Below are 461373 nucleotides of genomic sequence, written 5' to 3'. Positions count from 1 at the left end.
CGCTTCCTGTGCTTGACGAGCCAGTTCATCCACACGGGCGCCTTCCAACGCCACGGTGGTGTTGTGCAAAGCGGCCATTCTTTGCAGCAGGACATCTCGCTGTGCCTGGTTTTCAGCGATGATCCCGGCCTGTGCGTCGGCAGCTGACTGGGCTTGTGTGTGTGAGGCTTTTGCGTCGGCAATGGCATCGTCGGCCGCGTTCCGTGATGCCACGGCTTGGGCGTCAAGTGCTGCCGAAGTTGCCGCAGATGCCTTGGCGGTGTCAAAGGTGTGGGCCCGATTGGTGCTCAACGCCATCAGCGTTGACGCTTGATACATGGCATTGTCAGCATCGGAGCTGGCCAGGAAGCTTTGCACGCTAAGGTCAAGCCCGCCATTTTTGTACAGGCTACCTGCCAGTTGCCCCAGCTGGGCTTGGGCCAACTTGCTGGCGCTGGTGGCTGCCTCGGATTTTGCCTTGGCCGTCTGCGCTTCAGCTTCTCGCTGCTCCATAATCACCAAAGCGTTTGTGTAAGAGCTGTTGGCGCCCATGGCGGCGAGGGTTGAAGCTTGAAGTTTGTCATTCGCTGAGCTGATAATCGCATCTAGCTGCGCCGAAGCAACAGCAGTGGCACTTTCGGATTGCTTGGCTTCGGTGATGTCATCTGCGCTGGGAACGGCGGGACTGAACGGGCGCAGCGCCAACTGTTGCCACGCCGTCGTACTGAGAGCGCCGGGCCCAAAGGCGGAAGAAGGGGCATCTGCAGCAGCGGGGGCGGCAAGTGCGGGGGATAGCAGTGCCGTTGAGGTGAGAACAGCACACGCCAGTGCCGTTGTACCGCGAACCAAATAACGCATAGTCATCCAATTGCCTTACTGCAGATCGGTAGATAAGTGGCGCATTGCTGCGGGCCGTGGGGCAGGGAAGCGCTTGCGAACAAACTTGCCCAGCTCATCAGACCTTACGGCTCCGAAGAGGCCTTGGCAACATGAGCACCATGGGCAACATGAATCACATTGGTGTCATTTATCCCCAGCCGAGCTCATGTAGACGCGCGTCGCTGATCCCAAAGTGGTGAGCGATCTCATGGACCACGCTCACGGTGACTTCATGAATGACTTCCTCACGGTTCTGGCAGATTCCCATGATCGGGTGGCGGAAGATCGTGATGCGGTCAGGCAGGGATCCCGAGTCCCACCACGCATCACGTTCAGTCAGAGGCGTTCCTTCATATAACCCAAGCAACACCGCTGTGGGATCCTCGCCCGGTTCGGGGACGTAGTCATCGCAGATAAGAATCGCCACGTTGTTCATCTTCCCGCGCAGCTCTTCTGGGATCCTTTCAATAGCCGCTTCCACGGCGGCGTCAAACTCCTGTTCATCCATGGTGAACGGGGCGAAAGAGGGGATGCTGGCAAGTGGATTTTCAGGCATACCCCCAGCTTAATGAGTGGTTGCGGCAACGCCAGATCCTTGGCACATTTCAGCTATTTTGAACTGTGCAACCGGGTGGGGTGGATGGCCGTTTTGTGTTCTGGGTAAATAGGCTCTATAGTTTTTGGAGTCCACTTCAAACCGAAGCGCTGGAAACAACGCGGCGGTCTGAAGGATGACTAGGCCCCCATCGTCTAGCGGCCTAGGACACCGCCCTTTCACGGCGGCGGCACGGGTTCGAATCCCGTTGGGGGTACTTTTACGAGTAAGTGGTTAGCCGGTGAAAAAATTGCTGGTACGCTATAGATCGTGAAAATTACGCGAAAGCGTTGTTTGAAGCAAGTTGTTTGAAACAAAATACAGTAATTAAGTATGGCCCTGTAGCGCAGTTGGTTAGCGCGCCGCCCTGTCACGGCGGAGGTCGCGGGTTCGAGTCCCGTCAGGGTCGCTTTGGTTTTCTTGACTAGTGCAAGAGGATCTGGTGACGAGGATTTTCAGATCACCAAGGCTCTGTAGCTCAGTTGGTAGAGCGTTCGACTGAAAATCGAAAGGTCACCGGATCGACGCCGGTCGGAGCCACCAGTAAGACCCCGAGAAATCGGGGTCTTTCTCGTTTAACCTGCCAGGATCCCAGGGCTAGTCGGGGGTTAGGGGTTAGCGGCCAAAATCAGCCCCCACAACGCCGCGCGGGCCCTTAGACGCCACAGCGCAGCCTGCTACAAACAGAGCAGACTACACACCTACTATGACGGACCGCCCGCAATGGCGGTGTACGGAGAATCCGTGTGAACCACAAGCAAAGTTTCTATGTAAGCTGCGTTCGCATCGGTCAGCTGTGGCATTCTGATCGTCCCGATGTCACCCGCTCAGTGCTTGGCAGCGGCTAAGCCCAACCGCTCGGACACTCTGGATGCGGTGCCGTTTTCGGGTGAACAGCGTGAGCATAAATGTTGGAAGAGCTGGACCGGAACGCGTCCGGGCAATTGGGGCCCAGCAGCATACGTTAGCTCAAGGATGTTCGCTTTCCCTCGCTCGGTGCCGTAACGTCGATAGGAACCCCACGATGCCGTGGGGTTCACGGGTAAGGGGAGAGCTCATGAATAAGTTGACCAAAGGTGCCATTGCGGCAGGTGCCGCAGGAGTCTTGCTGCTCGGTGGTCTCGGAACGCTGGCTTTCTGGAGCGACTCATCGGTCATCAACGGTGGGGCGGTGACCACCGGAACCCTGGCTCTGGGTGAGCCGGAATGCGGCCCAGACTGGGTATATGCGGTTGGTAATGCCGGAGCAGGTGAAACTGCGGCGCTGATTGTTCCAGGTGACACGATTTCCAAAGTATGCACGTTCACGATCACTGCAACCGGTGACAACCTAGAGGCGGGCCTTGTAGTCCCTCCGGAGGTAACCTTCACAACCACCCCGGATGCCCCCTCACTCGAGGCAACCGCCACAGCAAGTTACACCACGGGTGGCTTGCCGACTGGCGCCACAATAACTTCTGCTAATAACGGGGAAACTGTCACGGCCACGATCCAGGTTGCGTTTCCGTTCGGGGATGCGGCCAGTGTCAATCTCAACGACACGCAAGGCATCTTAGCTACCTTGAACGACATCACGGTTTCACTGACTCAGACTGAGTCCTGAGTCTTCGTATCGTGGGCTGAGCGATGGTCGTCCGGTCCTTTTTTCGCTGGTTCGGGCAGGTTCTTGCGTGGCTGCTGATCCTTTCGGTGGCAGCGAGCGTGGTGGTGGCGGTGATAATCCCGAGGATCGCTGGCGCAACACCGTACACGATCCTCACCGGGTCGATGCAACCGGAGCTGCCTCCCGGCACCCTGGTGGTGGTGAGACCGGTTGATGCTGACAAAATCAGCATCGGCTCGGTCATCACCTACCAACTCGAATCAGGCAAGGCGACCAATGTTACCCACCGTGTGGTGTCTCAAGGCTTCAACAGTAAGGGCGGCCTGCGGTTTCAGACTCAGGGAGATGCCAACAAAGTTCCTGACGAGAATTGGGTCAAACCAATACAGATCAAAGGACAGAAGTGGTACGCGGTGCCGCACCTAGGGTACGTCAACAACATGCTCGCCCGAGAGGAGAGACAGATGGCGGTCTATGTCGTGGCTGCACTCCTCCTTGGGTATGCGGCGTTCGAACTCATCGGAGCCATCCGAGATCGCGGAGGTCACCGCAGAACCACGGCCGACTCTTGAAGCGCCGCCTCTGGAGTGTTTTGGGTCTTACCGCCATCCTCTTCTGTTTGGCGGCGTCTGCCGCGCAAGCATCCGATGAGTTTCATGTCAGCTGGGACGGTGACGTCTGGTCGGAGCAGTTGAGCGAGCCCTTGTTCGAACCCACAGTACGCTGGGTTCCCGGCGACTTTGAGGTAGAAGTCTTTTATGTCCGCAACCAGGCTGAGGGTGGAGCGACCCTCACGATCGCAGTTACCGCCGTCGATCGAGATCACCTCATGGTCTATGAGGACATCAGACTCTCGGCGCGCCTTGCTTCAGGTGATTGGGTGGACTTGGAGCACACGGAGGAAAACTTCCGGTTGAACAACGATGAGTTGCCTGCTGGAGAGGTAAGTAAAGTCGAGGTGCGCGCGTATTTTGATTCGAACTCACCGAACCGCTCTCAGAACAAAGAATTGGCACTGAATTTTCGCGTGATACTTTCCGATGCACAAGTCGCAATCGAAAATCCTGAGGCGCCAAGGGCTGACGACGAAGAATCCACGGGGCCCCTTCCCCAGACGGGAACGTCAGGCCTCCACTGGTTAATCCTGGCTGCCGGAACTGCCATCGGGGTCGGCATGGCAGTACTGGGGATACGCAAGCGAGAGGAGAGCAAGCATGGGCCATCACACTGAACCACGCCCTGGGCATACGCCGAGGGGGTGGAACTCACGCAAGGTTCGCGCCGTGCTCTGTCTCGGCATCTTCGCCGCCCCCGCAGCCGTGGGCACTATGGCCTACTGGACCGATGAAGCCACCATAGAGTCCGGAACGTTCACCGCAGGCACCTTGGACCTGACCGTGGGTGGCACAGTGGCAGACAGCAACTACCTCCCAGGCCCTGGTGGTACATACGAATACTCCACTTTGACAATTGCGGATCTGCTCCCTGGCGAGAGCATCGCCCGCCCGTTCGTTGTGCGCAATTTCGGCACCACCAGGTTCATCTACAACGGGTCTGTCTACACCACTAACAACGCCCTCGCTGCATCCGGCACTGAGGGCGGACTGCAGGTCGCAATCTATGCCGGTGGCACACCGACCAACGCCGCTACACAAACAACCGGGTACCGAAGTGGCAGCTGCGCCGGAGGAAACTTACTCAAAAATCAGGAAGTCAGCACCTCCACCAGTACCGTAAAAGTCTCCCCAGCGGACATCTCACTTGCCCCGGGCGCAACGCAGGTTCACTGCGTCGTGGTCTTATTGGATTTGACGGCACCGAACGCGCTCCAAGGTGCACGGACCCAACTAATAGTGAAGCTGGACGCCAAACAAGTCGGTGCTCCGTGAAAACACCAGCACCGGACATTCGTAGAACGGGCCTCCGAGCGGTCGAGGTACTACTCTGGTGCGGTGCCGGTCTTGGTACCCTGAGTATTATGGCCGCTCTCGCGGCAGTGTTCTTTGGCATCGTGCCGTTGGTGTTCACCTCAGGATCGATGACGCCTGAGGTACCAACAGGTTCCCTCGGCCTAGCTCGTACCGTGACAGCCAGCGAACTCCGAGTCGGCGACGTTGTCAGCGTCACCGCAGCCAATGAAACTCGCATCACACATCGGGTCTTTGCAGTCGAACAACACGCGGACGTCACTGCACTGACTCTTAAGGGTGACGCCAACCCGGGACCTGACCAACAGACCTACGCCGTCACGGAAGCCGACCGCGTTTTCTTCACGGCACCGTACCTCGGCCGGATCATCATGATCCTCACCAGTCCATGGGGAATGTTCTTCGGCGGCCTCACCGCTGCGGCACTTCTCCTATGGGCATTCCGCCGCCGGCCGTCGGCTCCTGCCGACTCGCACCTCAGCTCAGGGGACGAGACTGCGAGAAAATTACCGGAAGAGCTCCCTGCGAAGTCCATCTGGCACCGCGCACCCCATAAAAGGATTCGGATGAGCGCGACCCTGCTAGCCGTGGGCATTCCGGCCCTCCTACTCACAACCGTTGCCTCGGGAACTGCCGCATTTTTCACTGATACCGCCAAAGTGACAACCACGGGCTTCGTTGCGCACCGAGTGCTGCAGCCTGGCCCTGTTACTTGCACAGCCAACGCTAGTAACATCACAGTCGGTACTACTCCACTGGCTGATACTCGCTATACGTACTGGGCCCGTGCATACACCTCAACTGGTGCCGCGATCTCGGGCTACAAACAGCTGACCGGTACTCCAGCCACAGCCGGATTCAACACGTCCAATTTTACTCCTCCACTTGCCGGAGGCATAACCTACACCATGCGTATTCACTCTAGGGTCGGGGACCCTGGGCCTACAGGGTCATCGGGTTGGGAATCCAAGATATTCCAGCCGGTAAGTTTTAGCACAGCAAATGGGGCCCTCAAATGCGGAGAAGCCATCGTACCTCCGAACATCGTGTTCATTCAGCCAACCAACGGCTACACGGGAAACAAAGCAGATCTACAGGGCCGACTCGACCTGGACTGTGCTGGAATTGTGGGAGGTATCTGCGGAACGGCAATCGACCCGAACGGAACGGTGACATCTGTGGAGTACATTCTTCAGCGGACCGGCTTTGGCACGTATTGCTACGTCCCAGGAGGCAACCCCAATGGATACCCCGTGGGAGGATCGTGCGTCTACCGCAGTGCGGTACTCAACGGGGATAAATGGACCATCCCCGGCAACCTCTACGGCGGACTCATTGGCTGGAACTACACTCTCACCATCAAGGCGAAAGACAACAGTGGAGCGATCACGGAGAAAGCCATTAAATTCAGGGTGGAACCGTGATGCTGGCCATTCTGAGCAGTTAGTTGGCGGTCAGGAACCCCTGACGCCGCAAATATATCTCCGGCAGCAATGGACGCCCTCAATCAGCCGGAGCACTGGGAGCCGAGGCCAATCGTGAGGCGAGTCGAGCGCATGGTTACTACACTCGACTCGCTTTATAAAGCTTAATCAGTGTCTCGTAACCTAAGTCGCTCGGAGGACATGGTCGATGTCACGGGGTCTTTGCAACACTTACTCAGCTGACAGCTAGCGGCTCTGGCCCATCTGTAATGCGATCACCCAGGTTCCGTGCGAAATATCCTCGATGCGAAGCTATGAAACACCAACCAACCCAGCCGGTGCTCCACAATGCATCACGTCGATGATGCATACATTGCCGGGACGGACAGCGCCACCGGGACGGTAAAGTCGCCGTACCTGCGCCCCGACCCTTCATTGAGCTGAGGGCAGAGGCCATCCCAGGCCATGCATCGGATTTTGTCTCGCCAATGCTGCGAATCTTCATCAAGTCTGCGGAGTCCTGCCTTGGATACCCGTGGGAAACGGGCTCGCGCGAGTACACGGTTGAGCCGTGAAGGTTTCCGGTTCGGCGGCCGGTGCTACTTTGGGAATCCGCTCCACCTCAGCGCTAGCCTTGGGCTTGATCCCACTTCCGACGGGCCTAAAGTGGGCGCTGAGACAAAGCGCCGAGCCAATGCAGGCAGAGGCGAACAGAATGGACGCGGAAGTACACACTACGGTATTGCGTCCAACATCTCGCGTCAGAAGTGACAACAAAACGGAGACCTCGATCCACTCTTTTAGACTTCGACGGAGTCTGGACCTGATTCCGGTTATTAGTTCGAGTTGCAAGTGCAGGCTGGCGGGCCGCAACGGCCCGCCGAAAATAGCTACGGGTGACAGGCGGTTCCGATGAGGGAAGATCTAAGATGCTGGCGCTCCGCAGAACGGCCTGATAGAGCCATATTCCTACTTGTTTTACTTGCTACATTGTGAGTTGTAAGGTTTGTTGGGCCATTTTGCAGCTCAGGAATTAGCGCAAAAGTTTACGTGGAGTCTCCCGGCGTTGCCCCTTAAGTAAGCGGTGCATAGGCTTACCGTAAGAGGAACAGAAAAGGACCCGTTAATGGACGCGCACAACCAGGCTTCATATTCTTCAAGCACAGCCAACCCGGAGGGCACCCAGGGCCGCACCACTATTGCCGAGGCAGCGGTGGCTAAGGTGGTGGGCGTGGCCGTTCGCGGTGTGGCAGGTGTCCATGCGGTGGGTTCCGGTGCGTCCCGCTCCCTTGGCGCGATTCGCGAGGTTGTGGGGGCAACGGATCTAACCCAAGGTGTTCGTGTGGAGGTGGGTGAATCTGAAGTTGCTGTGGATATTGTTTTGCTGGCAGAGTACGGCTATCCACTGCAGGCCCTCGCCGACACGGTTCGTCGAGCCGTTTATGCCGCAGTGCAGGAGCTGGTGGGGCGCAGCGTCATTGAGGTGAATATTGAGATCACTGACGTGTTCATTCCGGCCTCTGAGTCCGAGAAGTCTGTTCAGCGTCCGCGCTTAGCAGGACGTTTGGGCGCGCTGGACGTACAGCCGCCCCCGCCAAATTCAGCGGCGATCCTGCCATCGGCGTCAACCAAGAACCACAACAATCCAATGGAAACCGGGGAACAGCTGTGAATTTCAGCGTAGTCTGCGCCGCATTCGGCGCGTTTTTAGCATTTATGGCGTTTGCTTTTGGTTTTTGGGGCTTCCTGATTTCAGTTATCTTTATTGTTGTTGGAGCATTCGTGGGCCGCGCGGCCAGCGGTCAGCTTGATTGGCGCGGTGCCTTGGATGCGCTCACCGGACGGCGCTCGTCCTCGTGACTGAAAACCTCACCAAACCTACTGAATTTGCCGGGCACAACCGGATAAGCACCCAGGCGCTAACCTCGCTGGCCAAAGTTGCCGCAGCCGAAGTGCTTGCTGTAGCACCAGCCCAGGTGAGGGTGGAGTTCTCCGACGACGCCGGTTCGCTGGCTCTGTCTATCTCCTCGGCCATGGGTGCCCCCTCCTTGAATGATGTGCGGGGCAATCGGGACCGGATAACTCAAAGCGGCGGCAGTATTTTAGTTCGGGCAAAGGCTGCCAAGGCCAGCATCATGGCTGAGGTTGAGCGTTTGAGTGGATCACACGTTAGCCGTGTCAATGTGCGAATTTCAGGTTTGGTCACTCGCAGTGACGGGCGAGTCCTGTGAGTGAAGCCAGGCAGGAGAAGTCTGGATTCAGCGGCGAGAAAATAAACGACTACACGCGGCGAGTGCTGGGGCGTGAGACTCACTCGGCACGCTCTGGCGTGGCTGTTGTGGCGGCAATTTTGGTTACAGTAGTGACGCTGTACTTCATGCTTGAAATGATCCTGGCAGGGCTGGGTCAACCTGCCTGGATAGCGCACCCGATCGACGCCGCCCGACGCGCAGCCGAGCTGCCGGGGGCCACCCCGCGGGTCCTGCTAGGTGCTGCGGGGGTGCTTATTATCCTGAGCGGGTTGATTTTTTTGGCGCATGGGCTGCTCCCGGGGCGTCGGGCACGGCATGTGATTCTCAACAGCAAAGTAGCGATTGTGGTGGATGACGAGGTCATAGCCTCCGCCCTTGCTAGGTGCGCTCGCGTGGCGGCAGGTGTGACTCGTGAGCAGGTCATGGTGGTGGTTTCGGCTCGCCTGGTGCAGGTTAGCATCCGGCCCACATCCGGGATTCACCTCTCTGAGAATGCTATTGCGGCTGCCGTTGAGGCACAGGTCGCGGACATGGGGCTAAGCCCTTCCCCGGCCGTGAGCGTGAAGCTGGCCGTGAGCGGGGTGGTCGGGGTATGAACGGAACTCCTCGAGCCTTAAACCGCTTCCTATTGACTGTGCTCGGGTTGTTCCTTGCGCTGGTAGGTGCGGGGGCGATCCTGCTTGCCGCAGTACCGTCAGCGGCCCGGTGGTGGCGGGGCTGGGCGGGTGGTCAGGTGGACGCGGTGGCGAGGTATGCGGAGCGAACGCGGCTGCTGGGAACGTCGGAGAGCTGGATTTGGTTTGCCGGGGCAGCCATCTTCTTGTTGGTGGTAATTGTGATGGTTTCTTGGATCGCGAACCAGGGCAAGGGCAGGGCCGGCACTCTGTATGACAATGGCGGCAACGGGGACGACGACGGTGCCGCCGGTTCGGTCAGGCTTAGCTGTGCGGTGGCCGAGCAGGCGCTCAAAAGCGCACTTTTGGAACGTACCGACGTGTTTGGTGTTTCTGTGACGAGTTATGACTTCCGCAAACGAACGGCACTGAGGGTTCGTGTACTCCCCCGTCAAGGCGTTGCGCCACAAGAAATTGCAGCAGAAATTACCGAACTGGTGAGCATCCTGGAGGAACTACTGGGCCTTGAAGTCCCGGTGCTGCTCAGCATCGGCTCCGGGGCAAGGTCACGCTTCACTAAAGCCGAACGAGTCCGCTAGTCTCGATTTATCATCAACCTTGGGCGTAGAGCGCCTCGGGTCCGCAGCGGCACACGATGGAGGGCATCATGACTGAGAGCAATACTGAAAAGACGGGTGGCGAAGCCATGGATAAGGCCAAGGATTTCGCCGCGGACGCAGTTGGAAACGCCAAGGAATTTGCTGGGGATGCCGGTGAAAACATCAAAGAATTCACCGAAGATGCTGTTGAGAACGTAAAGGAATTTGCAGGAGACGCTGCGGAGAACGTAAAGGAATTTGCTGGGGATGCAGCTGAGCATGCCAAGGGCCTTGGGGCCAAGATTTCCGGCCTGTTCAAGCACAATAAGTAGTCTGCTGGACAAAAGTCCAGCAAGGGCGGCGGCTATCCCAGGGGTAGAAGCCGCCCTTATTTCTGTCTAAAGCGCCGCCTAGGGGCGTTCAGCGCGGCCATGGGCGCACCGTGGCGAATCTGGCGCGGGCTCCCGGGCCCATATTCTTGTATGGAAACGAAATGGTAAAGAAAAGGTGTAAGCGCTTGCACTATATGCCCGCTTGTAACTAGTGTGAGGTTCACCACTGGCGCGATCCGTCCAAAAGGATGCAGCGTATGGAGATTTTCACTTTAGGAGAATGAGCATGGGAACCAAGATTTCAAAGTTGTATATGCCACTGGCGGCTGCTGCGGTGTTCGCCATGACACTTTCCGCTTGTGGCGGGGGCACCGGAGGGGGGACCAGCGGCGGCAACGGCGCCGCCTCAGAGAACCTTGATGGCCGAGGTCCCATCACCTACGTGCAGGGAAAGGACAACTCCGACGTGGTGCGCCCGCTCATTGAAAAGTGGAACGCTGCGCACAAAGACGAGCAAGTTAAATTCAAGGAACAGTCTGATAACGCCGATCAGCAGCATGATGACTTGGTAAAAAACTTTCAAGCAAAAAACGCTGATTACGACGTGGCCAGCGTTGACGTGATTTGGACGGCAGAGTTTGCGGCCAAAGGCTGGCTGCAACCCTTGTCAGACGCCATGAAGGTAAGTACTGATGGCATGCTTGAGGCCACAGTGAAAACAGGAACCTACAAGGACGTGCTCTACACGCTCCCGCAGACCTCCGACGGTGGCATGCTTTATTACCGGAAAGACTTGGTACCCACCCCACCCAAAACTTGGGAAGAAATGATGGGCATGTGCTCCATCGCCAAGGAAAAAGGCATCGATTGCTACGCCGGTCAGTTCGCCCAGTACGAGGGCCTAACAGTCAACGTCGCTGAAGCCATCAACAGCGAAGGCGGGAAGATTGTGGATAAAGATGGCAAATCCACAGTAAATTCCCCAGAGGCAAAAGCTGGGCTGCAAAACTTGGTTAAGGCTTACAAGGATGGGGATATCCCCAAGCAGGCTCTGACCTACCAGGAAGAGCAGGGTCGCCAGTCATTTGAAGCTGGCAAGCTAATGTTCCTGCGCAACTGGCCCTATGTTTATAATCTTGCCAAAACAGACGGCTCCTCCACAATCAAGGACACCTTTGGTGTTGCGCCGCTGCCGGGCAAGGATGGCCCAGGCGCTTCCACCCTTGGTGGACACAATCTGGGAGTCAGTGTGTACTCCAAGAACAAAGCCACTGCTAAAGACTTCCTAGAATTCATGACGTCGGAAGAAACCCAAAAGTTCTACGCCACGCAGGGATCCATGGCACCGGTGCTCGGTTCCTTGTACGACGATGCGGAACTCATTGCCAAGCTGCCGTACTTGCCAGTTTTGAAGACCTCGATTGAAAATGCTGTGCCCCGTCCGGTAACTCCGTTCTACCCGGCTGTTACTCAGGCAATCCAACAGAACAGTTTCGCGGCTCTGCAAGGTAGCAAAACCGTGGAGCAGGCGTTGATGGATATGGAAGCAGCCATCAACACCACCACATCCAAGTAGCCGGTGGCGGTACTCGCACCAGTGTGAGAGCGAAAACAAGGGTGCCGAACCGCTAGTAACGGGTGGTGCTGCTGAGGCTGAGAATAGCCAAAACGCGCACCACCCGTTGTTGACGTTGCACATCAATCGAGGATTATGAAAGGGGCCGGCATGTCCACAAATGTAGACCCGCAAGCCAAACCTGGTAAGGCGCCAACGGGGCCGAGCGCCAAAAGTGAAGTAGGCGCGGATCGCAAGGAAAAGACCCAAGGGCGGACAGCGACGCTGCTGATTGTCCCAACACTAGTTGTTTTGGCAATCGTCATCTTGTATCCAGTGATCAACGCCATCATTATGTCGCTGCAACAAGATGAGGGTCTGGACCCGGTTACGGGCACATTTGTGGCTGGCGGCTTTGCCGGCCTGACAAATTACATTCACTGGTTGTTCCAGCAGTGCACCGGCCCCAGCGGCGACGCACTAAGTTGCCCCCCTGGCACTTTGGGTGCGCAGTTTTGGTCAGCGACCGGAGTAACGTTCTTTTTCACCGTGGTAACGGTGTTTTTTGAAACCATTCTTGGTTTTTGGATGGCATTGATTATGGCCCGCACTTTCCGGGGCCGCAGTGTGCTGCGTGCGGCAGTTCTTGTCCCGTGGGCTATCCCGACAGCTGTCACAGCAAAGCTGTGGTTCTTTATCTTTGCCTTTGATGGGATTGCCAACACGCTCTTCAACACCTCGATCCTATGGACAGGAAGTGAAGGCCCCGCACGGACTGCGATCATTATCGCCGACGTGTGGAAGACAACACCATTCATGGCACTGCTGATTTTGGCTGGTTTGCAAATGATCCCGTCGGACATCTACGAGGCTGCAAAAGTGGATGGTGCTTCCACCTGGCAAAGATTCCGGTTGATCACACTGCCCTTGGTGAAACCAGCTCTCATGGTCGCCATCTTGTTCCGCGTCCTGGATGCGCTGCGTATGTACGATCTACCGGCGATCATGACAGGAGGGGCAAATGGCACCACAACGCTCTCCATTTTGGTTGTCAATCAAATCCGGATTGGTTTTAATTCGGCGGCCGCCCTGTCAACAATTACGTTCTTGATTATTTTTATTGTGGCGTTCATTTTTGTTCGGTTCCTCGGTGCAAACGCAGTTGAATCAGCCAGTGGCGGAGCTAAGGAGAAGCTGAAATGAGCACGGTTATGCAAACTCAAAGCGAACATACCGCCGCGGCCAAGACTGTTGCCCGGAGACGCGCACGATGGGCTAGCTCACGAACATACATCAGTGCCGTAGTTATAGTGATCTGGTGCCTGCTACCGTTTTATTGGATGGTAGTCACCGCTTTTCGCGAAGTTGGGTACACCTTCGATCCAACACCGTTCTTTACCCATGTCACGTGGGACAACTTTGCCACGGCCTTTTCTGCCGAGATGGGCAACCACTTGGATAGGGCGCTGCTAAACTCCCTCTTCATCTCAAGTGTCACCACTGCGGTTGCTTTGCTTTTTGGGGTGTTTGCGGCTTATGCCTTGGCCAGGCTGAAATTTCGCGGGAAGTTTCTTGTATTGGGAGTTGTGCTCGGGGCTTCTATGTTCCCGGGCGTGGCAATCGTGACACCTTTGTTCCAGCTGTTTACAAATATCAACTGGATGGGCACATATCAAGCGTTGATCATCCCGAACATTTCTTTTGTCCTCCCACTAACCGTCTATACACTGACATCTTTCTTCCGTGAGATGCCGTGGGAGTTGGAAGAAGCCGCCCGCATTGATGGCTGTTCAGCCGGGCAGGCCTTCCGCAAGGTCATTATGCCGCTGGCGGCTCCGGCAGTATTTACCACTGCTATCCTGGCGTTCATCGCAGCCTGGAACGAGTACCTGATTGCCAGTATTCTCTCCAGCGACGCCACCCAGACCGTGACAGTAGCTATCGCCAGTTTTGCTGGTTCCCAGCCTCACCAGGAACCTTATACGGCCGTGATGGCCGCAGGAACTGTTGTGACCATTCCGCTGGTGATTTTGGTGTTGATCTTCCAGCGCAAGATCGTCGCGGGGCTCACAGCAGGGGCGGTGAAATAAAGAATGCGAAAACAAACGGAAAAAACCAATAGTTTGCACATTCCCACAACCAAGCAAAAAAGTGCTGAAGACTTTGACATCATCATCGGTTTCCTGGGTTTTTGGGCAGTAGTACTCTTCGCAGTGACGGTATGGCTGGAACTCACCGGAGAACCAGCATTGATTTGGGCGATAGGGTTATTGCTTGTTTGCTTGGGTCTTTGGGGCATGATCCGGCTTCGTAAGAAACTGCCCCAGAGGCGGAGTAGACGCCCTCAGTAGCTCCAGATGTCAGACTCTGTTCTCATAGCCTGCACTGCCGTTCCCGGTTTGGGCGAGCCGCCAAGGTGATTGCCAAGCCAGTGCCACCTTGGCAATGACTGAGGAAATAGAGAGGAAGACACAGGCATGAGAGTCAGTATCGACGACGTTGCCGAGCGTGCGGAGGTTTCAACCGCAACAGTCTCACGCGCCCTCCGTGGTCTGCCTAAAGTCCATCCGACCACACGGGCACGAGTGTTGGCCGTGGCCAAAGAGATGGGTTATGTAGCATCTCCGTCAGCCACCAGATTGGCCACAGGTCAGATGAAAACGGTGGGAGTCCTGGTCCCGTTCATTGACCGCTGGTACTTTGCACGTGCGCTGGAAGGGATTGATCAAGAACTGCGCGAGCACGGCTTCAACTTGATGCTGTTTAGTTTGGGCGGCTACATGCATGGCCAGCAGCGCAGGTTTACTGAACAAATGGTGCGCAAGCAGATCGATGCGTTGGTAGTCCTTTGCTTGGGGTTATCCGCCACGGAGCTTGGGGAGCTGCAACGAACCCACGTTCCGACAGTGTCTGTTGGTGGTCCAGTGGAGGGCTGTCAAGGGATACATATTGATGATGCGGCGGCGGCCGCTGCCGCTACCCAACACCTCATCGATTTAGGTCATCGCAAGATCGGGCACCTGCGTGGCGGTATCAATGATGAAAAGAACTTCGTAGTTCCTACTCTACGGTCGGCGGCCTTCGAAGCCACCATGCTCAGGGCGGGACTTGAGCTGCGCCCGGAATGGAATGTCGTTGGCGACTACACGGTTGGTGAGGGTGTGGCAGCGGCCGCCCGACTCTTTGATTTGCCCGGGGAAGCGCCAACTGCTATCTTCTGTGGCTCCGACGAGATGGCCTTGGGTTTGATGTTTGAGGCGCAACGGCGGGGTATCAGAATTCCGGAGGATCTGTCCGTGGTGGGCATTGATGACCACGATTTTGCTGGGCCGGCGGGCCTGTCAACCATCGGACAAAAACCAGCTGACCATGGGAGGCTGGCTGCAAAGATGTTACTGGCGGAAGTAAGTGGAAAAATTGACTCCATACGCGCAGAATTCATGCCGTTTAGCCTCATCAAGCGCGGATCGACGGCTCCATGGCAGGAGCCCTGATAGCGGCAGGGGCTCAAAACACGCAGCGCTAGTTGGCCCGTGCAAGCTGCCGTATGGGCATCCAGCGGTTCGCGAGCCTGCGGTATGCTGCGGCTGCACCAGTGAAATCGCCGTCGGCCAGGCAGGCCAAGCCCATGTGTACGTCGGCCGGTGAATCGTCAGGGTGCACACGGTTAGCCACCGGACCATAGTCCAACTCCACGGCGCCGCTGGAAAAACCGCTCAGCCAGCTGCCCAAGTTCTCAAGCTCGGTGTACAGGTCAAGATCCGGAGCCATTTGGGCGAGCATCTCCAGAGTGCGCTCAACGCGGCCCACGGCGGTAGCCAACGGAACCTGGATGCGCACCGTGAGGATCCGCCCGTTCAGTTCCACAACTTCCATGCGGTCATTGGCATATACCAGGATGAACCAACTGAACGGGATACCCCAGGTCGATGAGCGTGTCTGCAAGGGCATCTGCAACGGCGACGAACTTGACGCCCGGGCAAGCTCAAGCGCCCATTGTTCCTCGGAGAGAACCAAGGCAGCCAGCTGGGCCATATTTCCGGAGAATAATTCGCTTGAGCCCAAAACCGATCGGGCCAGGAGCTGGTTGGGCGCGTAAAGAAGCGGTGTGCCTTCGCCCATAGTTAGGACACGGACCCGATCTTCTGAAATTCGCGGAAGCGGGTTGGGGTGCGCCCGGCTTACTCTAGCCAGCGAATCCGTCAGCTCATTAGTGTCGGTGCTGATGGCATGTGCCTCGGAGTGCATCAGCCCCTCCAATGACGCAAACTCCGCTGCACCATAGGCTTCGCGTGGCAAGTAGACGCGCAGGTTGGAGATGAAGGGGAGTTGTGTGCCGCCCAGGTACAGCCCACCCGTCATGGGCTAGCCCAATTCCACAATGACAGGTGCGTGGTCGGAAGCGCCCTTGCCCTTGCGTTCCTCGCGGTCAATTTCAGCGGCGGTGACGCGCGCGGCAAATGCTGGTGAGCCCAGAACGAAGTCAATGCGCATACCTTCGCGTTTTGGGAAGCGAAGTTGTGTGTAGTCCCAGTAGGTGTAAACGCCCGGCCCAGGGTTTAGCGGCCGGACAACGTCGGTAAAGCCCGCCGTTTCGAAGGCAGTGAACGCAGCTCGTTCGGGTTCACTAACGTGGGTGAGGCCTTGGTTACGGAAGAAATCGATGTCCCAGACGTCGTCGTCCTGGGGTGCAATGTTCCAGTCACCTGTGAGCGCGATCTGGGCATTGGGGTCCTGAGCAAGCCAGCCCGCAGCCTGATTTTTTAGCTCGTCAAGCCACCCCAGCTTGTAAGGCATGTGTTCATCATCGAGTGCACGGCCGTTGGGCACATAGAGGCTCCAAATCCGAACTCCGTTGCAGGTAGCGCCAATGGCCCGTGCCTCCTGCACGGGATCCTTGCCACCCTTCCCAAAAGTGGGTTGATTGGAAAAGGTGCGTTCAACGTCCTCCAGGCCAACACGGGAAGCAATAGCTACCCCGTTCCATTGGCTAAAACCAAAATGCGCTACTTCATAGCCATTGCTTTCAAATAGTTCCCATGGGAAGTTCTCGTCTTTGCATTTAGTCTCCTGAATGGTGAGCACGTCGGCATTGGTTCGGCGCAACCAATCCTCCACACGGTCGGCACGGGCACGCAGGGAGTTCACATTCCAAGTAGCAATCTTCACGTCTTCAAGCTATCAAGTTAACGTGGACAAAGCGTGCGGCAATCGCCTACGGCATGCGGGAACTGTGGGCAGGGACACGCTAAACGCAGTCGTGAACAGTGCCAACTGTTGCTGTTAGTTACGAAAGCGTAACTCTTGCACAGCCGCATCAGCGCGCCAAAAATTCTATATTGTAGCCCCTCGCAGTCACCATTAATCGCGTATTTCTGCTCTTAGCGAAATCGCCTTTGTTATCGTTTAAGGTGAACCAGTAGACCGACAAGCCTGCAGGCAACTGCCGCTGCTTTGCGCCAGATGAGGCATCATCTTCGCAAGGTATTGGGGCAGCCTGACATGAGTCGCTGAACTGGCGGTAGGGATAGCCTCCCGATTTCAGTCCTTATTTACAGGGCGAGACCGTCTTTCCTCACAGCCCCGATCGGGGTGAGTGGGGAATCGAAGAGTTTGACGAACGTCAGCGCCTGCAGCACGAGATCACTAATCGCAGTGTTCAGCTGCCCATCATAAAGGTGGGTTTCGAACCGCTGTGTAGACGGGTACTACGTGTACGAATCCAAACAGAATGACGCGCAGCAACAAAGCGTCCCTTCGACACTTGAAGGCAGTGCAGCTGCGAAAAACACTGCAGGGGAAGCGTCCGGAAATGACGTTGCACTGAGCGTCAAGAATGTTTACAAGGTCTTCGGCAAGCGACCAGCCGAAGTCATCAAGCGCCTTAAAGCTGGCAAGAAGCGCGATGAACTGACAGGGCTAGGCACAGCCGCAGTGATCGATGCATCATTCGAGGTTAAAAAGGGCGAGATCTTTGTTGTCATGGGCCTCTCGGGCTCAGGCAAGTCAACGCTGATCCGTACGCTGAATGGACTGTGGGCGCCCACTGAGGGTTCCGTGGACATCGGTGGGATAGATATTTCCAAGATTAGCGATAAAGAATTACGCCGTGTACGTCAGCAAAAGATCTCCATGGTCTTCCAGCACTTCGCGCTGATGCCGCACCGAACTGTGGTTGATAATGCCGCATATGCCTTGGAAGTACAGGGCGTAGCCAAATCAGAACGGTTCGCTCGTGCCGAGAAGATCCTGTCTTTGGTAGGGCTTGAGGGGTGGGGTGCGAAGTACCCGGGCGAGCTTTCCGGTGGCATGCAGCAGCGCGTTGGCCTCGCCCGTGCACTCTGCGCCGAGACCGATATTTTGTTGATGGATGAGGCCTTCTCGGCGCTGGACCCGCTTATTCGCCGCGAGATGCAGGAACAGCTGGTGCTGCTCCAGTCCGAGCTGGATAAAACAATTGTTTTCATCACCCACGACCTCAACGAGGCCATGTTCTTAGGTGATCGGATCGCTGTCATGCGTGACGGTGAGATTGTCCAGATCGGCACGCCCGATGAAATTCTGACAAGCCCGGCCAACGATTACGTGGCCCAGTTTGTGCAGGATGTGGACCGTACTCGCGTGCTAACGGCAGGGGGTGTGATGGAAGCGCCACTGGCAGTGGTAAACCTTTCCGGAGGACCCCGCAACGCGCTGCGAACCATGCGAGACCGCCAAGTCTCTGCAGCGTTCGTTGTGGACCGTCGCGGCATGTTCCATGGCGTGGTGCGCGACCGCGACGTAATGGCATTGGTGGAAAAGCGCGGAACTGACCTCGTGTCCGCCGTGCGCAACGGCATCGATCCGGTTAGCCCCGACACAGCCTTGAACGATCTTTTTGGCCGTGCAGTTGAGAGCCCCATCCCGTTGCCCGTAGTGGACGACGCCGGACGGCTAGTAGGTGCCTTGCCGAGAGTTACGCTCCTGGCAGCGTTGGGCAACGTGCCATCCACCACCAGCGAATTTCCCGTTGTGGACGGCGGCCTTGCACCCATCCCGGAACAAATTGTCACAGCTGCACTGGCCCAGACCGAAGGAGACGCGTAGTGGAACCGAAGTTTAGGATCCCCCTGGGCGACTGGGTTGAAGTAGGCCTTGACTGGCTAATAGTCACCCTTGACAGCTTTTTCTCCGTGGTGCGCAGCATTTTGGTTGGCGCCTACGACGGGCTCGAGTGGGTACTCTCAGCACCGCCCTACTGGGCAGTCATTCTGATTTTCGCTGCAATCGCGTGGTGGGCCAGCGGCTGGAAGCTTGGTGTTGGGACAGTAATTGGCTTTGCCGTCATTGTTGGGGTCAATCAGTGGCAGAACGCCATGGACTCCTTAGCGCTGGTGGTGATCGCCACTGTGGTTGCCATTGTTATCAGCATCCCTCTCGGTATCTGGGCTGCCCGCTCTAACAGGGCTTCCTCCATCATTCGACCGATTCTGGACTTCATGCAGACCATGCCGGCCATGGTCTACCTGATTCCGGCTCTGGTGATGTTCCGGGTGGGCGTTGTGCCAGGTATTGTGGCAACAATCATTTTCTCGATGGCCCCCGGGGTTCGGTTTACCGAACTGGGCATTCGAGGAGTGGACAAGGAAGTAGTTGAAGCAGGGCACGCCTTTGGTTCCAGCCCAAGCAAAATACTGCGCCAAATCCAGTTGCCTCTAGCCCGGCCCACCATCATGGCGGGTGTCAACCAGGTCATCATGCTTTCACTTTCCATGGTGGTCATTGCCGGCATGGTCGGTGCCGGTGGTCTTGGTGGAGACGTAGTAGCCAGCTTGAGCAGGATCGATGCCGGGCTTGGCTTTGAAGCCGGAATTGCGGTTGTCATCTTGGCTATATTCCTTGACCGTGTGACGTCAAGCTTTGGCACCAGTTCAGAGATTGGCCGCGGCAAGACCGCCTGAGGTCACAAGAAAAACTAGTTTTACAAACCAATCGCGGCGGCAGGAAATAAGTGCCGCCAATGAAAGGAATGAACCATGAACAAGAAATTTATGGGATTTGCTGCCATTGCAGCAACCTTGGCGCTAGGCCTGAGCGCCTGTGGCTCCGGAAACGAAGCGGCAACTCTGGAAAACGGTGACAAGAAGGACGTCACCATCGCCGTCTTCAACGGCTGGGATGAGGGCATTGCCGCCTCAGAACTGTGGAAGGCAATTCTTGATGAGAAGGGTTATGACGTCAAGTTGCAAAACGCCGACGTTGCCCCGGTCTTCTCGGGCCTGTCCACCGGTGACTACGATCTGACCCTGGACACTTGGCTGCCGGTTACCCACGCAGACCTCCTGAAGGAATACGGTGACAAGATCGCCGAGCTGGGTCAGTGGAACTCAGAGGCATCACTGACAATCGCAGTGAATGAGGACGCACCCATTGATTCACTGGATGAGCTGGCCGCAAACGCCGACAAATTCGGCAACAAAATTGTTGGCATTGAGCCGGCAGCTGGTTTGACCAAGGCCACCACCGAGAAAGTCATCCCCGGTTATGGCCTGGAGAAGATGGAATACATCACCTCCTCCACACCGGCCATGCTCTCCGAGCTGAAGACGGCCACCACCAAGGGCGAGAACATTGTTGTCACCCTGTGGCGCCCGCACTGGGCCTATGACGCGTTCCCGATCAAGGACCTGAAGGACCCCAAGGGAACCTTGGGTGACGCTGAGGGTATCTACGGCTACTCACGTCTTGACTTCGACACGGATTACCCAAAACTTAACGGTTGGTTGAAGGACTTCAAGATGGATTCCGAGAAGCTGTACTCTTTGGAAAACGCCATGTTCAACGGCGAAAAGAAGGATGATTACACCGAGGCAGTGAAGACCTGGATGGGCGAGAACCAGGATTACGTGGACTCACTGACTGCGTAATAGCCCTCCACCCCAACCCTCCTGCAGTTTAGGTCGGGTTTTACAGAACGCTCCTTCACACAAGTGAAGGAGCGTTCTGTTTTTTCCTACGTAAAGTGAGCGAGCGTCGGTTGGTGGGGTTAGTTTGCTGGGAAGTCAGACTCCAAATATTCCCGCCCCGGACCGGACTCCACAGCTGTCTCCGGCCGCAGCGCCTGTGAAGCGCCACTGCCGTGGCGGACTTCTTCATTGGCGCGCAATTCCACGCGGCGGATCTTTCCAGAAATGGTTTTCGGCAGCTCCGCAAACTCCAACCTGCGGATCCGTTTGTACACGGGGAGGTGCTCGCGGCAGTAGGCGAAGATCTCCCTGGCTGTCTCCTCGCCTGGCTGGTAGGCAGCCGTGAGCACCACGTAGGCTTTGGGCACGCTCAACCGTAGTTCATCCGGTGAGGGAACAACGGCGGCTTCGGCTACGGCCGGGTGTTCCAGCAGCACACTTTCCAGCTCGAACGGGGAGAGCCGGTAATCGGAGGACTTGAACACATCATCACTGCGGCCAACATAGGTCAGAATCCCGTTTTCGTCCCGGCTGGCTACATCGCCCGTGTGGTAATAACCGCCCCTGAACGCTTCTGCCGTTTTCTCCTGGTCCCCAAAATAGCCTTTGGTGAGTCCCACCGGGGCGGGGCTCAGGCGCAAGCACAGCTCGCCGTCGTCCGCTTCATCGCCAGTAAACAGGTCCACCAAAACCACGTCGTAGCCGGGCAGCGGACGCCCCATGGAACCGATCTTCACCGGCTGTCCCGGGGTGTTAGCGACCTGTACCGTGGTCTCTGTCTGGCCAAAACCGTCGCGGATGAGCTGTCCCCAGGCACGTTCAACTTGGCCGATGACCTCGGCATTTAGCGGCTCACCAGCGGAAACAACTTTGGTGGGCGGGTGCTTCAGGAGTGTGAGGTCTGCTTGGATGAGCATCCGCCAAACTGTGGGAGGAGCGCAGAAACTAGTGACGTGTTCCTTATCCATTTGATCCATGAGCGCCGCGGCGTCGAAACGCGAATAGTTGTAAACAAATACACAAGCCTCTGCGATCCAGGGTGTGAAAACGTTTGACCAGGCGTGCTTGGCCCAGCCCGGTGAAGCTACGTTCAGGTGAACATCGCCGGGTTCCAGGCCGATCCAGAACATGGTGGACAGATGGCCCACAGGGTAGGAAGTGTGGGTGTGTTCAACGAGCTTGGCCTTGGAGGTGGTCCCGGAAGTGAAGTACAGCAGCATGGTTTCATCCGCCAGAGTGGGGGCGTCAGGGGTAAATTCCTCCGGTGCCGTTGCTGATCCCGCATAGTCCAGGACGGGCCTGTTAGCGGCTGTGGCACTGTCAGCACCAGAGGCGTTAGTGCCGATGCAGAAAAGGGTGTAATCACCAGGGACATCCGCAAATTTGGCGGCGTCCTCGGCACGGGCCCCCACCCATCGAGCCTTGCCGCGATCAACGCGGTCACGCAAGTCCATTGGTCCCATCATGGTGGTGGTGGGGATCATGACTACGCCGAGTTTGATGCAGGCGAGCATTAGTTCCCAGAGCTGGACTTGGTTGCCCAGCATGATGATCATGTGGTCTCCACGGCGAATTCCCTGGTGCCGGAGCCAGTTAGCTACCTGATTGGAACGGGTGGATAGCTCCTTGAAGCTGCGACGAGTGGAGGATCCATCCTGTTCCACAATGACCAGCGCCGGGTTATTGCCGGTGGCCGGGTCCTCAGCGATTTTATCGATCCAGTCGAGTGCGAAATTGAATTCGGTGAATCGTGGCCAAACAAATTCGCGTTGTGCACGATCATTGTCCAGACGCATTTCCAATAGTTTATTTCGGGCCGCACGGAACTCTTCAGTGACGTTCATGGTGTCTACCTTTCGGCGTCGTTGCCGGTGTTTGATTTACCTTGAATATACGCCCGGTTTATATGGCGAGAGCGCTACTTCCACCAAGTGTCTAGTAGGGAAACCGGGGTGGCACGTTTGTGCCGGCTCTGTATAAAACGGCGTTCGATGGATTCGGCGGCAGGCTCGGGGATGGTCTTGCCTTCGAGATAGTCGTCAATGTCGTTGTAGGTAATACCGAGCTCGTCCTCGTCAGTGCGGCCGGGAACACCATCGAGCAGGTCGGCGGTGGGTGCTTTGTTCCACAGCCGTTCTGAGGCGCCTAGTTCTTTTAGAAGTTCTCGGTTTTGACGCTTGTTCAGTGTGTAGAGGGGCAGGATGTCCGCGCCGCCGTCACCAAATTTAGTAAAGAAGCCCGTCACGGACTCCGCAGCATGGTCGGTGCCTATAACCAATAGGTTGGCCTGCCCCGCCAGTGCGTACTGAGCGATCATGCGCGAGCGTGCTTTGATGTTGCCCTTGTTGAAGTCAGTGACATTCTCGGTGGCAGTTTTGGCGAACTCGGTTTCAAAGCCGTCCACGGCCGCTGCAATATTGAACGTCCATTCGGTTTTGGCACTGATGAACTCCATGGCGAGCCGGGCATCGTCCTCATCGTGCTGTGCGCCGTAAGGCAGGCGAACGGCGATGAAGTTCACCTCAATGCCCTCGGTGGCGAGTTCCTCTACGGCCAACTGTGCCAAACGTCCGGCCAGGGTGGAATCCAGGCCGCCGCTGATGCCCAGCACATAGCCTCGAGTCCCAGTTTTTTTGAGGTACTCCTTGAGGAACTCCACCCGCCGTGTTATTTCCGCCCGCGGGTCGATCTGGGGCTGGACGCCGAGTTCACCAATGATCTGAGCCTGTAATTCGCGCATGTGATCAGCCTATCGTGTGCGTGTTTCTGCGGTGGGTAGACCTTCTATGGGTGGGTGACATTCCAGATGTCCCCCATTTCATCCATTGACTGCTCCACGATTTTTGTCATAGCCGTTCGGGCGTTCTCGCTATCTCCTCGCTGGATGGCAGTAGCGACGTCAACGTGAAGCTGCATGGCTTCTTGGTTCGGGATGTGCGGCATCAATCCGTGTTCAATGCGTCCTGTGAGGACTTCAGTGATCAGAGAGTCCAGCTGACCAAACATAGCGTTTCCCGAGCTTGCCAAGAGTTTCGCGTGGAAGAGCACGTCAAGTCGGAGGAATTCTTTGAGGTCCCCATCATGGCCAGAGGCCCACATCTGCGCGGAGAGCGCCACGAGCTCGCTTGCCTGCGTGGAACTGGCACGGTGAGCGGCTAATTTGGCGGCGTGTGGTTCTACAGCAGACCTGAGTTCGCTGAGGCTGCGGAGCTGCTCGATCCGGCCGTCAGAAGCCAGCCGCCATCGAATAACGTGGGGGTCATAGAGATTCCATGAGGCTTCGGCCTGGACCACCGTGCCAAGTCGCCGCCGTGAAGCCAGCAGACCCAACGACGATAGAACCCGAATGACTTCGCGAATCACTGACCGTGAAACGCCGTAGTGCAGCTCGAGCTCTTCAATGCGAAGAACGGCATGAGGAGCGAGCTCACCTGTCACAACAGCCAGGCCGATCTTGTTAACCAAAGAAGAATGCAAATACCCTCTTGGCGATGCGCCGGGCAAGGTTTTGGGGGCTGTCACCAAGCTGGAGCTCGAGATGTCTGCAGTGACGGGGGACAGTGAGCCAGTTGCCCGGGGTGCTTTCATTGTGCATCGTACCGATCTGGTTACACCTATTGATTAAGTATGCCTTATGTGACTAGCATCTCACATAAGGCATATATGTTGCTGTGCCGACGAACGTGTCCGGAGCCCCGAATCCGGCCTAATCGAAAAGGAAGTCGTAATGAAGCGACGCTCTGTACTCCAACTTTTAGCTGTTGCCGTTGTAGTTCCGTTTGGTGTCACTGCCTGCGGAGGCGCAGATGATGCCAAGGCCTCCGGCACAGTTCGTGTCACGCTAGCGAACCATGTTTGGACCGATGGAATTAAAGCAGCAATTCCCGAATTCGAAAAAGAGTCAGGCTTAAAGGTTGAACTCACGCAGCTAGGAGAGGACCAGCTCTCGGACCAGTACAACGTGAAACTTAACGCCGGCAGCGACGAAGTCGATGTGATGATGTACCGCCCGCTCCAAGAGGGCAAGTCCTTTGCCAGGAATAAGTATTTGGCCGATCTTACCGAGCATGTCAGCTCCGATAGCGGCTGGGATTGGAAAGACTTCCAGAAGGGACCGGTTACCGCTAGCACCTTTGAAAACAAGGTTGTGGGTGTGCCAATCATTACCGAACGAGAGGTTCTCTACTATCGCAAGGACCTTCTCGAAGCTGCGGGCTTGTCGGTGCCCAAGACTATGGATGAGCTGGAAGCTGCAGCAAAGAAAATCTCTGAAGACAATAGTGATGTTGCTGGGTTCGTTGCTCGCACCAATAAATCAGCGGCCGTTACACAGTTCTCCAGCTTCTTGTACAGCTTCGGCGGAGACTTCATGGACGATTCTGGTCAGTCCACAATCGCAACCCCAGAGGCCAAGGCCGCTTACGCCTACTACGGTGGGTTGCTGCACAACTACGGTCCAGCCAACGTCAGCACGGATATGAGCTGGCCCGAGGCTATGGCCATCTTCACCCAAGGCAACGCTGCGTTCTATACAGAGGCAGATTCGCTTTACAAGAACGCCATGGATAAGGAAAAGTCCAAAATCGCTGACAAAGTTGGTTTCGCTGCTTTCCCGGCCGGTCCGGCAGGATCGAAACCATACAATATTCCTTCCTGGGGACTAGGCATCAACTCGGCGTCAAACAATCAGGACAACGCTTGGAAGTTCATCCAATGGGCCACTTCTAAGGAACGTACCCTAGAAGCTCAAAAGGCAGGCGTACCCGGACCTCGGGCCTCAGTTTGGGCAGACCCCGCAGGTATCTCTACATATCCGAAGGACCTTGCCGAAGCCATCGCTTTCAGCGCCGAAAACGGTGTGGGCCATGACCGTCCCCTCGTAATAGCTGTGGGCAAGGCTCGCGAAATTGTGGGTGAACCGATTGTTACGGCCATCACCGGCGGTGATTCCGCGGCTGCGGCAACGACATCAAATGAAGCCTTCCAGAAGTTCTTGGACACCGACAAATAAAGTCTGACGTGCGTGGTTGGCGGCCAACACCAGCCAACCACGCCCACCATGAAACCCGCTTATTCAGCACAACTCCTTAGGTGAACCATGACCGTTTCTTCCAAGTCCGAGGCACGGCCAAGGACCGTGGCGCAGTCCAGCGCCTTTTCCAACTGGGCGAACAAACACCGTAAATGGTTGTTTGCATCGCCCGCCATGATCTTCGTGGGACTGTTGATTGTCTTCCCACTCGTTTGGACCCTATACCTGAGCCTGACTGATTCGCGTGGCTCAGTGCGTGCTCCGTCGGATTTTATTGGGTTCGGGAACTATCTCACGGTCTTATCCGATTTTGATAGGTTCTGGCCTGCTGTTGGGAGAACCGCCTACTTCACCGTTACAGCACTCGTGGTGGAGATGGTGGTGGGCATGATGATCGCGCTGCTGCTCTGGCGGCCTTTTCGCGGCGAGAAGTGGGTTCGCGTAGCTATCCTCCTGCCTCTGGTGGCGACACCTGTGGCCGTGGGCATGATGTGGAAGCTAATCTTTGACCCGAATATGGGCTTCGCCAACCAAATGTTGGGCTGGTTTGGCATCCCGGCCCAACCCTGGCTTTCGGGCCAGGCTACGGCACTACCAACCACCATTTTCATGGATATTTGGCAGTGGACGCCCATGGTGGTGCTCATTCTGTTGGCCGGTCTGACGTCGCTACCCGAAGAAACGGATGAAGCCGCCCGTGTAGATGGCGCAAATGCTTGGCAACGTTTCTTTTTCGTGACCCTGCCGCTGTTGAAAACAACCGTCATTGTCGCCGTACTGTTGCGCAGTATTGACGCACTGAAAACCTTCGACATTCTCTACGCCACTAAAGGCAAAGGCGGCGGCTCCTTCCATGAGGTCGAAACACTGAACGTCTATGCCTATGGACTGAGCTTTGACTACAACGAATATGGGCTTTCATCGGCAGTGCTCATTATCTTCTTTTTGATCATCATCGGGTTCATGTGGATCCTGACCCGGCGCAGGAAAGGAAACAACTAAATGGCGCATTCAGTGATCCCCCAAGGCAAATCCGTGGTGACGCCTGCACGCTTAAGCAATGCCAAACGCAAAAAACCGCGAGGTGTACGCGCATACACGGCATTCCGAGTGGCAGCGCTGATCGTGATCGTGTTAGCACTGCTGGCGCCGCTCGGCTGGCTTGTTGCTTCGTCGCTCAAGACAAATGTGGACATTTATGACCCGACAAAGACGATCTTCTTCACTCCAACTTTGGAAAATTACGTCAACGTCTTGACCCGCAACAATTACTTCGTTTACATTTTCAACAGTTTTTGGGTTGCTCTTGTCTCTACTGTGTTGTCACTGGTCTTGGGTGTTCCAGCGGCCTATGCCATGAGTAGGTTCACCATGCATCGTTCAGCGTTGGTAGTTCTGATGGCCCGTGTCATCCCTGGAATCTCGTTGCTGGTGCCCTGGTACTACGTTTTCTCCAACCTGCGCATGGTTGGTGGCTTCTCCGTGCTGATCATGAGCCACATGTTTGTGGCACTGCCTTTGGTTGTTTACATCATGATCAGTTACTTCGACTCCATGCCTTTGGAACTGGAAGAATCAGCCCAGGTGGACGGGCTGACCCCCATTGGTGCATTTCAGCGGATCACGCTACCGCTGTCCGTTGGTGGCATGGCGACGGCCGGAATCCTGTCTTTCATCTTTTCTTGGAACAACTTCATGTTCGCATTAGTGCTCTCGGGCGCTAAAACTAAGACTCTTCCAGTGGCCATTTTCGATTTTGTTTCATACGCCAGCATTGACTGGGGCGGACTTATGGCTGCGGCCACCGTTGTCACGGTCCCGATCATGGTCATTGCTCTCTTCACGCAAAAATACATCGTCTCCGGCATGACTGCCGGAGCCATCAAGTGATAGGCGCCTTCGTGAACCGCATAGTAAAAATTGAAACATTCATGGTCCCACCGCGGTGGCTGTTTGTCCGCGTTGAGACCGCAGATGGCATTGTCGGCTGGGGGGAGGCTACCTGCGAGGGACGCAGCGAAACTGTGCGCACCGCTGTGGATCAACTTTCAGAAATATTGCTCGGTTCCGATGCGCTTCGGATCGAGGACCACTGGCAAGTAATGACGAAAGGTTCGTTTTATCGTGGGGGGCCCATCTTGGCCAGCGCTGTCTCTGGGCTGGATCAGGCGCTGTGGGATATTGCAGGTAAATATTTCAATACTCCTGTCCACCAGCTGTTGGGAGGGCATGTCCGAGACAGGATTCGTGCCTATGGGTGGGTAGGCGGAGATGAGCCCGGTGAAGTTGCAGAGTCTATTCAGGCGCAGATTGATGTTGGATTGACCGCTGTGAAGATGAACGCAAGCGGACGCATGAGTCCGCTCGGTTCTGTTGCTGACCTCGACGGAGTGGTCCGCCGAGTAGCTGCGGCACGGGAAGTCTTGGGTGAGCATCGTGACGTAGCCGTGGACTTCCACGGCCGATTCACCTTGGCCAACGCCCGTCGGGTGGCGCCGCTATTGGAGCCGTACAGACCGTTCTTCCTCGAGGAACCCGTAGTGCCGGAGAATACGCACCTTCTGCGTGAATTCACCTCTTCCACCAACATCCCAGTCTCCACAGGCGAGCGTCTGTACAGCCGGCAGGAGTTCTTACCGGCGTTGCAAGCCGGAATCGCTGTTGCACAACCGGACCTTTCCCACGCGGGTGGCATAACGGAAGTACGGAAAATTGCGGCACTGGCTGAGGTATATGACGTCCAATTGGCCCCGCACTGTCCGCTGGGCCCCATTGCTCTGGCGGCATGTCTCCAAGTTGGCTTCGCAACACCGAATTATCTGATTCAAGAACAAAGCATAGGTATTCATTACAACAAAGGGGCGGAAGTGCTGGACTACGTGGTGGACAAGTCCCCGCTGAAGTTTGTAGACGGTCATTTTGAGCGTCTACTGGGCCCGGGGCTGGGCATTGAAGTTGATGAGAAAGCTGTCAGGGAGGCAGACAAGCGTGGTCATGCATGGCGTGGACCCGTGTGGCGGCACGCTGATGGCTCATTTGCGGAGTGGTGAGGAACATGGGACAAACACCTGAAGAGTTTTTAAATGGAGTGCGGGACGCCAAACTTGTGGCGATTGTCAGGGGCACCGACAGTGACGCGGCGGTTCAGACGGCTCTCTCACTGATGGCAGAGGGCTTTCGCTACGTGGAAGTGGCGCTGACCACGCCCAACGCGGCGGATGTCATAGCGGCCATCCGCGAAACAGCTCCAGATGAGGCTCAAGTTGGGGCCGGGACCGTGCTCAGTATTCGCGACGTTGCTGACGTGGTGGCCGCGGGGGCGCAATTTATTGTCACTCCTGCGCTCGCAGAGTCTATTGGTGCGGCTGTGCGTTGTGGCTTACCCGTACTTGCGGGTGCATTTACTCCCACAGAGGTGCTCGAAGGAATGAACCGGGGAGCTACTCTCGTTAAACTCTTCCCAGCTTCTGTTGGCGGGCCACGCTACTTGAAAGCGCTCCGCGACCCCTTCCCAGACGTGCCACTAATTGCTGTCGGAGGGGTTGGGGCCAACGACGCCAAGGATTATTGGGATGCCGGAGCTGTTGCGGTGGGGCCTGGCAGCCCACTCGTGGGCGACGCTGCATCGGGCACTGGCAATCTGGATAAACTGCGCGAACGGGCGCGAGACTATCTGCGCCAAGCCGCCGACTACTCACCAGCCGAGGGATGATTCGGGCATGTTGCCGGTAGAGCTATTGACCTTTGGCGAAACAATGGTTTCGTTGCGTTCCCGTGGTCCGTTGGCCCAGGGCGGAACTTTAACCATGCATGCGGCCGGATCGGAATCAAACGTGGCTATCGCTTTGGCGCGGCTTGGACACTGTGTCAGGTGGACAGGATGTGTGGGGATGGATCCGCAGGGGGACTTCATTGAACGCCAGCTCCGCAGCGAATCTGTGGAGCTAAGCTTGCGTCGGGATGGGGACAGAAGCACAGGGGTGATGTTCCTCGAGCAACGAACAGCGGACATTGGCAGGGCGTTCTATTACCGCAGCGACTCGGCTGGTTCAATGATTGGGTGGGCGGATCTTGAGCCTGCGCTGGAGGCCGGAACAAAGGTTCTGCATTTGAGCGGGATAACCCCAGCGCTGTCTTCCTCAGCGTTTCAGGCTGTTCAACTTGCTGCCCAACGTGCTTACGAGAGCGGCGTTGTTGTCTCCCTAGACGTGAATTTTCGCAACAAACTCTGGACTCGGGAACACGCTAGGAAAGTTCTTACTTCACTAATCCAACATATACATATAGTGATCGCCTCAGATGACGAATTGGATCTACTCTCAGAAATGTCCTCTGAATTGCATCCCAGCGATTCGTTGGTACCTCGCATTGCCAACGAACTACTAGAGGGCGGTGTTCAAGAAGTGGTCGTAAAATTAGGTGCCGACGGCGCTGACGTGTATTCAGCCGCCGGGTTCCATCATCAAAATGCCTTGAAAGTTCAGGCATCTGACACTGTGGGCGCTGGTGACGCATTCGCTGCAGGGTACTTATCGGCGCTGCTCGACGGTGAGCCGGTGGAGAACAGGCTCCGACGAGGGACCATCATGGGGGCATTCGCTGTGAGCACCGAAGGTGACTGGGAAGGTTTGCCGCGCCGTAGCGAACTTGAATTGTTCAACAACCAGCTTCTAGGCGGAACTGAGCGCTGAGCCCAGTCGCGCCCAATACTAACCAACAGTTTTGGAAGGAAATCCTTGTGAAAATTGTTTCTGCGGAAATTTTTGTTACGAGTCCTAGTCGGAATTTTGTCACGTTGAAGCTGACTACTGATGAAGGTGTCGTGGGGATTGGTGATGCGACTTTGAATGGACGTGAGTTGGCTGTTGCTGCGTATTTGAGGGAGCATGTGGCGCAGCTGCTTGTGGGGCGGGATCCGCATCGTATTGAGGATACGTGGCAGTTTATTTACCGGAGTTCGTATTGGCGTCGTGGTCCTGTAACGATGGCGGCTATTGCGGCTGTTGATATGGCTTTGTGGGACATCAAGGGCAAGATTGCAGGGTTGCCGGTGTATCAGTTATTGGGTGGGGCCTCCCGGAACGGGTTACGTGCCTACGGGCATGCTTCTGGTGCTGATCTGCCGCAGCTTTTTGATTCGGTGCGTGAGCATTTGGAGTTGGGGTATAAGTCCATCCGCATTCAAAGTGCGGTCCCGGGCATCAAGGCCGTTTATGGTGTTGCTGGGCAGGCTCAGGCGTCGGGGGAGCGTTACGATTACGAGCCTGCTGGGCGAGGCGCGTATCCGCAGGAAGAGGACTGGGATACTCGGGCTTATTTGCGGCATATACCCACAGTTTTTGAAGCGGTTCGGAATGAATTTGGCCCGGAGATCCCGTTGCTGCATGACGGTCATCATCGGATGACCCCGATTCAGGCTGCGAAGTTGGGGAAGTCTTTGGAGCCATACGATTTGTATTGGCTTGAGGATTGCACTCCGGCGGAGAACCAGGAGGCGTTGCGTCTGGTTCGTTCACACACGACGACACCGTTGGCGATTGGGGAAGTATTTAACACAATTTACGACTTTCAGGCCATTATCAAGGAGCAGCTCATCGATTATGTTCGGGCGGCTTCAACACATTTTGGTGGTATTTCGCCGTTGAAGAAGGTGATGGATTACGCCGCACAATATCAGATTAGGTCTGGTTTTCATGGTCCTACGGATATCTCTCCGGTGGGGTTTGCTGCGCAGTTGCATGTAGGTTTGGCTATCCATAATTATGGTATTCAGGAATATATGCAGCACTCTGATGCCACTAACGAAGTTTTTGAGCAGTCCATGACGTTCAAGGATGGATATCTGCACCCTGGAGATGCCCCTGGTATAGGTGTGGGATTTAACGAGGAAGCTGCTGCGGCTTTCCCCTATCAACAGGCTTACCTGCCCTACAACCGCCTCGTTGACGGCACGGTTCACGACTGGTGAACTCTCAGTAGCGCCCGGACCGGCCAACTCAAGGCTTGTCGTGGCGTTCAAGATCGGTGGGGCTGCGATCTAGAATGGATGTCATGACTTCCACTCTTGCCGCCGACCGTGCCCGCCTACTAGAACTTGTTAAGGAGCTGGCCGTTGTTCGTGGCAAGGTGATTCTCTCCTCAGGAAAAGAAGCCGAGTACTACATCGATCTGCGCCGCATCACCCTCCACCACGAGGCTTCCCGCCTGGCTGGCCGGGTCATGTTGGCCATGTTGGACGACGCCGGAATTGAGTTTGAGACTGCCGGCGGCTTGACCATGGGTGCAGACCCAGTCGGCACCGCGCTAATGCACGCCGGCGGTGATGCTGGCCGCAACATTGACGCTTTCGTGGTCCGAAAAACCCAGAAATCCTACGGTATGGGCCGTCAGGTTGAAGGCCCGGAGGTTAGCGGGCGCAAGGTGGTGGTGCTGGAGGATACCTCTACTACCGGTGGTTCGGCGTTGACAGCTGTTGAGGGCGTGCGCAAAGCAGGCGGTAATATTCAGGCGGTTGCCGTCATAGTTGACCGCGATACTGGCGCCAAGGAGCGCATCGAAGCCGAAGCTAACATCCCGTACCTGTTCATCTTTGGCAAGGACGAGCTCGGCCTGGACTAAGGACCCAACCTCCCTGAGGTTTCGGAGCAGATTCAAGCCCGGCCGTCATGAAATTTGTAACCCTTTGAAAGGGCTGTCTTGTCGAAATTGTATTTCCGTCACGGTGCCATGAATTCAGGCAAGTCCACGGGCTTGTTGCAGGCCGCGTTTAACTACGAGGAGCGTGGCCAGCGGGTCCTCCTGGCTAAACCAGGTGTGGACACCAAAGGTGAGAACTCGATTGTTTCGCGTTTGGGTGTCAGCCGTGAAGTTGATTTCGTCATTCCCCCTGGCGCTGATGCGCGGGAGTTATTTGCTGAGAGGGTCATTGGGGACGATCCTGATGCCCTCCTCAAACACGTGGAGCTGGCGCCGGTTGCTTGCCTGCTGATCGATGAAGCCCAATTCCTGGACCCCGCCCAGGTTGATGATTTGTTTCGGATCGCAGTGCTGGACAGAGTGCCCGTGCTGGCCTATGGACTCCGCACGGACTTCCGCACCCGCGCATTTCCGGGAGCGGCCAGGCTCTTGGAAATTGCGCACTCACTGGAAGAGCTGAAAACCATTTGTCGTTGCGGGCGCAAGGCTATGTTCAACACCCGTCGTGTTGGCGGGGAGATAGTGTTCGACGGCGAACAGGTCGCCATTGAAGGTTCTGAGGTTTGGTACGAATCACTTTGCGGCACCTGTTATTTGCAGGAGTCTGGCGGGCAGCTGGGGTCCTGACCATCCGCCCCGGCAGTTATCAGCCGGCTGCTATGTCGAAGCCGTCAGGATTCTCTGGAAGAGGACGCAGTCCTGCCACCGGCCAGCAATTTTCAAGTACGCAGGGGCCACGCCGTACTGGCTAAAACCATTCTTCTCCAGGACCTTTCGCGAGGCAACGTTATGGGGCAAGGTCTCCGCCTGTAGCCTGTGCAGACCGAGTTGGGTCCTTGCGAATTCTACGGCTTCGGCTACAGCCGCTGTGGCCAGGCCTAAGCCGTTTTCATTCTCGCTCACCCAGCAGCCCAGAACAGCCGATTCAAAGGCGCCGCGGACAATGCCGTTGATAGTCAGCCGCCCTGCAACAGCCCCCGCAGAGTTGAGAATGACCATAGGGACCATGGTTCCGGCGCTGTAGGCATCCAGCGCTATGCGGGTGATGTCGGTTTGTTTCTCAACAGTGAAGAAATCATCACCGCGCAGTGGATCCCACGGGCACAAGAATTCCCGATTTCTGCCCAGAAGCTCTGTGAGCTGTGCCGTGTCAGTTGGTTCCAGCAACCTGGTGATAGCGCCCGTGATGCACTTCCTTATCTCATTGTGCTGGTGACCAGCTTAACGCCAAAGTGGTGCCGGATCCGGCTGGTTATCAGCTGGAGCCGGCACCACTTTTTCACTTAGTGTCCGGCTGGGCTCAAACCAACTGAACGTCGGCGTAGAAAAAAGCCGCCAGTCAGCAATGCCATAGCTATTAATATCCATAACGTTACCGAAGCGCCGGTAACAGCGAGCGGATTGGAACCGCTGCTGATACCGGGTGCAGCGCCGTTGTCCTTGTCGCCAGGAACAATAACGCCGGCACCTTCTGAAGGATCTTTTGTGTTTGGTGCTGTTGGGCGTGGGGTTTCGCTTGTTGTGGGTGCTGTTGTGGGTGCTGTTGTGGGACTCGGCGTTGGTGTTGGTAAAGTCGCTGCCGGATCGAGCTGAAGCGCATTGCTGACGGTGAAGAAAACATCAGTCTGATCGGTGAATCCAATGACGCGGACTGAGCCGGGACCGTAACCTGCAATGCGCACCTGCGATCCGGTGTGGCCCTGTGACTTACCTTCCTCAGCGGTGCCGTAGCTCATCGTCATGGTCTCCCCGTCAAGGGTGGTCAGACTGCGAGTCAGGCCGGGAGTGTTTTTTCCTGCCGCAATGATCTGGCTGGTGTGTGCGTGATCGGCGGTGACAATGACCATGGTGTTGCCATCGGCCACGGCAAAGTCCATTGCAGTTTTGACGGATTCATCTAAATCAAGGGTTTCGCCAATCTGACCGCAGGGGTTCGCGGCATGGTTCTGCTTGTCAATACTGCCACTTTCAACCTGCAAGAAAAAGCCCTTTTTGCCGTCTTTCAACAGCTCGATGGACTTGGCTGTCATGTCCTTGAGCGTGGGGAGGTTGGCTGTGCGAGCAGGGTTGTCGGTGCAGGAGACAGGAGCCTCGGCACCTCCGGTGTGAGTGGCCAAGGGGCCCTCCCACCGGACGGGCATGTTGCCTGGGGTGAACAGACCCAGTACGGGTGCATCAGTAGATGCGGAATTAATGCCGTTCATTCCGGCTAAATCGGTTACTACGTTAAAGCCGCGCTCGCCGGCCTGCTCAAGCAAGCTCTTGCCGGCATATGTACCGCCCTTGGCTTCTTCGTCGAACGATTCGGAGCCGCCACCCATGCTGACGTCGGGGCGTGTCTGGAGCAGTTGCTCCGAGATGGACCCTTTGCCGCCGTTTTCCAAGGCGTTTTCGGGGCATTTTTTGCTGGTGGCTTCAGGGCCGAAGCAACTGCGGCTGGTGACGTTTGCTACCTGAACTGCTGGGGTTGCATCTTGAATTGCTGTGGTGGTGATGTTCCCGGTCTTCAAACCGTTATCCTTGGCGATCTGCAACAGTGTCTTTTGTGCAGCGCCATTGACATCGACTGAAATGGCACCGTTATAGGACTTTGTGCCAGTAGCCCACGCGGTGCCTGTGGCGGCTGAGTCTGGTACGTAGTTGGGTGCGCCCGTTTCCTTGTTCAGGGAATAGGTGGTGTACTGCCCGGTCAACGGCAAGGCGTCGATGCCGGGAAAAGTACCAGCAGCTCCGTGGATGTAGTTACGGGCAGCAGTGATTTCAGAGTCGCCCATGCCGTCGCCGATGATCAGGATGACATTCTTGGCGGAGCCTTCAGCCAGTGACTTCTGCAGATTTTCGACGTGGTTCTCTTGTACGCGGGTGGCTCCTCCGTGACTTGTGATGTCACCGTCCGGAGCTGCACTGGCAGGGGCAGTAGAACTCAAGGCCAGGATGGCCAATGTTGCGCAAGCAAGCACTATCTGCGCGGTTCCGCGACGTGTAACGGACTTACGTTTCTGGTGAAGCACTGTGTTTTGTCCCTTCAAAAAGATGCACTTTTTCATGCCGTCTGTCTTTAGATTTGCGCAATAAATTCTCCGTGATCAAAAAAGACAAACGTTTTCGAAGGCATGGACTATGGGCAGAGCGGAGATGAACAAATAGTGTTCCACTGGGGTGTAGACGTTTCTGCGCACGCAGCCGATGGGCTATTGTCCCCATCGCCGGGCTACTTTGCCGCCGCTACGATCAGTGGAGGAAGTTGCCAGTCCGTTCGGCTTATATTTATTAAGGAATTTCCTACATGTCAGTTCAGCCACCGGGGCCGCTGTTCCCCGCACCGAAAAAGAAATCTGTGCTTCCTTGGGTGCTTGCTGGCAGCATCGTTCCAATACCCCCAAGGGTGGGTGCGAACGGGCGAGAACGTCACCGTCATCAAGGAAGATGGCAGCAAACCCGCAGAACGGTTCAATGCCATCAACCGAGACAAGGACGCTACGGCTCTGTTGGTGTATGAGGCAGGTGCAAAACCCCGACAAGTGCTCACACAGCGCCAAATCCACGACGCCATAGATACGGGCATCCAAAAACAGGTGGATGCCACCCAAGAGGACCTGGTTTATTTTCGGTCCACCTCAGGTTTTGGTTGTGTTGCAGACTTCAATTACACGCACAAGCCCACCCTCGTGGAACGTGATGGCATGTACGGATACAGCTATGGCTACACCTGCGAGACCTACAAGGGCGCCGTCACTGGTGAGTACTTTGTCGCTTTTGACGATGCGGGTATCTCGCACAGGATGACAGTTGAGGCACTGCAAACGGAATGGGAACGCAACAAGGAGGCACTGAGCGCCATCATCGACTCGCTCAAACCGGCACTCTAAAGAACCTCAGTAAGCTGGCTGCTTACAGGTGGTCTAGAAGATCGGCTACGGAGTTCATTGTCTGGTCCGGACGGAACGGGTAGGCGTCAATATCCTCGGGTGCTGTGATGCCGGTGAACACCAGAACCGTGTGGAGCCCGGCTTCCATGCCCGCGATGATATCGGTATCCATGCGGTCTCCGATCATTGCAGTGGTCTCTGAGTGTGCCTGGATCCGGTTCATGGCAGAACGGAACATCATCGGATTTGGCTTGCCCACAACGTAGGGCTCCCGACCAGTGGCCTTGGTGATCAACGCGGCGATTGCGCCCGTGGCCGGTAGTGGGCCTTCCGGGGAAGGTCCGGTTGCGTCCGGGTTGGTGGCAATGAACCGTGCGCCGTCAACTATGAGTCGGATGGCCTTGGTAATGGCCTCAAAGGAGTAAGTCCGGGTCTCACCCAACACCACGTAATCAGGTTTCTGATCCGTCAGGATGAAACCGGCCTCGTGCAACGCTGTGGTTAGCCCTGCTTCACCAATAACAAAAGCGCGTCCGTGCGGCATCTGGGACTTTAAGAACTGCGCTGTGGCTAGGGCAGAGGTCCATAGATTCTCCTCCGGAACCTCCAACCCGGAAGCTTTTAGCCTGGCAGCAAGATCGCGCGGGGTGTAAATGGAATTATTGGTTAGCACTAAAAAGCGTCGTGAAGTATCAACCCAGCGCTGGATGAGATCGGCAGCTCCGGGGACGGCCTTGTTTTCATGGACCAAAACGCCGTCCATGTCAGTGAGCCAGCATTCGATGTCGGCGGGCTGGCGATTGGATTGCGTAGTCATGGTTCTCCTTGAGTTGCTGCTTGAGGGTTCCAGTCTTGCAGAGAAATGTGCTGTTGCCGCGATATGTGGGCCGTGTGCGTAAAGTTGAGTGGTGAGTAAAACCGGTGAAAATTCTGCCCCTGACGCCTCTGATCCCTCCGCGGAGCCCGTGTATTTAGAACTGCACCATGAAGTGGGTGTTGGTCCCTGGGAAGGCGAGCTGCCACAGGGTGAGCATTGGGATCGGGAATTACTAGCTGATGGTGATCGCCGCAACGTACTGGATCAGTACCGGTATTGGAGTATGGATGCCATTGTTGCGGAACTGGACACCCGGCGTCATGACTTCCACGTCGCCATCGAGAATTGGCAACATGATATGAACATTGGCACTGTGGTGCGCACTGCCAACGCTTTCCTGGCTAAAGAAGTGCACATCATCGGACGACGGCGGTGGAACAAGCGCGGCGCCATGGTCACCGACCGCTACCAGCACGTCCGTCACCACCCCACCGTGGATGACTTCGTTACGTGGGCTCGGGGTGAGGGGTTGGCGATCATAGGGATCGACATCTTTCCCGACTCGGAAAAACTTGAAACGTACGAGTTGCCGCGCAACTGTGTGTTTGTGTTTGGCCAGGAAGGCCCGGGTCTCAGCGACGAGGTGCATGCGGCGGCGGAAACCACCCTGTCAATTGAACAATTCGGGTCCACCCGTTCAATCAACGCGGCATCAGCAGCCGGTATAGCCATGCATGCGTGGATCCGCCGGCACGTGTTCAACCAAACAGTTGGCTAAGCCAGCCCGCCGCCTTGGGTGAGCCGGTCCGGCGTCGTACATAAACAAGCCCACAGACGCAACCGCCGCTTCATGTTCTGCCAGACTGGTGGCGCACTGGCTAGGATGGGGGGAGTCATGCGGGAGCTGACCTGTTGTCAGCCTCTTTGAACCGTTCAGCCCAGAGGAGCTCTTAATGCCCATTGCAACACCGGATAAGTATGCCGAAATGATCGACCGCGCCAAGGCTGGCGGCTTCGCCTACCCAGCGGTCAACGTGACATCCTCGCAGACTCTCAACGCAACTCTGCAGGGCTTTGCCGACGCCGGAACTGACGGCATCATCCAGGTTTCCACCGGTGGTGGCGCCTACTGGTCCGGTGCCGGGGTCAAAGACATGGTGGCCGGCTCGCTGGGCTTTGCAGCGTTCGCCCGCGAAGTTGCCAAGAATTACCCCATCAACGTGGCACTGCACACCGACCATTGCCCCAAGGATAAACTGGACGGCTTTGTGCTGCCACTGTTGGCAGCCTCTGAGGCTGAAGTCAAGGCTGGCCGTGACCCCATCTTCAACTCACACATGTGGGATGGCTCAGCGGAGACGCTTGAAGAAAACCTCCGCATTGGCCGCGAACTGCTGGCCCGTACGCACGCCGCCAAGATGATCCTGGAAGTTGAAATCGGAGCTGTGGGTGGCGAAGAAGACGGCGTTGAAAATGCTATCAACGACAAGCTCTACTCCACCATCGAAGACGGACTGGCCACCATTGACGCGCTGGGTTCCGGCGAGCACGGCCGCTACATTACAGCACTGACCTTCGGCAACGTGCACGGCGTGTACAAGGCTGGCAACGTCAAACTGCGCCCCGAAATTCTCAAGGAAATCCAGGCCGCTGTGGGTGCCAAAATCGGCAAGGAAAACCCGTTCGACCTGGTGTTCCACGGCGGTTCAGGTTCCTCTGAGCAGGAAATCTCCGATGCTGTCTCCTACGGCGTTATCAAAATGAACATCGACACCGACACCCAGTACGCCTACACGCGTCCCGTAGTTGATCACATGTTCACCAACTACAACGGCGTCTTGAAGATTGATGGTGACGTTGGCAATAAAAAGACTTACGATCCCCGCGTCTGGGGTGCAGCGGCCGAAAAGGGCTTGGCAGCACGCGTTGTTGAGGCTGCTACACAGCTCGGCTCCGCAGGAAAGACGAACAAATAAATGAGCGATGATTTCCGCCGGAACCTACTTGGCCCGGAGCCCACACTGCTCCCGGTCGAGGTTGATGTCCAGACTCGTTTGGATGCGGGGGATGAGGCGGTTGATTTAGCTGCTGCGAACCCCACGTCCTCGCTTTTGTGGGCCATCTTGGCTGATGAGGCGTATGCCGAAGGCCGCACCATTGAGTCCTACGCCTATGCGCGCACCGGCTACCACCGCGGCCTGGATTCACTGCGCCGCAACGGTTGGCGTGGAACCGGCCCGGTCCCGTATGAGCATGAAGGCAACCGTGGATTTCTGCGGGCGCTCTATGCGTTGGGCCGTGCAGCTGGTGCAATCGGAGAAGCGGATGAAGCTGCCCGGATTGCAACGCTCCTCAACGACTCCGATTCGGCCGCCCGGGTCGCGATCGAGGCTGCGCTGTAGCGTCCGTTCCATAAAAGCCGCCGTTTGCGGATTAGGCCACCCTGCGACGGGTGGCCTAATCCGCAAACGGCGGCTTTTTCGGTGTGCGGGAAGAAATTAGTTCCGGATCATGCTCAATTTCCACAGTTCCGGACCGTCTTCTACATAATTGACGGTGAATTTCCCTGCTGAACGCTGCTCCAGCTGGGCCAGTAGCGGGAGCGGGTTGTGGTTGGCTACGAGCAGGATGCCCCGACCGGTGGTGAGGCCTTCCAACGCGCCGAAGATGGTGGCATGGCGGATAGCGTGGGGGATGACGCGGGTATCCAGTTCCGACAGGCCCGGCTCGTCGTGACCTCCGCAGGCGCAGCCGCCCGACGCCGGAACTTGGCTTTCGGTGGCAGCCGCGGCTGTGCGGGCGGGAAGGATCGCGGAGAGTGTGAGCGCACCGTTTTGTGCAAGCGCCGGCAGGATAAGCTCGCTGGCCATTTCCACGAAGATGCCCATAGCTTCTTGGAGACGGCCGCTTGCGTGAACCATCGTCACGCCGGATTCCTGAACCTCAAGTTCCTTCGTTGCGGCCACCAGCCTGGTGCTGTGGGTGGCGGCCAGTGAGGCCATTATTTTGAAGGAATCGTCGGTGTGCTTAGCATTTTGAAAGGCGTCTGCGAAGGCAGCAGCCAGCGGAAGCAGCTCCTTTTCGGCGAAGTCCACCAGTGCTCCCTGGTCCGCTTCTACCAGTTCACCACCGGCGGGATTCGTTGCGGACCTAACAAGGTTACTGCCCAGGGTGTGCACCGTTCCAGCGGCTTCAGCCAGGCGGGTACGGGCATCTTCTAGGGACGCAGCTTCTGTAGAAGAGGAAGCGAGAACAAGGTTATTCACGGTCAAAACCTTTCATGACGACACGAATTTATTGCGAATGGCGATTCTCCGACTATATTACTACAATTAATTCCGTGGAAAATAATAGTCTTGTACCGGCGTCATACGGGCCCAAACCTGGTGGGCCGGATGCTGTCGCACCCATGTCAAAGGCGCGTGCTGGCGTGCTTGGGCGACTGCGCAAAATTGAGGGCACGCTCAGCGTGGAACAACTTTCTTTGAAAACGGGGCAACATGCCAACACCGTTAGAGAACATCTCGAAGCCCTTGTAGATGGCGGCTATGCCACCAAAACTGCCGCACCCAGAGAGGGTAGAGGCAGGCCGGCATGGCTGTATAGTCCTGCCGCCGCTGACCCTGTGGGGTATGCGGGACTTGCTGCGGCCCTGGCGCAGCACTTGGCACTGACCAGTGAGGACCCTGCCGCGGAAGGCGAAGCCGCCGGACGTGCTTGGGCGCGGGCCATGCCAGCTTTTGGACCGGGGCCCGTATCCGGAGTTGCTAGTGCAAAAGCCACCAGTAGCAAGGTGGTGGCGGCACTTGAACAAGCAGGGTTTGGTGTGCAGAAAAACCGTAATGGCCGGGAACTTACTCTAACCCGCTGTCCCATCATTGAGGCTGCGCGCGAGAACCCGGAAGTGGTGTGTGCCGTTCACTTGGGGCTTGTCAAAGAGCTAGTGGTGGGCAGTGGGCTGTCAGAGGATCAAATCATGCTTGAGCCTTTTGCCGGACCCGGGATCTGTTCCCTGCAGATGCCTGAAGATGCTGTGGACACTAATGCAACCACCGAAGCGTCCCTGGAATTCTCATGAGCACCACCAAGCCTGCTGGCATGGAACCAGTTCAAGCCGAGCCGGGCACCACGCCCAGCGCACGCAACAAAGCCAGCGCTGCCCGTCCAAACATGCTGCGCCGGCCAGTCTTCCGCATGCTATTTCTACTTCCAGCTGGCGCGGCACTGCTCATTGGTCTCAACGCTGGCTTGCAGTTATTGGGAGCGGACGCGCCACTGAAAATAGATCGCTTCCCGCAAGTTCACGGCATGCTGCTGGTCCTGAGCTTTGTGGGAACAGTCATTGCGCTGGAGCGGTCGGTGGCCCTGAATAAAGCGTGGGGCTATGCCGCCCCGGCTCTGCTTGGTATTGCGGGGCTGTTGCTGATTTCACCGATTGAGTTGTGGATCGGGAAGGTGGTTCTCCTAGCCGGAACCATGGTCATGACGCTTGTCTACATTCCGCTTTGGCGCCGCCAGTATGACAACGTTGTGCTCATCCAAATCCTTGGCGCCGTGGCCGCCGTAGCCGCTGCGGCGCTGTGGCTGCGAGTGCCCGGCATCATGCACCTGCTGCCGTTCTTAATCACGTATGTGGTGCTGACCATTGCCGGGGAACGGTTGGAACTGGCCCGAATCGGCATCGCCAGCCCCCGTGCCGAGCCGCTCCTGCTCGCTGGCGCTTTTGCTCTTCTTGCCGCCACCACCGCAACTCTGCTGTGGCCGGCTGCCGGGTACCCGCTTTACGGCGTATTGCTGCTTGCCCTCGTAGGCTGGCTGACGGGATACGACGCCGCCCGTAAAACCATCCGTTCCCAAGGCCTGCCGCGCTACATTGCCGCGTGTCTGCTGGCAGGCTACCTCTGGTTAGCGGTTGCCGGGGTGGTACTTGCCCTGCATGACGGGCCACTGACCGGAGCCGCCTATGACGTTGCCGTGCATTCAGTGTTCCTTGGTTTCACCATCTCCATGATTATGGCGCACGCACCTGTCATCCTGCCTGCTGTGCTGCGCAAACCGCTGCCTTACACCTCGGGATTCTGGCTTCCTGCGGGACTTTTGCATATTTCCTTGGCGCTGCGTCTGGGATTGGGCGACGGCGCTGGGCTCAACGGCGCGTGGGTCACCGGTGGCGTCCTGAACGTCATATCAATCCTGCTGTTCGCCGTCATGGCGATTTGGCAGGCCACCCATGCGCAGAAGGCAGCAGCGTGAACATCGGCTCCGCACCAACCCCAGACCCCGCCGCCAACAAGAGCGCCAACAAGTCAGCTGCCGGTAGGACCCCCATGAATCGGGCATCCTGGCATCTGCGTGCCAACGCCCCGGCTGTCTTCTGGCTGTTAGCCCTAGTGGTGGTGGTGTTATTTCACCGCAATATTGCCGTTTCTGGCTGGCTTATGGTGCATCTGTTGCTGCTGGGGGCGATCACAAACTCCATCCTTGTGTGGAGCTGGCACTTCGCCCAGGCGCTGTTGCGTGGACCGAACCCGGGCAACCGGGGCATGGCGGCGCGCCTGATCGGGTTGAACGTTGCTGTGGCACTTGTGGTGGTGTCGATGGTCCTGAACGTGTGGATTTTCACGCTCGTGGGCAGCATTGGAGTGGGGCTGGCCGTTGCCGCCCACGCGGTGGTTCTGGGGTTGCGTGCCAGAAAGGCGCTGCCCTCCAGGTTTGGGCCTACTGTCTGGTACTACGTAGCCGCGTGCCTGCTGCTGCCGGTGGGTGCCGGGGTGGGTGCTGCGCTCGCATCCGGCATCAGCGGTGAAGCGCATGTGCGTCTATTGCTGGTTCACCTGGTTGTGAACGTGTTGGGCTTTGTGGGGCTAACCGTTCTGGGCACCCTCATGACGCTGCTGCCCACCATGCTGCGCACAAGAGTGGCCGACGGCGCCGAAGCAGTTGCCCGTCATGGCGCGGTTCCGCTGTTGGCCGGCGTGCTGCTCACGGCTGCCGGGGCAGCGGCAGGGGTAGTGTTCCTGTGTTCATTGGGCCTTGCCGTCTACTTAGGTGGGGTTGTGTATATTTGCGTACCTCTTGCGAAAGCGGTGCGAGTGAAACGGCCCGTAAACTTTGCCCCCTTGTCCGCCATCTCCGCCCTGCTTTGGCTGCTGGTTTCACTGGTATGGCTGCTTTTTCTCTCGTTGACATCCGGAGGCTGGGAGGCGTTGCACCGGGGGATCGAGTCCGTGGTCCCGGTTCTCGCCGCCGGATTCGTGGCCCAAGTGTTGGCAGCGGCGCTGACGTACCTGGTACCCGTCGTTTTAGGTGGCGGCCCTGCCAGGCTCAAGCACCGCACGGCAATTTTGGACAAGGCCGGCTGGTTCCGCGTGGTGCTTGCCAATGCCGCGCTGGTGGTGTCGCTGCTTCCGGTGCCCAGCTTGGTGCGCGTAGGGACCACGTTTCTGGTGTTTGGCGCCCTGGTCTGGTTCCTGCCGCTGCTGGGCATGGCGTTATTTAGCAAGGCCCCCGCTGTAGCGAAAGCACAGCCGGAGAAAGCGGCCGCGGGGTTTGACCCAACCCCACGCAAAAGGATAGGCCAAGGCGCAACCGCACTGGCCGTCGTCGTGCTTGTCATGGTGGCAGGAATTGTGGCTGATCCGCAGGCCATGCCAGGATTTGCCTCCGCAGTCCAGGAGCCTGCCGTAACGGCCACGGGCCAAACCACCACGGTGGAGATGACGATGAAGAACATGCGCTTCCATCCGGACAAGGTTGAGGTGCCGGTGGGGAACAAACTGGTCATTAATCTTGTCAACGAAGACAACATGGTGCACGATCTCATTACGGCCGCCGGCACCGAGTCCGGGCGGCTGTACCCGGGGGATAAAACCACAATCGACGCGGGTGTAATTGGGGCCGATGTAGCCGGCTGGTGCAGTGTGGCCGGGCACAAGCAGCAGGGCATGGTGTTTAGCATCGTGGCCACGGGTGGAAGCGGTGCGCCGCCTATTACCCCTGGCGAGAACGCGCCAGGCGGGGGTATGCCTGGTATGCCTGGTATGGATCATGGCGGGGAATCCGGCGACCCAGCTGCCTTTGATTTCATGAAGGAACCTGCCGCGGGCTTCACCGCGCACGACGCCGTGTTGGCGCCACTGCCGTCCGGAACGGTGCATGAGCTGGCCATCAAGGTCACCGAGGAGGAGCGTGAAGTAGCCTCCGGAGTCATGCAAAAGCTGTGGTTATTCAACGGCACCGCCCCGGGCCCAACACTGCGCGGAAAGGTGGGCGATACTTTCAAAATAACGCTCACAAACGACGGTTCCATGGGCCACTCGATCGACTTCCATGCCGGCGCATTGGCCCCCGATCAACCCATGCGCACCATCAACCCGGGGGAGTCACTAACGTACAATTTCACGGCGACCCGCGCCGGAATCTGGCTGTACCACTGCAGTACCATGCCGATGAGCCTGCACATCGCCAATGGCATGTTTGGTGCCGTGATCATCGAGCCACCAAACCTTGCCACAGTGGATAAGGAATACGTGCTCATCCAGTCGGAGATCTACGCCGGAGCCCAAGCGGGGGTGGCGGACTTGGCAAAGATACAGGCTGAAAAACCTGATGCTGTTGTGTTCAACGGCTACGCAAACCAGTACAAGTTCAGGCCATTGCCGGCCAAGGTGGGCGAGCGGGTGCGGATCTGGGTGCTCGACGCCGGGCCCAACCGTGCAACGTCCTTCCACGTGGTGGGAGGCCAGTTTGATACGGTCTGGAGCGAGGGCCGGTATTTGATTGACGGCTCCGACCCGACCGCCGGCGCGCAGGTTCTGCCGCTGGCCCCGGCTCAGGGCGGCTTTGTTGAACTAGCCTTCCCCGAGGCCGGAAACTACCCATTTGTTTCGCACAGTATGATCGACGCCGAGCGCGGAGCCATTGGGGTGTTCAAGGTCCAAAAGTGACGCCTGGATTCTGACGTGCCGTGAGGACACCGCCAGAAGACTCACTCCACACAAGTGCCGAGCGCCTCACAATGGGTGCCTGGTCCAGGCTGTTGACCCACTGGGCTTCGTTCAGGTCTAAGTGAAGGTCGGCGATGATCGTGGGCAAGGAAACGCCAAGAATAGTGCCGTCAATAACGATCATGGACAGCCCAGCCGCCAAGACGCCCAGGCCAGCCCATTTATTGTGTGCGGTTCCCACCGGCGAACCGCTTGTATCGCTGCCGCTGTGTGCTCGGCCCGTGTGCTTTTACAGGCACCTATTGACGGTCATGAACAGGCGAGACTAGCTTGGAAGCAGCCGGTATTATCCGCTCTTCGGAATTTCTACACTGTTTTGTGTTTTGGCGCACGTCCGCCCACCCGTCTTTTCACTCCCCCGTTTAGTGCCCACCAAGGAGATCCAACAATGCCGTTGTACGAGTTCCGTTGTCCCGAAGGCAAGGCGTTTGAAGCGTCATTTTCCATGAGTGAAGCACCCGAGGTGCTGCCGTGTCCCGACTGCGGGGGAGCGTCCCGGCGCCGCATCAGCGCACCGAAACTCTCCATTGCGGGTTCGGCGGAGTTCAAGCTCATCGATGCTAGTAAACGCAGTGCTCACGAGCCGGAAGTGGTCTCCAGCCGCCTGCCATCAACGAACAAACCAGGTGGTACCCGGTATACAAACAACCCGCTGCACCAAAAGCTCCCACGGCCCTAAGCCGCGAAGAGAAGAAGTGATTCCACGAAGAGTTCGTTAGGAGAAATCTAATGCCTGAAGTGTTATTCCCTCTCGATTCAACCAAGAAATTCGAAGATCAACAGAAGCTCGGACACAATAGGTGGCACCCGGAAATTCCTCCCGTGGCAGTGGTTAAGCCCGGAGACGTTTTCCGGGTGGACTGCCGGGAATGGTTTGACGGGGCTATTGTCAATGACGACTCAGCCCAGGATATTCTCAATGCACCATTGTTGACGGTGCATAAACTCTCCGGTCCTTTCGGTATTGAAGGAGCTAAACCCGGGGATTTGCTGGTTGTTGACATTCTCGATGTGGGGCCGATTCCGCAGGAAGATTCGGGGCCGTTGGCCGGACAGGGCTGGGGCTACACAGGCATCTTCTCCAAAAATAATGGAGGTAGTTTCCTTGTTGATCAATTCCCCGATGCCTACAAAGCAATTTGGGACTTTACCGGACAAGTCGCCACCTCCCGGCACGTCCCGGAGGTCCGCTTCGAAGGGTTGATTCACCCTGGCCTGATGGGGACAGCACCCTCTGCCCAGCTGCTGGCTAAATGGAACAAGCGCGAAGGAGATTTGATTGCTACCGACCCGCACCGTATGCCACCGCTGGCGCTACCTCCGGAAGCGGAGCATGCAGTTCTTGGCGGGCTGCCCCGCGATCAATGGGCTCGTGTAGGCGGTGAGGGGGCAAGGACTGCCCCGCCGCGTGAAAATGGCGGAAACCAGGACATCAAGAACCTCTCCAAGGGGTCCAGGATCTTCTACCCAGTATTCGTGGACGGTGCCAATTTCTCGGTTGGAGACCTGCACTTCTCCCAGGGAGATGGCGAGATCACCTTCTGTGGTGCTATTGAAATGGGTGGCTTTGTCGACCTTCGGGTGGACATCATCAAGGGTGGCATGGACACATACGGTGTCAGCGAAAACGCTATCTTCATGCCCGGCCGGGTAGAGCCGGCGTTCAGCGAGTGGCTGGCGTTCTCCGGCACCTCCGTCACCCTTGACGGGGAACAGAGATACCTCGATTCGCACCTGTCGTACCAACGGGCATGCCTGCACGCCATCGATTATCTGGCCAAATTCGGCTACGCACCCGAGCAGTCATACCTACTGTTGGGCGCCGCACCCATCGAGGGCCGGCTTTCCGGGGTGGTGGATATTCCAAACTCGTGCTCCACGGTGTACCTACCCACCGCGATGTTTGATTTCGACGTGCGGCCATCCGCTGCAGGGCCCTATCAGATCAATCCGGGCATGGGCGCACCACGGGCGGCCAATGCCGGGTAGTAGTGGTGTGCGCATAACAAGATGAGCGGCTGCTACTTGTGAATGGTGGGCCAGGTACCCTACCTGGCCCACCAACCCCTCCATTGCGATTCAGGCCTGTGGTGTTCCCCTGACGCAGTGTGGAAAACAGTGTGGAACATCAGTGTGGATGACGCGCGCCGCGGCGGTATCCTGGGCTCAATGTGCACCTCCGTGGTGGTTCCGGTAAACTTCTGAGGTAAGACCCCCTTGTTCGCTTGGTCAGGTAAGGCGCGCGCTACGCGCCCGCCGTTCCGCCAAGCGGTTTCCAAGGGGTATTTTCGTGACCGGACGGTGCACGGCAACAGCCGATTTCGCAGCGCCCGGCTCAACTTATGAGCAAGGGGGAGGGTCCCATGCCAGCAATCGTAATCGTAGGCGCCCAGTGGGGTGACGAAGGTAAAGGCAAGGCCACAGATCTTCTGGGTGGTTTGGTCGACTATGTTGTCAAGCCCAATGGCGGCAACAATGCAGGGCACACAGTAGTTGTAGGCGGTGAGAAGTATGAGCTCAAGCTCCTTCCGGCCGGTATTCTAAGCCCCAATGCAACACCCATCATCGGCAACGGTTGCGTGGTGAACCTTGAAGCCCTATTTGAAGAAATTGAGGGACTGGAAGCGCGCGGGGCGGACACCTCCAAGCTGCGCATTTCAGCCAACGCGCACCTCGTGGCCCCGTACCACCAGGTGTTGGATAAGGTCACGGAACGCTTCCTTGGCAGCCGCGCCATAGGCACAACGGGTCGCGGCATCGGGCCGGCCTACATGGACAAGGTGGCTCGTCTGGGGATCCGCGTTCAAGACCTCTTTGACGAATCGATTTTGCGGCAAAAAGTGGAAGGCTCACTTAAGCAAAAGAATGAACTTCTTGTGAAGGTCTACAACCGCCGCGACGTTGAAGTGGAGGAAGTGGTTGAGTACTTCCTGAGTTTCGCGCAGCGTGTACGTCCTATGGTTATCGACGCAACTTATGTGTTGAATGAGGCGTTGGACCGTGGCGAAGTTGTGCTCATGGAGGGTGGCCAGGCAACCTTCTTGGATGTTGATCATGGCACCTACCCGTTCGTGACCTCATCCAACCCCACAGCGGGAGGGGCAAGCGTTGGCTCAGGCATTGGCCCCACCCGCATCACGCGCGCTGTAGGTATTATCAAGGCCTACACAACGCGGGTTGGCGCCGGCCCGTTCCCCACCGAACTGTTCGATGACATGGGCATCTACCTGCAGAAGACTGGCGGAGAGTTTGGCGTCAATACCGGGCGCCCCCGCCGCTGCGGCTGGTATGACGCCCTCCTTGCCCGCCACGCGTCTCGTGTGAACGGCTTCACCGATTACTTCGTCACCAAGCTGGACGTGCTCACAGGAATCGAACAGATTCCTGTCTGCGTTGCCTATGACGTTGATGGTGTGCGACATAACGAAATGCCCATGACGCAGACTGAGTTTCACCACGCCAAGCCCATTTACGAGTACTTCCCCGGTTGGACCGAGGACATCAGCACGGCTCGGACCATGGAAGACTTGCCGGAAAACGCGCGCAGCTACATCCTGGCGCTTGAAGGCATGTCTGGTACCCGGATCTCTGCCATTGGCGTAGGGCCGGATCGGGATCAGACGATTGTCCGGCACGACCTGATCAACGATAAGTAGCCGGTGCCTAAAGAGGGTTGCCCCTAGCTGTACCGAACGCCGGGAAAGGACGACGTGCGGAACTAAAGTTCCGCACGTCGTCCTTTCCTTTTTTGCTGTGGTGAAGGATGCAGGGCCGCGGCAGCGGAATCTCGGGCTAGGCTGGTTGGATCAGAAATCCACCGAAAGGACGCATGGCCATGAAAGTCAGTGTTGGACAGTTCAACCCAGGTCCCGATGTCACGGCAAACCTGGATACCATGCGCCGTCTTTCGACAACGGCGGCACAAGAAGGCAGCAAACTCATCCTGTTCCCGGAGGAGGCAATGTTCTCCGTTGGCCGGGTAGTAGGTGATTTTGTGGCTGCAGTTGATGCGAATTGGAGCACATTTGTGCAGGGCCTGTCCATGGTTGCTGCCGAGGTGGGGATCGCCATCATTGCCGGTGGGTATGAATCAAGCGGCGAAAACCGTCCGTACAACACTGTTGTTGCTGTTGGGGATGACGGTGAGATCCTGGGCACCTACCGGAAACTGCACCTGTACGATGCCTTTTCTTACCAGGAATCCACCCGAATCAAGCCTAGCGACAGGGGCATGACGACGGTTGACGTTGGCGGTTTCAAGGTGGGCATCATGACCTGCTACGACATCCGATTCCCGGAACTCGCGCGCGCGCTGGCCGTCTCAGGAGCGGACCTGATCTGTGTCTCGGCTGCCTGGTTCAAGGGCGAACACAAAATCGAGCATTGGGAGACTCTCCTTAAAGCTCGTGCCATCGAAAATACGTGCTGGGTGGCGGCTGCCGGAACATCCAGCAAGCACTGCATCGGGCACTCGGTGATTCTTGACCCTATGGGGATCCCGGCCGACTTCCTCAATGACGAAGATGAAGGCGTAGCGACTACCGATGTTACCCACAGGCGTATTGAAGAAGTTCGAGAGTTCCTGCCCGTATTACTCAACCGCCGATTTGAAAGTAATTCAGTGGTGGTCCCTGCCAGCTGAAACTCGCCGTTGACGCCAGCGACCAGCTGTCATTAGTGTCAAGAGTACGAGCAGGAGGCAATCATGAATGACGAGAAGATTTGGGCAGTGCTGGAAGTGATGTATCCAGGGGCACTTGAAGATGTGCCGTTGGATGGGCAATGGCTCAAGCCACCTTTTGCCGATGATGCATCCGGGCGTGCAATCGTTTGCAACGACGAGGATTTCCAGTTCGTGGTTGTCGATCGCAGCAGCACCGCCCTGATGTATGTCTGTGAAGATGAAGAGACTCTCATCGCCTCTTCTTTGGAAACCTTTCCGGCCATTGTGGCGGCGTGGGCTTCCATTGACAGGGACACTGTTGGGCCGGAAGATGATGAGGACTTCTCCGAGGTAAAAAAATCCTTCCACACCCAATTGCTGGCCCTTGATCCTGGTGCAGCGGCACCCAATGAGTTCTGGGCGGCTTACACGGAAGAGCTCACCAGCACCGATTACGTGGACATTGATGACCTGCCTGAAGAGGACGAAGAGCAAGAAACCGACTCCGGGGACAACGACCGGCCCGGCACGGGTGAATCATTCGTTGACGCCTAAATAAAGAAGCGAAATATTGTTCCTAACCGCGACCGTCACGAACGGACTGAGGCGACCACTGCGGTTACGCTTCAGATATGGCACACATCAATGACCCGGAGCTGATCCGTACACTTATGACCACCCCGGGGCGCTGGGCCGTGGTGGGACTTTCCAATAATCCTCAGCGTGCTGCTTTCGAGGTGGCCCGCTTTCTGCAGCGGGACCTTGGCCAGGAGATTATTCCCGTGAGCTTAAAGGGTGATGACGTCCATGGTGCACAGGGCTATAAAACACTCGCCGCAGTGCCAGGGAGCATTGATGTGGTTGATTGCTTTGTGAATTCTTCCCGAGTGGGGGAGGTTGTGGATCAGGCTATAGCCGTGGGTGCCAAAGCGGTTTGGCTTCAGCTGGGTGTGGCTGATGAGGCTGCCGCCGCGCGGGCAACCGCAGCCGGACTAGGCGTGGTTATGGACACCTGTCCCAAAATTGAAGCCGGACCCCTGGGGCTTTAACCTCAAAGTCCACTCCCGTCATGCATCTTTGCAGGCAGTACCCCCACGCGCCCATACCCAGCCCGAAAAGAAGACATGCCACGTCATCTTCACCAATCCCGCCGCCTCAACCGCGTGATCGGTTCCCTGAGTATTGCCTTCGTCCTGTTTCTGGCCGCAGTGGGCGTTTGGTACGTGCTGCCGCCCATCGAAAACGGGATGGTCCCTGTACTGACCAAAATTCCGACAGCACAGAAGGTGGTGTTTCTGACCCTTGATGATGGAGCTGTGAGGCGGGACTCGGATCTGTTGCTGCTTGAAGAGGAACGCATCAAAGCGTCGCTGTTTTTGGCACAGACTTTCATTGCCTCGGACCCGACTTTTTACCAGAAGTATATGGCGGGCGGACACCTGGTTGAGAACCACAGCATGAGCCACAATTTGGGATTCATCAACTTGAGCTACGAACAGCAGAAGGCTGAAATCTGTGGCATGGCCGACTTTGCGGAAAAACAGTACGGCCGGCGTCCGGTTTTCTTCCGGCCACCCGGGGGACCCTACACTCAGGCAACACGACAAGCAGCAGCTGCGTGCGGCATGAAAGCGATCGTGGACTGGGAAAGCAAGGCAAATGCGGGGGGAATGGATTATCAAGTGGGAGCGGCGCTGCGACCGGGTGAGATTGTGCTGATGCATTTCCGCCCAGAGTTCCCTGCTGACCTGGCTGCTTTTGTGAAAGCACAGAAGGCGGCAGGTCTGAAGGTTGTGCTGCTGGAGGACTATTTGGGTGTGAAGTAACTTTCCGCCCCGTAGCCCGGAAGTGGACGAGCGGTGACCCTCGCCAAGCTGTAGCGTTAGATCCATGACGGCAATTATTTACTACACTGCGGCAACGTTGAACGGCTTTTTGGCTGATTCAAACCATTCACTGGAGTGGCTTTTTGCTGTGGATGAAACGGATGGGCCGGACCTTGCCGCGTTCATGGACACGGTGGGTGTTTTCGTTGAGGGAGCATCAACTTACGAATGGGTCTTAGCGGCTGAGAACCTGATTGCAGAACCGCAAAAGTGGCAGCAATATTACGGCAGGAAACCCACCTACGTCTTCACTAGCCGCACGTTGCCCGTGCCCGAGGGAGCCGACGTTCGCTTCGTTAACGGTCCTGTGGCTCACGTGCTGGCGGAGATCAAGGACGCTGCGCGGGAGAAGAACGTTTGGGTTGTAGGAGGAGGAGACGTGGCCGGTCAGTTCCTTGACTGCGATGCTCTAGATGAAATCACTCTCACAGTGGCTCCGGCGGCACTGGTTGCGGGGATGCCGTTGCTACCCAGGACACTCGGTGCCGAGCGGCTCAAGCTCCGTAGCGTCAGCCAACAAGGCGAATTCGCCGTCCTGAACTATGAGGTCCGTCCTGGCGTAAATGGGGCCCAGCCATGAGTATCAGTGTGGATATCTTGCGTGCTGCAGCTCTGGCTCTGACGGGTGCATATGAAGACTTCCCGTTTGGGCCGGAAATTAGTGTTTTTAAGGTCAAGGCGCCAAGCGGGGATCGCCCAGGAAAAGTGTTTGCGTTAGGTGATCTAGAGGGTGAGCCGTTGCGCATCAGCTACAAATGCGATCCTGAGCTGGCCCCAGTGCTGCGTGCGGCGAATCCCGGAATTACCGGTGCTTACCATATGAACAAAAGGCATTGGAACTCCGTGGATACCTCGTTGGTGGAGACCCAAATGGTCCTGGACATGCTGGAGGATTCTTACGATCTGGTGGTGGATGGCTTGTCCAAGAAGCAACAAGTTTCGTTGAAATGGAGTGCGCGTGTCGGAAAAAACTATTCCTAGTTTGAACTACCCATACCTTGGATTGACCCGTTTGGCGGCACAAAAAAGTGCTGGCGAAATGGAATGGCCGCAGGGCTTTGACCACGTCGATAAGACTATGGCGGTTGGAGCGGGATCCGAGGCTTACACAGCGCTGGCCGAGGGCATCATGACCTGGGAGATTCAACGGCGTTCCGGTCTGCAAGTCTCGGCACCGCCGCGGGCGGTAGTTGGCGCCCGCGTTGTCAGTGGTTTTGGGGTGGGCAGACTCCGGCTTCCGGCACCCTGCGAAGTGGTTTGGGCGCTGGAATCCAAGACGCTCTCTGGGCCCGACGGCAGTGAGGTTCAGATGACAGGTTTTGGGTATGGCACTTTGCCTGGGCATCCGGCGTTGGGCGAGGAGGCGTTCATCGCGATGAAAGCCTCTGATGGTCGCGTGTTCTTTAGATTGTTGGCTTTCAGTAAGCCTGCAGGGTTTATCTACGCCTTGGGCGCCCCTGTTACAAAACTCGCCCAAGCCGGTGTTAGCCGGTCGTATCAAAAGGCCGCACGCACACTAGCAGGAGGTTTCTAGCCACAACTGGGCCCACAACTTCGAGGGGCACCATTTCCTGGTCGCTAGCGACCAGGAAATGGTGCGAAGTTGGGGAACTAGCCGAAGTATTTGGGCAGGGTGCCCTCGTGTGCTTCGCGGAGTTCGTCCAGTGGAGCACTGAACAGGCCCTGTATGTCCAGGGTTTCACCAGCGGCGTCAACAACACCAATACGTGCAACCGGGAAGTTCCGGGCAGTGCACATGTCGTTGAAACGCACTTCTTCGCTGCGTGGAACCGCCACAATGGCGCGTCCCTGTGATTCGGAGAAGAGCAGGGTGAATGCGTCGACGCCGTCACGGGCGCCTACTTCATCTAGGGCCACGCGGGCACCGGTGTTAAAGCGCAGCGCCGACTCAACCAAGGCTGCGGCAAGGCCGCCTTCGGAGAGGTCGTGGGCTGAATCGATCATGCCGTCACGGGAGGCGTTGATTAGAATCGCACCCAGTTCGCGTTCGCGCTCAAGATTCACAGCCGGCGGGAGCCCGCCCAAGTGCCCGCGCAAGTTGGCCCATTCGGAACCATCCAGGTCATTTGCGGTGTTACCCAGCAGATAAATTGCCTGGCCATCCTCAGTCCAGCCCGACGGCGTGCGGCGGGCAACGTCGTCGAACTTGCCCAACACGGCTACCACGGGGGTGGGGTGGATGGGTATGGAGCCAGTCTGGTTGTAGAGCGAAACGTTGCCGCCGGTGACCGGGATGCCAAGCACCATGCAGGCGTCGGAGAGGCCCCGGATGGCTTCGGCCAGCTGCCACATAACATCGGAGTCCTCTGGGGAGCCGAAGTTCAAGCAGTCGCTGACAGCCATGGGGATGGCGCCGGAGGTGGCAACGTTGCGGTAAGCCTCAGCCAGGGCAAGCTGGGCACCGTGGTACGGGTCAAGGAAGGTGTACCGGCCGTTGGCGTCGGTGGCCAGGGCAACACCCAGACCGGTCTGCTCATCAACACGGATCACACCGGCGTCGTCCGGAAATGCCATGGAGGTGTTGCCGCCCACGTAGCGATCGTACTGGTTGGTGATCCAGTCTTTCGAGCACAGGTTGGGGGAGGAAATGAGTTCTAAGATGGCAGCTTTGAGTTCCCCCGGTGTGGCGGGGCGGCCAGCGTCCTGAACTGACCCGGTAAAGGTGTCAGCCTGCAGAGCATCCTGCCATTCCGGACGGGCATAGGGGCGGTCGTACACAGGACCGTCGTGGGCCACCGTGCGGGGATCGACGTCGACAATGACCGCGCCGTCCCACTTGATGATTAACCGGCCCGTGTCGGTGACTTCGCCAAGCCAGGAGTACTCCACGGCCCACTTATCCATGGCCGCTTCAAATGCGGCAACGTTCTCCGGTGAGACAACAGCCATCATGCGTTCCTGAGACTCTGACATGAGGATTTCACCAGGTGTCAGGGAAGGATCGCGCAGCAATACGCTAGTCAGCTCAACTTCCATGCCGCCGTCGCCGTTGGAGGCCAGTTCACTGGTGGCGCAGGAAATACCAGCGGCGCCCAAGTCCTGGATACCTTCAACCAAGGATCCCTTAAACAGTTCCAGGCAGCATTCAATGAGGACCTTCTCGGCGAAGGGGTCACCGACCTGAACGGCCGGGCGCTTGGAGGGCTTGGTGTCATCGAAGGACTCTGAAGACAGGATCGAGGCCCCGCCAATGCCGTCGCCACCTGTGCGTGCGCCAAAGAGCACCACTTTATTGCCCTTACCGGAGGCATTAGCCAGGCGAATATCCTCGTGGCGCATGACGCCAACGGCCAGCGCATTAACTAGAGGATTGCCCTGGTAAATAGAATCAAAGACCATTTCGCCGCCAATATTCGGCAGGCCTAGCGAGTTGCCGTACCCTCCGATTCCAGCCACTGCACCGTGCATAACCCGGGCTGTGTCCGGGTGGTCAATGGCGCCAAAACGCAGCGGATCCATGACAGCCACCGGGCGTGCACCCATGGAAATGATGTCGCGGACAATGCCGCCAATGCCAGTAGCTGCGCCTTGGTAGGGCTCAATCATTGATGGTGAGTTGTGGGATTCAATTTTGAACGTCACCGCCCAGCCGTTGCCCAAGTTGGTGACGCCGGCGTTTTCGCCAATCCCCACCAGCATGTCCTTCTTCATCTCCGGCGTCACCTTTTCGCCGAACTGCCGGAGATGATTCTTGGAAGACTTGTAGGAGCAGTGCTCGCTCCACATGACCGAGTACATGGCTAGTTCCGCGGCGGTGGGGCGTCGCCCCAGAACTTTCACGACGTCGTCGAACTCGTTTTGCTTCAGACCAAGCTCGGCCCAGGGAAGCTCAACCTCGGGGGTGCTGGCCGCATTTTCAACTGTGTCGATGTTGAATTTTTTTGCGGACTCTGTTGAAATCTCGCTCATTTACTTATCTCCCAGAAGTGTATTCAGCACTGAGGTGAAGAAACCTAAGCCGTCGGTGCCGGTGTGGCCGGGGCCGTACCCTTGTTCAACGGCGTGTTCCGGGTGCGGCATCAGGCCCACCACGTTCCCTGCCGCATTGGTGATCCCGGCAATGTCGCGCCGGGAACCGTTGGGATTGCCGCCCAGGTAACGAAAGGCCACCCGGCCCTCAGCTTCGAGGGCGTCAAGAGTTTTCTCATCCGCAATGTACTGACCGTCCTGGTTCTTCAGGACAATCGTGATCTCTTGGCCTGCGGAGTAAGCGTTTGTCCACGCAGTGGTGTTGTTCTCAACGCGCAGTACCTGGTCGCGGCACAGGAACTTCAGATGGTCGTTCTTAATCATGGAGCCGGGCAGCAAATGTGCCTCGGTTAGGATCTGGAAACCATTGCAAATACCCAAAACTGGCAACTTGGCCTCGGAATTGGCGGCATCAATGATCTTGGACATCAACGGAGCGAAGCGGGAGATTGCACCGGCGCGCAGGTAGTCACCGTAGGAGAAACCGCCAGGAATGATGACAGCATCAACGTTCGCCAAGACGGTGTCGCCATGCCAAAGATCGACGGCGGTTGCACCGGAAAGACGCACAGCTCGTGTCGCGTCGCGGTCATCAAGGGTGCCGGGGAAAGTGACAACACCGATGCGGGCTCCCGCCAGCCGGGAGTCGAGGGGAGCCTCTGTGGCTGCGCCAATCAGGGGAGTTTCGCTCATAGTTAGTCCGCCACAACTTCAACGTTGACTACGTCTTCGATGACTGGGTTGGACAGCATGGTCTCAGCGGCTTCCTTGGCCTGGGCCAGGATCTCGTCGGTGACCTCGCCATCAACGAAAAGTTCAAAACGCTTACCTTGACGGACAGCGGAGAATGCGGTGAAGCCCAATCGGGGAAGTGCGCCAACAATGGCTTTTCCCTGCGGGTCCAGAATTTCGGGCTTGAGCATAACGTCGACAACGATCCGGGGCATCGAAGGATCTCCTGGTGATTAAGAGGGGTGGCCGCGGAGGTGCCGTCTTACGCCGTCATATCAGTTCGGTGACAGTGACCTGAACCAGTGAAAGTAGCGCTCCGCGAGCTTGCCGTTCCATTCTACGCAAGTGTTTGCGAACTGTGGAATTGCGGTAGTTTCGGCAGCTTTTTGACCCCCGAATTCAGAGATTTCGCTTAGTTTCTTTGCAGGGCTGCCAAGGCGGCACGGAGCCGTTCACGCAGCACCGCAGCCTCGGCACTAAAAGCCCGTTGATGAGCCACGTAATCAGCCTTACCCGCAACAGTCTCAATCTGGATGGGCGGGTAGCCCCATTCGGCAAGGTCGTAGGGAGAGGCGCGCATGTCCATGGCCCGGATGCGCCAGGACAATTCAAAACAGTCCATGACCAGCTCACTAGGCAGGGCGGGCGTGAGCTTATAGGCCCACTTATACAAGTCCATGTTTGCATGCAGGCAGCCTGGTTGCTCCAGCTCGCGCTGATTTTCCCGCGTGGGGGTGAGCTCGTTGCGTCCCGAAGCCGCGGGGGTGTAGAAACGGTACGCATCAAAGTGGGTGCAGCGGATCTTGTTGGTTTCAATGACCTCATCAGTGCCATCAGAGCCTAGCCGCAGCTGCAAATATTCGTGCCGCACGGCGGTGGCTTCCTGCTTGTAAACCATGGCCCATTCATGCAGACCAAAGCAGCCGAACTGTGCTGGCCGGCCCCCGGTTCGGCTTAGGATGATCTCGGCAAAATCCACGGCGTCCTTGCGCTTATGCAGGAACTTTTCAAGATCAAGAACGACGGCGGGAGTATCGCTGGGCGCCCCGGCAAGCTTCCGTTCACCCTCATTTGCAGCACGGTAGAACTTCCACGCAAGACGCTCAGCCGCTGCTGGACCGGTGAGAACCACACCAGTGCCCGGGTGCCAACGCGAAAGTTGACCGGGTTTTTGGGTGTAGTAAGTGAAGAGGAAATCCTCCACGGGGTGCTTTTGATTCGTGGAGCGGCGGGCCAAATATGGTGCGGCATAGCGGTTCACCCTGTTTTGGTGGGCTGCGGCCAAGGTCAGCCACGTGGGCTCGGCCAACAGTTGCGGGGCGGAGGTCATGCTTCTAATTATCCTTTATAGCTGGGGCGTTTGGGGCCGCGGTAGTCACCAGGGGCGGGCTCCCGGCGTCGTCGATGTGAGTGGCCGCTTCGATCAGCGCCACCATGCTCTGGTGTAAGGCGAGGGCACTCTCACGGTCCAGACCAAGGCGCTCCATCATGGTGCCGGGCACCGAGAGCGCCTGCTGGCGCAGCGCGGCACCTTTCGGGGTGAGGTCAACGGCTAAGGCCCGTTCGTCAGCGCGATCGCGCGTGCGTGTGAGAAGGCCAATGATCTCCAGCCGCTTCAGCAGTGGGGAGAGGGTAGCCGGTTCCAACAGCAGGGCGTGGCTAATGTCCTTTACGCGGCGCGGGGTTTTCTCCCAAAGTGTGAGCATCACTAAATATTGCGGGTGGGTCAGCTGCATTTCAGAGAGTACCGGCTTGTAGGCGGCGATGACACTTCGGGAGGCGACGCTGAGCCCAAAGCACAATTGGCGCTCAAGTAACAGGTCATTCTCTAGGGTGCTCATGGGGATACTCCATCATTTAGTTAGTGCACTAACTAACAGGCTACTATGAACGTTACAGCCTTTTTCAACCGGGTCGCGGAACTTATTTGTCCCCGCACAGCAAGGAAAGTTCAGATGCCAAAGTCTCGCCTTGTGCACAAATTCATGCGTTTTACAGGGCACTTGCGCTACGTTCTAGGTCCGGCAAATAGTAGCCCCCTCGACCATGAGATGACGCCCCAGAACAAGGTTTTGCTCGCCAGTCAACAGGCAGCAGCCGCACAATTTGTGGTCCTGAAGCGGGTCGATGGCAGCAGTTACCTTGTCGCCAGAGACCCGCAGGATCAGTCCCTGCGCTAGCCGGTCCGGCAGAAGTCCTCCCCTTATTCTGTCGGTGCTTTTAAACGGTTTTAAGCGTAGAATTGGGGGACTCTGAGCTTAGAAACTTGCTCCACGAAGAGGGTGTTGATGATGAGAAATTCGGAGACGTTCGTCAATAAATTCATGCATGCCACCGACCAGTTCCAAAAGGTCTTCGGTCCCGCGGACCAAGGCGATATGGATTCGCCGGTAGTCCATCGCCACGACCAGTTTGAAGACAGCAGTGACGAGCAACTAACGCACTACGATGAGCATACGAATTCACAAGGTGAGCACTACGCGGAGCGCAAAGGCGAGGCGGTAGCAGGCGCTGAAGAACGCTAAGGAAATTAATGGGCAGCTTGGATTAGTAGACGGTCTTGCGGAGGTTGGCCCGCCAAGTGTCGAAGGGAGCCACCGCGTTTCCTGTTTCGGGAGCAGCGTTCGGCGCCTTGGCAAGTTGCGCTGCCTTGGTCAGTTATTGAGAGGGGACTGCTAGCTTGTTCATTGCGTGGATCCTTGTGCTCGGCGGGTGGGATTACTTTACTGCAATGATCCCTTGAATCCAGGCATAATGAGGGAGTTCATCTCCAGATACTGCAGTGCAGCTATTTACAGTGCAAGACTGTGAAGTATAGATTATTGGGATTTGGCTCACATAATCTGCGACGTCGAAGAAGCCGGAGCACGCAAATGGACACACCCGAACCCTCAGCGGCAACAGAAGTAACATTCATCATCAATGGTTCCGAACGCCCATTCGGTCAGCGCGGCGTACACACCACGGCACTGGAGTGGCTGCGTGAGAACCGTCTGACAGGTGCCAAAGAAGGGTGCGCCGAAGGTGAGTGTGGCGCTTGCGCGATTCTTGTCGCCCAGACCGACCGTTCAGAGGGAACTCATTGGAGCGCTATTAACTCCTGTCTGGTGCCCATGGCGGCCCTGGATGGGCAAGAACTGGTGACCAGCGAAGGGCTAGGAACACCGGAGCAACTCCATCCTGTTCAGGAAGCACTGGCGTTAGCTGGTGGCTCCCAATGCGGATACTGCACTCCCGGTTTTGTGTGTGCTATGGCGTCGGAGTTCTACCGAAAAGACCGTGAGCCGCTGCCTGAACTGGCGCAGAAATGCACCCATGGTGAAGTAGGCGCCAATGGATTCGATCTTCATTCACTGAGCGGTAACCTTTGCCGCTGTACTGGATACCGCCCCATCCGCGACGCAGCCTATTCCTTAGGTGAGCCGGGCGATGAGGCATTGGCGCGGCGAAGAGATGCGCCTGCTCCTGAGTACCGAGAAACCAATCTAAGGCGCTCTGATGGACAGTTTGTTCGTGCCACTACCCTAGCTAGAGCCGTGGAGCTACTGGCGGCAAACCCCGGCGCGCTCCTCGTGGCGGGGAGCACCGATTGGGGTGTTGAGGTAAACCTCCGTGCCCGCCGTGCACCCATGGTCATTGCCATCGATCGAATCCCCGAACTGGACTCAATCGTGGTGGGCGAGCACCTAATCGAGATCGGCGCTGCTGTTGCGCTCAGCGAGATCGAACGGGTACTCAATGGAAAAGTTCCTTTGTTGGCGCAACTCATTGTGCAATTCGCGTCCCCGTTGATTCGTCACCGGGCCACCATCGGTGGCAATCTCGGAACAGCTTCTCCCATCGGTGATTGCGCTCCTGCCTTGCTTGCCTTGGACGCGGAGGTGGTGCTTTCCTCGAGTAACGCAGAAAGGACCCTTCCCTTGGCCGAGTACTTCACTGGCTACCGCACAACTGTCAAGGAACCCGGGGAGCTCATTAAATCCGTGCGTATTCCGCTGCCACTTTCACCCCTGACGGGGTTCCAAAAGATCGCCAAACGCCGTTTTGATGACATCTCCAGCGTTGCCGTGGCCTTTAGCCTGGACATTGAAGAGAACATGGTCGGTAAGGCGCGGATCGGTCTCGGCGGTGTCGCCGCCACACCGTTGCGTGCCTACGCAACAGAGGAGCTCCTGGTTGGGCAACCCTGGAATCGTGAAACCGTGGCCCGTGCTGCGGCGGTTTTGGGAGCAGAAGGCACCCCGATGAGCGATCACCGGGCCAGTGCCTCCTACCGCTCAATCATGCTCTCAAATGCTCTTATCAAGCTACATACGCAGAACACCTTGATTGTGGAGGCGTTGCCGTGAGCCATCTTTCAGCCCGTCCGCCCACTCCCGTTGTGGGTGAAGCAGTGCCCCACGAGAGCGCCCGTCTACACGTGAGCGGGCAGGCGCTTTACACCGACGACTTAGCCCAACGTACTCACGATGCACTCACCGCGTGGCCTGTGCAATCACCCCATGCCCATGCGCGGATCCGTTCGATTAACACCACAGCGGCGCTGGCGGTTCCCGGCGTCGTCCGTGTCCTGAGTGCAGCGGATGTGCCAGGTATCAACGATTGCGGCATCAAAAATGACGAGCCGCTCTTCCCCTCGGAAGCCATGTACCACGGTCACGCCATAGCGTGGGTGCTAGGGGAGGACCTAGATGCTGCCCGTGCAGGTGCCGCCGCCGTCGTGGTTGACTACCAGCCACTGCCTTCCCTGATAAGTGTTGCGGAGGCCATCGAAGCGAAGTCGTTTCAGGGGATGTCCAGGACGGTGAGCCGCGGGGATGTGGACACGGCCTTTGCGCAGGCCGCCCACATTTTTTCTGGTGTCACCGAGTTTGCCGGCCAGGAACACTTCTATTTGGAGACCCAGGCATCCTTGGCCACAGTGGATGAGGGTGACCAGATTTTTGTTCAAAGCAGTACCCAGCATCCCTCGGAAACCCAGGAAATCCTTGCCCACGTGCTGGGCCGGTCCAATCATGAGATCACGGTTCAGAGCCTTCGCATGGGTGGCGGGTTTGGTGGGAAGGAAATGCAATCGCACGGATTTGCTGCCATTGCCGCTCTTGGCACCTTACTCACCGGCCGGCCGGTTCGTGTCCGTCTGAACCGTACCCTGGACATGACGATGACCGGCAAACGGCACGGCTTCCATACCTCCTGGGAGGCCGGCTTCTCGGAGGACGGGAAGTTGCTGGCGCTGAAGGCGATGCTCACCGCGGACGGCGGCTGGTGCCTGGACATGTCCGAGGCCGTGTTGGCGCGGGCGCTTTGCCACGTGGACAACAACTATTTCATTCCCAACGTCCACGTCGATGGCCGGGTGGCCAAGACCAATAAAACCTCCCAAACAGCTTTCCGCGGTTTTGGCGGTCCCCAGGGCATGCTGATGATTGAGGATATTCTGGGCCGAAGCGCGCCCCTTTTGGGCATGGCTCCGGAGGATTTACGGCGCAAGAACTTCTACCGCGACGGCGAAACCACACCCTACGGGATGCCGGTGCGCCATGCCGAACGCGTCACCACGCTTTGGGAACAAGTGCTTCAGCGAAGCAATTTCACGCAACGGCGGCGGGAAGTTGATGCGTTCAACGCCGCGAACCCCCACACCAAACGCGGTTTGGCTATCACGCCGGTGAAGTTTGGAATCTCCTTCAACCTGGTTGCATTCAACCAGGCTGGCGCGCTGGTGCACGTCTACAAAGACGGCTCCGTGCTGATCAGCCACGGCGGAACCGAAATGGGTCAGGGCCTCCACACTAAAATGCTGCAAGTGGCAGCAACCTCCTTGGGAATACCGCTAACTAGCGTGCGGCTGGCACCGACCCGCACTGACAAAGTACCCAACACCTCTGCCACCGCTGCCAGTTCGGGAACTGACCTCAACGGCGGCGCGGTCAAAAATGCCTGCGAGCAAATCATCGAGCGGATCTCCGGCATCGCCGCGGGCATGCTCGGGGCCTCGGGCGCCGATGTGCGCTTCAGCAATGGACTTGTCACCGCTTTGGGGGTCCACGACCGCAGTTTTACGTTTGCAGAAGTGGTCATGAAGTCCTATCTGCAGAGGGTGCAATTGTGGGCTGCGGGTTACTACCGTACCGAAGGCCTGCATTGGAACCCGGAACTGATGCAGGGCGAACCCTTCAAATACTTTGCCGGTGGAGCATCTGCCACCGAGGTGGAGGTGGACGGGTTTACCGGGGCGTACAAAACCCGGAGGGTGGATATTGTCCATGATGCGGGGGATTCATTGTCCCCAATAATCGATGTGGGTCAGGTTGAAGGAGGCTACGTTCAAGGCGTGGGGTGGCTGACGTTGGAGGATTTGCGCTGGGATGAAAGCGACGGACCCACTCGTGGCAAGTTGCTGACTCAGTCGGCTAGTACGTACAAGCTTCCAAGCTTCTCGGAGATGCCTGCAGAGTTCAACGTGCAGCTGATGGAACACGCAGCGGAGGAAGGGGCCATCTACGGTTCGAAGGCGGTGGGGGAGCCGCCCTTTATGCTCGCTTTTAGCGCCCGGGAAGCTCTTCGTGATGCTGTCGCAGCGTTCGGCCCGAAGAACCGCTGTGTGGAATTGGCATCCCCGGCCACCCCGGAAGCCGTCTTTTGGGCTGTTCACGACTCCTGCAAAGCAGCAGCGGAATCCGCCCAAGCGGAATCCTGCCAAGTGGAATCCGCCCAAGCGACAACGCCTGCGTCAGCAAGCGTGGGAGCCCCGAGGTAGGCGTGGATTGGCTCGCAGCACTAGTCCACCTCCGCGAACACAATGAGATCGGGGTGCTCGCCACACTCGCGCACGTGCGCGGCCATGCGCCTCGCAACGCCGGGGCCAAGATGGTTCTCTCGGCCACGAGGAGTTGGGGAACCATTGGGGGAGGTAACTTCGAGGCTAGCGTGATCGACAGGGCTCTGGAACTCATGGCTGCGGGATCCCATGGCTCAGAGTTCATGACCTTTGCCCTCAACGACAAGGTGGCCAGCGTACATGGAGTCCAGTGCTGCGGTGGAGAGGTAAACGTATTGCTAGAAGTGCTTAACCCGCGCAGGACAGTGGCAATATTCGGGATGGGCCATGTTGGTTATGAAATCGCCCATATTCTAGCCAGGCAGCCAGTGAATTTAGTTCTTGTGGATTCACGCGAAGCCGAACTATCGCCCGTTCGTCTAGAACCGCTTATGAGTGGAGAAGCACATATTAGTGTGCGCCACGAGCCGGCCCCCGAAGTGGTGATCAGGGACCTTCCGGCAGGAGCCACACTTCTAGTGCTCACACATGATCACAGTGAGGACCTCATGCTGTGCGAGGCTGCGTTACGCACCGAACCCTTTTATATAGGACTCATTGGGTCCCGCAGCAAATGGTTGCACTTTCGTCAAAAACTGCGGGAGGAAGGTTACGAAGAATCCGAGATTAAGCGGATCACTTCCCCCATCGGCGACGCCACCATAACCGGTAAGGACCCAGTCAGCATTGCCATCGGCGTTGCATCGGATCTATTAGTCCGCTGGGAAAAAGCCAACGCCGATACCTGAATGAATGCTAAAAGGTCTTAGTTTTATGAAGCCTTAGCGGCCCGTACCGCCATAGATCGTTGCCTCATCTTCACTGTCCAAACCAAAGACGTGGTGCACTGCGCGTACCGCGACGTCGAGCAGATCAGCGCGCGTCACCACGGAGATGCGAATCTCGGACGTGGAGATCAAATCGATGTTCACACCGGCGTCGGACAGAGCCTTGAAGAAGTTATAAGAGACGCCAGGATTCGATCGCATGCCTGCACCGATGAGGGAGAGCTTGCCGATCTTGTCATCGTAAAGAAGGTCTTCAAAACCAACTTCTTCCTGCTGGGCACGCAGGGCGTTGAGCGCATCTTCGCCTTCAACCATGGGCAGTGTGAAAGAAATATCTGTTTTACCGGAACCGCGGGTTGAAATGTTCTGCACGATCATATCGATGTTTGTGTGGGCGCCTGCAATGATGCCGAAGATCATTGCCGCCTTGCCCGGAATATCCGGTACGCCAACAACGGTGACTTTGCCTTCGGACCGGTCGTGGGCAACGCCGGAGATGATTGGCTGCTCCAAGGCAACTCCCTCTGAAATCTTGATTTTGTCGTTTGGACTGGGCAGAACCCACGTTCCCTCATTGTCGCTGAAGGATGAGCGCACATGGATGGGCAGTCCAAAACGCCGGGCGTATTCCACACAGCGAAGGTGCAGGATCTTGGCACCAGAGGCAGCCATTTCCAACATTTCTTCACTGGAGATCTTGTTGATTTTTTGAGCGGTGGGAACCACGCGGGGATCAGCGGTGTAAATCCCGTCAACATCTGTGTAAATTTCGCACACATCAGCGTTCAGCGCGGCAGCCAGGGCGACTGCCGTGGTGTCAGAGCCGCCGCGGCCCATGGTGGTGATCTCATGGGTGGTGCGGCTCATACCCTGGAAACCGGCCACAATGGCCACTTTGCCCTTATCCAATGCCGTGCGTACGCGGTGCGGATCAACGTCAATGATGCGGGCTTTGCCGTGGATGCCGTCGGTGATCATGCCAGCCTGGCTGCCAGTGAATGACTGTGCAACCCCGCCTTGTGCGCTGATACCCATGGCCAACAATGCCATCGAAATACGTTCGCCGGCTGTCATCAACATGTCCAGCTCGCGAGCCGGAGGGTGTTCGGAAACCTGTGCTGCAAGATCCAACAGTTCATCGGTTGTATCGCCCATGGCAGAAACAACCACCACAACTTCATGTCCTGCGGCTTGAGTGCTGACAACTCTACGTGCCACGCGAAGGATGCCCTCGGCGTCGGACACGGAAGATCCGCCGTACTTTTGAACAATCAGGCTCATGGGTGCTCACTCATTGACTTACCTAACGCAACACTAGGAGAGAAAAAATTTGCTGCCAATCACGCCGGAGCCGCGCCAACGCGCTGGATAGGTGCGGCATCATCAGCGCGGGAGGCAGTCTAAAGCAGTTTAGCGCGGAGCCGGGGCAACGCAGAATTTGTGTGTCCACATGTTGATACTTTACCTCCGGCTCTATCTCCAAACAGCTTTGTTGCCAGAACGCAGAAGATCAGTCGGTGGGATGAGGTATTGCCTACACACCCCGCCGTAGGCTGATTCATATCCGCAACTGCGGCCCATAGGGGGAGGGAATCCATGACAGAGCAGCATCAATCCAGCCAAGATCCACCGGTGAACCATGTTCACAGGACTGTTCCACCAGGGATGTTCAATGGGCTTTGTGCCACCGGAGTCTCGCGCAGCTTTGGTGAGGTTCACGCCGTCGTAGACATGGATCTTAAAGCCCCGGCAGGCCAGGTAACAGCCCTCATTGGACCAAACGGTGCCGGCAAGACAACACTGCTGCTAATGCTGGCAACACTGCTGGCCCCGGACACTGGCAGTATTAGTGTCGCGGGCATCGACCCGGTCAAAGATCCCAGTGCTGCCAGGGCAAAAATTGGTTGGATGCCGGATACTTTGGGTGTGTGGGAAGCCCTGACAGCTCGGGAGATTCTGGGCACCATGGCCAAGTTCTACCAGTTGCCCAAGGCCCAGATCCCGGTGCGTGTGGCGGAACTGCTTGAGCTGGTAAATCTTTCCTCGTTGGCGGACCAAAAAGCCCGGGTACTCTCGCGCGGACAACAGCAACGTTTGAGCCTGGCTCGCGCGTTGATTCATGATCCCCAAGTTTTATTGCTGGATGAACCGGCCTCGGGTTTGGACCCGGGGTCGCGCATAGCGCTACGAAATATTCTGCGTCAGCTTGCCGCTCAAGGGAAAGTTGTTGTGGTTTCATCCCACGTACTTGCCGAACTTGATGAAATTGCTGACGGGGCCGTATTCGTCAACCAGGGCCGAACAGTGATGACGCAGTCCGTTGAACAAGCGTTCGTGCAGGGCCGGAACTACTCTATTGCTGCTCTTGATCCGGATAAGTTGGCAGCCGAGCTCACCTCATTGGGCGTAAGTTTTTCGGCGGGAACAGGGCGCCGAGTTTCGGTCACAGTGAATGCAGAATCGGAACGGCACGCGGCCCAGCTACTGAGAGATTTGGTGGTGGCAGGTGTGGATGTATGTTCCTTCGCCCCTGCAACAGGGGCCCTGGAAGAGACATACATGAGCATGAAGGTGGATCAGCCATGAGCGTGAAACAATATTCTTCAGGTGTCTCTGCCGTGGTGGGCATGGAATTGCGGCAGCGACTGCGTTCCCGCGGCTGGTACATCATGCTGGTTATTTGGTTTGGGCTCATCTGGTTGGTGACAGCACTGACCTGGATCAGCTGGAAGGCGCAGTCAGATTACAACTTTGATCCCGGGTTTGGCAGGGGGAGCCCGGGACCGTTGATCTTTGAAGCCGTTTTGGCGTTTGTTTTACTCTTTGGATTATTGGTGGCACCGGCATTTTCGGCCAATGCCATCAGTGGCGATCGATCCGCTGGCACCTTGGCCATCATGCAGGTGACGTTGTTAAAGCCAGGTCAACTGATATGGGGTAAGTTTCTCGCCTCGTGGATTGCCGCACTGGCATTTTTGCTGGTGAGCGTACCGTTCTTGATCTTCGGCATTGCACAAGGTGGTGTGAGCGTTGGTTATATTTTGGTGGGCCTACTCATGCTCGCCTGTGAACTAGGGGTTGTATGTGCCCTGGGAGTGGGTATTTCGGCACTGGCCACCCGGCCACTTTTCTCAATTGTGGTGACTTATTTGGTGGTGGCTGCGCTGGCCTTCGGCACGCTCATCGCCTTCGGGCTTGGCATGATGCTCAGCAACGGAACCGTGCAGGTAAACCAGAGCTACTACAAAAATATGGAGATGTATCAGGGCTCGGAGGGATTCGAGGCGGAATCTGATCGGGAATATAAGGACGATGAGATGTACCCCGCACCTCCCAACCCCAAGGACATCACCGATGAAAATCAGGAGTATGCCTGTTTTGGTCCTTTGGTGGAACAGCAGGCACCTCGCTCGGAAAGGGTGGCCTGGATGTTAGGCATGAATCCGTTCGTGGTGGTAGCAGATGCCATTCCCTACCCGAATACAAACGACTCGATGCAACAGGGCAGCTCAAGTGGAATGTTCGAGATGATCAGTCAAGGTGCCCGCTACGTCCAGGCAGGCCCCGAGTCCACGTATCAGTGTGCCAATGGCAAGGTCGCGGCACCGTATCTCACCAAGCAGGCGCCGCTGTGGCCATTAGGACTGGGATTGCAACTGTTGGTGACGGCGGGAGTGTTGGCACTGGGGTGGCGTTCACTGCGCACACCGGCAGGGAAACTGCCCAAAGGGACCCGCGTGGCCTGATCCGTGCCCTGCGAGCCCCCGACGCTGCGCGAGTTGCCACTTATGGCGCCCAAACACACGTTTTGGGGGCCATAAGTGGCAACTCGGTGCGGAACAGAGCCGGTAGCGGGGCCTTAGACGGAAACCGAGGTGCGTGGCGCGCGCATTAGCACCGCTTCCTCTGGAATCTGACGGATGGCACCCTTGTCGGCGCTGGTAGCCATAGAGGCATAGGCCTTCAACGCAGCAGAGACCTGGCGAACACGTCCCACGGGCTGGTAGCCCGTGGTTGCCTCGAGTATTTCCCGGCGGGCGTTGAGTTCGCCGTCGTCGACCAGCAGTTCCATGGAGCGGTTCGGAATATCGATCCGGATGCGGTCACCGTCCTGCACCAAGGCGATGGTTCCTCCGGCCGCGGCCTCGGGGGAGACGTGGCCAATTGAGAGCCCGGAGGTGCCGCCGGAGAAACGGCCGTCGGTGATGAGTGCACAGACCTTGCCCAGGCCCAAGCCCTTCAAGAACGAGGTGGGATAGAGCATCTCCTGCATACCGGGGCCGCCGCGCGGGCCCTCATAACGGATGACTACCACGTCTCCTGCCTTGACAATCTTGCTGAGAATCTTTTCCACGGCTTCGTCCTGGGATTCGCACACCACAGCCGGTCCCTCAAACGTCCAGATGGACTCGTCAACACCGGCTGTCTTGACCACGGCGCCATCTATGGCGATATTTCCGCGTAGCACCCCCAGGCCGCCGTCCTTGGAGAAGGCGTGCTCCACATCGTGCAGGCACCCTTCCACAGGGTCGGTGTCCAGGGAGGTCCACTCGGCGGATTGTGAGAATGCGGTGGAGGAGCGTTGGCCTCCCGGTGCCGCGGTCCACAAGGCAAGGGCCGCGTCGGTGGCTTTCCCGCCGCGGATGTCCCAGTCATCAAGCCATCCCGTAAGGTCCTTTGAGTGGACCGAGTTGACGTTCGTGTGGAGCAGCCCGCCGCGGTTGAGCTCACCCAAAAGGGCGGGGATGCCGCCGGCCCGGTGGACGTCCTCCATGTAGAAGGTTTTGTCCCCTGCCACGTTCGGGGCTACTTTTGCCAAGCACGGGACCACCCGTGACTTCGCGTCGATGTCGTCAAGATCGTATTTCAGCCCGGCCTCCTGCGCTGCGGCCAGCAAGTGCAGGATCGTGTTGGTGGAGCCACCCATGGCGATGTCCAAAGCCATGGCGTTATCGAAGGCTTCGAAGCTGGCGATCGAACGCGGCAGGACGGACTCGTCGTCGTCCTCATAGTAGCGTTTGGCGATCGCCACGGCGGTGGCACCGGCACGCTCGTACAGTTCCTTGCGTGCGGTGTGGGTGGCCAGCAGTGAGCCGTTGCCGGGCAATGACAGCCCAATGGCTTCGGTGAGGCAGTTCATGGAGTTGGCCGTGAACATCCCTGAGCAGGAGCCGCAGGTGGGGCACGCGTTGGCCTCTATGAGGTCAATGTCTTCATCGGAAATGGAGGAGTCCACGGCGTCGGAAATGGCGTTGACCAGATCCAGGGTGCGGATGGAACCGTCGGTCATGGTGACCCGTCCAGCTTCCATGGGCCCGCCGCTGACAAAAACGGTGGGAATGTTCAGGCGCAGAGCAGCCATGAGCATGCCGGGGGTGATCTTGTCGCAGTTGGAGATGCACACCAGCACGTCGGCGCAGTGCGCATTGACCATGTATTCAACGGAGTCAGCAATGAGGTCGCGGGAGGGCAGCGAGTAGAGCATGCCGCCGTGGCCCATGGCGATGCCGTCATCCACGGCGATGGTGTTGAACTCGCGGGCAATGGCGCCGGCTTCGTGAATGGCGTCGGAAACGATCCGGCCAACAGGTGCGAGGTGGGTGTGACCGGGGACAAACTCGGTGAAGGAGTTCGCGACGGCCACGATCGGCTTGCCGATGTCCGCTTTGGCAACGCCGGAGGCCATCATGAGGGCGCGGGCGCCTGCCATGTTGCGGCCGTGGGTGACTGTTCTTGAACGTAATGGGGGCATAAGAATAGTTAAGCAGCTTTAGTGGCCGCTCCGGAAGACGGTGCTGCTACTAGTAGTGGCAGTGCTAGATTTGTTCAAATGAATGAAGAACGACGGCGTGAGCTGGGTCAGTTTCTCCGTGACCGCCGCGGGGCGTTAGTCCGTGCGGAGCATGGCTTGCCACCTATAGGACGAAGCCGCATGATGGGCTTGAGGCGCGAAGAGATTGCCGCTTTCTCTGCCGTTAGTGTGACTTGGTACACCTGGTTGGAGCAGGGGCGGGACATTAATGCTTCCCGCCAAGTCCTTGAATCTGTTGGCCGGGTACTCCGACTCAGCACGGCTGAGGCGGCCTATGTTCTGGCGCTGGGAGGCCACGTAGCCGAACCAGCCACTGGAACTGTCATAGAGTCTGTGCCCCCACATCTGCAGGCCCTGTTAGATGCTTGGGATTTTCCGGCCTTTGCGGTGGCCCCTGGGTGGGGGATCGCTGGATGGAATCACGCCTACGAATGCCTATATTCACGTATTTCGGAGGTTGCCCCTGAGCAGCGGAACCTGTTGTGGCTGATTTTCACTGATCCGGCTTTGCATCGAATGCTGCCGGACTGGGACGTTACCTCACAACATTTCGTCGCAGAATTCCGGGCAGAGGCCGGGCCCCGGCTGGGCTCGATGACACATACCGCTATCGTGGCGAAGTTGCAGGCGGCCAGCCCTGAATTTGCACAAATTTGGGCCCGCCATAGCGTGAAAGGATTCGCTTCGCGGCAACGCGTGTTTGTGCACCCGGTTGTTGGCGAACTGGTTTTTGACCAGCACCGGCTGGTGCCTTCCGACGTTCCAGATCTGCATTTTGTCTTGTACGTGCCCACCGCCGGTACACCCACAAAACAGCGGCTTGCGGAGTTGGCTGAATCTACGCCGAAACGCTAGCCGGTGCGGGTCCGCAACCTTTAGGTGAGAGCGTTGCGACGGCCTTCAAAGGCACGGCCAAGCGTGACCTCATCCGCGTACTCCAAGTCGCCGCCCACAGGTAGACCGGAAGCCAGCCGGGTCACTGCGATGCCGATGGTTTTGAGCATGCGCGAGAGGTAAGTGGCCGTGGCCTCGCCTTCGAGGTTGGGGTCGGTAGCGATAATGATTTCCTGAATCTGGCTGTCGTTCAGGCGCGTCAGTAGTTCGCGGATGCGTAGCTGGTCAGGACCAATACCCGCTATTGGATTAATTGAGCCCCCCAGCACGTGGTACCGGCCGCGGAAGGCCCTGGTCCGTTCCACTGCAAGCACGTCTTTAGATTCCTCCACCACACAAATAATGGTCGGATCCCGGCGCGAATCACGGCAGATATTGCACAGCTCGGACTCGGTGACATTGAAGCATACGGTGCAGAACTTTACGCGTTCCTTGACAGTCACGATCGACTTAACCAAGCGTTGCATATCCTCGGCGTCGGCCTCCAGAATATGGAAAGCAAGCCGCTGGGCAGATTTAGGCCCGATTCCAGGCAAACGCCCCAGCTCATCGATAAGCTCTTGAACTGCTCCCTCGTACACAATGCCTCTTGTCTATATGGTTCAAAATCTATGGGTTCACAATGTTAGTCGCAGGTTAGTCGCAGTGCCGTGTTTGGTCAGTTTGACGGGTTCAACTGCCGCTCTTCGATCAATACTCCGCCTAGAATACGCTCAACCGCGGCTTGGCCCACCACTCCGGATTCCTCCAGTGTCACGTCGTCAGGACTTGGAACGTCCTCAACATACGGCTTGGGGGCTGCCAGTGATGGCGCCTGTGCGCGAGCAGCCTGAGCTTCGGTGCTGTTGGAGAGACGATGGTACATGCTCTGTTTGGCGCCAGTCTGGGCGGCACTATTAGATGCCTCCTTCGGCGCCGGAGCCACCTGCTGCTGCGCCGTATCCGTTTCCACGGGGCTTATTTCCACGGGGCTTGCCGGGACGCTCACTGTGGCAACAGTTGGATACGTGGTGGAAGCACCCAGCGGTGAGCTGATTGTTTCCTGTGCCGTGTTGAAACCAGGCGCTTGCGGTGGTGTAGTTTCCGTTATGGAGCTTGAGGCTCCTGGGGATTCTTCAGCTACTTCTGCAGATGCCGCTTCGTCCTTAGCTGTGTCTAATCCTGCTTCTGAAGCTGCATTTGACCCTGTGCTTAACCCTGTGTTTCCGCCTTGACCGGCATCGCTACTGGAATCTTGGCCGGTTCCTTTGGTGGTTCCTTGTGCCCAGTCCGGGGCGTTGGAAATGGAACCCCACCCCGGATCGGCAACATTCTGCCGGCTTGTTTGGCCCAGCGAGGCGCTCCAATCCGGCTGGGCAGGTTGGTTCCCCTGCTGGTCTGAGCGCTGGGCAATTTGTTCAGCCAGCATGGCGCTGCGTCTGGGCGCCTCAGCTTCCATCGGAGCCGCACTCACTGGTGCAGCGGCAGGGGTATCCCAGCCCGTGGTCCACGCCGAAATGGGTGAAACCTTTGGTGGTGAATAGGCGGGGACGGGTGTCTTTTCGCTAGCCGGTTGTTCTTCTGTGCGCGACCCGGTGGATGTTTCCTGGGCTGGTTGCTGGTGGCTTCCGGCCTCAGGATGGGTTGCTGAGGGATCGTAGGGGTCAGCTGGAGCATAATCAGCCGGCGGGTAGGAATCCGGATGGGGTTCGTCCCAAAGATCGCTTGGCTCAGTGGGCCCGTCCCACGGCGCCTGGGCGAGGGTAGGCTTTTGAGTTCCAGGAGAAGGCTGGGTTTCAGCGGATTCGCCAGGCTGCGGCTGTTTTTGCGCGGGGTTGGCATCAGTTGGTTCAGCAATGGGTAAACCCCAAGAGTCTCGCCGCACTGGAGCCGGGGCGGCGGTGGGGCGTTCTTGCTGTGCAGCTACATTCTCCGGCGCTGTGGCATTGCCATGATCCCCTTCACGTTCCTGTGAAGGGTTACCGGGTTGAACTTTTGGGTTTGGCTCAGCGCTCGCTCTCGTAGCGGGGGCTTCGCCGTCGGCGGGCAATATCTGTACGCTCATGCCAAGCACCTGGTTGATGGCCTGTTGCAAGTTTTCCAAGTGTCCGTTGTTGCTGAACGTTTCGATGAGACCGGATGAGGGCAGGCCGACGCGGAGTTCCCGTCCGTCAAATACTTGTGGCACAACGTTTTGATTCACCATGGCCCAGGATGCCATACGGATGCTGCGCAGGGCTCCCAAAATTTCCGGCCAGGCCCGACGAATGACTTCAATGCCTGATGAGCCAGTGCTCACAGCACCGGCTGATTCATTGCTGGCTGAACCTTGGCCGGGTGCAGCGGGAGCCGTATTTACAGTGGGCGCGGTAGCGCCAGTGCTTGCTTTAGTAGCAGCAGTAGTAGGTGCGTCGGGCTCTTGTGCGCTACTTTGCGGCGTTGTAGTTTTTTGATTCTCAGCAGGTGTTGGCAGATCATCCCATGTGGGCGCCGTTTGGGCTGCTGCTGGTTCCTGCTGAGTGGGGGCTTGTGCAGGGGTTTGCGGTTGGTTCGCGGTAGTTGCCCAATCCTGCGTGGGAGCAGCGGCGGGTGCTCGGCGTGCCGCAACTTCGGCCCCGGCAGCCTCTTTTGCCCGTGCCAGCTGTGCACGTACGGCAGCCAACCCGCCACCTGAGGTGTCGCCAGCAGGATCGGCGGGGAACGGCGTCGAACTTTGAGGGGCAAAATGTTCGGGGGCAGGGGCCTGTGCGGGCTGGGCTGCTTGGGCAGCCCCAGCGCCCGGATTGCCTGCTGGAGCCGCAGTGGGGGTTCCGGCGTAGTTAAGGCGACGTTCCAACTGGTCAAGTCGGGTTGCCATGCCTCGAACGGAGGAGTCAGTTCCGGGCAGCAGAAGACGTGCGCCTAATAGTTCAAGGTGCAGGCGTGGCGATGTTGCGCCAGTCATTTCGTTGAAGGCCGCGTTGGTAACGTCCGCAGCCCGGGAAAGTTCAGCGGCACCTAATTGGGCTGCCTGTGTTTGCATGCGGGCAATGAGCTCATCGGGTGTGCCGCGCAAAATGGCGTGGGCACTTTCCGGCATGGCCTGAACAATGATGAGATCACGGAAACGTTCGAGGAGGTCTTCCACGAAACGACGGGGATCGTGACCGGTTTGCACAACCCTATCCACCGACTTGAACACGGTGGCGGAGTCGCTGGCGGCCAACGCCTCAACAACATCATCGAGCAGCGAGGAGTGGGTGTAGCCAAGCAGGTCGATTGCTAGATCGTAGTCAAGACCGGCCGCTCCGGCCCCAGCCATCAACTGGTCAAGAACTGAAAGGGAATCGCGCACTGAACCGCCACCGGCGCGGACAACAAGGGATAAGACGCCGGGGGCAACAGCAACCTGCTCTTGTTCGCACAGTTGTGCCAAATAGGCCATCAACGGCTCGGGTGGCACCAGCCGGAAAGGATAATGGTGCGTGCGGGAGCGGATGGTGCCAATCACCTTGTCAGGTTCGGTGGTGGCAAAGATGAACTTGATGTGCTCCGGCGGTTCTTCAACGATCTTTAGCAGGGCGTTGAAGCCGGCAGATGTGACCATATGGGCTTCGTCAATGATGAAGATTTTGTAGCGGTCACGGATGGGGGCAAAGGTGGCGCGTTCACGCAGATCGCGCGCATCGTCAACGCCACCGTGGCTGGCGGCATCAATTTCTATAACGTCCAGGGAGCCGGAGCCTCCGCGCGCAAGCTCCACGCAGCTATCGCATTCACCGCAAGGATTCGCCGTGGGGCCCTTGGCGCAGTTCAGGCAGCGGGCAAGAATGCGGGCCGATGTGGTTTTTCCGCAACCGCGTGGGCCTGAAAACAAGTACGCGTGGTTGACTCGGTTCTTCTCCAGGGCAGCCATTAGGGGACCCGTGACGTGTTCCTGACCGATGACTGTGGCAAACGAATCGGGACGGTACCGGCGATACAGGGCTGTTGGTGCACTCACAGTTGATACCCTATCTAATCTGCCTGACAAAATGCCGGTCGGAGCCGCAGACTGGGCAAATTTGGGGATAAGTTTTTGGGAAAAGTAAAGACCCCTCATGCACCCGCCAGAGCCCGCTTACCCTTGCTACCTTCCGGTCCTGGGGGAGTTCACAGGGTGACGCCACATGAGGGGCCGAAAAACAGCCTACCCGACTGTTGCGATGCGTGCGAATCCAGCTGCAACTAGGAAGGCATATCAATTCCTTGCCCGCGGTGGTAGCTTCACCTCATAGGGGCACCGATGCCATTGCCAACCCGGTCCCGCAACGTTTGGCCCCTGCGTTGCTTGGGCCACTGTAGGGAGTGGACCGCCATGTTGACTTATGGTTTCTTTGAATGGATTTTCTGGGTGCTGGCTTTTTGCACGGGAATTTTGGCGCTGGCACGTATTGAAGTGTTTTCAACCCACTCCTCTCAGCGTGTTCATCGCCATTCAGGTCAGCAGATACTCCTGTGGATCATGACCATAGCGTTTGCGCTCTCAGGTTTTGTCACAGCAGCGCTGGCTATGCGGGCTGGGTACTGATTTCGGCCAGGAATGGGTGACGTGAGTGCTGTCGAAACTCGTTGTTACGTCTAAACGTCGCATTAGTGACGGGCGAATATGACAATCTTGTAAAGTTGGATAGGTGTTGTAGAGGCGGCGGAGCACCGCTGACTGCGACGCTTGGGTGCCTTGCGTGCCCGATCCTGCTGCATGGTCTGCCTTTGGCATTGACCGCTAGGGGGGAATGAGGGCGGTGGGGCTTGAACGGGGCCGTATTGCCCTTATTTCTTGCTATCACCAAAAAGAGCCCGCTTCGATTCGTGACTTGGGTACTTTGTCAGGTACTCTTGAACCTGCTGTGTTTCGCACAGCAAGCTGGAGGATTCGCCTAGCGGCCTATGGCGCACGCCTGGAACGCGTGTTGGGTTAACGCCCTCGGGGGTTCAAATCCCCCATCCTCCGCCAGCGGAAGACCTGGAATCATAAAGATTCCGGGTCTTCTTTCGTTTAACCACACACCCCTGAGACGCTCGCTCACTCCACGTCCTGTTTTGCGAAACGCGGGTTAGCGGCCAAAATGTGTGTACAGCCCGGGCGTGTCAGTGGCTTCTTCCGCCCCATCCTTGTTGAATTCCATTGCCGTCTTCTGGGCTGAAGGCTGTGTCGTAGAGGGCAGGGCCGATGGGCTCGTGAACCATTTGTCGTTTCTTCTTTTTTGGTTGCCAGTGGTGGGCCTTCACTAGGTCCCAGGGATCTTTAGGGGCCTCGGTGTGGTGGTAGAGGTACCAGTCCACGGCTCGTTTGGCATGATCATCGCTAAGACCTCGATGGTCCCGAAGAAGGTGCTTCAAGCCAGCATTGATCCCACCCTCGAGCGGGCTCGTTGTCCTAGGGAGTTTCTGGTCTTCGGTGGCGTGGGTGAGCCAAGTAAACAGATGATCGTTCTGCAGGACTGTGGCTAGTGTTCCACGGGCTTGGCGCAGACGAAGATGCGTGAACCACCAGTTCTGGTTTGCCCGCACGTGTGAGGGCCTTTCACCGTTCTTCTTCGCGTAGGTGCGGTCCTTCAAGAACTTCTCCCAGCGTGCTTCCCAGGACGCGAACTCACCGACCCACACAGCGGCTTGATCCAGGGACTGGATCGGTGTTAAAGCCTTCGCTAGGGCCAGTAATTCCTTGCCAGCATCGAGTTTCGGACGCATCGTGAGGTGGGTACGGATGTTCTGTTGAATATGAAACAAACACCGCTGCACTCTTGTTTCTGGCCAGTGCTGACCCAACGCACTCTCGAGGCCTTTGTGCCCGTCGATGACGACCATGGCAGGGGCCGGGAGTTGCTTGAGTAACGCTGACCAGGAAGCATGTTTTTCCCGATCGCACCACTGCCAGCCAACAACGTGATCACCGGTGTAAGCAATGAGCACGCACCAGCCGTTGAAGTACGTTCCATCGAGCATGAGCACCGGGTGAATTTCCCCGGTCACAGGGGCTTGTGGGGCCACGTTCCAACACCAAGCACTCTGTCTCCGAAAGGTCCGTGATGAGCTGGCATGGGCGTCCTGACGGGTCTTGCCAGTGATCCATGACTGGAAAGCGGCGAACTCTGCTTTCTTGCTGATATCAACCCTGGATTGAGTACTGGAAGCACCACAGGATTTACACCGCCACCGGGTTTTACCTGCACTGGTCGAACCGTTCTTCACAAGCTTCTGAGCACATACACCACAACGGGGGTGGTTCTTGGGAACTGTCACCATACATGCTTTCAAAGCATGTACAAGGCCCTGCATCCCATATGATTACTGGTCAAAAGCCACTTTGCATACACACATTATGGCCGCTAACCCCGAAACGCTCGCTCATCCACGTGAGCGAGCGTCAGCTGAAACACAACGTGGACTGAGCGAGCGTCAGCTGAAACACAACGTGGAGTGAGCGAGCGTCAGAGAAAAGCGGACGTGGAGTGAGCGAGCGATGGTTAGTGGGGCAGGGCGTCCAACCAAAATTGCAGGAACGCAGCCCCGGCAAAGTCGTTGATCACCTCGTCACCAAGCCTCAGATCAGCGGCAGTCTTAATGGGGTAGGGCTTGGCAGGAACGCCCTCAGCCGGCCGTACATCCACATGTTTGACCTGGTGATCCTGATGGTGGAGCCAGTCGGCCATGGCGTAGTCCGTGCGGGAATCGCCCACCGTGCGCCAGGCCTGGGGAATAATGCCTTGAGCTGCCAGCAGTTCAACTGCGCGGCTGGCCCCCAGATCCTTACCCAAACGCACTGACTCTATATCTGTGGAAATAATCGACGGATCAACGCGGTAATCAATACGGCCCGTTGACGCCGGCGCCCGGTGCTCAAGGCGCACAGCACCCAAGTCGTGGGTCGCCAGCAAAGCCAGCGCATCGGCGTCGAACGCTTCTTGCTGGGTCAAGTAGCCGCTGCTGTCCACGTCAACGTGCTGCTCCACGGAGACCATGGCCCGTTTGGTCTCGTCAAAGAACATGTGGCTGGCATATTTGGCGGCCACAAGATCTCGAATCTCATCGCCAAATGCTGCGGGCATCACAAGGGAATCATCCACGTGAACTGGACCCGAACCCTCGGGGGTGAAACTAAACCACACAGCACCCTTTTCGCAGATGGCATGCACCACGGAGCCTGCCGGTAGCCCGGCAACAAGCATCGGCGCCATGAGTTGCTCGGCGATGAATGCATCAGATCGTCCGGTGTTGAAGACCACCGGGATGCCTCGACGGACCAGCTCAATCAGGTTAGTGATGATCTCAGGTGACACCCGGCGGTTCACTGGGCTGGCTAGCGGGCCGTCCACATCAAGGAGCAAGGCAAGCGGAGGTTGCAATAAAGTCATGGATCCATGATCCCAGCGCTGCGTGCGGAAGACCAGTTTCGGTAACCTTTTGGCAACACACTCCGCGGTTCGATGGCACGACAGTTCCTTTAGGGACGTGGAGTCCCTAGTCTGAAGAGGTGATCTTCAAAGCTGTTGGCGACAAACGCCCGTACCCAGACCATGGCTACATAACGCCCAAAGACTGGGCGGGTGTTGCGCCGCGCCAGGTCAGGTTGGCTGAACTTGTCACTACCAAAGCACAGTTGGACCTTGAAGCGCTTCTGGCCGAGGACTCCACATTTTTTGGCGACTTATTCCCGCACGTAGTGCAATGGCGCGACACGCTGTACCTGGAGGACGGACTGCACCGAGCTGTCCGTACCGCCCTGCACCAGCGCACCATCCTGCACGCCCGAGTTTTGGTGATTGATGACTAGGCGCCCGGAGGAACCGCCCAAGAGCTCTTCCTCCGCACCCGACTCTGTCGATGAGGTCCTCTTGACCCCACGTGAAAAGCGAAGAGTGGTTCGAGAAGCGCGCCGGCAAGCCCTTGACGCCGCCTATGAGCTACGCATGAAACGTAAAAGGGCCAAGGACGGGACGTCGTGGCGTGGGCATCATATTGTTGACTCGCAGGGACTTGCCGAAGCTTTCCCGGATCCCGAAACACCGGAAATCCCTTCCAGCACGGTGCGGCGTCGCATCACCCACGGCGTCACTTTGGTGCTGCTGATAGCGCTGGTGGTAGCCGCCGTCGTACTAGTGGGTATGGTGCAAAGGGGGGAACTCGTACTGAAATTGGGAGCTGATAAACCCACCCCGACGCCGGAAATTTGCCCCGCTGAAACACTTGACTACCCCGCCAATAAAACCGTCACAGTGAACGTTTATAACGGCGGGAGCATCGAAGGTAAAGCCGGCCAGGTGGCGAAGGAGCTGACGAAGCGCGGTTATCCCGTCAAGGCGATCGAGAATAAGTCCACGGACTATGCCTCGCCGACGGTTGTTATTTCAGGATCTAGCGGCCATGCCGCGGCCTTTAATATGCAGCGAAACTTCCCCAACTCCGAATATGTCCAAGATGACCGTGCGGACGGCACTGTCGATGTGATTGTGACAGGCCTGTTCAACGGACTTGTGGCCCCGCCCAAAGTGGATCAAACCCCGGGAGCTCTCTCTTGCCCGCGGCTCAGCCCACCGCCTAGCCCACCACCCAGCGAACCGGCGGTCACCGCGCCAATTGGCGGATAGCCAGGCTGCCCTAGCCGCTCTGGCCCCAGCTGAGCGCTAGAAAACGCCGCTAAGCAAGAACGGTTGGTCGGCCTTGCTCATCGAAAGTAGCGCCAACGCCCGCTTGGATAAACCTCACCGCCGCGGCAATGTTCTCTTCATCGGGGATCTCGGTGTTGCGCCGTGAAGCACTGGCTGTCAATGAACCGTGGATGAGCTGCACCAACCCTTCAACGTCAGCCTCCGGCAGGAAGCCTTGATCCATGCCCGTGCGCAGAATGTCTATTAGCAAGGTGTTAAGTTCGCCAACATGGACACCTAATTTGGCAAAGGACTCACTGGAGAGCACCGAGCGCATGGCTGGGCCCGGCGGCAGGTGCCGGCGGGTGAGATCCTCAAGCTGCGCGCGCACGTAGACGGACAAGCGGTCCACAGGATTCGCCAGACCATCCAACCTGGCCTTTAGATCGGTAACAAATTTGCCGGTTTCATCCAGTGCGTAAGCCACCAAAAGCTGTTCAAGGTCGGCAAAATAGTTATAGACGGCGGTTCTACCCACGCCCGCTGTCCTGGCCACATCAGTCATTGTCAGGCCCGGAAGGCCGTGCGTAAACAGGAGCTCGCCGAAAGCGTCGAGGATCTTACGCTGCGTTTGGGCGCGCTGTGCCGCGTTCGTGGGGGCGGCTATTCGAGGCATGCTGACAGTTTACCGGCAATTCGTCAGTAAAAGTGCACGGGTGGGTTTCCGGTGGGTTTCACCGCTGGATTGCGGCGCGCCGAATCCCCAGAACGCGCACGACGGCGTTGCTCACGTGCCGCTCGAACGGCAGTTCCGCCGTGGTTATCACCGAAGCTGCCAGTGCCTTGTCAATGCACTTTGTCACCAGCCGTTCCGGGATGTGCAAGGCGCGGCCAAAACGGAGCCAGTCATTGCGCTCCAATCCGGTGCGACTGCCCGCACTACCTCCCACGGGTAATGCCATACCAGGATCACGGGAGGGGTCCCCGTCGGTGAGGTCGGTTAGGATCCCCCCGGGAACGCCGGCGGCGAACCCCTGCTCAATCTCCGCCGCCAGTGTGCACTGTAAATCGTAGGCAGGAGCTATAAACCATTCACCATTGGGATGTTGAAGCACGGAAATGTTTTTGGCATGCAGATCACCATTGCCGGTCAACCAGGCAAAAAGAAACTGCAGAAAAATGTTTCGCGCCGCTAAGCCACGAGCCGCACACATGCTTACTGCAGTGGCAGCAACTGCTTCACTGGGTACCGAATATTTTCTGCTTGGCCCCAAACCCATCAGCTGGGCACAATCCTCAACCGCCAACGAGCCAACCGGTGACCTATCAAAACGGGAGATGAGCAACGCGGCTTGGCCAACGCCGTCGTAGACCAAACGGGCATCCGCCACTGGGATTGCAAGTGCCTTGGCCTTGTTCAGCAGCATGAACTCCGTTTCCACCTGGCGGGTGTGGCTTCCATCGTTGAACTTCAGGAGATAGGCGCGCGTGGGGTCCTTGTCGTGACGGTATGAGGCCGTGACCTTGCTTTGGGAACCTGCCAAAGCGGAGCGGTCCACCGGTCCGCTCTCCGCGCAAAAGTCAGCAAAACGAACGTTGTCCATCGATTTTTCCACCGTCAGCAGTGCCGGAATGCTCTCGGGTTTGGTGCCAGCCGGAACGATTTGGACATCACCCACGGGATTTTCACCCGCTGCAAGAAGCAAGGAGAATTCATCTGCGAGCGTGGTTTTTGCCGCCCACCGCAGTTTGGCCAGGCGCGCACCTTCTGGCAGCAGCCCGGCGAAGAATGCCGGCACGTTACCGGGGCCGAATGTCACTGGAACGTCAATGACCGGCAGGGTGGAGGCGATCGCTGCGCCGCCGTCGCTGAGGTAACCGGGCAGGTAGGAAAATACAACACCCAGGCTGGGGTAGCGGATCAATGTTGCCGCCGCTTGGCCCTTTTTATAAATTACTGCCTGAGAAACTGTTTTGGCATCTTCAGGATTCTTCATGAACCAGACACTTTCAAACTCAAGCTCATCCCCAGCGCCGATGCCACAGCAGTGAGGATGTCCAACCGCACGGTTGCCCGGCCATTTTCCAGGTCGCTAAGTACTCGCGTGGAGATGTCGGCCAGGTCAGCTGTTTCGTTTTGTGTCAGGTGCAACGATTTGCGCCTAGCCCGGAGGGTAGTGCCCAGATCGGTGGCATCCATGTGTGGTCCGGCTCTTTCCTGGTGGGTCTAGCGAGTCTGTGGTGCAGGCACTGTGCCCGTTGGCACCATCCTATGTGGCAAGCCACGATTTTCTGCACGATCTTACCGAAAATGTTTGTCTTGCATCGTGAGTACATACGCGAAGCCGGCTCGGGATTGGCTAGGGTGGGGCAGTGAACAACTTTCTGGTGAAGAGGCCATGGACAGGGCGCATCGGTGCGCTTTTGGGCATTCTACTCATGGCCCTGAGTCTGCGCCCGGCCGTATCCGTGGTTCCTCCGCTGCTGGGGGAACTGGGTGGCGAACTTGGTTTTGACGCCAGCAGCACGGGCCTGCTCGCCATGTTGCCACCGCTCATGTTCGCCATCTTTGGTCTAGGCACGCCTGGGTTGATTCGTCGGTTTGGGCTTGAAAAAGTTCTAGTTGCGTCCATACTGCTCGCCATGGGCGGGCAGTTGGTCCGTGCCCTCACAGGGGATGTTTGGTCTTTTTTGTCTCTCACGGCAGTGGTCATGGCCGGGTATGGGATTGGCAACGTGGTGCTGCCACCACTGGTTAAGAAGTACTTCCCGGACCGCGTGGGTATCTTGACCGCCGGGTACGTGACGCTTTTAGCTGTTGGCACTGCCATCAGCCCGCAACTTGCCGTACCCGTTGCTGCCGGAAGTAATTGGCGGGTCTCCGTGGGGATGTGGGCCTCGATGAGTTTTTTGGTGCTGCTGCCATGGGTTAGCCAATTCCTGCGGGACCGAAAGCAGAAGAATCGTATCGCTAGTGATGGACGGGACGACGCCGGAGCTCCCGCCCAACTGGGCGCGGCCAGCCCCGACAACGCCGCTGCTGACAACAAGGCAGAAATTCCCAAGCTCAGGCCCTGGCGTTCGCCGGTCGCGTGGGGCCTAGCTATCTTTCTGGCTGGAAATTCCGCTCAAACCTACGTCTATTTCACTTGGTTGCCGCCATATCTCTCCAGCCAAGGTCTGGACTCGTCGACCGCGGGCACCGCGCTGGCATATTTCGCTATTGTGGGTCTGCCCGTGAGCTTGTTGGTGCCGTTGTGGGTTCCTCGATTGAAAAACCCGATTGTGGCTGTCAGTGTCTTCGCGGTGTGTTGGTGCATCGGTCACGTTGGTCTCTACCTGGCCCCAATGGACGGCACGTGGTTGTGGGTTACCTTTGCCGGCTTGGGGCAGGGCACCTTTGCCACCGCTTTGCTGATGGTCAATTTGCGCTCGCGGACCACTCACGGCTCATCGGTGCTCTCCGGTTTTAGCCAAGGCATCGGCTATGCCGGGGCGGGTATTGCGCCGCTTTTCTTTGGCTCCATGCATGACACGACAGGTTCTTGGGCGGGATCATTCGCCATGCTTGGCATTTGTTTGGTCGTCATGATGGCCGGTGCAGTGATGATAAATGCCAAACATTACATCGAGGATTCAGAAGAGCAACCTAGCGTTCCTGATGCCACAGGACATGGAGTGAAGCTCGCGGACTAATGGGCAGCCGCTGCCCCTGGTGCCCGGCAGCATGCTAGAAGCTTGACGAGCTGCCAGAGCCAGAGAAGCTGCCACCGCTGGATCCATAGCCTGTACTGCTGCCGGAACTGGCGTCGCTGCGTGCGGTATCGACGCTTCTTTGGGCTGTGATGTAGCCGCTGTTGAAGGAATGCACTGAATAGAAACTGTTCCAGCCGTAGATGGAGCCAAAGATGGTGGCTTGAGACATGCTGATGTCATCTTGGCGGCTGCGCTCCATGGCAGAACGCATTTTTTTCTTCTCGGAACTGGTTTTTGCGTACTTACCGATCATCAGCTCCGAATGTTGTTGCAGTAGCGCCGTCAGCTCCGCGCGCATTACTTTGAGACGGTCCAACGCCGCTTCGGGGGAGATGAGTCTTGATTGGAAATCTCCACCAAGCTGTTCAAGATCATGAGATCTCTGGGCGTGTAGTGACGCCAGTGCCGCTGTTGTTGCCAGACCCTGCGCTTCAGGTTGGGCGATCAATGCAGGGAGTTGCTCCATATCATCCATCAAGGGCCGTACTTGCCGCTCCCAGGCGCTTTCCCAGCCGGAATACCTGTTCAGGAGAGTGTTGGTATCAGCAATCACATCGTCCAAGTTATCCAGTTCCTGCGCAAGTTCGGCATAGCGGGCCACGATCTTGACGTTGCGGCCCTTCGACATGTCCTTATCAGTGAAGGAATGGACACGTTGATTCAGTTCGCCGGCTTCGTGATAACGCGTGCTGAAAGTGCGGTATTTTTCCAGCACCAGTGAGCCGTATGTGGAGGACTCCGGAATAGTTTTAGCATTGAGCTCCGTGACATCCAGGGCCAGACTGACACTGGAAAAAGCGGCATCACCGCGTTTAAGATGCTCGCCAGCCTTCTTCCGGTTATTCCGGCGAATGATCAGCACAGTGCCAAAGCCCAGAGCCGCAAGACCACCTGTGACGCTAGCGGTGATGATGAATGCTGCCGATAGATACCAGGGCTGGTTGATCAGCGAAGCACCCTTCTTGACGCCAGCAATGGTGCCGTCGGTCCACTGGGCTTCAAGGAAAAGCTCTTTGGAAGCTTGCTGGATTGACTCCTGTTTACCCAGTGAAACTTTGCGGTCTTCACCCATATAGGTGCCTACCTGGCGACCAGCAGGATCAAAAGCAAAAATAAAGAGCCCGTCAGCCCATTTTTGTCCGTCAGCGGTGATCCATTCCGGGTGTTTCTCACGGGCGAACTGCAAAACTTTTTCGTTGAAGTTATCGCTTCGAGCGCCATTGCGGGTGTAAATCACCACCGTGGTGGGCTCGTGGAATTTAATCTGCTCCAGCGCTGTCATCAGCTGCGGCAGGTATAAAACTCCTGCGGTGTCTTCAACAACAATGTCAGTGGCAGTGACCTGCGTAGGCGCGGGTGCGCTGCCCGCCGTGGCAGCCGGAGCAATGCCCGCGGGTGCAATGCCCGCCGGTGCGCTGCCCGCGGTGGCGGCCGGGACAATGCCCAAGAGGGCCATAAGCATGAGGGCAAGAATCCCCAGAATCTTCTTCATAGGTTCAGCCCACACTGTGCCGGTCCAAAGCGCAAGTCCCTACCACGACAGCTCCACACCATGAGGGCGCAACCAAAACGTTGGCAGGGCGTTCACGCTGTGTTTAGAACTTCCCACCCGGCTGGTTCTTTACCCATGCCACGGTGGCAGCACCGAACAATGACAAAGAAAGTCACCGATGAACGCAACGAAGATGTTTTTGCCCATGCTCGGCCACACCAGGGGTAAGCGAAGCGCTGTTACGTGCAGCTTGAAGTGTGACAACGCCTGCTCCAAGGCCGTTTGCAACACTTCAACGAACAGTTATTTCCGCGATATCGCCTCCTTGGCCTTCACCCGACGGACGGCGCTGGGACTGGGGCTAGCCGGAGCCTTGAGTGCCGCCGTCGTACTTACCGGCTGCGGAACCGAGGCCGGCAGCGGGACTTCGGGTCCTACTGCCTCCGGCAAACTGGAGTTCACCCCCATCAAGGCCGTGGACGCCGCCGTGGATAGGTTCGACGTGCCGACTGGCTTCGGCTGGGCACCCATAGTGCGTTGGGGAGACCCGTTATTTACGGACACACCCGACTTCGATTTTGCCGCCCAGACGCCGGACGCGCAGGCGGGTCAGTTTGGCTACAACAATGACTACTTGGAGATTTTGCGCCAACCCGATGGCAAAAAGGGTTTGTTGGTGTGTAACCACGAGTACGTTAATCCTTCGATCATGTTCCCAGCGGCACCGGTGGATGAGGCCGAGACCGTTGCGCGTCGCAGTATTTTCCGCAACGCCGTGGGCATGAGCGTGGTGGAGTTGGAACGGGCCAAGAGGGGTACGCCGTGGAGCTATGTGCGCGGTGGGAAGTTGAACAGGCGTGTCACTGTGGATACAAAATTTGAGCTGACGGGCCCGGTTGCCGGATCGGATCTTGTCAAGACAGCGGCAGATCCGGAAGGTCGATTCGTGTTGGGCACACTGGGGAACTGCGCTGGCGGTACAACCCCGTGGGGCACAATTCTCTCCGGTGAAGAGAACTTCAACGGATTCTTCCGCACGAACGGCAGTTCGGCGCAGGACCGCCGCTACGGGTTGGAAGATGAAGAAACCAAGATGGGCTGGGAGCTCGATGACCCGCGCTTTGACGCACGCGGGGAGGACCACCGCAACGAGCCAAACCGCTTCGGTTACATTGTTGAAATTGATCCGGAAGACCCAAACTCCGTTCCTAAGAAACACAGCAGTTTGGGGCGTTTCAAGCACGAAGGTGCCAATGTAATCGTTGCCGATAATGGCAGGGTGGTTGCCTACTCGGGAGACGATGAGCGCTTTGACTACCTGTACAAATTTGTTTCCAAGAACAAATATAAAAAGGGCGACAAGGCACACAATATGACCCTGCTCGCCGAGGGGGACCTGTACGTGGCCCAGTTCGCTGGCAGTGCTGAGTCGGAGATTGACGGGACAGGCAAGCTACCGGCGGATGGCAATTTTGATGGCACCGGAAAGTGGCTTCCTCTGGTTGTTGGTGGAAAGAGTGCCATCAGCAGCATGGGTGTGCAGGAAGTATTGGTCTACACTCGGCTTGCCGCTGACATTGCCGGTGCCACCAAAATGGACCGTTGTGAAGATGTGGAGCCGAGCCTAAAGACAGGCAAGGTCTATGTGGCCTGCACCAATAACTCCAAGCGCGGCGTGGAAAAGGGTGCAAAGGCTGATGAGGCTAACCCGCGTATCGAAAACCGGGACGGGCACGTCATTGAAATCACCGAAAAGGGTGATGACGCCACGGCTACGGCCTTCAACTGGAATATCCTCCTGCTGTGTGGCGATCCGGCTAAGAACACCAGCGCCTACTTCGGCGGGTTCCCGGTGGATCAGGTCAGCCCCATTTCCTGCCCTGACAACCTGGCCTTTGATGCGGCAGGGAATCTCTGGATATCCACGGATGGTGCACCCTCGGTGATTGGTTACAACGACGGACTGTTCAAGGTGGGGCTGGAGGGCAGCAACCGCGGCAACGTCCAGCAGTTCGCTTCCATGCCGCGGGAAGCGGAAACCTGTGGGCCCATCATCCACGAGGAGGAATCGATGGTTTACGTTGCGGTCCAACACCCGGGTGAGGACGGCGATTACGGTGCACCGACCTCCATGTTCCCCGACTTTGTGGCCGCTGGAGCCTCGCCGGCCGCCGGTCAGGTCAGCGGACCCCGGCCCTCGGTGGTGCAGATTTTCTTGGAGGGCGCCAAGTAAGTACGACGGCGTCACTTGCCTTCTCAGCGTTGGCCCAAGCAGCCGCCGTGCGTAGGACCACGGCGGCTGCTTGGGGCGGCATTGCTTGGGGCGCGGCGGCTGCTTGGAGCGCGGCCAGCGCTCCTTGGGACTGTGCGCTTCTAGCCAGGGGTTGCTTCGCGTCGGGATTCCCAGTGCCGGAGCAACAACGCGATCAGCACCGCCACAATTATTCCCATCACAGTGAAAATGACACGCTCAATAGTCAACTCAAACCCGCGGTCCACATCCCCGAGGGAAGCGAAGATCAAAAGCATAGGCGTCAGAGCCAAGGCCTGCATGAGGTAAGCACCGCCCATGGAATACCAAACCAAGAAAAATAAGCACGCCACGGCCACAATGCCAGCTCCCCAAACAGGCAAGAAAACCACGGCAAGCAGCGCAATCACGGCTCCTAGAGCGGTTCCAATGAGACGCCCGTTGAGAGTCTCTCGGCGCTGGTTTGGCAACGGCCGCAAGGCCATCAGGACTGTGACAGCAATCCAGTAGCCGTGGGGAACGTTGTTAGCCAGGGTCCAAAACATGATCGCTGCGCACAACAAACCCACAGCGATGCCGTGCTCCCAAGCAACACGTTTCTCCACAGGAAGAGTTGGGGCCTGGAATTTCAGCAGCCTGGTGATGAAAGCGCCTACCAAACCACCAGCGAGAATCCACAGAATCGCTGACCACCAGCTGAGGTCGATGGGGCCAGGACCAAAAAGGATCACCATGACTGGGGTTAGGGAGAGTAGCCCAGCGGAGCGTTGGTTAGCGGCGGCAAATAAGATCGCGGAGACAAACATGAGTAGCGCAATGGCCCACGGCGTTGAACCTGCCAAGGATGCCAACCCGCCAAGCGCGGCACCCAGAGTTACCAGGACCACGGCTTGGCGCGGACGGCTTACGGGGGTGACAGCCATTCCCAGCCCCATGGCCAAGCCGAATCCCATACTGGCTGAGACCCCTGCCAGGATGCTTACCAGGGCGGAGGGAATCAGGATTGCAACTAAGAGCTTCAGCGTTGTGGGCAGGGTTCCCGGTTGTGGACGGCTAAAAATTACCATAACGGCGTTCCTGTAGGCGGTGTTTTGAGCTGGTCTGGTTGCTTTGCCTCACGCCTCCTGCCGGGCAGAATCGATTTCCTCGGCCCGTTCAGCGTTGGCTTCTTCCGTAAGGCGGGCGCCTTCCTCTGCATCACGGGTCAGGTTTTCACCCGTTTTGGGATCGAAGAGATGTAATCGGCGCGTGTCCAGCCACAGTTCCGCCGGGCGCCCGCCACGAATCTTACTGGCGGCATCAAGGGTCACCACCACTTGCGGACGTAGTTCGTCAGCGTCCATATCGCGTGCCAGGCTGTCAAGCATTTCCCTGACTTCTGGGGCCGGATCGAAATGAATGTAGCCATATTGTTCATTGCCCAACCACTCGGTGTGGGTTAGTTCGGCAGTGAAAGTTGAACCGTGATGTAGCTTGTGCTCCTCTACTAGTGAAGCGTCCTCGAAGAACTCGGGGCGCACCCCCACCAACAACACAGGCAAGTCCTTGCCTTTAGCTGCCTTCTCAGGAGAGATTTCAATTTCCCCGAGGGCAGTTTTTAGCATGTTCCCTTCGAGGCTGGCAGGCAGGAAGTTCATGGAAGGTGAGCCGATGAACCCGGCAACGAACAAGTTGATGGGCTGTTCATAGAGCTCGCGAGGAGAAGCTATCTGTTGCAGCTCACCCTTCTTCAGCACAGCAACCCTGTCACCGAGGGTCATGGCCTCGGTTTGATCGTGGGTGACATAAACCGAAGTTGTTGCCAACCGGCGCTGCATCTGAGAGATCTCAGAGCGCATTTGTCCACGTAACTTGGCATCCAAGTTGGACAGCGGCTCATCGAAGAGAAACGCATCCGCCTGCCGGACTATGGCCCTGCCCATGGCAACTCGCTGACGTTGACCACCGGAAAGGTTAGCTGGTTTACGCTGCAGGTGGTCGGTGAGCTCCAGCATTTTTGCTGCGTCGTTAACCAAGCGCTGAACGTCATCTTCGCTGTGCTTGTTTTTAGCCAAACGCAACGGGAACGCGATGTTCTCAAAAACTGTCAGGTGCGGGTACAGGGCATAGTTTTGAAAGACCATGGCCAGGTTGCGGTCTCGGGGAGCCTTGTCATTTGAGAGTTTCCCGTCAATGAGCAGTTCTCCGGAGGTGATGTCTTCCAGTCCCACGATCATGCGCAGGATGGTGGATTTTCCACAGCCGGAGGGACCCACCAAGATGACAAATTCGCCGTCGGCGATGTCGATGCTGACATCGTTCACTGCAGGAAAACCGTCCCCGTACTTTTTAACGATGTTGTTGAGGGTGATAGCTGCCATGCTCGCGATCCTATTCTGTGAGTAAGGGTATTCAGCCCTTGACGGCGCCCTGGGTCAAGCCTGAAACAATCTGGCGCTGGAAAAGCAGAACCAGCAGGACCACGGGAATGGTGACAATGATTGCTGCGGCGGAGATGGCACCGGTGGGCGCCTCAAATTGGGAGGCACCGGTGAAGAACGCCAGTGCTGCCGGCACTGTGCGCGCTGTTTCGGTGGAGGTGAGGGAAATGCCGTAAACAAAGTCATTCCAGGCGATGAAAAAAGCGATGATCGCCGTGGTGAAGACTCCGGGTGCGGCAAGCGGAACTATTGCTTTGCGGAAGGCCTGCCAGGTAGTGGCGCCGTCCACTTGGGCTGCCTGCTCCAGTTCCCAGGGGATCTGGCGGAAGAATGCGGCCAAGGTCCAGATGGAAATGGGAAGTGTAAGGGATAGATAAGGGATGATCAGCCCCAGCCAGGTGTCGTACAAGCCAATGTTGCGCCACAGGTTGAACAGCGGGGTGACGATGGAGATGACAGGGAAAATTGATACGGCAAGTGCGGTTGTCAGCACCACTTTTTTACCCGGAAAGTCCAGGCGGGCAATGGCGTAGGCGCATAGGGTGGCCAGCACCACGGCGATGAAGGTGGCAATGAGTGCGATGCCGATGGAGTTGCGCAACGCTGACAAGAATAGACCCTGGGCGTCGCCCACCAAGATCTGCTCGTAGTTCTCCAATGTCCCCGCGCCAGAGGACGGCAGGAACTTCCCTGAGGTGAGGTCGCTGGGTGCCTTGAAGGAGGTTGAAAGGATGGACGCTACCGGGAATAGCGCGTACAGCAGCACCAAGACGGTAATGACCGCCCAAATGACTTTTTGCTTTCCGCTTGTCATGATTTACCTCCCTGCGATCCGGCGAGATCCACTTTGAAGAGTTTGATGGCCACAAAACAAATGATCAGCACACACACGAACAGCAATACCGAGATAGCAGAACCGAGACCTATCTCCAGACGCGAAATAGAGGTGCGGTAGGCCAGCAGGGAGAGCACTTCGGTGCCGTGGGCGCCGTTGGTCATAATGAAGACGTTGTCAAAGATCCGGAAGGCATCCAGGGTTCGGAACAATACGGCCACCATGATGGCAGCCTTCATGTTAGGCACAATCACCTTGCGCATCCGTTCCCACCAGGTGGCGCCATCCACTTCTGCGGCTTCGGTAAGCTCACCGGGTACTTGGGCCAGCCCCGCCAGCAGGAGCAGGGAAATAAAGGGGGTGGTTTTCCAAATCTCCGATGCCATGATGACAAAGAGTGAGGGCCAGAACTCGGCGAACCAGTTCAAGTCCGTACTGATGCCAGGTATCCAACCAAACCAATGGTTGATGTAACCGGAGTTGATATCGAAGGCGTAGAACCAGGCGTAAGCGGAAACCACAGTGATGATGCCATAAGGGACCAAAATTGCTGTGCGCAGCAACCCTCGGAGGGACTTGATGGCCTTGTCCATCACCAACGCCAAAGCGAAGCCCAGAATCAGTTCAATAATGACTGTGACAATCGTGATGATGACTGTAACGCCTAAGTCTCGCCACCACACCGGATCTGACAGGACAGTGACGTAGTTGGCGAACCAGATGAACGCTTTGTCATCGGGTGCGGTCAACCGCAGGGAGAACAGCGAATCCCAGAACGCCTGAAGGATGGGGTAGAGGGTCACGGCCAGCATCACGATGAAGGCCGGACCGGCAAGATACCAGCCCAGTCTGCGTTCGGATTTGGCCCGGTCACTGAGATTGGCCCGGCGGCGCTGGCTTTTTACTGGGGCGCCAGCCCTGGACTCCTTGATTGAGGTGGTGCTCACAGCAGCCTGTCCCCTCTAAGTACGGCAAGGATGAAATCTTGCGATTCCTGCGGTGTGGTTTTGGGATCCACCGACGCCGGTGGTGTCCAACGCTGCTGCAGTCCGGTGGAGATCTCGTTGTAGAACGGGGTCTGCGGCCGGGGTGCGGCGAGCTTGAGTGATTCACGGATGGTGGTGGCCATCGGGAACTGCTTTTCTACCCGCGGATCATCGTAAGCGGTGGAATTTGAGGGAGGGTTTCCATTGGTCACAAAGTACGTGGCCTGATTCTTGGGTGAGGTGATGCACTCGATCGCCTTGTAAGCGAGTTCCTTGTTTTGAGAGTGGGAGCCAACTCCTAAGTTGATGCCACCCAGCGGAGGCGCGGTGTCCTTGTCCGTATCCACTCGTGGATATAAGGCCCAGCCAACGTCATCAAGGACGTCCTGTTTAACGCTTCCGGCTTTCACCGCCGCATTGGTGGCCGGCCAGACAAAGGGGTAATTGACCATGAACGAGCCCTTGTCCCCTTGAAAAAGGATCATGGAATCATTTTCCGTAGAGGTGGGAAGCCCGGGACCAGCCAGGTTCTTCTTACCTATAGCGCCGATGATGGTTGCAGCCTGCTCACCTGCCGGGGTGGTCAGGCCCAATTTGATCTCATCAGCTTTGGCTCCGGGGTTGAGCAGGATGTGCCCGCCCGCGGATTCGATTAAGGCGTTGATCCAAACGGTCATGGATTCAGCCTGAGCGCCTTGGACACCCAGATACTTTTTCTCCTCCCCTGCCGCCTTCATGAGCTGATCCCAGGTGACTGGCTTGGTCATATCCAGTCCGGCTGCTTTTGCAACGGACTTGCGGTACCAGAGAATTTGGGTGTTGGCCCAGAAAGGAACAGTGACAAGTTTTTTATCCCATGTGGCCCCTGCCAGGGCGCCATCGAGAACATTCTTGGAGGTCCGCTCAGCAACGTCCGCAGGGACTGGAGCCAGGAATCCGGGCTCAGCAAGTTCGGGAATGAACGGAGGGTCAATGCTCATGATGTCCAAGGAGGAATCGCCTGCTGCCAGACGACGGGCCAGCTGCTCGCGCTGTGCGGCTGCGTCCTTGGGGAGCAGAGAAGTTTCGATCTTGTAAGCGCCATTGGCGTCGGTGGTGCACACCGCAGCAAGGTCCGCTTGGCCGCCGTCGTCCGGGTTGATGTACCAGGTGAGGGTGGGGACGCCGTCGGAGGGGGCGCATCCGGGCAAGAGCATGGTGCCAACTGCCAGCGCCGTAATCCAGGCCAAAGATCGAAGCCTTCGCCGTTTCCCGCCTGCACGATTCATGGCGGCACTGGTCCTTGGCATATTTACGTTCCCTCCCAACGTAGCCACCAGCCGGGTCCCTTACGCAAAGGCCCGGCCAGCTGTGATCTCCACCATAGTCGCGAGGGGTGCCCTTGGCTATGGGCAATTTGGGTGGCTATTTTCAGTCTTCCCAATGAATGCTCGACGTCGGAACTTTCCTTGGGCGCGCGGGTCTTCTTGCGCTGGGCAAGGGTGAGTGGCAACAATGTGTCGTGTCTTGTTCGTTGGGCCAGTGCAAAATGACGAGTTGGGTATTGACTGGGCGACCGCCACGCGTCCGGGGTAAGCCGAACCGTGCATCGAGTGAGAATCCAGTTCAAATTATTTTCGCCACGTTCGGATCGCCAAAGTGCCGAAGAGGCCCATGGCCCCCAGTGGAAATAATGAGCTCCACGTAAGCCCGCTGGTACTGAGGGTATCTACCGCTAAGACAACACACGTTAGCGCGATGATGGCATACAACAAGGCCTCTCTGCGCTGCGATGCTCGCCGTGGCTTGTCGGAGACTTCAAGAATTTCTAAAGCGTAGACCTCAGGTGAACCGAATTCATCATAAGGATGAGAACATCCACTGTCATGCCAAAAATTCTGGGCTTCGGCAACTTGCTGCTGCGTTTCGATTCGCGAAAGCTGGTAGCGTCCGCGTAAAATTCCTGCGAGCTGATTGAACCATATTTCCGGTGCTTGATCGGAGAAAGTGGCCACGGGTGTCGGCGAATAAGATAGCGCTTCCGAGATGATCAGTGCCCCCAGCGAGACTAGAAACGGCAGAAGTGTTGGGAGCTGGAGTAAAGCTGTGTGGTCGGACACCGTGGCAGCGAGAACAGCGCAGGAAACCAGCCCCACAAGACCGGCCAGCCACCACGTCCAGCCCCAGCGCACGTGGCCGGCATAACGCTGCTGGAAGCCAAAGAGCGCACCTACCAAAGCCACTGTGCCACCCACAGTCAGGGATAACCCTGACGGTGTCAGAAGGAACGACCAACCGCTCACGATGAACAGCCCAATACTCAGGGATGCACCTGTCAGGCCGGTAGCCGTCAAGAGCACTTTCAATCCATCCCGAGCAGAAATTCCGTCGTTGCCAACTCCTGCGCGAATTTCAACGGGCACCCGCTCTCGACGAATTTGCTCGGCGAATGTCACAGGGGATCCGAAAAGTTCACCAGCTCTACAGCCAGATTCTTCGCTGGCTAGCTGAGCATCGTGGAGGGCTTCACTGGCCAACTCGGAAGAGATACTGGGCATTGAAGCCAAGGATTCCGCAAATTCCCGACCCCACTGTGCGTCTTCTGGGTTGGACCATTGTCTTTTTGAACTTAAGTTCATTGAGGTGCTCCAGTTCGAGAACTTTTCGGTTGGTCATCCGTATTTCTTTGGGGACCAGATTGCGGAATCAAAACATCCTTTATTCTCATCGCAAAAGGCTCCCAGTGGTGCTGGAAATCATTGAGTTGCTCGCCACCTGCTGCGGTTATTGTGTAGACCTTGCGTCCGGGCCCACCTTCGCCCTCCTGCCACTTCGACGTTAGGAGACCGTCGTGTTCAAGCCGAGCAAGAACGGGATACAAAGCGCCACCTTTGATCGGTCCAATCCCGCTCAATTGCAGCTGTTGCACCACGTAATACCCATGAGCACTTCCAGAAGACAAAATTGCTAACGCGCAAGTGGGTAGCACTCCGCGCAGCCACTCTTTCCATGCTCGAGGGGCAGGTGCTTCGGCGATCTTGATCGTGAGGTCCTACGCACCCTTCGAGGTTACCGCTCAACTCTGCACGGCGAATTGCTGCGAGCCACCCATACAGTGCAATCCAAGTACTTAATGTGTACCCGCCAAGGTTTCCTAGCTTGAATCCCTGTAGTGTCGTCTCCGCTGCGGCCGTTTAGGCGCTTTGGTTTGCTGTCTGCTTAGCGATCAACCCTTTAGGGAGTCCGTCTGTAGCTGAACGGTTGGGAAGGATGAGGGATAGACGATTCGTTGGGGCAGGAAGGGGTAGGAAGATCCCAGTCCTTTGAACAGCGCAAAAGGCGCTTCTTAGACTGGTGGAACAGTGTCTGAGCAACATCGTTTCCCGAGCCTAGAAGCACCCTTCGTCGCGTTAGCCGATTCTAGCGGCGCAGTTGCCGCAAAACCCTTAGTGAGTAAATTTGTGCTATTTCTTCTCTTCGAGTTTTAGTGCGATGCCAAGGGCAAAGAACGTTGGGGCCCAATGCCCAACGAAGATTCCCCAACGATCGGACTGTGCCTTGGAATGGTCTTTTTTCGCACGGCTGACCAACCAAGAGCTGAGGGATAGCACGATGGATGCAAAACCACCGGCGTAGGCATACTCACTCTTGATACCTGCATTGTGCAACATCTCGATCATGGGAACGCTCTCTTCGTGTAAAAAAATTACTTGGACAATCCGACTCTGCCACAAGAGACCCCAAAATTGAAGAGCCAAATATGAGGCACAGCAGGGCCAGCACAGAGAACTGGACCCGTAGCTTAGCCGTGATTTTGCATGATGATCTGGGTGTTGGCCCGGTAGCGGCTTGACTCGCTGTCGGTCTGGTTTCAGGGTTTTGGGCAAGCGGATGTGGCCTGCTGTCGCTGGTGTGTGTCGGGTTCCACGTCTTCCGATGGGGTCGTTCTGGGTGGTAGTAGGGGCCGGTTCCTGGGTTCTCAGGCTGGCAGGGGTAGTCGTTTTCGGCGTTGCTGAGAGAGTTCTTTGATGGCTTCCAGGAGTGTGGTGATCGTGCCAGTTTCGGGAGCCGTTTCAGGAATCAACAACCACGTTTTCCTTGCCCGGGTGATGAGTTTCCCCGCGGTAGCGAAGAGCCTGTAGCGCCACCGTTTCACGTCCCAGTCTTTGGCTGTGTGGCCCTTGGGCAACATGGCCAGCTGCAGCCACGAAACCAGATTCATCGCCAAGGTCGCAATGTTCGCCCAGGCCTGATTAGCATGAAAATTAAAGAACGGCAGCTTGCCCAGCCCCATGTTCTTCAATGTCTTGATTCGGTTCTCACACCGACCCCTGGAACGATGGCGAACATCGAGGGTGGGTCCGTGCCAGCGTGGTGAATTCGTCAAAAATGCTGTCACCTGCGTGCCCGTCCTGATCCAACAGTGTTGCCTGCGCACCGGGGTGCAGGGGTTCGGCACGCAGGTATAGGTTCGTACCTTCCGGGTAGTCCGTGAGTCCGAGGACATCGGTGGCGTTCACGACCCACGCGTCCGTGCGGGCCTTGGCCACCGGCACCGGGACCAAACACTGAACTGCACACCCAATGACTGCAGGTAATGCAGGAATTTCCTCGAGGCGCCGGCGCTATCGGTACGGACCAGGATTTTCTCTCCCCTCAGCTTGCCTTCCTGGTCGTAGAAGGCGTCCGGGAGTTACCCAATCGCGGAGGTGAAGATCTTGATGTGGTCTTCAGCGCTGTTGGCACCGGCATTGCCCGGGCGCAGCAACGTAGCCAGAACTTCACCACCGCCGTAGCGGGCACCGTAGTCGATGCTGGCAACGAAGGGCGCGAAACCATACCCGCCCTTATACGTACCGACCGCTTGTTCCTTGTCACTATGGGAGGTCACGAGGGTGGCATCGAGATCGATGATCAGAGGGTTCAAAGCCGTCGCGCTCAGGGCCGGGTTGCGGTCTCCGGCTGCTTCCCACACCCGTGACCGCAACTCACGAGCCATCGTGGCGAAGCCATAGGCGAAGACGTCCGGGGCTGCAGCGGCTTGATGGAAGAACCGTGACATCGTCGCGTTCGAAGCAACTTTCCCAAACACGCCGGCACTGCTGCGCAGTAGGTCTAGATCACTGACATGCTCCCCGCCACCGGCGAGCATCACCGCGACCGAAGCCATGATCCCTCCGGGACGGTGACGGGCACCGGTAGGAACGAACTGGCCCAAACGCTCCTCACGCAAACCCCGGAACCCCAGCGCGTCTACGAACGATGTCACCACACTCAAACCGGCATGGGACACAAGAGCTTGGCCGGTAGCGGCAACGGGAAGGACAGGGAAAACTGGGCTATTCTTAAACACCGAAAGGGTGCTCCCTTGCAACGAGAAAATGATGGCTTAGACACCTCTATTTTCCCAGCACAGAGCACCCTTTCACCTCTCTAACACGCCGCCACGGCCCCACCTTCATGAAAACTCCGGGCTAGGAATTCAAAGTTATAGGGGTCTTTGGCGATTTGTTGGGCCAACTCGGAGTCCGGAGAGATGAGTTGGCTTGCAAAGTTTGATGGTGCGGCCCCGGAGCGTTCGAGGGTTTTATTCATGATCATGTTCATGAGGACATTGCGGGACCAGCCATGTTCGACAGCTGCCGCGGCATACCAATCGCGTGCTTCGGGGGAGAGTTTCTTGTCCAAGAGTACGGTGATGTGACCCCATGGCAATTTTCCAACAGGCTGTTGGACAATTGGTTTCTGCCAGGCCGCTGCGAACCCGCGCATGTAAAACAGGTTGGATCGAGAGAGACCCTTCATGTCAGGGAATTCTGCGCGGAGGTCTGTCGCGAGCTGGCCGATGACGCCACTGCACCATCCCTGGTGGTCTTGGCGGATGAGGATCTCGTGACCGATGGACCAATACAAACTGATCAACTGCGAATTGACGGTCCGACGGGCTTGAATCTGTGCTGAGCGTGCCCGTTCTTTGAGGGAATCGAGGAAACTGCCGTAATCGTCGGGAATGGCAAGATCTCCGGTAATCTTCATGGATTCATCCTATCGTCCCGGTGGCTGGGAAGACTTTCTCGTCACCCCCGTCTACATCGAGCCTTACGCGCTCCGGGAGTCTGATTCGGAGTGCGGTGCGTTCACCCGGGTGGATTTCAGTACATTGTGGCAGCGATCTACTGTCCATCCAGGTGTACTCCAGCGAACAGTTCCAAGTATTTACGAGACTACGTCAATCAAGGCTCCCCTTGACTGCCATGGGACATAAGCGAAGGAAGACCCCACCAGTGGTTGTGCCTATAGCGCTGGTGATTGGCTATGTGTGTTACTCGACTCTGGGTACATTAGCGATACTGGTTGACTCGGTGGTACTTGGTTGACCAGCCTTTTGCAGTGCGTTTTGGAACAATTCGATGTCAATGCGTGCATGCTCTGCGCCGAGGTCTGAGGCTCGTCCTGCATTTTGATTGCATATAGCGGCAACCAGCTGTTCATGATCCGCTAATGCACGTAGCTCCATTTCACGCATACCTTCAATGGCGCCCCATAGGTGCGCGGGGGCTGTCAGGCTGATGGTGGATGCCAGTTGTAGGAGTACTTTCCCCAGTGTGTCATTGTGTGCTGCTTGTGCAATAGCCCGGTGGAGTTTTTCATCTGCCTTTTGGGAGGCATGCCCGCTGTCTGCCTGTCTGTAGGCCTCCAAGCAGGAATGTAATTTTCTGATGTCGTTCTCTGTCCTATTTTCTGCCGCAGCTCGTGCAATGGCGCCATGAAGGAACCTGACGGCTTCAAGTCCATCGATCAGTTCCTCCCAACGCGCGGTCAGCGTTCGGTTTACTGAGTCCTTGGAGGTGGCGGTCCATTGCTCCTTCACAAAGGATCCGCCTCCACGTCCACGGATCTTTTCGAGTAGACCGTGATCAACCAGGCGCGCTAATGCTGCTCGTACCGTGACGCGTCCAACCTGCAGGGACGTTGCTAGCTCACGTTCCGACGGTAATGAACTTCCTGGAAGGTATTCGCCAACGGCAATGGCCGTAATTAGCCGATCAGTGACCCCGTCGACCATACTCTGGCGGTTTTTCAGCGGTGACGCCAGACCAGAGATGGGCTCCGATGTCTCCGGGGAATCAAACAGCGGCTGTGCATTCATGGGCTTCTGGCCTTCGTGTCAATATAAAGGTCTTGTAATGGAACCATTTATGGTTCATGATATCTCCTATGGGTCAAATATGGCCTACATCACATAGGCGAAGGATGCTTCATGTCACAGGTTACAACCCGGACGATTCCATTCAGAAGCTACGAAACTTGGGTACGGATCACGACCCCCGATGTGCCTGTTGAAGGTGCTCTTCCGTTGATTGTCCTCCATGGGGGACCGGGGATGGCGCACGATTACGTTCGTTCCATTGCCGAGCTTGCCGAGACCGGAAGAACGGTAATACTTTACGACCAACTTGGCTGCGGTAATAGTACGCACCTGCCCGATGCACCCACTGACTTCTGGACACCACAACTGTTCGTGGACGAGTTCGTGAATTTGGTTCAGGAGTTGCAAATATCTTCATTCCATCTCCTTGGCCAGTCCTGGGGTGGGATGTTGGGCGCCGAAATTGCTGTTCGGCAACCTGATGGGCTTACAAGCCTGGCCATCTGTAATTCCCCGGCATCAATGGAGCTGTGGGCCCAGGCTGCCAGCGGCCTACGATCTGAACTACCGCTAGAGGTCCAACAGACACTGATACAGCACGAAGAGGCCGGGACTACCCAAAAACCTGAATACCTCGCAGCTGTAGAGGAATTCTATCGTCGCCACGTTTGCCGTCTTGACCCAGTGCCGCAAGATTTTAGGGACAGCGAAAAGCAGATGGAAGCCGACCCCACGGTTTATTACACCATGAACGGGCCCAATGAGTTCCACGTCATTGGCACGCTGCGTAGATGGAGCATCATCGACCAGCTCGCTGATATCCAAGTCCCAACCCTAGTGTTCGCAGGAGAGCACGACGAGGCGACCGCGGCAACATGGCAACCCTATGCCGACCGGATCAAGGATTCACGTGTCTACGTCTTCCCGGATACCAGCCATTGCGTCCACCTTGAAGATCCGGAAGGTTTCCGCGCTGTGATTGGTGACTTCCTGTCTGAACACGACAAAGCAACGTCTGCCTAAAAAGCTATTGCCCATCCCATCCACGATCTTTCGCAATGAAAGTGAGCATTGACTGATGTCGACATCCCAAGACTCGTCGGAGCTAAGTCCCCAGCAACAGCTTGAGGCTTACGGTTACAAACAAGAACTCAAACGTTCGCTCTCCACCACTGACCTACTGATCTACGGCCTGATATTCATGGTGCCGATCGCGCCTTGGGCCATCTTTGGTGTCGTTTACAACGCATCAGGGGGCATGGTGCCACTGGTGTACCTTATTGGCCTGATCGCCATGATTTTTACGGCGTTGGCCTACCAGCAGATGGCCAAAACAATACCCTTGGCGGGCTCCGTCTTCTCATATGTCGGCAGGGGGATTCATCCAAACGCCGGCTTCTTCGCAGGCTGGGCTATCCTTCTTGACTACCTTCTGGTGCCCACACTGTTGTACGTGTTCGCCGCGGAGTCAATGGTGGGACTTTTTCCTGACTCACCTCGATGGCTATGGGCGCTAATCTTTGTCGCCATCAACATGGGCATCAACCTCATGGGCGTCAGCTCCATGAAACTCATCAACCGTGCGTTCCTGGCGATGGAGCTAGTCTTTGTTGTCGCTTTCGTGATCATCGCGGTGAAGGCTTTGAACAACGAGACCATCCCGGGTGCAGTATTCAGTACGGCTCCAATCTGGGATGCCAGCATGGTGACCGGCCCTTTGATTGCCTCGGCTTTATCCATTGCCGTTCTGAGTTTCTTAGGTTTCGATGGCATTGCCACTCTTTCAGAAGAAGCAACCGGCGGGCGCAAAGCTACTGGTCGGGCCATGGTGATGGCATTGTTCATCGTGGCGATTCTTTTCATTATTCAGACGTGGCTTGCTAGCTCGTTGGCTGGGGGACTAGACGCATTTGATCCGGAAACCGAGGGCAATGCGTTCTTCACCATTGTCCAAGCAGCCGCCAGCACAGGCTGGATGAACGCCTTCTTTGTCGTCAACGTCCTAGCAGTGGGTATTGCTAATGCGATGGCAGCGCAAGCTGCGACATCACGCTTGCTGTACTCCATGAGTCGTGACGGGCAATTGCCCCGATTCCTCCACACGTTGAACCATCGTCAAGTACCAAGAAATGCCATCGTTCTGGTTTCAGTTCTATCGGCCGTCTTAGTAGTGTTTTTCGTTGGTCAACTTGACTTGATCTCCTCGCTGGTCAATTTTGGTGCTCTCTTCGGGTTCATGATGCTGCACGTTTCAGTAGTTGTGTACTTCATGGGAAAAAAGAAATCTAAGAACTTTCTCATGCACTTAGTTGTGCCGATCATTGGTTTCTTGATCATCGGATACGTCTTGTGGAATGCGAATGTTGAGGCAAAGGTTGGCGGTATCGTCTGGCTTGCTGTGGGTGCCTTGGTGTTTACCTACTACCGTGTCACTGGACGCAAAACAGACATATCAGATGAAAGCGACCCGGCAGTGGTGGAGATGCCCGCTATGGGCGAAAAGGGAGGGCTTTAGACGATGGATCAGTTTTTAGATAAATCCCACGGAAAGTTTGGGTTTTCGGCGACGGAAACACCGGCGCTGCACATCAAACCGGGAACAGGGGAACTGATCGGTTTTGAAACCAGCGACGAAGTGTACCGCCAGCTCCACGAGCATGGGGACATGGACAAACTCACAGTCGGCATCAATCCCGTAACAGGTCCAGTGTACGTAGAAGGGGCAATGCCTGGAGACGCGCTAGCGGTAACAATCCACGAGATCAATCTAATTGATTGCGGATGGTCAGTAAGCCTTCCTGGATCAGGGGCTCTGCAGGATCGCATGGGGGAGACCGTATTCGCGCGGCGAGTTCCTATTGATGCAGCAGGTGTTCATGTCACCGATCGGCACACTTTCACGCCCCGTCCAATGATCGGTTGTATCGGTACGGCACCCGCGGAAGGAGACAATTCTACGATCATGCCTACTTATGAACAGGGCGGAAACATGGACCTGACCGAATGCCGACCAGGCGCCACGGTCTACCTACCCGTTGCAGTGGAAGGCGCCTACCTCTCCATCGGTGACATTCACGCCATCATGGCAGAAGGCGAGTCTTCCTTCGTAGCCATTGAAGCGGAAGGCACAGCCGTGGTTTCGGTGGATCTTGTAAAATCCATGCCATTGCGTGCGCCACGAGTAGAACTAGAAGAAGAGTGGATCTTCGTTGGACTTGGCGCGCCCGTCCAGGAAAGCATCAAACGAGGGTATGAAGACATGTTCCAATTCTTGACCCACGAGCATAGTTGGGACGCAGGAGATGCCTACGCAGTAATGAGCGCAGTTGCCCACTCCCGACTTGGTGGCCCAACCGGTTCGTCGGACCCCGACCCACTACATCCAATGACACCCATCGGTGCCGTCACCACACACCACCTACCAAAAAGCGTTCTCAAGAATTAACTCACTGAGGGACAACCACGCCTAAACCCTAAAATCGCCCACAGCTTAGATGACAGACCGAGACGTGTTGCTGCTTATACATACATACGCAGGTCCGTGTTAACGAATACGGCCCTCTGTAACTTTGACCGGTTGGATAGGCGGTTTGTAGTGCAGGGGAACACCTTTGTGAAGTGTTTCCCCACCATTTTTGGTGTTGGAACCCGGGCACGAACCAGCCAAAGTGCGTTCGTGCTCGGGTCCAAAATTTTGTATTTATATCGCGGGCCAGTAGCAGGAGAGCCCTCATACTGGGTTTGACAGTTTTGCGCTGCTGCCGATCTGATTCGTAAGAAATTAACCAATTGTCTTGGATCTTTGACCTACCCCAAAATTGCAGTCAGCATGGACCTCAAAACTCAGAAGATAGACGGCACCTGACCTATTTTCAAATGCTTTAAACTACCCCGCTCACGAAGTTGGTGTCTTGGCGGCTAATAATTTGTGTTCGAACTACAACCGCCGAAAGGACGGAGTAAATCGAGCCTGAAGTCGGGCCATAGCCGGTGTTAACCGGGTTCCATGGTGAGGTAGCGGTAGACGGTCGCCCGGCTGGCGCCGATGATCTTGCCTATGTCGGCCGGTTTGAGGCCTTGGTCTTTTAGTTTGTGTGCTTGTTTAACAGCAGCATGGTCGGCGGTGACTTGCTTCCGCCCTGCCTTGCGGCCGTCGGAGGCAGCGACGGCCATGCCAGCTTTGGTGCGTTCGGAGAGCTGATCACGTTCGAGCTGGGCAAAGGCGGAAATGATGGTGATCATGGCCTGCGCCATTGCGCCGCCGAGCTCACTGTCAGGGTCGGTGGCGATGCCGTCGCGCAGGGAACGAAATTTGATACCGCGTGCTTTGAAGTCATCGAGCAGCTCGAGTAGGTGGCGAGTGTTCCTTCCCAGGCGGTCCAGCTTCCAGACCACGACTTCATCGCCTTTGCTGAGGCGGTCCAACATCTTGTCCAGCTCCGGGCGGCTGGCCTTGGTCCCACTGACGCCATGGTCACGATAGATTCGTTCACAGCCAGCGGCTTCCAGTTCCCGGATCTGCAGTTCAGTGTCCTGGTCGTTGGTGCTGACCTGGGCATATCCAAGACACGTCACTAGTCTCCTCCAATTCGTCCCATTAAAGGTCACTTTCCTTCGATGTTGAGAATAGCATGGTGAGACACATTGTTGAGAATCTAAACGGCGGACACTTTTGGCGTGTTTCCTGGAAATTTACTTTGGTCTACCGACGCGCGGGAGTGGTTAATGAGTGTCTGATCAAAGGTTCATTTGGTTGGATGAAGGGGCAGTGGTGTGCTTAATAATTAACGTTCTTCTCGAGCTCTACGATGTTGGCACATACGGTCCGTAAGCGGCCAGCTTCCCTGCTCACCACCCGGTTGTACCAGGGCCTCCTTTGAATGGTCCAACGATCTGCGGTGTGATCCAACCGCCGTAGAAGTCGCCCTCTTGGAAGTTGACTTGGACGCCGTCGACTTCGCAAGAGTCCATGTGACTGGGGTAAAGCGCCACCCGGGTACTCAGGGCTTCGAAGCCCTGGCTGGGATCCGGGTAAGTCCATCCGGCACGGGCAGCAATGACGCCCCCGGCGGTGACGTCGAAGTAATGCGCCACCCCTTTGAATTCGCAGAAGCTGGTGCCGTTGACCGGGATGAGGACACCGGCAGGAAATGCGTCCAGAGGCAAGTAATAGACAGGCGGGTGGCTGGTCTCTAGGACGCGTGCTGCCTTGGTGGTATCGGCAATAATTTGTCCACCAAGTCTGACAACAACCCGTTCCGATCGCTGCTCCAGTTTTGGGGGCCGGGGGTAGTCCCACACCGATTCTTGGCCGGGCAAGGGTTTGATGGGCTGGGGGCGACGGGGGAACCCTGAGTTACTGTGAGCAGGAGTCATTTGCTTACCCTGTCATAGATCCACAGTTCCGGTACAGCAACATCTTTGAGTCGTGGCTTGCCGGCTTGTTTAACATCTGGCTCTAGAGTCTCCGACCCGCAGGTGGCAGATTTAGTGCCGCGCTAAGCGCGGAGAAGGACTCTTCGAATGTGACAAAAACTGGAACGTACTTTGGGTGATTGCGATTCCCGGGTCCAGATGCTGCTCAGTGAGCCTGGCCGCCAGTCAAGGTAGCGGAAATAGACCACCAATTGGTCGTGTTAACAGTGCACTACTTTAACTCGTAGGGGGATTTTAGCGCCGCTGGTGTTTCGTCTCGTGGTGACTTGGCCAGATAGCGGGTAGTTTCTGGGGCGGGTTTGGTGATTGTGACGGCCGTGAGGCTGATGCGAGTTCCGCTACCCGTTCTAGTGAGCAGAAACCCTTCAGATTCCAGCGATCGGTAGGCCTTTGCGACTGTGCCCGGGGCCACTCCGAGGTCTTTAGCGAGTTGGCGTACTGACGGCTGGCGTTCATCCGCCGCGAGCAGGCCGCTGGCGACCAGTCCATGGATATGGTCATGAATCTGATCCCTGGGTGGCGCGGACCCGGACAGCTTGATCATCATGGCAGGACCGCGATCGGCGCGCGCTGACGGGTTGGAAAGGCGGACAACACGAGAATGACCCATAGTGTTACACCCAGTGCAGCGCACAGTATCGATGTGCCGCTGAACGTGGGTGCAAGGGCGGAGAGTGTGGTCCAAGATGTCATGGGACCCGCGGAAGTTGTGAACACTGCTCGCAGTGAAGAGGTCGCTACGAGCGAGTTGAAGATAAGCCCCAGGTGCAACAGCAGTGCACCCGTCCCTGCCATGACGAGGTTCCAGCTCCTCGCTATGCACCCGCGGATGTCCTGTCCCCGATCCGGTGCCAGAGCTGGCTTGGCGATGAACAGCAAAGCGAGGATAGCAACCGCGATCAGCAAGCCAGTGAGGATCATGGACGGAACAGAGTAGAACCATCCGCCCTTCATCGTCTTGTGTCATCTGACTGAGACATTAATGTGTCAGTGAAGTGCTCAGCTTAGGCACTGGATCCCAGCTTCGGCGCCTATTCTTAGCTGTCTTTAGGCTTCTTCCATGCGGCGTTCGGGGCGAGCTGGGAGACAGCGGAAATCTTGACCGTGTTGGCCGCGAGTACTCCCTGGACTGGTTTGTCCTCTTGGCTAAGAACCATCGAGCGCGTGCGGCGGACGATCTCAGAGGCCGTGGTGGAGGGCTTCCAGACAATGTCCGCCAAGACAGATAATCCGCCCGCCTTGACATGATGGGCTCCGAGGCTTTTCCTTACTTGCAGCGCAATCGCGGGTAATGAATTCAGGGTCCATCACCAGTGATGGATAAGTTATGAACTGCCTCAGCAGCAACCAAGTTCTAAACGATGTCCTGATAGTGGCCGGTATTGCCATCCTGGGTGCCAACCGACTCGCAGCCACCACCGTCGTTTGAAAGCACGGCATGAGCCTCCGAGGTGAGGCCGCCAATACCGAGAGAGGCTACTTTTTGGTGTCGTCGTTGGGGTGCTCTTCGCGAAGCTTAGCCTCACGAGCATCAAGATCAGCTTTGAGTTTGCGGAGCCTTTCGGCTTCACTTTTCTGAGCCCGGTTGACTTCCAAATTACGCAGAAATTCCGGGTTGTCATCCGGGGCAACCGAGCGTCCTGAACTGCCTTGGAAGGACGGTCCACGCTGGCTTCCAGTAGAACCATTAGACCTCTGGGCGGAGCCAGGAGCCGCCGCAGCATACTGTGGCCGCCCGAAGAGGAACCACAACGCAACACCAATAACGTTCAGCAGCACAATGACAACGATCCAGGCAGACTTCGGAATGCTTCGCACGTCGCTGGGTTCACTGCGAAGGCAGTCAATGAGTCCGTAGACAAACAGGACAACAGCTAAAGCCGTGGGAATAATATAGCGCATACCTCAGTCTAGCGTTGAGTGCCCAATTGAGCCTCTTGGACAGTTGCCGGGCAGACACTCAGTTTCAGCGGCTAAACTTGATTCGTGGCTTTCTTCAAATACTCCCTTATTCGCGGCGTGCTCTTCCTGGCGTTCTTCCTTATCGCCTACTTATGGATAGATTTATCTCCGCTCACTGCTGCCTTGATTGCGGCGCTCGCTGCATTTTTGGTCAGCTTCTTATTCCTCCGCAAGCAACGTGATGGTGCCACAGCGGTGGTTGCTGACAGATTTGCCCCGCAGGCCACCACCACTCAGTCGGCCGGCGCGCTGGCGGACGCAGATGCAGAGGACGCGCTGATCGATGAGAACCCGGATATCTGGATTGACGCCGACCGCAAGCCTGGCGAAGCCAATGCTGATGCTGCCAAGCCCGATGCTGCCAATGTTGACGTAAATAATGCTGATGCCACGAAAGGCGAGCTAGCCTAACGTCCGCCGCTACAGCTCTGTCAGCACCATAGCCGCAGCGAAGAGGACGCTGAACCCAAGGTTGATCAGACCCGTCTGCTGCAGAACCGGGATCAGCGACTTACGCTTCTTGCCCTTGAGCATGAGCCAGCAGGGCATCAGCATGAACGGAACAAGCAGCAGCACCAGCAGAATCCACGGTTTTACAGGTGCTACGAATATCATCAAGGCAAGCGAGAGCGCCATCATGACCACATAGCTCCGGCGCGCGTTCTTATCCCCCAACCGCACGGCGAGAGTTAGCTTGCCCACCTCGGTATCGGTGGGAATATCCCGGACATTGTTAGCCATCAAAAGTGCGACGGCGATCAGTCCCGTTGAGAAGGAACCTAACACTGCCGCCGTACTCACGGACCCGGCCTGGGTGAAAGTGGTACCTAAAGTTGCTACGGGTCCAAAGAATACAAACACAAAGACATCACCTAGCCCCATGTAGCCGTAGGGACTTTTGCCGCCTGTGTAACCCCATGCCGCAAATACGGCGCCAACGCCTACTAGCAGCAGCCACCACGCTTGGGATGCAAGCACCAGAAACAACCCGGCCAACATGGCCAGCCCAAACATGGTGAAGGCAGCCATTTTCACGTGCGACGGTTTAGCCGCGCCACTGCCAACCAAGCGCAGTGGGCCCACCCTAACCTCGTCCGTGCCGCGGATGCCATCAGAGTAATCGTTGGCGTAGTTCACACCAATCTGTAGCAGCAGAGCCACCAAAGCGGCCAGAACTGCCCGGTCCCAGTGCAAAGCACCCAGATCGTAGGCCGCGGCAGTACCGATTATCACGGGAGCCGCGGCCATGGGAAGGGTCCTCAAACGTGCCCCGGAAATCCATTGACCCAGAGTGGCCACAGTGTTGCTCCTTATTATGCAAACGAAAAAATAAACACGAACCCGCTAGGGGAGTTCACAACTGTAATTGTGCCCTCTCATACGGGCTAACTGCTTTGCGCAGCACCGGTGAGGGCCGCCAAAATTGCCGTCCTGTCAGGTTTGCCATTGGCTAGCAGCGGCAGTTCGGAGACGAAAAGCACAGTTTTAGGCACCAGATGGGCTTCCATGATCTCCGCGGCGCCAGCCAACAACTCTTCTTCTGTGCAGGAAGCAACCACCATTGCAGCCACTTGTTGTCCCCATTCTTGAGATGGAACGGGTGCCACAAAAGCCTCCCGCACACCCTGGACCCGGTGGAGGCCGTCCGTGACAGCCCCGGCGGAAACCTTCAAGCCGCCGGTGATGATGACATCGTCAACCCTGCCCAGCACGCGAAGCCGTCCCGCACTATCCAGCTCGCCCAAATCGCCGGTGGCATACCAACGCACCAGTTCGCCGTCGTGCTCTTCAGTGAAGAATGAGGCGGCCGTCAGCTGGGGATCGCCGAGGTAGCCGCTCGCGACAACCTCGCCGCCCAGCACCACTTTGCCGTCGCGGATGGCGAGCTGCACGCCGTCGAGCGGGACGCCGTCGTACACGCAACCGCCGCAACTTTCGCTCATGCCGTAGGTGGTGATGACGTTGAGTCCGGCACCGCGAGCGGCCTCCAGCAGCACGGGGTTGATGGGGCCACCACCCAGCAGGATGGCGTTGAAGCGGCGCAACACGGTGAGTGTTTCGGCACTTGGGTTGGTCAACAGGCGGGTGAGCTGGGTGGGGACTAGCGAGGTGAAACGGGTTTTGTCGGTAAGCTCCAGCGCGGCCTGCGTGAATGCCTCGGAGGTGAAGCCGCCGCTTAGATCCATGGCCCAGGGCCGGGTCCCGGCGAAGAGGCTGCGCACCAAAATTTGCAGCCCGGCCACGTAGTTTGTGGGCAGGGCCAGCAGCCATTGGCCTTCCCCGCGCAACGCCATGGCCGTGCCCACACTCGATGCCGCCAGCGCCTCAACGCTGAGCATTGTGCGCTTGGGTGTGCCTGTGCTGCCTGAGGTAAGGACGACGGCGGCAATGTCGGTTTCGCTGCCGGCCGGGAGTCCCAGCTCGGTTTGCGGAATCAGGGCGAAGCTGCCATCGGGGGCGATTTGCACTGCGGGACCTTCGCCGTGCAATGCGTCGGAGAGGGCTTTGAGCAAGGGTTCAATGGTCATGGGTGCCTGTGCTTAGAAGTAGTACGGGAAGGAGGACCAGTCGGGGTCGCGTTTTTCCAGGAACGCTTCCTTACCTTCTACAGCCTCGTCGGTCATATAGGCCAAACGAGTGGCTTCGCCAGCGAAAACCTGCTGGCCGGCGAGGCCGTCATCGGCTAAGTTGAACGCAAATTTCAGCATCCGCAGGGCCTGTGGGGATTGGCGAGCAATGTCCGCTGCGTATTCCAGTGCCACGTTTTCCAGATCCTTATGGGCAACCGCCTCGTTGACCGCCCCCATGCTGACCATCTCATCTGCTGAGTATTCGCGTGCCAGGAAGAAGATCTCGCGGGCCTTCTTTTGGCCAATCTGGCGGGCCAGCAATGCCGAGCCGTAACCGGCGTCGAACGAGCCCACTGTGGCGTCTGTCTGCTTGAACTTGCCGTGCTCGCGGGACGCGATGGTCAAGTCAGAGACAACGTGCAGGGAGTGTCCCCCGCCTGCTGCCCAACCATTGACAACCGCAATGACCACCTTGGGCATGGTGCGCATGAGGCGCTGAACCTCCAGGATATGCAGACGTCCGGCGCGGGCCGGGTCAATGGTTTCCTTCGTTTCCCCTTCGGCATACTTGTAGCCGTCGCGGCCGCGGATGCGCTGGTCCCCACCGGAACAGAAGGAATGGCCGCCGTCTTTGGGGGAGGGGCCGTTGCCGGTGAGCAACACACTGGCCACATCCGGGGTCATCCGGGCATGGTCCATGGCTTTGTACAGCTCATCCACTGTCCCGGGGCGGAATGCATTGCGCACCTCGGGACGGTTGAAGGCGATGCGCACAGTGGGCAGATCGCGCACGATCCTGCCGTCGCCGTCGCGTTCAACCTGCCTGTGGTAGGTCATGTCGGTGAAGTCGAAGCCCTCCACCACACGCCACCGGGTGGGGTCGAAGATCTCTGATACCTGTTCGGGAAGATTCGTAGCGCTCACCCTTGTGATTCTAGCTGGCCGGGCGCTAGGTGGGCGGCGGGCAATAAGACTCAGGTGCAGGAAATGTTACGGTGATGGGTTTTCGTGTTGCGGGCCGTCCTGATTTAGAGCCTCTTGCGGTGAGTGAGCCGCTTCTACGCATTCCTCTGAGACCGTCAACACCGCAATCCAGGGATAGAGGTGAATTTGTTTTGAGTGATTTTCTGCTTAAAGCGGCGGTCCTTTCAAGCTGTCTACCCATAAGCAGAAGACGGCTATTCATTTGGTTAGGCTCATGAAGATATCTAGTCCTTTTGGATAGGTAGAGCTTCAATGCAACTGCGTTTAGGCCGCAGTCGCTTCAACTGAAAGTAGATCCCATGAATCACCCCGCTTCTCTCACAACTCCCCGTCCCGGACGGCTAGTTCTCCTTGGTCTAAGCACCGTGGCGGCTGCGCTGACTGTGAGTGGGTTCTTCGCCATGGTACCCATGGCCCATGCGGATGGTTCTTTTGCCTGCCCCGATACGCCTCCTGGTATCAACAACGGAAGCGTCTTTCCCGGTTATGACAACAACACCAACGTTTTTGTGGGTGGCAACTTTTCTGTGGCAGAGACAGCTGCGGAAGCTGAAGGCAAAATGGTAGTCATGGGCAATGCTTCCTTTGAAAAAGCAGATATGAGTCGGTACAACGTTGGCGTAGTAGGAGTTGGCGCCTTGGTTCCGCCCACACCCAACTCCGACATGTTGCTGGTCGGTGGAGATCTAGGCAGCAACGGAACCACAATTGACGTTGGCTCGCTCATTGGTGGGGCTGTGCGCATCGGCGGCGAAAATAAGGTTCCAACGGGAAAGCTGGATGTCAATGGCGCCACCGTCACGGCATCGGATTCAACAGCGGTATCTGATTACACCGAGTTCCCGGCACTGCTGACCCAGCGATCTAACGCTTTCTCCGCCAGCGCGGACACAGGTGCGGCCGCCTTCGAATCGTGGGGTGCCATCACATTCACAGGCGATAACGCTTCGACGGTGCAGACGTTCACAGTCCAAGGGAACACCCTTGGCTCTGAGAGCAAAGCTGCTTCTCTGCAGTTTCTGGATATTCCCGACGGTGCTCAGATTGTTATTAACGTTATTGGCGGGCCGTCCGCCGGTCTGTTTCTCAATGCGGTGCTGGACGGTGCGGGTTCGCCCATCTCGACAACCGGGAGTTCGGTCTTCGCTGACTTAGCCTCACGGATCGTATGGAATTTCGAAGCAGCCAAGGATGTCAGAATCGGCGGCTCTGCCCAGGTTCCCGGGCTGATCCTAGTGCCCACCTCTGGTGGGACAACAGATATTTCCGCACCCGGCACCAATGGACGAATCCTGGTGGCCGGAGACCTGTTGCATCGAGGCTCGGGCTCAGAGCTACACCGATATGCACTGGCAGGCGACAAGACGTTTGGCTGTAAAGTCCCCGAGGGCTCCGCCCCTGTGACGTCAGCGGCGCCCACTACTGCGGCGTCCAGTACAACGTCGGCCGCGGCCACTAAGCCTGCTCCTGGTGCCACGACGACACCTGCTGTAACGACATCTGCTGCGACTGCAGCAACCACCACAGTCGCGGCGTTAGGAATCACTCAGTCAGCACCCGCAAAGCTCGAAGCTGAAGTTACAACGAGCGTAAGCGTCCAAGCAGACACCACGGAAGTTTTAGCGAATACGGGTGTTAGAGCGAGCAGTATTTTGATCTTCGGAGGTGCTGCGTTGTTGTTTCTGGTGCTGGGCGTACTTACTGTGACCACTGTCAGTCGCAGACACTAAATCCGGGCCGGGCGGCACTGCTTTTGCGCACGGTTTGCTGACAACCGCGCGCAGCAAGGTCTGTTGCGTACGGTTTGCGGACAACCGTGCGCAGAAACGGCGGTGGTGGGGGCATCCGCTAGTGTTTTCCACATGAGCGCACTTGTACCTGTAACCCTGCACGGAAAATATGTCACGCTTGAGCCGCTGGATGCGGCGCATCATGACGGGTTGGTTGCTGCCGCCTCGGATGGTGAATTGTGGAACCTCTGGTACACCACCGTGCCCCGCCCCGAAGCGATGGCCACGGAAATTCGGCAACGACTGGCAGCACAAGATGCAGGTACCGAGCTGTCATTCACAACCAGGCTTAATGATCCGCTCACTGGCGCGCCCGGGAAGATTATTGGACTGACAAGTTACTACGCCATTGACCTGAACGTCCCTCGGCTGGCCATTGGCTCAACCTGGAACGCCGCCAGTGTGCAGGGAACGGGAACAAATCCTGACAGCAAAAGGCTGCTGCTGGCTTACGCGTTTGAAACACTTGGCTGTGAAGTAGTGGAGTTCCATACGCATTGGATGAATGTGCAATCAAGCGAGGCCATTGCCCGGTTAGGGGCCAAACAAGACGGAATCCTGCGGGCGCACCGCCGCCTAGCCAACGGCACTCTGCGCGATACCGTGGTGTTTTCCATCCTTGCCACCGAATGGCCGCAGGTGCGCAGTGGTTTGGATTTCCGTCTGGAGAAGAACCGTTGAGCGCGCCCCACTGGGAAGGAGCCGTCAACGCGCGGCTGCTTGCAGGAGATATTTACCGCATGGGTCGCAGCGAATGGCTCACCGAGCACGGCTGGGAGCAACTATATAACGACGGCGTCCGCACAGTCATCGACCTAAGGAACCCAGCGGAGCGCAAACGCAGGCCAACCGACCCGGAGGTGAGCGCGCAAACGTTGGCAAGATTCGACGTCGTACACTCACCAACGGAAGACACGGAAGATCCGCGGTACCAAGAATTTTTCCTTCCCTACATGAACCATCCCCGGCTGTACACAGAGATAATGACAATGTTTCCGCGGCACGTGGCGGGTGTGTTTAAAGAGTTGGCGGCTGCACAGGGCAAGGTGGTGATTCACTGTTCGGCCGGGCGGGACAGAACCGGGTTGATCGCCACGTTGCTGTTATCGCTGCTGGACCAGGCTGAGCGGGTGCCGCGGGAAGATGAACTTGCCACGCGCGGGATCAATGCTTGGCATTTGGTGGCGCCCGTGAAGCACCCTTACGAGCGGCACTTGGCCGCAAATGAACTGGCACAAGTAGTCTCTGACCGCGCGGAAGCTGTGACGGAATTTGCCGCTGGAATAGACGTGTGGGCGTTCCTGCGCTCAAATGGGGTTAGTGCCGCGGAGATCGAAGCCGTCATTGGCCGAAGCTGATCCGAGTGGCAGTGAGTACTTTTCCTTGCTAGCTTTAGGCTTGTCAAAGGCGGGCTCTCCCCGATTTATGGGGTAGTCAACAACCAGGCGCAAACAATTGACCAGCGTATTTCAAGCTGGGGGTCGTTGTCCGTGGTCGGAAATGACCGGGGCGATTCACCCCTCAGTTTCCTCTGGAGCCTCAGAAAGGCACCCATGTACAACACCACCCTTGCAGCAGAAAACCTCGAAGTCGCAGTGAATATCGCCGCAGAAAATGTACGCAATTCTGGCGGACCTTTTGGGGCCTTGATCGTTACCGCGGACGGCACCCGGTTTGAAGGCCTCAACAGGGTCACAGCGGATAACGACCCCACTGCACACGCCGAAGTTACGGCCATTCGCAACGCCTGCCGCGCCCTAGGCACCTTCGATCTATCCGGAGCAGTCCTCTACACAAGCTGCGAGCCGTGCCCCATGTGCCTGGCCTCCGCGCTTTGGGCAAGAGTCTCACGGGTTGTCTTTGCCGCCGACAGGCACGATGCAGCGGATGCCGGGTTTGATGATGCAGCGTTTTACGAGTTTTTAGAGAAAGCGCCGGCCGACCGAGCTACGCTGATGCCCGTTGACCGCATCACCAGCCCCGGCTTTAACCACCTGGAGCCGTTCCAGCTCTGGTCATCCTTGGAGACAAGAATCGAGTACTAAAGCGCTCCACTACCCCTGGCTGGCAATTCACAAACGGACTCCCGTTGCTCCCAACTTTCCCGCACGAGTACCGTAAAGATCACCTGCAGGTTCATTTCCAAGAGACTAGAGGATCATTGCGCGGACCCACGAAATTCAAGAACTGGCTCTTCAACACTCCCGGTGTCACCGACACCGCAGGCCTTGACGGGCTTGTCAGACGCGCAGTGCTGCGGGCTGCAGGAGAAAATTGCAAAACTGTTGATGAAATGGTTGACGCGTTAGGGCGCGCCTCAGTGCCCGGCGCCTCCGGGCACGCTAGTTTCGGGCACGGCGCCGCTGACTGGTCCGATTCACAGCTGGAAGACTACTTGGTGTGTGCCAAGGTGGCTGCGGCAGAATCCCTTGGCATGACGGCCTTTGACACTCAACTTTTGGCAGCCGCCAATATGTTGCGGGGCACCGTGGTGGAGATGGACACCGGCGAAGGCAAAACTTTGGTGGGCGCGCTTGTGGCTGGCGCGCATGCCCTGCGCGGGAACCGTGTTCACGTACTGACGGTCAATGATTATCTGGCCAGCCGTGACGCGCACTGGATGGGCCCTTATTTTCTTGCCCTCGGCGTGCGCGCGGCCTCCGTTACCGCGGAGGACTCCACTGATCTGCGTAGGAAAGCGTATGAATCGCAGATTGTGTACGTTTCCGTTAACGAACTCGGCTTTGATGTTCTGCGGGATCGCACGGCCACCACGTTAGCGGAAATAGTGTTGGCCCCTTTCCATGCCTGCATTGTGGATGAGATCGATTCCGTGTTGGTGGATGAAGCTACAGTTCCGTTGGTCTTGGCGGGCCGGGCGCGCGGCGAATTGGAAAGTGTGGACGTCGATGACTTTGTCCGCGCGCTCAGACCAACCCTCGATTACACGGTGGAGGCGGACAAACGCAATGTGTCCCTCACGGACGCTGGCCTGCGTCAAGCTCAGGCGAGGTGGCCCGAGGTTGAACTTTACTCAGCGGACGGCACACCACTGTTTTCCTCCATCAATGTTGCCTTGCACGCACAGGTACTGCTGACACGCGATGTGGACTACATTGTGCGCGAGGGCAGAGCTGAGATCGTTTCCGATTCGCGCGGGCGGGTGGCACATTTGCAACGCTGGCCAGACGGATTACAGGCCGCCGTGGAAACCAAGGAGGGGCTGCACAAAACCGAGCAGGGTGAAGTGCTGGATCAGTTGCTGGTGCGGGATCTGATCAAGAGTTTCACCACCATCGCCGGTATGAGCGGTACGGCCGTGGCCGTTGCGGAGTACCTGCGAACACATTACACCGTGAACACCGGCCGAATCCCTGCGCACAAACCGTGCATCCGTGACGATCGCCCGGAACAGATCTTTCTTACGGGGACCCAGCGCGATGCCGCGGTGATTGACGCAGCCGCAGCGGCCCACGCCACCGGTCAGCCAGTGCTGATTGGCACCCACGATGTGGCAACTTCTGAACGTTTCGCTGAAAGTCTCAGAGCCCTAGGTCTCACTTGCCAAGTGCTCAACGCCCGCAATGACACGGCAGAGGCGCAAATCATTGCTCAAGCCGGGCGCAGGGATGCTTTGACGGTGTCCACGCAGATGGCCGGCCGCGGTACCGATATTATCCTCGGTGGCGCCGCCGCTAGTGCAACTGCGCATGACGAGGTGGCCGCATTGGGTGGGCTCCTGGTTCTGATTGTGGGCCGTTTTTACTCATCGCGCCTTGATGCGCAGCTGCGTGGCAGAGCTGGGCGGCAAGGAGACCCCGGTGTCAGCGTCATTTTTTCCAGCATGGAAGACCCCGCCGCAAATGGGCAGGAAGCCCACGGCCGGGAGCTAAGTGGTTCGGTGGCACAGCATGCGGACGACGACGGTTTGGTCACCCAAGTGGGTGTCTCAAAACTTCTTGACCGGGCCCAGCGGCTCTCGGAGCAGGAACGTTTCACCACGCAAGAGAACTCTTGGAAATACAACGAACTCATCGCCTATCAACGCCGGGTGGTCCTTGCCGAACGGGATAAGGTTCTCAACGATGATGTGGCTGCTGTTGAGCCGTTTGAACTGGTTGATGGTGCTGGCGGGGGTCAGTTTGCCAAACTTCGCGACGCGTTGGGGGACGCCAAACTCGTTGATATAAGCCGTCAGGTGCTCTTATTTCACCTTGACGCCCAGTGGAGCGATCACCTGGCTCTGTTATCGGAGCAGCGCGCTGCTATCCATCTGCGCGCCCTTGGCCGGCAAAACCCGCTGGATGAGTTCAGGCGTGAGACCATCTTTGCTTTTGATGGCTTCTTTGACCGCGCCCAACACGATGCTCGGGAGACTATGGCAGCCTTGGAAATTACCAACGATGGGGTTGATCTTGCCGCTGCCGGTATCCGCAGCGGCTCCACCACATGGACGTACGTTGTGGACGAGAACCCGTTTGGGAAGCAATCGGATCAGATTGTGAAGTGGCTTTTGAAAAAGCTGGGCAAATAGTTTCCCACACCATTTGATTTCCCGCATGACGCTGAGCGTTGGCCTAATTTTTTACTAGATTTTCCATTTGTTAATGCGGTAGGAGTTGGCAAGTAATTCAAGTTTTCCCGGGTTCGCGTCCCAGTAGCTTTTGTGGCCACTGATACCCATACGCTGCGGAGTGCCCCACGGTGTGACGGAGAAAAGATTAACGCCTTGGATCTCATCCCCCGCGGCAGTCTTGCAGCTGAAGTCTATGACCACGGCAAGACCACGCCGAAACTCGCGGGTTTCGGGTTTGCTTGACTGAAAATCTGAGACGCATTTATGCCCTACGAGAAGCTGCGGCAGGTCCGCGGCAGCAGTGCCAGCAAGTTTGTCCTGTGTAGCTTGGATAGCAGCCTTGACCTTGACTGGATCAGTGCCGTATTTGCCCTCGTCAGTTTCGGAGAAGAAGGCAAAGGCCATAGAGATTCCGTCCGCATCCTTTTCCTCGGTGCCTTGGGCCACCTGTTGCATTTCCTTGCCTGAGGACGGGTCTGTTGAGATGCCGAAGGTACCGTCATAAGTCCACGATTTCAGGCGTTGGAACGAGGACTCACCGGTGACGAATTTAGCGAATTCAGGATCACCATCCGCTGGTACCTGACTGGGCCCGGCCAATTTGTCCCAGCCCGGGGGCAACGCCGTTGCGCCATCGGGCATCCCGTCAGCAGCTGCTTTTTCTGTGCTGTTATCAGCCGTGGCGGACGGTTCCGACGCGGCATTCGTGGCGTCTGCACTGGGTGTGTGCTGCCCGGAGCTTGCTGAGGGAACGAGCTGCTCATCAGCTGCTTCCTTGGTCAGGGCAGGAATAATCCAAACAAATAGGGCAATCAGCGCCAGTCCCACTGCAACTGCCACCGAACCCAGCACGATTGCCAGGGTCTTGTGGTTATTCGGTTGCGGTGAAGGAGTGTAGCCGCCCTGGAGTGGAGCGTTGAGAGGAGGCGGGGGAGCCCCGTTGTTATTGCTCATGACAATCCTTTCCAGGTGGTTCTCCCGCCACGGAACGCGGGCACATATGCGAGAAATTAAAGGTTAGCTGAAACGTTTTTATTGCCCACTAGGTCATATGCCGTGTCGGATTTTTCGGTCCTAGCGGCTAATATTTCTCGCGGCAGCACTTATGAAGTACCCAAGGCGTGGCCTAGAGTGCCAGCATGCCCCAGAGAAGCCAAGTCGAGAACATGGCGGAGCCGGCTATAACTAAGGCGAAGCCGCTGAGCCAGATGAATGAGGGGACTCCTGTTGAACTGTAGAGAATATAGGCATCAGAGCTGGCCAACTGGGCGCGTCGGCGGGTATGGACGCTGGCAACCTTGAAGAAGTCACGCACCGAACCAACGCCCAAGGCAATGCCCAGCGCCAAGACCACGTAGCTGACCGTCTGCGCATCGGCGAACATGACGAGGCTTTGAGCAATAACAGCACTGATCAGAGCCACGATAATGCCGGTGAAATTACGCAAGAAGATCAACGCCACCAAAAGAACAAGGGCGCCGATTGATGCCGCGGCACCCGCCCAGCCCGCTGAAACACTCCAAACAAGTGCGGCGCCCACTACCGCAGGGGCCGGGTAGCCCCAAAAACCCGACCACGTAGCGCTAAATCCCCGGCGGCCACTACTAACCAGCTGCCCTGAATGGTCCAGCCCAATTTTGAGCCCATGAATAAAACGCCCCGTCATTAAGGCGGCAAAGGCGTGGCCGAGTTCATGCACGAACGTCACGTAGAGGCCAAACCAGCGCCAGGTCACACGAGGGATGCTCAGTGCAACAGCGGCCGCCACAATTCCAAGCAAAAGAAGCGTTGAAACATCCGGTGCGTCCACGCGGATAAAACCATTGAGCACCGCGCTCCACCAGTTAGCGGCAGCATCTGAGAATCCTCCAACAGCATTAGTCATAACGTGCACACTAAACGATGAAGCTCCAAGGCCGCTCATTTGCCAAACTACTTCGACTCCTGCGCATGGCCAGGTGCGCGTGCTGCGGCACGGCTACTTCTGCGGCACTTGAGCACATCACGGTGCGCGGGAGCCGAACTGGCGGGAGCCGAACTGGCAAGGGCCGGCGGGGCGGTGCAAGGTCCAAGAGCTAGGCTGGAACGCGTGAGCGAGCCAACAAATACCCTTCGTCGTTTTGAACTGACCCTGCGTAAACCGCCGCTGGGCTGGTTCCCTAAGCCCACTGTTGTGGTTGATGGCGTGGCCCAACCAACCCAGTGGGGCACCAGAAACTGGAAAATATCCGGAGCAAAGAGTGCCACCGTGCGCATCTACTTGTATAACCGGATGTGGAAATTTGGTGAAGTGAACTTCACTGTTGAGCCGAACACCCCGGCCCCCTTGGTGTACCGCGCTCCATGGCTTCCGTTCCTGAAAGGAAAGATAAATAAAGCCAGTTAGGTCTTAGCTGACGCTTTTAGCTGGCGGTGGCGCGGACACTATAGCGCCCCAGCGTTGCCAGCCGTAGATTGCCAAGCAAGCTTGGGCGAAGAATAAAAAAATCAGCACCGAGCCTTGTGCTGCGAGGACTGTGCCGGCCAGCGAGACGAACGCGGAAGAGGCCACCAAGAACCACGCCCAGCGAGAACGCCGGGCCAGGCCCAGCATCCCCGCCGGCAGCAACCCGTACAAGAAACCTGAGACCACCATGGTGATAACAGGAAGATTGGAAGGGGAGAAAGAAAGGTAGATCGAAACCACGGCGATCAAGGAGGTTGCCGTATAAACCACCGCCATCAGCAACGGAGCAACAAGGTTGGTGGGCTTATATTGGCGGAGGGTAATAGCACGGGTTAGCTCAGAATCACGGGGGAACTTTTGGAATGCAACCAGCCCGTAGATGCCCACCCCAATGGTCAATGCCAGTGGCACTGCAATGCTGCTGACGAATAAGAGCAGTGCTAACGGGGAACGGATGCTGGATCCGGGGATATTGGCAAGCTCAGCAAGCCCGGGCATCAAGAAAGCAACGGCTACAAGCCACCAGCCCAGTTGATTGCGGCGCCCCAAAAGGATGATGGCGGCACACATCAATAAAGCACTGACGATTCTAAAGGCAACAAACAGGGTGCTCATGCCGGTGTCGAGGCGGCCAAATAAGAGATCGCTCATTCCATCCATGCCTCCCACTGTAGGCGGAAGTGTGGCTGGTGCACCTTTCGGCGGGCAGCATAAGCCAGCACGGTGCAATAGCACGCAGTAATAACCAGAGTGATTCCGGCCGCTTTCAGCTCCGCGCATCACCCCGGCATGCTTGGATAAGAGAAGACGCGCGAAAGGCGGAAATTGACTATGGCCCGTGGAATTTATGTCAGTGCTACTACTCCTGGTTCAGGAAAAACGTTAGTGTCCCTAGGGCTGGCTGATGCTTTGCACAGGCGCGCCGACAGGATCGGGTTTTTCCGTCCCATCACCTCGGCCGCTGATCCCGAGCAGGACCCCACAGTTCTCATGCTGCAACGCATGTACCAGCTCACCCCGCAGGTATGCCGGGCAGGGATGAGCACCACGGAAGCTCGCGCGCTGCTGGCGGCCGGACGCCGGCAAGAAATCGATACCCGCGCGGTGGAGATCTTCAGTGAAATCGCCAAAAATTGCGATGTCATTATTGTGGAAGGCACCGATTTGACCGGCCAAGACGCCGCCGTCGAGTTTGACCTGAACGCCCGCCTTGCCAACAACCTGGGCCTGCCCGTGCTGGCTGTTGTTGGTGCACGGGGGTTGGCTGCCGAGGAGATCGCCGACGCGGTTGACGTTGCCCGCAAGGAATTGGCCGCAGAGAATTGTTCCTTGTTAGCCATGATGGTCAACCGCGCCGACCCTGACGGACTTGAGGCAATCAAGGCGGCCGTGCGGCCAGGCCAGAGTAGCCGTCCTGTGTATGTGATCCCGGAGATTGCCGAAATTTCCCGTCCCACAGTGGGTGAGGTGGCTACCGCCCTTGGCCTGCGTCAGATGGCTGGCAGTTCCGAGCTGGAGCGTGATGTCCATGCGATCAAGGTTGCTGCCATGACGGTGGGCAACTTTTTGCACCAGTTTCAAGCCAACGATCTAGTGATTGTCCCGGGTGACCGCGCGGATGTCATGGTGGCAACGTTGGCGTCCGCGTTCTCCCCCGAGTTTCCTGTCCCTAGCGGCATGGTGCTCACAGGAGGTCTTGCCCCGGACCCGCACGTATTACCTTTTCTGGCGCATGCCCCGTTCCCCGTTTTTGCCTCCGACGACGACACTTTCAGTACCGCGCGCGCTGTGAGCGAAGTGCGTAGCGAGCTGACAACGGGGCAGCGGCGCAAAGTGGCCGCCGCGATGGGTGCCTGGGCACGCACTGTTGATGAGGGTGAACTGCTTGACAGGCTAACGTTGCCGCGACCCGCCACCATGACACCGCTGCGGTTCCTGCACGAACTGATCGAGCGGGCCCGCAGCGAACGCAAACACATTGTGCTGCCGGAGGGTACTGATGCCAGGGTGCTGGCTGCGGCCGAAATTCTGCACCGCCGCGACGTGTGTGATTTGACCGTATTGGGCTCGGTTCAGGCTGTGCAGGAGCAGGCTGCTGCCCAGGGCATCGAGCTCAGCGGGGTCAATATTGTTGATCCGGCCACATCCCCTTTGCGGGAATCTTTCGCTATTGAGTACCAGCGGCTGCGAGCCCACAAAGGTGTTGATCTGGCTCGGGCTCGTGAAGTCATGACGGACGGCTCATATTTTGGCACCATGATGGTGCAACTGGGGCATGTTGATGGGATGGTCTCAGGAGCGGGGCACACCACGGCAAACACCATTCGCCCGGCTCTTGAGTTTGTAAAAACACGGCCGGGGGTTCGTCTTGTTTCCTCAGTTTTCTTGATGCTGTTGGCGGATAGGGTGCTTGTTTATGGGGATTGCGCCGTGAACCCGGACCCCAACGAAGAACAGCTTGCCGATATTGCCATTGCTTCGGCGCAAACAGCCGCCCAGTTTGGTGTGGAACCACGCATCGCCATGCTCTCCTATTCCACCGGCGGATCAGGTTCAGGCCAAGCCGTGGATGAGGTTCGCAAAGCCACCGAGTTGGCCCGTGCGGCCAGGCCGGACCTGGCCATTGAGGGCCCCATCCAATACGACGCGGCAGTGGATATGTCCATCGCAGCCTCAAAAATGCCTGCCTCCACGGTGGCCGGACAGGCAACCGTATTCATCTTCCCTGACCTGAACACCGGGAATAACACCTACAAAGCGGTGCAGCAATCCTCCGGCGCCGTAGCTGTGGGGCCTGTCCTTCAGGGACTGAACAAGCCAATCAATGATCTTTCCCGCGGCTGCACAGTGGAGGACATTGTCAATACTGTGGCCATCACCGCCATCCAGGCCCAAGGCGCCTCAGCCTCCCAGCCCAGCAAAGTTAAGGATTTCTAATGCGTGTGCTTGTCATTAACTCTGGTTCCTCTTCGCTGAAGTATCAGGTGCGGGATACCGACACCAATGAAGTTCCCGCCAAGGGCTTGATAGAGCGCATTGGCGAGGGCGCCGGGGGGCCGGCCAACCATGGCGAGGCCATGGACCAGGTCGCGGCCCAGCTGGCAGGGGAGCTTGCTCAGAGGCCGATTGACGCCGTCGGGCATCGAGTGGTCCACGGTGGCGAGCGTTTCAGCGAGCCCGTGTTGATCAACAATGAAATCACGCGCTCCATTGAGCGGCTAAACCCTTTGGCGCCGCTGCACAATCCGGCGAATGTGTTGGGGATCCGCGCCATCACCGCCAAATGGCCGCAGATGCCGCAGGTGGCAGTTTTCGACACGGCTTTTCACCGCACGCTGCCCGAGCACGCATGGCGTTATGCGGTGCCGGATGAGCTGTACAGGCAGTACGGGATCAGGCGTTACGGCTTCCACGGGACCTCGCACCAGTTCGTGACGGGGCGTGCCGCCAAGCTTTTGGGCGTGCCACTGGATGAATTCAACGCCGTGGTGGCGCATCTGGGGAATGGGGTTTCGCTGACAGCCATTCAGGGCGGCGCCAGCATTGACACCTCTATGGGCTTTACCCCGTTGGAGGGTCTGGTGATGGGTACCCGCAGCGGCGATATTGACCCCTCGATCTTGATCTTTTTGCAGCGCCAGGGGATGTCTGCGGACAGTATTGATACGCTACTGAACCGGGAATCCGGGCTCAAGGCCCTCTTCGGCGACAATGACATGCGCGCCATAGTTGAGGCCGCCGACGCCGGGGATGCGTCAGCACAAAAGACGCTCGCCATCACCTCCTACCGGTTGGCGAAGTACATTGGCGGCTATCACGTGGCTGTGGGCGGCGCTCATGCGTTGGTGTTTACGGCCGGAATTGGTGAGAACTCGGCCGGTTTCCGTGCCCGGGTCACGGATCGTCTAGGTGCTTTGGGTGTGATGCTCGACGGCGAAGCCAACCTTGCGCGTTCGGGCTCACCCCGGGTGATCAGCGCCCCCGGATCGCTGATCCCCGTCCTGGTGGTTCCTACGGACGAGGAGGCGGCGATCGCGGAGGCGACTGCCGCCGTCGTTCGTTCAGCAACTGACTAAATCCAGGATCGGGGCGGCTCTAGAGCAGCGTGCTTGCCCCGAGGGCGTCGGCCAAAAACGCGTAGTCCCAGGCGCGGGTTTTCCAGCCTTCGTACCGCCCGGATGCGCCGCCGTGACCGCCATCCATCTCAATTTTAAGCACAATGGGCTCGGTGCCGGTGGAAACCGAACGCAGTTCCTGCACCCACTTGGCCGGTTCCACATAGAGCACCCGGGTGTCGTTGAAGCTGGTCACGGCGGCGATTTTTGGATACGCCACGGCCCTCACGTTTTCGTAGGGCGTGTACTCCTTCATGTACTTGTAGACCTGCGCGTCAGTGATCGGATTGCCCCACTCCTCCCATTCCAGGGCGGAGAGCGGCAACTCCGGATCCAAGATGGTGGTGAGGGCATCCACAAAGGGAACCTGCGCCACAATGGCCGCGTACTTTTCTGGGGCGAGGTTCGCTACGGCACCCATCAACAGTCCACCCGCCGAACCGCCCATGGCGGCGATCCGGGCCGGATCAACCCACCCCGATTGCGCCAACCAATCCGTTGCCGCCACGAAGTCACCAAAGGTGTTCTTCTTGTTCAGTTTCTTGCCGTCCTCATACCAGCGCCGGCCCATCTCGCCGCCGCCACGCACGTGGGCCACCACAAACACCACGCCACGGTCCAGGAGCGAAAGCTGCGGCACACTGAATCCGGGGTCCATGCTGACTTCGTAGGAGCCGTAGCCGTAAATCACGCCGGCGTTGGATCCGTCGCGCACCAGATCTGCCCGGTGCAACACCGACAGCGGCACCAGCGTGCCATCGGCCGCCTTCGCCCATTCACGAGTGGCCACATAGTCTTGCGCCCGGTAACCGCCCAAAACCGGGGTTTCCTTGCGCAACAACAGCTCCCCGTCAGCCTGGTCTACGGGCAGCACGTAATCATAAACGCGCGGCGGGGTGAAATCCGAGGTGTAGACAAGCCGGATCACAGGGGAGTTAAACTCGGTTCCGCCCATGGCAGCTGTGTACAGCTCTTCATCAAAGACAGGCTCGACGGCGGGACTCTGGTTTGCGGTGCCCAAAGATTCCAGCGCGGTCACCTGAATCCGTTCAATGGTGTCCTTGCGTAAGGAAACAATCATGTGTGTTGCGGTCACGGTGGAGCCGTTAATGCGCACGGAATCGCTGTGCGGCACCACAGTTGCCCAGTTTTGTTCTGCCACAGGCTGGGTGAACTCCGCGGCGTCAACTAGTGAAATCATCGAGTTCACGGCGTCGCGGTTATGAGTTAGCAAGATCTTTTCGACTCCGGACAAAAGGAAAGGCTCGGCGTCGTACAGAATCCCGGAGCTGCGCGGGATCAGCACCTGGAGGCCCTTTTGTGGGGCGGCAAATTCCAACAGACGGGTCTCGCTGAACTCGGAACAGCCAATGCTAACCATAAGGTGGCGACGGTCGGCGGAGAGCTCAAAGCCCGTCCACATGGCCACATCATCTTCTTGGTACAGCACCTCATCACTCTCAACCGGGGTTCCCAGAACGTGAGTTTTAACCTGGTAGGGGCGCCATGAATCATCGGCCACCATGTAGTACAACGTGGTGGCGTCGGGGGAGAACGTCAGGCCGTAAAACACGTTCTCGATGGTGTCCGGCAGCAACTCGCCGGTACGCAGATCCTTGATCTTGACGGTGAAAAGTTCATCCCCTGCGTTATCCACGGCATAGGCATACAGGTTCCCGTCGCGGGTAACGGCCGCGCCACCCAGGGAGAAGAACTGCTGGCCCTGCGCTTCACGATTGCCATCGAGGATGATGACTTCACCGGGAACGTCTACGCCGTCTTCCACCAACGGAGGAGTCCAATCCGCCAACGTCCCATCACTACTGGCCGCCACGCGGCACTGAATCCCATATGCCTGACCTTCCACCATGCGGGCGTAGTACCACCAGTCATCCTTGCGGCTGGGCACAGACAGATCGGTTTCCTGCGTACGGTTCTTGATCTCGTTAAAAATATCCTGGCGAAGCTGTTCCTGACCCGCGGTGACAATGTCCGTATAGGCCTGCTCGGCGTTGAGATGGGCCACCACCTCAGGGCTTTCCTTCTCCCGCAGCCACTCATAGTTGTCAACGAACCTCTCACCGTGATGGATTCGTTCAACCGGGACCTGCTTGGCAACTGGCGCAAGGGCAGGCGACCCCGCCGCCCCTGGCGCCGGTGAGGCGTGGGAGGTTGGGGCGGACAATTGCGCGGCAGAGTCGGGATTCGTCATGGAATCCACTGTATAGAGGGAGCCCCGCTTCAAGCACGGGTCTATGCCAACAGCGGAGAACCCCTACCGGGCACAGCCATGGTTGACCGTATGAGCATCACATGGAATATTTATAGAACGAACGGTCGGTAAATTGTTTTCTCCGACAAACCAGGCCGGCATAGACGCGGCGAACGCGAACGCGAAGGATGCATTCATGGCCATACCGCAGGCATTTTTGGTGGGTGGGGTCCGCACGCCCGTGGGCAGATATGGTGGAGTGCTCGCCAGCGTCAGGGCTGATGACCTTGGTGCTGTTGTCATCTCCGAGTTGGTTGCGCGCACAGGTATTGATCCGGCAGCAGTGGATGAGGTCATCATGGGCAACGCCAACGGTGCCGGTGAGGAGAACCGCAATGTTGCCCGCATGGCCTGGTTGTTGGCCGGGTTCCCAGACACCGTCCCTGCCATCACGGTTAACCGGCTATGTGCCTCCGGCATGAGCGCCATTACACAGGCCTCCCACATGATCATGGCGGGAGCGGCTGATGTGGTGGTGGCTGGCGGAGTGGAATCCATGTCGCGTGCGCCGTGGGTTATGGCCAAGCCGGAGAAGGCTTTTGCCAAGCCCGGAGCCATGTTCGACACCTCGATTGGTTGGCGCTTCACTAATCCTGCCTTCTTCTCCGGCGAGCTCTCCCGAGATGGCAAAATGACGTTCTCCATGACCGAAACCGCCGAAGAAGTGGCGCGGCGCTTCAACACTTCCCGCCTGGACTGCGACGCCTTTGCCCTGCGATCACACGAACGGGCGCTGGCCGCCATCGCAGCCGGAAGATTCAAAGAAGAAATTGTTCCTGTCACAGTGCGGGGGCGCAAATCCCACACAGTGGTGGATACCGATGAGGGCCCCCGCCCCGGCACCACCTTGGAGATCCTAGCCGGTTTGCGTCCGGTAGTTGCCGGAGGCAGCGTTGTCACGGCCGGAAATTCCTCTACGCTCAACGACGGCTCCTGCGCCATCCTGGTGGCCTCCGAACGTGCCATCAAAAAGTACGGGCTAACTCCGCGCGCCCGCATCTTAGACGGCGCCGCCGCCGGGTTGGCCCCGGAAATCATGGGCATGGGCCCTGTAGTCGCCAGCCGAAAGGTCCTTGACCGGCAAGGAATCAGCGTGAACCAGCTGGCCGCCGTGGAACTTAACGAAGCGTTCGCCTCCCAGTCACTAGCCAGCATGCGCCAGCTGGGTCTGGATCCTGGCACAGTGAATAATGACGGCGGCGCCATCGCACTGGGCCATCCGCTGGGTTCCTCCGGATCACGAATTGTGTTGACACTGCTGGGCAGACTGGAGCGCGAGGGTGCCGCAGGGTCCCTCGGCTTAGCCACTATGTGCGTTGGCGTGGGTCAGGGTGCCGCCCTGTTGGTGGAGAGAATCTGATGCAGGAACCCCAGACGCACGTTCGCCGAACGCACCTAGTGCCGCCAAGCTGTGCCACGCTGTTGGTCACCGAAGACAAGGACCGCGTGGCGGTGCAGTTGAACCGGCCAGAGGTCCGCAATGCCATCAACGCGCAAATGGTTGCGGAATTGCATGGAATTTGCGCGTATTTGGAGTCCACCCCCAAGGTTCTGTTGCTCTCCGGTATCCCCAGTGATGGCGCCACCGGGAAGAAAGGAATCTTTGCTTCAGGTGCCGACATTGCCGAACTGCGCGAACGCCGGGCCCCTGATGCGTTGGCCGGCATTAACTCCGCGCTCTTTGTGCGAATCGCCGCGCTACCCATGCCCGTCATTGCAGCCCTTGACGGATATGCGCTGGGCGGAGGTGCCGAACTGGCCTACGCCGCAGATTTTCGGATCGGCACCAAGGCGCTACGCATGGGACAGCCGGAAACCTCCCTGGGCATCATGGCAGCAGCCGGGGCCACCTGGCGGCTGAAGGAGCTCGTGGGTGAACCGGTAGCCAAAATGATGCTGCTGGCAGGAAAAATCATCACGGGCGAAGAGGCGCTGCGGGTAGGACTAATCTCCGAACTAGTGGAACCAGCCAGGCTGTTAGAGGCAGCGCACGCGCTCGCAGATAAGATTTGCGCGCAGGACCCCCTAGCGATCCAGAGCACCAAACGGGTATTTCACGTGCCCCGAGAGGCCCACCCGGAGGCGGATAACGTGGCGCAGGCAGAACTGTTTGAATCCCCTGCCAAATTCGCGCTCATGCAGTCTTTCCTCAACCGGAAGAAGGACCCAAAATGACAGCCGCACAGAATATGGGCCAGGAGGGGGCAGAGGTGAAGCCAACGTTGCCGCAGGTTGTGGGAGTTCTCGGTGGTGGACGCATGGGGGCCGGGATTGCCCATGCATTCCTCATGGCTGGCTGCCGCGTTGTCATTGTGGAACGCGATCATGAATCAGTGGCCAGCGCCGCCGTGCGTGTGGAGCGCTCGGTGGGTAAATCACTTCAGGTAGTTCTAAAAAAGTCAGCAGATAAAGAGCGTGCCAGCGACTGTGAGGCAGACGCCGCACGCATCATGAAGCGGTTGCGGCTTACTACTGACTACACCCATCTTGGACCCTGCGGGCTTGTTGTGGAGGCTGTACCAGAAGTGTGGGCCATGAAGACGGCTGCGCTGGTCAATGCTGAAAAACAGCTGGCCCCGTCCGCGTTCCTGGCCTCCAACACCTCCTCGCTGTCAGTATCCCGGCTGGCTGGGGAGCTAAAGCGGCCGGAGAACTTCCTGGGCTTGCACTTCTTTAACCCCGTTCCTGCCTCAACGTTGGTTGAAGTGGTTATTGCCAACCAAAGCGCACCAGCCCTGGTAGACACGGCAAAAAGCTGGGTTGCGGCGCTGGGCAAGACCGCCGTTGTGGTGAATGACGCACCAGGCTTTGCATCTTCCAGACTGGGGGTCGTGCTGGCGCTGGAAGCCATGCGCATGGTGGAAGAAAACGTGGCAAGCGCTGCGGATATCGATGCCGCCATGGTGCTGGGTTACAAACACGCCACGGGTCCGCTGCGCACCACCGATCTGGTGGGACTTGATGTGCGCCTTGAGATCGCCGAATATCTCGCCGAAACGTTGGGGGAGCGATTTGCGCCGCCACAAATTTTGCGGGACAAGGTTGCCCGTGGTGAATTGGGCAGAAAATCAGGCACGGGATTTTTTAACTGGGACTGAGGTGCCCACACTGCATGTGCACCGCAGCTGATGAGAAAAACTGCTTTCAACGAAGAGGGCATTCAACAAGGATGGGACGGTTTGGCAATGGCCACTGCAACGAAGGCTGGTTTTGTTCCCAGTTACGTAAAGGACGCGTGGTGGAGACCTGCGCAGAACACGCAAGGCACCGACGCCCGCGACGCCAGCACCGGTGAAGTGTTGGCTCAAGTATCGTCTGAGGGCTTGGATTACGCCGCCACGCTGGAGTACGGGCGCACGGTGGGTCAGGCCGAACTGGGCAAACTGACAATCCATGAGCGGGCCCTGAAGCTGCGGGAACTGGCTGCCCACCTCAACGGCTGCCGCGAAGAGCTTTACGCCGTCTCCGCCCAAACGGGCGCCACAAAGATCGATTCCATGGTGGATATTGACGGTGGAATTGGCGTGCTCTTTACGTTCTCCTCCAAGGGCCGGCGTGAGCTGCCCAATTCAAACGTCATTGTGGAGGGCCCGGTGGAGGTGCTCGCCAAAGACGGTTCATTCATTGGCGAACACATCTTCACCCGGATCCCCGGGGTGGCTGTGCAAATCAACGCGTTTAACTTCCCCGTATGGGGCATGCTGGAAAAGTTTGCACCTGCGTTCATTGCGGGGGTGCCTACCATTGTCAAACCGGCCACGCCCAGTGGTTACCTTGCCGAGGCAGCCGTGCGCATGATGGTTGACTCCGGGATACTGCCTGCGGGCTCACTTCAACTGATTTCAGGCTCGGCCCGGACTCTCCTGGACGAGCTTGATTACCGGGATATGGTCTCCTTTACCGGCTCAGCCAGCACGGCGAACCAGCTCCGTGAGCACCCCGCCGTGGCACTGGGTGGAGTCCGTTTCACAGCGGAAACGGACTCGCTCAACGCCGCCATTCTGGGCCCTGATGCCGTGAGTGGAACGCCAGAATTTGATGCTTTTATCAAGTCGGTTGTCACGGAAATGACGGTTAAGGCTGGGCAAAAGTGCACGGCAATCCGACGCATCATTGTCCCCAACGAACTTCGCCAGAGTGTCATTGCGGCGATCAGTGCCCGCATCACGGAGCGTGTTGTGCTGGGTGACCCGCGTGTCCCCGGCGTCACCATGGGCGCACTGGCTTCTCTGGAACAGTTGGCTGATGTCCGCGCCGCGGTTGAAACCATGATCGCGGCCGGGGGCGAGCTTGTCCATGGCAGTCTTGAAACACCGGAGGTCCGCGCTGCCGATGGAACCGTGGCCGTCGCTGCCGATGGCGCATTCATGTCCCCGGTGCTGCTGAACTGGGCTGATGCGCAGGCCCCCGAGCTGCACGGGTTGGAGGCGTTTGGGCCGGTCTCCAGCGTGCTGGGTTATGCCACGCACGACGGCGATGCCTCCGAGGCGGTCAGCCTCGCCGCGTTGGGGGCTGGCTCCCTCGTAGCCACTATCTGCACCAATGATCCCGCGATCGCCCGCCAGCTGGTGACAGGGATAGCTGCCCACCACGGCCGAGTATTGCTCCTGAACCGGGAAGATGCCCGGTCCTCCACCGGGCACGGCTCACCCGTGCCGCACCTTGTTCATGGTGGACCTGGGCGCGCTGGTGGCGGAGAAGAATTGGGCGGTATCCGCTCGGTCAAGCACCACATGCAGCGCACTGCGCTGCAGGGCTCACCGAACATGCTCACGGCCGTGACAGGCATGTGGCATGCCGGGGCAGACCAGGTTTTGGCCGGCGATCCGGACTTTGGGGCTTCCCCGGATGCTGTTCACCCGTTCCGGAAATCACTGGCTCAATTGCGTATTGGTGATGGCTTCGCCTCAGGGCTGCGTGAGGTCACCCCGGAGGCCATCGCCGCTTTTGCCGAGACCACCGGCGACACTTTTTACGCCCATACGGATGCCGAAGCAGCCGCAATAAATCCGTTTTTCCCCGGCATTGTTGCCCACGGCTATTTACTACTCTCATGGGCTGCAGGGTTATTTGTGGAACCCGCCCCGGGGCCGGTATTGGCCAACTACGGCTTGGAAAGTTTGCGCTTCATCACCCCCGTGGCCGCCGGCGACTCTATCCGAGTGACACTGACGGCTAAGAAGATCACTCCGCGCGTCACAGACGAGTATGGCGAAGTGTGCTGGGATGCTCTGCTGCACAACCAGAACGGTGAGATCGTGGCTACCTACGATGTCCTGACATTGGTGGAAAAGGAAGACACCATTTACGCCTAGACGCTAATGGTCGCCTCACGGAAGGCGCTGCGTTAGCGGTGCAGGCCTTGAAAAGACATGGTGATGAGATCGTCGGCCAGCTTATCTGCGGAGAGCTGGCCGCCGGGTTTGTACCATTCCACAATTGAATTAATGGTGCCAAAGAGCAGCCGGGTGATGGTGCCGGGGGCAATGTCCGTGCGCAATGAACCATCTTTTTGTGCGGCAGCAACCAACTCGGTGATGGTTCGGTCAAAGGAACGACGCCGGGTAAGCGCCTCACGTTCCATCTCCGTATTCCCGCGCAATCGCAAGAGCAGGGTGACAAAAGGCAGCCTGGCCACCAGCACGGCAATGGTTTCCCTGAGCACAAATTCAAGGCGGGCATCGGCTGGTCCGGATGTTGCGCCGTCGCCCATCAACACCTCTTCCAAACCATCCAGGGCCTCATCCAAAGCCAGCCGCAGCAGATCCTCTTTGGAGGGGACGTGGTGGTAAATGGCGGACTTGGAAATGCCAAGGTGCTCGGCAAGAATACCCATGGATGTGGCCTCGTAGCCGTGTTTATTGAACACCTCCACGGCGATCCGCAGCACCGAGCGTTGATCGTAACCGGGGCGTCCGCGTCGGGAACCGGCGGTGTGAGCTGCATCTGTGGCGGAGGGCATGGTTCCTAGTTTCTCACGGGTCGGCACGGGTACGAGCTTGGGGCTTACACCGGGGCAGCCAGGTTAGGTGCGGTTGTCATAAACGCGCTTGAGCTTGCCGTTGGAGCGTTCAAGCGAGCCGGGCGCCACCACATCGATGATGACAGAGAGGCCAATGTGGGTTTTGATCTGGGATTTCAGTGTCAGTGCCGCAGTGTCACGATCCGCAGCGCTGGTGTTTTCACGGGGTTCGATGTGCACCCTCATCTCATCCATACGGCCGTGGCGGGTGAGTTCCAGCTGGAAATGTGGGCTCAGGGCGGGAATGCGCAAGGCAATTTCTTCCAACTGGGAAGGAAATAGGTTCACCCCGCGCAGGATGATCATGTCATCGCTGCGACCGGTAATGCGGGCCATCCGGCGCATGGCTGGGCGGGCTGTGCCGGGCAACAGACGGGAGAGGTCCTTGGTGCGGTACCGGATGATGGGCAGAGCTTCTTTGGTCAGGGAGGTGAACACCAGCTCGCCTTCTTCGCCGTCATTAAGTACAGCGCTTTCCCCGGGGGCCGGGTTGAACGGGTCAATGATCTCGGGGCGGAAGTGGTCCTCCCAGATGTGGTTGCCATCCTTGGTTTCCACCGATTCTCCTGCCACACCTGGGCCCATGACTTCGGAGAGGCCGTAGATATCGCAGGCCTGCAGGTCCATGCCCTGCTCCAATTCACGGCGCATTTCCTCCGTCCACGGCTCAGCCCCGCAGACGGCAAACTTCAAGGAGGTGGCACGGGGATCCAGGCCGCGGCGTGCCATGGCATCCATGATTGTCAGCAGGTAAGTGGGAGTGCACATGATGGCGTCGGGTTCGAAGTCAGTGATCAGCTGGATTTGTTTCTCCGTTTGGCCACCGGACATGGGGATGACGGTGGTGCCAAGGGCCTCGGCCCCGTAGTGGGCACCCAAGCCACCGGTAAACAGGCCGTAACCGTAGGCGTTGTGAACTTTCATGCCGGGGCGGATGCCGGAAAGGTGCATGCACCGTGCCACCAAGGACGCCCATAAGGCAATGTCGTTCTTGGTGTAGCCCACCACTGTGGGCCGTCCTGTGGTGCCGGAGCTTGCATGGACACGCACCACCTCGCTTTGCGGCACCGCGAACATGCCAAAGGGGTATTCCTGGCGGAGGTCTTCTTTGGTAGTAAAGGGAAATAGGGCAAGGTCAGAAAGTTCCCGCAGATCGCGTGGATGGACTCCAGCTTCATCAAATTTGCGTTTATACATCGACACACGCTCTTAGGCGTAGGCCAGTGTGTGCTGAAGCCGTGCAAGCTGCAGCGCCTGGAGCTCGTCGCGGCTGATTAACTCGCCCTGGTCATAAGCGCTGGGGGCTAGTGCGGAGGAATCAATCATTGTGGGAGGGACCTTTCCTGGCCTGTGCGCGGAGATGGGATGGTTCTGCTGCGGCCGCGAAACTCGGCAACCACCGCCGTGCCATCGTCGTTTTCAGCGAAAACCTGGACGTCATAAAGTCCACTGCGTCCGCTCTGCTGGCGCCTGTTGGCAACAGCTGTGAGGCGCTGGCCTGCGCGGGTGGGGCCCAGAAAATTTATGTCGGCACCGGAGGCAACCGTGACAGTGTTTGCGGCGCCGTTTGGCGACGTGCAATCCGATGGCGTGTAATCCGATGGATTGCACGCCAAGGCAAAGGCGGAGTCAGCTAAGGAGAAGATCATGCCTCCGTGTGTGATGCCAAAGCCATTCATCATTTCTGCCCGCAGTGTCATGGCAACGGTGGCGTGACCGTCGCCAAGGGCCAAAACCTCAAGCCCAAGCCATGCGGAGGCCATGTCATTTCGCAGCAGCGGGTGCTCCGTACTTGGATTAGTGGCCACCACGTATTGCTCCTGACTTTTCCTGCCGAATGTTCATTAGGTAATACCCTTGTGGCACGTTCTGTCAATGGGTCCTAAAAACGCGGGGACGGGATTGCAGTTGATGCAATGGCCCCTCAAGTCCGTTATAGAGCAGCCTCATTTGATTGACGAGGCCTGGCTCACACTATATCCTGAACGAACGGTCGGTAAATAAATCGGCAGGACTCGATTGGCATGATTTTTCAGGAGTAGTCGTGGCACACAACGAACAGCCCCAGGTCCCCCACGCTGGGGCCCCCCACGCTGAGACCCCGCTCGCTGGGGGTCTCAGTGGTCAGGCCCCCGTCGCCCAGGCCCCCGTCGCCCAGGGTGAAGAGGATGCGGCCGGGCAGGCGAATTTTGACGCGATCATCGCCAAGGATTCCCGCGTGGAGCCCAAAGACTGGATGCCAGAGTCCTACAGGCGCTCGCTGGTGCGGCAAATTTCCCAGCACGCCCACTCTGAAATTATTGGCATGCAGCCGGAGGGGAATTGGATCACTCGCGCGCCAAGTCTGAAGCGCAAAGCGATCCTCATGGCGAAAGTTCAAGATGAGGCTGGACACGGGCTTTATTTGTACTCCGCCGCGGAGACGTTGGGTACCAGCCGGGATGACATGATGGAGGCCCTGGTGGCCGGACGCGCCCGCTATTCCTCGATTTTTAACTACCCCGCTGTGACGTGGGCAGACATGGGTGCCATTGGCTGGATGGTTGACGGTGCTGCGATTTGCAACCAAGTGCCACTCTGCAGGGCATCCTACGGTCCCTACGCGCGGGCCATGGTCCGGGTGTGCAAAGAAGAATCATTCCACCAACGGCAGGGTTTTGAAATCCTCTTGGAGCTGGCCAATGGCACCGCGGAACAGCGTGCCATGGCCCAGAATGCCGTGAACCGTTGGTACGCGCCATCACTGATGATGTTTGGTCCTCCGGACGATGATTCGCCTAACTCCAAGCAGTCCATGGCATGGAACATTAAACGTTTCAGCAATGACGAACTCCGCTCGCGCTTTGTTGGCATGCTTGCCGAGCAGGTCACAGTGCTGGGCTTGACGTTGCCTGATGAGCACATCCGCTTCAACGAGGACACCCGGACATGGGAACACGGCGCCCTGGACTGGGTAGAGTTCAAAGAGGTTTTGGCCGGTCGCGGCCCCTGCAATGCTCAGCGTTTGGAGCGCCGGCGCAGTGCCCATGAAGAGGGTGCGTGGGTGCGCGAAGCCGCCGCAGCGTATGCGGATAAACAAAGTGCTAAAAAAGCACAGAAGGTAGCGGCTTGAGAATGGGCACGCCAACATCACCCACGGGCACGGGCACGGGCACGAGCACCAGCCCAGCTCCGGATTCGGGCGTGCGGCGTTGGCCCCTGTGGGAGGTCTTTGTCCGTTCCAGCCGCGGCCTAAGCCATGTCCATGCTGGGTCCTTGCACGCACCTGATGCTGACATGGCACTTCGCAACGCCCGCGATCTATACACCCGCCGCAACGAAGGACTCTCAATCTGGGTAGTCCCGGCAGACGCCATTGCAGCGTCGGACCCCGATTCCAAGGGTTCATTCTTTGAATCACCGCAGGGCAAGGACTACCGCCACGCCACTTATTACACTAAGAGCGAAGGAGTGAAACACCTGTGAACCAGCCTTTGGGTGATTCTTCCGCCACACGCATTCTCCCCAACAGCTCCCAACGCTCGCAACCTCACGACGGGTCCCAAGCTGCTGTGGGCCCATCCGGCCACGTATTGCGACCCGAAGACATTGCGCTCGCAGCCCGTCAGGCAGCGAGTACGGGGGAGGACCTGCCCGGTGCAGACGTGGCCGAATATGCTTTGCGGTTGGGCGATGATGCCCTCATCCTGGCTCAACGTTTGGGACACTGGATCTCCCGTGGCCCCGAGCTGGAAGAAGACGTGGCGCTTGGAAACATTGCTTTGGATGAGTTGGGCCATGCCCGCTCTTTTCTGAGCTATGCCGGCAGCGCATGGAACAAGAGCGAAGATGAACTGGCTTATTTCCGGCGCGAAGAAGAATTCCGTTCGGCGCATCTTTTTGAACAACCCAATGGCGATTTCGCCGCGACCATAGTCCGGCAGTTCATTGCCTCGAATTATCAGTTCCTGCTCTACCAGGCATTAATGGGATCCAGTGATCCTACTTTGGCTGCCATTGCCGCCAAGGCTGTGAAAGAAGTGGACTACCACGTGGACCACAGTAGCCAGTGGGTTTTGCGGTTGGCAGGGGGCACCGATGAATCCCGCCGTCGCATGGTTGCAGCCCTCAAGCTGATGTGGCCGTTTGCCGCTGAACTTTTCGAAGATGATTCGCTGAGTGACAGGCTGGGCTCCGCCGGTGTGACACCCTCCAGCCTCAGGGCTGGCTTTGACCTCGCCACCGGCGCCGTACTGGCAGAAGCTGAACTGGATATCTCCGGTATTGAAAGGGCAACCGGTGGCGGACGCAGCGGCCACCACAGCGAACATCTCGGTTTTATGCTGGCCGAGATGCAGGTGCTGGCGCGCGAATTTCCCGGCGCGAGTTGGTGAGGGCCATGGTTGCGGATGCGCTGACGGCTCAGCAGGTGGCGTGGGAGATTGCCGCTACTGTGTGCGACCCCGAAATTCCCGTGCTGAGCATCGCGGATCTAGGCATCCTGCGAAGCGTTGAAGTTACCGCGGGCACTGAAGTTACCGCGCGCGCTGAAGGTGCTGAGGCCGGTGGCGTGCGGGTTACGATTACTCCCACCTACTCAGGTTGTCCGGCCGTGGATGCCATCCGCGATGACCTCAGAGCAGCGTTTGCAGAGGCGGGCTACTCACCCGTGGAGGTGGTGGTGACGCTGTCACCGGCCTGGACCACCGATTGGATGAGCGCTGCTGGGCGGGTCAAACTACAGGACTACGGGATCGCACCTCCCAGCGGAAACTCCACGGCTGGTGGGCACAGCGGCCCCATCCGGTTGGCGTTACAGGTGAAATGTCCCCAGTGCAGCTCGCTGAACACCCGCGAACTGACCCGCTTCGGCTCCACATCCTGCAAAGCACTCTATGTATGCTCGGATTGTCTGGAACCCTTCGATTACTTCAAGGTGCTTTGATGAGTGTCCCCGTTGATGCCACGGCAAGGCGTAGAGCCGCTTTTCATGCACTGAGTGTTTCACGGATCCGCCCGCTCACCGACGACTCCGTGGAGGTCACCTTTGCGGTGCCAGCTGAGTTGGCCGGGTTCTATGACTACTTACCCGGTCAATATGTGGCATTGCGCGTGCAACGCCCCGGTGCCGACGGCGTTGGACGTGAAATACGCCGCAGCTATTCCATCTGCGCCCTCCCCACACATTTTGCGGACGGCAGCGCGGAAATACAGGTGGCCATCAAGCGTGACATTGGTGGAGAATTTTCCACCTGGGCCACCACCGAACTCAGTGTTGGCACCGTCCTGGAGGTCATGAGCCCCATGGGCGCCTTCATCTCCCGGCACGGCTTGGTCAGCAACGTCCTCACCGGATTAAATCAGCCGGAGTCCATGGCGGGGCAAGTTGGTACTTATGTTGCCATAGCGGCCGGTTCGGGCATCACACCCGTTATGGCGTTGGCAAAATCGTTGCTGGCCGGACATCAAGAAACCCGGCTTGATCTGATCTATGCCAATAAGGCCACCATGGATGTCATGTTCCTAGAGGAGTTGGCGGATCTAAAAGACAGATACCCGCAACGGTTCGCCATTCACCATGTGCTTTCTCGTGAGCAACGCATTTCCCCACTGCTTTCCGGACGTTTAGATGCGGCCAAGCTGGAAGCGTTGCTTGGAACGGCAATCCACAGCGAGGAAGTTGACGAATGGTTTTTGTGCGGACCTTTCGAATTGGTTCAACTGTGCAGAGACCTGCTGGAAGCTCGCGGCATACCAAGAGAAAAAGTCCGTTTTGAACTGTTTTCCACGGGCCGCCCCGACCGTCCGGAAGGACAAATTGGGCATGTGGTCCCTGTGGATGACTCCAAGGAAAGTTACAGGATAAGTTTCACCCTTGACGGGCTTAAAACTACAGTCCTTAGCCCAACCCACGCCCGCGAATCCGTGCTGAACGCGGCTCTACGAGTCAGAGCCGACGTGCCTTTTGCCTGCACCGGTGGCGTGTGTGGAACCTGCCGGGCCAAGGTTGTTAAAGGAGCCGTGGGGATGAGCGAAAACTACGCGCTTGAGCCCGATGAATTGGCCGCTGGCTATGTTTTGACCTGTCAATCACACCCCACCACAGCAGAGGTGGACGTGGATTATGACGTGTAAAAAAGCTGGCACAACCTACTAAGGAGTCTCTTTGATTGAGCTGAGCATTACCAACCATGTAGCGGAGATTGTGCTGAATGCTCCGTGGAAACTGAACTCTCTTGATGAGGCCGGGCTGGGTGAGCTCAGTGAAGCCTATGACCATGCGGCTGTGGGAGTCGCTGCGGGGTCAGTGCGAGCGCTGCTGCTGCGGGGGGAAGGGCGGGCATTTTGCGCAGGCCGCGACATTGCTGAGGTGGACGGCGCCAACGATGACGCCCGCCACTACCTGGAAACGTTGCTGACCCCACTCCTGCAAAAAATGAGTAATTTTCCTGCCCCCACCTTTGCCGCAGCGCAAGGAGCCTGCCTCGGGGTGGGACTGGGGCTGCTCGTCGCCACAGACGTTGTATACGTGGCCGAGAATGCCAAATTTGGCTCCCCCTTTGCCAACCTCGGCGCCACTCTCGACTCTGGCGGGCACTGGTTGTTTACCGAACGGCTGGGGGCAGCGCGTACCTTGGATTTGATCTACACTGCAGAGCTGATCAGCGGCGCTGAAGCTGTGGCGTCCGGGATGTTTAGCCGCGCCAAACCTGCCGAGGAACTTCTGGACTTCACCCGCGCCACCGCTGTGAAGGCTGCCACCGGACCCACCCAGGCGTTCAACGCCAGCAAGTCGCTTGTGGGGGCGATTCGGGACCGCCGGCTGGGACTATGGGACGCCGTCGTACTGGAAAACGCTGCGCAGATTGAGCTCTCAGAAACGGCAGACTATGCAGAAGGATTCGCCGCCTTCGCCGGGAAACGGAAGCCAGACTTTAAGGGACGTTAAGGCGCCAGCGAAGAAATAACTGCGGGACCCGCCGCCTCCTGCCGCTCTGTCTAGGGGGAGGCGGGTCTGGTTTATTTACGGCCGGTGAAGTGCTCCATGGATTTATAGACGCCAAACACGCGGCCAGCCACCACATCCCAGGCGGCGATTGGCAATACCCCGCGCAGAGCCATGCTCAATTTCACTGTCCACGGCATCATCAGCATTGGCGTGCCTTCTTTCATGGCCCGCCACACCCGCTCCGTTACCGCAACAGGCTCCATCAGCGGTGTCATCAGTGGTCCACGGGCACCCTCAAACATCCCCGTTTTAATGTAGGAAGGGCAAAACGTTGTCACCATGATGTGGTTGTGGCCCGCCTGTTTCAGTTCTAAGCGAAGGGAGTCACTCCACCCGATGACTGCCCATTTAGAGGAGGAATAAACACTCATGCGGGGGTTGGACAGCATCCCCGCGGCCGAGGCGACATTCACTATCCGAGACGTGCGGCCGCCCTCAATCATGGCTGGCAGGAACTCGCGGGTGATATGCATCAGGGCCAGAGTGTTAATGGCCATAGTGACAGCAATGTCCGCACGCTGATCGTGCTCCCAAAAATACTTTCCACGCACAATACCAGCGTTGTTAATCAGGATATCCGGGGTGCCGACCTCGTCCCGTACCTTTTGTGCCGCGGCCTCGATAGCCTCCAGCTTGCTGACATCCACCACGTAGCTGTGAATCTCTGAGCCCTTGCCTTGAAGCTTGGCGGCGGCCTTTTCCAGTAGTTCGGCATTGATGTCCCACAGGATCACATGTGCTGCGTGATCCTGTACGGCCAGGTGGGCATACATTTCGCCCATACCCATGGCAGCGCCGGTAATGAGGACGGTAGCTCCCGCAAGAGATTCTATGGTGCCGGTCATGATGGTTCCTTTAAGTGGGGTTCGTTGGGGATGAGCTTGCCGGGGTTCATGATGCCCTCGGGGTCCAGCGTGTTCTTAATGCTGGTCAGAACCGAGACGCCCAGGTGTCCGATTTCGGCAGACAAGTAGGGTGCGTGGTCCATGCCTACTCCATGATGATGGGTGATGGTGGCCCCTGCTGCCGTTATGGCGTTGGAGGCGGCCTCTTTCACGCGGGCATTTTGTGCCAGCCCGTCCTCCTCCAAACCCGCAAAGAAGGTGAAGTATAAAGATGCGCCGTCGGAGTACACATGGGAAATATGTGTTTGCACATAGGCGCCACCACCTCCAACTTCCAGGGCACCCAGGATGGCCTGGCGGATATCTCGGTATGTCTGCGCAATTTTGGTCCAGGTAGCTGCCGTTTCCAGTGTTTCCACGTAGACGCCACGGGTCAATAACTCATCGCGGAGGTACGGGCCGCTGAACCGGCCGTGCTCCCACGCCTTTCCGGGCAGCGGTCCCAACCAGATTCCACCTGCCTGCCGCAGAATTCGGGCACTGCGGCGGCGGCGGGCACGTACATGAGCGCGATCGCCCTCCCAGACAAAGAGCGCAAGTGCCTGATTCCGTTGACCCCGGATACGCAGATAACGGGATAGGGCGCCGGTCTTCACCCCACCTAATTTGAAGGTCGACGCCGTTTCATCAGTGTCGCTGAGGCGGCAGACGTGCGGCATGTCACCGCGGCGACCGTTCTGGCGCAGTTGCCGCATTGCTTGCGCGCCGGCAGTAAAGGACGGGAAGGACCATGCGCCGTAAACCTTGCTCTTGGGTGCTGGGGACACTTTTACAGTGGCCCTGGTGATGACCCCCAGTGTTCCCTCGCTGCCGATGATGACATCGAGCAGCTTCGGTCCGGCTGCGGTGCCAGGCGCCGATGAGCCAACATCGAAGTCTCCCATAGGGGTTTCCAGATGGGCCGACTTCACAAGCTCCTCTGAACGCCCGTAGCCGGTGGAGGCTTGTCCGGCGGACCGGGTGGCAACGTACCCGCCAAGCGTCGCCTCCTGATGGCTTTGGGGGAAATGTCCCAGGGTGAAGCCGTGCGGGGCTAAAGCTGCTTCTATGGCCGGGCCTCGAATGCCAGCCTCAAAACTGGCCGTACGGGACGTGGGGTCCACTTCCAGCAGTTGGTTCAGGCGGCTGAGATCGATGGTGATAACTCCGGTGAAACGCCCTCGCAAAGGTTCAACCCCGCCCACTACGGATGTTCCACCCCCGAAGGTAACCACAGCTATTTTTCGCTTTACGCAAAGGGCCAACACGGCGCCGACCTCCTCACTGCTGCCGGGGAAGACCACGGCGTCAGGGGCATCAAGGGCGTCCCCACTGCGACGTCGCAACAAATCGGGTGTGCTCTTGCCACCGGCATGGTGAATGCGGGTGTGAGCATCGGTTAAGACGTGCTCTTGCCCCGTGATGGAGCCAAGCTCTTGCAGGACATCCTGGTCCAATTTCACGGCTCCGAGGCGGACGTCGGCCAAGTCTACGGGCGGGTGGTTGGCGCCAACACTGGAGAGTTTCAATGTACGGCGCAGAAACTCAAGGGCTCCAGCGTTGAGCGGCCGGGCATGGGTTGGATCGCCCCAGCCATACCAAACGGAGGGAGAAATTTCTTCTGTGAGGTGGGTCACCATAAGATACAGTGTGACACATGAAGTCACAACGTACCACCACCCAAGGTGTTGAGCCGCAGGCTGTTGATCCTAGGACTACTGACGCTGGGGAGGGCGCTGGTGCCTCGTCAACTGATGAGAGGCTCCTTGCCGCCATCCGAGAATCCGTGGTGCTGCATGGGGTCAGGCGTACCACAGCCAATGATATTGCCGAGCGGGCAGGCATCTCCCGCATGACCTTCTATCGGCGCATGGGATCAGTGGAGAATGCTGTGCTGGCGGCCCTGACGCAGGAGTTTCGCACCTACGCAGGTAGTGTGCGGATACGTGCATACGCGGGTAACGGTCGCGAGCAGTTGGTGCAGTTCGCTGTTGAAAGCGTGCGAGTGTTCGCAACCTCGGAACTGCTGGATTCCATTGCCGAGCGGGATCCAGAATTCCTGATTCCCTATGTCACTGACAGATTTGGGACGGGCCAGCAACTCATTCTTGACCAGGTAAACGTACTGCTTGATGCCGGTTTCGCCGATGGCAGCATCGAGGCCGCACCGGGCACCGCGACCACGTTGCTGCTTGCGCTCCAAGGAGTTGCCTTGTCCTCTAAAGTGCTGCGGAAGACGGGCACTTTTGAGGATTCTTTGACGGAATTGGCGAAGATGTTGAGGCGATACCTCACGCCTACCGCACCTTTTGCACCCTCTGCGGCTTGCCACTCAGCCGAAGAAAAAGTGGCGTGATGACTGTAAATGCTAGCTGGATCAATGAGGCAAGCCGGCGCCGCTCGCTGGAGCACGTGGGTGCACACACAGTAGACGTTGTTGTTGTAGGCGGCGGAATAACGGGCGCAGGGGTGGCCTTGGACGCGGTGAGCCGCGGCCTAAGCGTGGTGCTGGTAGAGAGCTGCGATCTTGCCTCCGGGACTAGCGGATACAGCTCCAAACTCATCCACGGAGGGCTGCGGTACCTGGCCAAAATGGATTTCCAGGTAGCGTGGGAGTCTGCTGTGGAGCGGCGTTGGTTGATGGGGCGAATCGCCCCACATCTTGTCCATCCACTCGGTTTTGTCATCCCGGATGCCCGTAGTGCCGCGGGGTGGGAAGGTCTGACTGCCGGGGCTGGCGTGGTCATTTACGATGTGCTGCGCAGACTTTCGGGGCTGAGCTCGAAGGTACTGCCGCGTCCGCAGTTGCTGTCCAGGCAGGCGGTGGGGGCATTGGTGCCTGCCCTTGATGAGAAGGCGCTGCGCCGCGGCTACCTATATTGGGATGGTCAGGTGATCGACGATGCCCGGTTAGTTCTGGGCGTTGCCCGAACAGCCGCCGGGCTCGGGGCGCACATTCTCCGAGATGTGCGGGCCACAGCGGTGACGGCGCAGAGAGTTAACGCCATCGACACCAGAACCGGGGCGCCCGTGCATATCCGTGCCCGAACCGTTGTGAACGCTGCCGGAGTTTGGGCCGCTGATTTCGAGCCGAAACTGCGCGTAACACCAAGCAGGGGCACGCACTTGGTGGTGCGGGCACAACGGCTGGGCAACCCCCACGCCGCCCACACGGTTGCTGTGCCGAGACACTTTGGGCGCTACGTTTTTGTGTTGCCACAACCAGCCGGCGTTGTCTTCATAGGACTCACTGATGACGAAGATTATCAGGGGGATGGGCACCACCCTCAGGTCCCGGAACGCGATGTCGACTTCCTCTTAGACATTGTTAACACCACCTTGTCGGTGCCGCTAACGCGCGCTGATGTGGTTGGCTCCTTCGCAGGACTCCGGCCTCTTGTTCAGGGCGCGTCCGGTGCCGGTGGACGTGGTACCGCGGATGTTTCCCGGCGTCACCTGATCAGGGATGTCCCGGGTTCACCCATCACAGTGGTGGGAGGGAAAATGACAACGTACCGGCGCATGGCAGAAGACGCGGTCGACGCCGTGGTGTCACGGCTCGGGCTCAAGCTGCCCTGCCGCACAAAATCCCTCCCGCTGGTGGGTGCAGCATCCGCGAAAGAGTTGCAGGCTATTGACGCTCCGGCACGGCTGGTTGCTAAGTACGGGACCGAGGCCCCCGAGGTGCAAAAGCTGGGGAGGGTAAATCCGCTACTTGCGGAGCCGTTGTTTGCGGGGACGGACATCACCGGAGCTGAGCTGATGTTCGGCATTTTGGCAGAAGGGGCAGCCACAGTGGAGGATCTCCTGGAGCGGCGTACACGGTTAGCCTTTATACCCACCGATGAGGCAAGGGCTCGCGCTGCGGCAAAGCAGATACTGGCTTTGGCTCTATCGCTGTCCACCGTCGAGGAGAGCGCCACATGAACCCCGGCGCTGGCGGCCTGGACAGTGGAAGGGCACTGCTGCTTGTGAACCCGACGTCGGGCCGGGGGCGTGGCTTGCGGTTGATGGCCAGCACCGCCGAGGCTCTCCGGGTTGCCGGGTTCCGTGTTGAAGTTTCTGTTACTGACGGGCTAGAGGATGCCACGGCCCAGGCAGAAGCAGGAGCTGCGGGGTCCTTGGTGGCTATTCTGGGTGGGGATGGTTTTCTCGGCGCAGCTGCCGCAGGTGCACGGAAATCGGGGGCTATCATCCTGCCGCTGGCAGGGGGGCGCGGAAATGACACCGTACGCCGTCTGGGACTGGGGCTTGACCCAGTCAAGACGGTCAGAGACATCAAAAACCTGAGCGTGCGCGAACTTGATCTGGGGCTTGTTAATGATCGTCCGTATTTGGGTGTTGCCAATGTTGGCTTTGATGGCCTGGCCAATGAATATGGCAACAATGCGCGGCTGAACCTTGGGCCGTTCGTGTACCTTTACGGTGGAATCAAGGCGTTTCTGGATTGGAAGGATGTTACTTTCACTCTCTCAGTGGATGGCAAACAAAGCACCTTCCCAGGCTGGTTCGTTGCCGTGGGAAACGTTGGCCAGTACGGGGGAGGGCTGCGAATCTGCCCGCAGGCCATGGTTGACGACGGTCTGCTGGATGTTGTCTCGTTGGGCAAGGCAACGATTCTGGCGGTGGCGGCCACTTTTCTGCGTTCCTACCGGGGCAGCCATCTCCGACAAGAGAACGTAAGCTTCACCCGAGGGAAAGTGGTGTTGATCAGCGCCAGTAAACCGCTAAATATCTATGCCGACGGGGAAAAGCTGGCCGCACTGCCAGCTCTGCTGGAAGTGGTGCCTCGGGCAGTGAAAGTACTGGTTCCGGCCAGCTCGGACGTCTTACTCAACGGCTGATACGAATTCTCGGGGAAGGCGGCGGTGCGGGCTATGAGATCTCTGCTGATTTGGCCCGATGCCTACGTACCGCTGCACGGTTGGCGCATCTCACCGAACAGTATTGTTGGCGGCCGTTGCGAGTAGTATCAACCACTACCGCCCTACAACCATCGCCAAGTGACGTTCCGGCAGCGCAACGCCCAAGCCGGTGCATGCCGCGGGTGGTGAGATGTAAAGCGGTGCCAACGCTGATAACCGCGCGCAAAACATGTGAGAGATTCTGATTTTGATCGCGGTAGTGCAAATGCCAGTCTTCTCCGTTGTGCTCGGTAAGCCTTGGGTAGGCCGATGCTGTGGCCATGTGGGCATTGAGCAGGGCAGCGCGTTCATGAGGGTCGCGCGCATCAACAACAGTTAGCCAATCGTCGATGATCGCCCGAACCAGCCCGTAGTCATTCGCCGCTGCCGTAAAGTCGATTGTCATGCCGATATCCCGGGCGCGGGCCACAATGCCAGCCCTGTCGTCGGGAAACGCGTTGGCGAGCGAAGCGGCAAGAAGAACCGCATATTCTCCGTAAGGGTTGAGTTCCATAAGGCCATTACATCATAGTGTTTTACATGACGCTTTCTATTTCTTCAGAGACCAAAAAGACTAGCAAGTCCAATGAGCTCCATGAGCACACATGGCAACTAGAATCAGCCCACACAACTTCACAGGGCATCATTGTCTACATGAAATGCTCCAGCCCCTGCAATGTTCGACGGGTTGACCTCCACAATCCCGATAACGGGGATGAGGCGACAATCAGCAAAAATATCGGTGAGCTATGCTGACGCCGGGAGTTCGAAGCCTCAGCGTGACAAACGCGATGACTGATGTAAGCCATCCATGTGAAGTCCTCGCTGACTTATACGCACCCTCCGCTACCAGCCCCCGTGCGTTGCCCCATTGATGACGGGCCATTCTTATCAGGTGGTAGAGCAAGAGGTGCCCCTAGAAGGTGGAAACGCGACCGACGGTGTTGTTTGGATTGGCTCGACCAGCCGCAAGCAGTGGACTGCGAACACCCCGGCTCCGACCTGGTCTGTGGAGCTTGCCTGTGGAACTTGGTTGTTGGGTGGGCAGCGGTGGCCTTCGCTAATAGCTTCCAGCCGCTATGGCTCCGCCGTCCGCGACGTCTCCATCCGTCAGGTCTAGAGTAGAGCCAGTGAGCAAACCATCGAAACCAGGAGACTTCAGTCTGTGGTCCATTGCCCTTCCGGCATTTGGGCCATCACTGCTTTTTGGTATTGGCGAAGGGGCTATTCTGCCCATCATCCCGCTCAGTGCGCGCACCATGGGCTCGTCCCTGGCGGGGGCGGCTCTCATTGTGGCGTTGATTGGGATCGGTTCCCTGGTCAGTAATATTCCGGCCTCGATGATCACAGCTAAGTTTGGTGAACGGCTCAGCATGGTTGGCGCTGCCATCCTGAGCCTGTGCGCGCTCCTGCTCTGCGTTTTCGCCACCGAACTCTGGCCCTTTGCCGCAGGGATTCTCCTGATTGGCGCTGCCTCGGCAGTGTTCAACCTAGCGCGCCAAAGTTACCTCACCGAAGCTGTTCCGCCACTCTTGCGGGCCCGGGCCATGTCGACGCTTGGTGGGGTGGGCAGGATTGGTTTGTTCGCCGGACCGTTCATTGGTGCCTTGGTGATTCACCTGGTGGGGCTCAGTGGCGCCTACTGGGTGGCCGCTGTGGCCGTGGCTGGTGCAGGAGCCCTGGCTCTGTGGCTACCTGATCTTGTCAGCGACCAAGGTGAGCGCAGTGACGGGCCAGCCCCCACCCTGCGTTCCTTGGTTTCGGCGCATAAAGAAATCTTCCTCAGTGTTGGGCTTGGGATCCTCTTCGTCAGTGCAGTGCGCTCTTCCCGGCAGGTTGTAGTGCCGTTGTGGGCAGAGAACTTGGGTCTGAGCCCTGCTGCCACCTCCCTGATCTATGGCATGTCCGGTGCCATCGACATGCTTGTCTTTTATCCAGCCGGCAAGGTCATGGATAAAAAGGGGCGCATAGCGGTAGCCGTGCCGTCCATGGTGTTGATGGGCGTCTCGCTGCTGCTGATGCCGCTAACCACAGGAGCGCTCACTCTGCTGCTGGTAGCCATGCTGATCGGGTTTGGAAACGGCATTGGATCGGGCCTGGTCATGACCTTGGGAGCTGACTACGCACCACGGAACGGGCGGGCCCAGTTTCTGGGCGTATGGCGGTTCATCTCTGACATTGGTGGCTCAAGCGGACCAGCGATCCTTGCGGGCCTAACGGCTGTGGTGAGTTTATCTTTTGGCATTGCGGCCACCGGATTGTTGGGGCTGGTAGCGGCTGCCGTACTGGGGTATTCGGTACCCCGGCACAAACCCATCCAGCGCTAGTTCGGGAATCCAGACTGTTAGGCGAGCAGCCGAACTAACGCCGTGAACGGCGTCGAACAGCCAATGTCAGCAGCAATATGCCAGCAAAAGTGAGGCCGTAGCCAACAACAACTATTTGGCCAAGTCCAATAAGGAAATAGCTGGTGGTACTAACCGCATCGGGCCCGGAAACCGAACGTAAGATCAGGGCCGTTGCCACTCCCGCCAACAGGGCCAACAGCCCGGCCAAAACAGTCCACCACCGTGCCGATGCCCAGTGCATATCCGAGCCCAACCAGACATTCCACTTCGGGCCTGTACGCATAACAACCAGCGCCGCCAGGGCGGTCCAGAACGCCACAATGAAGAAAGCCGCCAAGACATCTGATGGTCGGTGCCATTGATTGATGAGCGTGGAAATTCCCACCACAAGGGCGTAACTGCCGCCCACAAAGCCTGCGGCAGGGCGCCAGCGTGGGGAAACCACCAGGAACACGGCGGCTGCGGCGCTGGCGGCCAGGGTAGTGTGCCCGGACGGCAACGAATTCAGGGCCAGAGTGTTCACGCCGAGATTGGGTCGGTCCGGTAGCCCAGCCTTGATCACCTGGGTGGAGAGATTAGCAGCGGCCATGGCGACAATAGCGAAACCAGCCGCTTTCCACCTGCGTCGGGCAAGGGTGACGAATAAGACCACAAGCGCGGCGATGACCAGGGACGTCACGGGAAGTGAGTCAAGGACTTGGGCAGTCTGTATACCAATGCGTTGGCGGGCCGCCTCGGCCTCAACCAGGGCTGACTCGTCAATGAACTGTCCGGAGGTGGTGGTGATGAAAAATCTGTAACTAAGAGCCATCCCAACCAAGCTAATGAACGCCGCCGAGAAGAATGGCCAGGCGGCAATGCGTGAGGCGGCACGGCTGTGCGGGCCTGAACGGTGAGGGGCGGCATGGTTCTTCATCCCGCCTAGCTTCCCACAGATTCATGGGAGCTTGCTGTGGTTGGGGCTACAGTGAAGAGATGCTTCCACTCCCACCGCTTGAGCAGGTTCTTGCCGACGCCCATGTAGTCTCCCTGCCCATGAAGGTGAAGTTTCGAGGTGTGCAGACCCGCGAAGTGATGGTCTTTAAAGGTCCCGCGGGATGGGCGGAATTTGGGCCTTTCCTTGAGTACGACGACGCAGAGTCCGCCCGGTGGCTAGCCGCAGCTTTGGAAGCTGGCTGGCTGGGGTACCCCGAGCCAGCGCGCAGCTGGATTCCGCTGAACGCTACCGTTCCAGCAGTTACTCCTGAGAGAATTCCGGCGGTACTTTCGGCATTTGATGGTCTGCACACTGTGAAGATCAAGGTGGCCGAGGCTGGAGAGTCGCTGGCGCAGGATGCTGCCAGAGTGGGGGCAGTACGGAATTTGCTGCCAGAGGCCCGGATCAGAGTGGATGCCAATGGCGGATGGTTGGTGCCGCAGGCAGTGGCAGCGTTGCGCATGCTTTCAGTGTTTGGGCTTGAATACGCCGAACAGCCCGTTGCCACGATTCCGGAAATGGCTGCTGTACGTGCGGCGCTTGGTGGCTCGGTTTTGATTGCAGCGGATGAAAGCGTGCGCAAAGTTACTGACCCCCTGGCTGTTGCCCGCGCCGGAGCCGCAGATCTACTCGTGATTAAAGCAGCCCCCCTGGGAGGCGTCCGACGGGCGTTGGCAATCGTTGCCGAAGCCGGTTTGCCCGCTGTGGTGAGCTCGGCGCTGGATTCTTCTGTGGGCATCCGAACCGGATTAGCACTTGCGGCCGCGTTGCCACAGTTACCCTACGCCTGCGGGCTGGGCACAGTATCTTTGATGGAAGCAGATGTGGCAGTGCCAAGCCTGGTAGCGGTTGACGGCGGAATTGAGCTGCGCGAGGTTGTTGCTGATCCGCAGCTGCTTACCCGGTTTGCCGCACCGGCGCAGCGGCGTGCCTGGTGGCATGAACGTTTGAGCCGCTGCCATGCCCTGCTGGGTCCTGAACTGTTCTAACGCCCGGGGCATCGCCTAGCGCGCGTATGGGCATCCGGCGCTCTGTGTGACTAGAGTAGTGGCGTGACTTTACTTAGCTCCATGGATGCTGCCCGCCACGTTGTAGACGCCTTGGTCCGTGCGGAAGTTGCTCACGTGGTGGTGGCGCCAGGATCCCGCAGTGCACCTCTTGCCTATGCCCTTGCTGAAGCGCAGGCAGATGACCGGCTCAAAACATATGTACGAATTGACGAACGAGTTGCCGGGTTTACGGCCCTAGGCCTGGCACTGGGGGCGAAGGCTCCCGTGGCGGTTGTGACAACGTCGGGAACGGCTGTAGGCAACCTACTGCCTGCGGTCATGGAGGCTAACCACAGCGGAACACCCATCGTTGTGCTCTGCGCGGACCGACCCGAAGAATTGCGGGGCACCGGAGCCAACCAAACAACACAGCAGCTGGACATCTTTGGCGATCACGTTCGTTTTGCCACGGATGTTCCAGCCGGTCTGGATCCCTCCAGCGCCATCTCAACAGCCCTAAGTGCTGCCCGCGGACGGTTAGAAGGTATTCCCTCCGGTCCCGTTCAGGTGAACCTCGCCTTTCGGGACCCGCTGACACCGGCACTGGACGGTTCGGAATGGGAACGGCTGCTGCCTGTGGTGAAGGCGGGAGATGGCCTTGGTCCTGAGCCCAGAAAGGCCATAAGCAGCCCGGTGGCAAGCAGTCCAGTGGTAAGCCTGCCCGTAACGAGCTTGCCGGTAACGAGCTTGCCGGCAACGAGCCACAGAACAGTGGTGGTGGCCGGGCACGGGGCAGGTGCGGAAGCGGAATACTTTGCCCGAATGTTGTCTCTACCGCTGCTCGCGGAACCGTCTTCCAATGCTCGGTTTGGACCCAACGCGGTTGGCCCATACCGGCTGCTCATTGAGGCCTTTGGCCCTGATAGCACTCATCCGATTGAGCGGGTGGTACTTTTTGGTCGGCCAACACTATCGCGGCAAATCAATGCGTTGCTGGCCCGCACCGACCTGGAACGGGCACTATTTATTCCCAAGCCTGTTCCCTGGTTCGAGGCTGGGCGGCGCACGGAACTGATGTTGACTCAATGGGATCAACTCGTTGGCTTCGCCGGGCAGGGCCCGGACGGCTGGCTCCAAGTGTGGCAGGAAGCGGCCGCTCTTGGCGAGAAGCAATTAGATGCGCTCTTCAATGATGCACCCCCCAATGCCAAGGAACTTACGGGCCCGGCGGTGGCGCGCGCAGTGTGGGCCAAGGCCCAGCAAGAGCCCAGTAGCAACCTCATGCTGGGTTCCTCAAACCCTGTCCGCGACGTTGACCTGGCGGGTAAACCCACCAGGGTAAACAACGTCACTGTGTTCGCCAACCGGGGTCTGGCAGGTATTGACGGCACCCTCGCCACAGCAACCGGGGTAGCCCTGGCTACGGGCCGGCCAACACGGGTGTTGATAGGGGATCTGACCTTTTTGCATGACGTAGGAGCTATGAATACAGGTCCCACCGAAGAAATTCCGCACCTGCAAGCCGTAGTCCTCAATGATGGTGGCGGAGGCATTTTCTCAGTCTTGGAGCACGGAACACTAGCGCAGGCACCCAACTACGCGGCCGCCGTCGAACGCTTCTTTGGCACCCCGCACACAGTAGAACTGGGTGTTTTGGCGCAAGCTTACGGATGGGCTCATACGTTGGTGCGCACTCCCGCGGAGCTGGGGCAGGCTCTGGCCGCACCTGTGCAGGGGCGCAGCCTCATTGAGGTATCGGCCAGCCGGGCAGGATTGCAAGAGTTCCACGCACGTATCGCCGCAGCCTTGGCTGATTCACAGTAACAAAATTCACAGAAACAAAATTCACAGTAGCAAAATTCACAGCAGCAAAGGGCCCAAAAAAAGCTGGCCCGCAGCAGTGCACTGCTGCGGGCCAGCTTTATCTGCGGTTAGAGGACGCGGCTAAGGAATTCCTTGGTGCGTTCGTGCTGCGGATTGGCGATGATATCCCGAGGGTTACCGGTTTCAACCACCACGCCAGCATCCATGAACGTGAGGGTGTCTCCAACCTCGCGGGCAAAACCAATCTCGTGAGTAACCACAATCATTGTCATGCCTGACTTGGCCAGATTCTTCATGACTTCAAGGACATCACCGACCAGCTCGGGGTCCAGTGCTGATGTGGGCTCATCAAAGAGCATCAGTTCCGGTTCCATAGCCAGTGCCCGGGCAATGGCAACACGTTGCTGCTGGCCGCCAGAGAGCTGGGAGGGGTAGAAGTTGGCACGGTCAGACAAACCCACCATTTCCAACAGTTCCTGTGCCTTCAACTTCGCAGTCGCCTTTGACTGACGTTTGACCTGAGTAGGGGCCTCGATCACGTTTTGCAGCGCAGTTTTGTGCGGGAACAAATTGAAGCGCTGAAAAACCATACCGATTTCCGTGCGCTGAGTTGCGATCTGTTTAGTGTTTAGATCGTGCAGCTTCCCATTGACCTCGCGGTAACCGATCAGCTCGTTATGGACGTAGATCCGCCCGGCGCTGATTGTTTCCAGCAGGTTGATGCACCGTAGAAGCGTAGATTTCCCTGAACCAGAGGGCCCAATGATCACTGAAACTTCTCCGGGCTTGACTGTCATGTCGATGCCCTGAAGCACATGATGATCGCCGAAGAATTTATGCACACCCTGAATTTCCACCAGCGGCTTTACGCCGGCAGGGCTCACCTTATCCGTTGAGGTGGTCTTGGTCATTGCTTGCCACCTTCCGTGGTTCCGCCAATAGTTTTCTCTGGAGTTGCGTGGGCTGAGGCTGCGGCGGCAGTTGCCTTCACCGGTGCTTTCATCACATTGTCAATCCCCTTGCCGAAATGCCGTTCAACGTAGAACTGGCCCACCATGAGAACCGATGTGATCAACAGGTACCAGAATGCGGCAACCATGAGCAATGGGATAGGCAGGAACGTTCGGCTCGCGAGCGCATTGGTAACAAATGTCAGGTCCAAAGTGAATGGGACTGCCAGCACCAGCGAGGTCGTCTTAAGCATGCCGATTGTTTCATTGCCCGTGGGGGGAATGATGACTCTCATGGCCTGAGGCAAGATGATCCGCCACATGACCTTGGACCGGCGCATACCCAATGCTTCGGCCGCCTCCATCTGCCCGTTGTCAACAGATTTAAGCCCCGCCCGGAAAATTTCAGCCAGGTAAGCGGACTCGTTCAAACCCAAACCAACGATCGCACCAACGGTGGCGGTGATAACCGTTGAGGTGTCCCAGGAGAACAACTCAGGCCCGAACGGTACCCCAAGAATGATCTTGGGATAAAGCACCCCCACTGAACCCCAAAACAACAGCTGGGTATATACGGGGGTGCCACGAAAGAACCAAACCCATACCCAGGCCACATACCTGAACAAAGGATTCTCAGATTGCCGCATGAAGGCCAGCAAAATGGCCAGCACAATGGCGATCGCCATGGAGCTGACAGTTAAAACGAGTGTCCAGCCCACGCCTTGGATAACAAGGACATCAAAGAGATACGTCCTAAAAGTTTCCCAATAGAACTTTTCGTTGGTGGTCATTGACTGGATGACCATAACGAGCACCAGCAAAATAAATGCTGCGCCTACCCAGCGCCACGGGTGCCGAACCGGAACTGCATCAATGCGTTCCAGGTCGGCTCCCGGGCCCGGTGTCGACCCACGGGAGAGTAGTCGGCTCAACTGCTAGCCCGCCGTCGGATTTAGGACTGCTTTCTTCAAAGCGCCATCCTGGTTGTTCCACGTGGTTAGGATCTTGGTGTAATTGCCATCATCAATCAACTTGTTCATGACCTTTTCAATCACTCCGGCAAAGACCAGATCGTCCTTGGCAACGGCAATGCCCTGCTCAGCTGAATCGTAAGCCTCGCCCAATGTTTCCAACTGGCCATTAGTTTTTGCCAGTGCGTTATTGATGATGGGAGTATCGGCGCTCATGGCGTCAATGGCGCCACCGACCAGGCGGGTGGTGACATCGGTCTGATTTTTCAGCGATACGATCTCAATGGCAGGCTTGCCATCGGCAACACATTTGGCGGAGCGATCCTTCACATCAGGATCTTCTTCAACAGTTCCTGTCTGAACACCCACCTTCTTCCCGCAGAGGTCATCCATGCTGATGCCCTTGGGGTTGCCCTTTTCAACGGCCCACAGCACTCCGGCGTTGAAGTAGCTGACAAAGTTCACCGCTTTTGAACGCTCAGGGTTAATGGTGAAAGAAGAGATACCCAGATCGTAGGCGCTACCAATTTTGGGAATGATGGAGGAAAAATCTGCGGTCTGTACCTCTGCCTTCATGCCAAGCGTTGCAGCGATGGCCTTGGCGATGTCCACGTCGTAGCCGATAGGGGTCTGGCCGTCCTTATCCAAGAACTCCGCGGGCTCATAGGAAGTATCCGCGCCAACGTTGAGGGTGGTTTTGCCCTTCATTGAGGCGGGCAGCATGGCGATCAAGGCCTCGTCCTTGGCTACCGTGGTGGGGTCAAAGGTGGCGACCTGCGAAGGGCCTCCGCTGCTTTCCGTGCCGCCGTCCTGAGATGCGGTGGTACAGCCTGTCAGCGCCAATGCTGCGACGGCCGCAACTGCGGCCAGGCGAACAGTCAGCTTTGTAGAGATTTGCATTTTTGTCCCTTTTTGTCTTGAAGTATTGCGTACATGGATCACTGCGTAGGTTGAATATAGTGTAACGCTGAGTGATTTGCATCACGGTGAACAATATTTCACCATTGAACAACTTATTGGCGCAGCTTGCAAGGCACGGTTGGTTGGCACGGTGCAAACTCCGCAGACACGGAATCGGCCTAAGGGTGGTTTGGCAGACCCAGGGCCTGCAGCATGGGCCTCAATTTTGCCCATGTCTCTGCCAGTTCGGCAGCCGGGTCGGACGCCTGAACAATGCCCGCGCCGGCGTAGAGCCGCACGTTGTGGGCATCCTCCAGTACTGCCCCGCGCAGGGCGATTCCCCACTCGCCATTACCGGCACCGTCAAGCCATCCCACGGGACCGGCATAGGGTCCACGGTCCATCTTTTCCAGCTCTAGGATGAGCTCTCCAGCATCCTCACGAGGCGTCCCGCATACCGCTGCTGTGGGGTGGAGGGCCGCTACTAGCGCCAACGAACTGGGCAGATGACCATTTGAGCTAGCGAGTTCGGCGGTGACATCTGAGGCCAGATGCCACACATTGGGGAGCTCCAGGATGAACGGTTCTGGTGGGAAAGAAAGGTCAGTTGCGAAAGGCGCCAACTGTCTGGTGAGGGATCGAACAGCGAAGTCATGTTCCTGGCGCTGCTTGGCAGAGCCGCCTAAGACAGCATCCGCAAAACCGGAGGAACCGGCGGGTTCATCCTCACGATCCAGGGTTCCAGCCAATACTCGGGCCTGGGCCATTGAGCCCTCCACCTTGATCAAAATTTCGGGTGTGGCGCCTACTAGACCGCGGACACCATAGGTCCAACATTCATCGTAAAGATCCACCAATCGTTGCAGAATTGAAACTCTCTGCAGGGGTTCAGGGAACGTTGCAACAACATCTCGGGCCAAAACGACCTTTTCAAGCCCACCGCCGGCAATCGCCTGCACACCGGCACTTACTGATTGCATCCATTGTTCCTCGGTGAGCGCTCCGGAACGCACGGTGCCCGCGGAGACTTCAGACGGCATGGAACACTCCTCGGAAGCGGCGCTTGAAAGGGGGCTGGAAATGCTCGGTGAGAGGGCCCCCGCAGCTGTTTCGCGGAAAAGATCCAAAGCCGACTCCGCGGTGGGAACCGTGCCATCAATGCTTAGCTGGGTGAGCCACGCGGCCCCATCGGCGAAACCAACCACGAGGGCCGGAACAATCAGCACCGAGTTAAAAGTGCTCTTTTTGGAGAAGGCAAAGGAGCCGAAAGCCATGGGACCGGTGCCCGGCATGCGCACAGAATCTTCAATCCGGGCCTCGCCTAGCAACTCCCGCCACCATGACTCTGCGTCAGCAAACCGTTCGGGGCCACGAGCGCTAAACGTAGTGATCTCGCCAAAGCCCAGCAGTCCTTGGCCGCGGCGAAGCCAGCACATGGGGTCGTCGGTGGAGGCGGCGCCTAAAAGGTGCGCGGGACCACTCACACCTAGCTCAGCCAGCGTGGCTGGATCCAGGGCCAGAGTCAGAGTGCGCAGCGAAGTAGTGCCCAAGGAAGCAGTCATGATGTCTCCAGATTACTCGCCTCGGTGCCGAACGCTGGAGAAGCTGCCGTGTGATGGCCCACAGCCAAAGGCCGCTGATGCACAAATCCAGCCAAAGTTTGAGAGACTATGAGGGTGAACCGTGCATCTTTGGAGAAGCGTCCGGAAGAAATGGCCGCCATGTTTGACGACGTGGCGCCTAAATACGACATCGTCAATGATATTTTGTCCATGGGACAGACCCGGCGGTGGCGTCGCATTGTGGTGGATGCTGTGGGCGCGCTACCCGGTCAGCGGGTGTTAGACCTAGCTGCTGGCACGGGAACTTCAAGTGAGCCTTTTGCTGACGCCGGGGTAGCCGTAGTGGCCTGCGACTTTTCGGTAGGCATGCTCAAAGTTGGTAAGCGTCGCCGCCCAGATATTGACTTTATTGCCGGGGATGCCACCAATCTGCCCTTCGCCGATGACTCTTTTGACGCCTCAACTATCTCGTTTGGGCTGCGCAACGTTGTGGATCCCAAGAAGGCGCTTCGGGAAATGCTGCGCGTGACAAAACCCGGAGGCAAAGTGGTTGTGGCAGAGTTCTCCCACCCCACACTTTCTCTGTTCCGCACTGTTTATACCGAGTATTTGATGCGAGCCCTGCCATCTATCGCCAAAAAGGCTGCCTCTAATCCGGACGCCTATGTTTACCTGGCCGAGTCCATCCGGACCTGGCCCAATCAAGACAAGCTCTCGGCTTGGCTCAGTGAGGCCGGTTGGGAATCGGTTGCCTACCGGAATCTCAGTGGCGGTATTGTGGCCGTGCATCGCGCCGTGAAGCCTCTGCAGAGCTCCGTGCCTGCATTCACCCCTGCCACCAACCCTGCCAACTAAAGGAACCCCCACCCATCGTGAAGGTACTTGTTGTAGGCGCCGGGCCCGCCGGATCCACCGCGGCCTACCACCTGGCTACCGCCGGGATCGAAGTCACAGTGCTGGAAAAGACACGCTTCCCGCGTGAAAAGGTTTGCGGTGATGGACTTACCCCCCGGGCCGTTCGTGAAATGCAGCTTATGGGCCTGCCGCACGACCCCGCCGAAGGCTGGCGCCGCAATAAGGGTCTGCGCTTGATTGCCGGGGGTCGCAGTATTGAAGTTCCGTGGCCCGAGCTCAGCAATTTCCCCAACTACGGCCTCATCCGCACCCGCCTTGGTTTTGATGAGTCACTCGCCGCCCATGCTCGTGCCGCAGGTGCCGTGATCCATGAGGGGCACTCGGTCATGACAGCTTTAAAAGACGACTCCGGAACTGTTGTGGGTGCCAGGGCGTCAGTTTTGGATGAGACTGGGCGGAAGACGGGCCAGACGCGGGACTTCTTTGCCGACGTGGTGCTGGCCGCGGACGGCAACTCCACCCGCACAGCTGTCTCCCTAGGGCATGAAAAACGTGATGACCGGCCCATGGGCGTGGCCTACCGCACTTACTTCACCTCTCCTCGTCACGACGATGACTGGATGGAGGGGTGGCTGGAGCTGAAATCACCAGAGGGAAAAACACTCCCCGGCTACGGTTGGGTCTTTGGGGTGGGCGACGGCACTTCCAACGTGGGCTTAGGTATTTTGAACTCCTCCAAAGAATTTGGAAAATTGGACTACCGTCAAGTGCTGCGCGACTGGACCGCTGGTATGCCCCCCGAATGGGGGTTCACTGCTGAAAACCAAGTGGGTCCCATCCGTGGAGCGGCGCTACCCATGGGTTTCAACAGGACACCGCATTACTCTGACGGTCTCATGCTGCTGGGAGATTCCGGCGGCATGGTTAGCCCGTTCAACGGTGAAGGTATCTCCTACGCCATGGAATCGGCCCGATTCGCGGCCGAATTCATTGTCCGGGCAGCTGGAACAAACTCGGCGCTGGCCGCTAATTATGCGCTCTCGGGCTACAGCGGCTTTGTTCGTGAGCAGTGGGGAAGCCACTTCACCTTGGGCCGGATGTTCGCATCCCTCATTGGCAAACCCGGCATCATGAAGTTGGCGTTGCGCACAGGAATGCCCTTGCCGGTGCTGATGCGCTTTGTGGTGCGCCTGATGGCCAACCTCACCGACAAGGACGAACATGGTTTTGAGGATAGAGTGATTCATTTACTGGAGAAAATGGTTCCCGCTACCGGAAACCAGGACATGTCCGCCACCGCCAAGCAACAATCCCTTCCAATAGTTAGTGTTAAGTAGTGACTACTTCCGCGAACCACAGCTGGGCCCCTGCCGGTCAAGGGCGCCCTGAATCGCACGATCCAAATCCCAGCACCATGGCTATCGCCACGGAGATGCAACTGCCGTCAGGTTTTTCAGCCGTAGCGGGCGATCCAGAACTGGGTCCCTCCATTTCCATGAGCCTGGCCAGAGTGGAAAAGAGGCTGCGGGAAGCGATTGCGCATTCTGACCCGCTTGCTGACGCCACCAGCCGCCACCTAGTTGAGGCCGGCGGCAAACGGATTCGTCCGTTGCTGGTGCTCCTGGCTGCCCATCTTGGCGACCCCAACCGCGCACAGGTGGTGCAGGCCGCCGTCGTGGTTGAACTGACGCACCTTGCCACTTTGTACCACGATGATGTCATGGATTCCGCGCCCTTTAGGCGCGGAGCCCCCACGGCTCACGAGATATGGGGCAATACAGTGGCAATCCTAACCGGGGATCTGCTGTTTGCCCGCGCTTCAATCCTGGTCTCCGAACTTGGTGGAAAAGCACTGGGCATCCAGGCCCGCACTTTTGAACGGCTCTGCCTGGGTCAACTCCATGAAACTGTGGGACCGAGTGAAGACGAAGATCCCATTGAGCACTATCTCTCCGTCATTGCCGATAAGACCGGCTCACTTGTGGCGGCCTCGGGTCAGCTTGGCGCTATCTTTGCGGGGGTTGATGAGGGCATCGAGGAGATTCTGCTTGAGTACGGTGAAAAGGTGGGTGTGGCTTTCCAGCTCGCCGACGACGTTATTGATGTCACAGGGCTAAAGCAGGTTTCAGGGAAGTCCCCCGGGACGGATCTGCGCGAAGGCGTACCAACGCTTCCCGTTCTGTTACTGCGTAAAGCTGCGGCCGCCGGTGACGTAGCTGCTGTGTCCGTGCTGGAGCTAGTGGACGGAGATCTGAGCCGTGATGAGGCTTTGGCCGCTGCCGTGACGGCTCTGCGCGAGCACCCTGTGACAGCGCAATCGTGGGCGGTGGCCCGTGAGTGGTCCGCGGCTGCTATTGCCGCACTTGCGCCACTACCAGAAAGCAGCGTCAAAACAGCACTAGCAACATTTGCCGAAGCCGTGGTGGATCGCGACGTTTAGTTGCGCTTAAATTCTTGGCTTGTTGGTTTCTGAACCAAAGCCAGGAAGGTTGAAGGGACTAGCCCCTGCAACACTATTGTTCCAGTTGGTGGGGGCATTCTGGCGCCGTGCCGCGGCTTCTGCGGCATTGGCTAGGCCCGCGTCTTCAACACTGAGCATCATGGAGCTGTGCTGGAGGTTGAAGAAACGGATAGCAATTCTGCGTCCATTCACATTCCATACACAAGCAGGCACCATGGGATCGTGCCAGGGGTTGGCCGGCTCACCGTAAAGGGCAGTGAACTGGCGGCGGAAATCCTCATAACCTTGGCGGGTTGAGGGGTTATCCGTGTCCATGGATGAGTAAAGGTGCATACTTATCCCCACGAAGCGGCCATTGTGAGAGGTCCACGAGGACATGATTTCACGCGGCAGCCCCAGTCCCAGTGAGTAGTGTTGAGTCTCCGTGGCCGTGGCGGCGTCTTCCCAGCTGGCGCCAGAAGTGAAACCAAGGTTAAGGAACAGAGTTTTTCGATCAAACTCTGAGCGTGGCCATCTACCGTCGACCATCTTTTCGACCAGGCCCACAATGTCAGCTGGGTCCGGAACTAAGGAGGATAAAGGCTGCTGTGCGTCCATAACGCAACGCTACCGCCACCGGATGAATATTCCCATAGCTGGAACCTTATAGTTACACAGGATCAGTCTTCGTCCCCGAATACCCAATCGAGCATGTCGAACACAAACTCGCTGAAGGTACCTTCTTCATTGATCCATTCGCCCGTGGCGTTGTTCCGTCGCCAGACGATCGGGTCGGGGACCTCGCCTTGATCGGCAAGCATGCCCCAGGTGTAAGCCTCATCCTCGTCTTCCAGGAACAGAAGATAACCGTCCTCTATTTCAAGTTCTTCAGGGTCCCAGAAGTAGTAGTAGGCCTCCATGAGCTCTTCGCAATTACCCAAAGCATGCAAAAATTCGCGCAGGGCTAGCGGCACTGTGATCTGTAATTCGCCAAACACGGCGTCGAGGTCTTCCCACGTGATGCCATCGGCATCCTGCCACGTGCCCTCCAGATACAAGGACACCAGAGCGCGGAACTTCTCTACGAACATGTCAGACATTCAAATCTCCGAAAATTGGCGTGCGGTGCAGTGATGCGCTTTCTACAATTCTAGCCGCGAGTGGGACGTCTCGCAGCCCAGCTCCGGGCAGCGAGCGGAGCATGCCAGCCGTAGCGCAGACTGAGCAGACGCAGCATGAACACCACCACGGCGGCCACGGTTCCTGTGGCCAGGTTCAGCCAGTCTAAATGCCACAACGCTGTGGTCAGGGCTGCCCCCGCAAATGCTGGGATGGCGTAAAGATCCTTTGGGTCAAAGATTTTAGGTACGTCGTTGGCTGTGATGTCGCGGAGGATCCCGCCACCCACCGCGGTGGTGACACCCAACAAAATGGAGGCCACAGGGTTCATTCCGCTTTCAAGCGCCTTCAGCGAACCGGTGACGCAAAACAAAGCCAGCCCGCCGGCGTCGAACATGTAAAGCAGCCTTCCGCTGCGCTGGACATTTTGCACAGTGAAATAAACCAAGGTGGCAGCAAGGACGGGTGGGACCAAATAAATCTGGTTCACAAAGGCGGCGGGCGGGCCCTGGTTCAGGACGATGTCCCTGACCACGCCACCGCCCAAACCCACCATGGAGCCCAGCAGAACCGAACCCACCAGATCAAATCCCTTGCGGGCCGCCAGCAGACTGCCAGAGACGGCAAAGAAAAAGACGCCCAAAAGATCGAGCACTAACGGAAGGTCAAAGGTCATGGGCATATTCATCAGTAGGTGCGGAAAGGTGGCAGCAGCGCCAAGCTTACGGCGTGTTCGCAAATCCGGCCAAAGGAGCGCTCATCAGCTGGGCGGTTTATGACTAGTGTGAAGACATGGATGCAGCACCGCCACTAATTCATGTGCAGGACTTCCACATGCAATTTGGCCAAAAGAAAGTCATTGAGGGCCTGTCCTTTGACGTTGCGCGGGGGGAGACTTTTGGTTTTCTTGGCAGCAACGGCAGTGGAAAGACGACGACGATAAGGGCTTTGCTAGGTATCTACCGGCCCACATCGGGAACCCTTGAGATCAACGGCAAAGTGTTCAGCGACGATTACGGGGCCCGGCTTGGCTACCTTCCGGAGGAGCGCGGGCTGTACAAAAAAGAGTCCGTGCTGGATGTGATGAGTTATTTTGGTCGGCTTAAGGGCCTCTCAAAACAGCAGGCACAAAACTTTTCCCGGCAGTACTTGGACAGGGTGGATCTTGGGGACAAAGCTGATGTGCGCGTGGACAAACTCTCCGGTGGCGAGCAGCAGAAAATCCAACTGGGTGTGACCATCATGAACGAACCTGAGTTGTTGATACTCGATGAACCCACCAAAGGCTTTGACCCGGTGAACCGGCGGCTGCTGATGGACATCATTGAGGAACGCAAGGAGGCCGGGGCCACTGTCATGATGGTCACTCACCAAATGGAAGAAGTTGAACGGTTGTGCGATCGTATAATTCTCCTAAAGGACGGCAAAGCTGAGGCCTACGGCACCATCGATGAGGTACAAAACGACTTTGGTGGACGAACCATCAAACTCAAATATTCCGGTTCAATCCCAGAGTCCCCGCACTATGAAATCACTCTTCACGAGAGAAATTATGCGGAATTGTCATTACCCGATGAGGTGGATGAGGCGCTGGTGTGCAAAGAACTGGTTCTTGCAGGGGTGGTTGTGCGTGGTTTTGTTGCCGCAAAGCGCAGTTTGGAAGACATCTTCATCCAGGTGTATGGGGAAGCCGCAGCCCAGGCTTCCCCCGGTACGCTCAAGGACTTGGTGAACTGAAATGGCCCGGCACAACTTGCGTACAGTGGTGGAATTTGAGTTCTTTAGAACCGTGAAAAAGCGCCGCTTCTGGATAGCAACCTTGGCCATCCCCGTGTTGTTGGGGATCGTTTTTGCCTTGGTTTTCGCTAGCAGTTCCTCCACGCAATCCCGCACCGAGGCGCAAAAGAACGAGACCCTTAATTTCAGCTACTCCGACGCTTCTGCTTTGATCGACCCGGCGTTGGCGACAGACATGGGTGGTTCCTTGGAAAAACAGCCAAGCACCGCCGTCGACCGTGTCAAAGAAGGGAAACTCAACGCCTACTTCAGCTTTCCGGCGAACTTGTCCCAGGACCCGCTGCTGGTCTTTGGTGCAGATCAAGGAATCTTCAAAAACGGTACGTATGAGGCTGTGGCCAAGCAACTTCTCATACTCTCAGCCCAAAAACATGTGGGTTCACCAGAGCTGACACAGGCACTCCAGGGGAAATTCAGTACCGAATCACAAACGTTTAAGGATGGCGAAATCTCCGGCGGGCTGGAGACAGTTGTGCCGCCAATGCTGTTTTTGGTGCTGTTTTACGTGGTGATCATCCTGCTCGCAAACCAGATGCTGGCCTCCACACTGGAGGAGAAGGAAAATCGTGTCACCGAAATGATCCTGACAACGCTCAACCCCACAACACTTGTGGTTGGCAAAATGATTTCGCTGTTCCTACTGGGCGCCCTTCAAGCGTTGGTGTTTACCGCGCCTGTGGTGCTTGGTTACGTGTTCTTCCGCGAACAGCTTGCTATGCCTGAATTTGATCTCTCGAATTTGCAACCGCAGTTCGTGCCCATGCTGGTTGGAGCGCTATTGTTCGTGGGCGGCTTCATTTTGTTCACAGGCGTGCTGGTGGGCATTGGCGCCGTCATGCCAACGGCCAAAGACGCCGGTACCATTTTTACGCCCGTGATGATCCTCATGTTCATCCCATTTTACATTGTGACAATGATTGTCAGCGATCCTGGCTCAGTCATTGTCCAAATCTTCACATTCTTCCCCTTTACGGCTCCTATCACGGCCATGTTGCGCAACGCCTTCGGCTCTCTGGATGGCGTTTCAACTGTCATAGTCATTGCAGAACTGTTTATTTTTGGTGCGCTGGCTTTGCGCATTGCTGTGCACCTTTTCCGCTACGGATCCATTGAATATTCCCGGAAACTCTCGTTGCGCACGGCGTTCGCGAAGAAACGCTGAAAGTCCTAGTCCTGCCTTGTAAACGTTTCTAAAAAGGCCATCCGCGGGTGCTCAACCTCCGGCAGTGCTGTCAGGTCACGTTTAGCGAATGCGCCAGCGAACCAAGCCGCAAACACGTGCCATTTTCGGTTAAATGTGGGTACTGCAAGCCCGTGGTAAAGCCTGTCGACGAGCCAGGCTGGCCTGTTTTTTAGTTCAATACCCAGCACGACGGCGGCGCCACGCCCCACCCCGTAACTCGCCAAGGTGCCCAAAGATTTATGCCTAAACTCGATCAACGGTTCTCCGTCAAGATCAGCAACAATATTTTGCGCCAACACTTTTGCCTGGCGCATGGCGTTTTGAGCGTTCGGAGCATAGAAGGCAGGCTGTTTGGCCGCATTGAGGTCAGGGACTTGCGCATTGTCACCGGCCGCCCAGATGCCTGGCACCGGGATGCCGTCTTTGTCGATGACCTGTAACTTGGAATTGGCGCTGACATGCCCCTTCGGTCCTCGTGGCACATCAGTGTTATCCAACACGGGGTTGGGTTTGACTCCGGCTGTCCAAACAATGGTGTTTGCCTCAAAGGTACTTCCATCACTGAGCACCACCTGTCCATCAGTACATGACTTCATGGTGGTCTTCAGCCGAACACCGACACCACGTTCACGTAATTGGGCCAGGGTGAACTTTGAGAGTGTGGGCCCTACTTCCGGAGCTACTCGGTCCAAGGCCTCGACTAGGACGAAGCGCAGCTCGCTACGGTCAAGCGTGGGGTGTTCGTCCACAGCAAGTTTGGCCAGATCACTGAGCTCGCAGAGGGCTTCCACACCGGTGTACCCGCCGCCAACGAACACGAACGTCAATGCCTTGGCTCGCTGGGCCGGGTCAGTTGCTGCGTCCGCCGCGGCAATATTGCCCAGTACCTTGTTGCGGACATGGACTGCCTCAGCCAATGTTTTGAAACCGATTCCCTGCTCCTTTAGCCCCGGCGTGGGGAAGGTTCTGCTGACGGCACCCATGGCTAACACCACGTGGTCAAAATCCATTGTGGAGGTGGCTCCTGTGATTGATTCCACGTGCGCGGTGCGTTCGCTGACATCCATTGAAATCAGCCTCCCGCGGAACAGGTTCATACCTTTCAAAGCGCGGGACAAATCTACTGCAACACTGCGGGCGTCAAGCTCACCACCTGCTACTTCCGGCAGGAGAGGCTGGTAGGTCATGTATGGATTAGGTTCCACCACAGTGATCCGCGCCGCGGAGCGGGGGAGGGATCGGCGCAGACCCCACGCAGTGTAGAGGCCCACATAGCCTCCGCCAAGAATCAAAATATGTGGGATCTTATGCGGTTGTTTTTCGTCTATGGCACCCATTACATGGCCCTCCTATACGTTGTGCCCCAACAGTAAGCGCCAAGCAGTAATCGTCAAGCAGGACGCGGAAACAAGGACACCGCTTGCAATGAGATTACAGCGGCAACAGCCGCCATGGCCAGTGTCATGTTTCTTGTGATCGTGGCAGGTGGGCTCCTTTTGGGCTCCAGATTCTGTCCGGTCAGTTGCTATTCTTCTTGGGGCCTTCCACCGGAGTAAAGCGCAATCGGTTCAGCTATCGGGATCAGCAATTCTCTAAAAATTCAGGCCGACTTCTGGCGCAAAGTAATCATGGCTTTGAGTATCTTGTGCCGTACATTGGCAGCAACGAGTCAACCGAGTCATCGAAAAAGGATGCTGACCATGCCGCTACAGACGCTCATGATTGCCTGTGCCCACGGCACCAACAATGCACAGGGCCAGGCACGCATCAATCAGGTGCGGGACGAGATTGCTGCTTTGCGTCCCGAACTTTGCGTCATGGAAGCCTACGTCGACGTCCAGAAACCTGCCCTTCCAGATGTGTTGTCAGGCCTAGCACCTGGGATCCGGGCCGTGGTGGTTCCATTGTTACTGACAGTGGGATTCCACATTCAAGTAGATATTGCCGAGGCTGTTGCTGCCCGCGCCAACACGGTTGCCGCTGCACCACTTGGACCGGATCCAAGATTGGCAAAGCTGCTCGATGAGCGTCTGGGGACACTGCCGGAAGATTGGGGCATAGTGCTGGCGGCGGCGGGGTCCTCACGCCCAGAGGCGGCTGAAAAAATTGAGGTGCTTGCCGCCGATTTAGCTGTGCGGCGCCCCCAACGGATTCTTCCCGGGTACGGGGCTGGGGCGGAGCCTTCTGTTCATGATGCCGTGGCACAGCTGCGATCTGAGGGGGTTGGCGGGGTTGCTGTAGCCTCCTACTTATTGGCGCCGGGACATTTTCATGATCAGCTTGCCAGCGCCGGCGCTGACCTCGTGGCGCCGCCGCTATTGCCCTCTAGCCTGGTGGCAGAACTTGCTCTGGAACATTTTGACGCGGCTGTGTCCCGGGCGGACTAGCCCCGAGCACCTCTTCCGCGCGTGGTTCGCTGCGAATACTGCGCCACAAACATTGCGGCGCAGTATTCGCAGCGAACAACGCGCAGAATCGATGTGCGTTTACTCCTCCACAGCACGGGCTCCTCAGCAGGTCATCCACATTCTCAACTTTGGGCTCCTGCGCTTAGAGCTGTGGGCGCATGCTGGGTTGATGAATCAAAAGAAGTCAGTTGAAACGGTATTGACATTACTGGGGAAGACCGCCCCGAGGAAAGCACTTTTGGACGGTGGTGTGACTGCGTGGGCGCTCCAGCAGGCCGTCGCCTCCGGCTCGGTAAGCCGCAGTGGGCGAGGGGTCTATTCCTTGCCAGGTGCGGACGCTTTCGATATGCACTTGGCTCAGAGTTTAGCCACCCTTGACTGTCTTAGCCGGGCTGAGCGCATGAAATTGTGGGTTCTGCACAGTCCGTCCCAACCACACGTGGCGACATCTCATGGGAGGGCAGTGGCGGGTTGTGTTGTGCACCGGGTTCGCGGCAGGGCTACATTTTGGGACTGCCTTCGTCATTGTCTTCAGTGCAGCTCCGATATGGAGGCGCTCTGCATTTTAGAGTCCGCGGTGGTGCTCAAGAAGTGCACCATGGCCCAGTATCGGCGGGTCTTCACCAAGAGAAAAGATGCACGTGCGCGCCGGATTGTGGACATGATTGATATGCAATCAATGTCCATTGCTGAAACGTGTGGACGTTACCAGCTCAGGAATGCTGGGTACACGGTCCAGGTTCAGGCCTACATCAAAAATGCTGGACATCTGGACCTGCTTGTGGATGGGGTGCTCGGCATCGAAGTGGACGGACAGAAGTACCACAACACGCCAGAAGGATGGGTTGAGGACCTTCGGCGGGACACCATGTACGTGCTCAATGGCGTCTGGCGGCTTCGAATTCCGGCAGCCATTGTGCTTTATCGCCCCGAGATTATGCTCCAGTGGGTGGAACAAGCCTTGGCAACCATCGCTTCAGCGCGTCGTTAACCTCGGATCTTGTGCAGCAAACATTGTGGCGCAACGTTGGCGAACAACGGCGCGCAGAAGCGGCGCATACTTGAGCACCAAAATGGTCGGTGTGACGAATTGTTGCCCGAGGTGAAGCCGCGTTGCATTCGTGATTGTTGCCGGGCATGAGGCAATCTACGCTCGTTCCATGACACAGACAGCTCTAGCCGGAGCGAGCGCCGCGGCCGATGCTCCCGCCACCCGCAGACGTCCCGCCACTAAGCCCCACGGCCAGTGGAAGGTGGACGGCAAGGCTCCCATGAACCCGGTTGAGGTATGGAAGCAGGACGATGACGGTTTGTCCGTGCGTCACCGCATCGAGACTATTTATTCCAAACAAGGTTTTGATTCCATCACTGATGACGACCTGCACGGACGCTTCCGCTGGTGGGGACTGTACACGCAGCGTAAACAGGGGATCGACGGCGGCAAGACAGCCTCACTTGAACCGCACGAGCTCGAGGACAAGTTCCTGATGCTGCGCGTCAGGATCGACGGCGGGCGCCTCACCACCGAACAACTACGCGTTATTGGTCAACTTTCCCGCGATTTTGCGCGGGGCACTGCAGATTTGACCAACCGGCAGAACATCCAGCTGCACTGGGTTGAAGTGGAAAATGTGCCTGAAATCTGGCGCCGTCTGGAAGCCGTTGGGCTTTCAACTACTGAAGCCTGCGGCGATGTTCCCCGCGTAATCCTGGGCTCGCCAGTGGCTGGGATAGCCAAGGAGGAACTCCTTGATCCGACGGATTTCATCCAGGAAATCAACCGACGCTTCATCGGCAACCCAGAATTCTCCAACCTGCCCCGCAAGTACAAAACCTCCATCACCGGCCACCCCAACCAAGACACTGTGCACGAGATCAACGATGTCTCTTTTGTGGGTGTTTTGCACCCTGAGCTGGGTCCCGGCTACGACCTCTGGGTAGGCGGCGGACTTTCAACAGCACCCCGGCTAGCCCAGCGGGCTGGCGTATTTGTGCCGCCGGAAGATGGGCCCGCAGTTTGGGAAGCCGTTACCAGCGTTTTCCGCGACTATGGCTACCGCCGGATGCGCAACAAGGCCCGCATGAAGTTCTTGATCGCAGACTGGGGCGTAGAAAAGTTCCGTCAAATCCTTGAAGAAGAATACTTGGGCCGCAAACTTCCGGACGGCATTGTTCCGCCGCAAGCCAAGGATTTCGGCGACCATGTGGGCGTCCATGAACAAAAGGATGGCAAGTTCTTCATCGGCTCCAGCCCCTTGGTGGGTCGGCTCTCCGGGGACACCCTGGTTGCCCTGGCGGACTTGTTGGAAGTGCAGGGTTCGTACAGGTTGCGCACTACCCCGCATCAAAAAATTCTGGCTTTGGACATAGACACAGCGAATGTGGAAACCGTCATTGCCGAACTGGACGCTCTCGGATTGTCAGCCAGGCCCTCAATTTTCCGCCGCAACACCATGGCCTGCACAGGCATTGAGTTTTGCAAGCTGGCGATCGTGAATACCAAGGACACCGCCATCCACGTCATTGAAGAGCTGGAAGAGCGCATGAAGGATTTGGTTGACGCGGGCGTGCTGGGAGCGCCCATCACCTTGAATATCAACGGGTGCCCCAACTCCTGTGCTCGGATTCAGACAGCAGATATTGGGCTCAAGGGCATTGTTGTTCCCACGGACGACGGCGGCACAACAGGTGGTTTTCAGGTTCACCTTGGTGGTGGGCTGGCCTCACGAGACCGGGAAGAGGCTGGGCTGGGGCGCACCGTTCGTGGGCTCAAGGTGGCTGTCGATGAGCTGTCCGATTACGTGGAGCGGATCATTCGCAGCTATGCGTCCCACCGTCTGGCTGATGAAACTTTTGCCGAGTTTGCCCACAGAGTAGATGAGGAGCTGCTGACGTGAGTTTTTCAAGCACAAGCGTGTCAGAAAAATCCGCTAAAGCCAGGGAGCTTCGCTCCGAGACTGAGCTACGGGCGCTCGCCACCGCCGGTGCCGCGGAACTAAGCGCGGATGCGTCGGCACAGGCCGTCATTGGCTGGGTGGTGGCGAATTTCGCCACGGGTGCGGCCGCCGTCGCCTGTTCCATGGCCGACGCCGTCCTGCCGGCCTTGGTGGCCGAGCAACTCCCCGGTGTTGATGTGCTGTTTCTGGACACCGGATACCACTTCCCGGAAACCTACGCGACGCGTAATGAGGTGGCGGAGAACTTGCGTGTGAACGTGGTTGATGTGCTGCCGCTAAACACCGTGGCAGAGCAGGACTCGCTACTGGGCAAAGACCTCTTCGCCCGTGATCCTGCCCAATGCTGTGCACTGCGTAAGGTGGAGCCGTTGTCCCGGTCCTTGCAAGGTTACGAGCTCTGGTTCACTGGCGTGCGACGCGACGAGGCACCCACCCGAACCAACACACCCTTGGTGGAATGGGATGAAAAGAACGGCCTGATCAAGGTGAATCCCGTTGCCACCTGGACGTATGAGGAATTGATTCGTTACTCCGAGGAGCACCTTTTGCCGGTGAACCCATTGTTGGGCCAGGGTTACCCATCCATCGGCTGCGCGCCCTGCACCAACAAAGTGGCCCCCGGCGCCGATCCAAGAAGTGGACGCTGGGCCGGAACCTCCAAAACAGAATGCGGACTACACGTATGAGTACTCAAATAATTGACAATGACCTGAGCGCATTAAACGAGTCTGCGCTGAATTCCCTTGATCTGCTGGAATCTGAAGCCATCCACATCATCCGCGAAGTTGTGGCCGAATTTGAGCGCCCGGCGCTGCTGTTCTCCGGCGGTAAAGACTCCGTGGTGATGCTGCACCTGGCTACAAAGGCTTTTTGGCCGGGCAAAGTGCCCTTCCCTGTGTTGCATGTGGATACCGGGCACAACTTTCCCGAGGTAATCGAGTTCCGTGACCGTACGGTGAAACGTCTGGGCTTACGCCTGGAAGTGGGCTCCGTACAGGAATTCATTGACAGCGGCGAACTGAGTGAGCGCGCTGACGGAACGCGTAACCCGCTGCAGACGGTTCCGTTGCTGGATGCCATAGCCAAGAACAAATTTGACGCCGTCTTTGGTGGGGGCCGACGTGACGAGGATAAGGCACGTGCCAAGGAGCGCATCCTGTCCTTGCGTGACGAGTTTGGCCAGTGGGACCCGCGCAATCAGAGGCCAGAACTATGGAACCTGTATAACGGCCGCTACACCGTGGGCCAGCATGTACGCGCGTTCCCGATCAGCAACTGGACCGAATTGGATATTTGGCGTTATATTGCGCGGGAAAATATAGAACTGCCAGGGCTGTACTACGCCCATGCGCGTGAAGTGTTTGAACGCGACGGCATGTGGCGTGCCGTGGGTGAAGTCTCCCAACCCCGCCCCGATGAGGAAGTAGTTCTCAAACAAGTGCGCTACCGCACGGTGGGGGACATGTCCTGCACTGGGGCTGTGGCATCCAAGGCAGCCACAGTTCACGACGTGGTGCGCGAAGTTGCCGCCTCAACCCTGACCGAACGTGGCGCCACCCGGGCCGATGACCGCATCTCCGAGGCAGCCATGGAAGACCGCAAGAAAGATGGCTACTTCTAATGAGCGCAACTATCAACGAAACACCACTGGCCCAAGCCACTCTGTTTCGCTTCGCCACGGCGGGCTCCGTCGATGACGGCAAGTCCACGTTGGTGGGCCGCCTGCTCCACGATTCCAAGGCCATCCTGGCAGACACCCTTGACGCCGTCACCCGCACCTCTGCGGCCCGCGGTTTCGGTGGGGAAAATGGCAGCACCCAGAAGATCGACTTGGCTCTGCTCACCGATGGCCTGCGTGCCGAGCGCGAACAGGGCATCACCATCGATGTGGCTTACCGCTACTTCGCCACGGACCGCCGTAGCTTCATCCTTGCCGATTGCCCCGGACACATCCAGTACACCAAGAACACGGTGACGGGCGCTTCGACGGCGGATGCCGTCGTCGTACTGATCGATGCGCGCAAAGGCGTGCTTGAGCAGACCCGGCGCCACCTTTCGGTGCTGCGCCTGCTGCGGGTGCCCAATGTGGTGGTGGCCGTGAACAAAATCGATCTGGTGGGTTTCAGTGAGAACATATTCCGGGACATTGAAAACAATGTTCAGGAAGTTGCGGCCAACATCGGGCTCACTGACGTTGTGGTGGTCCCTGTGTCCGCGCTGGAGGGTGACAATGTTGTCCAGCGCTCCGCTCACACCCCTTGGTACACCGGTCACAGCCTGCTTGATCTGTTGGAAACGCTGGCCACGACCGATGAACTGGAGCGTGGGCTTGAGCCGTTCCGGTTCCCGGTTCAGCTAGTGATCCGTCCCCAGGGGGCACTGGCGCCTGAGCTTGCTGACGCGGACGACGCCGGAGCCTCCTTTCGCGACTATCGCGCCTATGCCGGGCAGATAGCTTCCGGAGAGGTATCCGTGGGCGATGAAATTACGGTGCTGCCCTCGGGACGCATCGCTTCGGTGGTGGGCATCGACTTTGCCGGGCGTGCGCTGGATACGGCTGTGGCGCCGCAGTCAGTGTCGTTGCGTCTGAGCGAGGAGATCGACATTGCCCGTGGAGACGTCATCGCAGCAACCGGCACCTTTGGGGAAGTCAGCCAAGATGTTTATGCCGAACTGTGCTGGCTGTCCGCTAAACCGCTGCGCGAGGGGGCCAAAGTGCTGATCAAACATGGCAGCAAAACTGTGCAGGGGTTGGTTCGTGCGGTGACGGGCAAGCTGGATTTGGAGTCTTTTGCGTATGCAGGAGCTTCCGGTCTGGAACTAAACGACATTGGCACCGCCCAAATTCGTTTGGCTTCACCGCTGCCTGTGGAATCATACGCCCGCCACCGCCGGACCGGAGCGTTCCTAGTGATCGATCCGCAGGATGGGAACACCCTGGCGGCCGGACTAGTCAGAGACCACCCGGGTGATCGCGACCGTTACAGTATCTAGCGCCACGTGTGTGAAAAAAGCCGCCGGTTGCGGGTAAAGCCCCCCGTCAACGGGGGGGCTTTACCCGCAACCGGCGGCTTCCTTGGGCTCTGCGATCCGTTGACGTGGAAGTGTTGGTGGCTCTGGACAAAGTCTTCATGTTCTTCGGGAACGTGTTCAATGCAGATTTGGCACCGAATCCACTTACCTGCGCGCCGTGTGTCAGAGTACTTAGAACCGAGAGTAAAGTCTCGATGTGGAACATATTCAACAAGCCGCCCGACCATCGAGGGGACCCCTGTCCCGGGGAGCGGCCGGTACGCTTCTGCGTGGTTTCTCGCAGATCTTCTTTCAGGCTCAATTACTCCCGGGCCTGCTCATTCTTGCTGCCTTCGCCGTGGCCAGCTGGCAGATGGCGCTGCTGGCAATACTGGGCGCCGCAGCTTCCACCGTGAGCGGGGCATTGATGCGGGCACCGGCCGCAGTGGTGCGTGCTGGGGACCATGGTTTTTGTGGAGCGCTAGTGGGCGCGGCAGCTTTCGCAGCCATCGGTGGCGGTGTGCCTGGAGCCATTGCTGCGGTTCTGGGAGGCGCTGCGTGCGCGCCCGTCACATGGGTGGTTCAAAGAGTATTCCGCACAGCCCTACTCGAGCCCCTCAAACTGCCCTCCATTACCGCACCGTTCTGCATTGTTGCTGGCATCTTGTTCTTTGCCACGGCTGAGCGCCGCGTGGCTCCGGCCTACATTGCGTTGGATGGATCCCCCCTTGCACTTTTTCTGCGCTCCATTTTGGCCAATGTCTCCCAAGTGATGCTTATTGACTCCGTCATTGCTGGTGGGTTGATCCTGGCAGCCTTATTTTTCTCCCAGTGGAAAGTTGGGGTGGCAGCAATCTTAGGCAGCGTGCTGACAAGTGTGATGGCCGCGGTCATTGGCGCGGAGCCCCTGTTATTGGGACATGGCATGCTGGGATACTCCAGTGTGCTGGTGGCTATTGCGATGGCTGCGTTATTCGTGGCTGGTTCTTGGCAACCATGGGCATTGGCAGCGATTGGAGCGCTGCTTGCCGGTGCGCTTTCGATGCTCTTTCAGGGTGTGCCCGCCCTCTACACCTGGCCGTTTGTGGTGGTCACCTGGCTGCTGCTGATTGTGGTTCACCTTGTGCCGGTCCTGAAACGGGCGCCGGGGCACGTAAGCGCCGGTACAGATCTGGTTGGTCTTGGGAGCAGGAGCCTGCCAACGGCTTTGTGAGCCAACACTATGCCGATACGCAGAGGGGTTCGCTTTAGTATGGCTCCTTGGACGCTGGCAAGAGTTGGGCTGGACAACCCCTGTGAAGGTGGGAGAATTTGAAAACAAGGGCCGGGTGGCTGGCCCTGCCGGGAATGGCAAGGGGGACACCATCAACAGTTCGATCGCAACGGGCGCGGGGGCAGCCGTGGAAGACCAACGTTTCCAGGCAGCAGCCCTGAGACAAGCGGCCCAGGCAATCCGCAACACGATCGTGGGCCGGCTCCATGATGACGGTCTTAATCACCATGACGTGCAGTTCAGGGTCAAGAAGGCCGAATCCGTAGCCGAAAAATTGGCTCGCCGTGATGAGCACGGCAATCTGAAATATCCCGGCGGCCTGGAATGCTTGGATGACTTGATCGGGGTCCGGGTTATCTTGTTCGTGGAATCTGACATAGAGGCGGTGGCGATTGCGTTGAGCAGCCAGTTCACTTGTTTGGATGATGAAGATAAAACTGCCATGATGCGAAAAAACGGTGGCATTGGCTACGCCGGGCGCCACCTGACGCTGCAGATCCCGGCGGATGGTGCACCCAGCGGATGCCAGGAGTTCCCCAGTTACCGATTTGAGGTGCAGATCCGCACTGTCCTCCAGCATGCCTGGGCTGAATTTGAGCACGATATTCGTTTCAAGGGCTCAAGCGGGGACAACGCCGAGATTAGCCGCGCTTTCACCATGGCTTCCACTCTCATTGAACTTGCAGACCAGCAGTTCGTGAACATCAGCGACACCTTAAAGCGGCTGCAGGCCGAAGGCGCTATTGCCAGCGTTCCTGAAACGCAGTTGCTCGACGCCGGGTCCCTCCAAAATGTGCTGACCCGCGCCTTTCCTAAATACCGCAGTAGCAAGGAAAACCAGTACGACTGGATGGTCCGGATCCTTGCGGCCAACGGAATCGATACTGTCAGTGCCGCAGAAGAGTGGTTCCAGTCCATCGATCCGCAGCGCGTGGCCCAGCTCATGGCGTATAGGTTCTCCCCGGGGCAGGTACGCATTGCCGATGATCTCTTGCTGGAATCATTTGGGGAGTCTTATGTTGACGCCACCAAGGAGGTTGGCAGCGACACCAACCGTGAAACCAAACTGCGCTCGCGGTTGCGCAGGCTCCGTACAGACACGGATCACGGTTAGCCGAGACCGCACTTTCCGGTGTGAAGTGAGCCGGGTTCGCAACATCAACTCTTTGTGACGTTGCATGAACCTGCGTGACCTTGGGAGTCCCCTTCATTGAAGCGGGGCAGCCATATTCCCTACCGTTTAGGCATGAATACAAGGGGAAGCCAATCCGGCGGGCACCAGCCAGAAGCGTCATCGGCCCGTCCTGGACTGCCACTGCGGCGCATCGTGGCCGGAGAGCAGCCTCAACACAAGTGGCGCACCATGGAGATTTTTATCGTGGCAGCCCTTGTGGCCCTGATCGGAGCCGGGGCCGCCGTGGCAGGAGTGAACTCGAAAGAGGTAGCTGCCGAAACCGTGGCCACAAGAACCGCACCAGCGGCTCTGCTCAAGCTGGGTTATTTTGGCAACCTCACTCACGCACCGGCCCTGGTTGGCGTTGAAAAAGGATTTTTTGCCAAGGATTTAGGTGCAGCCGCACTGCAAACACAGGTCTTCACCAATGGTCCTTCAGCCGTCGAGGCGCTCAACGCCGGTGCCATTGATGCCGCCTACCTTGGCCCCAACCCTGCACTGAATTCATTTGTGCAAAGCGGTGGCGAGTCCATCCGCATCATTGCTGGGGTTGCTTCCGGGGGAGCGCAGTTCGTTGTCCGCCCGGATATCACCGATGTTTCCCAACTCCGTGGCAAGACCATCGCCACCCCGCAATTGGGTGGCACCCAGGATGTGGCACTGCGTAAGTGGCTGGGCGACCGCGGACTATCCACCAACACTTCTGGTGGGGGAGATGTCAGCATTAATCCCACAACTAACGCCCAGACGCTGCGGTTGTTCCAAGAGGGGAAGATCGACGGCGCCTGGGTGGCCGAACCCTGGGCCTCCCGACTGGTGGAACAAGCCGGCGCCAAAGTACTTGTTAACGAAGCTGATCTCTGGGAGAACGGAGAGTTCAGCACCACGGTGTTAGCTGTCAACAAGAGATTTTTGGCGCAGCATCCGCAAACGGTGGAGGCGTTGCTGGCAGGACATGTTGAGTCGGTCAGCTGGCTGCGTGGGCACCCAGAGCAAGCTGGCACGGTCATCAACGAGGCGCTGACCGTGGCCATTGGTCAACCGTTGGAGGAGAAGGTCATTGCTCGGTCGCTGTCCGAGCTGGTTTTTACCTATGATCCGCTGGCCGGCACTTTCCCCACCCTGCTAGAGCATGGAGTCAGTGCAGGGGTTTCCAAACCGGCGGACCTCAACGGGCTCTTTGAACTGACATTGCTTAATAACGTACTCAAGGCTGCCGGGGAACAACCCGTAACGGCAGCGGGATTAGGTGCGGAATGACTGAACTGCTGATTGCTGACCTCCCCGCCGGAACTAACAGAGCAAGCGGGGCCGACGGCGTGGGCCGGGCACCCGCCGTCGTCCTGGAAAACTTGGGTAAACGCTTCGGGACAGGGCCGTTGGTGCTGGAGGATGTGAGCGCTACGGTGCACCAAGGTGAATTTGTGGCACTGCTTGGGGCCTCAGGCTGCGGGAAGTCCTCGCTGCTGAACATCATTTCAGGTCTTGACACACCCTCCTCCGGTGCACTTGAAGTTCCGGAGGCGGGTGCAGCATTCATGTTTCAAGACCCGTCCCTGTTTCCATGGCTCAGCGCACGTGGCAACGTGGAACTTGCCCTGAAACTCCGCGGTGTACATAAAGCCGAGCGGAAGGCGCGTGCGGCCGAGTTACTTGAGTTGGTGAATCTGGGCCATTCGGTAAACAAACGTCCCCATGAACTTTCCGGCGGGATGCGCCAACGCGTGGCGCTGGCCAGGGCGCTGGCGCAGGACAAGCCATTGCTGTTGATGGATGAGCCATTTGGCGCACTTGACGCCATCACCCGGGACCTGCTGCACAACGAACTTGAACGGATCTGGAAAGAAACCGGCAGGACCATTATTTTTGTGACTCACAACGTGGCCGAAGCCGTGCGGTTGGGCCAGCGTGTGCTGCTACTTTCTTCCAGACCCGGACGAGTTGTGGCGCAGTGGGAAGTCACCGAAGAACATCAAACCAATGTCAGCGCGGCAGGGGAGCTCACCGGGGACATCACCGCTCGACTGCGCGAGGAGATCCGCCGACATGCCTGAAACAGTAACCTCCCCCCTGAATGAGTTCAGTAGTGCCCAGGAGCTGCGTTCCCTGGAAGCGGGATTGGATTCCCTGCAGTCTGAGGCTGTTGAACGCCGGGGGATCGATATGTCCAGGGTGTTGTTGCCCTTGGCCGCGCTCCTTGTCCTGGTGGTGGCTTGGCAGTTTTATGTTTCGTTGGGGCTGCGGCGCCGCGACCTGGTGCCGGGTCCACTGGATGTACTGGCATCATTGGGGACACTGTGGCAAGAAGGCGCCTCACAAGGCGCTATTTGGACGTCGTTGCAGCGCGGAATCATCGGCTTCACCATTAGCATTGTGGTGGCCACTCCCATTGGTCTGTTGCTGTCACAGGTCCGGATCCTGCGCCGCGCATTCGGACCGCTGATCTCCGGTCTGCAAGTCTTGCCGTCCGTGGCATGGGTACCGGCAGCCATCATTTGGTTCGGGCTCACCGACGCCACCGTTTATTTCGTCATGTTCATGGGGGCCATCCCCTCAATTATCAATGGTTTGATTTCCGGTGTGGATCAAATCCCGCCGCAATATCGACGCATGGGACAGATCCTGGGCGCATCGCGTTGGGAGATGGCCGTGAATGTGGTGCTTCCGGCCGCACTACCTGGCTACGTTGGCGGACTGAAACAGGGCTGGGCGTTCTCGTGGCGTTCCCTCATGGCCGCAGAGATTATCGCCATGGGCGGCAGCCTCGGCTTTGGTTTGGGTTCGCTGCTGGAGCAGGGCCGCCAGCTCTCCGACATGGGCATTGTCATGTCAGCGATTCTGATCATTCTTTTTGTGGGCATTGCCGTTGAATTACTGGTCTTTGCCCCGGTGGAAAAACGGCTGTTGCATGGCCGTGGTTTGCTGGCTGGAAGTACCCGATAACGGTTGCACGCACGCACTCACAGCGCAGCTTGAATATGTCCCCCTGTGACTTCCCATGAACGGGTATAACGCCCACTTTCTCACTCAATACCTCACTTATCTAAGGTCATTTCATGGCAATTGTGGATCTTTACCCAACCTCACTGCGGCTGCTTGGCCGTCCCGTTCTTGTAGTGGGCGGGGGCACCGTGGCAGCACGTCGTGCCAAGGCCCTGCTCGACGCCGGAGCTCACGTGACCTTGGTAGCCCCGGTTCTCAGCGCCCCGGCTCAGGCGTTGGCTGCCGCAGGATTGATTAGCTGGCATGCCCGGAACTACAAAAGCTCCGACATGGCCAACATTTGGTACGCGGTGGCAGCCAGCCAAAAAAAGGATGTGGATACCCAGGTTGCGCACGATGCCGAACTTAACAAGACCTGGTGCGTGAACCATTCCGACGCCACCGAGTCGAGCGCATGGACGCCGGCCGTGGCCACGGTGCAGGATATTAAAGTGGCAGTTAACGCCGGGGGAGATCCGCTGCGGGCAGTTTCCATCCGAAACGCCATCGCCGCGGCGCTGGAAAGCGGGGATCTGCCGTTACGCCGTTATCGGAACACCGCCAACGGAGCTACCCAAGCTCAGCACAAAAGGCTGGGTTCGGTGGCTCTTGTGGGTGGCGGTCCCGGTGCCGAAGACCTCATCACGGTACGTGGGCGCAGGCTCCTGGCCGAGGCCGATGTTGTCGTGGCCGACAGGCTTGGCCCGCGAGGACTGCTTGACACTCTTGGCGATGATGTCAGAATCATCGAGGTAGGAAAAACACCCGGGCACCACCCCGTCCCGCAGTCTGAAATAAATGCCATCCTTGTCCACGAAGCACAGGCGGGGAACCGGGTTGTCCGCCTTAAGGGTGGGGATCCGTACGTGCTGGGCCGTGGTGGCGAGGAAGCCATCGCCTGCCGGGAAAGCGGCGTTGATGTTGAAGTCGTGCCCGGAGTCACCAGCGCGGTGAGCGTTCCAGCCGCAGCCGGGATTCCTGTCACACACCGTGGCCTGGCCAAGGCCTTCACCATGATCAGTGGCCACGAAGAGCTTGAAAACGTCCCGCAGGGTAGCGAACACACAGTGGTGTTGCTGATGGGGGTGGGCACGCTCAACCGTTCCATACCGATCCTGGCAGCCGCCGGCCGTGGGCAGGACTGCCCAGTAGCTATCATTGAAAACGGTTATGCCAAGGACCAGCGCGTCACCATCGGCACTTTAGGCACTATTGTCCACCTCGCCCAAAGGGGCAAAGTCCGCAACCCGGCAGTGGTGGTGGTAGGTGATGTGGTTCGGGTCAGCCCGTTGGCACCGGCGCAGCTCGCCACGGCACACTACGGTACGCGGGAAACTATCAGAACCTTCTCTTAGACTTATCCATAGACCCCTTTGAAGCACACAGAAATGAGCACAGCCGTGTCAGTAAATACCTCAGTGACCAGCGCAGCGCCCGGAACCCCCGAGCGTCCGCTGCGCATTGCCGTTATTGGTTCAGGCCCGGCCGGGGTCTACGCGGCGGATATGTTGACTAAAAGCGCTGATGTGCGCGACGGATTGGTCCTCAGTATTGACCTTTTTGACCGCTATCCCGCCCCCTATGGCCTCATTCGTTACGGTGTTGCCCCGGACCATCCGCGGATCAAGGGCATCGTGAAAGCCCTCTACAAGGTCCTTGACCGCGGCGATATCCGCTTCTTTGGCAACGTGGATTACGGCACAGATCTTGCACTGGAAGACCTCCAAAAGCACTATGATGCCGTCATTTTTGCCACAGGTGCCATCAAGGACACCGATCTGAACATCCCCGGCATTGAACTAGAGGGTTCTTTTGGCGGCGCCGATTTTGTCTCTTGGTACGACGGGCATCCCGATGTTGCTCGCGAATGGCCACTGCATGCCAAAGAAATCGCCGTCATCGGCAACGGCAACGTGGCCCTTGATGTGGCACGCGTTTTGTCCAAACATGCGGACGACCTGCTGGTGACGGAAATTCCGGCGAACGTCTACGCCGGACTAAAAGAATCTCCTGTCACTGACGTGCACATTTTTGGTCGCCGCGGCCCGGCCCAGGTGAAGTTCACACCCATGGAGCTGCGCGAGCTCAGCCATTCTCGCGACGTTGACATTGTTCTCTACGAGGAGGATTTTGACTTCGACGAGGCCTCCGACATCGCTGTCAAGACCAACAATCAGGTCAAAACCATGGTCAACACGCTCACCAACTGGCTTGTTGAGCAGGAGGACGACGCCGCCGATCCCACCACGGGTGCGTCCCGCCGTCTGCACTTGCACTTTTTGCATAATCCTGTGGAGGTGACCGGTGAGGATGGCAAGGTCACAGGTATTAAGTTCGAGCGCACTGAGCTCGATGGCACAGGCAACGCCCGCGGCACAGGGAAGTTCATCGACTACCCGGTTCAGGCCGTTTACCGCTCCGTGGGCTATTTTGGTTCCGCCCTGCCGGACGTTGAGTTTGACCACCGTCGCGGGGTTGTCCAAAACGACGCCGGACGCGTGCTCAGTGCTGACGGCACCCATGTGCCGGGTATCTATGCCACGGGCTGGATAAAGCGTGGACCGGTTGGCCTGATTGGCAGCACCAAGGGCGACGCACTGGAAACCATTACGCACCTGCTCTCCGACCGCGAGTCCCTGCCTGTGGCGGCAGAGGCAGCCCCGGAGGCAGTGGTTGAACTGTTGGACTCCCGCGGTGTGGAGTTCACTACGTGGGAGGGGTGGCTGGAACTTGACGCCCATGAGTGCGCACTTGGCGTGGCGGCTTCGGAAGGCGGGCCGGTCCAGCGCGAACGGGTGAAAGTGGTTTCCCGCGAGGAGATGGTGGATGTTTCCCGTGGAGCATCGATCCTCGGATAAACCGACATGGTTGCCCCCGCACGTTGGATGATTTATGCGGGCGGGGATAACCTGCGCACTGCCAGAGCCAACCATAACTGCACACGGTCGGCGGTCAAAGCAGGATCGTAGCCGGTGAGCTCGGCGATCTGAGTGAGTCGGTAACGCACAGTGTTCCTGTGCAGTGCCAGAGTCTGGGCAACAGCCGCCACAGAACCATTGAGCCGTAAATATGTTTCCAAGGTCTCAACAAGTTCCGCCCCGTGGGTTGCATCGAAGGCAGTGAGAGGTCCCAGCGCTTCAGCAGCCATGTCCGCCATGGGGACGTCTTCGCTAGCGAGCAGCAAAGACGTCAGACTCAAACGCTCAGGAACATTGACTTCCAAACCGCGTGTGGCGGCCTCGCGTGCTTCGAAATAGCTCCACCGCAAACCGTTGGCTTGGGAATAGGCGCCGCCAATTCCTACCGCGGCAGAAACACCTATATGGTGCATTTGGTGGCTCAAGGCCCTGCCCAACACGGCAGGATCGCCAGCCGCGGTTGGAATGACAAATAAAAGTTCGTCTTTGCCCTCGGAGCTGACAATGGCAGCAACTGCGGTTTCCAGACCTGCCGGGAGCGAAATGGTTGAGAGGGTCTCGAACTTGTTTTCTTCGGCACTGACCAGCAGCACAAAGTTTTTAGCTGCGGGGGAAATCCCCAAATTTTCCAGCCGGGCGGCAGAGTCGGCAGCCTCCAGTGTGCCCCGAATAATGTCACCGAGGACCTGCCCGGCAATTTGCCGTGCACTTTGCCGCCGTTGGATTTGGTTGTTCAGTTCAATGCTGATGAGCCCACGGGCGTAGTCAACAATTCCATCGTCATGAAAAGGATTGCGCAGCCAGAGGGTGCTGGAATCACGCTTTCCTGTAGACAGCGCAACTGCATGCCAGGCGCAGTCCTCTGGAACAGCACCACTTGAAGTTGTGGCCACTTCGCCACCGTGCTGGGTGATGACAAGATCAGCAGCCACCATCAATGACAGTTTTTTCAGTAGTGCAGGCAGCCCTCCACCAGTCAGAAGTGCCCGCGCCAACACTTGGTGTTCGCGCAGCAAACGCTCCAACTTTGTGTAATGATCCGAGGAACGGGCATCTGCCACCAACTTGCCGATCGCAATGAATGGGGTGCTGTAAGGGACCTCCACCACCGGAACCGCCCAGCGATTTGCTTCGGCCAACAGGGCAGGAGGAACGGAACCGTGTTCAAAACCAACGCCAAAACCAATGCCGACGGCGCCGGCGCGTTTGATCTGTCTGACAAAAGAACGCTGGGCGTCCGCGGTGCTTTGCCGGGCGCCGGTGGTGAGAACTAGCTCGCCGCCACTGAGGAACGCCTGCGGATTTTCAAGTTCCGTGACAGCCACCCAATCGATGGCAGCACTAAGGGGTGTTCTGGTTGAGCCGAGATTTTGCAGATGCAAACCGGAGGTACCTATGAGGTCTGCCAAGGAGAGTGCCATGCAACAACTATACAAACGCACTACTCATTATGAGAACCGTGGTGCAGTTGACTATTCGCTTCCACCCCGTTCCGGGCTTAGGCTGTCGCATATGCGGTGCAACGTCCGCATCACCCCTATCGAGCTAAAGAGGTTGAACACTGTGGTCCGAACCTTGCAGAACTTCATTAACGGAGAATTCGTCCCCGTCACCGGGTCCGAGTCTTTGGATATTGTCAATCCAAGCAACGGCGAAATAGTGGCCAACGCGCCGATCTCCAGCCAAGACGATGTGGATGCGGCCATGGAGGCCGCGGCAACTGCCTTCAAAACCTGGAAACATGCAACTCCCGGGCAGCGTCAAACCGTGCTGCTCAAGCTTGCAGATGCTGTTGAGGCACGCAGCGAAGAACTTGTTGATGCGCAGCACCGCAACACAGGCCAGATCAAAGAGATGATCGCCCAGGAAGAGGTAGCAGCAGGTGCTGACCAGCTTCGTTTCTTTGCCGGTGCAGCACGTCTGCTTGAGGGCCGCTCGGCCGGAGAGTACATGGAGAATTTCACTTCATATGTGCGCCGCGAACCTGTTGGCGTCATTGCCCAGGTTACTCCTTGGAACTACCCATTTTTGATGTTGATCTGGAAGATTGGCCCGGCATTGGCGGCCGGTAACACCGTGGTGGTCAAGCCAAGCGACACCACCCCGGAAAGCACGCTTGCCTTTGCCGAGATTGCCAAAGATATTGTTCCCAAAGGCGTGCTGAACTTTATTTTGGGCAACGGCGCAACGGGCGCGGCCATGGTTGAACACAAGACTCCTGCCATGGTTTCAATCACCGGCTCAGTCCGGGCCGGCATTGCTGTTGCCACCGGAGCGGCCAAGGGCCTCAAACGCGCACATTTGGAACTGGGCGGCAAGGCCCCCGCCATCGTTTTTGCCGATGCCAACTTGGGGAAAACTGCTCAGGAGATTGCCGAGTACTCCTTCTTCAACGCCGGCCAGGACTGTACAGCCATCACTCGTGTGTTGGTTGAGGAGGGCGCACATGATGAGTTCGTCAGTGCGCTGGCCACGGCGGCCAAGGGTCTGGAAACCGGAAATAAAGACGAATCCAAGAATTACTTTGGTCCGCTAAACAACGTCAACCATTTCAACTCGGTGGTTAAGGTTGTGCAAAACATTCCTGCCCACGCAACAGTTGTTGCCGGCGGAAAACAGGTGGGCGAGAAGGGGTTCTTCTTCGAAGCAACAGTTGTTGACGGTGTGAAGCAGACTGATGACATTGTCCAGCAGGAGACCTTTGGCCCTGTTATCACCGTGCAAAGCTTCAAGACCGAGGAAGAGGCTGTGGAGTTGGCCAACGACGTCGAATATGCTTTGGCTTCCAGCGTCTGGACCTCAAACCACGGGGTTGCCATGCGCGTCTCCCGCGACCTGGACTTTGGTGCCGTGTGGATTAATACCCACATCATGCTCACGGCCGAGATGCCCCATGGTGGGTTCAAGCAGTCTGGCTACGGCAAGGACCTGTCCATGTACGGCGTTGAGGATTACACGCGAATCAAGCACGTCATGAGCAATCTAGACGTTTAATTCAGCACCTGGTTGGCGCGGGTTCACTCCCGGACCTGCGCCAACATCACTATGAGAATTTCACCACGTTGAAAGGAATGTCCATGTCAGATATTCAGTACCGCCTTGCCCAAAAGCGCCAGATTTTGGGGACATTCCCCGGCCCAAAGTCGACTGCCTTAGATGTCCGGCGCAAGGCTGTTGTGGCAGGCGGGGTCGCCTCCACAGTGCCGGTTTACGTGGCAGACGCTGACGGCGGCATCCTCACCGATGTTGACGGCAACTCTTTCATCGATTTGGGTTCAGGCATTGCGGTCACCTCGGTGGGTGCATCGGATGCCAACGTTGTGGAAGCAGTCCGTGAACAGGTGGGCCATTTCACGCATACCTGCTTCATGGTGACCCCGTACGAAAGCTACGTTGCGGTTGCGGAAGAGCTCAACGCGCTGACCCCGGGTACGCACCAGAAGCGTACAGTGCTGTTCAACTCTGGCGCAGAAGCAGTTGAGAACGCAGTGAAGGTGGCGCGTCTGGCCACCGGCCGTGACGCCATTGTGGCTTTCGATCATGCCTACCATGGCCGCACCAACCTGACCATGGCACTGACGGCCAAGGCCATGCCATACAAAACGAACTTCGGTCCCTTTGCACCTGAGATCTACCGTGTGCCGATGAGCTACCCGTACCGCGAAGAAGCTGAAATCAAGGGCGAGGAAGCAGCACGCCGCGCCATCACCATGATTGAGAAGCAGATTGGTTCAGACTCCGTCGCGGCCATCCTGATCGAACCCATCCAGGGTGAGGGCGGCTTCATTGTCCCGGCAGATGGCTTCTTGCCCACGCTTGCCGCTTGGGCTAAGGAAAACGGGGTCGTCTTCATTGCAGATGAGGTCCAGTCAGGCTTCTGCCGCACAGGTGAATGGTTCGCCACACAGCACGAAGGCGTAGTCCCTGACATCATCACCATGGCCAAGGGAATTGGCGGAGGCCTGCCACTTTCAGCTATCACTGGCCGTGCCGAGCTGATGGATGCCGTGCACCCGGGCGGGCTCGGTGGGACCTACGGCGGCAACCCGGTGGCCTGCGCCGGTGCTTTGGCCGCTATCCGCACCATGAAGGAGCACGACCTCAATGCCCGGGCGCAGAGAATTGAACGGATCGTCACCGACCGTTTCAACGCTTTGGTTCAGGAAATGGGCGCGGCGGGCATCATCGGAGAAATCCGTGGCCGTGGCGCCATGATGGCTATTGAACTTGTTAAGCCCGGGACCGCAAATACCACCAAGGAAGTCAACGCGGAAGCGGCCAAGGCCATCGCCGGCGCTTGCTTGAAGGCCGGTGTCATTATCTTGACCTGCGGCACCTACGGCAACGTCATCCGCCTGCTTCCCCCTCTGGTCATCAGCGAGGAGCTGCTCAACGACGGCCTGGACGTGCTCTGCGACGCAATCCGCGCAACCAACTAACGCCCCAGGGGCACCATCCTCAGTTTCTCTGACTAAAGCTGTGAATCCTGCAGTGAAGGGAACGACGGCGGCACTCTAGTCCGGCATCCAGCCAGACTAGAGTGCCGCTTTCTTTGCTGGGACCTGTGACTATGCCGGCAGCTTGCAGATGAGAATTTGTCTCCGGGTTAGGCTTGGAGAAGTTTCATTCACGCACCGAGGGGGTTGCATGGGGCAGATGAATTTCGATCCAAGATACCCGGCTGAGTTTCAGCCGGGTGGCGACTCGCTGCCGTGGGTGGCCACTGCTGAGTTAGGCTCACCCCAGTCTGACCCGCCCCAGCTTGAAGAGCGGGTATCGGTGGCCACCGATACCCGTGGCCAAAACGGGGCACAGGTTGCCGCCGACCCGGCCGATTGTGCGGCTAGCGAGGAAGCCCCGCCGGTCGAGCTTGTGAACGAGCCGGTGCCCTGGACTGCACGGACTTGGCTGGTAGGTCTTGGCGCGGGTGTTGTAACTATCCTGTTCGGCATATTTTGTTTACTGCCAAAGGCGCCGCACGTGGACGGCTCGTTCGACGCCAACTACATGAGCGTTGCGTTGTTCTTTCCCCTGCCGAATAAATGGCTGGCTTTGGGGCCTTTTATTCTCATTGCAGGGATGGGCATGCTTGTCACAATGCTCATTGCGGGAGCTCCCCGACACCCCAAGGCAGTTCGTTGGTTGAGAAGCGCTGCCGCAATGCTGGCAATTGGAGCTCTGAGCGCTGCAACAATCGCGCTCTACGCAACAACCTGGCATCCGGAAATTTTGTTTGCTATGTATGGCGATCCAGCACAGTCACCCGAGATATATCCTTGGCTGCAGCTGACCTACCTTTCGACAATGCCCTTGGCTCTGTTCGGGTTGTGCGCGGGTGCGGCTCTGGTGATCCTGCGGCCTACTGACAGCGGAAAGAATGCGTCCTCAGCAGTTCACGCTTTTGCTACGGGCATAGTTTTGCTTGTAGGCACTGCTGTGGCGTTTAACGCGCCAGAGATTTTCTTCTCCTCCATGGGCCCTAAAACCTTCACTTTCGAGGATGCCAACATGCAGCTGACCCCGTGGCCTGTCACCCTGATCCAGGTAGCCCCGTACCTGTTGCTGGTGGGGTTGGCCGCGATGCTACTCGCCTTGTTTCTGCAGTTCAGAAAAGTCGGTGAGCATCGGGTAGCTAGGGAGGCTGCAGTCGAGCCGGAGCCATTGAGCTCTGGCGCAGACCCTGGGAGCGGAATATGAGTTCAGATTTTGATCAGCGGTACCCGTCCATGTTTCAACCCGGCGGAGAGTCAAACACAAGCGAACCTGATCCGGCTGTGCCGACTGCTCCAACTGCTCCAACTGTGCCGACTGTGCCGACTGTGCCGACAGCCCCGGCTGCTCCACCGCAGCATGCGCGAGAGCACGTTCCCGTGTTGGTTCAGGATGAGCGGCAAACACAGTGGAGTGCTAAAACCTGGATCTGGGGATTGAGCGGGGTACTGATAACTTTTGCTGGCGCGGTTTTTTGTTTGCTTGCAGGATTCCTGATTCCTTCTGCACGAAGTGCGGATCCGACGAATTTTCACGGCATCATGGTGATTCCGTGGGGGAGCGCCATTCTCGGCGGGGCTCCTGCCTTGTTTACGGCGAGCGTGGGGATGCTGGCAGCCCTAATTTTCTTGGCTTCGCGGCACTATACGGACCAAAGTAGGTGGTTCCGGGGCGGGTTGGCCCTCATCGGGCTGGTGTCTCTTGGCTTTGGAACGCTTGGCCTATTTGGAGCGACTTTGATGCCTGAACTATTTTATAATCCGGTTAGATATCAAGAGAATGCCAATCAGATCCCTTGGCCGTACTTTTTTCAGTTGAGCAATGGACCCTTGCTGATTCTTGGCCTGATCATCATTGCCATTCTGATCATGGGGTGGCCAGCTGCTAGCAGGAAACCTGGTGCCTTCTCCGGCAAGGCTGGAGTCCTTACCGGTATAGCTTTTATCGGGTTGGGAGTTTGGACGTGGTTTGCACCGCAGCTCTTTCCGCTGGAGTTGGGCTCGGAGACTCGTTCTATTGACGGGTTTGATTACAACACCACCCCGTGGCCGCAAATCCTCACCGGTGTGGGCGACCATCTGAGCATGGTGGGCTTTGGTGCCTTGTTCTGGGGGTTGCTGCTTCTGCTGACCCACCGAACGCCTCTAGCCAGTCCGCCAGTTGCCAAAGAGGCTGAGGGAACAACTCAGGAAAATCCAGAAGTAACACGCAGGCGGTATCCCCAAGCGCAGCAACTGAGGTGGAGCGTGCCGAATATTCTGGCACGATCGGCCCGTAAAACCTTTTCCCACAGGCGTCTGCGCTGTACAGTCAGTGCTACGAACGCCTCAGAGCGCGCAGCGATGTGCTGCGCCATAGAGGCCTGTCGAAGGGTCTTTTCATGAAATATGTAGTGGGGTACCGGCCCGATGAGCGTGGCACTGACGCCATCGCCCTTGCCGGGGTCATCGCAACAACCCAGGGTGCTGAGTTGCATTTGGTCAACGTGGTCCATGGCAAAAAGACGGCAGATGCAGACCTGGAAAAACATGCGCTGTCCATGGTGCCGGACGGCGTCACGGCAACCTTTTCCACACGGGTTGCCGACTCTTTTGTGCATGGTCTCATTGATGCGGCGAAAGAAGACAAGGCGGTGCTGATAGTTGTCGGGGCGGCAAGCAATGGTCTTTTCAAGCGCTTCACGGTGGGTTCGGTGGCAAACGGGTTATTGCATGCCTCTCCGGTCCCGGTGGCCCTCGCCCCGCGAGGCTACAACCGCAGGGACCCGCTGACACGGCTAACAGTTATGACAGGCATGCGTGAGGGCTGGCAGGCGGTGCTCGAGGTCGGAACAACTGCGGCGCAGCGGCGGCACGTGCCGCTGCGGCTGGTTTCCGTAGTTGAAATTGATCAAACCAAACAGTCCGATTTTGATCTTGACAACGCCCTGAGCCCGGCCAAACAACACGTAAATACTGTCCTGAAAGCGGCCGCGGCTAAACTCCCGGCAAATACTGTCACAGTGACATTGGCCCATGGCCGCAACATTGAAGAAGCCGTAGATGGGATTGGTTGGAAGTCCGGGGAACTTGTTATTGTGGGCTCCAGCCGTCTGGCTGAGAACAGAAAAATCTTCCTTGGCTCTACCGCTAACAAGATTTTACGCTCGCTACCCGTGCCCATGGTTGTGGTGCCACGAGACTTCCAATCGCAGGGAATCTAAGGCGCGGATACAAACCTGCTTCCCCTGCCAGCTAGGCTGCGGCATACTTCCGCAGCCTAGCTGTCCGGCTATATGACAGAAGCATGTCTGTGATGAGGATGGCCAGGGCCGCCCAAACTATGCCGAAACCAATCCACCGGGCGTTGCTCATATGTTCACCCAACAAGGTGATGGCAATGACGAACTGTATCAACGGGGTCATGAACTGAAGCAGCCCTATCCCTGTCATTGACAACCGGCTGGCGGAAGCCCCGAAGAACACCAGCGGAACGGTAGTGGCAATTCCGGTTGAGGCAAGTAACCAAAAGTGGCCAGCGCCCAGACCCGTCAGAGTTGCCTGACCCATGAGTGTCACAACAATCATGGCGGCGATAGCCAGTGGACTCAGAACAGCTGTTTCAATGCTCAGGCTGGTTATTGCGTCAACTTTGCCTCCGACCCTGTTTTTGACAAATCCATAGCTCCCAAAGCTAAAAGCCAATACCAGCGCAATCCATGGCAGCTTGCCGTAGCTAAAGGTCAACACCACAACGGCGGCAAACCCAACACCCATGGCCACCCACTGCAAGGGCCGGAGTTTTTCCTTCAGAACCACAACGCCTATCAAGACTGAAACGAGCGGGTTGATGAAGTAGCCAAGAGAGGCTTCGATGGTGTGGCCCGTGGTGACGGCAAAAACGTACGTCAGCCAGTTGACAGCTATCAACAGTCCGGCAATCGTCAAAGTACCCATGGTGCGTCTGCTCTTGATGGCTACGCCAATCTTTGCCCATCCGCGGCTAACTGTGATGATCAGGGCACAAAAGACCACCGACCAGACAACGCGGTTGGCGACGATTTCAATGCTGTTGGCGGGGATGAGCAAGATGAAATAAACGGGCATCATGCCCCACAGACCGTAGGCAGAAAAGCCGTACAGCGTCCCAGTGGCACTTTTTGATCTGGCCGGTTTACCCGTCTTCAAACGCTTACGGGGATGGGGTGTTGTTTGGGGTTCGCTAAGGGTCACAACCCTCATAACAACACTGATGCAGAATATAATCCATATCCACTTGGCAATGATTGGACGGTTTGTTATCCCCAAGACTTTGCAAATACAACCTTTGCCTGCATCGCAAGCGGTGCAGGGTCTCGGTGAGTGTTTGATCACTTTCAATCTCTGACACTTACAGAGCTCGCGTATTCGCAATTAGACTACTTAAGTGGCGCTTAATTAGCGCTTCCATGTGTAACAGTTGATGCAGTCGTGTTTCTTGTTGCGATTCACAGTTCGGAAGGACTCCTTTCTTGGCTAACTTGAGCGCCACCCGCCCATTCCGCGTCGCCATCATTGGCTCTGGCCCGGCCGGCGTCTATGCGGCAGATATATTGACGAAGTCTCAGGAAGTTTCTGGCGGCGACGTTCAAGTCAGCATCGATATTTTTGAGTCCCAGCCGGCCCCCTACGGCCTGATCCGCTACGGTGTGGCCCCAGACCACCCTCGGATCAAGGGCATCATGAATGCCCTCCACAAGGTTTTGGACCGTGGCGATATTCGCTTCTTCGGCAATGTCAGCTACGGTCGCGACCTCACGCTTTCAGACCTTCGCTCCTTTTACGACGCCGTTATCTTTGCCACGGGTGCCACCAAAGACACGGTGCTTGAGGTCCCAGGCGTAGATCTTGACGGTTCTTATGGCGGTGCCGACTTTGTCTCTTGGTATGACGGACATCCCGATGTTGGACGTGACTGGCCCTTGACCGCAAAAGAAATCGCCGTCATAGGCAATGGCAATGTGGCACTTGATGTGGCTCGTGTGCTCTCCAAACATGCCGACGACATGCTTGTTACCGAAATCCCTGACAACGTGTACGCGGGGTTAAAAGCTTCCCCCGTCACTGATGTGCACATTTTTGGCCGTCGTGGTCCGGCCCAAGTTAAATTCACACCATTGGAGTTGCGCGAACTCTCCCATTCACGCGACGTGGACATTGTTCTTTACGACGAAGACTTTGACTTTGATGAAGCCTCAGATGCAGCCATTAAAACCAACAATCAAGTCAAGATCATGGTTAACACGCTGACCAATTGGCTAGCTGAAGAACACGATGAAACCCGGGTCCCGGCGTCACGTCGCCTGCACCTGCATTTTCTGCACACACCCGTAGAAATCGTTGGCACCAACGGTCACGTCTCAGGCATCCGGTTCGAACGCAACGAACTCGATGGCACTGGAAACGTCAGGGGTACCGGGGAGTTCATTGACTATCCCGTGCAAGCCGTTTACCGTGCTGTGGGCTATTTTGGTTCTGAGCTTCCGGACATCGATTTTGATACTCGCCGCGGAGTTATCCCGAACCGCGGTGGACGCGTGGTGGGCGCGGACGGCACTGAAGTACCCGGGCTTTACGCGACGGGCTGGATCAAGCGTGGTCCGGTTGGACTGATTGGCAGCACCAAAGGGGATGCGCTGGAAACCATTGGCTGCCTGTTGGAAGATAGACTCAACCTTCCGGTTGCGCAGCATCCAGGCGAAGCTGAAATCGTGGATTTACTGGAGTCACGTGGAATCGAATTCACCACCTGGGAGGGCTGGAACAAACTCGATGCGCATGAGAAGCACCTGGGCGCCAGCTACGTCCCGGCGGCCGGGGTTGAAGTCACACGCGAACGGGTTAAAGTTGTGGATCGCGAGCAGATGGTGAACATTTCCAAGAAGTAGACCAAAAGTATGAACCGCGAGTCTCATGTTGTATGAAGAAATACGTAGAATACACTCGGTTTGGTAAGGATTCGCTCTTGTTAGCGGGTTCCAAAGCACCTGAGGATTAAGCGGTTTTATGAATTTGTTCCGAACTAAATCTATCGAACTCTCCCTGGCTGATGCCGAGGAACCAGGCCACAAACTCAAGCGAACCTTGACAACGTGGGACCTGATGATCATGGGAATCGCTGTGGCTGTTGGAGCCGGCATTTTCTCAGTCGGGGCGCAGGCAGCAGCCCACCATTCGGGCCCAGCTGTCACTGTTTCCTTCGTTTTGGCGGCAGTCACTTGTGCTCTGGCGATCATGTGTTACGCAGAATTCGCTACCGCGATCCCCGTCGCCGGCAGTGCCTACGTTTTTACCTACGCCACAGTAGGTGAACTTCTGGCATGGATCATAGGCTGGAACTTGATCTTGGAACTGCTCATGGCCGCGTCCGTAATTGCCAAATACTGGGGTATTTATCTGAGCAATTTCTTCGAAGCGGTGAACCTGAATATCCCTTCCAACTTTGCCGTGGGACCACTCACGGTGTTTTGGGGGCCACTGGTTGTGGTGGCTGTCTTTACCTTCGTTTTGGTCATGGGCACTAAGCTGGCCGCGCGTATCAATAACGTCTTCACGTTGATCAAAATCGGCATAGTTCTCTTCGTGATTGTGGTTGGTTTCTTTTACGTCAAAGTAGAGAACTACCAACCCTTTATGCCACCGTCTGAGCCGGCTGCTGCGACAGACACATCGTGGCAGCTGCAACCGTTCCTTTCGCTTCTGACAGGGGCTGAACCGGCCATGTATGGCTTCGCCGGAATTATTTCCGGGGCAGCCTTAGTGTTCTTTGCCTTCATCGGGTTTGACGTTGTAGCAACGAGCGCTGAAGAGGTTAAAAACCCGGCAAAAACACTTCCGCGTGGTATCTTCGCCGGTCTGGCCGTTGTGACAGTCTTGTACATCCTTGTCACTCTCGCGGTGACAGGCATGGTCTCCTATAAAGATCTGGCCGCCGTAGCCGAACCGTCTTTGTCCACAGCGTTTTCTTTGGTAGGTGCTGAATGGGCAGTAGTCATCATTTCGTTGGGCTCACTGATTGGTCTCACAACTGTCATCATGGTGCTCCTTATGGGCCTGGCTCGCGTCATGATGGCTATGAGCCGCGACGGGCTGTTGCCACGTGGACTGAGTAAGACCTCGGATAAACATGCAACTCCTGCCCGTACACAGATCCTCAGCGGCGTCTTTGTGGCGATTCTGGCCGGGTTCACTCCTGTTGAACTGCTCAGTGAAATGATCAATATTGGAACTCTTAGCGCTTTTGTGATGGTCAGCATCGGTATATTGGTTCTTCGGCGCAAGCGCCCCGACCTTAAACCCGCTTTCCGTGTCCCTTTTGGACCTGTCATCCCCATTCTGTCCACCCTGCTGTGCATTTACCTGATGCTGAACCTAGCCACACTCACCTGGGTGTTTTTCGCGATCTGGCTGGGCGTGGGTCTGGTGTTTTACTTCAGCTACGGCCATTGGAATTCGCGTCTTGGCCGTGAGCAAGCCAAAGAAAAAATACAGACTGACTTGGACAAAGTGGACTAGTCAGGGCACCTGCATGAGTGGATTCAAAGAAAAACCTGATCGATCTCCCAAAGTGCTGGCGGACGTGGCACCGGAGTCACTGTTGCTACTAGGGGCCGGCAGTGCAATATTGTTGCAGCTGGCCAATCCTGCTGTGGGTTACGGGGTGGCACGACATTCAAATTTTGCGGCCGATCCGCTGAAGCGACTGCATGGCACGTTGAGCTACATTTACGCCCTCAGCAACGGCACTCCGGCGCAACGAAAGCACGTGCAACAACAGGTTCAGCGAGCCCACCTTCCCGTGAAGTCTGCGGCCGGTGCGGGGAACCCCGCTTATAACAGTGCTGATCCGGCCCTGCAATTATGGGTTGCCGCCACGCTTTACAAGTCAGCGGCGCAAACGTACGATTCCATATTTCCCGCACTGGATGCTCGTGATGGCGAATCTGTGTATCTTAGTTACTCGGTGCTGGGGACGGCGTTGGGAATGCCTGCGCAGCTGTGGCCTGGCTCAACCGCCGACTTTGCCGAGTACTGGGCACAGCAGCTTGGGCAACTCAGCGTTGATGAAACAGTCCGGGAAGTTGCAAGGGAACTACTCGCCGCCAAACATGCACCGTTGTGGATCAAGGTAATCATGCCGGTGGCTCGTTTTCTGACCATCGGATTTCTGCCTCCTGCCGTGCGCCAAATGTATGGCTTCAACTGGTCGCCACGGAAGGACAAATATTTGCGGCTCTCACTAAGGGCGGCAGCGCTTCTGGCGCGAATTACCCCGCGATGGATCCGGCACTCCCCGATGCGCTACTACCTCAAACGCATCTGAGCGGCCAGGAGAGAGTGCCTAGTCCCTATGCTCTGCGCCATCGCAGCACCTGGCCCGTGGTGCAAAGCGGTCACGGCGCCGCGAAACGAATGATCCAATCTATAAGTGGGCGCAATTGATCCCAGAGCATGCTTATGTGTTCCTTCGCCGCCACACTTTCTAACCATTCCGGAGTACCCAAGGCAACGGAAGCGCTGAGCGTTTTGTGTTTCAGTAGCTCCTGTCGAGGATGATCTTTGGGGAATCCGCGCGGCACGGTCGCCAGCGTTTGTCCCTCGATTTGCAGGCCGGCAGCAACGAGATCTGCGGTGAGCTTCGCCAGTAACTTTCCGCTCACCGAGGCTTCCACGGCACTACGGTACCGGGACAACTGTGCCGGTGCGAAGGAGTGGTAACCACCTCCCACCTCGAGCCCGCCAGCACCGAGCTGCAAATAAAATCCCACCCCTTCGTAGTGAGAAATGAACAGTCCCTGTGTTGTTTTATAGGGCTCCGCGTTGGCTGAAAACCGCATGTCCTTGTATGGGCGGAAGATTTTTCCTGAACCGAATCGTGGCTCAAGCTCACGGAGGAGTGCTGCTAAGGGGGCCACAACAACCTCGTCATAAGTGGCTTTATGACTGGCCCACCACTGGCGATTGTTATTCTGCTGAAGATCGCCATAGAAGTCCAACGCCGCCTCGGGAATGCCAGTGAAAGTATCCATAAATCAAGCCTAAAGTGGCGGGCTAACGGGCACTAGGGCGCTACGAACTTCTGTGGACACATGCCTGATTTCATTGGCTGTGGAGGAATCACGCGGCAACCTTAGGACGGCCTAACTGGACTGAGTCCAAAAAGCGGACGATAGTTGACACATGGTCACCAAAGCGCAGTCGGAAGAGATGTTGCGAGCAGTTTCACTGCGCGTGACACGCCCCCGACTTGCGGTTTTGGAAGCTGTTAGCTCCAACCCGCACGCCGACGCCGACACCATCATTGGTGAGGTTAGGAGCGTGTTGGGCAGCGTTTCCAAGCAGGCTGTCTACGACGTCTTGGCAGTCCTTGTCGAGTCAAACTTGGTGCACCGCATTGAACCAGCAGGATCGCCGGCGCGATTTGAAACGCGGGTGGGGGACAATCACCACCACGTCGTGTGCCGAACCTGTGGGGACATTGCCGACGTCGACTGCGCTGTCGGCCACGCACCTTGTTTGCACGCCTCTAACAACCACGGTTTCAGCATTGATGAAGCCGAGGTCATCTACTGGGGCACTTGCCCGGACTGCGCAAGCAAAAGACTTTTGAATGAACAAGATCTCACTACCGCAAGGAGCGAATAGTAAACATGACTATCGAAAACACCGCGCCGCTGACCACTGCCGCAGGCGCACCAGTTGCCAACAACCAGGACAGCCTCACCGCCGGACCCCGTGGTCCCCTGCTGTTGCAGGATGTCTGGTTCCTTGAAAAGCTGGCGCACTTCAGCCGCGAGGTCATCCCCGAGCGTCGCATGCACGCTAAGGGCTCAGGTGCCTTCGGAACCTTCACGGTCACCAATGACATCTCCAAGTACACCAAGGCGAACATCTTCTCCGAGGTCGGCAAGCAGACTGAAATGTTTGCTCGTTTCTCCACCGTTGCCGGTGAGCGCGGCGCAGCCGACGCCGAGCGCGACATCCGCGGCTTCTCGCTGAAGTTCTACACCGATGAGGGAAACTGGGACCTGGTGGGCAACAACACCCCCGTGTTCTTCTTCCGCGACCCACTGAAGTTCCCCGACCTGAACCGCGCCGTCAAGCGCGATCCACGCACCAACATGCGCAGCGCCGAGAACAACTGGGACTTCTGGACTAACCTGCCCGAATCCCTGCACCAGGTCACGATCGTCATGTCCGAGCGCGGCATCCCCGCCAGCTACCGCCACATGCACGGCTTCGGCTCACACACCTTCTCCCTGATCAACGCCGAAGGCGAGCGTTTCTGGGTCAAGTTCCACCACCGCACCCAGCAGGGCATCAAGAACCTGACCGACGCAGAGTCGGCTGCACTGGTTGGTTCGGACCGCGAGTCACACCAGCGCGACCTCTTCGACTCGATCGAGAACGGTGACTTCCCCAAGTGGAAGCTCATGGTTCAGATCATGCCTGAAGCGGACGCCGAGACGTACAAGTACCATCCGTTTGACCTCACCAAGGTCTGGAGCAAGGAAGACTACCCGCTGATCGAGGTTGGCGAGTGGGAGCTGAACCGCAACGCTGAGAACTACCATGCAGACGTTGAGCAGGCTGCTTTCGCACCGGCCAACGTGGTTCCGGGTATCAGCTTCTCGCCGGACCGCATGCTTCAGGGCCGCCTGTTCTCCTACGGTGACGCCCAGCGCTACCGCCTCGGTGTCAACCACCACCAGATCCCGGTGAACGCACCGAAGAACCCCACTGCCAACACGTACCACCGTGACGGTCAGGGCCGCGTTGATGGCAACCAGGGCCGCACCCCCGGCATTGAGCCGAACTCCTACGGCCGCTGGCCCGAGCAGCCTGCGTACGCCGATCCGGCCCAGGCTATTGGCGCGGTTGCCGACCGTTTCAACTTCCGCGAAGACGATGCCAACTACTTCGAGCAGCCCGGCATCCTGTTCCGCGAGAAGATGGACGACGCCCAGCGCCAGGTGCTCTTTGAGAACACCGCACGCGCCATCGACGGAGCCTCCGAGGCCACCGTTGAGCGTCACATCTACAACTGCACCCAGGCAGACCCGGCCTACGGCGCGGGAGTACGTGCGGCCATCGAAGCGCTGCAGGCAGAGAAAATCTCTGCCGTGGATGTAAACTCAGACGCCGTTTAGCAATTCCCTGAACTGCCCGGAACAGACCCTTGTGGTCGGTTCCGGGCAGTTTTTTGTGGGCGCCAGGGTTACCTAAGCAGTGCCGCAGGGACTATCCCAGCAGGTGTTCGCGGCCAAACATGGCGGCTGCGGCGCGCGCGGAGGGGGTTCCGGCGTCGAGGTCGGCACCTGCTGCCACGAGTAACGCAGACACGGCATCCTCGCCTTTGAACAAAGATCCTGCCAGGGGAGACTGGTCCCGGCTGTTGCGGATGTCCACATTGGCGCCGCGTTTGAGCAGCGCGGCTACAGTCTCCGAGGCTCCCTTGTAAGCGGCCAGCATCAGCAAGGTGTTGCCTTCGGGATCCTGGACGTCGATCGCCAGCCCGTGATCGAGAAATTCGGCCAGTTCAGTGGTTTTTCCGTCACGGGCCAGATCCATGGCAAGGGCAATGATCCGGGCAGTTTGGTCTTCGTTCAGTGAGGGGTTGTTGGTCATCTCTTTACAATATGCGAAGTGTGCCTGGTTTTCCCCTGTAAGGGTTCTGTGACCGGTGAATCCAGCCCGCCACCAGTGACAAAACCGGCTACCTGAGCTGAGCCGTCACCGTGACGACGGCCAAAGATGTGGAATGTGAGAGGTGCCTGTGAACTCCACTGATCGTTAACCCAGACGGTGACACCTGCGTATGCTGGACGGGCTTGGGAAACCAGGGACTCGAGTGTGTTTGCCAGCTCCAGCAGTGCCATCGGGTCCATGGGGTCCAGGGTGGCGAGGGCAGTCCGGGGCTGCGCGGTCCAATGCCCTCCCTGGAACGGTGTACCGGGGAGGGCGCGGACCGGCTCAATACAAAATGGACGATCCGCCCACCCGGCATGTTCCCCTGTAGGTCCAAGGTCCGTTGGAAGTTCTTGGCCCGAGGATTCGGCAGAAGGCGCTGAGGCACTATCCGAGTCAGGACCGGGGCCTTGGGAGGAACTAGTGTCTTCTTGCCAGCTGCGCAGCGCCTCATCCTGTGTGCGGGTTTCTCCTACTCTCAAGCGTTGGTGCGCTGGCAGGCGGAGTGCGGAAGCCGCCGTCGTGCCTTCAGGCAGAGAGAAGAACAGGTGCAGGGTTGGTGTGGAAGTTTCGGCGAGCGGTTCGCCCACGGCGTCACCAACGGGCTGCCAGTTCAGTGCAATATAGAGCTGTGCGGCTGTTGCGCCGGCAATCTCGCATAGGGCGCGGCGCAGATGAGCATAGCAGCGCAGGAGATCGGCTGCGGATTCCGTGCCGAACTCGATGGAAGGGTCATTGAGCCGAAGCACATAATGGCCCTGCGTCAAGGGAAAACCGGGGCGTCGGGCGCTCCAGAACGTAGAGGAGTGCAGGTGCGTGCGAATCGGTGCCAAGGCAATCCCTCCCAGTGGATAGGCGCACCATCGATGCCCTGCCAGCATAACTCAAGTGGTTAGCCAGCTTGGCCAGCTTGTACAGTTTAGAAACTACTAGTGAAAGTGACGTGGGCGTGCACAGGCATTTCAACGGATTAAAGACAGCAGCTCTCTTTGGCGTGCTGTGGGCGGTTCTGCTTGGTATTGGCGCCATCATTGCTGCAGGAACCCGCAGTACCGCGCCACTGTGGATTTTTGCGTTAATTGGCGTTGGCACCACCGCCTACGGCTACTGGAATAGTGAGAAAATCGCTATCCGTTCTATGCAGGCCTACCCAGTGAATGAGGCACAAGCTCCTGGGATCTACCGGATAGTTCGCGAACTATCGGCTAAAGCCAACCAGCCCATGCCGGCCATTTATCTTTCCCCAACGCAGGCACCCAATGCTTTTGCCACTGGACGAAATCCTAAAAATGCTGCAGTTTGTTGTACTGAAGGCATCCTCAACCTTCTTGACGAGCGCGAGCTGCGAGGGGTGCTGGGGCACGAATTGACGCATGTTTATAACCGCGATATCTTGACGTCCTCAGTCGCGGCGGCAGTTGCTGGTGTAATTACATCAGTGGCCCAGATGATGCTTTTCTTTGGCGGGAATCGCCGCAATGCCAACCCGATTGCCATGATCGCCATGGCATTGCTGGCGCCGCTGGCGGCATCCATGATTCAACTAGCGATCAGCCGCACCCGCGAGTACGACGCCGATGAAGATGGTGCCACTTTGACTGATGATCCGCTGGCGCTGGCCTCCGCCCTGCGCAAACTGGAGCTAGGCGTGCAGCGGGCACCGCTGCCCGAAGAACAAAAATTAGTTAATACCAGCCACCTCATGATCGCCAACCCTTTCAAGAATGGCGGGGCTAAGAAACTCTTTTCCACCCACCCTCCCATGGCTGAACGGATAGCGCGTCTGGAGAAGATGGCTGGGCGAGAACTGCATTAAATCCTGCTCCGCGGCTCACGCATCCGCACTACTTGGCCACTGCTTTAGATTGACTATGGCACCTCTGGTTGCCGGGGCTCGCACGCTGGTCAGCACAGTAGGACAGAATAGAGGCATGCGACTGATTTTGATTAGGCACGGCCAAACACCCAACAACGTCCGTAGTCTTTTAGACACCGCGGTCCCGGGGCCCGGATTAACGCTTTTGGGTGAGGCGCAGGCAGCGGCTGTCCCTGCGGCCGTGGCACATCAAAGCATTGACGCTTTGTATATATCCAATTTAACCCGCACAGCCCTGACAGCAGCCCCGCTTGCCGCGGAACGTCGCCTTGCTCCTTTAGTTAGGGACGGGTTGCGTGAAATCAGTGCTGGCAGCCTTGAACTCAAAGGCGATATAGCCTCCATCGAGGAATACCTGCGTGCCGTGAAATCCTGGCTCAGCGGCGACTTATCAGCACGGATGCCCGGGGCCGACAGCGGGTATGAAGTATTGGAGAGGTTTGACGCAGTGGTGGAGGAGGCCGCCACCCATGAAACCGTAGCGATGGTCAGTCATGGGGCCATGATTCGTTTTTGGGCTGGTTACCGCGGCATAAACATCGACTGGTCTGATAAGAAATTCCACGATCTCTCCAACACTGGAATTGTCACCCTCGATGGGGAGCCCACTGGTAGCAACACACCGGGTGGCTGGAAAATCCAGTCCTGGCAAGGTGCACCGGCCGGGGGGTTGAGCGGATTGGATGCTGACGGACCAACGGCCGAGCTCACTACCGACGCGCTCACCGAGGTAGGCAAACGATTCAGCACTCATGGAGTTGAAGAACATTAAGGACAAGAAGCATGGGGGAGCAGGGGCTTCCTCAGATGGCACGGGTTCCGCGACTGGCGCTATGACTAGTACCGCGGCGTCAGGGGCTTTCCACACACCAACACCGTTCACCACAGTCAATTTATGGCGGTTGAAAGGGATTAGTTGGGTGTGGCTGGGCACAGCTGCCGTGTGTATTGCGCTCCTGGCTGTTGGCGCACCGCTGAATATGAGCCTGTACGGCATGGCCCTGCCTTTTGCCTTGGGCATGTCGATCCTGCATTCAGCATCACTGGGTCTAACAGCTGCCCGTCCTGTAGCCGGAGTGCTTGTTTCGCTGATACCCATGAGCGTCCTGCCGCTGGTCTCTGATCCAGTAGGGGCAGCTCCCATGCCTTTTAGTGTGATCGCCATGATTACCCAAGTCCTGGTGATTTGTGTGGCCGGGCTCCGGACACACTGGATGGTTCCGGCCGCTGGGTGGCTGGCGAGCGTGGTGGTTGGTGTTGGGTCAAACTACCTGACAATGCCGGGTGTGCAGTCTGATGGAGCCCAGAACAATGTGGTCATTTTCGCGGCTGTCTCTGGCGGGCTCATGGTCGCGGCCGTTGTGGCCCAACAATGGCAACATCTACGGGCGGAACTCGCTGCGGAAAGAAATGTCAGTGCCGAGGAGCAGTCACGACGCAGGCTGGCCGAGGAACGCACACGCATTGCTCGCGAACTTCATGACGTGGTGGCGCACGGTATGTCAGTTGTTGTGGTGCAAGCAACCACGGCCAGCTACCGGCACGCCGGGCTCAACGATGAACTGAAACAGGAATTCGATGACATTGCGGCCAACTCCCGCCGGGCCATGACTGAGATGCGCAGCATGCTTGGTTCCCTTCGCAACTCTGAAGCCGGCCGGCAACTGGGCCCACAGCCCACACTGGCCGATCTTCCCCAGCTCTTTGCCTCGGCCAGGTCAGCAGGTGTGAACATCCCCGAACCAGACCTGTCAGAGCTGGAAAGCCATGACATTGGCGAGGTCATTGCGCTCACCGCCTACAGGATTGTCCAGGAAGCACTCAGCAATGTCATTAGGCATGCACCAGGGGCGACTGCGCGCGTGCTCTTCACCGTGAATGAAAGCAAGATGAGCGAGAGCAGCCTGTCCGTTTCAGTGGTCAACTCAAGCTCGGACATCGGGGCAGTGATAGCGCAGCTGGACAAGGGCGCACATGTGGGCCAGGGCTTGATTGGGATGCGTGAGCGCGCCGATATTGTGGGCGGCTCAGTTCATTGCGTGCCAACCACCAATGGCGGGTTTGCCGTCACAGCCATTCTGCCCATGAACACCACCGACGGCAAGGGAAGCGCCCGGTCATGAACATCAGAGTACTAGTTGTTGACGACCAAGCCATGGTTCGTGAAGGATTTGCCGCTTTGCTCGGCGCCCAAGACGATATAGACGTGGTGGGACAGGCGGAAAACGGTGCTGTTGCGGTAGAAATGACTGCCATCCACCGTCCGGATGTTGTGTTGATGGATGTGCGCATGCCTGTCATGGATGGTCTGGAGGCGACTCGGCAGATCCTCGCAGGTGACATAAACACACAGGAGGCCACCACACATGTGCTGATGCTGACAACCTTTGACGTGGATGACTACATTTACGATGCGCTGCGCCTGGGGGCCAGCGGGTTCCTCTTGAAGGACGCGCTCGCCGGCGAGCTTGTGGCGGCTGTGCGTGTTGTTGCTTCCGGAGAGGCGCTTCTGGCACCATCGGTGACGAAACGGCTGATAGAGCAGTTCGCCGTTTCAAGAGCCCGGCCGGTCCTTTCCCGGGACAGGCTCGCTGGGCTTACCGACCGTGAGCTTGAAGTGATGACATTGATTGGTCGGGGATTTTCCAACCAAGAGATAGCTGACCAACTTTTCATTGCACAACAAACAGTAAAAACGCATGTCAGTAAAATCCTGGCCAAACTGGATCTGCGCGACAGAGTTCAGGCTGTGGTGTTGGCTTACGACACGGGATTGGTTGAGCCTGGCAGTTAAATGATGGCACTTCACGCGAGGGCACGCGCAAGGGGTGCAAGCGATTAAAAACGTTTAGCCGCTGAAAGTTACTCTCAAAAAAGAGGTAAAATTCAGCGGCTAAGCGCTACTTTTTTACGTGGGCGGTGATTGCCCGCCGATATAAACTGGTGGACTAGCGCATGTTGACGAACTGTAGGTCGGCATCTTCGAACTTACGTAGCATGGACATGACTTCCTGAAGGTCATCGCGGCTCTTGGAGCTCACTCGCAGTTCATCGCCTTGGATGGTGGACTTGACACCCTTGGGGCCCTCGTCACGAATCAGTTTGTTGATTTTCTTCGCCACGTCCTGGGCGATGCCTTCCTTGATCTCGGCCTCCAGACGGTACTCCTTGCCCGATGCGAATGGCTCACCCGCTTCCAGAGACTTCAATGAGATTCCGCGCTTGATCAATTTGGATTCAAAAACATCCATAACAGCCAGGACGCGCTCCTCAGAGTTGGCTTTCAGGAGAACTTTTTCACCACTGAAGTCGATCTCTGCACCGATGTTCTTGAAGTCATAGCGCTGCGCCACTTCCTTCTGAGTCTGGTGCAGGGCGTTGGCGACCTCTTGTTTGTCCACTTTACTGACGACGTCGAACGTTGACTCACTAGCCATGATTCCTCCATATGCTGCATATTTGACCGGTTGATTTGCCACCAAGCTTAGCGCCCGAGTGCACCAAAGCGAGCAAAGGCCATAAACCGTGCAAGGTGCGGATCGGTTGGGAAGCCGGCCAAAGTCAGGTGGGGAGTCCGTGGCGGGCTCGTTCACAGATAACTCCGAGGGATCCCGGGGCAATCTCACAGTTGCCATTGGCACAGTAGTTGTTGTTCAGACAACCCGCACTAGGAGCACCGATGACCACCGCTAGGCCTACCGCGCCGACACCAGCCACCGAGGCCAACACGCGCTCAAGGAATAGCAAAAAAACTGTGGGAACAGCCATTGCTGCCGTCACCTTGGTGGCTGCGACTGTTTTGGGTGGTCCGGGTTTGATCGGTGGAACTGCCGCCGGCCTGGATCCGGCAAGCATCATCGGAGCGCCCACAAATTCGGTGTCCTCCCGGCTCGCCGGCGTTCACGAAGATATGGCCCGTGCCGTGCAGTTGAAACAAGTCACCCCTGAACAAGCGTCTTTTCTGGAAAACCAGTTGGTCAAGCGGATTCAAAACCAAGCATAGAAAGTGTCAGCACCTAGGGGTCTTTGTTGATTTCGCGACCGGCTCCAGTTCGTATTGCCAGACACACGAATTCCAGCAGTTTTGAAGGTCATCACGGCGCTCATGGGCACTCGATTCGATTCTTGGGGAAATTCCTTGTATTGTTTTACTGCTTCCACTTGTTGGGGGCGAAAGCCGAATCTGATGTTTTAGGTTTGGCTGGCCATGGCAGATTACCCGAGTGGCCAAAGGGGGCTGACTGTAAATCAGCTGGCAACGCCTTCACTGGTTCGAATCCAGTATCTGCCACCAAGAATGAGACGTCCGGAACCTTTCGAGAGATCGTTGGGTTCCGGACTTTTTTGTGTAACGTAAGGACCTGCGAAGCTATCCATGGGTGCCTGGTTTTCTGTCCGCCGGGAAATTCGGCCAAGTCGAACTACAGTTAAGGCATGGAATACGTCGTGCCCCTGGTCATCTTGCTTGTCATAGTTCTCGTTGTTGTTGTGGGATCCCGACTGTTGGGGCGACGAAGCCGGAGCCTGCCGGCTGCTACAGATGAGGTGCGCCCAGAAGAGGTGCGCCCAGAAGAGGTGCGCACGGCAGCTCGTGCCCCGGCGCGGAAGCACCCTGACCGGAGCTCGGCTGCCAAGGAACCGGGACGTAAGGGTGCACGGTTTGGGCGGGAAATTACTCGAGAAAATGCTGAAGAGGCGGGCGCACTGCTCAGCCCTGAAGCCCACCAGCGCGTCTACTCGCTGATTGCCCAGCACCAGGTGCTCAACGCGGTACAGGCTTACCGCAAAGCCACGCGCCTAGGCTTGGGTGAGTCCGCCGCGGCAGTCGCGGCGTTGGCACAATTTCCCCAGCCATCTCCCGAACCCGTAATGCCTGTTGTCCCGGAGGGACCGCTGACAGTGGATGACATTGTCAACGCAGCGCCCGAGGCAGGGAAAGTGGACCCCAAAGCGGGGGTGAAGCCAGCAAGCGTTCCTGGCGCTTACCGCTACCGGGCCATCGTTGCCAGGGGTGAGGATGTCCGGGAGGTTGCCAGTACGCGCCTGAATGAGGAGAGCTTCGCGCGGATCCGCGACCTGGCTAGGTCGGGTAATTACGACGCCGCTGCCCGCCTTTTGCGAGACCATGCGGACATTGGCGAGACCGAGGCGCAAGAATTTGTAGCCATGATTGGACCCGAAGACTAAACCTCTATCAGTAAACGGGCAATCAGGGTAAAGCAGCAGATGGATGCCAGCGGCTAGACTGAAGCATCATTGATAGCATGCGGTCAACTGACTGCAATCTCTTCGGGAGAGCCCTTGAGCCATTCTGCCTTTTCTAACTTGCCAGCTGTGGGCCGTGCCATGTTCATAGTAGTCACCGCTTTTACGCTCGTGGTAGCTATGCTGGCTCTTCCAACACGGGCTGAAGCGGCTGCGCCCAGCACCTCGCGTGTCATTACTTTCTCTGCAGGTCCGGCGACGGTCGCCAAGGGTAAGACGATTACGCTCATCGCTCAGGTACAGAAGCTCACTGCCAAGACTTGGGTGAATAGTGGCAGTGTCACAGCGGCCGTTTATTTTGATCCTGATGGCTCAGCTCCGAACAAAGCCATGCAAGCCGTGAAAAGCAGTACCACTGGCTACATCAAAGTTGGCTTCCCTGCATCTGTCTCAGGTACGTGGACACTGCGTTTACCAACGCAAGGCACGCTCAGGGCATCCGACTCAGGCAAAAGACACGTCAAGGTTGTTTCAGCGTCCAAGCCCGCACCCAAACCGGGCTCCACAAAACCAGTTAGCAAGTGGAACTGTCCCACATGGGCCCCTATCAAAGGCAATGCTTCCAGTAAGATCTACCACCTGAAAGGTCAAAGGTTTTACTTGCGGACCACGCCGGAAATTTGTTTTAGTACCGAAACAGCCGCAAAACAGGCTGGATACCGAAAGTCCAAAGTTTAGGCAGTGCAAAATTGTAAAAAAGAACGCCCGGTCCAGTTTTGGATCGGACGTTTTGAGACCGTGCTCTAAGATCAGTGGCTCAGCTTTTCACTTTCAAGTACAAAGCCATCCTGGTGGTGGATGAGCTGGCGCCCCATGCCTGAGTCGAGTTGGATCCAGAGGCACTGGCGATCGTGGGAGAGCGTCTCCACCCGGCCTGACAGGCGCCAGCCACGGCCATTGACCAGCGCCACGGGCTCGTCTTTGGATAGAACCGGCCAGAGATCATGATTCTCAGGGTCAATGAACGAGCGGTGATGGATCGGACGTGTCATGGTTTCTCCTAGTGTGAAAGTCATCGCTGCTTCCTTTTCTCGTAGTCAACACCGCCAGTATGCGCGCACAAGGTGAATCCGCTGTGAATTACATGTGTCTATCCATCCAATTTCCCGTGAAACTAGGTAATTTGTATGTGAAAGTAGATACCGGTGTACTCACGCGCAGAGCGAAATAGTTGGCCATCGCTGATGTCTCTCACGTACCGTTGCAGCATGGCTACTGTTGAAATAACCACTGAATCCTTTGGCACCACCATCGAATCAAATGACATTGTGATAGTTGATTTTTGGGCTTCTTGGTGCCAGCCCTGCCTGCAATTTGCCCCCACCTATGAAGCGGCCTCGCAGAAACACGATGGCATTGTCTTCGGTAAGGTTGACACCGAAGCGCAGCAGCAGCTTGCGGCCGAAGCCAATATCACCTCTATCCCGACGTTGATGGCGTTCCGGGAAAAAGTCTTGGTTTTCGCCCAGCCGGGCGCGCTGAACGGTACTCAACTCGATTCCGTCATCGACGCCGTCAAGACACTGGACATGGCAGAAGTTCACGCCGCGGTTGCTGCCAAGCAAGCCGAGAATCCCGCAGCGCAAGAATAGGGTTCGCACCGGCAGCGCAACTGCATGACGCTGCAATTATTTAGCTCCGCAACGACTAGGTGGGGTGTGGCGCTGAACAGCGCCACACCCCACCTAGTCGTTGTTTTTGTTAGGTGTTACTGGGGACGTTCCAGTTTGACCGGCTCGGCCAATAAGGCGCTCAAGGACTCGTTCAGGTCCTGCACTGCAATGCCCTTGCTGTGCTTGTCCAGGTCTTCCTCTGACGCCCACACCTCCGTCAAGACAATCTTTTCTTCCGATTCCTCGGTAATTTCGTATTGGATGCAGCCGTCTTCTTCCACCACTTGTTCAATGGCGATTTCAAGTGCAAGTTTCACACGGAAGAATTCGCCTTCGTTGGGAATGAAGGTGGCCTGTAAGTTGATGATTTCGCTCATGAAACAAGCGTAGTCTGTGTCGCTGGCTGAACTGATGTCCCAGCAGGTTAGTGACGGCGGTGATCTTGGATTGTCATCCGTGGGCCAAATGTCGGTTTGTGAAAACCGCTCAATTGCAGCATGCGAACCACGCGCTGTCGGTGTCCTCGCCAAGGTTCCAGCAGAGCCAGCATGCCGGCATCATCCACGGCTTTACCGGCCAGGGCCCAGCCCACATAGGCGGCCAGGTGGTAGTCACCGACGGCTACCTGATCGGCGTCGCCATGAGTGCGCTGGGTGACTTCCGCCGCAGTCCACACGCCTATACCTGGGATGCTTTGCATCTTCGCAGCAGCGTCCACGGCCGGCAACGATGCGAGCCTTTCCAAACCAGTAGCGGAGCCCGCCACCCGCATCACGGTTGCTGAGCGCTGCGGCCCCACCCCAGCTTTGTGCCACTCCCATGACGGAATGGCTGCCCACTGAGGCGGGGTGGGAGCAACCATCAGATCTGTTGGGATGTCCGGGTGGATACCCGAGCCTGGAGCTGGGGAACCAAAATTGCGCACCAGTGCGGCATATCCCCGGCGAGCCTCTCGTGCTGTCACCTTTTGCTCCAGTATGGCCGGGATCAGGGCGTCAACCATGCGCCCTGTGGAGGGCAGACGCACTGCCGCATGACGCCGTCGTGCTTCCCTAATTTTGTGCGGAAGGGTGCTCGCAAACGCGTGGGAGTCGAAGTGAGACCAGTCATCGTGTGCCCCCAGCAGCCCTGGCACACCAACCAAGGCATGCTCGGCGCCGGGTCCCCACGAGCGGATGGTGAGCGTGTTGTTGTGCTGACTAATCCCGAGAGTTGCCGGGCCCGCCGGAGTGTTGGAAGCCAGCCAGGCTGTGCTGTCCGTGAGCCGGATGGTGGCGTCACCGGGGCCGCGGCCAAGGATGCCCAGAGTTTGGTGCAGTTTGTATGGACCGCCGGCATCCCAGTCCATGGTGGGTCCCGGGGTGGCTAATTCGGTCATGCTTCCATGGTCGCATGTGCATGGTCGCCTGTGGCGAGAGTTGAGCGAAGAACATCGTGAGCGTGGGCACTTCTCCTTACGGAAGTGTGACGGCGCAATGCGTAGGCCGGAGATTCCCAAGGCAGCCGCTTCAGTCCCTTCGCCGGGCCTGTTGCTAAGGGGTATCCAGTTCAGGTGGAACCTGAAAATGGTCCCGGGTTCACAGAGTAGGTGTGACTTCTTGGCCGCACTCCGGGGCAAGCTCCGAGCTCTCGAGGCTTTTGTTCGGTTCAGCAGAGATACTCAGCGCTGTCTGGGCCAGGATTTCCCGGCAGGCCAGAATTGCCGGCCGGCTCCGACTGGCGCGCCGAGCGGCCGTGAACACCGTGCGCCGAGGGAGCCCCGGCAGTTTCAACAACATCAGCGCCGGTTTCCGTCCCGTCCACATCAGATCGGGCATCAGCCCCACAGCGTTGCCGGATTCAATAAGGCGGACCTGGGCCTGAAGATCGGCTGTTTCAAAACGCACATCGGGTTCGAATCCGGCCTGCCTGCATGCCTGTTCAGCCCAATGGCGAGAGGCGGCTCCGCGCGGCTCCATCACCCACGGTAAATCGCGGGTGTCCTCGATGCCCGTGATGGGTTCGCTGCGCAACCGTGAGACTGTTCCTTCAACTGTGGGAGAGGGCACTGCCAAACGGATGGTGTCGGTTGTTAGCAGGACCCTGTCCAGCTCGGGATGTCGGGGCGCTGCATGGCCCGGATACTGCTCTGCCACCACCATGTCGAAATCGCGGGCCCACGTTTCATAGAGTGCGGTTTCAGGCTCGCGCTGAGTCATCTCAATGCGCACTTCGGGGTAGCGCTGCGACATGGCCGTGAGCAGTTCCGGCAACAGCGCCAACGCCGCGGATTGAAACACGGCCAGTTTCACCGTTCCAGCCACTGTTGTCAGCGAAGCGGCGATCTCTGCTTCGGCGCGCTCCAGCGACTCCACGATGTCTGCAGTATGGGCCACGAGAATTTCCGCCTGCGCCGTCAACTGCACTCGCCGACCAACTTTTCGGAGCAATTTCACCCCGGTTTCCTTCTCCAATAAGGCCAGCTGCTGGGACACGGCAGAGGGGCTGTATTGCAGGGCTATAGCCACGTCGGCGAGGGTTCCGCGGATGTGTAGTTCACGCAGTAAACGCAGCCGTCGCACGTTCAGCAAGGTGTACCCCAGATCAATAAGAAGAACTGTCCAATATTCATCAAATAACACCACTTTTCCTTAATGAATATTAGTCCCATACTGGAGCTAATAGGAACCCCGCGAAAGGCGTCACAGGCGACGCTTGGTGCGCGGTTGCACGTATGAAGGCACCAGTAGAAATGAGCAATGAAACGCCATGAACAGCACAGCTCCTGCGGCTACTGCCGCTAACATCCCGGTCCCAGGCGACGAACTTGCCGAGGAGAGCATCGCCTTGGTTCGGCGGTGGTTGGCTGAAGCCGCTACGTTCCCAGCTGACGTCTCCGCCCAGAGGCTGGCCGGGGTCCTGAAGGATCCGGCGGGACTGGACTTCACGGTCGGCTTCGTGGATGGTGTCATCCGCCCTGAAGACGTGGTTGTGGCTGGCCGTAACCTGGCGGCACTGGCTCCGAAAGTACCGGCGTTTTTGCCGTGGTACATGCGCAGCGCCGTTCGTTTGGGCGGGGTTATGGCCCCGATCATGCCCCATCTGGTCATTCCGATTGCCCGCAGGGTTTTGCGCGAGATGGTGGGACACCTCATTGTCGATGCCACCGACGCCAAACTGGGCCGGTCCATCGCCAAGATCCGCGCGGATGGCACAGAGCTGAACATTAACTTACTTGGCGAGGCCGTTCTCGGTGAAAAGGAAGCCGATCGTCGCCTTAAAGGGACCTTGAAGCTGCTGGCAAGAGACGACGTTGATTACGTCTCCATCAAGGAGTCCTCCACCGTGGCGCCGCACTCCCCATGGGCTTTTGATGAGGCCGTGGAGCATGTAGTGCAAAAACTGACGCCGCTGTACACCCTGGCCAATTCTTTCCCGTCCCCCAAGTTCATTAACCTGGATATGGAAGAGTACAAAGACTTGGGCATGACCATCGCCGTATTTAAACGGATGTTGGACAAGCCGGAGTTCAACAACCTTGAAGCCGGGATTGTTCTGCAGGCCTATTTGCCTGACACCCTGGCCGCCATGATCGACCTCCAGGAGTGGGCGGCTGCGCGTACAGCCGCTGGAGGTGCGCCTGTCAAAGTGCGTATTGTCAAGGGTGCCAACCTGCCCATGGAACAGGTGCAGGCCTCCGTTAACGGCTGGCCATTGGCTACCTGGGGCTCCAAAATGGACTCCGACACTAACTACAAGCGAATTGTGAACTATTCGCTGACTCCGGAACACATCAAAAACGTACATATCGGTGTGGCCGGCCACAATCTCTTTGACGTGGCCCACGCTTGGCTACTTGCCAAGCAGCGCGGGATTAGCCCTGATTCGGGGCAGCTGGAGTTTGAAATGTTGCTGGGCATGGCAACTGGGCAGGCGCAGGCAGTTCGGCGTGACGTTGGCTCACTACTGCTTTACACGCCCGTAGTGCATCCGGGTGAGTTCGATGTCGCCATTGCGTACCTGATCCGCCGGTTGGAAGAGGGCGCCAGCCAGGACAACTTCATGTCAGCTGTCTTTGAGCTCTCCGATAATGAAGCACTCTTTGAACGCGAGAAGAACCGCTTCCTGGACTCTCTGACCGCGCTGGATAGCGAGGTGCCCGCCTCGAACCGTGTGCAGGACCGCAACAAGCCCGCACAGTCACGCGGCCACAACACTGAGGGCTTCGCAAACACTCCCGACACGGATCCTGCGTTGGCGCAGAACCGGGATTGGGGCCGGGAGATCCTGGCACGTGTGCCCTCCTCCACGCTGGGCAATGATCTGGTTGCAGCAACCTCCGTCACCGAGCTGGAGCAGCTAAACCAGATTGTTGACACCGCTGTTGCTGCCAGCACGGCCTGGAGCGCCATGAGTGGTGCCGAGCGTGCTGTCATCTTGCACCGCGCAGGGGACGTGTTGGCATCACGCCGGGCAGAATTGCTGGAAGTTATGGCATCCGAAACCGGGAAGACTCTGGACCAGGGAGATCCCGAGGTCAGTGAGGCCATTGACTTTGCACACTTCTATGCTGAGCGGGCCAAAGACCTTGAAACGCTCGACGGCGCAACCTTTGTCCCAGCCAAACTCACAGTTGTGACCCCGCCGTGGAACTTCCCCGTGGCAATTCCGGCAGGGTCCACGCTTTCGGCACTTGCCGCGGGCTCCGCCGTCGTCATTAAACCTGCGCGTCAAGCACAGCGCTGTGGCTCCGTCATGGTCCAGGCGCTATGGGATGCAGGTGTTCCCCGCGAAGTTCTGGCGTTGGTCCAACTTGGTGAAAGAGAGCTGGGTCAGGCACTGGTAGGGCACCCCTTAGTGGATCGTCTCCTCCTCACCGGTGGCTACGAAACGGCGGAACTGTTCCGTAGTTTCCGCAATGACCTGCCCCTATTAGCTGAAACTTCCGGTAAGAACGCCGTGATCGTCACACCCAGCGCGGACTTTGACCTCGCGGCAAGAGACGTGGTCCAGTCAGCGTTTGGGCATGCCGGACAAAAGTGCTCAGCCGCTTCGCTGGTCATTATGGTTGGCTCCGTGGCGCAGTCGAACCGATTCCGGAATCAACTCATAGATGCAGCTTCCAGCCTCGTTGTTGGTTACCCGGAAGTAGCCACCAGTCAGATGGGGCCCATCATTGAGCCCGCGGCAGGCAAGCTCCACACAGCGTTGACAACGTTGGATGAGGGCGAAAGCTGGGCCATTGAGCCGCGGCAATTGGATAGCACAGGACGGCTCTGGTCACCAGGGGTCCGCACCGGGGTGGTTGCCGGCTCCTACTTCCACCTCACAGAGTTCTTTGGCCCCGTTTTGGGGATCATGCGTGCTGACACCCTCGAAGAAGCCATCTCAATGGTCAACACCATCGATTACGGTCTGACAAGTGGTTTGCACTCGCTGGATTCAACCGAGATCGGTATCTGGATGGACACCATTGAAGCCGGGAACCTGTATGTGAACCGTGGTATTACCGGGGCAATCGTGCAGCGTCAACCGTTTGGCGGCTGGAAGAAATCGGCTGTTGGTGCCGGCACCAAGGCTGGTGGACCCAATTACCTTATGGGGTTGGGCAGCTGGACTCCGGCGCAATCCACCGCCACCGAACCGTTGGGGGATACGGCACGGAAAATGATTACCGCCGCGTCAAGTCTCACAGAAGATGAGCAGGCCTTCCTGCGCCGGGCCCTGACCAGTGACGCCGCTGCCTGGGCTGCTGAATTTGGAGTCGCCAAGGACGTCTCAGCGCTGTCCGCGGAGCGCAACGTGTTCCGCTACCGGCCATTGAATCCGCTGGTTCGTCTTGCTGAGGGCGGCTCCATAGCGAAGCTGCTACGTGTGCTTTCGGCGGGGATCCTGGCCGGCTCTGTTCCGGAAGTCTCCTCCGGAGCCGAACTTCCCAGCGCCATTAATGCACTGCTGTTGAGCCTGCGTATCAGCGTGAAAGTGGAGAGCGATGCACAGTGGCTAACTACTGCCCGCCGGTTCGGAGCTGGCCGGATCCGTCTCATTGATGGCGATGCCACGGCTGTATACCAGGGAATTGACGGCCGTCCGGACCTGGCGATCTATCACGGAGAAGTGACCGAGGCCGGTCGCGTCGAGATGCTGCCGTTCCTGCGCGAGCAGGCCATCGCCATCACCGCCCACCGCTTCGGCACTGCGGATCACCTCTCGGACGAGTTGATTTAGCCAGATCCTGCTTATGTACCCACTGCTGCCTCTGGCCCCGTTCGAACGCCTGTTCAAGCGGGGCCAGAGGCGGCAGTGGGTACAGTCCCAAAGGGTAATGCTTCTTGGCCCAGATCTGGCAGGGGTCTACGTTTGGATATATGAAGTATGCGAATTCCGTCTTGGACCTTATTGGCAATACACCGCTGGTCAAGCTGAACAAGGTCACCGACGGTATTCAAGCAACCATTCTGGTGAAGCTTGAATACATGAATCCTGGTGGCTCGGCCAAGGACAGGATCGCCGTCAAAATGCTTGACGAGGCCGCGAAAGAGGGCAAAATTGGCCCAGGTGGCACAGTGGTTGAGCCTACGAGCGGGAACACCGGCGTTGCTATGGCGATGGTTGCCCAAGCTCGGGGCTACAACTGCACGTTTGTGGTTCCGGACAAGGTGGGCGAGGACAAACGTGCCGTTTTGCGGGCCTACGGTGCACAGGTGGTCGTTACCCCGTCGGCGGTCGCTGCCAACAGCCCGCAGTCCTACTACGGGGTTTCTGACCGGCTAGTAAAGGAAATTCCGGGCGCTTACAAGCCAGATCAATTCTCAAACCTCAACGGGCCCCTTAGCCACTACGAGACTACCGGGCCCGAAATCTGGCGCGACACCGAAGGAAAGCTCACGCACTTCGTGGCCGGAGTGGGGACAGGGGGCACCATCTCTGGAACAGGACGTTTCCTGCGCGAAGCTTCCAAGGATCGCCCCGAGGCCCATGGCGGTGAAGTTCAGATCATTGGCGCGGACCCCGAGGGCTCTGTGTACTCAGGCGGCACCGGGCGGCCATATCTTGTGGAAGGTGTGGGGGAGGACATCTGGCCGGCCTCCTATGATCCCTTGGTACCGCACAAGATCATCGCTGTGACTGACAATGACAGCTTCGCCATGACCCGGCGCCTGGCTCGCGAGGAGGGCCTGCTCGTGGGCGGCTCGTCCGGCATGGCGGTGGTTGCGGCTCTGGCCGTTGCCAAGGAGCTGGGGCCGGAGGCCGTTATTGTTGTTCTTCTACCTGACAGCGGGCGCGGGTATCTGGCTAAGATCTTTGACGATAAATGGATGCAATCCTACGGTTTCTTGAAGGTCTCGGATGAACCCGCCATCGGAGATATCCTGCAAACCAAGACCGGCGGATTGCCCGAATTAGTACATATCCATCCTAATGAAACAGTGCGTGATGTCATTAATCTCATGGCCGAATATGGTGTCTCGCAGATCCCCGTGCTTTCCGCCGAGCCCCCTGTTGTCATGGGTGAAGTTATTGGTTCGGTTGATGAGCGCACACTGACTGGCAAGTTATTCCGGCACGAAGCCAAAATGACTGACAAAATAACCGAACACATGCAGGCCCGCCTGCCCATCATCGGTTCGTTGGAGCCGATCTCCGCCGCGCGCAACAAATTAGAGGTTGTGGATGCGCTGATGGTCACATTTGTGGGCGCCCCCGTGGGTGTGCTGACCCGCCATGACCTGCTCAATTACCTCAACGATTGATAACTCAACGACTGGCTTTAAGGAGCATTTAATGTCCAATCCACACTCGGACTCCACAGGATTTAACACCCGCGCGGTGCATGCGGGGCAGACCCCGGATCCCACCACCGGAGCTGTTATTCCGCCGCTGTACCAAACCACTACCTTTGCCCAGGATGGGATCGGCAAGCTGCGCAATGGTTACGAATATGGCCGTGGTACCAATCCCACCCGGGATGCCCTGCAGGCACAGCTCGCGGCACTGGAGGGTGGCGAGTTCGCGTTCAGCTTTGCATCCGGCCTCGCCGCGGAGGATGCGTTGATCCGTGCGCTGTTGCTCCCCGGCGATCATATTGTCATGGGCAATGACGTTTACGGCGGAACGTACCGGCTCATCAGCAGGGTCCTTTCTGTCTGGGGAATCAGTAATTCTGTTGTGGATATGAACGACGGCGCCGCGTTGGCTGCCGCCGTTGGTGCTGGCGGGCCAGAGGGTGCAACAAAGATGATTTGGGTGGAAACACCCTCGAACCCGATGATGAAGATCACCGATATTTCCGCACTTGCCGAGGCGGCTCACGGTGTTGGCGCGCTGCTGGTGGTGGATAACACGTTCGCTTCTCCTTATCTGCAGAATCCGCTCTCGCTGGGAGCAGACATTGTGGTGCACTCGACAACTAAATACATCGGTGGGCACTCGGATGCCTGCGGTGGCGCCGTTATTCTCTCTGACGCGGAAGCTGCAGAGAAGATCGGGTTTGTGCAGTTTGCCGTAGGTGCCGTGTCCGCGCCAATGGAAGCCTGGTTGACAACTCGGGGGTTGAAGACCCTTGGCGTGCGAATGGACAGGCATTGCTCCAACGCGCAGGCCGTAGCGGAGTGGCTGAGCACGCGTCCTGAAGTAGAGCGCGTGCTGTATCCCGGACTGCCCGGTCACCCCGGACACGAGTTGGCGGCCCGTCAAATGCGCGGCTTTGGTGGCATGATCTCTGTTCAGTTCAAGGGTGGTGAAAAGGCGGCACGCCAAGTGGCGGAATCCACCCACGTATTTACCTTGGCTGAGTCATTGGGTGGGATTGAATCGCTGATGAACTACCCCTCGGAGATGACCCATGCATCGGTGAAAGGCACCGAGCTGGCCGTGCCGGAGAATTTGATTCGTCTCTCTGTTGGCATCGAGGACGTTGCAGACTTGATAGCGGACTTGGATCAGGCGCTGAACACCCTGAACTAAGCCCCTGACAGCCCCGCCCTGTTGAGGTTGGAGATGATGACACCCAGGAGGAACGATGGGGTGTCATCATCTCCAACCTCAACAGGGTTTTGGCGGTCATAATGGGTCCACGCTGCACCCCAACCTGATATCGACAATAAAAGTGCATACACCATGAACCTGTTAAAATATATGACAAGAAGGTAACAGATACCTGATTTGCATATCGATTTGGTTTCGACTTACTGTTAGACATGTCCTTTTGGACAGGCCGCGTTCTTTGGTGGCCACGATTGCCCGGACCTGCCCACACCGAACACCGTCATGCGGCAGGTCACGGAAACAACCTCCATATTTACAGGTTGGACGGTGGTGCACAGATGTCCGGGGACGGATGGAGCGCGCGGTGGCCTTTGGGAGAGCGCATCGATGAAGAATATTAAATTGGCACGAAATTTTGGCCGCGTACTAGCAGTAGGTGCCCTCGTGGGTGGCGGCATGGCAGTAGCTGGAACCGGAGCTAACGCCGCAGACGGCGGTACTTGGGACGCACTGGCACAGTGTGAAAGTGGCGGAAACTGGGCCACCAACACCGGCAACGGATTCTCCGGTGGACTGCAGTTCACGCCCAGCACCTGGGCCGCCTTTGGTGGAGCTGGCGCTCCGGAAAATGCCACACGGGCGCAGCAGATCGCTGTTGCTGAGAACGTTCAAGCCGGTCAGGGTTGGGGCGCATGGCCCTCTTGCGCCGCACAGTTGGGACTTAGCGGCGGGGGCGGAGCCGCATATTCGCCTGCCGCAGTGCCCGCAGCACCAGCACCCGTAGCCGCGCAGTCCGGGGAGATCGTACCCCAGCAGCAGGTTCCCGTTGAGACGTACGTCCAGCAGGCCCCTGTTGCTCAGGCTCCAGTTGCACAGGCACCTGCCCCGGTCCAGATTGCCCTGAGCGGGGAGAGCTACACCATCGAATCCGGTGACACCTTGGCGAGCATCGCCGACAAGCTGGGCATCGACGGTGGCTGGGAGACGCTCTTCCAAGCCAACGCAGGCACCGTTATCCACCCTGACCTCATCTTCACCGGAGCGGTTCTGCAGCTTCCGGCATAACCCTAGTAATCGCTGAGCTTTTGCGCATTAAATAGCCTGCGTAAATCAAAAGAGCTACGTGAGTTCCAGGAGTGTGGGCCCAGCCCGCAAACAACAGGTTAAACAACACCGGCCCGTGACCAAGAACCCCTATCCGCCGCTACAATGCGGGGCATAGGGCCTTGGCCACGGGCCGGTTCTGTGGTTAGGGCTGGCAGGCTGGGAGACCGGCTGGCAGGGGCAGTCGGTGCCTGCGGAAGTTTCACCCGCTGCGGAAGTTACACCCGCGGTGCTGTGACGCCCAGTTGCCTCACGTCGTCGTACTTGTATACCGGTTTGCCACCAATGAAGACCTGCAGCGCCCGTTGCATCACATCTAGCGGGTCCCCACTCCACAGGACCAAGTCCGCGTCCTTGCCAACCTGCAATGAGCCAACCCGCTCTGCCAAGCCCAGAACCTTTGCGGGGTTGATGGTGATGGCATTCAGCGCCGTTGTTCTATCCAGGCCCTCTTTGATCGCCAAACTTGCTTGGTGGGCCAGGAAGTTGATAGGCACAACAGGGTGGTCGGTAATGATGGAAATTTCAACACCAGCCTCTGCCAGTTTTCCGGGATTCGCAATGGACCGGGCGCGTAGCTCCGGTTTGGACTTAGTGGTGAACAGCGGACCAATCAGCACAGGGGTACCCCGTTTGGCCAGAACATCACCCAACACGTGGGCTTCAGTGCCATGGTCAATGACAAGATCGTAGCCAAACTCATCAGCCAGCCGGATGGCTGTAGCAATGTCGTCGGCTCGGTGGCAATGTTGACGCCAGGGAATCTCACGGCGCAGAACCATGGCCAGTGCTTCCATATGCGCGTCCCGAGGCCGCGGCTCAGGCAGGGCCAGCCAGTTCTGTGCGGCCATAAACGCCTGCCGGATCACTAGCGCCGTGCCCAAACGGGTGGAAGGAGTTTTCTTCTTCTCATCATAAACATTCTTGGGATTCTCACCCAACGCGGATTTTAGGCCGCTGGGGGAGCGCAACACCATTTCTTCGATATACCGGCCGTGCGTATGCATCGCTACTGCCAGGCCGCCTATCGGATTCCCAGAGCCGGGGTTGACGTTGACAGTGGTGATACCGCCAGCAAGGGCATCGTCAAAGCCGGGGTCGAAAGGGTCAACGGCGTCAATGGCCCGCACCGCTGCCATGACCGGATCCGTCATTTCATTCACATCGCTGGTGGAAGAGACTTCACCTTCCGGGTGCATGCCTAGGTGGACATGTGCGTCGATGAAGCCGGGCAGCAGCCATTGGCCCTTGGCATCGAGCACATCGGCGCCGTCCGGGACCTGTACGGATGCGCCCAAGGCCAGAATCTTGCCGCTTTCCACCAACAGTGTGCCGTTGAAGGGATCGCCTTCTACCGGCACCACATGTGCGTTGGTGATGGCTAGAACACGCTTTTTTGCAGCAGCAGCGGCTTCCCGGATCGCGGCGCTAATAGTGGCGGTGTCGGGAGTCTTTTTTCCAGCTGGAACAGGTTTCTTGCCACCACGGTTAGGTGTGGGGGCCGCTGAAATGCCGGTCTTTAAAGCCGCTGAGCCTGGTTTTCCTGCCGGAGCAGCCGCCCTCCGGGTGACGCGGCCTGGGATGAAACCGGGTTTGGGTGCTGGCTGTGAGCTGCTCATGGCGGCCTTTCATGTGGCGTGGGGTGGACTCTTCCAAGCTACCGCGTATTTTACGCAGAGCGGGCTCCGCGGTCCGAGGCGCAGGCATAGGCTGAGATGATGGACAAGAAAACCGCGTTAATTACAGGTGTGGGCCGCAACGTTGGGATCGGGGCGGGCATTGCCAGGGCCTTGGCAGCTGAGGGATGGGACCTTGTCCTTAGCTATTGGCAGGCTTATGACGAGCGCATGCCGTGGGGAACGGCGCATGGCGACGTCGGCATGCTCACGGCGGAGCTTGAGTCTGCTGGCGCCAAGGTGTGGGGGATTCCGGCGGACTTGACGGACCCCACCGCAGTTGAGACTCTCATGGCGAGGATCGCTTCGGAAGCCGGGCCGCTGACGGGGATGGTGCTCTCGCACAGCGAATCCGTTGACTCCGGGATACTGCAGACATCGTTGGAGAGCTTCGAACGCCATTTTGCCGTCAATACTCGGGCTAGCTGGCAGTTGGTTGCCGCTTTCGCCCACCAAGTCCCGGACGACGGCGGAGCTGTGGTGGCGCTGACAAGTGACCACACAGCGTTTAACCTTCCGTATGGGGCATCGAAAGGTGCGTTGGACAGGATCATTATTGCTGCTGCCCGTGAACTGGGAAACCGGGGTATCAGTGCCAATGTGCTGAACCCAGGACCTGTGGACACCGGCTGGATGGATGGCCCCACCCGTACTGAGTTAACAGCACTGCAGCCCGGCGGACGGCTTGGCACCCCGGCAGATGTAGCTCCGATCGCGGCGTTCCTGCTCTCGCCGGCCGGACGCTGGGTCAGTGGCCAGCTGATCAAGGCAGATGGTGGTTTCAGCGCTTAGGTGCTGGCTAGCTGGGGGTGCTCGTCAGGAACGTATCAAGAAGCGGTGCCCCAGCGTTAAGAAGGCGTAAAAAAGCCCCCCACGGCGGCAAATCGGGTGTGCGATGGATCCAGACATCAACGCACATTGTGAAAGAGAGCTGGCTGTGGAATTGCTGACGTGGATAATCCTTGGGTTGGTGGGGCTGGGACTGCTGGCATACCTGCTCACGGCGCTCATTCGACCTGAGAAGTGGTGAACGCCGCCATGGAACTCAATGCTTTTGCGCTGGCCACCCAAGTGGTCATTTTAATAGTGGCCCTCGGTGCCTTGCACCAACCGGTGGGAAAATATTTAGCTGCAACATTTAGTAGTCACAAGCACTTCGTCATGGAACGTGGCTTATACAAACTGGCAGGCGTGGACCCTCACGCAGATCAGCATTGGAAGATTTACCTGCGCTCGCTGCTGGCCTTTAGCATCGTCTCCATTGTGGTGTTATTTTCCTTCCAACTGCTCCAAGGGGTGCTTCCGTTCAACCAGGGCCTGGGGTCCGTTGATCCGTGGGTTGCCATGAACACGGCCGTATCCTTTGTGACCAACACCAACTGGCAGACGTACGCACCGGAAACCACGCTGGGCTTCGGTGTGCAGATGCTGGGGCTGGCCGTGCAGAACTTCCTCTCCGCCGCCGTCGGACTCGCAGTGGTGGTAGCGCTGATCCGCGGACTCGTGCGGGCCCAAACTTCCAATCTAGGGAACTTTTGGGTGGATCTGACCCGCGGCGCACTCAGAGTGCTACTGCCCATCAGCATCATTGGCGCAGTGGTGCTGATCATCACAGGGGTTGTGCAAAACTGGGGCGGCACCGACATCCACACCCTGGTTACCGGTGCTCAGCAGACTGTCCCGGGCGGGCCCGTGGCCTCGCAGGAAGTTATTAAGCTCCTGGGCACCAATGGCGGCGGCTACTTCAACGCCAACTCCGCCCACCCCTTTGAAAACCCCAATGCGCTCAGCAACCTCTTTGAGGTGTTCTTGATCTTACTGATCCCGTTCTCCTTGCCGGCCATGTACGGGCGCATGGTGGGCGATAAACGCCAGGGCTACACGCTACTTACCGTCATGGCCGCCTTCTGGCTCATTTCCACAGCGCTGATGGGCTGGGCACTTGCCGCCTTCGCAGGCACCGGAACCAGCGTTGGTGAAGGCATTGAGCAACGGTTCGGCGCCAACGGCACAGCATTGTTCGCCACCGCCACCACGCTGACTTCAACCGGGGCCGTCAATGCCGCCCATGACTCCCTGCCGCCCTTGGCCGGCGGACTGGCCATGGTGAACATGATGCTGGGAGAAATTGCTCCCGGCGGCGTGGGCTCGGGACTGTACGGGCTGTTGGTGCTCTCAGTAGTGGCCGTCTTCATTGGCGGACTCATGGTGGGACGAACCCCGGAAATGCTGGGCAAAAAAGTTGGCGCCGGGCAAATGAAGCTGGTGGCGGTGTACATTCTGGTGACACCAACCCTGGTGTTGCTCGGTACGGCCATCACCGTCTCCATTCCTGCGCTCGCCGCCGCCGCACCCGCCGAAGGCCCGCATGGCTTCAGCGAGGTGCTGTACGCCTTCACCTCGGCCGCGAACAATAACGGCTCCGCCTTTGGGGGCATCACCAGCTCCGGACCGGCATTGGCCACCATGTTGGCACTGGCCATGTTCTTTGGCCGGTTCCTGCCGATCGCCCTGGTGCTGGCCCTGGCCGGTTCCTTCGCCAAACAACGCAAAATCCCCACTACTGCCGGCACCCTCGCCACGCACGGCCCCCTCTTTGCGGTGCTGCTTGGCGGGATCGTACTGATCCTCACCGCACTCACCTACTTCCCGGCGCTCGCCTTGGGCCCGGCTGCTGAAGGACTGCTGAAATGAACCTGACCACCCTCCGCGCGGCTCTGCCCCTGGCGTTCCGCAAGCTCAACCCCCGCCTCATGATCCATTCCCCGGTGATGTTCACTGTGCTCATCGGTTCCTTCTTGTGCACCGCGGTGAGTATCCAACAGCTCGTCCTGGGTTCCTCCACGGCAGTGTTTTCCATCAGTGTCACGGTCTGGTTGTGGCTGACCGTGCTGTTCGGAAACCTGGCCGAGTCCATCGCCGAGGGCCGTGGCAAGGCGCAGGCAGACAGCCTGCGTTCAGCCCGCAGCTCAGTCATGGCACGACGCCGGAGCTCGGCTTTGGTGCCCGCCGGCCAGTTGGCAGGGGAAGAGCCACAGTACAGCGAAGAAATGGTCCCCGGCACCGATCTGGTGGTGGGGGACATAGTGATTGTTGTTGCCGGGGAGTTGATCCCCAGCGACGGTGACGTCATTGAGGGCCTGGCCAGCGTTGATGAATCCGCCATCACGGGTGAATCAGCACCTGTGATCCGTGAATCTGGCGGGGACAGGAGTTCGGTCACCGGCGGCACCATGGTGCTCTCGGACAGGATTGTGGTTCGCATTAATGCAGCCAGCGGCAAAACGTTTTTGGACCGGATGATCTCCCTCGTGGAGGGCGCCACCCGGCAAAAAACACCCAACGAGATTGCCCTGAACGTACTCTTGGCCTCGCTGACCATCGTGTTCGTTGTGGCCATTATGACCTTGGCACCCATGGCGGCGTTCGCCGATGCGCTGCCAAGCCCTGTGGTCTTGGTAGCCCTGGTGGTCTGCCTGATTCCCACCACCATTGGGGCGTTGGTGCCGGCTATCGGTATAGCCGGCATGGACCGGCTCATCCAACGCAATGTGCTGGCCACCTCTGGGCGGGCCGTGGAAACAGCCGGCGATGTGACCACCTTGTTGCTGGATAAGACCGGCACCATCACGTACGGAAATCGCCGCGCAGTGGCATTTATTGCCGCCAGTGGTGTGAGCGCCAGCGAGCTGATCGAAACCGCCAGGTTGTCTTCTTTGGCCGATGAAACCCCCGAGGGCCGCTCCATTGTGGAACTGGCCGATGGGGAGGCTGAAGGAGTTGCGGCTGGTGGAATCGGCGCCACACAGGCGCTGAGTGCCGACGTTGAAATCATTGAATTCAGCGCCACGACTCGCATGAGCGGGCTGAACCTGCCAGTAGGCCACCTGGCCAACCCTGGCACCACTGTCCGGGAGGTCCGCAAAGGGGCCGGATCCGCCGTCGAACACTATGTCAGCGAGCGCGGCGGGCGGCTGCCAGCTGAAGTGCAACAGGCTGTAGAGACTATTTCCGGCACTGGTGGCACTCCGCTGCTGGTGGCCAGCTATGACGGCGAGCGCGCTCAGGTTCTGGGTGTCATTCACTTAGCGGATGTGGTTAAACCCGGCATGAAGGAGCGGTTCGCCGAGCTGCGGGCCATGGGCATCAAAACCATCATGATCACCGGGGATAACAAGATCACGGCGGCGGCCATTGCGGCCGAGGCCGGCGTGGATGACTTTGTGGCCGAGGCCACCCCGGAGGACAAGCTTGCCGTCATCAAAGCCGAGCAGGAGTCCGGGCGGCTGGTGGCAATGACAGGGGACGGCACCAACGATGCCCCGGCGCTGGCAGCCGCGGATGTGGGGGTGGCCATGAATTCAGGCACCAGTGCAGCCAAGGAAGCGGCCAACATGGTGGACCTGGATTCCGATCCCACCAAGCTGATCGACATTGTGGGCATCGGAAAGGCGTTGCTGATCACCCGTGGTTCCTTGACCACGTTCTCGGTGGCCAATGATGTGGCGAAGTATTTTGCCATTGTTCCGGCCTTGTTCGCGGCCACGTTCCCAGGGCTGGGGCTTTTGAACATCATGGGACTCTCCTCCCCGCAGAGCGCCATTCTCTCCGCCGTGATTTTCAACGCCCTCATTATTGTCCTGCTGGTGCCGGTGGCGTTGCGCGGGGTCAAATACCGGGCGGTGTCCGCCGCTCAGGCGCTGTCTAGGAACCTGCTGGTGTACGGATTGGGCGGCATGATTGCCCCGTTCATCGGCATCAAAGCCATTGACCTTGTTCTTTCTGCCTTCCCAACGATTGGTTAGCACTATGTACGCCTATGGACGCCAACTATTAACCGCTTTGCGATTCCTGCTGTGTGCCACACTCATTTTGGGTCTGGCCTACCCTGCCCTGGTCTTCGGGCTAGGACAGCTCATTGCTCCCGCACAAGCCAACGGTTCACTTGTCAGCGTGGATGGGAAAGCTGCGGGCTCTTCACTGCTTGCCCAGCCCGTCACGGGAGATGAATTCTTCTACCCCCGTCCCTCCGCTGTCCAATGGGATGCGGCCGGGTCCTCACCGCGTAACTTCGGGCCCAATCAACCAGCACTGGTGGAGGCCCTGGCTGCTACCACTGTTGAGGTGGCTGCACGGGAAAACGTTGTATCTAAGAGCATTCCCCTTGATGCGCTGACGGCCAGTGGCTCCGGATTGGATCCGCACATTTCGGTGGCCAATGCGCAGATGCAGCTGCCTCGGGTAGCTAAAGCAACAGGGCTGGGCGAGCCCGCGGTGGGTGAGCTGATCCGGGAAAACACCAACAATGGTGTGTTGGGTTTCCTGGGTCAGCCTTCGGTCAACACCACCACGTTGAACGCCGCGCTACTCAAGGCGCGGAGCAATCCCTAAGGTACTGCGAGAATAAGCGTTATGGCACGGGGCATATTACGGATTTTTCTGGGCGCGGCACCCGGTGTGGGCAAAACCTACACCATGCTGGAGGAAGGTCGCGCCCAGTCTGCGGCAGGGGTGGACGTGGTGGCGGGCATCATCCTGGACCACGGCCGGGCCCAAACCCGGGCCCAAGTCCATGACCTTGAGGTGTTACCCACTGTGTGTATTGCCTACCGGGACGCGGACTTCCAGGAGCTCGACGTCGCGGCCCTCCTTGCGCGGCGCCCGGCACTGGCGCTGGTGGATGAGTATGCCCATAGCAACGTGCCAGGATCTGCCAACGCTAAACGCTGGCAGGATGTGGAGCAGTTACTAGCCGCCGGGATTGATGTCTACTCAACACTGAACGTCCAGCACCTTGCTTCCTTGGGGGACGTGGTGGAAACCATCACCGGGGTAAGGCAGCAGGAAACGGTACCCGATGACATTGTGCGTCGAGCAGAGCAGATTGAGCTTGTAGACATTGCCCCGGAACTGTTGCGGCAACGCCTCAGCGTGGGAAATATCTATGCCAGCGACAAGGTCGATGCCGCCTTGGCCAACTATTTCCGGTTGGGTAACCTCACAGCGCTACGCGAACTGGCACTGCTTTGGTTGGCAGACCGGGTCGAAGAAGGAGTGGCGCATTACCGCCAGAGCCACGGGATTGAAACCAGTTGGCCCATCCGGGAGCGGGTGGTGGTTGGTTTAACGGGCGGTCCCGAGGGGGAGTATCTACTGCGCCGAGCCGCCAGGATCTTGAGTCGGGTCAGTGGTGGGGAGCTATTGGCGGTGCATGTCCCGCGCTCCGATGGTGTGAGTGGGAACGCCCCCGCCGCTTTGGAGACTCAACGCCAACTCGTCACCGACTTGGGCGGCACCTATCACTCCGTGGGCGGGGATGATCCGGGGCAGGCCCTGTTGGAATTCTCTCGCAACGTTGGGGCCACCCAGATCGTCATTGGCACCTCTCGCCGGAAGCCACTGCTGGGGTTTTTGGCACGGCCTGGAGTTGGGGCCATGGTGGTGCGCAATGCCGGCGACATCGACGTGCACATGGTTCCGCACCCACTCGGTGCCACCACCAAGCGCATGCGCAACCGCGGGAAACTAAATAAAAAACGGGTAATCCTTGGCTTTGTATTGGCCGCAGTGCTGCCCATTTTGGTGCAATTAGGCACGGGGCCGCTGAGCCTGCAAACCACCATGGTCATACAACTGGCCGCCGCCATTGCTGTAGCCCTGGTGGGCGGACTCTGGCCAGCCATCGTGGCAGCTGTTTGGGGCACCTTATTGCTAAACTATTATTCGGCCCCACCCGTGGGAACGCTGACCATTAGCGACCCCGAAAATCTTCTGGCCCTAGCCATCTTCCTCCTAGTGGCGGTGGCCGTGGCGCTCGCCGTTGACCAATCCGCGCGGCGCTCGCGGGAAGCCATCCGCGCCGGGGCTGAGGCAGCTACATTAAGTGAATTGGCCCGCGGAATTTTGGCTTCCCAGGATACCGTCCAGGTGTTCCTAGGTCAGGTTCGCGATCACTTCGCCATGACCTCGGTGGTGCTTTTTAGTGGCACCGGCAGTGATCTGTCCACCTGGCGAGCCGACGCCTCCGTGGGCGAGAACCCGCCGGCTACCCCCAACGACGCCGAGAACGTTGAAGAAATCTCTGAACGGTGGATGCTGGGGCTCAATGGCCGCGTGTTGCCAGCTAGCGACCGCCGCCTGCTCAGTGCTTTCGGCGCCCATCTGATGGCGTTGGAACAACGGGAAGCACTGACTCTGACACAGCGAGAAAACCAACAGCTCTCCCAGGATAATAAGATTCGCACCTCCGTACTGCGGGCCGTATCCCATGACCTGCGCACCCCCTTGGCCGGTATCAAACTCTCGGTGAGTAGCCTGCGGCAAACGGGGGTGAGCTTTAGTGCCGAAGATGAAGCCGAACTTTTGGCAACCATAGAGCACTACGCGGATAAAATGGATGCCTTGGTTGGCAACCTCTTGGACATGTCCCGGCTCAGCGCGGAAATGGTCAACCCTGTCTCGGGACCTGTGACGTGGATGGAGGTGCTGCCAGTGGCGTTGCACGGCCTTCCATCAGAACGGATCCACAGTGAAGTACCCGCGAACATGCCACCCATTGAGGCTGATCCGGGGCTCCTAGAACGCGTCATTGCCAATATCGTTGAAAACGCAGTTAAGTATGCTCCGGACTCTTTCATCACTGTGCTTGGCTCCATAGGTGGCAGCGGCAGTGCCACCATCAACGGCCATCCGGCCAGCGAATTGCGCATAGTGGATCATGGCAAGGGCGTCCCCGCAGCCGATGTTATGGCCATGTTCAAGCCTTTTCAACGGCTCGATGACGTCTCTTACGGCCCACAGGGTGGTACCGGTGTTGGGCTGGGCCTGGCCGTCGCCAAAGGTTTCACCGAAATTATGGGTGGCGTTCTGGAAGCCGAACAAACACCCGGCGGCGGATTGACCATGATCATCAGGATGCCGCTCTCCACGGGAATTTCCAGACCACCCAGTCACGAGAACCACCAGAACACTGTGAGGAAACAGCTGTGACCACTGTCTTAATAGTTGATGATGAACCGCAGATCCTGCGAGCCCTGCAAATCAACTTGCACGCGCACGGGTACACGGTTGTTCCGGCTGCCAACGGGACCACAGCGCTGGCGGCGGCCCAAACCCAGGCGATTGACGTCGTCGTACTTGATTTGGGATTGCCGGATATGGACGGGCTAGAGGTGATTGCCGGGTTGCGTGGCTGGAGTGAGGTGCCCATTATTGTGCTCTCTGCCAGGCACGGCTCGCAGGACAAAGTACAGGCACTGGATGCTGGTGCCGATGACTATGTCACGAAGCCGTTCGGGCTCGATGAGCTGCTGGCCAGGGTGCGTGCTGCCACGCGGCGGGCCGGTCCTTCGACGGCTGAGTCGATTGTTGAGGCGGCGGAATTCACGGTAGATCTTGCCAATAAGGTGGTGCATCGTGGCGGCGAGGCTGTGCGGATGACTCCTACTGAGTGGAATGTGTTGGAGTTGCTGGTGCGTAATCCCGGCCGGCTCGTTAGCCAGCAGCAAATCCTGATTGAGGTGTGGGGTCCGGCGTATGCGAAGGAAACTCATTACCTGCGCGTTTATATGGCGCAATTGCGACGGAAACTGGAGCGGGATCCGGCAAATCCTGTGCACTTATTGACGGAAGCCGGGATGGGTTACCGTTTTTCGCCGTAAAGCTTCGACTCCTGCGCACCATGGTCCACTGTGGTGCCGCAGCGATCACAGTGGCGGCACTAGCATAGTGAAACGGTGCGCAGGAGTCGAAGCCTACAAATTAGATGGCAGAATTGGAGCACGCCGCACTGCACAGTTCATGGTTACCTCAACCCGGTGTAGCGCCTCTTTTTCGCACCCCCTTTGAAGGACACCGCATGACATCTGCCCCGCCCATCGGCAAGGCACGTACCATCGCCCTGATTTCTTTGTTCATGGCCTCGTTCATGGAACTACTCGATGCCACCATCGTCAACGTTGCTCTTCCTGACATTGAGCGTGCCCTTGGCGCCCAAAACGCCGAGCTGCAATGGATGGTGGCTTCCTACACGCTGGCACTGGCGATAGGACTGATTACCGGATCCCGCTTGGGAGATATTTACGGACGCAAAAAGATCTTCATCATTGGTCTTGTAGCGTTCACCGTTGCCTCGGTGATGTGCGGGGCAGCCATGAACCCAGAAATGCTCATTGCCTCCCGCGCGTTGCAAGGATTCGCATCAGCGGCCATGATCCCGCAGGTGCTTTCCAGCCTGCAGGTCATGTACAAACCCTCCGAACGTGCCGGAGCAATGGCAGGATTCTCAGCACTGGCGGGTGTTGCCGCGGTTTCTGGACCCATTTTGGGCGCCATCCTGACCGATGCCGACGTCTTTGGTTGGGGATGGCGCACCATCTTCTTCGTCAATGTTCCCGTGTGTATCTTCGCGGTTATCTGCGCAGTGAAGTTCGTGCCCGAATCGGTTGCCCCTGTGCGGCACAAACTAGATCTGTCCGGCGTCGTCATTCTGGCCGTGGGCATGATGGCGATCCTGTATCCGCTCACCATGGGACGTGAGGAAGGCTGGCCGGTGTGGACGTATCTTTCCATGGCGTTGGGTGTACTGGTTCTGGTGGGCTTCGTGCTGCTGCAACGCCGTGCTGAACAGCGTGGAAAAGAGCCGTTGGTGGCTGTTTCCCTGTTCAAAAGCCGCCCGTTTGCTGCAGGCATCGCCATGATGTTCCTGTTCTTCATCCCCATGAACGGCTTCTTCCTGATCCAAACTTTGTTCCTGCAGCTCGGTTTGGAATACCCCATTCTGAAAGCCGGGCTTACCATGATCCCGTTCTCCATCATGGTCCCCGTTCTGGCTGGAATCTCTGCCGCGATCCTGGCTCGAAAGATCGGCCGGGTTGTCCTGCAGCTGGGCCCGTTGGTGGTTGCCATCGGCTTTGTGGTGCTGATCTTCACCGTCCAAGGGGTTGGCGGCACTGTGACGCCGTGGCACCTGATTGCGGGTCTGGCTCTTAGTGGCGCGGGTTTCGGCATGGTGGTGGCCCCGGTGGGCATCTTTGTGCTCTCTGAAGTCCCCACCAAATTTGCTGGCAGCGCGTCGGGTCTTTTTAACACCACGAGCCAGCTGGCAGGGGCGCTGGGTGTGGCCATTATCGGCACCATTTTCTTCGATGCGCTTGAGGGTAGCGGCGCAACCAGCCAGTCGGCGGTGTTTATAGACGGCTTCACCTCCACCATGTGGGTCATGGCCGCCGGTATGGTGCTGGCCTCTGTCGCGGCGTCGTTCTTGCCTCGGTGGGCTTCAGAGTCAGACCTCCCGGATGAGGTGCCAGCAGCATTGGTTGGCGCTTAGGAAGTGCGACGCCGGGACTCATCACTGTGGGTCCGGCACCTGAGCTGCCCTAGAGTTAGGCCATGACTTTCTTGACCCCACAAACCGGCTCAGTGCTGGCCATTTGCCGAGTACACCAGCTGATCACCACTAAGACAGGATTTGGCGCCACGGGCATCGACAAGCGCACCATCATGGGCCCCGTTGGCATCCGTAAGTTTGGTGTATTTGGTGATGTTCAAGGGGACACCGAACATCACGGCGGTCCGGATCAGGCCGTCTACGCGTACTCACAAGAAGACGCTGACTACTGGGCTGTTGAGTTGGGCCGGCCCATTCCTGCGGGTCTCTTTGGCGAAAATTTGCGCACCCAAGGTGTTGAAACCAGCCAAGCCGTGATTGGTACCCGGTGGCGGATTGGCAAGGCACTTTTGGAAGTCACTTCGCCGAGGGTCCCATGCGCCACTTTTGCCGAACGCATGGATGAGCCGCAGTGGGTGAAACGCTTCACGCAGGTGGGCCGCGTTGGGACTTATTTGCGCGTGCTGGAACATGGCAAAGTACAGGCGGGGGACGCCGTCGTACTTGAACGTGTACCGGAACACGGAATCACTGTAGGAAAGTTTTTCGCCGACCCCACACTGGCTGATGTGCTGATGCTGCAGGGCTTGGAAGCCGCGGGCGAACTAACGCTCTCCAAACATTTTTACACTCGGTTCGAGAAGATGCTCCGATAGGGAATTTCCGCTCGTCAGGTCTACCAATCATGCAGATCAGCGATGGTGTGCCGAAACTCACGGGCTCACTTTAGCTTTCTCTGTATCGCGGCGCGCAGGGATGGCCTACAATTAAAACATCCCCCACTCCGGTATCTCCTTTTTATTTTCTGCCCAATTTTTGAGGCAGGAGCCTGAAGTGTATGGGACCCGCAAGATCTTTCAGCGGGTAAGTAGTGCTCATAGGGGATTGCCGGCAAAGAAACGCCATGCGGTGTTGATCTAGGTCTTCACTTGCAGCCGTACCCACGGTGTACATGGCGCAAGATCCTGCCCGGGATGCCGAGAAGCGGCTGGATTTTACTCCAATGCGGCGTTCCTAGCCGCCTGGCCCTATGAATGAGGACATCCTGACTATGCCCGAAAATTTGATTGAAGATTCCCCCGCCACGGAGGAAAAGCACGAATTGACTTTCGCAGAGATGGGTATTGACGGCCGCGTGCTGTCTGCCCTGAGCGATGTTGGCTACGAGAAGCCGTCACCGATCCAGGCCGCAACCATCCCGTTGCTGCTTGAAGGCCGTGACGTTGTTGGTCTGGCCCAGACGGGTACCGGTAAGACGGCAGCATTCGCCGTACCTGCCCTGTCTCGTATGGCTGAGCTAATGGATCTCAACGGCCCCACCAAGGACACCCAGATTCTGGTTTTGGCCCCTACCCGTGAATTGGCTCTTCAGGTTGCTGAAGCCTTCACCTCCTACGCCAAGCACATGGAAAACTTCTCCGTACTGCCCGTTTACGGTGGCTCGGCTTACGGTCCGCAGCTGGCAGGATTGCGTCGCGGTGCTCAGGTTGTTGTTGGTACGCCAGGGCGTGTCATCGACCACCTTTCCAAGGGTTCCTTGAACCTGTCAAACCTGCAGTACCTGGTTTTGGATGAAGCCGATGAGATGTTGCGCATGGGCTTTGCTGAAGACGTTGAGCAGATCCTGTCCCAGACTCCGGCAGAGAAACAGGTTGCTCTCTTCTCCGCCACAATGCCTGGTGCGATCCGCCGTATCTCCAAGCAATACCTGAACAACCCGGCCGAGGTCACGGTCAAATCCAAAACCACCACGGGCGCGAACACCCGCCAGCGTTACTTGCAGGTCATGGGCCCGCACAAGCTTGACGCTTTGACACGTGTGCTTGAAGTTGAAGAGTTCGACGGCGTCATCGCGTTCGTGCGCACCAAGATGGCCACTGAGGATTTGGCCGATAAGTTGAAGGCACGCGGTTTCCAGGCCGCCGCCATCAATGGTGACATCCCGCAGCAGCAGCGTGAGCGCACCATCGAAGCACTGCGCAGCGGCAAAATCGATGTCTTGGTTGCCACCGATGTTGCGGCCCGTGGCCTTGACGTTGAGCGCATCACTCACGTCATCAATTACGACATCCCGCATGACACCGAATCCTACGTCCACCGCATTGGCCGTACGGGTCGTGCCGGCCGTTCAGGTGACGCGATTTTGTTCATGACCCCGCGTGAGAAGTACCTGCTGCGCGCCATTGAAAAGGCCACACGTCAGCCGGTTGACCAGATGCACCTACCCTCTGCTGAGACTATCAACTCGCTGCGTTTGGGTAAGTTTGCCGAGAAAATCACGCAGACTCTGGCAAGCCAGGATGTTGCCAAGTTTCGCGACTTGATCGCCACCTACGAGCAGGAGCACGACGTTCCTGCTTCGGAGATCGCTGCTGCCTTGGCCGTTATGGCCCAGGGTAACCAGCCGTTGCTAGTCAATGACCTCCCTGCTGCACCGGAGTACCAGAAGAAGGAACGCTCAAAGGATGGCTTCGGCTCCCGCGGCCCGACCCGGACCCTGACCGAAGGCAACGCCACCTACCGCATCTCGGTAGGCCGCCGCCAGCGCGTCATGCCCGGTTCCATCGTTGGCGCCATTGCCAACGAAGGTGGACTTTCCTCCGCGCAGATCGGCGGCATCGATATCCGCGCCGACCACACCTTGGTTGAATTGCCGGCAGAGCTGAGCAAGGACCAGTGGCGTGCACTGAGTAAGACTCGCATCAGCGGTGAGCTCATCAACCTTGAGCTGGACAAGGGCCGTCGCCCGTCCAGCGGTGGTGGCGGAGCCCCTTACAAGGCCCGCGAAGAGCGCAATGACCGCGGTCAAGGCGGCTTCAAGAAGAAGTTCGACGGCGATCGCAGCGGTGGATTCCGTGGCGGCGACAGGGACCGTGACGATCGCAGCTTCGGTGCTGACCGCGGTGGCCAGAGCCACACGGGCCACGGTGGCGGAGATCGTCGCCCCCGCCACGAAGGCGGAGCGAATTACAACAGCAAGGGCAAGTGGTAATAACCACGCTCTAAGGCGTTGAGGGCCGGTTGTCAGCGATGGCAACCGGCCCTTTCATTCCCCAAAATATTGCTCACAATATTCCCCAAAATATTGTCCCAAAGATGCTGTGATGTAATTCATTAGAAGGCTGTTGCCAACGCAGTGGTCTTGGGTGTTGAGCAGGTTTTTTGACCCGCTTTGCAGCTATTTTGACGTGAAAAGGGAAGCCGTGATCTCTTGCCGGGTGTTTGGTGAATCCTCGATTTCGTTTCCGGCAAATGCACTGGTAAAGTATTTTCTCGTTGCCCCCCTAGCTCAGTGGTAGAGCGCGTTCTTGGTAAGAACGAGGTCACCGGATCGATTCCGGTGGGGGGCTCGCAAATGAGAAGGCTCGTGTCAAGACGGTTTTGTCCGCGGGGCACGGGCTGTTCTTATTTATGGCGGCATAGCTCAGTTGGTTAGAGCGCACGACTCATAATCGTGAGGTCCCGGGATCGAGTCCCGGTGCCGCTACAGTGACGAGACCCGCAATTTCCGGCCTTTGGTCAGAGATTGCGGGTTTTTTGCTGCCCTCAAAGGGCTAAGACATCCTTCGCCCAGCTAGCGGCCAGAGAGGTGGCGTAGGCTGCCGATAAAGGGTTCATCTGAAAGCCTGAAAGCAAGGAGCAGTAATGAAGAAGATCTTGATAGTTGGCGGCCATGGAAAGATTGCCCTGCTACTGGCGCCAATGCTAAAGGATGCGGGATTTGAGGTCACCTCAGTGATTCGCAACGCGGCCCAGATTGACGATGTTGCAGAGTCCGGGGCAACCCCTGTTGTGCACGATGTGGCCTCATCCTCAGTTGCCGAACTCACCGACCTCTTCGTTGGCCAAGACGCCGTGATCTGGTCTGCGGGCTCAGGTGGCGGAGGAGCGGAACGTACTTACGCGGTGGATCGAGATGCAGCGATCGCAACGATGGAGGCTGCCGTGGAAGCCGGGGTTCAGCGCTATCTGATGGTTTCCTACCTGGGCGCTGGCCCAGACCACGGAGTCCCGCCGGAGGATGGCTTCTTCGCTTACGCCGAAGCTAAAGCGGCAGCAGATGCCAAGCTGCGTTCAACGAGTGCTTTGGCTTGGACCATTCTGGCCCCGGGAGCGCTGACTCTGGAGGCACCCACGGCCTTGATTGATCCAACACCGGCTGCCGAGCGGGACGCCTCTGCCGGGAACGATACTTCCCGGGGCAATGTTGCCCTCGTAGCCGCCGCTGTCTTGCAGCGCCCGGACACGATCATGCGGACCATTGAATTTACTGATGGCACAACTGAAATTGATGAGGCTCTGAACCCGTAAAGTAGTTCCGTGGAACAGCTAATACTCATCATCGGGCTTCTCTTCGCCACTGTCGTAGCAGTTGGTGTGGGGGACAAACTCAGACTTCCCTATCCGGTGCTGATGCTTATTGTTGCTGGAGCACTGACGTTCATTCCCGGGTTTCCTGACCTGCGGATTGATCCGGAACTAATCCTGCCGATTTTCCTGCCACCGCTGCTGTTCGCCACAGCACAAAAGAGCTCTTGGGCTGTCTTTCGGATCCGCTGGCGCACCATTCTCATGCTCGCGGTTGCGCTCATAGCCGTGTCAACGGCACTCGTGGCAGGGATTGCATGGTTGCTGATTCCAAGCATAGGTATCCCGGCCGCTATTGCGCTGGGGGCCATGTGTGCACCGCCAGATCCAGTGGCTGTGGAATCGGTGGCGGGGCGGGTGCATATGCCTCGCCGGCTCAGCACAGTGCTTCAAAGTGAAGGCCTGTTTAATGATGCAGCCGCAATCGTGATCTTCCAAGCAGCCGTGGCCGCGGCAATGGATGGTCAGCCGTTCGGGCTGGGCGTCATTGGCAAGTTCCTCCTGGGGGCAGCCATCGCGGTTGTGGTTGGCATGTTCATGGGTTGGGTAACTGGTCTGATTACAAGACTCATCACCTCCTCCGTGGCGCGCAGCGCGGTGACATTGGTGGTGCCGTTTGCTGCTTATCTTCTGGCGGAAGAGCTATGGGCCTCTGGTGTCATTGCGGTGGTGGTGACGGCGTTGGAGATCAAGCGTCATGCTCGGGCGGAGGACGCCACCGAGCGTGTTACCCGCGCCGCTTTCTGGGACGTGGTGGAGCTGCTGGTGACAGGGCTCGCCTTCGGTTTGGTCGGGCTGGAAGTTCGGGAGGTTATTCGGGCTGAGGGCTCAGAGATTTTGGGCATGCTTCCGGTGGCCATTGCGGTCAGTGTTTTGGTCATCGTTGTGCGCTTCCTCTGGTTTGCCGTGGCTGCGTTGCTGTCCAGGAAGCGGCAGGGTGATCTCCCTCCCACCAGTTTCAAAGATGTCATCATCCTTACCTGGTGTGGCATGCGCGGGCTGGCCACACTGGCCTTGGCATTGGCGCTGCCCGCAGTGCTGCCGTCAGGTGAGGCGTTCCCGGGCCGGCATGAAATTATTGTTGTTGCCTGCGCAGTACTTCTGAGCACGCTTGTGCTGCCTGGACTGACGCTGCCGTGGCTGATGAGGACACTGAAAGCAACGGACGACGGCGTGGAGGAACGTGAGGGAGCCAAACTACTGGCCCTGCGCGCTCAAGAAGCTGCTGTCGCAGCCCTGAAAAACAATAAAATAATCTCGAATCTGCCGCCGGAGAAGACTGCTCTTGTGAAGACGCGGATGCAGCAGCTGCACGCCGAATTGTTGGAAAGCGAGTTGCACAAGGACGGGGCAGACGAGAGTCGAAGGCGGGGCCGTGAGCTTGTTATTGCCGTCCAGACGATTGCTCTGGACGCAGCTCGCACGGAAGTGCTGATGGCCCGCAATGAGCCGGAGACGGATCCTGAAGTAGCGGACAGGGTGCTACGTCAGCTTGACCTGCGCACCATGATCATGCCGGACTAGCGCTCACCAGTTGTGAGTCAACGCGCAGGCTCAGGGCCGTTGAAGTTGGAGATGATGACACCCGCTCGTCCCTCGCGGGTGTCATCATCTCCAACTTCAACCTCGTCCAGAGGAGGAGCCCGCCCGGAGGCATGGCTTACAACGCTGAAAGTAGCGGGCTAACTGGCGCAGTTCACCAGTGTTGGCGCCAATGCTTTGTAGGACGGCACGTCGAATCTGGAATGATTGCCGTATACCCTAGAAGTATGTCTAGCACCGTTGGCCATGAAGCCGCCTCAGCACCTGTCCGCACCCGTAATATCCCGGCGGAGATCGCCCGCTCATGGCTCTTAGTGCCTGCCACACGTCCCGAGATCTTTGACGAATCAGCGAGCTCACGCGCTGACGCCGTGGTACTGGACATCGAAGATGCCGTGGACCCCAAGAAGAAGGACGCGGCCCGTTCCGACGTCATCGAGTGGCTCCGCAATGGCGGGCAAGCCTGGGTCCGCATCAATGACGTCCATTCAGCCTTCTGGGCCGACGACGTTGCGCAGCTGCGCAATGTTCCAGGACTTCTCGGCGTCATGCTGGCCAAGACAGAGAACGCCGAGCAGGTCAAAGAAACCTACCACCGTTTGGACGGCAAGACCCGTGTCCTAGCCCTGGTTGAATCCGCACTTGGTATAGAAGAAGCCAACAACATCGCCCGTGCAGAAGGTGCCTTCCGCCTCGCCTTCGGCTCCGGAGATTTCCGCCGGGACACTGGCATGTCAGCAGATCGTGAAGCCATGGCCTACCCTCGAGCGAAGCTCGTTGTTGCCAGCCGGGTCGGTAACCTGCCCGGCCCCATCGATGGCCCCACCGTGGGCACGAACCACCCAATCCTGCGCGAACAGTCGGCCATCACAGTTTCCATGGGAATGACGGGCAAGCTTTGCTTGGCCACCGACCAGACCACCATCATCAACGAGGTCATCAGCCCCACTCCCACGGATGTGGCGTGGGCTACCGACTTCATGGACGATTTCAAGGCTAGGGGCGGCGTCATCCGTGACGGCTCTGATCTGCCGCGTTTGGGCCGGGCAGAGAAGATCATGAAATTGGCCGTGGCCTACGGCGTTCAGCCGGCGCTTTAGCCCGCGCTCTATTTCAATGGTCGATTGCGCTCTGGTTCGCTCGGTTTCCTGGAACCAGGATGAAGTGGCGCTCTCACTCCTTACCGATGACGCCGCTGCCCGAGTGCCTTTGGCGCCGGGACAGTGGTTGAGGTTTAAGGTACTGTCCGGGGATGGCATTTCATCTCGCTACTGCTTGGGACACACCAGTGTGCAGGGCCCACATGAATCGGTACATTTCCCCTGCCCCAGTGGGCAGGTAGCCGAGCGCGGTTTTCAGTGTGGATCGTGTTTTGCCAAGGACGAAATGCGCTTTATGCACGATTTCCACCGCAGCGGGGTTGCCCCTGCGGGGATGCGGAACTATTTGGCGCAGCCCCATTGGCTGTATATCGCCACGTTTGCGGATGGCACAACCAAGGTTGGCACAGCCGCCATGCCCAGCAAATGGCGCCGACTCGCCGAACAGGGTGCCGTCACGGCCCAATATGTGGCGCTTGCAGATGACGGCGCTGTGGTGCGCCGCCTTGAAGATGCTGTTACTAAGGAACTGGGAGTGAGCCAGTTTGTCCGAGCTGCCGCGAAGCTAGCCGCACTCTGCGCTCCGCGCTCTACGTCGGAACTTCTCGAACACAACCTGAGGGTTGCCACCGCGGTGCGTGAATTCCTTGCCGAGGAAGATCTGGATGGTTTTGAAACTGTCAACGAAGAATGGCAAGGCAGCAGTTTTTCCGCCGAGCTTACCGGTGGCCGACCAAGAATCGCTTATCCGCAGTCGCTGCATTCGGGCACACACGGTATGCGTCTTGAATCAATGCTTGGCGCTCATGCCCTGGTGACTGTTGACGGTTCGGAACTTAGTTTTGTTGCCGACCTTGGTGCGCTCAAGGGGCACAAGATCAGCTTTGGGGACTACACCACCGAGGTCCCCGCGTTGCAAGAGGCACTCTTTTAGCGTCTCCCGCCCTCCCAAACCTCGCTTCGCTCGCTTCGGGCCCCGCGGCCGGTAGCGTCTCCCGCCCTCCCAAACCTCGCTTCGCTCGCTTCGGGCCCCGCGGCCGGTAGCGTCTCCCGCCCTCCCAAACCTCGCTTCGCTCGCTTCGGGCCCCGCGGCCGGTAGACTGGGGGGCGTGCTAAACGACTTTTGGGAAACCGCTCCACCTGCCTATAAATACGCTGTTTTTGGTGGCATGGGGCTGACGTTCATCGGCATCGTGATCATCATCATGGGCGCCGTAACAACAACGCCCTCTATGACCTTCATCGCCCTGCCGTTCATCGGCGTTGGGCTGTTGGCCCACATGGCGTCGTTGGGGTTACGCGGGCACAATATCCGCAAGGAGCTCAAAGCAGCGGAGCAGCGCGATAATGAACAAGCCGCCAAGCGGGCCGCAAAACGCCAGTAGGCAAGCGGGCCCCAACACTGGTTACCCGCCGTCGGGCTTCTGTTAGTGATTCACGGGTTCCGGATTGGCTACCGCACTGCGAAGGGTCCACAGGCACATCAGTGCAGCGACGAGCATCAAAACAACACTGACCATAGCGACGGTTCCAGAACCGGAATCAAAGGCGTGCTTGGCTGAGTCAAGCAGCGCCGCACCCTGCGGATCGGGAAGAGTGCCAGCAATGTCGATGGCACCACCGAGCGTCTGGGATGCTGTGTCCGAATCAGCAGCGGCAAGCCCCTCCGGTAACACCACATTGATGCGGTAAGCCGCAGCTAGAATACTGCCCAAAATCGCAGTCCCGAGCACTGATCCCACTTCGTAGGCCGTTTCCGAAATGGCTGATGCGGCTCCTGCCTTGGCAGGTGGTGCTGCGGCCAGGATGAGGTCGTTGGAAATGGTTTCGGCCATACCAACACCGGCGCCTAGAACAGCAAACGCGGCGATGATGCCGATTACTGAACCATCGGTATTCAACCAAACGATCAAGAAACCGGTGGCATTTAGTAACAGGCCCCCTGCCACAAGATATGAGGGTTTGAACCTGCCAGCCAGAGACGCCGCCAGCAACCCAGACACAATAGTGATGGCCAAACCAGGGACCAGCACATATGCGGCATGTGTGGGGGAAAGTCCCACCACCAGTTGCAGATGCTGGGTAATGAAGTACAAGAATCCAACCAACGCGAAAATGCTCAAAAGGTTGGCGCTGACGCTGCCACTAAATACGGGGTTCGTAAAAAGGGTTACATCCATCATGGGGTTCTTCCGGCGCAGTTGACGGCGCACAAACAACACGCCAAGTCCTACGCCGAGAACAATTAGTGCCACGTTCAGGGTAGAGAAGCCAGACTGGGCAAGTTCCTTGATGCCGAAAATTGTGGGAACCATGGCGCCAAAAGTCAGCAGGATACTCACTACATCGATCTTGCCGGGGTTGGGGTCCTTGGATTCCGGGACAAATATCGGTGCCAGCACAAGCAATGGGATCAGCACAGGCACAGACATCAGGAACACGGCACCCCACCAGAAATGCTCCAAAATGAATCCGCCCACGATGGGGCCCAAGGCGGCACCTCCGGAGAAGCCGGCCGCCCACACTGCAATAGCTGTGCGGCGCTGGCCCGGGTGCAAGAACACGTTCCGGATTAGAGAGAGCGTGGAAGGCATCAACATGGCACCAAACAAACCAAGCAGCGCCCGGTAACCAATGAGTGCTCCTGCGTTGGGCGCAAAAGCGGCAAACACGGACACAACGGCAAAGCCGGTGCTGCCGATCAGCAGTAGCTTGCGGCGGCCAAACTTATCAGCAATGCTGCCCATTGGTACTAGCAGTGCCGCCAAAACCAGCGGATAGATATCAATGATCCAGAGCAGCTCCGAGGCCGAAGGCACAAGCGCTAGGGAGATGGATGGGATGGCAAAACTAAGCACAGTATTATCCACCGAAACCAACAGAACCGGAAGCATAAGGACAGCCAAGGCTATCCAGCTACGGAAGCCTGCGCGTGGCGTGGGTTCGGGGCGAACCGCTGGAGGAGTGACCGATGATAGTGCCATATTTACAGTGTAAACCGTCTAGACGGTTTACTGTACCGTCTGGACGGTGTACTTCATCACTTCTTGTAGGGTAAATGGATGACTACACAACTCTCCACAAGAGATCGGGTGCTCGCGGCCTATGAAGACCTGCTCATCAGCGACGGTCCTCAGGCGGCAACTTTGGATGCTGTTGCCGCCTCGGCCGGTGTCTCAAAAGGGGGCTTGTTATATCACTTCAAAAGCAAGGAAGCGCTGATTGAGGCGCTTTTGGCCAAGCTGAACGAATACGCCGCCATTGATTTCACGGCCATGGCCCAGGACCCTTACGGCTGCGCCAGTTACTACATCCGCACCAGCGTCTTTGGAAACACACCCTTTGACCGGACTATTGTGGCGGCAATGCGCCTGAGCCAAAGCGAAGACGAGCGTGTGAGGGAGGCATTTTCGGAGCTTCATGCGCGCTGGTATGAATTGATTCTTAGCGACATTGGGGATCCAGCAGTCTCACGCGCCGTGATGCTCCTGGGGGATGGAATGTATAACAACGCAGCGCTGTTTGGGTTCCCCACAGGCGCAAAAAAGCATGATGATGCCCAGGAAAATATGGATGTGGCCTCGCTGGTGGCAATAGTTGAAAAGATGCGTCCCAGCCCGCGAGCATAGCGTGCGCACAGCACCATGCTGGCTATAGGCTTGATCGCATGAGTATCAATCCCGAGCTGCAGGGGCGCAGCTATCGTTTAGATGAAATTTATAGTGTCGGCAGAGAGTCCGTTCGAGACTTTGCCAGAGCAGTCAAGGCCAGTAACGCTGCCCATTTTGAGGTCGCTGCAGCCCAAGCGCTGGGGCATTCAGATCTGGTTGCGCCACCTACCTACGCCATCATCGTGGCACAACGTGCGGATGCTTTGCTGATCAACGATCCGGAATCCGGCATCGACTTCACTCGGGTGGTGCACGCTGAACAGCGATTCACTCACCACCGCGCCATTGTTGCCGGTGATGAACTGTTGGCAGAGCTGCACGTAGACAATGTGCGGGGTATGGGTGGCGGTGCCATGATCACAACGCGTGCGGAAATTTCAACTCTCGACGGCGAAGCGGTCGCCACTACCGTCTCAGCAATTCTGGTCCGCGGGGAGGGACAATAATGACTCATTCAGCATTGAACATTGCAGATTTTCCGGTGGGCACCGAAATTGGTGCACGGAGCCTTGAGATCTCCAGAGCAGATTTGATCAAGTACGCCGGAGCCTCGGGAGACTTTAACCCCATCCATTGGAACGATCGGTTTGCGCGTGAGGTTGAACTGCCCGGTGTGATTGCGCACGGCATGTTCACTATGGGGGCAGTTGTGCAATTAGTGACCGACTGGGTGGGCGATCCGGCCGCGATCCTCTCTTATGGCACGCGTTTCACGAAGCCTGTCCCTGTTGCCGATCTGGATGAGCTTCCCGGGGCCGTTGTTGAGGTGGTGGGTGTTGTAGGTGCTGTAGATTCCGACGCCGGGACGGTCCGGATCGATCTGGCTGTCACCTTAGGCGGAGCGAAAGTTTTGGTCAAGGCGCAAGCCACCGTGCGCTTAGCGTGAACCAAGTCAGTGCCTGGCGTAACGGTGTGCTCACTGCTTACGCCGGTTCCGGATTGGTTTTTGCCACCTGGGTATCTCGTATTCCTGCCATTCGCGACGACCTTTCCCTGACCCCGGGTGAAGTGGGGCTGATGCTGCTGTGCATGTCACTGGGCTCATTTGTCTCCGTGGCGGCTTCCGGGCTGATAGTGCTGCGTCTTGGCTCTAAATTGACGTCTCAGTTCGGTGTCATCATCCAAACCGTTGGAATCGTGGTGGTGGGCTTAGGCGCCTCGGTGTTCTCACAAACCCTTGTGGTGGGTGCCGGACTGATCATTGTTGGCCTCGGCACCGCGAGTTGGAACACAGCCTCCAACATTGAAGGGGCTGCGGTTGAACGTGCACTGGGGCGGCACATCATGCCGCGGTTGCATGGCTCATTCAGCATTGGCACAGTGGCCGGAGCGGGCGTGGGTGCGTTGGCTGCTTCTATGCATCTCCCGGTAGCCATCCACCTGTCAGTGATTGCCGCCATGGTCTGTCTGGCAGTTGTCAAGGGCACCACCCATTATCAAGCGGACAAACTCACCCCCACCGGCGCAATTGCGGTGAACGTTGTGAGCTCAAGCGCTGTGCCAGGTACCGGGCCTATCCCCATCATCACGGCCAGCACATCTGATTTCGGCGTCGTTGTTAAAAATAGTGGCAAGACCAAAGTAAATGACGCCAAGGCAGACGGCAAAGCCAAGATCGCAGCTGCTTGGCGTGACCCCCGCACACTGATGCTAGGCGCGTTGGTGCTTGGACTTGGCTTGGCAGAAGGTGCTGCCGGTGACTGGGTGGCGCTGGCCATGGTTGATGGTTACGAGTCCACCGCGGCCATTGGTGCGATTGGATACGGTATTTTTGTTTCTGCCATGACCATTGGCCGTTTTGTCGGAACAGTGGTTTTGGATAAGTACGGCCGGGTTCTGGTACTGCGCGTCGGGGCGGCCCTCGCCGTGCTCGGCCTGGCCATGTTTGTGTTTGCACCATCGGCCCAGGTTGCGTTGGCAGCCCTCGTGTTGTGGGGCTTGGGCTCTGCGCTGGGTTTCCCCGTTGCCATGTCAGCAGCCTCCGATGACCCTGTGCATGCTGCCGCCCGTGTTTCAGTAGTTTCCACGGTGGGCTATGGAGCGTTCCTTGGCGGTCCGCCGCTACTGGGCCTGCTTGCCGAACATGTTGGGGTGCTGCATTCCCTGCTGGCCGTACTTCTCATGCTGGTGGTGGCTTTCTTCCTCACGCCCGTAGTGCGGAAATCAAATGACTTAGAAAGCCCGGAAAGTACTGAAAAAATCGGTGACGATGCTCGCAAGGGATAGTGTGGATTTGTGAATGCGCAAAAGTATCTTTCTTCCCTGACAACCCTTGAGGTGGGCGGGCCGGCACACACGTACGTGGTTGCCACCACCGAGGCCCAGATCATTGCCGCCGTCAAAGCAGCCGACGATGCCGGGGAGGCGCTACTGGTTCTTGGCGGTGGCTCCAACTTGGTTGTGTGTGATGACGGCTTTGCTGGAACTGTCTTGAAAATCGCCAGCCAAGGTTACGCAGCAAACTCCCAAGACACCTGTGGTGGTGCTTCTGTGGTTGTCCAGGCAGGGCACGACTGGGACGACTTTGTGCACCAAAGCGTGCTGCACGCCTGGAGTGGAATTGAAGCGCTGTCCGGGATTCCTGGCAGCACCGGCGCCACCCCCGTCCAAAATGTGGGTGCCTACGGTTGCGAAGTTGGCCAAAGCATTGCGGCCGTGCGGGTTTGGGACAGGAAAGAATGCGCTGTCCAGACCTTCACCAACCACGAGCTAAAATTCGGGTATCGTGATTCACTGCTGAAAGCCACCACAGTCAACGGCTCCCCACGGTACGTGGTCCTAACAGTTGAGTTTCAGCTGCTTCTTGGCCGGATGAGCGCTCCCATCAAATATTCGGAACTTGCCCGCCGCCTTGACGTTGAGATAGGCAAGCGCGCCAATTCCCTGGAGGTCCGCAACACTGTCCTGGCCCTGCGGGCCTCTAAAGGAATGGTGCTGGATGCAGAGGATCGTGACACTTTTTCCACCGGTTCGTTCTTCACCAACCCACTGGTGACAGAAGAGGTGGCCAACACGCTGCCAACAGACGCGCCGCGCTGGACGGCAGGGGAGCTGGTGAAGCTCAGCGCCGCTTGGCTCATTGAGCAGGCCGGCTTTTCCAAAGGCTTCGGTCTTGCCGGTGAAGGGGAGGGTGCAGATCATGGGGCGCAAACTCCGGCACGGGCGTCCTTGTCCACCAAGCACACCCTGGCAATCACGAATCGTGGCGGGGCCAGTGCCGCCGATATCCTGGCGATTGCCCGGGAGGTGCGCGACGGCGTCGTACGTCAATTTGGTATTGTCCTGGAGCCGGAACCGGTGCTGGTGGGGTGCTCGCTCTAACGCTCAGCTGAGCTTGCCTCGAAGGGATATAGCGGTTCGTTGGCTCAGACCATACCCGGGTAGGGGGGTAAAATGGCACTGGGGAGTGATGTGTGCTACCGCCTCCTTGCGTAACGTAGAAGCTAGATTAGAACTTTTTCGTTGACGTGATGATTGGGCATCCGTGAGACAGCAAGAGGAGCACAATGTCATCTGCAACACTTGACACCATCGAAGCGTTGGACGGCGCACCAGTCATCAAGCCTGCGCGCAAGCGCCCGGCACGGGATCGCCAAGTCACGGATTTCATCCAGCTTTGCGAGCAGGTTCGCGCGGTTGGTCTCATGGAGCGAGACATTAAGTGGTACGTGGGCAGGTTCATTCGCCAGGGAATCGGATATTTGGCGGTCTTGGCGTTGTTCCTGACGTTGGGGCAGAGCTGGTGGCAGATGGTGACGGCTGTCCTGTTGGCGTTCATGTGCACACAGACCGCTTTCATTTCCCATGATGCCGCGCACCGTCAGGTGTTTGCTTCGGCGAAGAAAAACGCATGGCTTGCCCGGATCGCCGGTAACTTGTTCGTGGGCTTGTCGTATGGCTGGTGGATGAACAAGCACGGCAAGCACCACCTGAACCCGAACAAGATTGGCGTGGATGGCGATATTGATCCGGGCGCTCTGGTGTTTGATCCGGAAAATGCTGCCAAGCGCACCGGCTTTGCCAAGTGGTTCGCCCGCCGTCAGGGCGCATTCTTCTTCCCGCTGCTGACGCTGGCTGCTCTTGATCTGCACATCGCAGCAGTGCGGCGTGTGCTGGACCGCAAGCAGGTCATGCCGGAACGTGGTGCCGAGATCGCAATGCTCGTTTTCCGTCTGGTGGTCATGCCTGCGTTCACCGTATGGTTCCTTGGTTGGGGCATTGGCATTGCCTTCATCGTTGTACAGGTTATGGCCCTTGGTTTGTACATGGGCGGCTCCTTTGCCCCGAACCACAAGGGCATGCCGCTGGTCCCCAAAGACGTCAAGATCGACTTCATGCGCCGCCAGACCCTCATGAGCCGTAACATCACCGGTGGTTGGTGGGTTGATGCCGGCATGGGCGGTTTGAATTACCAGATTGAGCATCACCTCTTCCCCACGATGTCCTCCAAGAACCTGAAGGCTGTCCAGCCCATGGTGCGCGAGTACTGTGCAGAGCGGAATATCACTTACACAGAGACCACGCTGGGACAGTCATACATGATCGTGATGCGTTACCTCAACCGTGTTGGTCTTGGCCAGCGTGACCCCTTTGAATGCCCCATCACGGCAAATATGCGAAGCGCCCGGTAACTTCTGCTCACCAGCGGGGGTGCCAGATGCTTCGCCAGCCCGTAGATTAGGCGAATGAGTGTAAAGGCCACACCAGCAATCCTTGCCAAGCTGCGACTTGCCAGCTTGGGAATTATTCCCTCAACGTCCACTTGTCCCAGCCCGGGGCCGGTGGACGTTGTGCGTTCCCTGACAGCGCTGCAGGGCCAGGACTTACCCGGGGCACTGTGGTCAATAGGGTTGCGCTCACCCGGGAGTACCCGGACGGATATTGAGGCGGCGTTCAACGGCGGAGAGCTGGTGAGGTCCTGGCCCCTGCGCGGTACCCTGCATGTGTGCGCCGCCGAAGACCTTGGCTGGATACTCTCCCTGACAGGGGAGCGGATGCTCGCTGCCATGGCGGGTCGGCATAGACAGTTGGAAATTACGACGGCGGATCTTCAGTCGGTGCGCCAGCTGGCCTTGGGACTGTTGGATAACTCTGGCGGACGAGCCAGCCGCCTGGAACTGTTTGCCGCCTTCGAGCAGGCAGGCCAAGGCACATCTGCGCAGCGTGGCATTCATCTCCTGTGGAGGTTGTGCATCCAAGGGACCCTGGTGCAAGGTCCGGTCAGCACTGCTGTGGGCAAGGGAACTACCCAGTTCTTTGTTAGCTCGCAAATGTGGATCAAAAAACCAAGGAATCTGGAAAGGGATCAGGCTCTGGCTGAATTGGCACTGCGCTATTTTCGCGGCCACGGCCCCGCCACTATCAAGGATTTCCAGTGGTGGAGCAAACTAACCCGCAAAGATATCAACACGGCACTGGCCCAAATCGCCAACCAGCTCACTACCTTAGAATGCAACGGCACCACTTATTGGCTGGCACCGGAAACGGCTGAACTGGCCGGGGGCCGGCTGCCCGGGAACAGCTCCGTACTGCTGCTGCCGGGCTTTGATGAATACCTGCTGGGATACACAGACCGCAGCGCAGCGCTTGCTCCGCACCACGCTCCGCTGACCGTGCCAGGGAACAACGGCATGTTCAAGGCCACCATCGTAGCTGGGGGACAGGTTGTTGGCACCTGGCGCAAAGCGCAAGGTGCCAAGAGGAAAGAAAGGCAAGTGGCCGGCGTCGTACTTCCAGAACTGTTTATACAGATCAGCCCGGCGCAGCAGAAGACCCTGGCCAAATCAGCGGCAAACTATAGCGCTTTCTTGTTCGGCAGTGGCGCCTAGACCAGAGTGAAAACTGGCTAGCTACCAGCTATAGAGTGCCGATGGCGATCTTGAGCATGCGGCGCAACGGTTCTGCGGCACCCCAGAGCAGCTGGTCGCCCACGGTGAACGCGCTGATGTACTCAGGGCCCATCTCCAACTTGCGGATACGGCCCACGGGCACATCCAACGTGCCGGAAGCAGCCACCGGGGTCAGATCCGCCATGGAGGCTTCCTTGGTATTGGGTACCACCTTGGCCCACTGATTATCATTAGCGAGCAGCGACTCAATCTCCGCTACGGGGAGATCCTCCCGAAGCTTTAAGGTCAGTGCCTGTGAGTGGGAACGCATGGCGCCAATGCGCACACACAGCCCGTCCATAATGACCTTGTTGCTCGCCGAAGTGCCAAGAATCTTATTGGTTTCAACACCGGCCTTCCATTCCTCCCGTGACTGGCCATTGCCCAAATCGGCGTCGATCCAGGGGATGAGGGAGCCGGCTAAGGGAACGCCGAACTGGCTGGAATCTATTCCCTCGCGCTGGTGTGCAAGGACTTTGCGGTCAATGTCCAAGATGGCCGAGGCCGGGCTGTTCAACTCGCTGGAGACCTCGGAATTGAGCGTACCGAACTGGTTTAAAAGCTCACGCATATGGCGTGCCCCGCCACCTGAAGCAGCCTGGTAGGTCATGGCTGTGCCCCATTCGACCAGGTTGTTTTTGAATAGTCCGCCCAAGCCCATGAGCATGCAAGAGACAGTGCAGTTCCCGCCCACGAAATCCTTGGTGCCGTTAGCCAGGCCGGCATCGATGGCTTCGCGGTTGATGGGGTCCAGAACAATGATGGACTGCTCGTTCATGCGCAGTGTTGACGCGGCGTCCATCCACAATCCATCCCAGCCGCGGTTGCGTAGTTCACTATGCACGCGCTGGGTGTAGTCACCGCCCTGAGCGGTGACAATAATGGGAAGTTTGGCCAAAGTGTCAATGTCAAAGCCGTCTTCGAGTTTGCCGGCATCGCCGGCTCCGGCAATGGTGGGGGCGTCACCGCCAGCATTGGAAGTTGAGAAGAAGACGGGGTTGATATCGCTGAAGTCGCCCTCGTCCTGCATGCGCTGCAGCAGAACGGAGCCGACCATGCCACGCCAGCCAACCAGGCCGACGGAAGGAACACTGTTATTGGTCATAGTGCCAGTTTAGTCGGGAGGGGCAAATTGGCTGAAGTCAGTTCACTGGATGAACAAGTACGACGCCGTGAGGTAACTTGTGCGGGCGTGCGACTGTTCTTGGGTGACTGCTCTGGGGCGCCTGTTCTGTGGGGCGCCTGTTCTGTGGGGCGTCGCGAGCTAGTCGATGGGGCGTGGAATGCCGCGGAGTCTGCGTAGCTTGGCTGCCTTGATCTCTTTGAGAAGGTCCCGAAGCCCATCGACGAAAAATAGGCCAAAAAGCAGCACCAGCACTGTCATAACGAGCACGCCGATCCACTCGGAGCCGACAGGCATGCGGGCGCCACTGGAGACTAAAAGAACAACGGATGTTCCTAATAATCCAGCAGTGATAATGGCCCACATCCCTGTCCAGGCAATATGCCCCACCACTGAGGTGATGGGCATCCGCGAGTTTCGCTCGGCACCATATTCCTCTAATTTATAGCTGAAGAGGTTGCCGTCCTTGCCGGAGGCGAGGATTCGCGATTCACCCCTGGCAATGGCAGCTGCGTGCGCCGTGGTGACGGCGTCATCGCGGAGGATCTGTCCGAGAGTGTCTTTGCGAAACCAGTACTTGATGGTGCCGAACACCATGTGAGCACTCCTATCCGCCTGAGCTTATATTCGTCAGTTGAGCTAAAAGAAAATTTTAGCACCTGCCGCTCAGCCAGTTTCGGGACCATTGTGAAGCCGCAGAGCATTAGAGCAGAGTTGTCAGCACACCCCCATCCACCCGTACCGCGGCGCCGTTGGTTGCCGATGCGTTGGGGCTGGCCAAAAAAGTGACCATGTCCGCGATCTCACCTGGCTCGATGAAGCGCTCCAGTAAGGAGGTTTGATTTGTTGCGATAATCGCTTTTTTCATGTCCATGACCGGCATGGCTGATTGTTGTGCAAGCTCCTGGACGGTTTGTGCAACGCCATCGGAGTATGTGGGGCCGCCCAGTACCGTGTTCACTGTCACTGCCGTGCCGCGAGTGAGTTTTGCCAAACCATTTCCAACCGCCAGCATGGCGGCCTTGGAGGCGCCGTAGTGGATCATTTCAGCCGGCACATTGACGGCGGACTCACTATTGACGAAAATGATCCGGCCCCACCCGCGCGCCAGCATGACAGGCAGGACGTGCTGGGCAAGTCGCACCCCGCTGAGCACGTTCACATCAAAATACAGCTGCCAGTCGGCGGAAGAAATTGTTTCAAACGACTTCAACTCAAAGATTCCAACGTTGTTGATAAGAATGTCAACGTCGGCGAGTTCGGCACACAGCCTGTCCACTTGTTCGGGATCAGTGAAGTCAGCTGCAATACCGCCCACAGTCACCGCAGGTACTTCCTGCCGCAGCGCATCAACCGCCGCGGATAGCTTTGCGCCATCACGGCCGTTCAGTGTGACGTCAACACCCTCTGCGGCCAAAGCCTGGGCGATGGCATAACCAATTCCTTGGCTCGAGCCGCTGATGAATGCCTTTTTCCCCTTGAGCTGCAGATCCATAATTTTCTCATTTCCGGCGCACGCTAAAACGGCTGCCTCTTTCCGTGCAGGTAATTCCAACACGGGTTCAAAGCGAGAATTCCATACATGGATCAGCCCACGATCAGCGGGTTGCGGCTGCGAACTAGACTGGGTCGGTGAACAAGCTTGGAATCTGTGTCCTTGGCCCGATCCGTGCGGAGATTCAGAACCATTCCCTGCATCTTTCCAAAGCCCGACATCGCGAGATCATCGGAATTTTGGTGGCCGCGCGCGGCAGGACGGTGTCCACGGCCCGTTTAATCGAGGAGCTGTGGGAGGACGCCCCGGCAGGAGCAGTGGGCGCCGTTCGCACCTTCATTGGGGAACTGCGGCGCATCTTAGAACCCGAACGCCCACCCCGGATGCCGCCATCGATCATTGTGACAATAGGTGAGGGCTATGCGCTGACAAGCAGCCTAATCACCGTTGATCTCTGGTGTGCTGAGAAGGCAATTGCGGACGCTCCTGGATTAAACACCGAGGCGCGTGAATTGTTGTTGAGTACCGCAATGCAGCGTTGGCACGGTGAAGCTTTCCAAGAGTTCAGTGCACGCCCGTGGGCTAGGCATGAACGAGCCCGGATTGCCCATCTTCGCGCGGCAGGTCTCGAGGCGCTGGCACAGGCACGGCTTGAGCTGGGGCGTCCCAAAGAGGTCCTGAACCTGCTCGACGCTCACGTTGTGGAGCATCCTTGGCGAGAGGAAGGCTGGCGGCTGCTGGCACTGGCTCTCTACCGCGTGGACCGTCAAGGTGATGCTATCGCCGTTCTGACCCACGCCCGTTCAACCCTGTTGGAGGGGCTTGGGCTGGAACCAGGAGATCGTTTGACCGAGCTTGAGCGGAGCATCAGGTGTCATGATCCCGCATTGGATATAGAGGACGATTCGATCCTTGTGCGCACAGCTGTTGCCAGTGCGCGGACAGGTTCGCGGTCCCAACTCGAGTCGCTGACAGTCCTCCTCCCACTGTTGGCTGCCTCCGGCTCGGTAGAGTTCGCCGGGGAACAGCGTTTGTCCGCAATCTTGGCTGCTGAGCAACTGGGTGACCCGGAACTAAGCGCACGTGTCATTGGTGGATTCGATGTTCCCGGTAGCTGGAGCCGATCAGATGATCCAGCCTTATCCGCTTCGATCGCCTTGGCAGCTTTGGGCGCCCTCTCGGCACTACCGCCTGGGGCATCAGAGCGTGTACGGGCAAGGCTTCTTGCCACCGTGGCTATGGAGTCACGCGGAACAGCGGGGCGGCTCAAGGAAGCGGCTCAAGCTGAGGAAATCGCGCGACGCCTGGGCGATCCTGCACTTCTTTGCTTCGCGCTCAGCGCCCGCTATCTACAGACCTTCAAAACAACCGGGTATGCACGGGTTCGCGAAGTGCTGGGATCGGAGATCATTGCACTAGCTGTGGCGGCTGAGCTGCCAACCTTCGAGATCGAGGGGCGCTTGATCAGGATGCAGGCACTTTGCGCTCTTGGGACCATTGACGCCGCAGCAAAAGAAGCGGACTGTATTGACGCACTGGCAACGCGTTTTGACCGCCCCCTTGCCTCCGTTTTCACCTCATGGTTTCGATGGACCTTCGTGGCTGGTCCGCCCCCGTCTGAAGGACAAGAAATGCCAGGGTTTAGGGTTGGGCTACCCGAGCTGGAAGCCTTGACTCGAGCTATCCGGACAGCAAACGAATTGCCCGATGGAGAATTTGGACCCTACGAACCATGGGTTCGGCCCCTCCTGCTTGCTCGAAAAGGGCCCCATGAGGAGGCTCTGGCTGCCCTGGATGGTTTTCCGGAACCGCCGCAGGATTTACTGCTCGAAGTTTCATGGTTCCTGATCGCGCTGGCCGCCATTGAGGCCGGTCACCCGAAGGCTGGGCAACGCGCCCTTACTGCCCTTCTGCCAGCCACAGAAGAGTACGCAAGCGGTAGTGGGGCCGTTGATCTTGGCCCCATAGCACCGCTGCTGAGAAAACTTGCTGAGTTCCTGCGCATAACAATATAGTTGTTTACGGTAAGTAAATACATTAGGGTTACTTGCGGTAAGCAAAGGAAGTGCACATGATTGACTACGATGACGCCGGCCAGATCCTTTCGGAGATGGTCCAAATCAGCCGCACCTTTAGAATCTCCGGTCAGCGCAGCCGGGATAAGTCGCTGACTGGAACCAAATTTGGGTTCCTGCAGTATTTGCATCATCGTGACGCACGATTGGGGGAGTTGGCCCACCAGCTGTTGGTCTCCGCTCCCGTTGCATCGCGTGCCATTGATTCCCTTGAAGCGGACGGCATGGTTCAACGGCGTGCAGACCCTCAAGATGCCCGAGCATTTTTGATCTCAATCACAGAGCACGGACGAGCCAATCTCATCGAAAGCGAGAGCCAGGCCGTGCGCAGGTTCGCGGAGTCCTTGGCTGATTGGTCTCCGAGCGACGCTGCCCACGCGATCAGTATCCTGGAGCGCTTGAACGTGCACCTGATTGAAGTTACTCAGACCCCTGACACTGTCCAGCTAGCGGCAAAGCCGTCCTTGAAAGAGCACTGATAACGGAAGTGGGACTTTAACGTATGAGCACCTACCGGTCCACAACCAGACCGGCAACTGAACCACGGGAGTATTCGCACCGCGAAATTTTGCAGGTCATGACGGGGCTGCTGGCGGCGCTCTTCACTGCGTTAATTTCCACGACGATCGTTTCCACGGCCTTGCCCACCATTATGGCCGATCTGCATGGCACTCAGCGCCAGTACACCTGGGTCATAACAGCCAGTCTTCTGGCGATGACGATTGTTACCCCGATCTGGGGGAAATTATCCGATCTTTTCGATAAGAAACTCTTGGCGCAGATAGCTATTCTCATGTTTGTGGCAGGTTCGGTAGCTGCTGGATTCTCCACCTCCATCGCCATGATGATGACGGCACGAGCCGTTCAGGGAGTGGCCATGGGCGGTCTGATGGCCTTGGTCCAATCAATTATGGGCTCGATTATCGCGCCGCGGGAACGTGGCCGATACGCCGGTTACATGGGAGCCGTCATGGCGGTGGCAACCGTTTCCGGGCCGCTTCTGGGCGGTGTGATCACTGACGCGTTGGACTGGCGGTGGTGCTTCTTCGTGAGTGTGCCACTTGCAGTTATTGCATTAATTTTGCTTCAGATGAAACTACATTTACCGGCAGTGCCGCGCGGCAAAGTCAAGATTGACTACCTTGGTAGCGTGCTGGTCTCCATCACGGCAGCATTGCCCATGCTGTGGGTGACTTTCGCCGGAAGCGACTATGACTGGATCTCCTGGCAGTCGGGGTTGTTCCTGCTCGCCTTCCTGATCGCTGCTGCTTTGACGGTCTTCGTTGAGCTGCGGGCACCTGAACCGATGATTCCAATCCGCGTGCTGCGCAACAAGACCGCAGCATGGATGATCGTGGCCAGTGTCGGGGCGGGTGTGGGCATGTTTGGTTCGGGTGTGTTCCTGACTCAGTACTTCCAGCTGGGAGCCGGTGTGAGTCCCACACAGGCCGGGCTGATGACAATACCGATGATCGTTGCCCAAATGCTGTCAGCAACCATCGGCGGGCAAATCGTTAGCCGAATTGGTCAGTGGAAGCCGGTGATGATGATTGGCAGTGTGATCATGCTGATTGGTCTGATCGGTCTGGGAACCATTGATCGCGATACCTCGTACCTCTTTGTGGCCATCTTTATGGCTCTTATGGGTTTGGGGATTGGTGCCTTGGTGCAGAACGTTGTTCTCGCCGTTCAAAACACAGTTGACGTTAGTGAAGTTGGTGCGGCATCGGCTGCCATCGCCTTCTTCCGTTCTCTTGGCGGGGCTATTGGTGTAGCAGTTTTGGGTGGTGTTCTGACGAGTCGTGTTGGCACGAATATTGCCAAGGGACTAGGCTTCATGGGCATAAAGCCTGATGCGCTTTCAGGAGGGTCGGGTGAGACCCAGCTGGATATCAGTGGTCTGCCAGAATCGATACAGCAGGTGTTCCACAACGCATATGCTGACGCGTTCGGTCCCATATTTATGATCGCAGCGATGATTGCGGCGGTCTCCGTCCTAGCGATTGTGGCAGTGCGGGGGACTCCTCTTCGGAGCACAATAGGGATGAAGCCCGCCACTAATCCTGAAGACGGTTCAGCCTCTGATGCTGATTCGGGTCTTGTATCAGGTGATTGCGCTGTGGATCGGGACACGCCAACGGGGCCCACGCCAAGCTAAGAAAGTACAGCTACGCTCATAAACTGAACAAGATGGAGCGCAACACCATGAAGGCATTCGTTATTCGGCAGCCCGGTGCACAGATTGTCGAGCTGTCAGAGGTACCCGTACCCGCAATCGAGGAAGACGAGTTGCTCGTGCGGGTGCACGCCGTTGGCGTGGGTATTCACGATTCTTACTTTTTGCCCCGTGATGCCAAATACCCGTATCCAATCGGTATTGAAGCTGCCGGAGTGATCGAGCAGATCGGCAGTAAAGTCTCCGGCCGTGAACTCGGAGAGCGTATTGCCTTTGTCAGCTCAATGCAGCCAAAAGGTGGAACATGGGCTGAGTTCGTGGCCGTCAAAGCAGGGGCGCTCATAGTACAGATTCCTACTGGAATGGAGTTCATAGAGGCTGCGGCCGTGCCGGTTGCAGGGAACACAGTGCTCAGGGCATTTCGGGCGTTGATAACAATGCCACCCGGCGGGTCGTTGTTCGTAGCCGGCGGCTCAGGTGCCATCGGCACGTTGGCTATTCAGATCGCGCGCCAGCGAGGATGGCGGGTTGCGGCATCTGCCTCGGCAGCAAATCAGGATCACATTCTTTCTCTGGGTGCACAAATAGCGTTGGATTACCGTGACCCGAGGTGGCAGGAACGCGTCCTGGCGTGGACGCCCGGCGGAGTTGACGCGGCGGTCGCTGTGCAGCCCGGTACCTCCAGCGATAGTTTGCCTGTGGTCAAAGATTATGGAGCGTTGGTCACGATTTCGGGCGATGAGTTGCTCCCGGAACGGGATGTGCAGTGTCAGCTGGTTCCTCACCAGATGGATGTTCAGGATGAACTGGTGCAACTCATGGTTGACATCTCCTCCGGTGAAATCCATGTAGAACTGGAGCAGGTCTACGAATTTGGGGAGGCCCTGGCTGCGCTGGAGAAGGTAGCGACCCGGCATGCTCGGGGAAAGGTTGTGCTGCACCTTGGGTAATCGCACGGCCAACGCCACGTTTGCGGAACCTGAGCGCAGTCTCTGAACGTTGCACCTGCGCCAAGTGCGCTGTGAGTTCGTTGTCATTACCACCAGCAGGTGGTCCTCCGGTTGACAGAGATATCCCACCATATCTTCAAGTGCGGGCAGGATCGCCTCCTCTGTTCCACCATGATTACGTTCCCGAAGCTCATGCACGCCCGGCGCAGCAACCCCGTCTAGTGCCAGCCCAAGTTAGGGTGAGAGCAAATGAAAAGTCAGAAGAGTCAATTGCGTAGCCGGGGGTTCCTCACGGAGGAGGACCTTGCCCGTTTCCGCACGCTGACCACGGACGGGCTGATTCGGCAACTTGAAGCCGAGGATGCTGTTGAGAGATCCTGCGCTATCCGTCTACTGGCGTTGATGCCCCGCGTCGACGATTCATTGAACACTATGTTCTTAAACCGACTCACACGCGAAACCAAGCTATATACGAAGCTCGAGCTCTGTACGGCGCTTCAAAGCGGAGGCTTGGAGTGCGCACAGCTGCTTGCTGCCTGCCTTGGCAAAATTGGATCAAATCAGCACAAGCATCCGTCTCCGGAGAGATTTAGAAAAACCAGCTATCCGCTTCCACGAGACATTGTGGCTCGGGTACTCGCCCGAATGGATCCCCACGTTCTGCCGATGCTTGTTTCGGTGATTTCCGATGGCGCCCGGGAAGAAGTTGTTGAAGTTATCGATGCGATTGGGTTCATGTGCTTTTACTCTGAGGTGGATCCTAGAGACAAAGTTCTCACGCTTAATCGCCTGATCGAGACATTCCAGGGGAACCCCAACGATGATTTGCTGCAATGGAAGATCGTCCGTGCTCTTGAGAGTTTCAACCACCCTGATTCTCTAGCGACACTTACGGATGTTCAGAATAACGGCGAAATACAGGCAATACGTCAAGAAGCCCAACGGTCATTAGCGGTGGCGGTGAGGCAACCATCGATGTGAGTAGTCACCCCGGCCGGACGGGGACTGTAAATGGGCAACTTTTTCATTACCGCTAACAGCAGTTCTTGCCACGGTTGCTTTTGGTGCCAATAAGCTCGGTGTCGAACCAGTCTTAATCCAAGCCCGCGAAAGTATCGTCACTAGCGCTCAAACACCGTTTGATCTATTGGGTTGGCCGGAGACTTTGCGCGAAGCCAAAGAGCCTATTTGAGGGCAGGGACATCCAGTAGCCCCGCTTCAGAGTTTGGCAACTCCGAGTTTTTTGCGGCTCAACGGCCTGCTACCAGTTCTCCAGCCATTAAGCGCGGTGTCATAGCAGCGCGGGCGGGTATAAGCGCATGCCTGATCATTTGTACGGGGGTTTTGGTGGTGCCCGTGCAATGGGTGCCGCACATGGCTAAGAACTTCAGTAAGTGATGTTCTTAGCCTGCGACGGGTTTTCGCGTTCCCACTTCTCACGGATGCGTGCTGTTCGGAAACCAACCCAACTGAGCGCAAGCATGGCGGCCGCGAAAGCGAAGATCAGCAAGACTCCCGAGAGGTAGCCGTCATTGAGCAAAAACCAAACACCAAAGGCCGCGACAATGACTGCAAACACGATGGGGATGGAGCTGCGAATCCGTATATTACGTGGCTTCAGCGGGGTCTGGGCCCCGTGGACATACATGCCGCGCGTGTAGGAAAACGGTCCGTACTGGCTCCGCATCTTCTGACGGTCACGGATCAGATTCGCGGGGTGCGGCTCATAGGGCTCTGACGGAGTCTCTGGGGGGGTGTGTGTCATTAACTGTCCTGTTTAGCCAACAATTTTTCGGCAAGTAAGGTTCGGATCTCTGCATCACTGAAGGTCCCGGGAATCTGGAGTGTCTGCTCGGATCCAGTTCCCGCAGCTGCTTCCCAACCAGACTGGTTTCTCCGAAGTGCCACATTGCTCAGGTTGCTTGCTTCATCCGTTGATGTGAAGACAATTGCTGCATTCTCATTGTCATGAGCAAAAAGCTTTGCCATTTCCAGCCAGCTTTCAGGTAGGTCCGCATCTGCTTTCTGTGCCGAAGCGAACCAACCACCCAAACCACGGCCCTGCATCATGAGATTGACTTCGTTGTTCAGGAAATAAACTACGCCTGCGCCTTGGCTATCTGAGGTGAAAGCCACTGAGACCCAGCGGGTCGAATTTCCGATGGCGTAGACAGCTGCAGCAGCCAGAGCCTTTGGCAACATTGTCTCGCCGTCTTCGGAGACCAGCAAGTCGCGGGCAAGGAGTGAAGATGCGCCAGCGAGTAGCATGTCTTTGTTATCAGCCGGGTACTGCGCCTGAAGCGTGGCGGCAGCAACTGCAGCAGATTGATTTTGAAAACGGGACAACATGTATTGGATCTCGGCGATGCCAAATCCGCCCATGGATTCTTCTACGCTCATGCTAGGTCTCCTTCAAGTCTGTTAGGGGGCTATTCACAGTTGTGATCACCAATTCCATGGCAACAATTTCTCTGGACTCTTTACAACGTCGCTGACAGCAGCAACAGTATTTTCGGCAACGTCGCCCGCGAAGTCGTTCACGGCTTCAACTGCCTTGGGACCGTTCTCACCCAGCCACTGGGCGCCGGCTTCGATCTTGTCCCAATTGTCGTAGATAGCGATGGCTCCGGTAGCCAGAATTGCAATCGGTTGTTGTGGACCGGGTATCAAGGCGGCTGCGCCGATCCCCGCTCTGACAAGATCTGCGGCACCGGAATCAGTGGCGACTTTCACGTTTCCAAGAATGTCACCGTCCTTGTACCCTTCACCGAAAGCGTTTCCATGAATGATTTTGTTCAGTCCCGAGGCGCCGTCTATTGCCACGCCAGCCCAGCCCAAAGTCTTACCGGCACCATCGACTAGTCCCGCAATTTTGGCAGCGTGAGGTCCCCTGGCGAGCGATTGCGCGTATTCCCCGCCCTCCAGTAGTTGAGCTCCGTTGTGCAGGAACTTCGTAGTTGGGCCCATGTTGAACCAGCGAGAGTCCATGAAAGTGCCAATGGCCCCTGGGGTTCCCCACGCGGCTTTTAGGTCCTTGGCGTGGAGTAGCAGATCGCCGGTGAAGGTGATATCTCGGAGAGTTCTCAACGTGTCAGGAAAGAATTTATAGACGCCCCAGGGCTCTTTGACGTATTTATCAAACCAGGTTTTGTTCTCGGAATCCGAACCCGGATTGCTTTCCGTTCCCTTGCCGTCAGTGCCACCGCCACCGGTCAGGCTTGAGGTGGAGCTTGCCTGCTCCTGCTCGACGGCGTGCCTGTTAAGTTCAGTAGCGGTTTCATCCAGCATTGCAGCCGTACGGGAAATAACTCCGCGGTGCTGGCCGCGCCACTGTGAGGCAAAGCGTTGTGCATCAGGCCCCTGCCAATAGCGCGGGAGCTGGTTCACTGCGCCGTCGAGCAGCTTTTGTGCTTGCACCAGCTTTTGTGAGTTGCCAGAGAAGTCCCTGGCTAGCGCGCGCAGTTCTTCAACATCAGCGCCCAGCATTTGTGACATGGTGGCTCCGGATTACTAGAGGACAGAAACAGAAATATGAGTCAAGAAAGAGCTTAGCCGTGGCCAAGCCGTGTTGCGATGGGGTGGACTGCCCATGGCAACGAATTGCTACTCCTGTGAGAACTCTGTTTCTCCCCGTGCCCAGAGAGTGATCCTGTACTCAGTCCCGTTTTTTGAGGTGTGCCAACCCTCAAGAGGAGAGCCGCCGCGAAAAGAGAATTCATGACCAAGAGTAGGAGCTTGAGTATCCCCTGGTACGTCCGTATTAATTACAGTGATGACTGCGACGTTGCAATGCTCCTTGACCTGTTCGTAAACCTGACCACCGCCAATGACCCACACTTCATTGCCGCCGGGGGAGAGCTGGGCCTGCACAAGTGCCTCTTCCAACGAGTCAAGAACCACCGCCCCACTTGCCTCAGCTGTTGTTGCCCACCCAGCCTGGCGCGTCACCACAATGTTGGTGCGCTCCGGAAGTGGACGGAATTTCGCGGGGAAAGAATTCCATGTACGTCGTCCCATGACCACTGGGTGGCCGCGGGTAACCCGCCTGAAGTGGGCCATATCCTCCGGCAATGCCCAGGGCATGCCGCCGTCTGCGCCAATTACCCCGTTCTTAGTCTGCGCCCAAATCATGCCAATGATCGGCTGGGTGAAACGGTAGCGCGTGGGTGTGGAGGGTGTCTCACTCATACGGCGATCGGGGCCTTAATCGTGGGGTGGTGTTGGTAATTGACTAGCTCGAAATCAGCAAAAGTATAATCGAAAATCGATTCAGGTGTGCGGGTGAAGCGCAGCTGTGGGTACGGGTAAGGGGTGCGGGAAAGCTGCTCGGCAACCTGCTCCCGGTGATCGTCGTAGATATGCACGTCCCCGCCTGTCCAAATAAACTCGCCCGGTTCCATGTCCAGTTGCTGGGCCACCATCATAGTCAGGAGCGCATAAGAGGCAATGTTGAATGGCACACCCAAGAAGGTGTCGGCAGAGCGCTGGTACAACTGGCAGCTGAGTTTTCCGCGGCCGTCTTCCGTGGGGGCAACATAGAACTGGAAGAAAGCGTGGCACGGCGGTAGCGCCATGTTCGCCAGCTCACCCACATTCCACGCCGAAACAATGTGCCGGCGTGAATTCGGATTGCTGGTCAGAGAATCCATGACTTGCGCAATCTGGTCAATATGTTCCCCGTCTGGGGTAGGCCATGAGCGCCACTGGACGCCGTAGACGGGGCCGAGTTCGCCGTCGTCGTTGGCCCATTCATTCCAGATCTTTACGCCGTTCTCCTGCAACCAACTCACATTTGAGTCCCCGCGCAAGAACCACAGCAATTCCATGGCTACCGACTTGAAATGCACCCGTTTAGTGGTGATTAGCGGGAAACTCTGGGATAAATCGAAGCGTAGCTGGCGGCCAAAGACGCTGCTGGTGCCGGTACCCGTGCGGTCAGCCTTCGCGGTGCCGTTGGCCTGTACGTCACGGAGCAAGTCCTCATAAGGGGTCAAAATAGTCACGGGGCAAGTCTACCTACTGGGAGCCTCGACGGTTCAGCTGTCCTTGGACCAGGGAAATCAGGGTCTTCGCATCCAGTCCTGCTTCTTCGCTGGTTTGTATGAGATGTTCGACGGCGGCCAGCACCGCCAGCCCATTGCTTACCTCAGGTGGGTGGTGGGGCTTTTGTGGTTGTGTTTGAGCAACTCCGGTTCCCGCCACCACGGTCCCTTGCCGGCGGTTCGTTGTGACTTGTCCTGCCGCTTCAAGTTCCTTGTAGGCCCGGGCCACGGTGCCTGCGGCCACACCCAAATCGCCGGCCAGGCTGCGGATGGTGGGCAGCCGGGTGCCGATTTGCAGCTCGCCAACAGCGATCAGGGAGGCGATTTGTCTCTGGACTTGTTCGTAGGGAGGGGTGGCCGTCTGAAGATCAATAACAATCCGCGCTTCCATGCAACGCTACTTGCTCACGCGGGCGGCCGTGCCCGGCAGATATTCTGCCGGGGTGAAGCTCCTGACGGGATAAAAGCACAGAACAGCGGCAAGCACCAGGAAAGCTACGCCCACAATCCCCAGGCCGGAATCCTGGGCTGTTTCGCTGAGACTCGGCGCGGTGCCAATATTTAAGGTGACTGCGCCAAGAACGGCCCATAACCCACCAGCAACCGTGCGAAGGATCCGGAACAGGGCCCGCCGCCGCAATGTCCGCTCAAGTACTGGGGCCACATCCGTCAGCGCGGGCCGCAGCCAGACAACGGTTGCAGCACAGGCGCCTGTAACAACAACGGCCAGCACAACTACTAGAGGGACAAGGAAGTGAGGTGCTGAGCCGCTCAATCCTGGCCAGTCATTCGCTCCGCCCCTAGTGATCCCGGCAACCGTGATCAGTGCCGGGATCAGTGCCACGGCGCTGATGCTGATGGCAAGTGTGAGAGTAACCGGAACGCCCGCCTTCAGAGAAGTCCGCACTGTATTTGGCGCGACTGTATTTGGCGCGACTGTACTTGGCACCACTTTTCTGGGCGGAGCATAATTACGGCGCAGCAGCAGTTCCAGCCCGAGGTGGGTCAGGAGGGTAAACACCAGCGCAAGTGCCAGCGGACCAAGCCAGCCAAACCACTGGGTGAGGCTCAGTCCCAGCAGAAGCCCAGCCACGGCAGAGGCAGGTGCCACGATCCCGGCTGTTCCAGTCAGTCTGGCTGCGCCGGCTCCGTTTCTCCATGCAGGGTCCTGCGAGGTTCCGTTGATAAACAAAGAGTTGTATCCGGCGTCGTCCATCTCAGTGTCAAGAAAAGGCGGCTTCCATAGGAGCATGGCGATCAGCACCATCGCATTGACGATGCCCAACCAGTTCGTCCATGAGGTAGTGCCTGAGTCCGGGGCTGGTTGGGCGAGATAATTTCCGGCTATGCCAGCCAAGCCCGAGGCCACCGTGGCACTCACCCGGAGCGCTCTGTTCATGCCAATGACACGAAGGGTGGTGTTTTGATCGGTTGTGAGGGCTTCTAAAGATCTGCGGGAGGCAATAAGCCGCATGACCAGCAATGTTCCGGCACTCAGGATCAGCAATGCGACGGTGAGCGCGGTTGCCAAGACGTATCCCGGAAGGCGTCCTTGATAGCTCACAATGGATTCGCCGGATGGGCTCACTACGACCCCCTGACTGGATATAAATCCGGGGACAAAAAAGAGGAATGCCAGCACTCCGGCAGAGAGTGCAAAGACGCCCAGCACCGTCCAGCCCAAACCACGTTGGACATAGTCCCGGGCCCGGCGAAATTCAAGAACAGCCACTCGTTTTGCCGATTTTGGTGCCGGCCAGGTGGCCTGGCCAATGGCGTTGACACCAACAATGGCCACCGCAGGGGCAATGATCGCGAACCAAGGTAGCAGCGTCCACTGCTCCCCCGGCACGGCAATCCGTGTGGGATCGTAGAGTCCGGCGTGGGCTGCGCCGGCCAAGCTGCTCAAGGCCCAGGCAAGAATGCCTGTCCACAAGGCATGTTTGCGGATGTATTCCAAAGATTTGCTTGCAGGCTCACTCCACACGAAGAGCCGCAGGATCAGGTAGGTGATGGCTGTGACGCCAACGCCCACTAGCCCCAGAAGGATTAACACTTCGGTCAGGTTTGGTGCAAACACTATTTCCCCATCGATGATCACGCTGTGTATCGAACACTTTGTACTGAGCGTACGGTACAAAGAGGTGAAGGGAAAGCCTTGGTCCCCGTTGAAGTTGGAGATGATGACACCCCGGAGGACGGAGTGGTGTCATCATCTCCAACTTCAACGGGGGCGGGTCAGTCCTCGTATGGTTTGTGTTGCTCCACTGCCACGATCCGCCCAGGCTCGGTGGCGGAAACATGAGCGATCAGTACCTCTCCAGGGGAAAGATATGGGTCAATCATGGGCAATGAGCTGGCCAAAACGGGGGACATGTGGGTGGCCAGGGCACCTATTACCGTTGGCAGAACGGGGCGGTGAGTGCAGACAGCCGTGGCACTTGTTTTGCTCAGCAATCGGTCTATAACTGCAGCGGTTTTTATTGGATGACGCTTGTGGTCAGATTCGGTCAACCACGGAACCACCTTGACTTTGGCCTTTGTTGCCTGGGCGTACGGGGAGATTGTGGCTATGCACCGCATCCAGCCGCTGGTATGAATCCGCTCAGGATGCCATGACATCAAGAGCCGCTGCAGATACAGCGCCTGACGTTTACCTGTTGCGGCCAGTGGCCTTTCACCTTCCGCCCGGGTCCATGCGGACCGCGGCTTTGCTTTAGCGTGCCTGATCACCAGCAATGGCCAGGTCGCTAGAGTCCCGCCCTCAAAGGCCGCAGCCAAAGCCTCAAGAGGCTCCAAATCGGAAGGGTTGGACAGTAGTCCGCGAGCCTTGTTGGGACTGCACCAAATAACGCTGTCAACCTCTTTCCCATCGGGGATGGGAGGCATGTCATCTGTGGCACAAGCCCAATAATGGACCTCCTTCAGACCGGCTTTTACAACGTACTGAATTGATGGCAGCGGAATGCCCAAGGTGATGGGCAGACCCACCTCTTCGTGCACTTCACGCACAGCACATTCGGCAAGCGTCTCGCCAGCGTCAAGCTTGCCCTTGGGCCACGACCAGTCATCGTAACGCTGACGGTGGATCAGCAGGAGCTCAAGCTTCCTTTTCTTAATCCGCCAGCAAAGGGCTCCGGCAGCGTAGATGGAGACGGCAGCGTCGTCGTCCACGGTTTCCTCGAGGTTTTCAGTGTTGCGCATTACCGGTGCAGTGTTGATCGCGAACGTGAACGGCTGGCGAGCAGCCATGACTGGATATCGAGCAAAGGTTTTCCTTCATTGTCGAGATGGAAACGCTTCCACTGACCTTCGTTATCCAGATGCCAGCTGGCAGTCCCCGGATCAAGATAGCGCTCAAGCAGTGAGTTGACCTCGGCGATGTCTTCCGCATTGGAAAGCTGAACCAGCGCCTCAACCCGGCGGTCGAGGTTTCTGTGCATCATATCCGCGGAACCAATGTAAACCACTGGCTCTAAATTGTTGGCAAAGGTGAACACACGCGAGTGTTCAAGGAAGCGACCAAGGAATGATCTAACGGTTATGTTTTCACTGAGCCCCGGAACGCCCGGACGCAATGAGCAAATACCTCGCACAATCACACCAACCTCCACACCGGCCTGAGAAGCACGGTATAGAGAGTCAATGATGGCTTCATCCACCATTGAGTTGACCTTGATGCAAACTCGGGCCGGAAGCCCTGCCTTCTTGTTCGCAATTTCTCTATCTATGCGCTCAATCAATCCTGAACGCACGGAGCGCGGAGCCACTAGCAGACGGTCAAAGGATGACTTGGGTGCGTATCCGGAGAGCTGATTGAAGAGCTTGGACAGATCCTCGCCCACTTGGTTATCGGCGGTCAACAGCCCCAGATCCTCGTAGTATCTTGCTGTGCGGGGGTGATAGTTGCCAGTGCCGATGTGGCAGTAGCGGCGCAACCCATCCTGTTCCTGGCGCACCACAAGAGATAACTTGCAGTGAGTTTTCAAACCAACAATGCCGTACACAACGTGCACCCCGGCTTGTTCAAGCTTCCGGGCCCAGGAAATATTGGCTTGCTCATCAAATCGGGCTTTGATCTCAACAAGAGCCAAAACCTGTTTACCCGCTTCGGCAGCGTCCACCAAGGCATCCACAATGGGTGAGTCCCCAGATGTTCTGTACAGGGTTTGTTTGATTGCCCTAACCTTGGGGTCGGTTGCCGCTTGTTCCAGGAATGCCTGCACTGACGTAGAGAAGGCATCGTAGGGGTGGTGGAGCAGAATGTCACGACGGCGCATGGCGGCAAAGACGTTAGCCGCCTTGGAGGTTTCCGAAGCATTCAGGTCCCGGGAAGTGTGGGCCACATGTTTGGGGTAGCGCAGATCGGGACGATCAATGGAGCCGATGATGGACAGGCCACGCAAATCCAAAGGAGCAGGCAGCGAATAAACTTCTGCCTCATCAACGTCAAGTTCGCGCACAAGAAGTGCAAGAACACTTGGGTTGATGTCGGTGGTGACCTCGAGACGGACGGGGGGACCAAATTTTCGACGCAGTAGTTCCTTCTCCAGAGCTTGCAGGAGATTCTCGGCGTCGTCCTCTTCAACCTCGAGGTCTTCATTGCGAGTGACTCGGAATGAGTGGTGCTCCACAATCTCCATGCCGGGAAAAAGCTGGTCAAGGTGCTCGGCGATGACCTCTTCCAGCGGGATGAAGCGCGCCACGCGCCCGGGGACAGTCCCGGCACGGGGGCCATCAACAGCAACCAAACGGGGCAAGAGATCCGGCACCTTCAACCTTGCGAAGAGTTCCTTCTCACTGACAGGGTTGCGAACCACAACAGCCAAATTAAGTGACAGCCCGGAAATGTAGGGGAAAGGGTGGGCGGGGTCCACTGCCAGCGGCGTGAGAATCGGGAAGATCTTATCGCCAAACATTTTAGACAACGCGGACTTGGCCTTGTCATCGAGCTCATCCCAATGCACCAAGTGGATGTGTTCATAGGCCAGTGCCGGGCGAATCTGGCTCGCAAAAACATGGGCGTGCCGTGCCTGAAGTTCGTGGGCGGCGTTACTGACCTGCTCCAGCACTTCTATGGGGCTCAGCCCGGCAGGTGAGGGTACCGCCAGCCCGGCAGCAATGCGGCGTTTAAGTCCCGCCACCCGCACCATGAAAAACTCATCCAGGTTGGACGCGAAAATGGACAGGAAGTTTACTCGTTCCAACAAGTGCAGGTCCGGATCTTCAGCAAGTTCCAAGACCCTGGCGTTGAATGCCAGCCAGCTCAGCTCACGGTCAAGGAACCTGTCGGCGCTGATATCGCCCTCGGGAATGAGTGTTGGCTCAAACTCGGGGATCTCAATCCGGTCCTGAGTAGCTCGTGAGGCCGGTACTTCACCTGAAACAAAACGTTCCCGGCTCTTTGTACTCACAGTGGCCCCGGGTCCCTTGTATTCGCGCTTCATTAAAAAATCCTCGTGGTTGGTATTGCCTTGAGTCAACCTTACAAGCCGCATCCGATGCCGACTGCAATAGCAATGTGCAGGTTATGCCGACATTGGTCCGTACATGACATCCGAATCCCATTTGGTGAAACCAAGCTTGCGATACAACGAAACCGCCGCCTCATTGTCTGCATCAACGTAAAGCATAATGGCGCTCAATCCTGCATTCTGCAGGTGATCCATGCCCTGTCGTGTCAGGATTTTACCCAGACCCAACCCCTGTGCTGCCGGAGTTACCCCCACAACATAAACCTCGCCCATGGCAGCTTGCCCCGCACGGGCAGGGTGGACCTTGGTCCAGTGGAACCCCAGAATCTCGTCGGCGTCATTGACTGCAAGGAAGAAACCGGCCGGATCAAACCACGGTTCCTCCTCGCGAGCCTGAAGATCAGCCAAGGTGAGTGATCCCTGTTCCGGGTGGTGGGCAAAGGCTGCCGCGTTGGCGGCTAACCAGGCTTCCTCATCCTGGCCGGGAACAAATGTTCGTAGCCGCACCCCGTCGGGCCTCTGGTAGTGAGCAGCCGATTGTGTAGCCGTGGTGCCGGACGACGGTGACGCCCGGACAAGGCGCATACGCCACAGTTCACGGATGGCCCGGTAGCCGTAGCTGGCAGCCAGGTCCGCCGCAGCTTCATGACCGCCGTGGGACCACGCCTTGATGCCCTGCAGTCCTCGTACCTCAACCAGTTTGTCGGCCAAAATTGCACCCACCCCGTCGTTGCGGTATGCCGGATGCACAACAATCTCCAACACCCCTTCGCTGCCGTCCAGCACAACAACTGCTATGCCTGCAAGGTCTTCGCCAACAGTGGGCGAGGCGTCCTCGGGGGCATACGTTAGAAGTGTCAGCACACTGGGGGAACCTGCAGTCGCAGACTTTAATTCCACCAAAGTTTGCTCGGAGAAGGGAGGATTGCCGTCCGCGTCCTCCGCAGCGTCAATCACGCTCGCCATCTCTTGGAGAAGCTCGGGCCCGGGGGCTCCTTGAATGACCGTCACAGGCCAGCTGTCAATCTTTGCGGGGCTCATAACCCCAGCCTAGTGGGCTTGCCTGAGCTAATGCGAGACTCTTTGAGACAGATCGGCTCGAATCGTGCCGTGACGGTGCTGTTTGCGCCCCACTAATGACCCATGACACATTTTGGGGCAGCCAGTTTGCCTCCGGCCGGAGTCTTGACATAGAGTTTGTGAGCAGCACATCGTGGGAGTCCACGTTGCTAGAAATTGTTGGGAATCCTCTGATTCTTGCGGTTTCAACTGGGGGGATGCACCAGTGGGGTGTCCTCGATACGTTCGACCCGTATGTCCTCCACGAATGAAGAAGGCCCGTTTCCATCAAGGAAACGGGCCTTCTTAGGTTCTGCTGGTGTTTTGGGCCTGAGGCTATGTCGCGCTTAGGACGTTGTGGTCCGTCTTGGATGTAATAAGTCGGTAACCGACATTGCGCACAGTACTGATAAGTTTTTCATTCTCAACCCCCAATTTCGCGCGCAAGCGTCTAATGTGCACATCGACTGTGCGGGTTCCCCCGTAATAGTCATAGCCCCACACCTCGTTAAGCAGTTGCGCCCGGCTAAAGACACGCCCGGGATGCTGAGCAAGATATTTGAGTAACTCAAACTCTTTATACGTCAGGTTCAGGACTGTGCCGTGGACCCTGGCCGTGTAACTATCCTCATCGATAACGATCCCTGCAGCCTGAATTTTCTGGGGTGCGGTTTCCTCGGTGTTGGCTGCCCGGGTCACCGCCAACCGGATCCGCGCCTCAACCTCAGCGGGGCTGGCCGAATCAACCACGACATCATCGGCTGCCCAGGAAGCCGTCACAGCGGCCATACCTCCCTCGGTTAAAACAAGCAATAGGGGAACGCTGATGCCGGTAGCCCGCAGCAACTGAGTTAATGAACGGGAGCCGGCTAAGTCCTTGCGAGCATCAACCATGATCAAATCTGAGGGTTTGGCCTCGAGCAAGGCAGTAGGGACTGCCGGAAGAATATGGACGGTGTGGCTTAAAAGTTCGAGCGCAGGCAAAACCTCCACGGAACTGCCGCGGTTGTTGGTCAGCATTAATATCTGCGACATGTCTTCCTTGAAAAGTATCCCAAGTGCGCGTTCTTGAGCTTTGATCGGGGCCGTAACCAAAGATGGCGGCACGAGCCAAAACTAAATGCTCTGTCCACAGGGTTGCTCCACATTGTACCGGGGGAATAGGGCAGGATTGATGTGTGAAGTCATATACTGCCGGACTTATTGGAATCATCGCTTTAGCACTGCTGGTGGCCGGGCACTCTCTGGGTCTTGGTTATGCGGTTGGCGTGAGCATCGCCCTCGCGGTGGTCTTTGGCTATGGCTGGCCGCAATATTTAGGTATTCCAGCCAAGAAAACCTTGGGAACCGTCATTGCTTTGACAGGGGTTGGCGCAGCCGTGACCGCAGGATTGGCGACGGGGGGCGACTTCTTGGTGTGGACCCCCATCTATATAGCCGTTGGTTTTGGCGCAGTTATGGCCGTACAAATTATTCGCGGAACAGGGCAAAAGCACCGGCTTGAATCCACCCTTGGCGCCGGAGCAGGTGTTGCCATCGCTGGCTTCACGTGTGGATGGGTGGCCTCTTTTCGGTTCCTGGGTGAGCCCGGCATGACCCTTATCGTGGCAATCAGCGCAGCAGTGGCGCTTTTGGTGGGCATGTTGGCATGGCCTGACAGGGTTGTTGGGCCCCTGGCGATAGGAGTGGCTGCTTTAGTAGGGCCCCTTGCCGCGCTGCTTTTCTCTGATGTCCGCATTATTCCGGCCGCAATTCTAGGGGTCCTCGTCGGAGCTGTCATTGCGGCTTTCCGCCGAATCCGCACCCTCGCCGGCACGCCAGCCGTGGTCCTGGGTGTGGTTGCGGCAGCGCTAGCCCCAATCCTGTCCCTTGGCACGCTTGTTTATTTCGTTGAAAAAATGATCCTGTACTAGCGACCAAGACGCAGGCCATACGGAGATTGCTGGAACACTCAAGAGAACCTTGTAGGATGGCATTATGAGCGTACTTGCCTTAGAAATCTTCTACATCAGTCTCCTAGTAGTAGCCAGCGTGGCCATGGCTTGGTTTGCCGGGCTGGTGGTATGGCGGCTTTTCAAGGGTCAGCAGTAACCTGCCATGCCCATTGAGATCCCCACAGACCTGACTCCTGAACTTGTGCCGTTGTCGTGGCTGCTTGGAACATGGAGTGGAGCGGGCCGGCTAGGCGCTGGCGATGCTGACTCTGAGTTTTTCACCCAGACTGTAACCTTCAAAGCCAATGGACTGCCCTATTTGCAATACACAGCTGAGTCGTGGTTAACAGATGAAGCGGGTACTGTTTTGCGGCCACTTTCCGTGGAAACAGGGTTTTGGCAGCTTGACCGAAAATTAAACGACTCCGACGGCGGCCCCGGCCTGATACCTGCGGAGATAGTGCCTGCGCTTCGAACAGCGGATGATGTTGAGGCCCTCCGCAATGCTGATGGTGGGTTCAACATCATGGCCAATATTGTGCACCCCGGTGGCATCTCGGAGCTGTACTACGGCACCATTGAGGGTCCCCAGATTCAGCTTTCAACCGATGCTGTCATGCGCGGAGCCGGAGCTAAGGATTACACTGCGGCGACCCGTATTTTTGGTCTCGTTAACAGCGACTTGTACTGGCGTTGGGACGTTGCCGCCCAGGGTAAGGCTCTTGCCGCTCACGCCTCCGCCGCCTTGCACAAAGTTACTTTGTAATTTCATAGCCCCACGCCGGCCGCATTGTGCCGTTGCTGATTACGGAGCAGTTTTGGTCCTATTTACAATGGTCCGTCCTGGCCAATTATTGCACCGGATGGGTTTTGTGAAAGTGCCGGAATAGGCCATCAAGAGAAGGCGTTAGAGAGTATATGAGCTATTTAAGTCCGTTGTTGAACCGTGCCGGTGCCGTGCAAGCGGGCGGCCAAGACGCTGGCGTAGCTTCCCACTACGGTGAACCCAACCGTGAACAGCGCCTGTTGGCGGGGTATCTGGGGAAGCCGGGAACCGCCGTCGTAGATCTTTCCCACCGTGGTGTGGTTACTGTGACCGGCCCCGACAGGCTTAGTTGGCTCAACACGCTTTCATCCCAGGCTCTGACAAATTTGGCGCCCGGAATAGGCACTGAACTGCTCCTGCTTACTATCCAGGGCCGCATTGAATTTGATGCCCGTGTTGTAGATGACGGTGAATGCACCTGGTTGATTGTGGAAACCGATGAGGCAGCACCGTTGGCGCAGTGGTTGAACTCCATGAAGTTCATGTTGCGGGTAGAGGTTGCCGATGCCTCGAGAAGCTGGGCAGTGGTTGGTTCTGTTGCAGAAGTTCCCGAATGGGGCAATTATGTGGCGTGGGTTGATCCGTGGCCGCATGTTGGTGCCGGTGGGTACAGTTATGCAGCCGTTGCTGCGGAAGAGCATCCCGGACTAGAGCGGCCTTGGCGCGAGTACTTGATTCCGGCTACTGAATTGGTGGATGCTGTGGGGCAGCGTCCGTTGGCTGGTGTGTGGGCAGCTGAAGCGCTCCGAGTGGCTGCTTGGCGTCCACGCCGAGGCGCGGAAACGGACGAGAAAACAATTCCGCACGAACTGGACCTGCTGCGTACCGCCGTGCACATGGACAAAGGATGTTACAAGGGCCAGGAATCGGTTGCGCGTGTGCACAATTTGGGGCGGCCGCCGCGCAGACTCGTGTTTCTCCAGCTCGATGGCTCCCTTCACACCCTGCCGGCCGCCGGGAGCGAGGTTTCCTTCGAGGAACGTGTGGTGGGCACTGTAACTTCCAGTGCCCAGCACTTTGAGATGGGGCCTATTGCGCTTGCGCTGATCAAACGCTCCGTTGATCCGCAGGCAGTGTTGAGTGTAACCGACGACGGTGAGGTCTACCCCGCCAGTCAAGAGGTCATTGTTGCCCCGCAAGCAGGTCAAGTCGTAGGCCGGGCCACCGGGTTCCTTCGTCCACCTCGGTAACAGCGTTGGGGCTGTTGATGCGTAGGTTTGTGTCTCACTATTCCGCGTGGAATACTTCGTGTGGAATAGATAGGTAATCAGACAGATTCTGCCAATAACATCCTGCGAATAACTCGCTGAGATACCTATCAGAAGGGTTACAAGTGCGACAACAGCTTTCACCTCTTGCCATGGCTATTCTGGGCCTGCTCGTTGAGCGGGCTATGCATCCTTATGAGATGTATCAATTGCTGGTGCAACGCCACGAAGACCGGATACTCAAGGTCAGACCCGGAACTCTTTACCATGCGATGGGCAGGCTGGCGGCGGCTGAACTGGTTGAAACGGTGGGAACTGATCGTGACGGTAACCGTCCGGAACGGACAACCTACGCAATTCTGGCGGCTGGCCGAGAGCAGTTGACCATTGAACTGTGTCAACTGCTCTCGCAACCTGTCAAAGAATACCCTCGCTTTCCACAGGCACTTTCCGAAGCGCACAATCTGCCGGCAGCCAGCGCTATTGAACTTTTAGGGCAACGCACCGTGGCACTTGAAGAGGAAGTGGCTACCTTGGAATCTCAGACTTCAGTGGCACGTGCACGGGAAGTGCCGGAGCAGTATTGGATCAATGTGGACTATCAACAACATCAGTTGCGGTCCGAGCTCGACTGGATCCACAAACTGCGCGCCAATATCCGCAACGGCTCACTTCCCTGGGGGATCGGCACCAAATAAGACATTGAAATAAGCAATAAACAAGAGTTCTAACACTAAGGATCAACCCATGGAAATCGTGGCAAAACCGTGGCCCGCGTTATGGGCACTCGTTCTAGGTTTCTATATGATCCTGGTCGATTCAACCATCGTTTCGGTGGCCAACCCTAAGATCATGGAGGGCCTGAATACCGACATAAACTCGGTGATTTGGGTGACTAGCGCCTATCTTTTGGCCTACGCCGTTCCGCTGCTTGTATCTGGGCGGCTGGGTGATAAATACGGTCCGAAGAATCTCTACCTTGTGGGCCTGACGGTCTTTACTCTGGCTTCTTTGTGGTGCGGTTTTTCTGGGGATATTTCTACACTTATTCTTGCTCGCGTTGCCCAGGGCCTGGGCGCTGCCATGATGACTCCTCAGACAATGGCCGTCATCACCCGCATCTTTGCTCCAGACAAGCGCGGCCCCGCCATGGGCCTCTGGGGTGCCACTGCTGGTGTTGCCATGCTGGTTGGACCTATTCTTGGTGGTGTTCTGGTCGACAGTCTGGGCTGGGAATGGATCTTCTTTGTCAACGTGCCCGTTGGGGTCGTTGCTTTTGTCATGGCATGGCGTCTGGTGCCAACGCTGAAAACGCACGACCACAAATTTGATCTGCTGGGTGTTCTGCTCAGTTCTGTGGGCTTGCTATTGCTAGTTTTTGGCATCCAAGAAGGGGCCACCTATGACTGGGGCACCATCGCGGGCCCGTTGAGCGTATGGGGACTAATTATTGCTGGGGTTCTGTTCCTCATCGCCTTCGTCTGGTGGCAGGCGATCAATAAGGGCGAACCACTGGTACCGCTGCATTTGTTCAAGGTGCGGAACTTTTCACTGGCCAATATAGCTATTACAACCATGGGCTTCAGCATCACAGCCATGAGCCTGCCGTTGTTCTTCTACTACCAGCTGGTGCGTGGAATGACACCCACCCAATCTGCGCTCATGATGGTCCCCATGGCGTTGTTCTCAGGCATTTTGGCCCCCTTTGTGGGCAAGCTCGTGGACGCGGTCAACCCGCGCTACGTGGCCTTCACAGGTTTCATTCTCATGTCAGTGTCCTTGACGTGGACCGCTGCGCTGATGAGCCCCGAAACACCCATTTGGCTCTTTCTTCTCCCAAGCGGGCTACTCGGCATCGCCAGCTCCGGAATTTGGGCACCACTATCCACGACAGCAACCCGTAATCTGCGCCCGAACGAGGCCGGAGCAGGTGCCGGGGTATACAACACCACGCGGCAGATTGGTTCAGTCTTGGGCAGTGCGGCCATTGCAGCCCTGATCTCGGCCCGGTTGGCGGCAGAAATGCCGGCGGGAGCGGCGGGCGGGGCAACGGGAGTATCCGGGCAACTGCCGGAATTCTTGCAGGCAGGGTTCTCCACAGCGATGGCCCAGTCAACGCTGCTCCCTGCAGCAGCAGTGATTTTGGGTGCGGCGATGGCTATTATGTTCGCTAAACCGCGTGATGTATCTGCCATCTACGCCGAGTTTAGTGACTCTGTAGATGCACCTGAGTCTGTAACCCGGCAACGCTAAGTCCCAACGATGTCGCCAAGGCGTGGGCGCCGGCGTTGTTCACGTCTGCCCGCCACTGCACAATGAGCCCGGCCGACAGCGCTTCATGGGCCGCAATGCTTGTGGCCAAGGCGCCAACTCCTTGGCGGCGAAACTCAGGTGCCACCAAAGTTCCCAACTGTGCCAGCAGGCCCTGATACTCGCCATAGGCGCTACAGGCAAGGGGTCCGGCGTCGGGGGTGCCTGTCTGCATCACAGTGAACTTATTTGCCCGTGTTGCCAGCGCAACGTCATTGACATCGTCAGGGGGACACAAGGATTCCAACTCCATAGCCTGCTCCGGGGCTGTGGAAACGTGAACCGTTCCTTCGGGTTGGTGCAGCTCCAGATCGTCCGCGTAGTACAGCGCCTGCGTGCCCATGCCCCGACCGCCGTCGGCCCTGGTCAGACGCAGCATAGTACTGTGATCGCTGAGTTCGTCGTCATCAAAGGCATCTGCGGCACTCAGAAGATGGACAGGTCCGGTGAGGATTGATCTGTCCCACAACCTGATAAAGGTCAGTGTCTGTGACGGCACCGGATGAATGATCCGCGCATTTCCAGTGTCGGCTAAGAGTGAATCTGCGGGTAGTCCCAGACCGCGCTCCCACGCCAAAAAAACGATGGGCGCGGAGGAAATCTCGAATGTCATGGTTTAAACGTTAGCGCCCTGGCGCACTTGTGTGTGCCAGGGCGCTCAAAGCAAGAAGATCCAGTGACTGTTAGCCGAACAAAATTGCGGCCTCGTCGTAACGATGCTGGGGAACGGTTTTCAAGTTCCCAAGAGCTGCCTCGAAGGGCACATGCTCAATCTCGGTACCCTTGAGCGAGACCATGGTTCCCCAGCGTTCCTCCACCACGGAGTCAACTGCGGCCATGCCCAGACGTGTGGCGAGCACGCGGTCAAAACTCGAAGGCACGCCGCCGCGCTGAATGTGGCCAAGAATGGTTGCTCGGGTTTCGATCCCAGTGCGTGCCTCGATTTCCGGGGCCAACTGCTCGCTGATGCCACCCAGGCGTGGACGGCCAAAAGTATCCAAGCCGCGCTCTGAATGAGCTGAATCCTGGTGGTCTGGGACGAATCCTTCAGCCACAACCACCAGTGGTGCACGGCCGCGGTCGTGGGCTTCATTCACCCAAGCGATGATCTGGTCCATGCTGGTGTTCTGCTCCGGGATCAGGACAGCGTGGGCGCCGGTGGCCATGCCGGCATGCAATGCGATCCATCCAACGTGGCGGCCCATAACCTCGGCGATCATGCACCGGTGGTGCGATTCGCCGGTGGTGCGCAGCCGGTCGATGGCCTCGGTTGCGATCTGCACTGCCGTATCAAAACCAAAGGTGTAATCGGTGGCGTCAAGGTCGTTGTCAACGGTTTTGGGAACACCCACGATTTTCAGGCCGGCATCCGTGAGCCTGCGCGCCGCCGCAAGTGTTCCTTCGCCGCCAATGGCAATGATTGCATCTATCCCTAGGCGGTCCATGTTGGCTTTGATGACTTCCGGGCCACCATTACCTTCAAACGGGTTGGTCCGTGAGGTGCCCAAAATGGTGCCGCCCTGCTTGGAGATACCACGCACCATCTGGCGTGGCAGGTCCATGATGTCGCTCTCGACCACTCCGCGCCAGCCATCACGAAAACCAACAAACTCGTGTCCGTGAACTTTGATGCCTTTGAGGACAATGCCGCGTATTACCGCATTCAGGCCAGGGCAGTCTCCGCCGCTGGTGAGAATTCCAATCTTCATGTGTATTTAGATCCTTAGAGGGTGGGTCAATGGATGGTTGAGCGCACCATTGAGCTCCTCTGTAGATCAGTCTAGACGTTCATGTGATCTCGGCAACTCCATGACCGGTCCGTGGACCCACTTCCGGACTACAGCTATTTCTTGCGCAGAAGCTTCACCGAGCCACCGGCAACCATGGCCACACCGGCCCCCAGCAGCAGCCACATTGATGTTTGCCCAGCGTCTAAAAAGATGCCAGCTTGCCTGGTGAGGATGATGAGGGTTCCCAGGACAAGGACGACGGCGCCCCACACCAGGGTGCCCACCCGCACCGGGTGCCGGGCCGGGTCACCAGGTGTATCCAGATGATCTGTGGGATTTTCCATGATGTGCTCCGTTGTGTTAGGGGGTGCCATGTTCGCGGCGGCTGGGTTTGTAGCGGCTGGGTTTGTAGTAGCTGGGAGGGTGGTGGCGCCCGGAGTTATCATTGGCCGACCACCGGAATCACCTTGATGTTGCTGGCCACACCCTGAAGGGTGATGACGAGCCCATTGCCTGTGACGCCCGGGTTAACTTCGGTGCTCAGGTCCTGTGTCAGGGTGGCGCCGTCGTTCATGCCGTCAATTGACAGTGAAGCCGCAACCAATTCGCTCTTGATAGTCACGGGCACGCTGGTGGGAACCTTGATGGTGATCCGTGCGGCGGCGGTCTCTAGCGGAATCAGGACATCGCTGCTTAGGGACGCTGCGCCGTCGAGCCGGGTAAGGTCAATGGTTGAATTACCCAACACCACAGTCTGTCCAGCTTCCGCGGCCTCAATGCTGGTTGGTGACCAGCTCACGTTATTCAGGGCTGTGAATTCCCCTGAATGAGGGGGGATGCTCAGCAAGCTGGCAAGCACTAGCATCACGATGGCGAAGGAGCCCACGCCGCCTGCTGTGCGGCCCATGGCGCCGGCCCCTACGATGGCCAGGCCCGCTGTTATGGCGGCGGCTGCGGCTGCTGTGGCCACCTGGTAGCCGTTGAGATCTATGATGTTGGTGGCATTCAAGATCAGCACTATGGAGCCAACCACCACCGCCAGGCCCAGAGACAAAAGAGTCGCCGCAGCGCCGAGGTGCGGTGTGGTCTTTACCGGGTGCTTAACGTACATCCGTGGATCGAAGGTGACGGGTTGCTGGGGCGCGTACTGCTGTTGTGGGGCTGCGAAGGAACCGGGCGCTGCAGCTGGGAAGTACGGGGCGCTCTGGTAAGGCTGGCTTCTGACTCCGGTATTTTGCTGACCAGGCAAGGGATGCTGACCAGGCAAGGGATATGGGGACTTGGTCTCCGTGGGCTTGTGACGGTTCACCGCCCAATAGATAACACCGGCGACTGCGGCAATCCAGAACAACGGCCACGGGAACCAGGAGTCATAGCCGTCGAAGAGGAAACCCTGACCGGGACCAGCGAAACCTAAGACCGTGAGCAGAGCCGCCCCTGTCATCCCTGTTGACCAGTGACCACGGCTCACCTGCTCAACGTGGATGCGGCCGTCGGGTTCGGGCAACAAGGCCCAGGCAACACCGTAAGCCAACAGACCTACGCCAAAAAAGAGCGTCAGGACAACCGTCAAGCCGCGCACTATGACGGGATCGATGCCCCATTTATTGGCCAGGCCGCTGCACACCCCGCCTACCCAACGGTTGCTGCCACGCTGCACACCTAAACCACGCAGCCACTGGAAAAACTTTGCCGAACTGGCTGGCTCGGGGGTGGGAAGCGGCGGCGGTTCTGGCGTGTTCTGCTCTGGTGTGTTCTGCTCTGGGGTGTCCTGTGGAATGTTCATAGTTCAATGGTCTCTAAATGATAGGGCTCTGAACATCGGGGCTCACCCTGAAAGAACCCTGAATGAGCCCTCAATAGTCTTAGGTGCAGGCCGGGGCGTGCTTGGATTGAACCATGAGCGCAAAGATGTACCGCTCCCAAGAGCGAATCATCGCCGGGGTCTGCGGTGGACTGGCCGAGCACCTTGGCATCAAGGTGCGGCTTCTACGCGTCATCTTGATTGGCACAAGCTTTTTCTTTGGTGCCGGGTTGGTGTTTTATGTATGGCTATGGCTTTTGGTGCCCATGGCCGGCGATCAGGCAGAGGCGGAAAGCCCCTTGCTTGATCGGGACGGCAATCCCCGGCTAAAACTGTTCCGTCCCGCCCCGGAACCGTCAACGATGGGGGAAAAGCAAAGCGGGAACAGCAATAGCGAACGCCAAAAATTTGCGCTTGGTTTCAAAGACGTGCTCATTGGCGGCGGACTTGTTATCGCCGCCCTTGCCGTCTTCGGTCAACAGGCAGGGTGGAACCTGCAGCTGGGAACCTTGATTCCATTGCTCATCATTGCCCTGGGCGCTGTTTTGGCCTGGATGCAACTGGATAACACCAGACGGGTGGGGCTGCTCAACGCCGCAAAAATGGACACCCCCATGGCTTTGCTGCGTTTAGGTGGTGGCATTGTCCTTGTCATTGCCGGTGTAATTGTCATTGTGGCAGGATCGGGTTCCTGGCAGCTGGTGTGGTCCTCCGTGGTGGCCTCACTCGCTGTGCTTGCCGGTGTGGGGCTCGTCCTTGCCCCGTGGGCGCTGAAGTTCTGGAGGGAGTTCCAAAACGAAAGGGCCGGGCGCATCCGGGAAACCGAACGGGCTGAAATCGCCGCGCACCTCCACGACTCTGTCCTGCAAACCCTGGCTTTGATCCAAAAGAGAGCCCATTCCGCCGCTGATGTGACCCGGCTGGCCCGGGCTCAAGAACGTGAATTGCGGGAGTGGATCTATCAGGACAATGCGCACAGTTCAGGTGCCCTCGTCGAGCGGGTTAAAGCAGTTTGTGCTGAAGCGGAAGACCTCTACGGGCAGGCCGTTGAAGTGGTCGCCGTGGGGGATGCTGAGCTGACCGAACATGGGAACGCGCTTGTCCAAGCCGTGCGTGAGGCCGTGCTGAATGGTGTGCGGCACGGTGGAACAACTGTTTCGGTTTATGTTGAAGCCGGGGTAAGAGGTGTGGATGTTTTTATTAAGGACCGCGGCCCCGGCTTTGATATCAGTGCCGTACCGTCAGACAGGCTGGGAGTCCGGGAGTCCGTCGTCGGGCGGATGCAACGCAACGGTGGTACGGCTGAGATCATTAGTTCAGCTGAGGGCACCGAGGTGCGACTGCACCTGCCCATCGGAACACCCGTCACCGAGGACACTAAATGACATTGCTTCCAACACCCGTCCGGGTAGTGATCGTGGATGATCACGCCATTTTCCGGTCCGGGCTCAAGGCCGATCTTGCCCAAGACATAGCGGTTGTGGCAGAAGCAGCCACAGTTGAAGAAGCCATTGCTGCCGTGAATACACAGCAACCCGACGTGGTCCTCCTTGACGTACACCTGCCAGGCGGGCGGGGACAAGGCGGGCGGGAAGTCATCGCAGGGTGTGCGTCTTTGCTGGCAACAACGAAATTTTTGGCCTTAAGTGTCTCCGACTCGGCCGAAGATGTTGTTTCGGTGATCCGGGCCGGGGCACGTGGCTATGTTACGAAGTCAATCTCCGGGGAAGCGATCTCGGACGCAGTTCGTCGTGTGGCAGGCGGAGACGCAGTATTTTCACCCAGGCTGGCCGGTTTTGTGCTGGATGCCTTTGGTACGGCCGAGGTAGCGGTAGAGGATGAGTTGGATAGGCTCTCGGCCCGCGAACTTGAGGTCATGCGGCTGATTGCGCGCGGCTATTCGTACAAGGAAGTGGCGAAGGCGCTGTTTATTGCGATCAAGACAGTGGAAACTCACGTTTCGGCAGTTCTGCGTAAGTTGCAGCTGTCTTCACGCCACGAATTAACGCGTTGGGCCGCAGACCGGCGGCTCCTGTAGCCTCAACCGCCACTTCCCCGCACCATTGCTCGCGAATAGTGCGCCACAATGCCTGTGGCGCACTATTCGCGTCAAACCGTGCGCAGAAGAAGGCGGGATTAGCCCAAGAACTCCTGCAAACGTGCAATGCCGACTGCCAGGTCGTCGTCGCCCAAGGCATAGGAGAGGCGCAGGAAGCCGCTGGGCCCAAACGCCTCGCCCGGAACTACTGCAACTTCAACTTTGTCCAGGATCAACGTGGCCAGCTCGGCGGAGGTTGCGGGGCGGATTCCACCAATTTCACGGCCCAGCAGACCGCGAACGTCGGCGTAGGCGTAGAAAGCGCCATGTGGGGTGGGGCACTTCACGCCGTCAATCGCATTCAGCCCGGCAACCATGGCCTTGCGGCGGCGGTCAAAGGCTACCTTCATCTCATCCACGGCCGTCAGCGGGCCCGAAACTGCGGCGAGAGCGGCCATCTGGGACACATTAGCCACATTCGAGGTGGCGTGGGACTGCATGTTGGTGGCCGCTTTGGCAACATCAAGGGGCGCGATCATCCAGCCTACGCGCCACCCTGTCATGGCATAAGTTTTAGCCACACCATTGAGTATCACCACACGGTCACCCAGTTCAGGGACTGCCGTGGCAATGGAGGTGAAGGGCACACCGTCGTAGGTCAGGTGCTCATAGATTTCATCCGTGATGACCCAAAGCCCTTTCGATGCGGCCCACAAACCAATTTCACGCGTTTGTTCGGGGGAGTACACAGCGCCTGTGGGGTTGGAAGGGGAAACAAACAGCAGCACCTTAGTGCGGGGCGTCAGAGCGGCTTCCAACTGCTCGATGCTCACAAGGTAACCCTGCTCGGGGCCAGCAAAAACCTCAACCGGAACACCGCCAGCCAAGCGGATGGCCTCTGGATAAGTAGTCCAGAACGGGGAGGGAACTATAACTTCATCGCCCGGATCCAGAAGAGTCGCAAAGGACTCGTACACAGCTTGTTTGCCACCGTTGGTGACAACGACCTGGGCGGGGTCAACTTCATAGTTTGAATCCCGCAACGTCTTAGCAGCAATGGCGCTACGCAGCTCCGGCAGTCCAGCCGCAGGGGAGTAGCGATGGAACTTCGGTTGGCGGGCTGCGGCAATGGCTGCCTCAACAATGTAATCAGGGGTGGGGAAATCAGGCTCACCAGCTCCAAAGCCAATGACGGGACGCCCGGCGGCCTTCAAGGCCTTGGCTTTGGCGTCCACAGCCAGTGTGGCGGATTCGGCAATGGCGGCGATCCTTGCGGAAATACGGCGCCCGGAGGCTTGCTCGGCTGTCAGTTCGGCAGACATCAGGATTCTTTCTTTGGCAGGGAGCTTCAAAATCTAAACTTCGTCATGACCCACTTTAGGCGCATACGGTTTTATGCGCCTACTGTGTCCGGTTCGACGTACGCCCATAAGGATGCGTAGAATGGGTAACCGGTGTTCAAGCACGATGATGGTTCACGCCTTGAAGTCGGTCTCCAGCTCTGTTTTGGAAGCACGACTTTAAGACTGTAGATTATTCATGGTTCTTAGCATCAAGTAAGGATCTTCAACCGCTTGAGACTTCGGTCGCTTGTGGGTGGTTTCCAAAGGGTAGTGGCGCAATTGGTAGCGCAGCGGTCTCCAAAACCGCAGGTTGCAGGTTCGAGTCCTGTCTGCCCTGCGCATAGGCACGAAAGCTTTATTACATGGAAGTTGTGTAGTAAAGCACCGTGTCTGGGCGAATGATTTGCACATCGCACGGTCCGAACCAACGGGTCTGCGGGCATTCCAACAAATGATGAGTGAGGCACTGGTGACCGAAACTGCGGCAAGCAGCTCCAAGGGCCCTGCCAAGAAGGCGACAAAGCCCGGCAAGCCCGGATTTTTTGCCCGAATAGCTATCTTTATGCGCCAAGTCATTGGCGAGTTGAAGAAAGTTGTGACTCCCACTCGCAAAGAGTTGATCAACATGACAGCTGTTGTGTTGGTATTCGTGGTAATCGTGATGGGTATTGTTACCGTCCTGGATCTGGGTTTCGGCAGGGCCGTGCTCTGGATCTTTGGTGGAAACGTAAACATCGAGCAGTAAGACGCTCACCGTGGCCGACCTCGCTGAACACTTTGGCATGGGGTCGGTTTGAGCCATTTAAGAACCGCACAAGGAAAGCAGGAAATTCGTGTCTGAGCTGGAGCCCGAGGCAACAAACAGTGAGCAGGACCAGGACACTGTGGTTGCTGATGCTGCCATCAGTGCCGACCTTTCTGCGCCCGCGGACGACGTCGAAACCGACGAAGCCCCCGAGGTAACCGACGCCGTGGCCACCGACGCTGTGGCTGGCGATGAGGAAGACGCTGAATCAACGGCAGAGACCGTTGATGAAGCCGCCGAGCCCGAAGTTGACCCGGCAGAAGAGTTCAAGGCCAAACTGCGCCGCCAAGAGGGCGATTGGTACGTCATCCATTCCTACGCCGGTTATGAAAACCGCGTCAAGGTCAACCTTGAATCACGCAGCCTGTCGCTGAACATGGAAGATTACATCTTCGAAATTCAGGTCCCCATGGAAGAAGTCGTGGAGATCAAGAACGCCCAGCGTAAAGTTGTTAGCCGCGTACGAATCCCGGGCTACGTTTTGGTACGTATGGAACTGACAGATGCCTCGTGGGGGGTTGTGCGCCACACTCCCGGAGTCACAGGATTCGTTGGTAACGCTCACAATCCCGTCCCGCTGCGTCTTGATGAAGTTTTCTCCATGCTGGCTCCCATCTTTGAGGAGCAGCAGGCTGAAGAGAGCGGCGTTCCGTTGCGTCACGATCCCGTTGACGCCGTCATTGACTTTGAAGTTGGCGAAGCAGTCATCGTCAAGGACGGTCCTTTCGAGGGCTTGTCGGCTTCGATCTCCGAGATCAAACCCGAAGCGCAGCAGCTTGTTGTGCTGGTTTCGATCTTTGAGCGTGAAACACCGGTCACGCTTGCATTCAACCAGGTCACCAAGATCTAGTTACCCACAATTTTCGTTTCCTTTAGAACTTGCTTAGTCCTCAAGGAAACGTTCGGCCGGACGCCATTCGGCCACCCACCTTGGACGCGCTCCGTCGTCCTTGGAAGATATTGAGAGAAGGACCCTACATTGGCTCCCAAGAAGAAGGTCACCGGCCTTATCAAGCTGCAGATCCAGGCAGGCGCCGCTAACCCGGCACCGCCCATCGGACCCGCGCTTGGTCAGCACGGCGTCAACATCATGGAATTCTGCAAGGCGTACAACGCTGCAACAGAATCCCAGCGTGGAAACGTAGTCCCCGTTGAAATTACGGTTTACGAAGACCGTTCATTCACATTCATCACCAAGACCCCGCCGGCTGCAGAGCTCATCAAAAAGGCTGCAGGCGTCGCCAAGGGTTCAGCTACCCCGCACACCGTCAAGGTTGCCCAGCTGACCAAGGCACAGGTCAACGAGATTGCCACCCAGAAGATGGTTGACCTCAACGCAACAAGCGTTGAAGGTGCAGAGAAGATCATCGCCGGTACCGCTCGTTCCATGGGTATCACCGTCGAGGCCTAAGTCTTTTTTGACTTTCGCCTTACGCCCGTTTGGGCACATCTAAACATTAAGAACGACGCCGTACAGCTCACCTTTGGTGGGTAGCGGCGGACGTAGTGGCAGGGCCCGCGCGGTCCTAACGACCACAACTGCACAAGGAGAATCGCAGCATGGCAAAGCGCAGTAAAGCATATGAGGCAGCTCAGGCGAAGATCGATGTGGACAACACATACGCACCCTTCGACGCCATCAAGCTCGCCAAGGAAACAAACCCGTCCAAGTTCGACGCCACCGTTGAGGTTGCCTTCCGTTTGGGTGTAGACCCTCGTAAGGCCGACCAGATGATCCGTGGCACAGTAAACCTGCCTCACGGTACCGGTAAGACTGCCCGCGTTCTGGTTTTCGCAACAGGTGAGCGTGCCGAAGCTGCTATCGCAGCCGGCGCCGACTTTGTTGGCACCGATGACTTGATCGAAAAGATCCAGGGCGGCTGGACCGACTTCGACGCAGCCGTAGCCACACCTGACCTCATGGGTAAGGTTGGCCGTTTGGGTAAGGTTCTGGGGCCTCGTAACCTCATGCCTAACCCCAAGACAGGTACCGTCACCAACGACGTCGCCAAGGCTGTCAATGACATCAAGGGTGGAAAGATCGACTTCCGCGTCGACAAGCACTCCAACCTGCACTTCATCATCGGCAAGGTTTCCTTCGACGCCGTAAAGTTGGGCGAGAACTACGCAGCAGCTCTGGAAGAGGTGCTTCGTTTGAAGCCTTCAGCTTCCAAGGGCCGTTACTTGCAGAAGGCCACTGTCTCAACGACCTTCGGCCCTGGCATTCCCGTGGATCCCCAGGCCACCAAGGTGGTTATTGAGGACTAGTCCTTGAGCTTTGTAGAAAGGGGACTGACACAGTGTTTCACTGTGTCAGTCCCCTTTCTTTTTCGTATGTTCAACGGTGTCGGTAGACTTCCGTGGCAAGAGACGCCCTCGGGTGAAGCAGTGCCGAGGCGCCCTGCACGAATGAGAAATACGGGGAAAAAGTCATGACAGAAACGACCATTGAGCAATTGCGGATTCCGGAATCACTTGACGGGGCGCCCGCCTCAGATTTCCTGCAGGCCGTTGAAGTTTCGCGTCAAGTTCGGGTTCACACGTGGGGTAATGATGAACTGGCATATACGGCGGAGGAGCTCTTCGCCCAATGTCACGATCCTTACGAGTGGTACGTGGTTCTTGTGGCCCGCAACGCCAGTGAGATCGTTGGCCGTGTGGGCATAGCCATGCCACTGGCAGACAACACGGATTTGGCTCATGTCACCCTAGATGTACTCCCATCCGCCGAAGGCGTCGGTCTGGGCCGGAAGTTACTGGAGGCCGCTGAGCTGTTTGTGAGGGGAGAGAGCCGCAAGATCGTCATGGTGGAGACAAACCATCCGGCGGCTGCCCTCGGTGAAGGCACAAAGGATCCGATTCCTGCTACCCATGGCGGTGCTTCTTTGCCATTGAGCAGCAGGGAAGCCAGGTTTGCCTACAGCGCAGGTTACGATCTTGATCAGGTTGAGGACTTCAGTGTCTGTCCGTTGCCGCTACCGCATGCACTGGTGAGTGAACTGCGCAAAAAAGCTGTTGCCACGCACCAGTCCTCGTACGCGGTGCATCAGTGGGTGGACCGCTGTCCAGAAGAGTGGGCACAGGAGTTCGTTCGTTTGGAGCAAGGTCCTGCTCCCACAGTTGACGCTGGCCAAGCTCAATTGGATGTGGCAAAGATGCGGGTGGCAGAGGAATTGTCCTCCGCCACTAAGCGGCGCACATTGGTTAGTGCGGCAGAGTGTCTGGCAACCGGAAGCCTGGTGGGATTCACTTCCATTTCACTGCTGGGGCACCGCAACGACGTCGCTTTTCAGGATGACACGATTGTAGAAAAAGCACACAAGGGAAAGGATGTGGCATTGGCGATGAAGGTGGCGAACATGGAAATGCTCTCACGGCAGTTTCCTTCGACCAAGACCATCTACACCTGGAATTCCCCCGGGGATTCTTCGATACTCTCAGTTAATGCACAGTTGGGTTTTGCCAACGCCGGCGCAACAGGACAGTGGCGCAAAGACCTCAACAACATGCAGTAACACTTGAGAGTGTGACGGCGCGGACCGGATTTGGAATCCGTACTATATCTGCGCTAATCTTAAGTAACCAAAGACCGTCGGTCGATGGCAATCACCCCCAGCCACGCGATGCAGCATGCATCTAGTGCGTTGGAAACGGGTTGGTTGACATTCGAAAGTCCTACATATGGACGGCCAACGCAGGTGCACAAAGCTTATGAGCAGTGTTGAACCGGAGTAATGTCCGTTGATCCACAGCGAAAAACGCCCCGTACATCTGTGCGGGGCGTTTTTGTTTGTCCGTTGCCAGCTTGCTGGCGATGGAAGGGGCTGGAAAGACTGACACTAATTCCCGGAAGGAGGGTTATGGCAACGCCAACTAAGGTGGCTGCAGTTGCAGAAATCACAAAAGATTTCAATGATTCAACTGCCGCAGTCCTAACCGAATACCGTGGGCTCACAGTAGCTCAGCTCAAGGAGCTGCGCGTTTCTCTCGGCCAGGACACCAAGTTCTCGGTTGTAAAGAACACCCTGACAGCCATTGCGGCCAAGGAAGCTGGTGTAGACGCTTTCGAGGGTCAGCTCAGCGGTCCCACCGCCATTGCTTTCATCAAGGGTGACGCTGTTGCTGCAGCAAAGAGCCTCACGGATTTTGCAAAAGTTAACAAGCAGCTGGTCATTAAGACCGGCTTCTTCGAGGGCAAGGCTCTCGACGCCGCTGGACTCGTGGCACTGGCTGCCCTTGAGTCTCGCGAACTGCAGCTGGCTAAGGTCGCCGGCATCCTCAAGGCTCCGATGGCTGCCGCTGCGCGTACGCTTGAAGCTTTGCGTTTGAAGCTCGCAGATGGCGCTCCGGCGCAGGAAGCACCTGTCGCTGAAGAAGCTCCGGCTGCTGAAGCGCCCGCTGCTGAAGAAGCTCCGGCTGCTGAAGCGCCCGCTGCTGAAGAAGCTCCGGCTGCTGAAGCGCAGACAACCGAGGCTTAGCCCCCAGCCTGCTCCTCCTTGATGCCCGCTAACGTGTCATCGCGGGAGATGCGGGCGCCTGAGCTAATAGTGGCTCATTAGTTTTTCCCTAACTCCACGAGGACTTAGGTTTTAGATTTGGTCCGCACTGGGCCAGTAAACAGAAGGAGCGCCACCCATGGCTAAGCTCACCAACGACGAGCTCATTGCAGCTTTCAAGGAACTGACCATCATCGAGCTCTCCGAGTTCGTCAAGCTCTTCGAAGAGACCTTTGAAGTTACCGCTGCTGCTGTTGCAGTTGCAGGCCCCGCCGGCGGCGGCGCTGGCGAAGAAGAAGCAGAGCAGACTGAATTCGATGTCATCCTCGAAGCAGCCGGCGATAAGAAGATTGCTGTTATCAAGGAAGTTCGCTCCATCACTTCATTGGGTCTGAAGGAAGCCAAGGAGGTCGTTGATTCGGCTCCCAAGGCTGTTCTGGAAGGCGTCACCAAGGAAGCTGCAGAGAAGGCCAAGGAAGCTCTCGAAGCTGCCGGCGCCACGGTTACCCTCAAGTAATCACCTCAGCACTTCACAAAAATGCCCCGCACCAGTTGGTGCGGGGCATTTTTATTTCTGGACGCAGGCTCCGTGTTCAGGTAAACACAGCTCAGCTAAACGCACTTCAGCGGTGGTGCTGTTAGGCGTCGCGGAATAAGAGCAGGGCCTCGCCCTGGCCGCCACCGCCGCACAGGGAAACCGCTGCCTTACCGGAGCCTCGACGACTGAGTTCAAGGGCGGCATGGAGCGCCAAGCGGGCTCCTGAGGCCCCGATCGGGTGCCCTAGGGCAATGGCGCCGCCATGGATGTTGCACTTCGCCAGTGGCAGGTCCAAGTCTCGCAACGATTGGACAGCCACGGAACCAAATGCCTCATTGATTTCAATGAAGTCGAGTTCGTTGACATCCCAGCCAGCCGTTTGTAGTGCGGTAGATATGGCGTTTGAAGGCTGGGAATGCAGCGAGTTGTCAGGTCCGGCCACTTGCCCGGGTGCCCCCACCACGGCTAACCAAGCCAGGCCGTGTTCCTCAGCGTAGCTACGGGAGCAAAGCACAAGGGCGCTGGCGCCATCGGACAAGGGGGAGGAGTTACCTGCCGTGATGGCTCCGTCAGCAGTAAAGGCGGGACGCAGTCCGGCAAGCGTATCTACACTTGTCTGGGGTCGGATGCCTTCATCGTGACTTAGTATGAGAGGTTCGCCCTTACGCTGTGGAACCGTGAGTGGAACAATCTCCGCGTCAAAAATTCCTGACTCTGCTGCCGCCGCTGCCCGCTGGTGCGAGGCTGCCGCGACTTCATCCTGGGCCGTGCGGGAGATATTCAATCGTAGATTGCCGCGCTCGGTTGACAAGCCCATTGAGTCGTCGTCAAAAGCATCGGTCAGTCCGTCATGCGCCGCTACATCAAGAGCCTGAATGGCACCGTACGTCCAGCCCTGCCGTGATCCGGGCAACATGTGTGGGGCGCGTGTCATTGATTCCTGACCGCCGGCCACCACGACGCTTGCTTCGCCGCTACGGATCAAACGTGCGGCGTCAATCACAGCCGTCAGTCCTGACAGGCACACCTTGTTGATTGTCACAGCGGGTACGTTCCAGCCGACTCCTGCACCAACAGAGCTTTGCCTGGCTGGGTTTTGTCCGGCACCCGCCTGCAGCACCTGGCCCATGATCACGAAATTGATGTCCTCAACGTCAATACCGGAGCGCGAGACTGCAGCTGCGATGGCCTTGGAACCCAATTCAACAGCGGTAAACGGCGCCAGCTGACCGTTGAGCCGCCCCTGGGGGGTACGGGCGCCTGCGAGAATTACCACATCATTCGTTTGTGCCGTCATGGCTGCCATACTCCTTGAACGTTGTACCGTGCAGTTCCTCGTTGAACCTTACGTATCCTGACTAAAACCTAACAGCATCGGCCCTCAGCAATGGAATCCGGATGAACGGGGCTCTTTAGGAAATATTTTAGTGCCAGGGCACGTGCGTACCCGCAGCGAGAGCTAGACAGTGGGGCGGAAAACTAAGGATCTACGGCGCATTTACATCGGTACTTGCAGTTTTTAGGATCGTGGGGTAGACACGAGTGCATGTTTGCCTGTAGAGTAGATCTTTGCGTGTCCCTCTTAACCTTCAGCCTTCATATAGCGGTGGGCTTTGTTTCGGTCAAGAGCCAAGGACAGCATTGAACAAGGAGCAGTTTAACTGTTTTTTGCAATGCTTTTCTAAGGTTACTTGACCAGCGTTTCTTTTGGTTTGATGACCAAAAGTGAAACGGGTAAGGGTTCGTAAGAACAAGCCTGCAGGTCTGTGGAAGGATCCCTCTTGGTCGCCTCGAGCACCTCTAATGTAAATAACGCTGCAACCGCTATCGATTCAAACAGCACCGATGGTGCAAAGAGTCGCCTCTCATTCGCAAAGATTCATGAGCCGCTTGACGTGCCGAATCTGCTTGCCCTTCAAACCGAGAGCTTTGACTGGCTCGTAGGTAATGGGCGCTGGCAGGACCGCATGCAAACGGCCGTGAATGCTGGTGATGACAGCGTGGCCGTCACATCGGGCCTATCGGATATTTTCGAAGAAATCTCCCCCATTGAAGATTTCCAGGGCACCATGTCCCTGTCCTTCACGGAGCCGGAGTTCTCTGACCCCAAGTTCACCGTTGACGAGTGCAAGGACCGCGACGCCACATACGCCGCGCCGTTGTACGTCAAGGCCGAGTTCATGAACAACTTGACCGGTGAAATTAAGCAACAGACTGTCTTCATGGGCGATTTCCCCTTGATGACAAACAAGGGCACCTTCGTCATTAACGGTACCGAGCGTGTCGTTGTGTCCCAGCTTGTCCGTTCCCCGGGCGCTTACTTTGAGCGCACAGCGGATAAGACAAGTGACAAGGAAATCTTCACCGCCAAGATCATCCCCTCGCGTGGCGCATGGTTCGAGCTGGAGATTGACAAGCGTGACCAGGTTGGCGTCCGTCTCGACCGCAAGCGCAAGCAGTCAGTCACAGTTCTGCTCAAGGCCCTCGGCTGGAGTGAAGGCCAGATCCTGGAAGAGTTCGGCGAGTTCGACTCGATCCGCGCAACCTTGGAAAAGGATGCCACCACCGGTCGCGAAGATGCCCTGCTGGACATCTACCGCAAGCTGCGTCCGGGCGAGCCGCCCACAGTAGACGCCGCTGATGCGCTGCTGCACAACCTGTACTTCAACCCCAAGCGCTACGATCTGGCCAAGGTTGGCCGTTACAAGATCAACCGCAAACTGGGTATTGATCTGCCGTTGAGCGATGAGAAAGCATCAGTACTGAGCGTGGATGACATTGTCGCCATGATCAAGTACTTGGTTGCTTTGCATGCCGGCAACAAGACAACCAAGGGCACCCGCGACGGTGCCGAGGTTGACTTGCGTGTTGACGTTGATGACATTGATCACTTCGGTAACCGTCGTATCCGCGCCGTGGGCGAGCTCATTGAGAACCAGATCCGCACGGGTCTCTCCCGTATGGAGCGCGTGGTTCGCGAGCGTATGACTACTCAGGACGTCGAAGCGATCACGCCGCAGACCCTGATCAACATCCGCCCCGTTGTGGCAGCGATCAAGGAGTTCTTCGGAACCTCTCAGCTCTCGCAGTTCATGGACCAGAACAACCCGCTTGCCGGGTTGACGCACAAGCGTCGTCTTTCTGCGCTTGGGCCCGGTGGTTTGTCCCGTGACCGTGCTGGCATGGAAGTCCGTGACGTTCACCCCTCCCACTACGGCCGCATGTGCCCGATTGAAACTCCTGAAGGCCCCAACATTGGTCTGATCGGTTCGTTGGCATCCTACGGACGCATCAACCCGTTTGGTTTCATTGAGACACCGTATCGTCGGGTCAAGGATGGCTTTGTCTCTGACGAGGTTGATTACCTGACAGCAGACGACGAGATGGATGTTGTCATCGCGCAGGCCAACGCGCCCCTCGATGAGAACAGTCACTTTGTTGAGGACTCAGTATTGGTCCGTCAGCGTGGTGGCGGCGGGGAGCCTGTTCTGATCGCAGCATCAGACGTTGAATACATGGACGTTTCCCCGCGCCAGATGGTGTCTGTGGCAACTGCCTTGATTCCGTTCTTGGAGCACGACGACGCCAACCGCGCCTTGATGGGTGCGAACATGCAGCGTCAGGCCGTGCCGTTGGTGCGTTCCGAGGCCCCATTTGTCGGTACCGGCATGGAGCGCGCCACAGCAGTTGATGCCGGTGACGTTGTCATTGCCAAGAAGGCCGGTGTGGTTTCGGAAGTCTCCGCAGATGTTGTTGTCATGCTCAACGATGACGGCACGGAGATCAGTTACCCCATCGCCAAGTACCAGCGTTCCAACCAGGGAACGGCTTACAATCAGCGCGTGTTGGCCTCAGAGGGTCAGCGTCTGGAAGTTGGCGGCATCATTGCCGATGGTCCGGCAACGGATCTGGGCGAGCTTGCTTTGGGTAAGAACCTGTTGGTCGCCTTCATGTCTTGGGAAGGCCACAACTACGAGGATGCCATTATCCTTTCGCAGCGCATTGTTGCAGAGGATGTGCTTTCTTCAATCCACATCGAAGAACATGAGATCGATGCTCGCGACACCAAGCTTGGCGCCGAGGAAATTACGCGGGACATCCCGAACGTTTCCGAGGAAATCCTTGCCGGTCTCGATGAGCGCGGCATCATCCACATCGGTGCAGAAGTTGAGGCCGGAGACGTTCTGGTGGGCAAGGTCACCCCTAAGGGTGAAACTGAGCTGACCCCGGAAGAACGCCTGCTGCGTGCAATCTTTGGTGAGAAGAGCCGCGAAGTTCGCGACACTTCCTTGAAGGTTCCCCACGGCGAGTCCGGAACTGTTATTGGCGTTCGCGTCTTTGACCGCGACTCCGAAGATGACCTGCCTCCCGGTGTGAACCAGTTGGTACGCGTCTACGTTGCCAACAAGCGCAAGATCACCGACGGTGACAAGCTGGCCGGCCGTCACGGCAACAAGGGTGTTATTTCCAAGATCCTCCCGATCGAAGATATGCCCTTCCTTGCTGACGGTACCCCCGTTGACATTGTGCTGAACCCCTTGGGTGTTCCAGGACGTATGAACGTTGGTCAGGTTTTGGAAATCCACCTCGGTTGGGTAGCCAAGACGGGTTGGAAGGTTGAAGGCGAGCCGGACTGGATCAAGGACCTTCCGAACCTGCCGCGTGAAATTGGTCAGACTCGTGTGGCAACACCCGTGTTTGATGGTGCACGCGACTCGGAAATCACGGGTCTGCTTGATTCCACTAACCTGACTCGTGATGGCGACCGCCTGATCGACTCCTCCGGTAAGACCATGTTGTTTGATGGCCGCTCCGGTGAGCCGTTCCCGGACCCTGTCTCGGTGGGTTACATGTACATCTTGAAACTCCACCACTTGGTGGATGACAAGATTCACGCCCGCTCCACGGGTCCGTACTCCATGATCACCCAGCAGCCATTGGGTGGTAAGGCCCAGTTCGGTGGACAGCGCTTTGGTGAGATGGAAGTTTGGGCACTGGAAGCTTATGGTGCCGCATACACCCTGCAGGAACTGCTGACGATCAAGTCCGATGACATCCATGGCCGCGTGAAAGTTTACGAAGCCATCGTCAAGGGTGAGAACATCCCGGAGCCGGGTATCCCGGAATCCTTCAAGGTTCTGATCAAGGAAATGCAGTCGCTGTGCTTGAACGTGGAAGTTCTTTCCACCGACGGTGCCGCGATTGAGATGCGTGACTCGGATGAAGAAGTCTTCCGGGCCGCGGAGGAGCTGGGCATCGACCTGTCACGGGCCGAGCCTAACTCTGTCGAAGAAGTTTAGGGGGACGACGGCGGTGGCCAGCCCACCGCCGAAAGAACCTTCCCTTCCTCCCGTACCCCGCTTAGACATTCAGACTTTAGAGAATTAGAGAGAACAGGACCCATATGTCCAGCGAATCCTCCTTCGGCAGTATGCAGATTGGCCTGGCCACCGCGGCAGATATCCGCGACTGGAGCCACGGCGAAGTCAAGAAGCCGGAAACTATCAATTACCGTACGCTCAAGCCGGAAAAAGACGGTCTTTTCTGTGAGAAGATCTTCGGCCCGTCCCGCGACTGGGAATGCTACTGCGGCAAGTACAAGCGTGTGCGCTTCAAGGGCATTATCTGCGAGCGTTGTGGCGTTGAAGTCACCCGCGCAAAGGTACGCCGTGAGCGCATGGGCCACATTGAGCTTGCTGCGCCCGTTACTCACATCTGGTACTTCAAGGGCGTTCCCTCGCGCTTGGGCTACCTGTTGGACCTTGCACCGAAGGACCTTGAAAAGGTCATTTACTTCGCTGCATACATGATCACCAGCGTTGACGATGAAGCACGTCATGCAGAGCTGCCGAACCTCCAGATTGAGCATGATCTGGAGAAGAAGCGCATGGTGGATACCCGCGATAACGACATCGCCACGATCGCTCGTGACCTTGAAGGCGAATTGCAGCGCCTTGAAGGTGAGGGCGCCAAGGCCGCCGATAAGAAGAAGGCTCGCGATTCTGCGGACCGTCAGATGGCCAACGTGCGTAAGCGCGCTGACGCTGACATCGATCGTCTCGAGCAGGTGTGGGACCGCTTCAAGGCTCTGAAGGTTGCCGATCTTGAAGGTGACGAGGCCCTGTACCGCGAATTGCGTGACCGTTACGGCATGTTCTTCGAAGGTGCCATGGGTGCCGAAGCCATCAAGAGCCGTCTTGAGACCTTTGACATGGCTGGTGAAGCGGAGATCCTTCGCGACATCATTGCAAATGGCAAGGGACAGCGTAAGACCCGTGCCCTGAAGCGTTTGAAGGTTGTCAATGCTTTCTTGACCACCAACAACAGCCCGCTGGGTATGGTCCTGGATGCCGTCCCGGTGATCCCGCCGGAACTGCGCCCCATGGTTCAGCTCGATGGTGGCCGTTTCGCCACCTCCGACTTGAACGATCTGTACCGTCGAGTGATCAACCGCAACAACCGTCTCAAGCGTTTGCTTGATTTGGGTGCTCCGGAAATCATCGTCAACAACGAAAAGCGTATGCTCCAGGAAGCTGTTGATTCGCTCTTCGATAACGGTCGTCGTGGCCGTCCTGTCACCGGACCGGGCAACCGTCCGCTGAAGTCGCTCTCTGACATGCTCAAGGGCAAGCAGGGGCGATTCCGTCAGAACCTGTTGGGTAAGCGCGTTGACTACTCGGGCCGTTCGGTTATTGTTGTTGGCCCGCAGCTGAAGCTGCACCAGTGTGGTCTGCCTAAGCAGATGGCGTTGGAGCTCTTCAAGCCGTTCGTGATGAAGCGCCTGGTTGACCTTAACCATGCGCAGAACATCAAGAGCGCCAAGCGCATGGTTGAACGTTTCCGTCCCCAGGTGTGGGATGTTCTCGAAGAGATCATCACCGAGCACCCGGTACTTCTGAACCGTGCACCTACCTTGCACCGTTTGGGCATCCAGGCGTTCGAGCCGCAGCTTGTCGAAGGTAAGGCAATCCAGCTTCACCCGCTGGTTTGTGGTGCTTTCAACGCTGACTTCGACGGTGACCAGATGGCAGTTCACCTGCCGCTGAGCCCTGAAGCACAGGCTGAAGCGCGCATCTTGATGCTGTCCTCGAACAATATTCTGAAGCCTTCAGACGGCCGCCCGGTCACCCTGCCTTCGCAGGATATGATCATCGGCTTGTACCACTTGACCACCAAGCGTGAGGGTTCAGCCGGTGAAGGCCGTGTGTTCTCCACCTCGGCTGAAGCCGTTATGGCCTTCGACGCCAATGAGTTGCACTTGAACTCACAGGTCAAGATTCGTTTGGAGAACTTTGTTCCCGGTCCCGAGCGCAAGGGGCCGGAAGGTTTCGAATCCGGTGGCACCGCCCTCATCGAAACCTCCTTGGGCCAGGTCATCTTCAATGAGACGCTTCCTGCGGATTACCCGTGGGTAGAGTCTGTTGCTGACAAGGGTCAGCTCTCCGAGATCGTCAACGATCTCGCCGAGCGTTACCCCAAGGTGGTTGTGGCAGCAACACTGGATAACTTGAAGGATGCCGGTTTCTACTGGGCAACTCGTTCAGGTATTACAGTTGCCATCTCCGACATTGAGGTACCCGCCGCAAAGCCCGCCATCTTGGAAAGCTACGAGATCAAGGCCGCCAAGGTCCAGGCCCAGTATGACAAGGGTTTGATCGCTGATGATGAGCGCCGCCAGGAGCTCATTGACATCTGGAACCAGGCAACCAACGAGATCGCGGATGTTATGCGTGACTCGTTCGCCGCATCCAACACGATCAACCGGATGGTCTCTTCCGGTGCTCGTGGTAACTGGATGCAGGTTCGTCAGATTGCCGGTATCCGTGGCTTGGTAGCCAACCCGAAGGGTGAAATTATCCCTCGCCCGATCAAGTCCTCATACCGTGAGGGCCTGTCGGTTTTGGAGTACTTCATTGCTACTCACGGTGCCCGTAAGGGTCTGGCCGATACCGCTCTGCGTACAGCCAACTCCGGTTACCTGACCCGTCGACTCGTTGACGTCTCACAGGATGTCATTGTTCGTGAAGACGACTGTGGCACCGAGCGCGGTTTGACCCTGCCGATCGCAGTGGTTGATGGCGCAGGTGAGATTGTGCTGCACGAGGAAGTTGAGAACAGCGTTTACGCTCGTACCTTGGCTTCCGAGGTTGTGGACTCTAACGGTCAGGTTCTAGCTGTTGCGGGCGCCGACGTCGGAGATGTCCTCATTGACAAGCTGTTCGCAGCCGGCATTGAAGAGATCAAGGTCCGTTCAGTACTCACCTGTGAGTCAACCGTTGGTACCTGTGCACTTTGCTACGGCCGTTCCTTGGCTACGGGTAAGACCGTGGACATTGGTGAAGCCGTCGGTATTATTGCTGCCCAGTCCATTGGCGAGCCCGGCACACAGCTGACCATGCGTACCTTCCACACTGGTGGTGCTGTTTCTGCCAGCCGTGGCGAGGACATCACCCAGGGTCTGCCCCGTATCCAGGAGCTCTTCGAAGCGCGTACCCCCAAGGGTGTCGCTCCGATCGCAGAAGCTGCCGGTCGCATCAATATTGATGAGTCCGAGAAGACAATGCGTTTGATCCTGACACCGGATGACGGCACCGAAGAAATCGCTTACCCGGTTCTGCGACGAGCACGCCTGCAGGTTGCTGACGGCGAGCACGTTGAGGTTGGCCAGAAACTCATTGTGGGTGCTGTTGACCCCAAGCAGGTTCTGCGTATCCTTGGCCCGCGTGCCGCTCAGAAGCACCTCGTTGAGGAAGTTCAGCGCGTATACCGCAGCCAGGGCGTTGGCATCCACGATAAGCACGTGGAGGTTATTGTCCGCCAGATGCTTCGCCGCGTCACAGTCATCGAGTCCGGCGACTCGAAGCTGCTGCCGGGCGAGCTTGCCGAGCGCGGCCGCTTCGAGACGGAAAACCGTCGCGTAGTGTCCGAGGGCAAGAAGCCTGCATCGGGCCGTAACGAGCTGATGGGTATCACCAAGGCTTCCTTGGCTACCGAATCATGGCTCTCCGCAGCGTCCTTCCAGGAAACCACCCGCGTTCTGACGCAGGCGGCCATGGAAGGCAAATCAGACCCACTGTTGGGCCTGAAGGAGAACGTGATCATTGGTAAGTTGATCCCCGCCGGTACGGGTCTTCCGCGCTACACCGACGTTACGGTGGAGCCCACGGAAGAAGCCAAGGCCAATCTGTTCACAGGTCCCAGCGCGTTCAGCGACTTTGACTATGTGGGCGGCGTCGGCGACTTGGGTGCCGAGTTCCGTGCGATTCCCTTGGATGATTACGACCTGGGCACCAACTTCTCAGGCTAATCCCGCGCTCCTGCCAACGCTTTGATTGCTAGCGATCAAAGCGTTGGCCCCTCGGGGTTGCGGACCCAGTTAGAAGTGAAGTACGACGGCGGTGACTCACCTGTGAAGGTGGGTCACCGCCGTCGTACTTTAACAAAGCTATCCCACCATCACATCGAGTAGTCTCCGGACTGCCACTTCTTGAAGTCCCAGCGTGCAAGAAACCTCTCCCCGCTGGCTAATCCGCTGGCGTACATGGCGTCCTTGTCCTGCTGTGTGAGGTTGAAATCGGTGGCCCGGTAATTGGAAGTATTGATAAAGATTGTCCGCGAGGACGCCTGCGGCTCGTTCACATAGCTGCGATCCGCGGCCCCAATGATGGTGCTCAGTAGTGATTTTGCCAGTTCCAGGCTGTTGTGCTCGGGGTTCCAGTCCTGCGTACGGGCTGTATTGGTATCAGATAACTTGATGCCAATTGTTGGCCAACGGGGGAGTGCGCCGTCATCTCTGTCAAAGATCGACATGGGGAAGTTGGAGAGTAGCCCACCATCTGAGCAAACAATATTCTTGTGCCCGGTAACCGACGGATCTGTGGGCAAGGTCCAGGGGCGGAAGAAAAAAGGGATGGAGGCAGATGCCCTGATGGCGTCCGCTACGGGGGCGGTGTCTGGATCCACTCCCAGTAGTTCCCTATAGTCCCAGGGCAGGCGGAGCATAATTCCCCGGGATATATCCGAGACAATCACCACTAGTTTGTATCGTTGCGATGCCGGCAACGCGCTTTGCGGATCATTATCCTTTAGGTCCGCCCACGTATGGACGCCATGGGCGGCAAGGGTTTCCTTGAGCCATTCGTAGAGGACCTCTCCGGCGTAGAGTCCCTGGTGGAACAGCAGCCCGGAAATTTCTCCCACAATTGGCAACCCGGAAAGGCAGCCGGTGGGGTCCATGAACTTTGTGTAGTCCAGTCTGTCCATGGCGTTCTTGATTTGGGCCGCACTCAGTCCGGCCGCTAGCAGCCCAGCCACGATGGCGCCGGCAGAAGCGCCAGCGATTCGGTGGAAAGAATAAGGATCGCTAAAACTGGTCATTGCCGCAATAGCTCCCACCAGCGCCGAACTCTTAACCCCGCCACCTTCAAGCACAAGATCTGCATCAGCCATTACGTGCCTCCTTGAACAGGGCACTATGTGCCTAATACTTCTTGCCGTGTGCCGTGTGCCGTGTGCCGTGTGCTGGGTGCTGGTTTCTGGGTACTTTCGAGACTGGCGCCTGCACCCCGTGCTGTCAAGGTCCCGTCAACGGCCCGGGTGTGATCGTTTATGTCCTTGATTTGAGGGCATGGCATAACCCGTGGTAATGTAAATAGTAATTGTTAGTGTGGCAGTGGATAAGAGTGTGCGTTTTCCTAACGTTTAGGCGTAGGAAGCGGATGCGGGTCCGGGTTGTACGGTTCTTGTACAGCGAATGCCACATTTTTGCATGCCTAGGCGCTGTGAAGTCGCCAAGTCTGCGACTACCAGTAAAAGGCTTACCCTCATCGGCGCAATCATTGTGGCCCGCGGGGCAAGCAACACGATAAAACAACGGAGAACACGAAAGTGCCTACGATTAACCAGCTGGTCCGAAAGGGCCGGACACCCAAGGTCACAAAGACCAAGGCTCCCGCACTTAAGGGCAGCCCCATGCGTCGCGGCGTATGCACGCGCGTTTACACAACCACCCCGAAGAAGCCGAACTCGGCTCTCCGTAAGGTTGCACGTGTACGCCTTAACGGTGGCGTGGAAGTAACTGCTTACATCCCAGGTGTAGGCCACAACCTCCAGGAGCACTCCATCGTGCTTGTTCGCGGAGGCCGTGTTAAGGACCTTCCCGGCGTTCGTTACAAGATCGTCCGTGGCGCATTGGATACCCAGGGCGTTAAGAACCGCAAGCAGGCTCGCAGCCGCTACGGTGCAAAGATGGAGAAGAAGTAATATGCCTCGCAAGGGTCCGGCCCCCAAGCGGCCGCTAGTAGTAGATCCCGTATACGGTTCCCCTTTGGTCACTCAGTTGATCAACAAGGTTCTCGTAGATGGCAAGAAGTCCACCGCAGAGCGCATCGTTTACGGTGCACTTGAGGGTGTTCGTGAAAAGACCGGTGCTGATCCCGTTGTTGCCTTGAAGAAGGCCATGGAGAACATCAAGCCGAGCCTTGAGGTCAAGTCTCGCCGTGTTGGTGGCGCTACCTACCAGGTTCCGGTTGAAGTCAAGCCCGGTCGTCAGACCGCGTTGGCACTTCGCTGGTTGGTTGGTTACTCGAAGGCTCGCCGCGAGAAGACCATGACCGAGCGTCTGCGTAACGAAGTACTGGATGCCTCAAACGGTCTTGGTGCCGCTGTCAAGCGTCGCGAAGATACCCACAAGATGGCAGAGTCCAACAAGGCTTTCGCCCACTACCGCTGGTAACTAGAGCCTTGAAGGAGGCAGGCGGAGACCCCGCCGGCTTTCTTCTCGCTCATCTCTAGAAAAGGGAGAAACCGTGGCACAGGACGTGCTTACAGACCTTAACAAGGTCCGCAACATTGGCATCATGGCGCATATTGATGCTGGCAAGACCACTACAACTGAGCGCATCCTGTTCTACACGGGTGTGAACCACAAGCTCGGCGAAACACACGATGGTGCTTCGACGACTGACTGGATGGAACAGGAAAAGGAACGCGGCATCACCATCACGAGTGCCGCCGTGACCTGCTTCTGGGACAACAACCAGATCAACATCATTGACACACCTGGCCACGTTGACTTCACGGTAGAGGTGGAGCGCTCTTTGCGAGTGCTTGACGGTGCCGTCGCTGTTTTTGACGGCAAGGAAGGCGTTGAGCCTCAGTCTGAGACTGTTTGGCGTCAGGCTGACAAGTACAACGTTCCGCGTATTTGCTTTGTCAACAAGATGGACAAACTCGGTGCTGATTTCTACTACACAGTGGACACCATCATCAACCGTTTGGGTGCCAAACCGTTGATCATGCAGCTGCCCATCGGTGCCGAGAGTGAATTCATCGGCGTTGTTGACCTGCTGTCCATGAAGGCTTTCGTTTGGGCTGGCGACTCCAAGGGTGATGTCACCATGGGTGCCAACTACGAGACCAAAGAGATCCCCGCGGATCTGCAGGAAAAGGCTGAAGAATACCGTGCTTCACTTGTTGAAGCGGTTGCAGAGGCTTCCGAAGAGCTCATGGAGAAGTACCTCGAGGGCATCGAGCCTTCAGTTGAGGAACTCAAGGCTGGCATTCGTAAGCTGACCGTGAACTCTGAGATTTACCCGGTGTTCTGTGGCTCTGCCTTCAAGAACCGCGGCGTTCAGCCGATGCTCGATGCTGTCATCGATTACCTGCCGAACCCGTTGGATGTTGGCGCCATGGTTGGTCACGATCCGCGCAATGAAGAAGTTGAGTTCACTCGTGAGCCCAGCGAAGATTCACCGTTCTCGGCGCTGTCTTTCAAGATTGCCGCTCACCCGTTCTTTGGCCAGTTGAACTTCATTCGCGTGTACTCCGGCAAGGCAACTTCCGGCACACAGCTGTTGAACTCCACCAAGCAGAAGAAGGAGCGTCTGGGTAAGTTGTTCCAGATGCACGCCAACAAGGAAATGCCTGTGGATGAAATCCACGCAGGTCACATCTACGCCGTTATTGGCCTCAAGGACACCACCACTGGTGACACCTTGTGTGATCCGGCAAATCCGATCGTGCTTGAGTCGATGACTTTCCCTGATCCTGTGATCTTCGTTGCTATTGAACCGAAGACCAAGAGTGACCAGGAAAAGCTGTCAACGGCTATCCAGAAGCTCTCCGCTGAGGATCCGACGTTCACCGTCCTTCTCAATGAAGACACCGGCCAGACCGAAATCGGCGGCATGGGCGAGCTTCACTTGGATGTTTTGGTTGACCGCATGCGCCGCGAATACAACGTTGAAGCTAACGTTGGCAAGCCGCAGGTTGCCTACCGGGAAACCATCAAGCGCGCTGTGGTCAAGCATGACTACACGCACAAGAAGCAGACCGGTGGTTCAGGTCAGTTCGCCAAGATCCAGATTGCCATTGCGCCGCTGGATACGCACGATGGCGAAATGTACTCGTTCCAGAACAAGGTCACTGGTGGCCGTGTTCCCCGCGAATACATCCCCAGCGTTGACCAGGGAATTCAGTCCGCATTGCCTGATGGCGTGCTGGCAGGTTACCCGATGGTTGGCATCCAGGCCACGCTGCTTGACGGCGCGTCCCACGATGTTGACTCCTCCGAAATGGCCTTCAAGATCGCCGGTCGTATGGCGTTCAAGGAAGCCGCTCGGTTGGCCAACCCGGTTCTGCTTGAACCGTTGATGGAAGTTGAAGTCCGCACCCCTGAGGAATACATGGGTGAAGTTATTGGTGACATCAACTCCCGTCGCGGTCAGATGCAGTCCATGGAGGACGCAAGCGGTGTCAAGGTCATCAAGGCTCTTGTTCCCTTGTCCGGCATGTTCGGTTACATCGGCGATCTACGGTCTAAGACCCAGGGTCGCGCAGTGTACTCGATGAAGTTTGACAGCTACTCTGAGGTTCCGAAGGCAGTAGCCGACGAAATCATCCAGAAGGCCCGCGGCGAGTAGTCGCACTTTTGCTTGGCGTCTGTAGCAGGTTCTACACTTGGTCAGGCGCCAAGCAGCAAGAATTTCTTAAATATCAAAAGCCCCCAGTAGACTTACTTAGGATTTCGGTGACGAATAGCGTCGCTGAGAGTAAGTCAACAGCAAACGTTCTAGGAGGAACCCGTGGCGAAGGCAAAGTTCGAGCGGACTAAGCCGCACGTTAACATCGGTACCATCGGTCACGTAGACCATGGTAAGACCACGTTGACGGCTGCCATTTCCAAGGTACTTTTTGATAAGTACCCCGATCTCAACGAGGCGCGTGATTTCGCTACTATCGACTCGGCTCCCGAGGAGAAGCAGCGTGGAATCACGATCAACATCTCCCACGTTGAGTACCAGACCGAAAAGCGCCACTACGCACACGTAGACGCTCCCGGTCACGCTGACTACATCAAGAACATGATCACCGGTGCTGCGCAGATGGACGGCGCTATCCTGGTGGTTGCTGCGACTGACGGCCCGATGGCCCAGACTCGCGAGCACGTTCTGTTGGCCCGCCAGGTAGGCGTTCCCTACCTGCTGGTCGCACTGAACAAGTCGGACATGGTTGACGATGAAGAACTCCTCGACTTGGTCGAAATGGAAGTTCGCGAACTGCTCTCCTCACAGGGCTTCGATGGCGACGAGGCACCTGTTGTGCGCGTCTCCGGCTTGAAGGCTTTGGAAGGCGATCCCGTATGGGTCAAGTCCGTTGAGGACTTGATGGATGCAGTGGATAACAACGTTCCGGACCCCATCCGCGACAAGGACAAGCCGTTCTTGATGCCGGTTGAAGATGTATTCACCATCACCGGCCGTGGCACCGTTGTTACGGGCCGCGCCGAGCGTGGAACTCTCAAGATCAACTCTGAAATTGAGATCGTCGGAATCCGTCCGGTCCAGAAGACCACGGTTACCGGTATTGAAATGTTCCACAAGCAGCTCGACGAGGCTTGGGCCGGCGAGAACTGTGGTCTGCTGCTTCGCGGTATCAAGCGCGAAGACGTAGAGCGTGGACAGGTTATCGTGAAGCCGGGTTCCATTACCCCGCACACTGATTTCGAAGCCAACGTCTACATTTTGGCCAAGGATGAGGGCGGGCGTCACAACCCGTTCTACTCCAACTACCGCCCGCAGTTCTACTTCCGTACAACGGATGTTACCGGCGTCATCACCTTGCCTGAGGGCACGGAAATGGTTATGCCTGGCGACAACACCGAAATGTCGGTTGTGCTGATTCAGCCGATCGCCATGGAAGAAGGCCTCGGCTTCGCTATTCGCGAAGGCGGCCGTACCGTTGGTTCAGGTCGTGTCACCAAAATCGTCAAGTAGTTTTTGACTATTTGGTTTTTGTGAAGAAGGGTCCCAGCTTTGGCTGGGGCCCTTCTTTGCGTTCTGGCGCAGGTTCGGGGCAGGGGAGCATTCTCGCAGACTTGTTGTATCGGCTGGATCGGAGCTTTCGTAACAACACCACTTTCTACACTAATGAGTTGGGCCGCTCTGACGTGGTGAAAAACAGGAAAAATGTAATTATCGCTATTTGATGGAGTAAATGGCTTTTCTGCGTCCTTGGTAGCCTAAACTGGGAGTTCGCCATCAGTAAGGGAGTTACATGAGTGAGAATCAGCAGCCTGGCGTACCGGCATCTGCGCCAGAGCGCCCAGCTCTTGATCAGGCCTATCGCCAGGGCTACTTGGCGGGTCACTTGGCCGGGTGGCGAGATGCCGTAGCGGCACAACCAGCATCAGTAGCAGCCCCGTCAGGGGTTAGCGCACATGAGCGGCGGATTGTTGCCCCACCCGCGGCTACCAACCCACCAACTCCAAGACCGCGCGATCCGGAAGCTGTGGCATGGCCCGATCATTCCGCACTCTCGGCGCACCTCAAGCCTCCAGCCCAACCGCCGTTCGTGAGCGATCCTGCTCAGGGCCGGAACCAGAACTTCCCGCCACGAGGATTGCCGGGCGGTCAACAGCCACCTCGCGTGTCCCACGCCCCGCAGATACCAGCGCCACCTCTGGGTCCAAAGGCAACTGCGGCTGTAAAGAATAAGCGCGAGACACAGAACATCAACATCACGTTATATGTGGCGAGTTTGCTGATGGTTGCAGCGGCGGCTCTTTTTGTCGGTAGTAACCTGCCCGTGTCCGCTCGTCTTGTGGGTGTTTGGTTCGGGACGTCACTTTTCTATGCGGCCGGATTAGTTCTGCATGAGAAGGTAGCGCGGCTTAAACCCGCTGCGGTAGCGTTCTCCGGAACGGCACTGGCCATTATTCCGTTTGCAGGACTGGCCACCTATAATCTGGGTGTTCCCAACGCGCCCGTCGTGTGGTTGCTCACGTCATTCATCGGCACACTTGCGTATGTTTTTGCTGCCGTGCGTCTGCAAAGCCGGTTGGTAGTTTATTTGTCAATCGCATTTTTGCTCTCAACGGCGTGGTCATCCGTGGCGGTGTTGGGTGCCGCGTTGGCCTGGTATTTCACTGCACTGATTGTTTTCTCTGCCCTGTTGTCATTGCTTGGTTACCTCTTGAAACGAAACGGACCAACAGGCCGGAGAACACCCAGCCTTTATGCAAAGCCGCTATCAGGTCTAGGTCCATGGTTCACCCCGGCCGGTCTTGCCGGCTCACTTGCCTTCGGACTCGCCCTGAACGCAGCAGACCACGCGCTTGTGTTGGTTGCCGGGTCTGTCTACTACGCCGTTCTTACCTTTATCAGTCAGCCGGCACTAAGGCGCTACAACTACGTCGGTCTCCGTGTCTCAATAACGATGGCAGCGCCCTTTGTCGGTTGGATGATTAAGCCGGATCTGACATGGGCGGCAGGTGCTTTTGCAGTAGTTTTGGCGCTGCAACTGATTGCCGTGGCCTACGCTAAAACTCCGTTTTCCGTCTTCCTCGTGCACCAGAACTGGATTCGACGCGACGTCTATATAAGCGCCCCCGTGTTGGCGGCTGCCTCACTGGTGTGGAGTGTTGGCCATTACTTCCGCCAGGACTCCGCGGAAGCGAGCACGCTGATAACGGTGTTGGGTGTTGGGTTCGGTCTGCTTGCAACCATGCTGATTGTGCCGGCTTTTTTGCCCCGCGGGGAATGGCTGCCTCTGCCAGCTGTGGGTGCGGTTTTGCTGTACTCGCCGATGATTGAAGCCGCGGGTTGGATGGTCCTGGTGGGCCTGGCGGTGGCATACTCGGTGCTTAGGTTCCTCACAACTAGAACCCAGATAATCAGGCACGTCATGTTGGTGGCCGCGCGCATTCTTGTGACAGCATTTATTGCCTCCACACTGGCGACCTTTATTCCTGCACAGCCCGGGAAAACACAGTTGATCATCGCGGTCATTGCCGTCATCGCGGCACTACAACTGCTCGCTGATGCTCTGCTTGCAACGTATGGTGCCCCGAACCTCATCGTAGGTTACTCGGCCGCCGCCTGGGCTGTGGTGGGGACCTTCCTTGTGGCTGCTTTGTCGATTGCCTACAGCAGCCACAAGATTCTGGGGGAAAGCCCCAGCGTTGTCATGGGCTCGCTGCGAATTGAGTTCCTGGTGGCTGCTGTCGCCATGGCTGTTGCCGCAGCAATATTTTCCTTAACGAAACTGACTTCAAAACCAGGTTGGTCTGTTGGTGAGTTTATTGCGCCTTCGTACCTCACTATTACTGCCCTGTTTACGGGGCCAGTCTTTGCCGCTGGTGGTGCCAGCGTTGCTTGGACTGTTGCCCTTATTTTCTTTATCTCTGGTGGTATGCGCCTCCGGGACCGATCCGGGACTCTGCACCGTTGGCTTTATTGGTGGGCGGCTCGGGTTACTTCGCTTCTGCTTTCCGTGGCACTTTTTCAGCTATGGATGGAACATGATCCCTTCACAAAAATCACGGGGGTGCATGTAGGACTGGGCCTGTGGCTCCTGCTAGCACTTGTCCCTCAACTAGTAATTCTTGCCGTGGTGACCTTGCGGGGCCTTGTCATTGCCCGTCTGCGCGTGGATGTGATTTTGACGCTGTTGATTGTTGTAACGGTCGCCGGAGCGGCCATCCGAAACGGCGCCCCTGTGCTCTGGACAACAATGGTTGTGGTGGGTCTGAATGTGGCAGTACTGGCGATTCTCGCTCTAGCTGGAACGTTACGCCAACGTTCTTTCACTGCTGTCCAGTGGGGAAGTCCTGCTGCGATGGTTGCGCTGGCAATATGGAGCGCACATGACAGAGGGCTTCTGGCACTAGTGCTGGTCCTGATTGCGGGCATGTCTATCCTCGTTACGCTCAAGGCTAGGGACCAAATCAGCAGGAGTGCCTACTTCTTGCTGTTCAGGGCCGCCGTGACAGCCCTCGTCGTAGTGGGTGCTCGTGAGCTTACGGAGAACCTGTCCGTGGTTTCCCTTATCTTTAGTGCAGTGTTGCTGCTTCAGATGGCGATCGCGTTTCTAGCCCAGAGGGTTGCCAGCTTCAATGAGTTGGTTGGTGCTCCCCGGCTGCTACAGGTGGGACTGTGGTTGCTGCTGGGCGCTCAGGTCTTGACTCCGATGCACTACCATCTGGCAGCCGGTGGATTCTCGTCCCCGGGAACTGCTCTGCGTTGGGTAGTGGCGCTGGAGTTGATCGCCCTAGCCGTGACCGCCGTAACGGCCCAAGCCGCCTTGAAGCAGCGTGGTGCTTCCTACTTGGCACTCGTTGCCGTGGTGGGGGGAGCATCCGTCATTGCCCCCGTAATGTGGCCAGGAGCAACTGCGTTGCTGCTGCTGGCGCTGTGCATCGGTGTGATTACCTGGCGCTGTATCTACACCCCGCACGCCGTTGAGATGCGCTGGTACTGGTTGATTGCCACTGCCACGTTCCTTGTCACAGCAAGCATTGTCGACAGGGACGCCGCTACGGGAGTTTTTGCTGCCGTATGGCTAGTAGCTGGATTGGCATTGATTGTCGGGGCCCATGTGATGAAGTTGGAACAGCTAACCTTGCCCGGAGCGCTGATGGTCTTCTTAGCTGCATTGCTTTTCCGCAGCCAAGTCCTGGAACTCATTTACCGCCCCGGATACGCAGCTCTCGCCGGGTTTGTGGTTGTTGTCGGCTCACTGTATGTGGTGCGCCTGATTTTCCTGGACTTGGTGACGGAAAAGCACGTGCAACGCGTTAGTGTTGTCGGCACGGCACTTGGCGCAGGGGCATTCTTTTCCCTTTGGTCCATGGCCGACACCCACACGGTATTGGCCGGTGCTGCCGGCTTCACTTTGATTGCCGTGCTCACCTGCCTCGAAGTTCCTCCGGCGCATCGCCGGGTTTCCATCGACACAGCAATCCTGGCAAGTGCAATAGTATGGTTCGCAGCCTGCTCCAGGTTTGTGGACTTGGGCGCTTTCTGGGCCATTCAATGGTGTGCCATGGCCCTTGGTGCCCTGGCAGTGCTTCGGTATGTGCACAATCAACAAAAGGCAGGTAGGGGCCTTCTTGCAACGGCGGCAAGTTTTGCCAGCCTGGGTGCTTTGGTGACCATTTTCAGCGCAGATTCGGTGCAGCAGATCATTTCCCTGTTGGTCTTCGTGGCACTGTTGGCCGTGGGTATGAGTCTGGATGAAAGAATTTTCACTGTTTGGGGTGCCATCGGCGTCTCCACAGCGGTGCTTTGGTATTTACGAGGCTTCACCTACATTCTGTTGGCGTTGCTGGCCTTGGCGCTTATTGCTTTTGCAATTTGGCGGTTAAACCGGAAGAAGCCCCACTTGGAGCCTCCCGTTACAGGTCCAATGGGAAACCACGGGCCACCGCCGGGAACACCATCGCAGGGGTCCCGGTTACCAGCACCACCAGCGGCACCACCACGGCAGCCGCAGCCACCGCAGTAACGGGCGCTCCGGCGTCGGCCCCTGGTGACGGGTCAGCCGTCTAGGTGGTCTCCTACCGAACTCCTTTGACTTGACTAACGGCGGCTGCCCCGGCGAGGGCAGTGAGCCCGGAGACCAGAAAAAGGAGGGTGAATCCACCTGTGGCACTGACAAGCAGGGCCCCCAGCATGGGTGCAAATGCCTGGGGTACGCTCAGGGCAATATTCATGATGCCAAGATCCTTGCCGCGGGAAAGCTGATCGGGAAGCACTTCGGTGGCAAGGGCCTGGTCAACGGAAAGGAAACAACCATAGCCCAACCCCAGCAGAGCAGCCGCCACGGTGGCCGCACCTAGGGTGGGGACAAACGCGAGGATGAGGGCGGCGATAGCTTGCAAAACGGAGGCGCCAAACACGAAGGCGCGACGCCTGCCGTATCTGTCGGAGAGCCTGCCGAGCCACAGTGATGCGATGATCACAAACACCATATAGACCAGCGTTAGGAGGATAAGGGAGCCCTCGGCGTCGCTGACTTTCAGGCCGTACATGAGGAAGTAAAGAAGCAAGCTGGTGCCAAAGGCGTTCCCGAGGTTCACCAGGATTCGGCTCAGTAGGGTCCAACCAAAGTCGGGAAACTTACGGGGACTGATCCACAGACCTCCTAGCAGTGAACGCCACGAAAGCGCAGGGACAACTCCTGGCGGGAGCACTTCGTCGTCAATAAGGAGCAGGAACGGCAAACCCAGCACCACTAAAAGTCCCGCGAGCAGGGCATAACCGGCGAAGGTGCTCAGCCCTAAGGCAGTAACCAGCACCAAGCCCGCAATGATGCCAATGGCCTGCGGCGCGGAAATCCAACCCGACACATATCCGCGCTGGCTTACCGGTACCTGATCGGAAATTGCGGCAGTCAGTGCCGCCGTCAGGACACAGAAGAATGTGCTGGAGGCCACCCAGAAGATACCGATACCCAGCAAAGTGCCCTGTAGGCCCAGAAACACCAGAGACAGTGCAAAACCGGCCGTCCCCACGGCGATCCACGGCCGGCGCCGTCCATAGCGGGAGGTGGTGCGGTCGGACAGTGCACCCGTAAGCGGGTAAGCAACAAACGCAAAAACTCCTGCAATTCCGGAAATGTAGCCAAATCCAAGAACATTCTGAACCCAGTCAGTCGCGTCAAGGAACTTTTGAACCTGGAGTGGCAGTAGTAATTGCACAGGTGTCAGCTGGGCAATCCACACGCCAAACCAGCTCAGCGCGAAGAAGGAGATCCACCGTCCGCTGACCCTGCGGGTTGGGATAGCATCCAATGGCTGCATGGTCGAGGCTGTGGGTAACCCGTCTCCTCTAGTGACTTTGCTCACGCCAGTAGCTTCTCATGCCTGTCAAGGGCGAGGTTTAGGCACCGAAAGCCGGGGTAGGGCCAGTCTACGTAGCGAAGGACGCGTCTGCCCCGATTGGCGTTCATCGCCAGAATCCGGCATACTTATTGAGTTGTTCAAGTTCTTTTTCGTGTCCCGGTCGAGATAATGCTCGATGCAGGGTCCAAGTTAAAGACCAAACATAACCTTCCCTTCGCATTTAGTGCGGGTACGTGCGTGAAATATTCACGACACGCCCGACCGCGGGGGTCGGAGCTTCGGTGGATTGAGGAACCCGGAAATATCCGGATTCAGTTCGTTGGAAGCGTGGCTGTGAGTGCCACATTGAACAGGTAAAAGTAAACAGCGTTTACGTCAACAGCATCGCTTCTCTTAGGGTGCTTCGTTACAGGAAAGAGAGTCACGACGCCATGGCGGGACAAAAAATCCGCATCCGGCTGAAGTCATATGACCACGAGGTTATTGATGTTTCAGCTCGGAAGATCGTTGAGACGGTCACGCGCGCAGGCGCAACGGTAGTGGGCCCCGTGCCGCTGCCCACCGAGAAGAACATTTACTGTGTAATTCGTTCACCTCACAAGTACAAGGACAGCCGCGAGCACTTTGAAATGCGCACGCACAAGCGTCTCATCGACATCATTGACCCCACGCCCAAGGCAGTTGATTCGCTCATGCGTCTCGACCTGCCGGCTGACGTGAACATCGAAATCAAACTGTAGGGAGGTGCTGAGAAACTATGACCGCGACCCGAAACACTAAGGGCATCCTGGGCACGAAGCTCGGCATGACCCAGGTCTGGGACGAGAACAACTTGCTTGTTCCAGTAACCGTCGTCCAGGCCGATTCCAATGTCATCACACAGCTGCGCAATGCAGAGGTTGATGGCTATGTAGCGATCCAGATCGGCTACGGTGCGATCGATCCTCGTAAAGTCACCAAGCCCTTGGCTGGTCACTTTGCAAAGGCAGGCGTCACGCCTCGCCGCCACGTCGTCGAGCTGCGCACAGCAGATGCTGACACTTACTCACTCGGCCAGGAGCTCTCAGTTGAGATCTTCGAAGCCGGCCAGAAGGTCGACGTTGTCGGTACTTCAAAGGGTAAGGGCTTTGCCGGTGTCATGAAGCGTCACGGCTTCCACGGCGCCCCGGCCTCGCACGGTGCACACAAGAACCACCGCAAGCCCGGTTCCATCGGTGGCGCGTCCACTCCTGGCCGCGTTTTCAAGGGTATGCGCATGGCAGGCCGTATGGGTGCCGAGCGCGTAACCACCATGAACCTTACGGTTCACGGTGTTGACGCCGAGAAGTCGCTGCTGCTGATCAAGGGTGCCGTTCCCGGCGCCCGCGGCCAGGTCGTATTCGTACGCACCGCCGTGAAGGGAGCATAAGTAAATGGCTACTGTAAAGGTTGACCTGCCTGCAGAGATCTTCGACGTACAAACCAACGTGCCCTTGTTGCACCAGGTTGTCGTAGCTCAGCTCGCTGCTGCCCGTCAGGGTACCCACAAGACCAAGACCCGCGCCGAAGTATCCGGTGCAGGCCGCAAGCCACATGCACAGAAGGGTACCGGCCGTGCCCGTCAGGGTTCAATCCGTGCCCCTCACATGACTGGTGGTGGCGTTGTCCACGGTCCTACCCCTCGCGATTACAGCCAGCGCACGCCCAAGAAGATGAAGGCAGCAGCTTTGCGCGGCGCCCTCTCTGACCGTGCACGCAACGGCCGTATTCACGTCATTGCTGAATTGGTTGCCGGCACCACGCCGTCCACCAAGGCCGCAAAGGCTACGCTGGCTGCTGTCACAACGCGACGCAATGTGCTCGTTGTGATTGAGCGTGCCAACGATGTCGCTGCTTTGAGCGTACGCAACATCACCGACCTGCACGTTCTGTACGTTGACCAGCTCAACACCTACGACGTGCTTGTTTCCGATGACATTGTCTTCACGCAGGCTGCTTACGAAGTCTTCGTCTCAGGCCGTGCCGCTGCCGAAGCTTTCGCTTCAAGCATGCTGCTGGTTGAAGAATTGGTCTCCGTTGACGCTATTGAGGATGCCGAAGGCACCATCAAGGGCAACAAGGACTCAATGAAGTACCACGTGCCTGGTTCACGCTGGTATGACGCCACTGTGGCCGAAGTTTGGTTTGCAACGGTTGAGGACGCCAAAGCCGCAGGCTTTGTTCCCGCCGGCGGCGAAGCTGCCCAGACTATTGAGGAGGACGCCAAGTGAGCGCCGTCACCATCAAGGATCCGCGCGACGTAGTGCTTGCACCCGTCGTCTCGGAAAAGAGCTACGGCTTGATCGACGAAGGTAAATACACCTTCCTGGTCGACCCTCGCTCGAACAAGACCGAGATCAAGTTGGCCGTGGAGAAAATCTTCTCCGTCAAGGTCGACTCGATCAACACCATCAACCGTGCTGGTAAGCGTAAGCGCACCAAGTTCGGATGGGGACAGCGCAAGAACACCAAGCGCGCAATTGTCTCCCTCCGCGAGGGCACGATTGACATCTTCGGCGGTCCGCTTTCTTAAGCGGAGACCACTTTAACGAGGAAATATACTATGGGAATCCGTAAATATAAGCCGACAACCCCGGGCCGTCGTGGCTCGAGCGTTGCTGACTTCACAGAAATCACGCGGTCGACTCCAGAGAAGTCTCTGGTCCGTCCCCTGCCCAAAAAGGGTGGCCGCAATAACACTGGTCGTATCACGACTCGTCACAAGGGTGGTGGCCACAAGCGCCAGTACCGCCTGATTGACTTCCGTCGTCACGACAAGGATGGCGTTAACGCTCGCGTTGCTGAGATCGAATATGATCCCAACCGCACCGCGCGTATTGCCCTCCTGCACTATGTTGATGGCACCAAGCGCTACATCATCGCTCCGAACAAGCTCAACCAGGGTGATTTTGTAGAAGCCGGCGCCGCAGCTGACATCAAGCCAGGCAACAACCTGCCGTTGCGCAACGTCCCCGTGGGTACTGTTATTCACGCTGTGGAACTGCGTCCCGGTGGCGGTGCCAAGATGGCACGTTCAGCTGGTGCCTCGGTTCAGCTCGTCGCCAAGGAAGGCAAGTACGCCCAGCTGCGTTTGCCCTCCGGTGAAATCCGCAACGTTGATGCGCGCTGCCGCGCGACCATCGGCGAAGTTGGAAACGCTGAGCAGTCAAACATCAACTGGGGCAAGGCTGGCCGTATGCGCTGGAAGGGCGTACGCCCAACCGTCCGCGGTGTTGTCATGAACCCTGTTGATCACCCACATGGTGGTGGTGAGGGTAAGACTTCCGGTGGACGTCACCCGGTGAACCCCAACGGTAAGCGCGAAGGCCGTACCCGCCGTCCAAACAAAGAGAGCGACAAGCTGATTGTTCGTCGCCGCCGTACTGGCAAGAACAAGCGATAGGAGCCTGGAGACATGCCACGTAGCCTGAAGAAGGGTCCTTTCGTTGACCAGCACCTCTTTGTAAAGGTAGCTCGGGAGAACGAAAAGGGTACCAAGAACGTAATTAAGACCTGGTCCCGCCGCTCGATGATCGTGCCCGATATGTTGGGTCACACGATCGCCGTGCATGACGGTCGCAAGCACATTCCTGTGTTTGTTACCGAGTCGATGGTCGGGCACAAGCTCGGCGAATTCGCCGCCACGCGGACATTCCGCGGCCATGTCAAGGACGACCGTAAGGGCAAGCGCCGCTAGGCGCTTGGCTTTACGGCTTAGACGAGAGAGAGATAGCAATGGAAGCCAAGGCAAGTGCGCGTCATCTGCGCGTAACGCCTATGAAGGCCCGGCGCGTCGTCAACCTGATTCGTGGCAAGCAGGCGAATGAGGCATTGGCGATTTTGAAGTTTGCCCCACAGGGCGCTTCGGAGCCGGTATTCAAGGTAGTCCAGTCCGCAGTGGCTAACGCCCGCGTTCTGGCAGATCGCGACAGCGTCGCGTTCAACGAAAATGATCTGTACATCAGCGAGATTTATGTCGATGAAGGCCCCACCATGAAGCGGTTCCAGCCGCGTGCACAGGGCCGTGCATTTCAGATCAAGAAGCGTACAAGCCACGTAACAGTGGTTGTCGCTACCCCCGAGAAAGAGGAGGCTCGCTAAGTGGGACAGAAAGTAAACCCGCACGGTTTCCGTCTCGGGATCACGACGGACCACCGTTCGCATTGGTTCGCAGACAGCAACAAGCCCGGCCAGCGGTACAAGGACTTCGTAAAAGAAGACATCCAGATCCGCGCACTCATGTCTACAGGCATGGACCGCGCCGGCATTTCCAAGGTTGAGATCGAGCGCACCCGTGACCGTGTTCGTGTGGATATCCACACAGCACGTCCCGGAATTGTGATCGGTCGCCGTGGAGCCGAGGCAGACCGCATCCGCGGCGAGCTCGAAAAGCTCACCGGCAAGCAGGTTCAGCTGAACATCCTGGAAGTCAAAAACCCGGAAGCAGACGCTCAGCTTGTTGCCCAGGGCATCGCCGAGCAGCTAACTAGCCGTGTGGCTTTCCGCCGCGCGATGAAGAAGGCAATGCAGTCAGCTCAGCGTACCGGCAGCGTCAAGGGCATCCGCGTCGCTTGTGCTGGTCGTTTGGGTGGCGCTGAAATGTCACGCACCGAGTTCTACCGCGAAGGTCGTGTGCCCCTGCACACCCTGCGTGCCAACATCGATTACGGCTTCTTTGAAGCCAAAACCGTATTTGGCCGTATTGGTGTCAAGGTCTGGATCTACAAGGGCGATGTCACGTCCAAGGAACTGGCTGCCCAGGCAGCTGCTGCTCCTGCACGTGGCCGTGGCCCGCGCCGTGACGGTGACGACCGCGGAAACCGCGGCCCCCGTGCCGGTGGCGACCGTCGTCGCAACGACCGTCCTGAGCGCACCGAGGCAGCTGCCCCGGTTCAGGCTCCTGTAGCTGCAGAGGTTGCGGCTCCGGCAGTAGAAGGAGGAAAGGCGTAAATGCTTATCCCACGTCGAGTAAAGCACCGTAAGCAGCACCACCCCGGTCGTACGGGGCAGGCTACTGGTGGCACCACGGTTTCGTTTGGTGAGTGGGGCATTCAGGCTCTCTCGCCGGCATACGTAACCAACCGTCAGATCGAGTCCGCTCGTATCGCCATGACGCGTCACATCAAGCGTGGCGGTAAAGTGTGGATCAACATCTACCCTGACCGTCCGTTGACGAAGAAGCCTGCCGAAACCCGTATGGGTTCCGGTAAGGGTTCACCCGAGTGGTGGATCGCGAATGTTAAGCCCGGCCGTGTTCTCTTCGAACTCTCCGGTGTATCAGAAGAGGTAGCACGCGAGGCATTGCGCCTGGCAATCCACAAGCTGCCGTTGAAAGCACGCATTGTGCGTCGCGAAGGTGGTGAGTAAAGATGTCAATTGGTTCCAAAGAACTTGCCCCTGCACAGCTTGACGGGTTCAATAACGCCCGTTTGGGCGAAGAGCTCCGCAAGGCTAAGGAAGAACTGTTCAACCTGCGCTTCCAGTCGGCCACCGGTCAGCTGGAAAGCCATGGTCGTCTTCGCGTTGTAAAGCGCGACATCGCCCGCATCTACACAGTGTTGCGCGAACGCGAACTGGGCATACGCCCGGACGTGGTTGCTGCACCACCTGTGGAGAAGGCCTCCAAAAAGGCTGACAAGGAAGCCAAGAAGGCCTCCAAGAAGGCTGAAGAAACAAAGGAGGACGCCAAGTGAGCGATTCTGTAAACAGCACCGAAACAGGTGCGGAGACTGTTGTCCGTGGCGATCGCAAGAAGATGCGCGGTTACGTTGTCTCCGACAAGATGGAAAAAACCATCGTTGTAGAGGTCGAAGACCGCGTAAAGCACGCCTTGTACGGCAAGGTGCTGCGACGCAACAAAAAGGTCAAGGCTCACGATGAGGAGAACAGCGCCGGTATCGGCGACCTGGTCGTCATCAGCGAGACTCGTCCGCTGTCCGCTACCAAGCGGTTCCGCCTCGTCGAGATCGTCGAAAAGGCCAAGTAATCATTTTCAACCTCATGGTTGAGTTTGTGAACTAAAACGTTGGGCCCGTCACCGTTACCGGTGGCGGGCCCAACGTCGTTTAACATCCAATGCCCGACGCCGTTCAAGTCTCGGGTGACGCCCAGCGAATGCCGATACCAGCGCGAATGCCGATACCTGCGCGAAGGCGCGCGGTGTGGGGGAGGTAACGCACTGGGTGGCTGGTAGCGTACCCCCGGGTACCGGCGTCGTGCTAGGATTATTTATTGCTGCGCTTTTTCCGTGTGACCGTTTACGGTCGCGAAAGTTAGGCGCGCGATTACCTCGTAAACGTTCGTGCCACTACAAACTGCCGTCTGGCGCGTGGATTTTTCACGCAATAGCCCGGAGCGGAAAGTGCAGTTGGCATGAAGAGTTTAGGCGTGTTTTGGCAAAATCCAGGCACGTTCAGAGACATCCCGATCAATACGTTCCGCAAGGCTTATCCATAGATGATTTATGGCCAAGAACCGGCGCGACGAACAGGAGATACTAGTGATTCAGCAGGAGTCGCGGCTTAAGGTCGCCGACAACACGGGTGCCAAGGAAATCTTGACAATCCGCGTTCTCGGTGGATCTGGGCGCCGCTACGCAGGCATTGGCGACACCATTGTCGCAACCGTCAAGGACGCAATTCCCGGCGGTAACGTAAAGAAGGGTGACATCGTAAAAGCTGTCATCGTTCGCACAAAGAAGGAACGCCGCCGTGCGGATGGTTCCTACATCAAGTTTGACGAGAATGCAGCTGTCATTCTCAAAACTGACGGTGACCCTCGTGGTACCCGTATCTTCGGCCCGGTTGGCCGTGAACTTCGTGACAAGAAATTCATGAAGATCATCTCGTTGGCTCCGGAGGTGCTGTAACTTATGGCAAAGATCAAGAAGGGTGACCTGGTTCAGGTCATCACAGGCGCCAAGGCTGAACGTGGCGGCGACCGTGGCAAGCAGGGCAAGGTCCTGATGGTTAACACCGAAACCAACCGCGTGTTGGTTGAAGGAATTAATCGTGTCACCAAGCACACCAAAGCCGGTCAGACCGAACGTGGCACCAACACTGGTGGCATCGAGAGCGTCGAGGCACCCATTCACATCTCCAACGTTGCTGTAGTGGACCCGTCCACGAAGAAGCCAACTCGCGTTGGCTACCGCATCGACACCGTTGAGCGCGATGGCCGCGAGCGTCAAGTACGTATCCGCGTTGCCAAGACCTCGGGGAAGGACCTGGCATGAGCGCCGCAGTTGCAGAGAACACGCCAAAGATCACTCCTCGCCTGAAGGCCCGCTATGCAGCGGAGATCAAGTCGAGCCTGGTTGAGGAATTCAGCTACGGGAACGTTAACCAGGTTCCGCGCCTGGTCAAGGTTGTTGTCAACATGGGTGTTGGAGATGCCGCTAAGGACTCCAAGCTCATCGACGGCGCCGTTCGCGACCTCACAGCTATCACCGGCCAGAAGCCTCAGGTTTCCAAGGCTCGCAAGTCGATCGCACAGTTCAAACTGCGCGAAGGCATGCCGATCGGTTGCCACGCCACGTTGCGTGGAGACCGCATGTGGGAATTCCTGGACCGCTTGGTCACTCTTGCTCTGCCCCGTATCCGCGACTTCCGCGGCCTCAGTGGCAAGCAGTTTGACGGCAACGGTAACTACACCTTCGGTTTGACCGAGCAGGTTATGTTCCACGAGATCGATCAGGATTCCATTGACCGCACACGCGGCATGGACATCACGGTCGTTACCACAGCCAAGACCGATAACGAAGGCCGCGCGCTGCTCAAGGCGCTTGGCTTCCCGTTTAAATCCGAAGATAAATAATCTACGTAAAAGGTCCGTTCTGCGGATGCAGCTCCCCGGTATTTAATGCTGGTGAAAGTGCATTGCGCGAAGGAAACCGTTACGAGGAAGGGCAAGCGCCCAAATGACAATGACAGATCCTGTCGCAGACATGCTTACGCGTCTGCGCAACGCAAACTCGGCTCACCACGACACCGTGACCATGCCGTTTAGCAAGCTTAAAGGCCATATCGCCGACATCCTGAAGGCGCAGGGTTACATTACTGCGTGGAAGGTTGAAGACGCCGAAGTTGGCAAGAAGATGACCATTGACTTGAAGTACGGTCCCGCACGCGAGCGTTCAATCGCTGGGCTGCGCCGTATCTCCAAGCCCGGACTGCGTGTATACGCGAAGTCCACTAACCTCCCCAACGTATTGGGTGGGTTGGGTGTCGCCATCTTGTCGACGTCTTCCGGTCTGCTGACCGACCGCCAGGCTGCCAAGAAGGGCGTGGGTGGGGAAGTCCTCGCCTACGTCTGGTAGTAGAGAGAGAAGGGAAAGAACTTATGTCACGTATTGGACGTCTCCCCATCTCCGTGCCTGCCGGCGTCGAGGTCAAGGTTGATAACAACCTGGTTTCCGTCAAGGGCCCGAAGGGAACGCTGCAGCTTACAGTTGCCAGCCCCATCACGGTTGCACTCGAAGAGAACACCGTCACGGTTGCTCGACCCAACGATGAGCGCAACTCGCGTTCACTCCACGGTTTGACTCGCACCCTCATTGACAACCTGATCACAGGTGTCACAAAGGGCTACGAGAAGAAGCTGGAAATTGTTGGTACCGGTTACCGCGTAGTCGCCAAGGGCGCGAACCTGGAGTTCGCTCTGGGCTTCAGCCACCCGGTTGCCATTGAGGCTCCCGAGGGCATCACACTGACTGTTGAGAGCCCCACTAAGCTCTCCGTGTCAGGCATTGACAAGCAGCAGGTGGGCGAAGTTGCTGCCAACATCCGCAAGCTGCGCAGGCCCGACCCGTACAAGGGTAAGGGCGTACGCTACGCCGGCGAAATCATCCGCCGCAAGGTCGGAAAGGCTGGTAAGTAACATGGCACTATCCGTAAGAGGAAAGTCCAAGGCCGCAGCACGCGGCCGTCGTCACCTGCGTGTACGTAAGCGCGTCAGCGGCACCACAGTACGTCCGCGTCTTGTGGTAAACCGTTCAGCCCGCCACGTATTCGTGCAGGTCATCGATGACACACAGGGTCTGACCCTAGTGTCTGCATCAACCCTGGAAGCAGATCTTCGCACTTTCGAAGGTGACAAGACTGCCAAGGCCAAGCGCGTTGGTGAGCTCGTTGCCGAGCGCGCCAAGGCTGCCGGCATTGAAGCTGTTGTCTTCGACCGTGGCGGAAACCGTTACCACGGCCGTGTCGCAGCCATTGCTGATGGCGCACGTGAAGGCGGTCTGGCACTGTGACCGAAAACATTAACAAGGAGAACACTGTGTCAGAAGCAACTGCAGCTGACGGTGCAGCCGCGAAGACCGAGACAGCACCAGGCGCCGACAGCGCCCGTGGCCGTGGCGGTCGCGACGGTGCTCGTGGAGGCCGCGAAGGCGGTCGCGACGGTGGCCGCGGCCGTGGTCGTGACGGTGGACGCGAGGCTGAAAAAAGCCAGTTCATCGAGCGCGTAGTCAACATCAACCGTGTCGCCAAGGTTGTCAAGGGTGGTCGTCGCTTTAGCTTCACTGCACTTGTCATCGTCGGTGACGGCAATGGTTTGGTTGGCGTCGGCTATGGCAAGGCCAAGGAAGTTCCGGCCGCTATCGCCAAGGGTGTAGAAGAGGCCAAGAAGACCTTCTTCCGCGTTCCCTTGGTGGGCAAGACCATTCCGCACCGCGTACAGGGTGAAGCCGCTGCCGGCGTCGTACTGTTGCGTCCGGCTGCAGCTGGTACCGGTGTTATTGCCGGTGGTCCGGTTCGCGCCATCTTGGAATGCGTTGGCATTCATGACGTGCTGTCCAAGTCACTGGGTTCCTCAAATGCAATCAACATTGTTCACGCAACTGTTGCTGCATTGAAGGGTCTGGAAGACCCCAAGGCTGTTGCGGCTCGCCGCGGCCTGCCTTTGGATGAAGTTGCTCCGGCTGTGCTGTTGCGCAATATGCAAAAGGCAGGTCTGTAATGACTACACCGAAGAACATCCAGGTTTCTGAGAAGAAGCTGACAATCACTCAGATCAGGGGCGTCATTGGCGCCAAGGCGAACCAGAAGGCCACGCTGCGTTCATTGGGTTTGAAGCGCATTGACGACACCGTCGTTCGCGTTGCAGACTCAGTGACTGTTGGCATGGTCAACACGATTCCGCACCTGATCAAGGTTGAGGAGGCGAAGTAAAGTGGCTGAAAAAAACACTGCTGAGACTGTTGAAAAGCAGAACGCACTCAAGGTTCACCACCTGCGACCGGCACCCGGTGCCAAGACGGCTAAAACCCGTGTTGGCCGTGGTGAAGGATCCAAGGGTAAGACCGCAGGTCGCGGTACCAAGGGTACCAAGGCTCGCTACCAGGTAAAGGCTGGCTTTGCTGGCGGCCAGTTGCCGTTGCACATGCGCTTGCCCAAGCTGCGTGGCTTCAAGAACCCGTTCCGCGTTGAGTTCCAGGTTGTAAACCTGGACAAGCTGAACGAGCTCTTCCCTGAAGGTGGCGTTGTCACCGTCGAAGCTCTGGTTGAAAAGGGAGCGGTTCGTAAGAACCAGCTCGTGAAGGTGCTTGGCACCGGCGAAATCACCGTCAAGGTTGATATTGCTGCTGACGCATTCTCCTCCAGCGCGGTTACAAAGATCACTGCTGCAGGTGGCACCACTACCGAACTGTAATAAGTTCAAAAATGGTCACATCTAACGACTAGACTCTTGGTGGGCGGAGCTGAAGTTCCGTCCGCCAGGGGTCTTTCGTGTTGTTAGCCTTGTGCCATGCGCTTTACGCCTTGGACGTGGCACGCCGTCACAGTTCCGAAGCGGATCAGATCACGTATTAGACTCTTTCCTTGGACCTCATTTGAGATGCCAACGCCATTACTAGACATCAGGAGGACGCTTGCTTACCGCATTTGGCCGCGCCTTTCGCACGCCTGATCTGCGACGCAAGTTGTTGTTCACGCTGGGAATTCTTGCCATCTTCCGCTTGGGTGCTTTTATCCCATCGCCTGGAATTGATTATCGAAATGTCCAACAGTGCGTGAATGCTGCTGACACAAGCCAGGGTATCTACCAGCTGGTTAACTTGTTCAGTGGCGGCGCCTTGCTCCAGGTTTCCATTTTTGCTTTGGGAATCATGCCGTACATCACGGCCAGCATCATTGTTCAGCTGCTGCGCGTAGTGATCCCCCGCTTCCAGGAGCTGCACCTTGAAGGTGCCCAGGGTCAGGGGATGCTGACGCAGTACACCCGTTACCTCACCATCGCCTTGGGGTTGCTCAATGCAACCACTTTGGTGACGTTGGCGCGATCTGGACAACTCTTTGCCGGTTGTGGTGCCGCAGGCTCTCCTGGTGCGTTGATCCCGAACGATAACCTGATCACGATCCTGCTGCTGATCATCACACTGACTGCCGGATCCGGGTTGATCATGTGGATGGGGGAGCTCGTCACTGAAAAGGGTGTCGGCAACGGCATGTCCTTGCTGATCTTTGTTGCTATTGCAGCACAGTTCCCCACCTCCTTGGGTGCCATCCTGAAGACCCAGGGTTGGGGTACCTTCCTCACCGTTATGGTCATTGGGCTCCTCGTAGTGGCTTTGGTTGTCTTTGTTGAGCAGTCACAGCGACGTGTACCTGTGCAATACGCAAAGCGGATGATTGGCCGCCGTACTATGGGCGGCACCAGCACGTACATTCCCATCAAGGTGAACATGGCCGGTGTGATCCCGGTAATTTTTGCTTCTTCGATGTTGTATCTGCCAGCACTGGTGGCACAGTTCGCCACTCCTGCCAACGCCACTGAAGTTCCTGTGTGGATCGAATGGATCAACAACTACCTCACCCGTGGCGATCACCCGTTCTACATGTTGATGTACTTCTTGTTGACCATTGGTTTCACTTATTTCTACGTTGCGATCACCTTCAATCCTGAAGAAGTATCAGACAACATGAAGAAGTACGGTGGGTTCATCCCCGGCATCCGTGCAGGGAAGCCCACACAGGATTATCTCCAGTACGTTATTTCACGCATCACACTGCCAGGTTCGCTTTACCTGGGTATTGTCGCTTTGATTCCTCTCATCGCTTTGGTCATGGTGGGCGCCAACCAGAACTTCCCGTTCGGTGGCACCTCGATCCTGATCGTTGTGGGTGTTGGTTTGGAGACGGTGAAGCAGATTGATGCACAGCTCCAGCAGCGCCACTACGAAGGGTTATTGCGATGACAAGAATGCTGATTATTGGACCTCCCGGGTCAGGTAAAGGCACACAGGCAGAACGAATCTGTGCGGAGCTTGGCATTGTAGCCATCTCCACCGGTGACATCTTCCGCGCCAACGTCAAGGGTGAAACACCTTTGGGACTTGAAGCGAAGACCTACATGGACAACGGTGACTTTGTACCTGACAGCGTGACCAACCGGATGGTTCGGGATCGGCTTGCCCAAGATGATGTTGCGGAGGGTTTCCTGCTGGATGGCTACCCGCGTACGTCCCCTCAGGTAGATGAACTTGACGATATTTTAGGTGCGGCTTCGGCCAACTTGGATGTTGTTATCCAGCTAACTGCTGACGATGAAGAACTCGTCAAGCGCTTGTTGGGCCGTGCCCGTGAAACCGGCCGGAGCGATGACACCGAAGCCGTCATTCGTCACCGTCTGGATCTCTACCGCGAACAAACTGAGGTTGTAGTGTCCCGCTATGCGGAGCGCGGCATTCTGGCCAAGGTTGACGGACTAGGCGAGATGGATGACGTGACAGCACGGATCATGGAAGCCATTAAAAGCGTTTAGTCAGTCTCAGTAAGTTTGTTGCTTTATCAACGGTGCCGCACAGGTGCCGGGTTGTGAAGGAGGGCTCCTTCCCGCATTACGGGGAGGAGCCCTCAACCATTTTAGCGAAAGGATCTTTCATGGCGTTTGGCCAGCAAAAAATTGAATACAAGACCATCGATCAAATGCGGATCATGCACCGCAGCGGGCTCATTCTTGACGCTGCCTTGAACAAGACGATTGCGGCAGCCGCACCAGGTGTCACCACGGGTGAGCTTGATGCGATCTTTGCCGCAGAGCTGAAGAAGGCTGGAGCCACCTCCAATTTCTTGGGCTACTACGACTTCCCCGCCTCCATCTGCACCTCTGTCAATGAGGAAGTGGTCCATGGGATCCCCGGCTCCCGAGTCTTGAAGGCAGGGGACCTGATCTCCATCGATGGGGGTGCCATTGTTGAAGGGTGGCACTCAGATTCTGCCCGGAGCACTATTGTTGGAGGTCCGGGCGCTGAGGATCCGGCAGATCGCCGTCTTTCCGATATCACCGAAGAAAGCATGTGGCGCGGCATTGCAGCCATGGCCACGGCCAAATACGTGGGAGACATTGGTGACGCCATCGACGAGTACGTCACTTCACAGCCGGGTCAGGAACTTGGGATTCTCGAGGATTACGTCGGTCACGGCATCGGATCGGCTATGCATATGCCTCCGGACGTGCTGAACTATTCATCCAAGCACCGTGGACCCAAGCTCAAACCCGGCATGTGCCTGGCGCTCGAGCCGATGCTGGTTCGCGGAGGACTGGAAACGATCACGCTTTCCGATGACTGGACCGTCGTGACAGCGGATAAGGCCCGCGCTGCGCACTGGGAACATTCGGTGGCAGTTCACGCCAAAGGTATCTGGGTACTTACCGCGGCCGACGGCGGTGCGGCGCGGCTTTCGCCGTTGGGAGTCACTCCGGTTCCGCTGGACTAGTCCCCAGCTCCTCCCAATGCTCGCAAGCTCACATCGGGTCCCTCGGAGCCGTGGGCCCACCCAGCTCCTCCCAATGCTCGCTGAGCGAGTAGAAACGAGCGTCCCATGGGCGTGGGGACCTAACCGCTTAGCAAGAGCATTCGTCATTCTCAACGCCTGAGACCTTGTTTTCGGGATCTGATGCGCAGCATTCATCGGCGGGCTCTGTGTCCGCGTTGTCGTCGTGGTGCATCGGTGGGCAGCAGGTATCACCTCGCCACGCATCGCGACCCTCCTTGATTGCAACACCAGCAATTACGAGGGCGGCGATGGGATCGGCCCACGCCCATCCCAGCGCGCTGTTGAGAAGCAGACCAACCAGAAGCACCGCCGATAGGTACGTGCAAAGGAGAGTTTGTTTTGAATCGGCGACTGCGGATCGCGAACCAAGTTCACGTCCAGCCCGACGCTGCGCCCAAGACAGCAAGGGCATGATCGCCAGGCTGAGCGCGGCGAGGACAATACCCACACTGGAGTGTTCCGCTACTGTCCCCATAGACAATGAAGTGAGAGCATCGGTGGCAACGAAAGCTGCGAGGGCAAAGAAGGACAGTGCAATGATGCGCAGGGCCGTTCTTTCACGAGTCTGGGGATCGTGGGCGCTGAACTGCCATGCCAGCGCGGCCGCAGAGGATACTTCCACTATGGAATCCAAACCGAAGCCGATGAGTGCGCTGGAGGATGCGCCCGTTCCTGCTGAGAGAGCAATGACGGCCTCGACGATGTTGTAGCTGATAGTAGCTGCGATGAAGAGCCTGATCCTGCGGTTTAGGATTCGGCGGCGCTCACCTGTGGGCGCTCTGGTGTACAGCGGATTCGTGGCGGTCATCAGCAGCAGTCTTCGGTAGCTGCGGCTGCACAGTACTCCGGGTCCACTGTGAGCACAACGGCTAGCAGGTCCGTCAGGGCATGGCCGATCTTCGCATCCGCCAACTCGTAACGAGTTCGCCGCCCTTCCGGAACTGCCACCACCAGACCGCAGCCCCTAAGACATGCCAAATTGTTGGAAAGGCTTTGCCGGCTGATGTTCAGGGTCTGCGCCAAATCGGACGGATATGCCGGAGCGTTGCGCAGGGTCAAAAGTATTCGGGCCCGCTTGGGGTCAGAGAGAGCATGACCAAATCTGCCAAGTACCGACCAGTGAGCCACAGTTTCCATACAAGAAGACTACACAAATTTCTGTATTCACAAAATTATGAACAGTTATTAAGCACTTCAAACCACGCCCTTACTCTTATATTCGTGAGTGGCCCCAAGTCTCCGGGCTGCCTGCACGGCCGCTGATTTCAAGCGAAAGTCTCATGATCTGCTTGTTGGTACGCCTTCCTCTAGCAACTGCGCAAAAGTGGGCATAACTATTTAGATTGTGTTTGCCTGCCGTCCACCTGGTCGATACCAGAAAATACATTGCCTTCCGTAGCTTGGTCACTGAAGCCAAAGGGGAGCCCGCTGCAACAACGCGGCCCGCCCTTGTGACCAAAACTATGAGGAGTGTCAACACATGCGCATCTATGCCCACCGCGGAGTTTCAGCGCATCTGCCGGAGAACACACTTGCCGCCTTCGCCAGTGCCATTGAGCTAGGTGTCGACGGTATTGAGCTGGACGTACAGCTCTCGTCGGACGGAATCCCCGTGGTGATTCATGACGACACAGCCGACCGCACGACCAACGGAACTGGAAGCATTAGAGAGTTCACCGCTCGGCAGTTGGGTCTGCTCGATGCAGGCCGTGGAGAATTTGTTCCTACGCTGGCTCAAGTCCTCAAGCTGGCAGCTGGCAAGGTATGCGTCAACATTGAGCTCAAGGACCCCACTTCAGCGGGGCCTGTTTGCGAAGTTGTTGCCCAAGTAGCCGGATTGGACTGGTTTGCCTCGTCAGCTAACTGGAACTCCTTAGCAGATTTAGCAGCCAGGATTCCTAATGCAAAGGTGTACCCCTTATGTATTGGCAAACTTGAAAAAGTACGTGCGCACTTACCCCAGAGTGCCATTCTGGAACAGTTTGCTGGTCGAGGCCTCGCTGAGGCCATAGCCTTTGCCCTCAACAACGGCGGTGAAGGTGTCTCCGTCTGTGAACGGGGACTGGAGGAAGATGATATTGAAACTATTCACAGCGCGGGGCTTCAGGCCTGGGTCTGGACAGTCAACGACACCGGACGGGCCCTGGACCTGGAGAAAATGGGTATTGATGCACTCTGCACCGACGACCCGGCGCTGATCCAAACTGCTAAAGTTCCTGGCACCGTCCGGAGCACAGATTCCACTTCAGTAGCGGGAAACTAGGTTCATGGCGCAAGTCGTTTCAGCTACGTCACCATCCCGAACGCTCCATTTGGAGTCATCTTCCTCCGGGCGGAACCACGATGACGGTACCTTGGTCCTGCGCAAAAGGCGCACACCCTGGAAATCGTGGCTTCTGTTTCTGGCATTCGCAGGTCCGAACGTGGCTTTGCTCATCATTTTTACCTACAAGCCCCTTGTGCAGTCGCTGCAATACTCGCTGCTGCAATGGAACATTGGCTCGGCGACCGCCCGTTTCATCGGTCTGGAGAACTACGTCAATTGGTTTGGCGATCCGGCCACCGCAAACGTGGTGCGAGTGACAGTAATCTTCACACTGACCACTGTGGCCGGAGGCATGGTCTTGGGCCTGGCACTGGCCCTGTTGCTAAACCGTAAACTCCGCGGTACCGGCATGGTGCGCACGGTAGTCGTTGCACCTTATGTGTTGTCAGGAGTCGCTGTAGGACTGCTTTGGCTCTTTGTTTTCGACCCGAACTTTGGCGTTCTTGGCGGGGTTTTAAAGGCCCTCGGGATGGGGTCCCCTGATTGGTACAACGATCCTCAGTGGGCGCTGCCCATGATCATCATTGTCTACCTTTGGAAAAATGTCGGATACGTGGCACTCATCTATCTGGCCGCGCTGCAAGCCGTGCCAAAGGACCTTCTCGAAGCCGCTCGGCTCGATGGCGCTGGAGCCTTCGCGTCATTTTACAATGTGGTTTTACCGCTGCTTGGGCCCACCACATTTTTCCTCTCAGTGACCACCTTACTGAGCTCTTTACAATCCTTTGACATTATCCAGGCAATGACTAAAGGAGGGCCACTGGAAGGCACCACCACCATGATGTACCAGATTTACCAAGAAGGCTTCGCCACCGGCCGTGCCGGATATTCCTCGGCGATCGCGACCATCTTGTTCTTTGTCCTGTTAGTGGTCACAGCCGTACAGATGCTGGTTATCCAGAAGAAGGTCCACTACTGATGAGCTTGGATGTTCGAAAGAAAAATACCGTGAAGCTGGAGAATACGCCGCCCCTGCCCACGCTCAAGGATCCCGGAATGACTGGGCCATCAAAGGTACGGGCAACGACGAAAACAGGGCGGGCCAAACCCCGGATCGGCGGCTACCTCATGATGATCCTGGCAATGGCTGTCATGATTCTGCCGCTTGTGTGGATGCTGCTTGCCAGCTTCAAGCAGCCAGAAGAAATTTATACTGTGCCAATTCAGTGGGTGCCGGAGTCTTTCAAGCTCTCCAACTACTTCGGCGCATTGGCCGCAGTACCTTTCGGTAATTTCTTCATCAACTCGCTGATTACAACTATTATTGGCGCCACCTTGAAGATCTCTCTGGGCTTGACCACCGCATACGCCGTTGTATTTTTAGAGTTTCCGTTCAAGAAATTCGTGTTGGGACTTGTGGTGTTCGCTCTCCTGGTGCCCCAACAAATCGTCATTATCCCCAACTACACCCTTATCTCGGACTTGGGCTGGATCAATACCTACCAGGGCCTGATCCTGCCCGGACTAGCCAGCGCCTTTGGCACCTTCCTATTCCGCCAGCACTTCCTATCATTGCCTCTTCCCATTTTGGAGGCGGCAGCCCTTGACGGTGCGAGCCACTGGACTCGGTTATGGCGTTTTGTGGTGCCGATCTCGGCTCCCACGATCGCCGCTGTTGCGCTGGTCTCGATAGTTTCCGAATGGAACGAATACCTTTGGCCACTGTTGGTGGTCGACAAGGCCGAAATGATGACGTTGCCCGTGGGCTTGACGCTGTTGCAGAACAATGACGGCGTCACCAACTGGGGCGTCCTCATGGCAGGAACAGTGCTCATAACTGCGCCCGTGCTGATTGCGTTCTTTATGCTTCAGCGCAGGATCGTCACTGGGCTCACCTCCGGCGCCGTCACCGGATAAGGAACCTCCCAACGCCGCCCTTCTGGCAGTACTTTTTACCCAGTTCAACCGTGCCAAGCAATTCCCTGCCCTCTGAGCGGGCAGTACCCAATTCAAGGAGAAAACCATGTCAGCTTCACCCTTTGCAAACCTAAACCGCCGCCAGCTGCTCCAGCTTGCTGCTCTCATGGGTGGCTCGGCCGCCTTGGCTGCCTGTGGCGGACCTGCCGTTGGTGAGGCCGGCGGCGCAGCCACAGCCAAGGCCATCGATTGGACCTCTGTCACTCCTGCGAAGGAGATCACTTGGTGGTCCAACCACCCCGGCACTTCCAAAGAGATTGAATCTGAAATTATTAAGCGCTTCATGGCCGAGAGCGGGATCAAAGTCAACCTCGTCACTGCCGGGGCCAATTATGATGAGGTTGCACAAAAGTTCCAAGCGGCATCGGGCTCCAGTAACGTCCCGGACCTCGTCATTGCCAGTGACGTATGGTGGTTCCGGTACATGATCAATGGCCAGATTCTGCCCTTGGATGAGCTAAGCAAACATCTGGAATTCGATAGCGCGGACTTTAACACCACGTTGTATGACGACTACGAATTCTCGGATTCGCACTGGGCAGTCCCGTACGCCCGTTCCACACCACTGTTTTATTTCAATAAGTCTGTATGGGAGAAGGCCGGCCTGCCCGATCGCGCCCCAAAGACGTGGGACGAGTTTGATCAGTGGGCACCCAAGATTCAGGCCGCCACAGAGGTTACTCCTCTGGGCCTGGGCAAGGGCACCTCTTGGACCGCTTGGTGGTTCTGCAACATGCTGTGGGGAGCAGGCGGTGCGTATTCCAAGGACTGGAACATGACCCTGGATACGCCAGAAGCGATCGAGGCAGCCAAGTACCTGCAGAAAATTGTTTACGAAGACAAATCGGCAGCGGTCACTGCAAAGGATCAAGTGGCGGACTTTGGCGCAGGACTCACCGGGTGCACCATTGCTTCCACAGGCTCGCTCACGGGCATCCTTGCTTCATCTACATTTGAGGTCGGCACGGGTTTTCTCCCAGAAGGCAAGAAGGGACCGGCTTGCCCCACAGGTGGCACCGGCTTGGCCATCCCGGCGGGCAAGTCGCCCGAGCAGCAGTTGGCGGCGGCAATGTTCTTGAAGTTCCTGACCAATGCAGAAAATACGGCGTATTTCTCCTCGAACACCGGGTACATGCCTGTGCGTACCTCAGCACTGGAGGGGGCAACCATGAAGGCCGTCTATGCTAAAACCCCGCAGTTCCGCACAGCCGTGGATCAGCTCGCCGGAACGCGTGTGCAAGATTGGGGCCGTGTGTTTGTTCCCAACGGTGACAAGGACCTGACCACAGCATTGGAAAAGATCATGTTGCAGAAGGGTGATCCTGCCGAGGCATTTGCAACAGCTTCAGCATCGATCGCAAAGTCCTACGAGAGCAACGTCAAGCCGTACTTGTAGAGCTAAGCGTGCAGCGGCGGCTGGAGGATATTCCTCAAACGTAAGCAAGCGCCTGCCCTCGCGCACCAACTGCCAATCAGCAGGTGGTGCGCGAGGGCAGGCGCTCTTTCGCGGTGCGAGGTAGGCGAACAACAGAAGCGTGAAGTGCGCGCGCACCAGTGGGCGGGATGGTGTTGCAGTGCAAAGCAAGAGATAATTGCGGGGATACGCACTGGCGCAACCAAGGAGTTCAGCTGATGTCACAGGCAAAAACCGAAACGGGGGCTATCACTGACGTCCCGGGCATCCGTGTTGGTCAGGCCCAACGCAGTTGCGATGGTTGGCTTACCGGGGTAAGCGTTGTTTTACCTCCACCGGGCACTATCGGCTCCGTAGACGTTCGTGGCGGCGGACCCGGAACACATGAAACAGATGCGCTAGATCCAACAACCATGGTCTCTACCGTGGATGCCGTGGCGTTGACAGGCGGCAGTGCTTACGGGCTGGCCGCTGCCGGCGGCGTACAGCGTTGGTGTGAAGAGAACGGGCGAGGCTTTGCGGTCCCAGGGGGAGTGGTTCCCATAGTTCCGGCCGCAGCCATCTTCGATCTTGGCCGAGGCGGTGACTTTTCCGCGCGACCCACGGCAGAGATGGGGTACGAAGCGGCCCTGGACGCTGCAGGCACGGCCGAGGGTGCCGCCGTCGTCCGCGGAAATGTTGGTGCTGGAACAGGGGCAGCCATCGGTGCCGGAGGTTACAAGGGCGGGTTGGGAACAGCATCGGTGCGTCTAACAGGCCGGAACGCGCACATCATAGTAGGGGCCCTGGCCGTAGTGAATGCTGCCGGCGTCCCTTGGCGGGAAGGCGAAACTTCTGTGGTTTCGGGGGAGGGGTTGAATACCACCCTGGTAGTGGTTGCCTGCAACGCGCTCATGAGTGTTGCGGACGCTAAACGCACGGCCACTGCCGCTCACGCCGGGATGGCGAGAGCGCTAAACCCCGTCCATACCCTGGCCGACGGCGACACCATCTTTGCGCTGTCTACGTGCGCCGAAAAGTTAGTGCAACATCCATCAATTCCGGTCGCATCAATGATTGAACTTCAAAGTGCTGCCGCAGAGGCTGTGCGCTTGGCTATCCTCGATGGCGTCGCTTCGGCCAAACCAGTAACAACTCCGGCAGGTTCCCTGCAGCCTTACCCTCCAGCAAGACTGAGGAGGCCAATTTAACATATTTGCACAATTGCACTAGAGTAGGTTGTTGGTTGTCTGTGCCTGCTAGCCTGTGGGGTGCCCAGCTTGTCATGGCGTCAAGCCATTGAAGTTGAGTACATGCGGATAAACAATAATTAGTAGCAAATCGAACGCCGATCTGAAACCGGTTCCTTTCGGGACCGTCTATGTCGGCGCAACAAAGTTAGCGGAGGATATGGCCAAGAAAGACGGGGTCATTGAGATCGAGGGCGTTGTGACTGAAGCGCTGCCCAATGCGATGTTTCGTGTTGAGCTGACGAACAAGCACATCGTTCTTGCCCATATCTCAGGAAAAATGCGCCAGCACTACATTCGTATCCTTCCTGAGGACCGAGTTGTGGTGGAGCTGAGCCCGTACGACCTGACACGTGGTCGTATCGTCTACCGCTACAAATAACCACAACTGTAATCACGCAAAGGAATGCCATGAAGGTCAAGCCGAGCGTCAAGCAGATCTGCGATAAGTGCAAGGTGATTCGCCGTAATGGTCGAGTCATGGTGATCTGCGAGAACCCGCGCCACAAGCAGCGCCAGGGCTAATCTCCTCGTTTTCGAGGAATCCCTGAGCAAATGCTCACGCAAGTAAAATAATAAGGCAGCACAAGTTGGACGAAGGCGGAGAAATCCGCAACCGTATCAACGGACCCCTGGTCGGAGGCCAGGGCCGCATCTTTCAAAAATGCGGGTGTACTGTCTACGACCTCCGGTAAACACCAAGGAGCAGCCAAATATGGCACGTCTCGCTGGCGTAGACCTTCCCCGCGAAAAGCGGTTGGAAGTAGCGCTTACTTACATCTACGGCGTGGGCAAGACCCGTGCGAAGAATGTTCTGACCGAAACCGGGATCTCCCCGGATGTTCGTGTCAAGGACCTTTCTGACGCTGAACTCGTTCAGTTGCGTGACAACATCGAGGGTAACTACAAGATTGAGGGTGACCTTCGCCGCGAGGTCGCAGCTGATATTCGCCGCAAGGTTGAAATCGGTAGCTACCAGGGTATCCGCCACCGTCGCGGAATGCCCGTGCATGGCCAGCGCACGAAGACCAACGCACGCACCCGCAAGGGTCCGAAGCGTACCGTCGCAGGCAAGAAGAAGGCCGGCAAGTAGATCCCGCTAACCGGTATAGAAAAACTGCTGAAGCCGTTTTTCAGATGCTGGCAAGTGTGGTTCAACCCATGCCGACCCCTCAATAAACTTTCGTAGGAGAATAAAATGCCCCCAAAGACTCGTGGAGCGGTTCGTAAACCGCGTCGCAAGGATAAAAAGAATATTGCGCTAGGCCAGGCGCACATCAAGAGCACCTTTAACAACACCATCGTTTCCATCACGGATCCTAACGGTGCAGTCATTTCATGGGCTTCCGCCGGTGAAGTTGGCTTCAAGGGCTCGCGTAAGTCAACTCCGTACGCTGCACAGATGGCTGCTGAAGCAGCTGCCAAGCGCGCACAGGAGCATGGCCTTCGCAAGGTTGACGTTTTCGTAAAGGGTCCGGGCTCGGGCCGCGAAACGGCTATCCGTTCACTGCAGGCTGCTGGTCTTGAGGTTGGCTCCATCTCGGATGTCACCCCCAGCGCCCATAACGGCTGCCGTCCGCCCAAGCGCCGTCGCGTATAACGAGAATTAAAGTATCAGAGTTGGCCTTCACCCTTGGTGGGGGCCAACTCCGACGCCGTTAACTCTCGTCAGCCGCCATTTCCACTACCTGTGTTGCGTCATATAGCGGATGCTCGCTGAAAGGAAAACCCAGTGCTCATTGCACAGCGCCCCACCCTATCCGAAGAAGTAGTTTCCGAGAATCGCTCACGGTTTGTTATCGAACCGCTGGAGCCAGGCTTTGGTTACACCCTGGGAAATTCCCTGCGTCGGACCTTGCTGTCCTCCATTCCTGGCGCTGCTGTCACCAGCATCCGCCTCGATGGTGTTCTGCATGAGTTCACAACGGTCCCCGGTGTTAAGGAAGATGTCACTGAGATCATCCTGAACATCAAGGGACTATCCGTGTCCTCGGAGCATGACGAGCCAGTCGTCGCCTACCTGCGCAAGCAGGGTCCTGGCGTTGTTACGGCTGCCGACATTGCTCCCCCGGCCGGTGTGGAATTCCACAACCCTGACATGCACATTGCCACGCTGAACTCGAAGGGCAAGTTCGAACTAGAACTGACCATTGAGCGCGGTCGCGGCTATGTTTCAGCAGCTCAGAACAAGAACGTAGATGCAGAGATTGGCCGTATCCCGGTTGACTCCATCTACTCACCAGTTTTGAAGGTGACCTTCCGCGTGGAGGCTACCCGTGTTGAACAGCGCACCGACTTTGACAAGCTCATTGTTGATGTAGAGACCAAGCAGGCTATTTCGCCAAGGGATGCTATTGCATCTGCTGGCACCACCCTGGTTGAGCTCTTCGGTTTGGCTCGTGAGCTGAACACCGCCGCTGAAGGCATTGAGATTGGTCCGTCACCGACGGATGCTGCTCTTGCCGCAGACATGGCCCTGCCGATCGAGGATCTGGACCTGACGGTTCGTTCCTACAACTGCCTCAAGCGTGAGGGCATCCACTCCGTGGGTGAACTCGTTGCTCGCTCAGAGGCTGACCTGATGGACATTCGCAACTTTGGTGCGAAGTCCATTGATGAGGTAAAGGCAAAGCTGGTTGAGCTTGGTCTGTCCTTGAAGGATTCTCCTCCAGGGTTTGATCTGGCCGCCCGTGCCGCAGCACTTGATGAGAACGACGACGCATTTGGCGACGACGAGCTCTAAGTTCGAACAACAAATTTTTAGCCGACCGGGCGGACACAATTGATGTGTCCGCTCATGGTTCGGCTGACACTTGAGGAGAAACACCATGCCAACACCCGCCAAGGGTCCCCGCCTCGGAGGCGGAGCGGCTCATGAGCGCTTGATGCTCGCGAACCTGTCCGCCTCGCTTTTCGAGCACAAGCGGATCACCACCACCCTGACCAAGGCTAAGCGCCTGAGCCCCTACGCAGAGCGATTGGTTACATTCGCAAAGCGTGGAGACCTCTCTTCACGCCGCCGCGTTCTCGGCCTGATCAGCGACAAGGGCATTGTCCACGAGCTGTTCACCGACATCGCCAAGGCTGTGGAGAACCGCGACGGCGGCTACACCCGCATCACCAAAATTGGTAACCGCAAGGGCGACAACGCCCCCATGGCTGTCATCGAGCTCGTTCTGGAGCCGGTCAGCGCCAAGCAGGCCGTTGTGAAGGAAGCTACCGCAGCCGCCGCCAAGGCCGCCCCGGCTAAAGAAGCTCCGGTCGAAGAAGTTGTAGAGACGCAAGTTGTAGCTGACGAAGTTGCACCTGAAGCTGACGAAGCAACTGCTGAAGAGACCAAGTAGAACTTGCGCGAAAGCTAAAGTTTTAGCACGAAGGACCCGCTGCCCGTAAGGGTGGCGGGTCCTTTGTTTTTCACCAAGGCATCCCTCAGCGGGAGGCGCACACACCAGCGATAGAATTGACTTATGTACAACCCCAGACTTTCACCCGAAGAACAAGGCCTGGTGCGTGTTCGTTTAGACCTGGCTTACGACGGCGGGCCCTTCAGTGGGTGGGCTATTCAGCCTGGCTTGCGGACGGTTCAGGGGTGCATCGAAGAGGCGCTGGCACTAGTTCTGCGACGACCCGTGCGCCTTACCGTGGCCGGGCGTACCGACACAGGAGTCCACGCCCGCGGACAGGTAGCCCACTGTGACATCACAGTGCAGGAGTGGGACGGTTTTGCCCGTCAGGACGCCAATGATCCTTCTCTAGCCATGCTCAGACGCTTCAACGGCGCTATCGGTTGGGTTTTGGGGGAAGTGGGAGGCTCCGTTGCCATCCAGCGGGTGTCCCCGGCGGGGAAGGGGTTTGATGCCCGCTTTTCGGCGCTGTGGCGTCGCTATAGTTATCGGATAGCGGACGGGGTAACCAGACGCGATCCTTTGCACCGCGCACAGACTCTGTGGTTCAACGATGCTTTGGACGTGGACCTTATGCACGCCGGCGCGCAGGAACTCCTGGGTTTTGGAGACTTTAAAGCCTTTGCCAAGCCTCGGGAGGGTGCCACTACTGCCAGGACATTGCAGCGTTTCGATTTTTTCCGCGGGGATGATGGTGTGATTAAAATCAACATCCAGGCTGATGCTTTCTGCCACAATATGGTCCGGGCTTTAACCGGTGCGGCACTGCGGGTGGGCCGTGGGGTGGAAGGTCCGCATTGGATACGGGAACGCCAATTGGCGGGGATAAGGGATGCAAAGTCCGTTCTAGCGGACGCACATCCGCTAATCCTGGAAGAAGTCAGCTATCCCGACATGGAAGAACTTGCCGAACGGGCCGTACTGACAAGGGCGCGAAGGTCCCTGAGCACAGTAGGCGGAACCTCGCTTTGACCTGAGGGCTATATTAACGTTATCGTTGGTAGTCGTTGTGCGTGTCCTATCTCGATACCACGCGCCCGCTACAGGTCCGGTTGCAGGACTACCACTGAGCGGGCGTCATCGGGAAGTGTAAGGATGACTGGTGTTGGAGCCCTCACCTCTGTTCCGGTAAACGCATAGATAGCAGGTGTCAACCATCTGTGACACCACCTAAGAACAAGAAACGAAGGCAAAAACCGTGCGTACGTATACCCCGAAGCCCGGCGATATCAACCGTCAGTGGCACATCATCGATGCCAACGACGTTGTCTTGGGCCGTCTTGCCAGCCAGACCGCAACACTGCTGCGTGGAAAGCACAAGCCGACCTTCGCTCCCCATATGGATATGGGCGATTTCGTCATCATCATCAACGCCGAGAAGGTTGCCCTGACAGGCGCCAAGCTCGAACAGAAGCGTGCATACCGCCACTCGGGTTTCCCGGGCGGTCTGTCCAGCATGAACTATGCAGAACTGTTGGAGAAGAACCCGGTTCGTGCAGTGGAGAAGGCCATCGCTGGCATGCTCCCGAAGACCAAGCTTGGTAATTCACAAATCAGCAAGCTGAAGGTCTACCGCGGCTCAGAGCACCCCCATGGTGCCCAGCAGCCCCAGACGTTCGAAATCACCCAGGTCGCCCAGTAGTCCTGGCCACCACACCTAAATCATTAATCAAGGAGAATCGTGGCTCAGAACACTGAAGAGCTGAACACCGAGGCCGTTGTGGCTGAGGAAGAAGTTTTGACTAGCTACACGAGCGAAAGCTCAGCTGCAGCAGATGCAGCACCCAAGAAGGAACGCCCGGCACTGACAGTATCCGGTGCCGCTGTTGGCCGTCGCAAGCAGGCAATTGCCCGCGTACGCGTGGTTCCTGGCACAGGCAAGTGGATCGTCAATGGCCGCGAACTGTCCGACTACTTCCCGAACAAACTGCACCAGCAGGAAGTTAACGACCCGTTCCGTATTCTTGATCTGGACGGATCCTACGATGTGTGGGCCCGTATCCACGGCGGTGGCCCCTCAGGCCAGGCCGGCGCGTTGCGTCTGGGCGTTGCTCGTTCCTTGAACGAGATCGATGTTGAGAACAACCGTGCAACCTTGAAGAAGGCAGGCTTCCTGACTCGTGACGCACGCGTCATCGAGCGTAAGAAGGCCGGTCTTAAGAAGGCTCGTAAGGCTTCGCAGTACTCCAAGCGCTAAATCCGCGCTTGCCAAAAAAGCCCCCGCTCGTTTCGAGTGGGGGCTTTTTGTTCTAGCATGCGCGTACCTGGGTGGGGAATTTTTCGCGCCATGGGCTAAGCGCCGGGCCATGGTGACGGATTTGTAGCTTCCATGATTTAGACTGAAGTGGATGTCAAGATTATTTGGAACAGACGGTGTCCGCGGTTTGGCCAATGGCCTGCTGACGGCTGAATTGGCTTTGTCCCTTGCCCAAGCTGCTGCGGTGGTCCTTGGTCACGAACAAATGAGTGAGGGCAAGCGTCCCCGGGCTGTCATTGCCCGCGACCCCAGAGCGAGCGGTGAGTTCATCGGTGCTGCCGTGGAAGCGGGCCTGGCAAGTGCCGGCGTGGATGTTTATGATGCAGGAGTGCTGCCCACACCCGCCGCCGCTTTCCTCATTGCAGATCTGGGTGCTGACTTTGGCGTGATGATCTCCGCCTCGCACAACCCGGCCCCGGATAATGGCATCAAGTTCTTTGCACGTGGCGGCACTAAACTGCCGGATTACGTTGAGGATGCTATTGAAGCTCAACTCCAACGGGACGCCTTCAGGCCCATTGGTGTTGGCGTTGGGCGCATCCAGCGTTTCTCCGATGCTGAGGATCGGTACGTCCTGCACCTGTTGGGCACCTTGCCACACCGTCTAGATGGTTTGAAAATAGTTCTTGACTGCGCCCACGGCGCAGCGAGTGGATGTTCCCCACAGGTATTTACCGATGCCGGTGCGCAGGTCACTGTCATAGGGGCTGACCCGGACGGGTTGAACATAAACGACGGGGTAGGTTCCACGCACCTGGAATTGCTGCAGGAAACTGTGCTGAGCATCGGTGCCGACCTGGGCATTGCCCACGACGGCGACGCTGACCGCTGCCTGGCCGTTGATCATGAGGGTAACGTCATTGATGGTGACCAGATCATGGCTGTCCTTGCTTTAGCGCAGAAGGCCGCAGGGGAACTCAAGGATGACGTGTTGGTTGCCACAGTGATGAGCAATCTTGGATTGAAGATAGCCTTGCGCGATGCCGGTATTACCGTACGTGAAACAGGTGTTGGGGACCGCTACGTGCTTGAAGAGATGCGTAGAGGAGACTACACGCTTGGCGGAGAACAATCCGGTCATGTGATCTTTTCCAAATACGCCACCACAGGTGATGGCCTGCTGACCGGCCTCCAACTGGCTGCACAAGTGGCGAAGACCGGTAGGACTCTAAAAGAATTGGCCGCCGCCATGACCAAGCTGCCGCAGATCATGATCAACGTTAAGAATGTGGATAAGAACCGCGCCTCATCAGTGCCGGCCATCAACGCCGCAGTGGCAAAAGCCGAAGCCGAGTTGGGGGAGACCGGTCGAGTGCTCCTGCGTCCTTCAGGAACAGAACCCCTTGTGCGCGTCATGGTTGAAGCCGGAGACGTTGCCACCGCTGAAAGAATTTGCAATGACCTTGTGCTGGTTGTAAAAGCAGAGCTTTCACTCTAAGCGTTCTACAAATAAAGGAGGCGGCAACCCAACCGGGTTGCCGCCTCCTTTATTTAGTAGGTTTTTAGACGTAGGGGGAATGCTGCCCACCAGAGGGCTGGGCCTTGAGCGAGTCACGAATTTCGGTGAGCAGCTCAATCTGCGGATCAACCGCTGGCTCTTCGTCCTTGATGCCGAGCTTCGCATTACGACGGGCAATCATGTGATTCATTGGCAGGACAACCATGAAGTAAATGGCCGCGGCAACAATGAGGAAATTGACCAAGACGGTCAGGAAAACACCGAATTTGATGTCCACGCCATTGAGAGAAACAAGTCCGAAGCTATCGAAATCGGCAGCACCAAACAATGCGGCAATGAGCGGCATCAAAATGTTCTCCACGAGAGAATTAACAACTGCTCCAAAAGCAGCACCAATAACAACGGCCACGGCAAGGTCAACGACGTTGCCTTTCATAATGAAATCTCTGAATCCCTTTAACATGTCTTTAAAGTACCGCACTCGTGGGATTTCAGGAAGAACAAACAACGAACCAGATTGGTCGCCTTATTTATACCCTGGTGCTCCGGGAAGGCCCAAGTAGTCCTCATAGCTACGAATATTGTGCTTGTTCATATCTGTTGTCACGGACCTGCCCAGGTAGCGCAGGTGCCACGGTTCGGCTAAGTAGCCCGTTGTAGTTTCGTGCCCGGCAACATAGCGAACTGTGAAACCGTATTCACTTGCGTTAGCTGCTACCCACTGCCCTGCAGGGGTAGTTGCGAAACAAGGGTTAAAGTCACAAGTGGTGCCGGCATCGGCATCACCGATGTCAATGGCAAGGCCTGTTTGGTGTTCAGAATAGCCGGGCCGTGCAGAGGTGGAGTCCGCCGCGCTTTCGCCTTTGCTTGCCACATAGCCGCTGTAGACAGCGACTTGTGTCTGGAACGAGCGGTAGCTGCTCTTAACAGTGATATTGATTCCTTCTGCCGCCGCCGCTGCAAACATCCGTTCAATTGCGCTTGCTGCTTCGGCACGAACAAGGATGGGTTCCCCTGAACCAGAGCGGACCGCAGGAGTTACCAAATCCGTTGGTGCATAATCCACGGGCGCCAAAAGATGCTGTTTGTTGACCAAAACTAGAGGGCTGTTGGGATTCTGGATGTCCCAAAGCGTGGCGTCACTGGGGGAGCCATTGCCAGCGGCAAAGAGGCCCTGGATGGGTCCGTCTGCTCCGGCTCCCGCCACTGGAGGAGCCGTGCGGGCCGGGATGGGGGCCGCGGAGTTACCTGACGCCGAGAACGTTCCCTTCTCACCAGGTGTGGGCGTGCTGGCCGGTTCCTGGCCAACAGGCGAAGGCTCGGTGGCCGCGAGGGAGGTGCCCGGCGTCGTGCCTGGCTGCGATACTGCGGCGGCAACAGGGACGGGAGCGGACTCAACCACAGGTGCCAGAACAAGGGCGCCTGAGAATATCAGCGACGCTCCGGCTATGGAGACGGCGATACCGCCAGGGCGTGGCCACGAGAACTCTCGTCGGAGTTTGGCTGCCGGGGTTTGCCTGGGCCGCCGGGCTTGGTGAAAGCCAACAACTGGCACTAGACCTTCCTTAGCAGCATGCGGCGAATGGAGTGGTCAGCATCTTTAGTGAGCACCAGTTGAGCCCGGCCCCGGGTGGGAAGCACATTTTGTAGCAGGTTGGGCTCGTTGATATTTTTCCAAATCTGGGAAGCCGTGGCAGTAGCTTCGGCATCGGATAAATCCGCGTAACGGCGAAAATAGGATTCTGGATCGGCGAATGCCCCAGTGCGCAGCGAGCGGAAGCGCTCAACGTACCACTGTTCGATGTGGCTGGTTTTGGCATCGACGTAGATGGAAAAGTCGAAAAAGTCACTGACCGCCAGACCTGACCGTCCGTCGCTGCGAGGGCGGGCGGCAGCCAACACGTTCAGGCCCTCCACGATGAGGACGTCAGGGCGCCGGACCACAACCTCTTTGTCAGGCAGGATGTCATAAGTGAGGTGTGAGTACATGGGGGCGCGTACTTCTTCGGCGCCGCTCTTGACTGCACTGACGAAGCGCAGCAGCCCGCGGCGGTCATAGGATTCCGGGAAGCCCTTCCGGCCCATGAGCCCGCGGCGTTCAAGATCTGCATTTGGATACAGGAAGCCGTCGGTTGTGACGAGTTCCACATTGGGGGTATCAGGCCAGCGGCAGAGCATTTCACGCAACACACGTGCGGTTGTGGATTTCCCCACAGCTACTGAACCCGCCACTCCAATGACAAAAGGGGTGCGGGAACCGTGTTCACCCAAGAAGGTGGTGGTTGCATTGTGGAGGTGGGCGGCAGCGCCAACGTAAAGATTCAGAAGGCGTGAGAGTGGCAAATATACATCGTAGATTTCGCGCATATTCAGCTGATCGCCCAGTCCTCGCAGGCGATAGACGTCATCTTCATCCAAGGGTTGTTCAATCTTGTTGGCAAGACGGGACCACGTCTGGCGGTCCAATTCAACAAAAGGAGAGGCGCTGACGCTGTTGCCGGGCTCGGTTCTATGCGCTGTCACAATTTCAATTCTGCCTTGTTTGGGGCGGGGAGGGAAACGCCGTTGGTGCGATGGGGGAGAAGTGCTGGCTCTTTTTCAACGCTCCTGCGCAATTGGAGGTAGAACGTCCTGCAAATGGTTTGGGGTTTATGATTGATTTTCATGTGTGGAATTGTGGGATACGCCGGTACCGCCCCGGCTCAAGGAACAGGTTTGTCAGTCAATCACCGCGCCCTAGAGGTTTTGGTTGAGGGGCTGCGTCGTTTGGAATACAGGGGTTACGATTCCGCAGGTGTTGCCGTGGCAGGTGCCGGCGGCATAGAGATGCGCAAGAAGAGCGGCAAGCTAGTGAACCTCCTCGACGAGCTTGAGCGAAACCCGCTTCCCGCGGCAACCACGGGGATAGGTCACACCCGTTGGGCCACGCATGGTGCCCCCACTGATGCCAACGCCCACCCGCACGTAGTTGACGGTGGCGCCCTAGCGGTGGTCCACAATGGAATTATTGAAAACTACTCGATCCTCAAGGCTGATTTGCTCAAGCGCGGACATAGCTTTGCATCTCAAACCGATTCTGAAGTTGCTGCCACGGTACTGGCGGAGGCCTACAGGAGCCTAGAGGGTAGTGAGAGCGTAAAAGCCGACGGACACGGGGCTGCACGCCTTTCTAAGGCCATGCAACTGGCAGCCCAGCAGCTTGAAGGTGCATTCACGTTGGTGGCCACCCACGCAGAAGTATCGGGAGTAGTTGTAGCGGCGCGGCGCAATTCCCCCCTTGTTGTTGGACTGGGTGAGGGAGAAAACTTCCTGGGATCGGATGTATCAGGATTCATTGACTACACCAGAAGGGCTGTAGAGCTGGGGCAGGACCAGGTTGTCACCATCACGGCCGAGGATGTTGTGATCACCGATTTTTACGGTGCCCCCGCGGAGGGCCATGAATACCTGGTTGACTGGGATGCTGCCGCCGCCGAAAAGGATGGCTACCCCTCCTTTATGGAAAAGGAGATCAACGACCAGCCAGACGCCGTTGCGCAAACTCTCCTGGGCCGCTCAGACTTGGCGGGTAATCTGACCCTTGACGAGCTGCGTATTGACCCGGCTGTGCTAAAAACAATTAATCGTATTATTGTGCTGGCTTGCGGCACCTCTGCCTACGCTGGGCAGGTGGCGCGGTACGCCATTGAGCACTGGTGCAGGATCCCAACGGAAGTGGAACTCTCGCATGAGTTTAGGTACCGAGATCCCATTGTGGATGAACGTACGCTGATTGTTTCGCTCTCTCAGTCTGGGGAGACGATGGATACCCTGATGGCTGTGCGCTACGCCCGCGAGCAGGGCGCCAAGACGATTGCCATCTGCAATACCAATGGATCGACCATTCCGCGGGAGTCGGATGCCGTGCTGTACACGCATGCCGGACCCGAAATCGCTGTGGCTTCCACCAAGGCGTTCTTGGCGCAGCTGGCCGCAGCTTATCTGCTGGGACTTTATTTGGCACAACTGCGTGGGAACCTCTTCCAGGGGCAAATCAAGGATATTTTGGCTGAGCTGGCCAAGACCCCGGCCAAGATCGCCACGGTGTTGGCCAACGCTGAGCAGATCAAGGAACTTGCCCGCAGCATGGCGGATACCCGCACGGTGCTATTTCTTGGCCGTCACGTTGGGTACCCCGTTGCCATGGAGGGTGCCTTGAAGCTGAAGGAACTGGCTTACATTCATGCCGAAGGATTTGCGGCTGGGGAACTTAAGCACGGCCCCATCGCCTTGATTGAAGAAGGGCAAGCCGTCATTGTTGTTGTCCCTTCACCCCGTGGCCGGGATTCCCTTCACGCGAAGGTTGTTTCCAATATTCAGGAGGTTCGTGCCCGCGGAGCCAAAACCATCGTGATTGCGGAGGAAGGTGACGAATCCGTGCGCGAACATGCCGAGCACGTGTTTTACATTCCGGAAACAAGCCCCCTCCTTGCTCCTTTGCTGACCACTGTTCCCTTACAGATCTTTGCGTTGGCACTGGCAACGGCGAAGGGCTTCGACGTGGACCAGCCCCGCAACCTAGCCAAGTCGGTCACCGTTGAATAACCGGCTGTGAATTGCTGGTTTGTTCAAGATGAGCCGTAGGAGCGGGTAGGGATAGGCTGGGGTCATGATTATTGGCATTGGCGTGGACGTAGTTGACATTGAGCGGTTTGGTCGTCAGATGGAGCGGACTCCTGGGCTGCTCGAACGATTGTTTGTTCCTGCAGAACGTGGCCTAAACACACAGTCGCTGGCGGCAAGATTCGCTGCAAAGGAGTCCGTAGCGAAAGCTTTGGGTGCCCCTGCCGGGATGAACTGGCAGGACTGCTGGATCGGCCTTGACGAACACGGTCCCACCATCAATGTCAAGGGCACAGTGGCTGCCGTTGCCAAGGCCAAAGGCATCAAAAGTTGGCATTTGTCCATGAGCCACGACGGCGGTATTGCCACCGCCATGGTCATCGCCGAGAGCTGACATGCTCAGCGCCTACACAGCTGCGGCTGTTCGTGCCGCCGAACAGCCGCTTTTGGCTGCCGGGCGTGGCCCCGAACTTATGCGAAAGGCGGCGCATGGGCTCGCCATGGGAGTAGTTGCGAGTCTGCGTGACCGCGGCCAAGGTGTGTACGGAGCCAAGGCGGCGCTCTTGATTGGTTCCGGTAACAATGGCGGGGATGCTCTTTACGCTGGCGCTTATTTAGCGGCCCGTGGAGCGCGGACGACGGCGTTGCTAACCGATGCTCACACCCACCCTGAAGCGTTGGCTGCTTTTGAGCAGGCTGGCGGTTTCTGTGTTCGCGTGGTGGCGGACTTCCTCCCTGAAGCTAAAGCTTCCGACGTCATTATTGACGGCCTGCTCGGCACAGGTGGACGGGGCGGGCTCCGGGAGCCGGCGGCAGGAGTGGTTGCGGAGTTAAACAAACTTGCGGCCCAAAACAGGCCCTTAGTTGTGGCATGCGATCTGCCCAGTGGAGTGGACGCAACCACGGGGGAAGTATTCGCCCCAGTGCTGCGGGCGGATCGCACCATCACCTTTGGTGCCCACAAGACAGGGCTGCTGGCCTCCCCCGGGGAGCAAGCCTGCGGAACACTCGTCCTGATTGATTTGGGCCTCCAGGAGCACCTCTACGAAGCTGACTTGTTCAGACTTGTGCTTAGCGACTTGGCTGCATTGCTACCGCGCCCAGCGCGAGCTGATCAAAAATATACCCGAGGTGTTGCAGGCATAGTGGCCGGATCCGTGCAGTACCCAGGGGCGGCTCTGTTGGCTGTGGCCGCCGCGTCAGCGTGCGGGCCCGGAATGGTGCGCTACCTTGGGCCTGAACACGTGGCAGCGGCACTGCATGTACGCAATCCTGAAGCCGTATGTTCGCAGGAGTCCCCACGGAACGTGCGTGTGCAGGCATGGCTTGCCGGATCAGGTATTGATGGGGATCCGGCGCAGCTTGAGCGGGCATCTGAGGCCATACTGGCCGGCGGTGAGAGCGGTATCCCCGTGGTGGTTGATGCTGCGGCGTTGGAGCTTGTGAAGCCTGCCCATGGTGATGAAAACTCCCATCTAGTGCTGACCCCGCACGCGGGTGAACTTGCAACCCTCCTTGCTCGACACGGTGTTGCTCTGAAACGAAGTGCCATTGAGGCGGCACCCTTGGCCGCGGCACGTAGGGCGGCGGTGATGTTTGGCGCTGTTGTGCTATTGAAAGGGCCAACGACGGTTGTGGCCCAACCTGACGGGAAAGTTTTTACGCAGTCCAACGGCACACCGCGGCTAGCAACGGCTGGAAGCGGCGATACGCTGGCAGGGATCCTTGTTGCCCTGCTAGCCATGGGAGCCGGAATAGGTGAATTGGCCCGGACTGCTGCGCTGGCAGCCGCGCTGCACGGTGAACTGGCCTCCTTGGAGGTGGCCCGCGCAGACCTTGCTTGCGTAGGAACTGGTTTGGGTGTCGAAGCGTCTGCGCGAGGGCAACAACTAGAGCCCCTGAATGCAGGGATGCTTGCAACGAGAATTCCAGCGGTGTGGGGACGCCTCTGCTCGCCTGTGCAGTAATCAACTGTGCAGTAATCAACGTGATGCCGCGCCTGCATCCGGAGTTGGTGTATCTTAGCTGCGGCGGTATGGCGGAAGCGGGACGCAGGTCACAACAAATCAGTGGCAAGATAGTAACTATGACCTTTCACGCCGCAGAAAACCGTTATGAAACCATGCCTTACCGCAGAGTTGGCCGCAGCGGGCTGAAATTGCCCGCCATCTCGCTAGGGCTGTGGCACAACTTTGGTGATGACAAGCCGTTCGAAGTGCAGCGGGCCATCCTTCGTCGAGCCTTTGATTTGGGCGTCACACACTTTGACTTGGCCAACAACTACGGCCCGCCTGACGGCTCAGCGGAAACTAACTTTGGCCGCCATTACAAGGACGACTTCCGTTCACACCGCAACGAACTCGTCATTTCCACCAAGGCCGGTTACTACATGTGGCCCGGTCCCTACGGTGAGTGGGGCTCACGCAAGAACCTCCTGAACAGTCTTGACGATTCGCTCACCCGCATGGGTCTTGACTATGTGGACATTTTTTACAGCCACCGGCCCGATCCGGAGACGCCCATGGAGGAAACCATGGGTGCTCTGGACCACGCAGTGCGCTCCGGTAAGGCCTTGTATGCGGGCATCTCCTCATACACGCCAGCTCAGACGCTTGAAGCCGCCCGGATTCTCAAAGAAATGGGTACGCCGCTGCTCATTCACCAGCCCTCATACTCCATGCTGAACCGCTGGACTGAGGAAGGGGAACCAAACCTTTTCCAGACGCTCGACGCCGTGGGGGCAGGTTCCATAGCGTTCTCACCGTTGGCGCAGGGCATGTTGACCGACCGCTACCTCAATGGTGTGCCGGCAGATTCGCGGGCGGCGAAGGAACGCTTCCTGCACGAAAATGACCTCACCGAGGAAAAGATGGGGCGTGTGCGAGCTCTCAACGAGCTGGCATCCACCCGTGGACAGTCCTTGGCGCAGATGGCCATTGCATGGATCCTTCGGGAACAAAGCAATGCGAGCCCCGTCGCCTCAGCTTTGGTGGGCGCCTCGAGCGTTGCGCAGCTGGAAAACAACGTTGCCGCTATCAGAAACCTGGAATTTAGTGAAGCCGAGCTGCGCTCCATCGATGAGTACGCCGTCGAATCTGGGATAAACAAGTGGGCACAGAAGTAGTTGGGGGCCCACATGAGTAACAACGGTCTTTGATAAAAGCAAGAGATTTTCCTGCGCCGGAGGAATAAATTCGGAACAGGGTCAGTTGACAAGAATGGTTAAGGGCGCCGTTGGGGCGCCAGGTCCGGTCGAACAGCCGTGCGTCGTGTCTCTACGTAAAACGTAAAGGCGTGCGTCGACCCATCACCGCAAAGTGAGAGCCGGACCCGTGTGAGTTTTTATGAAGGAGTTCCGTGTCCAATCATCCTATTCGGGTTGCCGTCGTAGGCGTGGGAAACTGTGCCTCATCTTTGGTGCAGGGAGTCCAGTACTACCAAGATGCTGATCCCAGCGTCAAGGTTCCTGGCCTGATGCATGTTAATTTTGGCCAATACCACGTCAATGATGTGCAGTTTGTTGCAGCATTCGATGTTGATAGCAAGAAGGTTGGGCTGGATCTCTCGGATGCCATTGGCGCCAGCGAGAACAACACCATCAAGCTGGCCGACGTCCCCAACTTGGGAGTTCCGGTGCTTCGCGGCACCACCCTTGACGGTCTTGGCAAGTACTACCGCGAGACCATTGTTGAATCTGACGCCGATCCGGTTGACGTTGTGGCAACACTGAAGGCAGCCAATGTTGACGTCATGGTTTGCTACCTACCGGTTGGCTCAGATGCCGCAGCGAAATTCTATGCCCAGTGCGCCATCGACGCCGGTGTAGGCTTCGTCAACGCCCTGCCCGTTTTCATCGCAGGCACCAAAGAGTGGGCTGATAAGTTCACTGCCGCCGGCGTTCCGATTGTGGGAGATGACATTAAGAGCCAGATCGGTGCCACCATCACGCACCGTGTCATGGCCAAACTTTTTGAAGACCGCGGTGTGGTTCTTGACCGGACCTACCAGCTTAACGTTGGTGGAAACATGGACTTCAAGAACATGCTTGAGCGTGAGCGACTTGAATCCAAGAAGATCTCCAAAACTCAGGCCGTCACCTCCAACACCTCAGCAGTGCTGAGCGAGGACGACGTCCACATCGGGCCCTCTGACTACGTTGCCTGGCTTGATGACAGGAAGTGGGCTTTTGTCCGTCTGGAAGGCCGCAACTTTGGCGACGCTCCGGTGTCGCTGGAATACAAGCTTGAAGTATGGGATTCACCCAACTCAGCTGGAGTGATCATTGACGCCATCCGTGCGGCAAAAATCGCCCTTGACCGCGGCATTGGTGGCCCCATCCTCTCAGCCTCGAGCTATTTCATGAAGTCCCCGCCGGAGCAGTACGCGGACGACATCGCCCACGAGAAGGTTGAAGCATTTATCCGGGGCGACCTCTAACCCCGACGCTCGCTCACTCCACGTCGTGTTTATTGTGACGCTCGCTCACTCCACGTCGTAAAAAGCAGAACGCTCCTTCACTGAACTGCTCCCCGAAAGTTGGACTGAAATATTCAATCCAACTTTCGGGGAGCAGTTAATTGCTGAGGGAGGGTTCTGCTTTAGGCTGTGTGGTTTGGGACGATTTTAGCTACCTGTAGCGAACCCGGAGGAAACCCTGGGATCTACCTTGGCATGCCGCAACACGTTCTTGATCACGCGGACGGCATCTTGAAAGCTATCTGCCAAATCTGCCTGAGTGAATACTAAGACCGTCCAGCCAGCGGCTTCGAATGCTTTATCCCGGCGTCTATCACTTTGCCGCTGTAGCTCATCCAGGTGATGAACTCCATCGTATTGGAGGGCTATGCGCCGACTTCGGTAGCCAGCGTCTGCACAAGGTGCCCCTGGCCGTGGCCAGAGGGTGACTTGCAGATCAGGCTCCGGCAGTCCGGCGTCGAGCATGGCCAAACGAAGGAGTGTTTCGGGAGCCGAATCAGCTCCCACACGCATCAGTTCAAGGGCTGCCCGCGCACGAACTACGCCCTGTAAATTCCTGTGCCGGCCCACTAACTCCCGAAGCGCCACAAGAGTGGAGTAGGGAGTCTCCCGATCCTCAAACTCCGGCCGCGGAATGCGAATCAGCTGATCCCCGGTGCACACCAGATCGTCAAGGTTTAGGATGTGCGCAAGATCAAGCCACGTACGGGCCCTACCGCTGATTCGCAGATCTCCATGAGTCTCCACTTCACCGGGAAAAGCAACCACGGTATGACCGATGATTCCTTTGCGACGCGCTCCGGGCAGTTTTCTAGGCTTACTCAAATGCAGCTGATCAGAGCCCGAACACCACGGTGGAAGAACCATTTCATGCAACCTTGCAGCTGTGGTGTGCGAGATCCAGGCCTCCGGAGTCACCACGCACAGGGCACGAGCTGCGCTGCTGAGCTCAAAATCCCAGTCCTTCGGCCGGTACAGGCCACGGCCCACGTTTGTGATGTGCGTATTCCTGAGCTGACCCGCCGAAAGTCCTTGCGTCATGGCTTCAGCGCGGGTGAACGGAACCGATGGGACACTGAACGCATCGTTGGAGTTCATGGAACAAGTGTGGCTCACATACGGCGCGGGCGCCTGAAGTTATCCACAGCAGGGGGACCACCTACTCGCCGTCGCTTATGGAGCGACGGCGAGTGAGCGAGCGTCCGCTGAAACCCGACGTGGAGTGAGCGAGCGTCCGCTGAAACCCGACGTGGAGTGAGCGAGCGTCGGTACTAGGGGGCGACCCACAGCGTTGTTTCTGCTCCTATGCTGCCCACATGTAGTTCACCGGAGCTCAGGACCACCTGGGAATGGTCAACACCGAAAGGCAGCTCCGCGGGTGCGTCACCAAAGTTGGTTATAACCTCCCAACCATTCGGGCGGCGGTAGTGCACCACCGCGGCTGCCGGTTCACTGAGCCATTCCAGGGACTCTTCAGATTGCAATTCGCGGCGTATTTTCAGGGCACTGCGATACATCTCAAGGGTGGAACCTGCGGTACCGTCCTGCACCGAGGCAGCAAAGTCAGCGAACCAGTCCGGTTGCGGAAGCCACGGGCCGCCACCAAAACCAAAGTTGTCTTCCGAATCGGACCATGGCAGTGGTACCCGGCAGCCGTCGCGACCCTTGACAGTGTTTAAGGTGCGGAACCACGTGGGGTCCTGCAACGAAGAAGCCGGCAGATCAGCCACTTCAAAGAGGCCCAGCTCCTCACCCTGGTACAGGTAGGCCGAGCCCGGCAGGCCCAGCATGAACAACGTTGCAGCCCTGGCCCGGCGCAAACCCCGCGCAGAATCCAATTCTGGGGACGCGCCGTCGGCCAGCAGCCACGCCTCAAGATCGGCATGAGTGCTCCCGTCGGGCAGTGCGTAGCGTGAAGGGTGACGAACCACATCGTGGTTTGAAAAAACCCAGGTCGAGGATGCTCCGGAAGCTTCAGCCTCCAGCAGACATCTCTGCGCTATGGTACGGAATTTCACGGCAGCAAAAGGCGCCTGCAGCAAATCAAAGTTGAAAGCCTGTCCCAGACCGGAGGGTTGGGCGTACTTCAGACGCCGCTCGGTAAACGGTACCCACGCTTCAGCAACGGCAGCCTTGGGCGGATCGTATTCGTTGAGCACCGAACGCCAACCCGCGAAGACCTCATGCACCTCATCACGGTCAAAGATGGGATCGGTACCGTCATCCACCAAGATCTCCAACAGCGGCTTGGAACGTAGCGGAAGGGACATGTCCTTGACCAGTGCGTGCGCCACATCGATGCGGAAACCGTCAACGCCGCGGTCCGACCAGAAGCGCAGCGTGGTATGGAAATCCTCGCGTACTTCGGGATGATCCCAATTAAAATCGGGTTGTTCGGTGGCGAACAAGTGCAGGTACCACTGGCCCAGTGACCCGGCATTGGGACCGGCAGTTTCCACTATGCGAGTCCATGCCGGACCGCCAAAGTGGGAGGGCCAATCGGACGGTGGAAGCTCGCCATTCTCACCCAAACCGTCGAAGAAGTGGTACCGGGCGCGCTCGGGGGAACCCGGGGCGGAAGCTAAAGCAGCTTGGAACCATTCGTGCCGGTTGGAGGAGTGGTTAGGCACCACGTCAACAATGATCTTGATACCGGCAGTGTGCGCCGCTGTCACCATGTCATCGAAATCCGCCAAAGTCCCCAGACGCGGGTCAACGTTTCGGTAGTCATCGACGTCGTACCCGCCGTCGGCAAGTGCTGAGGGGTAGAACGGGCTGAGCCATATGGCATCGATACCCAGTGCCGAGAGGTAAGCCATACGCGAGGTGACACCGGGCAGATCACCGATTCCGTCGCCGTCGGAGTCGGCAAAGCTGCGCGGGTAGATCTGGTAGACGGCGGCTTGGCGCCACCACGTGGGATCTGAGGAAATGCGAGACATAATTTGTTGGATCCTCTCATGCCGCCGGATATTTCCCAGCGCTGGGCGAACAGGTAGATCAAGAGTAACGGTGCCATAGCCCAGAGGCGTGAAGCAAAGCCGGTTGTGACATCAGTATGAACTGGCTGGTTGCCAGTAGATCAACAGGTGCGTGCGTTAGCATGGCAGAAACTCATGGAAGCGGTCGTCATGTCCAAACAGCAGCATCTGACGCGAAAGATCGAGACGCGGAAGTGTAAGACCCCTAAGGTACCCGGTTATTCACGGCTTGCCGTTGTGGCCCTACTCATCACAGCCCTAGCAATGATAGCGGGGTGCGCCCAACAGGCCCCGCAGGGGCAGCCCGGCAAAGCCCCCACTGGCACTGCGCCGGCCACGGGCACGCCTGCTACGAGCGCTGAGCCGTCCGCGCCGGGTAGTTCCAGTGCCACGGGTAGTTCCATAGCGGCGGGTGACGTTGATCTGTCCATTGCTCTCACTGAAGCTCCCGGGGCGGCCCCGCGCCATTTCCGCCTCGTGGCCAACGGTCCCACCCCTGCTGCCGATTCCACCTTGCCGGACTCCACGGCCGCGCTCGCCGCAGTGGAAGCACAAGGTGAGAAATTGTTTTTCCCTGTCCCGGACCCAACACGCGCCTGCACACAGCAGTACGGTGGCCCGGAAATTGCTGTAGTGACCGGCTGGTTTCACGGTAAGAAAGTGAATGCCACCTTCAAGCGCACCGACGGCTGTGAGATCGCCAGTTGGGCGGCACTGGCTCCCCTGTTCGGTGCGCTAGCGGGTGGCACGGGAGCCATCTAAGGGCTCGCGTTTGTATTGGCCCGGCAGGTGGGCACCGCACGACGGCGGCCATCCAGACTTGCTGGATGGCCGCCGTCGTGCGGTGGATCCGGGTGTGCGGAAGGAACCTACTGCTTTAGATCCGTTACGGGCGCGGTGTCAGGGAACAACGACAGCGCCTTCTTGTCCTTGATCGGCTTGCCCTTGTGGGGGCCCTCCTTATGCGGGGCTACTGCGGCGCCCTTGGGGGAAACAATGACGGAAACAAAGGTCTCGGTGCCTGTGTCACCGAAAGAAACACGGCCCAAGTAAGAGCCAGGCTTCAGTCCCTTCCAGCTCAACTTCACATTGCCGGACTTGCCGTTGGCCAGTACCAGCGGGTTCGGTGACACCGAGGCGTTGCCGACGTTGGCGCCAAGCACGGCTGCGTCAACTGTTGCTGCAACGGCGCCGTCTCCGGTGCTGGAATACAGGTTGGCCAGGACGGTGTAAGTTCCCGGTGCGGGGTTCGTCAGTGAGAGCGTTTCACTGGAGGAACCAGTCCGCACGTCGCTAAAGACACCTTCCGGGTTGAACACGATCATGTCAAAATCGGCGTTGGGGTCTGAAGAAATCACTTGGAATTTCGCCAGCTTTGTCCCCTCCGGAACGGTCACTTCCTTCATGAAGTTGGACTTGTCAGTGCCCACAACGAGCGGACCCGGAACCAGTTTAATGGCGCTTGAATCGGCCTTTGACAGCCCATCCAACGTCATATTTACCGGTGAGTTGGTGCCTGAAATTACCGGGATATCACCACTGCCTTTGCCCTTTTTGGAGGTAAAAGCAACCTCCGGAGCTACAAGGACGGGCATGGGGCGTACAGCAACAGGCGAGGTGACGGTAGCGCCGGCACCCTGCCAGGATACGCTGCCCATGGCAAAGGCGCCCATTGCTGCTGAGGCGTTTTCAAAGGTGACCTTGAAAGTGCGCTGATCGCCAGCTGCGGCGAAGTTCAGTATGGAGGGTGTGACCTTGACATTGACGCCTGGCACGTTGGCCGTGGCACGGTACAGACCCGGTTTCAGGGCTGTGACTGTGCGCGTGAGAGTAACTTTTCCGGCCAGCGCACCCACGGCAAAGGATGCCACGTTCATGTCGCGCGGCGCGGTACTGCCCAGCCCCGGTATACCCAGATCCATTCCGGTTCCCTGAATGAACTTCAAGTATTCGGTGTCACCGGCGTCGTACGCCAGTCCGGGTGTGAGCGCCTTGACTACGGCTGTCTGGCCCGCGCCTGTGGCAAACACGTCAGTGTTCTTGCTGCCGTCTGCATTGACCACGTCAGTGGCCGTTGTCATCATGGCGGACTTCACTGTTGCAGGAGACCAGCTCGGGTTCACGGCCATCAACAATGCGGCGAAACCGGCAACATGAGGAGAGGCCATAGAGGTTCCGGACATCATGCCAAACTGGGCGCCACCGGTAGCAATGGGTGAAACCCCGGCCAATACGGCCACGCCAGGGGCGGCAACGTCTGGTTTGAGCAGATCTGAACCCGTGGCACCCAACGGCCCGCGGGAAGAGAAACCAGCAATTTGAGGCTGCGGCTCAACAGGTAGACCCGTTGTGTCCTTGTCCACCAAAGCAACCAGAATATCTGGGTTTGCGATGACCTTATCCTTGATGATCTGGGTTGCAGGTGGGTTCACATGGACTGTGGGTACTGCGTGCAGATCCACATCCTCAGAAGAAGCAGTGACGTTGGCCAGGATCATTCCCACGCCACCGGCACGCTTAACTTCGGCACTCTTAGCTGTGCGGTCAATCACTCCACGGTCACAGACCACAACTTTGCCGGCAACTTTGGCGCCGTCCAAGGAGTCGGGCCCGCACAGTTCAGGGTTGGCTGCACCAGCAGCGGCAGCCGTAACGGCTAGAGTCACTGGACTCTCCGGCAAGCTCTGCGCCATCATGCTGGCACCACGGAATTTGGTGCCGTCAGAGAACTCCGCCGTGCCTTGGAGCTCGGAGGAGAAGGAGGATGCCGCAACAGTGGTTACCCACGGGGCACCATGGTTGACTGTCCCTGCTGTGGGTCCCGAGTTACCGGCTGACGCGGCAACGAAGATCCCCGCTGAGGTGGCAGAAAGAAAAGCCAGTGAGACGGGGTCTGTAGTTGTTGTGGTACTTCCTGAAATGGAATAGTTAAGTACGTCAACACCGTCCAGGATGGCCTGGTTGATGGCCGCAACAGCGGAGGATGAATAGCAGCCTCCAGTGGCAGGATCATTGTCCTCCCAGCAGATCTTGTACACCGACAGCTTGGCGCCCGGAGCCACCCCGCCGGTGATGCCCATGTCGCGGTCACCAATGGTGGCGCGGATGTCGGCGTTACCTGCAGCGGTGCTGGCCGTGTGCGTACCGTGGCTGGCGACGTCAACGGGGGAGAGCACTTCTTGGGGTGCGCGATTTTCAGGTGTCACATATTTGATGAAATCATCGGCAAAGTAGTGCGCGCTGAGTACTTTGGAGTTGCACGCGGAGCCATCAAAATCGGCTCCCGTTTCTTGGCCCACCTGGCATTCGCCGGTGAACGTATCACCATTGGCCTTGAGCATGGCGATCTGGCCATCATCAGTGCGGTAGGGCACACCGACTTGCGGCTCGCCTGTCAACGGCTTGACCTCATCACCTGCGAAGAACGGGCTTGAGGGTGTGTAACCGGTATCGATGACACCGACAACCACGCCTTCGCCAGCTTTGTCTACGCCGCCAAAGGAGGTGTTCCAACTTCCATCTGGGCCACTAAGGCCCAGGAAGTCAGTGCTGGAGTAGTCGGGGGCATTCTCAGTATCCGGAGCCACAGTCAGAACGGCCGGATCCTTAGCAAGTGCCAAAGCCTGTTCCGCTGAAAGGTCCGCGGAGAAACCATTGAGCGCTGCAGTAAACGTGCGCTTTACTTTAACGTTTTCTGTCTTGGCCACCGTGGCCTGCTTGTTCTCAAGGTGGGCTTGATATTGCTGCACCTCTGGCCGTGTGGCATCGAGCTTTTGCCCAGCCTGTGGTTTGGTGGGCGCCAATCCTGCCGTACCGCCTTCATACATGGCGATGGGCTGCTCGGCCAGGACCACAATGTAGCGGCCAGCTTGGTAGAGCAGTGGATCAACGTTTGCTTGGGTAAGGCTGGTTATGCTCTGCCCGCTCGGGTTGGCCGAGGCTGGCAATGCGCCCACTGTGACCAGAAGCAGTGGTAAGCCCGCGCAGACGGCAACGGCTTTCCGTAGTCCAGGGCTTCGAAAGAGAGTTCTTCCCGTTCGTTTCATGTGGCTGTGAACCTTTCAACAGGATCTCCGCCGGGCGTCGTTGCCCGCCGGTTGCAACATGGTCAGCCGGCAGGGGACCCGAGTTCACAATGGGTGCATGATCAGCCGGTGCGACCACCAGAAACACGTTAGCCACTAGCGGAGAAAAAGTGTGGCCCAGACCACAAGAAAAGGTAAAGACTAGTCAAAAGGGTAGCGATATCGCCGCAAATGCGGCCCAACCTGCGGCTGAGCAGAGCAGGAGTGGGCAGCAGGACTCGTCAGAGCGGCGCCCAGTGCAGCAGGACCCCCAGAGCCGCGCCCAGTGCACAAGAGTCCGGAAATCAGCAGCCGGGTACGGGAATGTGCTGGTATTTCAAGGCCAGGTCATAGCTGAGGATTGTTTGGGCTGCCGTTTTTTCCCAGCCGTAGGCTTCAGCAAACACCGACGCCGCCCGGCCCATATCCGCCCGTGTCTCACCGAAATCATGAAGAGAGGCGATGGCTTCGGCCCACAATTTTGCTGAACGATTGGCAACCAATAGTCCTGTGCGCCCGTCGCTGACAGCTCGCGGTAGGCCGCCAACGCTGGTGGCTATGACAGGTGTGCCACAAGCCTGGGCCTCCAACGCAACCAGTCCAAAGGACTCACTGGAGGAAGGCACTGTGACAACATCGGCACTGCGGTACCAATCGGCAAGGATGGCGGCCTCGACTGGCGGGTGCACGGTTGCGATGGCAGATAAACCGGCGTCGGCAATCATCGCGGTGAGATCGTATTTGTCATTGCCGCTGCTGGCCCCAAGGAAAGTAAGCTCAAGATCAATGTCGGGACGTTCGGTTCGCAAAATAGTTGCCGCTTTGACAAGGACGTGCGGGCCCTTGAGTCGCTGTAGGCGTCCGGCAAATACTATGTGGAAGCGCTCGGGGGCAATGCGCAGCTTCATTCGGGAGCGGTCCCGGAAGGCGGGCTTAAAAATCTTTAGATCGACCCCAGGAGAAACCACATCGATCCGCTGCTCGCAGCCGTCGTAGTGACTTTCAAGTTCGGCTGCCTCGGCTGTGGTATTCGCGATCAAACGTGTAGCCGCTGCGACGATCTGCTGCTCACCATCTTCGCGGATTCCCGGTTCAGCGCTCTGGCCGGGCTGAAGGTGATCATTTTTCACACGGGCCATGGTGTGCATGGTGTGCACGAGTGGCAGATCCAGCCGCTTGGCCACTAGAATCCCGGCCATCCCTGAAACCCAATAGTGGGAGTGGATAACACGCACGGCTTCCCCGCTGAGGGAAGTCACATGGTCAGCAACGGCGTCGGCCATCTCCGTGATGAGCTCTGGGAGAGCTTCTTTGGCCACCTTTGTAAAGGGGCCAGCTGTGATGTGGTGAACGTAAACTTGGGGAGCCAGCTCAACGGTGTCTGGCTGCGTGGCGGCTGTGCGTCGAGTGTAGATATCCACGGCCACGCCGGTAGCGGCTAGTTCCAGCGCCAAATGACGAACATAAACGTTCATGCCCCCCGCATCGCCGCCGCCTGGTTGCTCAAGCGGGGAGGTATGCAGTGAAAGCATGGCCACGCGTCGGATCTGATGCACAAAGTCCTCCTGACGTCCCGTGGTTGGTTCGGTTTAACAGTAATTGTCAATTGCAAATTACAGCAGTTGCACGCAGACGCCGGCTCGTGCAGCGACTGAAAATACTATACTCGTCTTCCTGGACCGGGCCCTGACGGCCCGCCTTGAATCAGCTTTAAACGAGCCCTGCGCAAGAGCTTAAAAGTGCCCTACGCAACGTCCTATTCCGACATTGCGGCCGGCACGTGGAGAAAGTCCTCAGCGAGGCGAAACGATGCAAATCAACCCAGTGTGGCAGCACAGAAAGGCAACGAAAAGAAAAGAAGACAAAAGAGGCCTAAAATGGGTAGGTGAGCTCCCTCGTTGCGCCGGTTCCTGCACCCAATTACGGTCTTGAACGGCAAGCCATCATTGACCTGTCCGCGATCGCCAATAATATCCGTCACCTGCGTTCCATCGCCGCCCCAGCCAAACTGATGGCCGTGGTCAAAGCGGACGCCTACGGGCACGGGATGGTCCCAGTGGCCCGCACGGCAGTGGCTGCCGGGGCGCAGTGGTTGGGAACGGCGCACGTCTCCGAGGCCTTGGCCCTGCGCGCAGCAGGCGTTGAGGTGCCGGTGCTTGCCTGGTTACACACACCAGCAACCGATTTCACGGCTGCGGTAGCGCATGATATCGATTTGGGTTGTTCCGGATGGGAAATTGAGCACATTGCTGCCGCGGCCCGCGCCCTGGAACATCCGGCCAGGGTGCATCTGAAGATTGATACGGGTTTGGGCCGCAATGGTTGTTCCCGGAACGACTGGCCGGCACTTCTTGCCACCGCCGTGGAGTACCAAAACCAGGGACTGTTGAAGGTGGTTGGCGTATTCAGCCACTTGGCCGTGGCCGATGAACCCCAGCGCCCTGAAACTGACGAGCAGCTAGAACGTTTCCGTGAGGCGGTAGCCATTGCGGAACAGGCCGGTGCGCAGTTGACGGTGCGCCATATCGCGAACACCCCCGCCACTCTTTCCCGGCCAGACACACACTTTGACATGGTCCGGGTGGGGCTTGGCATTTACGGTCTTTCCCCGTTCGCAGACCAAACCTCCGCACAGCTGGGCTTGGTGCCGGCCATGACCTTGCAGTCTCAGATTGCCTTGTGCAAGGATGTTTGCGCCAACCAAGGTGTCTCCTACGGTTTGAACTATAAAACAACGGAGGCCACCACGTTGGGCTTGGTACCCCTTGGTTATGCCGATGGTGTGCCGCGCATCGCCACGGGCGGGCCTGTTCGCGTCAATGGAATCACGTACCCGGTGGTGGGGCGTATCGCCATGGACCAGATGGTCATTGATCTAGGGTCCACAGCTCGCGAAGGGTTTGGCGGTGCCGCTATTGACGGTTCTGCGTTGGGTGCCACGGCAGTACTGTTTGGCAACGGGAACGACGGCGGACCTTTAGTTGAGCAGTGGGCGGCGGCTGCCGGAACAATCAACTATGAGATCGTGACCCGGATCAGTCAGCGAGTCCCGCGCACCTATGTGGGCGGGGTCTCGGTGGAGGGCGCTGTCATTTCTACCGATGGGGGCAACTAAGAATGTGGGAATTTGCTACTGACACCGCCAAGCAAACCCAGCAGCTGGCCGGGAAGCTGGCCGGGCTGTTGGCCGCAGGTGACTTGATTATTTTGACCGGGGAACTCGGTGCAGGTAAGACCACTTTCACGCAGGGCCTTGGCCGCAGTCTCGGTGTGCGAGAGGGAGTTATTTCACCGACCTTCGTGTTGGTACGCATCCACCCAAACCTGCCCCAGGGCGCTAATCCTGGCGGTCCTGATTTGGTCCACGTTGACGCCTACCGGCTGGGCACACCCGGTGAAATTGATGACATCGACTTGGAAAACACCATGGACACCTCGGTCACAGTGGTGGAGTGGGGCGCTGACAGGGTGGAGCATTTGGCCAGTAGCCGGTTAGAGATTGAACTCATCAGGGCGGTTGGCGGTGGCGTGCCCACCACTTTTCACACATCGCACGCAGTGCACCAAAACACGGATGAAGCCGCTAATTTTTTGGACAGTTTTGATGCTGATGAGGATGACGAGGAACCCCGCACCCTACGCTTGACCGCCATCGGGCCGCGCTGGGAAGGCACCGATTTTTCCATGCTCGGCCAGCTTGTGAACACAACAGAATAGACTCAACTACGTGCGAATATTGACCATTGATACATCGGCTGCTGCCAGTGCCACCATTCTCGACTTTGATCCACGGGACTCCGTGCGGACTGCCGAGGTGGTGGCAAATTTTGCCACGACTGAAACACGCAGCCACGCTGAGGTGTTGGCGCCGGGGGTTAAGTCTCTTTTTACTGACCCTGTCACAGAAGGCCCGGCACTTGACGCCATTGTGGTGGGTACCGGGCCGGGGCCCTTCACCGGTCTGCGTTCAGGTATTGCTATGGCACGCACGCTCAGCTTCACATGGGGGATTCCGCTCTACGGCATGATGAGCCTGGATGCACTGGCCCACCAAGTTTTTGATGCCCCTGCCTACCGATCTGGTCGAGCTGTGGGGCCACTGGCAACCAGGGATTTTGTGGTGGCTACGGACGCCCGGCGCAAGGAAATCTACTGGGCAAAGTACAGTCCGGGAGCTCACTTGCTGGATGGCCCCCACGTTGGTCCGGCCAACGAAATTTTTGCCGCTGACGTATTCGGTGCCGGCGCTGGTCTCTATGCAGAGGTACTCACCGGCAACCGTTGCACCGTGTTCGAGCTGTTTGCTCAGACCCAGCCAACGGCATTGGAGCTGGGACGTGCCGCTGCCCGCAAAATTACTGCTGCCGGTTCGCTTGAGGCGGCAGGGCTGCTGGATTCAACACCGCTGTATCTGCGTGAATCTGATGCGAAGGTGCCCGGACCCCGGAAGCGGGCCCTGCCATGAGTGATCCTGCCGCTAACGATCCTGCCGTGAATGACCCTGATGAGTTCGACTCAGCCGTGAGTAACTCGGGAGCGCACGTCCCGGCTGTTCTGCGTAACATGGTTGCCAACGATGTTGACTTCATCACCGCCTTGGATAAGACCCTCTTTGGGGTTGATTCGTGGCCACGATCCATGTTTGTTGGTGAGCTCAGGCAACCCGAAACACGGCGTTACATCATCGCGGAGGTGCCCTCCGGCGTCGAACATCAGGGGCAGAATGCCCAGATAGCTGGCTATGCCGGTCTCATGTGTGTGCCGCCCATAGGGGACATCCAAACTATTGGAGTGCTGACCGAATTTGAGGGCCGGGGCATTGCCCGGGCAATGTTGGATGAGCTCGTCGATGAGGCGCGACGGCGCGGCGCGGCCGACGTCATGCTGGAGGTTAGCTCAACCAATCCGCGGGCGCAGCGACTGTATCTGCGCTACGGTTTTGAACATATTCATACGCGGCGCAGATATTACCGCGACGGCTCAGACGGGCTAATCATGCGCTTGACCGTGCCCGTTGAGAGCGCAGAAGCTGCCACCAATAACTGGGCAGCAACAGACCCAAAGGATCCATCATGAATCAAAGCAACCCATTGATCCTGGGCATTGAATCCTCCTGCGATGAAACCGGTGTGGGGCTGGTCCGCGGCACCCAGCTGTTGACCAACACAGTGTCCTCATCCATGGCGGAGCACGTCCGCTTTGGTGGTGTCATCCCCGAGATCGCCTCCCGGGCGCACCTCGATGCGTTTGTGCCCACCCTGACGCAGGCACTGGAGAGTGCCGGGGTCACAATGGCGGACGTTGACGCCATTGCCGTCACCAGCGGGCCGGGCCTAGCGGGTGCGCTCATGGTGGGTGTTAGCGCTGCCAAAGCACTGGCGCTGGCCACCGGCAAGCCGATCTACGCAATCAACCATTTGGTGGCGCACGTTGGTGTGGGCTTGCTGGCTGAGCCCCTTGGAACTGGCTCTGAAACTGCCGGCTGTGAAAACTCTCAACTACCGGAAAACTTGGGAGCCCTCCTGGTCTCTGGCGGCCACACAGAGATCCTGCGGGTACGCAATATTGCCTCAGATGTTGAACTTCTTGGTGCCACGATTGATGATGCTGCCGGTGAAGCCTTTGACAAGGTAGCCCGGCTGCTGGGGCTTAATTACCCTGGCGGCCCGGCCATCGACAGACTGGCCAAAGAGGGCAACGCCAAGGCTGTGCGGTTCCCGCGCGGGCTGACGATGCCCAAGTACATGGGCACTGCGGAGGTTCCCGGTCCACACCGCTACGACTTCTCCTTCTCAGGGCTGAAAACCGCGGTGGCACGCTGTGTGGAAGGCTACGAAGCTCGTGGTGAGGACGTCCCGGTAGCTGACATTGCGGCGTCGTTCCAGGAAGCTGTGCTGGATGTCATCACGGCCAAGGCTGTGCTGGCATGCAAGGAACAGGGCATCACCACCTTGTTACTTGGTGGTGGTGTGGCGGCAAATACCCGGTTACGGGAGTTGGCCGGGCAGCGGTGCTTGGCGGCGGGAATCACGCTTCTGGTCCCAAAGCTATCGCTGTGCACCGACAATGGCGCCATGGTGGCGGCCTTGGGTGCGCAGCTAGTCATGAGTGGTGTGGGCCCCAGCGAGCTTTCCTTCGCACCCGATTCCTCTCTGCCAGTGACGTGCATCAGCCTCTAGATGTTCTCAGCTGTGCATCAGCTGCGGGAGGCACGACGGCGCAGCCTGACTGTGCGGTAGAGAATCCCCACCGCGAACATCACCAGTCCGGCCAGCACCGCCTCCAGCGGCAAGGTGGCCACGAGCAGCACGCACGCCGCCGCACCCAGCAGTTGCAAAACCTTGGGGTAGCGGCGATCTGCACCGCTTTGGGTGAAGGCAGAAATGTTGGCCACCAGATAATAAACTAGGACGCCAAAGGAAGAGAAGCCAATAGCGCCGCGCAGATCAGCGAACATAATGATCACAATGATTGCGGCGCCCAACGCCAACTCGGCCCTGTGAGGCACAGCAAATTTTGGGTGAATAGCCGCAAAATAATGCGGAAAATCTCCTTCTCGTGCCATGGCCAGCGACGTCCTGCCCAGACCCGCCACCAGTGCCAGCAGCGCACCTAAAGAGGCCAATGCGGCGCCTACTTTGACCACCGGTCCAGCCCAGCTCCAACCGCCGGCCGTCACCGCGGTGGTCAGGGGCGCCGCTGTGGAGGCAACGCCGTCGGGCCCCAATGCCACAAGCAGGCTCACACCCACAACAGCGTAGATGGCGCCCGCAATAGCCAGCGCCAACAGGATGGCGCGCGGGATGGTGCGCCGAGGATTTTTGACTTCCTCACCCAACGTGGCAATCCGGGCGTAACCGGCGAAGGCAAAGAACAAAAGTCCAGCGGACTGCAAAATACCGTACCAACCGTGCGAGAACAGCCCGGAACCCAGAAAGCTACTGTTGCTACTACCTCCGGGATGGCCGCCGCTACCAGCCCATACCGCGGCAATTGCAATGGTCAGTGCGGCAAGAACGGCGCCAACAATGATCCGGGCTAGGGCAGCCGTGCGGCTCACACCTCTGTAGTTCACCGCCACGAGAAGTGCGACGGCGGCAATCGCCACCGGCCGCTCCCACCCCGCGGGCGCGGCGTAAGCGGCAAACGTCATGGCCATGGCGGCACTGCTGGCCACTTTGCCCACCACGAATCCCCAGCCTGCCAGGAATCCTGGCCACGGTCCCAGCCGCTCTCGGCCATAGATGTACGTGCCTCCGGAGGTGGGGTATGCAGCGGCCAGTTGGGCGGATGAGGTGGCGTTGGCGTAGGCAACACAGGCAGCGATCGCCAGTCCTATGAGCAGGCCGGAGCCAGCGGCTTGGGCGGCCGGGGTGAAGGCTGCGAAAACGCCGGCGCCAATCATGGAACCAAGACCAATGACAACGGCGTCGAACGTGCCTAGTCGCCGGGTCAACGCCGGGGCGATGCTCATCTGCAAGCTACCTTTCGTATGGCCGATCTACCCGCCTGAGCGTAGCCGAAGCAAGTGAACTGTGGATGAACAAGGTTGGGTGTGCCCCACTCCGGCCAGACGCTCGCTCACTTAGCGTCGCGTTTTTGGCGACGCTCCTGCAGGTAGTGAGCGAGCGTCTGGGCATGATGGACGCGGAGTGAGCGAGCGTCGGTAAAAAGCCGACGTTAAGTGAGCGAGCGTCGGGGTGGGACTAGCGGGAGATCGGCAGAACTAATTCCATGGTGGTGCCGCTGGGACCTGTCTCGGCGACCTGGATGCTGCCACCGGCAGCCACGGCAATCTCACGAACCAAGGCTAGGCCCAGGCCGTAGCTGCGTGGTCCGCCTCGCGCGGCAGCGCTGCCATGAGCGAACCGTTCAAACACTCGGGCGGGGTCAATACCAACAATTCCACCACCGTTGTCACTGACAGTAATAATCGCTTTCCCTCGGGAGTGAGCTGTGCAGATCTCTACGGTTCCACCTTCTAGGGTGTGGTTGATGCCGTTATCAATCAAACCCAAGATAGCCCGGCGAAAACTGTTGGGCGCAATACGAACATGGGCAACGCCGTCGTGAGTTGTGAGCAGCCTGATGCCGCGAGATGCGGCCAGATCCACAAGGTTGGCGGTGACCTCATCGATAACAGAAGGGACGTTCAGGAGCTCCGTAGCCGTGCCGTGTTCACCCGTGGCGGCCAGAAGTAACTCCTGAACGGTTGCGGAGAGGGCTGCAGTATCCTGGCGAATCTGTCCCAATAGTTTGGCGGCATCGGGGTTGTCATTAACCTTCAATTCGGCCAACTGAACCCGTGCGTCAAGAATTGTCAGGGGAGTTCGGAGTTCGTGGCTGGCGTCTTGCACAAAACGGCGCTGTAATTCAAGGGCCCTCCCCAGCGGACGGATGGCACTGCGGGCACTGAGCCACCCAATAGCACCGGCCGCCAGAATCCCGGCGAATCCAGCCAAAAGCATTGCCTTGAGCATGTCATTTGATTCGATATAAACACGGGTAGAAGTATCGGCGGAAAACAGATCCGGGTGGTGTGAAAGGTACAGCATGTACAGGGCGGCTGTGACGATGACTGCCGCCACCATCACCGCGATGGCCACGGCTATGCGCAGGCCCACAGTGATGGCTGCTCGGCGCAACTGTGGCGAATCGGTACTGGAATGCTTAGCCAGTCCCAACGGGATTTTGTTGAACAAAACCTTCATGCGTCATCGCCCATCTGATAGCCCAAACCATGCACGGTACGGATCACTGTTTTGGACACCTTTTTGCGCAGATAATGCACATAGGTATCGATGACACTTGGGGAATCACCGGGGTGAAACAGGCTCTGCAGCAACTCATTCCTGGTGAACACGCGGTCAGGTTCACCAGCGAGAAGTGCCAGTAGATCTCGTTCCTTGGCTGTGAGCTGCACAAGTTCGCCGTAGTTTGAGCGCAGTGAACGGTTGGCCGGATCAAAAAGCCAACCGCCTATGCTCAGCGTTGTTGGGGAGAGCACGAAACGGCGGGTCATGGCACGCAGCCGCGCCCGGAGCTCACCGGCATCAAAAGGTTTGGTCATGTAGTCGTTAGCTCCGGCGTCGAGCCCCTCAATTTTCTCCGGTGTGGTACCCAAAGCCGTGAGAATAATGGCAGGAGTTGTGACGCCTTTGCGGCGCAGTGCCCGCACCAATGCCAGCCCGTCCATGACCGGGAGGCCGCGGTCAATCACCATGGCGTCCCATTGAGCAGTGAGGCCCAGATGGAGGCCTTTCTGCCCATCTGAGACCAAATGCACCTCGTATTCGCTGACCAGAAGCTCTGCAATGAGTGGCCCTAGGACGGGATCATCTTCAACCAGGAGCAGCCGCGAGCGTTCAGGGATGTGCACGCTCCTTATCCTCCTCCAAAATGCTGGCTTCAGCGGCAGTTTCCGCTTTACCGGACCGCCGTTTACGCAGGATGCTGATCAAGCCCGGCACCACCGAGAGAAAGACCAGCACTATTGCGATGATGTCGATGTTGTTGGCAATGATTTCATAGTGCCCCAGCCATGTTCCAAGGAGGGTGATGGAGCCAGCCCAGCCGACTGCGCCGGCAATGTTCCACAGCGTAAATTTCCTGTAATTGTAGTTGGCGGTGCCCGCCACCAAAGGGGCATAGGTACGCACCACCGGCACAAAACGCGCCAAGACAATAGCGGCGCCTCCTCGCTTGGCGAAGAACTCCTCGGTTTCCTTGAGGTACTTCGTTTTCAGGATTCGAGCGTCATCTTTGAACCAGCGTCGGCCAAACTTGCGACCCAGCATGTACCCAACCTGATCCCCTGCAACGGCAGCCAGCACCACCACGCCGATCAGTACGGGCAGTGAGAGCTGAAGCTGTTGATGCAGAAGTCCGGCAGTGAATAGGAGCGAGTCACCGGGCAGGAAAGGAAACAGGAGCCCTGACTCAATGAAAACAATCACAGCCACAATGGCAAGAGCGGCTGGCCCTAGCCCGTTTAAGAGCGCAGCAGGATCGAAAAGTGACGTTATCCCAACGGTCTGGGATCCGCTAGGGAGGAGAAATCCGTGGACTACAGGAACGATGAGATGCAACAAAACGGGCCTCGATCAGGGGTTCGAAGGGGTGGGGGCAGCAGACGGGCCAGTTTTAATAGTAGACCCGTCGGCTCTGAGCTGTCCCGTGAATTGGCTTACCCCAACGGGTGTTGCACTAGTGGGGCCGAAGCGGTCAAGACCTGGAATTCGGGGAATTATATGGCCTTGATAGCGGTTCCACACCCCTGCAAATAAGACCACAGCCGCGCTCGCAGCCAGGAATGACGCGGCAACATCGCTGGGGTAGTGCACACCAATATAGAGTCGGGACCAAGCCACTACCAGCGGCACCACAATGGCAAGAAGCGCCGCCAGTTTGGCCCACGTCCCCTTGCGTAACAAGAACCAGAACGCCCACGCGAGCCCAACAGCCAGTGCCACGTGGCCGCTGGGAAAGCTGTTCGAACCAGTTTCAGGAGCCAGCGGGTTTAAAAGCAGTGCGGGGTTGGGGCGTTGACGCTCCACCACAAGTTTGAAGAACTGGCTTGCAAACCAGCCAGCAATTGTCACACCGCCAAAGGCAACAGCGTTGAGCGGCGATCGACGAATGATGAGCAGAAAGATGACCATCAAAGCGATCATGACGCACCCGCCGATCGGTGAAAATACTTTGTCCAGTGCCAGCGCCACAACAGTCAGCGCACCAACGTGGCTCCTACTCATTTCCTGATCCACGGTGAACTCGTTGGCGGTGAAGTCAGGAGTGCCAACCACGAAGAATCCTAGAACCAAAACCATTCCGGACAGGACTATCACCCAGAGGCCCCAGAAAGCGGGCTGGGGGAGGACAGCTAACCGTGTGCGCCAGAGGTTGCCAGGCCGCGTGAAGAGACGGCGCATCTGCGAAGCGTGTGCGCCGGATTCAGGCGCGGCGTGCGTTTTCCCTTGTTTGGTCGGTGACGACATTAGCCAACTCTCTGATTCGCTGCGTGCAATAAGACTTTCCTTCACTGTCTCGCACGATAGCTAAGAATTTTCTAAGAAGTGCCCGCCGCTGAGCTAGTTGCCGGCCATTTCCTGCACAAGTTCACGCACGACGGCGCGCAGGTCGCCATTGTGGGCGGCAGCAACGCGGCGTTGGCGCTGGTAACTCGCCCCGCGCGTGATGATTCTCTCCACATTGGATAGCTCATCTGAGCAGCCTAACCTGGCTGCCACGGGTTCAAGTTTGTTCAGGAGCTCCAGTGTGTGCTCCGTGACAAGTTGCTCCTTGCCGGCAGCATCCAAGATGATGATGGCGTCCAAGCCATACCTGGCTGCGCGCCACTTGTTTTCCTGAATGTGCCACGGTGGCATCGTGGGGATGGTGCCGCCGTCGTCCAGGGTATTTGAGAAATCCTCAACCAAGCACTGGGTCAGCGCGGCGACAGCGCCAATCTCTTCCAGGGTGGACATCCCGTCGCAGATACGCATTTCAATAGTGCCAAGATTTGCCACGGGACGAATATCCCAGCGGATTTCATTTGGCGCGTCAATGACCCCGGTGGTGAACATATCCTGCACGTAGGACTCATACGCGTTCCAGTCGGGAAACTGGAAGGGCAAGCCGGCTGTAGGCAGCTGCTGGAACATCAAAGCCCGCTGGGACGCGTAGCCGGTGTCCTCGCCATTCCAGTAAGGAGAAGAGGCAGAGAGGGCCTGGAAGTGCGGGAAGTGGTTGACCAGCCCATCAAGCACTGGCATGGCCTTTGACACATGGTCAAGGCCTACATGGACATGCACGCCGTAGATGAGCATTTGGCTGCCCCACCACTGAGTCCGATCCACGAGTTTGGAGTAGCGTTCCTTATCGGTAACGGCCTGCGTGCGCGGGTTGCTGAAAGGGTGTGTGCCGGCGCTGAGGAGATCAAGGCCCAGGGGCTCGGAAGCTTGGCGCAGCAGGTTTAAGTTGCGGCGCAGATCCTCGATACCATCAGAGACGGTTTGAGCAACCCCTGTGACCAACTCCACTGTGTTTTGGAGCATTTCACCCTTAATGTGCGGGTGCTCCTCGTCCTTTATGACCTCTGGCTGAGCTGCGAAGATATTCTCGAAGACGTCGTCGGCTCGCGCAGCCAATTCTCCGGAATCCTTGTCAACCAGCGCAATCTCCCACTCCAAACCCAGTGTAGATTGCTTAGATTTCGCGAAATCAATCTTCACTGCGACGCCCCCTAGGCATGATGGAGTGGTGGGTGCAATACGACAAATGTGCGTTCTGCCTTCTGATTGTAGTTCAGGATCTCAGGCACAATGGAGAGGTGCCTATCCTAAACAAAGACATGACATTGTGCATTTCGCTCGCCGCGAGACCTAGCAACATCGGTACCCGCTTCCATAACTACCTCTATGAGGCCTTGGGCCTGAACTACGTGTACAAGGCGTTTGCGCCACGTGATCTGGCCCAGGCTGTTGCAGGTATCCGGGGGCTGGGTATTCGCGGCGCCGCAGTCTCGATGCCGTACAAAGAGGATGTCATTGCACTTGTTGACGCGATGGACGCCTCCGCCTTGGCCATTGATTCGGTTAACACAATTGTCAATAACTCGGGCGTGCTCACCGCGTACAACACCGATTATCTTGCCATCGCCAGGCTGCTGACAGTGAACGCTATTGATCCCGCCATGACGGTTTTTCTGCGTGGTTCCGGCGGCATGGCCAAGGCTGTTGCTGCTGCCTTGCACGACGCCGGATTCATTCACGTGAGCATTGTGGCCCGCAACGAAGAACGTGGCCAAGCGCTTGCCGCGCTTTACGATTTTTCCTGGCTTCCGGAGGTGGATGGGGCCGCTGGCTGTGCTGTTGCGGATGCCAATCGTGTTCCTGGAGCAGGCATGCTCATCAACGTGACCCCTTTGGGCATGGCTGGAGGAGAGGAGACGGTTCAGTCGTTCTCCGATGCACTGGTGCAGCAGGCGCAGGTGGTGTTCGACGTCGTCGCACTTCCTGCCGAGACCCCGCTAATTGCGGCTGCCCGGGCCGCCGGGAAGCAGGTCATCACGGGAGCCGAGGTCATTGCTATCCAGGCTGAGGAACAATTTGTGCTGTACACGGGTGTTCGTCCAAGCGCGGAACAGGTTCGAGAAGCCTCCGAGTTCTCCCGGCAGTAGTCCCCAGCCGCTCCCTCTACTCGCAAGCTCGCAGCGGGTCCCTCGCGTCTGTGGGCCCACCCAGCCGCTCCCTCTACTCGCAAGCTCGCAGGTGAGCGAGCGCTGAGAAATACTCGACGTGAAGTGAGCGAGCGTTGATTATGGGGTGAGGGGTTCAACCACTATTGCCACGCGTTCTTCGCCAATACGGGTCAGCACAAGCGTGGCTTTATTGGGCCCCTTGCCCGAGCCCGTCAGTAGCTGACGGCGTAGTTCTTCCGGCGTCGTCGAGATACCGCGTTTTTTGATGTCGAGGACGCCAATCCGGTTAGTCTTCACCCACGCCTTGAGCGCTTTGACGTTGAACGGCTTTACCTCAAGAACCTTATAGCTACGGGCGAACGGCGTCTGGATTGGAGCATCGGAGGACAGGTAAGCAATGTGTTCATCGAGCAGGTGAGCGCCGATGCTTCGGGCTAGATCGGCCACAAGTCCGGCGCGGATAACTGCTCCGTCGGGCTCGTGCAAGTAGCCACTGACGGGGCCCAGCAGCGCATTTTGCTCAGAAGGCTCATATTTCTGCGGACTTGTCAGCTCTGCACTACCGCTAGCGCCGGTGACATTCTTGCCAATCACCAGAGCAGCGCGACGGATATTGGGGCGGGCAAGCTGATTGAAGTACAGGCCCGCCTCCACCACCTCTCCATTGATGGAGATCCACTGGGCCTCGGCAGTGTCTGGAATTGCGTCGTGCGGGATACCCGGACCCATCTTTACGCCCACAGCTAGCCCCTGATCGGCCAGCTGTTCCACAAATGACAGGGGAGGGGAGAAGGCTTCCGGATCAAAGAGTCGTGTGGTGCCCGAGGTGCTGGTGGTGCGCCGGGCCGGGTCAAGCCACACGCCCTGAATTCCCTGAAGATCCACCTCTTCAGCCTTCGCGCACAACACCGTGGCGTGCGGGAAGGGCATGAGGTTTACTGCGGTGCACGCGGCTGTTATTTCGTCCATTTCCACGGCGATGACGCTGATATCAAGGCTTGCCATCGCTAGCGAATCAGCGCCAAGACCGCAGCCAAGATCGGCCACTGAGGTGATACCTGCTGTTGTAAATCTCTGCGCATGCAAGGCAGCGATGCTCAGGCGAGTGGCCTGTTCCAAACCTGCTTGTGTGAACAGCATCTGGTGCGCGAACTCCCCAAATTTGGCTTCTGCCTTGGCGCGCAGACGTGCTTGTGTCAGGGCGGCGGCCACCAATTCGGGGGAGTGCCCGGCTTTGCGCAATGAGTCGTTGAGTTTCAGGGAATCGGCCTCTTGGTAGGGACCAAGGGAAGACAAAAGTTCCCAGCCTTCAACGGTGAGCAGCGGGGAAATTGCGTCGTGAACCATTCCTTAAGCCTAACCTCCAGAAACGGTCCTTTCGGGCAGGACTGCTCGAAGACAAGTAAATTACAGCACTACTTAGTTGCGTAATTTACTTAGTCTGTACTAACTTTGATCGCAGCGTCTGGGTAAAAGGTGTTTTGAGGCAAGTTGTGATCGAGCTAACAGCTCCGAAAGTGGCTTTGTACTTAGGTTAGGCTAAGCTAACTTTCGGTACCAGTTCAGTTTTACGGCCATTTCACAGCCGCACAAACACGAAGGAAAAAATGACCTCCCTGAAGTTTCGCTTCATTGCGCTGATTGGCGCAGCCGCCATCAGCTTGACCGCCTGTGGTGCACAAACGCCTGCCGCCACCACCGATTCCAACACCGACGCACCGGCCACTGTCTCCATCGAAGACAACAATGGACCGCAGACAATCTCAACCCCTTTAAAATCAGTCGTCGCTACTGACAATAGGACCTTTGAAACGCTGTCGGACTGGGGTATCAAGCTCAGCGCCGGCGCCGTAGCACTCATGCCAAAAACAAGTGGCTACAAGCAAGACTCCTCGATCGTGGATCTGGGCAACCACCGTGAGCCAAATTTGGAAGCCGTCGTGGCCGTAGAACCGGATTTGATTGTCAATGGCCAGCGCTTCTCGCAATACCATGACGATTTCGCCAAACTGGCGCCTAATGCCACAGTCCTTGAGCTGGATCCACGTGAGGGGCAGCCCTTCGACTCTGAGCTGAAGCGTCAGATCTCAGTTCTGGGAGAAGTTTTCGGCAAAAAGACCGAAGCCAAAAAACTTAATGATGACTTTGATGCGGCGATTGCCCGAGTCAAGAAGTCCTATAACAAAGACACCACTGTCATGGGCGTCATCACCTCCGGTGGCAACATCAACTACTCCGCACCCGGCAATGGCCGCACGCTTGGCCCGCTGTTCAGCATCCTGGGTCTGACCCCTGCCCTTGAAGTCAAGGACGCCAGCACAGATCACCAAGGTGATGACATTTCCGTTGAGGCCATTGCCAAGTCCAACCCCGACTGGATCCTTGTTATGGACCGCGACGCCGCGGTGTCCGCTGATGACGCTGCCTATAAACCAGCCAACGCGCTGCTTGAAGGCTCCGACGCCTTGAAAAATGTCACGGCAACACAAAAGGGCAACATCGTATACATGCCGGCCGACACCTATACCAACGAGAGCATTCAGACCTACACCAAATTCCTGAACAGCTTTGCCGAGGCGCTCGAGGGCAAAAAGTAGACCAACGCTTTACTAATGCAGTGGCAGACCGCTCCGTGAGTCTGCCACTGCTGCGCATCTGAACTGCTGCGCATTCAAGCTTTGATGCGGCCACGCCAGGTCTGAAGGGACAGCTGAACATGACCACCACCACGCGGGCTCCAACAAAGGGCCGGCTGTTTGAACCCAAGCTATTCATCGGCATTGCCGTTGTGGGGCTTTTATTGGTGTTCTCACTGTTCACGGGTGTCTATGACATTTTTGGGGCCAAGGACGGCGGCGAGATGTTTGCCGTGACCCGCGTCCCTCGAACCATAGCGCTCGTTTTGGCCGGTGCTGCCATGGCCATGTCAGGACTGGTCATGCAGATGCTGACACAAAACCGTTTTGTTGAACCCACCACCACGGGCACCACCGAGTGGGCGGGGCTGGGACTGCTGACCGTGATGATCATCAACCCAGGTGCCAGCATCCTGCTGAAGATGAGCGGGGCCGTGATTGCCGCGTTCATTGGCACCATGGTCTTCTTCCTGTTCCTGCGCAGAGTCTCACTTAAGGCATCTCTGACGGTGCCGATCGTTGGCATCATGCTGGGTGCCGTGGTGGGTGCCATCTCCAGTTTCATTGCCCTACAGACCAATATGCTCCAAAGCTTAGGTATTTGGTTTGCCGGGAGCTTTACCTCGGTGCTGCGTGGCCAGTACGAGGTGCTGTGGATTGTAGCACTCGTGGGAGTAGCTATCTTTCTTGTGGCAGACCGCTTTACCGTGGCTGGACTCGGTCAAGATGTTGCCACCAGCGTAGGACTGAACTACAACCAGGTCATGCTTCTGGGGACCGGGCTCATCGCCATTGCCACAGGGATTGTCACGGTTGTAGTGGGAAACCTGCCATTCCTGGGACTGATAGTGCCTAACATTGTTTCCATGTTCCGTGGCGATGATCTGCGCGGAAATCTGCCCTGGGTGTGTTTGCTGGGCATCGGTATTGTGACCGTTTGCGATCTGGTGGGCCGGCTAATCATCATGCCCTTTGAAGTCCCCGTGTCATTGATCCTGGGTGTTGTTGGCGCCGTAGTTTTCATCACCCTTTTGCTCAAGCAGCGCCGCAATGGCTGAAACATCCACGCGGAGGATCACACCGCCACTTCCTAAAAGCACACACCACCGCGATCGTGCATCCGGCGCCTTGCCCACAACCCGCGCCCGGAGACGGTATTGGATAATACTTGGCGTACTGATCACTATGGCCGCGGGATTTGGCTTTGGGCTGCTGGCCTGGGACAACCCCATGCCCCTCGGGAGCGCCGGATTCTGGCGAATAGCTGAAATGCGCGGTACCAGCGTTGTTCTCATGTTGGTTGTCGCCATCTGTCAGGCCATGGCCACCGTGAGCTTTCAAACGGCCACTAATAATCGTATTATCACGCCGTCGATCATGGGCTTTGAATCTCTGTATATTGCCGTGCAGACGGGGGCAGTGTTTTTCTTGGGTGCCGCAGGTGTCAGCGCAGTTCAAGGCGTTCCACAGTTCATCATTCAAATTGTGCTCATGGTGGGGCTTTCCATGGCACTGTATGGCTGGCTGCTTTCAGGCAAATATGGCAATCTGCAGATTATGCTGCTGATCGGCATAGTCATCGGCGGTGGGCTTGGCTCCATTTCGGTGTTCATGCAGCGGTTGTTGACGCCAAGTGAATTCGATGTGCTCACGGCACGCCTCTTCGGCTCCATCTCAAACGCCGATATCAGCTACCTGCCCATCGCTATCCCGTTGTGCGTAGGGGCCGGGGTTCTGTTGTTACTGAACTCCAAACGGCTGAATATCATTGCACTGGGCCAAGATACCACCACTAACTTGGGCTTGAATCACCGCTTTGAAGTCATGCGTGTACTATTCCTAGTTTCCATCCTGATGGCTACCTCTACCGCGTTGGTGGGGCCCATGACGTTCCTTGGCTTCCTTGTAGCCACCTTGGCTTACCAACTGGCCGATAGTTATGATCACCGCTACGTCTTCCCCGTAGCCGTGCTCATTGGCTTCGTCGTTCTGGCGGGCGCGTACTTCATCATGAAGAACCTCTTCTACGCCCAAGGGGTGGTCTCGATCATCATTGAAGTTGTCGGTGGCGTCGTGTTCTTATTCTTCATCCTCAGAAAGGGTCGCTTGTGATTACGCTGACCAACGTCAAGAAAAGTTACAGCGATAACGTGGCCATTGGGCCCGTGACGTTGGCGATCCCCCAAGGCGGAGTTACAGCGTTGGTGGGCCCCAACGGTGCCGGAAAATCAACGCTATTGACCATGATCGGGCGTTTGCTGGGGGTGGACGCGGGTGCCATCGAGATTGCCGGGTATGACATCTCCCGCACCGCTTCCAAAGATCTCGCCAAGATCGTTTCCATCTTGCGCCAAGAAAATCACTTCGTCACCCGCCTGACTGTTCGTCAATTGGTGGGTTTTGGTCGATTCCCGCATTCCAAAGGACGGCTAACCACTGAAGATGAGGAAATCATCAGCCGCTCGGTGGATTTCCTCAACCTCAACGAGCTGGAAAACCGTTACCTGGACCAGCTATCAGGTGGCCAGCGCCAACGGGCGTATGTGGCGATGGTGCTGGCTCAAGACACCGACTATGTCCTGTTGGATGAGCCGCTGAACAACTTGGACATGAAGCATTCCGCGCAGATGATGGCGCTTCTGCAGAAGGCCGCCGTCGAGCTGGGCCGGACAGTGGTGATAGTGCTCCACGACATCAATTTCGCCGGACACTATGCAGACCACATTTGCGCAGTGAAGGACGGCAAGGTCATTGAGTTTGGCACCCCGGAAACGATCATGACCGATGATGTACTGAGCCGGGTCTTCGACACCCCCGTGCAGGTCATTGACGGCCCGCGCGGTCCGCTGGCGGTCTACTACTAGTACTACGTATCCTTGCGGATCCATCGGAACGTAGCGCGGCAAAGGATCAAGCCAACCACTAACCAGACGCCCATGATCAAGGCCACGAGTCCAAGATCCCAGGAACCGCCTGACTCCATCACCTCAAATGACTCCGGAAGGAACACGCTGCGCATCCCCTGAGCCATCCATTTCAAAGGGAAGATGCTGGCGATGTTTTGTAGCCAGCTCGGCAGTTGTGCAAAGTTCAGGTAAACCCCTGAAATGAACTGCAACAACAAGACAATGGGAATCACCACAGCGGTAGCACTTTTCCCCGAACGGGGCAGGGCCGAGAGGGCAATACCCAGTACGCAGCTGGTGATCACACCAAAAAGGAACACCCACGCAAAAATCAGCCACTTGGCAGGATCGGTGGGCAGCTCAACGCTGAAGACGAAGCGGGCCACAAGCAACAGCAGAATCACCTGGAAAACGGAGCTGACAAGCACCATGCCAATCTTGCCCATGAAGTAAGAAAAAACCGGTAAGGGAGTGCCGCCCAAACGTTTGAGCGTCCCGTCGCCTTTTTCCCCAGCAATGTCCACGCCAAGATTCTGTACTCCGCTAAGCAGCATGCCAGCGGCCACCATGCCGGGAACATAAAATGCGGCAAAGCTGATGCCGCCACTGCCGTCCGGAGCCTCACCGATGTTGCCGCTGGTGCTGAACGCCACGGCAAAAACGGAGAGCATTAAGATGGGGAACAGGAACGTGAAAAATACCGAGTCGCCCTGGCGGAAATAGAGTTTTAGTTCGTACCCAATTCGGGAGGTACCCAGCGCCAACGTGCTCATGCCACACCTCCAGCGGGGACCGGCTCGGGCGACTTCTGTGCCGCGGAATGGTTTTTCACCATATCCAGATAGATGTCTTCCAAGCTGGGTCGAGTGATTTCAAGCCCCGGTACCTCACCGCCATGTTCAGCAAACAGCCGTGCGGCTAATGCAGCTGGTGCTGTGGTTCGTTCAACACGGACGACGCCGTCCTGCCGCCACCGCACAGATGGCACCTTTGCCTCTTGCCCACCAATCTCATCGATAGGGCCAATGTCTACTAATTTGCCCCCGATGATCACCCCTGCGCGATCGGCCAAGGTGGCGGCCTCGTCAAGATAATGGGTAGTCAATAAAATGGTTGTGCCTTCGTCTTTAAGTTGGTTGATCAAGTCCCAAAAATGGTGTCTGGCCTCAGGATCAAAACCCGTGGTGGGTTCATCCAAGAACAAAAGTCTGGGCCGGCCGATGATTCCTAAAGCAACATCCACACGGCGGCGCTGTCCTCCGGAGAGCTTGCTGATCCGGGACTTTGCCTTGCCTGCCAGCCCCACGGCTTCAATGACATCGGCAACCTTGCGCGGGTTGGGGTAATAGCCAGCGAAGTGCGTCAGTTGCTCCAGCACCGTGACATTTCCGCTCTCACCGCTGGATTGAAGCACGATCCCCAGTTTCTCTTTCCACGCCCTCCCACCGACTTGGGGGTCCACCCCCAGCACTTGAGCGTCGCCACTGGTCCTGTTTCGGTAGCCTTCCAGGATCTCAATGGTGGTGCTTTTACCGGCACCGTTGGGACCGAGCAGGGCAAAAGTTTCGCCCTCGCCAATATCGAAGGAGATGCCGTCAACGGCGGTGAAGGTGCCATAGGACTTTTTGAGTTCGCGCAATTGCACAGGACTGGGGGTCATGGCTTTATCCTTGCATTGTCCAAGTAGCCCGGAAGCATTGTGACCAAGGATTTGTTGACGGATTCTCCTCAGTCAATCGCAGGTGCATCCGGCACTACCGCTTTTGGTGCGCCGTGAGCGAAACCCGGCCCGCCGTCGTCGTACTTTTGGCGCTGAATCTGGCACTCGCCTTGACCGAGTGCTAACCAACTATCTAGAGTCGAGTTAGCACTCTCACCCGAGGGTGCTAACTTGCCAATCTTCTTGGCCATGGGAGCACCTCCGGCACCGCGACGACGGTTGGACTCCACACACATGGCGAAAAAGACTGCCAGGCATCCAAAAAATTTACGCATGTGAAGGGGAGGTCCGAGTGTCGGTCTCTATTAAGCCTCTTGAGGATCGTATTGTTGTTCGCCAGCTCGAAGCCGAGCTGACCACCGCATCAGGTCTGGTCATCCCGGACACTGCCAAGGAAAAGCCCCAAGAGGGCGAAGTTGTGGCAGTTGGACCCGGCCGCGTTGATGACAACGGCAACCGTGTCCCGATCGATGTTGCTGTTGGCGACGTCGTTATTTACTCCAAGTACGGTGGAACCGAAGTGAAGACCGGTGGCGAAGAGCTGCTCGTTCTCTCGGCCCGCGACGTACTGGCCATCGTCGTTAAGTAACGACCCTCGCCAAACAACCACTTTGTAAAGCCCCCGCGACCGGGACCGTAGCTTAGGTCACGAACGTGGGGTCTTTGCGTGAAAGGACATTAGGCATGGCCAAGCAGCTTGCATTTAATGACAGCGCACGGAAGGCCCTTGAAGCCGGTATCGACAAGCTTGCCGATACCGTCAAGGTCACCCTCGGCCCGCGCGGTCGCAACGTAGTACTGGATAAGAAGTGGGGAGCTCCCACCATCACCAACGACGGCGTCACAATCGCCCGCGAGGTGGAGCTGGAAGACCCGTACGAGAACCTAGGCGCACAGCTGGCCAAGGAAGTTGCCACGAAGACCAATGATGTTGCCGGCGACGGCACCACCACGGCCACAGTTTTGGCACAGGCACTGGTCAAGGAAGGCCTGCGCAACGTAGCCGCAGGTGCAGCCCCCGGCGAGCTCAAGCGCGGCATCCAGGTTTCCGTTGAAGCCATTGCCAAGCGCCTGCTTGAAAACGCACGCCCGGTTGGCGGTGGGCAGGTGGCAGAAGTTGCCGCCATCTCCGCGCAAAGCCAGGAAATCGGCGACCTGCTCGCCGAAGCATTTGAGAAGGTTGGCAAGGATGGTGTGATCACCATCGAGGAGTCATCCACAACCTCAACCGAGCTGGTCCTCACCGAGGGCATGCAGTTTGATAAGGGCTACCTGTCCCCGTACTTCGTCACTGACGCGGAACGCCAGGAAGCTGTTATGGAAGATGCACTGGTTTTGATCAACCAGGGCAAGATCTCCAACCTGCAGGAATTCCTGCCGCTGCTTGAAAAGGCACTTGCTGCCAACAAGCCGCTGTTCATCATTGCTGAAGATGTTGATGGCGAGGCACTGTCCACGCTGATCGTGAACCGTCTGCGCGGCACCTTGAACGTAGTTGCTGTCAAGGCACCGGGCTTCGGCGACCGCCGCAAGGCCATGCTGCAGGACATCGCGATCCTCACCGGCGCACAGGTTGTCTCTCCGGAGATCGGCCTGTCCCTGGATCAGGTTGGCCTTGAGGTTCTGGGTACGGCTCGCCGCATCACAGTCACCAAGGACAACACGACCATCGTTGACGGTGCAGGCACCGCTGGCGACGTCGCTGATCGCGTAGCCCAGCTGCATGCTGAGCTCAAGCGGACTGATTCCGATTGGGACAAGGAAAAGCTGCAGGAACGTCTGGCCAAGTTGGCTGGCGGCATTGGCGTGATCAAGGTTGGCGCAGCCACCGAGGTTGAGCTCAAGGAAAAGAAGCACCGCATTGAGGACGCTGTGTCCGCAACGCGTGCAGCCCTGGAAGAAGGCATTGTGGCTGGTGGCGGTTCCGCACTGGTCCAGGCTGCCAAGGCCCTTACCGAAGATGCTGCTGTTCTAGCCCTGACCGGTGATGCAGCAACGGCAATCGAGCTGGTTCGTAAGGCTGTTGCTCAGCCGCTGCGCTGGATTGCTCAGAATGCGGGCCACGACGGCTACGTTGTAGTGCACAAGGTTGGCGAACTTGACGATGGATTCGGCTTCAACGCTGCCACCGGCGAGTACGAGAACCTGGTCAAGGCCGGCGTCATCGACCCGGTCAAGGTCACGCGCTCAGCTCTGCGCAACGCAGCCTCCATCGCAGCTTTGGTGCTCACCACCGAAGTTCTCGTGACGGACAAGCCTGCCGAAGACGAAGAAGCCGGACACCAGCACTAGTCCCTAGCTTCTTCCCGTTTTCTCGGGGCGAACACTAGGAAAGCCGCCGCTTGCGGTTAAAGCCACCCGGCTACCGGGGGCTTTAACCGCAAGCGGCGGCTTTTTCGCTTCCTACTTGCGCCGACCAACGACCAAAGCGCGCAGTGCGTTCAAGATCGTGGCCAAATCCACGAGTTCCTGGGCCAGCGCCCCAGCCACGGCAGGGATGTAGCCAAATGCGGCGAGAATCATCAGCCCCACGCTCAGGATGATCCCGATCCAAATGCTTTGGATCGCTATTTTCATAGTCCGCTGGCCGATTTCCACCGACTGGGCAACCTTGGCCAGATCATCGACAAGGATGACAACATCAGCAGACTCACTGGCTGCCGTGGAACCTTTGGCACCCATGGCGATACCGACGTCAGCCACGGCAAGAACTGGTGCATCGTTGATGCCGTCACCAACCATCAGCACTGGCCGATCAAGCATCGAATTCACGATGGTGACTTTATCTTCGGGCAGTAAATTCGCCCGGATCTCGGTGATCCCTGCAGCACGGCCCACATGATCGGCCGTGGACTGCGCGTCCCCTGTCAGAATCATGGCATGGCGTACACCCAGCGAGTGCAGCGCGCTGACCGTTGCCGCGGAATTCTCCCGTATGTGGTCCCGCATGAGGAGAGTGCCAGCGAAGACTCCGTCAATGGCTACATAAACAGCCAACTGGCCGGGCACAAGTGCTGCTAGCACCACGTTATTGGCCTGCTGCGCCACGAACGCAGACTTTCCAACCACCACCACACTGCCATCGCATGTAGCAGTAACCCCGTTGGTGGCGTGTTCGACAGCGTTGTTTGAAGAATAGATTTCCAGTCCTTGCGCCTGCGCCGCATCAATGACGGCTGCCGCGAGAACGTGGGACGAGTATTGTTCGGCCGACGCCGCAAGGGACAACACCCGGTCAGCAGAGAAGTTACCTGCGGGCGTGATCGCCTCCAACGTTGGATGGCCACCCGTCAGGGTACCCGTTTTATCGAAAGCTGCTGTCTTAACGCGGCCAAGCTGTTCGAGTGTGCCACCATTTTTCACGATGATGCCAGCCTTGGCTGCCCGGCTCATACCGCCAAGGAATGCCACGGGTGCGGCAATCAGCAACGGACACGGAGTCGCCACGACCAAGACCTCGGCAAAGCGGGCCGGATCTTTACTCAGGAACCACGCCATTCCGGCCAGCACCAGAGCCACGATGGTGAAGGGCACCGCGTACCGGTCCGCCAATCTGACCATGGGTGCCTTGCTGTCTGCGGCCTCTTTGACCAGGGCAATGATGCGGCTGTATTGCGAGTCAGATTCCTTCGCTGTGACCAAGATGTGCAGCGCGGCCGAGCCATTGACTGTTCCACTGATAACAGGATCACCGGCAAACCGGTCAACGGGAAGGCTTTCTCCCGTCAACGCAGACTCGTCGAAGGAACCAGAATCAGAGAGCATCGTCCCGTCAACTGGAACCACTTCTGCCGGTTTGATGATGAGGACATCACCGACCTCTACTTCCGCCACAGGGATTTCTTCAGTCAGGCCGTCCGGGCCTTCTCGGTGTGCCGAAAGTGGTGCCCGCTCCAATAGGGAACGCAGTTCACGCTGGGCACGGCCGGCAGCAAAATCCTCCAGTGCTTCACCACCGGAGAGCATCAGGACAATGATCAGAGAGGCAATATATTCCCCGACAGCGACTGTGCTGACAATGGCTGTCAAAGCGAGTATGTCAATGCCCCAATGACCTCGCAGGATGTCCTTGACCATGCCAATGCCCTGGTGGAACGCGACCGCTATGGCGTAGATACTCGCCAACCACTGGGCAGCCGCACCTAAGCCTGTAAGAGCCAACGAGCCGGCAACAACCAGAACTAGGAGAGTCAGCGCCACTAGCGGGTATCGCCGGATGGCGGCGACTAGCGAGAACTGAGTGGAGGCCCGGGCCACCGGGCTGGTCGTCTCGGATGCATCTGTGGTGTGGGGGCGTGTGGCGTCCATGCCCTTACTCTGCCTTAGCTTTGCCGCCAAACACAGTATATGAGACACATTCCCAGTACCCGCGAGGCAAGGACACCGTCAGCAGTGGTGAGTGTTCAGCGGCGGAAAGGATTACGTGAGCCCACGTTGTGGGCATTTGCAGCCCCGTGTGCCGCGGAATAGATGGAAGGCCCAGGACGCCGTCGTCGTGCCATACGGTAAACGAAAAGCACAGTGACCGCAGCAAGAACAATGCCTGAAACATTGACCAAGAGTTGCAGCACCGAGCCAACAGCCCTGCCCTGTTCGCCCAACACCAATGCAACGGCTATATACCCCGCGGCAGGAATCGTTGTGACTGAAATGAACACGCCGACCAGGGCGGCGGATTTGCGTCCGATAAGTGAGAGCATTCCAGCCGCACCGGCAAGCACAGCCACAATGAAAGAGTACGGTCCTGGGTGGTAGATGAATTCGGTGGCACGGTTTTCACGGAGTACGTCAGCCGGGATGAAAAACCCCAGCCACAGGGAGAGCATTGTGGCCAGGGCCGCCAAAACGATGGCAATTGGGAACCCGATTATGAGTGCTACGGCGCCGCGCCGGGCCAGTTTCCAGCGCCGGTCCACCACGGCCAACGCCAACCCCGCCAACGGACCGAACTCGGGGCCCACCACCATGGCACCAACAATGGCGATGGTGGAATCGGTGACGATGCCGATCCCAGCCAACTGCACGGCGATAATCAGAAAGAGCATATAGTTCCAGGTCAGTTTCGAATCGGCATTCGTGTCCTTTTCAACTTCGGCCCAAATAATGGCGTCGGCACCGTCCCCGGAAACTTCCTTTTCCACTTCGTCCAAGCGGTCGGAGATAACCAATTCCGGTGAGCTGACGCTGATGGATCCTTGCTGGGCGATGTTGAGGGCTTCCAGCTTTTCCAACAGTCCCTCGACAGATTCGCGCACTGCCTGTAAAACGATGACGTCGCCCTTGGGGACAAGTGATACACCCCGAGTGCGAGAAATTTCTGAGACGCCGGGGTGGTTGCGAGCAATTTCTTCGACGGAATCTGCGGCCCCGGATGGGATAACAATGCGGATCTCCAACGCCATGGGAGGCCTTTCTCGTGCCAGTTTGTGGGCTTGATTCTATGTGATGATTTATGCCCAAATGTGACCCAGCTTGCGGGAATAGGGTCAGGAGCTCTTTCGTTTTAGACTGTAAGCAACGCACAGGCCAGCTTCGTAATCACGGAACAGGCCATAGGATGCACATCCCCAATGGTTCTACCCTTTGTCAAGGAGCCTTCGTGTCCCAGCCTGAAACTCATGATCCCTTCGCCCTAATTGGCCTGACCTATGACGATGTATTGCTTCTTCCCGGTCACACTAATGTGATCCCCTCAGAAGCAGACACCAGTTCAAAAGTCTCCAAACGCATCACCGTGCAGACACCCCTGCTTTCAGCGGCGATGGACACTGTGACTGAGTCTCGCATGGCCATCGCGATGGCGCGTCAGGGTGGTTTGGGTGTTGTTCACCGAAACCTCTCCATTGAACGTCAAGCCGAAGAAGTTGACCTGGTCAAACGCAGCGAATCGGGCATGATCACGAATCCTGTGACGGTGGGAGCCGATGCCACACTGGCTGAGCTGGATGAATTGTGTGCACGCTTCCGCGTTTCCGGTCTTCCCGTGGTTGACGATCGTGGCCGTCTAATGGGCATCGTCACCAACCGCGACATCGTCTTCATCCCGGAAAGCGAATACTCTCAGCGACTTGTTCGCGACGTCATGACACACATGCCGCTGATTACTGGCCGTGTTGGTATTAGCCGCGAAGACGCGTCTGCGCTCCTGGGTAAGAACAAAATTGAAAAGCTGCCGCTGGTAGATGACGCGGGCATTCTGCGCGGGCTGATTACGGTCAAGGATTTCTCTAAAGCCGAGCAGTACCCGCTGTCCACAAAAGACTCCGAGGGCCGTCTGCTTGTTGGCGCAGCCATTGGCTTCTTTGGGGATGGATACGAGCGTGCGATGACATTGGTTGAAGCCGGTGTTGATGCCTTGTTCGTTGATACTGCCAACGGCCACAGCCAAGGTGTGCTGGAAATGATCCAGCGGCTCAAGAGTGAAAAAGCTGCAGCTCATGTTGACGTCATTGGCGGTCAGGCAGCAACTCGTGAAGGTGCCCAGGCCCTGATTGACGCTGGCGCCGATGGTATTAAGGTTGGCGTTGGCCCAGGCTCTATTTGTACTACGCGCGTGGTTGCAGGGGTTGGTGTTCCACAGATCACCGCCATCTACGAATCCGCTAAGGCTGCCATACCGGCAGGTGTGCCGTTGATTGCCGACGGCGGGCTGCAGTACTCGGGCGATATCGGCAAGGCTCTGGTGGCTGGTGCCGACACGGTCATGATCGGTTCACTATTGGCGGGAACCGAAGAGTCCCCTGGGGAGACGGTTTTTGTCAATGGGAAGCAGTTCAAGGCTTACCGCGGCATGGGTTCTTTGGGTGCCATGCAGTCCCGTGGGAAGAACACGTCCTACTCAAAGGACCGTTACTTTCAGGCGGATGTGTCCGGAGATGAGAAGCTGATCCCCGAAGGCATCGAGGGCCGTGTTGCTTACCGTGGTCCGTTGGCATCTGTTGCTTATCAGCTGGTTGGTGGACTGCGCCAAACAATGTTTTATGTTGGCTCACCGAACATTGCGGAACTGAAGGCACGTGGCAAGTTCGTTCGGATCACTCCTGCTGGTCTCAAAGAATCCCACCCGCATGACATCACCATGACTGTGGAAGCCCCGAACTACCTCAACAAGTAGTTCCCTTCGTGGGGCTAGCGAAACGTCTTCATTAAGCTTCGCCCGGCGCCGTTGAGGTTGGAGGTGATGACACCCCATGGTCCTGAACTGCTCCCCGAAAGTTGGACTGAATAATTCAGTACCTTACTTTCGGGGAGTTTTTCATGCGTCCACGTAGTTCATTGACAGCCGAGCAGCGGCTAGCTGCCGTCGATCTGTTTGAGGAAGGGTTTGGGTATCGCGCGGTATCCTCAAGGCTGGGAGTCAGCGTGTCGGCTATTTGCGAGTTGAGAAGTCGTTTCAAGATCTGGGGTAGAGCAGTATTGGAAAACAAAACAACTAAGCAGGCGTATTCCTTTGATTTCAAGCTGGCGGTTGTTCGCCAATATCTCGACGGTAAGGGGACGCTGCAGGACCTTGCCCAGATGCATCAGCTCAGTTCTCTAGGCCTCTTGCGATCATGGATCCGCGCCTATCGGGACTATGGCCAGGAGGGCCTGCGCCCCAAGGCCAAGGGCCGGCCCAAATTTGTGCCTGAGACCCTATCGGTTGAAGTCAGTGAGCTGGAGAAGCTACGCCGCGAGAACGAACGTCTGGCGGCAGAGAACGCCTACCTAAAAAAAATACGGGCCTTGAGGAACCAACCACGGCGCTGAAAGTCAGCACCGTGATTTCCCTCAAGGCATCCCATGCCCTGCCCCTGTTGCTTCAAGCAGCGGGATTGGCTCGTTCCACATTTTTCCACCGTCAAGCGGCACTCAAAACCCCTGACCGGCACGCTGAGCTTCGAGCTCAGATCCACGAGGCTTTCACCGTAGCTAAGGGCCGCTACGGCCACCGGCGCATCCACGCAGTCCTGAGACGCCACGGCTGGCAGATCGCACGCAAGACCGTGCTGAAGCTGATGCGTGAGGAGAACCTGATCTGCAAAGTCCGTACCCGTCGCAAATATTCCTCTTACAAAGGCCAGGTCGGTAAGATCGCCGAGAACCTACTCAAACGAGAATTCGAAACCGATGCGCCGAACACCAAATGGGTGACCGACGTGACTGAGTTCAAAATCGCCGAACGCAAGGTCTACCTCTCACCGGTGTTAGATCTGTTTGACCGCTCGATCGTTTCCTACTCGGTTTCCCAGTCCCCGACCGTTTCCTTCACCAACGAATCACTCATCGCTGCGATTGGCACCCTCGCCCCGGGCGAGACCCCGATGATGCATTCAGACCAAGGATTCCAGTACCAAAACTCCAGCTGGCAGAAACTCCTTAGCGACGCCGAGATGGCCCAATCCATGTCGCGCAGGGGCAACTGTTTAGATAACTCGGTAATGGAAAACTTCTTCGGTCACCTCAAGGAAGAGATGTTCCATCGTCAAGAATTCACTGACACAGAAGTGTTCACCACCGAACTCCGGGACTATATCCACTGGTATAACACCGACCGCATCTCGTTAACGCTGCAGTGCCTGAGTCCGATGGAATATCGGGCTCAGGCACTGGCTGCGTAGACTCTTATTTATCGAGTCCAACTTTCGGGGAGCAGTTCATTCCTCCGGGGTGTCATCACCTCCAACCTCAACGGCTAAAACGCAACGGCTTAGCTGTTAGCTGTTAGCCGCTTTTACTGGTGATTGGTTTAAGCTTCCAGTGCTGCCTTGAACTGGGACATGGCTTCGCTCGCCGGGTAGCTGTTCTCGGTGAATTCTGACTCTGATCCGCTGCGTAGCATCCAATCACCGGACTCGTTTGCGGTCAGCTGGGCTACAAGGGGCTCGGCATCTACGCGTAAGCGCCGAACTACTGCTGTTGCGGGCAGACCTTCGGCAGCGCCCGTGAGGTACTCATTGCCTAGATGCAGCCCAAGCTCAAGCATGGCCGGGCCGGATTCGATGGGCTGAATCTCATGCACACCATGCGGACCGATGCTCAGCAGAACGGCTCCAACATTGGAACCCACGGCGAAAAGTACATGGTTGCTGGTTGGGGTGGTCAGCGAGATCTCCAACCACTCCTGAGCTTGGGAGAGCACTGTGCCAACAACAGCCGCTTTCTCAATGGGAACAATTTTCTCGGCCTGTTGCTCGGCCAACCCGCGCACCAACAATGTTGTCAGGCCAGCATTATGGAGTAGTTCATTGTCCCCGTGCTGGTCGAGCCGGAGCAGACCCAGCGTGACGGCAGCCGATTCAGTGGGGGTCATGGACAACAGGGTAAGAAGCTCATGATCGGTCATACGAAGTTCCGTGTCAGTCATGGACTAAGCGTAGCGGCCGAGGGGCCCCGTCCGAGCGAAGCGAGGGTTGGGGAGGGTGCAAGCGGTAGCGGCCGAGGGGCCCCGTCCGAGCGAAGCGAGGGTTGGGGAGGGTGCAAGCGGTAGCGGCCGAGGGGCCCCGTCCGAGCGAAGCGAGGGTTGGGGAGGGTGCAAGCGGTAGCGGCCGAGGGGCCCCGTCCGAGCGAAGCGAGGGTTGGGGAGGGTGCAAGCGGTAGCGGCCGAGGGGCCCCGTCCGAGCGAAGCGAGGGTGACATGGCCTTCACGGATGTGCCCGTGTTGGCGAGTGCGGGTGGGTAGTGTTTGATGGACGACGGCGGTGGGCAGCTTGCGTGCGTCAGCGCAGCCACGCCGTCGAACCTGAATGGTTGCGAATTTTTGGTGACGTGGAGAGTTCTCTCTTGATTCCAGACATGCTTCACATGCTCCTGCCATAACTGGAAGCGGGTGCGTTTGAGCGAGGCGATTTTACCGCAATGGTCCGGACACTGGAGCTTGGCGTGACTTTGGATAGGACACCCGCCATAGAGTTGGAATCAATGTCCGGCAGGAGCCACTGGCATCGCCCAATGAACTTCGCGTGAAGTGCCCTTTAATGGCTCTGGCCCTCGCTGCGATAGGCTAGGTGGCGTGACTTATGAGATTGAGATTGGCCTTGGTAAGCGCGGACGCCGCGCGTATTCGTTGGACGAGATTGCGATTGTGCCTTCCCGGCGTACCCGCGACCCACAAGACGTGTCAGTGAAGTGGCAGATTGATGCCTACCAATTCGATGTGCCGGTGCTTGGCGCGCCGATGGACTCAGTCATGTCCCCGGAGACTGCCATAGCCCTTGGGAAGTTGGGCGGGCTCGGCGTTCTGGACTTGGAAGGCTTGTGGACCCGGTACGAGGATCCGCAGCCACTGCTTGATGAAATCGCGATGCTTCAGGCTTCTGTGATGGATCCTGAAACAACCGTGCGCTTGCAACAGATCTACAGTGCCCCGATTCAAGCTGAGCTGATCACAGCCCGGCTAGCGGAAATTCGTGCCGCTGGTGTGACAGTAGCCGGATCGCTGACGCCGCAGCGCACGCAAGAATTTTACAAGACTGTCATCGCCGCGGGCGTAGACATCTTCGTGATCCGCGGAACTACGGTCTCGGCAGAGCACGTCTCGAAAACTACTGAGCCGTTGAACCTTAAGCAATTCATTTACGAGCTTGATGTTCCCGTCATTGTCGGTGGAGCTGCTGGTTACACCCCGGCGCTGCACCTGATGCGCACTGGCGCAGCGGGTGTGTTGGTTGGCTTCGGAGGCGGTGCCTCCACGACCACCAGCCGTGCGCTGGGAATTCGTTCCCCGATGGCAAGTGCCATTTCTGATGTGGCTTCAGCCCGTCGTGACTACATGGATGAATCAGGCGGTCGCTATGTGCATGTGATCGCCGACGGCGGCATGGGCTCTAGCGGTGACATTGTCAAAGCCATCGCCATGGGTGCGGATGCAGTAATGCTTGGCGCGGCACTGTCTCGTGCAGCAGAGGCTCCCGGTCAAGGCTGGCACTGGGGTGCCGAAGCCCACCACCAAGAATTGCCGCGCGGACACCGGGTGAACATGGGAACCGTGGGCACCTTGGCAGAAGTGCTGTATGGTCCGGCGCACCAGGCAGATGGAGCCTCCAACCTGATCGGTGCTCTACGCCGTTCAATGGCCACTACCGGTTACTCTGACTTGAAAGAATTCCAGCGTGTAGAGGTCATCGTTGCCCGTTAGTTCTTTCGATGCTTGACCCACTATTACAAAAGCGCCCCGTCCCTCGTGGACCGGGGCGCTTTGTGTGCGTTGTGCATGTCAGAAGCACTCACAGTGTCCAAGCGCGTGAGGCTAGACTCGTGGAAGGGGAAAATTTTTAAGTACAGCCGAAAGGTACTAATGACATTGGGTTCACTGGAACGCTATGACACAGAGTTGACCAACCCTGGTTTGGTAATTCTGGAAATGGTGGCGGATTCCAAAGAGGACGCGGCCGCGCAGTTGGCTGCCAAGCTGTTCGAGCAAGGCAGGGTCTCAGACCTGGATGGCTTTCTACGGGACGTCAATGCCCGGGAACACCAGATGGCGACAGGGCTGCCAGGCGGGGTGGGCTTGCCGCACGCCAGAAGCGTGCATGTTAAAGAGATATCCATCGCTGTTGGCATCACAAAGTTTGACCACAGCTTGGATTTTGGTGCTGTGGACGGGCCAGCATCAGTGATCTTGCTCATTGCCACTCCCGACAGCTCATTCTCTGCACACCTTGAAGTGCTGGCCACCTTGGCCCGCTCTTTGTTTAAAGAGAACTTCCGGGAGTCGCTGCGCAGAGCCCACGATGCCGAAGTTATTTCAGAGTTGATCAACTCAACTCTGGTGTTTTTCGACCACTAGTCCCCACGCCCTCCCAACACTCGCAAGCTCGTGTCGGGTCCCTCGGGCGCGTGGGCCCACCCACGCCCTCCCAACACTCGCAAGCTCGTGTCGGGTCCCTCGGGCGCGTGGGCCCACCCACGCCCTCCCAACACTCGCAAGCTCGTGCCGGGTCCCTCGGGCGCGTGGGCCCACCTGATCATGTTCTTCAACTGCATTCGTTGTTCTACAGCGTGACGAAGTACCGTTGAGCTGTGTTGAAAACTGCCGTTAAGCCCAAATGGATAGCAGCGCTCGTGTTCGCGCTTGCCGTGGCCGCCGCCTTCGTGCTTTTGAGTCAGTGGCAGCTCTCGCGTTCGCTGGAAAAGGATGTTGCTCCGCCCTCTGTGACAGAACAGATCCAGCCATTACTTGACACGTTGTCTCCCGGGGCGCCCATGATGGGCACCGCTGAAGGACAAGTTGTCACGGCCACGGGTGAATTTGATCCGAGCAAGCAGGTATTGGTTCCCTCACGCCTGCAGGATGACAACGTTGGATACTGGGTGGTTACTGCCTTTAAAGTCGAGGGTGCACCGGCACTAAGCGGAGTTGCAGCTACCAAGGAAATCGTCATTCCGGTAGCCCGAGGATGGGTTGTTTCTCCTGACAATGTGCCAAGTGCACCACTGGGAACTGTTGCCCTTGAAGGCAGATTGCTGAACTCGGAAGGTCCAGAATTGGCCAAGGACCTGCCGACCGGTCAAGTGAAAACTCTGTCCTCTGCTGAACTGACGAATATTTGGTCAGTGAGTACCTATTCCGCGTTCATAGTTTCCCACAGTGAGACTATTGAGGGCAAAGACGTAGGCGCGAAAGCTCAAGGCGCGGCCCTAGTTCCCATTACCGTCACCGCCACGGATCAAAACAACAAGGTCAATTGGCTGAACATCTTCTACGCGATTGAATGGGTATTGTTTGCGGGCTTTGCCGTTTTCCTATGGTGGCGCCTGGTGGCAGACGATTATCGCCGTGACCAAGACGAACTTTTTGATATCAACGATGAAGATGAAGACGCTAGTGACGATGATGGAAGTGACGGCCAGCAACCGTCAGTAGCACCGCACACGCACTGAGTTTTTTGCACCGACTGAAGACATGCACCGACTGGTTTTGTTACAGTCAGCAACCAAGCACAGATTGAAGGAGAGCCGGCACAGTGACCGAGCCTAAGAACACCGAATCCAGCACCGAACCCACTAATACCGAGCCGGCAAAGAAAGCAGCAAGCCCGGCTGTACAGGGAGGCGCATCGCAACCGGCTAAAACAGCACCAAAGCGTCGCTTCGGGGGAACGCCAGCACAGATTCTCAGTGCATTAAAATTCTATAAAGTCCTTGCATACGCCACGGGGACCATGCTGCTTTTGCTCGTTGTTGAATTGGTGTTGCGCTACGGCTTCCAGAGTGTGCTTGTGGCCGGCGGTACGGATACTGCGGGGGCTTCTCACGGACTAGGACTCGTCAATATTGACGGTGGCCTGATGGCCGTCACCGGCGGTGTAAACCTCTCAACGATGGTCTTGATCATTCACGGCTGGATGTACGTGGTGTACCTGATTGCCGATTTCCGTCTGTGGACGCTGATGCGCTGGCCGTTCGGGAAACTCGTCCTCATCGCTCTTGGTGGCGTGGTGCCCTTCCTCTCATTCATTGTTGAGGGCAGGGTTCACAAGGAAGTGCTGGCCGAAGTGGCAGCCAACCCCAAGGCCGGGAAGCGTTACTAACCCTGAACTCCTAGGGCACTTTTGTGGTTCATTTTTGAGTAGCTGGTCACTGAAAATGCGGTACCGGGACTGGTTGGCTGCGGCGTAGGTTAAGATTGAACCGTGACTAATCCCGCTACGCCTCAGACTTCCCAGAAGCCCGTCCTGGTTGTGGACTACGGTGCCCAGTACGCCCAGTTGATTGCGCGCCGTGTGCGTGAGGCAAACGTGTACTCGGAAATCGTGCCACATACCTATACAACCGCGCAGTTGCTTGCCAAAAACCCAGCTGCCATTATCCTTTCCGGTGGACCCTCTAGTGTCTACGCCGAAGGCGCACCCAGCATTGGTGTCGACCTTTTTGAAGCTGGTATCCCGGTACTCGGCATTTGCTACGGCTTCCAAGCCATGGCGGCCGCTTTGGGCGGCACCGTAGCCCAGACCGGTCAACGCGAATACGGATCAACCCAAGTACAACTCTTGGGTGAAAGCCGCTCCATCCTTAGCTCAACAGGGGCGGAACAAACCACTTGGATGAGCCACGGGGATAGCGTCCATGAGGCTCCGGCAGGCTTTGATGTTCTGGCATCTTCTCCCGGCGCACCTGTTGCCGCCTTCGCCAATGAGGAAAAGTGCCTCTTTGGCGTGCAATGGCACCCCGAGGTCAAGCACTCCGAATTTGGCCAACAGGTGTTGGAAAATTTCTTGTTCAATGGTGCCAAACTTGAGAAGAACTGGACCGCCACCAGCATCTTGGACGAGCAGATTGACCGCATCCGCGAGCAGATCGGCGACGCCAAAGTGTTGTGTGGACTCTCCGGCGGCGTTGACTCAGCAGTGGCCGCTGCCTTGGTGCAGCGTGCAGTTGGCGATCAGTTGACCTGCGTGTTCGTCAACCACGGCCTGCTTCGTCAAGGTGAAGCTGAGCAAGTTGAGTTGGACTTTGTTGCCTCAACCGGAGCCAAACTCTACGTAGCCAACGAGCAGGACCGGTTCCTGAACGCCCTCGCTGGCGTCTCTGATCCTGAAACAAAGCGGAAGATCATTGGTCGCGAGTTCATTCGCGCCTTCGAAGAGGCGGAGCGGGCCATCATGGCTGAGGCTGCCTTGGAAGGTGAAGAGATCAAGTTCTTGGTTCAAGGAACCTTGTACCCGGACGTTGTTGAGTCTGGCGGTGGTGAAGGCGCAGCCAACATCAAGAGCCACCACAACGTAGGCGGACTACCCGAAGATCTACGCTTTGAACTTGTTGAGCCGCTGCGGGCCTTGTTCAAGGACGAGGTACGTGCGGTTGGTGCCGAGTTGGGTCTGCCACCTGAGATTGTGGGCCGCCAGCCGTTCCCCGGTCCCGGCCTGGGTATTCGCATCGTGGGCGAAATTACCGGCGAACGTCTTGAACTGCTCCGAAACGCGGACGCCATTGCCCGAGCCGAGCTCACGGCAGCTGGCTTGGACAATGAAGTGTGGCAGATGCCTGTGGTGCTGCTTGCCGATGTCCGCAGCGTTGGTGTGATGGGAGATGGGCGCACCTACGGTCACCCTATCGTGTTGCGCCCGGTGTCCTCAGAAGACGCTATGACCGCGGATTGGTCACGCCTGCCGTACGACTTGCTGGCAAAAATTTCCAACCGGATCACTAATGAAGTGGATGGGGTAAACCGCGTGGTTCTGGATGTCACCTCCAAACCACCGGGAACTATTGAGTGGGAGTAGTTCCCACTTTTGGGACACTGGTGGACGCCATTACCTGTGGAAATAGGGAAATTTGGTGTCCTCCAGTGTGCCGAACGAGCATTGAAGGGCTGAGAGCGATAGCCTGAAATACATGTCAGTATGGTCAAGACCGTTTCGCTCAAGTGCAGAGAAGAAGGCACCCGTGTCCGATGTTGCAGGCCCCAATGAGAGTTCATTGGAACTCCAAACCTGGCTTGCTGGATTGGATTCTTATTCAGGCGCGGATACAGCCCTTGCCTTCGTAAAAACCGAGCACGGCAGCATTGGTCTCACACACGCCCACCCGTCTGGCCTGGCCCAGCTTCTGGCCGGCCGTAAAACCCGGCTCTCCACCTTGATTCGCGAACCCGAACATTATGCGGCCGCAAAGAAGGCTGCCGCTGCCCTTCGCGCGAAGATCTTTGAGCTGAGCACCGATCGCGGAATCGACGTCGGATATTTGGGTGCCGGTATGGCGCGCTGGTCTGTTGTCGGTGGTGAAAACAGCGGTGACGTCTGCGCACCTGTCCTGCTCGCCGCCGTCGCACTGACCGTCCGCCCTGGTCAAGATGACTATGAACTCCAGCTAATGGAGCAGGCACAGGTGAACCCCGCACTGGCGAAACACTTGGCTCAGAAGGCAAACATCCACCTTGATACCGCAGCTTTAGGGCGGCTGGCATACAGCACGGCACGCTTCGATCCGGCCCCCGTCCTGGATCGCGTGCGTACACTACTGGCCCCCATCAACGGGGCAGTTGTGGAACACGAACTGGTGGTTTCCACCTTCGCATTCCTGGCAGATAATTTGAACGACCCAGCACTGATGGCCGGTAGCGAACTGCTTGAGTTGCTCCAGAGTCATAGCGGCGATGACGTTCTACCCGTTGAGCTCGAGCCCGACTTTGAACGCTTTGCTCCGCTGGATGATCGCCACCCTGAAGATGAACTGTTGGTCCTGGACGCTGATCCACAGCAACAATACGTCCTGGATATGGTTCGCAGTGGCGAGTCAGTCCTTGTTTCGACCCCTCCAGGGACCGGACAGACACAGACAGCAATCAATGCCGTCGCCCAACTAGTCCATGACGGCAAAAGCGTTCTGGTGGTGGGTGAACGTCGCGGGACGTTAAATGAATTTGCTCAGATTCTCAGCAATCACGATCTTGACTCGCTTCTGTTGCAGCTCAGCGCACAGACGGGGCCCCAGCAAATCAAGTCGCAGTTGATCCGGGCCATCACCCGAAATGAAAAAGCTGTTGAACCCACCTTGGACAGCTTGCATGAAACTCTCGTCGATCATCGCCACCAACTGGTTGATCATGTAGCCAGCCTGCACAATGTGCGCGAACGATGGGGATGCTCGCCTTACCAAGCTATGCAGTCATTGGCCGAACTGACCTCGATCCACCCCGCGCCATCCACAACAGTGCGCCTCAAACGCAGCGTCTTGGATAGCATCCGTGATCGCAAGGAGCTCACTGGGCGTCTGCGACGGACCGCTGAGCTCGGTGCGTTTAGCCAGGTTGCCGTCAGTAGTGCATGGCATGGCGCCCGAATGGTGACACGCAAGGAAACCGAGTCGGCTTATTCGCTGGCTGAGCAACTGTACGATCAGGTGCCCGGCTTTGCCGTGAAGATGCGGGAGGTGGCTGAATTTGGCCAAATTCGGCAGGGTAGTTCTTTTGCCCAGTGGGGTCGGCAGCTGGACATGCTGGTCGCGATTCGGGAAAGCCTGGATAAGTTCAACGCCGATATTTTTGACTGGTCAACGGATGAAATGATCGCTGCCACGGCTACCGCTGCTTGGCGCCGGGAGCGTGGCATCGATATGCCTGCCTTGCAGCGTGCACGGTTCCGTCGCAACGCTAAAGATTTAGTCCGTCCCGGTGTGCATATCGCAGATCTCCACGCATCCTTGATGCTTGTCAACGAACAAAGCATGCTGTGGGCGGAGGCTGCAACTAGCAAGCGTCACCCCACAGTGCCCTCGGGGCTGGCTGAGTTGAGCCGCACTTACAAGAGCTTGCGCGAGAAGTTGGTGGCTCTGGGCGCTGTTTTGGACCGTACGGTCGATGGCGGGGACCTGCTGAATTTCAATGCGCGGGAGCTCGTTGGCCGTTTGGAAGCGCTGGTGGCTTCTCGGGAATCACTGGAGACGCTGCCTGAGCGCACGCTTCTGCTTGAGGGTATGCGGGAACAAGGTCTTGGCGAACTACTTGATGACCTGGCCCGCCGTGAGGTGCCGTCTGAGCAGACCAGTTCAGAGCTTGAACTTGCGTGGTGGCAGTCGGCGTTGGAAGCCATGATTAGCGGGGATGAGTACCTTGCCATGTCCGACGGCGAAAATCTGCGCCGCTTGGAGGCTGAGTTCCGCTTGGCTGACCAAACGCATGTTGCTTCCGGTCCCGGCAGGATCCGTTGGCGCCTGGCCAAGCAGTGGAAGGCGATGCTTGCCGGTCGCAACCGGCAGGGTGAAATGCTGCGCAATGTGCTAAAGGATGGGAGGGTCTCCCTTGCCGGACTGAGCACCCAGACACCTGACCTGTTACGTAATCTGGCACCCGTTTTTGCCCTGAGCCCACTCGTGGTGTCTTCGGCCATTCCGGCCCACTACCGTTTCGATGCCGTGGTCATCCTTGATGCAGAATCCACGTCTTTGCAATCGGCCCTCCCAGCCCTGGCCCGGGCGGATCAGGTCATTGCCTTTGGCGACGAACAGACAGCGTGCCCCAAGAGCTTCAGCGTTGCTGTCGGAACTCCGGGGGCCCGTAGTGCCGAGCAACATCCGTTGGAAAGTGTGTTTGGTGCGCTGTCCAGGGTCCTTTCGCGACATCGTTTGACAGTTTCTTACCGAGCCGTTGATGAAGACTTGGTGCGTCAGCTCAGTACCGGATTCTACGATTCACAGTTGGAACGGCTTCCCGACGGCCGGGCCGTGACAGGACTTGAACGCGCAATCACAGTTGACTATCTCCCGGACGGCAAGGGCTTGCCCGGCGCTGGCGACGGCGGGGTTGAATCAGTGGTTGCCGAAGTTAACCGTGTTGTTGACTTGGTGTTTGAACACGCCAGGGTTCGTCCTCGCGAGTCGTTGGCCATCATCACAGCCAGTGAGCGGCATGCCGTTCGAGTTGCTCAAGCCATCCGGCTTCAAATGGCCAACCATCCGCTGCTCGCTGAATTCTTTGCCTCGGGTGCTGAGTCGTTCCGCGTTGTTACTGTTGACCGTGCCGCCGGTCTTGTCAGGGATAGAGTTATTTTCTCCCTTGGCTTTGGACGGACGCCACATGGCCGTGCGCTGCATGGCTTTGGGCCCTTGTCTGAACCTGACGGTCGTGCGAAATTCGCCCTGGCTATGACGCGCGCCCGCACCCATATACATATAGTCACGTGCTTCCGTCCTGAGGACTTAGATGAGAATCGGCTAAGTTTTGGTGCCATTGATTTCTTTGAGCTACTTGACCGTGAACTTGCCGGGAATTCGTTGCTGGGAACACCGGCAACACGTGCCCTTGATAGTGAACGTGTCACAGGCGAGGACCCGCTCGTGGCGGATCTGGCCGACAGGCTTCGCGCCCGTGGAGCAAGAGTGTGGCATCACTACGACGGTGTTCTGGATATGGCGGCGGCCCCGGACCCCGTTCAACTTCTTGGCCTTGAGGACCACGAAATTCCGGTACCTGTCGCAGTTGAATCGGATGGCACGGCTAAGTACCAGAACATGACTGTACGTGAGCGGAGCCGGCTGCGCCCACAAATGCTGGAACGTTTGGGCTGGCGCTACGTACCGTTGTGGACCATTGAGGTATTTACCGATCCATCAAGTTGTGCTGATCAGATTGGCCGGCACCTGAACCTGGCCACGACCAGTGGCGATGCCGAACTAGCTTCTTTATTTGGCACACCCTCTGATTCCCCCACAACCGGCACGGTTGATTCGTCTCGTTCACGGCGACGCACCAATGTAGCTTCAGCTGACGTAGCGGCGGAGGAGCTGGTGCGTGCAAATAAAGTAGACGATACAAAAAATAGTGAAAAGAGTGTGCCAACAGTGAGCGGGTCTGAAGATACAGCAGCTGATAAGACGAGCGACAACCCAGCGCCGGAATCAGCAGAAGACTCCAAGTTGTTGCCCAAGGTAGCTCCGAGCGACGCCGATCATACGTGGGGTGACTCCTCCAACGGACGCGGTCATGACGCGTGGCTGCGTGAGAATAAGCCTCCGCACTGGGGCTAGGAACTGCATTGACTAATCCTCCGAAAATTCCCGGTTTGGGTGCATTCATTGAGAAGAGTGCTGGGGCGTCCAAACCGGCTGCACCACATCTTGTAGTGACGGCTGCCCGATTGTTGCTTGCCGCTGCCGCGGTTCAGATCATCGCCTCAGTGATGGCAGTAATGTACGCGGCCTCACCCGAACGTCTAGTGGCGATTCAGGCACAGATAGATGCCATGAGCGGTGCTGTACCCAGTTTGGAAGCCACCCGAAACATGGGGGTGATAACAGTGGTTTTGGCTGGCATTGCAACTGTTAGCGCGTACGTGTTGTTTGCATTTTTTCTGCGGAAAGGCCGGACTTGGGCCAGAGTTGCCGCTGGGGTGCTGGCGGTTCTAACGTTGACGCAACTAGTCGGGTTCACGATGCCTCAGGGGCTGACAACTGTGGCTCAGATTATTTTGGGCGGTTTGGCAGTAGGACTGTGTTATCTGCCTGAAGCGAATAAGTACTTTGCAGTTGCCAAGGCTGCACGGAGCTAAGTGCAAGAAGACAATCGGACTGCTGCAGGGTAGACCGGCATGAGTTCTTCAATTCAGCAAGATGAGGAAAATCTTTCCACGGTTGACGGCGTCCACCAAGCGAACAGACTGCTCTGCTGACGCTGCCACCACGACGAGTCCCTCATTTTCGTGGGCTGGTAGTAATCCTGCACTGCTCTGCACCAGTTCCGGAGTCCACAAAACGGGGATACTCTCTGCCAATACTTCATTGTGTACAGGTCCATCCATGCCTTGGCTGCTACTAAGGATCACAGTGACAAGCTGCCCCTGACGCAACAGTGCCAAGGTAGAGGGATCACTTAATCGCAGTGGCACCGCCTGGCTCCCCGCAGGTGCACCGATCAGCAACCCACTTCCCAGTAGGGAGGCATCGGTAATAACTTCGCCACGGCGAACGGGCCCAGAGACCTGCCTTCCCTGCCACAAGCTGGACGTTGTGTTGGACTCCGTGCCAGTGGCGAGTGAGCCAGTGGTAGCCGATCCACTCGTGGCAACCTCGGGATGCAGAGCGCCGTCGGGCACCATGCGGGGGCTTACCTTGGTGGCCAGCAGATCCCCACTAGCCAGAATGTGTCCTGCCGGAATGTCGTGGGATGCTGTGAATACTGTGGTGGTAACAGGGCTCGAAGGGGTGAGTTGTTGGACGGCCAGGGCCGCTGCTACGCAGAGGAGCAGGGCTGCGAAAAGTCGTCGATGACGCATTAGTAACCGCAGAAACCTATGCCGGATTGATAGAGGGGAACCGCGTCCTGACCACGAATGGGAACGCCAAAGAGGTCCTGCATAAACAGGCGGGTTGGGCGGATAGCGTGATGACTTCATGGCCCAACGCTAGGCCCACAACCGCTCCACTAACAGGGGCGAACACTTATCAGTGGAGGACTTTCTAACCGGCCGGGTCTGTGGAGGAATAGCTGGGTCAACAAGACTAGTTCGCAGGATGAAAAGGGCGCCAGGAATTAAAAGTACTAACTGTATTAAAAGTACTAGCTGGATGCGTTGGCTGCTGAGGCGTTTTTTTGGCCCGAATTCTTCTTGGCCGCACTGCCAGAGCCAGAGTTTTCAGAGCTGCCAGATCCTGCACTTGCCTTGGCCGCACCACCTGAGCTGCTGGCATCTGAGGACTTGGGGGAGGAAGTGCCACCGGATGCTGAATTTGCTGATTCGGAATTAGTCGAGCCGGATGCGGCAGCTGGAACCGAGCTGGCGTTGGAGCGTGAATCGGTGCGGTAAAAACCGGATCCCTTGAAAACAACACCCACTGAATTGAATTTCTTCCGAAGATTTCCGCGACATTCCGGGCAGACAGTCAAAGAGTCATCGGTGAATGACTGCTGTATATCAAAGGCGTGGCCGCAATCTTTGCAGGCGTAAGCGTACGTGGGCACTGATTTTCCTCCTGGATACATGCGTTGGGACCCTGCTATCACCAGTCGCGTGGCTGGCAGTCCATGGTCCCAACTGCTAATTCTACCATCGGAAGAGAACAAGGCGCGGAGATCCCTCACATGCCATTCTCCTTTAGCTACCCTGGTATAGCCCACCATGTGCAGCCGTGCTGTTTCATTGCGGCTGAATTGTCCCGGTTCCCATGTGTTGGTAGCCAACAGGGGTCAGCGAATAGTCTACGGGGGCGTCCAAAACATCGGAGGGGAGGCGGCCGGAGGCAAGAACTTCGGGTGCATAGACCACGGCGGCTACGGGAATGGCAGCGGCTGTCGCCAGGAACCTGTCATAGTAGCCGCCTCCCTGGCCTAGGCGGACACCTGAACGGTCAACGGCGAGCGCAGGAACGAAGATCGCCTGAATGTAATCCAATTCGCTAAAGTGATTTCGAGGTCCTACAGGCTCCATGACGGGAGCGAAGCGGCTTCGTGCCATCTGCACGTCGGCAAACCAAAGGACCCAACTGAGCAGGTGCCCGGGTTCGCAAACAGGCACGTACACGCTGTAACCAGCATTCGTTAGGGCTCCCAAAAGTGCTTCGGTGGGTGGCTCATCACCCATGGAGATATAGGCACATACGGCGGAGCCGGAACGTGGCTGGAGGCCAAGCGATTCCAGCCAGCTGAGTCCGGAATACGCCAGATCTGCTCCCAGCAGCGCAAGAGAAGCGCGATGGACTTCCTTGCGCTGAGCACGCAGCCTGGAACGCCAAACAGACTTATCGAGTGCGCTCACACGTGTCCAATCGGTTGAGTTGACTTTAGTTCAGTAGAGAGAGCAACTAGCTATAGGGACATTATCCGTGTTTTTGGGACTCTTTCAGATAACCTAGGGGCATGACTTCTGCAAAGCATGTACGTAAGGCCGTTATTCCCGCGGCTGGTTTGGGAACAAGATTCTTGCCCGCAACCAAAGCAATGCCCAAAGAAATGCTCCCCGTGGTTGATAAACCTGCCATTCAGTATGTGGTTCAGGAAGCTGTCAGCGCGGGCCTGACCGACGTTTTGATGATTACTGGCCGCAATAAACGCGCTCTGGAAGACCACTTCGATAGGGTTCCCGTGACGGAACTTCTTTTGGAGGAAAAAGGGGATATGGACCGCCTTGCAGCGGTACAACATGCCACTGATCTAGGAGAGATCCATTACGTTCGTCAGGGAGACCCCAAAGGGCTAGGACATGCAGTGTTGCGTGCCAAAACCCATGTAGGCGATGAACCGTTTGCCGTGTTGCTAGGTGATGACCTCATCGATGAGCGCGACGAGCTGCTTGCGACGATGATCGAAGTCCAGGAGCGCACAGGTGGGTCCGTCGTGGCCCTCATTGAGGTCCCCATGGACAAGATTTCCTCCTACGGCTGTGCTGACATGACAGTGGTTGAAGGCGAAAATTACGTCCGGGTCAACCAGTTGGTGGAAAAGCCCACAAAAGAGGAAGCACCCTCGAACCTGGCCGTCATTGGCCGCTACGTGCTGCACCCGGCCGTATTTAACGTCCTAGAAAACACCCCTCCGGGGCGTGGCAATGAAATCCAGCTCACCGATGCGCTGCAAACCCTGGCCACCCAGGAAGGTGAAGGCGGCGGTGTCTACGGGGTTGTGTTCCGTGGCAGGCGTTACGACACCGGCGACAAGCTCAGCTACCTCAAGGCAGTCGTGACGCTGGGTTGCGAAAACGAGGAATTGGGCTCGGACCTGCGCGAGTGGCTCGGCGAGTTCACCGCCGATTTCAAGAGCTAGTTACGTGTGGGGGCAGGCCATCTGGCCGGTGACCTTGGAATGCGGTGATTTGGTACTGCGCCCCATCAAACTTGGCGACAAGGCCGAGTGGGTCAGGGTACGAAACCGTAATTCAACGTGGCTCCAGCCGTGGGAGGCGAGCAATCCCGGTGGGCAGGGGGAGCTGCCAACTTATTCGGGGATGGTACGTGTTCTGAACCGGCAAGCCCGCGAAGCCGCCGCATTGCCGTTTATCATTACCGAACGGATTCCGTCCCAACGACGCCCAGCCATTGTGGGGCAGCTCACTGTCTCCTCCATCATGTGGGGCTCGGCGATGTCGGCGACCCTAGGCTATTGGGTTGATCAAGGCAGGGCCGGGCGAGGCATTGTCCCCACGGCAGTTGCCATGGCCACGGACCATTGTTTTCAACAGCTTGGCCTGCACAGGATGGAAATCAATATCCGCCCCGAGAACGCGGCCAGTCTGCGGGTGGTGGAGAAATTGGGTTTCCGGGACGAGGGTCTGCGCCCGAGGCTTTTGCACATCAATGGACAGTGGGCGGATCATCGCAGTTTCGCGCTCACTTCTGAGGAGGTTCCGGAAGGAATCCTCGTCAGGTGGCTGGGCGCGAGGCAGTAGTCCGAGCAACTCGCGGGCCCTGCGATGTACTTAGGCAATGTAGTCAGAGACTGCGGTTGCTCTGAGCCCGTCTTGTCAGAAACAAGTGTCGGACACAATTCACGGCGACAAAATGGGGCTGATTTTTAGCCTTACCCCGCGACACACCGGCAGTAATGCCAGTGCGGACATGTTTCCCGTTTAGGGTTGAAATGTGGCCGGACACGAGTTGCCAGTCCACCTAATCCAGGAGTTGCAGGAGACGTCAATGGAAAGCACTACTTCCGACGCCCACACCCACGTGGAGCCGGGACCTTCAACGGCTGCGCCCGAGGGGACTGCGAGAACTTTACGGATTCGCTGGGACAGGACATTTATTGCTCTCGTGGGCCTGATCGCTTTGCTGATGGCAGGCATAACAGGTGCGTTGAGTGTGTTTAATCTCGGCTCGCCCGGTGTGGGATGGACTTCACTACTGGTGTTTGCTGCCGTTGTAGTAGGTCTCAGGGCCATGGCGGTTCGTGATCACTCTGTTCGCCGTGCCGAACGCCAGGCTGCACGTGCGACGGCGAATGCCACTGCGCAAGAATCGTCCAGCAACCCTGTGGAAAAGAAAGAGACGTCGGTCTTTGATGGTGCCCAGGGTGCTGCACCGGCTCCGGTGCCCAAGCCGCTTACCAGTGAAGAGCTGCGCGCCGCCGCAATGCGGGTAGCGGCCAAGGGAACTGCCGACGCGAAACTAGCGCACACCCAGACTCTCGCTGAGGGCGAGCTGGAAGCTGAAACGTGGGAGCCCGTGGCTGTCCCTGTTCCCGGCTATGTAACGGCGAACCGAGCACTGAGCCTAGAGAAGCCGCTTGTGCTTCCTGACGTTCCAAAGTCGGCTGGAACTTCCATCCGGGCTGATCAAGCCGGGGTTGGAATTGCAGGGGAACACGGTGGTGTTGTGACTGTCGTTCAAGGGGATGCGCTGGATGATAGGCAAGATGCAGAGATCGCTAAGACTGACAAGTCCTCCCGCACGGAGAAATTTGTGCCGGCTTCTGAGCGTGGAACCCACGCGTTGAATAACTTGGACGATGTCCTGCAACGACGTCGGGCGTAATTTCTAGACTACAGATTTCACCTGTTTTCCCGAAAAGTTCTCCACTGCCCTTAAATTCTCCGGATAAAGCTAACTTTCTTGCCCATTTTTGTGAAACCCGACTCAACAGGTTTAGGGTGAGAAAAGCAATGGTGCAAACAGTGTGAAATTCTAGTATGAGCACCTGCGCGGGGCTATGGCGCAGTTGGTAGCGCGCCTCGTTCGCATCGAGGAGGTCAGGAGTTCGAATCTCCTTAGCTCCACCACAATGACCCTCTGACCCGTTGAAATACTGAGTCAGAGGGTTTTTGTCTTTTTGACGCAGTCATCTTATGTCTGCGTGCGATTGCGTGAGCGCCACAGCCAAAAACTTCGCCAAGCGATACATCGGCCATCCCCACCGCAGAACCCTGCAAATGGGAACTAGCGCCGCCGTCGTACTCGTCAGTCACAGCGAATACTTCACAGAGAACACACAGGATAGATAACGCCCAGAGCTATTGTTGTTTACAACTTCAGGGGTATATCGTTGACTCTATCGTTGTATGTCGTTCACGATTTATAAAGGAGTCCATGATGCGTAATTCATTCCCCGGCGGCGGTTTTGGCCCCAGCAACATTGATGGCATGTGGCAGGCGGTTGAGGAACTGCGATCAAAGTTTGAGAAGCGCTCAGGCACACGTGCAGGTCGCGGCGAGGTTCGTGCTGCTGTGCTTTCACTGCTTGCCGAACGTCCCATGCACGGTTACCAGATCATCCGTGAAATTGAAGAGCGGAGCAATGGGAGTTGGAAGCCCAGCGCCGGCTCTGTCTACCCAACGCTGCAGTTACTGGCCGATGAGGGTTTCATCAGTGCTGAGGAATCAAACGGTCGCAAGATCTACTCACTGACTGAGGCAGGTCGGGAAGAAGCAGCCGGCTCGGATTCTTCCGACCCGTGGAACGCGACGGGGGCGGCGCCTGGTGGCGGGTTTGCCGCATTACCTAAAGCAGGGGTTGAGCTTGCTCAGGCTGCCACTCAAGTGGGACGCACGGGATCTGCTGAGCAAGTCGCCGAAGCTGTCACTGTGCTCAACGAAGCACGTCGCCGGCTGTACTCGATCCTCGCCCAAGATTGACACGGGTGGCATCGGTTCCTCAAGGTCGGGCCGATTCTGTTCCTGGGGCCAAGGAGGCTCGCTCACGGTATCGCCGCATTCTGCGTTTTTCGGCGTGGCATCTGGCGGTGACGTGGTGGTTTGAGTTATTTTTACCACGCGTTGGCTTGACCAAGGTTGCTGAACGCAGCAGAGCGAAAAGAATGACCCGCTTCGCCCAACGTTTCCATGTGCTTGCGGTTGACCTTGGCGGGTTGATGATCAAGGTAGGGCAGTTCATGTCTTCCAGACTCGATGTGCTTCCACCCGAGATCACAGCTGAACTTGAGGGCCTGCAAGACGAAGTGCCGCCGGTGCCTTTCCCTGCGATCCGTTCCCTTGCCGAGACGGAGCTGGGCGCGCGGTTGGACCAGGTGTTCGCATGGGTCGATGAGACGCCCGTTGCCGCGGCCTCCCTAGGTCAAGTTCACCGCGCGCAACTTCTTGCCAGCGGTGCTGCCGACTCAGGCCTGCATGCGGTGGTGCTAAAGGTCCAGCGTCCCGGTATTGACAAGATTGTGGACGTGGATCTGGCTGCTTTGCGCAAAGTAGGTGGCTGGCTTAGCCATGTGCGGATCGTTTCAGATCGTGTGGACATGCCAGCGCTTGTCGAGGAGTTCGCGGCGACCAGTATGGAGGAGATCGACTACCTGCATGAGGCTGCCAGCTCAGAACGCTTTGCCGCGGACTTCAGCGATGATGACCGGGTGCTGGTGCCCGAGGTTGTCTGGGAACGCTCTTCCCGGCGAGTGCTGACCTTAGAAGATGTCACGGCAATCAAGATTACGGATTCCGCAGCTCTTCTTGCAGCGGGGATAGACCCGGTGGACGTTGCTCCTGTTTTTGCTTCGGTCATGTTTGACCAGATGTTTACCAATGGTTTCTTCCATGCCGATCCACACCCCGGAAATATCTTTGTCACGCCAAATACCGAGGCCACCGAAAGGACTTCCGCGGAGCGGCCATGGAAGCTGACATTCATTGACTTCGGCATGATGGGGGAAGTCCCACCCAGCACTCGCAGCGGTCTGCGGAAGTTGCTAATAGCGGCGGCTTCCCGTGATGGCAAAGGTTTGGTGAATGCCATTAGCGACGTGGGTGTGTTGGTCCCTTCGGCCGACACCCTCGAGCTCGAACGGGCTATGACGCACCTGTTCGCCCGATTTGGCGGCATGGGCTTTGCCGAGCTGCGAGAGGTAGACCCTCGCGAGTTCCTCGATTTCGCTGAGGAGTTTGGTGATGTGGTCCGTTCGCTGCCATTCCAACTGCCGGAAAATTTCCTATTGATTATCCGCGCCATGTCACTGACCTCTGGTGTATGCAGTTCCTTGGACGCGAAGTTTAATTTGTGGGATTCGGTTGAGCCCTACGCTGCGCAGTTGCTGCGAGATGAACGCGGGAATATTGTTCAGGATGTTGCAAAGCAGGCGCTCGACGTCGCAGGGGTGGCTCTGCGACTACCGAAACGGCTGGATGGGCTAATTACCCAAGTCGAAGAGGGCTCGTTGTCAGTCTCAACTCCGCGTTTGGAGCGGCAGGTAGCGCAGCTTAACCGCACGGCACGCAGGGCAGTATCGGTGGCCATATTTGGTGCCGTTCTCATAGCGGGCGCTGTTGTGCGAGGCGGAGATATGGTGTTCGGCAATGTGTTGATGATCGTCTCGGTACTGCCGTTACTGCACGGCTTGTGGGTGGGTCGTCGACATTAGGTGAGATAGCTCGACGGCGGAAACGCTGACTGTTCAGCTATTCCTGCGAGCCCGCAGAACCTCATCGTGGATGATGATGGACTCACCATCGCGCCCCGAGGTCTTTCTGGGACGGGAATCTGTGGTCACAATTTCCCAAGCCTCTGGATCCAAAGCGGCGGCTAACTGCTCGGCCGTGAAAAATAAGTCTGTCCCAAAGTGTTGGTGGAAGCCGGCGTCAGCGTCCGACGGCGAGTGCCCCACGATCAGCAGCGTCCCGCCAGTTGTGACGGCGTCGGCCAGCCGGGAAAATATGGGATCCCGGCTGGCTTTGGGTAGGTGCATGAACTGCGCCGACACCAAGTCGAAGGCAGCTGATGTAGGCGACCACGTAAAAAAGTCATGGTGCTCCCACGTAATGGAACCAGAAAGTAAGTGAGTTGCTGCGTGCGCAGCAGCCTTCTCCAAGGCCGCAGTGGAAATATCCACACCTGTGACGTGCCAGCCATGCTCGGCAAGCCAGATAGAGTCTGCACCTTCGCCGCAGCCCGCATCAAGCGCAGTCCTTGGCGCTAAGCCTGAAGTTTCTGCCAGTAGTTGCGGGTTGGGGTTCCCGCTCCAAACCCTTTCATGCTTGGAGTACCGATCGTTCCAGTAATTTTCATCAAAGATGGCTGTCATGGTGCCAGCGTATATGCCAGAATTCTGTCTGCGCCGCCTGGTCGCCATCTGGAGGACAGGATTAGGGATTCGCTAAAGATACATGCAGTTGTTTTGAGTAATTCAAAACAACTGCTAGTATTGGGTTATGGCCAAACATGAAACACAAGAAATTCTGGAAGGCAGGCTTAGGTCAGCTCAACTGAAAGTGACAGCCCCCCGGGTTGCTGTTCTTGCTGTTCTCACCGGTCGGGGGCACCTGGATGCAGATTCGGTTTTTTCGAACATTGTCACTTCATTGCCTAAAACTTCCGTGCAGGCTGTTTACGGCGTTTTAGCGGCACTAGTTACGGCCGGTTTAGTCCGAAAGATCGAACCGGCGGGCTCATCAGCACTCTACGAGGCACGGGTAGGGGACAACCACCATCACGTGGTTTGCCTGAACTGCAAGAGCGTAGAGGATGTGGATTGTGTCATTGGCGCAAGTCCGTGCCTCACGCCGTCGAACGTGAATGGCTTCGCCATCCAGTCGGCGGAGATCACTTTTTGGGGCCTGTGCTCCAAGTGCCAACTGGGCATCGACGCCCCATAGACCGTTGCCCTAGCGACGAATCTTTCCTGGCAGTAGTTACTTCATGCTGCCTTGGCCCCACCATTCAACGTGGCGTGCTTTGTTGCGCCCTCATCCCATCATTTCCAAAGGAACTTTCTTGAAGACTTCTTTCATTTCATTGCGTCACCCACTCATTCGTTTCCTGGTGGCCGACCAGGCCGACACAACAGAGTCATTTGCCGCTGATAAAAATTCAAAAATGACCATGCGCAGTCATCGGGGAGGGTATGTGACTACCAGTGCGCCTCGCACGGATCAAGTGACGGGCACCTATGTGAGCACAGCAGCACCACAACCAAGCCGTGCTGGTTCATATGTCACAACCAACGCGGCTCCTTCCGGGACTCAGGGCACCTATGTAACCTGTGCCGAAGGAGCGGGGGACTAGCCCGCGCCGAGGTGAGTTGTTTGGTCATGGCAGAATCGCTCAACTTTAGTTCCAGCAGCCCTGCTATGGTCAGGGTGATACGGGCGCAACGGTCCGCGCTTGTTTGGTGATGACTACCTTGGGAGCAGCGATGAAGGTCTTTGTTAAGTACTTGATGGCGCTTGGCTGTGTTCTGCTCCTGACCGGCAGCGCAGTTGGATGCAGCAGCGCATCCGATTCAGAGCCGCAACAAGAAGACCTCACGAGTGTGGCGCCGCCCTTAGTTCCCACCAAGCCTGGCAACCCTGGCAACACTGCCAATGCGGCGGCAGAGGATAAATTGGTGAGTAACGGCAACACCAAGGATGGCATTGCCACCGCGATCGGAGCCGCTCTGGACGGTGACGCAAATTGGCAGGGCAGTATTTTGCACGTGAAACTTAAGAATGAAGCCATCTCTGCCCTCGGGGGTCTCACCGAATGCCGAGTGATCCGCGAATTCCTCGTCGAAGACCAGAGCGCCACGCTGGATATGAACGGCACCGTCATTAGCTGCACGGAGCTACTTGCTGAAATGGAAGACTAAGCCTATGGAGGCGGCGCCGCGCGGTACAGCACTTAGTTTCGGAGACTAGGAGTATGTAAACGTACCGGCAGAGGCGCCGAGCTCGACGCCGATGGAGACTTTGCGTGCTTCCAGACACCAGGAGCGCTGGGGCTTGTCCTTAGGGCTCATTGAAGTTCCTGTTTGCTGGTCGTCGTCGCGCACCGATTGGAAGAGGGCCATGGCTCCATGCTCCATCGCGGGCTTGGTTCCCGTGCGCCATTGTTGCCTTGCTGTTACCGCTGTCCATCGTGGATAGGGCTGAGGCTCTCCTTTGCTCGCAAAATCGCGCTCAAGGCGATGGAGCTCTTCCCGGCTGACTGTCGCGTTGAAATTCGTGCACTGCCGCTCTACGTCTTTGACTGCGATGAACCTGCAACGATGTGGTGTGGAAGAAACTGCCGGCGGCCAGCATGACCCACTCTGTGGGTCGGATGAGTGGCTGCAGCTAAGAGAATAATCTGGGTCTGGCTTTGCACTAAGGAGGACGCCCCAGCCCGGTAGCAGTCCAAGCCCGGTAGTGTTCCAATTGAGGCTTCAGTCGGCAACGGTACAAAGAGGGAGGCCACTTTGTACCGTTGCCGACGCGCCCGCTTGAACTTCCGGGTGCAGCGCTTCAGCGTTGCTTAGATAGTTGCGGCGTCGATGACGAATCGGTAGCGAACATCTGAGCGAAGAATCCGCTCGTAGGCTTCGTTGATCTCGGAGGCGTCGATTAGTTCAATCTCAGGAGCGATGTTGTGTGCGGCGCAGAAATCCAACATTTCCTGCGTCTCGGCCACGCTACCAATCCCTGACGCGGCGAAGGAGCGGCGGTTACCCATAAGGGAGAAGACAGAGATCGGCAGCGGCTCTGCCGGTGCGCCAACGTTCACCATAGTGCCGTCAAGGCGGAGCAGGGACACATAAGCACCCAGGTCTACCGGAGCGCTGACGGTATTGATGATGAGGTCAAAGGTGCTCTTGAGTTCCGCAAAGGTGCCTTTTTCGCTGGTTGCGTAGTAGTGGTCAGCACCGAAGCGGAGTCCATCTTCTCGCTTGCTCAGCGACTGGGACAGCACGGTGACTTCAGCGCCCATGGCGTGGGCGATCTTGACGGCCATATGCCCAAGCCCGCCCATGCCAACCACAGCAACCTTCTTGCCCGGGCCAGCATTCCAGTGGGCCAATGGTGAGTAGGTAGTGATGCCGGCGCAGAGCAAGGGAGCTGCTGCTTGGTAAGGGATGCTCTCCGGGACGCTGAGCACGAAGTCCTCGTTGACCACAATATTGGTGGCATAGCCGCCCTGTGTGATGGTGCCATCGCGATCAGTGGCGGCATAGGTGCCTGTGTTGCCCTTGAGGCAGTAGTTCTCCATGCCCGCCAAGCAGTTGACGCATTCGCGGCAGGAGTTGACCATGCAGCCCACGCCCACCCGATCTCCCATCGCGTGGCGGCTGACATCTGAGCCTATAGCGGAGACGGTGCCAACAATTTCATGGCCCACTACCTGCGGGTAAGCGATGGGACCCCAGTCGCCTCGTACTGTGTGGATGTCGGAGTGGCAGACTCCTGCGTAGGCAATGTCGATCAGGACATCGTGCGGTCCCACGTCACGGCGTTCAATGCTCGTGGCAACAAGCTGTTCGGTGGGGGAGGTAGCAGCGTAAGCGCGTGCGGTAGTCATAACATCTCCGAAGTGTTGTGTATTAGTGGCGCCCCAAGGCGCGTTGTGTTCTCGACGCTACCGTGGCGGGGCGGTAATTTGAGCGGTTTTTTGGCTGCGGGGGAGTTCGCCTTGATGGGGGCATTGGCAATGACTGCCTCTTGAGCGGTACTGGCCGTAGAGTCATATCCATGGATAACAAAACAGAGCTGCGCGAGTTTTTGACCTCTCGCCGCGCGAAGATCCAACCAGAGGATTACGGGCTGCCTGCAGGTGGTAAGCGCCGTGTAACTGGGCTGCGCCGAGAAGAACTCGCTGCTCTGGCGGGAGTTAGCCTCAGTTGGTACACCCGGTTGGAACGCGGAAATGCCGTTGGGGCCTCAGACGCTGTCCTAGATGCGATTGCGCGCACCCTGCGCTTGGACGAGATGGAACGTCGGCACCTTTTTCTCCTCACCCGTGGGGTCCACAGCGGAGCACCAAAACCAGTACGACGGCGCTCGCCGGCACTTGCTGTCCGCGCCACCCTCCAACTGGTCATGGACCAGATGACGCAAATGCCCGCCGTCGTCCAGAATGGCAGAGGAGACATTGTTGCCATGAACGCGCTGGGCAGGGCGCTGTATACCGGGCTCATCGCGGGTTCCAAGGGCACGCTAAATCACGCTCGCTACATCCACCTTGACCCGGAATCGCAACGGTTTTATGTGGACTGGGACCAGATGGCCAGCTACAGCGTTGCCATGCTGCATGTTGCGGCCGGGCGCAATCCGCACGATAAGGACCTGACCGGGCTGATCGGTGAGCTGGCTACTGCCTCGGAGGACTTCCGCCTCCGTTGGGCTGCCCATGATCTTCACGAGCACCAGTCCGGGGTGAAGAAGATTCATCACGAGATTGTCGGGGACATGGATCTTATCTACGAGACACTCTCCCTGCCGGGAGAAGGGGCACTTTCCATGTTCGTTTACACGGCAGAGCCGGGCAGCTCCTCGGCCCACGCGCTTCGTCGCCTCGAGGCTTGGCGGGAGACTACGCCGGCATTGTTGATTCCATGAGTTAGTAATATGATTATCTAAGTAATTTCGGTGATCAGAATAAGGAATCGGTGACTTAGATGCGCCATAGTGCTAAAAGAAAATGGCTTGGTCTGATCTTCATCAGTCTCGCCGTCTCCTTGATCATTGTTGATTCCACCATTGTCAACGTTGCCATTCCCTCGATCGTGGAGGATCTTGGCGCCTCCTCCACTCAGGTTCAATGGATTCAAGAGTCGTACACCCTCGTTTTCGCCGCACTCTTGTTGGTTTTTGGTGTTCTTGCGGACCGGTTCGGCCGCCGGCGGCTGCTTCTGCTCGGAGTGAGCATCTTTGCGGTGGCATCAGTCCTGGCTGCTACCAGTCAAAGCGCCGATTTACTCATTGGGTCCAGGATTTTGCAGGGCATAGGTGGGGCTATGGTTCTTCCCACCACACTCTCAATCATCAACTCCACGTTTCGTGGCAAGGAACGAGCGTTGGCTTTTGCGGTCTGGGGATCCACGATAGGTGGCATGTCAGCCGTTGGACCGCTCTTAGGAGGCTGGCTGACCACGTCATATTCATGGCGATGGGCATTTGGTATCAATATTCCCCTGGGCATCATCATTGTTGTAGGCACTCTGCTGGCCGTCGATGAGTCACGGGACACGGATTCTGCCAAGCGCCTCGACTTCAGCGGTGCAGTGCTCTCAATGTTGGCCAGCGCAACCCTAGTATTCGGACTCATTGAGGGTCGCAACTATGGTTGGTGGTTGGTGAACAAGCCTTTCAAGCTGGGTGCATGGGATTGGCCATTTCGGCTCTCTGCCGTGCCTGTGGCCTTCACCGTTAGCATCCTCTCGGTTGCTCTTTTTATCACTTTGGGTCGCGCCCGTGCACGGCGCGGGGCAAGCACCATGCTGGACTTCAGCCTGTTTTCCATCCCTTCGTTTCGCAATGGCAACATTGCGGCCATGATTGTGAGCTTGGGCGAGTTTGGAATCATCTTGTCACTGCCCATTTGGTTACAGAACGTGTTGGGCTACTCGGCACTACAGACCGGGCTGCTCTTACTACCTCTGGCCGCAGGATCGTTTGCTGCCAGCGGATTTGCGGGCGCCTTTGGGAACAAGATCCAGGCAGTGACAATTGTCCGGGTGGGTATTGCTATGGAGATTCTCGGGGTGGCATTCCTTGGCCTGGTGATCAGCTCCACCACTCCGTGGGGAGCCCTTGTGCCATTCCTTTTCGTCTACGGACTTGGCGTTGGGCTGGCAACGGCACAATTGACTGGCGTGGTGCTCAAAGACGTCCCGCAGCTCAAAAGCGGCCAAGCCTCTGGAACCCAAAGCACCGCCAGACAAGTTGGTTCTGCACTCGGCATAGCTATCCTGGGAACTGTTTTATTCTCAACGTCCACGCTCCAGCTGTCACATGCGCTGGATGAGCAAAATATTCCTGAAGCTGCCAAGTCAAAGATCGTCACCGCAGTCGTGGAAAGTTCCGGCGCCGCTATTACAGGCTTTGCTAAAGATCCTGCCACCCAAGGCGTTGCGGACGCGGCACGGACAGCCTTTTCCAATGGAACAAAATACTCCGCATACTTCGCCGCAGGGTTTCTTACCTTGGGCCTTTTTGCCACGCTGTCACTGGGGAAGGGTGAAGGGGGCTCCGATCCCGCTCGGGGGCTGGATGAGGACACCGTTGAGGATAAGTTGGCAACAAGCTAAAAAGTTGGCAGCTGCGCAGATGGGGGATCTGCACAGCTGCCAAGTCTTATGGTTGGTTACGGGTAGCCGTTGTTTCTGTGGCCGTTATTGACTGCCGTTACGAAGGGTCTGGATATTCTTGGCGGCGCGGATCACCTAGCCCGGAAACGGCGTCGTACTCAATTTGTCCTGTTCGGGGATCAAATTGTGGGCGCTGCATTCTGGAGAACTCGCCTCCGGTCCGCCCGCCGAAAGGGCGCCCATGATCCGCATATTCTTCACGGAAGAACACCATCCGCCACGGTCCCAAGAGTAATCTCGCCCCTGTTCGCAGAATCCGCCCACCCGGATTGATGGACGTGTCATGTTCATCGAAGTAGACGTATTCGTCCTGGTCCGTATGATCTACGCGGCCGTGCTTCTGGGCCAGCTCCGGCAGTATGAAATTAGCATCGGCACCGCTGCCAATAACAGTTGAATCCTCAGTGAGGTTGTACTCCTTCGGTGGACGCCCATCCCAGGTTTCACTATCCCGAACGAAAATAAGCCTGGGCCGTCCGCCGCCGCGTGCATAGTGCGTGGTGGTGGCTTTCATGCGGTACGACTTCTGAAAAGTAGGCACCAAGGGGAAGGGGGTTGACGGGGGCATCAGGCGCCCTTTCAGTCCGCCGGTAGTTTGCGCTTTGACAACAGTTGCCCACGTGTTCGACTTGCCCGGTTTGATGTGGGCTGAGGTGGTCAGAAGGCGCTGTAGGGGTGAGACATCCACAGCACCCACGCTGACAATGGTTCCCTCGGGAACCGAAACGTTCACAACAATGCCGCGTTTGGCCAAGGACTGCGCCAACTCTTTAATGACGGCCAAATTCCTCCGGGAACCGAGCCGGAACAGGGAAGTGTTGTCAGTGTGAATGTTAATTTCCTGTCCCGCAGCCTTGATAGTGCCGTTGACTGCGGCGGCTTCCTTGCCGGCTTCAGCGGGAAGTTCTGCGGAAAATTCAAGGTCAATGTCGAAGCGCATGGCACATCACCTAGGACTTAGGGCCTGCAACGGGGGCGCTTTCATTGTCGCTGGTTGTCACTCGCAGCGTCCCATTGAACTTCCACGTGGCTCGTGGGGCGTCGGGACCGATATCGCGTGGCACCTCAACGCTCATATCCACGAAAGTGTAGTTGACCACGGCACCTCGACCGGTTAGGTACGACCAGAGTTGTTGGCCTAGGTCGGACCAGTCGCTGACCGGGACGGAACGGAAATCATCGGCTAATGCTTGGTTGTCAGTCATGGCAGTTCCTCCAAGTAGCAATGCTGCCCGAGCGGAACGCTCAGCAGGGGTGCCGGGGATGAGTTCGCGGGCATTGTTGCCTGTGAACTAGATCTTGCACTTGCTGTAACCATAGTGCTTGGGAATGCAGAATAATAGACCTAGTTAAAAAATCTAACTACTTCTTAGTGGAAGTTAATTTTGTTTGGGCAGGCTAGTTGGCGCTTGATTCCAGCAGATCTTCAGAAACGCTGAAATGGGCGCCCGTGGCAGCGCGAATGCTCTCAATATTGACCCCCGGCGCAGTTTCAACAAGGGCAAGTCCATTGTCAGTTATATCCAGAACGGCTTGGCCGGTGACGATCCTGTCCACCACGGATCGTGCCGAATCTTATGACAGAGTCTAGGAAGGTATCGCCAGGGGGTATCGTGATTGTTTCTTTCCCTGCGTTGATGAGATCAAGGTCGACGTCGGACTCAACTTGATAGGGGACCCACTCCCATGCGAGAAAGTACGTATGCCTAAGCGCGGCAGTCAAGAGCTCCAATCGAGCCCGTCATCTACACGATAATTAGTGGAGACCACACAGGGCCCGGTTGTGCGCTGGGGCCGCCCCGCATTGATCAGCTGCATAGGGTTCTCAGACAGCCACAACCCGCCAACGGCCAAAGGGGCGCCCGTCTGGGGCATTGGCCACTGAGGTGATTCTTCTCTTGTACGTTATATTCATGCTCGAGGCGTTTTTCGGAGACGTACTGGCATCCGGCGTGGTGGCAAGTCCGCGTGGACTGCGAACCGGAAGCTGCTGGCAATAGGGCAGTAATCGATCCGGCCACCCCGGTGGCGGCGGCTCCGGCTCCGGCAGAGTCCATCACGATCGTGCAAGGGTCAGCCTCAGGAACCTGAAAGACCGTGAACCGAGCTACTGTTTCTGCGCAGCGACCAACATAGTCATCTTGGTAGAGTCCGGCACCTCTTCGAATGAGCCGTTCGGGCCTACAGGAACAAAGCTGCGCAAAAAAAGCTCCGCAAATGCTGCAGCATGTATCATGCCACGGGGCAAGTGGCCGTGGCATGAGCCAATGCCCCTAGCTGGCGGAGGGTCCCAAGGGTGGGCCTGCCCTTGCGAATCGTGCGCCATGTAAATATCACTACAGGGGGGTCAATGCCAGGTGAGGGCAGAATGGAGACGTGAATAGTCAAGGTAATTCGGTTGAGAAAGAGACCGGCTTAGGACGGCGGTGGATCAGCACCAACGCGACGAGACGGCACTCGAGCGTGTCTCACTACCTGTGATTGATTTAACTGCACCGCTCCAGAGCATCGGTTGGGTCATCGCGCACTCCAGCCGCCGTCCATTGTGTATGAGGCGCCCGTAACCATGCCGGCCTCTGCTGTTGCCAACCAGGTGGCCAATGAAGCCACCTCGTTTGGTTCAACGAGCCGTTTGATGGCACTTTCTGTGAGCATGATTTTGGCAATGACCTCGGACTCGGGGATGCCATGCACTTTCGCCTGCTCGGTGATCTGTTTCTCCACAAGCGGTGTGCGGACGTAGCCGGGATTGATGCAGTTGCTGGTGACCCCGTGTGCTCCGCCTTCCAATGCTGTGACCTTTGAGAGGCCCTCCATGCCGTGTTTTGCTGCCACATACGCACTTTTGAAGGCGCTGGCACGTAGTCCGTGCACTGAGGAGACGTTGAGTATGCGTCCAAACCCGCGTGCGTACATGCCTGGCAGTGCGGCGCGGATTAGGAGAAAGGGGGCTTCAAGCATGATTTTGTGAATCAGTCGCCACGTGTCAGGTACGAACTCTTCGATCGGTGCGATGCTCTGGATGCCGGCGTTGTTCACCAAAATATCGGTGGTCAATACCAACGTTTCAAGTGCTTTCGTGTCGCTTAAATCAACGGCCCACACATCGCCGCCAATTTGGTCTGCAAGTTCAGTGGCTGCCGCTTTGTTCACATCTGCGACAGTAACTACGGCGCCCTCGGCGGCAAAGGCCCGTGCGCAAGCCTCGCCGATGCCGCTGGCCCCTCCAGTTACCAGGGCAGTTCGCCCCAAAAGGCGCCCCTCGTGAGGTGCTTGCTTGTACTCATTTTGGTTCATGGTTGGTTCTCCTGTCATTAATTGCTGCCGGTGGTGCAGGCTCGGGTACCAGTGCGGGTCCAAGCTAATCCATTATTCACTTGAAAACTTACTCAGGTATAGCTAGTCGTCAGTCGCCTGTGGTTTCCATATCGCCTTCCTGCCGGAGTGCCCACTGTATGCCGAGGTTCTCACCGATACTTATCAGCGCTCAGACCCCCACCGCAGGGGCTAGGAGTTCCACTTTTCTGGTCAGCTAACCGGCGTCGAGACCGTCAACGCTACCTCCATCGATCCGGGTGTAATGCAAGCGCAGTGTCCCAACGAAGGTGAACTCGGTTTGCTGGCTTAACTTGTACAACGCGGGGTGTTCGTCCATGAATCGGAGGGAAAGCCCGGAAAGTTGCACGGTCGGCAGCCGCAAATAATATGGTGGACTTTTTGCCATGGAAGGTGCCCGCACTGCACTCATGAGTGAATGCAATCTGGTGCGAACTAACTGTGGTCATGATGTACGACGACGGCGGAAGCAGGCTTTGAAGTGGTCCCGACGAAGACTTGTTGCCATGGTTGGTCAGCTCCTTTGGCAAGCGTCACGGACTTGTTGGGTCATCGCGGTTGTTGTGGTCCCCGGTGTTCAAGGTGGTGTCTGTCAACCCTGTGGTTGCACCCACCTCGGTGATATCCAACAGGGCGGCCGAGCCCAGCTGCTCTGCGCCAGCCCTGAACACCAGGGCAATTACCGACCAGCTGCGCAAAAAGTAGAACCCATGTGGTCTCAGCGGTGAGCGGGGCCGACGTCGTCAGTACCTCCTGCATTTTTTCCGCCCAGAAAATGAAGCCTATGAAAGCCGGAAATGTGCGGGATTGATCCTGGACGAGGCCGACTTTTTGAAGAAGCATCTCACTGATTCCAGCCAGCTTTTGAGGTCATTCCCTGCCCCATTCAAGTTGGTCAGCACTGGCACACGCATGCAAAGCAACCCGATGGAGCTGTGGTGGCTTTTTGCCACTACCGCCACGGAACCGCTCCCGCTGTCGACGTAGTTCATAGGGCTATTACTGCCAGCCTGGTGAGAAGGAAGGGGATGTGGACAAGCAAAAACAATTGTGCCGGCGGATCCGGGCGCTGGCAACGAGACGTATCAAGGACACAGTAGCTAAGGAACTGCCGCCCAAGCAGGAGCAAATCCTGGAACTCGCTCCGCGACACCGCACCGTATATCATCGTCATCGGCAGCGTGAACGCCAAAATTGGTTGGCTTGGTAGACGACATGGAAAAGAAGCAATTTGCCATTTTTCACTCCCTCACTACGCTGCTGATGTTAAGCTTGGACGCCTCCTTAGTTGACCCGAAGTACGCCATTGCTGCGTCCAGCAAGCTCGAGATCTTATGTGAACAGCTTGAAGATATGGTGGCGAGGGACGCCGGGCACTATTTTTGGCCAGTTCACAATCTTTCTGGGCAAAACCTGGGAACGTCTGATCGCAGCTGTCATTGCGTACGCCTATTTGGCCGGCTAAACCAGCAAGCATGGCGAGGCCAACGAGAAGTTCAAGCCAGGAACCGCACCGATGTTTCTGAACAGTTTAAAATCGGTTGGCTTTGGCCTAAACCTCGCAGAAACCGACTACTGCTTTCTGCTGGATCCTTGGTGGGATCCTGCCGCGGAAAATCAGGCCGCAGACCGCACCCACCGGATGGAACAGACTAAAAATGTCGTGGTCTACCGGTTGGTGGCCAAGGACACGATCGAGGAGAAAGTCATGGCGCTGAAGAAAAGGAAGGCAAAACTATTCACCTCCGCCATGGATTTCCCCTAGAGCTGTTGGGCGCGCAGTTGCTCCGCGGATTTAGGTGAGAGTAGTCCGGGGGCCACGTCGAAAACGGTTTTAGCACCAAACTGACCGGACTGATTCATGCGGTGCACGGCGCGAGCATAGGCAACCAACACGCTGGAGGTGAACTCCGGGTTGCTTTCTAACGCCAGCGAGTACTCGATCACCTGGGAGTGCCCGGCGGTAGTGTTTCCGCTACGAATAACGAACCCTCCATGGGGCATGGCTGCATGATCGCGTGCCAATTCTTCGGCGGAAATGAAGTTCACTGTGGTGTCATACTGGTCAAAATAGTGTTCCATCCCCACAATCTCGGCACGGACGGCGTCTTCGGATGCTCCCTCTGCCAACACTACAAAACATTCGCGGGTGTGCTTCTGACGCGTTGTGAGCTCCGGCCGCGAGCCGCTGCGTACTTCCTCAATAGCCGCTTCCGATGGCAGGGTGTACTGCACTCCGCCAGCCACCCCCGAAACGCGACGGATAGCGTCCGAGTGCCCCTGGCTCAGCCCGCGGCCCCAGAAAGTGTAAGTTTCGCCGTCGGGCAACAAGGCCTCACCGTACACACGGTTAATGGAAAACATGCCCGGATCCCAGCCCGCAGAGATCAAGGCAGTCTTGGAGTTGGCCAGCGCTGGGGTATCCACGGAAGCGAAGTACTCTGGGATTCGCGCGTGCGTATCAAAACTGTCCACAGTATTAAACAACGCAGCCAATACCGGGCCCTGCTCGGGTAGGTCTGACTTGGATCCTCCGCACAGGATCAGCACGTCGATGTCATTTGCGTGACTGGCCAAATCATCCATGGAGTACACGGCTGCCCCAGCATTCAGCGGTAACAGATCGGCCGGATTGCGGCGGGTGTAGATACCAGCCAGGTTCATATCCGTGTTTTTGGCGATCGCAGCCTCAACGCCACGACCCAAGTTTCCGTAACCAGCAATTCCAATACGAATTGGCGCGCTCATCTAATCTCCATTCATCGATTGGGCTGCCCTCTTTGGCGGCCGCGTCATTAGAAATAACCGTACAGGCTGCAGCGTAGCCAGGCCTAGGCGGACTGCTCTCCTATGAACGTTCGCGTCGCCTACGTGCGTGGCCCGCCTTGTCTCCCCCGGCGTCGTTCTCCATGCGGAGATCGCGTCACGGTTCAGCGGTAAAATGATGGTGGGTGTTTTCCCGGCCCCGCCATCTACCTACATCTGCAATAAAAGGAACACACCCATGAGCTTGATCCGTTTGAACGATGTTAGCGTCCGCTTTGACAAGGTTCAGGTGCTTCGCGAGACGTTTTTCAAGTTGGAAGCAGGGGATCGGGTGGGTTTGATCGGGCGTAATGGCTCGGGAAAGTCCACGCTGCTCAAGCTCGTCATGGATCAGGTGGAGCCGGACACCGGCACAGTCAGCATTGAGCTGGGTACAAAGATCGGTTACTTTTCCCAGTTTTCCGAGCTCAATGGAAAGTCAACCATTCTAGAGGTGCTAGAAGACGTGTTTGCGCACGTCCTTGAAATTGAGGCTGAGCTTGCGGAGATCGATGCTGCGCTTGCGCTCAATCAGGCCGAGGTGGAAATGGACCGGCTGATCCACCGGCAGTCCGAGCTTTTTGCTGATATGGACCGGCTAGATGGCTGGGATTATCAGCGTTCCATCGACAAGGTGCTGACTACACTTGGCTTCAATGAAGCGCACCGGGTGTGCCCCATTGACGATCTTTCGGGCGGTTGGCGCAACCGTGCGGCCTTGGCCAAGATTCTGTTGGAGGCCCCCGAGGTACTACTGCTCGACGAGCCCACAAACTACCTAGATGTGGCGGGAGTTGAATGGCTGGAAGCCTGGTTTAAGAACTTCAAGGGTGCGGCGATCATCGTCTCCCATGATAGGAAATTCCTTGACTCAGTGGTCACCCGCATCATCGAACTGGAGAATTACCACTTGCATGAGTACCCCGGCAATTTTGCCCAGTACGTGGTAGCCAAGCAATTCCGGCTTAAGAGCCTTGAGAGCCAGTTTATGCATGAATCCGAGCTGCTCGCCTTCGAAGCCGAGGGGATTTCTGATCGGCGTGAGGCCGCTAAGGGTGCCACAAAGGGGCTCGATTCCAAGCTTTCAAAGATCAAGAAATCGCGTGCGCCGCGGCCAGTGGATAAGATCATTACCGAAATTTACGGTGGTCTGCACGTCAAGGATGTGCTGTGCCGGGTGGAGTCACTGACGAAGTCTTACGGGGAGCGCACCCTGTTTAGCGACCTTAGTTTTGAGATTCGCAGGGGAAACAGGATCGTGGTGCTGGGCTCCAACGGTTCGGGCAAGTCAACGCTGTTGCGGGCTTTGACGGGGGAGGAGCCTGCCGATTCCGGTTACGTCACTTGGGCGAAGGGCGGCGGGCTGGTCTCCTACAACCAGGTTCTTGACGAGCTTGACCCGGAGGACACCGTTACCCATGCGGTCAACGCCATGCCCGACAGCCTTGCCCTGACCGCTACTAAAAAATCCGTCAACAGGTTTCTGGCCATGTTCCAGTTCTCCGAGGCTGATTTGAAGCAGCGCATCGGGAATCTCTCAGGTGGCCAGCGTGCCCGCGTCGCCATGGCCCAATGTCTGCTTTCTGGCGCGTCCGTACTGGTCCTTGATGAGCCCACCAACCACCTGGACATGTCCAGCACTCAGGTCATGGAGCGAGCGTTGCTGCATTTTCCCGGGGCGGTTTTGGTTGTGAGCCACGACAGGTTCTTCACTGACAAGATCGCCAATCGCCGCCTAGTGTTCAACGCGGAGGCGCCGGGTGGGATTGCAGTTCATGGGGCCTAGCGTCGGATCTGCTGGAGGAGTTGGTGCTGTTGGTTGGCGGACGACGGCGGTTCTTGCGTTGTGGGGGTGGGTGCGGGTCGGGTTTCGGCTCGGGTTTCGGCTTGTGTAGCTGAGGCGTGGTGGGGTCTGAGTAGATATTGCTTAGAATGTTTCTTCTAGGAACTATAGCGTTTCGGTCACGACGGGCGTAGACTTGTGGTATGAGTATTCCGGTGATGGCCCCCGGGGAACGGGGCGAGGAAGCCACACAGGATGTGGCCGCACTCCTTGGTGCGATAGCCGCTCTTCCCTCTATTGAACCCTTCGGCACTGACAATCCATCCTTGGCAGGATTACCGCCACTGATTGACTTCCCCCCGCCACAACCGGAGCCGCCCTCTCAGTTAGGTGTGGTGCGTGGTGTTCATGATGGTGCTATCGCCGCTCTGGCGGTAGTGAAGCGTTTAGAAGACGCTACCGCGGCGTGTAAAGCGGCCCTGTTGGGACGATTAATGGGTGCGGTAGAAGTAGAACGAGTTTTAGTTGATCTAGACCGGAACCAATCATCGCTAGCGCAAAGTAGTGCCGTGTTGGAAGCAGCTTTGGTCTTAGGGATCCCTGAACGAACAGCTGCCGCACTCACGCATCACTGCGTGGAGGTTCTAAAACACCCAGTCACGTTCAAGGCTTTACAAGCAGGGGTTTTATCCTGGCGGCACGCATGCACGATCGCTGATGAGATCACCACTGTCAAAGAGAGCAGTAGCATCAGTGCCCCTGAAGTCGCCGCTTTCCAGACCCGATTGCTGGTGCTAGCACCCGGGGCTACCGCATCAATGTTTGCCTCCAAAGCCCGCCGAGCCCGTGAGTCAACATTCCCAGATACCCTCACCACCGCCACCAAGGAAGCCTTCACACGGCGTAAAATGTTCTGCGAAGAAGGCCGCGACGGGATGTCCTGGCTAAGCCTGCATCTACCCACCCTGGCCGCAGCAGGAATCATGACGCACTGCACCCGCACAGCACGAGCCATCAAAAACCACACCAACACCCACCCCACACCACACCCTAACCCCGGCCCCGACCCCAGTTTTGGGAATGGGGCCGACCCCAGCTCCGGTCATGGTTCCGGTTCTGGGAATGGGGTTGGGGGAGATCGTGGGGAATACAGAACTCTGGATCAACTTCGTGTTGACGTTGCTGCACTACTACTGATGGGCCAAGAACTACCCGCCAATAACTACACCAAGACCGGCAGTAACAACACCAGCAAGACCAGCACCAGCAGCAACGTTCCTGACTGGGGTCACCGCGGTGGCAGTGCTGGTGCTTCCGGGCACTGTACTAGCGAGAGTAGTTCCGGGGGATCTAGCTCGGGCTTTGGGGTGAGGTTGGTTGATCCGGAGCCTATCTGGACACACACAGATCCTGACCCCAACACCCACGTAACCACAGACCCTGACCCCAAAGACCGTGATGCCACAGGTGGTGACGTGCGTGAATCCTGCCCTGGACGTGAGGCTGACTCCCTGCATAATCCAGGTAACCCGATTCAGGGGTACCTCCCTGTTCAAGAGCGCCCCGCGGCTGAGAAGGGGGCTGGGAAGGGATTAGGTGGTGAGGGCAGTGCGGTGGATGATGCGCACCCTACCCTTGCCCAGGACGTCGCTGGCGATACTGGAGTAGATGCTGGCGATAGCGGAGCAGATACTGGAGTAGATGTTGGGGTGGATGTTCTGGTGGTGGGGGAGTTAGTGGGGGATGGTTCAGGTTTCGTCAATGGGGTCATTGACGGGATCGTGGAAGATCAGCAACAAGAATACTTAGACCAGCTTCACGCACTGGCTCAGGGGAAAGTCATTACGGATCCGCCGCTACCAAAGGCATTGATTCTCCTGAAGGTTCCTTTCCTAGGCTTGTTAGGGATAACTGATGAGCCCGCGGAGCTTGTGGGTATCGGCACCGGTCCGATACCAGAAGAAATCGCAAGGAAACTCATGGCAGCCTCACACACGTTCCTGCGCGTGCTCACCGATCCGATCAGTGGGGAAGCATTAGCGTTGAACCCGGACCGGTACACACTTAGTAACGCTGAAAAAGCTGTGCTGCAAGCCCTGACTGGGGGTTGTTACATCCCTAATTGTCCTTATCCAGTAATGGACACTGAGCTGGATCACCTGAACGCGTGGGAACACGGGGGGACCACGGCCATGACTAATCTTCGTCCTGCCTGCGCACGTCACCACCGCCTCAAGCACTTCAAGGACGATAAAGACCGCCACGGTAACTACCGCCGCTATCAAGAACCACACCGGCAAAACATTCGTCTTCGTGGCTGGACCCCTCAACCCACCCCCGACGGACGCATCGGCTGGATCACCCCATCAGGGAACTACCAAAAACCCCAACATCAAGAACCCCAACGCACCCAATACCCCACCTGGCTCAAAAAACACATCAACCACACCCTCAACCCACCAAAAGAAAACACCACCAAACACCACAAAAAACGCCACAATCCATAGTTGCCCCAGTTACAGCAGGGTTACGCCCCGTGGAGTGGTGTATTTTCCCGTTGCTAAGCATCGAATTTCTGATGTGAAGAGCCATCGTGCGATGGTCAGTGAGTATTGATCAAAGAACTCACAAAGGACACAAACACACGATGGCTCTAGACCAGTCTGCCTTGTTCAACCTGCTTGGCCAACCTAAAACTTCCCGATGTCTCCGAACAGATCCGTACCGCGACCGAAAATGCTGTATCAGCAGCTCATCGAGGCTGAGGCGACAGCGTTCATCGGTGCTGCCCCGTTCGAACGCCCGGAGGCCCTCACCACCCAGCGCAACGAGTCCCGGCCCAGGACGTTGACAACCGGCGCCGGGGACTTGAACCTGAAGATCCCCAAGCTGCGCAACGGCTCGTTCCTTCCTGCATTGCTGGAGCGCCGGCGCCGCGTGGATCAGGCATTTCGTCGTGGTGATGGAGGCCTACCTGCACAAGGTCTCCACGTGCAGGTCTATGATCTGGTCAAGGCGCTCGGGGCTGATCCACGGATTTCCAAGTCCGAGGTGTCCCGGATCTGTGCGGACTTTGACCATGAGGACGGTGCTTTCAGGGACCGGGATCTCCCCGCCATGGATTACCCGTACGTGTTCCTTGATGCCACCTACTGCAAGGCCACGGTTGGGCACCGGGTCGTGCCCCAAGCGGTCGTGGTCGCTTTCGGCGTCGCGGCTGACGGGGGTAGGGAAGTGCTCAGCTTCGATGTCGGCGACTCCGAGAACGATGGGTTCTGGACCCCGTACCTGCTGTCGTTCAAGGCTCGCGGGCTGGACGGGGTGAAGCTGGCGATCTCTGACGCCCATAGCGGCGTGAAGAAGGCCGTCGGCGCGGTGTTCCAAGGTGCGGGCTGGCAGCGGTGCCGGGTGCATTTCATGCGAAACGTGCTCTCGATCGTGCCCAAGGAATCCCAGGACATGGTCGGCTCGATTATCCGCACCGCCTTCGCCCAGCCCGATGCCGGGCACGTGAACACCCAGTTCGACGAGGTCACCAGGATGCTGGCCAAGTCCCTCCCAGAAGTCGCAGGGGTATTCCCCAACCCGGCAGCCCTGCTCCGACTCGCCGGGGCCGTACTGGCCTAGCAGTATGACGAATGGGAAGCACGGGACCGCCGCTACCTCTTGCGAATGCCTCCAGAGCAGGTCCCGCAAGACGGCCGCTCCAAAAAGAGTCTCCAGAAAGCCTCCTGAAGAACGGCCGCACCAGAAAAGACCCCTGACGATGGGCGGCACCAGAAAGCGTCTTGCAGAACCTCTGCTGAAGAACTTGCGCCCCACGGGGAACCTGATGGCTTTAGGGGCTACCGTTTTCTGCTGTTGGGCAGGCTACCTCTCTGGCTCGACGGATGGCTGAGCAACTGGCTGGCTGTCTGAGGATCTGGGGCTATTCTCGAATGGATTCAAGCCACCAAATGTCCTTTTAGACGGCCACCAGACACGGTTGCCAATGTCATAGGTCAGTGCCGGCACTAGAAGTGTTCGGACGATTACGGTGTCAAGTAATACGCCAAATGCCACGATAAATGCCAGTTGGGCCAGGAACAACAACGGAATAATGCCCAGCGCTGCAAATGTAGCGGCAAGGACCACGCCTGCGGAAGTGATCACTCCACCTGTTTTGCCCAAACCTCGCAATATACCTGCGTGAGTACCCATGAGCAGCGACTCCTCGCGAACGCGGGTCATCAAGAAGATGTTGTAATCCACGCCCAAAGCCACCAAGAAAACGAAGCCAAACAGGGGCACGGTGGCATCCGCGCCCGGAAAGTCGAACACGTGATTGAACACCAAGGCAGACACGCCCATGGTGGCTATGTAGGACAACACCACCGAGCCGATTAGCAGCAGCGGTGCAACAATCGAACGCAGCAGCAGTATCAGGACCACGAGAATGACCAGCAATACCAATGGCACAATCTTGAACAGGTCACTTTGTGCCGTGAGGTTGGTATCCAAAGCAATTGCAGAAACACCCCCGACCAAGACAGTCGAATCAACTTGCGGCAATTGCTTGCGAAGTTCCACAACAACCTGTTCAGCAGCACTGGAATCCGCTTGATCTGCCAACGTGGCGTTGATCAGTACGCGACCTTCCTTCACAACAGGCTCTGCAGCTACGTCAGGTCGGCCGTTGCCAGTATAGATACTGGCCTCGGTGATCCCTTCCGTATCCTTTACCGCTACCAAAATCTGATCTTTGCTATTTTGGTCGGCGATGATCAGCACAGGGCTACCGCTACCACCGGCGAAGTGTTCAGCCAACGCTCGTTGTCCATCGACTGCGTTGCTCTGTCCCAGAATTACTTCAGTCTGCGATACGCCGTTGGCCTGTAATTGCAAAATCCCTGAGCTGGCAGCCAAAAGTAGAACCAAGGTTACAACCCATGTAATTCGCGGCCTCCGGGCAATCAGTAAGCCGATGCGCCGCCAGATGCCGCCCACTCCAGCCAGTCCGTGCTCCACTGCATCGGTCTTTTCCACACTCATGCCGTGTGTCCCGTGGTCTGCATGCTTATTCGCATGATTAGCGTCCATCTTCGGTTTGAAGGGCCAGAAGGCTCCTCGGCCAAAGGCAACCAGCAATGCGGGCAAGCACGTCAGGGCTGCAACAAGGGAGAACAGAATTCCAATGGCCGCGATTGGTCCCAAACTGCGGTTGGAGTTCAAATCCGAGAACAGGAGACACAGCATGGCCAAAATGACTGTGGAACCGGAAGCGACTATGGGTTCCCACGCGCCGCGCATTGCACGTCCCAGTGCCGCCCATTTCGACTGCACTTGGTGCAGTGCTTCGCGGAAGCGCGCTACCAATAGCAGGGAGTAATCAGTTGCCGCACCAATGACAAGAATCGAAAGAATACCTTGGCTTTGGCCGCTAAGTTTGATCCAATCCCAGCTTGCCATGTAGTAAATCACCACTATGGAAGCGCACAGCGCAACCACTGAGGTGAAGAGGACTAGTAGGGGCAGCACAACCGAACGGTAGACGACTAACAAAATAACGAATACGGCTATTAGTGCCACCAGCAGCAGAATCCCGTCGATACCGCCGAAAGCATTCACCAGATCAGCTGTCAGCCCGGCAGGACCTGTCACATAGATGCTGACACCACCAGGCGCAGATGATTGCAAGACGTTGCGAAGCTCATCCACTACCGACTTAACCTCATCAGTACCTGAAATGGGGACTAAGAACTCTACGGCTTTCTTATCTTCTGACGGAATAGGCCCTGCAACGCTAGTCGTCGCGGGTGCTTCCGGTTTCTGGACACCACTAACAGCACTCAGCTTCTTCGGCAAGGTAGCGATCTGGCCGAGCTGTTCACTGGTCAGTGCTTCTGTTGAGGTCAGCAACACCACGGCAGGGATGGCATTGCTGTCCACAAACTTCAGCTGCCATTCGCGAGCCGCGGTAGATTCTGCGCTGGCCGGCAGAAAGCTCGCTTGATCGTTGGTTGACACTTCAGAGATTTTTCCAAAGGTGGGACCACCTAGCCCGGCAACCAGCAGCCACACAATAATAAGGATGGGTGGCAGCGTTAGGCGAAGCCAGCGTTTGGGGGACCAATCTAGATTCTTCATGTTTTAGACAATACTTCCATCGCCGAGAGGTTAGATAATCTAGATACTATGTTAACGAGATAGTTGGCGATAGGGGAGGATTGGGTCATGAAGTCTTCACAGCCGCATGCTCAACTTCTCGCAAAAATGCGGGAGTTCACGATTGAGTCTGACCGCTACGTCGACAAGGCGGCATCCTTACATGGGCTCCACCGGACGGATCTTAACGCATTGGGGTTGCTGGTCAGGCCCCGCCGCCAGCAAGAACTGATGACACCTGGCAAACTCGGTGAGGCTCTCAACCTCAGCTCACCAGCAACTACTGCGCTAGTTGACAGACTTGAGCGTTCCGGTCACGTCACCCGCTGCCGTAGCGAAAGCGACAGACGCCAAGTTGACCTCACCATGACTGACACCGCACGTAGCGTCGGTAGAGAGCTGTTTATGCCACTGGCAGCCCAGCTTGGGTTGGCGCTGAGCAACTATTCGCCGGCCGAGCTGGCCGTGGTTGAACGTTTCTTAGAAGATATGACAGCGGCAACTGCAGCAGCTGCAACGAACCTCCTTCCGCCAGCACCGGAAGAGAGTTCGCAGATCCCAGGAGCCCTCAGCACACCAGCCGCCGCAGTGGCCGCAGAAGTGTTAAAAACTTAAGGAGCGTCGGAGTAGTCCTGCGTCTTCCGCCCGCACCGAAGTATCGTTGAACACTTGTCTGTCCATGAGGCTAGTGCGGACTCCAGGGGGAGGCCCGCCTGCGGGTAGGGTTACTCACAAATCAACGTCAGGAAGTCAATGATTCGTCGCGTCACAGTTTTGCTGCTTGCTATCAGCCTTGCTCTGGGTGGTGCAGCCTGTTCCGCCCCTGATGACGGAAGCTCAACCGCTGAAGCCCTGGCGAAGGCCCTATCGGACCATACGGTCGGAGATCTCAGCTTCGACAAACCTGGCCCGCAAGTTCAAAAGGAGCTGACCGAGCTCGCTGAATCTATTGATCCGTCGTGGCCCACGGTCAGCGTTAGTGCCGTAGAGGTCCAGGGCGAAAGCGCCCGAGTCTCTCTGAATTACTCCTGGAAATTACCCAAAGTAGAGAAACCCTGGACCTACGCCACGGGTGCCGACATGAAACGTGACGGTAATGGCTGGACTATCGCGTGGTCTCCAGAAATGGTTGAACCTAAATTGGCGGCAGGTTATCGCTTTAAAGTGAGCACCAACTACGGCATCCGTGCGGGGATCCTCTCAGCTGATGGTGAGGCGATTGTCAAGGACCGGCCCGTGCGAAGTGTCGGCATCAACAAAGAGGGGTTGGATCATTCTGAAGCTGAAGCATCGGCCAACCAGCTGGCCGGGCTTCTCGGTATTGACGGGGCCGCCTACACCGCCAAGGTCAAGGCCTACGGACCCATAGCGTTTGTCGACGCCATCACCTTGCGCGAGGAGGCATTTAAGGCGTTGGACCAGGAAAAATTCAACGCAATCAAGGGTATCCTCGCCACCGAATCAACCATGCCGCTTGCGCCCTCACGCAGTTTTGCATCGGCCATCCTTGGCACTGTCCGTGAGGCCACGGCTGAAGATATCAAGAAATCTAAGGGCAAGGTTGTCGCCGGAGAATTTGTCGGGGCCGGCGGATTACAGGCCGCCTTCGACGCGCAGCTTGCAGGAAATCCTGGAGTAATGGTTTCGGCCATTCCCTCAGCAGCTCCCAGCGATGCACCCACTGATCCTGCTGCCACAGATCCGGCTCCCACAGATTCCACTGCGACTGACGCTGCTGCCCTGGACGACGCCGGGACGGCACCCACCGATCCCACCTCACCACCGAAAATCCTCTTCACAGTTGCGCCGACTAACGGTAAAGATGTCAAAACCACTTTGGTCTCGGGGCTGCAGAACGCGGCCGAGGAGTCACTGGCAAACGTAAAGACGCCCAGCTCGATCGTGGTCATGCGTCCGTCAACAGGAGCAATTTTGGCCTCAGCGAATGGCCCGGACAGTCAGGGATACAACACGGCGTTCCTTGGCCAATATGCGCCAGGGTCCACTTTCAAAATTGCCACGTCATTGGGATTGTTTCGACAGGGGATGGACCCGAGTTCGAAAGTAAGCTGCACACCTGAGTTTATTGCCGATGGGAAGAAGTTCCTCAATGCCCCTGGTTATGCGCCCGATGCGCTAGGCGAAGTGTCCTTGACAACCGCCGTCGCTCATTCCTGCAACACAGCTTTTGTCTCCCAATTTCAGAACCTTCCCCAAGAGAAGCTATCGGATGCTGCTGGGGCCTTGGGAGTTGGCATGACCAATGACCTGGGCCTGCCAGCATTCGCCGGCAATGTGCCGCGCGACTCAGCCGGAACCGAACACGCCGCCTCAATGATTGGTCAGGGCAAGGTACAGGTCTCACCTCTGATGATGGCTGCGATGATGTCCTCTGTGGTCAAGGGTGCTGCTGTTTTTCCCGTGCTGATAGAAGGCCATGACGGCAAATCGAAGGCCGCTGAAGGTGCGGCATTGACGCAGAAGGAAGCCATAGACCTGCGCACAATGATGCGTGCCGTTGTTACTGAGGGCTACCTAGGCATGTTGGGGGACCTGCCTGGCGCTGAGGCGATTGGTAAAACGGGGACGGCAGAATATGGCACGGATAATCCTCCGCGTACACACTCATGGGTGATTGCTGCCCAAGGCGATATTGCCGTGGCCGTATTCGTTGAAGACGGTGACTTGGGTGCCGTTACAGGGGGGCCCTTGGCGAGGTCCATATTGTTGGCTGCCGCTGGCTGAACTCTCGGTTGATCTCGTGGCTGGTTAGCTGACGCCGCAAACCCAGCCATGTGGCATGGTCCTCTTCTCCAAGAAGCTAAGGAGTTCACTGCCGGCGGCAGAGTCAAGAATTTCATCCGCTTGCGCATAAATGATGGTCTCTTCCTTGGAATTGTGGGCGTCGAGCAGCTGGAGTAACGCCGCGCAGGCACTGCGTAGCGTGACTTTCTGGCCCTGCGTGGCTTTCTGAACCTCACCGCCTTTCTGAGCCTCGGTGCTCAGTAGGGACTCAATAGTCCCCATTTGATTCCACAGCTGGCCGTGCTCGCGGAGCATCACGAACAGTGGACCCATGAGGCCGGCGGCCTTTAGAGGTGGAAACAAGAAAGTTTCCTCCAAGTAGATATGCCTGCGTAGACCCGAAAATGCCGTTAGCAGCGAGGTCGGTGAGGTGGGTCCCCTGGAGTCCATCGCGGCCACGAAGGACTCTATCCCACCGTCAATTTCACGGTGTTCATTCTCCAGCGCCTGGCCTAATGTCATGAACTCCACAGTTTCGCCCTTCGTAGCAGTATTTTAATCACGGCTCTTCTGTCAGGCTACTCCGGTGCAAACTCATTGTGGGCAATACTGGTGAGGATAGGCTGGTTCCATGGATACTGCTCAACAGCTTGCCCCGCTGGAAGATGCCTGCACAATTGTTCTGCTCCGTGACGGTGCAGCAGGGCTGGAGACACTCATGCTGGAACGGCCAGGCAACAGCCGATCCTTTGGCGGCGCATGGGTATTTCCTGGCGGCAAGGTCGATCCCGGCGATAGGGTTAACCCTGCCGGTGAGCAACTTGATGAATTTGCTGCGGCGCAGGCTGCGGGTTTGCGAGAGCTGGCCGAAGAAACTGGCCAACAGCTGTCCCCAAAAGAACTTGTATGGCTATCGCAATGGACACCCATGCAACGAATTCCGCGCCGGTTCCGAACCTGGTTCATGTTAGGTGCGGCAACCACGGACCAGGTAGTGCTTAACCCCGAAGAGCATGAACGCAGCTCATGGCTACCTGCACGTGAGGCACTTGCTCTTCATACCGCCGGGAAGATGATCCTGGTGCCACCAACCTGGGTGACACTGCACAATCTCCTAGGGCTGGAGTCCACGGAACAAGCGGTGGAGCAAAGTCGAAAGGCTACACCTTTCATCTACAACACCCACCTTTTGACGCCGTCAAACGGTGAAGCAGCCAGTACTTTGGCCGGGTTTGGTGCAGGAGCTGCTGCCGGTGTGCTCTGGGACGGAGATGAGGAATACCCTGAATCCAAGGCTCCTGCTGGAGCACGGCACAGGCTCACGATGACTGATCTGCCCTGGGTTTTCACTCACGCACATGGCACAAGTTAGCCCCCGTCAAGGCTGAGAGTCCTACCTGCTCCTGATCTATTCACTGCTGTGTGTACTCACTGCTGACGAAGCGGATTTTCGCCCCGGGCGGCAGCTGCGCGGCCCGATCCAGTTGTTCGCGCGGGACCACGCCTAGCACCGGGTAGCCTCCGGTCACAGGGTGGTCGGCCAAGAACAGCACGGGAAGGCCCGACGGCGGCACTTGGATTGCGCCTGTCGGCATGCCTTCGCTGGGTAGCTCAGCCGTCATGGCCGCCATGGTGCGCACTAATGGGCTTCCGCTCAAACGTAGGCCAATCCTATTGGACTGAGCCGAGAGGTGCCACGTCTGCTGCTCAAATTTTGTTCTTGATTCAGGCGTGAACCAGCCACTGCGTGGTCCGGGAAGATACCGGAACACTGTAAGAACCTGCGTGGGCTTCGGGCCCGGCTCGGGAAATCCAACTATGCCACCTCTAAAAGGCTGGACCACGGGGAGAAACGCTCCGGCGCGAAGAGGAGCCGGTCCTAGCCCTGACAGCAGATCGGTGGACCGACTTCCCAGAACGGCAGGTACGGCAAGTCCCCCGCGCACACCCAGATAGCCACGAAATCCTGCTGCCCCTAGACAAGGACGAAACTCCAAAGTCTCCCCGTCTCTGAGCACAAACGGCGTATCAAGCGGAGCAGCGCGTACGGAACCAACTACAGATTGCATCTGCAACTCGATGGCACCAGCGGTGACAGCCACAACATGACTTCCCATAGCTTTGATGCGCAACCCGGCCATTACGGTTTCCAAGCCAGCGCAGCCGGAACCGGACATGTCAGTATTACCCACCATCCTGTTAACCCGGCGGAGAGCCGCCCGGTCCAGTGCGCCGGATCCACTAACACCTTGGTGAGCCAGGCCCGGACGGCCCAAGTCCTGCAAAGTTGTTAGCATTCCTGACGCAAGCACCATCAGTCCCTCGGCAGGAGGCACGTCGCCGGAGGAGATATTTTTGCCGGTTGCGCCCTCAACATTCTTCTTAGCGGGAGTGCCCGCAGGCATCAGGGAACCGGCAGGCATCAGGGAACTGCCAGTTACCGGTGCGGTGGCACTGCCACGTATTGTCTCCCGCATCGTCTTAAAGCGAACAGTATCCGAGGGCATCAGCAGTGCCGGTTGCGGTAGGGAAACGTCCCACAGGAGTACATCGCTATGGCCCAATAACTGCCATCCACCGGGGGATGGGCCGGGATAAACGGCACAGAACTGCCCACCTAAAGCCACAGAGCCAGCTGGTACAGAGGTGCGTGGACTGGCACGTCTGGCAACGGATAACCCTTCGCCCGACGGTGTGAGGTACATGAAACCTGCCGCGAAACCCCCAAAAGCAGCCAACCAGTTCTGGCCGCTATGCCAAGCGATCAACGCCTCAACACTCATGCTGGCCAGCCGGGCCACTTCGGTGAGGTCGGCGCCGTCGTACACGGTATTGAGGATATGCAAGGTTCCCGACGCCGGGGCATGTTCTGGAAGCTGCACGTTTTTTAGCCACATCCGCAGCTTGCTGAGCATCCTGGGCGAGTCGCAACTAATGAACACGGTTTGGGCTGCGGCAATCACCTCCTCAATCTTGGGTGCGGTGGGGGAGCGTAGCGCAGCCTGCAAACCCATGACCTCCGCAAGGTCCGCACATTCCACCAAAACAGCGCAGTCCCCTGCCGGACGGAGCAAAAAAGAGTGGGTCATCTAGAGGAAACTGCTGATTCTCACTCCGGCGCCCACCAGTGCCTCATGCACAGCAGCGGCCATGGCAACAGCGCCGGGAGTATCTCCGTGCAGGCACAAGCTCTGGGCGGTCACTTTGATGCGGGAGCCGTCAATCGCGGTGACTTCCTGATGCAACGCGAGGTCTAGGCTTTGGGCCACCACAACATCAAGGCTGTGATGGACTGCCGCCGGATGCGTTCGCGATACCAGCGTGCCATCCGGATTGTAGGCACGGTCCGCAAAAGCTTCCGTGAGAACTTTCAGGCCGGCGGCCAGACCCAACCGCTGCACGTGCGATTTCGGCGCCACCAACAACGCCAGAGTTGGGTCCGTTTCCTGCACGGCCGTAACCACCGCCTGGGCCTGCTCCGCGTGATGAACGATGGCGTTATACAAAGCCCCATGAGGCTTGACGTAGCGCACGGCGGCACCTTCGGCCCGTGCAATGGCTTGCAGCGCCCCGATTTGGTAAACAAGCTCCTGGGTTAGCTCATCCGGATCCATCTCCATGAAGCGCCTGCCAAAACCAGCCAAGTCACGGTAACCCGGGTGCGCCCCAATCGACACACCGGCGACCGCCGCAGATGCGCAACTGCGGCGCATGGAGCGCGGGTCGCCGGCATGAAAACCACAGGCGATGTTCACACTGGAGACATTGGCCATGATGGCTGCGTCATTGCCAAGGCCCCAAGGGCCAAAAGCCTCACCGATGTCTGCGTTGAGATCCAACCGTAGCGAAGACGCAATAGTGGTTTGTCTGGACGCTGAAGTATCGCTCATAAGTCGCAGCGGCCGCGGCGTTAGAGCAACCCCAGGCCGGAAACAGCGTCCCGTTCTGATTCAAGTTCGGCTATGGAGGCGTCAATTCTGGTGCGGGAGAAGTCACTGATGGCGAGGTTGGGCACAATGGTGATTTCGCCGTCGTGCGTGGTGACGGGGAAAGAACTCACCAAACCCTTTGGCACGCCATAAGACCCGTCGGAAGGGACAGCCATACTCGTCCAATCTCCTTCGGGTGTGCCCTGCACCCACAGGCGCATGTGCTCTATGGCGGCGTTGGCAGCCGAAGCAGCTGAGGAGCCGCCACGGACCGCGATGACCTCCGCGCCCCGCTTTGCTACACGGGGTATGAATTCATCCACAATCCACGACTGCTCCAGGAAACTAGTGGCTGGTTTCCCGGAAACTGTTGCATGGCTGAGGTCGGGGTACTGGGTGGCCGAATGGTTGCCCCAAATGGTCACCCGCTTAATTGCAGCAATACCCGTGCCGGTTTTCGCAGCAAGCTGTGCCAGCGCCCGGTCATGGTCCAGACGTGTCATAGCTGTGAAACGGGAGGCCGGAATGTCCTGAGCGTGGGAGGAGGCGATCAGCGCATTGGTATTGGCGGGGTTACCCACAACAACCACCTTCAAATCTGATGCCGCTCCAGCATTCAGGGCCTTGCCCTGCACGGAGAAAATACCGCCATTAGCGCTGAGGAGATCAGCGCGCTCCATACCCGGCCCGCGAGGACGGGAACCAACCAACATGGCGAGATTCGCGCCGTCGAACGCCTTGTACGGATCGTCAAAAACGTCCACACCGGCCAAGAGCGGGAAGGCACAGTCCATGAGTTCAAGGACTGTGCCTTCCGCGGCCTGCACCGCCTGCGGGATCTCCAGAAGATTCAATTTAATGGGAACGTTAGGGCCCAGCATGGCTCCGGAGGCAATCCGGAACAAGAGGGCGTAACCTATCTGGCCTGCGGCTCCGGTGACAGTGACTGTGACGGGAGCGGGATCATGTGCGTTCATGGCGCCAGTCTAGCCGGGTCTACTTGAGTGTTCCTGGGCTGCCGACACAAAACAGCGTCTACGCCTGGTACTACTGGCTAGCAGGTGCGTGCTAACCGCCGGTACCACTCATAGACGCTGGGACGCGCTGGAGGTTGGAAATATCCAGTCCGTGGTGTGCTCCGCCTACTTAGTGTCCTTTTCAACGAACAGGCACTTGGCAGGCTCATGGTTGCTGGAGCTGTTCGTTGCAACTTCCTTGCCATCCACGGTGACAGTGCAGGAGATTTCGCCTGTGCCGCCCGAGGGGTATTTCGCCAAGACCAAAATCTTGGTGAAGGTAGCCCCGGCAGGAAGGGAGAACTCTTGGGTATAGGGGAGAGTCTGCTGAACCATCTCTCCATCTGTTTCCTTGTCATCGTTTGTCACCACAAGTGACTTCACGAGGGCACTATCCTTGGCGCCGGTGACCTTCACGGTGACTTTGCGCTCGGTAGCGGCGGCGGGCGGCGCTGTTGTTTCCACGGCAGCGGCGCTCTTTGCTGGGGCTGCCGTGGCGGGTGCTGCAGATTCTGACACGGCAACTGGGGAGGACTCACTGGGTGCATCAGTGGAGGCAGGAGAGCAGGCTGCCAGTGATAGGCCCAAAAGTGCCACTGACGCCACGGCGATGAGAGGCTTGAGGCGGCGGCTGAATTGGTTTCCTAGAGTAGTCATCCTCCAAGTATCGCCAGCCCGAACCAGCCGTCAAAATTACTGAAACGCGCATTAGCTGAAAATACAGGGTAGTCGCACAAGAATTGCCATGATTCTGCTGACGAGTTTTCACGCCGGCGGCTAAAGCGCCGATTCTTTGGTGAGCGTTCTGTATCAACAGACTCTTGCCATAGCAGCGAAAATTCCAGATTTATCAAAGTGTGGAAAACAAAAAAGTGCGCTCTCCGTGTGAAAAACTGTGAAAACTGTGAAAAACAAGGACAGCGCGCTTGTGGTTAATTTCACCCAGGTAATGAAATGCTGAGGTGTTTATACGGTTGTGTTTGCGGCGTCGAAATCCAGACGCGGAAGGCGCGCGCGGTCTATGCGGCCATTGGACCGGCCCAAGTTCACCACGAGAAATGACTTCAGTCCGGAATCCGCATTGAATTCCTGATCCATACCAGCACTGTCGAACCCACTCATGGGGCCCACGGCCAGACCCGCTGAGCGTGCAGCCAGAATGAAATAGCCAGCCTGCAGGTGGGCGTTATCGAATGCCATGGTCTGGCGCAGGGCTGAGTTCTCGGCAAACGAGGCCACCTTGCTGGCCATATGCGGTGTTGTGGTGGCCAAATTTTCATGCCAACGAGGGTTATAGCTCAACAGTGCCACCAAAGGTGCGGCCAATGTCTTTTCCTTGTTCCCCGCTGCCATGTTAATAACCAGGGCCTCGCGGGCTTCGGTGGAGCGAACCCACGTAATCCGCAGAGGCTGAATATTCATTGCCGTGGGCCCCATCCTTGTCAATGCGTAGACGGCCTGCAGGGTCTCATCCGAAATCTGCTCATCAGTGAAACTATTTGCGGTTCGGGCCTCGAGGAACAGGGCAGCTGCTGTGCCAGCATCAAGAATGAGTTCGGTGTTGAGTTCGGTTTCAGTGGCGATGTCAATGCTCATGGGGCAACTTCCTAAAAGAGTGAAGAATGGTCCACCCATATGCAGCGCCGAGTTCCAGCAAATTGTTTCCCTTCTAGTTGTGAGAAATGGCACTACGGGGAAACTTGTTGACCTCAGCCAAAGGTTACTACTGGTGAGTAACCTTCCTGCCACCAAATTTCCGGGGAACGTGAGCCCTGTGCCATCATTCAGATATTGGCTAACGCAAGGGAGCGGCAGTGACATGACGGCATGGACTATTCGCGATTTTCATTCGCAAGATGTTGAAGGCATTCTGGCGTTGTGGCAGTCGCTGCGCGACAACGGTGTGGAACCTGTTTACGACCTCTCCGAAGTGCTTGCCTCGTGCGAGAAGGACCATGCGGTGGTGGCCGTTCAAGGTGATGCGATCATTGGCGCAGCTGTTGGGCGGGCTGCGCACGATCAAGGCTGGATAGTCTTTCTGGCAACTCTGCCAATTTTCCGTGGCCGCGGCATCGGGACACTCCTTCTCGCTGCGGTGGAAAACCGTATGGCAGCACACGGACTAAACAAGCTTTCTGCGCTAATGCCGGAAACGGAAAATCGTGTGGAAGCATTCACCAACCGCGGTTTCGTGGTGAAAAAGAACCTGCGTTACTTTGAGCGTCACATCCCAGTGCAGCGAGCTGAGCTGGGGGTGCTGGATGAACTTGGCGGTAGGGTCCTGCCACGTGATCTGTGGGACCGCGTCGCTGGTATGACCGCAGAGAAAGAGCTCCTTGAGCGAAGGCTGGTCATGCCGCTGGCTGAAGCAGCACTTGCGGAGGAGTTCGGTGTGGTGCCGCCCCGCGCCGTCGTACTTTTTGGCCCTCCTGGCACTGGAAAGACAACCTTTGCCAAGGCCATTGCCTCCCGCCTTGAATGGCCATTTGTGGAAGTGTTCCCTTCGCGTCTGGCCGGTGAGCCTGGCGGATTGGCCGGTGCGCTGCGCCAGACTTTCTTGGATATCGCAGAGCTTGAGCACGCCGTGGTCTTTATTGACGAGGTTGAGGAGATCGCTTCGCAGCGTTCAGGAGAGCCGCCTTCGCCGATGCAGGGTGTCACCAATGAGCTGCTCAAGATCATCCCGGCGTTCCGTGATCAGCCCGGCAGGCTGCTGGTGTGCGCCACGAACTTCATCCGTTCATTGGATTCTGCGTTCCTGCGCCACGGGCGGTTCGACTACGTTATCCCCATCGGTTTGCCCGATGATCAAGCCCGCACAGCCATGTGGAACCGCTTTATTCCAGCCCACCTGGTAGCTGAAATTGATGTTCAAACCTTAGTTGAGGCCAGCGGTGGATTCTCCCCGGCGGACATTGAATTTGCTGCTCGTAGTGCCTCACAGCGGGCGCTGGAAAAGGCCATGTTCGACGGCGTTGTTCCCACCGAACGCCGTGGCCCGGTGACGGCCGACTACCTGGAGCGGATTGCCGAGACCAAGGCAACCGTCAGCGATGCCGTGTCCGCGGACTTCTTGGAAGACATCGCTGCCTTGGCGCGTACCTAAGTCCCTCCCGTTGCAACCCCTTCCCGTCGAGATTGGAGATAATGACACCCGAACACTCCGTAGAGGTGTCATTATCTCCAATCTCGACGAGGGCTAAGGGACGAGGAGTAAGGGGCGAGGAGAGATGAAATCGGAGAGGGCTAGAGCCAGGTCTTTTTCTTGAAGATCAGGTACATGGAAAGTCCCACCAGGAACATCAGAGTTAAGGCGAAGGGGTAGCCGAATGCCCAGTGGAGTTCGGGCATGATGTCAAAGTTCATGCCGTAGATGGAGCCCACAAAGGACGGCGCAAAGAGGATAGCTGCCCAAGAAGAGATCTTCTTAACCTGCTCATTTTCGGCGGCAGCGGCTTCATTTTGGCGGTTGGTGGTCAGCGTGCCGTCAACCGTCAGCGCGTTTTGCAGCAGCTGACGAAAGGAATCCGCTTTGGCCGTGACAATTTCAATATGGTCCTGAACGTCGCGCAAATAACGTTCCAGTTCAACGTTGACACTGTACTTTTCATAACCGGCTTGGAGTCGTTGCACAATGTCCTGCAAGGGGTGGATGGCGCGCTGGAACTGGATGACCTCGCGGGAGAGCTGGTAAATACGCAGTGAGACGTTGGGTTCCCCCGCAAAAAGCTGGTCTTCTATTTCGTCAATATCATTTTCCAGGCCGCTGATCACTGGCTGGTAGTCGTCAACCACTTGGTCCATGATGGCGTAAAGCACCGCTTCCGGCCCAAGCGCCAGTAGCTCCGGGTCGCCTTCCAGACGGCTTCGGGTTGAGGATAGGCCAGGGGTCTCGGCATGACGGATGGTGAGTACAAAGTCAGGACCAGTGAAAACATGGAGCTCACCAAATTCAACAGTCTCAGTATCGTCAATATAGCGAGCTGGGCGCAGCACAGTAAAAACGACGTCGTCGTAGCGCTCCAGTTTGGGTCGTTGATGGGCCTTGATGGCATCCTCAACCGCAAGTTCGTGCAGCGAAAACTCGGCGGCCAGAGACTTCATTTCCTCGGCATCAGGGCGGAACATGCCGATCCAGGCCATCCCATTGCAGGAGTCCATAACCTCATAGGTCTGCTCGAGGTTCTCTGGGGTAGCGAAGCGCTTGCCGTCCACGTATACGGCATTGTCGATGATGGTCACTTGCCCATTATGGGCGAATCTAAACGAAAATCATGCACGCTGGTTAGTCCAACGGACCTGTATGCCCCGGAATATGCTTGAATACAAGCGTGGTTTCGGTGTGCCCAACCACTGGATCAGTGGTTAAATTATCCAGTACCCAGTCCCGCAGGGCGTCGGTGTCACGGACAGCGATGTGCAGCAAATAATCCACCGAACCGGAAGTGTGGAAAGTGGAAAGAACCTCGGGCAGCAGGGGTACGCGCGCCGTAAACGTGTCGATCTGGTCTCTGTCATGAGCGCGCAGCCGAACGGCTATGAGGGCCTGAACAGCGCGGCCAATCGAGGCCAGATTCAGTTTTGCCTCGAAGCCCTCAATGGCCCCGCGCTCCGTAAGAGCGCGGGTGCGCATCAACGCCGTGGATGGGGCGATGCCCACAGCGTCAGCAAGATCCCTATTGGTGATCCGAGCATCTGAGACCAGAGTGTCAATGATCTGACGGTCGACGGCGTCAAGAGGCTCAGGTGACAGCTGTCCCTGCGCTGGATCTCGCCGAACGTTCTTCGCTGCAGTTGCCAAAAGATCCTCCAAAGTTCACGATTCTCACGCCCAACCCGTCTCGGAGGGCAGCCGTTAGTTCGCCATAATAGCAAATTGCCGAATAATTGAGTACAGCACTTCAACGGTTATGGGCCTTGGGTTCGCTAGAGAAGCAGCAGCGCTGCGGCTAAAGGAACTGGAGAAAGCCTGCAATGACGGCTGCCGCAGGTCCCGTCCTGGCGGATTTCCAGCCGGAGCCGGCCCATAGATTTAGTGCCCGTGGATTGTTCTGAGCTGCCGCTGCTGCGCGCAATGGTGCCGTTGCGAAATGCACATCAGGGTAGGCGTGCGGTGCAGCGTCCGTATAATCTCGCACAAAATCGTTGATCAGTGCCCGAGCAGGCTTGCCGGTGAAAGCTCGAGTAATAGCAGTGTCTGTGTAGCTCGGATCGCCTAGAGCGTTCTTATGTAGCAATCGAGCACCGCTTTCATTAGTGCGGATCAAGGCTGTGCCGATGGCTGCCGATTCAGCACCGGCTGCTAATACGGCTTTGACGTCTTCCGGGGTGGAAATACCGCCGGCACCCACCAGTGGAAGCAGTACCTCGGAGCGAACTTCGCTGATCAGCTGTGGTAGCGTGGCGGGCTTCATACTGGACCTACCCCCACTGGACCCATTCCCACTGGACCCACTCCCACTGGCTTCCACCGCACCCGCCACCGGAGGTGTCCCCGTCGCCGCAAGAAAGGCGGCGCTATGGCCACCGGCATTGGCGTGTTGGACCACCAATGCGTCTGCTCCGGATTTGGCGGCGGCCACGGCTTCTGCAACGCTCGTAACAGAAGCAAGTACCTGTGTCCCCACGTTGTGCAACTGTTCCACGACTTCGGCAGGAGCCAGCCCAAAGGTAAAGCTGACAAGCGCTACTGGATCGGCCAGCAGTAATGCAATCTTCTGGGCCCAGTAGTCCTGAACCCGAGGATCGTCCTCGGCTAGTAACTCCTCGGGCACAGCGGCACCGTAGAGTCCCGCCGTCGTCCGTAATTTGGTGCGGTATTCGCTCAGTTCGATGAGCTGAACGGATGTCAGTGGTGCGGTTCGCGGGACAAACAGGTTCACGCCAAAATCGATGCCTGCGGAGCGCAGTGGTGCTATGTGCGCGGCCAGCTGATCGGCGGTCTTGTATCCACCCGCAGCAAACGCAAATGCGCCGGCGTCTTGGGCCGCCAAGGCAAGTTCAGTGGTGGTTGTTCCGCCAGCCATGGGGGCGGCTATCAAAGGTGTGGTGAACATGCCATTAGTCTAGAGGCGTGGACAATACGCCTTTGAACCCCGCTGCGCTGAACCTTCCTGCGCTGAACCCTGCTGCGCTGAACCTTCCTGCGCTGCCTGCCCGTTTTGTGGGCCTTGATATTGGTGGCTCCAAAACCCGCGGCATCGTGTGGAGTGAGGGTGTCATCACCTCCGATTTCAGCGTTGGCAGTACAAACGTCCAAAATGTGACCCCGGAGACTGCCGCGGAGAATATGGGCACACTGTTTGCCCGATTGGACGTGAGTGAGGCCAGCCAGGTGTATGCCGGTGCCGGTGGTGTTGACACGGACGACGACGCAGCAGCACTTCGCAGCCTCATCTCACCTTTTGTTCCTGGTGCGCACGTGAGCGTGGTGCATGACACTCGCCTTCTTCTCGCCGCGGGCGGGACTACAACAGGGGTTGCCGTCATTGCTGGGACCGGCTCGGCCGCCTGGGGCATGAACCAAGTGTGCCAGGAAGCGCGTGCCGGAGGTTGGGGCTATTTGCTTGGGGATGAAGGCAGCGGGTATTGGCTTGGCCGTGAAGCAGTTCGCTACAGTCTGGAACGGATGGATTCCGGGAAGCCAGTAGACGAGCTGACGGCTGCACTTCTGAAGTACTGCCAGCTCCAGGAGCCAGGGGAACTGATTGCTCACTTCCATCAGGGCACCACTCGTCGTTACTGGGCAGCGGCGTCCCCGGTAATCTTTGGCGCTGCCGAAAATGGCCATGCACACGCATCGGCGTTGGTCGATCAGGCGGCTAAGGACCTCGCTGCCATGGCTGCGAAAGTGGCGAGCCAGCTGAATATTTCAGGACCCATCGTATTGGGCAGTGGCATGGGCAGTAACGTCCCGGCACTTCAAGAGGCCTTTATCTCACACCTGGCAGGGCTTGGTTATAGCGATGTGCAGATTCTCAAGCAGGACCCCATCTTTGGGATCCCCCTGCTAGTAGCGACGCAGGCCCACGCAACGCAGGGCTAGCCGTTTAGCCCCGTGCAGGGGGCGCCGCAGTACTTGAGCGAATCATCAGACTCGGCGCAACCAGCTCCGGGGTGCTTGCCATCTCGGGGTGATTGATCTGGGCAACCAAATGTTGCACAGCGCGGCGGCCGGTCTCTTCAAACGATTGGCGAATGGTTGTCAGAGGAGGATTGGAAAAGGCTGCCAAATCAATGTCATCAATGCCGACCACTGAAACATCTTCAGGGACGCGCCGCCCCAACTCAGTCAACGCGCGGACTACGCCAAATGCCATTTCATCGCTAGCCACCAAGATTGCTGTGACTTCTGGCATGCGGCCCAAGATGAGTCCATTGCGGTAACCGGATTCGGGACTCCAATCGCCGTAAAGCTCGGGCGGGACCGTAGCGCCTGCTTCCCGTAGGGTCCGCCGCCAGCTGTTAAGGCGGCTTGCAGCATCCGACCATTCGCGCGGACCGGCTATGTGCCATACGGTTTCGTGTCCTAGCTCCAGCAAATGTTTGGTTGCTAAAACAGCGGCAGTATCCTGATCAACACCGACCATGTTCTGGCCCATGTTGGAAGACCCATCAGTGTTGACAGTTGGGATTCTCGAGGTAATTTTGCTGATCTGCGCAGCTGCGTCGTGCAAGGGTGCGGAGATAATGATGCCATCGACTCCTTGGTGAACCAATCGGCTCACGGCATCGGTTAAGGCTTGGACATTGAAGCTGGAGGTCGCGGATGTCACTGTGTAGCCAGCTTCGCGTGCGCCAAGTTCAACACCCAACGCCAACGAGGATCGAGAGTAATTGTTAGTTGCTAGTGTCAGTGCGCCAATCGTTTTAGAGCGTCCAGTGACGAGTGCGCGTGCCGTATTATTCCGTCGGTAACCAAGGTCTTCAATGGCTGCCAGAACACGCCGCCTTGTGCTGTCGTGGACATTAGGGTGCTCATTGAGCACTCGAGAAACCGTCTGCGCGGAGACGCGTGCTGCTGCTGCGACGTCTCGCATTGCCGGCCCGCGAGTGAACTGTTCCGTGCTCATTGAGATCCTCTAAGTGTGACGTGTTTCGGGTGGGCTGCGGCACGGGGAGCGGGTCCCCAAAGAGCCAAGATTGTTTACTTGTAACATACCGCTAATTCTGGGTGGGACGGTGCGGCATGGCGTTTTTCCCAGACTGCCAGGCTTAGAATTGTTATGCATATCAAAGTCTTTGTATCAGCCTAAAAATTAGTGCCGGGAGTTTAGTTGTCCAAGTCCACGATCTCACCAGAGGAACCAGCTGATAACGCCCGTCTAAAACCGGAAAAGCCCGTTCAGCCTCAAACGCCGGCAACTTCCGGGGGTGCCACGACCCCTCCGGCGTTGTCCTACGCAAACCGGAAACTTTTTAGGTACGGTGAACCGCACCGCATCATTGCCGGTGCCGTGCACTATTTTCGGATCCATCCCCAGCTTTGGCAGGACCGGATTGACCGGCTCGTGGCGATGGGGGTGAACACACTAGACACATACGTTGCATGGAATTTTCACCAGCCCTATAAGGACCTCGCCCCGGATTTCAGTGGTTGGAAAGACTTGGCCGCCTTCATTACTCTGGCCGGAAATGCGGGGCTGGATGTCATTGTCCGCCCCGGTCCTTACATCTGTGCCGAGTGGGACAACGCAGGTTTCCCCTCATGGGCCATCTCCAACCCTGACATGGTGTTGCGTTCATCAGATCCGTTGTTTACCAACGCCGTTGAAGAGTGGTTTGATGTCCTGCTGCCGATCATTGAGCCACTACAGGCGTGCCATGGAGGTCCGGTGATTGCCGTGCAAGTCGAGAATGAGTACGGCAGTTACGGTGACGATGTGGAATATCTGCGTTGGAACAACAAAGCGCTGCTGGATCGCGGTATCACTGAGATTTTGTTTACGGCCGACGGCGGTACGGACTACTTCCTTGACGGCGGTTCCCTGCCAGAGACGTGGGCGACGGCGACTCTTGGCTCCCGCGGGCCAGAGGCGGATGCAGTGTGGGAACGAAGGCGCCCCGGTGAGCCGTTCTTCACCGTTGAATTCTGGAATGGCTGGTTTGACCACTGGGGCGAAGATCACCACACCCGCGGCGGAATTGATGCGGGAGCCGAAGTAAAAAAGATTCTTGACCTTGATGGCTCGATCTGTCTGTACATGGCTCATGGCGGGACCAACTTTGGTCTGGCATCTGGGGCAAACCACGACGGCGCCCTTCAACCGACAGTCACCAGCTACGACTCGGATGCCCCGATTGCTGAGGATGGGCACCTGACAGAGAAGTTCCATGCAATGCGTGAGATTTTCTTTGCAGCATCCGGGCGGGAACTGACGCCTGTCCCTGAGAAATTGTCCCGTCCTATACCCGTGCTGCCGGCCCGCCATTTTGATCTGACCCGGGGTACGGGACTGCTTGATTTTGTTAGGGACATCGAACCTGTGGCGAGCGTTAAGCCACTAGCTTTTGAAAAACTGGGTCTTGACCGAGGCATGGTCCACTACGGCGCAAAAGCGATCCTGCCGGTCGGTGAGGCAACCATCAAGATTAGGGATTTGCATGACAGAGCCTACATCTGGGTGGACAACGTCTACGCGGGTGTCCTCAATGACGCGACTGGTGCGCAGGGTTTGAACGTTGAAACTGGCGGCGGGCTGGCAAAACTGGAAATTTTGGTGGAGAACCAGGGCCGTGTGAACTACGGACCATTCTTTGGTCAGGGCAAAGGTATCCTCGACGGGGTACTGATCAACCAACGTTACGTCTTCCATTGGGAGCAGCGCGCCATCAATCTGGAGAGGCCGTTGTCCGAACTGCTGGAGATCGGTGTCCCTGCTCGAAGCCCGGGGACGCTGTCTGGACCAGATGATGAAAGTACCGCCGCTGATACCCGTGAGCCGGGGTACTTTCACGGTGAGATCAACGTCCAAGAGCCTGCCGACACGTACTTGGCACTGCCAGGTTTCGGAAAAGGCATGGTGTGGATCAATGGTTTTCTGCTGGGACGATTTTGGGAAGTGGGCCCCCAAATCACACTGTACGTTCCCGCTCCGCTGCTAAGAACCGGCAGCAATGAGATAACTGTGTTGGAACTCGAACGCGGCGGAACGCATGGAGAACTTCTTGAAGAGCCCAATTTGGGTCTTGTCGGGGTAACGTATGTTGAGGATTTGGGGTAATAAAAAAGTTTTAGGGAGAAGTGCAGTGCATCGAAAATTAGTTGTCGCACTGGGAATCTTCCTGTTGCTCATGGGGACAACAGTTGCTTGCACTCCTGAACCAATTACCACTATTCATACCGCCTCTGAAGAAGTAGCGCAGGTTCCCCTCAAGGTGGCAACCCCGGAAGTGCCCGACGGCGTGAACCCCCAAGAAGGTGCCCTGCTGGCCCACGTGTACGCCGCGGCGTTGAATGCTGCAGGCGTCAAAGCCGAGATTATTAAGCCCCCGCTCAACCAAGGGGCCGTAGTTTCGGGCGTGGAGGCAGGGAGCGTGGACATTGTTCCCGTTTATTCTCGTTTGGCACTGTCCGCCATTGCCCCTGCCGATACTGATGTGGGTGCAGGCGATGTTATTGATGCGCTAAAAACCTCGTTGCCAACCGGTATCGGCCTGCTGGATACAGCCAAAACCGAGAATAGCAACGTCACTGTGGTCACAGCACTCACGGCGGAGAAATACCAGCTCAAGAGCCTCTCCGATTTGGGGAAGGTGTGCGAGAAACTGGGCATGGGTGGCTCGGCGGAGTTTAAGGTCAAGGAGCGGGGCTTACCCGGCTTGGGCAACGACTATAACTGCACGCCAAAAAGTTACAAGGCGCTGATGCCCACCCTGGACTTCAACGACGTGAGCATTCTCTGGTCCCTCTTGCGGGATGAAATCCAAATTGCCCAGCTGCCCAATTCTTCTCCTGCGATAGCGGATAACTCCTTAGTGATACTCAGTGATCCCAAAGGACTTTTTCTCAGCCAAAACGTTGTCCCTTTGGTGGCCAAGAACAGGGTTCCGGCAGAAGTGCAGGCGGTTCTGAACCGGGTCAGCGCCGCTCTAAACACAGAAGAGCTAGCCAACCTTAACCGCCTGTCCCAGGACCGTCACTATGGCGACTTATCCGAGGTTGCAACCATCTGGCTGGTACAGCAGGGACTTGTCAAGGCCAGTTCTTAGCCATTGGCCTGCGAAGGTGGGCACGTTGCGGAAGCAAACACGGAGCAGCTGTGCCATATTGGGTAAATGGCAGATTTCAAGCAGTCCACCAAGCTTCACAATGTTCTCTACGATATCCGTGGACCTGTGCTGGAACGGGCCCAAAAGTTGGAAGCCGAAGGGCACCGAATCCTGAAGCTGAACATTGGTAATCCGGCCCCTTTCGGATTTGAGGCACCAGATGCCATTTTGGTGGACATGATGGCTCACCTGCCACACGCTCAGGGCTACAGCGACTCTCGGGGGATCTTTTCGGCGAGGACCGCCGTCGTGCAGTATTACCAAACGCGAGGTATCCAAAACATCCACGTTGATGATGTCTACCTGGGAAACGGTGTCAGCGAATTGATCACGCTGTCCCTGATGGCGCTGCTGAATACCGGCGATGAAGTGCTTGTTCCCACTCCTGATTACCCCTTGTGGACCGCATCTGTGAGTCTGGCGGGCGGGCGTCCGGTGCACTACCTCTGTGACGAGAACCAGGAATGGTGGCCGGATCTTGCGGATCTTGAATCGAAGATCACCGCCAAAACCAAGGGCCTAGTGGTCATTAACCCCAACAATCCCACCGGCGCGGTCTACCCAAGACACATCGTGAAAGCCATGGTTGACCTTGCCTACAAGTACGGGTTGGTGGTGTTCTCGGATGAGATCTACGAGAAGATTCTCTACGACGATGCCGAACACATCAACACAGCAACCATCACCGGTGATGACGTTCTGTGCATGACCTTCAGCGGGTTGTCTAAGGCCTACCGGATCTGTGGGTATCGCTCTGGCTGGCTTGCTATTTCCGGGCCCAAGGCTCGGGCAGCGGATTATCTTGAGGGGATCAACCTACTGGCGAATATGCGCATGTGTGCCAATGTCCCTGGACAGCACGCCATTCAGACAGCTTTGGGGGGATACCAGAGCATTAAGGATCTGATCCTGCCCGGCGGTCGGCTCAAGGAACAGCGGGACATCGCCTATAAGCTACTCAACGACATCCCCGGGGTTACTACCAATCAGGCCAAGGGTGCGCTCTACTTATTTCCCAAACTTGACCCGGAGGCTTACCCGATCAAAAGTGACGAGAAATTTGCCTTGGATCTGCTGGAATCCCAAAAAATCCTGATTTCACATGGCACAGCGTTTAATTGGATTCGTCCCGATCATTTTCGCCTTGTGACGTTGCCTAATGTGTTGGTCCTGGAAGAAGCCATTGGACGCATCGCAGAATTCCTCAGTACTTACAAACCCTAGGGAAAGGCCCACCATGTCATTGCCAATTGGATTCACTAAACACCCAAGCGATTTGCTGAAAGTAGATTCCGGCTTTTCTCTTGCGGAGCAAGCAACCAATGTCTCTCCAGGTTTTTCAGGCAAGAAGTCCGACGGCGCCGAAACCTTGGCAGCGAGGGCACCTGTGCTTGCCCAGCTTCAAGAGCAGCTTTTCGCCGAAAGTCGTTTTGGCTCCAGAAAATCGATTTTGTTGATTTTGCAGGCGATGGACACCGCAGGCAAGGGCGGGATTGTTGGCCATGTGGTTGGTTCGGTAGATCCGCAAGGTGTGCAGCTGACCACGTTCAAGGCACCAACTGATGAGGAGAAGGCTCACCATTTTCTCTGGCGTGTACGCCCCGCGGCCCCAGTACCTGGGATGTTTGGCGTCTTTGATAGGTCCCACTACGAAGATGTGCTGATCCACCGTGTTCATGCTTGGGCAGATGCCGACGAACTTCAGCGGCGCTATGAAGCCATCAACGAGTTTGAGGCAGAGATGGTTGAATCTGGTACTTCTATTGTAAAAATCATGTTGAACGTCAGTCCTAAGGAACAGCTAGAACGGCTCACCGCGCGTTTACATGACCCCACGAAGTACTGGAAATACAGTCCTACAGACCTGGACGAACGTGAGTTTTGGCCGGAGTACATGGACGCCTACCAGCGTGTCTTTGAGCAGACCAGCACCGAGAATGCGCCCTGGTATGTGGTCCCAGCGGACAAGAAGTGGTACGCCCGTATGGCAGTCCAAGAAATTCTTATTAAGACACTGGGAAGTCTGAATCTGCAATGGCCGGCAGGTGACTACGACCTTGCCGCTGAGCGTGCCCGGCTTAAAGACGCTTGATGCGGACAGCCGCATGCATTGAGAAGCACGGTACTCCTAAATAGCGCAGCATGCGAAAGAAGCGCAGTAGGAGAAAGCGTCTGGGCATCATTTGCGCAGTACGGGAAAAAAGTCTGCCAGTGCCTGTGCTGTTGTGATGTCCTGGGTTGTTCTGCCTGCGAGAAAGATGGCTTTTCGATGGCGGTTCGGCACCACGTGTCCGCCGCCTCTGACTGTATAAAGCCAAACGCTTGGGAGCGCATCCTGCTCAAAGCGGGTGAGGCCAACAGTGGTCCTACCGCTCTCCTTGCGATGCGGCAATACCTCATGCAAAGGCGGGTTAGAGATCGAGTTGCGCGCAGCGAAGTACTGGGCCGTTTTCAGGGCTGAGGGTCCGCGCCGGGCACCGAAGAACGTGGCAAACCACCCTTCACCTCCGTATGGAACCACAAGGTCACTTGTCCCGTGGATCAGCAGCACCGGTAATGGTCTTAGCTGATCGGCGAAGTCCAAACCCCCCGGTCGTGGCAGTGTGGCACCGATGATAGCGGCTCCATGGAATTTCTCCTGGTTTTCATGAATCAGCCGGATGACCAACTGTCCGCCGTTGGAAAAACCAGCAATAATCACCGGAATGGGACCGTATTTGCCATGAAAATGGTCTGCCAGGGATTCTATGAAAGCAACATCATTGGTACTGCCGGAGCTGTTTTTATTATGATTCCAGCGTTTTTGCAGTCCATCCGGGTAAACAACTGCCACATGCCCGTTGTCTGCCAGCTGATCAATGCTGTTCCCAGCGAACTCGCGTACCGACTGCCCGGTTTGCTTGGAACCGTGTAAAAAAATGAGCACGGCGGAGGTTTCTTGCCGACTTTGAGTATCAGCTGACGTTCTTGTAATCAGCTGGTAAGACCGTTTACGGCCAGCAACTTCGATCTCGGCTCTCACTGCATTTCCTTCACACTTTAAATTACTGCTCCGAGGGTACTTGATTGTCAATGGAACGCGCGGCTTCGAGGCGGGCTTTGGCGCCTTCCAACCATTCTTCGCAACGCTTAGCCAGTGACTCGCCTCGTTCCCAGAGGGCCAAAGAGTCCTCAAGGTTTGAACTGCCGGCCTCGAGCTGGTTGACCACGTTCATCAGTTGTTCACGGGCCTGCTCGTAGCTGAGTGCGTCAATATTAGTGGGGGTAGCGGGTGTTTCGGCGGGGTTCATACTGAGTCCTTTGCTGATGTGGTGTTTGAGACGAACGGTTTGGCAGATGAGTCATCGGTACGAGGTGCTGCTGTACCTTCGGTGCTTACGGCGGTGATATCTCCGCCTGCAACTCGAACTCTCAAGAGTGTCCGGGCGGGGGCCTGCTCGGGGTCCCTGACGATGGCCCCGTCTTCGAGTTGAACCACCGCATACCCTCGGTCGAGAGTTTTTTGCGGGGACAGGGCACGAACTTGGGCGCGGAGGTGTCTGAGCTGGTCGAAATGACGCCCTACCTGGGTGCGGACGGCGGTGCGCATCCGCCCGCGTGAGGAGGTAACTTCGTCATACTTTGTTGTGAACATGAGCATAGGGTTTGCCAGCACTGGCCGGGACCGAAGATAAAGCAGGCGCTCAGTTTCGCGGTCCAGGAGGCCTTGTATTCTGCGGTTGAGCTGCGATCGTGCCTGATCTACGCGGCGCAGCTCCTCGCCAACGTCCGGGACAATACGTTTGGCGGCATCGGTTGGCGTTGAAGCACGCAGATCGGCAACCTCGTCCAGGAGCGGCCTGTCCGCTTCGTGACCAATAGCGCTGACAATGGGGGTATGCGCGGCAGCCACGGCACGGACCAATGATTCGTGGCTGAAAGCGAGCAGGTCCTCGAGGGAACCGCCACCACGGGCAATGACAATGACATCGATCCGGGGATCGGCATCGAGTTCCCTCAGCGCCCCGATAACAGCCGTGACTGCATTGACGCCCTGGACGGCAACTTCGCGTACTTCAAATTCCACTGCAGGCCACCGCAACGAGGCATTGCGAATCACGTCCTTCATAGCATCTGAATTTCTGCCCGTGATCAGGCCAATCCGGTGGGGGAGTAACGGCAGCGGCTTTTTACGGCGCGGGTCAAAGAGTCCTTCAGCCGCCAAGGCCTGGCGCAATTGTTCGATCCGTGCCAGCAGATCCCCCAAGCCCACAGGCCGAATGTCCTGTCCTTGCATGGACAGGCGGCCTGTCTTGAGCCAAAAATCTGGTTTGAGCTGGGCTACAACACGGGAACCTTGCTCCAAAGGTGCTTCCAAACGGCTCAGAACAGAGCCCCACACCGTAACACTCAAGGAGACCTCAGCGTCTATGTCACGCAAGGTCAGATAGCTGACGTTGGCACGCTTGTTCAGCTCGATCACTTGGGCCTCAACCCAAGCTGGCGGGGCTTTCTCAATGTGGGACTTGAGCTTTTGGCTCAGTAGTTGCAAAGGCCACGGGTTTTCAGGTGAGGTCTCGGCCGCCGTTGGCGCAATAACCTGACGCTCCGGGGTGTCCGCCATAACAGTGTCGCCGTCCTTTGCTCTGAGTGTTCAACCTGAGTGTTCAGCCTGGGGTCTTCAGCCTGGGTGACTAGTGGGACGCCACCATACAGTCTTGAAATAACTCTAGCTTCACGCACTGACACTGGCACACCGTCATCCACAGCCATGCACTAATGTTGGAGTCCAATGTCAGAAAATTCTCGTGTTTTGGGATGGTTCATGCGCACGCTTACCTCAGTATTTCTCGTCGTCCTGGCGTTGCTGTTAGCAGCCGTAGCCGGGCCAGCCATATGGATGCAACATAACGTTGTTGCCCAGGCCGGGTTTGTTGAGCTTGCCGGCCCCCTTGGCAGTAATGAGGCGTTCCAAGAGGGACTGTCAGCCATGGCCACCAGCCAGGCAACAGCCTCACTTGACCTGCCACCGCAGCTGAACAATATCGCGGCTGCTGTCATTAACTCTGCGGCCCGTAGCATTTACACCGACCCTGGCTATGCCCAAGCGTGGAAAGATACCCTGAAGCGTAGCCACAAACTGACTTTTGACGCCGCCGGAAACAAAGATATTCAGGGGGATGTCCTGGTGGATATTGCTCCGCTAGTTGGCTTGATTTCCGCTAATGTCGGCAAGGATATCGGCATCACTGTGCCCACCCCTAAAGACGTAGTCGTGAGCCTTGATCAGCCTAAGGTGGCCCAGTTGCTACCCAAACTGACCATGGTGGCCGGTTGGGGTGGCTGGTTGGCTTTTATCGCCGTGGATCTTCTTATTTTGGGGATAGTGGTTGCCCGACGGCGCGCTGTGACAGTTGTGCTGGCTGGCTTGGGACTGGCAGTGGTGGCGTTGTTGTGGGTGGCGGGCTCAGGTTTTGTGGAGACGATCCTGGCGGAACTTGTTGTTGGGCCGGAGGTTGCGCAGCAGTTTGGCCAGGAGCTCAGTGTCCTTGCGCGGCAAAGCTGGCAGGGTGGGATTACCCTTACATTCGTGACGGCGGCAGTGGTGGCCGTGGCTGGTGTTGGAGCTCTCATAGTTAAGGGCAGACGCACCACGTAGGATGGCACGTAGGATGGTGGGTATGAGCACCACTGCAATGTCTTTTCCTATGCCCGCCGTTCCGCGCCGTCGCAGGTCGCCCGAAGAGGTGGCCGCCGCCGCCCCTGTGAGCGGAGAAAAGCGCGTCCTGCTTGCCGCCCCGCGTGGCTATTGCGCTGGAGTAGACCGCGCCGTCATTGCCGTGGAGAAGGCGATTGAACATCACGGAGCACCCGTTTACGTACGCAAACAAATTGTGCACAACGTTCATGTTGTCTCTTCCCTTGAAGCACGCGGGGCAATCTTCGTGGAAGAGAACGAGGAAGTTCCAGAAGGTGAACTAGTGGTCTTCTCCGCCCACGGTGTTTCCCCGGCCGTGGTTGCGTCCGCTGCGGAGCGCGGGCTGCGGACCATCGACGCCACATGCCCGCTGGTAACCAAGGTTCACAAGGAAGCTGTCAGATTCGCCAAGGAAGAAAACCACATTCTCCTGATTGGCCACGAAGGCCACGAGGAAGTGGAAGGAACCTATGGCGAGGCACCCGAGAGCATCACGATTGTGAACAACCCGGATGAGGCTCGGACCGTTCATGTTGCAGACCCCGACCGCCTGATCTGGCTTTCTCAGACCACTCTGTCAGTGGATGAGACTATGGAGATTGTTGAAATCTTGCGTGAGCGGTTCCCGAAGTTGCAGAATCCTCCCAGCGACGATATTTGTTATGCCACCACGAACCGCCAGACTGCCATCAAGGAGATAGCCCCTCAAGCCGATCTGGTGATAATTGTTGGTTCAGCCAACTCCTCCAACTCGGTCCGTTTGGTGGAAGTTGCTCTCGAGTACGGTGCCAAAGCATCCTACCGAGTGGACTTTGCCCACGAAATTGATGAAACCTGGTTTGAAGGCGTGGCCAGTGTAGGCGTTAGCAGTGGGGCTTCAGTACCTGAAGTGCTTGTCCAGGATGTGCTGCACCTGCTTGCCACGTACGGTTACGAGTCCGTGGAAGAAGTAGTCACGGCAAAAGAAGACATCTTGTTCTCCCTGCCCAAAGAACTACGCGCAACATTGAAGGCAGCCGGCGACCCCGATTACAAGGGAGTTCGCAGCGCCAACCTGCTGTAATTAGCCTGGACCATAAAACACTAAATAGCTTGATTTATCCTTGGTGTTTCCTCAAATTCAGGAGCTGTGAGTATTCGCGGGGTGCTCTCTACTTGGGCAGGAGATTCAAGCGATTTTGGGTCAAGAGCATTGAGCTTGCGGGCGGTGGGCAGAACCCTTGCTTCGAGAGTTCCCACTAATTTGTTGTAGCGGTCAACACTTGTCTTAAGTGAGACGCCTACTGCTGAAACGGCCTCGCCCATGGTGCCCAAACGCGTGTACAGCTGGGCTGAGAGCTCAAAGAGTTCCTTGGCGCTTTCGGTCAGGACGTCTTGGCGCCAACTAAAGGCCACGGACTTCAAAATGGCCATAAGTGAGATGGGCGAGGCGAGCACCACGTTTTTGGACATTGCATAATCCAAGAGACCGGGGTCGGACATCAGTGCCGCTGAGAGGATTGACTCCACCGGCACAAAACAAATCACCAGTTCCGGAGAGTTTGTCGCTGAGGCCCAGTACTGCTTACCAGCCAGCGCATCAATGTGAGCCTTAACGGCTTTGGCATGGCGAGCCAAATGTTGCTGTGATTCGGCGCTGTCGGTTGTGCCGGCGTCGTGCGCGTTGAGAAAGGAAGATAATGGAACTTTGGCATCCAGGACCAACTCCTTACCACCGGGAAGCCGGACAATCATGTCGGGGCGGTGAACGCCGTCGTCCGTGGCGGTGTGGACCTGTTCCTCAAAGTCGACGTGGGCAAGCATGCCAGCGGACTCCACCACACGGCGCAGCTGGACTTCGCCCCATTTGCCACGGGCACTATTGGAGCGAAGGGCTGAGGCCAGCGATGAGGTCGTGGCCAATAATTTGGCGTCTGCGTCCTTAGCGGCTCGTAGCTGTTCGGCGAGCTGACCGTACTGTTCTACACGATCACGCTCGAGCAAAGCGACTTGGCGCTGCACGGCGCTGAGCTTCTCGGAGACAGGCCCCAATGCCTGCAGGACGTTCGAATCAGAGCCTTGCTGAGCTGTGAGGGCGTGATTCTGCGAGGCAAGAAGCCTGCGTTCTGCATCCGCACCAGCAAAACTCGTATTGAGCGCGGCCACCCGCTCATGGGCCGCATCCGCCTCCTCGTTTGCACCGCGGAGTCTGCCCAGCAGCACCCACGCTACTGCGGCGGCGCCGAGCACCAGCCCAACTACCAACATCAATACGGCTACAAGCCACCCAATTCCATTCATGAAACTACCTTCGCATGAAGCACTGACATTGAGCGTTTCTTCTCGCTGCAGCCTCGGTACGGCGCCAGGGGGTAGATATTACGTTTAGCACCCGGTGTACGGCGGGCGGAAAGTAATAACTACCCCCGAGTCCGTGTTCAGGGAGCTGAGTGCTGAATTCGCGCGGCTGAACAAAATGGGCGCCCTGCCGGTAAGCTTGACCCGTGGCTCTTACAATTGGCATCGTCGGACTGCCCAACGTCGGCAAATCAACTCTTTTCAACGCACTGACTCGCAACAACGTGCTCGCAGCGAACTATCCGTTCGCCACCATCGAGCCCAATGTTGGCGTCGTCAGCCTGCCCGATCCCCGTTTGGCGAAGCTCGCTGAAATCTTCGGCTCGCAGCGCTTGCTGCCTGCAGTGGTGTCTTTTGTTGACATCGCAGGAATTGTCAAAGGCGCTTCGGAAGGGGAAGGGCTGGGCAATAAATTCCTGGCCAATATTCGCGAGGCTGAAGCGATCGCTCAGGTCATCCGGGTCTTCGACGATCCCGATGTTATTCATGTGGACGGTAAGGTTGACCCCCGTTCCGATATGGAAACCATCAATACAGAGCTGATTCTGGCTGACATGCAGACCATTGAAAAGGCGATTCCGCGCTTGGAAAAGGCTGTCAAGCTCAAGCAGCGAGATGCAGCCGAGTTGAAGGCAATCTTGGCCGCCCAGACTGTCCTTGAACGCGGAGACACCATCTTTGCTTCCATCAAGAGCGACAAGCTGGAGATGGAGCACTTGGCCGAGCTCAGCCTGCTCACGGCCAAACCTTTCATCTATGTTTTCAATGTTGATGACGCAGTTCTGGCCAACCCGGAGCGCCAAGCCGAGCTGCGTGAACTTGTGGCTCCCGCAGACGCGATTTTCCTTGACGCCAAGCTGGAATCCGACCTCGTTGAGCTAGATGAGGAGGAGGCTAGGGAGATGCTCGAGATGAGTGGCCAAGAGGAATCAGGCCTGAATCAGCTGGCCCGCGTTGGCTTCCACACCCTTGGTTTGCAGACGTACCTCACGGCAGGTCCGAAAGAAACGCGCGCGTGGACCATCCGTCAGGGTGACACAGCTCCGCAGGCAGCCGGAGTTATCCACACAGATTTCCAGCGTGGATTCATCAAGGCTGAAGTTGTCCACTTTGATGACTTGATAGAAGCGGGATCGATGCACGAGGCCAAGGCCAAGGGCAAGGTCCGTATTGAGGGTAAGGAATACGTTATGCACGACGGCGACGTGGTGGAGTTCCGTCACGGAATAACCTCTGCTGCACAGGGTAAAAAATGATCTGCAAAAACGGTAGATGCAGCTTCTGTCGTTCGGGTCGGTGAGCCATATGACCTATGAAGTGACGTTTCATCGCACTGAGCGACTACGTGCATTGGCGCGGTGGTCGGAAGTTGGCGTCTTGGAACAACGTAAGAAGTTGCCAATTGAACAGGCATTCGCAGAACGCGTTGCCCGTTTAACAGAGGTTTTCTTCAGGCCAGTTTCACTCCACGACTCCAGTTCCGTGAAATTTCATCGCCAGCTGAGCTACCTCATGGATGCATTTGATGCGTTGCCCGAGCGGGTGGACATCGCTTTCGACTCGACTTGGAAAGCGTTTGAGCTGGCCTCGACAGACATGAATGATGGAAATATCACTGATCGGCTCAAGTCGTTGTCGGGAACACTTGATGTAAGCCTCACGAATCGACTTTGTTCATTCTTCCCTGTGCAATCCTGCGAATATCTATTCAAGCGGCTCGTTCCTGATGTTGCTATGGCTAAGACTAAGCTTGCTAATGCTAAGGCCAAACTTGATGAGGCTGAGGATAAAATTGCTACAGCCGTGGGTGCGGCGGAGATGAAGGCCGCGAAGGCTTGGGAAAAGGCCGCTAAGGTCGATGTGAATGCGGCTAAGGCTGACGCGGGCATTCGAATTGAAAATCGGGTAACAGGCTTGAATGATGCCAAAATCGTTCAGCTGTTGGAGCACTTGCGCGCCACTTATGGAGACGACTCTTCAGATTCCCGACGAAAGGGCTCGCTACTTCTGAGAAAGGCACTTCGGGGGGACGTCCTCGATCTCGGGCCGGTCTCGGGGTTCTGTCTTGATGCATCGTCGCGTTCGGGCGTCCTCATTTCCTTGTTTTTGTACACTGCCCGCAATGGCAGGTTTCATGGTGAGTCGTTCTCACCTTTTGTAAGCAGCGACGCGAGCATACGTACATACACCCATCCGTACTTTTTGTTCCTTGCTTCCTACTATCTGCTCTTGAGCGTGTGGAAGGTCAGCTGCCCGCAAGTACTTTCATGCGACACCGCCGGAATTACCGCCTCACTCGAAAAGAATATAGACACGGCGATGAAACTGTTCGGGCGACATTGGGATAAGTAGCGATTAGACGTGGAAAGTACCAAAAATGCGTCGGAAATGAACGACGACGCAGTGGAGTTCCTGCATGGAGTAGCATCTGTCGTTCAGGGCAAAAAATGACGATCGACGTTAAGATGCTCGGTCGAGTGAAAGTGCTGCGAACTATGGTGGAATTCCGTCACAACTAAACACCTGGACGTTACGAGTCGCCTCTGGAACTCTCGTCTTGGTGGAGGCGGCATCGCCTGTAATCGTTTGGTCTCCCGGCAGTTCAACGGGACGTTCTGTCAAGAGTGAAGGATCCCAGTGTCGCAAAGCCCCATCAACCATTCTCGAATCGCAGCCCTCATCTGGAGCATCGCTGACGACGTACTGAGAGACCTCTATGTCCGCGGCAAATACCGCGACGTGATTCTCCCCTTCACTGTCCTTCGCCGACTCGACAGTGTCCTCAGGCAGACTCGCGACGCGGTGATGACGATGAAGAAGATGCTCGATGATGCCGGCATTGCCGATCAGGACGCACCGCTCAGGGACGCCGCCAAGCAGGACTTCTACAATACGTCCGGATTCACACTGCAGGATCTGCGCCACACGTCGAACTCGACGCGGCTGCGTCAGAATTTCGAAGCGTACCTGGATGGGTTCTCACCGAATGTTCAGGAGATCATTGACAATTTTGAGTTCCGCAACCAACTTTCCCGGCTGACCAAGGCTGACGCACTCGGAGCGCTGATCGAGAAGTTCCTCGCGCCTGATCTTGACCTCTCGCCGACGGGGCTTGATAACCATGGAATGGGCACCGTCTTCGAGGAACTCGTGCGTCGGTTCAACGAGGAGAATAACGAAGAGGCTGGTGAGCACTGGACTCCGCGTGACGCGGTGCGGTTGATGACCAGATTGATGTTTGAACCTATCGCTGACGAGATCCCTTCGGGAACATACCGTCTCTATGACGGCGCGATGGGTACCGGCGGCATGCTGACCGTCGCCGAGGAAACACTGAAGCATTTGACGGAGAGCTCCGGCAAGAAAGTGTCCACTCACTTGTATGGGCAGGAGATCAACGCCGAGACATACGCGATCGCGAAAGCTGACCTGATCCTCAAAGGTGATGGGAAGGCGGCTGACAACATCGTCGGTGGTCCGGAATACTCAACACTTTCGAATGATGCATTCGCGGGGCAGGAGTTCGACTTCATGCTCTCGAACCCGCCGTACGGCAAGAGCTGGAAGACCGATCAGGATCGGCTCGGAGGTGCAAAGAAGATCATCGACCCGCGCTTCGTGGTCACCCACGCCGGCGACAGTGAGTACTCACTCGTCACGCGTAGCAGCGATGGGCAGCTGATGTTCCTGGCGAACCTCATCTCGAAGATGAAGCAGGAGACTGAGCTTGGCTCTCGGATCGCGTCGGTCCATAACGGGTCCTCGCTGTTCACTGGCGACGCAGGACAGGGCGAGAGTAACATCCGTCGATGGATCATCGAGAACGACTGGCTCGAAGCGATCGTTGCGCTGCCGCTGAAGATGTTCTATAACACGGGTATCGCGACATACATATGGGTGCTCTCAAACCGTAAAGAGGAGCGACGCAAGGGCAAGGTTCAGCTCATCGACGCGACCGGCTGGTCCACGCCGCTCCGCAAGAACCTCGGCGAAAAGGGTGTTGAGGTTAAAGCTACGGACGCCGACAATGTTCTTGAGGCGTTCAACGCATTCGACCAGTACGACGACACCGATCGTTCCAAGGTGTTCGACGGAGTCGATTTCGGCTACCAGAAGATCACCGTCGAGCGACCGCTCCGAATCGTGGGTGTGAACCCGACCCGCGTGTATACGGCGAAGGAAATCAAGCAACTTAAGGAAGACGGTGTGCGCGACGAGACTGCGCCCGCAGTCATCAAGAAGATGCTCCCGAATGCTGCTGTGCCCGACCCGCTGCGCGGCCAATACGAGGTGACTATTGACGGGCGTACTCGCGTGGTGGAGTACGAGCCCGACACCGAACTTCGCGACACCGAACAGGTGCCGCTGACCGAGCCAGCAGGAGAGTTCGCCGACGGCATTGAGGCGTTCTTCCGACGTGAAGTTACACCCTATGCAGCGGATGCCTGGATCGATAAGTCGAAGACGAAAATCGGCTACGAAATCTCCTTCACTCGCCACTTTTATAAGCCCGCTCCGATGCGCACCCTTGCAGATATCCAAGCCGATATCCGCGAACTCGAAGCCGAGACCGACGACCTGATCGCCGAGATTGCGGGAGGTCAGGCGTGAGCGAGCGCGCAAACAGTATTGACGGAGTCGCTAAGACGATCGCCGAAATTCTGAAGGACAAGAAGTATTCGATTGACTATTACCAGCGCGAATACAAGTGGGAGACGAAGCAGCTCGCTGAGCTCGTGACGGACCTGACGGGGAAGTTCCTTGAGTTCTACAGCCCGGATCACAAGCGGACTGCGGTCGGAGGATACCCAGGGTACTTCCTCGGTTCGATCATCGTCTCGCAGAAGGGTAGCCAGCCGTTCGTCGTTGACGGTCAGCAGCGGCTCACCACGCTCACGCTGATCCTCACCTATTTGCGTCGTCTGCAGAGTGATCTTGGTACCTCCGAGGTGAAGATCGATGAGCTGATCTATTCAGAGGCCTACGGAGAGAAGTCTTTCAACCTCGACGTCGCCGACCGCAACGACAGCATGCAGGGCTTGTTCGAACAAGGGGAGTATGAAGCACCGCCTGAATCCGTTGAGTCAGTGCATACACTCATCGCTCGATACAGCGAAATCGACGATCTCTTCCCGGACGAACTCAAAGGCGATGCGTTGCCGTACTTCATCGACTGGCTCAAGGATCGCGTACAGATCGTTCAGATCACCGCTTACAACGACGATGACGCGTACGCGATCTTCGAAACGATGAACGATCGCGGACTTAAATTGACTCCGGCCGACATGCTCAAGGGCTACTTGCTTGCGAACATCGATGACGGAGCGCCGCGCGCGAAAGCTAACGACCTCTGGCGTTCCTGGATGCGGAGGCTCGACGATTTTGATGAGGGTCTCGGCTCGGACTTCCTGAAAACTTGGCTGCGAAGCCAGTACTCAACCAAGATTCGTGAGCGCAAGAAGGATGCGAAGCCCCAGAACTGGGACCGCATAGGCACCGAGTTTCACCGGTGGCTTCGTGGAGATGCCAAACGCATCGGGCTTACCTCGAACGACGCGTTCGGCACGTTCGTCACGCGCGACCTCGACTTCTACGCGCGCCAGTACGAGCGCATCATCGAGGCCGAGGTATCGTTTGCTCCGAAGAGCCCGCTGCGGTTCATCCGGTTCAACGCCGACCATCGCTTCACTCTTCAAGACCAGATGCTGCTCGCTCCGCTCCGCACTGATGATGAAGCCGCGACCATCGATATCAAATTCGAGATCGTTGGCCGCTTCATCGACATCCTGTTGGCCTGGCGTATCTGGAATTTCCGGGCCACTGACTACTCGACGATGCAGTACGGCATGACTGCGCTCATGTTTCGCATCCGAGGGCTAAGCGTCAGTGAACTGGCTCGCGAGTTGTACCGTTACCTCCTCGACGAGAAGGAAACCTTCGACTCGGGCGCAGACCTATACGTGCACCAGCAGAACCGCGGCCAGCTCCATAAGATCCTCGCCCGTATCACCGACCACGTCACAACACAGTCGGGGCAGGCCTCGAATTACGTTGAACTCACCGGTGGCACGGGAGTGAAGTACGAAGTCGAGCACATCTGGGCAAACCATCCAGAGCGCCATACCGGCGAGTTCGTCCAAGAGACTGAATTCGCACGGCACAGGAACCGCATTGGGGGCCTGCTTCTGCTCCCGAAACAGCACAACGGCAGCTACAACGACGACACTTATGAGCAGAAGCGGCCCCGCTACTTCTCTCAGAACCTGCTGGCAGCGTCACTCGATCCGCAGGCCTACGAGAAAAACCCGGGCTTCGTTCGGTTCGTGCGCAGCCGCGGGCTCGACTTCCGCCCCTACGACGCGTTCACCGCTACTTCAGTCACCGAGCGTGGGGACCTGTACCGAGCGATTGCCAAGCAAGTGTGGAATCCCGAGGACCTCCTTCGCGTCGCCGGTCTGGCGGTGGCGGAGTGATGTTTCGAGATTTACCGAGCTACGATCAATACGCCACGAACGATAGTTCATGGTTAGGGCCGTTACCGTCGCATTGGACTACGCAACGCACAAAATCGCTTCTGACCGAAAGAGGCCAAAAGGGGTATCCCGAAGAACCACTGCTCGCGGCGACGCAAAGCCACGGCGTGATCAGAAAATCCGACTATGGCACTCGAACGGTCACAGCATCTAAGGACCTCCACCTGCTGAAGCTCGTCGAAGTCGGTGACTTTGTGATCAGTTTGCGTTCGTTTCAGGGTGGGATTGAGCGTTGCTATCATCGGGGGATCATCTCGCCCGCCTATACCGTGCTGACAGCCATATCGGCTGGATATCGGGAATACTTGACGTATTTGTTCAAGTCGAAGCACTTTATCAGCTCGCTGACGCTCGCGGTTACTGGGATCAGGGAAGGCCAGAACATCGACTATTCGACTTTGGCCGTTGACTTACTCCCAGTGCCGTCAGCGGAGGAACAAACGGCGATCGTGAAGTATCTCGCCCACGCGAACGCTCGCATCGACAAGGCCATCGCCGCGAAGAGCCGCCTCATTGCGCTCTTGGGCGAGCTTGACCGAGCGGTGGAAAATGATCTTGCTGGGTCAATTAATGCGGGTACGACGGACGGGAATCCAATTCCTTGGCTGGGCTTGGTCCCATCGGTATGGAAACCGATCCCCGCGAAGCGGTTGTTCAAAGAGGTTGATCGGCGGAGTGTGACCGGTAGTGAAGGCCTTCTGTCGTTGCGAATGCGCGAAGGGCTGGTTGATGCCAACGACTTCACTGAGACACCCATTCCGCCGGAAGCCCTTCTCGGCTACAAGATCGTTCGCCCCGGTGACATCGTGATGAACCGAATGCGTGCGGCGATTGGCCTTTTTGGAGTCGCGACTAAGGAGGGGTTAGTGAGTCCTGACTACTCGACAATGACGGTTGAGGCTGGTGTGGATCCCGGATTTTTCTTGCACCTCTTTAAGACCGACGCGGCGATGGCTGAGTTTCGTCGACGGTCGAATGGATTGGGTACAGGGGCATCCGGATTCATGCGCCTGTACTACGAAAACTTCGGCACAATCCACCTACCGTTTCCACCCCTCGAAGAGCAGATGCGGGTGACCGTAGCCATCGACAGACAGCGTGCCGGAACGATGCCTGTACGTTCACGTGTACTGCGCGAGGTCGGCCTGCTTCAGGAATTCCGCACACGCCTGGTCGCCGACGTCGTGACAGGCCAGGTGGACGTTCGTGCGATCGCAGCGACGTTGCCTGATGCGCCTGAATCGGTCGACACTGAGATGTCGGAGCCTAATGTTGATCTCGAGGAAGTACTAAGCGAAAGCGAGAAGTGAGCATGCAGCGACTCAACGAGGAGAGCCTGGAAAAGCTCATTGTCACCCAGATGAGCGAAGGTGGCTGGACTGAGGGTGCGCCCGGCGACTACGTCGCTTCCTACGCGCTCGATCTCGGGCATTTTGCCGCGTTCATCGAGTCAACCCAGCCGGATCTCGTTGAGCCGCTTGGGCTCACGACGGAAACTCCTACGCGTCATAAGTTCCTCGCTCGTTTACAGGGAGAAATCACGCGACGCGGGGTTGTCCACGTATTGCGTAACGGTATCGATCACCATGGTCACCACATTGACCTGTACTACCCGACGGCTGCGGGCGGGAACCAGAAGGCGGCTGAGCATTTCGCCGCCAACCGGTTCGTAGTCACTCGGCAGGTGCACCACAGCGTCAGTAACACCGGTGATGCCGTTGACCTCGTCGCGTTCGTCAACGGTCTGCCGATGTTCACGTTCGAGCTGAAGAACAACATCACGAACCAGACCGTCGAAGACGCAGTGCAGCAGTACCAGCGCGACCGTGACCCTCGCGAGCCACTGTTCGCATTCGGCCGGACGATCGCGCACTTCGCTCTTGACGATCAGCGTGCACGATTCTGTACCGAACTGAAGGGAAGCTCGTCGTGGTTCCTGCCGTTCGATCAAGGATTCAACGATGGAGCGGGTAACCCGCCGAACCCTGATGGGATCATGACGGACTATCTATGGCGGCAAGTGCTTTCCCTACAGAGTCTCGCGGGGATCATCGAGAACTACGCGCAGATCGTGGTCGAGAAAAACTCGAAGACCGGCAAGAAAGTGTCGAAAGCGATCTTTCCCCGTTACCACCAGCTCGACGTCGTACGACAGCTCCTCTCTGATGTCGAGGCGAATGGTGCCGGTCGGAAGTATCTCATCCAACACTCTGCAGGTAGCGGTAAATCAAACTCGATCGCCTGGCTTGTTCACCAGCTCGCTGAGGCCACACATGCCGATCAGATAGCCTTCGACTCGATCATCGTGGTCACCGATCGCATCATCCTTGATAGCCAGCTCACGCAGACCATCAAGTCGTTCCTTCAGGTGGGTTCGACGGTGGTTCATGCCGACCGGTCCGGAGATCTGCGGCGGGCGATCACGGCGGGCAAGAAGATCATCGTCACCACGGTACAGAAATTCCCATACATCTTGGATGACATCGGCGCGGACCACCGTGACCGTAGTTTCGCCATCGTCATCGACGAGGCGCACTCGTCCCAAGGGTCGAAAACCTCAGCGGCCGTCTCCAGCGCCCTCGCTGGCATCGAGACCGACGAGGAAGACACTGTCGAGGACCGGATCAACCGGATCATCGAGGGTAAAAAGCTATTGTCGAACGCGAGCTATTTCGCGTTCACCGCGACGCCGAAGAACAAGACGCTTGAGATGTTCGGGGAGCCGGTGCCCAATGTCGAAGGTGGCACGGGCTTCTTGCCGTTCCACTCGTACACGATGAAGCAGGCAATTCAGGAGGGCTTCATCGTCGATGTCCTGGCCAACTACACGCCTGTCGACAGCTACTACAAGCTGATGAAGACAGTCGAGGACGATCCAGAGTTCGACGCGAAGCGTGCCTCGAAGAAGCTTCGCGCCTATGTCGAGGGCAATGAGTACGCGATAGCGCAGAAGACAGACATTATGGTCGAGCACTTCCTTGCTCAGGTGATTGCTAAGCGCAAGATCGGTGGCCAGGCGCGCGCAATGGTCGTCACCTCGTCGATCGTGCGGTGCATCGAGTACTTCCATGCGATCCGTGATGCACTCGCTGCGCGCAAGAGCCCGTACCGGGTAGTCGTCGCGTTCTCCGGTGAGCACGAATACAAAGGTTTCAACGTCACCGAGGCGAGCTTGAACGGCTTCCCCTCCAACGCGATCGCCGAGCAGGTGAAGACCGATCCGTATCGGATTCTTGTTGTCGCAAACAAGTTCCAGACGGGCTATGACGAGCCGCTCCTGCACACGATGTACGTGGACAAGATGCTCTCAGGCGTCATGGCCGTGCAGACGCTGTCGCGACTGAACCGGGCGCACCCGGCCAAGCACGACACATTGGTGCTGGACTTCGCCAACGTCTCCGACGACATCCAAATCGCGTTCGAGCCGTACTACCGCACGACGGCGTTGGCAGAGGAGACCGATGCCAACAAGCTGCACGATCTGGTCAACGACCTCGATGCTTCCGGTATCTATACGCCCGAGCAGGTCGAGGAATTCGTCAGTCGTTACCTGGAAGGGGAGAATCGTGACCGGCTCGACCCGCTTCTCGATATCAGCGTCGCAGATTACATCGAGCTCCCCGATGAAGATGACCAAGTGACGTTCAAGGGTAATGCGAAGGCGTTCCTGCGTACCTACAACTTCCTCTCTACTGTCCTGCCCTACGGCAGTAGTGAATGGGAGAAGCGTTTGATCTTCCTCGACCACTTGGTGCCGAAATTGCCCGCACCCAAGGAGGACGATCTCTCGGCAGGCATCTTGGAGAACATCGACCTGGAGTCGTATCGGGCTGAGAAGCTCAATACGATGAAGATCGTCCTCGATGATGAGGACGGCATCCTCGAGCCGGCTCCGGCTGCTAGTGGGGGGCACCGCAAGGACACGGAGCTCGAAAGGCTTTCGGCGATCGTGCGGAGTTTCAATGACCACTTCGGCAATATCGACTGGAACGACGCCGACCGCGTCGAACGCTTCATTACCGAAGAAATCCCAAGGCTCGTCGCCGAAGATGAGGCGTATCGGAACGCTCAAGTCAACGACGATCCCGTGAACGCCCGAGTGGAAAGCGACCGTGCTCTCAGCCAAGTCATGTTGCGCCTCATTGCCGATGACACTCAGCTCTTCAAGGAATTTCAGGACAACAGCAGCTTTAAGCACTGGCTCGCCGAGGCCGTGTTTAGAACGACATACAGGAAGAGTGCATGACCACGGCCGCCCACGGGTGGCTCGTCGAGTCACGGCCAATATTCGATTTCTCAGGCTCAGTCTGAGCCAATAGGCCTCGCGCCCATCAGAATGTGAAGGAATCTGAGTATGAGCAATGGTGCCGGTGCAAAAGCACGCCGCGAAGAAGAGATTGCATTCCTGGCCATGGAGCAGGTCCTTGGCATCGACATCAGTCTCGCGGACGCTGCCGGCGGTGACAAGATGCCCGATGGCTCTTGGGTGAATGAAGACGGCCGTACTTGGGGCATCGTCGAGATCACCTCGCCTCCGGCCAGAGACCTCCTGACTGAATGGGCGCGAGCGAAGAAGGAAGGCCGACCGCAGATGGAGAGCGGGTCGGTTCCGCTGCGCCTGAACGAGCTCGCTGACGTCTGTGCCGAATTGCTCGCAGCGGACTGGGCGCTCGAAAACATCGAGAAGCTGCAAGCCCAGCAGGCTGATGAACGCCATCTCTTCCTGTTTGGGCGAAGTCACGATGTCAAGCATTACTTCTATCGCCTGTCCGATTCGGACAAGGGCGGGTTGGTAGAGCCTGTTGAGGATCTCGCCTTGCCTGAGGGCATCTCTGATGTCTGGTTCAAAGGCCGAGCGCGACGCAAGTCTCGTCAACTGCTGGGAACCACCGAGATCTGGTTGGCGAGATACCAAGCCGGTGTTGGATGGCAGCGCCATGTGGTGGAGATTGAAGAGCAAGACCTGCCCTCTCCGGCCGCAGGCATAGCAGACGACCCCGTGCCCGCTGAGATGCGGCACCCAAAGGACCGAACAGCCGCCAGCGGGGCGGCTGATGCATGATGGGCCACTCGTGTACCAAGTAGCGAAACTCTTCGCGAGGTCGTGTCGTGTCAGACGCGTGACGCATCACCAGTAGCAGGCCAACGAGCAAGGTCTCAAGTACGACATACGGGTTCTCAACGGCTTAATTCCGACGCCGATCACACAGGATTCGAGTACATCGCACCTCCTATTTGGCCGCGAGACCACGATGGCTTACCAAAGTCGTCAAGGCATTCTCTTTTCCTCGCAGCATCATGAACCGCCCGGGTCTGCCCAGGATCTAGTTGATATGGACAGCGGACCAGCTGCAACGCATAACAACACGCCGCCTACCGAGCCTGTTGTAGGCCTCAGCTAGTCTTAACGGACTATGGCGGTCATAAGGACACCAAACCCCTGAATCACGGGTGTTGTTCGCTTGGAGTAGTCATGAACGAAGCTGTTTGAGATTCACTTATTGTATTGAAATACTGACAAAGGGGAGCTGTGTACAGGGCACAAGTGGTCTGCAAGGGGTGCGCGGTTACATTTGAGTCTCATCAACGAGCCAGACTCTTCTGCTGTTCTAGCTGTAATTTCACCTTCAGACTCGCGTGGCTCGGGAGGTGTAGATACTGCAAGGCTGAGGTTCCATTTGAGTACAAGATTGGCCTGGGCCGCAATGAGTCAGGTACGCCGTTGGGTGATTTCCCGGCAGAGCACCAGACGTGCCGGGCACAGTATCTCGACGAATTAGGACGCGATGACGATTGTCGATGCGTGGACTGCAAGGCGCGAAAGGGCATCACCAAATCGATTCCCCAATCAATGGCGCAGCGCCGTCCAACTACCCACGGCAAGCACCGCCGGACTGTGCTCGAACGGGATGGCTTCATCTGTCAGATCTGCGATTTGCCAACCGATCCCGATGTCGGCACGACTGCGGACCAGTATCCAACACTGGATCACATTATTCGTGTTGTTGATGGAGGAGGCGATGATTTGGATAACCTGAGGACTGCTCACAAGTGGTGCAATTCTGCCCTCAACGTGAGCCTTTTCGGCGAAGGATGGGTACGAGCCCGTGCTCAGGATAGGTTCAGACAGAGCTAACCCTTGGACTCACTGGCTCATCTTTATGAATCGAAGGGTCCGAAGTCCTCTTTGTTGCGCCCTGCAGGTAGAATGTGATTTACTGCACATTCCAGCTAGGGGAGCGACATGAGCGACGACGTATCAGAAATCATTATCCAGCTTGAAGAAGCGGGCAAATTATTTGAAGTTCACGAGGTGCGCACTTTTGGCGGGTGCCTGGACGAGACCAATGAGGAAGTCCGTATATCTGTAATAGACATGGGCGACTCAAGGCCCTCCACGCGCTATAGCGCCTCGGCTGTCGTAGTTGACGATCCTTCCCGCCACGCAGCCGGTAATGCAGAGGCTTCCCTTGATATGGCTATTCATGTTGTTCACTGGAGTGACTTGAAGAAGCGCAGCTAGCCAGATTCGGACAGGGGAGTGTCTCGCATCCGGGCACTCCCCGTCTTTTTTGTTCGTGATGATGGACAGGGCGCGTGCATACGTTATCTAAGTGAACTTGCGCCAACCCCCTAGTCTGCCAGTTTCGGGCATTTTCAATCGCACGGATCGCGTTAGAGGTTGCTACGTACCGGAACTCGATGGAATATGGGTTCAACGCAGAAGAAACCCCTGGCCTGCAAGTTCTAAGAAAGTGGCGATCGGTCGAGTCCCGTTTAACGTCGGCCGTTGTGACCTCCTAGCTACCTAGTGTGCTCTTCGTCGAGCGCGAGGGCCAGAGGTTTTGCACGCTACGTGGATGCTAAGGGGCATTACGGCCGTCTGCTCACGCGTCGACGAAGTCGTCCAATTGCCCGGCGAGGTTGGAGTGCGTTCCTGCGTCCCGTGGGTTATGTCAACATGGACACGTGGGCGGGGTGCAAGTAGGGACGCACGCCGAGCATTAACGTCACAGCCTGCAACAGCGTAGTGGAGAGGTTGACTTATGCCCTTGTGGGATCACCAGAAGAAAGCCGTCGTTGTGCTGCGGAGATACTTGCGCGGCTGGAACTCCGGAGACGGCGCGGCGCTCATCACGATGCCGACGGGGACAGGCAAGTCTGCAGTAATTGCTCAGATTCTTGCCAATGTTCCTGCGGCCGGACGCTTGAAACACATGATGGTGGTGACGCCATGGTTGGGCTCGCGCAACAGATTGCTGAGGACATCGACGAGCGTGTCTGGCTGAACCTCGGACTTCCCAGGCCCATGAATCTTGGAGGAGTCAAGATCGTCAGAAGCGCGAAGTCCTTTCTTGAAGAAGTCTCAAAGCCAGCAACCCAGCCCACTGTGTTCGTCGCGACATTTGCGATGGCGCTCGAGGTCCTCAACCAGGAGGACGTCGGGATTGAGGGCATGGCGAGAAAATTTGTCGAGTTTGGCGGGGTCATCGTGGATGAATGTCACTATGAGCCAGCGCCAAGCTGGTCGCAGGCAATCCGAGCGATGGGGCTGGGGCTACCAATCTGCCTCCGATGCGAGGACTGGTCTGAAGAGCTTGGTCGATTCGGCGGGTGGCACCACCGCGCAGGTCCCCATGCGTGCGACTGGACGAACCACTACGACGAGTGCCCGTCCTCGGCGAGCGTCGGCGGGCGACCGGACTCCAGGCCTCCTACTGGCGTTTACTAATATTTCTTGACCATCGGAACGTGGTGGAGTTTATATTTAGTGTGTAATTAATCGTCTGCGAATGCCCCGGTTTCTTTTGAGTAGCAGGGGCATTCGTGTGTTTAGTGTCGTCGATCTTAGGGTCATCAGTATCTAGAGAGCGGGCTCTCGCTGTGACGCACTGTATCGCTGCTTGAACAGATCTCGTTCTGGACTCAAAGACTCGCTGTGAGCTGCTGCAGCTTCACGGGTAGCTTTCCCGGGGCGACGAGAAAGTCCGGTTTGCCGGAGACTTGTCGTCCACTCGCGGCCATTCGAGCTCTGACTTCGATCGGACCACTGTCGACTTGTTGGCAACACACTTGGATTTCCTTCTTAGAGCCGTGGCTCGCCCCAGAGATGCAATACACGTGTTCTGCATGATTTACGCGGTTCCAGTCCCTAATGCCTTGCACAGCGCCAGCTAAAGAGTTGCCGAATTCTGTTGCGCTCGGATGACGTTTTTGCGGATCACGATTGAGCGACTTCCGTATTACAGCGCCAACCGATCGGGACACGTGCGGAGCGATGGTCCTAAGCTCCCGAAAAGAACCGGCCATAATTTGATCGCGCTGTTCCAGTTTTGTATCCCGATGATCTATTGGGTACTCGCCGCTCAAGAAGTAGAACGCAGTCGCCGCAAGTGAATAAATATCGGTCAACGGTGAGCATTTTCCATTTTCGTCGAGCACCTCCGGTGCAACAGTGCAATAAGTTCCGTTCGGAGGCGCTGTGCCATCGACATCAAGGAGATGGCAGAAACCCAGATCGCCCAGAACGGCCTCATTGCCGCCGAGCAGGACATTGGCAGGTTTGACATCCCGGTGAACCATATCGGCTCTGTGGATACGATCGAGGCCCGAAGCAATTTGTTGCACAAGTCGGGCTGCAGTCGAGGCGGAGAGGCCGAATGGTTCGGAGAAGCCCTGCAAATCGCCACCGCTCATTACAGGAGTGACGATGAATCGGATGTCACTGTCGATCACGACATCGGCGTTGATTACATTTAACAAGAATCGCGATTTGAGGTGCTCCAGGAGTTGGGCCTCTTTCCAAGATCCTCCGGGGTTCTCATCCTGCGGGTTGAGCAGTTTCACCGCGACCCTTTTGCTCAGGTGTCTGTCATGGGCCTCGTAGACAGAACCACCAGCTCCAGCGCCAAGAATACCTACGAGCTCGTAGCGATCGTTAATGGTCGTTCCCGTAGGAAGCTCCGATAGGTTCACAAGTCAAGTATAAGATACGCGTATGGGAATGCGAGTTTTAGGTGTATCTGTGGATCCTGCGGCCGGGAATCCGAAAGTCAATGTAACTATCGTCGAACTGCAGGCGACTGGCCCCGTCCTCGTAGACAGTTTTACCATTATGACGACGGAGAGTGAGCCGGGCGCACAGGCAGTCAGCCTAGCCCGACTTGTCCAAGGGCGCATTCCGGCCCTGTCGTTTGAGGCCGCCGCGATCAAAACCGCAGGTGCATCTCCGGTCCCGCGTAGAAACCGTGCGGCGTTCCAACGAGCTCACGCTGAAGGGGCTTTACTTTTTGTTCTGAATGAGGGCACTGATGTCCGTGTGGAGGCCAAAGACGCCCAGGGGCTCGCGACACTTGCTGGAAAGAAGAAAGCTGATTTGGAGGCCAGCGCGGAGGAGCTAACCAGTCGCAAGTTCCGCGATGCCGTATACGCCGCACTCGCTCTGTTGCCGTAACTAAGGTCGCATTGGTTCGACATGAACGTAATCGAACTCAGTGACCCTGATGGCCTTTTCTGTGTCAATTAACGGGTTGAGCACGATGCCGATGAGTGGCGATTGATTACCGTGGTTCCGCAAGCGTAGAGCGGCGCGGGCGAGCATGGTGCCGCTTGCGTAGTTCACGTCGAAGACTATTGAAGGTCCGCTGCTGTGTCCGTGCATGGTCGGACTCAACATCATCGCCGCTCCGAGTACTCGCTCGGCCTGTGGACTTGCAGCGACCACGCCGAAGCCTTTGTATGAGGTAACTGCGTTCACCAGAGCTTCAGCACATTGCCGTAAGCATTGAGCGTCGTCATTTTCGCGAACAATTGCTGAGCCACTGGTCATGATTCCTACTAGGTCCACAACGGTCTCCTTCCGGCGTTCGCGCAGTAATAGTGACGGATAGGTTTAGACTATCGCGTCAAGTGCCCGAGCTCCATAAGGGTATGGGGATCCATTTTGTTGTACGTTGAGTTGCAGAGGTTGCTTTGGGCATGCCCGGTCCCATGGCTTGGATACTGGCTCTTGAAATGCGTTGTGCGACGAGTACGCGAGACCTTATTAGCTCGGTATGAAGTTGTAATGTCTGATCGTAGACCCCGGACGCGCATGTGCGTTGTCCCCAGAGGTTGGTACGTGCCGGAATTCGGTGGAGTTCGCTTCAACGTCTGAGCGGCTGGACTGCTTTGTGAGACGCCCTGGATGCTTCGAGCATCCAGGGCGTCTTAGTCCGCTAGTGTGGCCTAAGATGGGTGGCAAATCATTGGTTTATCTGACACCGTGTGACCTTGAAATGGTGCATCCTGCTGACGCTGGGCTCATAGATATTGCTTAAGCCAATCAGGCGTGATCGGATCGTCAGCACCTCACGATTCCACGACTTCCTCGGCTTCGTCCCAAGTGTTTTCAGCACCGTCAAAGAACTTCTGGTTGTGGCACTTATACTTGACGGCGCTGTCCTCTCCAAGCTTGTATTCCTTAGTTTTATAGATCGTCATGAAAAGCGCTGGCTCGTCACAACACTACCGATTTCGGTTTAGTTGTGACATGGTTGCAGGCGCGAAGTACCGAGACATCGTGCGTGAGCTAGCGCTCGATCATTACGGGTATGTCAGCACAAAAGAAGCTATCGAGGCAGGCGTTCCCGCGGTTGAGCTCCCCAAACTGGCCGCTAGGGGCGGTTTGGAGAATGTCGCTTACGGACTGTACCGCGTGCCGGAAGTCCCACCCACCCGTTATGACCAGTTTGCTGAGGCTCTCCTGCGTGTAGGTGAGGGTGCATACCTCCATGGGGAATCGGTGCTGGCCTTCTTCGGGCTCGCCGATGTCAACCCTCGCCGGATCAAAGTGGCCGTTCCGCGACGCGCGCGGCCGAAGCTGCCCTCATTCGTTGAACTGGCACAGGTGAGAGGGGGCGCACCTAGGACTGTCTATGAGGGACTTGCCGCGCAACGCGTTGCCGATGCTCTCCTTGAGTGTCGTGGGCGTGTCGAGACTGAACGCCTAGTGAATGCCACTAAAGAGGCGCGGGCGGAAGGGTTGTTAACTACCGCCGAATGGCAGCGAGTGAAAAAAGGACTCAAGAAATGACGTACACGGACACGCGGACGAATATGCACTCCTTAGAGCGAAGAATCCGCAACATCGAAGGTGACGACGGGTTGGCCCAACGGCGTAGGATCTGCATGGCCTTGGTCGTCGTTGGCCAGCCGCTCCCCGGGGGAGCAATCAAGGATGGTAGCGCTATGGCGCTGCGTGATGGGCAGGGGACGCGGTTTACCAAGGACCTCGACGCCGCACGGAACCAGACACTGGCTCAATTCCACAGCGATTTCTAGGCTGCCTTGGAGGAAGGTTAGGCTGGGTTCACCGGGCGATTGGTCGAGAAAGCCGCACCTCGACCGCCAGCCGTTCCCACGGTGTACGTCATGCAACCCTTCGACGCGAAGCTCGACTATCGAGGCAGACAGTGGTGCACAGTAAGGTTCGAGCTTGGTCATACCGAGATCGGCGACGCTAACGAACCCGAGCTCGATGACAAGGAGGAACTTCTCGACGTCGCTGGGATGCTGATCCCGCTACAGGGCGAGATCATAGACAAGACGTACGATTCGTACCCGGCAAGTGAGTCCCCAGAGTTCTGGATCCAGTCGAACAAGCGGGTCTCGTAGTCAGACGTGTTCCGCGCGTGTTCGATTCGCTCCGCCTTTCGTTTGCCTTTATTCGACAGCGGCTGAGCAGGTTCCCACCCAGCGAACTCACGGCCACGGACGATGGGGGAATTTCCGGCTCGACTTTGCTCCCGTCGGTGCAGTGTCTCACCGCCGTTGGATGATCCCAGCCTCGGCTTATTCGATGTTGATCACCGGTAGCCCGGCCTTGTGTGGTCGGAAAGCACTGTACTTCCACCGGCCCACCGCACCCCGCAGGTGGGGCACGCGATGTACCAGTTGTCGGTGGCGGAGGACTCGATCATGCGGCCCACGTTCTCACCACTGGACGGGCACCAGGCTTTCATGTCCTCTTCTTTCTGGAGGATCGCTTCTTCTATTTTTACGATGTCCAAATTATCTTTGCTCATGACGGTAACTCTAGTCGGAAGCACCGACAAGCAAGGGTTGTCGGTGCGGTACGGAAGAATAGTGCTCATGCCACCGTTTCCGATTCGATCCGCTGCGCCAGAGACGGCTGTACCTCCGGGCAGGCTCGCCCATGACCTGCACGCTGACGTTTTACTCCTGCACACGATCCAGACGCGTGCCGCGTTCGAGGAACTGTTGACAACAGAGGTGTTGTTGCCGGACTCGGCTCTGGCGGATCCGTTCTTGTCAGAGGCGTATGGTTGGATGGGCCGGATGATGGCGGCGCAGTTGCCCACGTCTGGTGATGCTGCGCTGTGGTTGTGGGCAAAGATTCGACGGGTCGATCTGGTCGCCGACTGTCGTCGTGCTCGGGGCCAGGTCCTGCTGACCTGCAGGATTCCTCGGGAAAGGGTCCTTCTGTCGCACTTCGATGAATGGCATTCCGTGCTCAACTCGACTCTGGCGATCCCGAAGTGGCCAGGAGAGCCAGAAGACGAGTTCGATAAGCGTTGGGATCAGATTTACGACGGCTTCCATGCGCGTCTCAAGGCCGCCGGCGTGGTCAACACTCCGATCAGTCATTGGCCCGCAGCCTTGGTTGAGGAGGCCGAGCAGTCCTGGGGGTGCATCTTCGACAGTACGAATTTTGGCACAAGAGACTACTGGCAGGCCACGGTGCACCGACTGCACGCCGCGGACGTAATCGACGCCGTCAGGATCATCGATTAGCTAGAGCATAAATTGGGCGGATCGCTCATTTCTCGTCTGGGCCGTTGATGCCACAGCCGTGGCTGCCGGCTCGTGCGGTACGCTCGGCAGATGCCTATGCTTAGGCGTCGACGAGTACATCGATTTGTACAACCACCGACGACTCCACGGAGAAATCGGATAGATCCCGCCAGTCGAAGAAGAAGCCAACTACAACTCAAATCTACCTGCCCTCAAAACGCTGGAACGGGTCTAATAAACCCTCCACCAATCCCGGGGTTTGACACAAGCTTTGGTGTCGGTGCTTCGCCACCCGAGCTAACCTCGGGGCTTTCGGTATCGCGATTCGAACAGACAGTGGCTCCGTGACAAATTGGCAGGGTGAAACCTTAGTCTGAGGCTAGGTGGCTAAGGCGACGTGGTGGGGCGGTGGCAGAAGCCCCAAGCTGCGCAGTACTGGGCCGTCGTCCAGTCGTTGCCGGCAAAGTACAGCTGATTCCATTTCGGAACAGCTTCGGTCTCAGCGAACTCACGGTAATACAGGGTGAGGGAAGCGCCCGGGTTCGTTGACGGAATTTCCAGGACAACTTTTGCTCCGCTGCGGGAGATTGACACCGGTGCCCCGGCAGGGTTTTGGAAGTTCACAGGAGAGCCTCTGAAAAGTGGCGACGCTTCAGCCGCAGCAACAATGGCAGCAGGGCTATAGTGCAGGTGTTCCAGGGGTCAGTTGTTCTTATCTAGCTTGGTAAGGGACCACGGCTCTTCACGGCCCACCTGCTTCCAGCCGTTGATGGCCACTTGTAGGGACTCCTGTGACGTCCTGTGGCCTTGCTCGGCCACAATTCTGCTCTCCTTCGACACCTTGAATGTCATCCAGGCGATGATCAAGGTCACAACGGCAATCACCATGGACAGTAGAAAGGACATGGATGGTTCTGGTGCAGGTACGGGCTTGAGCTGCTGGAATCCAAAGCTCACTTTAGGTGGCCGGGAACGTCGAACGGAACCGCGCGCGACGTAATGGCACAGGTTGCCAAATCAATCTGAAACTGGATTGCTGGTACTGGCGGATCAGTTGGAGGAGTCGTTGCGGCGGAGTCTACGTGGGACGAGCGGCAGGAACTGTGCTTAGGCCGTTCCGGAGCCGGACGCTTACCGGGTCGGGATGAACATCGGGTGTTCACAGCGGACTAGCGGTAAAAAGTGTTATTGGTGCGATTTTCGGAAAATGGAGTTGTAGCATGCGGCGTGGCTGAGCGTTTTGAGCCGACGTCGTGCGGAGAACAGAAATCAGAT

Annotated in this window: 432 protein-coding genes, 9 tRNA genes, 1 other RNA gene and 5 pseudogenes (1 of these 447 running past the window's edge); 289 read left to right on the top strand and 158 right to left on the bottom strand. The window is 57.4% G+C overall.

What is annotated here, in order from left to right; all coding sequences use genetic code 11:
• Together AAFM46_RS15370 and AAFM46_RS15365 are read right to left on the bottom strand one after the other, a co-directional pair.
• A protein-coding gene (locus tag AAFM46_RS15370; protein ID WP_343318685.1) for a C40 family peptidase crosses the window boundary here: on the bottom strand, positions 1-843 show its 5' portion. Its footprint begins 657 nt before the window's first position; the window shows 843 of its 1500 coding nt (coding positions 1-843); its start codon is at positions 841-843; its stop codon lies beyond the left edge, outside the window.
• A 163-nt stretch (positions 844-1006) separates the two neighbouring features.
• Positions 1007-1414, bottom strand: a complete 408-nt coding sequence (locus AAFM46_RS15365) for a metallopeptidase family protein (RefSeq protein WP_343318684.1) — start codon at positions 1412-1414, stop codon at positions 1007-1009.
• 183 nt (positions 1415-1597) lie between these two features.
• Here AAFM46_RS15365 and AAFM46_RS15360 point away from each other — a divergent pair.
• The 18 genes from AAFM46_RS15360 to AAFM46_RS15275 all read left to right on the top strand — a co-directional run bounded on the left by AAFM46_RS15360 (position 1598) and on the right by AAFM46_RS15275 (position 15254).
• Positions 1598-1670, top strand: a tRNA-Glu gene (locus AAFM46_RS15360).
• Between the two features lie 118 nt (positions 1671-1788).
• Positions 1789-1862 (top strand) — tRNA-Asp (locus tag AAFM46_RS15355).
• 58 nt (positions 1863-1920) lie between these two features.
• Positions 1921-1996: transfer RNA gene (locus AAFM46_RS15350), tRNA-Phe, on the top strand.
• Positions 1997-2510: 514 nt separating this feature from the next.
• Positions 2511-3056: an alternate-type signal peptide domain-containing protein gene (locus AAFM46_RS15345; protein WP_343318683.1), complete on the top strand. Its 546-nt coding sequence runs from the start codon at positions 2511-2513 to the stop codon at positions 3054-3056.
• 23 nt (positions 3057-3079) lie between these two features.
• Positions 3080-3628: a signal peptidase I gene (locus tag AAFM46_RS15340; protein ID WP_343318682.1), complete on the top strand. Its 549-nt coding sequence runs from the start codon at positions 3080-3082 to the stop codon at positions 3626-3628.
• On the top strand, positions 3625-4287 hold the full coding sequence (locus AAFM46_RS15335; RefSeq protein ID WP_343318681.1) for an LPXTG cell wall anchor domain-containing protein: 663 nt from the start codon (positions 3625-3627) through the stop codon (positions 4285-4287). The genes AAFM46_RS15340 and AAFM46_RS15335 overlap by 4 nt, the downstream gene beginning before the upstream one ends.
• Positions 4288-4339: 52 nt before the next feature.
• Positions 4340-4945 carry a TasA family protein gene (locus tag AAFM46_RS15330; protein WP_343318679.1) on the top strand — a complete coding sequence of 202 codons (606 nt, stop codon included), beginning with the start codon at positions 4340-4342 and terminating at the stop codon, positions 4943-4945.
• Entirely contained in the window at positions 4942-6408 is a 1467-nt protein-coding gene (locus AAFM46_RS15325; RefSeq protein ID WP_343318677.1) for a signal peptidase I, read from the top strand. The genes AAFM46_RS15330 and AAFM46_RS15325 overlap by 4 nt, the downstream gene beginning before the upstream one ends.
• Positions 6409-7534: 1126 nt before the next feature.
• Positions 7535-8080, top strand: coding sequence for an Asp23/Gls24 family envelope stress response protein (locus tag AAFM46_RS15320; RefSeq protein WP_343318676.1), 546 nt, complete (start codon positions 7535-7537; stop codon positions 8078-8080).
• Entirely contained in the window at positions 8077-8268 is a 192-nt protein-coding gene (locus AAFM46_RS15315; RefSeq protein ID WP_343318674.1) for a hypothetical protein, read from the top strand. Before AAFM46_RS15320 ends, AAFM46_RS15315 begins: the two co-directional genes overlap by 4 nt.
• Positions 8265-8639: a hypothetical protein gene (locus AAFM46_RS15310; RefSeq protein WP_343318673.1), complete on the top strand. Its 375-nt coding sequence runs from the start codon at positions 8265-8267 to the stop codon at positions 8637-8639. The genes AAFM46_RS15315 and AAFM46_RS15310 overlap by 4 nt, the downstream gene beginning before the upstream one ends.
• Positions 8636-9256 (top strand): hypothetical protein, encoded by a 621-nt coding sequence (locus AAFM46_RS15305; protein ID WP_343318672.1) that lies wholly within the window; start codon positions 8636-8638, stop codon positions 9254-9256. Before AAFM46_RS15310 ends, AAFM46_RS15305 begins: the two co-directional genes overlap by 4 nt.
• Positions 9253-9873, top strand: coding sequence for a hypothetical protein (locus AAFM46_RS15300; protein ID WP_343318670.1), 621 nt, complete (start codon positions 9253-9255; stop codon positions 9871-9873). The genes AAFM46_RS15305 and AAFM46_RS15300 overlap by 4 nt, the downstream gene beginning before the upstream one ends.
• Before the next feature lie 68 nt (positions 9874-9941).
• On the top strand, positions 9942-10205 hold the full coding sequence (locus AAFM46_RS15295) for a CsbD family protein (protein ID WP_283529120.1): 264 nt from the start codon (positions 9942-9944) through the stop codon (positions 10203-10205).
• Between the two features lie 286 nt (positions 10206-10491).
• Entirely contained in the window at positions 10492-11781 is a 1290-nt protein-coding gene (locus AAFM46_RS15290) for an ABC transporter substrate-binding protein (protein WP_283529123.1), read from the top strand.
• Positions 11782-11931: 150 nt separating this feature from the next.
• Positions 11932-12963, top strand: coding sequence for a sugar ABC transporter permease (locus tag AAFM46_RS15285; protein ID WP_283529125.1), 1032 nt, complete (start codon positions 11932-11934; stop codon positions 12961-12963).
• Complete coding sequence (locus AAFM46_RS15280) at positions 12960-13850, top strand: carbohydrate ABC transporter permease (protein ID WP_283529127.1); 891 nt, start codon at positions 12960-12962, stop codon at positions 13848-13850. The genes AAFM46_RS15285 and AAFM46_RS15280 overlap by 4 nt, the downstream gene beginning before the upstream one ends.
• Before the next feature lie 387 nt (positions 13851-14237).
• Complete coding sequence (locus AAFM46_RS15275) at positions 14238-15254, top strand: LacI family DNA-binding transcriptional regulator (RefSeq protein ID WP_283529131.1); 1017 nt, start codon at positions 14238-14240, stop codon at positions 15252-15254.
• A gap of 28 nt (positions 15255-15282) precedes the next feature.
• On the opposite strand, the gene AAFM46_RS15270 is transcribed toward AAFM46_RS15275, so the two are convergent.
• Positions 15283-16122: a hypothetical protein gene (locus AAFM46_RS15270; RefSeq protein WP_283529133.1), complete on the bottom strand. Its 840-nt coding sequence runs from the start codon at positions 16120-16122 to the stop codon at positions 15283-15285.
• A 3-nt stretch (positions 16123-16125) separates the two neighbouring features.
• Positions 16126-16929 carry an exodeoxyribonuclease III gene (locus AAFM46_RS15265; RefSeq protein WP_283529135.1) on the bottom strand — a complete coding sequence of 268 codons (804 nt, stop codon included), beginning with the start codon at positions 16927-16929 and terminating at the stop codon, positions 16126-16128.
• Between the two features lie 654 nt (positions 16930-17583).
• Between AAFM46_RS15265 and AAFM46_RS15260 the strand changes: the two genes are divergently transcribed.
• The 3 genes from AAFM46_RS15260 to AAFM46_RS15250 all read left to right on the top strand — a co-directional run bounded on the left by AAFM46_RS15260 (position 17584) and on the right by AAFM46_RS15250 (position 20666).
• On the top strand, positions 17584-18846 hold the full coding sequence (locus AAFM46_RS15260) for a glycine betaine/L-proline ABC transporter ATP-binding protein (protein WP_343320466.1): 1263 nt from the start codon (positions 17584-17586) through the stop codon (positions 18844-18846).
• The gene (locus AAFM46_RS15255; RefSeq protein ID WP_283529137.1) at positions 18846-19700 is read left to right on the top strand and encodes an ABC transporter permease subunit; all 855 of its coding nucleotides are present in this window, start codon (positions 18846-18848) and stop codon (positions 19698-19700) included. The genes AAFM46_RS15260 and AAFM46_RS15255 overlap by 1 nt, the downstream gene beginning before the upstream one ends.
• Before the next feature lie 75 nt (positions 19701-19775).
• The gene (locus tag AAFM46_RS15250; RefSeq protein WP_283529139.1) at positions 19776-20666 is read left to right on the top strand and encodes a glycine betaine ABC transporter substrate-binding protein; all 891 of its coding nucleotides are present in this window, start codon (positions 19776-19778) and stop codon (positions 20664-20666) included.
• A gap of 119 nt (positions 20667-20785) precedes the next feature.
• On the opposite strand, the gene AAFM46_RS15245 is transcribed toward AAFM46_RS15250, so the two are convergent.
• From AAFM46_RS15245 to AAFM46_RS15235, 3 genes are all read right to left on the bottom strand, one after another.
• Complete coding sequence (locus tag AAFM46_RS15245) at positions 20786-22549, bottom strand: AMP-binding protein (RefSeq protein WP_343318664.1); 1764 nt, start codon at positions 22547-22549, stop codon at positions 20786-20788.
• 74 nt (positions 22550-22623) lie between these two features.
• On the bottom strand, positions 22624-23445 hold the full coding sequence (gene nadE, locus AAFM46_RS15240) for an ammonia-dependent NAD(+) synthetase (protein WP_343318662.1): 822 nt from the start codon (positions 23443-23445) through the stop codon (positions 22624-22626).
• A gap of 44 nt (positions 23446-23489) precedes the next feature.
• The gene (locus tag AAFM46_RS15235; protein WP_343318660.1) at positions 23490-24293 is read right to left on the bottom strand and encodes an FCD domain-containing protein; all 804 of its coding nucleotides are present in this window, start codon (positions 24291-24293) and stop codon (positions 23490-23492) included.
• 139 nt (positions 24294-24432) lie between these two features.
• On the opposite strand from AAFM46_RS15235, the gene AAFM46_RS15230 reads away from it, so the two are divergent.
• The 9 genes from AAFM46_RS15230 (at position 24433) to AAFM46_RS15190 (ending at position 33060) form a co-directional block, all read left to right on the top strand.
• Positions 24433-25716 (top strand): sugar ABC transporter substrate-binding protein, encoded by a 1284-nt coding sequence (locus AAFM46_RS15230; protein WP_283529149.1) that lies wholly within the window; start codon positions 24433-24435, stop codon positions 25714-25716.
• Between the two features lie 87 nt (positions 25717-25803).
• On the top strand, positions 25804-26739 hold the full coding sequence (locus AAFM46_RS15225; RefSeq protein ID WP_283529152.1) for a sugar ABC transporter permease: 936 nt from the start codon (positions 25804-25806) through the stop codon (positions 26737-26739).
• The gene (locus tag AAFM46_RS15220) at positions 26740-27627 is read left to right on the top strand and encodes a carbohydrate ABC transporter permease (protein ID WP_283529154.1); all 888 of its coding nucleotides are present in this window, start codon (positions 26740-26742) and stop codon (positions 27625-27627) included.
• 11 nt (positions 27628-27638) lie between these two features.
• Positions 27639-28787, top strand: coding sequence for a galactonate dehydratase (dgoD, locus tag AAFM46_RS15215; RefSeq protein ID WP_283529156.1), 1149 nt, complete (start codon positions 27639-27641; stop codon positions 28785-28787).
• Between the two features lie 5 nt (positions 28788-28792).
• Positions 28793-29449: a bifunctional 4-hydroxy-2-oxoglutarate aldolase/2-dehydro-3-deoxy-phosphogluconate aldolase gene (locus AAFM46_RS15210; RefSeq protein WP_343318656.1), complete on the top strand. Its 657-nt coding sequence runs from the start codon at positions 28793-28795 to the stop codon at positions 29447-29449.
• A 7-nt stretch (positions 29450-29456) separates the two neighbouring features.
• On the top strand, positions 29457-30428 hold the full coding sequence (locus AAFM46_RS15205; protein WP_343318655.1) for a sugar kinase: 972 nt from the start codon (positions 29457-29459) through the stop codon (positions 30426-30428).
• Positions 30429-30475: 47 nt separating this feature from the next.
• Positions 30476-31705: a D-mannonate dehydratase ManD gene (gene manD / locus AAFM46_RS15200; protein ID WP_343318653.1), complete on the top strand. Its 1230-nt coding sequence runs from the start codon at positions 30476-30478 to the stop codon at positions 31703-31705.
• Positions 31706-31788: 83 nt separating this feature from the next.
• On the top strand, positions 31789-32355 hold the full coding sequence (pyrE, locus tag AAFM46_RS15195; protein ID WP_343318651.1) for an orotate phosphoribosyltransferase: 567 nt from the start codon (positions 31789-31791) through the stop codon (positions 32353-32355).
• 78 nt (positions 32356-32433) lie between these two features.
• A complete protein-coding gene (locus AAFM46_RS15190; protein ID WP_283529166.1) occupies positions 32434-33060 on the top strand; it encodes a thymidine kinase in 627 nt (208 codons plus the stop codon).
• Between the two features lie 30 nt (positions 33061-33090).
• Here the strand turns inward: AAFM46_RS15190 and AAFM46_RS15185 are convergent, their stop codons facing one another.
• Positions 33091-33600 carry a GNAT family N-acetyltransferase gene (locus AAFM46_RS15185; RefSeq protein WP_283529167.1) on the bottom strand — a complete coding sequence of 170 codons (510 nt, stop codon included), beginning with the start codon at positions 33598-33600 and terminating at the stop codon, positions 33091-33093.
• 116 nt (positions 33601-33716) lie between these two features.
• On the bottom strand, positions 33717-35480 hold the full coding sequence (phoA, locus tag AAFM46_RS15180; RefSeq protein WP_343318648.1) for an alkaline phosphatase: 1764 nt from the start codon (positions 35478-35480) through the stop codon (positions 33717-33719).
• A 342-nt stretch (positions 35481-35822) separates the two neighbouring features.
• On the opposite strand from phoA, the gene AAFM46_RS15175 reads away from it, so the two are divergent.
• Positions 35823-36302: a hypothetical protein gene (locus AAFM46_RS15175; protein ID WP_343318647.1), complete on the top strand. Its 480-nt coding sequence runs from the start codon at positions 35823-35825 to the stop codon at positions 36300-36302.
• Between the two features lie 22 nt (positions 36303-36324).
• Here AAFM46_RS15175 and AAFM46_RS15170 read toward each other — a convergent pair whose 3' ends face one another.
• The gene (locus tag AAFM46_RS15170) at positions 36325-37119 is read right to left on the bottom strand and encodes an HAD-IIA family hydrolase (RefSeq protein WP_283529172.1); all 795 of its coding nucleotides are present in this window, start codon (positions 37117-37119) and stop codon (positions 36325-36327) included.
• Positions 37120-37267: 148 nt separating this feature from the next.
• On the opposite strand from AAFM46_RS15170, the gene AAFM46_RS15165 reads away from it, so the two are divergent.
• The 3 genes from AAFM46_RS15165 (at position 37268) to AAFM46_RS15155 (ending at position 39521) form a co-directional block, all read left to right on the top strand.
• The gene (locus tag AAFM46_RS15165; RefSeq protein WP_283530120.1) at positions 37268-37897 is read left to right on the top strand and encodes an RNA methyltransferase; all 630 of its coding nucleotides are present in this window, start codon (positions 37268-37270) and stop codon (positions 37895-37897) included.
• A 175-nt stretch (positions 37898-38072) separates the two neighbouring features.
• Entirely contained in the window at positions 38073-39095 is a 1023-nt protein-coding gene (gene fbaA, locus AAFM46_RS15160) for a class II fructose-bisphosphate aldolase (protein WP_283529174.1), read from the top strand.
• A complete protein-coding gene (locus AAFM46_RS15155) occupies positions 39096-39521 on the top strand; it encodes a DUF3151 domain-containing protein (RefSeq protein WP_343318645.1) in 426 nt (141 codons plus the stop codon).
• A 96-nt stretch (positions 39522-39617) separates the two neighbouring features.
• On the opposite strand, the gene AAFM46_RS15150 is transcribed toward AAFM46_RS15155, so the two are convergent.
• On the bottom strand, positions 39618-40385 hold the full coding sequence (locus AAFM46_RS15150) for a DUF2249 domain-containing protein (protein ID WP_343318643.1): 768 nt from the start codon (positions 40383-40385) through the stop codon (positions 39618-39620).
• Between the two features lie 74 nt (positions 40386-40459).
• Between AAFM46_RS15150 and AAFM46_RS15145 the strand changes: the two genes are divergently transcribed.
• From AAFM46_RS15145 to AAFM46_RS15135, 3 genes are read left to right on the top strand one after another with little or no spacing between them, the layout of a single operon-like run.
• A complete protein-coding gene (locus AAFM46_RS15145) occupies positions 40460-41197 on the top strand; it encodes a hypothetical protein (RefSeq protein ID WP_283529178.1) in 738 nt (245 codons plus the stop codon).
• Positions 41194-42372: a hypothetical protein gene (locus tag AAFM46_RS15140; RefSeq protein ID WP_283529180.1), complete on the top strand. Its 1179-nt coding sequence runs from the start codon at positions 41194-41196 to the stop codon at positions 42370-42372. The genes AAFM46_RS15145 and AAFM46_RS15140 overlap by 4 nt, the downstream gene beginning before the upstream one ends.
• A complete protein-coding gene (locus AAFM46_RS15135; RefSeq protein WP_343318641.1) occupies positions 42369-45065 on the top strand; it encodes a multicopper oxidase domain-containing protein in 2697 nt (898 codons plus the stop codon). The genes AAFM46_RS15140 and AAFM46_RS15135 overlap by 4 nt, the downstream gene beginning before the upstream one ends.
• Here AAFM46_RS15135 and AAFM46_RS15130 read toward each other — a convergent pair.
• The gene (locus AAFM46_RS15130; protein ID WP_283530142.1) at positions 45049-45306 is read right to left on the bottom strand and encodes a hypothetical protein; all 258 of its coding nucleotides are present in this window, start codon (positions 45304-45306) and stop codon (positions 45049-45051) included. The two genes, AAFM46_RS15135 and AAFM46_RS15130, sit on opposite strands and share 17 nt — an antisense overlap.
• Before the next feature lie 207 nt (positions 45307-45513).
• Here AAFM46_RS15130 and AAFM46_RS15125 point away from each other — a divergent pair, with 207 nt between their 5' ends.
• The 10 genes from AAFM46_RS15125 to AAFM46_RS15080 all read left to right on the top strand — a co-directional run bounded on the left by AAFM46_RS15125 (position 45514) and on the right by AAFM46_RS15080 (position 53208).
• Positions 45514-45804: a zinc ribbon domain-containing protein gene (locus tag AAFM46_RS15125; RefSeq protein ID WP_283529184.1), complete on the top strand. Its 291-nt coding sequence runs from the start codon at positions 45514-45516 to the stop codon at positions 45802-45804.
• A gap of 50 nt (positions 45805-45854) precedes the next feature.
• Entirely contained in the window at positions 45855-47114 is a 1260-nt protein-coding gene (gene fmdA / locus AAFM46_RS15120; protein WP_283529187.1) for a formamidase, read from the top strand.
• A 374-nt stretch (positions 47115-47488) separates the two neighbouring features.
• On the top strand, positions 47489-48781 hold the full coding sequence (locus tag AAFM46_RS15115; protein WP_343318638.1) for an adenylosuccinate synthase: 1293 nt from the start codon (positions 47489-47491) through the stop codon (positions 48779-48781).
• A gap of 179 nt (positions 48782-48960) precedes the next feature.
• Positions 48961-49767, top strand: coding sequence for a carbon-nitrogen hydrolase family protein (locus AAFM46_RS15110; RefSeq protein WP_283529191.1), 807 nt, complete (start codon positions 48961-48963; stop codon positions 49765-49767).
• Positions 49768-49830: 63 nt separating this feature from the next.
• Entirely contained in the window at positions 49831-50343 is a 513-nt protein-coding gene (locus AAFM46_RS15105; RefSeq protein WP_283529193.1) for an SUKH-4 family immunity protein, read from the top strand.
• 77 nt (positions 50344-50420) lie between these two features.
• Positions 50421-50837: a CoA-binding protein gene (locus AAFM46_RS15100; protein WP_343318636.1), complete on the top strand. Its 417-nt coding sequence runs from the start codon at positions 50421-50423 to the stop codon at positions 50835-50837.
• 75 nt (positions 50838-50912) lie between these two features.
• A complete protein-coding gene (locus AAFM46_RS15095) occupies positions 50913-51614 on the top strand; it encodes a polysaccharide deacetylase family protein (RefSeq protein ID WP_343318635.1) in 702 nt (233 codons plus the stop codon).
• A 64-nt stretch (positions 51615-51678) separates the two neighbouring features.
• Positions 51679-52254, top strand: coding sequence for a dihydrofolate reductase family protein (locus AAFM46_RS15090; RefSeq protein ID WP_283529199.1), 576 nt, complete (start codon positions 51679-51681; stop codon positions 52252-52254).
• Complete coding sequence (locus AAFM46_RS15085) at positions 52251-52655, top strand: MmcQ/YjbR family DNA-binding protein (RefSeq protein WP_283529201.1); 405 nt, start codon at positions 52251-52253, stop codon at positions 52653-52655. Before AAFM46_RS15090 ends, AAFM46_RS15085 begins: the two co-directional genes overlap by 4 nt.
• Complete coding sequence (locus AAFM46_RS15080; RefSeq protein ID WP_343318633.1) at positions 52633-53208, top strand: DUF1990 domain-containing protein; 576 nt, start codon at positions 52633-52635, stop codon at positions 53206-53208. The genes AAFM46_RS15085 and AAFM46_RS15080 overlap by 23 nt, the downstream gene beginning before the upstream one ends.
• 77 nt (positions 53209-53285) lie before the next feature.
• Here the strand turns inward: AAFM46_RS15080 and purL are convergent, their stop codons facing one another.
• From purL to AAFM46_RS15055, 5 genes are all read right to left on the bottom strand, one after another.
• On the bottom strand, positions 53286-55595 hold the full coding sequence (gene purL / locus AAFM46_RS15075) for a phosphoribosylformylglycinamidine synthase subunit PurL (protein ID WP_343320464.1): 2310 nt from the start codon (positions 55593-55595) through the stop codon (positions 53286-53288).
• Between the two features lie 9 nt (positions 55596-55604).
• The gene (gene purQ / locus AAFM46_RS15070) at positions 55605-56357 is read right to left on the bottom strand and encodes a phosphoribosylformylglycinamidine synthase subunit PurQ (RefSeq protein ID WP_283529205.1); all 753 of its coding nucleotides are present in this window, start codon (positions 56355-56357) and stop codon (positions 55605-55607) included.
• Positions 56358-56359: 2 nt separating this feature from the next.
• A complete protein-coding gene (purS, locus tag AAFM46_RS15065) occupies positions 56360-56611 on the bottom strand; it encodes a phosphoribosylformylglycinamidine synthase subunit PurS (protein ID WP_283529207.1) in 252 nt (83 codons plus the stop codon).
• Positions 56612-56808: 197 nt separating this feature from the next.
• A complete protein-coding gene (locus tag AAFM46_RS15060; RefSeq protein ID WP_343318630.1) occupies positions 56809-57726 on the bottom strand; it encodes a 3-methyladenine DNA glycosylase in 918 nt (305 codons plus the stop codon).
• 4 nt (positions 57727-57730) lie between these two features.
• A complete protein-coding gene (locus AAFM46_RS15055; RefSeq protein ID WP_343318629.1) occupies positions 57731-58237 on the bottom strand; it encodes a MarR family transcriptional regulator in 507 nt (168 codons plus the stop codon).
• A gap of 114 nt (positions 58238-58351) precedes the next feature.
• Between AAFM46_RS15055 and AAFM46_RS15050 the strand changes: the two genes are divergently transcribed.
• From AAFM46_RS15050 to xdhC, 5 genes are all read left to right on the top strand, one after another.
• Positions 58352-58576: a hypothetical protein gene (locus AAFM46_RS15050; RefSeq protein WP_343318628.1), complete on the top strand. Its 225-nt coding sequence runs from the start codon at positions 58352-58354 to the stop codon at positions 58574-58576.
• A gap of 108 nt (positions 58577-58684) precedes the next feature.
• Complete coding sequence (locus tag AAFM46_RS15045) at positions 58685-58921, top strand: hypothetical protein (protein ID WP_343318626.1); 237 nt, start codon at positions 58685-58687, stop codon at positions 58919-58921.
• A gap of 348 nt (positions 58922-59269) precedes the next feature.
• On the top strand, positions 59270-60745 hold the full coding sequence (locus AAFM46_RS15040; RefSeq protein ID WP_343318625.1) for an FAD binding domain-containing protein: 1476 nt from the start codon (positions 59270-59272) through the stop codon (positions 60743-60745).
• The gene (xdhB, locus tag AAFM46_RS15035; protein WP_343318623.1) at positions 60742-63159 is read left to right on the top strand and encodes a xanthine dehydrogenase molybdopterin binding subunit; all 2418 of its coding nucleotides are present in this window, start codon (positions 60742-60744) and stop codon (positions 63157-63159) included. The genes AAFM46_RS15040 and xdhB overlap by 4 nt, the downstream gene beginning before the upstream one ends.
• A gap of 2 nt (positions 63160-63161) precedes the next feature.
• Positions 63162-63968, top strand: coding sequence for a xanthine dehydrogenase accessory protein XdhC (gene xdhC / locus AAFM46_RS15030; protein WP_283529222.1), 807 nt, complete (start codon positions 63162-63164; stop codon positions 63966-63968).
• Positions 63969-64001: 33 nt separating this feature from the next.
• On the opposite strand, the gene AAFM46_RS15025 is transcribed toward xdhC, so the two are convergent.
• A complete protein-coding gene (locus AAFM46_RS15025) occupies positions 64002-65288 on the bottom strand; it encodes an aspartate kinase (protein ID WP_283529224.1) in 1287 nt (428 codons plus the stop codon).
• Between the two features lie 315 nt (positions 65289-65603).
• Between AAFM46_RS15025 and AAFM46_RS15020 the strand changes: the two genes are divergently transcribed.
• Complete coding sequence (locus AAFM46_RS15020) at positions 65604-66593, top strand: ABC transporter ATP-binding protein (RefSeq protein WP_283529226.1); 990 nt, start codon at positions 65604-65606, stop codon at positions 66591-66593.
• On the top strand, positions 66590-67753 hold the full coding sequence (locus AAFM46_RS15015; RefSeq protein ID WP_283529228.1) for an ABC transporter permease: 1164 nt from the start codon (positions 66590-66592) through the stop codon (positions 67751-67753). Before AAFM46_RS15020 ends, AAFM46_RS15015 begins: the two co-directional genes overlap by 4 nt.
• Before the next feature lie 113 nt (positions 67754-67866).
• On the opposite strand, the gene ilvD is transcribed toward AAFM46_RS15015, so the two are convergent.
• On the bottom strand, positions 67867-69759 hold the full coding sequence (ilvD, locus tag AAFM46_RS15010; RefSeq protein ID WP_283529231.1) for a dihydroxy-acid dehydratase: 1893 nt from the start codon (positions 69757-69759) through the stop codon (positions 67867-67869).
• A gap of 78 nt (positions 69760-69837) precedes the next feature.
• Here ilvD and AAFM46_RS15005 point away from each other — a divergent pair, with 78 nt between their 5' ends.
• On the top strand, positions 69838-70674 hold the full coding sequence (locus tag AAFM46_RS15005; RefSeq protein ID WP_343318622.1) for a helix-turn-helix transcriptional regulator: 837 nt from the start codon (positions 69838-69840) through the stop codon (positions 70672-70674).
• Positions 70675-70694: 20 nt separating this feature from the next.
• On the opposite strand, the gene recR is transcribed toward AAFM46_RS15005, so the two are convergent.
• The 3 genes from recR to ffs all read right to left on the bottom strand — a co-directional run bounded on the left by recR (position 70695) and on the right by ffs (position 74853).
• Positions 70695-71294, bottom strand: a complete 600-nt coding sequence (gene recR / locus AAFM46_RS15000; RefSeq protein WP_283529240.1) for a recombination mediator RecR — start codon at positions 71292-71294, stop codon at positions 70695-70697.
• A 77-nt stretch (positions 71295-71371) separates the two neighbouring features.
• A complete protein-coding gene (locus AAFM46_RS14995) occupies positions 71372-74674 on the bottom strand; it encodes a DNA polymerase III subunit gamma and tau (protein ID WP_343318621.1) in 3303 nt (1100 codons plus the stop codon).
• Positions 74675-74757: 83 nt separating this feature from the next.
• Positions 74758-74853: signal recognition particle sRNA small type (ffs, locus tag AAFM46_RS14990), an RNA gene on the bottom strand.
• A gap of 175 nt (positions 74854-75028) precedes the next feature.
• Here ffs and AAFM46_RS14985 point away from each other — a divergent pair.
• Positions 75029-75241 carry a hypothetical protein gene (locus AAFM46_RS14985; RefSeq protein ID WP_283529244.1) on the top strand — a complete coding sequence of 71 codons (213 nt, stop codon included), beginning with the start codon at positions 75029-75031 and terminating at the stop codon, positions 75239-75241.
• Between the two features lie 338 nt (positions 75242-75579).
• A tRNA-Ser gene (locus AAFM46_RS14980) sits at positions 75580-75667 on the top strand.
• A gap of 134 nt (positions 75668-75801) precedes the next feature.
• Here AAFM46_RS14980 and AAFM46_RS14975 read toward each other — a convergent pair.
• Together AAFM46_RS14975 and AAFM46_RS14970 are read right to left on the bottom strand one after the other, a co-directional pair.
• A complete protein-coding gene (locus AAFM46_RS14975) occupies positions 75802-76956 on the bottom strand; it encodes an IS1249 family transposase (RefSeq protein WP_343320463.1) in 1155 nt (384 codons plus the stop codon).
• 224 nt (positions 76957-77180) lie between these two features.
• Entirely contained in the window at positions 77181-78068 is an 888-nt protein-coding gene (locus AAFM46_RS14970) for a hypothetical protein (RefSeq protein WP_343318620.1), read from the bottom strand.
• 119 nt (positions 78069-78187) lie between these two features.
• Between AAFM46_RS14970 and AAFM46_RS14965 the strand changes: the two genes are divergently transcribed.
• The gene (locus AAFM46_RS14965) at positions 78188-78487 is read left to right on the top strand and encodes a type II toxin-antitoxin system VapB family antitoxin (protein WP_283529249.1); all 300 of its coding nucleotides are present in this window, start codon (positions 78188-78190) and stop codon (positions 78485-78487) included.
• Complete coding sequence (locus tag AAFM46_RS14960; protein ID WP_343318619.1) at positions 78480-79301, top strand: LytR C-terminal domain-containing protein; 822 nt, start codon at positions 78480-78482, stop codon at positions 79299-79301. The genes AAFM46_RS14965 and AAFM46_RS14960 overlap by 8 nt, the downstream gene beginning before the upstream one ends.
• Positions 79302-79350: 49 nt before the next feature.
• On the opposite strand, the gene AAFM46_RS14955 is transcribed toward AAFM46_RS14960, so the two are convergent.
• From AAFM46_RS14955 to AAFM46_RS14945, 3 genes are read right to left on the bottom strand one after another with little or no spacing between them, the layout of a single operon-like run.
• The gene (locus tag AAFM46_RS14955; protein WP_283529253.1) at positions 79351-79977 is read right to left on the bottom strand and encodes a TetR/AcrR family transcriptional regulator; all 627 of its coding nucleotides are present in this window, start codon (positions 79975-79977) and stop codon (positions 79351-79353) included.
• A gap of 58 nt (positions 79978-80035) precedes the next feature.
• Entirely contained in the window at positions 80036-81298 is a 1263-nt protein-coding gene (locus AAFM46_RS14950; RefSeq protein ID WP_343318618.1) for a HipA domain-containing protein, read from the bottom strand.
• Positions 81295-81501 carry a helix-turn-helix domain-containing protein gene (locus AAFM46_RS14945; protein ID WP_283529257.1) on the bottom strand — a complete coding sequence of 69 codons (207 nt, stop codon included), beginning with the start codon at positions 81499-81501 and terminating at the stop codon, positions 81295-81297. The genes AAFM46_RS14950 and AAFM46_RS14945 overlap by 4 nt, the downstream gene beginning before the upstream one ends.
• 173 nt (positions 81502-81674) lie before the next feature.
• On the opposite strand from AAFM46_RS14945, the gene AAFM46_RS14940 reads away from it, so the two are divergent.
• Positions 81675-82997: an MFS transporter gene (locus AAFM46_RS14940; protein ID WP_343318617.1), complete on the top strand. Its 1323-nt coding sequence runs from the start codon at positions 81675-81677 to the stop codon at positions 82995-82997.
• Between the two features lie 34 nt (positions 82998-83031).
• Here AAFM46_RS14940 and AAFM46_RS14935 read toward each other — a convergent pair whose 3' ends face one another.
• Complete coding sequence (locus AAFM46_RS14935) at positions 83032-84549, bottom strand: DUF5129 domain-containing protein (RefSeq protein WP_343318615.1); 1518 nt, start codon at positions 84547-84549, stop codon at positions 83032-83034.
• 178 nt (positions 84550-84727) lie between these two features.
• Between AAFM46_RS14935 and AAFM46_RS14930 the strand changes: the two genes are divergently transcribed.
• The gene (locus tag AAFM46_RS14930) at positions 84728-86782 is read left to right on the top strand and encodes a PhoX family phosphatase (RefSeq protein WP_343318613.1); all 2055 of its coding nucleotides are present in this window, start codon (positions 84728-84730) and stop codon (positions 86780-86782) included.
• A gap of 140 nt (positions 86783-86922) precedes the next feature.
• Here AAFM46_RS14930 and AAFM46_RS14925 read toward each other — a convergent pair whose 3' ends face one another.
• The 11 genes and pseudogenes from AAFM46_RS14925 to AAFM46_RS14875 form a co-directional block, all read right to left on the bottom strand.
• Positions 86923-87867, bottom strand: a complete 945-nt coding sequence (locus tag AAFM46_RS14925; RefSeq protein WP_343318612.1) for an FUSC family protein — start codon at positions 87865-87867, stop codon at positions 86923-86925.
• A gap of 48 nt (positions 87868-87915) precedes the next feature.
• Positions 87916-89160, bottom strand: coding sequence for a sn-glycerol-3-phosphate ABC transporter ATP-binding protein UgpC (gene ugpC / locus AAFM46_RS14920; protein WP_283529268.1), 1245 nt, complete (start codon positions 89158-89160; stop codon positions 87916-87918).
• A gap of 31 nt (positions 89161-89191) precedes the next feature.
• Positions 89192-90034 (bottom strand): carbohydrate ABC transporter permease, encoded by an 843-nt coding sequence (locus AAFM46_RS14915; protein ID WP_283529270.1) that lies wholly within the window; start codon positions 90032-90034, stop codon positions 89192-89194.
• Positions 90031-91002, bottom strand: coding sequence for a sugar ABC transporter permease (locus tag AAFM46_RS14910; protein ID WP_343318609.1), 972 nt, complete (start codon positions 91000-91002; stop codon positions 90031-90033). Before AAFM46_RS14910 ends, AAFM46_RS14915 begins: the two co-directional genes overlap by 4 nt.
• Entirely contained in the window at positions 90999-92237 is a 1239-nt protein-coding gene (locus AAFM46_RS14905; RefSeq protein ID WP_343320462.1) for an extracellular solute-binding protein, read from the bottom strand. Before AAFM46_RS14905 ends, AAFM46_RS14910 begins: the two co-directional genes overlap by 4 nt.
• A 414-nt stretch (positions 92238-92651) precedes the next feature.
• Complete coding sequence (locus AAFM46_RS14900) at positions 92652-93659, bottom strand: hypothetical protein (protein WP_343318608.1); 1008 nt, start codon at positions 93657-93659, stop codon at positions 92652-92654.
• A complete protein-coding gene (locus AAFM46_RS14895; protein ID WP_343318607.1) occupies positions 93656-94009 on the bottom strand; it encodes a PadR family transcriptional regulator in 354 nt (117 codons plus the stop codon). The genes AAFM46_RS14900 and AAFM46_RS14895 overlap by 4 nt, the downstream gene beginning before the upstream one ends.
• A 475-nt stretch (positions 94010-94484) precedes the next feature.
• The gene (locus tag AAFM46_RS14890) at positions 94485-94700 is read right to left on the bottom strand and encodes a hypothetical protein (protein ID WP_283529279.1); all 216 of its coding nucleotides are present in this window, start codon (positions 94698-94700) and stop codon (positions 94485-94487) included.
• Between the two features lie 299 nt (positions 94701-94999).
• Positions 95000-96373: pseudogene (locus AAFM46_RS14885) on the bottom strand (IS1380 family transposase).
• Between the two features lie 80 nt (positions 96374-96453).
• Complete coding sequence (locus AAFM46_RS14880; protein WP_343318606.1) at positions 96454-97056, bottom strand: DUF1016 N-terminal domain-containing protein; 603 nt, start codon at positions 97054-97056, stop codon at positions 96454-96456.
• A 286-nt stretch (positions 97057-97342) separates the two neighbouring features.
• Entirely contained in the window at positions 97343-98170 is an 828-nt protein-coding gene (locus AAFM46_RS14875; protein ID WP_343318604.1) for a GntR family transcriptional regulator, read from the bottom strand.
• A gap of 111 nt (positions 98171-98281) precedes the next feature.
• Here AAFM46_RS14875 and AAFM46_RS14870 point away from each other — a divergent pair, with 111 nt between their 5' ends.
• Genes AAFM46_RS14870 through AAFM46_RS14860 form a run of 3 tightly spaced genes read left to right on the top strand, consistent with a single transcriptional unit; the run spans position 98282 to position 101615 of the window.
• The gene (locus AAFM46_RS14870) at positions 98282-99193 is read left to right on the top strand and encodes a proline iminopeptidase-family hydrolase (RefSeq protein WP_283527060.1); all 912 of its coding nucleotides are present in this window, start codon (positions 98282-98284) and stop codon (positions 99191-99193) included.
• Between the two features lie 55 nt (positions 99194-99248).
• A complete protein-coding gene (locus tag AAFM46_RS14865; protein WP_283527058.1) occupies positions 99249-100685 on the top strand; it encodes an APC family permease in 1437 nt (478 codons plus the stop codon).
• A gap of 3 nt (positions 100686-100688) precedes the next feature.
• The gene (locus tag AAFM46_RS14860; RefSeq protein WP_283527056.1) at positions 100689-101615 is read left to right on the top strand and encodes an acetamidase/formamidase family protein; all 927 of its coding nucleotides are present in this window, start codon (positions 100689-100691) and stop codon (positions 101613-101615) included.
• Positions 101616-102163: 548 nt separating this feature from the next.
• Here the strand turns inward: AAFM46_RS14860 and AAFM46_RS14855 are convergent.
• The 6 genes from AAFM46_RS14855 to AAFM46_RS14830 form a co-directional block, all read right to left on the bottom strand.
• A complete protein-coding gene (locus tag AAFM46_RS14855; RefSeq protein WP_343318601.1) occupies positions 102164-102745 on the bottom strand; it encodes a recombinase family protein in 582 nt (193 codons plus the stop codon).
• Between the two features lie 273 nt (positions 102746-103018).
• Entirely contained in the window at positions 103019-103546 is a 528-nt protein-coding gene (locus AAFM46_RS14850) for a DUF427 domain-containing protein (RefSeq protein WP_343318599.1), read from the bottom strand.
• Positions 103547-103817: 271 nt separating this feature from the next.
• Positions 103818-104216, bottom strand: coding sequence for a GntR family transcriptional regulator (locus AAFM46_RS14845; protein ID WP_343318598.1), 399 nt, complete (start codon positions 104214-104216; stop codon positions 103818-103820).
• Positions 104150-104527 (bottom strand): hypothetical protein, encoded by a 378-nt coding sequence (locus AAFM46_RS14840; RefSeq protein WP_283529296.1) that lies wholly within the window; start codon positions 104525-104527, stop codon positions 104150-104152. Before AAFM46_RS14840 ends, AAFM46_RS14845 begins: the two co-directional genes overlap by 67 nt.
• A gap of 116 nt (positions 104528-104643) precedes the next feature.
• Entirely contained in the window at positions 104644-104826 is a 183-nt protein-coding gene (locus AAFM46_RS14835) for a hypothetical protein (protein WP_343318597.1), read from the bottom strand.
• Between the two features lie 256 nt (positions 104827-105082).
• A complete protein-coding gene (locus AAFM46_RS14830; RefSeq protein ID WP_283529302.1) occupies positions 105083-105508 on the bottom strand; it encodes a PLDc N-terminal domain-containing protein in 426 nt (141 codons plus the stop codon).
• A gap of 84 nt (positions 105509-105592) precedes the next feature.
• Here AAFM46_RS14830 and AAFM46_RS14825 point away from each other — a divergent pair, with 84 nt between their 5' ends.
• Complete coding sequence (locus tag AAFM46_RS14825; protein ID WP_283529304.1) at positions 105593-105979, top strand: DUF4229 domain-containing protein; 387 nt, start codon at positions 105593-105595, stop codon at positions 105977-105979.
• Positions 105980-105988: 9 nt separating this feature from the next.
• Here AAFM46_RS14825 and AAFM46_RS14820 read toward each other — a convergent pair whose 3' ends face one another.
• From AAFM46_RS14820 to AAFM46_RS14810, 3 genes are all read right to left on the bottom strand, one after another.
• The gene (locus AAFM46_RS14820) at positions 105989-106867 is read right to left on the bottom strand and encodes a 1,4-dihydroxy-2-naphthoate polyprenyltransferase (protein ID WP_343318595.1); all 879 of its coding nucleotides are present in this window, start codon (positions 106865-106867) and stop codon (positions 105989-105991) included.
• 86 nt (positions 106868-106953) lie between these two features.
• Positions 106954-108096 carry an AMP-binding protein gene (locus tag AAFM46_RS14815; RefSeq protein ID WP_343318593.1) on the bottom strand — a complete coding sequence of 381 codons (1143 nt, stop codon included), beginning with the start codon at positions 108094-108096 and terminating at the stop codon, positions 106954-106956.
• A 12-nt stretch (positions 108097-108108) separates the two neighbouring features.
• Complete coding sequence (locus AAFM46_RS14810; RefSeq protein ID WP_343318591.1) at positions 108109-109062, bottom strand: 1,4-dihydroxy-2-naphthoyl-CoA synthase; 954 nt, start codon at positions 109060-109062, stop codon at positions 108109-108111.
• Between the two features lie 359 nt (positions 109063-109421).
• Between AAFM46_RS14810 and AAFM46_RS14805 the strand changes: the two genes are divergently transcribed.
• From AAFM46_RS14805 to secA2, 5 genes are all read left to right on the top strand, one after another.
• Positions 109422-110852 (top strand): choice-of-anchor A family protein, encoded by a 1431-nt coding sequence (locus AAFM46_RS14805; protein ID WP_343318590.1) that lies wholly within the window; start codon positions 109422-109424, stop codon positions 110850-110852.
• 132 nt (positions 110853-110984) lie between these two features.
• Complete coding sequence (locus AAFM46_RS14800; RefSeq protein WP_343318589.1) at positions 110985-111593, top strand: GNAT family protein; 609 nt, start codon at positions 110985-110987, stop codon at positions 111591-111593.
• On the top strand, positions 111590-112270 hold the full coding sequence (locus AAFM46_RS14795) for a tyrosine-protein phosphatase (protein WP_343318588.1): 681 nt from the start codon (positions 111590-111592) through the stop codon (positions 112268-112270). Before AAFM46_RS14800 ends, AAFM46_RS14795 begins: the two co-directional genes overlap by 4 nt.
• 195 nt (positions 112271-112465) lie before the next feature.
• Positions 112466-112957, top strand: a complete 492-nt coding sequence (locus AAFM46_RS14790) for a nucleoside deaminase (RefSeq protein ID WP_283529318.1) — start codon at positions 112466-112468, stop codon at positions 112955-112957.
• A gap of 116 nt (positions 112958-113073) precedes the next feature.
• A complete protein-coding gene (gene secA2 / locus AAFM46_RS14785) occupies positions 113074-115446 on the top strand; it encodes an accessory Sec system translocase SecA2 (protein WP_343318586.1) in 2373 nt (790 codons plus the stop codon).
• A gap of 54 nt (positions 115447-115500) precedes the next feature.
• Here the strand turns inward: secA2 and AAFM46_RS14780 are convergent, their stop codons facing one another.
• Together AAFM46_RS14780 and AAFM46_RS14775 are read right to left on the bottom strand one after the other, a co-directional pair.
• Complete coding sequence (locus AAFM46_RS14780) at positions 115501-116442, bottom strand: hypothetical protein (protein WP_343318585.1); 942 nt, start codon at positions 116440-116442, stop codon at positions 115501-115503.
• A 172-nt stretch (positions 116443-116614) separates the two neighbouring features.
• Positions 116615-117373, bottom strand: coding sequence for a M50 family metallopeptidase (locus AAFM46_RS14775; protein ID WP_343318584.1), 759 nt, complete (start codon positions 117371-117373; stop codon positions 116615-116617).
• A gap of 204 nt (positions 117374-117577) precedes the next feature.
• On the opposite strand from AAFM46_RS14775, the gene AAFM46_RS14770 reads away from it, so the two are divergent.
• On the top strand, positions 117578-117874 hold the full coding sequence (locus tag AAFM46_RS14770) for a hypothetical protein (protein ID WP_343318583.1): 297 nt from the start codon (positions 117578-117580) through the stop codon (positions 117872-117874).
• A gap of 3 nt (positions 117875-117877) precedes the next feature.
• On the opposite strand, the gene AAFM46_RS14765 is transcribed toward AAFM46_RS14770, so the two are convergent.
• On the bottom strand, positions 117878-118585 hold the full coding sequence (locus tag AAFM46_RS14765; RefSeq protein ID WP_343318581.1) for a hypothetical protein: 708 nt from the start codon (positions 118583-118585) through the stop codon (positions 117878-117880).
• A 180-nt stretch (positions 118586-118765) separates the two neighbouring features.
• Here AAFM46_RS14765 and pta point away from each other — a divergent pair, with 180 nt between their 5' ends.
• Both pta and AAFM46_RS14755 read left to right on the top strand, forming a co-directional pair.
• Positions 118766-120871, top strand: a complete 2106-nt coding sequence (gene pta, locus AAFM46_RS14760; RefSeq protein ID WP_283529345.1) for a phosphate acetyltransferase — start codon at positions 118766-118768, stop codon at positions 120869-120871.
• Positions 120871-122010 carry an acetate kinase gene (locus AAFM46_RS14755; protein ID WP_343318579.1) on the top strand — a complete coding sequence of 380 codons (1140 nt, stop codon included), beginning with the start codon at positions 120871-120873 and terminating at the stop codon, positions 122008-122010. Before pta ends, AAFM46_RS14755 begins: the two co-directional genes overlap by 1 nt.
• Positions 122011-122029: 19 nt before the next feature.
• Here the strand turns inward: AAFM46_RS14755 and AAFM46_RS14750 are convergent, their stop codons facing one another.
• Complete coding sequence (locus tag AAFM46_RS14750; RefSeq protein WP_343318577.1) at positions 122030-124261, bottom strand: S9 family peptidase; 2232 nt, start codon at positions 124259-124261, stop codon at positions 122030-122032.
• A 202-nt stretch (positions 124262-124463) separates the two neighbouring features.
• Between AAFM46_RS14750 and AAFM46_RS14745 the strand changes: the two genes are divergently transcribed.
• The 4 genes from AAFM46_RS14745 to paaZ all read left to right on the top strand — a co-directional run bounded on the left by AAFM46_RS14745 (position 124464) and on the right by paaZ (position 129636).
• The gene (locus AAFM46_RS14745) at positions 124464-125681 is read left to right on the top strand and encodes an acetyl-CoA C-acyltransferase (protein WP_343320461.1); all 1218 of its coding nucleotides are present in this window, start codon (positions 124464-124466) and stop codon (positions 125679-125681) included.
• Positions 125681-126496, top strand: a complete 816-nt coding sequence (locus AAFM46_RS14740; RefSeq protein ID WP_343318575.1) for an enoyl-CoA hydratase/isomerase family protein — start codon at positions 125681-125683, stop codon at positions 126494-126496. Before AAFM46_RS14745 ends, AAFM46_RS14740 begins: the two co-directional genes overlap by 1 nt.
• A complete protein-coding gene (locus tag AAFM46_RS14735; protein ID WP_283529376.1) occupies positions 126493-127419 on the top strand; it encodes a 3-hydroxyacyl-CoA dehydrogenase family protein in 927 nt (308 codons plus the stop codon). The genes AAFM46_RS14740 and AAFM46_RS14735 overlap by 4 nt, the downstream gene beginning before the upstream one ends.
• 87 nt (positions 127420-127506) lie before the next feature.
• Positions 127507-129636: a phenylacetic acid degradation bifunctional protein PaaZ gene (gene paaZ / locus AAFM46_RS14730; RefSeq protein WP_343318572.1), complete on the top strand. Its 2130-nt coding sequence runs from the start codon at positions 127507-127509 to the stop codon at positions 129634-129636.
• A 32-nt stretch (positions 129637-129668) separates the two neighbouring features.
• On the opposite strand, the gene AAFM46_RS14725 is transcribed toward paaZ, so the two are convergent.
• The 3 genes and pseudogenes from AAFM46_RS14725 to AAFM46_RS14715 all read right to left on the bottom strand — a co-directional run bounded on the left by AAFM46_RS14725 (position 129669) and on the right by AAFM46_RS14715 (position 132106).
• Positions 129669-130283: a TetR/AcrR family transcriptional regulator gene (locus tag AAFM46_RS14725; protein ID WP_283529392.1), complete on the bottom strand. Its 615-nt coding sequence runs from the start codon at positions 130281-130283 to the stop codon at positions 129669-129671.
• Positions 130284-130346: 63 nt separating this feature from the next.
• Positions 130347-131669 (bottom strand): annotated as a pseudogene (gene paaK, locus AAFM46_RS14720) (phenylacetate--CoA ligase PaaK).
• The gene (locus tag AAFM46_RS14715) at positions 131666-132106 is read right to left on the bottom strand and encodes a hotdog fold thioesterase (RefSeq protein WP_343320459.1); all 441 of its coding nucleotides are present in this window, start codon (positions 132104-132106) and stop codon (positions 131666-131668) included. The pseudogene paaK and the gene AAFM46_RS14715 overlap by 4 nt, the downstream one beginning before the upstream one ends.
• A gap of 281 nt (positions 132107-132387) precedes the next feature.
• Between AAFM46_RS14715 and paaA the strand changes: the two genes are divergently transcribed.
• Genes paaA through AAFM46_RS14685 form a run of 6 tightly spaced genes read left to right on the top strand, consistent with a single transcriptional unit; the run spans position 132388 to position 137271 of the window.
• Positions 132388-133455 carry a 1,2-phenylacetyl-CoA epoxidase subunit PaaA gene (paaA, locus tag AAFM46_RS14710; protein WP_343318569.1) on the top strand — a complete coding sequence of 356 codons (1068 nt, stop codon included), beginning with the start codon at positions 132388-132390 and terminating at the stop codon, positions 133453-133455.
• A 2-nt stretch (positions 133456-133457) separates the two neighbouring features.
• A complete protein-coding gene (paaB, locus tag AAFM46_RS14705; RefSeq protein ID WP_283529451.1) occupies positions 133458-133808 on the top strand; it encodes a 1,2-phenylacetyl-CoA epoxidase subunit PaaB in 351 nt (116 codons plus the stop codon).
• On the top strand, positions 133805-134716 hold the full coding sequence (gene paaC / locus AAFM46_RS14700) for a 1,2-phenylacetyl-CoA epoxidase subunit PaaC (RefSeq protein WP_343318566.1): 912 nt from the start codon (positions 133805-133807) through the stop codon (positions 134714-134716). Before paaB ends, paaC begins: the two co-directional genes overlap by 4 nt.
• A 5-nt stretch (positions 134717-134721) precedes the next feature.
• On the top strand, positions 134722-135267 hold the full coding sequence (paaD, locus tag AAFM46_RS14695) for a 1,2-phenylacetyl-CoA epoxidase subunit PaaD (protein ID WP_343318565.1): 546 nt from the start codon (positions 134722-134724) through the stop codon (positions 135265-135267).
• A complete protein-coding gene (paaE, locus tag AAFM46_RS14690) occupies positions 135267-136457 on the top strand; it encodes a 1,2-phenylacetyl-CoA epoxidase subunit PaaE (protein WP_343318563.1) in 1191 nt (396 codons plus the stop codon). The genes paaD and paaE overlap by 1 nt, the downstream gene beginning before the upstream one ends.
• A 31-nt stretch (positions 136458-136488) precedes the next feature.
• The gene (locus tag AAFM46_RS14685) at positions 136489-137271 is read left to right on the top strand and encodes an enoyl-CoA hydratase-related protein (RefSeq protein ID WP_343318561.1); all 783 of its coding nucleotides are present in this window, start codon (positions 136489-136491) and stop codon (positions 137269-137271) included.
• A gap of 71 nt (positions 137272-137342) precedes the next feature.
• Here the strand turns inward: AAFM46_RS14685 and AAFM46_RS14680 are convergent, their stop codons facing one another.
• Together AAFM46_RS14680 and AAFM46_RS14675 are read right to left on the bottom strand one after the other, a co-directional pair.
• Complete coding sequence (locus tag AAFM46_RS14680) at positions 137343-138176, bottom strand: SDR family oxidoreductase (protein WP_343318559.1); 834 nt, start codon at positions 138174-138176, stop codon at positions 137343-137345.
• Positions 138173-139855 carry an FAD-binding oxidoreductase gene (locus AAFM46_RS14675; RefSeq protein WP_343318557.1) on the bottom strand — a complete coding sequence of 561 codons (1683 nt, stop codon included), beginning with the start codon at positions 139853-139855 and terminating at the stop codon, positions 138173-138175. The genes AAFM46_RS14680 and AAFM46_RS14675 overlap by 4 nt, the downstream gene beginning before the upstream one ends.
• Before the next feature lie 17 nt (positions 139856-139872).
• On the opposite strand from AAFM46_RS14675, the gene AAFM46_RS14670 reads away from it, so the two are divergent.
• The 3 genes from AAFM46_RS14670 to AAFM46_RS14660 are packed head-to-tail and all read left to right on the top strand — an operon-like array spanning position 139873 to position 143059.
• Entirely contained in the window at positions 139873-140571 is a 699-nt protein-coding gene (locus tag AAFM46_RS14670; RefSeq protein WP_343318555.1) for a TetR/AcrR family transcriptional regulator, read from the top strand.
• The gene (locus AAFM46_RS14665; protein ID WP_343318553.1) at positions 140571-142142 is read left to right on the top strand and encodes a glycerol-3-phosphate dehydrogenase/oxidase; all 1572 of its coding nucleotides are present in this window, start codon (positions 140571-140573) and stop codon (positions 142140-142142) included. The genes AAFM46_RS14670 and AAFM46_RS14665 overlap by 1 nt, the downstream gene beginning before the upstream one ends.
• Positions 142139-143059, top strand: a complete 921-nt coding sequence (locus tag AAFM46_RS14660) for a diacylglycerol kinase family protein (protein ID WP_343318551.1) — start codon at positions 142139-142141, stop codon at positions 143057-143059. Before AAFM46_RS14665 ends, AAFM46_RS14660 begins: the two co-directional genes overlap by 4 nt.
• A gap of 31 nt (positions 143060-143090) precedes the next feature.
• Here AAFM46_RS14660 and AAFM46_RS14655 read toward each other — a convergent pair whose 3' ends face one another.
• The gene (locus tag AAFM46_RS14655; protein WP_343318550.1) at positions 143091-143633 is read right to left on the bottom strand and encodes a CGNR zinc finger domain-containing protein; all 543 of its coding nucleotides are present in this window, start codon (positions 143631-143633) and stop codon (positions 143091-143093) included.
• A gap of 381 nt (positions 143634-144014) precedes the next feature.
• Here AAFM46_RS14655 and AAFM46_RS14650 point away from each other — a divergent pair, with 381 nt between their 5' ends.
• The gene (locus AAFM46_RS14650; protein WP_283529557.1) at positions 144015-144239 is read left to right on the top strand and encodes a hypothetical protein; all 225 of its coding nucleotides are present in this window, start codon (positions 144015-144017) and stop codon (positions 144237-144239) included.
• A gap of 10 nt (positions 144240-144249) precedes the next feature.
• Entirely contained in the window at positions 144250-145446 is a 1197-nt protein-coding gene (locus tag AAFM46_RS14645) for an MFS transporter (protein ID WP_343318549.1), read from the top strand.
• 34 nt (positions 145447-145480) lie between these two features.
• Here the strand turns inward: AAFM46_RS14645 and AAFM46_RS14640 are convergent, their stop codons facing one another.
• Entirely contained in the window at positions 145481-146383 is a 903-nt protein-coding gene (locus AAFM46_RS14640) for a phosphatase PAP2 family protein (protein WP_343318548.1), read from the bottom strand.
• A gap of 59 nt (positions 146384-146442) precedes the next feature.
• Here AAFM46_RS14640 and AAFM46_RS14635 point away from each other — a divergent pair, with 59 nt between their 5' ends.
• Positions 146443-147432, top strand: coding sequence for an o-succinylbenzoate synthase (locus AAFM46_RS14635; RefSeq protein ID WP_343318547.1), 990 nt, complete (start codon positions 146443-146445; stop codon positions 147430-147432).
• 63 nt (positions 147433-147495) lie between these two features.
• Positions 147496-149256, top strand: coding sequence for a 2-succinyl-5-enolpyruvyl-6-hydroxy-3-cyclohexene-1-carboxylic-acid synthase (menD, locus tag AAFM46_RS14630; RefSeq protein WP_343318545.1), 1761 nt, complete (start codon positions 147496-147498; stop codon positions 149254-149256).
• Between the two features lie 107 nt (positions 149257-149363).
• Here menD and AAFM46_RS14625 read toward each other — a convergent pair whose 3' ends face one another.
• The 4 genes from AAFM46_RS14625 to AAFM46_RS14610 form a co-directional block, all read right to left on the bottom strand.
• Positions 149364-150167: an amino acid ABC transporter ATP-binding protein gene (locus AAFM46_RS14625; protein WP_283529617.1), complete on the bottom strand. Its 804-nt coding sequence runs from the start codon at positions 150165-150167 to the stop codon at positions 149364-149366.
• Positions 150164-151138: an amino acid ABC transporter permease gene (locus tag AAFM46_RS14620; RefSeq protein ID WP_283529633.1), complete on the bottom strand. Its 975-nt coding sequence runs from the start codon at positions 151136-151138 to the stop codon at positions 150164-150166. Before AAFM46_RS14620 ends, AAFM46_RS14625 begins: the two co-directional genes overlap by 4 nt.
• A gap of 3 nt (positions 151139-151141) precedes the next feature.
• The gene (locus AAFM46_RS14615; RefSeq protein ID WP_343318541.1) at positions 151142-152077 is read right to left on the bottom strand and encodes an ABC transporter substrate-binding protein; all 936 of its coding nucleotides are present in this window, start codon (positions 152075-152077) and stop codon (positions 151142-151144) included.
• Positions 152078-152256: 179 nt separating this feature from the next.
• Complete coding sequence (locus AAFM46_RS14610) at positions 152257-153639, bottom strand: isochorismate synthase (protein WP_343318539.1); 1383 nt, start codon at positions 153637-153639, stop codon at positions 152257-152259.
• A 114-nt stretch (positions 153640-153753) separates the two neighbouring features.
• On the opposite strand from AAFM46_RS14610, the gene AAFM46_RS14605 reads away from it, so the two are divergent.
• Genes AAFM46_RS14605 through AAFM46_RS14595 form a run of 3 tightly spaced genes read left to right on the top strand, consistent with a single transcriptional unit; the run spans position 153754 to position 156934 of the window.
• Entirely contained in the window at positions 153754-154494 is a 741-nt protein-coding gene (locus tag AAFM46_RS14605) for a demethylmenaquinone methyltransferase (RefSeq protein WP_343318537.1), read from the top strand.
• 17 nt (positions 154495-154511) lie between these two features.
• Complete coding sequence (locus AAFM46_RS14600; protein WP_343318535.1) at positions 154512-155831, top strand: geranylgeranyl reductase family protein; 1320 nt, start codon at positions 154512-154514, stop codon at positions 155829-155831.
• On the top strand, positions 155831-156934 hold the full coding sequence (locus tag AAFM46_RS14595; RefSeq protein WP_343318533.1) for a polyprenyl synthetase family protein: 1104 nt from the start codon (positions 155831-155833) through the stop codon (positions 156932-156934). Before AAFM46_RS14600 ends, AAFM46_RS14595 begins: the two co-directional genes overlap by 1 nt.
• A gap of 6 nt (positions 156935-156940) precedes the next feature.
• Here AAFM46_RS14595 and AAFM46_RS14590 read toward each other — a convergent pair whose 3' ends face one another.
• From AAFM46_RS14590 to AAFM46_RS14580, 3 genes are all read right to left on the bottom strand, one after another.
• A complete protein-coding gene (locus AAFM46_RS14590) occupies positions 156941-157552 on the bottom strand; it encodes a hypothetical protein (RefSeq protein ID WP_343318531.1) in 612 nt (203 codons plus the stop codon).
• A gap of 62 nt (positions 157553-157614) precedes the next feature.
• Positions 157615-158034 carry a hypothetical protein gene (locus tag AAFM46_RS14585; protein ID WP_343318529.1) on the bottom strand — a complete coding sequence of 140 codons (420 nt, stop codon included), beginning with the start codon at positions 158032-158034 and terminating at the stop codon, positions 157615-157617.
• A gap of 50 nt (positions 158035-158084) precedes the next feature.
• Positions 158085-158735 carry a trimeric intracellular cation channel family protein gene (locus tag AAFM46_RS14580; RefSeq protein WP_283529691.1) on the bottom strand — a complete coding sequence of 217 codons (651 nt, stop codon included), beginning with the start codon at positions 158733-158735 and terminating at the stop codon, positions 158085-158087.
• Positions 158736-158845: 110 nt separating this feature from the next.
• Between AAFM46_RS14580 and AAFM46_RS14575 the strand changes: the two genes are divergently transcribed.
• Both AAFM46_RS14575 and AAFM46_RS14570 read left to right on the top strand, forming a co-directional pair.
• Positions 158846-159790, top strand: coding sequence for an ATP-binding cassette domain-containing protein (locus tag AAFM46_RS14575; RefSeq protein ID WP_283529711.1), 945 nt, complete (start codon positions 158846-158848; stop codon positions 159788-159790).
• A gap of 1 nt (position 159791) precedes the next feature.
• Entirely contained in the window at positions 159792-161012 is a 1221-nt protein-coding gene (locus AAFM46_RS14570; RefSeq protein ID WP_343318528.1) for an ABC transporter permease, read from the top strand.
• Between the two features lie 5 nt (positions 161013-161017).
• Here the strand turns inward: AAFM46_RS14570 and AAFM46_RS14565 are convergent, their stop codons facing one another.
• Entirely contained in the window at positions 161018-162370 is a 1353-nt protein-coding gene (locus tag AAFM46_RS14565; protein ID WP_343318527.1) for an FAD-dependent oxidoreductase, read from the bottom strand.
• 363 nt (positions 162371-162733) lie between these two features.
• Here AAFM46_RS14565 and AAFM46_RS14560 point away from each other — a divergent pair, with 363 nt between their 5' ends.
• From AAFM46_RS14560 to AAFM46_RS14500, 13 genes are all read left to right on the top strand, one after another.
• Complete coding sequence (locus AAFM46_RS14560) at positions 162734-163420, top strand: CbiX/SirB N-terminal domain-containing protein (protein ID WP_283529734.1); 687 nt, start codon at positions 162734-162736, stop codon at positions 163418-163420.
• A 190-nt stretch (positions 163421-163610) separates the two neighbouring features.
• Entirely contained in the window at positions 163611-164432 is an 822-nt protein-coding gene (locus AAFM46_RS14555; protein WP_343318525.1) for a hypothetical protein, read from the top strand.
• Between the two features lie 169 nt (positions 164433-164601).
• Positions 164602-166338 (top strand): nitrite/sulfite reductase, encoded by a 1737-nt coding sequence (locus tag AAFM46_RS14550; protein ID WP_343318523.1) that lies wholly within the window; start codon positions 164602-164604, stop codon positions 166336-166338.
• A 17-nt stretch (positions 166339-166355) separates the two neighbouring features.
• On the top strand, positions 166356-167084 hold the full coding sequence (locus tag AAFM46_RS14545; protein ID WP_343320458.1) for a phosphoadenylyl-sulfate reductase: 729 nt from the start codon (positions 166356-166358) through the stop codon (positions 167082-167084).
• A complete protein-coding gene (gene cysD, locus AAFM46_RS14540) occupies positions 167081-168019 on the top strand; it encodes a sulfate adenylyltransferase subunit CysD (protein ID WP_283529767.1) in 939 nt (312 codons plus the stop codon). Before AAFM46_RS14545 ends, cysD begins: the two co-directional genes overlap by 4 nt.
• Positions 168019-169392: a GTP-binding protein gene (locus AAFM46_RS14535; RefSeq protein ID WP_283529774.1), complete on the top strand. Its 1374-nt coding sequence runs from the start codon at positions 168019-168021 to the stop codon at positions 169390-169392. The genes cysD and AAFM46_RS14535 overlap by 1 nt, the downstream gene beginning before the upstream one ends.
• 235 nt (positions 169393-169627) lie before the next feature.
• On the top strand, positions 169628-170623 hold the full coding sequence (locus tag AAFM46_RS14530; RefSeq protein ID WP_343318522.1) for an urea transporter: 996 nt from the start codon (positions 169628-169630) through the stop codon (positions 170621-170623).
• 82 nt (positions 170624-170705) lie between these two features.
• Positions 170706-171797: a hypothetical protein gene (locus AAFM46_RS14525; RefSeq protein ID WP_283529781.1), complete on the top strand. Its 1092-nt coding sequence runs from the start codon at positions 170706-170708 to the stop codon at positions 171795-171797.
• A gap of 249 nt (positions 171798-172046) precedes the next feature.
• On the top strand, positions 172047-173117 hold the full coding sequence (locus AAFM46_RS14520; protein ID WP_343320457.1) for an ABC transporter substrate-binding protein: 1071 nt from the start codon (positions 172047-172049) through the stop codon (positions 173115-173117).
• Positions 173114-173911: an ABC transporter ATP-binding protein gene (locus AAFM46_RS14515; protein WP_343318520.1), complete on the top strand. Its 798-nt coding sequence runs from the start codon at positions 173114-173116 to the stop codon at positions 173909-173911. Before AAFM46_RS14520 ends, AAFM46_RS14515 begins: the two co-directional genes overlap by 4 nt.
• Complete coding sequence (locus AAFM46_RS14510) at positions 173904-174800, top strand: ABC transporter permease (RefSeq protein ID WP_343318519.1); 897 nt, start codon at positions 173904-173906, stop codon at positions 174798-174800. The genes AAFM46_RS14515 and AAFM46_RS14510 overlap by 8 nt, the downstream gene beginning before the upstream one ends.
• Before the next feature lie 113 nt (positions 174801-174913).
• Complete coding sequence (gene cobA / locus AAFM46_RS14505; protein WP_343318517.1) at positions 174914-176194, top strand: uroporphyrinogen-III C-methyltransferase; 1281 nt, start codon at positions 174914-174916, stop codon at positions 176192-176194.
• 33 nt (positions 176195-176227) lie between these two features.
• On the top strand, positions 176228-177697 hold the full coding sequence (locus AAFM46_RS14500) for an FAD-dependent oxidoreductase (RefSeq protein WP_283529807.1): 1470 nt from the start codon (positions 176228-176230) through the stop codon (positions 177695-177697).
• Positions 177698-177729: 32 nt separating this feature from the next.
• On the opposite strand, the gene AAFM46_RS14495 is transcribed toward AAFM46_RS14500, so the two are convergent.
• Entirely contained in the window at positions 177730-179178 is a 1449-nt protein-coding gene (locus AAFM46_RS14495; protein WP_343318516.1) for a PucR family transcriptional regulator ligand-binding domain-containing protein, read from the bottom strand.
• 91 nt (positions 179179-179269) lie between these two features.
• On the opposite strand from AAFM46_RS14495, the gene AAFM46_RS14490 reads away from it, so the two are divergent.
• The 5 genes from AAFM46_RS14490 (at position 179270) to AAFM46_RS14470 (ending at position 185450) form a co-directional block, all read left to right on the top strand.
• Positions 179270-180751: a gamma-aminobutyraldehyde dehydrogenase gene (locus AAFM46_RS14490; protein WP_283529823.1), complete on the top strand. Its 1482-nt coding sequence runs from the start codon at positions 179270-179272 to the stop codon at positions 180749-180751.
• 77 nt (positions 180752-180828) lie between these two features.
• Positions 180829-182196: a 4-aminobutyrate--2-oxoglutarate transaminase gene (gene gabT, locus AAFM46_RS14485; RefSeq protein ID WP_283529831.1), complete on the top strand. Its 1368-nt coding sequence runs from the start codon at positions 180829-180831 to the stop codon at positions 182194-182196.
• A 208-nt stretch (positions 182197-182404) separates the two neighbouring features.
• Positions 182405-183454, top strand: coding sequence for a hypothetical protein (locus AAFM46_RS14480; RefSeq protein ID WP_283529837.1), 1050 nt, complete (start codon positions 182405-182407; stop codon positions 183452-183454).
• Positions 183451-184632 (top strand): hypothetical protein, encoded by a 1182-nt coding sequence (locus AAFM46_RS14475; protein WP_343318513.1) that lies wholly within the window; start codon positions 183451-183453, stop codon positions 184630-184632. The genes AAFM46_RS14480 and AAFM46_RS14475 overlap by 4 nt, the downstream gene beginning before the upstream one ends.
• A complete protein-coding gene (locus AAFM46_RS14470) occupies positions 184629-185450 on the top strand; it encodes a universal stress protein (protein ID WP_283529852.1) in 822 nt (273 codons plus the stop codon). Before AAFM46_RS14475 ends, AAFM46_RS14470 begins: the two co-directional genes overlap by 4 nt.
• Before the next feature lie 31 nt (positions 185451-185481).
• Here AAFM46_RS14470 and rarD read toward each other — a convergent pair whose 3' ends face one another.
• Entirely contained in the window at positions 185482-186468 is a 987-nt protein-coding gene (gene rarD, locus AAFM46_RS14465; RefSeq protein WP_283529859.1) for an EamA family transporter RarD, read from the bottom strand.
• 269 nt (positions 186469-186737) lie between these two features.
• Between rarD and AAFM46_RS14460 the strand changes: the two genes are divergently transcribed.
• From AAFM46_RS14460 to AAFM46_RS14450, 3 genes are all read left to right on the top strand, one after another.
• Entirely contained in the window at positions 186738-188153 is a 1416-nt protein-coding gene (locus AAFM46_RS14460) for an FAD-dependent oxidoreductase (RefSeq protein WP_343318510.1), read from the top strand.
• Between the two features lie 118 nt (positions 188154-188271).
• On the top strand, positions 188272-189780 hold the full coding sequence (locus tag AAFM46_RS14455) for an amino acid permease (protein WP_283529873.1): 1509 nt from the start codon (positions 188272-188274) through the stop codon (positions 189778-189780).
• Positions 189781-189793: 13 nt separating this feature from the next.
• Positions 189794-190588: an oxygenase MpaB family protein gene (locus AAFM46_RS14450; RefSeq protein WP_283529877.1), complete on the top strand. Its 795-nt coding sequence runs from the start codon at positions 189794-189796 to the stop codon at positions 190586-190588.
• A gap of 70 nt (positions 190589-190658) precedes the next feature.
• Here AAFM46_RS14450 and AAFM46_RS14445 read toward each other — a convergent pair whose 3' ends face one another.
• The gene (locus AAFM46_RS14445) at positions 190659-191294 is read right to left on the bottom strand and encodes a DUF2461 domain-containing protein (RefSeq protein ID WP_343318507.1); all 636 of its coding nucleotides are present in this window, start codon (positions 191292-191294) and stop codon (positions 190659-190661) included.
• Positions 191295-191445: 151 nt separating this feature from the next.
• Here AAFM46_RS14445 and AAFM46_RS14440 point away from each other — a divergent pair, with 151 nt between their 5' ends.
• Positions 191446-191910, top strand: a complete 465-nt coding sequence (locus tag AAFM46_RS14440; RefSeq protein ID WP_283529881.1) for a Fur family transcriptional regulator — start codon at positions 191446-191448, stop codon at positions 191908-191910.
• 5 nt (positions 191911-191915) lie between these two features.
• The gene (locus tag AAFM46_RS14435; RefSeq protein WP_283529883.1) at positions 191916-193415 is read left to right on the top strand and encodes a catalase; all 1500 of its coding nucleotides are present in this window, start codon (positions 191916-191918) and stop codon (positions 193413-193415) included.
• 91 nt (positions 193416-193506) lie between these two features.
• Here AAFM46_RS14435 and AAFM46_RS14430 read toward each other — a convergent pair whose 3' ends face one another.
• Together AAFM46_RS14430 and AAFM46_RS14425 are read right to left on the bottom strand one after the other, a co-directional pair.
• Positions 193507-193893: an ankyrin repeat domain-containing protein gene (locus AAFM46_RS14430; protein WP_283529886.1), complete on the bottom strand. Its 387-nt coding sequence runs from the start codon at positions 193891-193893 to the stop codon at positions 193507-193509.
• Positions 193890-194786: a hypothetical protein gene (locus AAFM46_RS14425; RefSeq protein ID WP_343318504.1), complete on the bottom strand. Its 897-nt coding sequence runs from the start codon at positions 194784-194786 to the stop codon at positions 193890-193892. The genes AAFM46_RS14430 and AAFM46_RS14425 overlap by 4 nt, the downstream gene beginning before the upstream one ends.
• Before the next feature lie 116 nt (positions 194787-194902).
• Here AAFM46_RS14425 and htpX point away from each other — a divergent pair, with 116 nt between their 5' ends.
• The 4 genes from htpX to AAFM46_RS14405 all read left to right on the top strand — a co-directional run bounded on the left by htpX (position 194903) and on the right by AAFM46_RS14405 (position 198623).
• Positions 194903-195769, top strand: coding sequence for a zinc metalloprotease HtpX (gene htpX, locus AAFM46_RS14420; protein ID WP_343318502.1), 867 nt, complete (start codon positions 194903-194905; stop codon positions 195767-195769).
• Between the two features lie 115 nt (positions 195770-195884).
• Positions 195885-196601 carry a histidine phosphatase family protein gene (locus tag AAFM46_RS14415; RefSeq protein WP_343318500.1) on the top strand — a complete coding sequence of 239 codons (717 nt, stop codon included), beginning with the start codon at positions 195885-195887 and terminating at the stop codon, positions 196599-196601.
• A complete protein-coding gene (locus tag AAFM46_RS14410) occupies positions 196582-197952 on the top strand; it encodes a histidine kinase (protein ID WP_283529894.1) in 1371 nt (456 codons plus the stop codon). The genes AAFM46_RS14415 and AAFM46_RS14410 overlap by 20 nt, the downstream gene beginning before the upstream one ends.
• Complete coding sequence (locus tag AAFM46_RS14405; RefSeq protein ID WP_343318497.1) at positions 197949-198623, top strand: response regulator transcription factor; 675 nt, start codon at positions 197949-197951, stop codon at positions 198621-198623. Before AAFM46_RS14410 ends, AAFM46_RS14405 begins: the two co-directional genes overlap by 4 nt.
• 154 nt (positions 198624-198777) lie before the next feature.
• Here the strand turns inward: AAFM46_RS14405 and AAFM46_RS14400 are convergent, their stop codons facing one another.
• Positions 198778-199266, bottom strand: a complete 489-nt coding sequence (locus tag AAFM46_RS14400) for a YajQ family cyclic di-GMP-binding protein (protein WP_283529898.1) — start codon at positions 199264-199266, stop codon at positions 198778-198780.
• 242 nt (positions 199267-199508) lie between these two features.
• Between AAFM46_RS14400 and AAFM46_RS14395 the strand changes: the two genes are divergently transcribed.
• The 4 genes from AAFM46_RS14395 (at position 199509) to AAFM46_RS14380 (ending at position 201772) form a co-directional block, all read left to right on the top strand.
• Positions 199509-199832 (top strand): hypothetical protein, encoded by a 324-nt coding sequence (locus AAFM46_RS14395; protein WP_343318496.1) that lies wholly within the window; start codon positions 199509-199511, stop codon positions 199830-199832.
• A 206-nt stretch (positions 199833-200038) separates the two neighbouring features.
• Positions 200039-200123: transfer RNA gene (locus AAFM46_RS14390), tRNA-Tyr, on the top strand.
• Between the two features lie 140 nt (positions 200124-200263).
• Positions 200264-201016 carry a hypothetical protein gene (locus AAFM46_RS14385; protein WP_343318495.1) on the top strand — a complete coding sequence of 251 codons (753 nt, stop codon included), beginning with the start codon at positions 200264-200266 and terminating at the stop codon, positions 201014-201016.
• A 114-nt stretch (positions 201017-201130) separates the two neighbouring features.
• Positions 201131-201772: a hypothetical protein gene (locus AAFM46_RS14380; RefSeq protein WP_283529905.1), complete on the top strand. Its 642-nt coding sequence runs from the start codon at positions 201131-201133 to the stop codon at positions 201770-201772.
• 71 nt (positions 201773-201843) lie between these two features.
• Here the strand turns inward: AAFM46_RS14380 and AAFM46_RS14375 are convergent, their stop codons facing one another.
• Positions 201844-202086 carry a hypothetical protein gene (locus AAFM46_RS14375; RefSeq protein ID WP_283529907.1) on the bottom strand — a complete coding sequence of 81 codons (243 nt, stop codon included), beginning with the start codon at positions 202084-202086 and terminating at the stop codon, positions 201844-201846.
• 216 nt (positions 202087-202302) lie between these two features.
• On the opposite strand from AAFM46_RS14375, the gene AAFM46_RS14370 reads away from it, so the two are divergent.
• On the top strand, positions 202303-202686 hold the full coding sequence (locus tag AAFM46_RS14370) for a thioredoxin domain-containing protein (RefSeq protein ID WP_283529909.1): 384 nt from the start codon (positions 202303-202305) through the stop codon (positions 202684-202686).
• 116 nt (positions 202687-202802) lie between these two features.
• Here AAFM46_RS14370 and AAFM46_RS14365 read toward each other — a convergent pair whose 3' ends face one another.
• From AAFM46_RS14365 to AAFM46_RS14355, 3 genes are all read right to left on the bottom strand, one after another.
• Positions 202803-203084, bottom strand: a complete 282-nt coding sequence (locus AAFM46_RS14365; RefSeq protein ID WP_283529912.1) for an antibiotic biosynthesis monooxygenase — start codon at positions 203082-203084, stop codon at positions 202803-202805.
• 47 nt (positions 203085-203131) lie between these two features.
• The gene (locus AAFM46_RS14360) at positions 203132-204085 is read right to left on the bottom strand and encodes a 3-methyladenine DNA glycosylase (protein ID WP_343318492.1); all 954 of its coding nucleotides are present in this window, start codon (positions 204083-204085) and stop codon (positions 203132-203134) included.
• A 199-nt stretch (positions 204086-204284) separates the two neighbouring features.
• Positions 204285-205277 (bottom strand): LysR family transcriptional regulator, encoded by a 993-nt coding sequence (locus AAFM46_RS14355; RefSeq protein WP_343320455.1) that lies wholly within the window; start codon positions 205275-205277, stop codon positions 204285-204287.
• Positions 205278-205455: 178 nt separating this feature from the next.
• Between AAFM46_RS14355 and AAFM46_RS14350 the strand changes: the two genes are divergently transcribed.
• The 4 genes from AAFM46_RS14350 (at position 205456) to AAFM46_RS14335 (ending at position 212739) form a co-directional block, all read left to right on the top strand.
• Entirely contained in the window at positions 205456-208914 is a 3459-nt protein-coding gene (locus AAFM46_RS14350) for a bifunctional proline dehydrogenase/L-glutamate gamma-semialdehyde dehydrogenase (RefSeq protein ID WP_343318491.1), read from the top strand.
• 140 nt (positions 208915-209054) lie between these two features.
• The gene (locus AAFM46_RS14345) at positions 209055-210440 is read left to right on the top strand and encodes a cystathionine beta-synthase (protein WP_343318490.1); all 1386 of its coding nucleotides are present in this window, start codon (positions 209055-209057) and stop codon (positions 210438-210440) included.
• Positions 210441-210471: 31 nt separating this feature from the next.
• Positions 210472-211653, top strand: a complete 1182-nt coding sequence (locus tag AAFM46_RS14340) for a cystathionine gamma-synthase (protein WP_343318488.1) — start codon at positions 210472-210474, stop codon at positions 211651-211653.
• 477 nt (positions 211654-212130) lie between these two features.
• Complete coding sequence (locus AAFM46_RS14335; protein WP_343320454.1) at positions 212131-212739, top strand: transglycosylase family protein; 609 nt, start codon at positions 212131-212133, stop codon at positions 212737-212739.
• 257 nt (positions 212740-212996) lie between these two features.
• On the opposite strand, the gene AAFM46_RS14330 is transcribed toward AAFM46_RS14335, so the two are convergent.
• The gene (locus tag AAFM46_RS14330; protein WP_343318486.1) at positions 212997-214397 is read right to left on the bottom strand and encodes an amidohydrolase; all 1401 of its coding nucleotides are present in this window, start codon (positions 214395-214397) and stop codon (positions 212997-212999) included.
• A gap of 99 nt (positions 214398-214496) precedes the next feature.
• On the opposite strand from AAFM46_RS14330, the gene AAFM46_RS14325 reads away from it, so the two are divergent.
• The 16 genes from AAFM46_RS14325 (at position 214497) to AAFM46_RS14250 (ending at position 233236) form a co-directional block, all read left to right on the top strand.
• Positions 214497-215246, top strand: coding sequence for an SDR family oxidoreductase (locus tag AAFM46_RS14325; protein ID WP_283529924.1), 750 nt, complete (start codon positions 214497-214499; stop codon positions 215244-215246).
• Positions 215247-215492: 246 nt separating this feature from the next.
• On the top strand, positions 215493-217148 hold the full coding sequence (kdpA, locus tag AAFM46_RS14320; RefSeq protein WP_283529929.1) for a potassium-transporting ATPase subunit KdpA: 1656 nt from the start codon (positions 215493-215495) through the stop codon (positions 217146-217148).
• Positions 217145-219259, top strand: a complete 2115-nt coding sequence (kdpB, locus tag AAFM46_RS14315) for a potassium-transporting ATPase subunit KdpB (RefSeq protein WP_343318483.1) — start codon at positions 217145-217147, stop codon at positions 219257-219259. Before kdpA ends, kdpB begins: the two co-directional genes overlap by 4 nt.
• Before the next feature lie 4 nt (positions 219260-219263).
• Positions 219264-219845, top strand: a complete 582-nt coding sequence (gene kdpC / locus AAFM46_RS14310; protein ID WP_343318481.1) for a potassium-transporting ATPase subunit KdpC — start codon at positions 219264-219266, stop codon at positions 219843-219845.
• Positions 219846-219866: 21 nt separating this feature from the next.
• Positions 219867-222443 (top strand): DUF4118 domain-containing protein, encoded by a 2577-nt coding sequence (locus tag AAFM46_RS14305; protein WP_343318479.1) that lies wholly within the window; start codon positions 219867-219869, stop codon positions 222441-222443.
• Positions 222440-223114 (top strand): response regulator, encoded by a 675-nt coding sequence (locus AAFM46_RS14300; protein WP_283529937.1) that lies wholly within the window; start codon positions 222440-222442, stop codon positions 223112-223114. The genes AAFM46_RS14305 and AAFM46_RS14300 overlap by 4 nt, the downstream gene beginning before the upstream one ends.
• Positions 223115-223311: 197 nt before the next feature.
• Positions 223312-224781 (top strand): MFS transporter, encoded by a 1470-nt coding sequence (locus AAFM46_RS14295; RefSeq protein WP_343318477.1) that lies wholly within the window; start codon positions 223312-223314, stop codon positions 224779-224781.
• Between the two features lie 62 nt (positions 224782-224843).
• The gene (locus AAFM46_RS14290) at positions 224844-225497 is read left to right on the top strand and encodes an MOSC domain-containing protein (protein WP_343318475.1); all 654 of its coding nucleotides are present in this window, start codon (positions 224844-224846) and stop codon (positions 225495-225497) included.
• A 374-nt stretch (positions 225498-225871) separates the two neighbouring features.
• Entirely contained in the window at positions 225872-227833 is a 1962-nt protein-coding gene (locus AAFM46_RS14285) for a DEAD/DEAH box helicase (protein WP_343318473.1), read from the top strand.
• A 286-nt stretch (positions 227834-228119) separates the two neighbouring features.
• Positions 228120-228191 (top strand) — tRNA-Thr (locus tag AAFM46_RS14280).
• Positions 228192-228254: 63 nt separating this feature from the next.
• A tRNA-Met gene (locus AAFM46_RS14275) sits at positions 228255-228328 on the top strand.
• Positions 228329-228486: 158 nt separating this feature from the next.
• Positions 228487-229152 (top strand): NAD(P)H-binding protein, encoded by a 666-nt coding sequence (locus AAFM46_RS14270; protein WP_343318471.1) that lies wholly within the window; start codon positions 228487-228489, stop codon positions 229150-229152.
• A gap of 9 nt (positions 229153-229161) precedes the next feature.
• On the top strand, positions 229162-230733 hold the full coding sequence (locus tag AAFM46_RS14265; protein WP_343318469.1) for a Na+/H+ antiporter: 1572 nt from the start codon (positions 229162-229164) through the stop codon (positions 230731-230733).
• 245 nt (positions 230734-230978) lie between these two features.
• A complete protein-coding gene (locus tag AAFM46_RS14260; protein ID WP_283529950.1) occupies positions 230979-231851 on the top strand; it encodes a CoA ester lyase in 873 nt (290 codons plus the stop codon).
• A 295-nt stretch (positions 231852-232146) separates the two neighbouring features.
• Positions 232147-232785: a DUF2797 domain-containing protein gene (locus AAFM46_RS14255; RefSeq protein WP_283529952.1), complete on the top strand. Its 639-nt coding sequence runs from the start codon at positions 232147-232149 to the stop codon at positions 232783-232785.
• 175 nt (positions 232786-232960) lie between these two features.
• Positions 232961-233236 carry a DUF3188 domain-containing protein gene (locus tag AAFM46_RS14250; protein WP_283529954.1) on the top strand — a complete coding sequence of 92 codons (276 nt, stop codon included), beginning with the start codon at positions 232961-232963 and terminating at the stop codon, positions 233234-233236.
• 42 nt (positions 233237-233278) lie between these two features.
• Here the strand turns inward: AAFM46_RS14250 and AAFM46_RS14245 are convergent, their stop codons facing one another.
• Complete coding sequence (locus tag AAFM46_RS14245; protein ID WP_283529957.1) at positions 233279-234835, bottom strand: MFS transporter; 1557 nt, start codon at positions 234833-234835, stop codon at positions 233279-233281.
• A 78-nt stretch (positions 234836-234913) separates the two neighbouring features.
• On the opposite strand from AAFM46_RS14245, the gene AAFM46_RS14240 reads away from it, so the two are divergent.
• The 7 genes from AAFM46_RS14240 to AAFM46_RS14210 all read left to right on the top strand — a co-directional run bounded on the left by AAFM46_RS14240 (position 234914) and on the right by AAFM46_RS14210 (position 241350).
• Positions 234914-235480, top strand: a complete 567-nt coding sequence (locus AAFM46_RS14240) for a TetR/AcrR family transcriptional regulator (RefSeq protein WP_283529958.1) — start codon at positions 234914-234916, stop codon at positions 235478-235480.
• A 38-nt stretch (positions 235481-235518) separates the two neighbouring features.
• Positions 235519-235968 carry a MaoC family dehydratase N-terminal domain-containing protein gene (locus AAFM46_RS14235; protein ID WP_283529960.1) on the top strand — a complete coding sequence of 150 codons (450 nt, stop codon included), beginning with the start codon at positions 235519-235521 and terminating at the stop codon, positions 235966-235968.
• Complete coding sequence (locus AAFM46_RS14230) at positions 235968-236408, top strand: MaoC family dehydratase (RefSeq protein WP_343318466.1); 441 nt, start codon at positions 235968-235970, stop codon at positions 236406-236408. The genes AAFM46_RS14235 and AAFM46_RS14230 overlap by 1 nt, the downstream gene beginning before the upstream one ends.
• Positions 236405-237748 carry an MFS transporter gene (locus tag AAFM46_RS14225; protein WP_343318465.1) on the top strand — a complete coding sequence of 448 codons (1344 nt, stop codon included), beginning with the start codon at positions 236405-236407 and terminating at the stop codon, positions 237746-237748. Before AAFM46_RS14230 ends, AAFM46_RS14225 begins: the two co-directional genes overlap by 4 nt.
• A gap of 9 nt (positions 237749-237757) precedes the next feature.
• Complete coding sequence (locus AAFM46_RS14220; protein ID WP_343318463.1) at positions 237758-238843, top strand: UDP-N-acetylmuramate dehydrogenase; 1086 nt, start codon at positions 237758-237760, stop codon at positions 238841-238843.
• 185 nt (positions 238844-239028) lie between these two features.
• The gene (locus AAFM46_RS14215) at positions 239029-240153 is read left to right on the top strand and encodes an acyl-CoA desaturase (protein WP_343318461.1); all 1125 of its coding nucleotides are present in this window, start codon (positions 239029-239031) and stop codon (positions 240151-240153) included.
• Positions 240154-240207: 54 nt separating this feature from the next.
• Positions 240208-241350, top strand: coding sequence for a winged helix DNA-binding domain-containing protein (locus AAFM46_RS14210; protein WP_343318459.1), 1143 nt, complete (start codon positions 240208-240210; stop codon positions 241348-241350).
• A gap of 28 nt (positions 241351-241378) precedes the next feature.
• Here AAFM46_RS14210 and asd read toward each other — a convergent pair whose 3' ends face one another.
• From asd to AAFM46_RS14195, 3 genes are all read right to left on the bottom strand, one after another.
• Entirely contained in the window at positions 241379-242515 is a 1137-nt protein-coding gene (gene asd / locus AAFM46_RS14205; protein ID WP_283529973.1) for an aspartate-semialdehyde dehydrogenase, read from the bottom strand.
• Between the two features lie 159 nt (positions 242516-242674).
• Positions 242675-243130 carry a hypothetical protein gene (locus AAFM46_RS14200; protein WP_343318458.1) on the bottom strand — a complete coding sequence of 152 codons (456 nt, stop codon included), beginning with the start codon at positions 243128-243130 and terminating at the stop codon, positions 242675-242677.
• A 106-nt stretch (positions 243131-243236) separates the two neighbouring features.
• Positions 243237-244028 carry an SDR family oxidoreductase gene (locus AAFM46_RS14195; protein ID WP_283529977.1) on the bottom strand — a complete coding sequence of 264 codons (792 nt, stop codon included), beginning with the start codon at positions 244026-244028 and terminating at the stop codon, positions 243237-243239.
• A gap of 137 nt (positions 244029-244165) precedes the next feature.
• On the opposite strand from AAFM46_RS14195, the gene AAFM46_RS14190 reads away from it, so the two are divergent.
• The 5 genes from AAFM46_RS14190 (at position 244166) to AAFM46_RS14170 (ending at position 250210) form a co-directional block, all read left to right on the top strand.
• Entirely contained in the window at positions 244166-246043 is a 1878-nt protein-coding gene (locus AAFM46_RS14190; protein ID WP_343318456.1) for a BTAD domain-containing putative transcriptional regulator, read from the top strand.
• 56 nt (positions 246044-246099) lie between these two features.
• Positions 246100-246582: a MarR family transcriptional regulator gene (locus tag AAFM46_RS14185; RefSeq protein ID WP_283529981.1), complete on the top strand. Its 483-nt coding sequence runs from the start codon at positions 246100-246102 to the stop codon at positions 246580-246582.
• Between the two features lie 23 nt (positions 246583-246605).
• Positions 246606-248261, top strand: a complete 1656-nt coding sequence (locus AAFM46_RS14180) for an MDR family MFS transporter (RefSeq protein WP_343318454.1) — start codon at positions 246606-246608, stop codon at positions 248259-248261.
• Positions 248262-248293: 32 nt separating this feature from the next.
• Positions 248294-249229 carry an NADP-dependent oxidoreductase gene (locus AAFM46_RS14175; RefSeq protein ID WP_343318452.1) on the top strand — a complete coding sequence of 312 codons (936 nt, stop codon included), beginning with the start codon at positions 248294-248296 and terminating at the stop codon, positions 249227-249229.
• A gap of 249 nt (positions 249230-249478) precedes the next feature.
• Positions 249479-250210, top strand: coding sequence for a hypothetical protein (locus tag AAFM46_RS14170; RefSeq protein WP_283529987.1), 732 nt, complete (start codon positions 249479-249481; stop codon positions 250208-250210).
• A gap of 406 nt (positions 250211-250616) precedes the next feature.
• On the opposite strand, the gene AAFM46_RS14165 is transcribed toward AAFM46_RS14170, so the two are convergent.
• The 11 genes from AAFM46_RS14165 to AAFM46_RS14115 all read right to left on the bottom strand — a co-directional run bounded on the left by AAFM46_RS14165 (position 250617) and on the right by AAFM46_RS14115 (position 261839).
• Complete coding sequence (locus AAFM46_RS14165) at positions 250617-250994, bottom strand: hypothetical protein (RefSeq protein ID WP_283529989.1); 378 nt, start codon at positions 250992-250994, stop codon at positions 250617-250619.
• On the bottom strand, positions 250994-251629 hold the full coding sequence (locus AAFM46_RS14160; protein WP_283529991.1) for a hypothetical protein: 636 nt from the start codon (positions 251627-251629) through the stop codon (positions 250994-250996). Before AAFM46_RS14160 ends, AAFM46_RS14165 begins: the two co-directional genes overlap by 1 nt.
• A 45-nt stretch (positions 251630-251674) precedes the next feature.
• Complete coding sequence (locus AAFM46_RS14155; protein ID WP_343318451.1) at positions 251675-252724, bottom strand: WXG100 family type VII secretion target; 1050 nt, start codon at positions 252722-252724, stop codon at positions 251675-251677.
• Positions 252725-252832: 108 nt separating this feature from the next.
• Entirely contained in the window at positions 252833-253417 is a 585-nt protein-coding gene (locus tag AAFM46_RS14150; RefSeq protein ID WP_343318449.1) for a dihydrofolate reductase, read from the bottom strand.
• A complete protein-coding gene (locus AAFM46_RS14145) occupies positions 253414-254232 on the bottom strand; it encodes a thymidylate synthase (RefSeq protein WP_343318448.1) in 819 nt (272 codons plus the stop codon). The genes AAFM46_RS14150 and AAFM46_RS14145 overlap by 4 nt, the downstream gene beginning before the upstream one ends.
• 13 nt (positions 254233-254245) lie before the next feature.
• The gene (locus AAFM46_RS14140; RefSeq protein ID WP_283529999.1) at positions 254246-254662 is read right to left on the bottom strand and encodes a GntR family transcriptional regulator; all 417 of its coding nucleotides are present in this window, start codon (positions 254660-254662) and stop codon (positions 254246-254248) included.
• 6 nt (positions 254663-254668) lie between these two features.
• Positions 254669-256351 (bottom strand): hypothetical protein, encoded by a 1683-nt coding sequence (locus AAFM46_RS14135; protein ID WP_343318447.1) that lies wholly within the window; start codon positions 256349-256351, stop codon positions 254669-254671.
• 158 nt (positions 256352-256509) lie between these two features.
• Positions 256510-257475 carry an NUDIX hydrolase gene (locus AAFM46_RS14130; RefSeq protein WP_343318446.1) on the bottom strand — a complete coding sequence of 322 codons (966 nt, stop codon included), beginning with the start codon at positions 257473-257475 and terminating at the stop codon, positions 256510-256512.
• Positions 257475-259718: an RNA degradosome polyphosphate kinase gene (locus AAFM46_RS14125; RefSeq protein ID WP_283530005.1), complete on the bottom strand. Its 2244-nt coding sequence runs from the start codon at positions 259716-259718 to the stop codon at positions 257475-257477. Before AAFM46_RS14125 ends, AAFM46_RS14130 begins: the two co-directional genes overlap by 1 nt.
• 81 nt (positions 259719-259799) lie before the next feature.
• Positions 259800-260786 carry a mycothiol synthase gene (gene mshD, locus AAFM46_RS14120; RefSeq protein WP_283530007.1) on the bottom strand — a complete coding sequence of 329 codons (987 nt, stop codon included), beginning with the start codon at positions 260784-260786 and terminating at the stop codon, positions 259800-259802.
• A gap of 354 nt (positions 260787-261140) precedes the next feature.
• Positions 261141-261839, bottom strand: coding sequence for a response regulator transcription factor (locus tag AAFM46_RS14115; protein ID WP_343318444.1), 699 nt, complete (start codon positions 261837-261839; stop codon positions 261141-261143).
• Positions 261840-261982: 143 nt separating this feature from the next.
• Between AAFM46_RS14115 and AAFM46_RS14110 the strand changes: the two genes are divergently transcribed.
• From AAFM46_RS14110 to AAFM46_RS14090, 5 genes are all read left to right on the top strand, one after another.
• Positions 261983-262717, top strand: a complete 735-nt coding sequence (locus AAFM46_RS14110) for a permease (RefSeq protein WP_343318443.1) — start codon at positions 261983-261985, stop codon at positions 262715-262717.
• Positions 262718-262901: 184 nt separating this feature from the next.
• A complete protein-coding gene (locus tag AAFM46_RS14105; RefSeq protein ID WP_283530013.1) occupies positions 262902-263504 on the top strand; it encodes an FABP family protein in 603 nt (200 codons plus the stop codon).
• Positions 263505-263656: 152 nt separating this feature from the next.
• Positions 263657-264754 carry a folate-binding protein gene (locus AAFM46_RS14100; RefSeq protein WP_343318442.1) on the top strand — a complete coding sequence of 366 codons (1098 nt, stop codon included), beginning with the start codon at positions 263657-263659 and terminating at the stop codon, positions 264752-264754.
• A gap of 143 nt (positions 264755-264897) precedes the next feature.
• Positions 264898-265470 (top strand): PadR family transcriptional regulator, encoded by a 573-nt coding sequence (locus AAFM46_RS14095; RefSeq protein ID WP_283530017.1) that lies wholly within the window; start codon positions 264898-264900, stop codon positions 265468-265470.
• A 49-nt stretch (positions 265471-265519) separates the two neighbouring features.
• Positions 265520-267025: an MFS transporter gene (locus AAFM46_RS14090; protein ID WP_343318441.1), complete on the top strand. Its 1506-nt coding sequence runs from the start codon at positions 265520-265522 to the stop codon at positions 267023-267025.
• Here the strand turns inward: AAFM46_RS14090 and AAFM46_RS14085 are convergent.
• The 4 genes from AAFM46_RS14085 to AAFM46_RS14070 form a co-directional block, all read right to left on the bottom strand.
• Positions 266979-267695 carry a GNAT family N-acetyltransferase gene (locus AAFM46_RS14085; RefSeq protein WP_283530021.1) on the bottom strand — a complete coding sequence of 239 codons (717 nt, stop codon included), beginning with the start codon at positions 267693-267695 and terminating at the stop codon, positions 266979-266981. The genes AAFM46_RS14090 and AAFM46_RS14085 overlap by 47 nt on opposite strands.
• Positions 267696-267765: 70 nt before the next feature.
• Complete coding sequence (locus AAFM46_RS14080) at positions 267766-268791, bottom strand: 6-phosphofructokinase (RefSeq protein ID WP_283530023.1); 1026 nt, start codon at positions 268789-268791, stop codon at positions 267766-267768.
• Positions 268792-268925: 134 nt separating this feature from the next.
• The gene (locus AAFM46_RS14075) at positions 268926-269156 is read right to left on the bottom strand and encodes a hypothetical protein (RefSeq protein WP_283530025.1); all 231 of its coding nucleotides are present in this window, start codon (positions 269154-269156) and stop codon (positions 268926-268928) included.
• Positions 269157-269254: 98 nt separating this feature from the next.
• A complete protein-coding gene (locus AAFM46_RS14070; protein WP_343318438.1) occupies positions 269255-270598 on the bottom strand; it encodes a PspC domain-containing protein in 1344 nt (447 codons plus the stop codon).
• A gap of 113 nt (positions 270599-270711) precedes the next feature.
• Between AAFM46_RS14070 and AAFM46_RS14065 the strand changes: the two genes are divergently transcribed.
• Positions 270712-272001 carry an ATP-binding protein gene (locus AAFM46_RS14065; protein ID WP_283530029.1) on the top strand — a complete coding sequence of 430 codons (1290 nt, stop codon included), beginning with the start codon at positions 270712-270714 and terminating at the stop codon, positions 271999-272001.
• Entirely contained in the window at positions 271998-272654 is a 657-nt protein-coding gene (locus AAFM46_RS14060; protein ID WP_283530031.1) for a response regulator transcription factor, read from the top strand. Before AAFM46_RS14065 ends, AAFM46_RS14060 begins: the two co-directional genes overlap by 4 nt.
• A 98-nt stretch (positions 272655-272752) precedes the next feature.
• Here the strand turns inward: AAFM46_RS14060 and AAFM46_RS14055 are convergent, their stop codons facing one another.
• On the bottom strand, positions 272753-273976 hold the full coding sequence (locus AAFM46_RS14055; RefSeq protein ID WP_283530033.1) for a pyridoxal phosphate-dependent aminotransferase: 1224 nt from the start codon (positions 273974-273976) through the stop codon (positions 272753-272755).
• Between the two features lie 285 nt (positions 273977-274261).
• Between AAFM46_RS14055 and AAFM46_RS14050 the strand changes: the two genes are divergently transcribed.
• The 8 genes from AAFM46_RS14050 (at position 274262) to rplL (ending at position 279815) form a co-directional block, all read left to right on the top strand.
• Positions 274262-274334 (top strand) — tRNA-Trp (locus tag AAFM46_RS14050).
• Between the two features lie 117 nt (positions 274335-274451).
• Positions 274452-274742: a preprotein translocase subunit SecE gene (gene secE / locus AAFM46_RS14045; RefSeq protein ID WP_283530138.1), complete on the top strand. Its 291-nt coding sequence runs from the start codon at positions 274452-274454 to the stop codon at positions 274740-274742.
• Between the two features lie 88 nt (positions 274743-274830).
• Positions 274831-275652 (top strand): transcription termination/antitermination protein NusG, encoded by an 822-nt coding sequence (gene nusG, locus AAFM46_RS14040; RefSeq protein ID WP_283530035.1) that lies wholly within the window; start codon positions 274831-274833, stop codon positions 275650-275652.
• 129 nt (positions 275653-275781) lie between these two features.
• Positions 275782-276213 (top strand): 50S ribosomal protein L11, encoded by a 432-nt coding sequence (rplK, locus tag AAFM46_RS14035; RefSeq protein WP_283530037.1) that lies wholly within the window; start codon positions 275782-275784, stop codon positions 276211-276213.
• A 149-nt stretch (positions 276214-276362) separates the two neighbouring features.
• A complete protein-coding gene (gene rplA, locus AAFM46_RS14030; RefSeq protein WP_283530040.1) occupies positions 276363-277070 on the top strand; it encodes a 50S ribosomal protein L1 in 708 nt (235 codons plus the stop codon).
• A gap of 164 nt (positions 277071-277234) precedes the next feature.
• Positions 277235-278317 carry a GNAT family N-acetyltransferase gene (locus tag AAFM46_RS14025; RefSeq protein WP_283530042.1) on the top strand — a complete coding sequence of 361 codons (1083 nt, stop codon included), beginning with the start codon at positions 277235-277237 and terminating at the stop codon, positions 278315-278317.
• Positions 278318-278662: 345 nt separating this feature from the next.
• Positions 278663-279280 carry a 50S ribosomal protein L10 gene (rplJ, locus tag AAFM46_RS14020; RefSeq protein ID WP_343318434.1) on the top strand — a complete coding sequence of 206 codons (618 nt, stop codon included), beginning with the start codon at positions 278663-278665 and terminating at the stop codon, positions 279278-279280.
• A 157-nt stretch (positions 279281-279437) separates the two neighbouring features.
• Positions 279438-279815 (top strand): 50S ribosomal protein L7/L12, encoded by a 378-nt coding sequence (rplL, locus tag AAFM46_RS14015; protein WP_283530047.1) that lies wholly within the window; start codon positions 279438-279440, stop codon positions 279813-279815.
• Positions 279816-279936: 121 nt separating this feature from the next.
• On the opposite strand, the gene AAFM46_RS14010 is transcribed toward rplL, so the two are convergent.
• Positions 279937-281133, bottom strand: coding sequence for an acetyl-CoA C-acetyltransferase (locus AAFM46_RS14010; RefSeq protein ID WP_283530049.1), 1197 nt, complete (start codon positions 281131-281133; stop codon positions 279937-279939).
• A 484-nt stretch (positions 281134-281617) separates the two neighbouring features.
• Between AAFM46_RS14010 and rpoB the strand changes: the two genes are divergently transcribed.
• Entirely contained in the window at positions 281618-285136 is a 3519-nt protein-coding gene (rpoB, locus tag AAFM46_RS14005; RefSeq protein WP_283530051.1) for a DNA-directed RNA polymerase subunit beta, read from the top strand.
• 104 nt (positions 285137-285240) lie between these two features.
• Positions 285241-289143, top strand: coding sequence for a DNA-directed RNA polymerase subunit beta' (locus AAFM46_RS14000; RefSeq protein ID WP_343318433.1), 3903 nt, complete (start codon positions 285241-285243; stop codon positions 289141-289143).
• 149 nt (positions 289144-289292) lie between these two features.
• Here the strand turns inward: AAFM46_RS14000 and AAFM46_RS13995 are convergent, their stop codons facing one another.
• Entirely contained in the window at positions 289293-290285 is a 993-nt protein-coding gene (locus AAFM46_RS13995) for a patatin-like phospholipase family protein (RefSeq protein ID WP_343318432.1), read from the bottom strand.
• Positions 290286-290723: 438 nt separating this feature from the next.
• Between AAFM46_RS13995 and rpsL the strand changes: the two genes are divergently transcribed.
• The 5 genes from rpsL (at position 290724) to AAFM46_RS13970 (ending at position 299621) form a co-directional block, all read left to right on the top strand.
• The gene (gene rpsL / locus AAFM46_RS13990; protein ID WP_038464715.1) at positions 290724-291098 is read left to right on the top strand and encodes a 30S ribosomal protein S12; all 375 of its coding nucleotides are present in this window, start codon (positions 290724-290726) and stop codon (positions 291096-291098) included.
• Between the two features lies 1 nt (position 291099).
• A complete protein-coding gene (gene rpsG / locus AAFM46_RS13985; protein ID WP_038464713.1) occupies positions 291100-291570 on the top strand; it encodes a 30S ribosomal protein S7 in 471 nt (156 codons plus the stop codon).
• 73 nt (positions 291571-291643) lie between these two features.
• Positions 291644-293758: an elongation factor G gene (gene fusA, locus AAFM46_RS13980; protein ID WP_283530056.1), complete on the top strand. Its 2115-nt coding sequence runs from the start codon at positions 291644-291646 to the stop codon at positions 293756-293758.
• A gap of 162 nt (positions 293759-293920) precedes the next feature.
• On the top strand, positions 293921-295111 hold the full coding sequence (tuf, locus tag AAFM46_RS13975) for an elongation factor Tu (protein WP_283530058.1): 1191 nt from the start codon (positions 293921-293923) through the stop codon (positions 295109-295111).
• 280 nt (positions 295112-295391) lie between these two features.
• Positions 295392-299621, top strand: coding sequence for a hypothetical protein (locus AAFM46_RS13970; RefSeq protein ID WP_343318430.1), 4230 nt, complete (start codon positions 295392-295394; stop codon positions 299619-299621).
• Positions 299622-299673: 52 nt separating this feature from the next.
• On the opposite strand, the gene AAFM46_RS13965 is transcribed toward AAFM46_RS13970, so the two are convergent.
• Positions 299674-300963 carry an MFS transporter gene (locus AAFM46_RS13965; RefSeq protein WP_343318428.1) on the bottom strand — a complete coding sequence of 430 codons (1290 nt, stop codon included), beginning with the start codon at positions 300961-300963 and terminating at the stop codon, positions 299674-299676.
• A 428-nt stretch (positions 300964-301391) separates the two neighbouring features.
• On the opposite strand from AAFM46_RS13965, the gene rpsJ reads away from it, so the two are divergent.
• The 23 genes and pseudogenes from rpsJ (at position 301392) to map (ending at position 314696) form a co-directional block, all read left to right on the top strand.
• Positions 301392-301700, top strand: coding sequence for a 30S ribosomal protein S10 (gene rpsJ / locus AAFM46_RS13960; protein ID WP_038464699.1), 309 nt, complete (start codon positions 301392-301394; stop codon positions 301698-301700).
• Between the two features lie 17 nt (positions 301701-301717).
• A complete protein-coding gene (gene rplC, locus AAFM46_RS13955; protein ID WP_283530064.1) occupies positions 301718-302368 on the top strand; it encodes a 50S ribosomal protein L3 in 651 nt (216 codons plus the stop codon).
• Between the two features lie 4 nt (positions 302369-302372).
• Positions 302373-302963, top strand: a pseudogene (rplD, locus tag AAFM46_RS13950) (50S ribosomal protein L4); the annotation flags it as partial.
• Between the two features lie 242 nt (positions 302964-303205).
• A complete protein-coding gene (gene rplW, locus AAFM46_RS13945; RefSeq protein WP_038464693.1) occupies positions 303206-303511 on the top strand; it encodes a 50S ribosomal protein L23 in 306 nt (101 codons plus the stop codon).
• A 30-nt stretch (positions 303512-303541) separates the two neighbouring features.
• Positions 303542-304381, top strand: a complete 840-nt coding sequence (rplB, locus tag AAFM46_RS13940) for a 50S ribosomal protein L2 (protein WP_283530070.1) — start codon at positions 303542-303544, stop codon at positions 304379-304381.
• 12 nt (positions 304382-304393) lie between these two features.
• The gene (gene rpsS, locus AAFM46_RS13935; protein ID WP_110105559.1) at positions 304394-304675 is read left to right on the top strand and encodes a 30S ribosomal protein S19; all 282 of its coding nucleotides are present in this window, start codon (positions 304394-304396) and stop codon (positions 304673-304675) included.
• Between the two features lie 38 nt (positions 304676-304713).
• Positions 304714-305079 (top strand): 50S ribosomal protein L22, encoded by a 366-nt coding sequence (rplV, locus tag AAFM46_RS13930; protein ID WP_283530073.1) that lies wholly within the window; start codon positions 304714-304716, stop codon positions 305077-305079.
• Positions 305080-305928 (top strand): 30S ribosomal protein S3, encoded by an 849-nt coding sequence (rpsC, locus tag AAFM46_RS13925; protein WP_283530075.1) that lies wholly within the window; start codon positions 305080-305082, stop codon positions 305926-305928.
• A complete protein-coding gene (rplP, locus tag AAFM46_RS13920) occupies positions 305929-306345 on the top strand; it encodes a 50S ribosomal protein L16 (RefSeq protein WP_283458465.1) in 417 nt (138 codons plus the stop codon).
• A 2-nt stretch (positions 306346-306347) separates the two neighbouring features.
• Positions 306348-306671 (top strand): 50S ribosomal protein L29, encoded by a 324-nt coding sequence (rpmC, locus tag AAFM46_RS13915; protein ID WP_343318419.1) that lies wholly within the window; start codon positions 306348-306350, stop codon positions 306669-306671.
• Positions 306672-306733: 62 nt separating this feature from the next.
• Positions 306734-306964 carry a 30S ribosomal protein S17 gene (gene rpsQ, locus AAFM46_RS13910; protein ID WP_283530140.1) on the top strand — a complete coding sequence of 77 codons (231 nt, stop codon included), beginning with the start codon at positions 306734-306736 and terminating at the stop codon, positions 306962-306964.
• 513 nt (positions 306965-307477) lie between these two features.
• A complete protein-coding gene (rplN, locus tag AAFM46_RS13905; RefSeq protein ID WP_283532252.1) occupies positions 307478-307846 on the top strand; it encodes a 50S ribosomal protein L14 in 369 nt (122 codons plus the stop codon).
• Between the two features lie 3 nt (positions 307847-307849).
• The gene (rplX, locus tag AAFM46_RS13900; RefSeq protein WP_283532152.1) at positions 307850-308212 is read left to right on the top strand and encodes a 50S ribosomal protein L24; all 363 of its coding nucleotides are present in this window, start codon (positions 307850-307852) and stop codon (positions 308210-308212) included.
• Positions 308209-308793 (top strand): 50S ribosomal protein L5, encoded by a 585-nt coding sequence (gene rplE / locus AAFM46_RS13895; protein WP_283532153.1) that lies wholly within the window; start codon positions 308209-308211, stop codon positions 308791-308793. Before rplX ends, rplE begins: the two co-directional genes overlap by 4 nt.
• A gap of 103 nt (positions 308794-308896) precedes the next feature.
• Complete coding sequence (gene rpsH, locus AAFM46_RS13890) at positions 308897-309295, top strand: 30S ribosomal protein S8 (RefSeq protein WP_283532154.1); 399 nt, start codon at positions 308897-308899, stop codon at positions 309293-309295.
• Between the two features lie 23 nt (positions 309296-309318).
• On the top strand, positions 309319-309855 hold the full coding sequence (gene rplF / locus AAFM46_RS13885; RefSeq protein WP_283532155.1) for a 50S ribosomal protein L6: 537 nt from the start codon (positions 309319-309321) through the stop codon (positions 309853-309855).
• A 1-nt stretch (position 309856) separates the two neighbouring features.
• Positions 309857-310228 carry a 50S ribosomal protein L18 gene (gene rplR / locus AAFM46_RS13880; RefSeq protein WP_283532156.1) on the top strand — a complete coding sequence of 124 codons (372 nt, stop codon included), beginning with the start codon at positions 309857-309859 and terminating at the stop codon, positions 310226-310228.
• A gap of 26 nt (positions 310229-310254) precedes the next feature.
• On the top strand, positions 310255-310935 hold the full coding sequence (rpsE, locus tag AAFM46_RS13875; protein ID WP_283532157.1) for a 30S ribosomal protein S5: 681 nt from the start codon (positions 310255-310257) through the stop codon (positions 310933-310935).
• On the top strand, positions 310935-311147 hold the full coding sequence (rpmD, locus tag AAFM46_RS13870; protein WP_283532158.1) for a 50S ribosomal protein L30: 213 nt from the start codon (positions 310935-310937) through the stop codon (positions 311145-311147). The genes rpsE and rpmD overlap by 1 nt, the downstream gene beginning before the upstream one ends.
• Before the next feature lies 1 nt (position 311148).
• Positions 311149-311628 (top strand): 50S ribosomal protein L15, encoded by a 480-nt coding sequence (gene rplO / locus AAFM46_RS13865; RefSeq protein ID WP_283532159.1) that lies wholly within the window; start codon positions 311149-311151, stop codon positions 311626-311628.
• Between the two features lie 220 nt (positions 311629-311848).
• The gene (gene secY / locus AAFM46_RS13860; RefSeq protein ID WP_283532160.1) at positions 311849-313174 is read left to right on the top strand and encodes a preprotein translocase subunit SecY; all 1326 of its coding nucleotides are present in this window, start codon (positions 311849-311851) and stop codon (positions 313172-313174) included.
• A 5-nt stretch (positions 313175-313179) separates the two neighbouring features.
• Positions 313180-313740 carry an adenylate kinase gene (locus tag AAFM46_RS13855; RefSeq protein WP_283532254.1) on the top strand — a complete coding sequence of 187 codons (561 nt, stop codon included), beginning with the start codon at positions 313180-313182 and terminating at the stop codon, positions 313738-313740.
• 119 nt (positions 313741-313859) lie between these two features.
• Positions 313860-314696, top strand: coding sequence for a type I methionyl aminopeptidase (map, locus tag AAFM46_RS13850; RefSeq protein WP_343318417.1), 837 nt, complete (start codon positions 313860-313862; stop codon positions 314694-314696).
• 127 nt (positions 314697-314823) lie between these two features.
• Here the strand turns inward: map and AAFM46_RS13845 are convergent, their stop codons facing one another.
• On the bottom strand, positions 314824-315564 hold the full coding sequence (locus tag AAFM46_RS13845) for a cation transporter (RefSeq protein WP_283532162.1): 741 nt from the start codon (positions 315562-315564) through the stop codon (positions 314824-314826).
• Positions 315564-315893, bottom strand: a complete 330-nt coding sequence (locus tag AAFM46_RS13840) for a winged helix-turn-helix domain-containing protein (protein WP_283532163.1) — start codon at positions 315891-315893, stop codon at positions 315564-315566. The genes AAFM46_RS13845 and AAFM46_RS13840 overlap by 1 nt, the downstream gene beginning before the upstream one ends.
• Before the next feature lie 343 nt (positions 315894-316236).
• Here AAFM46_RS13840 and AAFM46_RS13835 point away from each other — a divergent pair, with 343 nt between their 5' ends.
• The 15 genes from AAFM46_RS13835 to glmM all read left to right on the top strand — a co-directional run bounded on the left by AAFM46_RS13835 (position 316237) and on the right by glmM (position 328741).
• A complete protein-coding gene (locus AAFM46_RS13835) occupies positions 316237-317019 on the top strand; it encodes a glycerophosphodiester phosphodiesterase family protein (RefSeq protein ID WP_343318414.1) in 783 nt (260 codons plus the stop codon).
• A gap of 4 nt (positions 317020-317023) precedes the next feature.
• Complete coding sequence (locus AAFM46_RS13830; RefSeq protein WP_283532165.1) at positions 317024-318001, top strand: sugar ABC transporter permease; 978 nt, start codon at positions 317024-317026, stop codon at positions 317999-318001.
• Between the two features lie 77 nt (positions 318002-318078).
• Positions 318079-318939: a carbohydrate ABC transporter permease gene (locus AAFM46_RS13825; protein ID WP_343318412.1), complete on the top strand. Its 861-nt coding sequence runs from the start codon at positions 318079-318081 to the stop codon at positions 318937-318939.
• Between the two features lie 106 nt (positions 318940-319045).
• On the top strand, positions 319046-320395 hold the full coding sequence (locus AAFM46_RS13820) for an ABC transporter substrate-binding protein (RefSeq protein ID WP_283532167.1): 1350 nt from the start codon (positions 319046-319048) through the stop codon (positions 320393-320395).
• 236 nt (positions 320396-320631) lie between these two features.
• Positions 320632-321603, top strand: coding sequence for a P1 family peptidase (locus tag AAFM46_RS13815; RefSeq protein ID WP_343318409.1), 972 nt, complete (start codon positions 320632-320634; stop codon positions 321601-321603).
• 199 nt (positions 321604-321802) lie between these two features.
• Positions 321803-322024 carry a translation initiation factor IF-1 gene (gene infA / locus AAFM46_RS13810; protein WP_009358723.1) on the top strand — a complete coding sequence of 74 codons (222 nt, stop codon included), beginning with the start codon at positions 321803-321805 and terminating at the stop codon, positions 322022-322024.
• A gap of 29 nt (positions 322025-322053) precedes the next feature.
• Positions 322054-322167, top strand: coding sequence for a 50S ribosomal protein L36 (gene rpmJ / locus AAFM46_RS13805; protein WP_011775570.1), 114 nt, complete (start codon positions 322054-322056; stop codon positions 322165-322167).
• A 190-nt stretch (positions 322168-322357) separates the two neighbouring features.
• Positions 322358-322735: a 30S ribosomal protein S13 gene (gene rpsM, locus AAFM46_RS13800; RefSeq protein ID WP_283532169.1), complete on the top strand. Its 378-nt coding sequence runs from the start codon at positions 322358-322360 to the stop codon at positions 322733-322735.
• 105 nt (positions 322736-322840) lie between these two features.
• A complete protein-coding gene (rpsK, locus tag AAFM46_RS13795; protein WP_038464649.1) occupies positions 322841-323242 on the top strand; it encodes a 30S ribosomal protein S11 in 402 nt (133 codons plus the stop codon).
• 132 nt (positions 323243-323374) lie between these two features.
• Positions 323375-324385 carry a DNA-directed RNA polymerase subunit alpha gene (locus AAFM46_RS13790; RefSeq protein ID WP_283532171.1) on the top strand — a complete coding sequence of 337 codons (1011 nt, stop codon included), beginning with the start codon at positions 323375-323377 and terminating at the stop codon, positions 324383-324385.
• 85 nt (positions 324386-324470) lie between these two features.
• Positions 324471-324986, top strand: a complete 516-nt coding sequence (rplQ, locus tag AAFM46_RS13785; RefSeq protein ID WP_283532172.1) for a 50S ribosomal protein L17 — start codon at positions 324471-324473, stop codon at positions 324984-324986.
• A gap of 123 nt (positions 324987-325109) precedes the next feature.
• Positions 325110-326018 carry a tRNA pseudouridine synthase A gene (locus AAFM46_RS13780; RefSeq protein WP_283532173.1) on the top strand — a complete coding sequence of 303 codons (909 nt, stop codon included), beginning with the start codon at positions 325110-325112 and terminating at the stop codon, positions 326016-326018.
• 226 nt (positions 326019-326244) lie between these two features.
• The gene (gene rplM, locus AAFM46_RS13775; protein ID WP_283532174.1) at positions 326245-326688 is read left to right on the top strand and encodes a 50S ribosomal protein L13; all 444 of its coding nucleotides are present in this window, start codon (positions 326245-326247) and stop codon (positions 326686-326688) included.
• Positions 326689-326727: 39 nt separating this feature from the next.
• Positions 326728-327243: a 30S ribosomal protein S9 gene (gene rpsI, locus AAFM46_RS13770; protein WP_283532175.1), complete on the top strand. Its 516-nt coding sequence runs from the start codon at positions 326728-326730 to the stop codon at positions 327241-327243.
• Positions 327244-327394: 151 nt separating this feature from the next.
• Positions 327395-328741: a phosphoglucosamine mutase gene (gene glmM, locus AAFM46_RS13765; RefSeq protein ID WP_343318406.1), complete on the top strand. Its 1347-nt coding sequence runs from the start codon at positions 327395-327397 to the stop codon at positions 328739-328741.
• Between the two features lie 64 nt (positions 328742-328805).
• Here glmM and mscL read toward each other — a convergent pair whose 3' ends face one another.
• From mscL to coaA, 3 genes are all read right to left on the bottom strand, one after another.
• Positions 328806-329225 carry a large conductance mechanosensitive channel protein MscL gene (gene mscL, locus AAFM46_RS13760; protein WP_343318405.1) on the bottom strand — a complete coding sequence of 140 codons (420 nt, stop codon included), beginning with the start codon at positions 329223-329225 and terminating at the stop codon, positions 328806-328808.
• A gap of 63 nt (positions 329226-329288) precedes the next feature.
• Entirely contained in the window at positions 329289-330317 is a 1029-nt protein-coding gene (locus AAFM46_RS13755; RefSeq protein WP_343318404.1) for a D-alanyl-D-alanine carboxypeptidase family protein, read from the bottom strand.
• Positions 330317-331285: a type I pantothenate kinase gene (gene coaA / locus AAFM46_RS13750; RefSeq protein ID WP_283532179.1), complete on the bottom strand. Its 969-nt coding sequence runs from the start codon at positions 331283-331285 to the stop codon at positions 330317-330319. Before coaA ends, AAFM46_RS13755 begins: the two co-directional genes overlap by 1 nt.
• A gap of 141 nt (positions 331286-331426) precedes the next feature.
• Here coaA and glmS point away from each other — a divergent pair, with 141 nt between their 5' ends.
• From glmS to AAFM46_RS13725, 5 genes are all read left to right on the top strand, one after another.
• Entirely contained in the window at positions 331427-333346 is a 1920-nt protein-coding gene (gene glmS, locus AAFM46_RS13745; RefSeq protein ID WP_343318401.1) for a glutamine--fructose-6-phosphate transaminase (isomerizing), read from the top strand.
• Positions 333347-333410: 64 nt separating this feature from the next.
• Positions 333411-333758, top strand: coding sequence for a holo-ACP synthase (locus tag AAFM46_RS13740; RefSeq protein WP_283532182.1), 348 nt, complete (start codon positions 333411-333413; stop codon positions 333756-333758).
• Position 333759: 1 nt separating this feature from the next.
• Complete coding sequence (locus AAFM46_RS13735) at positions 333760-335331, top strand: NAD(P)H-hydrate epimerase (protein ID WP_343318399.1); 1572 nt, start codon at positions 333760-333762, stop codon at positions 335329-335331.
• 119 nt (positions 335332-335450) lie between these two features.
• On the top strand, positions 335451-336488 hold the full coding sequence (mgrA, locus tag AAFM46_RS13730) for an L-glyceraldehyde 3-phosphate reductase (protein ID WP_283532184.1): 1038 nt from the start codon (positions 335451-335453) through the stop codon (positions 336486-336488).
• Between the two features lie 233 nt (positions 336489-336721).
• Entirely contained in the window at positions 336722-337801 is a 1080-nt protein-coding gene (locus AAFM46_RS13725; protein ID WP_283532185.1) for an inositol-3-phosphate synthase, read from the top strand.
• A 186-nt stretch (positions 337802-337987) separates the two neighbouring features.
• Here AAFM46_RS13725 and AAFM46_RS13720 read toward each other — a convergent pair whose 3' ends face one another.
• Together AAFM46_RS13720 and AAFM46_RS13715 are read right to left on the bottom strand one after the other, a co-directional pair.
• Positions 337988-338938 carry a DUF559 domain-containing protein gene (locus tag AAFM46_RS13720; RefSeq protein ID WP_283532186.1) on the bottom strand — a complete coding sequence of 317 codons (951 nt, stop codon included), beginning with the start codon at positions 338936-338938 and terminating at the stop codon, positions 337988-337990.
• A gap of 173 nt (positions 338939-339111) precedes the next feature.
• Positions 339112-340782 (bottom strand): glycoside hydrolase family 13 protein, encoded by a 1671-nt coding sequence (locus AAFM46_RS13715; protein ID WP_343318397.1) that lies wholly within the window; start codon positions 340780-340782, stop codon positions 339112-339114.
• Positions 340783-340971: 189 nt separating this feature from the next.
• Here AAFM46_RS13715 and AAFM46_RS13710 point away from each other — a divergent pair, with 189 nt between their 5' ends.
• Positions 340972-341583, top strand: coding sequence for a serine protease inhibitor (locus AAFM46_RS13710; RefSeq protein ID WP_343318395.1), 612 nt, complete (start codon positions 340972-340974; stop codon positions 341581-341583).
• 107 nt (positions 341584-341690) lie between these two features.
• Here AAFM46_RS13710 and AAFM46_RS13705 read toward each other — a convergent pair whose 3' ends face one another.
• Both AAFM46_RS13705 and AAFM46_RS13700 read right to left on the bottom strand, forming a co-directional pair.
• Positions 341691-344867, bottom strand: a complete 3177-nt coding sequence (locus AAFM46_RS13705; RefSeq protein ID WP_343318393.1) for a S8 family peptidase — start codon at positions 344865-344867, stop codon at positions 341691-341693.
• A gap of 323 nt (positions 344868-345190) precedes the next feature.
• Complete coding sequence (locus tag AAFM46_RS13700; protein ID WP_343318391.1) at positions 345191-346441, bottom strand: glycosyltransferase; 1251 nt, start codon at positions 346439-346441, stop codon at positions 345191-345193.
• 329 nt (positions 346442-346770) lie between these two features.
• On the opposite strand from AAFM46_RS13700, the gene alr reads away from it, so the two are divergent.
• The 5 genes from alr to tsaD all read left to right on the top strand — a co-directional run bounded on the left by alr (position 346771) and on the right by tsaD (position 351064).
• Positions 346771-348000 (top strand): alanine racemase, encoded by a 1230-nt coding sequence (gene alr, locus AAFM46_RS13695; RefSeq protein WP_343318390.1) that lies wholly within the window; start codon positions 346771-346773, stop codon positions 347998-348000.
• A gap of 2 nt (positions 348001-348002) precedes the next feature.
• A complete protein-coding gene (tsaE, locus tag AAFM46_RS13690; RefSeq protein ID WP_343318389.1) occupies positions 348003-348602 on the top strand; it encodes a tRNA (adenosine(37)-N6)-threonylcarbamoyltransferase complex ATPase subunit type 1 TsaE in 600 nt (199 codons plus the stop codon).
• A gap of 10 nt (positions 348603-348612) precedes the next feature.
• The gene (gene tsaB / locus AAFM46_RS13685; RefSeq protein WP_343318387.1) at positions 348613-349350 is read left to right on the top strand and encodes a tRNA (adenosine(37)-N6)-threonylcarbamoyltransferase complex dimerization subunit type 1 TsaB; all 738 of its coding nucleotides are present in this window, start codon (positions 348613-348615) and stop codon (positions 349348-349350) included.
• Between the two features lie 98 nt (positions 349351-349448).
• A complete protein-coding gene (locus AAFM46_RS13680) occupies positions 349449-349961 on the top strand; it encodes a GNAT family N-acetyltransferase (RefSeq protein WP_343320452.1) in 513 nt (170 codons plus the stop codon).
• Positions 349958-351064: a tRNA (adenosine(37)-N6)-threonylcarbamoyltransferase complex transferase subunit TsaD gene (gene tsaD, locus AAFM46_RS13675; protein ID WP_283532196.1), complete on the top strand. Its 1107-nt coding sequence runs from the start codon at positions 349958-349960 to the stop codon at positions 351062-351064. Before AAFM46_RS13680 ends, tsaD begins: the two co-directional genes overlap by 4 nt.
• A gap of 17 nt (positions 351065-351081) precedes the next feature.
• On the opposite strand, the gene AAFM46_RS13670 is transcribed toward tsaD, so the two are convergent.
• The 6 genes from AAFM46_RS13670 to AAFM46_RS13645 form a co-directional block, all read right to left on the bottom strand.
• Positions 351082-352359, bottom strand: coding sequence for an APC family permease (locus AAFM46_RS13670; RefSeq protein ID WP_343318385.1), 1278 nt, complete (start codon positions 352357-352359; stop codon positions 351082-351084).
• A gap of 232 nt (positions 352360-352591) precedes the next feature.
• Positions 352592-353596, bottom strand: coding sequence for a HAMP domain-containing sensor histidine kinase (locus AAFM46_RS13665; RefSeq protein WP_343318382.1), 1005 nt, complete (start codon positions 353594-353596; stop codon positions 352592-352594).
• A complete protein-coding gene (locus AAFM46_RS13660; protein WP_343318381.1) occupies positions 353593-354264 on the bottom strand; it encodes a response regulator transcription factor in 672 nt (223 codons plus the stop codon). Before AAFM46_RS13660 ends, AAFM46_RS13665 begins: the two co-directional genes overlap by 4 nt.
• Positions 354251-354847 carry a VTT domain-containing protein gene (locus tag AAFM46_RS13655; protein WP_343318380.1) on the bottom strand — a complete coding sequence of 199 codons (597 nt, stop codon included), beginning with the start codon at positions 354845-354847 and terminating at the stop codon, positions 354251-354253. The genes AAFM46_RS13660 and AAFM46_RS13655 overlap by 14 nt, the downstream gene beginning before the upstream one ends.
• 141 nt (positions 354848-354988) lie before the next feature.
• A complete protein-coding gene (locus AAFM46_RS13650) occupies positions 354989-355882 on the bottom strand; it encodes a phosphatase PAP2 family protein (protein ID WP_343318379.1) in 894 nt (297 codons plus the stop codon).
• Between the two features lie 93 nt (positions 355883-355975).
• Positions 355976-357118 carry a glutamate--cysteine ligase gene (locus AAFM46_RS13645; RefSeq protein ID WP_343318378.1) on the bottom strand — a complete coding sequence of 381 codons (1143 nt, stop codon included), beginning with the start codon at positions 357116-357118 and terminating at the stop codon, positions 355976-355978.
• A 98-nt stretch (positions 357119-357216) separates the two neighbouring features.
• Here AAFM46_RS13645 and AAFM46_RS13640 point away from each other — a divergent pair, with 98 nt between their 5' ends.
• Positions 357217-358065 (top strand): shikimate 5-dehydrogenase, encoded by an 849-nt coding sequence (locus tag AAFM46_RS13640; protein WP_343318377.1) that lies wholly within the window; start codon positions 357217-357219, stop codon positions 358063-358065.
• A gap of 138 nt (positions 358066-358203) precedes the next feature.
• On the opposite strand, the gene AAFM46_RS13635 is transcribed toward AAFM46_RS13640, so the two are convergent.
• A complete protein-coding gene (locus AAFM46_RS13635) occupies positions 358204-359433 on the bottom strand; it encodes a class I SAM-dependent methyltransferase (RefSeq protein ID WP_343318376.1) in 1230 nt (409 codons plus the stop codon).
• A gap of 260 nt (positions 359434-359693) precedes the next feature.
• On the opposite strand from AAFM46_RS13635, the gene AAFM46_RS13630 reads away from it, so the two are divergent.
• The 4 genes from AAFM46_RS13630 to AAFM46_RS13615 all read left to right on the top strand — a co-directional run bounded on the left by AAFM46_RS13630 (position 359694) and on the right by AAFM46_RS13615 (position 363586).
• Entirely contained in the window at positions 359694-360683 is a 990-nt protein-coding gene (locus AAFM46_RS13630; RefSeq protein WP_283532207.1) for an ABC transporter substrate-binding protein, read from the top strand.
• A 119-nt stretch (positions 360684-360802) separates the two neighbouring features.
• On the top strand, positions 360803-361780 hold the full coding sequence (locus tag AAFM46_RS13625; RefSeq protein WP_283532208.1) for an iron chelate uptake ABC transporter family permease subunit: 978 nt from the start codon (positions 360803-360805) through the stop codon (positions 361778-361780).
• Positions 361773-362834 carry an iron chelate uptake ABC transporter family permease subunit gene (locus AAFM46_RS13620; RefSeq protein WP_343318373.1) on the top strand — a complete coding sequence of 354 codons (1062 nt, stop codon included), beginning with the start codon at positions 361773-361775 and terminating at the stop codon, positions 362832-362834. Before AAFM46_RS13625 ends, AAFM46_RS13620 begins: the two co-directional genes overlap by 8 nt.
• On the top strand, positions 362831-363586 hold the full coding sequence (locus AAFM46_RS13615; RefSeq protein ID WP_283532210.1) for an ATP-binding cassette domain-containing protein: 756 nt from the start codon (positions 362831-362833) through the stop codon (positions 363584-363586). Before AAFM46_RS13620 ends, AAFM46_RS13615 begins: the two co-directional genes overlap by 4 nt.
• 2 nt (positions 363587-363588) lie before the next feature.
• Here the strand turns inward: AAFM46_RS13615 and AAFM46_RS13610 are convergent, their stop codons facing one another.
• From AAFM46_RS13610 to AAFM46_RS13600, 3 genes are all read right to left on the bottom strand, one after another.
• Positions 363589-364401, bottom strand: coding sequence for an ABC transporter permease (locus tag AAFM46_RS13610; protein WP_283532212.1), 813 nt, complete (start codon positions 364399-364401; stop codon positions 363589-363591).
• Positions 364398-365288 carry an ABC transporter ATP-binding protein gene (locus AAFM46_RS13605; protein WP_283532213.1) on the bottom strand — a complete coding sequence of 297 codons (891 nt, stop codon included), beginning with the start codon at positions 365286-365288 and terminating at the stop codon, positions 364398-364400. Before AAFM46_RS13605 ends, AAFM46_RS13610 begins: the two co-directional genes overlap by 4 nt.
• A 68-nt stretch (positions 365289-365356) precedes the next feature.
• Positions 365357-365539 carry a hypothetical protein gene (locus AAFM46_RS13600; protein ID WP_283532214.1) on the bottom strand — a complete coding sequence of 61 codons (183 nt, stop codon included), beginning with the start codon at positions 365537-365539 and terminating at the stop codon, positions 365357-365359.
• A gap of 101 nt (positions 365540-365640) precedes the next feature.
• Here AAFM46_RS13600 and groES point away from each other — a divergent pair, with 101 nt between their 5' ends.
• Positions 365641-365937 (top strand): co-chaperone GroES, encoded by a 297-nt coding sequence (gene groES / locus AAFM46_RS13595; protein WP_038464523.1) that lies wholly within the window; start codon positions 365641-365643, stop codon positions 365935-365937.
• 95 nt (positions 365938-366032) lie between these two features.
• The gene (gene groL / locus AAFM46_RS13590; protein WP_283532215.1) at positions 366033-367640 is read left to right on the top strand and encodes a chaperonin GroEL; all 1608 of its coding nucleotides are present in this window, start codon (positions 366033-366035) and stop codon (positions 367638-367640) included.
• A gap of 111 nt (positions 367641-367751) precedes the next feature.
• On the opposite strand, the gene AAFM46_RS13585 is transcribed toward groL, so the two are convergent.
• Together AAFM46_RS13585 and AAFM46_RS13580 are read right to left on the bottom strand one after the other, a co-directional pair.
• Entirely contained in the window at positions 367752-369656 is a 1905-nt protein-coding gene (locus AAFM46_RS13585; RefSeq protein WP_343318366.1) for a heavy metal translocating P-type ATPase, read from the bottom strand.
• Between the two features lie 95 nt (positions 369657-369751).
• Positions 369752-370750 carry a TIGR00341 family protein gene (locus AAFM46_RS13580; protein ID WP_343318365.1) on the bottom strand — a complete coding sequence of 333 codons (999 nt, stop codon included), beginning with the start codon at positions 370748-370750 and terminating at the stop codon, positions 369752-369754.
• Between the two features lie 197 nt (positions 370751-370947).
• Between AAFM46_RS13580 and guaB the strand changes: the two genes are divergently transcribed.
• The 3 genes from guaB (at position 370948) to AAFM46_RS13565 (ending at position 373948) form a co-directional block, all read left to right on the top strand.
• Complete coding sequence (gene guaB, locus AAFM46_RS13575) at positions 370948-372462, top strand: IMP dehydrogenase (protein ID WP_343318364.1); 1515 nt, start codon at positions 370948-370950, stop codon at positions 372460-372462.
• Between the two features lie 143 nt (positions 372463-372605).
• On the top strand, positions 372606-373097 hold the full coding sequence (locus AAFM46_RS13570) for a transposase (RefSeq protein WP_343318362.1): 492 nt from the start codon (positions 372606-372608) through the stop codon (positions 373095-373097).
• An 11-nt stretch (positions 373098-373108) separates the two neighbouring features.
• Positions 373109-373948: an IS3 family transposase gene (locus tag AAFM46_RS13565; protein ID WP_343318360.1), complete on the top strand. Its 840-nt coding sequence runs from the start codon at positions 373109-373111 to the stop codon at positions 373946-373948.
• Between the two features lie 128 nt (positions 373949-374076).
• On the opposite strand, the gene AAFM46_RS13560 is transcribed toward AAFM46_RS13565, so the two are convergent.
• A complete protein-coding gene (locus AAFM46_RS13560; protein ID WP_343318358.1) occupies positions 374077-374694 on the bottom strand; it encodes a hypothetical protein in 618 nt (205 codons plus the stop codon).
• 645 nt (positions 374695-375339) lie between these two features.
• Here AAFM46_RS13560 and AAFM46_RS13555 point away from each other — a divergent pair.
• From AAFM46_RS13555 to AAFM46_RS13525, 7 genes are all read left to right on the top strand, one after another.
• Positions 375340-376464: a GuaB3 family IMP dehydrogenase-related protein gene (locus AAFM46_RS13555; RefSeq protein ID WP_283532220.1), complete on the top strand. Its 1125-nt coding sequence runs from the start codon at positions 375340-375342 to the stop codon at positions 376462-376464.
• A 159-nt stretch (positions 376465-376623) separates the two neighbouring features.
• Positions 376624-377115, top strand: a complete 492-nt coding sequence (locus tag AAFM46_RS13550) for a PTS sugar transporter subunit IIA (RefSeq protein WP_283532222.1) — start codon at positions 376624-376626, stop codon at positions 377113-377115.
• Between the two features lie 233 nt (positions 377116-377348).
• The gene (locus AAFM46_RS13545) at positions 377349-378209 is read left to right on the top strand and encodes an SURF1 family protein (RefSeq protein WP_343318356.1); all 861 of its coding nucleotides are present in this window, start codon (positions 377349-377351) and stop codon (positions 378207-378209) included.
• Positions 378210-378439: 230 nt separating this feature from the next.
• Positions 378440-378859 carry a DUF3817 domain-containing protein gene (locus AAFM46_RS13540; protein ID WP_283532261.1) on the top strand — a complete coding sequence of 140 codons (420 nt, stop codon included), beginning with the start codon at positions 378440-378442 and terminating at the stop codon, positions 378857-378859.
• Positions 378860-378961: 102 nt separating this feature from the next.
• Positions 378962-380551, top strand: a complete 1590-nt coding sequence (gene guaA, locus AAFM46_RS13535) for a glutamine-hydrolyzing GMP synthase (protein WP_343318354.1) — start codon at positions 378962-378964, stop codon at positions 380549-380551.
• A gap of 112 nt (positions 380552-380663) precedes the next feature.
• A complete protein-coding gene (locus AAFM46_RS13530; RefSeq protein ID WP_343318352.1) occupies positions 380664-384791 on the top strand; it encodes an AAA family ATPase in 4128 nt (1375 codons plus the stop codon).
• 8 nt (positions 384792-384799) lie between these two features.
• A complete protein-coding gene (locus AAFM46_RS13525; RefSeq protein WP_343318351.1) occupies positions 384800-385312 on the top strand; it encodes a hypothetical protein in 513 nt (170 codons plus the stop codon).
• Between the two features lie 48 nt (positions 385313-385360).
• Here the strand turns inward: AAFM46_RS13525 and AAFM46_RS13520 are convergent, their stop codons facing one another.
• On the bottom strand, positions 385361-386035 hold the full coding sequence (locus AAFM46_RS13520) for a flagellar biosynthesis protein FlgA (RefSeq protein ID WP_343318349.1): 675 nt from the start codon (positions 386033-386035) through the stop codon (positions 385361-385363).
• 297 nt (positions 386036-386332) lie between these two features.
• Between AAFM46_RS13520 and AAFM46_RS13515 the strand changes: the two genes are divergently transcribed.
• Positions 386333-386566, top strand: a complete 234-nt coding sequence (locus tag AAFM46_RS13515; RefSeq protein WP_343320487.1) for a hypothetical protein — start codon at positions 386333-386335, stop codon at positions 386564-386566.
• A gap of 14 nt (positions 386567-386580) precedes the next feature.
• Here AAFM46_RS13515 and AAFM46_RS13510 read toward each other — a convergent pair.
• Together AAFM46_RS13510 and AAFM46_RS13505 are read right to left on the bottom strand one after the other, a co-directional pair.
• Positions 386581-386742, bottom strand: a pseudogene (locus tag AAFM46_RS13510) (FmdB family zinc ribbon protein); the annotation flags it as partial.
• 154 nt (positions 386743-386896) lie between these two features.
• Positions 386897-387514, bottom strand: a complete 618-nt coding sequence (locus AAFM46_RS13505) for a 5-formyltetrahydrofolate cyclo-ligase (RefSeq protein WP_343318347.1) — start codon at positions 387512-387514, stop codon at positions 386897-386899.
• A gap of 101 nt (positions 387515-387615) precedes the next feature.
• Between AAFM46_RS13505 and galU the strand changes: the two genes are divergently transcribed.
• The 6 genes from galU to AAFM46_RS13475 all read left to right on the top strand — a co-directional run bounded on the left by galU (position 387616) and on the right by AAFM46_RS13475 (position 393049).
• Positions 387616-388518 (top strand): UTP--glucose-1-phosphate uridylyltransferase GalU, encoded by a 903-nt coding sequence (gene galU / locus AAFM46_RS13500; RefSeq protein WP_343318345.1) that lies wholly within the window; start codon positions 387616-387618, stop codon positions 388516-388518.
• A gap of 4 nt (positions 388519-388522) precedes the next feature.
• Positions 388523-389140: a GNAT family protein gene (locus AAFM46_RS13495; RefSeq protein ID WP_283532231.1), complete on the top strand. Its 618-nt coding sequence runs from the start codon at positions 388523-388525 to the stop codon at positions 389138-389140.
• A 247-nt stretch (positions 389141-389387) separates the two neighbouring features.
• Positions 389388-390224 carry a hypothetical protein gene (locus tag AAFM46_RS13490; RefSeq protein WP_343318343.1) on the top strand — a complete coding sequence of 279 codons (837 nt, stop codon included), beginning with the start codon at positions 389388-389390 and terminating at the stop codon, positions 390222-390224.
• A 169-nt stretch (positions 390225-390393) separates the two neighbouring features.
• A tRNA-Ala gene (locus AAFM46_RS13485) sits at positions 390394-390469 on the top strand.
• Between the two features lie 310 nt (positions 390470-390779).
• Positions 390780-391322 carry a PadR family transcriptional regulator gene (locus AAFM46_RS13480; RefSeq protein ID WP_283532233.1) on the top strand — a complete coding sequence of 181 codons (543 nt, stop codon included), beginning with the start codon at positions 390780-390782 and terminating at the stop codon, positions 391320-391322.
• Between the two features lie 5 nt (positions 391323-391327).
• Positions 391328-393049 carry an AarF/UbiB family protein gene (locus tag AAFM46_RS13475; protein WP_283532234.1) on the top strand — a complete coding sequence of 574 codons (1722 nt, stop codon included), beginning with the start codon at positions 391328-391330 and terminating at the stop codon, positions 393047-393049.
• 33 nt (positions 393050-393082) lie between these two features.
• Here the strand turns inward: AAFM46_RS13475 and AAFM46_RS13470 are convergent, their stop codons facing one another.
• The gene (locus AAFM46_RS13470; protein WP_343318340.1) at positions 393083-393709 is read right to left on the bottom strand and encodes a methyltransferase domain-containing protein; all 627 of its coding nucleotides are present in this window, start codon (positions 393707-393709) and stop codon (positions 393083-393085) included.
• Positions 393710-393836: 127 nt separating this feature from the next.
• Here AAFM46_RS13470 and AAFM46_RS13465 point away from each other — a divergent pair, with 127 nt between their 5' ends.
• The 3 genes from AAFM46_RS13465 (at position 393837) to AAFM46_RS13455 (ending at position 395254) form a co-directional block, all read left to right on the top strand.
• Positions 393837-394280: a Fur family transcriptional regulator gene (locus tag AAFM46_RS13465; RefSeq protein ID WP_343318338.1), complete on the top strand. Its 444-nt coding sequence runs from the start codon at positions 393837-393839 to the stop codon at positions 394278-394280.
• 118 nt (positions 394281-394398) lie between these two features.
• Complete coding sequence (locus tag AAFM46_RS13460; protein WP_343318335.1) at positions 394399-394689, top strand: hypothetical protein; 291 nt, start codon at positions 394399-394401, stop codon at positions 394687-394689.
• A gap of 109 nt (positions 394690-394798) precedes the next feature.
• Complete coding sequence (locus tag AAFM46_RS13455) at positions 394799-395254, top strand: hypothetical protein (protein ID WP_343318334.1); 456 nt, start codon at positions 394799-394801, stop codon at positions 395252-395254.
• Between the two features lie 45 nt (positions 395255-395299).
• Here the strand turns inward: AAFM46_RS13455 and AAFM46_RS13450 are convergent, their stop codons facing one another.
• Complete coding sequence (locus AAFM46_RS13450; RefSeq protein WP_343318332.1) at positions 395300-395455, bottom strand: hypothetical protein; 156 nt, start codon at positions 395453-395455, stop codon at positions 395300-395302.
• 443 nt (positions 395456-395898) lie between these two features.
• A complete protein-coding gene (locus AAFM46_RS13445; protein ID WP_343318331.1) occupies positions 395899-396939 on the bottom strand; it encodes an NAD(P)-dependent alcohol dehydrogenase in 1041 nt (346 codons plus the stop codon).
• A gap of 170 nt (positions 396940-397109) precedes the next feature.
• Here AAFM46_RS13445 and AAFM46_RS13440 point away from each other — a divergent pair, with 170 nt between their 5' ends.
• Positions 397110-397976: a helix-turn-helix transcriptional regulator gene (locus AAFM46_RS13440; RefSeq protein WP_343318329.1), complete on the top strand. Its 867-nt coding sequence runs from the start codon at positions 397110-397112 to the stop codon at positions 397974-397976.
• A gap of 59 nt (positions 397977-398035) precedes the next feature.
• Positions 398036-399667: a DHA2 family efflux MFS transporter permease subunit gene (locus AAFM46_RS13435; protein WP_343318327.1), complete on the top strand. Its 1632-nt coding sequence runs from the start codon at positions 398036-398038 to the stop codon at positions 399665-399667.
• Positions 399668-399764: 97 nt separating this feature from the next.
• Here AAFM46_RS13435 and AAFM46_RS13430 read toward each other — a convergent pair whose 3' ends face one another.
• The 6 genes from AAFM46_RS13430 to AAFM46_RS13405 all read right to left on the bottom strand — a co-directional run bounded on the left by AAFM46_RS13430 (position 399765) and on the right by AAFM46_RS13405 (position 403761).
• Complete coding sequence (locus AAFM46_RS13430; RefSeq protein WP_283532244.1) at positions 399765-400667, bottom strand: FHA domain-containing protein; 903 nt, start codon at positions 400665-400667, stop codon at positions 399765-399767.
• A 10-nt stretch (positions 400668-400677) separates the two neighbouring features.
• Entirely contained in the window at positions 400678-400932 is a 255-nt protein-coding gene (locus AAFM46_RS13425) for a hypothetical protein (protein WP_283532245.1), read from the bottom strand.
• A gap of 193 nt (positions 400933-401125) precedes the next feature.
• Positions 401126-401287 carry a hypothetical protein gene (locus AAFM46_RS13420; RefSeq protein WP_343318324.1) on the bottom strand — a complete coding sequence of 54 codons (162 nt, stop codon included), beginning with the start codon at positions 401285-401287 and terminating at the stop codon, positions 401126-401128.
• Positions 401288-402244: 957 nt separating this feature from the next.
• Positions 402245-403024 carry a 3-hydroxybutyrate dehydrogenase gene (locus AAFM46_RS13415; RefSeq protein ID WP_343318323.1) on the bottom strand — a complete coding sequence of 260 codons (780 nt, stop codon included), beginning with the start codon at positions 403022-403024 and terminating at the stop codon, positions 402245-402247.
• Between the two features lie 235 nt (positions 403025-403259).
• The gene (locus tag AAFM46_RS13410; RefSeq protein ID WP_283532247.1) at positions 403260-403382 is read right to left on the bottom strand and encodes a hypothetical protein; all 123 of its coding nucleotides are present in this window, start codon (positions 403380-403382) and stop codon (positions 403260-403262) included.
• A gap of 214 nt (positions 403383-403596) precedes the next feature.
• Positions 403597-403761, bottom strand: coding sequence for a hypothetical protein (locus AAFM46_RS13405; RefSeq protein WP_283532248.1), 165 nt, complete (start codon positions 403759-403761; stop codon positions 403597-403599).
• Between the two features lie 332 nt (positions 403762-404093).
• Between AAFM46_RS13405 and AAFM46_RS13400 the strand changes: the two genes are divergently transcribed.
• The gene (locus AAFM46_RS13400; RefSeq protein WP_283532249.1) at positions 404094-404273 is read left to right on the top strand and encodes a hypothetical protein; all 180 of its coding nucleotides are present in this window, start codon (positions 404094-404096) and stop codon (positions 404271-404273) included.
• Positions 404274-404555: 282 nt separating this feature from the next.
• Positions 404556-404828, top strand: a pseudogene (locus AAFM46_RS13395) (C-terminal helicase domain-containing protein); the annotation flags it as partial.
• Here the strand turns inward: AAFM46_RS13395 and AAFM46_RS13390 are convergent.
• Positions 404825-405811 carry a diaminopimelate dehydrogenase gene (locus AAFM46_RS13390; RefSeq protein ID WP_343318319.1) on the bottom strand — a complete coding sequence of 329 codons (987 nt, stop codon included), beginning with the start codon at positions 405809-405811 and terminating at the stop codon, positions 404825-404827. The pseudogene AAFM46_RS13395 and the gene AAFM46_RS13390 overlap by 4 nt on opposite strands.
• 256 nt (positions 405812-406067) lie before the next feature.
• On the opposite strand from AAFM46_RS13390, the gene AAFM46_RS13385 reads away from it, so the two are divergent.
• From AAFM46_RS13385 to AAFM46_RS13375, 3 genes are all read left to right on the top strand, one after another.
• A complete protein-coding gene (locus tag AAFM46_RS13385) occupies positions 406068-407654 on the top strand; it encodes an ABC-F family ATP-binding cassette domain-containing protein (protein WP_343318317.1) in 1587 nt (528 codons plus the stop codon).
• 200 nt (positions 407655-407854) lie between these two features.
• Positions 407855-410158, top strand: coding sequence for a DUF222 domain-containing protein (locus tag AAFM46_RS13380; RefSeq protein WP_343318316.1), 2304 nt, complete (start codon positions 407855-407857; stop codon positions 410156-410158).
• 229 nt (positions 410159-410387) lie between these two features.
• Positions 410388-411278, top strand: coding sequence for an IS256 family transposase (locus tag AAFM46_RS13375; RefSeq protein WP_343318315.1), 891 nt, complete (start codon positions 410388-410390; stop codon positions 411276-411278).
• A gap of 243 nt (positions 411279-411521) precedes the next feature.
• On the opposite strand, the gene AAFM46_RS13370 is transcribed toward AAFM46_RS13375, so the two are convergent.
• The gene (locus tag AAFM46_RS13370; protein ID WP_343318314.1) at positions 411522-413777 is read right to left on the bottom strand and encodes an MMPL family transporter; all 2256 of its coding nucleotides are present in this window, start codon (positions 413775-413777) and stop codon (positions 411522-411524) included.
• An 87-nt stretch (positions 413778-413864) separates the two neighbouring features.
• Between AAFM46_RS13370 and AAFM46_RS13365 the strand changes: the two genes are divergently transcribed.
• Entirely contained in the window at positions 413865-414410 is a 546-nt protein-coding gene (locus tag AAFM46_RS13365; RefSeq protein WP_343318313.1) for a MarR family transcriptional regulator, read from the top strand.
• Positions 414411-414548: 138 nt separating this feature from the next.
• Positions 414549-416540 (top strand): penicillin-binding transpeptidase domain-containing protein, encoded by a 1992-nt coding sequence (locus AAFM46_RS13360; protein WP_343318312.1) that lies wholly within the window; start codon positions 414549-414551, stop codon positions 416538-416540.
• 24 nt (positions 416541-416564) lie between these two features.
• Here AAFM46_RS13360 and AAFM46_RS13355 read toward each other — a convergent pair whose 3' ends face one another.
• Positions 416565-417062: a hemerythrin domain-containing protein gene (locus AAFM46_RS13355; RefSeq protein ID WP_343318311.1), complete on the bottom strand. Its 498-nt coding sequence runs from the start codon at positions 417060-417062 to the stop codon at positions 416565-416567.
• Between the two features lie 109 nt (positions 417063-417171).
• On the opposite strand from AAFM46_RS13355, the gene AAFM46_RS13350 reads away from it, so the two are divergent.
• Positions 417172-417912 carry an NUDIX hydrolase gene (locus AAFM46_RS13350; RefSeq protein WP_343318309.1) on the top strand — a complete coding sequence of 247 codons (741 nt, stop codon included), beginning with the start codon at positions 417172-417174 and terminating at the stop codon, positions 417910-417912.
• 40 nt (positions 417913-417952) lie between these two features.
• Here AAFM46_RS13350 and AAFM46_RS13345 read toward each other — a convergent pair whose 3' ends face one another.
• The 5 genes from AAFM46_RS13345 to AAFM46_RS13325 form a co-directional block, all read right to left on the bottom strand.
• The gene (locus AAFM46_RS13345; protein ID WP_343318307.1) at positions 417953-419629 is read right to left on the bottom strand and encodes a carboxyltransferase domain-containing protein; all 1677 of its coding nucleotides are present in this window, start codon (positions 419627-419629) and stop codon (positions 417953-417955) included.
• Entirely contained in the window at positions 419630-420430 is an 801-nt protein-coding gene (locus tag AAFM46_RS13340; RefSeq protein ID WP_343318305.1) for a 5-oxoprolinase subunit PxpA, read from the bottom strand. It lies immediately after the preceding gene.
• Between the two features lie 20 nt (positions 420431-420450).
• Positions 420451-421446, bottom strand: coding sequence for a malate dehydrogenase (locus AAFM46_RS13335; protein ID WP_343318303.1), 996 nt, complete (start codon positions 421444-421446; stop codon positions 420451-420453).
• A 165-nt stretch (positions 421447-421611) separates the two neighbouring features.
• On the bottom strand, positions 421612-422142 hold the full coding sequence (locus AAFM46_RS13330; RefSeq protein WP_343318302.1) for a hypothetical protein: 531 nt from the start codon (positions 422140-422142) through the stop codon (positions 421612-421614).
• Between the two features lie 309 nt (positions 422143-422451).
• Positions 422452-423081, bottom strand: coding sequence for a malonic semialdehyde reductase (locus tag AAFM46_RS13325; protein WP_343318300.1), 630 nt, complete (start codon positions 423079-423081; stop codon positions 422452-422454).
• A gap of 223 nt (positions 423082-423304) precedes the next feature.
• On the opposite strand from AAFM46_RS13325, the gene AAFM46_RS13320 reads away from it, so the two are divergent.
• Complete coding sequence (locus AAFM46_RS13320) at positions 423305-424591, top strand: GNAT family N-acetyltransferase (RefSeq protein WP_343318298.1); 1287 nt, start codon at positions 423305-423307, stop codon at positions 424589-424591.
• A gap of 140 nt (positions 424592-424731) precedes the next feature.
• Here AAFM46_RS13320 and corA read toward each other — a convergent pair whose 3' ends face one another.
• The 3 genes from corA to AAFM46_RS13305 form a co-directional block, all read right to left on the bottom strand.
• On the bottom strand, positions 424732-425727 hold the full coding sequence (gene corA, locus AAFM46_RS13315; protein ID WP_283531043.1) for a magnesium/cobalt transporter CorA: 996 nt from the start codon (positions 425725-425727) through the stop codon (positions 424732-424734).
• A 43-nt stretch (positions 425728-425770) separates the two neighbouring features.
• Entirely contained in the window at positions 425771-426286 is a 516-nt protein-coding gene (locus AAFM46_RS13310) for an Lrp/AsnC family transcriptional regulator (protein WP_283531042.1), read from the bottom strand.
• Positions 426287-426434: 148 nt separating this feature from the next.
• The gene (locus AAFM46_RS13305) at positions 426435-427541 is read right to left on the bottom strand and encodes a nitronate monooxygenase (RefSeq protein WP_343318297.1); all 1107 of its coding nucleotides are present in this window, start codon (positions 427539-427541) and stop codon (positions 426435-426437) included.
• Between the two features lie 17 nt (positions 427542-427558).
• On the opposite strand from AAFM46_RS13305, the gene AAFM46_RS13300 reads away from it, so the two are divergent.
• On the top strand, positions 427559-428530 hold the full coding sequence (locus AAFM46_RS13300; protein ID WP_343318296.1) for a BadF/BadG/BcrA/BcrD ATPase family protein: 972 nt from the start codon (positions 427559-427561) through the stop codon (positions 428528-428530).
• Between the two features lie 4 nt (positions 428531-428534).
• Here AAFM46_RS13300 and AAFM46_RS13295 read toward each other — a convergent pair whose 3' ends face one another.
• Positions 428535-429557 (bottom strand): LacI family DNA-binding transcriptional regulator, encoded by a 1023-nt coding sequence (locus AAFM46_RS13295; protein ID WP_283531039.1) that lies wholly within the window; start codon positions 429555-429557, stop codon positions 428535-428537.
• A gap of 204 nt (positions 429558-429761) precedes the next feature.
• Here AAFM46_RS13295 and AAFM46_RS13290 point away from each other — a divergent pair, with 204 nt between their 5' ends.
• From AAFM46_RS13290 to AAFM46_RS13275, 4 genes are all read left to right on the top strand, one after another.
• A complete protein-coding gene (locus AAFM46_RS13290) occupies positions 429762-431708 on the top strand; it encodes a beta-galactosidase (RefSeq protein ID WP_343318293.1) in 1947 nt (648 codons plus the stop codon).
• A gap of 25 nt (positions 431709-431733) precedes the next feature.
• A complete protein-coding gene (locus AAFM46_RS13285) occupies positions 431734-432696 on the top strand; it encodes an ABC transporter substrate-binding protein (RefSeq protein WP_283531037.1) in 963 nt (320 codons plus the stop codon).
• 66 nt (positions 432697-432762) lie between these two features.
• Positions 432763-433980, top strand: coding sequence for a pyridoxal phosphate-dependent aminotransferase (locus AAFM46_RS13280; protein ID WP_343318291.1), 1218 nt, complete (start codon positions 432763-432765; stop codon positions 433978-433980).
• 13 nt (positions 433981-433993) lie between these two features.
• Positions 433994-434848, top strand: a complete 855-nt coding sequence (locus AAFM46_RS13275) for a PPK2 family polyphosphate kinase (protein ID WP_283531035.1) — start codon at positions 433994-433996, stop codon at positions 434846-434848.
• 87 nt (positions 434849-434935) lie between these two features.
• On the opposite strand, the gene AAFM46_RS13270 is transcribed toward AAFM46_RS13275, so the two are convergent.
• From AAFM46_RS13270 to xseA, 3 genes are read right to left on the bottom strand one after another with little or no spacing between them, the layout of a single operon-like run.
• Positions 434936-435778 carry a hypothetical protein gene (locus AAFM46_RS13270; RefSeq protein ID WP_343318288.1) on the bottom strand — a complete coding sequence of 281 codons (843 nt, stop codon included), beginning with the start codon at positions 435776-435778 and terminating at the stop codon, positions 434936-434938.
• Between the two features lie 22 nt (positions 435779-435800).
• Entirely contained in the window at positions 435801-436046 is a 246-nt protein-coding gene (locus AAFM46_RS13265) for an exodeoxyribonuclease VII small subunit (RefSeq protein WP_283531033.1), read from the bottom strand.
• On the bottom strand, positions 436043-437359 hold the full coding sequence (gene xseA / locus AAFM46_RS13260) for an exodeoxyribonuclease VII large subunit (protein WP_343318286.1): 1317 nt from the start codon (positions 437357-437359) through the stop codon (positions 436043-436045). The genes AAFM46_RS13265 and xseA overlap by 4 nt, the downstream gene beginning before the upstream one ends.
• A 168-nt stretch (positions 437360-437527) precedes the next feature.
• Here xseA and AAFM46_RS13255 point away from each other — a divergent pair, with 168 nt between their 5' ends.
• Together AAFM46_RS13255 and AAFM46_RS13250 are read left to right on the top strand one after the other, a co-directional pair.
• Positions 437528-438394, top strand: coding sequence for a hypothetical protein (locus tag AAFM46_RS13255; protein WP_343318284.1), 867 nt, complete (start codon positions 437528-437530; stop codon positions 438392-438394).
• Between the two features lie 22 nt (positions 438395-438416).
• Positions 438417-439496 (top strand): 4-hydroxy-3-methylbut-2-enyl diphosphate reductase, encoded by a 1080-nt coding sequence (locus AAFM46_RS13250; protein ID WP_343318282.1) that lies wholly within the window; start codon positions 438417-438419, stop codon positions 439494-439496.
• 20 nt (positions 439497-439516) lie between these two features.
• On the opposite strand, the gene AAFM46_RS13245 is transcribed toward AAFM46_RS13250, so the two are convergent.
• Positions 439517-440713 (bottom strand): DNA recombination protein RmuC, encoded by a 1197-nt coding sequence (locus AAFM46_RS13245; RefSeq protein WP_283531029.1) that lies wholly within the window; start codon positions 440711-440713, stop codon positions 439517-439519.
• A gap of 203 nt (positions 440714-440916) precedes the next feature.
• Between AAFM46_RS13245 and ychF the strand changes: the two genes are divergently transcribed.
• The 7 genes from ychF to AAFM46_RS13210 all read left to right on the top strand — a co-directional run bounded on the left by ychF (position 440917) and on the right by AAFM46_RS13210 (position 452365).
• Positions 440917-442026, top strand: coding sequence for a redox-regulated ATPase YchF (gene ychF / locus AAFM46_RS13240; RefSeq protein WP_343318278.1), 1110 nt, complete (start codon positions 440917-440919; stop codon positions 442024-442026).
• Between the two features lie 16 nt (positions 442027-442042).
• Positions 442043-443122 (top strand): hypothetical protein, encoded by a 1080-nt coding sequence (locus AAFM46_RS13235; protein ID WP_343318276.1) that lies wholly within the window; start codon positions 442043-442045, stop codon positions 443120-443122.
• 285 nt (positions 443123-443407) lie between these two features.
• The gene (locus AAFM46_RS13230; RefSeq protein WP_343318274.1) at positions 443408-445381 is read left to right on the top strand and encodes a class I SAM-dependent DNA methyltransferase; all 1974 of its coding nucleotides are present in this window, start codon (positions 443408-443410) and stop codon (positions 445379-445381) included.
• Positions 445378-447243, top strand: coding sequence for a DUF262 domain-containing protein (locus AAFM46_RS13225; RefSeq protein ID WP_343318272.1), 1866 nt, complete (start codon positions 445378-445380; stop codon positions 447241-447243). Before AAFM46_RS13230 ends, AAFM46_RS13225 begins: the two co-directional genes overlap by 4 nt.
• Before the next feature lie 167 nt (positions 447244-447410).
• Positions 447411-448613: a hypothetical protein gene (locus AAFM46_RS13220; protein WP_343318270.1), complete on the top strand. Its 1203-nt coding sequence runs from the start codon at positions 447411-447413 to the stop codon at positions 448611-448613.
• A 2-nt stretch (positions 448614-448615) separates the two neighbouring features.
• Complete coding sequence (locus AAFM46_RS13215; protein WP_343318267.1) at positions 448616-451549, top strand: type I restriction endonuclease; 2934 nt, start codon at positions 448616-448618, stop codon at positions 451547-451549.
• Between the two features lie 108 nt (positions 451550-451657).
• The gene (locus AAFM46_RS13210; protein ID WP_343318265.1) at positions 451658-452365 is read left to right on the top strand and encodes a hypothetical protein; all 708 of its coding nucleotides are present in this window, start codon (positions 451658-451660) and stop codon (positions 452363-452365) included.
• Positions 452366-453151: 786 nt separating this feature from the next.
• Here the strand turns inward: AAFM46_RS13210 and AAFM46_RS13205 are convergent.
• A complete protein-coding gene (locus tag AAFM46_RS13205) occupies positions 453152-453352 on the bottom strand; it encodes a hypothetical protein (RefSeq protein ID WP_343318264.1) in 201 nt (66 codons plus the stop codon).
• A 195-nt stretch (positions 453353-453547) separates the two neighbouring features.
• Here AAFM46_RS13205 and AAFM46_RS13200 point away from each other — a divergent pair, with 195 nt between their 5' ends.
• Together AAFM46_RS13200 and AAFM46_RS13195 are read left to right on the top strand one after the other, a co-directional pair.
• Positions 453548-453826, top strand: coding sequence for a hypothetical protein (locus AAFM46_RS13200; protein WP_343318262.1), 279 nt, complete (start codon positions 453548-453550; stop codon positions 453824-453826).
• Positions 453827-454537: 711 nt separating this feature from the next.
• Positions 454538-455035: a DEAD/DEAH box helicase family protein gene (locus AAFM46_RS13195; RefSeq protein ID WP_343318260.1), complete on the top strand. Its 498-nt coding sequence runs from the start codon at positions 454538-454540 to the stop codon at positions 455033-455035.
• Between the two features lie 194 nt (positions 455036-455229).
• On the opposite strand, the gene AAFM46_RS13190 is transcribed toward AAFM46_RS13195, so the two are convergent.
• Complete coding sequence (locus tag AAFM46_RS13190) at positions 455230-456279, bottom strand: serine/threonine-protein kinase (RefSeq protein WP_343318259.1); 1050 nt, start codon at positions 456277-456279, stop codon at positions 455230-455232.
• 139 nt (positions 456280-456418) lie between these two features.
• On the opposite strand from AAFM46_RS13190, the gene AAFM46_RS13185 reads away from it, so the two are divergent.
• The gene (locus AAFM46_RS13185; RefSeq protein WP_343318258.1) at positions 456419-456757 is read left to right on the top strand and encodes a hypothetical protein; all 339 of its coding nucleotides are present in this window, start codon (positions 456419-456421) and stop codon (positions 456755-456757) included.
• On the opposite strand, the gene AAFM46_RS13180 is transcribed toward AAFM46_RS13185, so the two are convergent.
• Positions 456758-457132 carry a hypothetical protein gene (locus AAFM46_RS13180; protein ID WP_343318257.1) on the bottom strand — a complete coding sequence of 125 codons (375 nt, stop codon included), beginning with the start codon at positions 457130-457132 and terminating at the stop codon, positions 456758-456760.
• A gap of 521 nt (positions 457133-457653) precedes the next feature.
• Positions 457654-457785: a hypothetical protein gene (locus AAFM46_RS13175; protein WP_283531021.1), complete on the bottom strand. Its 132-nt coding sequence runs from the start codon at positions 457783-457785 to the stop codon at positions 457654-457656.
• A gap of 49 nt (positions 457786-457834) precedes the next feature.
• Here AAFM46_RS13175 and AAFM46_RS13170 point away from each other — a divergent pair, with 49 nt between their 5' ends.
• The 3 genes from AAFM46_RS13170 (at position 457835) to AAFM46_RS13160 (ending at position 458958) form a co-directional block, all read left to right on the top strand.
• Complete coding sequence (locus tag AAFM46_RS13170) at positions 457835-458377, top strand: type IV toxin-antitoxin system AbiEi family antitoxin domain-containing protein (protein WP_343318256.1); 543 nt, start codon at positions 457835-457837, stop codon at positions 458375-458377.
• Positions 458374-458625, top strand: a complete 252-nt coding sequence (locus AAFM46_RS13165; RefSeq protein ID WP_343318255.1) for a hypothetical protein — start codon at positions 458374-458376, stop codon at positions 458623-458625. The genes AAFM46_RS13170 and AAFM46_RS13165 overlap by 4 nt, the downstream gene beginning before the upstream one ends.
• 90 nt (positions 458626-458715) lie before the next feature.
• Positions 458716-458958: a hypothetical protein gene (locus AAFM46_RS13160; protein WP_343318253.1), complete on the top strand. Its 243-nt coding sequence runs from the start codon at positions 458716-458718 to the stop codon at positions 458956-458958.
• Between the two features lie 191 nt (positions 458959-459149).
• Here the strand turns inward: AAFM46_RS13160 and AAFM46_RS13155 are convergent, their stop codons facing one another.
• Positions 459150-459368 carry a hypothetical protein gene (locus tag AAFM46_RS13155; protein WP_283531017.1) on the bottom strand — a complete coding sequence of 73 codons (219 nt, stop codon included), beginning with the start codon at positions 459366-459368 and terminating at the stop codon, positions 459150-459152.
• 67 nt (positions 459369-459435) lie between these two features.
• Between AAFM46_RS13155 and AAFM46_RS13150 the strand changes: the two genes are divergently transcribed.
• Positions 459436-460098, top strand: a complete 663-nt coding sequence (locus tag AAFM46_RS13150; RefSeq protein ID WP_343318251.1) for a DUF3841 domain-containing protein — start codon at positions 459436-459438, stop codon at positions 460096-460098.
• Positions 460099-460485: 387 nt separating this feature from the next.
• Here AAFM46_RS13150 and AAFM46_RS13145 read toward each other — a convergent pair whose 3' ends face one another.
• Both AAFM46_RS13145 and AAFM46_RS13140 read right to left on the bottom strand, forming a co-directional pair.
• On the bottom strand, positions 460486-460722 hold the full coding sequence (locus tag AAFM46_RS13145) for a hypothetical protein (RefSeq protein ID WP_343318249.1): 237 nt from the start codon (positions 460720-460722) through the stop codon (positions 460486-460488).
• 78 nt (positions 460723-460800) lie between these two features.
• A complete protein-coding gene (locus AAFM46_RS13140) occupies positions 460801-461004 on the bottom strand; it encodes a hypothetical protein (RefSeq protein WP_343318247.1) in 204 nt (67 codons plus the stop codon).
• Positions 461005-461373 lie beyond the last annotated feature (369 nt).

The organism is Arthrobacter sp. TMP15 (genome assembly GCF_039529835.1).
Taxonomy (GTDB): Bacteria; Actinomycetota; Actinomycetes; order Actinomycetales; family Micrococcaceae; genus Specibacter.
The sequence above is the reverse complement of the archived record's forward strand: the minus strand, read 5'-3'. Positions and strand labels throughout refer to the sequence as shown.

Bases quoted from the DNA above. Each gene is read 5' to 3' on its own strand.
- AAFM46_RS13345 (WP_343318307.1), bottom strand. From the start codon at position 419,629: ATGACCCACTCTTTTTTGCTCCGTCCGGCAGGGGACTGCGCTGTTTTG.
- AAFM46_RS14670 (WP_343318555.1), top strand. From the start codon at position 139,873: ATGAAGTCACAACGTACCACCACCCAAGGTGTTGAGCCGCAGGCTGTT.
- AAFM46_RS14780 (WP_343318585.1), bottom strand. From the start codon at position 116,442: ATGAGCAATAACAACGGGGCTCCCCCGCCTCCTCTCAACGCTCCACTC.
- AAFM46_RS14325 (WP_283529924.1), top strand. From the start codon at position 214,497: ATGGACAAGAAAACCGCGTTAATTACAGGTGTGGGCCGCAACGTTGGG.
- mgrA (WP_283532184.1), top strand. From the start codon at position 335,451: ATGACCTTTCACGCCGCAGAAAACCGTTATGAAACCATGCCTTACCGC.
- AAFM46_RS13410 (WP_283532247.1), bottom strand. From the start codon at position 403,382: ATGGACGAACACCCCGCGTTGTACAAGTTAAGCCAGCAAACCGAGTTC.
- AAFM46_RS14715 (WP_343320459.1), bottom strand. From the start codon at position 132,106: ATGGCCTCCGCATGGCTTGGGCTTGAGGTTTTGGCCCTTGGCGACGGT.
- AAFM46_RS14970 (WP_343318620.1), bottom strand. From the start codon at position 78,068: ATGACTTTATTGCAACCTCCGCTTGCCTTGCTCCTTGATGTGGACGGC.
- AAFM46_RS15090 (WP_283529199.1), top strand. From the start codon at position 51,679: ATGACGGCAATTATTTACTACACTGCGGCAACGTTGAACGGCTTTTTG.
- AAFM46_RS14140 (WP_283529999.1), bottom strand. From the start codon at position 254,662: ATGGAAGCGCGGATTGTTATTGATCTTCAGACGGCCACCCCTCCCTAC.
- AAFM46_RS13720 (WP_283532186.1), bottom strand. From the start codon at position 338,938: ATGAACTCCAACGATGCGTTCAGTGTCCCATCGGTTCCGTTCACCCGC.
- AAFM46_RS13200 (WP_343318262.1), top strand. From the start codon at position 453,548: ATGAGCGACGACGTATCAGAAATCATTATCCAGCTTGAAGAAGCGGGC.
- AAFM46_RS14610 (WP_343318539.1), bottom strand. From the start codon at position 153,639: ATGACTGCTTCCTTGGGCACTACTTCGCTGCGCACTCTGACTCTGGCC.
- AAFM46_RS13355 (WP_343318311.1), bottom strand. From the start codon at position 417,062: ATGACATTAGGCCAGGCGCTGGAGAATGAACACCGTGAAATTGACGGT.
- AAFM46_RS14905 (WP_343320462.1), bottom strand. From the start codon at position 92,237: ATGCTCTTGCCCGGATGCGCCCCCTCCGACGGCGTCCCCACCCTCACC.
- AAFM46_RS15005 (WP_343318622.1), top strand. From the start codon at position 69,838: ATGAATGAAGAACGACGGCGTGAGCTGGGTCAGTTTCTCCGTGACCGC.
- AAFM46_RS14150 (WP_343318449.1), bottom strand. From the start codon at position 253,417: ATGAGTGAGACACCCTCCACACCCACGCGCTACCGTTTCACCCAGCCG.
- ugpC (WP_283529268.1), bottom strand. From the start codon at position 89,160: ATGGCAGCTATCACCCTCAACAACATCGTTAAAAAGTACGGGGACGGT.
- AAFM46_RS13570 (WP_343318362.1), top strand. From the start codon at position 372,606: ATGCGTCCACGTAGTTCATTGACAGCCGAGCAGCGGCTAGCTGCCGTC.
- AAFM46_RS14520 (WP_343320457.1), top strand. From the start codon at position 172,047: ATGGAGATTTTTATCGTGGCAGCCCTTGTGGCCCTGATCGGAGCCGGG.
- AAFM46_RS14950 (WP_343318618.1), bottom strand. From the start codon at position 81,298: ATGAAGAATCCTGAAGATGCCAAAACAGTTTCTCAGGCAGTAATTTAT.
- secE (WP_283530138.1), top strand. From the start codon at position 274,452: ATGAGTGAGGCACTGGTGACCGAAACTGCGGCAAGCAGCTCCAAGGGC.
- AAFM46_RS14385 (WP_343318495.1), top strand. From the start codon at position 200,264: ATGGAATACGTCGTGCCCCTGGTCATCTTGCTTGTCATAGTTCTCGTT.
- AAFM46_RS15110 (WP_283529191.1), top strand. From the start codon at position 48,961: ATGAAAGTCAGTGTTGGACAGTTCAACCCAGGTCCCGATGTCACGGCA.
- AAFM46_RS14840 (WP_283529296.1), bottom strand. From the start codon at position 104,527: ATGATCCTCACTGGCTTGCTGATCGCGGTTGCTATCCTCGCTTTGCTG.
- AAFM46_RS14870 (WP_283527060.1), top strand. From the start codon at position 98,282: ATGTCACAGGTTACAACCCGGACGATTCCATTCAGAAGCTACGAAACT.
- rplE (WP_283532153.1), top strand. From the start codon at position 308,209: ATGAGCGCCGCAGTTGCAGAGAACACGCCAAAGATCACTCCTCGCCTG.
- AAFM46_RS14065 (WP_283530029.1), top strand. From the start codon at position 270,712: ATGAGCGCAAAGATGTACCGCTCCCAAGAGCGAATCATCGCCGGGGTC.
- map (WP_343318417.1), top strand. From the start codon at position 313,860: ATGGCGTTTGGCCAGCAAAAAATTGAATACAAGACCATCGATCAAATG.
- AAFM46_RS14470 (WP_283529852.1), top strand. From the start codon at position 184,629: ATGAAATATGTAGTGGGGTACCGGCCCGATGAGCGTGGCACTGACGCC.
- AAFM46_RS14550 (WP_343318523.1), top strand. From the start codon at position 164,602: ATGACACAGACAGCTCTAGCCGGAGCGAGCGCCGCGGCCGATGCTCCC.
- AAFM46_RS15340 (WP_343318682.1), top strand. From the start codon at position 3,080: ATGGTCGTCCGGTCCTTTTTTCGCTGGTTCGGGCAGGTTCTTGCGTGG.
- AAFM46_RS13530 (WP_343318352.1), top strand. From the start codon at position 380,664: ATGTCAGTATGGTCAAGACCGTTTCGCTCAAGTGCAGAGAAGAAGGCA.
- AAFM46_RS14235 (WP_283529960.1), top strand. From the start codon at position 235,519: ATGAGTATCAATCCCGAGCTGCAGGGGCGCAGCTATCGTTTAGATGAA.
- tsaE (WP_343318389.1), top strand. From the start codon at position 348,003: ATGTGGGAATTTGCTACTGACACCGCCAAGCAAACCCAGCAGCTGGCC.
- purQ (WP_283529205.1), bottom strand. From the start codon at position 56,357: ATGAGCGAAACTCCCCTGATTGGCGCAGCCACAGAGGCTCCCCTCGAC.
- paaD (WP_343318565.1), top strand. From the start codon at position 134,722: ATGGTTGCGGATGCGCTGACGGCTCAGCAGGTGGCGTGGGAGATTGCC.
- AAFM46_RS13740 (WP_283532182.1), top strand. From the start codon at position 333,411: ATGATTATTGGCATTGGCGTGGACGTAGTTGACATTGAGCGGTTTGGT.
- AAFM46_RS14930 (WP_343318613.1), top strand. From the start codon at position 84,728: ATGAACGCAACGAAGATGTTTTTGCCCATGCTCGGCCACACCAGGGGT.
- AAFM46_RS14305 (WP_343318479.1), top strand. From the start codon at position 219,867: ATGGCACGGGGCATATTACGGATTTTTCTGGGCGCGGCACCCGGTGTG.
- AAFM46_RS14195 (WP_283529977.1), bottom strand. From the start codon at position 244,028: ATGGATCTGCAGCTCAAGGGGAAAAAGGCATTCATCAGCGGCTCGAGC.
- AAFM46_RS14725 (WP_283529392.1), bottom strand. From the start codon at position 130,283: ATGCCCTCCGCCACAGATGCAGCTCACACCGCCGGTTCCCGACGCGGA.
- AAFM46_RS15055 (WP_343318629.1), bottom strand. From the start codon at position 58,237: ATGAGCACCCTAGAGAATGACCTGTTACTTGAGCGCCAATTGTGCTTT.
- AAFM46_RS14510 (WP_343318519.1), top strand. From the start codon at position 173,904: ATGCCTGAAACAGTAACCTCCCCCCTGAATGAGTTCAGTAGTGCCCAG.
- AAFM46_RS13360 (WP_343318312.1), top strand. From the start codon at position 414,549: ATGATTCGTCGCGTCACAGTTTTGCTGCTTGCTATCAGCCTTGCTCTG.
- AAFM46_RS13465 (WP_343318338.1), top strand. From the start codon at position 393,837: ATGGCCAAACATGAAACACAAGAAATTCTGGAAGGCAGGCTTAGGTCA.
- AAFM46_RS15100 (WP_343318636.1), top strand. From the start codon at position 50,421: ATGGCACACATCAATGACCCGGAGCTGATCCGTACACTTATGACCACC.
- AAFM46_RS13330 (WP_343318302.1), bottom strand. From the start codon at position 422,142: ATGACTACTCTAGGAAACCAATTCAGCCGCCGCCTCAAGCCTCTCATC.
- AAFM46_RS14955 (WP_283529253.1), bottom strand. From the start codon at position 79,977: ATGCCTCGAATAGCCGCCCCCACGAACGCGGCACAGCGCGCCCAAACG.
- fmdA (WP_283529187.1), top strand. From the start codon at position 45,855: ATGCCTGAAGTGTTATTCCCTCTCGATTCAACCAAGAAATTCGAAGAT.
- AAFM46_RS13680 (WP_343320452.1), top strand. From the start codon at position 349,449: ATGGTTGCCAACGATGTTGACTTCATCACCGCCTTGGATAAGACCCTC.
- AAFM46_RS13340 (WP_343318305.1), bottom strand. From the start codon at position 420,430: ATGAGCGATACTTCAGCGTCCAGACAAACCACTATTGCGTCTTCGCTA.
- rarD (WP_283529859.1), bottom strand. From the start codon at position 186,468: ATGAGGGTTGTGACCCTTAGCGAACCCCAAACAACACCCCATCCCCGT.
- AAFM46_RS13425 (WP_283532245.1), bottom strand. From the start codon at position 400,932: ATGACTGACAACCAAGCATTAGCCGATGATTTCCGTTCCGTCCCGGTC.
- AAFM46_RS14945 (WP_283529257.1), bottom strand. From the start codon at position 81,501: ATGGATGCCACCGATCTGGGCACTACCCTCCGGGCTAGGCGCAAATCG.
- AAFM46_RS15210 (WP_343318656.1), top strand. From the start codon at position 28,793: ATGGGACAAACACCTGAAGAGTTTTTAAATGGAGTGCGGGACGCCAAA.
- AAFM46_RS13450 (WP_343318332.1), bottom strand. From the start codon at position 395,455: ATGGCCCTCTTCCAATCGGTGCGCGACGACGACCAGCAAACAGGAACT.
- rplL (WP_283530047.1), top strand. From the start codon at position 279,438: ATGGCTAAGCTCACCAACGACGAGCTCATTGCAGCTTTCAAGGAACTG.
- AAFM46_RS14070 (WP_343318438.1), bottom strand. From the start codon at position 270,598: ATGAACATTCCACAGGACACCCCAGAGCAGAACACACCAGAGCAGAAC.
- AAFM46_RS15125 (WP_283529184.1), top strand. From the start codon at position 45,514: ATGCCGTTGTACGAGTTCCGTTGTCCCGAAGGCAAGGCGTTTGAAGCG.
- AAFM46_RS15345 (WP_343318683.1), top strand. From the start codon at position 2,511: ATGAATAAGTTGACCAAAGGTGCCATTGCGGCAGGTGCCGCAGGAGTC.
- AAFM46_RS14175 (WP_343318452.1), top strand. From the start codon at position 248,294: ATGGAGCGCAACACCATGAAGGCATTCGTTATTCGGCAGCCCGGTGCA.
- fbaA (WP_283529174.1), top strand. From the start codon at position 38,073: ATGCCCATTGCAACACCGGATAAGTATGCCGAAATGATCGACCGCGCC.
- AAFM46_RS15025 (WP_283529224.1), bottom strand. From the start codon at position 65,288: ATGAGCCTGATTGTTCAAAAGTACGGCGGATCTTCCGTGTCCGACGCC.
- AAFM46_RS13245 (WP_283531029.1), bottom strand. From the start codon at position 440,713: ATGAATGGAATTGGGTGGCTTGTAGCCGTATTGATGTTGGTAGTTGGG.
- AAFM46_RS14130 (WP_343318446.1), bottom strand. From the start codon at position 257,475: ATGCGCAACACTGAAAACCTCGAGGAAACCGTGGACGACGACGCTGCC.
- AAFM46_RS13305 (WP_343318297.1), bottom strand. From the start codon at position 427,541: ATGTTCACCACACCTTTGATAGCCGCCCCCATGGCTGGCGGAACAACC.
- rplP (WP_283458465.1), top strand. From the start codon at position 305,929: ATGCTTATCCCACGTCGAGTAAAGCACCGTAAGCAGCACCACCCCGGT.
- AAFM46_RS14285 (WP_343318473.1), top strand. From the start codon at position 225,872: ATGAATGAGGACATCCTGACTATGCCCGAAAATTTGATTGAAGATTCC.
- AAFM46_RS14775 (WP_343318584.1), bottom strand. From the start codon at position 117,373: ATGACTAATGCTGTTGGAGGATTCTCAGATGCTGCCGCTAACTGGTGG.
- AAFM46_RS13560 (WP_343318358.1), bottom strand. From the start codon at position 374,694: ATGACTGACACGGAACTTCGTATGACCGATCATGAGCTTCTTACCCTG.
- paaZ (WP_343318572.1), top strand. From the start codon at position 127,507: ATGGCCACTGCAACGAAGGCTGGTTTTGTTCCCAGTTACGTAAAGGAC.
- AAFM46_RS14160 (WP_283529991.1), bottom strand. From the start codon at position 251,629: ATGAGCGTAGAAGAATCCATGGGCGGATTTGGCATCGCCGAGATCCAA.
- AAFM46_RS14800 (WP_343318589.1), top strand. From the start codon at position 110,985: ATGAGCGCACTTGTACCTGTAACCCTGCACGGAAAATATGTCACGCTT.
- AAFM46_RS15235 (WP_343318660.1), bottom strand. From the start codon at position 24,293: ATGAAAGCACCCCGGGCAACTGGCTCACTGTCCCCCGTCACTGCAGAC.
- AAFM46_RS13265 (WP_283531033.1), bottom strand. From the start codon at position 436,046: ATGAACCCCGCCGAAACACCCGCTACCCCCACTAATATTGACGCACTC.
- AAFM46_RS13855 (WP_283532254.1), top strand. From the start codon at position 313,180: ATGCTGATTATTGGACCTCCCGGGTCAGGTAAAGGCACACAGGCAGAA.
- AAFM46_RS15085 (WP_283529201.1), top strand. From the start codon at position 52,251: ATGAGTATCAGTGTGGATATCTTGCGTGCTGCAGCTCTGGCTCTGACG.
- AAFM46_RS13325 (WP_343318300.1), bottom strand. From the start codon at position 423,081: ATGAGCATTGACATCGCCACTGAAACCGAACTCAACACCGAACTCATT.
- AAFM46_RS13390 (WP_343318319.1), bottom strand. From the start codon at position 405,811: ATGAGCGCGCCAATTCGTATTGGAATTGCTGGTTACGGAAACTTGGGT.
- AAFM46_RS14450 (WP_283529877.1), top strand. From the start codon at position 189,794: ATGAGTGGATTCAAAGAAAAACCTGATCGATCTCCCAAAGTGCTGGCG.
- AAFM46_RS14615 (WP_343318541.1), bottom strand. From the start codon at position 152,077: ATGCAAATCTCTACAAAGCTGACTGTTCGCCTGGCCGCAGTTGCGGCC.
- AAFM46_RS14290 (WP_343318475.1), top strand. From the start codon at position 224,844: ATGACTTTCTTGACCCCACAAACCGGCTCAGTGCTGGCCATTTGCCGA.
- AAFM46_RS14915 (WP_283529270.1), bottom strand. From the start codon at position 90,034: ATGACAAGCGGAAAGCAAAAAGTCATTTGGGCGGTCATTACCGTCTTG.
- AAFM46_RS13215 (WP_343318267.1), top strand. From the start codon at position 448,616: ATGCAGCGACTCAACGAGGAGAGCCTGGAAAAGCTCATTGTCACCCAG.
- AAFM46_RS13520 (WP_343318349.1), bottom strand. From the start codon at position 386,035: ATGCGTCATCGACGACTTTTCGCAGCCCTGCTCCTCTGCGTAGCAGCG.
- AAFM46_RS13715 (WP_343318397.1), bottom strand. From the start codon at position 340,782: ATGTCTCGCATTTCCTCAGATCCCACGTGGTGGCGCCAAGCCGCCGTC.
- AAFM46_RS14515 (WP_343318520.1), top strand. From the start codon at position 173,114: ATGACTGAACTGCTGATTGCTGACCTCCCCGCCGGAACTAACAGAGCA.
- AAFM46_RS13630 (WP_283532207.1), top strand. From the start codon at position 359,694: ATGACCTCCCTGAAGTTTCGCTTCATTGCGCTGATTGGCGCAGCCGCC.
- AAFM46_RS14200 (WP_343318458.1), bottom strand. From the start codon at position 243,130: ATGGTGTTCGGCACCATCAAGTACTGGTTTCGCAAAGACACTCTCGGA.
- AAFM46_RS15205 (WP_343318655.1), top strand. From the start codon at position 29,457: ATGTTGCCGGTAGAGCTATTGACCTTTGGCGAAACAATGGTTTCGTTG.
- AAFM46_RS15170 (WP_283529172.1), bottom strand. From the start codon at position 37,119: ATGACTACGCAATCCAATCGCCAGCCCGCCGACATCGAATGCTGGCTC.
- AAFM46_RS14435 (WP_283529883.1), top strand. From the start codon at position 191,916: ATGACTATCGAAAACACCGCGCCGCTGACCACTGCCGCAGGCGCACCA.
- AAFM46_RS14350 (WP_343318491.1), top strand. From the start codon at position 205,456: ATGAACAGCACAGCTCCTGCGGCTACTGCCGCTAACATCCCGGTCCCA.
- AAFM46_RS13995 (WP_343318432.1), bottom strand. From the start codon at position 290,285: ATGGCTGATGCAGATCTTGTGCTTGAAGGTGGCGGGGTTAAGAGTTCG.
- AAFM46_RS13320 (WP_343318298.1), top strand. From the start codon at position 423,305: ATGACGGCATGGACTATTCGCGATTTTCATTCGCAAGATGTTGAAGGC.
- AAFM46_RS14925 (WP_343318612.1), bottom strand. From the start codon at position 87,867: ATGGTAATTTTTAGCCGTCCACAACCGGGAACCCTGCCCACAACGCTG.
- AAFM46_RS13350 (WP_343318309.1), top strand. From the start codon at position 417,172: ATGGATACTGCTCAACAGCTTGCCCCGCTGGAAGATGCCTGCACAATT.
- AAFM46_RS14580 (WP_283529691.1), bottom strand. From the start codon at position 158,735: ATGCCCATGACCTTTGACCTTCCGTTAGTGCTCGATCTTTTGGGCGTC.
- AAFM46_RS13710 (WP_343318395.1), top strand. From the start codon at position 340,972: ATGTCCAAACAGCAGCATCTGACGCGAAAGATCGAGACGCGGAAGTGT.
- AAFM46_RS14455 (WP_283529873.1), top strand. From the start codon at position 188,272: ATGAATTTGTTCCGAACTAAATCTATCGAACTCTCCCTGGCTGATGCC.
- AAFM46_RS14075 (WP_283530025.1), bottom strand. From the start codon at position 269,156: ATGGAAAATCCCACAGATCATCTGGATACACCTGGTGACCCGGCCCGG.
- AAFM46_RS13670 (WP_343318385.1), bottom strand. From the start codon at position 352,359: ATGAGCATCGCCCCGGCGTTGACCCGGCGACTAGGCACGTTCGACGCC.
- AAFM46_RS13280 (WP_343318291.1), top strand. From the start codon at position 432,763: ATGGCAGATTTCAAGCAGTCCACCAAGCTTCACAATGTTCTCTACGAT.
- AAFM46_RS14640 (WP_343318548.1), bottom strand. From the start codon at position 146,383: ATGAAGAACCATGCCGCCCCTCACCGTTCAGGCCCGCACAGCCGTGCC.
- AAFM46_RS13160 (WP_343318253.1), top strand. From the start codon at position 458,716: ATGCAACCCTTCGACGCGAAGCTCGACTATCGAGGCAGACAGTGGTGC.
- AAFM46_RS13550 (WP_283532222.1), top strand. From the start codon at position 376,624: ATGACATTGGGTTCACTGGAACGCTATGACACAGAGTTGACCAACCCT.
- AAFM46_RS14375 (WP_283529907.1), bottom strand. From the start codon at position 202,086: ATGACACGTCCGATCCATCACCGCTCGTTCATTGACCCTGAGAATCAT.
- AAFM46_RS15295 (WP_283529120.1), top strand. From the start codon at position 9,942: ATGACTGAGAGCAATACTGAAAAGACGGGTGGCGAAGCCATGGATAAG.
- AAFM46_RS14735 (WP_283529376.1), top strand. From the start codon at position 126,493: ATGACAGCCGCACAGAATATGGGCCAGGAGGGGGCAGAGGTGAAGCCA.
- AAFM46_RS15230 (WP_283529149.1), top strand. From the start codon at position 24,433: ATGAAGCGACGCTCTGTACTCCAACTTTTAGCTGTTGCCGTTGTAGTT.
- AAFM46_RS13635 (WP_343318376.1), bottom strand. From the start codon at position 359,433: ATGGTTCACGACGCAATTTCCCCGCTGCTCACCGTTGAAGGCTGGGAA.
- AAFM46_RS13380 (WP_343318316.1), top strand. From the start codon at position 407,855: ATGAGTATTCCGGTGATGGCCCCCGGGGAACGGGGCGAGGAAGCCACA.
- rpmC (WP_343318419.1), top strand. From the start codon at position 306,348: ATGTCAATTGGTTCCAAAGAACTTGCCCCTGCACAGCTTGACGGGTTC.
- AAFM46_RS15250 (WP_283529139.1), top strand. From the start codon at position 19,776: ATGAACAAGAAATTTATGGGATTTGCTGCCATTGCAGCAACCTTGGCG.
- AAFM46_RS15290 (WP_283529123.1), top strand. From the start codon at position 10,492: ATGGGAACCAAGATTTCAAAGTTGTATATGCCACTGGCGGCTGCTGCG.
- AAFM46_RS14805 (WP_343318590.1), top strand. From the start codon at position 109,422: ATGAATCACCCCGCTTCTCTCACAACTCCCCGTCCCGGACGGCTAGTT.
- rplB (WP_283530070.1), top strand. From the start codon at position 303,542: ATGGGAATCCGTAAATATAAGCCGACAACCCCGGGCCGTCGTGGCTCG.
- AAFM46_RS14765 (WP_343318581.1), bottom strand. From the start codon at position 118,585: ATGAGCGATCTCTTATTTGGCCGCCTCGACACCGGCATGAGCACCCTG.
- AAFM46_RS14430 (WP_283529886.1), bottom strand. From the start codon at position 193,893: ATGACCAACAACCCCTCACTGAACGAAGACCAAACTGCCCGGATCATT.
- AAFM46_RS14395 (WP_343318496.1), top strand. From the start codon at position 199,509: ATGACCACCGCTAGGCCTACCGCGCCGACACCAGCCACCGAGGCCAAC.
- AAFM46_RS14880 (WP_343318606.1), bottom strand. From the start codon at position 97,056: ATGAAGATTACCGGAGATCTTGCCATTCCCGACGATTACGGCAGTTTC.
- AAFM46_RS13825 (WP_343318412.1), top strand. From the start codon at position 318,079: ATGACTGGGCCATCAAAGGTACGGGCAACGACGAAAACAGGGCGGGCC.
- AAFM46_RS14585 (WP_343318529.1), bottom strand. From the start codon at position 158,034: ATGTCTGACATGTTCGTAGAGAAGTTCCGCGCTCTGGTGTCCTTGTAT.
- AAFM46_RS15280 (WP_283529127.1), top strand. From the start codon at position 12,960: ATGAGCACGGTTATGCAAACTCAAAGCGAACATACCGCCGCGGCCAAG.
- AAFM46_RS14360 (WP_343318492.1), bottom strand. From the start codon at position 204,085: ATGACCGAATTAGCCACCCCGGGACCCACCATGGACTGGGATGCCGGC.
- AAFM46_RS14295 (WP_343318477.1), top strand. From the start codon at position 223,312: ATGACATCTGCCCCGCCCATCGGCAAGGCACGTACCATCGCCCTGATT.
- AAFM46_RS13625 (WP_283532208.1), top strand. From the start codon at position 360,803: ATGACCACCACCACGCGGGCTCCAACAAAGGGCCGGCTGTTTGAACCC.
- AAFM46_RS14635 (WP_343318547.1), top strand. From the start codon at position 146,443: ATGCTTCCACTCCCACCGCTTGAGCAGGTTCTTGCCGACGCCCATGTA.
- AAFM46_RS14165 (WP_283529989.1), bottom strand. From the start codon at position 250,994: ATGACACACACCCCCCCAGAGACTCCGTCAGAGCCCTATGAGCCGCAC.
- xseA (WP_343318286.1), bottom strand. From the start codon at position 437,359: ATGGCGGACACCCCGGAGCGTCAGGTTATTGCGCCAACGGCGGCCGAG.
- AAFM46_RS13370 (WP_343318314.1), bottom strand. From the start codon at position 413,777: ATGAAGAATCTAGATTGGTCCCCCAAACGCTGGCTTCGCCTAACGCTG.
- AAFM46_RS13445 (WP_343318331.1), bottom strand. From the start codon at position 396,939: ATGACTACCGCACGCGCTTACGCTGCTACCTCCCCCACCGAACAGCTT.
- AAFM46_RS14830 (WP_283529302.1), bottom strand. From the start codon at position 105,508: ATGCGCTATATTATTCCCACGGCTTTAGCTGTTGTCCTGTTTGTCTAC.
- AAFM46_RS14255 (WP_283529952.1), top strand. From the start codon at position 232,147: ATGCACGATTTCCACCGCAGCGGGGTTGCCCCTGCGGGGATGCGGAAC.
- ilvD (WP_283529231.1), bottom strand. From the start codon at position 69,759: ATGCCCCCATTACGTTCAAGAACAGTCACCCACGGCCGCAACATGGCA.
- rplV (WP_283530073.1), top strand. From the start codon at position 304,714: ATGGAAGCCAAGGCAAGTGCGCGTCATCTGCGCGTAACGCCTATGAAG.
- AAFM46_RS14555 (WP_343318525.1), top strand. From the start codon at position 163,611: ATGAATCAAAAGAAGTCAGTTGAAACGGTATTGACATTACTGGGGAAG.
- AAFM46_RS13585 (WP_343318366.1), bottom strand. From the start codon at position 369,656: ATGGACGCCACACGCCCCCACACCACAGATGCATCCGAGACGACCAGC.
- AAFM46_RS14345 (WP_343318490.1), top strand. From the start codon at position 209,055: ATGAAGTATGCGAATTCCGTCTTGGACCTTATTGGCAATACACCGCTG.
- AAFM46_RS14060 (WP_283530031.1), top strand. From the start codon at position 271,998: ATGACATTGCTTCCAACACCCGTCCGGGTAGTGATCGTGGATGATCAC.
- AAFM46_RS14210 (WP_343318459.1), top strand. From the start codon at position 240,208: ATGAGTGTAAAGGCCACACCAGCAATCCTTGCCAAGCTGCGACTTGCC.
- AAFM46_RS14740 (WP_343318575.1), top strand. From the start codon at position 125,681: ATGCAGGAACCCCAGACGCACGTTCGCCGAACGCACCTAGTGCCGCCA.
- galU (WP_343318345.1), top strand. From the start codon at position 387,616: ATGACTTCTGCAAAGCATGTACGTAAGGCCGTTATTCCCGCGGCTGGT.
- AAFM46_RS14400 (WP_283529898.1), bottom strand. From the start codon at position 199,266: ATGGCTAGTGAGTCAACGTTCGACGTCGTCAGTAAAGTGGACAAACAA.
- kdpA (WP_283529929.1), top strand. From the start codon at position 215,493: ATGGAACTCAATGCTTTTGCGCTGGCCACCCAAGTGGTCATTTTAATA.
- paaE (WP_343318563.1), top strand. From the start codon at position 135,267: ATGAGTGTCCCCGTTGATGCCACGGCAAGGCGTAGAGCCGCTTTTCAT.
- AAFM46_RS14560 (WP_283529734.1), top strand. From the start codon at position 162,734: ATGCCGCTACAGACGCTCATGATTGCCTGTGCCCACGGCACCAACAAT.
- AAFM46_RS14935 (WP_343318615.1), bottom strand. From the start codon at position 84,549: ATGAAGAAGATTCTGGGGATTCTTGCCCTCATGCTTATGGCCCTCTTG.
- pyrE (WP_343318651.1), top strand. From the start codon at position 31,789: ATGACTTCCACTCTTGCCGCCGACCGTGCCCGCCTACTAGAACTTGTT.
- AAFM46_RS14230 (WP_343318466.1), top strand. From the start codon at position 235,968: ATGACTCATTCAGCATTGAACATTGCAGATTTTCCGGTGGGCACCGAA.
- AAFM46_RS14535 (WP_283529774.1), top strand. From the start codon at position 168,019: ATGAGCGCAACTATCAACGAAACACCACTGGCCCAAGCCACTCTGTTT.
- AAFM46_RS14665 (WP_343318553.1), top strand. From the start codon at position 140,571: ATGACTGTAAATGCTAGCTGGATCAATGAGGCAAGCCGGCGCCGCTCG.
- AAFM46_RS13820 (WP_283532167.1), top strand. From the start codon at position 319,046: ATGTCAGCTTCACCCTTTGCAAACCTAAACCGCCGCCAGCTGCTCCAG.
- AAFM46_RS13455 (WP_343318334.1), top strand. From the start codon at position 394,799: ATGACTACCTTGGGAGCAGCGATGAAGGTCTTTGTTAAGTACTTGATG.
- AAFM46_RS15300 (WP_343318670.1), top strand. From the start codon at position 9,253: ATGAACGGAACTCCTCGAGCCTTAAACCGCTTCCTATTGACTGTGCTC.
- AAFM46_RS14590 (WP_343318531.1), bottom strand. From the start codon at position 157,552: ATGGACGCACAGCAGCCTTTATCCTCCTTAGTTCCGGACCCAGCTGAC.
- AAFM46_RS14125 (WP_283530005.1), bottom strand. From the start codon at position 259,718: ATGAAGCGCGAATACAAGGGACCCGGGGCCACTGTGAGTACAAAGAGC.
- AAFM46_RS14490 (WP_283529823.1), top strand. From the start codon at position 179,270: ATGCGGTGCAACGTCCGCATCACCCCTATCGAGCTAAAGAGGTTGAAC.
- AAFM46_RS14845 (WP_343318598.1), bottom strand. From the start codon at position 104,216: ATGGGTCATTCTCGTGTTGTCCGCCTTTCCAACCCGTCAGCGCGCGCC.
- AAFM46_RS13830 (WP_283532165.1), top strand. From the start codon at position 317,024: ATGGCGCAAGTCGTTTCAGCTACGTCACCATCCCGAACGCTCCATTTG.
- kdpB (WP_343318483.1), top strand. From the start codon at position 217,145: ATGAACCTGACCACCCTCCGCGCGGCTCTGCCCCTGGCGTTCCGCAAG.
- AAFM46_RS14025 (WP_283530042.1), top strand. From the start codon at position 277,235: ATGACAGAAACGACCATTGAGCAATTGCGGATTCCGGAATCACTTGAC.
- AAFM46_RS13735 (WP_343318399.1), top strand. From the start codon at position 333,760: ATGCTCAGCGCCTACACAGCTGCGGCTGTTCGTGCCGCCGAACAGCCG.
- AAFM46_RS14960 (WP_343318619.1), top strand. From the start codon at position 78,480: ATGACTAGGCGCCCGGAGGAACCGCCCAAGAGCTCTTCCTCCGCACCC.
- groL (WP_283532215.1), top strand. From the start codon at position 366,033: ATGGCCAAGCAGCTTGCATTTAATGACAGCGCACGGAAGGCCCTTGAA.
- AAFM46_RS14170 (WP_283529987.1), top strand. From the start codon at position 249,479: ATGAAAAGTCAGAAGAGTCAATTGCGTAGCCGGGGGTTCCTCACGGAG.
- AAFM46_RS13155 (WP_283531017.1), bottom strand. From the start codon at position 459,368: ATGAGCAAAGATAATTTGGACATCGTAAAAATAGAAGAAGCGATCCTC.
- AAFM46_RS15020 (WP_283529226.1), top strand. From the start codon at position 65,604: ATGACAGAGCAGCATCAATCCAGCCAAGATCCACCGGTGAACCATGTT.
- AAFM46_RS14625 (WP_283529617.1), bottom strand. From the start codon at position 150,167: ATGACCAAGACCACCTCAACGGATAAGGTGAGCCCTGCCGGCGTAAAG.
- AAFM46_RS13435 (WP_343318327.1), top strand. From the start codon at position 398,036: ATGCGCCATAGTGCTAAAAGAAAATGGCTTGGTCTGATCTTCATCAGT.
- AAFM46_RS14815 (WP_343318593.1), bottom strand. From the start codon at position 108,096: ATGACCATTGAACCCTTGCTCAAAGCCCTCTCCGACGCATTGCACGGC.
- AAFM46_RS14850 (WP_343318599.1), bottom strand. From the start codon at position 103,546: ATGACTCCTGCTCACAGTAACTCAGGGTTCCCCCGTCGCCCCCAGCCC.
- AAFM46_RS14080 (WP_283530023.1), bottom strand. From the start codon at position 268,791: ATGAAGATTGGAATTCTCACCAGCGGCGGAGACTGCCCTGGCCTGAAT.
- AAFM46_RS14985 (WP_283529244.1), top strand. From the start codon at position 75,029: ATGTTGACTTATGGTTTCTTTGAATGGATTTTCTGGGTGCTGGCTTTT.
- AAFM46_RS14445 (WP_343318507.1), bottom strand. From the start codon at position 191,294: ATGGATACTTTCACTGGCATTCCCGAGGCGGCGTTGGACTTCTATGGC.
- AAFM46_RS13970 (WP_343318430.1), top strand. From the start codon at position 295,392: ATGAGTGAGAATCAGCAGCCTGGCGTACCGGCATCTGCGCCAGAGCGC.
- AAFM46_RS14155 (WP_343318451.1), bottom strand. From the start codon at position 252,724: ATGTCACAAATGCTGGGCGCTGATGTTGAAGAACTGCGCGCGCTAGCC.
- AAFM46_RS14565 (WP_343318527.1), bottom strand. From the start codon at position 162,370: ATGGGTGCCATAGACGAAAAACAACCGCATAAGATCCCACATATTTTG.
- AAFM46_RS13195 (WP_343318260.1), top strand. From the start codon at position 454,538: ATGGTTGGGCTCGCGCAACAGATTGCTGAGGACATCGACGAGCGTGTC.
- AAFM46_RS13815 (WP_343318409.1), top strand. From the start codon at position 320,632: ATGTCACAGGCAAAAACCGAAACGGGGGCTATCACTGACGTCCCGGGC.
- AAFM46_RS13385 (WP_343318317.1), top strand. From the start codon at position 406,068: ATGAGCTTGATCCGTTTGAACGATGTTAGCGTCCGCTTTGACAAGGTT.
- rplF (WP_283532155.1), top strand. From the start codon at position 309,319: ATGTCACGTATTGGACGTCTCCCCATCTCCGTGCCTGCCGGCGTCGAG.
- AAFM46_RS13250 (WP_343318282.1), top strand. From the start codon at position 438,417: ATGAGCACCACTGCAATGTCTTTTCCTATGCCCGCCGTTCCGCGCCGT.
- AAFM46_RS15285 (WP_283529125.1), top strand. From the start codon at position 11,932: ATGTCCACAAATGTAGACCCGCAAGCCAAACCTGGTAAGGCGCCAACG.
- AAFM46_RS15270 (WP_283529133.1), bottom strand. From the start codon at position 16,122: ATGACGGGTGGGCTGTACCTGGGCGGCACACAACTCCCCTTCATCTCC.
- AAFM46_RS14755 (WP_343318579.1), top strand. From the start codon at position 120,871: ATGCGTGTGCTTGTCATTAACTCTGGTTCCTCTTCGCTGAAGTATCAG.
- AAFM46_RS14240 (WP_283529958.1), top strand. From the start codon at position 234,914: ATGACTACACAACTCTCCACAAGAGATCGGGTGCTCGCGGCCTATGAA.
- rpsM (WP_283532169.1), top strand. From the start codon at position 322,358: ATGGCACGTCTCGCTGGCGTAGACCTTCCCCGCGAAAAGCGGTTGGAA.
- rpsS (WP_110105559.1), top strand. From the start codon at position 304,394: ATGCCACGTAGCCTGAAGAAGGGTCCTTTCGTTGACCAGCACCTCTTT.
- rpsH (WP_283532154.1), top strand. From the start codon at position 308,897: ATGACAATGACAGATCCTGTCGCAGACATGCTTACGCGTCTGCGCAAC.
- rpsQ (WP_283530140.1), top strand. From the start codon at position 306,734: ATGCGCGGTTACGTTGTCTCCGACAAGATGGAAAAAACCATCGTTGTA.
- AAFM46_RS14405 (WP_343318497.1), top strand. From the start codon at position 197,949: ATGAACATCAGAGTACTAGTTGTTGACGACCAAGCCATGGTTCGTGAA.
- AAFM46_RS14180 (WP_343318454.1), top strand. From the start codon at position 246,606: ATGAGCACCTACCGGTCCACAACCAGACCGGCAACTGAACCACGGGAG.
- AAFM46_RS13705 (WP_343318393.1), bottom strand. From the start codon at position 344,867: ATGAAACGAACGGGAAGAACTCTCTTTCGAAGCCCTGGACTACGGAAA.
- rpmD (WP_283532158.1), top strand. From the start codon at position 310,935: ATGACTACACCGAAGAACATCCAGGTTTCTGAGAAGAAGCTGACAATC.
- AAFM46_RS13580 (WP_343318365.1), bottom strand. From the start codon at position 370,750: ATGGCGTTGGAGATCCGCATTGTTATCCCATCCGGGGCCGCAGATTCC.
- rplQ (WP_283532172.1), top strand. From the start codon at position 324,471: ATGCCAACACCCGCCAAGGGTCCCCGCCTCGGAGGCGGAGCGGCTCAT.
- glmM (WP_343318406.1), top strand. From the start codon at position 327,395: ATGTCAAGATTATTTGGAACAGACGGTGTCCGCGGTTTGGCCAATGGC.
- AAFM46_RS13175 (WP_283531021.1), bottom strand. From the start codon at position 457,785: ATGACGATCTATAAAACTAAGGAATACAAGCTTGGAGAGGACAGCGCC.
- AAFM46_RS13255 (WP_343318284.1), top strand. From the start codon at position 437,528: ATGTCAGAAAATTCTCGTGTTTTGGGATGGTTCATGCGCACGCTTACC.
- AAFM46_RS13480 (WP_283532233.1), top strand. From the start codon at position 390,780: ATGCGTAATTCATTCCCCGGCGGCGGTTTTGGCCCCAGCAACATTGAT.
- AAFM46_RS15365 (WP_343318684.1), bottom strand. From the start codon at position 1,414: ATGCCTGAAAATCCACTTGCCAGCATCCCCTCTTTCGCCCCGTTCACC.
- AAFM46_RS14900 (WP_343318608.1), bottom strand. From the start codon at position 93,659: ATGAACTTAAGTTCAAAAAGACAATGGTCCAACCCAGAAGACGCACAG.
- AAFM46_RS15245 (WP_343318664.1), bottom strand. From the start codon at position 22,549: ATGAACGTCACTGAAGAGTTCCGTGCGGCCCGAAATAAACTATTGGAA.
- cysD (WP_283529767.1), top strand. From the start codon at position 167,081: ATGAGTACTCAAATAATTGACAATGACCTGAGCGCATTAAACGAGTCT.
- AAFM46_RS13430 (WP_283532244.1), bottom strand. From the start codon at position 400,667: ATGCGCTTCGACATTGACCTTGAATTTTCCGCAGAACTTCCCGCTGAA.
- AAFM46_RS14790 (WP_283529318.1), top strand. From the start codon at position 112,466: ATGTACAACACCACCCTTGCAGCAGAAAACCTCGAAGTCGCAGTGAAT.
- AAFM46_RS14010 (WP_283530049.1), bottom strand. From the start codon at position 281,133: ATGACGGCACAAACGAATGATGTGGTAATTCTCGCAGGCGCCCGTACC.
- AAFM46_RS14330 (WP_343318486.1), bottom strand. From the start codon at position 214,397: ATGAGCAGCTCACAGCCAGCACCCAAACCCGGTTTCATCCCAGGCCGC.
- AAFM46_RS14655 (WP_343318550.1), bottom strand. From the start codon at position 143,633: ATGGAACTCAACCCTTACGGAGAATATGCGGTTCTTCTTGCCGCTTCG.
- rplC (WP_283530064.1), top strand. From the start codon at position 301,718: ATGACCGCGACCCGAAACACTAAGGGCATCCTGGGCACGAAGCTCGGC.
- AAFM46_RS14865 (WP_283527058.1), top strand. From the start codon at position 99,249: ATGTCGACATCCCAAGACTCGTCGGAGCTAAGTCCCCAGCAACAGCTT.
- AAFM46_RS13415 (WP_343318323.1), bottom strand. From the start codon at position 403,024: ATGAACCAAAATGAGTACAAGCAAGCACCTCACGAGGGGCGCCTTTTG.
- cobA (WP_343318517.1), top strand. From the start codon at position 174,914: ATGGCAATTGTGGATCTTTACCCAACCTCACTGCGGCTGCTTGGCCGT.
- AAFM46_RS13605 (WP_283532213.1), bottom strand. From the start codon at position 365,288: ATGACCCCCAGTCCTGTGCAATTGCGCGAACTCAAAAAGTCCTATGGC.
- pta (WP_283529345.1), top strand. From the start codon at position 118,766: ATGGCCCGTGGAATTTATGTCAGTGCTACTACTCCTGGTTCAGGAAAA.
- AAFM46_RS14185 (WP_283529981.1), top strand. From the start codon at position 246,100: ATGATTGACTACGATGACGCCGGCCAGATCCTTTCGGAGATGGTCCAA.
- AAFM46_RS14270 (WP_343318471.1), top strand. From the start codon at position 228,487: ATGAAGAAGATCTTGATAGTTGGCGGCCATGGAAAGATTGCCCTGCTA.
- AAFM46_RS15060 (WP_343318630.1), bottom strand. From the start codon at position 57,726: ATGACCTCCGCCCCGCAACTGTTGGCCGAGCCCACGTGGCTGACCTTG.
- AAFM46_RS14890 (WP_283529279.1), bottom strand. From the start codon at position 94,700: ATGATCGAGATGTTGCACAATGCAGGTATCAAGAGTGAGTATGCCTAC.
- AAFM46_RS14440 (WP_283529881.1), top strand. From the start codon at position 191,446: ATGGTCACCAAAGCGCAGTCGGAAGAGATGTTGCGAGCAGTTTCACTG.
- AAFM46_RS14370 (WP_283529909.1), top strand. From the start codon at position 202,303: ATGGCTACTGTTGAAATAACCACTGAATCCTTTGGCACCACCATCGAA.
- AAFM46_RS15015 (WP_283529228.1), top strand. From the start codon at position 66,590: ATGAGCGTGAAACAATATTCTTCAGGTGTCTCTGCCGTGGTGGGCATG.
- AAFM46_RS14340 (WP_343318488.1), top strand. From the start codon at position 210,472: ATGTCCAATCCACACTCGGACTCCACAGGATTTAACACCCGCGCGGTG.
- AAFM46_RS13610 (WP_283532212.1), bottom strand. From the start codon at position 364,401: ATGAGCACGTTGGCGCTGGGTACCTCCCGAATTGGGTACGAACTAAAA.
- AAFM46_RS14000 (WP_343318433.1), top strand. From the start codon at position 285,241: ATGTCCAGCGAATCCTCCTTCGGCAGTATGCAGATTGGCCTGGCCACC.
- AAFM46_RS13275 (WP_283531035.1), top strand. From the start codon at position 433,994: ATGTCATTGCCAATTGGATTCACTAAACACCCAAGCGATTTGCTGAAA.
- AAFM46_RS13780 (WP_283532173.1), top strand. From the start codon at position 325,110: ATGTACAACCCCAGACTTTCACCCGAAGAACAAGGCCTGGTGCGTGTT.
- AAFM46_RS14055 (WP_283530033.1), bottom strand. From the start codon at position 273,976: ATGTCTGCCGAACTGACAGCCGAGCAAGCCTCCGGGCGCCGTATTTCC.
- AAFM46_RS14100 (WP_343318442.1), top strand. From the start codon at position 263,657: ATGAGCTATTTAAGTCCGTTGTTGAACCGTGCCGGTGCCGTGCAAGCG.
- kdpC (WP_343318481.1), top strand. From the start codon at position 219,264: ATGTACGCCTATGGACGCCAACTATTAACCGCTTTGCGATTCCTGCTG.
- AAFM46_RS14090 (WP_343318441.1), top strand. From the start codon at position 265,520: ATGGAAATCGTGGCAAAACCGTGGCCCGCGTTATGGGCACTCGTTCTA.
- AAFM46_RS14675 (WP_343318557.1), bottom strand. From the start codon at position 139,855: ATGGTGACCCACCTCACAGAAGAAATTTCTCCCTCCGTTTGGTATGGC.
- AAFM46_RS15045 (WP_343318626.1), top strand. From the start codon at position 58,685: ATGATGAGAAATTCGGAGACGTTCGTCAATAAATTCATGCATGCCACC.
- AAFM46_RS14570 (WP_343318528.1), top strand. From the start codon at position 159,792: ATGGCCCGGCACAACTTGCGTACAGTGGTGGAATTTGAGTTCTTTAGA.
- rplX (WP_283532152.1), top strand. From the start codon at position 307,850: ATGGCAAAGATCAAGAAGGGTGACCTGGTTCAGGTCATCACAGGCGCC.
- AAFM46_RS15095 (WP_343318635.1), top strand. From the start codon at position 50,913: ATGCCACGTCATCTTCACCAATCCCGCCGCCTCAACCGCGTGATCGGT.
- AAFM46_RS13335 (WP_343318303.1), bottom strand. From the start codon at position 421,446: ATGAACGCACATGATCCCGCTCCCGTCACAGTCACTGTCACCGGAGCC.
- asd (WP_283529973.1), bottom strand. From the start codon at position 242,515: ATGACCAATAACAGTGTTCCTTCCGTCGGCCTGGTTGGCTGGCGTGGC.
- AAFM46_RS13600 (WP_283532214.1), bottom strand. From the start codon at position 365,539: ATGGCCAAGAAGATTGGCAAGTTAGCACCCTCGGGTGAGAGTGCTAAC.
- rpsG (WP_038464713.1), top strand. From the start codon at position 291,100: ATGCCTCGCAAGGGTCCGGCCCCCAAGCGGCCGCTAGTAGTAGATCCC.
- AAFM46_RS13665 (WP_343318382.1), bottom strand. From the start codon at position 353,596: ATGAAGGTTTTGTTCAACAAAATCCCGTTGGGACTGGCTAAGCATTCC.
- phoA (WP_343318648.1), bottom strand. From the start codon at position 35,480: ATGAAAAAGTGCATCTTTTTGAAGGGACAAAACACAGTGCTTCACCAG.
- AAFM46_RS14575 (WP_283529711.1), top strand. From the start codon at position 158,846: ATGGATGCAGCACCGCCACTAATTCATGTGCAGGACTTCCACATGCAA.
- AAFM46_RS14860 (WP_283527056.1), top strand. From the start codon at position 100,689: ATGGATCAGTTTTTAGATAAATCCCACGGAAAGTTTGGGTTTTCGGCG.
- AAFM46_RS14335 (WP_343320454.1), top strand. From the start codon at position 212,131: ATGGCAGTAGCTGGAACCGGAGCTAACGCCGCAGACGGCGGTACTTGG.
- AAFM46_RS14410 (WP_283529894.1), top strand. From the start codon at position 196,582: ATGGAGTTGAAGAACATTAAGGACAAGAAGCATGGGGGAGCAGGGGCT.
- AAFM46_RS14495 (WP_343318516.1), bottom strand. From the start codon at position 179,178: ATGGCACTCTCCTTGGCAGACCTCATAGGTACCTCCGGTTTGCATCTG.
- AAFM46_RS15140 (WP_283529180.1), top strand. From the start codon at position 41,194: ATGAGCACCACCAAGCCTGCTGGCATGGAACCAGTTCAAGCCGAGCCG.
- AAFM46_RS13235 (WP_343318276.1), top strand. From the start codon at position 442,043: ATGCAGCTTCTGTCGTTCGGGTCGGTGAGCCATATGACCTATGAAGTG.
- AAFM46_RS14660 (WP_343318551.1), top strand. From the start codon at position 142,139: ATGAACCCCGGCGCTGGCGGCCTGGACAGTGGAAGGGCACTGCTGCTT.
- AAFM46_RS13650 (WP_343318379.1), bottom strand. From the start codon at position 355,882: ATGTCGTCACCGACCAAACAAGGGAAAACGCACGCCGCGCCTGAATCC.
- rplJ (WP_343318434.1), top strand. From the start codon at position 278,663: ATGGCAACGCCAACTAAGGTGGCTGCAGTTGCAGAAATCACAAAAGAT.
- AAFM46_RS13170 (WP_343318256.1), top strand. From the start codon at position 457,835: ATGGTTGCAGGCGCGAAGTACCGAGACATCGTGCGTGAGCTAGCGCTC.
- glmS (WP_343318401.1), top strand. From the start codon at position 331,427: ATGTGTGGAATTGTGGGATACGCCGGTACCGCCCCGGCTCAAGGAACA.
- AAFM46_RS15275 (WP_283529131.1), top strand. From the start codon at position 14,238: ATGAGAGTCAGTATCGACGACGTTGCCGAGCGTGCGGAGGTTTCAACC.
- AAFM46_RS15105 (WP_283529193.1), top strand. From the start codon at position 49,831: ATGAATGACGAGAAGATTTGGGCAGTGCTGGAAGTGATGTATCCAGGG.
- AAFM46_RS13470 (WP_343318340.1), bottom strand. From the start codon at position 393,709: ATGACAGCCATCTTTGATGAAAATTACTGGAACGATCGGTACTCCAAG.
- AAFM46_RS14365 (WP_283529912.1), bottom strand. From the start codon at position 203,084: ATGAGCGAAATCATCAACTTACAGGCCACCTTCATTCCCAACGAAGGC.
- AAFM46_RS14415 (WP_343318500.1), top strand. From the start codon at position 195,885: ATGCGACTGATTTTGATTAGGCACGGCCAAACACCCAACAACGTCCGT.
- purS (WP_283529207.1), bottom strand. From the start codon at position 56,611: ATGCCCCGGATCGTTGTCGACGTTATGCTCAAGCCCGAAATTCTGGAC.
- AAFM46_RS15220 (WP_283529154.1), top strand. From the start codon at position 26,740: ATGGCGCATTCAGTGATCCCCCAAGGCAAATCCGTGGTGACGCCTGCA.
- AAFM46_RS13845 (WP_283532162.1), bottom strand. From the start codon at position 315,564: ATGACCGCCACGAATCCGCTGTACACCAGAGCGCCCACAGGTGAGCGC.
- AAFM46_RS13185 (WP_343318258.1), top strand. From the start codon at position 456,419: ATGACGACGGAGAGTGAGCCGGGCGCACAGGCAGTCAGCCTAGCCCGA.
- AAFM46_RS15050 (WP_343318628.1), top strand. From the start codon at position 58,352: ATGCCAAAGTCTCGCCTTGTGCACAAATTCATGCGTTTTACAGGGCAC.
- AAFM46_RS15320 (WP_343318676.1), top strand. From the start codon at position 7,535: ATGGACGCGCACAACCAGGCTTCATATTCTTCAAGCACAGCCAACCCG.
- infA (WP_009358723.1), top strand. From the start codon at position 321,803: ATGGCCAAGAAAGACGGGGTCATTGAGATCGAGGGCGTTGTGACTGAA.
- AAFM46_RS13165 (WP_343318255.1), top strand. From the start codon at position 458,374: ATGACGTACACGGACACGCGGACGAATATGCACTCCTTAGAGCGAAGA.
- AAFM46_RS14500 (WP_283529807.1), top strand. From the start codon at position 176,228: ATGAGCACAGCCGTGTCAGTAAATACCTCAGTGACCAGCGCAGCGCCC.
- mshD (WP_283530007.1), bottom strand. From the start codon at position 260,786: ATGAGCCCCGCAAAGATTGACAGCTGGCCTGTGACGGTCATTCAAGGA.
- AAFM46_RS14475 (WP_343318513.1), top strand. From the start codon at position 183,451: ATGAGTTCAGATTTTGATCAGCGGTACCCGTCCATGTTTCAACCCGGC.
- AAFM46_RS13210 (WP_343318265.1), top strand. From the start codon at position 451,658: ATGAGCAATGGTGCCGGTGCAAAAGCACGCCGCGAAGAAGAGATTGCA.
- AAFM46_RS13835 (WP_343318414.1), top strand. From the start codon at position 316,237: ATGCGCATCTATGCCCACCGCGGAGTTTCAGCGCATCTGCCGGAGAAC.
- nadE (WP_343318662.1), bottom strand. From the start codon at position 23,445: ATGCGCGAATTACAGGCTCAGATCATTGGTGAACTCGGCGTCCAGCCC.
- AAFM46_RS13490 (WP_343318343.1), top strand. From the start codon at position 389,388: ATGGAAAGCACTACTTCCGACGCCCACACCCACGTGGAGCCGGGACCT.
- AAFM46_RS15115 (WP_343318638.1), top strand. From the start codon at position 47,489: ATGCCAGCAATCGTAATCGTAGGCGCCCAGTGGGGTGACGAAGGTAAA.
- AAFM46_RS13295 (WP_283531039.1), bottom strand. From the start codon at position 429,557: ATGAGCACGGAACAGTTCACTCGCGGGCCGGCAATGCGAGACGTCGCA.
- AAFM46_RS14750 (WP_343318577.1), bottom strand. From the start codon at position 124,261: ATGACGAATCCCGACTCTGCCGCGCAATTGTCCGCCCCAACCTCCCAC.
- gabT (WP_283529831.1), top strand. From the start codon at position 180,829: ATGTCCATGTCAGATATTCAGTACCGCCTTGCCCAAAAGCGCCAGATT.
- AAFM46_RS13440 (WP_343318329.1), top strand. From the start codon at position 397,110: ATGGATAACAAAACAGAGCTGCGCGAGTTTTTGACCTCTCGCCGCGCG.
- rpsK (WP_038464649.1), top strand. From the start codon at position 322,841: ATGCCCCCAAAGACTCGTGGAGCGGTTCGTAAACCGCGTCGCAAGGAT.
- AAFM46_RS13620 (WP_343318373.1), top strand. From the start codon at position 361,773: ATGGCTGAAACATCCACGCGGAGGATCACACCGCCACTTCCTAAAAGC.
- rplR (WP_283532156.1), top strand. From the start codon at position 309,857: ATGGCACTATCCGTAAGAGGAAAGTCCAAGGCCGCAGCACGCGGCCGT.
- AAFM46_RS13840 (WP_283532163.1), bottom strand. From the start codon at position 315,893: ATGGAAACTGTGGCTCACTGGTCGGTACTTGGCAGATTTGGTCATGCT.
- AAFM46_RS15040 (WP_343318625.1), top strand. From the start codon at position 59,270: ATGGACACACCCGAACCCTCAGCGGCAACAGAAGTAACATTCATCATC.
- AAFM46_RS13365 (WP_343318313.1), top strand. From the start codon at position 413,865: ATGAAGTCTTCACAGCCGCATGCTCAACTTCTCGCAAAAATGCGGGAG.
- AAFM46_RS15225 (WP_283529152.1), top strand. From the start codon at position 25,804: ATGACCGTTTCTTCCAAGTCCGAGGCACGGCCAAGGACCGTGGCGCAG.
- rpsJ (WP_038464699.1), top strand. From the start codon at position 301,392: ATGGCGGGACAAAAAATCCGCATCCGGCTGAAGTCATATGACCACGAG.
- AAFM46_RS13375 (WP_343318315.1), top strand. From the start codon at position 410,388: ATGCTGTATCAGCAGCTCATCGAGGCTGAGGCGACAGCGTTCATCGGT.
- rplA (WP_283530040.1), top strand. From the start codon at position 276,363: ATGGCAAAGCGCAGTAAAGCATATGAGGCAGCTCAGGCGAAGATCGAT.
- AAFM46_RS14105 (WP_283530013.1), top strand. From the start codon at position 262,902: ATGCCCATTGAGATCCCCACAGACCTGACTCCTGAACTTGTGCCGTTG.
- paaB (WP_283529451.1), top strand. From the start codon at position 133,458: ATGGGCACGCCAACATCACCCACGGGCACGGGCACGGGCACGAGCACC.
- AAFM46_RS15155 (WP_343318645.1), top strand. From the start codon at position 39,096: ATGAGCGATGATTTCCGCCGGAACCTACTTGGCCCGGAGCCCACACTG.
- mscL (WP_343318405.1), bottom strand. From the start codon at position 329,225: ATGTTAAAGGGATTCAGAGATTTCATTATGAAAGGCAACGTCGTTGAC.
- AAFM46_RS14215 (WP_343318461.1), top strand. From the start codon at position 239,029: ATGTCATCTGCAACACTTGACACCATCGAAGCGTTGGACGGCGCACCA.
- AAFM46_RS14245 (WP_283529957.1), bottom strand. From the start codon at position 234,835: ATGGCACTATCATCGGTCACTCCTCCAGCGGTTCGCCCCGAACCCACG.
- AAFM46_RS14875 (WP_343318604.1), bottom strand. From the start codon at position 98,170: ATGAATGCACAGCCGCTGTTTGATTCCCCGGAGACATCGGAGCCCATC.
- AAFM46_RS14480 (WP_283529837.1), top strand. From the start codon at position 182,405: ATGGGGCAGATGAATTTCGATCCAAGATACCCGGCTGAGTTTCAGCCG.
- tsaD (WP_283532196.1), top strand. From the start codon at position 349,958: ATGAATCAAAGCAACCCATTGATCCTGGGCATTGAATCCTCCTGCGAT.
- AAFM46_RS13180 (WP_343318257.1), bottom strand. From the start codon at position 457,132: ATGACCAGTGGCTCAGCAATTGTTCGCGAAAATGACGACGCTCAATGC.
- AAFM46_RS14680 (WP_343318559.1), bottom strand. From the start codon at position 138,176: ATGACCGGCACCATAGAATCTCTTGCGGGAGCTACCGTCCTCATTACC.
- AAFM46_RS13150 (WP_343318251.1), top strand. From the start codon at position 459,436: ATGCCACCGTTTCCGATTCGATCCGCTGCGCCAGAGACGGCTGTACCT.
- rpmJ (WP_011775570.1), top strand. From the start codon at position 322,054: ATGAAGGTCAAGCCGAGCGTCAAGCAGATCTGCGATAAGTGCAAGGTG.
- AAFM46_RS14085 (WP_283530021.1), bottom strand. From the start codon at position 267,695: ATGACATTCGAGATTTCCTCCGCGCCCATCGTTTTTTTGGCGTGGGAG.
- AAFM46_RS13140 (WP_343318247.1), bottom strand. From the start codon at position 461,004: ATGTCCTTTCTACTGTCCATGGTGATTGCCGTTGTGACCTTGATCATC.
- AAFM46_RS14260 (WP_283529950.1), top strand. From the start codon at position 230,979: ATGTCTAGCACCGTTGGCCATGAAGCCGCCTCAGCACCTGTCCGCACC.
- AAFM46_RS14115 (WP_343318444.1), bottom strand. From the start codon at position 261,839: ATGTCGCAGATATTAATGCTGACCAACAACCGCGGCAGTTCCGTGGAG.